Origin of the sequence: Bdellovibrio bacteriovorus str. Tiberius (assembly GCF_000317895.1) — a bacterium.
In the GTDB taxonomy this organism is placed as follows: Bacteria; Bdellovibrionota; Bdellovibrionia; order Bdellovibrionales; family Bdellovibrionaceae; genus Bdellovibrio; species Bdellovibrio bacteriovorus_F.
The window spans coordinates 1,432,898-1,894,270 of the sequence record NC_019567.1; the positions used below are offsets into that span (position 1 = coordinate 1,432,898).

The 461,373-nt window shown below is 49.7% G+C and carries 429 protein-coding genes, 6 tRNA genes, 3 rRNA genes, 1 pseudogene and 1 riboswitch (2 of these 440 only partly in view); of the genes and pseudogenes, 245 read left to right on the forward strand and 194 right to left on the reverse strand.

Annotated features, from left to right (window positions below):
- Window positions 1-302 carry the 3' portion of a DUF7453 family protein gene (locus BDT_RS06850; protein WP_148278747.1) on the forward strand. It extends 898 nt beyond the left edge of the window, so 302 of the gene's 1,200 nt are visible here — the last part of the coding sequence; the start codon falls outside the window, past its left edge; the stop codon is at window positions 300-302.
- Here BDT_RS06850 and BDT_RS06855 read toward each other — a convergent pair.
- Entirely contained in the window at window positions 299-1,153 is an 855-nt protein-coding gene (locus BDT_RS06855; RefSeq protein ID WP_015090518.1) for a hypothetical protein, read from the reverse strand. The two genes, BDT_RS06850 and BDT_RS06855, sit on opposite strands and share 4 nt — an antisense overlap.
- A 173-nt stretch (window positions 1,154-1,326) precedes the next feature.
- Here BDT_RS06855 and BDT_RS06860 point away from each other — a divergent pair, with 173 nt between their 5' ends.
- The 3 genes from BDT_RS06860 to BDT_RS06870 all read left to right on the forward strand — a co-directional run bounded on the left by BDT_RS06860 (window position 1,327) and on the right by BDT_RS06870 (window position 5,279).
- Window positions 1,327-1,689, forward strand: coding sequence for a PA2779 family protein (locus BDT_RS06860; protein WP_015090519.1), 363 nt, complete (start codon window positions 1,327-1,329; stop codon window positions 1,687-1,689).
- A gap of 1 nt (window position 1,690) precedes the next feature.
- On the forward strand, window positions 1,691-2,617 hold the full coding sequence (locus BDT_RS06865; RefSeq protein WP_080602351.1) for a PA2778 family cysteine peptidase: 927 nt from the start codon (window positions 1,691-1,693) through the stop codon (window positions 2,615-2,617).
- Between the two features lie 73 nt (window positions 2,618-2,690).
- Complete coding sequence (locus tag BDT_RS06870) at window positions 2,691-5,279, forward strand: PAS domain-containing hybrid sensor histidine kinase/response regulator (RefSeq protein WP_148278748.1); 2,589 nt, start codon at window positions 2,691-2,693, stop codon at window positions 5,277-5,279.
- Here BDT_RS06870 and BDT_RS06875 read toward each other — a convergent pair.
- From BDT_RS06875 to BDT_RS06885, 3 genes are read right to left on the reverse strand one after another with little or no spacing between them, the layout of a single operon-like run.
- Window positions 5,276-7,414, reverse strand: a complete 2,139-nt coding sequence (locus tag BDT_RS06875) for a hybrid sensor histidine kinase/response regulator (protein ID WP_015090522.1) — start codon at window positions 7,412-7,414, stop codon at window positions 5,276-5,278. The two genes, BDT_RS06870 and BDT_RS06875, sit on opposite strands and share 4 nt — an antisense overlap.
- A gap of 50 nt (window positions 7,415-7,464) precedes the next feature.
- Window positions 7,465-8,184 carry a pseudouridine synthase gene (locus BDT_RS06880; RefSeq protein WP_015090523.1) on the reverse strand — a complete coding sequence of 240 codons (720 nt, stop codon included), beginning with the start codon at window positions 8,182-8,184 and terminating at the stop codon, window positions 7,465-7,467.
- Window positions 8,181-8,747 carry a YaeQ family protein gene (locus tag BDT_RS06885; RefSeq protein ID WP_235046291.1) on the reverse strand — a complete coding sequence of 189 codons (567 nt, stop codon included), beginning with the start codon at window positions 8,745-8,747 and terminating at the stop codon, window positions 8,181-8,183. The genes BDT_RS06880 and BDT_RS06885 overlap by 4 nt, the downstream gene beginning before the upstream one ends.
- Window positions 8,748-8,814: 67 nt before the next feature.
- Here BDT_RS06885 and BDT_RS06890 point away from each other — a divergent pair, with 67 nt between their 5' ends.
- Entirely contained in the window at window positions 8,815-9,489 is a 675-nt protein-coding gene (locus tag BDT_RS06890; RefSeq protein WP_015090525.1) for a glycerophosphodiester phosphodiesterase, read from the forward strand.
- Between the two features lie 65 nt (window positions 9,490-9,554).
- Window positions 9,555-10,835 carry a trans-sulfuration enzyme family protein gene (locus BDT_RS06895; protein WP_015090526.1) on the forward strand — a complete coding sequence of 427 codons (1,281 nt, stop codon included), beginning with the start codon at window positions 9,555-9,557 and terminating at the stop codon, window positions 10,833-10,835.
- Here the strand turns inward: BDT_RS06895 and BDT_RS06900 are convergent.
- Window positions 10,832-11,458, reverse strand: a complete 627-nt coding sequence (locus BDT_RS06900; RefSeq protein WP_148278749.1) for a hypothetical protein — start codon at window positions 11,456-11,458, stop codon at window positions 10,832-10,834. The two genes, BDT_RS06895 and BDT_RS06900, sit on opposite strands and share 4 nt — an antisense overlap.
- Window positions 11,459-11,626: 168 nt before the next feature.
- Here BDT_RS06900 and BDT_RS06905 point away from each other — a divergent pair, with 168 nt between their 5' ends.
- A complete protein-coding gene (locus BDT_RS06905) occupies window positions 11,627-12,241 on the forward strand; it encodes a tRNA-uridine aminocarboxypropyltransferase (protein ID WP_015090529.1) in 615 nt (204 codons plus the stop codon).
- On the opposite strand, the gene BDT_RS06910 is transcribed toward BDT_RS06905, so the two are convergent.
- The gene (locus tag BDT_RS06910; RefSeq protein WP_015090530.1) at window positions 12,238-13,839 is read right to left on the reverse strand and encodes a tryptophan halogenase family protein; all 1,602 of its coding nucleotides are present in this window, start codon (window positions 13,837-13,839) and stop codon (window positions 12,238-12,240) included. The genes BDT_RS06905 and BDT_RS06910 overlap by 4 nt on opposite strands.
- A 154-nt stretch (window positions 13,840-13,993) precedes the next feature.
- Between BDT_RS06910 and BDT_RS06915 the strand changes: the two genes are divergently transcribed.
- The 4 genes from BDT_RS06915 to BDT_RS06930 all read left to right on the forward strand — a co-directional run bounded on the left by BDT_RS06915 (window position 13,994) and on the right by BDT_RS06930 (window position 18,123).
- On the forward strand, window positions 13,994-14,644 hold the full coding sequence (locus tag BDT_RS06915) for a hypothetical protein (RefSeq protein ID WP_015090531.1): 651 nt from the start codon (window positions 13,994-13,996) through the stop codon (window positions 14,642-14,644).
- Window positions 14,631-16,265: a hypothetical protein gene (locus tag BDT_RS06920; protein ID WP_041577301.1), complete on the forward strand. Its 1,635-nt coding sequence runs from the start codon at window positions 14,631-14,633 to the stop codon at window positions 16,263-16,265. The genes BDT_RS06915 and BDT_RS06920 overlap by 14 nt, the downstream gene beginning before the upstream one ends.
- Window positions 16,266-16,381: 116 nt before the next feature.
- Window positions 16,382-17,155: a hypothetical protein gene (locus tag BDT_RS06925; RefSeq protein ID WP_015090533.1), complete on the forward strand. Its 774-nt coding sequence runs from the start codon at window positions 16,382-16,384 to the stop codon at window positions 17,153-17,155.
- A gap of 116 nt (window positions 17,156-17,271) precedes the next feature.
- Window positions 17,272-18,123: a S1 family peptidase gene (locus tag BDT_RS06930; RefSeq protein ID WP_015090534.1), complete on the forward strand. Its 852-nt coding sequence runs from the start codon at window positions 17,272-17,274 to the stop codon at window positions 18,121-18,123.
- A 6-nt stretch (window positions 18,124-18,129) separates the two neighbouring features.
- Here BDT_RS06930 and BDT_RS06935 read toward each other — a convergent pair whose 3' ends face one another.
- Complete coding sequence (locus tag BDT_RS06935) at window positions 18,130-20,226, reverse strand: TonB-dependent siderophore receptor (RefSeq protein WP_041577303.1); 2,097 nt, start codon at window positions 20,224-20,226, stop codon at window positions 18,130-18,132.
- 55 nt (window positions 20,227-20,281) lie between these two features.
- Window positions 20,282-20,378, reverse strand: a riboswitch (TPP riboswitch).
- 114 nt (window positions 20,379-20,492) lie between these two features.
- Here BDT_RS06935 and BDT_RS06940 point away from each other — a divergent pair.
- Window positions 20,493-21,593, forward strand: a complete 1,101-nt coding sequence (locus BDT_RS06940) for a class I SAM-dependent methyltransferase (RefSeq protein ID WP_015090536.1) — start codon at window positions 20,493-20,495, stop codon at window positions 21,591-21,593.
- Here the strand turns inward: BDT_RS06940 and dbpA are convergent, their stop codons facing one another.
- Window positions 21,594-22,982 (reverse strand): ATP-dependent RNA helicase DbpA, encoded by a 1,389-nt coding sequence (dbpA, locus tag BDT_RS06945; RefSeq protein ID WP_015090537.1) that lies wholly within the window; start codon window positions 22,980-22,982, stop codon window positions 21,594-21,596.
- A gap of 135 nt (window positions 22,983-23,117) precedes the next feature.
- Between dbpA and BDT_RS06950 the strand changes: the two genes are divergently transcribed.
- The 4 genes from BDT_RS06950 (at window position 23,118) to BDT_RS06965 (ending at window position 26,056) form a co-directional block, all read left to right on the forward strand.
- Window positions 23,118-23,954 carry a CvfB family protein gene (locus BDT_RS06950; RefSeq protein ID WP_015090538.1) on the forward strand — a complete coding sequence of 279 codons (837 nt, stop codon included), beginning with the start codon at window positions 23,118-23,120 and terminating at the stop codon, window positions 23,952-23,954.
- Between the two features lie 322 nt (window positions 23,955-24,276).
- Window positions 24,277-24,627: an RNA recognition motif domain-containing protein gene (locus BDT_RS06955; protein ID WP_011163890.1), complete on the forward strand. Its 351-nt coding sequence runs from the start codon at window positions 24,277-24,279 to the stop codon at window positions 24,625-24,627.
- Window positions 24,628-24,839: 212 nt separating this feature from the next.
- On the forward strand, window positions 24,840-25,391 hold the full coding sequence (locus tag BDT_RS06960) for a CAP domain-containing protein (protein WP_015090539.1): 552 nt from the start codon (window positions 24,840-24,842) through the stop codon (window positions 25,389-25,391).
- A 107-nt stretch (window positions 25,392-25,498) separates the two neighbouring features.
- Window positions 25,499-26,056, forward strand: a complete 558-nt coding sequence (locus tag BDT_RS06965; RefSeq protein ID WP_015090540.1) for a hypothetical protein — start codon at window positions 25,499-25,501, stop codon at window positions 26,054-26,056.
- Here the strand turns inward: BDT_RS06965 and BDT_RS06970 are convergent.
- A complete protein-coding gene (locus tag BDT_RS06970; protein WP_015090541.1) occupies window positions 26,053-26,592 on the reverse strand; it encodes a hypothetical protein in 540 nt (179 codons plus the stop codon). The two genes, BDT_RS06965 and BDT_RS06970, sit on opposite strands and share 4 nt — an antisense overlap.
- Window positions 26,593-26,717: 125 nt before the next feature.
- Here BDT_RS06970 and BDT_RS06975 point away from each other — a divergent pair, with 125 nt between their 5' ends.
- On the forward strand, window positions 26,718-27,260 hold the full coding sequence (locus BDT_RS06975) for a superoxide dismutase family protein (protein ID WP_041577305.1): 543 nt from the start codon (window positions 26,718-26,720) through the stop codon (window positions 27,258-27,260).
- Here BDT_RS06975 and BDT_RS06980 read toward each other — a convergent pair whose 3' ends face one another.
- Window positions 27,261-28,007: a murein L,D-transpeptidase catalytic domain family protein gene (locus tag BDT_RS06980; protein ID WP_015090543.1), complete on the reverse strand. Its 747-nt coding sequence runs from the start codon at window positions 28,005-28,007 to the stop codon at window positions 27,261-27,263.
- A 540-nt stretch (window positions 28,008-28,547) separates the two neighbouring features.
- On the opposite strand from BDT_RS06980, the gene BDT_RS06985 reads away from it, so the two are divergent.
- From BDT_RS06985 to BDT_RS19290, 4 genes are all read left to right on the forward strand, one after another.
- The gene (locus BDT_RS06985) at window positions 28,548-28,913 is read left to right on the forward strand and encodes a VOC family protein (protein ID WP_015090544.1); all 366 of its coding nucleotides are present in this window, start codon (window positions 28,548-28,550) and stop codon (window positions 28,911-28,913) included.
- Window positions 28,914-28,988: 75 nt separating this feature from the next.
- The gene (locus BDT_RS06990) at window positions 28,989-29,435 is read left to right on the forward strand and encodes a hypothetical protein (RefSeq protein WP_015090545.1); all 447 of its coding nucleotides are present in this window, start codon (window positions 28,989-28,991) and stop codon (window positions 29,433-29,435) included.
- Window positions 29,436-29,521: 86 nt separating this feature from the next.
- On the forward strand, window positions 29,522-29,830 hold the full coding sequence (locus BDT_RS06995; protein WP_015090546.1) for a hypothetical protein: 309 nt from the start codon (window positions 29,522-29,524) through the stop codon (window positions 29,828-29,830).
- 85 nt (window positions 29,831-29,915) lie between these two features.
- A complete protein-coding gene (locus BDT_RS19290) occupies window positions 29,916-30,068 on the forward strand; it encodes a hypothetical protein (protein ID WP_158320230.1) in 153 nt (50 codons plus the stop codon).
- Here BDT_RS19290 and BDT_RS07000 read toward each other — a convergent pair.
- Complete coding sequence (locus BDT_RS07000) at window positions 30,065-31,414, reverse strand: TolC family protein (protein ID WP_015090548.1); 1,350 nt, start codon at window positions 31,412-31,414, stop codon at window positions 30,065-30,067. The genes BDT_RS19290 and BDT_RS07000 overlap by 4 nt on opposite strands.
- A gap of 242 nt (window positions 31,415-31,656) precedes the next feature.
- Here BDT_RS07000 and BDT_RS07005 point away from each other — a divergent pair, with 242 nt between their 5' ends.
- The 4 genes from BDT_RS07005 (at window position 31,657) to BDT_RS07020 (ending at window position 34,191) form a co-directional block, all read left to right on the forward strand.
- On the forward strand, window positions 31,657-32,022 hold the full coding sequence (locus tag BDT_RS07005) for an STAS domain-containing protein (RefSeq protein WP_235046292.1): 366 nt from the start codon (window positions 31,657-31,659) through the stop codon (window positions 32,020-32,022).
- Window positions 32,023-32,039: 17 nt separating this feature from the next.
- The gene (locus tag BDT_RS07010) at window positions 32,040-32,684 is read left to right on the forward strand and encodes a cytochrome b/b6 domain-containing protein (protein WP_015090550.1); all 645 of its coding nucleotides are present in this window, start codon (window positions 32,040-32,042) and stop codon (window positions 32,682-32,684) included.
- Window positions 32,685-32,770: 86 nt separating this feature from the next.
- Entirely contained in the window at window positions 32,771-33,553 is a 783-nt protein-coding gene (locus BDT_RS07015; protein ID WP_015090551.1) for a TIGR02147 family protein, read from the forward strand.
- Window positions 33,553-34,191, forward strand: coding sequence for a hypothetical protein (locus BDT_RS07020; RefSeq protein WP_015090552.1), 639 nt, complete (start codon window positions 33,553-33,555; stop codon window positions 34,189-34,191). The genes BDT_RS07015 and BDT_RS07020 overlap by 1 nt, the downstream gene beginning before the upstream one ends.
- Here BDT_RS07020 and BDT_RS07025 read toward each other — a convergent pair.
- The 3 genes from BDT_RS07025 to BDT_RS07035 all read right to left on the reverse strand — a co-directional run bounded on the left by BDT_RS07025 (window position 34,177) and on the right by BDT_RS07035 (window position 37,913).
- Window positions 34,177-34,938, reverse strand: coding sequence for a hypothetical protein (locus tag BDT_RS07025; protein WP_235046293.1), 762 nt, complete (start codon window positions 34,936-34,938; stop codon window positions 34,177-34,179). The two genes, BDT_RS07020 and BDT_RS07025, sit on opposite strands and share 15 nt — an antisense overlap.
- A gap of 141 nt (window positions 34,939-35,079) precedes the next feature.
- A complete protein-coding gene (locus BDT_RS07030) occupies window positions 35,080-36,864 on the reverse strand; it encodes a DEAD/DEAH box helicase (RefSeq protein ID WP_015090554.1) in 1,785 nt (594 codons plus the stop codon).
- Between the two features lie 233 nt (window positions 36,865-37,097).
- The gene (locus BDT_RS07035; protein ID WP_015090555.1) at window positions 37,098-37,913 is read right to left on the reverse strand and encodes a hypothetical protein; all 816 of its coding nucleotides are present in this window, start codon (window positions 37,911-37,913) and stop codon (window positions 37,098-37,100) included.
- Window positions 37,914-38,125: 212 nt separating this feature from the next.
- Here BDT_RS07035 and BDT_RS07040 point away from each other — a divergent pair, with 212 nt between their 5' ends.
- From BDT_RS07040 to BDT_RS07050, 3 genes are all read left to right on the forward strand, one after another.
- Window positions 38,126-39,757, forward strand: a complete 1,632-nt coding sequence (locus BDT_RS07040) for an ABC-F family ATP-binding cassette domain-containing protein (RefSeq protein WP_015090556.1) — start codon at window positions 38,126-38,128, stop codon at window positions 39,755-39,757.
- Complete coding sequence (locus BDT_RS07045) at window positions 39,757-40,557, forward strand: alpha/beta hydrolase (RefSeq protein WP_015090557.1); 801 nt, start codon at window positions 39,757-39,759, stop codon at window positions 40,555-40,557. Before BDT_RS07040 ends, BDT_RS07045 begins: the two co-directional genes overlap by 1 nt.
- Before the next feature lie 121 nt (window positions 40,558-40,678).
- A complete protein-coding gene (locus tag BDT_RS07050) occupies window positions 40,679-40,948 on the forward strand; it encodes a hypothetical protein (protein WP_041577309.1) in 270 nt (89 codons plus the stop codon).
- Between the two features lie 500 nt (window positions 40,949-41,448).
- Here the strand turns inward: BDT_RS07050 and BDT_RS07055 are convergent, their stop codons facing one another.
- Window positions 41,449-42,495, reverse strand: a complete 1,047-nt coding sequence (locus tag BDT_RS07055) for a polyamine ABC transporter substrate-binding protein (RefSeq protein WP_235046294.1) — start codon at window positions 42,493-42,495, stop codon at window positions 41,449-41,451.
- A 29-nt stretch (window positions 42,496-42,524) separates the two neighbouring features.
- Between BDT_RS07055 and BDT_RS07060 the strand changes: the two genes are divergently transcribed.
- The 7 genes from BDT_RS07060 to BDT_RS07090 all read left to right on the forward strand — a co-directional run bounded on the left by BDT_RS07060 (window position 42,525) and on the right by BDT_RS07090 (window position 48,191).
- Window positions 42,525-43,403 (forward strand): ABC transporter ATP-binding protein, encoded by an 879-nt coding sequence (locus BDT_RS07060; protein ID WP_015090561.1) that lies wholly within the window; start codon window positions 42,525-42,527, stop codon window positions 43,401-43,403.
- Window positions 43,400-44,233 (forward strand): ABC transporter permease, encoded by an 834-nt coding sequence (locus tag BDT_RS07065; RefSeq protein ID WP_015090562.1) that lies wholly within the window; start codon window positions 43,400-43,402, stop codon window positions 44,231-44,233. Before BDT_RS07060 ends, BDT_RS07065 begins: the two co-directional genes overlap by 4 nt.
- Complete coding sequence (locus BDT_RS07070; RefSeq protein WP_015090563.1) at window positions 44,220-45,059, forward strand: ABC transporter permease; 840 nt, start codon at window positions 44,220-44,222, stop codon at window positions 45,057-45,059. The genes BDT_RS07065 and BDT_RS07070 overlap by 14 nt, the downstream gene beginning before the upstream one ends.
- Window positions 45,028-46,284, forward strand: a complete 1,257-nt coding sequence (locus BDT_RS07075) for an MFS transporter (RefSeq protein ID WP_158320231.1) — start codon at window positions 45,028-45,030, stop codon at window positions 46,282-46,284. The genes BDT_RS07070 and BDT_RS07075 overlap by 32 nt, the downstream gene beginning before the upstream one ends.
- Window positions 46,285-46,349: 65 nt before the next feature.
- A complete protein-coding gene (locus BDT_RS07080) occupies window positions 46,350-46,940 on the forward strand; it encodes an RlmE family RNA methyltransferase (protein ID WP_015090565.1) in 591 nt (196 codons plus the stop codon).
- Window positions 46,937-47,614, forward strand: a complete 678-nt coding sequence (locus BDT_RS07085) for an RluA family pseudouridine synthase (RefSeq protein ID WP_015090566.1) — start codon at window positions 46,937-46,939, stop codon at window positions 47,612-47,614. The genes BDT_RS07080 and BDT_RS07085 overlap by 4 nt, the downstream gene beginning before the upstream one ends.
- 88 nt (window positions 47,615-47,702) lie before the next feature.
- Window positions 47,703-48,191: a MarR family winged helix-turn-helix transcriptional regulator gene (locus BDT_RS07090; RefSeq protein WP_235046295.1), complete on the forward strand. Its 489-nt coding sequence runs from the start codon at window positions 47,703-47,705 to the stop codon at window positions 48,189-48,191.
- Here BDT_RS07090 and BDT_RS07095 read toward each other — a convergent pair.
- Together BDT_RS07095 and BDT_RS07100 are read right to left on the reverse strand one after the other, a co-directional pair.
- Complete coding sequence (locus tag BDT_RS07095; RefSeq protein ID WP_015090568.1) at window positions 48,188-48,829, reverse strand: HD domain-containing protein; 642 nt, start codon at window positions 48,827-48,829, stop codon at window positions 48,188-48,190. The genes BDT_RS07090 and BDT_RS07095 overlap by 4 nt on opposite strands.
- 15 nt (window positions 48,830-48,844) lie before the next feature.
- The gene (locus BDT_RS07100; RefSeq protein WP_015090569.1) at window positions 48,845-49,714 is read right to left on the reverse strand and encodes a C1 family peptidase; all 870 of its coding nucleotides are present in this window, start codon (window positions 49,712-49,714) and stop codon (window positions 48,845-48,847) included.
- A gap of 231 nt (window positions 49,715-49,945) precedes the next feature.
- Here BDT_RS07100 and BDT_RS07105 point away from each other — a divergent pair, with 231 nt between their 5' ends.
- Window positions 49,946-50,689, forward strand: a complete 744-nt coding sequence (locus BDT_RS07105; RefSeq protein WP_015090570.1) for a substrate-binding periplasmic protein — start codon at window positions 49,946-49,948, stop codon at window positions 50,687-50,689.
- Window positions 50,690-50,691: 2 nt separating this feature from the next.
- Here BDT_RS07105 and BDT_RS07110 read toward each other — a convergent pair whose 3' ends face one another.
- The 4 genes from BDT_RS07110 to BDT_RS07125 all read right to left on the reverse strand — a co-directional run bounded on the left by BDT_RS07110 (window position 50,692) and on the right by BDT_RS07125 (window position 53,818).
- Window positions 50,692-51,012 carry a VOC family protein gene (locus tag BDT_RS07110; RefSeq protein ID WP_015090571.1) on the reverse strand — a complete coding sequence of 107 codons (321 nt, stop codon included), beginning with the start codon at window positions 51,010-51,012 and terminating at the stop codon, window positions 50,692-50,694.
- 68 nt (window positions 51,013-51,080) lie between these two features.
- The gene (locus BDT_RS07115) at window positions 51,081-51,581 is read right to left on the reverse strand and encodes a thermonuclease family protein (protein ID WP_015090572.1); all 501 of its coding nucleotides are present in this window, start codon (window positions 51,579-51,581) and stop codon (window positions 51,081-51,083) included.
- Between the two features lie 36 nt (window positions 51,582-51,617).
- Window positions 51,618-52,484: a S8 family peptidase gene (locus tag BDT_RS07120; protein WP_235046296.1), complete on the reverse strand. Its 867-nt coding sequence runs from the start codon at window positions 52,482-52,484 to the stop codon at window positions 51,618-51,620.
- A 221-nt stretch (window positions 52,485-52,705) separates the two neighbouring features.
- Complete coding sequence (locus BDT_RS07125) at window positions 52,706-53,818, reverse strand: GGDEF domain-containing protein (RefSeq protein WP_015090575.1); 1,113 nt, start codon at window positions 53,816-53,818, stop codon at window positions 52,706-52,708.
- A gap of 228 nt (window positions 53,819-54,046) precedes the next feature.
- Here BDT_RS07125 and BDT_RS07130 point away from each other — a divergent pair, with 228 nt between their 5' ends.
- Window positions 54,047-55,612, forward strand: coding sequence for an FAD-dependent oxidoreductase (locus BDT_RS07130; protein WP_041577313.1), 1,566 nt, complete (start codon window positions 54,047-54,049; stop codon window positions 55,610-55,612).
- Window positions 55,613-55,650: 38 nt separating this feature from the next.
- Here BDT_RS07130 and BDT_RS07135 read toward each other — a convergent pair whose 3' ends face one another.
- Window positions 55,651-56,103 carry an OsmC family protein gene (locus BDT_RS07135; protein ID WP_015090577.1) on the reverse strand — a complete coding sequence of 151 codons (453 nt, stop codon included), beginning with the start codon at window positions 56,101-56,103 and terminating at the stop codon, window positions 55,651-55,653.
- A gap of 122 nt (window positions 56,104-56,225) precedes the next feature.
- Here BDT_RS07135 and BDT_RS07140 point away from each other — a divergent pair, with 122 nt between their 5' ends.
- Complete coding sequence (locus tag BDT_RS07140) at window positions 56,226-57,179, forward strand: YeiH family protein (protein ID WP_015090578.1); 954 nt, start codon at window positions 56,226-56,228, stop codon at window positions 57,177-57,179.
- Between the two features lie 42 nt (window positions 57,180-57,221).
- Here the strand turns inward: BDT_RS07140 and BDT_RS19065 are convergent, their stop codons facing one another.
- Both BDT_RS19065 and BDT_RS07155 read right to left on the reverse strand, forming a co-directional pair.
- Complete coding sequence (locus BDT_RS19065) at window positions 57,222-57,392, reverse strand: DUF1328 domain-containing protein (RefSeq protein WP_041577316.1); 171 nt, start codon at window positions 57,390-57,392, stop codon at window positions 57,222-57,224.
- A gap of 348 nt (window positions 57,393-57,740) precedes the next feature.
- The gene (locus BDT_RS07155) at window positions 57,741-58,541 is read right to left on the reverse strand and encodes a hypothetical protein (RefSeq protein WP_041577320.1); all 801 of its coding nucleotides are present in this window, start codon (window positions 58,539-58,541) and stop codon (window positions 57,741-57,743) included.
- Window positions 58,542-58,799: 258 nt separating this feature from the next.
- On the opposite strand from BDT_RS07155, the gene BDT_RS07160 reads away from it, so the two are divergent.
- Window positions 58,800-59,069 carry a hypothetical protein gene (locus BDT_RS07160; protein WP_015090581.1) on the forward strand — a complete coding sequence of 90 codons (270 nt, stop codon included), beginning with the start codon at window positions 58,800-58,802 and terminating at the stop codon, window positions 59,067-59,069.
- Between the two features lie 38 nt (window positions 59,070-59,107).
- On the opposite strand, the gene BDT_RS07165 is transcribed toward BDT_RS07160, so the two are convergent.
- From BDT_RS07165 to BDT_RS07180, 4 genes are all read right to left on the reverse strand, one after another.
- On the reverse strand, window positions 59,108-59,416 hold the full coding sequence (locus BDT_RS07165; RefSeq protein ID WP_015090582.1) for a hypothetical protein: 309 nt from the start codon (window positions 59,414-59,416) through the stop codon (window positions 59,108-59,110).
- Between the two features lie 92 nt (window positions 59,417-59,508).
- The gene (locus tag BDT_RS07170; protein ID WP_015090583.1) at window positions 59,509-60,693 is read right to left on the reverse strand and encodes a hypothetical protein; all 1,185 of its coding nucleotides are present in this window, start codon (window positions 60,691-60,693) and stop codon (window positions 59,509-59,511) included.
- Window positions 60,694-60,707: 14 nt separating this feature from the next.
- Complete coding sequence (locus BDT_RS07175; protein ID WP_235046297.1) at window positions 60,708-61,220, reverse strand: hypothetical protein; 513 nt, start codon at window positions 61,218-61,220, stop codon at window positions 60,708-60,710.
- Between the two features lie 83 nt (window positions 61,221-61,303).
- The gene (locus BDT_RS07180; protein WP_015090585.1) at window positions 61,304-64,459 is read right to left on the reverse strand and encodes a S8 family serine peptidase; all 3,156 of its coding nucleotides are present in this window, start codon (window positions 64,457-64,459) and stop codon (window positions 61,304-61,306) included.
- 284 nt (window positions 64,460-64,743) lie between these two features.
- Here BDT_RS07180 and BDT_RS07185 point away from each other — a divergent pair, with 284 nt between their 5' ends.
- Together BDT_RS07185 and BDT_RS07190 are read left to right on the forward strand one after the other, a co-directional pair.
- A complete protein-coding gene (locus tag BDT_RS07185; protein WP_041577322.1) occupies window positions 64,744-65,433 on the forward strand; it encodes a MarC family protein in 690 nt (229 codons plus the stop codon).
- 110 nt (window positions 65,434-65,543) lie between these two features.
- Complete coding sequence (locus tag BDT_RS07190; protein WP_148278753.1) at window positions 65,544-66,215, forward strand: hypothetical protein; 672 nt, start codon at window positions 65,544-65,546, stop codon at window positions 66,213-66,215.
- A 42-nt stretch (window positions 66,216-66,257) separates the two neighbouring features.
- Here BDT_RS07190 and BDT_RS07195 read toward each other — a convergent pair whose 3' ends face one another.
- Together BDT_RS07195 and BDT_RS07200 are read right to left on the reverse strand one after the other, a co-directional pair.
- Window positions 66,258-69,083 carry a hypothetical protein gene (locus tag BDT_RS07195; protein ID WP_015090590.1) on the reverse strand — a complete coding sequence of 942 codons (2,826 nt, stop codon included), beginning with the start codon at window positions 69,081-69,083 and terminating at the stop codon, window positions 66,258-66,260.
- A gap of 89 nt (window positions 69,084-69,172) precedes the next feature.
- Window positions 69,173-76,843 carry a Calx-beta domain-containing protein gene (locus BDT_RS07200; protein WP_015090591.1) on the reverse strand — a complete coding sequence of 2,557 codons (7,671 nt, stop codon included), beginning with the start codon at window positions 76,841-76,843 and terminating at the stop codon, window positions 69,173-69,175.
- A 353-nt stretch (window positions 76,844-77,196) separates the two neighbouring features.
- Between BDT_RS07200 and BDT_RS07205 the strand changes: the two genes are divergently transcribed.
- The 6 genes from BDT_RS07205 to BDT_RS07230 are packed head-to-tail and all read left to right on the forward strand — an operon-like array spanning window position 77,197 to window position 82,399.
- A complete protein-coding gene (locus BDT_RS07205; RefSeq protein WP_148278754.1) occupies window positions 77,197-78,186 on the forward strand; it encodes an HAD family hydrolase in 990 nt (329 codons plus the stop codon).
- A 34-nt stretch (window positions 78,187-78,220) separates the two neighbouring features.
- Window positions 78,221-79,921: an arylsulfatase gene (locus BDT_RS07210; RefSeq protein WP_015090593.1), complete on the forward strand. Its 1,701-nt coding sequence runs from the start codon at window positions 78,221-78,223 to the stop codon at window positions 79,919-79,921.
- Window positions 79,896-80,879: a formylglycine-generating enzyme family protein gene (locus BDT_RS07215; protein WP_015090594.1), complete on the forward strand. Its 984-nt coding sequence runs from the start codon at window positions 79,896-79,898 to the stop codon at window positions 80,877-80,879. Before BDT_RS07210 ends, BDT_RS07215 begins: the two co-directional genes overlap by 26 nt.
- Window positions 80,880-80,890: 11 nt before the next feature.
- Window positions 80,891-81,244: a DUF1622 domain-containing protein gene (locus tag BDT_RS07220; RefSeq protein ID WP_015090595.1), complete on the forward strand. Its 354-nt coding sequence runs from the start codon at window positions 80,891-80,893 to the stop codon at window positions 81,242-81,244.
- On the forward strand, window positions 81,234-81,764 hold the full coding sequence (locus BDT_RS07225) for a YidH family protein (RefSeq protein WP_051026282.1): 531 nt from the start codon (window positions 81,234-81,236) through the stop codon (window positions 81,762-81,764). Before BDT_RS07220 ends, BDT_RS07225 begins: the two co-directional genes overlap by 11 nt.
- 5 nt (window positions 81,765-81,769) lie before the next feature.
- Window positions 81,770-82,399 carry a MarC family protein gene (locus BDT_RS07230; protein WP_015090597.1) on the forward strand — a complete coding sequence of 210 codons (630 nt, stop codon included), beginning with the start codon at window positions 81,770-81,772 and terminating at the stop codon, window positions 82,397-82,399.
- A gap of 15 nt (window positions 82,400-82,414) precedes the next feature.
- Here BDT_RS07230 and BDT_RS07235 read toward each other — a convergent pair whose 3' ends face one another.
- Window positions 82,415-83,245, reverse strand: a complete 831-nt coding sequence (locus BDT_RS07235; RefSeq protein ID WP_015090598.1) for a LysR family transcriptional regulator — start codon at window positions 83,243-83,245, stop codon at window positions 82,415-82,417.
- Between the two features lie 88 nt (window positions 83,246-83,333).
- Between BDT_RS07235 and BDT_RS07240 the strand changes: the two genes are divergently transcribed.
- From BDT_RS07240 to BDT_RS07250, 3 genes are read left to right on the forward strand one after another with little or no spacing between them, the layout of a single operon-like run.
- Window positions 83,334-84,380: an L-tyrosine/L-tryptophan isonitrile synthase family protein gene (locus BDT_RS07240; RefSeq protein WP_041577328.1), complete on the forward strand. Its 1,047-nt coding sequence runs from the start codon at window positions 83,334-83,336 to the stop codon at window positions 84,378-84,380.
- Entirely contained in the window at window positions 84,377-85,210 is an 834-nt protein-coding gene (locus BDT_RS07245) for a TauD/TfdA dioxygenase family protein (RefSeq protein ID WP_041577331.1), read from the forward strand. Before BDT_RS07240 ends, BDT_RS07245 begins: the two co-directional genes overlap by 4 nt.
- Window positions 85,207-86,622, forward strand: a complete 1,416-nt coding sequence (locus BDT_RS07250) for an FAD-binding protein (RefSeq protein ID WP_015090601.1) — start codon at window positions 85,207-85,209, stop codon at window positions 86,620-86,622. Before BDT_RS07245 ends, BDT_RS07250 begins: the two co-directional genes overlap by 4 nt.
- Here the strand turns inward: BDT_RS07250 and BDT_RS07255 are convergent.
- Window positions 86,619-86,975, reverse strand: coding sequence for an ASCH domain-containing protein (locus BDT_RS07255; protein ID WP_015090602.1), 357 nt, complete (start codon window positions 86,973-86,975; stop codon window positions 86,619-86,621). The two genes, BDT_RS07250 and BDT_RS07255, sit on opposite strands and share 4 nt — an antisense overlap.
- A gap of 344 nt (window positions 86,976-87,319) precedes the next feature.
- Complete coding sequence (locus tag BDT_RS19295) at window positions 87,320-87,685, reverse strand: DUF2441 domain-containing protein (protein WP_041577333.1); 366 nt, start codon at window positions 87,683-87,685, stop codon at window positions 87,320-87,322.
- A 100-nt stretch (window positions 87,686-87,785) separates the two neighbouring features.
- On the opposite strand from BDT_RS19295, the gene BDT_RS07265 reads away from it, so the two are divergent.
- Together BDT_RS07265 and BDT_RS07270 are read left to right on the forward strand one after the other, a co-directional pair.
- The gene (locus tag BDT_RS07265) at window positions 87,786-88,163 is read left to right on the forward strand and encodes a transposase (protein ID WP_041577221.1); all 378 of its coding nucleotides are present in this window, start codon (window positions 87,786-87,788) and stop codon (window positions 88,161-88,163) included.
- 23 nt (window positions 88,164-88,186) lie between these two features.
- Window positions 88,187-88,990, forward strand: coding sequence for an IS3 family transposase (locus tag BDT_RS07270; protein ID WP_235046334.1), 804 nt, complete (start codon window positions 88,187-88,189; stop codon window positions 88,988-88,990).
- A 130-nt stretch (window positions 88,991-89,120) separates the two neighbouring features.
- On the opposite strand, the gene BDT_RS07275 is transcribed toward BDT_RS07270, so the two are convergent.
- Both BDT_RS07275 and BDT_RS07280 read right to left on the reverse strand, forming a co-directional pair.
- Window positions 89,121-90,044: a hypothetical protein gene (locus tag BDT_RS07275; protein ID WP_015090603.1), complete on the reverse strand. Its 924-nt coding sequence runs from the start codon at window positions 90,042-90,044 to the stop codon at window positions 89,121-89,123.
- A gap of 6 nt (window positions 90,045-90,050) precedes the next feature.
- Window positions 90,051-91,892, reverse strand: a complete 1,842-nt coding sequence (locus tag BDT_RS07280; protein WP_041577335.1) for a DUF4209 domain-containing protein — start codon at window positions 91,890-91,892, stop codon at window positions 90,051-90,053.
- A 128-nt stretch (window positions 91,893-92,020) separates the two neighbouring features.
- On the opposite strand from BDT_RS07280, the gene BDT_RS07285 reads away from it, so the two are divergent.
- A complete protein-coding gene (locus tag BDT_RS07285; protein ID WP_051026283.1) occupies window positions 92,021-92,668 on the forward strand; it encodes an AbiTii domain-containing protein in 648 nt (215 codons plus the stop codon).
- 2 nt (window positions 92,669-92,670) lie between these two features.
- A complete protein-coding gene (locus BDT_RS07290; protein WP_041577337.1) occupies window positions 92,671-93,312 on the forward strand; it encodes a hypothetical protein in 642 nt (213 codons plus the stop codon).
- Window positions 93,313-94,415: 1,103 nt separating this feature from the next.
- Here the strand turns inward: BDT_RS07290 and BDT_RS07300 are convergent.
- From BDT_RS07300 to BDT_RS07320, 5 genes are all read right to left on the reverse strand, one after another.
- On the reverse strand, window positions 94,416-95,039 hold the full coding sequence (locus BDT_RS07300) for a CsgG/HfaB family protein (RefSeq protein ID WP_041577341.1): 624 nt from the start codon (window positions 95,037-95,039) through the stop codon (window positions 94,416-94,418).
- Between the two features lie 28 nt (window positions 95,040-95,067).
- Window positions 95,068-95,493: a hypothetical protein gene (locus BDT_RS07305; RefSeq protein ID WP_041577343.1), complete on the reverse strand. Its 426-nt coding sequence runs from the start codon at window positions 95,491-95,493 to the stop codon at window positions 95,068-95,070.
- A gap of 9 nt (window positions 95,494-95,502) precedes the next feature.
- Complete coding sequence (locus BDT_RS07310; protein ID WP_041577345.1) at window positions 95,503-95,823, reverse strand: helix-turn-helix domain-containing protein; 321 nt, start codon at window positions 95,821-95,823, stop codon at window positions 95,503-95,505.
- Window positions 95,824-95,916: 93 nt separating this feature from the next.
- A complete protein-coding gene (locus BDT_RS07315; RefSeq protein ID WP_041577347.1) occupies window positions 95,917-96,411 on the reverse strand; it encodes a hypothetical protein in 495 nt (164 codons plus the stop codon).
- Window positions 96,412-96,495: 84 nt separating this feature from the next.
- Window positions 96,496-97,137, reverse strand: a complete 642-nt coding sequence (locus BDT_RS07320) for a recombinase family protein (RefSeq protein ID WP_051026284.1) — start codon at window positions 97,135-97,137, stop codon at window positions 96,496-96,498.
- Between the two features lie 50 nt (window positions 97,138-97,187).
- On the opposite strand from BDT_RS07320, the gene BDT_RS07325 reads away from it, so the two are divergent.
- The 5 genes and pseudogenes from BDT_RS07325 to BDT_RS19540 all read left to right on the forward strand — a co-directional run.
- Complete coding sequence (locus tag BDT_RS07325; protein ID WP_015090606.1) at window positions 97,188-98,066, forward strand: hypothetical protein; 879 nt, start codon at window positions 97,188-97,190, stop codon at window positions 98,064-98,066.
- Window positions 98,067-98,190: 124 nt separating this feature from the next.
- Window positions 98,191-98,607 (forward strand): DUF669 domain-containing protein, encoded by a 417-nt coding sequence (locus BDT_RS07330; RefSeq protein WP_148278757.1) that lies wholly within the window; start codon window positions 98,191-98,193, stop codon window positions 98,605-98,607.
- A complete protein-coding gene (locus BDT_RS07335) occupies window positions 98,597-98,896 on the forward strand; it encodes a hypothetical protein (RefSeq protein ID WP_041577351.1) in 300 nt (99 codons plus the stop codon). Before BDT_RS07330 ends, BDT_RS07335 begins: the two co-directional genes overlap by 11 nt.
- The gene (locus BDT_RS07340; protein ID WP_015090608.1) at window positions 98,880-100,400 is read left to right on the forward strand and encodes a hypothetical protein; all 1,521 of its coding nucleotides are present in this window, start codon (window positions 98,880-98,882) and stop codon (window positions 100,398-100,400) included. Before BDT_RS07335 ends, BDT_RS07340 begins: the two co-directional genes overlap by 17 nt.
- 204 nt (window positions 100,401-100,604) lie before the next feature.
- Window positions 100,605-101,426, forward strand: a pseudogene (locus tag BDT_RS19540) (recombinase family protein); the annotation flags it as partial.
- A gap of 792 nt (window positions 101,427-102,218) precedes the next feature.
- On the opposite strand, the gene BDT_RS07345 reads toward BDT_RS19540, so the two are convergent.
- The 5 genes from BDT_RS07345 to BDT_RS07365 all read right to left on the reverse strand — a co-directional run bounded on the left by BDT_RS07345 (window position 102,219) and on the right by BDT_RS07365 (window position 106,058).
- Window positions 102,219-102,294 (reverse strand) — tRNA-Glu (locus tag BDT_RS07345).
- Between the two features lie 27 nt (window positions 102,295-102,321).
- A tRNA-Lys gene (locus BDT_RS07350) sits at window positions 102,322-102,397 on the reverse strand.
- A 154-nt stretch (window positions 102,398-102,551) separates the two neighbouring features.
- Window positions 102,552-103,850, reverse strand: a complete 1,299-nt coding sequence (locus BDT_RS07355) for an adenylosuccinate synthase (RefSeq protein WP_015090610.1) — start codon at window positions 103,848-103,850, stop codon at window positions 102,552-102,554.
- Window positions 103,851-103,911: 61 nt separating this feature from the next.
- Window positions 103,912-104,898: a D-2-hydroxyacid dehydrogenase gene (locus tag BDT_RS07360; protein ID WP_015090611.1), complete on the reverse strand. Its 987-nt coding sequence runs from the start codon at window positions 104,896-104,898 to the stop codon at window positions 103,912-103,914.
- Window positions 104,895-106,058 (reverse strand): pyridoxal-phosphate-dependent aminotransferase family protein, encoded by a 1,164-nt coding sequence (locus BDT_RS07365; protein ID WP_015090612.1) that lies wholly within the window; start codon window positions 106,056-106,058, stop codon window positions 104,895-104,897. Before BDT_RS07365 ends, BDT_RS07360 begins: the two co-directional genes overlap by 4 nt.
- Window positions 106,059-106,133: 75 nt before the next feature.
- On the opposite strand from BDT_RS07365, the gene BDT_RS07370 reads away from it, so the two are divergent.
- From BDT_RS07370 to BDT_RS07380, 3 genes are all read left to right on the forward strand, one after another.
- Window positions 106,134-106,715 (forward strand): LptE family protein, encoded by a 582-nt coding sequence (locus tag BDT_RS07370; RefSeq protein WP_015090613.1) that lies wholly within the window; start codon window positions 106,134-106,136, stop codon window positions 106,713-106,715.
- A gap of 15 nt (window positions 106,716-106,730) precedes the next feature.
- The gene (gene holA / locus BDT_RS07375; protein WP_015090614.1) at window positions 106,731-107,741 is read left to right on the forward strand and encodes a DNA polymerase III subunit delta; all 1,011 of its coding nucleotides are present in this window, start codon (window positions 106,731-106,733) and stop codon (window positions 107,739-107,741) included.
- Window positions 107,742-107,809: 68 nt separating this feature from the next.
- A complete protein-coding gene (locus tag BDT_RS07380) occupies window positions 107,810-108,178 on the forward strand; it encodes a PilZ domain-containing protein (protein WP_015090615.1) in 369 nt (122 codons plus the stop codon).
- Between the two features lie 6 nt (window positions 108,179-108,184).
- On the opposite strand, the gene rpsT is transcribed toward BDT_RS07380, so the two are convergent.
- Window positions 108,185-108,448: a 30S ribosomal protein S20 gene (gene rpsT / locus BDT_RS07385; protein WP_011163955.1), complete on the reverse strand. Its 264-nt coding sequence runs from the start codon at window positions 108,446-108,448 to the stop codon at window positions 108,185-108,187.
- Window positions 108,449-108,593: 145 nt separating this feature from the next.
- Between rpsT and murJ the strand changes: the two genes are divergently transcribed.
- Window positions 108,594-110,072, forward strand: a complete 1,479-nt coding sequence (gene murJ, locus BDT_RS07390; protein WP_015090616.1) for a murein biosynthesis integral membrane protein MurJ — start codon at window positions 108,594-108,596, stop codon at window positions 110,070-110,072.
- Here the strand turns inward: murJ and BDT_RS07395 are convergent.
- From BDT_RS07395 to mazG, 14 genes are all read right to left on the reverse strand, one after another.
- Complete coding sequence (locus tag BDT_RS07395; RefSeq protein ID WP_015090617.1) at window positions 110,044-111,693, reverse strand: HAMP domain-containing methyl-accepting chemotaxis protein; 1,650 nt, start codon at window positions 111,691-111,693, stop codon at window positions 110,044-110,046. The genes murJ and BDT_RS07395 overlap by 29 nt on opposite strands.
- 170 nt (window positions 111,694-111,863) lie before the next feature.
- A complete protein-coding gene (locus BDT_RS07400; protein ID WP_015090618.1) occupies window positions 111,864-113,513 on the reverse strand; it encodes a methyl-accepting chemotaxis protein in 1,650 nt (549 codons plus the stop codon).
- Window positions 113,514-113,708: 195 nt separating this feature from the next.
- On the reverse strand, window positions 113,709-114,362 hold the full coding sequence (locus BDT_RS07405) for a hypothetical protein (protein ID WP_041577356.1): 654 nt from the start codon (window positions 114,360-114,362) through the stop codon (window positions 113,709-113,711).
- Window positions 114,363-114,378: 16 nt separating this feature from the next.
- Window positions 114,379-116,508 carry a tetratricopeptide repeat protein gene (locus BDT_RS07410; RefSeq protein ID WP_015090620.1) on the reverse strand — a complete coding sequence of 710 codons (2,130 nt, stop codon included), beginning with the start codon at window positions 116,506-116,508 and terminating at the stop codon, window positions 114,379-114,381.
- 23 nt (window positions 116,509-116,531) lie between these two features.
- Window positions 116,532-117,296, reverse strand: a complete 765-nt coding sequence (locus BDT_RS07415) for an outer membrane beta-barrel domain-containing protein (RefSeq protein ID WP_041577358.1) — start codon at window positions 117,294-117,296, stop codon at window positions 116,532-116,534.
- A gap of 15 nt (window positions 117,297-117,311) precedes the next feature.
- Window positions 117,312-118,778, reverse strand: coding sequence for an AgmX/PglI C-terminal domain-containing protein (locus tag BDT_RS19460; RefSeq protein WP_015090622.1), 1,467 nt, complete (start codon window positions 118,776-118,778; stop codon window positions 117,312-117,314).
- A gap of 15 nt (window positions 118,779-118,793) precedes the next feature.
- Window positions 118,794-119,042 (reverse strand): hypothetical protein, encoded by a 249-nt coding sequence (locus BDT_RS07425; protein ID WP_041577360.1) that lies wholly within the window; start codon window positions 119,040-119,042, stop codon window positions 118,794-118,796.
- Window positions 119,043-119,057: 15 nt separating this feature from the next.
- Window positions 119,058-122,771, reverse strand: a complete 3,714-nt coding sequence (locus tag BDT_RS07430; protein WP_015090624.1) for a tetratricopeptide repeat protein — start codon at window positions 122,769-122,771, stop codon at window positions 119,058-119,060.
- Window positions 122,772-122,775: 4 nt separating this feature from the next.
- On the reverse strand, window positions 122,776-123,279 hold the full coding sequence (locus tag BDT_RS07435) for an ExbD/TolR family protein (RefSeq protein ID WP_015090625.1): 504 nt from the start codon (window positions 123,277-123,279) through the stop codon (window positions 122,776-122,778).
- A gap of 3 nt (window positions 123,280-123,282) precedes the next feature.
- Window positions 123,283-123,828, reverse strand: coding sequence for an ExbD/TolR family protein (locus BDT_RS07440; RefSeq protein ID WP_015090626.1), 546 nt, complete (start codon window positions 123,826-123,828; stop codon window positions 123,283-123,285).
- Window positions 123,829-123,884: 56 nt separating this feature from the next.
- Window positions 123,885-124,595, reverse strand: a complete 711-nt coding sequence (locus BDT_RS07445; RefSeq protein WP_041577362.1) for a MotA/TolQ/ExbB proton channel family protein — start codon at window positions 124,593-124,595, stop codon at window positions 123,885-123,887.
- Window positions 124,567-125,187, reverse strand: a complete 621-nt coding sequence (locus tag BDT_RS07450; RefSeq protein ID WP_041577364.1) for a PilZ domain-containing protein — start codon at window positions 125,185-125,187, stop codon at window positions 124,567-124,569. Before BDT_RS07450 ends, BDT_RS07445 begins: the two co-directional genes overlap by 29 nt.
- Window positions 125,188-125,198: 11 nt before the next feature.
- Window positions 125,199-126,260, reverse strand: coding sequence for a VWA domain-containing protein (locus tag BDT_RS07455; protein ID WP_041577366.1), 1,062 nt, complete (start codon window positions 126,258-126,260; stop codon window positions 125,199-125,201).
- Window positions 126,261-126,618: 358 nt separating this feature from the next.
- Window positions 126,619-127,437 (reverse strand): nucleoside triphosphate pyrophosphohydrolase, encoded by an 819-nt coding sequence (gene mazG / locus BDT_RS07460; RefSeq protein ID WP_041577369.1) that lies wholly within the window; start codon window positions 127,435-127,437, stop codon window positions 126,619-126,621.
- Window positions 127,438-127,538: 101 nt separating this feature from the next.
- Between mazG and BDT_RS07465 the strand changes: the two genes are divergently transcribed.
- From BDT_RS07465 to BDT_RS07525, 13 genes are all read left to right on the forward strand, one after another.
- Complete coding sequence (locus BDT_RS07465) at window positions 127,539-129,953, forward strand: HD family phosphohydrolase (protein WP_015090631.1); 2,415 nt, start codon at window positions 127,539-127,541, stop codon at window positions 129,951-129,953.
- A 2-nt stretch (window positions 129,954-129,955) separates the two neighbouring features.
- The gene (gene ybeY / locus BDT_RS07470) at window positions 129,956-130,408 is read left to right on the forward strand and encodes an rRNA maturation RNase YbeY (protein WP_015090632.1); all 453 of its coding nucleotides are present in this window, start codon (window positions 129,956-129,958) and stop codon (window positions 130,406-130,408) included.
- A 294-nt stretch (window positions 130,409-130,702) separates the two neighbouring features.
- A protein-coding gene (prfB, locus tag BDT_RS07475; RefSeq protein ID WP_235046299.1) for a peptide chain release factor 2 occupies window positions 130,703-131,834 on the forward strand; the annotation gives its coding sequence in 2 pieces (ribosomal slippage) (window positions 130,703-130,783 and window positions 130,785-131,834; 1,131 coding nt in all).
- Window positions 131,831-133,060 carry an ABC transporter permease gene (locus BDT_RS07480; RefSeq protein ID WP_015090634.1) on the forward strand — a complete coding sequence of 410 codons (1,230 nt, stop codon included), beginning with the start codon at window positions 131,831-131,833 and terminating at the stop codon, window positions 133,058-133,060. Before prfB ends, BDT_RS07480 begins: the two co-directional genes overlap by 4 nt.
- On the forward strand, window positions 133,053-133,736 hold the full coding sequence (locus tag BDT_RS07485; RefSeq protein ID WP_015090635.1) for an ABC transporter ATP-binding protein: 684 nt from the start codon (window positions 133,053-133,055) through the stop codon (window positions 133,734-133,736). Before BDT_RS07480 ends, BDT_RS07485 begins: the two co-directional genes overlap by 8 nt.
- A 144-nt stretch (window positions 133,737-133,880) precedes the next feature.
- Complete coding sequence (bamA, locus tag BDT_RS07490) at window positions 133,881-136,280, forward strand: outer membrane protein assembly factor BamA (RefSeq protein WP_015090636.1); 2,400 nt, start codon at window positions 133,881-133,883, stop codon at window positions 136,278-136,280.
- 123 nt (window positions 136,281-136,403) lie between these two features.
- Window positions 136,404-136,904, forward strand: a complete 501-nt coding sequence (locus BDT_RS07495) for an OmpH family outer membrane protein (RefSeq protein WP_015090637.1) — start codon at window positions 136,404-136,406, stop codon at window positions 136,902-136,904.
- A gap of 58 nt (window positions 136,905-136,962) precedes the next feature.
- Window positions 136,963-137,787 carry an acyl-ACP--UDP-N-acetylglucosamine O-acyltransferase gene (lpxA, locus tag BDT_RS07500; protein ID WP_015090638.1) on the forward strand — a complete coding sequence of 275 codons (825 nt, stop codon included), beginning with the start codon at window positions 136,963-136,965 and terminating at the stop codon, window positions 137,785-137,787.
- On the forward strand, window positions 137,780-138,706 hold the full coding sequence (locus BDT_RS07505) for a Gfo/Idh/MocA family protein (protein ID WP_015090639.1): 927 nt from the start codon (window positions 137,780-137,782) through the stop codon (window positions 138,704-138,706). The genes lpxA and BDT_RS07505 overlap by 8 nt, the downstream gene beginning before the upstream one ends.
- Window positions 138,706-139,854 (forward strand): lipid-A-disaccharide synthase, encoded by a 1,149-nt coding sequence (gene lpxB, locus BDT_RS07510; RefSeq protein ID WP_015090640.1) that lies wholly within the window; start codon window positions 138,706-138,708, stop codon window positions 139,852-139,854. The genes BDT_RS07505 and lpxB overlap by 1 nt, the downstream gene beginning before the upstream one ends.
- A complete protein-coding gene (lpxK, locus tag BDT_RS07515) occupies window positions 139,854-140,873 on the forward strand; it encodes a tetraacyldisaccharide 4'-kinase (RefSeq protein WP_015090641.1) in 1,020 nt (339 codons plus the stop codon). Before lpxB ends, lpxK begins: the two co-directional genes overlap by 1 nt.
- Window positions 140,845-141,729 carry a lysophospholipid acyltransferase family protein gene (locus tag BDT_RS07520; RefSeq protein WP_041577372.1) on the forward strand — a complete coding sequence of 295 codons (885 nt, stop codon included), beginning with the start codon at window positions 140,845-140,847 and terminating at the stop codon, window positions 141,727-141,729. Before lpxK ends, BDT_RS07520 begins: the two co-directional genes overlap by 29 nt.
- The gene (locus BDT_RS07525; protein WP_235046300.1) at window positions 141,726-142,898 is read left to right on the forward strand and encodes a DUF3108 domain-containing protein; all 1,173 of its coding nucleotides are present in this window, start codon (window positions 141,726-141,728) and stop codon (window positions 142,896-142,898) included. The genes BDT_RS07520 and BDT_RS07525 overlap by 4 nt, the downstream gene beginning before the upstream one ends.
- A gap of 22 nt (window positions 142,899-142,920) precedes the next feature.
- On the opposite strand, the gene BDT_RS19075 is transcribed toward BDT_RS07525, so the two are convergent.
- Window positions 142,921-144,042, reverse strand: coding sequence for a cyclic nucleotide-binding domain-containing protein (locus tag BDT_RS19075; RefSeq protein WP_015090644.1), 1,122 nt, complete (start codon window positions 144,040-144,042; stop codon window positions 142,921-142,923).
- Between the two features lie 111 nt (window positions 144,043-144,153).
- On the opposite strand from BDT_RS19075, the gene BDT_RS07535 reads away from it, so the two are divergent.
- A complete protein-coding gene (locus BDT_RS07535; RefSeq protein WP_080602357.1) occupies window positions 144,154-145,299 on the forward strand; it encodes a glycosyltransferase family 9 protein in 1,146 nt (381 codons plus the stop codon).
- A 37-nt stretch (window positions 145,300-145,336) separates the two neighbouring features.
- Entirely contained in the window at window positions 145,337-146,323 is a 987-nt protein-coding gene (locus BDT_RS07540; RefSeq protein ID WP_235046301.1) for a glycosyltransferase family 9 protein, read from the forward strand.
- On the opposite strand, the gene BDT_RS07545 is transcribed toward BDT_RS07540, so the two are convergent.
- Both BDT_RS07545 and BDT_RS07550 read right to left on the reverse strand, forming a co-directional pair.
- Entirely contained in the window at window positions 146,310-147,722 is a 1,413-nt protein-coding gene (locus tag BDT_RS07545; protein WP_015090647.1) for a sigma-54-dependent transcriptional regulator, read from the reverse strand. The two genes, BDT_RS07540 and BDT_RS07545, sit on opposite strands and share 14 nt — an antisense overlap.
- Entirely contained in the window at window positions 147,719-149,482 is a 1,764-nt protein-coding gene (locus BDT_RS07550) for a sensor histidine kinase (protein WP_015090648.1), read from the reverse strand. Before BDT_RS07550 ends, BDT_RS07545 begins: the two co-directional genes overlap by 4 nt.
- 177 nt (window positions 149,483-149,659) lie before the next feature.
- On the opposite strand from BDT_RS07550, the gene BDT_RS07555 reads away from it, so the two are divergent.
- From BDT_RS07555 to BDT_RS07590, 8 genes are all read left to right on the forward strand, one after another.
- Complete coding sequence (locus BDT_RS07555; RefSeq protein ID WP_080602359.1) at window positions 149,660-150,604, forward strand: bifunctional riboflavin kinase/FAD synthetase; 945 nt, start codon at window positions 149,660-149,662, stop codon at window positions 150,602-150,604.
- A complete protein-coding gene (locus tag BDT_RS07560; RefSeq protein ID WP_015090651.1) occupies window positions 150,585-151,418 on the forward strand; it encodes a hypothetical protein in 834 nt (277 codons plus the stop codon). Before BDT_RS07555 ends, BDT_RS07560 begins: the two co-directional genes overlap by 20 nt.
- Window positions 151,419-151,465: 47 nt before the next feature.
- Window positions 151,466-153,166: a type IV-A pilus assembly ATPase PilB gene (gene pilB / locus BDT_RS07565; protein ID WP_015090652.1), complete on the forward strand. Its 1,701-nt coding sequence runs from the start codon at window positions 151,466-151,468 to the stop codon at window positions 153,164-153,166.
- Window positions 153,166-154,209, forward strand: coding sequence for a pilT, twitching motility protein PilT (locus BDT_RS07570; protein WP_015090653.1), 1,044 nt, complete (start codon window positions 153,166-153,168; stop codon window positions 154,207-154,209). Before pilB ends, BDT_RS07570 begins: the two co-directional genes overlap by 1 nt.
- A 1-nt stretch (window position 154,210) precedes the next feature.
- A complete protein-coding gene (locus BDT_RS07575) occupies window positions 154,211-155,428 on the forward strand; it encodes a type II secretion system F family protein (protein WP_015090654.1) in 1,218 nt (405 codons plus the stop codon).
- Window positions 155,429-157,006, forward strand: a complete 1,578-nt coding sequence (locus tag BDT_RS07580; protein WP_015090655.1) for a two-component system sensor histidine kinase NtrB — start codon at window positions 155,429-155,431, stop codon at window positions 157,004-157,006.
- A gap of 38 nt (window positions 157,007-157,044) precedes the next feature.
- Window positions 157,045-158,451 (forward strand): sigma-54-dependent transcriptional regulator, encoded by a 1,407-nt coding sequence (locus tag BDT_RS07585; protein ID WP_041577376.1) that lies wholly within the window; start codon window positions 157,045-157,047, stop codon window positions 158,449-158,451.
- Between the two features lie 202 nt (window positions 158,452-158,653).
- Complete coding sequence (locus BDT_RS07590) at window positions 158,654-159,082, forward strand: ferritin-like domain-containing protein (RefSeq protein ID WP_015090657.1); 429 nt, start codon at window positions 158,654-158,656, stop codon at window positions 159,080-159,082.
- 58 nt (window positions 159,083-159,140) lie between these two features.
- On the opposite strand, the gene BDT_RS07595 is transcribed toward BDT_RS07590, so the two are convergent.
- Complete coding sequence (locus BDT_RS07595) at window positions 159,141-159,536, reverse strand: hypothetical protein (protein WP_015090658.1); 396 nt, start codon at window positions 159,534-159,536, stop codon at window positions 159,141-159,143.
- 99 nt (window positions 159,537-159,635) lie between these two features.
- Window positions 159,636-161,831, reverse strand: coding sequence for a phospholipase D-like domain-containing protein (locus BDT_RS07600; protein ID WP_235046302.1), 2,196 nt, complete (start codon window positions 161,829-161,831; stop codon window positions 159,636-159,638).
- A 134-nt stretch (window positions 161,832-161,965) separates the two neighbouring features.
- Here BDT_RS07600 and BDT_RS07605 point away from each other — a divergent pair, with 134 nt between their 5' ends.
- Window positions 161,966-162,436 (forward strand): DUF2127 domain-containing protein, encoded by a 471-nt coding sequence (locus tag BDT_RS07605; protein ID WP_041578295.1) that lies wholly within the window; start codon window positions 161,966-161,968, stop codon window positions 162,434-162,436.
- Between the two features lie 92 nt (window positions 162,437-162,528).
- Entirely contained in the window at window positions 162,529-162,873 is a 345-nt protein-coding gene (locus BDT_RS07610; protein ID WP_015090661.1) for a hypothetical protein, read from the forward strand.
- On the opposite strand, the gene BDT_RS19200 is transcribed toward BDT_RS07610, so the two are convergent.
- The 3 genes from BDT_RS19200 to BDT_RS07620 all read right to left on the reverse strand — a co-directional run bounded on the left by BDT_RS19200 (window position 162,800) and on the right by BDT_RS07620 (window position 166,506).
- Window positions 162,800-163,486 carry a hypothetical protein gene (locus BDT_RS19200; RefSeq protein ID WP_148278762.1) on the reverse strand — a complete coding sequence of 229 codons (687 nt, stop codon included), beginning with the start codon at window positions 163,484-163,486 and terminating at the stop codon, window positions 162,800-162,802. The two genes, BDT_RS07610 and BDT_RS19200, sit on opposite strands and share 74 nt — an antisense overlap.
- Before the next feature lie 186 nt (window positions 163,487-163,672).
- Complete coding sequence (locus BDT_RS07615) at window positions 163,673-165,733, reverse strand: M1 family metallopeptidase (RefSeq protein WP_015090664.1); 2,061 nt, start codon at window positions 165,731-165,733, stop codon at window positions 163,673-163,675.
- 50 nt (window positions 165,734-165,783) lie between these two features.
- Complete coding sequence (locus BDT_RS07620; protein WP_015090665.1) at window positions 165,784-166,506, reverse strand: pseudouridine synthase; 723 nt, start codon at window positions 166,504-166,506, stop codon at window positions 165,784-165,786.
- 123 nt (window positions 166,507-166,629) lie between these two features.
- Between BDT_RS07620 and BDT_RS07625 the strand changes: the two genes are divergently transcribed.
- The 3 genes from BDT_RS07625 to BDT_RS07635 all read left to right on the forward strand — a co-directional run bounded on the left by BDT_RS07625 (window position 166,630) and on the right by BDT_RS07635 (window position 168,990).
- Window positions 166,630-167,196 carry a DsbA family oxidoreductase gene (locus BDT_RS07625; protein ID WP_015090666.1) on the forward strand — a complete coding sequence of 189 codons (567 nt, stop codon included), beginning with the start codon at window positions 166,630-166,632 and terminating at the stop codon, window positions 167,194-167,196.
- Window positions 167,197-167,281: 85 nt separating this feature from the next.
- Window positions 167,282-168,037 (forward strand): type 1 glutamine amidotransferase domain-containing protein, encoded by a 756-nt coding sequence (locus tag BDT_RS07630; protein ID WP_015090667.1) that lies wholly within the window; start codon window positions 167,282-167,284, stop codon window positions 168,035-168,037.
- Window positions 168,034-168,990, forward strand: coding sequence for a sigma-54 interaction domain-containing protein (locus BDT_RS07635; RefSeq protein ID WP_015090668.1), 957 nt, complete (start codon window positions 168,034-168,036; stop codon window positions 168,988-168,990). The genes BDT_RS07630 and BDT_RS07635 overlap by 4 nt, the downstream gene beginning before the upstream one ends.
- Here the strand turns inward: BDT_RS07635 and BDT_RS07640 are convergent.
- Entirely contained in the window at window positions 168,984-169,550 is a 567-nt protein-coding gene (locus BDT_RS07640) for a hypothetical protein (RefSeq protein ID WP_148278763.1), read from the reverse strand. The genes BDT_RS07635 and BDT_RS07640 overlap by 7 nt on opposite strands.
- 49 nt (window positions 169,551-169,599) lie before the next feature.
- A complete protein-coding gene (locus BDT_RS07645; protein ID WP_015090670.1) occupies window positions 169,600-169,830 on the reverse strand; it encodes a glycine zipper domain-containing protein in 231 nt (76 codons plus the stop codon).
- Between the two features lie 180 nt (window positions 169,831-170,010).
- On the opposite strand from BDT_RS07645, the gene BDT_RS07650 reads away from it, so the two are divergent.
- Window positions 170,011-171,000, forward strand: a complete 990-nt coding sequence (locus tag BDT_RS07650; RefSeq protein WP_015090671.1) for a Ppx/GppA phosphatase family protein — start codon at window positions 170,011-170,013, stop codon at window positions 170,998-171,000.
- Here the strand turns inward: BDT_RS07650 and BDT_RS07655 are convergent.
- A complete protein-coding gene (locus tag BDT_RS07655) occupies window positions 170,984-172,114 on the reverse strand; it encodes a baeRF3 domain-containing protein (protein ID WP_015090672.1) in 1,131 nt (376 codons plus the stop codon). The genes BDT_RS07650 and BDT_RS07655 overlap by 17 nt on opposite strands.
- A 164-nt stretch (window positions 172,115-172,278) precedes the next feature.
- Here BDT_RS07655 and BDT_RS07660 point away from each other — a divergent pair, with 164 nt between their 5' ends.
- Window positions 172,279-172,737 carry a host attachment protein gene (locus BDT_RS07660; RefSeq protein ID WP_015090673.1) on the forward strand — a complete coding sequence of 153 codons (459 nt, stop codon included), beginning with the start codon at window positions 172,279-172,281 and terminating at the stop codon, window positions 172,735-172,737.
- Window positions 172,727-172,852, forward strand: a complete 126-nt coding sequence (locus tag BDT_RS19465; protein WP_015090674.1) for a hypothetical protein — start codon at window positions 172,727-172,729, stop codon at window positions 172,850-172,852. The genes BDT_RS07660 and BDT_RS19465 overlap by 11 nt, the downstream gene beginning before the upstream one ends.
- Here BDT_RS19465 and BDT_RS07665 read toward each other — a convergent pair.
- The 9 genes from BDT_RS07665 to BDT_RS07705 form a co-directional block, all read right to left on the reverse strand.
- Window positions 172,849-174,612 carry an ABC transporter ATP-binding protein gene (locus tag BDT_RS07665; RefSeq protein WP_015090675.1) on the reverse strand — a complete coding sequence of 588 codons (1,764 nt, stop codon included), beginning with the start codon at window positions 174,610-174,612 and terminating at the stop codon, window positions 172,849-172,851. The two genes, BDT_RS19465 and BDT_RS07665, sit on opposite strands and share 4 nt — an antisense overlap.
- Window positions 174,613-174,703: 91 nt before the next feature.
- On the reverse strand, window positions 174,704-175,327 hold the full coding sequence (gene udk / locus BDT_RS07670; protein WP_015090676.1) for a uridine kinase: 624 nt from the start codon (window positions 175,325-175,327) through the stop codon (window positions 174,704-174,706).
- Between the two features lie 5 nt (window positions 175,328-175,332).
- The gene (upp, locus tag BDT_RS07675; RefSeq protein WP_015090677.1) at window positions 175,333-175,965 is read right to left on the reverse strand and encodes a uracil phosphoribosyltransferase; all 633 of its coding nucleotides are present in this window, start codon (window positions 175,963-175,965) and stop codon (window positions 175,333-175,335) included.
- Window positions 175,966-175,989: 24 nt separating this feature from the next.
- Window positions 175,990-177,207 (reverse strand): URC4/urg3 family protein, encoded by a 1,218-nt coding sequence (locus BDT_RS07680; RefSeq protein ID WP_015090678.1) that lies wholly within the window; start codon window positions 177,205-177,207, stop codon window positions 175,990-175,992.
- Window positions 177,200-178,447, reverse strand: coding sequence for a GTP cyclohydrolase II (locus tag BDT_RS07685; protein WP_015090679.1), 1,248 nt, complete (start codon window positions 178,445-178,447; stop codon window positions 177,200-177,202). The genes BDT_RS07680 and BDT_RS07685 overlap by 8 nt, the downstream gene beginning before the upstream one ends.
- 15 nt (window positions 178,448-178,462) lie before the next feature.
- Window positions 178,463-179,938 (reverse strand): CoA-acylating methylmalonate-semialdehyde dehydrogenase, encoded by a 1,476-nt coding sequence (locus BDT_RS07690; RefSeq protein ID WP_015090680.1) that lies wholly within the window; start codon window positions 179,936-179,938, stop codon window positions 178,463-178,465.
- A gap of 118 nt (window positions 179,939-180,056) precedes the next feature.
- Window positions 180,057-181,823 (reverse strand): hybrid sensor histidine kinase/response regulator, encoded by a 1,767-nt coding sequence (locus BDT_RS07695; protein WP_015090681.1) that lies wholly within the window; start codon window positions 181,821-181,823, stop codon window positions 180,057-180,059.
- A 115-nt stretch (window positions 181,824-181,938) separates the two neighbouring features.
- Window positions 181,939-182,466: a hypothetical protein gene (locus tag BDT_RS07700; RefSeq protein ID WP_041577381.1), complete on the reverse strand. Its 528-nt coding sequence runs from the start codon at window positions 182,464-182,466 to the stop codon at window positions 181,939-181,941.
- The gene (locus tag BDT_RS07705; RefSeq protein ID WP_051026286.1) at window positions 182,459-183,037 is read right to left on the reverse strand and encodes a biotin transporter BioY; all 579 of its coding nucleotides are present in this window, start codon (window positions 183,035-183,037) and stop codon (window positions 182,459-182,461) included. Before BDT_RS07705 ends, BDT_RS07700 begins: the two co-directional genes overlap by 8 nt.
- An 82-nt stretch (window positions 183,038-183,119) precedes the next feature.
- Between BDT_RS07705 and BDT_RS07710 the strand changes: the two genes are divergently transcribed.
- Entirely contained in the window at window positions 183,120-183,575 is a 456-nt protein-coding gene (locus BDT_RS07710) for a MarR family winged helix-turn-helix transcriptional regulator (RefSeq protein ID WP_015090683.1), read from the forward strand.
- 13 nt (window positions 183,576-183,588) lie between these two features.
- Here the strand turns inward: BDT_RS07710 and BDT_RS07715 are convergent, their stop codons facing one another.
- Window positions 183,589-184,857 carry a hypothetical protein gene (locus BDT_RS07715; protein ID WP_235046303.1) on the reverse strand — a complete coding sequence of 423 codons (1,269 nt, stop codon included), beginning with the start codon at window positions 184,855-184,857 and terminating at the stop codon, window positions 183,589-183,591.
- Window positions 184,858-185,003: 146 nt separating this feature from the next.
- Here BDT_RS07715 and BDT_RS07720 point away from each other — a divergent pair, with 146 nt between their 5' ends.
- The 4 genes from BDT_RS07720 (at window position 185,004) to BDT_RS07735 (ending at window position 190,024) form a co-directional block, all read left to right on the forward strand.
- Window positions 185,004-185,810, forward strand: a complete 807-nt coding sequence (locus BDT_RS07720; protein ID WP_015090685.1) for a TIGR02147 family protein — start codon at window positions 185,004-185,006, stop codon at window positions 185,808-185,810.
- A 112-nt stretch (window positions 185,811-185,922) separates the two neighbouring features.
- Window positions 185,923-187,200, forward strand: coding sequence for a hypothetical protein (locus tag BDT_RS19470; protein WP_015090686.1), 1,278 nt, complete (start codon window positions 185,923-185,925; stop codon window positions 187,198-187,200).
- 14 nt (window positions 187,201-187,214) lie between these two features.
- The gene (locus BDT_RS19475) at window positions 187,215-188,432 is read left to right on the forward strand and encodes a hypothetical protein (protein WP_015090687.1); all 1,218 of its coding nucleotides are present in this window, start codon (window positions 187,215-187,217) and stop codon (window positions 188,430-188,432) included.
- Between the two features lie 17 nt (window positions 188,433-188,449).
- A complete protein-coding gene (locus tag BDT_RS07735) occupies window positions 188,450-190,024 on the forward strand; it encodes a hypothetical protein (RefSeq protein WP_015090688.1) in 1,575 nt (524 codons plus the stop codon).
- 174 nt (window positions 190,025-190,198) lie between these two features.
- On the opposite strand, the gene BDT_RS07740 is transcribed toward BDT_RS07735, so the two are convergent.
- Both BDT_RS07740 and BDT_RS07745 read right to left on the reverse strand, forming a co-directional pair.
- Window positions 190,199-190,280, reverse strand: a tRNA-Leu gene (locus BDT_RS07740).
- A gap of 153 nt (window positions 190,281-190,433) precedes the next feature.
- Entirely contained in the window at window positions 190,434-191,333 is a 900-nt protein-coding gene (locus tag BDT_RS07745) for a S1 family peptidase (protein WP_015090689.1), read from the reverse strand.
- A gap of 308 nt (window positions 191,334-191,641) precedes the next feature.
- On the opposite strand from BDT_RS07745, the gene BDT_RS07750 reads away from it, so the two are divergent.
- The 12 genes from BDT_RS07750 to dut all read left to right on the forward strand — a co-directional run bounded on the left by BDT_RS07750 (window position 191,642) and on the right by dut (window position 204,893).
- A complete protein-coding gene (locus tag BDT_RS07750; protein ID WP_015090690.1) occupies window positions 191,642-192,838 on the forward strand; it encodes a hypothetical protein in 1,197 nt (398 codons plus the stop codon).
- Between the two features lie 132 nt (window positions 192,839-192,970).
- Complete coding sequence (locus tag BDT_RS07755; protein WP_015090691.1) at window positions 192,971-193,603, forward strand: hypothetical protein; 633 nt, start codon at window positions 192,971-192,973, stop codon at window positions 193,601-193,603.
- Between the two features lie 2 nt (window positions 193,604-193,605).
- Window positions 193,606-194,043 (forward strand): GNAT family N-acetyltransferase, encoded by a 438-nt coding sequence (locus BDT_RS07760; protein WP_041577385.1) that lies wholly within the window; start codon window positions 193,606-193,608, stop codon window positions 194,041-194,043.
- 239 nt (window positions 194,044-194,282) lie between these two features.
- Complete coding sequence (rimP, locus tag BDT_RS07765) at window positions 194,283-194,786, forward strand: ribosome maturation factor RimP (RefSeq protein WP_015090693.1); 504 nt, start codon at window positions 194,283-194,285, stop codon at window positions 194,784-194,786.
- A gap of 15 nt (window positions 194,787-194,801) precedes the next feature.
- Entirely contained in the window at window positions 194,802-196,190 is a 1,389-nt protein-coding gene (gene nusA, locus BDT_RS07770) for a transcription termination factor NusA (RefSeq protein ID WP_015090694.1), read from the forward strand.
- 100 nt (window positions 196,191-196,290) lie between these two features.
- Window positions 196,291-199,218, forward strand: coding sequence for a translation initiation factor IF-2 (infB, locus tag BDT_RS07775; RefSeq protein ID WP_015090695.1), 2,928 nt, complete (start codon window positions 196,291-196,293; stop codon window positions 199,216-199,218).
- Window positions 199,218-199,622 (forward strand): 30S ribosome-binding factor RbfA, encoded by a 405-nt coding sequence (gene rbfA, locus BDT_RS07780; protein WP_015090696.1) that lies wholly within the window; start codon window positions 199,218-199,220, stop codon window positions 199,620-199,622. Before infB ends, rbfA begins: the two co-directional genes overlap by 1 nt.
- Window positions 199,555-200,538, forward strand: coding sequence for a tRNA pseudouridine(55) synthase TruB (gene truB / locus BDT_RS07785; RefSeq protein WP_235046306.1), 984 nt, complete (start codon window positions 199,555-199,557; stop codon window positions 200,536-200,538). Before rbfA ends, truB begins: the two co-directional genes overlap by 68 nt.
- 151 nt (window positions 200,539-200,689) lie before the next feature.
- Window positions 200,690-200,959, forward strand: coding sequence for a 30S ribosomal protein S15 (rpsO, locus tag BDT_RS07790; RefSeq protein WP_015090698.1), 270 nt, complete (start codon window positions 200,690-200,692; stop codon window positions 200,957-200,959).
- A gap of 100 nt (window positions 200,960-201,059) precedes the next feature.
- A complete protein-coding gene (gene pnp, locus BDT_RS07795) occupies window positions 201,060-203,153 on the forward strand; it encodes a polyribonucleotide nucleotidyltransferase (protein ID WP_015090699.1) in 2,094 nt (697 codons plus the stop codon).
- Window positions 203,154-203,156: 3 nt separating this feature from the next.
- Entirely contained in the window at window positions 203,157-204,425 is a 1,269-nt protein-coding gene (locus BDT_RS07800; RefSeq protein WP_011164034.1) for a M16 family metallopeptidase, read from the forward strand.
- 18 nt (window positions 204,426-204,443) lie between these two features.
- The gene (dut, locus tag BDT_RS07805; protein ID WP_015090700.1) at window positions 204,444-204,893 is read left to right on the forward strand and encodes a dUTP diphosphatase; all 450 of its coding nucleotides are present in this window, start codon (window positions 204,444-204,446) and stop codon (window positions 204,891-204,893) included.
- Window positions 204,894-205,172: 279 nt separating this feature from the next.
- On the opposite strand, the gene BDT_RS07810 is transcribed toward dut, so the two are convergent.
- Genes BDT_RS07810 through BDT_RS07830 form a run of 5 tightly spaced genes read right to left on the reverse strand, consistent with a single transcriptional unit; the run spans window position 205,173 to window position 211,262 of the window.
- Window positions 205,173-205,751, reverse strand: a complete 579-nt coding sequence (locus tag BDT_RS07810; RefSeq protein WP_015090701.1) for a Yip1 family protein — start codon at window positions 205,749-205,751, stop codon at window positions 205,173-205,175.
- Between the two features lie 42 nt (window positions 205,752-205,793).
- Window positions 205,794-206,456: a hypothetical protein gene (locus BDT_RS07815; protein ID WP_148278764.1), complete on the reverse strand. Its 663-nt coding sequence runs from the start codon at window positions 206,454-206,456 to the stop codon at window positions 205,794-205,796.
- 40 nt (window positions 206,457-206,496) lie between these two features.
- Window positions 206,497-208,833 carry a translocation/assembly module TamB domain-containing protein gene (locus BDT_RS07820; protein ID WP_015090703.1) on the reverse strand — a complete coding sequence of 779 codons (2,337 nt, stop codon included), beginning with the start codon at window positions 208,831-208,833 and terminating at the stop codon, window positions 206,497-206,499.
- Window positions 208,833-210,554, reverse strand: a complete 1,722-nt coding sequence (locus BDT_RS07825) for a BamA/TamA family outer membrane protein (protein WP_015090704.1) — start codon at window positions 210,552-210,554, stop codon at window positions 208,833-208,835. The genes BDT_RS07820 and BDT_RS07825 overlap by 1 nt, the downstream gene beginning before the upstream one ends.
- A gap of 48 nt (window positions 210,555-210,602) precedes the next feature.
- Window positions 210,603-211,262 carry a hypothetical protein gene (locus tag BDT_RS07830; protein ID WP_015090705.1) on the reverse strand — a complete coding sequence of 220 codons (660 nt, stop codon included), beginning with the start codon at window positions 211,260-211,262 and terminating at the stop codon, window positions 210,603-210,605.
- 78 nt (window positions 211,263-211,340) lie between these two features.
- On the opposite strand from BDT_RS07830, the gene BDT_RS07835 reads away from it, so the two are divergent.
- The 11 genes from BDT_RS07835 to BDT_RS07885 all read left to right on the forward strand — a co-directional run bounded on the left by BDT_RS07835 (window position 211,341) and on the right by BDT_RS07885 (window position 223,537).
- On the forward strand, window positions 211,341-211,781 hold the full coding sequence (locus BDT_RS07835) for a hypothetical protein (protein ID WP_015090706.1): 441 nt from the start codon (window positions 211,341-211,343) through the stop codon (window positions 211,779-211,781).
- Between the two features lie 43 nt (window positions 211,782-211,824).
- The gene (locus tag BDT_RS07840; protein ID WP_015090707.1) at window positions 211,825-212,520 is read left to right on the forward strand and encodes a polyprenol monophosphomannose synthase; all 696 of its coding nucleotides are present in this window, start codon (window positions 211,825-211,827) and stop codon (window positions 212,518-212,520) included.
- A gap of 19 nt (window positions 212,521-212,539) precedes the next feature.
- Window positions 212,540-213,343, forward strand: coding sequence for an SH3 domain-containing protein (locus tag BDT_RS07845; protein WP_015090708.1), 804 nt, complete (start codon window positions 212,540-212,542; stop codon window positions 213,341-213,343).
- Window positions 213,344-213,450: 107 nt separating this feature from the next.
- The gene (locus BDT_RS07850; protein WP_015090709.1) at window positions 213,451-214,029 is read left to right on the forward strand and encodes a hypothetical protein; all 579 of its coding nucleotides are present in this window, start codon (window positions 213,451-213,453) and stop codon (window positions 214,027-214,029) included.
- Between the two features lie 24 nt (window positions 214,030-214,053).
- Window positions 214,054-215,934: a DNA mismatch repair endonuclease MutL gene (gene mutL / locus BDT_RS07855; protein ID WP_080602360.1), complete on the forward strand. Its 1,881-nt coding sequence runs from the start codon at window positions 214,054-214,056 to the stop codon at window positions 215,932-215,934.
- A 14-nt stretch (window positions 215,935-215,948) separates the two neighbouring features.
- Window positions 215,949-216,860 carry a tRNA (adenosine(37)-N6)-dimethylallyltransferase MiaA gene (gene miaA, locus BDT_RS07860; RefSeq protein ID WP_015090711.1) on the forward strand — a complete coding sequence of 304 codons (912 nt, stop codon included), beginning with the start codon at window positions 215,949-215,951 and terminating at the stop codon, window positions 216,858-216,860.
- A gap of 36 nt (window positions 216,861-216,896) precedes the next feature.
- Window positions 216,897-217,775 (forward strand): YicC/YloC family endoribonuclease, encoded by an 879-nt coding sequence (locus tag BDT_RS07865; protein ID WP_015090712.1) that lies wholly within the window; start codon window positions 216,897-216,899, stop codon window positions 217,773-217,775.
- A 14-nt stretch (window positions 217,776-217,789) separates the two neighbouring features.
- Window positions 217,790-218,335, forward strand: a complete 546-nt coding sequence (gene gmk / locus BDT_RS07870; protein ID WP_235046308.1) for a guanylate kinase — start codon at window positions 217,790-217,792, stop codon at window positions 218,333-218,335.
- A 35-nt stretch (window positions 218,336-218,370) separates the two neighbouring features.
- Complete coding sequence (gene rpoZ, locus BDT_RS07875; protein ID WP_041577399.1) at window positions 218,371-218,610, forward strand: DNA-directed RNA polymerase subunit omega; 240 nt, start codon at window positions 218,371-218,373, stop codon at window positions 218,608-218,610.
- Between the two features lie 132 nt (window positions 218,611-218,742).
- A complete protein-coding gene (locus BDT_RS07880) occupies window positions 218,743-220,959 on the forward strand; it encodes a RelA/SpoT family protein (RefSeq protein WP_015090715.1) in 2,217 nt (738 codons plus the stop codon).
- Complete coding sequence (locus BDT_RS07885) at window positions 220,946-223,537, forward strand: ATP-binding protein (protein ID WP_235046309.1); 2,592 nt, start codon at window positions 220,946-220,948, stop codon at window positions 223,535-223,537. The genes BDT_RS07880 and BDT_RS07885 overlap by 14 nt, the downstream gene beginning before the upstream one ends.
- A gap of 3 nt (window positions 223,538-223,540) precedes the next feature.
- Here the strand turns inward: BDT_RS07885 and BDT_RS07890 are convergent, their stop codons facing one another.
- The 14 genes from BDT_RS07890 to pilM form a co-directional block, all read right to left on the reverse strand.
- A complete protein-coding gene (locus tag BDT_RS07890; protein ID WP_015090717.1) occupies window positions 223,541-225,688 on the reverse strand; it encodes a TonB-dependent receptor in 2,148 nt (715 codons plus the stop codon).
- Window positions 225,689-225,697: 9 nt separating this feature from the next.
- Window positions 225,698-226,975: a lysine N(6)-hydroxylase/L-ornithine N(5)-oxygenase family protein gene (locus tag BDT_RS07895; protein WP_015090718.1), complete on the reverse strand. Its 1,278-nt coding sequence runs from the start codon at window positions 226,973-226,975 to the stop codon at window positions 225,698-225,700.
- Entirely contained in the window at window positions 226,972-228,720 is a 1,749-nt protein-coding gene (locus BDT_RS07900) for an IucA/IucC family protein (protein WP_015090719.1), read from the reverse strand. Before BDT_RS07900 ends, BDT_RS07895 begins: the two co-directional genes overlap by 4 nt.
- Window positions 228,717-229,694: a GNAT family N-acetyltransferase gene (locus tag BDT_RS07905; protein ID WP_015090720.1), complete on the reverse strand. Its 978-nt coding sequence runs from the start codon at window positions 229,692-229,694 to the stop codon at window positions 228,717-228,719. Before BDT_RS07905 ends, BDT_RS07900 begins: the two co-directional genes overlap by 4 nt.
- A complete protein-coding gene (locus BDT_RS07910) occupies window positions 229,691-231,442 on the reverse strand; it encodes an IucA/IucC family protein (RefSeq protein ID WP_015090721.1) in 1,752 nt (583 codons plus the stop codon). The genes BDT_RS07905 and BDT_RS07910 overlap by 4 nt, the downstream gene beginning before the upstream one ends.
- Window positions 231,435-232,622, reverse strand: coding sequence for an MFS transporter (locus BDT_RS07915; RefSeq protein WP_015090722.1), 1,188 nt, complete (start codon window positions 232,620-232,622; stop codon window positions 231,435-231,437). The genes BDT_RS07910 and BDT_RS07915 overlap by 8 nt, the downstream gene beginning before the upstream one ends.
- Window positions 232,619-233,923 carry a PepSY-associated TM helix domain-containing protein gene (locus tag BDT_RS07920; protein ID WP_148278765.1) on the reverse strand — a complete coding sequence of 435 codons (1,305 nt, stop codon included), beginning with the start codon at window positions 233,921-233,923 and terminating at the stop codon, window positions 232,619-232,621. The genes BDT_RS07915 and BDT_RS07920 overlap by 4 nt, the downstream gene beginning before the upstream one ends.
- Before the next feature lie 199 nt (window positions 233,924-234,122).
- Window positions 234,123-234,623 (reverse strand): hypothetical protein, encoded by a 501-nt coding sequence (locus BDT_RS07925; protein WP_015090724.1) that lies wholly within the window; start codon window positions 234,621-234,623, stop codon window positions 234,123-234,125.
- A gap of 168 nt (window positions 234,624-234,791) precedes the next feature.
- Window positions 234,792-235,703 carry an outer membrane beta-barrel protein gene (locus tag BDT_RS07930; protein ID WP_015090725.1) on the reverse strand — a complete coding sequence of 304 codons (912 nt, stop codon included), beginning with the start codon at window positions 235,701-235,703 and terminating at the stop codon, window positions 234,792-234,794.
- A gap of 13 nt (window positions 235,704-235,716) precedes the next feature.
- On the reverse strand, window positions 235,717-236,106 hold the full coding sequence (locus BDT_RS07935; protein ID WP_015090726.1) for a hypothetical protein: 390 nt from the start codon (window positions 236,104-236,106) through the stop codon (window positions 235,717-235,719).
- A 202-nt stretch (window positions 236,107-236,308) separates the two neighbouring features.
- On the reverse strand, window positions 236,309-236,740 hold the full coding sequence (locus BDT_RS07940; RefSeq protein WP_011164062.1) for a single-stranded DNA-binding protein: 432 nt from the start codon (window positions 236,738-236,740) through the stop codon (window positions 236,309-236,311).
- A gap of 165 nt (window positions 236,741-236,905) precedes the next feature.
- Entirely contained in the window at window positions 236,906-237,871 is a 966-nt protein-coding gene (gene gspN / locus BDT_RS07945; RefSeq protein ID WP_015090727.1) for a type II secretion system protein GspN, read from the reverse strand.
- Window positions 237,871-238,566, reverse strand: coding sequence for a hypothetical protein (locus tag BDT_RS07950; protein WP_015090728.1), 696 nt, complete (start codon window positions 238,564-238,566; stop codon window positions 237,871-237,873). The genes gspN and BDT_RS07950 overlap by 1 nt, the downstream gene beginning before the upstream one ends.
- Window positions 238,563-240,230 (reverse strand): pilus assembly protein PilM, encoded by a 1,668-nt coding sequence (gene pilM, locus BDT_RS07955; protein ID WP_015090729.1) that lies wholly within the window; start codon window positions 240,228-240,230, stop codon window positions 238,563-238,565. Before pilM ends, BDT_RS07950 begins: the two co-directional genes overlap by 4 nt.
- A gap of 451 nt (window positions 240,231-240,681) precedes the next feature.
- Between pilM and BDT_RS07965 the strand changes: the two genes are divergently transcribed.
- Window positions 240,682-241,929, forward strand: a complete 1,248-nt coding sequence (locus BDT_RS07965; protein WP_015090730.1) for a hypothetical protein — start codon at window positions 240,682-240,684, stop codon at window positions 241,927-241,929.
- A gap of 61 nt (window positions 241,930-241,990) precedes the next feature.
- Here the strand turns inward: BDT_RS07965 and BDT_RS07970 are convergent, their stop codons facing one another.
- From BDT_RS07970 to gspG, 5 genes are read right to left on the reverse strand one after another with little or no spacing between them, the layout of a single operon-like run.
- Window positions 241,991-243,283, reverse strand: coding sequence for a general secretion pathway protein GspK (locus tag BDT_RS07970; protein WP_235046310.1), 1,293 nt, complete (start codon window positions 243,281-243,283; stop codon window positions 241,991-241,993).
- A complete protein-coding gene (locus BDT_RS07975; RefSeq protein WP_015090732.1) occupies window positions 243,231-244,112 on the reverse strand; it encodes a type II secretion system protein GspJ in 882 nt (293 codons plus the stop codon). The genes BDT_RS07970 and BDT_RS07975 overlap by 53 nt, the downstream gene beginning before the upstream one ends.
- Entirely contained in the window at window positions 244,112-244,612 is a 501-nt protein-coding gene (locus tag BDT_RS07980) for a type II secretion system protein (protein ID WP_011164069.1), read from the reverse strand. Before BDT_RS07980 ends, BDT_RS07975 begins: the two co-directional genes overlap by 1 nt.
- On the reverse strand, window positions 244,609-245,193 hold the full coding sequence (locus tag BDT_RS07985) for a pilus assembly FimT family protein (RefSeq protein ID WP_015090733.1): 585 nt from the start codon (window positions 245,191-245,193) through the stop codon (window positions 244,609-244,611). The genes BDT_RS07980 and BDT_RS07985 overlap by 4 nt, the downstream gene beginning before the upstream one ends.
- Window positions 245,194-245,198: 5 nt before the next feature.
- Window positions 245,199-245,609, reverse strand: a complete 411-nt coding sequence (gene gspG / locus BDT_RS07990) for a type II secretion system major pseudopilin GspG (protein ID WP_011164071.1) — start codon at window positions 245,607-245,609, stop codon at window positions 245,199-245,201.
- Window positions 245,610-246,035: 426 nt separating this feature from the next.
- Between gspG and BDT_RS07995 the strand changes: the two genes are divergently transcribed.
- Window positions 246,036-247,097 carry a hypothetical protein gene (locus BDT_RS07995; RefSeq protein WP_080602361.1) on the forward strand — a complete coding sequence of 354 codons (1,062 nt, stop codon included), beginning with the start codon at window positions 246,036-246,038 and terminating at the stop codon, window positions 247,095-247,097.
- Window positions 247,097-247,522 carry a hypothetical protein gene (locus BDT_RS08000; protein ID WP_015090736.1) on the forward strand — a complete coding sequence of 142 codons (426 nt, stop codon included), beginning with the start codon at window positions 247,097-247,099 and terminating at the stop codon, window positions 247,520-247,522. Before BDT_RS07995 ends, BDT_RS08000 begins: the two co-directional genes overlap by 1 nt.
- Before the next feature lie 53 nt (window positions 247,523-247,575).
- Here the strand turns inward: BDT_RS08000 and gspF are convergent, their stop codons facing one another.
- From gspF to gspC, 4 genes are all read right to left on the reverse strand, one after another.
- Window positions 247,576-248,793: a type II secretion system inner membrane protein GspF gene (gene gspF, locus BDT_RS08005; RefSeq protein WP_015090737.1), complete on the reverse strand. Its 1,218-nt coding sequence runs from the start codon at window positions 248,791-248,793 to the stop codon at window positions 247,576-247,578.
- Between the two features lie 124 nt (window positions 248,794-248,917).
- Window positions 248,918-250,543: a type II secretion system ATPase GspE gene (gene gspE, locus BDT_RS08010; protein WP_235046311.1), complete on the reverse strand. Its 1,626-nt coding sequence runs from the start codon at window positions 250,541-250,543 to the stop codon at window positions 248,918-248,920.
- Window positions 250,544-250,617: 74 nt separating this feature from the next.
- Window positions 250,618-252,915 (reverse strand): type II secretion system secretin GspD, encoded by a 2,298-nt coding sequence (gspD, locus tag BDT_RS08015; RefSeq protein ID WP_015090739.1) that lies wholly within the window; start codon window positions 252,913-252,915, stop codon window positions 250,618-250,620.
- Window positions 252,916-252,958: 43 nt separating this feature from the next.
- Window positions 252,959-253,873 (reverse strand): type II secretion system protein GspC, encoded by a 915-nt coding sequence (gene gspC / locus BDT_RS08020; protein WP_015090740.1) that lies wholly within the window; start codon window positions 253,871-253,873, stop codon window positions 252,959-252,961.
- 253 nt (window positions 253,874-254,126) lie between these two features.
- Here gspC and BDT_RS08025 point away from each other — a divergent pair, with 253 nt between their 5' ends.
- Window positions 254,127-254,615: a hypothetical protein gene (locus BDT_RS08025; protein WP_148278768.1), complete on the forward strand. Its 489-nt coding sequence runs from the start codon at window positions 254,127-254,129 to the stop codon at window positions 254,613-254,615.
- A gap of 73 nt (window positions 254,616-254,688) precedes the next feature.
- Window positions 254,689-256,167: a methyl-accepting chemotaxis protein gene (locus tag BDT_RS08030; protein WP_015090742.1), complete on the forward strand. Its 1,479-nt coding sequence runs from the start codon at window positions 254,689-254,691 to the stop codon at window positions 256,165-256,167.
- 3 nt (window positions 256,168-256,170) lie between these two features.
- Here BDT_RS08030 and BDT_RS08035 read toward each other — a convergent pair whose 3' ends face one another.
- From BDT_RS08035 to BDT_RS08045, 3 genes are all read right to left on the reverse strand, one after another.
- Complete coding sequence (locus BDT_RS08035; RefSeq protein ID WP_148278769.1) at window positions 256,171-257,625, reverse strand: hypothetical protein; 1,455 nt, start codon at window positions 257,623-257,625, stop codon at window positions 256,171-256,173.
- 125 nt (window positions 257,626-257,750) lie between these two features.
- A complete protein-coding gene (locus tag BDT_RS08040) occupies window positions 257,751-258,881 on the reverse strand; it encodes a hypothetical protein (RefSeq protein WP_015090744.1) in 1,131 nt (376 codons plus the stop codon).
- Window positions 258,882-258,891: 10 nt separating this feature from the next.
- Complete coding sequence (locus tag BDT_RS08045; RefSeq protein WP_015090745.1) at window positions 258,892-259,467, reverse strand: cob(I)yrinic acid a,c-diamide adenosyltransferase; 576 nt, start codon at window positions 259,465-259,467, stop codon at window positions 258,892-258,894.
- Between the two features lie 68 nt (window positions 259,468-259,535).
- Between BDT_RS08045 and BDT_RS08050 the strand changes: the two genes are divergently transcribed.
- The 10 genes from BDT_RS08050 to BDT_RS08100 all read left to right on the forward strand — a co-directional run bounded on the left by BDT_RS08050 (window position 259,536) and on the right by BDT_RS08100 (window position 272,086).
- The gene (locus tag BDT_RS08050) at window positions 259,536-260,351 is read left to right on the forward strand and encodes an N-formylglutamate amidohydrolase (RefSeq protein WP_051026287.1); all 816 of its coding nucleotides are present in this window, start codon (window positions 259,536-259,538) and stop codon (window positions 260,349-260,351) included.
- A 92-nt stretch (window positions 260,352-260,443) separates the two neighbouring features.
- Entirely contained in the window at window positions 260,444-261,859 is a 1,416-nt protein-coding gene (locus tag BDT_RS08055) for a cytochrome c biogenesis protein ResB (protein ID WP_015090747.1), read from the forward strand.
- A complete protein-coding gene (locus BDT_RS08060; RefSeq protein WP_015090748.1) occupies window positions 261,856-263,496 on the forward strand; it encodes a cytochrome c biogenesis protein in 1,641 nt (546 codons plus the stop codon). The genes BDT_RS08055 and BDT_RS08060 overlap by 4 nt, the downstream gene beginning before the upstream one ends.
- A 231-nt stretch (window positions 263,497-263,727) precedes the next feature.
- The gene (locus BDT_RS08065; protein WP_235046312.1) at window positions 263,728-264,210 is read left to right on the forward strand and encodes a cytochrome c3 family protein; all 483 of its coding nucleotides are present in this window, start codon (window positions 263,728-263,730) and stop codon (window positions 264,208-264,210) included.
- A 12-nt stretch (window positions 264,211-264,222) separates the two neighbouring features.
- On the forward strand, window positions 264,223-267,360 hold the full coding sequence (locus tag BDT_RS08070; RefSeq protein ID WP_015090750.1) for a TAT-variant-translocated molybdopterin oxidoreductase: 3,138 nt from the start codon (window positions 264,223-264,225) through the stop codon (window positions 267,358-267,360).
- Window positions 267,357-268,718: an NrfD/PsrC family molybdoenzyme membrane anchor subunit gene (nrfD, locus tag BDT_RS08075; RefSeq protein ID WP_011164088.1), complete on the forward strand. Its 1,362-nt coding sequence runs from the start codon at window positions 267,357-267,359 to the stop codon at window positions 268,716-268,718. Before BDT_RS08070 ends, nrfD begins: the two co-directional genes overlap by 4 nt.
- Window positions 268,718-269,242 (forward strand): DUF3341 domain-containing protein, encoded by a 525-nt coding sequence (locus tag BDT_RS08080; RefSeq protein WP_015090751.1) that lies wholly within the window; start codon window positions 268,718-268,720, stop codon window positions 269,240-269,242. The genes nrfD and BDT_RS08080 overlap by 1 nt, the downstream gene beginning before the upstream one ends.
- Before the next feature lie 4 nt (window positions 269,243-269,246).
- A complete protein-coding gene (locus BDT_RS08085; RefSeq protein ID WP_015090752.1) occupies window positions 269,247-269,828 on the forward strand; it encodes a c-type cytochrome in 582 nt (193 codons plus the stop codon).
- Window positions 269,829-269,835: 7 nt separating this feature from the next.
- Window positions 269,836-271,038, forward strand: a complete 1,203-nt coding sequence (locus tag BDT_RS08090) for a hypothetical protein (RefSeq protein ID WP_015090753.1) — start codon at window positions 269,836-269,838, stop codon at window positions 271,036-271,038.
- Window positions 271,039-271,522: 484 nt separating this feature from the next.
- On the forward strand, window positions 271,523-272,086 hold the full coding sequence (locus tag BDT_RS08100) for a hypothetical protein (RefSeq protein WP_041577408.1): 564 nt from the start codon (window positions 271,523-271,525) through the stop codon (window positions 272,084-272,086).
- 82 nt (window positions 272,087-272,168) lie between these two features.
- On the opposite strand, the gene BDT_RS08105 is transcribed toward BDT_RS08100, so the two are convergent.
- Window positions 272,169-272,534 carry a hypothetical protein gene (locus tag BDT_RS08105; protein WP_015090755.1) on the reverse strand — a complete coding sequence of 122 codons (366 nt, stop codon included), beginning with the start codon at window positions 272,532-272,534 and terminating at the stop codon, window positions 272,169-272,171.
- Between the two features lie 192 nt (window positions 272,535-272,726).
- Here BDT_RS08105 and BDT_RS08110 point away from each other — a divergent pair, with 192 nt between their 5' ends.
- The 4 genes from BDT_RS08110 to dtd all read left to right on the forward strand — a co-directional run bounded on the left by BDT_RS08110 (window position 272,727) and on the right by dtd (window position 276,736).
- Window positions 272,727-273,407, forward strand: a complete 681-nt coding sequence (locus BDT_RS08110; RefSeq protein WP_235046313.1) for a PilZ domain-containing protein — start codon at window positions 272,727-272,729, stop codon at window positions 273,405-273,407.
- Window positions 273,408-273,531: 124 nt separating this feature from the next.
- Window positions 273,532-275,502, forward strand: coding sequence for a threonine--tRNA ligase (gene thrS / locus BDT_RS08115; protein WP_051026288.1), 1,971 nt, complete (start codon window positions 273,532-273,534; stop codon window positions 275,500-275,502).
- Window positions 275,503-275,624: 122 nt separating this feature from the next.
- On the forward strand, window positions 275,625-276,221 hold the full coding sequence (infC, locus tag BDT_RS08120; RefSeq protein WP_015090758.1) for a translation initiation factor IF-3: 597 nt from the start codon (window positions 275,625-275,627) through the stop codon (window positions 276,219-276,221).
- Between the two features lie 77 nt (window positions 276,222-276,298).
- Entirely contained in the window at window positions 276,299-276,736 is a 438-nt protein-coding gene (gene dtd / locus BDT_RS08125) for a D-aminoacyl-tRNA deacylase (protein ID WP_015090759.1), read from the forward strand.
- Window positions 276,737-276,744: 8 nt separating this feature from the next.
- Here dtd and BDT_RS08130 read toward each other — a convergent pair whose 3' ends face one another.
- Both BDT_RS08130 and BDT_RS08135 read right to left on the reverse strand, forming a co-directional pair.
- Window positions 276,745-277,767: an alpha/beta hydrolase gene (locus tag BDT_RS08130; RefSeq protein ID WP_015090760.1), complete on the reverse strand. Its 1,023-nt coding sequence runs from the start codon at window positions 277,765-277,767 to the stop codon at window positions 276,745-276,747.
- A 31-nt stretch (window positions 277,768-277,798) separates the two neighbouring features.
- Window positions 277,799-286,285, reverse strand: coding sequence for an RCC1 domain-containing protein (locus BDT_RS08135; RefSeq protein WP_041577410.1), 8,487 nt, complete (start codon window positions 286,283-286,285; stop codon window positions 277,799-277,801).
- A gap of 330 nt (window positions 286,286-286,615) precedes the next feature.
- On the opposite strand from BDT_RS08135, the gene rpmI reads away from it, so the two are divergent.
- The 8 genes from rpmI to BDT_RS08175 all read left to right on the forward strand — a co-directional run bounded on the left by rpmI (window position 286,616) and on the right by BDT_RS08175 (window position 293,196).
- Window positions 286,616-286,807, forward strand: a complete 192-nt coding sequence (gene rpmI, locus BDT_RS08140; protein ID WP_011164102.1) for a 50S ribosomal protein L35 — start codon at window positions 286,616-286,618, stop codon at window positions 286,805-286,807.
- Between the two features lie 67 nt (window positions 286,808-286,874).
- On the forward strand, window positions 286,875-287,222 hold the full coding sequence (gene rplT / locus BDT_RS08145; protein WP_011164103.1) for a 50S ribosomal protein L20: 348 nt from the start codon (window positions 286,875-286,877) through the stop codon (window positions 287,220-287,222).
- A gap of 49 nt (window positions 287,223-287,271) precedes the next feature.
- Window positions 287,272-288,315: a type 2 isopentenyl-diphosphate Delta-isomerase gene (gene fni / locus BDT_RS08150; RefSeq protein ID WP_015090762.1), complete on the forward strand. Its 1,044-nt coding sequence runs from the start codon at window positions 287,272-287,274 to the stop codon at window positions 288,313-288,315.
- Window positions 288,312-289,628 (forward strand): hydroxymethylglutaryl-CoA reductase, degradative, encoded by a 1,317-nt coding sequence (locus tag BDT_RS08155; RefSeq protein ID WP_015090763.1) that lies wholly within the window; start codon window positions 288,312-288,314, stop codon window positions 289,626-289,628. Before fni ends, BDT_RS08155 begins: the two co-directional genes overlap by 4 nt.
- 9 nt (window positions 289,629-289,637) lie before the next feature.
- Window positions 289,638-290,537, forward strand: a complete 900-nt coding sequence (locus BDT_RS08160; protein ID WP_015090764.1) for a hypothetical protein — start codon at window positions 289,638-289,640, stop codon at window positions 290,535-290,537.
- On the forward strand, window positions 290,534-291,514 hold the full coding sequence (gene mvaD, locus BDT_RS08165) for a diphosphomevalonate decarboxylase (protein WP_015090765.1): 981 nt from the start codon (window positions 290,534-290,536) through the stop codon (window positions 291,512-291,514). The genes BDT_RS08160 and mvaD overlap by 4 nt, the downstream gene beginning before the upstream one ends.
- Entirely contained in the window at window positions 291,504-292,391 is an 888-nt protein-coding gene (locus BDT_RS08170) for a mevalonate kinase family protein (RefSeq protein ID WP_015090766.1), read from the forward strand. Before mvaD ends, BDT_RS08170 begins: the two co-directional genes overlap by 11 nt.
- 76 nt (window positions 292,392-292,467) lie before the next feature.
- A complete protein-coding gene (locus BDT_RS08175; RefSeq protein WP_015090767.1) occupies window positions 292,468-293,196 on the forward strand; it encodes a DNA alkylation repair protein in 729 nt (242 codons plus the stop codon).
- Window positions 293,197-293,233: 37 nt separating this feature from the next.
- Here the strand turns inward: BDT_RS08175 and BDT_RS08180 are convergent, their stop codons facing one another.
- Genes BDT_RS08180 through BDT_RS08195 form a run of 4 tightly spaced genes read right to left on the reverse strand, consistent with a single transcriptional unit; the run spans window position 293,234 to window position 296,401 of the window.
- The gene (locus BDT_RS08180; RefSeq protein WP_015090768.1) at window positions 293,234-293,989 is read right to left on the reverse strand and encodes a TrmH family RNA methyltransferase; all 756 of its coding nucleotides are present in this window, start codon (window positions 293,987-293,989) and stop codon (window positions 293,234-293,236) included.
- Between the two features lie 8 nt (window positions 293,990-293,997).
- Window positions 293,998-294,411, reverse strand: a complete 414-nt coding sequence (locus tag BDT_RS08185) for a hypothetical protein (RefSeq protein WP_041577416.1) — start codon at window positions 294,409-294,411, stop codon at window positions 293,998-294,000.
- Complete coding sequence (locus tag BDT_RS08190) at window positions 294,408-295,535, reverse strand: winged helix-turn-helix domain-containing protein (RefSeq protein WP_015090770.1); 1,128 nt, start codon at window positions 295,533-295,535, stop codon at window positions 294,408-294,410. Before BDT_RS08190 ends, BDT_RS08185 begins: the two co-directional genes overlap by 4 nt.
- Window positions 295,535-296,401 carry a 16S rRNA (guanine(527)-N(7))-methyltransferase RsmG gene (locus tag BDT_RS08195; RefSeq protein ID WP_015090771.1) on the reverse strand — a complete coding sequence of 289 codons (867 nt, stop codon included), beginning with the start codon at window positions 296,399-296,401 and terminating at the stop codon, window positions 295,535-295,537. The genes BDT_RS08190 and BDT_RS08195 overlap by 1 nt, the downstream gene beginning before the upstream one ends.
- A gap of 111 nt (window positions 296,402-296,512) precedes the next feature.
- On the opposite strand from BDT_RS08195, the gene pheS reads away from it, so the two are divergent.
- The 4 genes from pheS (at window position 296,513) to BDT_RS08215 (ending at window position 300,952) form a co-directional block, all read left to right on the forward strand.
- Window positions 296,513-297,538 (forward strand): phenylalanine--tRNA ligase subunit alpha, encoded by a 1,026-nt coding sequence (pheS, locus tag BDT_RS08200; RefSeq protein WP_011164114.1) that lies wholly within the window; start codon window positions 296,513-296,515, stop codon window positions 297,536-297,538.
- The gene (gene pheT / locus BDT_RS08205) at window positions 297,535-300,000 is read left to right on the forward strand and encodes a phenylalanine--tRNA ligase subunit beta (protein WP_015090772.1); all 2,466 of its coding nucleotides are present in this window, start codon (window positions 297,535-297,537) and stop codon (window positions 299,998-300,000) included. Before pheS ends, pheT begins: the two co-directional genes overlap by 4 nt.
- A 105-nt stretch (window positions 300,001-300,105) precedes the next feature.
- A complete protein-coding gene (locus tag BDT_RS08210) occupies window positions 300,106-300,438 on the forward strand; it encodes an integration host factor subunit alpha (protein ID WP_038451770.1) in 333 nt (110 codons plus the stop codon).
- Window positions 300,410-300,952, forward strand: a complete 543-nt coding sequence (locus BDT_RS08215; RefSeq protein WP_235046314.1) for a MerR family transcriptional regulator — start codon at window positions 300,410-300,412, stop codon at window positions 300,950-300,952. The genes BDT_RS08210 and BDT_RS08215 overlap by 29 nt, the downstream gene beginning before the upstream one ends.
- A 98-nt stretch (window positions 300,953-301,050) precedes the next feature.
- Here the strand turns inward: BDT_RS08215 and BDT_RS08220 are convergent, their stop codons facing one another.
- Both BDT_RS08220 and BDT_RS08225 read right to left on the reverse strand, forming a co-directional pair.
- Entirely contained in the window at window positions 301,051-301,650 is a 600-nt protein-coding gene (locus BDT_RS08220) for a hypothetical protein (RefSeq protein ID WP_015090775.1), read from the reverse strand.
- Window positions 301,651-301,788: 138 nt separating this feature from the next.
- Window positions 301,789-304,077 (reverse strand): tail fiber domain-containing protein, encoded by a 2,289-nt coding sequence (locus BDT_RS08225; RefSeq protein WP_235046315.1) that lies wholly within the window; start codon window positions 304,075-304,077, stop codon window positions 301,789-301,791.
- Between the two features lie 347 nt (window positions 304,078-304,424).
- Here BDT_RS08225 and BDT_RS08230 point away from each other — a divergent pair, with 347 nt between their 5' ends.
- Entirely contained in the window at window positions 304,425-305,105 is a 681-nt protein-coding gene (locus tag BDT_RS08230) for a hypothetical protein (RefSeq protein WP_015090777.1), read from the forward strand.
- On the opposite strand, the gene BDT_RS19480 is transcribed toward BDT_RS08230, so the two are convergent.
- The 3 genes from BDT_RS19480 to BDT_RS08240 all read right to left on the reverse strand — a co-directional run bounded on the left by BDT_RS19480 (window position 305,106) and on the right by BDT_RS08240 (window position 306,562).
- Window positions 305,106-305,228, reverse strand: a complete 123-nt coding sequence (locus BDT_RS19480) for a hypothetical protein (RefSeq protein WP_268742071.1) — start codon at window positions 305,226-305,228, stop codon at window positions 305,106-305,108.
- Window positions 305,225-305,989: a hypothetical protein gene (locus tag BDT_RS08235; RefSeq protein WP_015090779.1), complete on the reverse strand. Its 765-nt coding sequence runs from the start codon at window positions 305,987-305,989 to the stop codon at window positions 305,225-305,227. Before BDT_RS08235 ends, BDT_RS19480 begins: the two co-directional genes overlap by 4 nt.
- A gap of 108 nt (window positions 305,990-306,097) precedes the next feature.
- The gene (locus BDT_RS08240) at window positions 306,098-306,562 is read right to left on the reverse strand and encodes a hypothetical protein (protein WP_015090780.1); all 465 of its coding nucleotides are present in this window, start codon (window positions 306,560-306,562) and stop codon (window positions 306,098-306,100) included.
- Window positions 306,563-306,848: 286 nt separating this feature from the next.
- On the opposite strand from BDT_RS08240, the gene BDT_RS08245 reads away from it, so the two are divergent.
- On the forward strand, window positions 306,849-307,034 hold the full coding sequence (locus tag BDT_RS08245; RefSeq protein WP_015090781.1) for a hypothetical protein: 186 nt from the start codon (window positions 306,849-306,851) through the stop codon (window positions 307,032-307,034).
- A gap of 9 nt (window positions 307,035-307,043) precedes the next feature.
- A complete protein-coding gene (locus tag BDT_RS08250) occupies window positions 307,044-307,433 on the forward strand; it encodes a four-helix bundle copper-binding protein (protein WP_080602364.1) in 390 nt (129 codons plus the stop codon).
- Window positions 307,434-307,458: 25 nt separating this feature from the next.
- Here BDT_RS08250 and ydiK read toward each other — a convergent pair whose 3' ends face one another.
- From ydiK to BDT_RS08265, 3 genes are all read right to left on the reverse strand, one after another.
- A complete protein-coding gene (ydiK, locus tag BDT_RS08255; RefSeq protein WP_041577418.1) occupies window positions 307,459-308,574 on the reverse strand; it encodes an AI-2E family transporter YdiK in 1,116 nt (371 codons plus the stop codon).
- 75 nt (window positions 308,575-308,649) lie between these two features.
- Window positions 308,650-309,831: a C1 family peptidase gene (locus BDT_RS08260; protein WP_041577420.1), complete on the reverse strand. Its 1,182-nt coding sequence runs from the start codon at window positions 309,829-309,831 to the stop codon at window positions 308,650-308,652.
- A gap of 82 nt (window positions 309,832-309,913) precedes the next feature.
- The gene (locus tag BDT_RS08265) at window positions 309,914-310,432 is read right to left on the reverse strand and encodes a hypothetical protein (protein ID WP_015090786.1); all 519 of its coding nucleotides are present in this window, start codon (window positions 310,430-310,432) and stop codon (window positions 309,914-309,916) included.
- Window positions 310,433-310,508: 76 nt separating this feature from the next.
- On the opposite strand from BDT_RS08265, the gene BDT_RS08270 reads away from it, so the two are divergent.
- Window positions 310,509-312,857 (forward strand): fatty acid cis/trans isomerase, encoded by a 2,349-nt coding sequence (locus tag BDT_RS08270; protein ID WP_080602365.1) that lies wholly within the window; start codon window positions 310,509-310,511, stop codon window positions 312,855-312,857.
- On the opposite strand, the gene BDT_RS19205 is transcribed toward BDT_RS08270, so the two are convergent.
- Window positions 312,842-313,435 (reverse strand): histidine phosphatase family protein, encoded by a 594-nt coding sequence (locus BDT_RS19205; protein WP_148278771.1) that lies wholly within the window; start codon window positions 313,433-313,435, stop codon window positions 312,842-312,844. The two genes, BDT_RS08270 and BDT_RS19205, sit on opposite strands and share 16 nt — an antisense overlap.
- 54 nt (window positions 313,436-313,489) lie before the next feature.
- Between BDT_RS19205 and BDT_RS08280 the strand changes: the two genes are divergently transcribed.
- Both BDT_RS08280 and BDT_RS08285 read left to right on the forward strand, forming a co-directional pair.
- A complete protein-coding gene (locus BDT_RS08280; RefSeq protein ID WP_235046316.1) occupies window positions 313,490-314,206 on the forward strand; it encodes an EI24 domain-containing protein in 717 nt (238 codons plus the stop codon).
- A gap of 54 nt (window positions 314,207-314,260) precedes the next feature.
- Window positions 314,261-314,710 (forward strand): Fur family transcriptional regulator, encoded by a 450-nt coding sequence (locus BDT_RS08285; protein WP_041577422.1) that lies wholly within the window; start codon window positions 314,261-314,263, stop codon window positions 314,708-314,710.
- Here BDT_RS08285 and BDT_RS08290 read toward each other — a convergent pair.
- Window positions 314,704-316,242: a PAS domain-containing protein gene (locus tag BDT_RS08290; protein ID WP_015090792.1), complete on the reverse strand. Its 1,539-nt coding sequence runs from the start codon at window positions 316,240-316,242 to the stop codon at window positions 314,704-314,706. The genes BDT_RS08285 and BDT_RS08290 overlap by 7 nt on opposite strands.
- A 124-nt stretch (window positions 316,243-316,366) precedes the next feature.
- On the opposite strand from BDT_RS08290, the gene BDT_RS08295 reads away from it, so the two are divergent.
- From BDT_RS08295 to pstB, 4 genes are all read left to right on the forward strand, one after another.
- Entirely contained in the window at window positions 316,367-317,368 is a 1,002-nt protein-coding gene (locus BDT_RS08295; protein ID WP_015090793.1) for a PstS family phosphate ABC transporter substrate-binding protein, read from the forward strand.
- Between the two features lie 72 nt (window positions 317,369-317,440).
- Entirely contained in the window at window positions 317,441-318,316 is an 876-nt protein-coding gene (gene pstC / locus BDT_RS08300; protein WP_015090794.1) for a phosphate ABC transporter permease subunit PstC, read from the forward strand.
- Window positions 318,317-319,234 (forward strand): phosphate ABC transporter permease PstA, encoded by a 918-nt coding sequence (gene pstA / locus BDT_RS08305; protein ID WP_015090795.1) that lies wholly within the window; start codon window positions 318,317-318,319, stop codon window positions 319,232-319,234.
- Window positions 319,235-319,237: 3 nt separating this feature from the next.
- Window positions 319,238-320,005, forward strand: a complete 768-nt coding sequence (gene pstB / locus BDT_RS08310) for a phosphate ABC transporter ATP-binding protein PstB (RefSeq protein ID WP_011164136.1) — start codon at window positions 319,238-319,240, stop codon at window positions 320,003-320,005.
- 37 nt (window positions 320,006-320,042) lie between these two features.
- Here pstB and BDT_RS08315 read toward each other — a convergent pair whose 3' ends face one another.
- Entirely contained in the window at window positions 320,043-320,993 is a 951-nt protein-coding gene (locus tag BDT_RS08315) for a hypothetical protein (RefSeq protein ID WP_148278773.1), read from the reverse strand.
- Window positions 320,994-321,144: 151 nt separating this feature from the next.
- Here BDT_RS08315 and BDT_RS08320 point away from each other — a divergent pair, with 151 nt between their 5' ends.
- The 4 genes from BDT_RS08320 to BDT_RS08335 are packed head-to-tail and all read left to right on the forward strand — an operon-like array spanning window position 321,145 to window position 327,283.
- Entirely contained in the window at window positions 321,145-321,885 is a 741-nt protein-coding gene (locus BDT_RS08320) for a hypothetical protein (protein ID WP_041577426.1), read from the forward strand.
- Between the two features lie 56 nt (window positions 321,886-321,941).
- Window positions 321,942-322,256 (forward strand): hypothetical protein, encoded by a 315-nt coding sequence (locus BDT_RS08325; protein ID WP_011164139.1) that lies wholly within the window; start codon window positions 321,942-321,944, stop codon window positions 322,254-322,256.
- 3 nt (window positions 322,257-322,259) lie between these two features.
- On the forward strand, window positions 322,260-323,285 hold the full coding sequence (locus tag BDT_RS08330) for a GDP-mannose 4,6-dehydratase (RefSeq protein ID WP_015090798.1): 1,026 nt from the start codon (window positions 322,260-322,262) through the stop codon (window positions 323,283-323,285).
- A gap of 2 nt (window positions 323,286-323,287) precedes the next feature.
- Window positions 323,288-327,283 carry a DEAD/DEAH box helicase gene (locus tag BDT_RS08335; RefSeq protein WP_015090799.1) on the forward strand — a complete coding sequence of 1,332 codons (3,996 nt, stop codon included), beginning with the start codon at window positions 323,288-323,290 and terminating at the stop codon, window positions 327,281-327,283.
- Between the two features lie 53 nt (window positions 327,284-327,336).
- On the opposite strand, the gene BDT_RS08340 is transcribed toward BDT_RS08335, so the two are convergent.
- Window positions 327,337-327,642 carry a helix-turn-helix domain-containing protein gene (locus tag BDT_RS08340; RefSeq protein ID WP_041577429.1) on the reverse strand — a complete coding sequence of 102 codons (306 nt, stop codon included), beginning with the start codon at window positions 327,640-327,642 and terminating at the stop codon, window positions 327,337-327,339.
- Window positions 327,632-327,913, reverse strand: a complete 282-nt coding sequence (locus tag BDT_RS08345) for a type II toxin-antitoxin system mRNA interferase toxin, RelE/StbE family (RefSeq protein WP_041577431.1) — start codon at window positions 327,911-327,913, stop codon at window positions 327,632-327,634. Before BDT_RS08345 ends, BDT_RS08340 begins: the two co-directional genes overlap by 11 nt.
- Window positions 327,914-328,147: 234 nt before the next feature.
- On the opposite strand from BDT_RS08345, the gene BDT_RS08350 reads away from it, so the two are divergent.
- Both BDT_RS08350 and BDT_RS08355 read left to right on the forward strand, forming a co-directional pair.
- A complete protein-coding gene (locus tag BDT_RS08350) occupies window positions 328,148-329,560 on the forward strand; it encodes an MBOAT family O-acyltransferase (protein WP_015090801.1) in 1,413 nt (470 codons plus the stop codon).
- Window positions 329,561-329,569: 9 nt separating this feature from the next.
- Entirely contained in the window at window positions 329,570-330,604 is a 1,035-nt protein-coding gene (locus BDT_RS08355; RefSeq protein WP_015090802.1) for a hypothetical protein, read from the forward strand.
- A 15-nt stretch (window positions 330,605-330,619) separates the two neighbouring features.
- Here the strand turns inward: BDT_RS08355 and BDT_RS08360 are convergent, their stop codons facing one another.
- The 3 genes from BDT_RS08360 to BDT_RS08370 form a co-directional block, all read right to left on the reverse strand.
- Complete coding sequence (locus BDT_RS08360) at window positions 330,620-330,832, reverse strand: CopG family antitoxin (RefSeq protein WP_015090803.1); 213 nt, start codon at window positions 330,830-330,832, stop codon at window positions 330,620-330,622.
- Complete coding sequence (locus tag BDT_RS08365) at window positions 330,819-331,292, reverse strand: nucleotidyl transferase AbiEii/AbiGii toxin family protein (protein WP_015090804.1); 474 nt, start codon at window positions 331,290-331,292, stop codon at window positions 330,819-330,821. Before BDT_RS08365 ends, BDT_RS08360 begins: the two co-directional genes overlap by 14 nt.
- Window positions 331,293-331,399: 107 nt before the next feature.
- Complete coding sequence (locus BDT_RS08370) at window positions 331,400-333,229, reverse strand: LTA synthase family protein (protein WP_015090805.1); 1,830 nt, start codon at window positions 333,227-333,229, stop codon at window positions 331,400-331,402.
- Window positions 333,230-333,380: 151 nt separating this feature from the next.
- Between BDT_RS08370 and BDT_RS08375 the strand changes: the two genes are divergently transcribed.
- Together BDT_RS08375 and BDT_RS08380 are read left to right on the forward strand one after the other, a co-directional pair.
- The gene (locus BDT_RS08375) at window positions 333,381-334,208 is read left to right on the forward strand and encodes an N-acetylglucosaminyltransferase (RefSeq protein WP_015090806.1); all 828 of its coding nucleotides are present in this window, start codon (window positions 333,381-333,383) and stop codon (window positions 334,206-334,208) included.
- Between the two features lie 69 nt (window positions 334,209-334,277).
- Window positions 334,278-335,891, forward strand: a complete 1,614-nt coding sequence (locus BDT_RS08380; RefSeq protein ID WP_235046317.1) for an LTA synthase family protein — start codon at window positions 334,278-334,280, stop codon at window positions 335,889-335,891.
- Between the two features lie 15 nt (window positions 335,892-335,906).
- Here the strand turns inward: BDT_RS08380 and BDT_RS08385 are convergent, their stop codons facing one another.
- The 5 genes from BDT_RS08385 to BDT_RS08405 form a co-directional block, all read right to left on the reverse strand.
- Window positions 335,907-337,142 carry an O-antigen ligase family protein gene (locus tag BDT_RS08385; RefSeq protein ID WP_015090808.1) on the reverse strand — a complete coding sequence of 412 codons (1,236 nt, stop codon included), beginning with the start codon at window positions 337,140-337,142 and terminating at the stop codon, window positions 335,907-335,909.
- A 90-nt stretch (window positions 337,143-337,232) separates the two neighbouring features.
- A complete protein-coding gene (locus BDT_RS08390) occupies window positions 337,233-338,375 on the reverse strand; it encodes an acyltransferase family protein (protein ID WP_015090809.1) in 1,143 nt (380 codons plus the stop codon).
- The gene (locus BDT_RS08395) at window positions 338,372-339,028 is read right to left on the reverse strand and encodes an HAD family hydrolase (protein ID WP_041577435.1); all 657 of its coding nucleotides are present in this window, start codon (window positions 339,026-339,028) and stop codon (window positions 338,372-338,374) included. Before BDT_RS08395 ends, BDT_RS08390 begins: the two co-directional genes overlap by 4 nt.
- Complete coding sequence (locus tag BDT_RS08400) at window positions 339,028-340,002, reverse strand: ATP-grasp domain-containing protein (RefSeq protein ID WP_015090810.1); 975 nt, start codon at window positions 340,000-340,002, stop codon at window positions 339,028-339,030. The genes BDT_RS08395 and BDT_RS08400 overlap by 1 nt, the downstream gene beginning before the upstream one ends.
- On the reverse strand, window positions 339,992-340,837 hold the full coding sequence (locus tag BDT_RS08405) for an NAD-dependent epimerase/dehydratase family protein (protein ID WP_015090811.1): 846 nt from the start codon (window positions 340,835-340,837) through the stop codon (window positions 339,992-339,994). The genes BDT_RS08400 and BDT_RS08405 overlap by 11 nt, the downstream gene beginning before the upstream one ends.
- A 194-nt stretch (window positions 340,838-341,031) precedes the next feature.
- Between BDT_RS08405 and BDT_RS08410 the strand changes: the two genes are divergently transcribed.
- The 9 genes from BDT_RS08410 to BDT_RS08450 all read left to right on the forward strand — a co-directional run bounded on the left by BDT_RS08410 (window position 341,032) and on the right by BDT_RS08450 (window position 349,601).
- Complete coding sequence (locus tag BDT_RS08410) at window positions 341,032-341,964, forward strand: glycosyltransferase family 2 protein (RefSeq protein ID WP_148278943.1); 933 nt, start codon at window positions 341,032-341,034, stop codon at window positions 341,962-341,964.
- On the forward strand, window positions 341,961-342,599 hold the full coding sequence (locus tag BDT_RS08415) for an acetyltransferase (RefSeq protein ID WP_041577437.1): 639 nt from the start codon (window positions 341,961-341,963) through the stop codon (window positions 342,597-342,599). The genes BDT_RS08410 and BDT_RS08415 overlap by 4 nt, the downstream gene beginning before the upstream one ends.
- On the forward strand, window positions 342,592-343,998 hold the full coding sequence (locus BDT_RS08420) for an HTTM domain-containing protein (RefSeq protein ID WP_015090814.1): 1,407 nt from the start codon (window positions 342,592-342,594) through the stop codon (window positions 343,996-343,998). Before BDT_RS08415 ends, BDT_RS08420 begins: the two co-directional genes overlap by 8 nt.
- A 194-nt stretch (window positions 343,999-344,192) precedes the next feature.
- Window positions 344,193-345,494: a nucleotide sugar dehydrogenase gene (locus BDT_RS08425; RefSeq protein ID WP_015090815.1), complete on the forward strand. Its 1,302-nt coding sequence runs from the start codon at window positions 344,193-344,195 to the stop codon at window positions 345,492-345,494.
- A gap of 2 nt (window positions 345,495-345,496) precedes the next feature.
- Complete coding sequence (locus BDT_RS08430) at window positions 345,497-346,384, forward strand: Gfo/Idh/MocA family oxidoreductase (protein WP_015090816.1); 888 nt, start codon at window positions 345,497-345,499, stop codon at window positions 346,382-346,384.
- A gap of 33 nt (window positions 346,385-346,417) precedes the next feature.
- A complete protein-coding gene (locus BDT_RS08435; protein ID WP_200859557.1) occupies window positions 346,418-347,011 on the forward strand; it encodes an acyltransferase in 594 nt (197 codons plus the stop codon).
- A complete protein-coding gene (gene hisH, locus BDT_RS08440) occupies window positions 347,008-347,622 on the forward strand; it encodes an imidazole glycerol phosphate synthase subunit HisH (protein ID WP_041577439.1) in 615 nt (204 codons plus the stop codon). The genes BDT_RS08435 and hisH overlap by 4 nt, the downstream gene beginning before the upstream one ends.
- 8 nt (window positions 347,623-347,630) lie before the next feature.
- A complete protein-coding gene (locus tag BDT_RS08445; RefSeq protein WP_015090818.1) occupies window positions 347,631-348,389 on the forward strand; it encodes an AglZ/HisF2 family acetamidino modification protein in 759 nt (252 codons plus the stop codon).
- Window positions 348,390-348,398: 9 nt separating this feature from the next.
- Window positions 348,399-349,601, forward strand: a complete 1,203-nt coding sequence (locus BDT_RS08450) for a lipopolysaccharide biosynthesis protein (protein ID WP_015090819.1) — start codon at window positions 348,399-348,401, stop codon at window positions 349,599-349,601.
- Between the two features lie 138 nt (window positions 349,602-349,739).
- Here the strand turns inward: BDT_RS08450 and BDT_RS08455 are convergent, their stop codons facing one another.
- The 3 genes from BDT_RS08455 to BDT_RS08465 are packed head-to-tail and all read right to left on the reverse strand — an operon-like array spanning window position 349,740 to window position 353,347.
- Entirely contained in the window at window positions 349,740-351,089 is a 1,350-nt protein-coding gene (locus BDT_RS08455; RefSeq protein ID WP_015090820.1) for a hypothetical protein, read from the reverse strand.
- A gap of 15 nt (window positions 351,090-351,104) precedes the next feature.
- Complete coding sequence (locus BDT_RS08460) at window positions 351,105-352,238, reverse strand: glycosyltransferase (protein WP_015090821.1); 1,134 nt, start codon at window positions 352,236-352,238, stop codon at window positions 351,105-351,107.
- On the reverse strand, window positions 352,235-353,347 hold the full coding sequence (locus tag BDT_RS08465) for an N-acetyl sugar amidotransferase (RefSeq protein WP_041578304.1): 1,113 nt from the start codon (window positions 353,345-353,347) through the stop codon (window positions 352,235-352,237). Before BDT_RS08465 ends, BDT_RS08460 begins: the two co-directional genes overlap by 4 nt.
- Before the next feature lie 110 nt (window positions 353,348-353,457).
- Here BDT_RS08465 and BDT_RS08470 point away from each other — a divergent pair, with 110 nt between their 5' ends.
- Both BDT_RS08470 and BDT_RS08475 read left to right on the forward strand, forming a co-directional pair.
- On the forward strand, window positions 353,458-354,585 hold the full coding sequence (locus BDT_RS08470) for an N-acetyl sugar amidotransferase (protein ID WP_015090823.1): 1,128 nt from the start codon (window positions 353,458-353,460) through the stop codon (window positions 354,583-354,585).
- Window positions 354,585-355,790, forward strand: coding sequence for a glycosyltransferase family 4 protein (locus tag BDT_RS08475; protein WP_015090824.1), 1,206 nt, complete (start codon window positions 354,585-354,587; stop codon window positions 355,788-355,790). The genes BDT_RS08470 and BDT_RS08475 overlap by 1 nt, the downstream gene beginning before the upstream one ends.
- Here the strand turns inward: BDT_RS08475 and BDT_RS08480 are convergent.
- Both BDT_RS08480 and BDT_RS08485 read right to left on the reverse strand, forming a co-directional pair.
- Window positions 355,771-356,409, reverse strand: a complete 639-nt coding sequence (locus BDT_RS08480) for an acetyltransferase (RefSeq protein ID WP_041577443.1) — start codon at window positions 356,407-356,409, stop codon at window positions 355,771-355,773. The two genes, BDT_RS08475 and BDT_RS08480, sit on opposite strands and share 20 nt — an antisense overlap.
- The gene (locus BDT_RS08485) at window positions 356,406-357,026 is read right to left on the reverse strand and encodes a sugar transferase (RefSeq protein WP_041577446.1); all 621 of its coding nucleotides are present in this window, start codon (window positions 357,024-357,026) and stop codon (window positions 356,406-356,408) included. The genes BDT_RS08480 and BDT_RS08485 overlap by 4 nt, the downstream gene beginning before the upstream one ends.
- A 159-nt stretch (window positions 357,027-357,185) precedes the next feature.
- Between BDT_RS08485 and BDT_RS08490 the strand changes: the two genes are divergently transcribed.
- Genes BDT_RS08490 through BDT_RS08500 form a run of 3 tightly spaced genes read left to right on the forward strand, consistent with a single transcriptional unit; the run spans window position 357,186 to window position 362,032 of the window.
- Entirely contained in the window at window positions 357,186-358,397 is a 1,212-nt protein-coding gene (locus BDT_RS08490; RefSeq protein WP_015090826.1) for a DegT/DnrJ/EryC1/StrS family aminotransferase, read from the forward strand.
- A gap of 19 nt (window positions 358,398-358,416) precedes the next feature.
- Window positions 358,417-360,264, forward strand: coding sequence for a polysaccharide biosynthesis protein (locus tag BDT_RS08495; RefSeq protein ID WP_015090827.1), 1,848 nt, complete (start codon window positions 358,417-358,419; stop codon window positions 360,262-360,264).
- Window positions 360,251-362,032, forward strand: coding sequence for a hypothetical protein (locus BDT_RS08500; RefSeq protein ID WP_015090828.1), 1,782 nt, complete (start codon window positions 360,251-360,253; stop codon window positions 362,030-362,032). Before BDT_RS08495 ends, BDT_RS08500 begins: the two co-directional genes overlap by 14 nt.
- 73 nt (window positions 362,033-362,105) lie before the next feature.
- Here BDT_RS08500 and BDT_RS08505 read toward each other — a convergent pair whose 3' ends face one another.
- The gene (locus BDT_RS08505) at window positions 362,106-363,200 is read right to left on the reverse strand and encodes a DegT/DnrJ/EryC1/StrS family aminotransferase (RefSeq protein WP_015090829.1); all 1,095 of its coding nucleotides are present in this window, start codon (window positions 363,198-363,200) and stop codon (window positions 362,106-362,108) included.
- 217 nt (window positions 363,201-363,417) lie between these two features.
- Here BDT_RS08505 and BDT_RS08510 point away from each other — a divergent pair, with 217 nt between their 5' ends.
- Together BDT_RS08510 and BDT_RS08515 are read left to right on the forward strand one after the other, a co-directional pair.
- Entirely contained in the window at window positions 363,418-363,705 is a 288-nt protein-coding gene (locus BDT_RS08510) for a type II toxin-antitoxin system RelE family toxin (protein ID WP_235046318.1), read from the forward strand.
- Window positions 363,695-364,003 carry a helix-turn-helix domain-containing protein gene (locus tag BDT_RS08515; protein ID WP_015090830.1) on the forward strand — a complete coding sequence of 103 codons (309 nt, stop codon included), beginning with the start codon at window positions 363,695-363,697 and terminating at the stop codon, window positions 364,001-364,003. Before BDT_RS08510 ends, BDT_RS08515 begins: the two co-directional genes overlap by 11 nt.
- Here BDT_RS08515 and BDT_RS08520 read toward each other — a convergent pair.
- On the reverse strand, window positions 364,000-364,470 hold the full coding sequence (locus tag BDT_RS08520) for a hypothetical protein (protein ID WP_235046319.1): 471 nt from the start codon (window positions 364,468-364,470) through the stop codon (window positions 364,000-364,002). The two genes, BDT_RS08515 and BDT_RS08520, sit on opposite strands and share 4 nt — an antisense overlap.
- A 391-nt stretch (window positions 364,471-364,861) precedes the next feature.
- Between BDT_RS08520 and BDT_RS08525 the strand changes: the two genes are divergently transcribed.
- The 5 genes from BDT_RS08525 to BDT_RS08545 all read left to right on the forward strand — a co-directional run bounded on the left by BDT_RS08525 (window position 364,862) and on the right by BDT_RS08545 (window position 368,046).
- Window positions 364,862-365,077, forward strand: coding sequence for a helix-turn-helix domain-containing protein (locus BDT_RS08525; RefSeq protein WP_015090833.1), 216 nt, complete (start codon window positions 364,862-364,864; stop codon window positions 365,075-365,077).
- Window positions 365,074-366,336, forward strand: coding sequence for a type II toxin-antitoxin system HipA family toxin (locus BDT_RS08530; RefSeq protein ID WP_041577451.1), 1,263 nt, complete (start codon window positions 365,074-365,076; stop codon window positions 366,334-366,336). The genes BDT_RS08525 and BDT_RS08530 overlap by 4 nt, the downstream gene beginning before the upstream one ends.
- A gap of 179 nt (window positions 366,337-366,515) precedes the next feature.
- A complete protein-coding gene (locus tag BDT_RS08535; protein ID WP_041577453.1) occupies window positions 366,516-366,929 on the forward strand; it encodes a hypothetical protein in 414 nt (137 codons plus the stop codon).
- A gap of 32 nt (window positions 366,930-366,961) precedes the next feature.
- Complete coding sequence (locus tag BDT_RS08540) at window positions 366,962-367,540, forward strand: hypothetical protein (RefSeq protein WP_148278776.1); 579 nt, start codon at window positions 366,962-366,964, stop codon at window positions 367,538-367,540.
- A gap of 17 nt (window positions 367,541-367,557) precedes the next feature.
- Window positions 367,558-368,046, forward strand: a complete 489-nt coding sequence (locus BDT_RS08545; RefSeq protein ID WP_041577456.1) for a hypothetical protein — start codon at window positions 367,558-367,560, stop codon at window positions 368,044-368,046.
- A 27-nt stretch (window positions 368,047-368,073) separates the two neighbouring features.
- On the opposite strand, the gene BDT_RS08550 is transcribed toward BDT_RS08545, so the two are convergent.
- The gene (locus BDT_RS08550) at window positions 368,074-369,549 is read right to left on the reverse strand and encodes a nitronate monooxygenase (RefSeq protein WP_015090835.1); all 1,476 of its coding nucleotides are present in this window, start codon (window positions 369,547-369,549) and stop codon (window positions 368,074-368,076) included.
- A 297-nt stretch (window positions 369,550-369,846) separates the two neighbouring features.
- On the opposite strand from BDT_RS08550, the gene BDT_RS08555 reads away from it, so the two are divergent.
- Together BDT_RS08555 and BDT_RS08560 are read left to right on the forward strand one after the other, a co-directional pair.
- Window positions 369,847-370,317 carry a mobile mystery protein A gene (locus tag BDT_RS08555; protein ID WP_015090836.1) on the forward strand — a complete coding sequence of 157 codons (471 nt, stop codon included), beginning with the start codon at window positions 369,847-369,849 and terminating at the stop codon, window positions 370,315-370,317.
- The gene (locus BDT_RS08560) at window positions 370,314-370,901 is read left to right on the forward strand and encodes a mobile mystery protein B (protein WP_015090837.1); all 588 of its coding nucleotides are present in this window, start codon (window positions 370,314-370,316) and stop codon (window positions 370,899-370,901) included. Before BDT_RS08555 ends, BDT_RS08560 begins: the two co-directional genes overlap by 4 nt.
- Before the next feature lie 8 nt (window positions 370,902-370,909).
- Here the strand turns inward: BDT_RS08560 and BDT_RS08565 are convergent, their stop codons facing one another.
- The gene (locus BDT_RS08565; RefSeq protein WP_041577458.1) at window positions 370,910-371,332 is read right to left on the reverse strand and encodes a PPC domain-containing DNA-binding protein; all 423 of its coding nucleotides are present in this window, start codon (window positions 371,330-371,332) and stop codon (window positions 370,910-370,912) included.
- A gap of 101 nt (window positions 371,333-371,433) precedes the next feature.
- Here BDT_RS08565 and cysK point away from each other — a divergent pair, with 101 nt between their 5' ends.
- The 4 genes from cysK to BDT_RS08585 all read left to right on the forward strand — a co-directional run bounded on the left by cysK (window position 371,434) and on the right by BDT_RS08585 (window position 373,955).
- Window positions 371,434-372,423, forward strand: coding sequence for a cysteine synthase A (gene cysK, locus BDT_RS08570; protein WP_015090839.1), 990 nt, complete (start codon window positions 371,434-371,436; stop codon window positions 372,421-372,423).
- Window positions 372,424-372,426: 3 nt separating this feature from the next.
- On the forward strand, window positions 372,427-373,173 hold the full coding sequence (locus BDT_RS08575) for an endonuclease/exonuclease/phosphatase family protein (protein WP_015090840.1): 747 nt from the start codon (window positions 372,427-372,429) through the stop codon (window positions 373,171-373,173).
- A 124-nt stretch (window positions 373,174-373,297) separates the two neighbouring features.
- Window positions 373,298-373,540, forward strand: a complete 243-nt coding sequence (locus BDT_RS08580; protein ID WP_015090841.1) for a type II toxin-antitoxin system Phd/YefM family antitoxin — start codon at window positions 373,298-373,300, stop codon at window positions 373,538-373,540.
- Window positions 373,530-373,955, forward strand: a complete 426-nt coding sequence (locus tag BDT_RS08585; protein WP_015090842.1) for a type II toxin-antitoxin system VapC family toxin — start codon at window positions 373,530-373,532, stop codon at window positions 373,953-373,955. The genes BDT_RS08580 and BDT_RS08585 overlap by 11 nt, the downstream gene beginning before the upstream one ends.
- Here the strand turns inward: BDT_RS08585 and BDT_RS08590 are convergent.
- The 3 genes from BDT_RS08590 to BDT_RS08600 form a co-directional block, all read right to left on the reverse strand.
- The gene (locus BDT_RS08590; RefSeq protein WP_041577460.1) at window positions 373,942-378,039 is read right to left on the reverse strand and encodes a tail fiber domain-containing protein; all 4,098 of its coding nucleotides are present in this window, start codon (window positions 378,037-378,039) and stop codon (window positions 373,942-373,944) included. The genes BDT_RS08585 and BDT_RS08590 overlap by 14 nt on opposite strands.
- A gap of 103 nt (window positions 378,040-378,142) precedes the next feature.
- A complete protein-coding gene (locus tag BDT_RS08595; RefSeq protein WP_015090844.1) occupies window positions 378,143-378,664 on the reverse strand; it encodes a hypothetical protein in 522 nt (173 codons plus the stop codon).
- Complete coding sequence (locus BDT_RS08600) at window positions 378,661-379,191, reverse strand: RNA polymerase sigma factor (protein WP_015090845.1); 531 nt, start codon at window positions 379,189-379,191, stop codon at window positions 378,661-378,663. Before BDT_RS08600 ends, BDT_RS08595 begins: the two co-directional genes overlap by 4 nt.
- A gap of 200 nt (window positions 379,192-379,391) precedes the next feature.
- Here BDT_RS08600 and BDT_RS08605 point away from each other — a divergent pair, with 200 nt between their 5' ends.
- Entirely contained in the window at window positions 379,392-381,458 is a 2,067-nt protein-coding gene (locus BDT_RS08605; RefSeq protein WP_015090846.1) for a sodium-translocating pyrophosphatase, read from the forward strand.
- Window positions 381,459-381,638: 180 nt separating this feature from the next.
- Window positions 381,639-382,178: a hypothetical protein gene (locus BDT_RS08610; protein ID WP_051026289.1), complete on the forward strand. Its 540-nt coding sequence runs from the start codon at window positions 381,639-381,641 to the stop codon at window positions 382,176-382,178.
- Here BDT_RS08610 and BDT_RS08615 read toward each other — a convergent pair.
- The gene (locus BDT_RS08615) at window positions 382,175-382,450 is read right to left on the reverse strand and encodes a TMEM165/GDT1 family protein (protein WP_015090848.1); all 276 of its coding nucleotides are present in this window, start codon (window positions 382,448-382,450) and stop codon (window positions 382,175-382,177) included. The two genes, BDT_RS08610 and BDT_RS08615, sit on opposite strands and share 4 nt — an antisense overlap.
- A 60-nt stretch (window positions 382,451-382,510) precedes the next feature.
- Here BDT_RS08615 and BDT_RS08620 point away from each other — a divergent pair, with 60 nt between their 5' ends.
- The 3 genes from BDT_RS08620 (at window position 382,511) to BDT_RS08630 (ending at window position 384,851) form a co-directional block, all read left to right on the forward strand.
- Window positions 382,511-383,098 (forward strand): exopolysaccharide biosynthesis protein, encoded by a 588-nt coding sequence (locus tag BDT_RS08620; protein ID WP_148278777.1) that lies wholly within the window; start codon window positions 382,511-382,513, stop codon window positions 383,096-383,098.
- A gap of 101 nt (window positions 383,099-383,199) precedes the next feature.
- Window positions 383,200-383,586, forward strand: a complete 387-nt coding sequence (locus BDT_RS08625; RefSeq protein ID WP_015090850.1) for a cysteine rich repeat-containing protein — start codon at window positions 383,200-383,202, stop codon at window positions 383,584-383,586.
- Window positions 383,587-383,594: 8 nt separating this feature from the next.
- Window positions 383,595-384,851 (forward strand): MFS transporter, encoded by a 1,257-nt coding sequence (locus tag BDT_RS08630; RefSeq protein WP_015090851.1) that lies wholly within the window; start codon window positions 383,595-383,597, stop codon window positions 384,849-384,851.
- On the opposite strand, the gene tsaA is transcribed toward BDT_RS08630, so the two are convergent.
- Genes tsaA through BDT_RS08650 form a run of 4 tightly spaced genes read right to left on the reverse strand, consistent with a single transcriptional unit; the run spans window position 384,826 to window position 389,176 of the window.
- The gene (gene tsaA / locus BDT_RS08635) at window positions 384,826-385,599 is read right to left on the reverse strand and encodes a tRNA (N6-threonylcarbamoyladenosine(37)-N6)-methyltransferase TrmO (protein ID WP_015090852.1); all 774 of its coding nucleotides are present in this window, start codon (window positions 385,597-385,599) and stop codon (window positions 384,826-384,828) included. The two genes, BDT_RS08630 and tsaA, sit on opposite strands and share 26 nt — an antisense overlap.
- On the reverse strand, window positions 385,584-386,360 hold the full coding sequence (locus BDT_RS08640) for an RNA methyltransferase (RefSeq protein WP_015090853.1): 777 nt from the start codon (window positions 386,358-386,360) through the stop codon (window positions 385,584-385,586). Before BDT_RS08640 ends, tsaA begins: the two co-directional genes overlap by 16 nt.
- Window positions 386,360-388,426, reverse strand: coding sequence for a methionine--tRNA ligase (gene metG / locus BDT_RS08645; RefSeq protein WP_015090854.1), 2,067 nt, complete (start codon window positions 388,424-388,426; stop codon window positions 386,360-386,362). Before metG ends, BDT_RS08640 begins: the two co-directional genes overlap by 1 nt.
- Window positions 388,427-389,176, reverse strand: coding sequence for a carbonic anhydrase (locus tag BDT_RS08650; protein ID WP_015090855.1), 750 nt, complete (start codon window positions 389,174-389,176; stop codon window positions 388,427-388,429).
- Window positions 389,177-389,303: 127 nt separating this feature from the next.
- On the opposite strand from BDT_RS08650, the gene BDT_RS08655 reads away from it, so the two are divergent.
- Window positions 389,304-390,278: an aminotransferase class IV gene (locus BDT_RS08655; protein WP_015090856.1), complete on the forward strand. Its 975-nt coding sequence runs from the start codon at window positions 389,304-389,306 to the stop codon at window positions 390,276-390,278.
- Here the strand turns inward: BDT_RS08655 and BDT_RS08660 are convergent.
- Both BDT_RS08660 and BDT_RS08665 read right to left on the reverse strand, forming a co-directional pair.
- Window positions 390,275-391,318 carry a rod shape-determining protein gene (locus tag BDT_RS08660; protein ID WP_015090857.1) on the reverse strand — a complete coding sequence of 348 codons (1,044 nt, stop codon included), beginning with the start codon at window positions 391,316-391,318 and terminating at the stop codon, window positions 390,275-390,277. The two genes, BDT_RS08655 and BDT_RS08660, sit on opposite strands and share 4 nt — an antisense overlap.
- A gap of 1 nt (window position 391,319) precedes the next feature.
- A complete protein-coding gene (locus BDT_RS08665) occupies window positions 391,320-391,934 on the reverse strand; it encodes a hypothetical protein (RefSeq protein WP_015090858.1) in 615 nt (204 codons plus the stop codon).
- Here BDT_RS08665 and BDT_RS08670 point away from each other — a divergent pair.
- The 6 genes from BDT_RS08670 to BDT_RS08695 all read left to right on the forward strand — a co-directional run bounded on the left by BDT_RS08670 (window position 391,933) and on the right by BDT_RS08695 (window position 396,439).
- Window positions 391,933-392,781 carry a glycosyltransferase family 2 protein gene (locus BDT_RS08670; RefSeq protein ID WP_015090859.1) on the forward strand — a complete coding sequence of 283 codons (849 nt, stop codon included), beginning with the start codon at window positions 391,933-391,935 and terminating at the stop codon, window positions 392,779-392,781. The two genes, BDT_RS08665 and BDT_RS08670, sit on opposite strands and share 2 nt — an antisense overlap.
- Entirely contained in the window at window positions 392,759-393,742 is a 984-nt protein-coding gene (locus BDT_RS08675; RefSeq protein ID WP_015090860.1) for a hypothetical protein, read from the forward strand. The genes BDT_RS08670 and BDT_RS08675 overlap by 23 nt, the downstream gene beginning before the upstream one ends.
- Before the next feature lie 82 nt (window positions 393,743-393,824).
- A tRNA-His gene (locus BDT_RS08680) sits at window positions 393,825-393,900 on the forward strand.
- A 234-nt stretch (window positions 393,901-394,134) separates the two neighbouring features.
- Entirely contained in the window at window positions 394,135-394,761 is a 627-nt protein-coding gene (locus BDT_RS08685) for a hypothetical protein (protein ID WP_148278778.1), read from the forward strand.
- A gap of 108 nt (window positions 394,762-394,869) precedes the next feature.
- Entirely contained in the window at window positions 394,870-395,409 is a 540-nt protein-coding gene (locus tag BDT_RS08690; protein ID WP_080602367.1) for a rhodanese-like domain-containing protein, read from the forward strand.
- 40 nt (window positions 395,410-395,449) lie between these two features.
- On the forward strand, window positions 395,450-396,439 hold the full coding sequence (locus tag BDT_RS08695) for a cysteine synthase A (protein WP_015090863.1): 990 nt from the start codon (window positions 395,450-395,452) through the stop codon (window positions 396,437-396,439).
- A 12-nt stretch (window positions 396,440-396,451) separates the two neighbouring features.
- Here the strand turns inward: BDT_RS08695 and BDT_RS08700 are convergent, their stop codons facing one another.
- The 3 genes from BDT_RS08700 to BDT_RS08710 form a co-directional block, all read right to left on the reverse strand.
- Complete coding sequence (locus BDT_RS08700) at window positions 396,452-397,738, reverse strand: erythromycin esterase family protein (RefSeq protein WP_015090864.1); 1,287 nt, start codon at window positions 397,736-397,738, stop codon at window positions 396,452-396,454.
- A gap of 12 nt (window positions 397,739-397,750) precedes the next feature.
- Window positions 397,751-397,936: a hypothetical protein gene (locus BDT_RS08705; RefSeq protein ID WP_015090865.1), complete on the reverse strand. Its 186-nt coding sequence runs from the start codon at window positions 397,934-397,936 to the stop codon at window positions 397,751-397,753.
- A 103-nt stretch (window positions 397,937-398,039) separates the two neighbouring features.
- Entirely contained in the window at window positions 398,040-398,906 is an 867-nt protein-coding gene (locus BDT_RS08710) for an Fpg/Nei family DNA glycosylase (protein WP_015090866.1), read from the reverse strand.
- 117 nt (window positions 398,907-399,023) lie between these two features.
- Here BDT_RS08710 and BDT_RS19080 point away from each other — a divergent pair, with 117 nt between their 5' ends.
- Window positions 399,024-399,524: a DUF421 domain-containing protein gene (locus tag BDT_RS19080; protein ID WP_158320232.1), complete on the forward strand. Its 501-nt coding sequence runs from the start codon at window positions 399,024-399,026 to the stop codon at window positions 399,522-399,524.
- Here BDT_RS19080 and BDT_RS08720 read toward each other — a convergent pair.
- A complete protein-coding gene (locus tag BDT_RS08720) occupies window positions 399,521-400,330 on the reverse strand; it encodes a helix-turn-helix domain-containing protein (RefSeq protein WP_015090868.1) in 810 nt (269 codons plus the stop codon). The genes BDT_RS19080 and BDT_RS08720 overlap by 4 nt on opposite strands.
- A 346-nt stretch (window positions 400,331-400,676) precedes the next feature.
- Between BDT_RS08720 and BDT_RS08725 the strand changes: the two genes are divergently transcribed.
- The 8 genes from BDT_RS08725 to BDT_RS08755 all read left to right on the forward strand — a co-directional run bounded on the left by BDT_RS08725 (window position 400,677) and on the right by BDT_RS08755 (window position 412,031).
- Complete coding sequence (locus BDT_RS08725) at window positions 400,677-403,796, forward strand: efflux RND transporter permease subunit (RefSeq protein WP_041577471.1); 3,120 nt, start codon at window positions 400,677-400,679, stop codon at window positions 403,794-403,796.
- Between the two features lie 160 nt (window positions 403,797-403,956).
- Window positions 403,957-404,127: a hypothetical protein gene (locus BDT_RS19330; RefSeq protein ID WP_015090872.1), complete on the forward strand. Its 171-nt coding sequence runs from the start codon at window positions 403,957-403,959 to the stop codon at window positions 404,125-404,127.
- Window positions 404,128-404,760: 633 nt separating this feature from the next.
- Window positions 404,761-406,265: ribosomal RNA gene (locus BDT_RS08730) — 16S ribosomal RNA — on the forward strand.
- Window positions 406,266-406,407: 142 nt separating this feature from the next.
- A tRNA-Ile gene (locus tag BDT_RS08735) sits at window positions 406,408-406,484 on the forward strand.
- A gap of 110 nt (window positions 406,485-406,594) precedes the next feature.
- Window positions 406,595-409,535 (forward strand): 23S ribosomal RNA (locus BDT_RS08740).
- A 253-nt stretch (window positions 409,536-409,788) separates the two neighbouring features.
- Window positions 409,789-409,905, forward strand: a 5S ribosomal RNA gene (gene rrf / locus BDT_RS08745).
- The 16S, 23S and 5S rRNA genes sit together here with 1 tRNA gene alongside, the layout of an rRNA operon.
- A gap of 577 nt (window positions 409,906-410,482) precedes the next feature.
- Complete coding sequence (locus BDT_RS08750; RefSeq protein ID WP_080602369.1) at window positions 410,483-410,920, forward strand: DMT family transporter; 438 nt, start codon at window positions 410,483-410,485, stop codon at window positions 410,918-410,920.
- 346 nt (window positions 410,921-411,266) lie between these two features.
- Window positions 411,267-412,031, forward strand: coding sequence for a tail fiber protein (locus BDT_RS08755; RefSeq protein ID WP_041577473.1), 765 nt, complete (start codon window positions 411,267-411,269; stop codon window positions 412,029-412,031).
- Between the two features lie 128 nt (window positions 412,032-412,159).
- On the opposite strand, the gene BDT_RS08760 is transcribed toward BDT_RS08755, so the two are convergent.
- Both BDT_RS08760 and BDT_RS08765 read right to left on the reverse strand, forming a co-directional pair.
- Window positions 412,160-412,771 carry an NADPH-dependent FMN reductase gene (locus BDT_RS08760; RefSeq protein WP_041577475.1) on the reverse strand — a complete coding sequence of 204 codons (612 nt, stop codon included), beginning with the start codon at window positions 412,769-412,771 and terminating at the stop codon, window positions 412,160-412,162.
- Window positions 412,772-412,992: 221 nt separating this feature from the next.
- Complete coding sequence (locus BDT_RS08765) at window positions 412,993-413,634, reverse strand: chalcone isomerase family protein (RefSeq protein WP_015090876.1); 642 nt, start codon at window positions 413,632-413,634, stop codon at window positions 412,993-412,995.
- 111 nt (window positions 413,635-413,745) lie between these two features.
- Here BDT_RS08765 and BDT_RS08770 point away from each other — a divergent pair, with 111 nt between their 5' ends.
- Complete coding sequence (locus BDT_RS08770; RefSeq protein WP_015090877.1) at window positions 413,746-415,119, forward strand: HD domain-containing phosphohydrolase; 1,374 nt, start codon at window positions 413,746-413,748, stop codon at window positions 415,117-415,119.
- Here the strand turns inward: BDT_RS08770 and BDT_RS08775 are convergent.
- Entirely contained in the window at window positions 415,116-415,745 is a 630-nt protein-coding gene (locus BDT_RS08775) for a L,D-transpeptidase family protein (protein ID WP_015090878.1), read from the reverse strand. The two genes, BDT_RS08770 and BDT_RS08775, sit on opposite strands and share 4 nt — an antisense overlap.
- Before the next feature lie 147 nt (window positions 415,746-415,892).
- Here BDT_RS08775 and BDT_RS08780 point away from each other — a divergent pair, with 147 nt between their 5' ends.
- The 9 genes from BDT_RS08780 to BDT_RS08820 all read left to right on the forward strand — a co-directional run bounded on the left by BDT_RS08780 (window position 415,893) and on the right by BDT_RS08820 (window position 422,913).
- Window positions 415,893-416,381: a hypothetical protein gene (locus BDT_RS08780; RefSeq protein ID WP_015090880.1), complete on the forward strand. Its 489-nt coding sequence runs from the start codon at window positions 415,893-415,895 to the stop codon at window positions 416,379-416,381.
- Window positions 416,382-416,418: 37 nt separating this feature from the next.
- Window positions 416,419-416,796 (forward strand): RidA family protein, encoded by a 378-nt coding sequence (locus BDT_RS08785; protein WP_015090881.1) that lies wholly within the window; start codon window positions 416,419-416,421, stop codon window positions 416,794-416,796.
- Window positions 416,783-417,358: a YdcF family protein gene (locus BDT_RS08790; protein ID WP_015090882.1), complete on the forward strand. Its 576-nt coding sequence runs from the start codon at window positions 416,783-416,785 to the stop codon at window positions 417,356-417,358. The genes BDT_RS08785 and BDT_RS08790 overlap by 14 nt, the downstream gene beginning before the upstream one ends.
- A 71-nt stretch (window positions 417,359-417,429) precedes the next feature.
- On the forward strand, window positions 417,430-418,254 hold the full coding sequence (locus BDT_RS08795; RefSeq protein WP_041577479.1) for an MlaE family ABC transporter permease: 825 nt from the start codon (window positions 417,430-417,432) through the stop codon (window positions 418,252-418,254).
- Window positions 418,254-418,964, forward strand: a complete 711-nt coding sequence (locus BDT_RS08800) for a cell division ATP-binding protein FtsE (protein ID WP_015090884.1) — start codon at window positions 418,254-418,256, stop codon at window positions 418,962-418,964. The genes BDT_RS08795 and BDT_RS08800 overlap by 1 nt, the downstream gene beginning before the upstream one ends.
- Window positions 418,961-419,911, forward strand: coding sequence for an MlaD family protein (locus tag BDT_RS08805; RefSeq protein WP_015090885.1), 951 nt, complete (start codon window positions 418,961-418,963; stop codon window positions 419,909-419,911). The genes BDT_RS08800 and BDT_RS08805 overlap by 4 nt, the downstream gene beginning before the upstream one ends.
- A 134-nt stretch (window positions 419,912-420,045) precedes the next feature.
- Window positions 420,046-420,831 (forward strand): substrate-binding periplasmic protein, encoded by a 786-nt coding sequence (locus BDT_RS08810; protein WP_041577481.1) that lies wholly within the window; start codon window positions 420,046-420,048, stop codon window positions 420,829-420,831.
- Complete coding sequence (locus BDT_RS08815) at window positions 420,828-421,625, forward strand: substrate-binding periplasmic protein (RefSeq protein WP_015090887.1); 798 nt, start codon at window positions 420,828-420,830, stop codon at window positions 421,623-421,625. The genes BDT_RS08810 and BDT_RS08815 overlap by 4 nt, the downstream gene beginning before the upstream one ends.
- Before the next feature lie 94 nt (window positions 421,626-421,719).
- A complete protein-coding gene (locus BDT_RS08820) occupies window positions 421,720-422,913 on the forward strand; it encodes an FtsX-like permease family protein (RefSeq protein ID WP_235046320.1) in 1,194 nt (397 codons plus the stop codon).
- Between the two features lie 9 nt (window positions 422,914-422,922).
- Here the strand turns inward: BDT_RS08820 and BDT_RS08825 are convergent, their stop codons facing one another.
- The gene (locus tag BDT_RS08825) at window positions 422,923-423,744 is read right to left on the reverse strand and encodes a 2,3,4,5-tetrahydropyridine-2,6-dicarboxylate N-succinyltransferase (protein ID WP_015090890.1); all 822 of its coding nucleotides are present in this window, start codon (window positions 423,742-423,744) and stop codon (window positions 422,923-422,925) included.
- Between the two features lie 12 nt (window positions 423,745-423,756).
- Complete coding sequence (locus BDT_RS08830; protein ID WP_015090891.1) at window positions 423,757-424,404, reverse strand: M14 family zinc carboxypeptidase; 648 nt, start codon at window positions 424,402-424,404, stop codon at window positions 423,757-423,759.
- Window positions 424,405-424,448: 44 nt separating this feature from the next.
- Between BDT_RS08830 and lysA the strand changes: the two genes are divergently transcribed.
- Window positions 424,449-425,624, forward strand: a complete 1,176-nt coding sequence (lysA, locus tag BDT_RS08835) for a diaminopimelate decarboxylase (RefSeq protein WP_015090892.1) — start codon at window positions 424,449-424,451, stop codon at window positions 425,622-425,624.
- Here lysA and murI read toward each other — a convergent pair.
- Genes murI through BDT_RS08850 form a run of 3 tightly spaced genes read right to left on the reverse strand, consistent with a single transcriptional unit; the run spans window position 425,621 to window position 428,143 of the window.
- Window positions 425,621-426,427, reverse strand: a complete 807-nt coding sequence (gene murI, locus BDT_RS08840; RefSeq protein WP_015090893.1) for a glutamate racemase — start codon at window positions 426,425-426,427, stop codon at window positions 425,621-425,623. The genes lysA and murI overlap by 4 nt on opposite strands.
- A gap of 2 nt (window positions 426,428-426,429) precedes the next feature.
- Entirely contained in the window at window positions 426,430-427,479 is a 1,050-nt protein-coding gene (locus tag BDT_RS08845; protein WP_235046321.1) for a guanosine monophosphate reductase, read from the reverse strand.
- The gene (locus tag BDT_RS08850) at window positions 427,463-428,143 is read right to left on the reverse strand and encodes a hypothetical protein (protein WP_015090895.1); all 681 of its coding nucleotides are present in this window, start codon (window positions 428,141-428,143) and stop codon (window positions 427,463-427,465) included. Before BDT_RS08850 ends, BDT_RS08845 begins: the two co-directional genes overlap by 17 nt.
- Window positions 428,144-428,251: 108 nt before the next feature.
- On the opposite strand from BDT_RS08850, the gene BDT_RS08855 reads away from it, so the two are divergent.
- Window positions 428,252-429,130, forward strand: a complete 879-nt coding sequence (locus BDT_RS08855; RefSeq protein ID WP_041577486.1) for an SDR family oxidoreductase — start codon at window positions 428,252-428,254, stop codon at window positions 429,128-429,130.
- Here BDT_RS08855 and BDT_RS08860 read toward each other — a convergent pair.
- From BDT_RS08860 to BDT_RS08895, 8 genes are all read right to left on the reverse strand, one after another.
- The gene (locus tag BDT_RS08860; protein ID WP_015090897.1) at window positions 429,122-429,382 is read right to left on the reverse strand and encodes a hypothetical protein; all 261 of its coding nucleotides are present in this window, start codon (window positions 429,380-429,382) and stop codon (window positions 429,122-429,124) included. The two genes, BDT_RS08855 and BDT_RS08860, sit on opposite strands and share 9 nt — an antisense overlap.
- 111 nt (window positions 429,383-429,493) lie before the next feature.
- Window positions 429,494-429,922: an SRPBCC family protein gene (locus tag BDT_RS08865; protein ID WP_015090898.1), complete on the reverse strand. Its 429-nt coding sequence runs from the start codon at window positions 429,920-429,922 to the stop codon at window positions 429,494-429,496.
- Window positions 429,923-429,931: 9 nt separating this feature from the next.
- Complete coding sequence (locus tag BDT_RS08870) at window positions 429,932-430,888, reverse strand: hypothetical protein (RefSeq protein ID WP_015090899.1); 957 nt, start codon at window positions 430,886-430,888, stop codon at window positions 429,932-429,934.
- A gap of 57 nt (window positions 430,889-430,945) precedes the next feature.
- On the reverse strand, window positions 430,946-431,689 hold the full coding sequence (locus tag BDT_RS08875) for a substrate-binding periplasmic protein (RefSeq protein ID WP_015090900.1): 744 nt from the start codon (window positions 431,687-431,689) through the stop codon (window positions 430,946-430,948).
- 87 nt (window positions 431,690-431,776) lie between these two features.
- The gene (locus BDT_RS08880; RefSeq protein ID WP_015090901.1) at window positions 431,777-432,115 is read right to left on the reverse strand and encodes an ankyrin repeat domain-containing protein; all 339 of its coding nucleotides are present in this window, start codon (window positions 432,113-432,115) and stop codon (window positions 431,777-431,779) included.
- Entirely contained in the window at window positions 432,116-433,087 is a 972-nt protein-coding gene (locus BDT_RS08885) for a hypothetical protein (protein WP_015090902.1), read from the reverse strand.
- Between the two features lie 7 nt (window positions 433,088-433,094).
- Entirely contained in the window at window positions 433,095-433,892 is a 798-nt protein-coding gene (locus BDT_RS08890; protein ID WP_041577488.1) for a hypothetical protein, read from the reverse strand.
- Window positions 433,893-434,140: 248 nt separating this feature from the next.
- A complete protein-coding gene (locus BDT_RS08895; protein WP_015090905.1) occupies window positions 434,141-434,896 on the reverse strand; it encodes a hypothetical protein in 756 nt (251 codons plus the stop codon).
- Window positions 434,897-435,024: 128 nt separating this feature from the next.
- On the opposite strand from BDT_RS08895, the gene BDT_RS08900 reads away from it, so the two are divergent.
- Both BDT_RS08900 and BDT_RS08905 read left to right on the forward strand, forming a co-directional pair.
- Complete coding sequence (locus BDT_RS08900; protein ID WP_200859558.1) at window positions 435,025-435,432, forward strand: GFA family protein; 408 nt, start codon at window positions 435,025-435,027, stop codon at window positions 435,430-435,432.
- 10 nt (window positions 435,433-435,442) lie between these two features.
- Window positions 435,443-435,913 carry a hypothetical protein gene (locus BDT_RS08905; RefSeq protein WP_015090907.1) on the forward strand — a complete coding sequence of 157 codons (471 nt, stop codon included), beginning with the start codon at window positions 435,443-435,445 and terminating at the stop codon, window positions 435,911-435,913.
- On the opposite strand, the gene BDT_RS08910 is transcribed toward BDT_RS08905, so the two are convergent.
- A complete protein-coding gene (locus tag BDT_RS08910) occupies window positions 435,900-436,310 on the reverse strand; it encodes a hypothetical protein (protein ID WP_015090908.1) in 411 nt (136 codons plus the stop codon). The two genes, BDT_RS08905 and BDT_RS08910, sit on opposite strands and share 14 nt — an antisense overlap.
- Before the next feature lie 125 nt (window positions 436,311-436,435).
- Here BDT_RS08910 and BDT_RS08915 point away from each other — a divergent pair, with 125 nt between their 5' ends.
- Window positions 436,436-436,744 carry a DUF2834 domain-containing protein gene (locus BDT_RS08915; protein ID WP_041577492.1) on the forward strand — a complete coding sequence of 103 codons (309 nt, stop codon included), beginning with the start codon at window positions 436,436-436,438 and terminating at the stop codon, window positions 436,742-436,744.
- A gap of 181 nt (window positions 436,745-436,925) precedes the next feature.
- Here the strand turns inward: BDT_RS08915 and BDT_RS08920 are convergent.
- The 3 genes from BDT_RS08920 to BDT_RS08930 form a co-directional block, all read right to left on the reverse strand.
- A tRNA-Leu gene (locus tag BDT_RS08920) sits at window positions 436,926-437,017 on the reverse strand.
- 12 nt (window positions 437,018-437,029) lie between these two features.
- Window positions 437,030-437,725: an RluA family pseudouridine synthase gene (locus tag BDT_RS08925; RefSeq protein WP_015090910.1), complete on the reverse strand. Its 696-nt coding sequence runs from the start codon at window positions 437,723-437,725 to the stop codon at window positions 437,030-437,032.
- The gene (locus tag BDT_RS08930; protein ID WP_041577494.1) at window positions 437,722-438,603 is read right to left on the reverse strand and encodes an HNH endonuclease family protein; all 882 of its coding nucleotides are present in this window, start codon (window positions 438,601-438,603) and stop codon (window positions 437,722-437,724) included. The genes BDT_RS08925 and BDT_RS08930 overlap by 4 nt, the downstream gene beginning before the upstream one ends.
- A gap of 306 nt (window positions 438,604-438,909) precedes the next feature.
- Here BDT_RS08930 and BDT_RS08935 point away from each other — a divergent pair, with 306 nt between their 5' ends.
- The 3 genes from BDT_RS08935 (at window position 438,910) to BDT_RS08945 (ending at window position 443,836) form a co-directional block, all read left to right on the forward strand.
- Window positions 438,910-439,104: a hypothetical protein gene (locus BDT_RS08935; protein WP_015090912.1), complete on the forward strand. Its 195-nt coding sequence runs from the start codon at window positions 438,910-438,912 to the stop codon at window positions 439,102-439,104.
- 183 nt (window positions 439,105-439,287) lie between these two features.
- Window positions 439,288-440,733 (forward strand): TolC family protein, encoded by a 1,446-nt coding sequence (locus tag BDT_RS08940; RefSeq protein ID WP_015090913.1) that lies wholly within the window; start codon window positions 439,288-439,290, stop codon window positions 440,731-440,733.
- A 1-nt stretch (window position 440,734) separates the two neighbouring features.
- On the forward strand, window positions 440,735-443,836 hold the full coding sequence (locus BDT_RS08945; RefSeq protein WP_041577496.1) for an efflux RND transporter permease subunit: 3,102 nt from the start codon (window positions 440,735-440,737) through the stop codon (window positions 443,834-443,836).
- Here BDT_RS08945 and BDT_RS08950 read toward each other — a convergent pair.
- A complete protein-coding gene (locus BDT_RS08950; protein ID WP_015090915.1) occupies window positions 443,827-445,239 on the reverse strand; it encodes a protein adenylyltransferase SelO in 1,413 nt (470 codons plus the stop codon). The two genes, BDT_RS08945 and BDT_RS08950, sit on opposite strands and share 10 nt — an antisense overlap.
- A 98-nt stretch (window positions 445,240-445,337) precedes the next feature.
- On the opposite strand from BDT_RS08950, the gene BDT_RS08955 reads away from it, so the two are divergent.
- Together BDT_RS08955 and BDT_RS08960 are read left to right on the forward strand one after the other, a co-directional pair.
- On the forward strand, window positions 445,338-445,811 hold the full coding sequence (locus BDT_RS08955; RefSeq protein WP_015090916.1) for a MerC domain-containing protein: 474 nt from the start codon (window positions 445,338-445,340) through the stop codon (window positions 445,809-445,811).
- Window positions 445,812-446,004: 193 nt separating this feature from the next.
- Complete coding sequence (locus BDT_RS08960) at window positions 446,005-446,388, forward strand: high-potential iron-sulfur protein (RefSeq protein ID WP_235046322.1); 384 nt, start codon at window positions 446,005-446,007, stop codon at window positions 446,386-446,388.
- Window positions 446,389-446,444: 56 nt separating this feature from the next.
- On the opposite strand, the gene BDT_RS08965 is transcribed toward BDT_RS08960, so the two are convergent.
- The gene (locus BDT_RS08965) at window positions 446,445-448,109 is read right to left on the reverse strand and encodes an AMP-binding protein (protein ID WP_041577498.1); all 1,665 of its coding nucleotides are present in this window, start codon (window positions 448,107-448,109) and stop codon (window positions 446,445-446,447) included.
- 113 nt (window positions 448,110-448,222) lie between these two features.
- On the opposite strand from BDT_RS08965, the gene BDT_RS08970 reads away from it, so the two are divergent.
- Together BDT_RS08970 and BDT_RS08975 are read left to right on the forward strand one after the other, a co-directional pair.
- Window positions 448,223-449,371: a hypothetical protein gene (locus tag BDT_RS08970; RefSeq protein ID WP_015090919.1), complete on the forward strand. Its 1,149-nt coding sequence runs from the start codon at window positions 448,223-448,225 to the stop codon at window positions 449,369-449,371.
- Window positions 449,361-449,831 (forward strand): peroxiredoxin, encoded by a 471-nt coding sequence (locus BDT_RS08975; RefSeq protein WP_015090920.1) that lies wholly within the window; start codon window positions 449,361-449,363, stop codon window positions 449,829-449,831. Before BDT_RS08970 ends, BDT_RS08975 begins: the two co-directional genes overlap by 11 nt.
- A gap of 104 nt (window positions 449,832-449,935) precedes the next feature.
- Here the strand turns inward: BDT_RS08975 and htpG are convergent, their stop codons facing one another.
- Window positions 449,936-451,813, reverse strand: coding sequence for a molecular chaperone HtpG (htpG, locus tag BDT_RS08980; RefSeq protein ID WP_015090921.1), 1,878 nt, complete (start codon window positions 451,811-451,813; stop codon window positions 449,936-449,938).
- 304 nt (window positions 451,814-452,117) lie between these two features.
- Between htpG and thrS (BDT_RS08985) the strand changes: the two genes are divergently transcribed.
- A complete protein-coding gene (gene thrS, locus BDT_RS08985; protein WP_015090923.1) occupies window positions 452,118-453,368 on the forward strand; it encodes a threonine--tRNA ligase in 1,251 nt (416 codons plus the stop codon).
- A gap of 98 nt (window positions 453,369-453,466) precedes the next feature.
- A complete protein-coding gene (locus BDT_RS08990) occupies window positions 453,467-454,555 on the forward strand; it encodes a DUF748 domain-containing protein (protein WP_015090924.1) in 1,089 nt (362 codons plus the stop codon).
- On the opposite strand, the gene BDT_RS08995 is transcribed toward BDT_RS08990, so the two are convergent.
- From BDT_RS08995 to BDT_RS09010, 4 genes are read right to left on the reverse strand one after another with little or no spacing between them, the layout of a single operon-like run.
- A complete protein-coding gene (locus BDT_RS08995; protein ID WP_015090925.1) occupies window positions 454,552-455,631 on the reverse strand; it encodes a tryptophan 2,3-dioxygenase family protein in 1,080 nt (359 codons plus the stop codon). The genes BDT_RS08990 and BDT_RS08995 overlap by 4 nt on opposite strands.
- Window positions 455,628-456,653, reverse strand: coding sequence for a threonine aldolase family protein (locus BDT_RS09000; protein ID WP_015090926.1), 1,026 nt, complete (start codon window positions 456,651-456,653; stop codon window positions 455,628-455,630). Before BDT_RS09000 ends, BDT_RS08995 begins: the two co-directional genes overlap by 4 nt.
- A 3-nt stretch (window positions 456,654-456,656) precedes the next feature.
- On the reverse strand, window positions 456,657-457,616 hold the full coding sequence (locus tag BDT_RS09005; RefSeq protein ID WP_015090927.1) for a formimidoylglutamase: 960 nt from the start codon (window positions 457,614-457,616) through the stop codon (window positions 456,657-456,659).
- Window positions 457,616-458,200: a hypothetical protein gene (locus tag BDT_RS09010; protein WP_235046323.1), complete on the reverse strand. Its 585-nt coding sequence runs from the start codon at window positions 458,198-458,200 to the stop codon at window positions 457,616-457,618. The genes BDT_RS09005 and BDT_RS09010 overlap by 1 nt, the downstream gene beginning before the upstream one ends.
- A 176-nt stretch (window positions 458,201-458,376) precedes the next feature.
- On the opposite strand from BDT_RS09010, the gene BDT_RS09015 reads away from it, so the two are divergent.
- Complete coding sequence (locus BDT_RS09015) at window positions 458,377-459,228, forward strand: hypothetical protein (protein ID WP_080602370.1); 852 nt, start codon at window positions 458,377-458,379, stop codon at window positions 459,226-459,228.
- Between the two features lie 20 nt (window positions 459,229-459,248).
- Entirely contained in the window at window positions 459,249-459,788 is a 540-nt protein-coding gene (locus tag BDT_RS09020) for a hypothetical protein (protein WP_148278783.1), read from the forward strand.
- A gap of 66 nt (window positions 459,789-459,854) precedes the next feature.
- Here BDT_RS09020 and BDT_RS09025 read toward each other — a convergent pair whose 3' ends face one another.
- Window positions 459,855-461,183 (reverse strand): chloride channel protein, encoded by a 1,329-nt coding sequence (locus tag BDT_RS09025; protein ID WP_015090931.1) that lies wholly within the window; start codon window positions 461,181-461,183, stop codon window positions 459,855-459,857.
- A gap of 54 nt (window positions 461,184-461,237) precedes the next feature.
- Window positions 461,238-461,373, reverse strand: partial view of an HD-GYP domain-containing protein gene (locus BDT_RS09030; protein WP_015090932.1) — the end only. 791 nt of this gene lie beyond the right edge of the window; the window shows 136 of its 927 coding nt (coding positions 792-927); the start codon falls outside the window, past its right edge; it ends in the stop codon at window positions 461,238-461,240.

A 461,373-nucleotide genomic window follows, 5' to 3' on the forward strand; every position in this document is an offset into this window, starting at 1 on the left:
AGCTGTTTTCGCCGAAAGTGAATTCCAACGGTGTGGTGGCGTTCCGGGCAAAGAATGAAAAGGGCCTGCGTGGAATTTACGTGGTATCAAAGGACGGCATCAAACGCCTGATCGGTGAAGGCGACAGCATCCCGACCGATCTGGGGCCGGGGCAGATTCTGCAAAGAAAAGACTTCCCGGGCTTTGCCGGTGATGTCGACATCAATGAAAAGAATGAAGTGGTCTTTGCCTGCGTGGTGGCGACCACCGACAATCAGATCACCGGGGATGCGGTTTACCGCATTTCCCCGGCGGGTCTTTAACGGGCACATTCCTGCAACAGGCGGGCACAACGATCCAGAATGGTGGCGCGGATTTTTTCGCGCTGCTCTGAAAATTCGGGATGCTGGCTGGTTTGCACGATTTTATAAAGGCTGATAGTTCTGACAAGATCTATCAGCCTTTGTTTTTCCGGCCCCCGTGACAGCGGATACTTCGGGATCTCGCGGTTCAGGGTCACGGCTTTTTCGACGGCTTCCGTCCAGTCAATCTCGGTCTGGGTTAGATAGATGGTCGGGACAAAGCCGTTTTTTTTGATCGTCTGTTCTTCGTTTTTAAGCTGAGTGTTCAACCAGCGCAGTTCATTGATGATGGCAGTGAATTCAGCATCATGTTTTTTTCCAAACAGGCCGAATACGGTTTTTTTCCAGGCCGCGCAGAAATCTTCAAAATCAATGTTTTCGGCTTTTTCAAAATAAGAAGGGTGAGTGATGGAGTGCATGGTTTTGCTTAAGACATCCATTGAAATCACGGCGCTGTCGGTTTTATGTCCCAAACGCATCAGATTGTGGGCCCAGCTTACAATGTTTGTGACCGAATGGTTGTTGACCAGGCCACTGCGGAAATTCAGATGAAAACCCTCATAGACGGCTATGCTCATGGGGCGATCCAGCAGTTGATCCATGTGAGATTTGCGGCGTTCGCTGCGAGCCATCGCAAAGAAACTTTCCAGATGGTCCGAGAACTTTTCAAAGGACTCGTTCCACAGGCCTTCATTCTGACAGGTTTTATAAAGTTGAAAGGCTTTGGCAGGAGTTGGCTCGGCCTCTTCCAGAAGGGCATTGATTTTTTGTTCCAGTAAACGTGGGAATGAATGCCATAGTTCCTTGATCATGGACTAAAGAATAGCACGTCTCTGACAGAGATACTGATTTCCATTTTTTGTCGAAATATTTGACGATTCCCCTCTGAAAAGCACTTAATGCCACTTCACAAATTACTGCGTGGATCTTTGCCGCTCTTTGATGGGGGATTTAGTATAATAGTACTGAACAAGGAGGTTGCTCTATGTTGTTTTCTAAACCTTTTAAATCAGTTTGTGCGCTTTCCATGGCGGCATTCATTTCTCAGGCACCCGCAGTGGCTTTTGCTGAAGTCAACCGCATGATTCCCACCACGACGCTTATTGAAGAGCTGAATCGGGAAGAGGCCACGGCCCAAGTACAGGATTTTTTAAGCCGTGATGATGTGCAGGCAGCCCTGATTCAGCGTGGACTTTCACCGGCAGAAGCCTCTGAACGACTGGCCAGCCTTTCGGTGGCCGAGCTGAATGACCTGTCAAAACAGGTCCAGGAAGCCAAAGCCGGGGGCGACATTCTGGTGACCATTCTTATTGTGGTTCTGATCATCTTCCTGATTAAGCGAATCTAAGATGAATTTTATCTGGCAAGTAACTGGAATAGCTTTAATCACTGCGGGGTGTGCCAGCACAACTCCGCAGGTGGATTCGTTGACTCTGTCTTCAGTGATTCCGCAGAAAACAGAAATTTCCGGCGTGCCGTTCATTGAACAAAGTGAAGGACACTGTGGTCCGGCCACATTGACGATGGCTTTGCAGTGGGCGGGTAACAGCGTCTCGCTGGCGACAGTGACTTCGCAGGTCTATACTCCTGGCATGAAGGGCAGTCTGCAAACTGACATGATCAGTGCGGCTCGACGCCAGGGGATGGTGGCTGTGCCGGTCACGGGTGTTCAGAACCTGTTGCGCGAAGTGCGCGGCGGGCACCCGGTGATTGTTTTTGAAAACCTGGCGCTCAGCTGGCTTCCGCAGTGGCATTATGCCATTGTCTATGGGTTTGATCCCGCCAGCGAAGAAGTGACTATGCACTCAGGTCCTGAATCTGGAAAGCGCTGGGATATCCGCAAGTTTGAACGCTCGTGGAAGCTGGGGGACTATTGGGGGCTGGTGGTGCTGCCTCCGGGGCAGTTGTCGGTCACAGCATCAGAGCGAGCGCACGTGACGGCTGCCGCAGCCTTAGAGTCTTTGGGAAAAAACTTGGAAGCTGAAAAGGCCTATCAAAGTATTCTTGCGCGCTGGCCGCAAAGTCTGGCGGCCTATGTGGGGCTGGGGAATATTCATTTTTCTCGAAAGCAATATTCGCAGGCGATCCGCAACTTGCAGAAAGCCACCTCTTTGCAGCCAGAGTCGGCTGTGGTTTGGTATAACTTAACGATGGCTCAAGCTGCTTTGGGGCAGATTTCAGAGGCGCGGAAGAGCGCCAAGCAGGCTTTGCGCTTTGCTGCGCCAGAATCAAAAAATCTTTACTCTCAAAATTTGCGGTCCTATTTGGATAAATAGTGATTGTTGACAGCCTTTCCGGGGGGCGATGACGGTTTCAGGAAGCTCTTTTACCATGGTGGGGGGAGCTTTCATGCCAGCAGAACAGGAAATGAACAATCAGCTGTGGCGTCGTTACAAGACCATTTTTGAATCCAAAATGGTGGGTATCCTTTCGACTGATATGAATGGCCAGATTCTGGATGCAAACGACTATTTTTTGGAAATGGTCGGTTATGGTCGCGACGATCTGAAAGCCGGAAAATTGAACTGGAAAACACTGACTCATCCCAAGTATCTAGCGCAAAGCCAGCACGTGGCCGAGCTTTTAAGAACCACGGGATCTGTGCCGGTATTTGAAAAAGAATACATTCACAAAGATGGTCATCTGGTACCGGTGCGGCTGGGCCTGACAATGTTTGAAGACGGAACCGTGATCACTCTGGTTCAGGACGTCACCCAGCAAAAAGACAGCGAACGAAAGCTTGAAGAGGCCAAAGCTCAATTGGAGGAACGCGTAGCCGAACGCACCCGGCAACTGGTTGAATCAGAATCATTTCTGGCGGCGATATTTGAAAATATGCCCACGATGGTTTTTGTTAAAGATGCCCAGGATCTGCGTTTTGTCCGGTTCAACAAAGCGGGTGAAGATCTGATTGGTATTCCACGGGCGCAGTTGATTGGAAAAAATGACTATGATTTTTTCTCGAAGGAACAGGCGGACTTTTTCACCTCCAAGGACCGCGATGTTTTGAAAGAATCCCGCGTCGTGGATATTCCTGAAGAGGAAATCAACACCACACGCGGTGTGCGCTATTTGCACACCCGCAAAATTCCAGTTTTTGACAAGGAAGGCCGTGCCCAGTATTTGCTGGGGGTTTCTGAAGACATCACCGAACTGAAGATGGCGGAAAAACAGCGGGCCGTTCTGGTCAAAGAGCAGATCGCACGCAGTGCTGCTGAACAGCGCGCCCAGCATATGGGCTTTTTGTCAGACCTGACCTTTGCGATGACGCAGTCTTTTGATCTGGAAAATATTCTAAAGGCTTTCACCGAAAAATCCATTCCGACACTGGCGGATATCTGCATTGTGGATTTGATGGATGAAGAGGGTACAGAGATTTCCCACACTCAGGTCGCAGCTAAAGAGCGGGAAGATACCGAGTTCATTCAGCGCTGGCGGGAGCGCTTCCCCATGCGCTGGGATGCTCCGTATGGGGCCGCCGAGGTCATGCGCTCCCGCAAAACTGAAATTATCAATGATGTGAATCTGGATCAGTTTTTGAAAGCTGCATTCGGCCCTGAGGCAGCCATGACTGAACGGCCCATTCACGCCGAAGCCTTTATGACCGTTCCGATTTTACTGCGCGATGAAAAGCCTCTGGGGGCCATCAGTCTGATTTCGACTTCCGCCACAAGGCACTTTTCCGCGATAGATCAAAGCATGGCCGAGGAAATCGGCCGTCGTCTGGCGGTATTGATTGAAAACTCGCGGCTTTATTACCGGGCCCAGGAAGCCAGTCGCGCCAAGACCGCATTTTTAGCCAACGTCAGTCACGAAATTCGCACTCCGTTGGGGGCCATGCTGGGTTTTGCCGAGATTTTGAAAGAGGATGAAAGCCTGCGGGAAGAACAGAAAGAGGCCGTCGAAACAGTGTTGCGCAACGGACAGCAACTGCTGCACATCGTGGACGAGATTTTGGATATTTCGAAAGTGGAGTCTGAACGGATTCAGATTGAAAGCATCGTTTTTGATCTGCCGGATCTTTTGCGGGATGTGATACACCTGCTGCGCGGGCGCGCCGAAGAAAAGGGCATCGAATTAAGGCTTCGTTTGGGGGATTTGCCGAAAAAGATCAAGTCTGATCCCACAAGACTTCGTCAGATCCTGATCAATGTGATCGGTAACGCCATCAAGTTCACGGATACGGGATACGTCGAGATGGAAGCTCGCTCACGCAATGGCAAACGTCGTGACGGGCGTCAGCGCATCGAGTTTCTGGTTACTGATACGGGAATTGGGATTTCAGCCGAACAACGCAACAACCTGTTTCAGCCTTTTTCCCAAGCGGACAGCTCGACCACGCGCCGCTTTGGTGGAACGGGCCTTGGCCTGTTTCTTTCTCGCAAGCTTGCACGGCTGTTGGGCGGGGACGTGATCTTAAACACCAGCTCCGCCGGGATCGGCAGCAGTTTCCTGATTTCAATTTTAGGCAAGGAAGTGACTGGAATTCAGGGGACAGATCATCGCAAAAAGAGCGAAGACGCGGTGGTCGTGTCGGCCAAACAGGTTGAAAGCATTTTGGTGGTGGACGATGCCGTGGACAATCGCGAGCTGTTCAGACGATTCATTGTTCGCGCCGGAGTTCCGGAAAACCGTATCGAGACCGCAGAAAATGGTGCCGAAGCCGTGCGCAAGGCCCTGGACAAACCCTACAGTCTGATTCTGATGGACATTCAAATGCCCGAGATGGACGGATTCCAGGCGCTGAAAAAACTGCGCACACAAGGTTATCGGGGACCTATCGTCGCATTGACTGCCCATGCGATGAAGGGCGATCGCGAAAAATGCCTGGCTGCGGGGTTTGACGGCTATTTGCAAAAACCTTTGGATCGGACAGAATTGAAGCGGGTGTTAAGTCTGGATTTTCCAAAGCCGAAGTCGCCTGAGGCCGAGCTTTAGTTCAGCGGTCCCTGCACTCGGGTCAGGATATCATTCAAGAGATTCATATCAACGGGCTTGCTTAAGTATCCGTCAAAGCCATACTCCATGGACTTTTTCTGTCCTTCAACGCTTGCTTGGGCGGTCAAAGCCACAATCGGTCGCTTGTAGCCCTTGTTGCGCAGGTGGGTGGTGGCCTTATACCCGTCCATCACAGGCATTTTAATATCCATCAGGATCACATCAAACGGGCGGGCCATGGCTTTGTTGACGGCCTCTTCGCCGTTTTCCGCGGTGTCGACATCGGCACCCTGCTTTTGCAGATAGCGGTTCATCAGCAGACGCAGGTCTTCTGAATCATCCACCACCAGCACACGACGGTCTTTCAGGAATCCGGTTTCTTTGGCGATTTTCACGCGGTCTAAAGTCTGAACTTTTTGTTTCGAAGGCGCCACCAGTTTCAAGTCGTGAACCGGTCCCACATTCAGGGACAGTTCAAAGGTGCTGCCTTTACCCGGCGCGGAAGTGACCAGTCGCAAACGTCCGTTCATCATGCGCGCGAGACGTTCAGAAAGCGCCAGTCCCAACCCCGAGCCCTGCACCCGTTGAACTTCCGCGCTTTCACCACGAACAAAGGGCTGGAACAGATTGTTTTGTGTGGCTTCGTCCATCCCCATTCCGGTATCAGTCACACAGATGGTAAGATGTCCGGTGTTGTTCGTGTCAGAATAAAAAGCCACGCGCACCGTGATGGTGCCTTGATGGGTGAACTTCACGGCGTTGGACAAAAGATTGATCAGCACCTGCCGAAAGCGGACAGAGTCAGAATCGATGATCTCGGGAATCTGGGATTCATAGTAAATCTGGATGTCATGTTTTTGATCCTCCAGCGCCGAACGAATGACACTCAAAGAGTCCTCCAGTTCACGCGCCGGATTCATCGGGGCTTTTTGAATATACAAACGATTGGTTTCGATCTTGGAAAGATCCAGCAGATCATTGACCAGCGAGGCCATGAAATTTCCCTGACGGTGAATGGACTGCACATCCCGGCGGCTTTGATCATCCAGGTGAGGGTTGCGCAACAGGGTGTCAGCAAACCCCAGGATCGCAGCCAGTGGAGTGCGAATTTCGTGGCTGGCATTGGCAAGCAAAACGGATTTGGCGTTGTTGGCAGCTTCGTGCAGGTCACGTTCACGGCGCAAAAGTTCTTCGTTGCGTTTGGTGGTGATGTCCCAGGCGATCCCGGTGGCGCGATAAGGCACATTGTCCGAGTTGCGATAGAAGCGGCCTTTCAGAGCCACGTGACGGGCGGAACCAAACCTGTCGGTCAGGATGGCTTCCGTATCCAGCTCCAGGGTGGTACTGCGGTTTTCTTTCAGCAGGGTCTTCAGCTGTTCGGTACCCTGCGGGAACAAAGCCGCGTTGCCTTCGCAGTGCAAGCTGTCGGTGACCATGTCCCAGTCCCAGGTCAAAGCATCGGAAGACGCCATGGACATGCGCAGATGCTCTTCATTTTTTTGCAGCTTCGTATCCAGAGTCAGAAGCTTGATGATCGCCTGATTCAGGTTTTTACCCATGACAATCATCAGCCCGCAGTAAACCATCACCAGCATGCCCACCAGCAGATGGTGCTGCTGTCCTGAAGTCACGTAGCCAATTCCCCAGCCCAGCATCGCGGGCGCCACAACACACATCATTGCCACGCGGGATGACACATAGGTGATCATGGCTCCAGCTGACATGGAGCACACCAGCAGCGCTGTCAGAATTTGCTGAGTGGTGGATCCGTAGGGCGCAACCAATCCCACAGCCGCCCAGCAAAGACCCGACACCAGCAGCAGTCCGCACATGGTGCGATGCCAGAAATGGGTTTCATCCACATGGCGCAACGTGGGTTTCACCCGGTTCCAGCGATACAGCATCGACAGGCGGATCAGCACCGAAGTGAACAGCACAGACACCCAGGTGATTGAAAACGCATGGGAGACATTGTTCCAGGAGATATACAAAAAGGCCGCGGCATTGGCGAAAATGACGATCACGCCATTGATGTTCTGGCGATAGATAAGATCAATCTTGCGAACAGCCAAATCCAGGGATTCGTAATTGGAATTGTTCGAAGTGAGGGATGGAAGATCCGTTTTGTTCGCCATTTGACTGTGATATTACAAGGGCGAGGTTTTTTAGGCAAATTGCATCGGCTTCATGTTGGCGGTTGCCAAGAGAACAGCTTGTGAATTTGATCCCATTTCTCGCAGGGCGGAGCTTCGATGACGACTCTGTTTCCGTTCCACGGACTGTCCATTTCGATCTTGGTCGCCTTTAAACACAGTCCTTTGATGTCTAAAGTGTCTCTGAAGAAGCGATTGTGGTGCGAATCACCGTGTTCGATGTCCCCCAGCAGAGGGTGCGCAATGCGGTCAAAATGACGTCGAATCTGATGCCAGCGGCCAGTGACAGGATGAGCCTGCACCAGAGAGTAGCGTGAAGTCGGATATTTTTTACCTACCGCATAGGGAAGTTCCACCTGCGCCAGACTGTGGAACACCGTTTGGGCTTCGACAATGCTTTGTCCTTCGTCGACTTCCAGAGGCAAATCAATGCTGCCGGATTCAGGCACAAAACCGCGAACCACGGCATGATAGGTTTTGTGCATGCGGCGTTCAGCAAAAAGAAAATTCAGCTCGCGCGCGTCCTGGCGGCTCATGGCAAACAGAACAATCCCGCTGGTCGGCGCGTCCAGACGGTGCACCGGAAAGACATCTTTTCGGAACATCTTGCGCAGATGCCACAGACAAATACGTTCTTTGGGAACGGGATAAGGGGACAGTTCGGGCGGGTGCACGAAGAATCCAGACGGTTTGTCGATCGCAAAAAAGTTTTCATCCTGATAGATGATTTTCAAGGGGCTTTCACTGCTCATGCCGGGTCTTTCAGATAATACCTTTTGAATTCCGTATTCAGAATTTCTTCACCGCGGGTGACGGTCAGGGCCCCCTCCTGCACCATCAGGCTGAAACGAAACTCGCGTGAACTTTCTTCGCCCAGGGCCGTCAGAAATTTGTCATTCAGCTGATAGATTTCAATCTTTTCGGGCTGGTGCACATTTTCTTTTTCGCAGTCGCGCAAAATCTGGGTGGCATCTTTGTAAGTGTAGATTTTCACGGCTTGCGAGGCCTTTGAAGCTTTGTGCAGTTTTTTCGGACTGGGATTTCCGATTTCAATCCACAAAAGTGTTCGGCCGCTGGTGGCATCGCTGTGGCTCAGGGCCGCGGACTCAGGATCGCCCAAACCCTGTGCTGAAAACTCCAGGGCTTCTGAATAATTGCAGGCATAAGCCAGCGCACGCGTTAGCATATAGGGCATGGACTCGGACGGATGCATCGCCAGACGGAAATCAAGCTGTTCATAAATGCCGCGGTCGATATCGGAAAGATCAATCCGAAACCGGTACAGTTTAGAGGGTTGTGCCATGGGGCGTAGCATAGGGGTTTTCCCCAGTGAAAGCGAGAAAAGATTGCCCCGAAAGCGGTTTTTTTGCTTCAATGGCGCTATGAAAATGATGGGACATCGCGGGGCTCGGGACCGGGCACCAGAAAACACTTTGCGTTCTTTTGAGTTTGCTTTGCAATCCGGCGTAGCCGCCGTGGAATTCGACATTCACGAATCCCAGGACGGGGTGTGGGTGGTTCATCACGACGACACTTTGGATCGCACTACCATCAGCACGGGCCGGGTGGATGCCTGCACCTGGAACGAGCTTTCCAATGTTCGCACCAAAGAGGGCGACCTGTTGCCGCGCTTGGAACAGGTTTTGGAACTTTTCAAAGGTGCTCAGACCGAGTTGCAGATCGAGGTGAAATCGTCGGGGAACTTTAAGGTTCTGGCTGAACTTTTGAAAAATAATTTCCCGTCAGAACGACTGACCGTCATTTCTTTCAATCATCGGTGGCTGCGTGAATTCCGTGACCATTCCGCGATCAAGACCACATGTTTGCTGTTTGGTTTGCCGCTGAATCCGGTGCAAATAATGGAAAGTGCCGGGGCGCAGGGAATATCGCTCAGTGTGAACTGGATTGATCAGCAGTTGGTGGCTGAATGCCATGCAGCGGGATTCACGGTCACGGCGTGGAATGCCAATGACGAAGCCACGTTCCAGAAAATGAAGCGCATTGGCGTGGATTGTCTGGGAACAGACGTCCCATTTACCGCCGCGTCGTGGTCTTAAGACTAGAGCTTTCCTTCAATTAGAACCTGTGCTCTAGTGATCCCCATACAATTTGTGGGGATCCAATGACCAAGAAAAAAGCGGCCAAATCCAAGTCACCAAGAACTCAAGCCATACACGGAGAGTTCCTTTCAAAATCATGGGAGTTCTCTCACCATTTGATTCCGCCGATGACGGCGTCGACGACTTTCCGTCTGGAATCCCTGCAAAGGGGCGCAGAAGGTTTTAGTACTTTCGGTGCCCAGAAAGGCGAAGAAAAGCCGATCTGGATCTATGACCGTCTGGAAGAACCAACAACAAAAATGCTGGAAGACCAATTGGCACTTCTGGAAAAAGGCGAGTGCGCGGTGACCTTCGGCAGCGGTATGGGCGCAATTGCCTCCACCCTGATGTCATTGCTTTCTTCCGGCCAAAAAGTCATTGCCCATAAAACTTTGTACGGTTGCACTTACAGTCTTTTGACGAACTGGCTGCCGCGTTTGAATATTTCCACGCATCTGATGGACGTGAATGACTTTAAAAATCTGGCACTGCAGCTGGCGGACCCGGCCACACGCGTGGTGTACTTTGAATCCGTATCGAATCCTATCCTGGAAATCGCCGATCTGGAAAAGATCACGGCGCTGGTGAAAGCGGCCAACAAAAAACGCGGTAAAGACAATCAGATCTACACCGTCGTGGACAACACTTTCGCGACACCGTGGGCACTTCGTCCGGTGGAATGGAACGTGGACTTTGTGATTCAGAGTCTGACCAAAAATATTTCTGGTTTCGGTACTGAAATGGGCGGGGCGGTGATTGCCCCAAGATCGCATGAAAGTATTCTGCGCGTGGCCCGCAAGGATTTTGGCGCGATCATCCACCCTTATTCAGCTTGGCACATTCTGGTGTACGGTATTTCCACCCAAGCGATTCGCTTTGAACAGCAACAGGCTTCAGCAACGGCTGTGGCAAAATTCCTGGAAGCTCATCCGAAAGTGGCCAGCGTCACGTATCCGGGCCTGAAAAGTCATGCTCAACATAAACTGGCGAAAAAATACCTGAAATCACCAGAAGGAAAGTTTGCTCCGGGCACGATGATTTCCTTCCAGCTTAAAGGTGACATGAAAAAGTGTCAGAAGTTTGTCGACGATATCGCCAAAAATTCTTATTCGATCACTTTGGCCGTCAGCTTGGGCCTGACAAAGACTTTGATTGAGGTACCTGGGTTTATGACCCACTCGGCGATCCCGGATGACAAACGGGGCGACAGCGGTATTGACCCGCGCGCCATCCGCCTTAGTATCGGTCTTGAAAACGTGAATGACATTATTGAGGACCTGCACGAGGCCCTCAAAAAAATCTAGAATTCGCGGGGAGGACGCTGAGATTCGTCCTTCACATCCAGAGCATAGCTGGTGGCAGTGTCAGAGATTTGGTAGCTCATCTCTGGCAGGCCGTCGGCGACATGGCAAAGGCCAATCTCAAATTCGGATTCGAATTCACAATAGATAGTACCGATTTTTTCAAACGGAGTCACCGGATCCAGTTCTGTGACGTCAGACAAAGCGTCGCGGGTTTGCTGGATTTCTTTTTCCGTGGACAGGCTTAGGTTCTGACTGACTTTGGCGTCATTCAAATCCAGATAGACCGAAGTTAATACATACGGGCATGCGCCACGCTGACCCTTCGTCGGAACTTTCACAGTATAGCGGCCGTCTTCCTGGCGCTGGGCCTTGATGACCAGTGTGCGATCGTGTCCGGCCGGGCTCATGCGGTCTTCAGCAAATTTACAAACAGAAGCATCCATCTTTTTATTGAAGGTGAACGCCGGGGAATAAAAGGCCATGGCTGAAATTTCGGTGGAAACCGGAGCTTGCCCCTGAATCAGGTGCCTCTCGGCACTGGGTTGCAGGCGTGTTTCTGCCGCCATTGCGGTGCAGGTCATTAGCAGGGTGAACAGGGTTGGCAGCATTACGGGCAATTTCATGTTTCATCCTTTGGCTGAAGCCTTAAAATTCATCATGAATGGGAAATGCCAAGGCCATGCCACCGGCAGAGTCCTTCCCGTTGGAATTAGAGCCCGGCTCAGGGTTTTTTTGCCCCATGAGTGTGTCAATTTGTTGATCACGGCGGCCTTTGCGGGCAGGGTGAGGTGATGATCCAGCAACGAAAACGCAAAACCAAAGACCCTTGCCCTGAATGTTTCCTGCACCGGGATTTGTGCCTTTGCAGTTTGATACCTCAACTGGAATCCCGCACCCGTTTGTGTCTGGTGATTCACGCCAAAGAACTAAAGCGCACCACTAACACCGGTCGTCTGGCGATCAAGTCTTTGCTTAACAGCGAGATGCGTGTGCGCGGAGACAGTCAGGAGGCTTTGGACCTTTCTGATTTGCTGGTGCCTGAATACCGCACGGTTTTGTTTTTCCCCGCGGAAGATGCGCGCGAACTGAATGCCGAATTTATGGCCGAAGACCCGCGTCCTTTGCAATTGATTGTGCCGGATGGGAACTGGCGCCAGGCCAGCAAGGTCAACACCCGCCATCCTGAAATTGCCGGGATTCCGCGAGTGATGATCAGTGCGCCCAATAAATCCCAGCACCACTTGCGGGCGGAAACGACCGAAGAAGGTATGGCGACTTTGCAGGCGATTGCGCAGGCTTTTTTGGTGGCGGAAGGCCCCGCAGTCGGTGGGGCCCTGATGGAATTATATCAGGAAAAATTAAAAAGAACCTTGATGGGACGGGGAGTTCTGCCGAAGCCGACTTAGACGTCGGCTTCCATGATCCAGGTGTCAGTGTCATTGAAGAGCTGCTCCAGGATCTCATCTTCAAACAGATGATCCCCTTTGAACAATTCAAACAGTGACAGGGAACGGCTGGTCAATTCTTGATAGGACTTCAGTTTGCCGAAGTATTCTTCCTTGCTCATTTCCGGTGCGGCCAGAGGTTTGTGAACTTCTTTTTGTCCGAAAATCAAAGTGTCATAACTGTAGCTGTTAAAGACCAGTGCCTCTGTCGCCGTGAACTGAGAGTTGGATCCAAAGTTCCCTGCGCTTAGAGGTGGTCTTTGATTGAACAGGTCCATGATGGTTTGTGCGTGTCCGATGTTGGTCTTTTCACGGCAGTGCTTCCAGAACGGAGTGTCCAGTTTCTTGTTGAACTTATAGTGCATGCCCACAAACCAGCGGAAAGTGTCCCACGTCACCGCGATTTCATTGTTGATACCCGAGATGGAAATCTGATCGTCCAGGGTTTTAGGCATCAAACGGCACAAAACATTGATGCTGTGAACAGCCGTCTGAATGGCAGTGGATTCCAAAGGCTCAATAAACCCGTAAGAGTTCCCCAAAGAAAACACGTTTTTCACCCAGGCTTGAGTATGACGACCCGAACGGAATTCAACCATTTTGTATTTTTCAAAATGACCGAAGCGGGCGCGGGCTTCAGCCAAAGCAGTTTCCTCGTCACAGAACTTGGACGAGAACACATAACCATAGTGGTCTTCAGTGCGCATCGGGATCTTCCAGCACCAGCCATTGTTCATGGTAATCACAGATGTGTAGCAATCCACGACATCTTTGTTGGGCAGATCAAAGGTCAGTGCGCGGTCCGTGACCAAAGTGTCTGTGAACGGTGTGAATTCCGTTTTTAGCGCCTGACCCAGAATCTTGGAGCGGAAGCCAGAGCAGTCGATGTACAGATCATAGGAAAGACTGTGACCTTCCTTTGATTCCAAAGATGCCACATACCCACGGTCATCCAGTTTCACTTCGTGAACTTCGGCATCCAGAATGTCAATGCCGCGGCTTTTGACCTCCTTGTTCAGGAAGCGGATCAGGTTCTTGTTGTCGATGTGGTAGGAAAACGGAATGCTTGCCAGGAATGAAGTCAAAGTTCCGTTTTTGTTGCGAATGATCGGAATTTTATTTTCATTCATCAACACCGATGGCCAGTTGGAATTCTTGATGTCGTTTTCATAGTAGTAGGACTCGTACTGGTGTCCGGCAAAGAAGCTGAAATTGAATTTGTAATCACCCGGGCAGCCCCAGTCAAAACGAATACCGAACTTCAACGTCGGCTGGACTTCACGGAAGAAATCCGCCGGGTCGATCTCAAGGCCGCGGTGCAGGAACGGCACGATCTCGGTGGTGGTGGATTCGCCGACGCCGATGACTGGAATTTTGCTGGACTCAATAACGGTGACTTCAACTTCGGGGTGATACTTTTTAAGCGCCAGGGCTGCGAGATATCCGGCGGTGCCGCCACCTAAAATGCCGATGGTTTTGATGTCCGTCGGCGGGCATTTTGGAAAGTTCAAATAGCTTAAATCAAAGGCATTGTCGATATGGTCAGAAAGTGTGTTCATGGGTCGGTAATCTGCCTGTGAATTCAGTGATTTGCAACTTCAGAGATAAAGGCCCCCGGTGCAGGTAAAATGTACCGACACTGTCTTAAAATAGAACAGGCTTTTAGGACCTTCGCCCGTGATATTACCGGACCGAAATTCCGATAAAACACCAATGAAGAAAAGTCCTTACTGGGTTTACCTCCCTGTTGCCACGTTGTTGTTTGCTGCTTTTTTCTGGGCAGGTAAAAAAAGCCGGTCCGTGCTGCCACCAGCCCGTACCGAAATCCCGCAAGCCGGGGTGAAGGCAACTGCCGCAAAGACACCGGTGACGGTAGCAGCTTCAACCCCACAGCCTGTGAAAATGGCAACCCCAACCCAATGGCAGCCCCGCGCGGTGGAAACTCTGAAGGGCGGAGCCCTGTTCAGCGCGCTGTTTGATAAAAAGGTGCTTCAAAATCTGAACCCACAGGATTTGCAAAAAATCAGCGGTCTTTTCGCCAAACCATATCCTCGGGTCGAAAAGCATCACCGCGCCGTGATGGTGGAGCGTCTGGGAATACTAAAGGCCCTGGGTCAGCAGGCCCCCCTGCGTCGGGCACCCAGCTCGGTGATGGCACCGGAGCTTCGCACTTTCTATCGCCAGGTTCTGGAAAATCCGCAAGAAAACTGGATCGTCAAACGTCAGGTGTTTCGAAATCTGAAGTCGGCTCTGACTCCGTCAGAAAAAGAAGCGTATTACCGCCGTCTGGACACCCGCGTGGTGGCCCTGTCGATCAAATCCGAAGCTGAAATTGTCGAGGAGGTTCTGCGTGAAAAACGCTAAGTGGCTTTCTTGGGGACTATTTGGTTTGGTGATAGTGGCGGGCTTTGTTTTCGGCCGCTGGATGCCGGAAGCTTCAGAATTCAGTCTGGATCTTTCATCTGAATCCGTGCCCAGTGTGAATGTTATTGAAAACCTGGCTTGTCCATCCGAGGAAAAATACCACGAGATGGCGCGCAAGGTGTCTTTGGTGATTCCAGAAGGCTCCGAGGCCTGTGATGATTCCTATCGGGCGAAACTGGGAAAGATTCTTTTGTTGATGGATCAATTGCGCATCGAAGCCCCGGCAGACTGGCTGCCCAGTTTTCAGCACGACCTGGGGGATTTGCTTGGGTATGTCGCCAAGAATTCGCGCAGGTTGAATTTGGATCTGAATCAAACAGGCTCCATTGCTTATAACATGTCTTCGGAGCAGTCCATCTATCTGGGCGGATACTTCTTTGGCTCTGAACCGCTCGAAGCCATTTCGACTCTGATTCATGAGGCCCGGCATTCTGTCAGCTATTCTCCACGACATGTGCAGTGTCGGGGTGGGGACATTCCGTTTTCAACCGGGGGCTGTGATGCCCGGTTTGGCACGACTGAAAAAGATGCCGGTGCTTACTCTTACGAAGTTCTGTTGCAAGCCGGTCTTGCGATGTACGGCAAAGGCCTGAGCCCGGCTGACAAAGAATTCATGATGTCTTCGGCACTGACCGTACTGGCCAGCCGCTTTAACGAACTGCCGGTGGAAGTCTCGCAAAAAACCGACGTTTTGCTGGCCCTGGGGCGTCAGGGGCAAGTGTATGTGGTTGATGCCACCGCAAAATCTTTCAAACCGATTGAAATGAAACTGCGCTCAGCCGGTGAAAAAATTCAGCGTCTTGGATTTAGTCCGCGCAATAGCGGTTTGATTCTGTTTTCAGATAAAGCGCATGTCTATAGCTGGTCGATCCGCGAAGGTTTCAAGGACTACAACCCCGAGCTGATCGCGGATATGCCGGTGTGGGATGCCGCTCGAATCACGATTCCAGGCGAAATCAATCGCACCCGGCATACGTTTAAAACGGACGGTGGTATTTACAAAGTTTCAAAACTTTTAGCAGGCAAGATGAAATTTGAATTGGTGGATATGATTCCCGCCAAAGACATGACGAATTATCCGGCGTTTGAAAGCTACTTCCTGGCGCAGTACGGGGACAGTGTGTTTCTGGGGGCTGACGGGGGTGCGTGGCTTTTGGCCCATGATACTTTCTCGTCTGACTGGTTTAAAAAACCGGAAGGACTGCAGGATTCCCGGGGCTGGCAGCAGGGAACCGGCGGAGTGTTGTATGAGGACTTGTTCCTGCTGACTCGCACAGGCGAACTTCGCGTGGCCAAGTCTTTCTATGAAGAGCTGGATGAATACAATTCCCGCACGACATACACGACCGAGGCGGTGGACTTTAAGATCCCGGGACGTTCGGTCAAGTATCTGCAAGGTTTAAAGATTCATGGTCAGTTGAATGACGACGGGCACCTGTTCCTGCGGCCGTATGGCAGGGCAGAGCAAATCGAACTTCAGGGGCCGGACATTGTCGACTTTGCGATCATCCATAATCCGGCTTTGAAATCCCCGGTCGTTCCTCACTCAAGCCAAAAATAGGCTCTACGTCAGGTCTTGGGCAGGCGGGGCCTTGTCAGAATTCCTATATCCGAGCTGGCGCCTGTTTTGCGGGGCAAACAATTTGCTTAAATCCTCGCAAAACCCAGGTGAGGCCCATGAGCAAGTTGAACGTGGCAGGACATTTTAATCTTCCGACGGTGTTGATGGCACTTCTGACGGTGCTGTCTTTTCCGGCCTTTGCCCAGCATTCCTGGGATCAAATTGATTATCGCGCCAATCTGTATGACCTGCGGGATTCTGAAATCCGCCGCGGTGACAACATCGATGAATCCAATCGTCAGTTGATGGAAGAAATCCGCAACTTCAAGCCCACAACCAATGGCCGCGCCGAGGGTGTCACGTACGAGCAGGCTTTGAGGATTGTGCAGATGACCAATCAAAATGACATCACCGGCAATCGTGGGCATTCCAAGTATGATCCCGATGGCATTCGTGGTTTCTGCTTCGGGCGGGCCCTGTATGCACATTTGGAACTGCTTCGCCATGGCGTAGATTCGCAAGCGATAAAAAAAGTCTTTATCGTGGGCCCGATGAAAAACGGGGTGGACTGGCAGTTCCATGTGACGACTGTGGTTCGTGCGAAGGATAAAAATGGCTGGTATGCTGTAGACACATTCACTGGCAAGCCGATGCTTCTGGAAGAATGGTTCTCGCGCTTCACGGGATATTCGACTGACAAAAAACTTCGCATGTACGTTACTCGTCCGGCCAAGATCGGCCCAAGCTCTTGGGAATACAACACCAAACGGGGTGGATTGTTTGATCCTTTTTATAATAGCTACTTCAAAGACATGTTTGAAATGTTCCGTAAAACACGCGTCAGTTCGTCTGATAAGTTCGTTCAGCGCTGCTCTCAATTGTTCCTGTAAACATTAACTGAAATTAATACTGTCCAGGAATTTGACACGGATCAATTCCTAGGAGTTTTCATAACTCTTTGATAGATTCCCCAGCGGCGATTGATGCCGTTGTAAGGGGAGTCCCTGTGTTGAATTCAAAGCTGTTGCTGTCATCCTTGCTGCTTTTGTCCCTTGTTGCTTGTACGAAGAATGAAGAAACCAATAATGTTGAAATGAACGGTCAAGAGACCTCCATTATTGGTGGCGAAAAGGCCGATGCCGCGAATCCAGTGACGGCTTCCACGGTGTCTTTGATTTATAACTATCAGGGAAAACCTTACTCCATCTGCACGGGCACATTGATTTCAAAGAATCTGGTTTTGACTGCGGCTCACTGTCTGGTGGATCTTCAGGGCGCAGAGATCTTCGTTCATATGGGTGAGGTCCTTCCGACAACGGTTGATGAAACAAAACTTTTGCGAGTGGCAGAATACGAAACTCACAAGGACTATCACCTGGTCTATGATGACAACGGTTTCCCGGTGACAGGTCGTAACGACGTGGGTTTGATCAAGTTATTGTTGGAGGCTCCGGAAAACGCCGTTCCGGTTCCCATTCTGGATGAGTCCGTCGAGCTGAAAGCGGGCGAGACCCTGTTGCTTGCCGGTTATGGATTGCTGCATGAAATTGAAAATCCGATTCCAGCAACAGGTCTGAACTTTGTGCGTGTGCCATTGGCTAAATTGTGGGAATCGATTCTGGTGACCGATCAGAACAATGCCAAAGGTGCTTGTTCTGGTGATTCCGGTGGCCCGGCTTATTTGGAAACTTCCAAAGGACTTGTTGTTGTCGGGATTACTCGCGGGCCGCACGATCTTGCACCAGACTGCCGTCATTTCGGTGAATACACGAACGCCACTATGTTCAAGACTTTCATTCTTGAAGAAGCTGCGGCGATGGGTGCTGACGCCCCCGTCTTTACGACCGAGCGTCAGTAATCCGTCCTAAAGATTCGTCTGCAGTGTCAAAAAGACGCTGCGGACTTCCCCTGGGTACAGATAGATGTGCCCATACTGAGTCGGGGATTCCTTCCAGTATTTTCCGTCCGTCAGATTTTCAACAGCCAGGCGCACGACGGTTTTTTCATCTTTCTTCCCAAATTCATAAGAAGCTCCCGCATCCCAACGGGTCCATGCTGACAGCATCATGGAATTATCCGCAGTCACCGCACGCTCACCTTCATAGGAAATGCGCGAATTCACTGACAAGCCCTGAAGGCCCGGGATCAGATAACTCACATGGGCACGGAAAGTATGCTCAGGCAGATTCGTTGGACGCTGGTCATTGACGGCGGCATTCAAAGTGCTGTCCAGGCGACGAGCCTTCAGCCACATTGCTGATGCTGTCCATTGCAGACGTCCTGCTTCACCACCCAGTTCTGCCTCAACGCCCTGATGGCGGCTGAGGCCGTCAATTTTATAGTCCGGTCTTTGATCCTCCACCTGAGGTCGTTCAATTTGGAAGGCCGCAAGATTCCAAGTGACAGCTTCACCACCGCGCACACCGACTTCGATTTGTTTGCTGATCACGTCCGGAACAAATTGTCCGGGGTTTGTGTAGCCACTGCGGTTCGGGGTGACATAGGTTTCAACACCTTCACCATAGCTGACATAGGTCATCCAAGTCGGGAATTGGTAAGAAAGGGCCATCCACGGCAACACAAAGTTTTCGCGATAATCGGTGGCTCGGGACGCATCGGTGCGAACACTGCTGCGATGAACATCACTGAAGCGAAGCCCCAGCCACGCACCCCAAGGCCCAAATTTGGCGGAATCAAAGGCAAACAGTTCGTTCACTTCAGAATCTCTGTTGGTATTTTCATCTGTCAGGGCAGGATCTGCCGGAAGCTTCGCCGTGCCCTGCACATTGCCCGCACCCACTGGGTTGTAAGCCTGTTTGTCATAGCGTTCACGGGATACATGTCCCAGATATCCGATATTGATGTCGTGGGAAACAGACCATGTTTCCGCTTTGATTTGCAGGGAGGTCTTGACGGCCTGAGTGCTGCGGCGTTCGTTTTCACTTCGGAAGTCGTACATGTCGAAAGTGCCGTCAGAACAATAGCGGTCATAATTGTTTTCAGCCGAGCAGCCAAACGGGTATGCCAGACGGTCGTCGGTGTGCAGTTCTTGTGCGCCCGCGGCAGTATGCCAGATCAGATTCTGGTTAAATCGGTGAGTGTACTTCAAGCTGCCGGTCAGACCGGTGAAAACCACCGGCTGGGACCAGCTTTGATTGTTCAGGTTCAAGCGCGGATCAGATGCAGATGGCAGATCATTGCCCAAAAGACTGAACGCCGCTTGGGTCGGCTGGGATTTTTTGGACCATTCGATGTCTGACTCAAATAATTGACCTTCGGAAATGCGCCAGCTGTTGGCCAAAGCCAGGACACTTCGTTCACCTTTGCTGTCTTCCACTGCGGGGCTTAAGTTTTCATGGGCCACATTCAGGCGATAACCGAACTGTTCATAGCCTTTGACCGGGCCAGCGGCATCGGCGGCGATCAGCCAGTCCCCATAACTTCCAACTTCGGTTTCAAGCAGCAGTTGGTGACGCGCAGTCGGGCGTTTGACGACATAATTGACCATGCCTCCGGGCGAGCTTGCACCGGTCTGCAGGCCATTCAGTCCTTTCAGCACCTCAAGACGCTCTTTGTTTTCCAAAGGAATGGATGTTTGCGTATTGATCGGCAGGCCTTCACGCAGGAAGTTTGCGCGATTGTCCAGGGTAAACCCGCGAATGGACAGATAGTCCCAGTATCCCGAAGCGTTGTAGCTGTCGGTGACGGACGCTTCAATGAGAGTGATATCAGACAGACGGTGAATGCGGTTTTCACGCAAAGTCTTGTCACTGATTTGGGAGGAAGAAAGCGGCAGATTTTGTGCGGGAACATCGGGGAAACCAAAAGCCTCCAGAGGTTCCTGAACCTGATCATCCTGAACAGTGATGGTGTTGATCTCGGTCGGTGCGTTTTGTGCGTGCAGACCCTGGCTGGTCAGCAGAGCTGTCATGGCAGTGAGGATTGATACGTGCTTTTTCATAGCCTTCCTTTGGCAGGTCGGCAGGATAGAAAGGGGCCTTTTGGGGATGGGCCGGTTCTTTCTGTTCTTGCTTCCCTGCGCGAGCATTATCTCTATCAGGTTCAAAGGGTTATTCTCAGTCGGTGAATTCACCAACACCCCTAGCGTCAGGTCAGCGTTATGATTGAGGAGTCCGCCCAGGTCAAATTCTTTTTGGAAACAGCGGAGGTCGGGCGTTATTTTCATTAATTCCGTTTATTTCCACGAACCCATGCTAAGCTTTATATATGAATATAAATCAAACCCTGCTTCGCGAGTTCGTTATCAAGGGATTGGTCTCTTATAAAAAAGAATTGCGCGGGCCTTTCTTGCAGGATTTTCGGCAGCAGTTTGCCAGCCTGAATCCGGAAGAAGTGGCCGAGGCTTTTATTGACGTCACCTTTCTGGGATCCGCTTTGACCTTTCTGCAAGGGGAGCAGTGGAATCTGAAAAAGGATCCGGCCACCAGTTCCGAGAACTATCATCGCTTCACAGAACAGACCTTTGCCTCCAATCTTTTGTCTTTGAACTATCTGCAGGACACTCTGCAAAACATGAATGAAAAGGAACTGCGCCGAACGGCCGAGCTTTGCGAAGAGCTGGAGCGTCTGTTGTTGTCCCACGTTCAGTCAGGAAACCAAGAACATCAAAACCGCTTTGTGGCCAGATCCCTGCAGTTGATGGAAAATGTCTTTGCTCATGAAAACGCACTTTCATTGCAGGGAAATACGCAGGCGCGGTCCCTGGCGCTTTCTCTGTATCGCACATTCGATGGCCTGGATCAGATCTTTGGTTTGAACTATAACGCCGATGTGGGAATGAAGACGGACGTGAACGGCACCGAAAGACTGTATGAAGGCGCGGGCCTGGGTGTGCAGTCTTCGTATTCAACTTTGCTGACGGCTTTGCGGGAAGTGCGGGCATCACAAGGAATACGTTTTATTGATCTGGGATCTGGTTATGGACGGGTGGGTCTGGTTGTAGGCGTGTTAAGGCCGGATATTGATTTTATCGGATACGAGTACGTCAAACACCGCGTGGATATTTCCAATGAATCCACGGCCAAATTCGGTTTGCAGGATCACGTGCACTTTTTCACGCAGGATCTTTCCGAAAAAGACTTCCGCATCCCCGATGCCGAGGTCTACTACATGTTTGATCCGTTCAGCAAGGACACCTATCAGCATGTCTTGAGTCAATTGGTAGAAGTTTCGCGCCGTCAAAGAATTGTCGTGGTCACCAAGGGCAACGCGCGACTGTGGCTGAAAGAAATCGCCGAACGCGAAGGCTGGTTGCCGGGTCAGGAATTTGACTGCGGCAATCTGTCATTGTTCCGTTCGCGCGAATAGTTACTTTACAAATTTAACCTGGAACTTTTGACCTTTGATGCGACCGTCACGCAGCTTTTGCATGGCGCCGTCCGCAACTTTCGCAGACACCGCCACGAAAGAAATCTTGTCCTGAATTTCGATTTTACCCACATCCGCAGAAGTCAAACCACCGGCAGCTCCGGTCAGGGCCCCCAGAATGTCGCCGGGACGCAGCTTGTCCTTGCGGCCTCCCGAGATCGAGATGGTTTTCATCGGAGCTTCTTTCAGGGTTTTGTTCAAACCATACTGATTTTTAAAACCCAGGGACGGACGGGCGAATTTGCCACCGGTCAGTTCTTCAAACTGGCCCAGTTTCAGCGTGTCTTTAGGGTCAGCAATCGTGACTGCCACGCCGGTTTTGCCAGCTCGGCCGGTACGACCGATACGGTGAACATAGATTTCCGGGGACAGAGGCAGGTCAAAGTTAATAACCAGTTCCAGATTGTCGATATCAAGACCGCGCGCTGCCACGTCGGTGGCAACCAGTATACGGTGGGATCCGTTGCGGAACATCGCCATCACGCGATCACGTTCACGCTGTTCCATGTCTCCATGCAGGCAGCCGCTGGCAGCTCCCAGGTCATTCAGGCGTTCTGCGATTTCCGCCACGGCATTTTTGGTGTTGCAGAAGATGATGGTGGAATCGGACGGATGCTGTTGCAAAATGCGCATCAGCACATTGGTTTTGTCATCGTCTTCGCTGTCGTAAACCAGTTGTTCGATCAGGTTTTGCTCTTCATCCTCGATGATCACCTGTTGGGCGTGGCGCTGGTACTTGCGGGAAAGATGTTCGATGGATTCCGGGAAGGTCGCAGAAAACAAGACGGTCTGGCGTGATCCTGGCAGGTCGCGCATCACGGTTTTGATTTCATCGGCAAAACCCATATCCAGCATTTTGTCAGCTTCATCCAGGACCACGGTTTTCACCGCAGAAAGATCAATGCGGCTGCGGCCGACAAAGTCGGCCAGACGGCCTGGAGTGCCGACGACAATCTGCACACCGTTTTCCAAAGCGTCCGCTTGTTCACGGCCGGATTGGCCTCCGGTCATCGCCAGAACTTTCAAGCCCGGCAGACGACGGCCCAGTTTGCGGATTTCGGTGACAACCTGACTTGCCAGCTCGCGGGTCGGGCACAGAATCAGGGCTTGCAGTTCTGGCAGGTCGATCTGGATTTTGTTCAGGATCGGAAGTGAGAACGCCGCGGTTTTTCCACTGCCGGTTTTGGCCTGACCGATCAGGTCCTTGCCCGCCAGAAGCAGCGGGATGCTTTCCTGCTGGATGGGTGTCAGTGTCTCAAAACCCAGTTCCTGAACAACAGCCAGCAGTTCGGGGGACAGGGGAAGAGATGAGAATTGATTTTGCGACACAGGCACCTCGGGAAAATGAAAAATATTTAGGTAGCAGGCAGGGCATTTAATGTCGAGTCCTGAATGGAAATACGAAAAAATGACCCGCCCCAGATTTAGGTACCCCCTCCTGCAGTTTTGTGGCATCACTGCGCCATGGTTCAAATCGGTCAAATCAATAAACTTAAAGTCGTCAAAACAATGGAATACGGGGTCTTTCTGGATGGTGGAAGTGACGGGGAAATCCTGTTGCCGGCGCGCTATCAACCCGAAAAATGTGAAGTCGGTGACGAACTGGAAGTTTTTGTCTGCTTTGACTCTGAAGACCGTCTGGTGGCCATGACGGAAATTCCCTTTGCGATGGTGGGAACTTTCGGTTTGCTGAAAGTGAAATCCATTGAGCGTGTCGGCGCTTTTTTGGACTGGGGCCTGCCGAAGGATTTGTTCCTGCCATTCAGCGAACAAACCCGTGATCTGAAGATTGGTCAGAACGTGCTGGTGTATCTGTATCTGGATAACACTGACAGAATTTCTTCTTCCATGCGACTGGATCGTTTTATCGACAAAGAATCCGGAAATTACGAAGCCGGTCAAAGTGTGGATCTGCTGATCGCAGCCAAAACGGATTTGGGATACAAGGCCATCATCAATGGTCGTCACTGGGGCATGCTGTATGCGAATGAAGTATTTCAGCAGCTGGAATACGGTCAGCGTCTGAAAGGTTTTATCAAGCAGGTGCGTGACGATGGCAAAATCGATTTGCGTCTGAACGAAGCCGGTCACAAAGCCACGGCTGATATTGGCGAACGCATTATGGAGTTGTTGAAATCCAAAGGCGGCTTCCTGCCGATCACCGACAAAACAGATCCGGAAGCCATCTATGACCTGTTCGGAGTCAGCAAAAAAAAGTACAAAATTGCTCTGGGCGGGCTGTATAAAAAGCGCCTGATCACGGTCCATGATGACGGCATCCGCCTGGTGGATGGCCGCTAAACGGCCGCCACGGGGCTTCCGGGCCCCCTGATAGGTCTAGACCTCTTACAGGGTGGGTTTTTACAGCCCAAACCCATCTTTGCCACTTAAGTTATTGATTTCACAATATTTTGTTTGTTTTTGCGCGCTGCCGCCATTGCCTGAGTGTTCGCAGCTTTCAACGAAATAATGCTCATTTAGGTTATTCTCATTTTAATTGCTTCCCCTTTTCCGAGAAATTCGCTAGAAATTCTCTAGCAAGAATTTAGTCTCTGGAGAGTTTTCGGGCATAGGGCCCAAGACCTCTTAAGAGCTTCCCAAAAGCAAATCTTAGGAGGTTTATATGGGTAAAAAAATCTACGTTGGAAATCTTTCTTATTCTTTGGATGATCAGTCTTTGGCTGACACTTTCGCTGAATTCGGAAATGTTGAATCTGCACGCATCGTGATCGATCGTGAAACTGGTCGTTCTAAAGGTTTCGCTTTCGTTGAAATGTCTACTGACGACGAAGCAGCAACTGCAATCGCTAAATTGAACGGCGTTGAGTTGATGGGTCGCGCGATGAACGTATCTGAAGCTAAACCAATGGCTCCTCGTGAGAACCGTGGTGGCTTCGGTGGCGGTCGCGGCGGTGGCGGCGGCGGTAACCGTGGTGGCGGCTTCGGCGGCGGCAACCGTGGTGGTCGTTTCTAATTTAAGATTTTAATCTTAGTGAAAAGGGCGGAAAGAAATTTCCGCCCTTTTTTTATTTCTGAATCCTGTCTTTTCTGTCGATGCTTCAGTCAGCTTACACTTTCCCCTGAATTCACAAATTCCACATCCACTCTAAGTTCCCGATTTCAGTCACCTCAGCAGTTTTGATTTATTGGCGCTGTCTTTGCTTTAAAATCTGCAGGAGGAACGGCATGACCACACTGGGTATTCGTGTCTCATTTTTGTTCTTGTTTGCTCTGGCGCTGGCGGCCTGTGGGGGTGGCGGCGGTGCGGGCGGTGTACTGCCAGCCGGGGGTGATTCCAGCGAACAGGAATCCTCTGGAGAAAGCAACGGCTCCGAATGTGGAACCATGGTGGACATGGCCTGCGAAGTCCTTGTGGCGGTCAACCAAGAACGCACCAGCCGCGGTCTGAATGCGCTGACGGCCCTGCCAGCCTGTGTGGCGGAAGCCCAGGCCCATGCCGATGATATGGTGGCGCGAAACTTCTTCGCCCATGACAGTCCGACAGAAAGCACCTCGCAGCGTTTTGCACGGTTTGCTCTGTCGGGAAGTTATTGGGGAGAAAATATCGCGGCCGGGTATTCAACCGCCGCTCAAGTGATGGCGGGATGGATGAGCTCCACGGGGCATCGTAATAAAATCTTAAGTTCCAACTTTCGCACCATGGGTGTGGGGATCGCTGCTAATTCACAAGGCATGCTTCACTGGGTTCAATGTTTTTCAGGTAAGTCCGCGCTCTAAATCTGGAGCCAAAATTTCTGGCACTCTTCTTGAAATGATTCTCTCATGACTTCCGTTAAGAAGTCCTCTGGTGGCAAACGGGCCCCAGTGAAATTCCGGGGGGAATTATGATCACACACACTTTGTTGGCAGCTTCATTCACCTTTATGTCTTTGGCCGCTTCGGCTGCGGCAGCGGGATTTGTCGAGACTGCGGGCAACGCCTGTGAATGGACTCCGGGGCGCTATGAACTGAGCGAAACCGAAGGCCGTGTGCGCATTCCCAACGGACTTTACGTCAAGAAAGAAGAAACCAGCAAGATCGCCCGTGGCAGTTGCACATTTGCACTGACATTGAAGGCCCCGGCTGGAAAAAAGATTGTCGTGCGTGACAGCCAGCAGTTGATCAGCCTGCGTGCCTATCCTCAACAAACCCGCGTAAAAGCGGAAGTGGAAATCTTCAAAGCCGGCAGTCAGGGCGCGAAACAGAGCCTGGAAATCGTGTCGGCGGAAAAGGCTGAAAAAACAACCCAGTATGTGGGGCAGAAAGACGTCTTGCTTGAAACCGCCTGTGGCGGCTCTGATATCCTGCGTGGAAACTTGTCAGCGACTATCATTGGTGAAGGCAAGGGTCGTGCTTTTGCCAAAAATGTGACCCTCGACATTCAAGAGGTGGATTGCAATTAAGGATTGCACCACGGACGTGGTGTGATGATTTTTGTGATCTCGTTGGCTCGCATGTACAGGAACTCCGAACCCACCGCCAGTCGGGCGCGCTCGCGGCGCTGGGATCTTGGAGACACCGTGCGAATCTGTCCATAACCCAGACCATCGGTGATGGTCGTTCCGGTCATGCCTTTTAAACTCCATTTCACAGTCTTGCCAGCAATCGGTGTTACGTCCGATTCTGTCAGGATTGTCGAGATGGTGCCTTCAGAATCCCGGCACTGCAGACGAAAATGCAGCACCACAAAGACTTCCTGGCGACAATTTTGCGAGCGAGAATAGCCATAACCAGCATCACAGGTGTTGAAAGCTCTTTCCGTGAAGCCCAGCTCTTCCGGTGCGCGATCCAGCCCCAGAAAAGTCTGCAAAGCGACGTAGTCGATACTTGAAGGAGCGGCTACATCCGGAACGACAGTTGTCGGTGGCGGGGATTCTTTCTTGGGTGGGGTGGTGCATCCGGCAAGTGCGGCGACAAGAACAGCCAAAATCCATTTCATAATTTTCCCCTCGAATAGATGTATAACTAAGCCTAGGTCAAATCTGGTAAATTACAAGGTATTCTATTTTGGAGATTCCTCAAAACCGCCTTAACTTAATTTGATATTTTCGCGGGAGGAATTTTATGTTTAAAGCCCTTAGTAAAGCACTGGTACTAACCCTTGTGGGGGCCAGTTCTGTGTATGCACAGCAAGACCCGGTTGCTATCATCATCCGCAACGCCAAGGGCGAGCAGGTGGGGAATGCGACACTGACGGATGTAACCAACGGGATGCGCATTCAGATGGAGCTAAAAAACCTTCCGCCCGGGGAAAAAGCCTTTCACATTCATGAAAAGGGCCTCTGCACGGCTCCTGATTTCAAATCAGCCGGTGCCCATTTTAATCCGGACAAAAAGAAGCACGGCCATAAAAGCAAAGGCGGGCCGCATGCCGGGGATTTCAATAATATTGTGGTGAAAGATGACGGAACGGCCTCAGTGGATGTTGTTAACCCGATGCTCACCGTACGTGAAGGAAAACATTCGGTGATCTCCAAAGAAGGGACCTCGATCGTGATTCATGCTAAGGCGGATGATTATAAATCCCAGCCCGCAGGCGAAGCCGGAGACCGGATCGCCTGTGGAGAGATTAAAACTCCGCCGGATACAAAACCTGTTATCAAATAATTACTTGGCAAAGGCGTAAATCAAACTTCCGCCTTTAAGCATGCCAATGACTTTGTCACGCAGATGGTTGGCCACGGCCGGGCAGCCCCAGCTGCGACCTTGAATCACACTTGATTCTTTCACATAGCTTGCTCCGTGAATCACCACGGCGCGAGCGCGGGCTTTGGAATTCGTGCTGGAAAGACCATCCAACTTCAAAGACAAACCATGTTTGCCAGTGTAAGTTTCTGCCGCCAGGTAGTAACCCAAAGAGCTGGCATTGGAGCCGGACTTGTTACTGAATTTGTCAGCGTAGCCGTCGTGGTTGGCATCAGATCCTTTGCCGTGAGCTGTATGGATCGCGGTCACTTCACCCGTGGACATATTAATGATAAAGAAGCGGGCTTGAGTTGAACGTTTGCCGAAATCGATCAGGGACATGTACTTTTTGTTTTTGATACGGGATTGGTTTTTCTCGAAGTAAACAACGGCTTCTGCCAATGCTTTGGAATTGATCAGTCTTTTTGGATCCAGATGATCATAGTTTTTTAGAATTGCTTCGCTTTCAGTCGCCGTGGTGGTGCCTTCGTTTGTTGCCGTTTCAGTTTCTTCGGCTGTGGATTTATCAACTGTGTCTGTATCAGGAATTGTCTGCTCCATCTCGGTGTCGTCCGGAAGGACTTCGGCGGAGCTGTAGTCTTGGCCTGCGCAGGCGGTCATGGAAAGGAAAGCGGCCAATACCAGGGATTTTTTAGAGATTAGATTCATCGATCCTCCGTGAAAGATGCTGTGTGTTCTTCGACAGATGCTAGCTGACACGAGGTGTTCGTCGGAAAAATTGTTACCGCGACATAATTTTTAGGACCTTGTGCGTGGGCGAATCTGGAATGGATTCGGATTTCTCAATTCCTTCGTTCAGTGAACAAACGAAAGTGAACTTGTAAAGTCCTGCTGGGGCTTAAGATGCAGTAAGGGAGCGGGTTTGCGGTTTTCTTATTTTTTTGAAGGAGTACTATGAGTGTATGAACTCTGGATGAATGAAAGTTAGAAATAACCGAAGCATCAAAGAGTCCAAAGAGGACCGTGAATAGGATCAATTGAATTGATCCCTCACTAAAAGGAGCTCAAACAATATAGTTGTTTCTTAGATGAAAAAAATAGAGTGTGCTTTTGAGTGACTCTGATTCTATTCAAAAAAGAACAATTCGTTTTTCTCCAGATCCTCTGTGCCCATGTGTTTTACACGTGGGCATTATTTTTTTAAGCATCTGCCTTTACAATGGACTCCGTCGTCACAAAGGAGTTCTTATGCATATCTGCGGTTGGTTTGAAATTCCCGTCAAAGACATGGGGCGCGCCATGAAATTCTATGAACAGTCTTTTGATGTCTCGTTCACGTTAAGTGAAATGGGTCCAGTAAAGATGGCGATGTTTCCGATGAAGGAAAAAGAGCCGGGGGCCACCGGGGCTCTGGTGCAGGGGGCCGATTACAAGCCTTCCCATGACGGCTGTTTGCTTTATTTCAGTGTGAACAGCATCGAAGACTGCCTGAAAAAGATCAAAGACAAGGGGGGTAAAACCCTGACCGATAAAAAGAGCATCGGCCAGTACGGGTTTATTGCGACCTTCGAGGACACTGAAGGCAATAAAGTGGCTTTGCACGCTAAAAACTAGTTTAATTGAAAGCCAAGTAAGACTGGCTTTTATGACACTTGCAAACGGTGAGGGGCTTCGGGTAGAAGTCCCCTCATGAAAACACTTTTGATTTCTGCTTTTATTCTTTCCTTGTCCCTGAATGCAGGGGCTGCCGTTTCTAAACTTGTCTGCGTACCGGGTTACGAGCCAATGCGTGCCGAAGCTGTGATTGAAGTCATCTTCAACCGTGCCATTGATCCGCTGAAGCCTGTCATCGGCAGCTATAATCTGGGTGCGGTATTGAAGCTTCATGACAAAATCACGGGTCAGACTTACACGCGTTCTGATGTTGTGCTTGTTCCAGCAACATCCATGGATGATGTGAATCTGCGTGGTGGCGCTGGCGGCATGGTGCACATCCGTGTCAGCCCGGTTTTGAAAAACGGCGCATTCATGGGGCGTTACACCGGCGATCTTTTCATCAATGATCTGGATTCCCGCAATTACTACAATCTGACCGGCACCACGCAAGAGCCGGGAATTGTTTGCGAAACCCGTTAAAAGTCCGCTAGAGCGTCCTGTTCCGGGATGGTTCCATTCTGCCTCCATAGTCCTTTTCTATTCTTGAAAAGGACGAGGAGGTCCTTATGTTTAAAACTCTGCAAAAACAATTGATCGCGACTCTGATGTTGGTGGCTACCACTTCCGCACACACCACGTGGGCACAGGAAAAGTCCCACGAGGCCCTGCGCGAGGCATTCCGTGCCTGTCACGAAGAGCTGGGCATTGAACAGCCTGAACCCGGCCAAAGACCTCAGGCCCCCGATGATGAGACCCGCGCCAAGATTGATGCCTGCCTGAAAGAAAAGGGCTTCGAAGCACCGCCTAAGTTTGGCCGTGGTGGCGGTCCGGGCAAAGGCCGTCCGGAGCGTTCTGCTTCCGCCGGTGTTCAATAGTCAAAATGAGACCGTGAAGGGATTCTTGGATTTTTGTGGGTTACACTAAGGTCCAAGAGTCCACAGGAACTTTTTGGGAGGGCTTATGAAAACACTGGATAGATGCTCACTGCGCGTGGGGCAGGAATTGGTGATCAGGGAATCTGAGCGGGGCGATGATCTGCATCGCGGGGATCGCTTTCTGGTGTGGCCGGAAGAAACCTCTAACGGCCACTTTGATGTCCAGTATCTGCGTTAGTTGCCGCAGACCTCATCCAGGGTCACCTGATATTTTTCAGGGTTGAATACGCGGCCCAATTTGCCTTTGATGCCGCCAGAACCACGGCGTTCGATTTCACAGTCTTCCACTTTCGCGAACTGTTCAGAAATCATGATACGGTGAAGGCTGATACGCAAAGTGTTCAAAGCCGTCTGGGCTTTGATTTTGTTTGTCACAGAGCTTGTCAGGCCGTTGGAAGCCTCAAGCACGTGCAACAAGTCGGTCATGCCCAGTTTATAGCGCAGAACTTCTGCATCATAAACTTTCACCAGATTGGCGTGGGCCAAAGCTGCGGCATTGTACTGCTTTTGGGCTTCCATCAAAGAACCCAAAGTCACTTCAATCAGGTTGGCTTGTTCAAATTGCAGCTCTTGCTTGCGCAATTTCAGCTGTTCGATGTTCAAGTTGCTGATTTTCAAGTTGGGGAAGTAAGCAAAACCAAAGTTCACAGAACCCGAGTGCTCAAGACCGCCCATGGATCCATTCATGCGGGATGCGCCCAGGGAATGGCCACCCAGGAAGCTGAAAGCCTTGCTCCACTTGTTGTATTGAGCAGAGGTGATCATGGCAGCCATCTGGCGGCTTTCCGGGGATTTTTCGTGCACTTGAGTCAGCAAAGACTGCGGGGACCAGTTTTCAACCGGGGAAACCGCAACCGCCGCGTCTTCAAAAACGATTTCGGTTGTCAGGGACAGGCCCAGCAATTCGCGGATCGCCGCTTTTTCCTGAAGAACCAGTTCGTCCACTTGAGACAACTGAACCAGAGCCATCTGGGTTTGAGCTTGAGCTTGCAGGTATTCTTCTTCGCGGATCATGCCCAGCTGAGCGGGCAGGCGCAGTTGTTCTTCAATGGCTTTCAGATTTTCATATTGCAGAGCCAGGATGCCACGCAGTTCGATATCACCCAGAATCGTCACGTAGATGGAGTAAGCAGAAGAATAGCCGTTCAGCTGAGCGATGTAGTGAGACATGCCCTGTGCTTTCAGCAGGTAGGTATTTTCTTTCAGGTCCATCCAGTTGGAAGGCATCAGGAAAGGCAACAGGAAAGAAACCGTGTTCAATGCAAATGAAGGCCCGCTGGAAATAGCGCCCCCCAGATTCACGGAAGGCAGCAGGTTCCCACGCGCCACATTCACGCGCTCTTTGGCCTGGTGAACGTTGTTCAGGGAGATCGCGATTCCCACATTGCGATCCAGGAACATGCGGCGAAGGGTGTCGGGATTAACTTTAACAACGGTGTTGTTTTGAGCCGTGGTTTTGGGTGCGGCAAAGGCCGTTGAAGATGTAACAAAAACTGCCAGCAAAAGTGCTGCAAATATTTTCATGAATCCCTCCGAAATGAACCCTGAAAGATGTATTTCCAGGCGCAATCCTTGTCAAACGGAGTGTTGTATGGAGTACGAAGTAGCCTCGGATTTGGGGTGATTTGTTTACGGTTGGCACGCTGCCCCGACAGGATCTCGGGTTTCTCGGCTCAAGTTGATATGGAAATTTTTGAAAAGTTTAATGTTCGGACCCATGTGCTACCATAGGGAAAATAAAGAAGCCGATTTCTAGGAGTTGTACGTTGGAAGATCAGAAGTCGTTTCAGTATAGTTTTAACCAGAAAAATAAAATGCTGGTGGTGAGCTTCTCTGGCGAGATCAACACCCCGGTTTTGCCGGCCCTGGAGGCTTGCCGTCAGGAGCTGCTGGCCAAACGCGAAGTCAGTTGTGTCGTGCTGTACTTTCAGGATGTCGAGTCCATCAGTGCCGACGCCATCCCGTGGCTGGCGCAGGTGCAAAGGGAGATCCGCCTGAAGCCTGCCGAAATCAGGTTGTGTTCGTTGCGTGAAAACCTGCGCGAACGCCTGGTGCGCATGGGAGTCATCCGGGGGTTGGAAGTTGCTGAGGATTTGAAGACCGCGCTTTTGTCCTTCAGCCGCGCAGGCTGACGTGCTAGTGTGAGCTCATGAATAACTACAGCTTCAAAAAGTATCAGCCATTAAGTTTGCGTCTTTGGCACTGGTTCAATGCTCTGGTGATTCTGGGGCTTTTGGGGACCGCATTTTTGCGCAAATCCTTTCTTAGCTGGCGCACGAACGCCGCTTTAATCGAAAGTAAAATGCAGGAGGCAGGCGCCGCCATCACGCCGGATCTGGCCAAGGATATCGCCATTGGCATTCGCACGCCTATGTGGGACTGGCACTATGTGCTGGGATTCACTTTGGGGGGGCTGATGCTGGTGCGGGTGTTGGTGGGAATTTTTGCGGTTAAAAAATGCCCGGCTACGCATGCGGCGCAAAGCGCCTGGAATCTGCGTAAAGTCCCGGCAGGGCAGAAGGCCAATGCACTTCACTATACGATTGTTAAGACGGGTTATGCGCTGTTTTATCTGGTCACCGTTTTTATGGTGGTGTCTGGTGTGGTGATGTATTTTAAAACCGAGCTGGGTATCAGCAAAGAAGCTCTGAATCCGGTTAAAGAATTCCACGAACTGATGATGTGGTTCTTTACTGCATTTGTTGTTGGGCATATTCTGGGTTTGGTCATCGCGGAAAACCGTCAGGACAAGGGACTGGTTTCAGATATGATTCATGGTGGTCCGAAAGACTGATTTTCTGTTTCGCGGGTTGCAAACACTTAAGGTTGCGCACCCGCACTGTGATTGCCTTGCCGATCAGCGCCTGATCTGATCTTGGCATGAACACCAAAAACTTTGTCGATGTCCTGAAAGATCACTACAAAGAAAAACGCGCCGGTGACCGTCATTTTTCCCAGCGGGCTTACGCGCGTTATATCGGGATTGATGACTCCCGCCTGTCAAAAATCCTGCGCGGCAAACGTCCCATCCATCCCGAACTGGTCGAAGCGATCGGGCGCAAGATTCAACTGAGCGACCAGGCCATTGAAGCTTTCAAAAAAGCCGAGTTGCAGAAATACCGACGCCACACCCGGCGCGCGAAAAACAATATGGTGAAGCTTCAGAAGATCCCTCTGGAGACTTTTAAGATCATCTCCGATCCCCAGCACTATCACATTTTGGAGCTATTAAAGCTGAAAAGCTTTCAGCCGGATGTGCAATGGGTGGCTGTGGTGATGGGGATCCCGGTTTCTCAGGCGCAGGAGTGTATTGACCGGTTGCAGGCCGTGGGCTTGCTGCGGATAGAAAACGATGGCACCTGGATCGACATCTCGGACGGATTCACCACGGATATTTTAAGTGATGTGGCGGCGTCCGAAGCGCACCGCCGTTTTCAGAAGGCGGTGTTGTTGCGTTCTGTACAGGCCTTGCAGGACCTGTCACTGGGGCATCGTGATCAGTCTTCGATTCTGGTGGCAACAGATTCGCGCAAATTGCACGAAGCCAAACAAATGATCAAAGCATTCCGGCGCAAGCTGGGTCTTTTTCTGTCCGAAAGCGAAACCAAGGATCAGGTGTTTCAGTTGAGCCTGTCGTTATATCCGCTGAACAAGGAGGAATAGTGAAAGCCCTGCTGGTACTTGCCATTTCTTTGACGCTGTTGAGTTTTTCCGCTCATGCCTATCGCGAAAGCAATGGCGGCAAGGGTGTGCTGACAGATCGGGGAGTGGTGCTGCTGGATCTTTATGAAGCGTCCGTTGATCAGCCCTTCTTTGGCGGTTCTTATTCTGAAAAAACTTATTGGGACTTGCGCGTGAATCTTCCCAAGGACTTTCCGGTACAGTTGATTGCGCGGAAGCTGGCGGACCTGGAGCGATTTTCCCCGGAACTGCATTTGCTGCTGGTGTTGTCTTTGAATGATTTACGCTGGGAATTCACCCGAAATGAACTTCAGATGACGACGGATCTTGAAAAACTTCCGGACGTGGATCCGGCGAAGCTGGTTCAACTGGCTGTGCGGAAAAAGAATCAGATTTTTATCCACCGCCCATTGTGGAATATCATGTCGACGGATCAACAGGCAGCGCTGGTTGTGCACGAGATACTTTATCACCACTTTGATGCGCGGTCGGCCAGCACGGTCAGTCTGCCGGTGCGAAAGTTTGTAGGGGTGCTGTTTTCAGATCGTTCCTACAGCCAGTTGATGCAGGATCCGGAACTTCAGCATCAGTGGCGTAAGATTTTGTTATTTGCAAATTGATAGTTCACTGACAATTTTTTTGGTCCACTTGTATTTCTGTTTGCGGCCTTGAGGTCGCAGAACCTCCCAGTGGGATGATCTGCTGAACAATTCGCCTTTGCCGGCAAACTGCATATCAAGCAAGTGCAGGCCGCATTTCAAAGAACTTTCCGGTTTTTCGCCGTCGCCATTTTTACAGCCGATTTCAGGGCCATGACCGTGTCGACCTTCACTTTCGTAAGAGGCTTCCGCGCCGCGATGAAGCTGCAATATACCCACGGCGGTTCCATTGGGACCCTTCGCGGTGTGAGAGCCCACTCCGCACGTGCTTTCACCCAGAACCATGACATTCATGATGGCGACAAAGATCACTTTCTTTTCCTCCGGACCCAATTGAGGGAAGGCCGGGCACAGGCTGACCAGGTCAGGGGTGCCGTCAAACAAGTTCGGATACTCGCGTTCATTCAGGATGTTCAGAATATGCTGACCCCAGCGGCCATATCCCGCATTGGTGACCATGTTGCTGCAGGCCTCGGCAACCTTGCGGTCTTTCTGTTTGTTGTAGTTGTATTTGTAGATGTCTTTATAGGATTGATCGCCGCCCACGGCGGAACGAAGGGCGCGGATCTGATCCACGGATTTGTCGCCACGGTCTTCACAGCCAAGGCAGACGCCCCGGGCTCCGTCGGATCGCAATGTCTTGCGGGTCTCCGCAAAGGCCGGCAGTCCCAGACTAAATATGATTAGTGCCGTTAAGAATTGTCTCATAATGTCTCCGAAACATTGCAAAGCAAGCATGATGCCGGAGTCTCAAAACGAAAAGAGCAGACTCTTAGAGTCTGCTCTTGTTCAGAAATATCACACTGTCGTGACAAAACTGCGCTGTCTCAGAACGAGACAATGATGTTATTAGTCGCGGAACTGACGTTTAGGACCACGGAAGCGTTTGATGCCTGGGTGGTCACCACGACGCTCTGGACGGTCTGTCTCGGAACGCTGAGGGCGCTCAGAACGCTCACTGCGTTCAGCGCGAGGCGGACGAGAGTCGCTGTTGCCGGAAGCACGGTAAGAACGCTCGGAACGCTCTGCGCGTTCAGCACGTTCGCTGCGCTCAGGACGTTCAGTTCTTTCCGGGCGGTCACGGAAAACCGGTCTTTCAGTTCTTTCTGCACGCACTTCGCCTCCGTTGAACTCAGCGCGAGCACCTTCAGAACGGAAGCCACGGGCAGGGGCGCTGGCGCCACGGCCGCCACCGAATGGACGGCGGGCACGGGAATCGTCACGGTCATCACGACGATCACCACCACGGCCGCGAGAGAAGCGGTTGTCGTTTGGATCACGTGGCAACAATTCACGAGGAACGCGGTCGCCCATGTAGTCCAGCATCAGATCTTTCTTCACGAACACGTTCGGGAAGTAAGCCGCGATAAAGCGACCCAGAAGCTCTTCTTTGGAAAGCTCTTTGAAGTTGATGTCTTCAGCCTGGATCAGATCCTGGATCAGGTCCATCGCCAGTTGCAATGGCACGGATTCAGCGTCCATTGTGCTGACTTTATCCATAACGTCTTTGATTTTCAGACCAGCCACTTCATCAGCAGAAGGAACAACACCTTTGGTCAAAACGGCTTTCGTGTTTTGCATCACACGGCGAAGAAGAGTCAGTTGCTCTGGATTCACCAAAGTGATTGCAGTTCCTTTTTGACCATTACGACCGGTACGGCCGATACGGTGAACGTAAGATTCAGAATCCCAAGGCAAAGAGTGATTCACAACGTGAGTCAGATCCTTGATGTCCAGACCGCGGGCAGCAACGTCTGTTGCCACGATCACTTTCACCTGACGCTGTTTGAATTTCTTCAAAGTCGCTTCACGTTCCTGCTGGGACTTGTCACCGTGCAGAGAATCCGCCGGGAATCCACGCTGGGTCAGAATGTCAGCAAGCTCTGCCACTTCCATTTTCGTCTGGCAGAAAATGATGCCATAGAATTCCGGAGCAGTTTGCAGCAAGCGTGCAATCACTTCTGTTTTGTAGGAGTTTTTAACTGTGTAGTAGATCTGCTCGATAGTGTCAGCAGTGCCGCCCACTTTGTTCACAGATACAGTTTCAGGGTTTTCAAGGTAAGTGGAAGTCAAACGACGAACTTCAGAAGACATGGTTGCAGAGAACAACCACGTACGGCAAGCCGCACGTACAGAGTCAGAATCTTCCGGCTGAGTTGCAGAAAGAATTGTTTCCAGAGCTTCTTTGAAACCCATGGAAAGCATTTCGTCAGCTTCATCCAGAACGACAGTTTTAACGCTCTGAAGTTTGATCATTTTCTGTTCAAGGAAATCAACCAGACGGCCCGGAGTCGCCACAACAATGTGCGCGCCACGTTTAACACCGTCGATCTGTGTGCGGTAAGAAGCGCCACCGTAGATGGTTACTACGCGAACGCCTTTTTTCTTACCCAGCAAAGTCAGCTGTTCTGCCACTTGCAGAGCCAGCTCACGCGTTGGGCTCAGGACAAGAGCCTGAGTGTCTTTGGTGGTGCTGTCGATGTTTTCAATCAGCGGGATACCGAAGGCAGCGGTTTTACCCGTACCAGTGGATGCCAGACCGATAAAGTCATTGGCACCAGCCAGCAGAATCGGCAAAGCCTGACGCTGGATCGGAGTTGGAGTGGTGAAGCCCATGTCTGCCATCGCAGCCATTACGGGTGCACTCAGTCCAAAGTTTTCAAAATTATCTACGGTTGTTAACGGAGTCATTAGAGACCTTTCAGGTAATAGGAAGTGGTCTCAAATAAAAAACACCATATGTGCATTGATACCGCACTGCTTGCGGCAGATCCAAGCCCACTTCAAAAAGATGCGCCAAGATAGTCGATCTTGGCGCGAAAAGCTTTATATATTTTTAATATTTCCGAATTTCCGAGAATAATGAACTATTTGCACAAGGGAAGGGTCTTGACGATAGCCGCGATGTTGTTGATTTGTTGGTACTTTCCGCCGGATTTGATCACCGCCCAATACACCCCTGAACTTACGACAATACGACCTTTACTTTTGATTTGGCCAGCCATGATGCCGACTCCGCAGTGCAGGTTGATATAGGGATCCAAAATGGTTTTCTTTGGATCGGTGGCAGCCAGGTTTTTATCCTTTTGCCAGTCGAATTTGCAATAGCGCGCCCATTGTACGTCTTGATAGGAAAGCTGCAAAAGCCCCTCGGAATACACCGCCTTGCCGGTAACCGGGTCCGATCCCATGGTGGTTTCCTGCATGCGCGACACGGGACTGTAGGCGCTCTCATATTTTGCGATGGCGACAAAAAGCTGAGCCCAGGCATTGGCTCGTTGGTTGTTGTCCAGAGTGTTGTATTTCGGGCAGAACGTGGTGATGTCATCAGCACCGGGAAGCAGGCTGCTCCATTCGTTCAGGATAAGCTCTTGCAGAAATTTGGACCATTCGGTGCGCTCGGGGTATTTGGTGCTTTCCCAAGCCAGGGCCTGCATCTTGTAGCCGGGCTCTGGTTCAGGCTCTGGGGTCGGCGTTGGTGTGGGTGTCACACCGGTGTCTGTATCATCACCCGGATCGGTGCTGCCGGGATCAGTGACCCCTGCACTTTGGTTTGAATCATCCAGACTGGTGACTGGAAATTGACTGGAATTTGCACAACCTGTGAACAGAACAACGAGTGAAATCAAGGCGGCACCGATTGTATTGTTTTTAACTGCTGTGTGGTTCTTTGTTGCGATCATGTGTAACCCCCGCAGCCTTACCAGAGCAACGTCGGGACCATGTGAGGCGGGTCTATATTTGGCGAAGTCCTTGATATCTCTTAGGGATTTGGACCAGAAAATTCCCGAATTTGTGATTTTTTGTGTAGACTCTGAGTGGTGCTAAAAAAGAAGGCAGATTTTCCCGAAATTTTTGAAGCCTTCAGAAGCAAAAAAAGTTATACGAAGGACCTATGATTCATTTATCAAATATCACCAAGCAGCAGGGTAACAAAGTCCTCTATCGCAACGGATCTTTCCAGATCAATGCCGGAGAGAAAATCGGTCTGGTCGGCCCCAACGGCGCCGGTAAAACCACCATCTTCCGCATCATTATGGGCGAAGAGGGCATCGACGGCGGCACTATTTCCAAATCGGATCGCACTGTGATCGGTTACTTCTCCCAGAACATCGAAGAGATGAAGGGGAAGTCCGCTATCGAAGAAGTCAAATCTGCGGTGGGCAACATCGGCGACATGCAAGTGCGCATGCAGGAATGTGAAGCCAAGCTTGCGGACCCGGATTTGGATCCGGATGAAATGATGAAGATTCTGGAGGTCTACGGTGAACTGCAGGGCGAATTCGAACGCCTGGGTGGTTATGACCTTGAATCCCGCGCTGCGGAAATCCTGACCGGTCTTGGTATCGGTCCGGATGATTATCATCGCCCCAGCGAAAGCTTCTCGGGCGGTTGGAAAATGCGTATTGCTTTGGCAAAGATCTTGGCATTGAACCCAGAAGTTTTGCTGATGGATGAGCCGACGAATCACTTGGACGTGGAATCCATCGTCTGGCTGGAAGAGTGGCTGGTGAACTTCAAGGGCGCGATCCTGATGACAAGTCACGATCGTGACTTCATGAACCGCCTGGTTGGCAAGATCGTCGAGATCGCCAATAAAACCATTACGGTTTACGGTGGCAACTATGACTTCTACGAAAAAGAGCGGGACATCAGAAAAGAACAGCTGATTGCTGCAGCAAAACGTCAAGAGGACATGCTGGCAAAGGAAGAGGAATTCATTGCCCGCTTTGCGGCCCGTGCTTCCCACGCAGCGCAAGTGCAGTCCCGTGTGAAGAAACTTGAAAAAATCGATCGTATTGAAGTTCCGGATGAGGAAGCTGAAATCAAGTTTGAATGGCCGGTGCCTGCGCGTGGCGGGGATGAGGTTGTGAAGCTGGAAGGCCTTTCCAAAATCTGGACACGTGATGACGGCAAGGAAAAGCTTGTCTTTTCTGGTGCCAATGCGCTGGTGAAACGTCAGGACCGTATTGCGGTTGTAGGTGTGAACGGTGCGGGTAAATCCACATTGCTTAAAATCATCGCGGGTCACGCTGAAGCCACCGAAGGAAAAATGACTTTGGGTGCTTCTATCAGTCTGGGGTACTTCTCTCAGAATTCTTTGGATGTTCTTGATCCGAAAATGACAATTGTTGACGAGGTTCACTCTCGCATTCCGAATGCCGGGATGGGCACGGTGCGAAGCCTGCTGGGTGCTTTCAAATTCTCGGGTGAAGAAGCCGAGAAAAAGATCTCGATCCTGTCGGGTGGTGAAAAGTCCCGTGTGGTTCTGGCCTGCATTCTGGCGCAGCCGGTGAATTTGCTGATTCTGGATGAGCCGACGAATCACTTGGACATCAAATCCCGTGAATTGCTTCTTGATGCGATCAAGAACTTCCCGGGCACAGTGATGATCGTATCGCATGATCGTCACTTCCTGCGCGAAGTGACCACCCGAGTGTTTGAAGTCGACAAGAATCAGATTCGCATCTATGACGGCGACTACGAATACTATCACCACAAAAAACAGCAAGAGCAGATGGCTTAATGACTGGCAAAATCCTGGATCTGAAAAGTTTCAAAATCCCGCTGGGAAAACTGTCCCCGCTTGAAACTTTTCGCACCCGCCAGGGGGATGTTCTGTCTTATCGTGTTTACCCCGCATGGTCGGACAATTTGATTGTTCTGTATCATGGGGTGGGCAGTGACAGCAGGTACATGTGTGTACTGGCTTCCGCCATGGCCCAAGCTGGCCTTGGAACCGTTGTGACCCCGGATCTGCGCGGTCACGGTGCCAGCTTGAATGCGGCAGATCCCCAATCGCAGCATCAATTTGAAATCGATCTTGAAGAGCTTGTCATTCACATTAAAATGACCCGCGCGGTTTCGCGCATAGTACTGGCCGGGCACTCGTTGGGTGGCGGCTTCGTATTGCGTGTGGCGGTGTCTGACATCCGCAAGCAGTTCGCCAAATTCCTGGCGATCTCGCCGTATCTGCCGCCCAGCTTGAATGTTTTCCGTGAGGACTTCGGCGGATGGATTTCACCTGATGGCAATGGCGGTTTTAAAGTCAACATGCCAGCGGAATTCATCAGTGGTCAGGAAAAGCTGACTTACAGTGCGGCTTATCTGGCGGCAGTGACGCCGTCGGAAAATATCATGGCGGATCTTCAGAAGATGCAGCCACCGGTGCAAGTCGTGGTGGCCGATCAGGATGAACTCATCATCCCGCAGCGCCATGTGGATCTTTTTACTGAGGCCGGAGCGAACATTCGTAGGGTGGAAGGCTTAAATCACCTCACAATTGTCTCGAAACCGGATGTCTGGCTGTCACAAATTTCACTTTGAGCCGTCAGTATTACGATTTATCCCCCAGGTGGGGAATTTACTGCAACCCCCTTTAGCTCTATCAAAGTCCTGCCGAAAAGTTATACGAAATAACCAAAATAATTGAACGTAGGTGGTGGTTATGAATACGGAGCTTGGCGCATTTGCGCTCAGGCAGGTGCTTGCCTCAACAGCAGTGTTAGGCCCGATCCTGATCTTGATCGGCCTTTGTTACTTCCTCTTTAACCAAAGCAGAAGAAGCGTGACCTTATACATAGGCACGGGCTTGATTCTGACCGTCATCGGAGTCGCTTGTTTGTACTCCGAACTTCGCAGCGAAGACTCAAGAGTCCACAACGATGCGGCCATCGAACAGGTCGAAGTCATCGCTGAGGAAGCTGTTCGGAAGTAGTTCCTGAATTGCCTTGTCCGTCTTAGCGCGGGGATTTGCTTGCGAACTTGGCCAGTCCCAGCGCTGCGGGGGACGCCGTCCGGGCGCCGACAAAGCCCCCTTCGCGCTGGCACTGTCCAAGCTCACCAGCAAATTTGCGTTGTCCCAATCAATTCAGAAACTACTTCCGAACATCTCATCACAAAGAAATCGGTTCAAAGGCATATCGTCGTTTACCTGCGCTCAAAAACAATGCGCTTCGAAGTTCTGCCGTACTTGGCACCGAACATCGCGTGCCTGCGCAGTTAAGAATCCACTGATTGTTAGATATTTCCGAATGGAACAATTTGGATGGGGACTTGAGGGAGCCCGCCGCAGCGGTCTTTGCCGGCGCCCGGATGGCGCGAACTCGGCCCCGAAGGGGACGAGCGGCAACTGAGTCCGGATGGCGTACCGTGGAGGCGGGATCCCTCAAGACCCCAGCCAAACCCCGCGCCACCCGGCAACTGACGAACCCACAATCAGTGAGTTTTAATTTCTGTCCAAGAGTCTTCGAAGAGCTTGTTTTTCTCGCCTTGGTCCTGGATTCGTTCTAGTTTTTTTAGAGTCGCTTCATCCGGGAACAGTGCGCTGTTGTTTTGCATTTCTTTTGGCAGGGATGCTTTGGTGTTTTTCAGGACAGGACCGCCCAAGATTGTTTTTACTCGGTTGATTTCTGCCTGTTCACTTAGCAGGAAGTTGATCAGCTTGTGGGCGGCTTCGGGGTGTTTGGCGCCTTTGATGATGACCAGGTTGTCGATGGTGAAGGTTCCGCCTTCGGTAGGGATGATGTATTCGATTTTGCCTGGGGACTTGTCTGCGGCTTGAAGGGCGTCCGAGGAATAGGTCTGGGCGGCAGCGACTTCCTTGTTGTTCAGGATGTCGATGGTGTCAGAGGCGAACATTTTTACGTTCTTTTTTGCCTTCAGCAGTGTGTCTTTGGCTTTTTTGATTTCTTCAGGGTTGGTGCTGTTCACGCTGAAGCCGTTCATTTTCAGGGCGGCGCCCAGGGTTTCGCGCACGTCATCCAAAAGGGCGAATTTGCCTTTCAGCTGTGGGTTTTCCAGAAGATCTTTCCAGCTTTTGATCGGGCCTTTGTAAAGATCGCGGTTCACGGCGATACCCGCAGTTGTCCAGATGTACGGTAACGAAAACTTGTTCTCGGGATCGTAGTTCTGTTTCAGGAACTGAGGATCAATCAGGGTTTTGTTTGAAATCTGATCTTGCTTCAGTGTTTCCAGCAGATTCATTTTGGACATGACTTCAACCATATAGTCGGAAGGCACGGCCACGTCGATGCCGGAAGACCCCATCTGAACTTTTGCCAGCAGTTCTTCATTCGAGGAATAGTTGGAGATATTGATCTTGATGCCGGTTTCTTTCTCGAACTGAGCCTGCAGTTCCGGGGAAAGATAGTTGCCCCAGATGGACAGGTTGACTTCTTTGGCTTCAGAAACTTCAGCAGACTTTTTTGTACATCCCGCCAGCAACCCACAAAGAGCCAGGCCGGCCATCAATATTCTCGACATTTTTTTATTTCCTTCTTATTGTTAGAAGCATGTTGGAACTTCTGAATATCGGCAAGAGTTTTTCCAGTCAAACGGCCCTGAAGGGAATCAACCTTTCCATTGGGGAAGGGGAGTTCTTTTCTCTGTTGGGTCCAAGTGGATGTGGAAAGACAACACTTCTTCGTATCATTGCCGGTCTTGAAGGCGCCACTTCCGGGCAGATTCTGCTGGATGGTCAGCGCGTGGATCATCTTCCCGCTCAAAAACGTCCCTTTAACATGGTCTTTCAGCGCTATGCTCTTTTCCCGCACATGACGGTGGGGGAAAACATCGCCTATGGTCTGCGCCTGAAAGGTTTGGGTAAAGATCAGATCGAGGCCAAGGTGGCTGAAGTGCTGGCCTTGGTGGACATGGGTGAATTCCGTGACCGCAAGCCTGAAACGTTGTCCGGCGGGCAGTCCCAGCGTGTGGCCGTGGCCCGAGCTTTGGTGAATGAACCCCGCGTGCTTTTGCTGGATGAACCTTTGTCGGCGCTGGATTACCGCATGCGTGAACACATGCAAAAGGAACTGCGCGCTTTGCAACAAAAGCTGGGTTTGACCTTCATCTGTGTGACCCACGATCAGGAAGAAGCTTTGGCGCTGTCCGACCGTATCGGCATCATGAGCCGTGGGGTTTTGGAACAAGTCAGTTCACCGCGCGAGATTTACGAAAATCCTGAAACCATCTTTGCCTCTCAATTTGTGGAATCCACCAGCTTGTTGCGCGGGGAACTGGTGGAGGTCAGTGAGGATCTGGCCACCATTCGTCTGGGTGATGGCAGTCTTATCAAAGGTAAAATCAACGTGCCACCGGATCAGATCCGTCTGGGCATGAGCATCGAAGCCTACGTTCGCCGTGCCATGGTCTTTGGCGAGCGTGAAAAGTGAAATTAAGAGATTTGTTCCTTCTGCCGGCGGGGTTGTGGTTTGTGGTCTTTGTGCTGCTGCCGCTGATCATCGTCGGCATTGTGAGTTTCGCCACCCGTGGAACTTACGGTGGTATTGAGTGGTCGTGGACCATAGCGAACTATGTGCGTGCTTTTTCACCGACCTATCTGGGGATTTTTGCTGAAAGCTTCAGGCTGGCCCTGATCACGACCGGGATTTGTCTGGTTTTGGGAGTGATGGTTTCCTGGTCCATGGCGACTTCTTCCACACGTTTGCGCCAGCTTTATCTCATGGCCATCGTCCTGCCGTTTTTGACCAATCTGGTGATTCGTATTTATGCCATCCGTCTTTTTGTCGGAGCCGACGGCCCGTTGCAGGCCGGGCTGACATTGCTGGGAATTCCCTTTGATGCGTTTGCACTGACTCAGAACAAGTGGCTGGTGCTTTACGGGATGGTCACGACTTATTTGCCGTTCATGGTGCTGCCTTTGTACGGCGCTTTTGAAAAGTTTGATTTTTCATTGGTGGAGGCGGCTCAGGATCTGGGTGCCGATGTCTGGAAAATTCTTTTCACGGTGATTTTGCCGAATCTGAAAAAAGCCCTTTGGGCGGGATCTTTGCTGGTGTTCATTCCTTCATTGGGTGAATACGTGATCCCGGATCTTTTGGGTGGCGCCAAGAATATGCTTTATGGAAATCTGATCACCGAGCAATTTTTGAAAGCCCGCGATTGGCCTTTCGGGGCGGCGTTGTCGGTCCTGATGATGGTGCTGTTGCTGGTGCTGGCATTGGTGTTCAGAATGTGGGAGGCGCGCCGTGCCCGCGATTGAACGAAGCCGTCCTCAGGCGCCCAGACTGGCGAAAATCGTTTTGTGGGTGACGCTGCTTTTGCTGCACACACCGATTCTGGTCATGATTCTGGGGGCGCTGATTGAAAAGACGCCGGATTCCTGGAGCTGGACACTGCGCTGGTTTAGCGAAGTCGTCAATGATCAGGCCTTGATGGATGCCTTGCAGAACAGCGTGCTGGTCGGTGTGACAGCAAGTCTGCTTTCAACGGTGATTGGCACCAGTGCCGCGGTGGGGTTGCACCGTTCAGCGGGGGGCTGGCGCTGGGCAGTCGAAGGATTGTCGGTGGTTTCGCTGGTATTTCCTGAAATCGTTTTTGCGCTTTCATTGTTGTCGTTGTTCTTTATTTTGCAGTTTGAGCTGGGGCTGACAACGGTGGTGATTGCCCATGTCAGTTTCAGTATTTCCTATGTGATGATGACGGTCGGGGCACGGCTTGCGACAATGGATCGCAGCCTTGAAGACGCCGCCCGCGATCTCGGGGCCACCGAGTGGCAGACCTATCGTTCGGTGGTGTTTCCGTTGCTGGTGCCGTCGATCATCGGCGGCGGGGCTTTAAGTTTTCTGTTGTCGTTTGATGACTTCCTGATCACGTATTTTGTGAATGGAGTGGGGCAGGACACGCTGCCCGTCAAGCTTTACACGGCAATGAAACTGGGGGTCAGCCCCAAGCTGAATGCGCTTTCCAGCCTGATGTTTGTTATGACTTTGCTGGCGCTGATTTTCTTCTTCCGTTCTTCCGCGTTCCGTGTTTTCTTTGAAGCGCGGGGGAAGCATGAATCCAAATCAGAAAAAGAAAATCCTTAGCTGGGCCTTTTATGACTGGGCCAACAGTGGTTACGCGACAACTGTTATGGCCGCTTTTTTTCCGGTCTTCTTGAAACAATACTGGAGCGTCGGTACGGACGCCGTTGTTTCCACAGCCCGTTTGGGTGTCACTATTTCCGTTTCAAGTCTGGCCATTGCACTGCTAAGCCCCACTCTGGGGGTGATCGCGGATATGAAAGGCTATAAAAAGCTTTTCTGCATGCTCTTCACTTTGATTGGTGTTGTGGGATGCGCGTGGATGGGGTTCATTCCGCAAGGGGACTGGGTCAGTGCGTTGTGGGCCTATGGTATCACTCTGGCGGCTTTCAATGCAGCCAGCGTCTTTTATGATTCGCTTTTGCCTTACGTGGCTGAACACAAGTACATGGATTTTGCGTCCTCACTCGGATACTCGCTGGGTTATTTGGGGGGCGGGGTGCTGCTGCTGCTGAATGTGCTGATGGCGCTTTATCCTCTAAGTTTTGGTATTCCGGATGCGACCGTGGCGACCAAGCTGTCGTTCATGATTGTGTCGGTATGGTGGCTGGCGTTTTCTTTGCCATTGATGAAGAACGTGCCAGAGCCTGCAGGTGAAAGATCCGTGAAGGGTATCGGAGCATTGACGATGGAAAGCCTGCGCACGTTGACGGGGACCCTGAAAGCCCTGATGAGAGAGCGCAATCTGTTTATGTTCATGGTGGCTTACTGGTTGTATATCGACGGAGTTTACACCGTGATGACCATGGCTGTGGATTATGGAATCTCGATCGGTTTTGAATCCAAGGATTTGATTGCAGCCCTTTTGATCACGCAGTTTATCGGCTTCCCTTGTGCGTATTTCTTTGGGACTTTGACCAAGCGCTGGGGCGCGAAGATGCCTATTTTGGTTTGCATCGTGGTGTACGGAGTGACCGTGATTGCCGCCACCCAGATGAAGACGGCGACGCATTTCTATCTGCTGGCGACCGTGATAGGTCTGGTGCAGGGTGGGGTGCAATCGCTCAGCCGTTCCATGTTTGGTCGTATGATCCCGAAAGAGGCCAGTGGCGAGTACTTTGGGTTGTTCAACCTGGTCGGCCGCTTTGCCTCTATTTTGGGCCCTCTGGTGGTGGCAGCTGGCGCCATGCTTAGCGGCAGCTCCCGCTGGGGCATGGTCGGATTGTTGATCCTATTCGTTTCTGGGGGCATTCTGCTGGCCATGGTGAAAGAGCCTCGCGAAGCTTAATCCTTTTTACCGAGGCCCCAAAAAGGGGTGGACTTTGACGGGGGTTCGCTGGATAACCCTCCGATATGACTTACAATCCTCGCGATCACTACTTCAGAAAAGCAAAGCAGGAAAACTTTGCGGCTCGTTCCGTCTTCAAACTTGAAGAGATCGACCAGAAATTCAAAATGTTCAAGCCCGGTCAGGTGGTACTTGATCTGGGGGCTTCTCCGGGATCCTGGTCACAGTATGCTTCCAAGATGGCAGGCGAAAGAGGCCGTGTCCTGGGTGTGGACCTGAGCCCCGTGACCGTGAAATTGAAGAACGCTGTTTTCATCCAAGCCGATCTTCGCGATTTGAATTTGGAAGACATCTTCAAAGAACATGGTTTCGTACCTCCCTTTGATATCGTGATGTCAGACATGGCACCAAAGACCACGGGCATTCGCATGACCGATCAGGCAAGGTCCATGGAACTTTGTGAGCTGGCTTTGGACGTCGCTCGTCGCTTCCTGAAAAAAGACGGGCATTTCGTGTGCAAGCTCTTCCACAGTGATGACTTCGGCAAACTTCGTGATGAAATGAAAAAGACCTTCGCCAAAGTTGAAGCGGTGAAGCCGGACTCCACCCGCAAGATTTCCAAAGAGATCTTCCTCGTAGGCCTTAGTAAAAAATGATTCAGATCGTATTTGAGAATACTCACTTTATCATCTGTGACAAACTGGCAGGTGTGCTTTCCACACCCAGCCGCTTTGAAGAAGATGATGCCCGTCTGTGCCTGGGAACAGCGTTGCAGAAGGAAAAGGGGATTCAGATTTATCCGGTGAACCGACTGGATTTCGAAGTGTCAGGCCTGGTGGTTTATGCCAAGACCGCAGACGCCCATCGCAAAGCCAATGCGTGGTTTGAACACAAGACCGTAAAAAAAACTTATCGCGCTTTGACCACCGGTCAGAGCTACGCGCACATTCCCGCCAACGTTCCGAATGAAAAACTGAAACTCAGCCCGCAAGTGGGGAACACATTTGAGTGGCGCTGTCGTTTGCTGCGTGGAAAGCGTCGGGCGTATGAAAGCCCTCAAGGCAAGGAATGCCTTACTGTCGCGGCTTTCCGGGGCATGCAGGGTGAATATCAGGTCTGGGATTTGAATCCTGTTACTGGACGTTCGCACCAATTGCGTTTTGATTTAAGTCGCCATGGGTTTCCGATTGTGGGCGACACACTTTATGGATCAACTGTGGAGCTTTCTGCCAATCGCATCGCTCTTCGCTCGTACAGAATTGATTTTGCGAACGCAAATGGAGCCGCAGCTCTAGGCTTGCCGGAGTTCATTGAGATCTCTTCGTCGTAGTTTCTGTGTGGCTTTGCAAAATGTCATGTATGGCAATACATATAAAAATCGTTTGCACGATCTCTACGAATAGTACTTAATTGATTTCATGAGTAATACTTATTCCGAGTACAGGTCCGAGGTGGGTGAAGTCATGGACTATATCCGCCATATCTTCAAAGCCCTTCGCGTGTCTTCCAGTCAGTTCGAGAAAGATCTAGGTTTGAGTGCCGCACAGATTTTTGTGATGAAGAAACTCAAAGAAGAACCAGGGCTTTCCATCAATGACCTGGCATTGAGGACCACCACGCATCAAAGCTCCGTTTCTGTGGTGGTCAAGAAGCTCGAAGAGCAAGGCCTTGTATCCCGCACTATCTCGAAAGAAGACTCCCGTAAAGTGGTTGTATCGCTCACTCCCTCCGGTCTGGAAAAACTCAGCGAAATCCCCCGCACCATTCAAGAACACATGATTGAAACCCTTCAGAATATGCCACCGGAAAAAACCGCGTCTTTGGCAATTCTGATGCGTGAATTCGTCACCGAAGCCGGTATTGTGGAAGCCCCAGCGCCGATGTTTGGTGAAGACAACGGCCGCTAGATTTCCCTTTTGATCTGATCCAGATATGTTCTGATGAAGGCGACACGATGTTCGCCTTCTTTTTTTGCGGTGGGTGTGTTCAGGTGATCCACCAGTTTGAACAGTTTCAAAAAGAAATGATCAATCCCATAACTTTTGTCATCCAGTTCGCGGCCTTCAGCCCACGGGTCTTCTTCGGCATAGAAGGGGCGGCTGAGCTGGGTCGTCACGGCAAAGCAGCGAGCGATGCCAATGGCCCCCAGGCTGTCCAGACGGTCAGCATCCTGAACGATGCGCGCTTCCAGGGTTTCGGGCTTAATGGCGGCGCTATAGCTGTGTGCCTCGATGGCGTGGCGGATGTCATTGAAGTATTCTTCCGGGTATTGCACCGACTTCAGATATTCAATCGCCGCTTCTCCGGAAAGCTTTGAAGCGTACGGCCTGCGCGGGTCATTTTTGGGAACGTTGATATAATCATGAAAGAACGCTGCGGGCATCACGACTTCCCAGCGGGCGTGTTCGGCCTGACACAACTGCTTGGCAGTGTGTACGACACGCATAATATGAAGATAGTCATGCGCAGGATCCGAGCTCGGGTAAAGAACCCGGGCCTTGTTGCTGAACATGTGATGCCAGTGTTTTTCCTGAAATGCACTCATGGCTTGAATTTTAAGCTAGGGTTCGGTGACTCTCACCATGGGACCGGTGAGTTTGTCAAAATACGCTGTCAGTGGTTGATCTGAATAACCATCAACGTGATCGAAGGTCACAAAGCCATATCCCTGGTTGCCCCATTTTGGACCCCACGAGTTTTTAAACATAAACACTTTTTGTTCGTCGTCATATCCAACAATCAAAACAGCGTGGCCGCCGCAGTTGATTTTACCGCTGTCACAGTCAGCATTGATTTGCGGGCTGAACGTGAAAGTGCCTTTTTGGTCGTTGATGTGGGACAGGGATACCTTCAAAGTCACAACCACCGGGCGCTTGGCATCCAGTTCCTGGATGAAAAGTTCTGACCAGGGTTTGCGCACCCACATCTGGGTGATGATTTTGGTGCGAATACTGCGATAGTCGACACGGGTGACTTGTTGCTGGCGCAGATCAAAGAAGCTGGTTTGCTCGGGAGTGAAGGGCTTGGTGAAATCCAGGCTGCTTTCCTGATAAGGCAGGTCTTTTTCCAGATACAGGTTGTTGCCGTTGGAAAAATTCAAAAGCAATTGATAGGTGTTACCGAACTCCACCTCAGGACGCCACGGGGACTGCACCTTGTGGCGATAGATTTCGTACTCTTCCGAAATGTCATAGTCCTGGCCGGTGAAGCCTTTGATGGTGGATTCAATCAATGCCGACACGGCAAAATACGCACAAGTGTCGCGGCGTTTTTGATCTTTGACCTCGGTTTGCAGTGGGCGCAGGTCCACTTGTTTGGCCAGGGCCATTTCCAAAAAGAATGAGCACAGCAGGCCCAGCGTCAACAAAAGACGGGTTACTAACAACTTCACAATCACTCCGGTGTAAAGGGATTCAACCCCGATTGCCAAAGCAAGCCTCCTGCCAGCTGTAAAGCGCCACGGTGCAGGGGATGCCCTTTAAATCACCCCTTTAGAGTAAAAACGACAGGATTCACCGCTTTTTAGACACTGAATTATGGTCTGTATTTGTCTTGGGTTTGTCCCTGATATCACCGGGTTGGAGGGCAAAAACAGTTGATCATTTGGCAATCCAAATACATGCTGAGTCCCAACTCTTTTTGTACGTGTAGGTTTATGAGTATGTCCCGCTTTTTGGTATTGCTGGGGGTGTGGTGGTTTGCCATGTCGGCCCGGGCAGAAAAAATTGTCTTTGCCACCTATGATGATATTCCGCCGAAGGTTTATCGCGAAGGAACGGAGCTCAAAGGCACCTACATCGAAATTATCCGTGAAATCTGCAAACGCATGAATGTCGAACCGGTGTTTGAAACTTACCCCTGGCCCCGGGCCGAAGTGATGACTGAAACCGGCAAAGTCGATGCCTTGTTTCCGCCATTCATGACCGACGAACGCAAAAAAGTTTATTACTTCACCGAAGAGCCGGTCACATACACCCGCAACATGGCTTTCGCTCTGAAAAAGCGCAAGGTGAAGGTCACCGGCCTTGAGGACTTCAAAAAACTGACGGTCGGGGTGAATGACCGTTATTCCTATGGGCCGGTCTTTGATGCCTTCAAGAAAAAGCTGCGCCTGGATCACAGCACCACTCAAGAGATGCTGGTGAAAAAGCTCAGCGCCTCAGATGTGAAGCGTGTTGATGTGGTCATCGCATCTGAAGAAGCCTTCTGGTTTCTGGTCAAGAGGATGGGGTACAAGGACGTGTTTGAACAGGTTTATGTTGTTTCGGAAAACCCGTCCTATGTGGTCTTTTCAAAAGCGGCGGGCAAAAGCCATCAGCAGATGGCAGAGCGATTCAATAAAACTCTGGTACAGTTTAAAAAAGAAGGCGGAGTCAAAAGGATCAATGATAAGTATCTGAAGTGATTTCAGTCCGGCTCGGGCAGATTGATCAGATTGTTCTGCCAAGGGGCGGGTTCCCACAATTCGACCCGCTGGCCCTGGGGATCCTGAATCCAGGCAAAAGATCCAAAGTCATTTTCTATCACCTGATCCTCGATTTGAATGCCCTTTCCGGCAAGTTCATTCAAGAGCACCTTCAATCCGTCGACCTGAAAATGCACATCCGAGTCTTTGGCTGACGGCGTGAAGTCACGCGTGTCAATGTCGCGGGCGTTGCTGGTGATATGTCCGCCGAATGTGGATCGGTGCCAGTCAGAAATTCGCTGTGTTTGAGATTCATGTGCCATGGATTTATTCTGGCCAAAGCACCAAGCCCCCGCAATGACGAGGGCGGGGGTGTGCGAACAAGCACTAACTAGTTGTTGGCCGGCTGCCGCAAAGACTTGCACCAGTCTGGATGACTTTTAGTACCACCGTCATAGGCGTAAGCAAGATTGTTCTTTAGCAGGATGTCTGCCAGGGATCTGCCGTCAACCATCACGTCTGCCAGAATGCGGAAATACTTGTCGCGCTGAACATTGTGCAGCTCAACGTTTTTGGCATTTTTCAGGGTGCTGGTCACAAGGTTACGGGCAATGCGCCCGGCTTCCTTTTCGCATTTATTTTTCGTTTTCACTTCGGGTGTGTCGATGCCAAAGACGCGGACGCTGATCTTTTTTCCGATCAGGGCCGGGACGTTGGGAATATTCACGGTCAGGGTGTCGCCGTCATAGTTCTTCAGAACCTCCACACAGCGGAAGGTCTTTTCATCATGTTCACAGGAGGCTTTGATGGTCGCGACCTCGCGGGCTTGAAGACGTTCAGAGCAGGCGGTGATCATCAGGGGCAGAAGCAGAATCAATGCAGGTTTCAACATGGGTTTATTGTAGCGTCCTTTTGTGATCGCTAGCAACTATTCCAGATTCAATTCCGCCTGCAGGTTTGAAATGCGAGTCTGAGAACGGATTTTCCTGGATAGCTGGCGATCTTTGACACCACTTTTCACCAGGGCTTTTTTAACGCCTTCCGGATTCAGGGCTTCCCAGGGGCGGTTCAGCATCAACGAGGCGGCAAGGCCACTGACCCACGCTGTCGCCTGGGATGTGCCGCTCATATAGCCATACTTGCCTCCAGGAAGGGCTGAAAACACATTCTTTCCCGGAGCCGCGATATCCACCGATCCCGTGCCGAAGTTGCTGGAGGCCAGCAGGCGTTTTTGCGAATCCATGGCGGCCACGGAAATAATGTTGTTCAGCTTGTATCCCGCAGGATAGTAGCCCACCAGGTCGGTATTGCGTCCTTCATTGCCGGCGGCAGCGACAAATAGAATGCCCTGTTCCTGGGCGTCGCGAATGGCTGCCTCTTCCATGGGGCTTCTTTCGTCGCCACCGCCGGAATAGTTGATAATATCCGCTTTCATCTTTATGGCATAACGAATGGCCTTTACAGTGTTCATAAGGTTGTCGTTTGCCGGAATCGACGGATCATAATATTTCAAAATCATGAACTTCACGCGCGACGAACGGGTGCGCTGCTGGATGATACCCGCCACGTGGGTGCCGTGGCCGTGGTTGTCGGTCAGGTCATTGTTATTGGAAACAAAATTCCATCCATGGAGGTCATCGGCATATCCATTGCCATCATCATCTTTCATATTGTCTTTTTCGCGGGGGTTCACCCACAGGTTATTGCGAAGCAGAGGATGGTTTACATCCACGCCGGTGTCGATGATCGCCACGACAATATCCTTTTCTGAATTCTCTTGAGAGTATGAATTCATCGAGGCCCCCAGAACTGTAGTGATTAAAAACAGAATTGCTTTCATGCTGAAGTGCTAAAGCAAGCATGAAGCCAACACGGGGAGTGTGTTGATTGAATCTGAACTGGAAATTCGCTGCGAGTGTTCAGAAAAATCTGAACATAAAAAAAGCCCGAACAATTGTTCAGGCTTTTCTGGTCACCACAGTTCTATTGACGACTGTCTAAAAGTTGGACAGCCCCTTAGGCCACACGTTTGATCTGAGAACCCTTGGATACAGTGTATTTGTTGCGTCCGGTTTGCTTGGATTCATACAAGGCCTCATCCGCGCGCTTGTACAAAGCATCGGCCTTTTCGCCCGGCAGCACTTCGGCAATGCCCAGGGAAACGGTGAAGCGGATTTCAAACTTTTCGTGAACAAAGACCTCTTTGCGGATGCGGTTCATGGCTTCCTCCGCCATGCGAACGGCGGCCTGGGCATCACAACCCGGCAGGATCACCGCGAATTCCTCACCACCCAGGCGGGCAATGAAGTCCTCTTCGCGCGAGAAGCTTTCCTGGATCAGACGCACGCATTCCTGCAGGACAAAGTCACCAATGTCATGGCCGTAGGAATCGTTGATCTTTTTAAAGAAGTCGATATCCATAATGATCAACGTCATCGGGTCTTTGTCGATTTCATGCAACTGCAGATAACGGCGGATTTGCTCGTCATAGCTTCTGCGGTTGTGAGCCCCGGTCAGGTGGTCTTTTCTCATGGTGGTGTTGGCCTCCATAAGCTGTTTTTTGACCGTGGTCAGGTTCTTTTTGATCGCCTCCATGCGTTTGGAGCGGCGTTCGTTATGAGTGCTTTGATGCTTCAGATAGAAATTGATGAATTCGCGCGACTTGGCACGCAGCTCTTCAATAGAGTTGGACTCGACCGCTTCACGCAGCTGTTCCAGACTCTGGTTGATGTCACCGCTGGCCGAAGCTTCGGCGTCGACCTCTTCGCTTAGGTGGTCGGCAAATTCCCAGATGATGCGTTTAAAATCATCAAAGGTGTTTTGTACATAGCTGTATTCATCAATGCGATAGCTGGAAATAAACTGACGGATTTCAAACAGCACACGCTCGGTGTCCGCATGATCCTGCTTCACCAGTGATTTTGAGAAATTATCCAGCTTGTTGCGCACTTTGCGCACCGAGTGGTTTTGAATTTCAAAAAGGTGCTTGTTCATAACGTCGAGAATGAAGAGCAGTGTCGCGCGCTCTTCGCTCATGGCTGGAACTTCCTTGGGCTTTTCAGTGCCACCATTGTTCGAGCCCCAGTCCATGTCAAACTGATCAACTAGTTTTTTCACCCACTGTTTCAACTCAAGCCTCCTGGCCACGGATACAACACTTTATTATCGGACTTATTGGGCGTTGTTTGAAGATGGGAAGGGTGTTTTTTGGTGGTTCTGTCTCACCTTGAAACACGAAAAAAAACATTTAATTCTATTTACATTGCAACTGTGTTGCTTTTTAGCATTTTCGTCGAGGTCCTGCTCCAGCCTGAAGCGGAAAATTACTATGATATCCGCATTCAAAGGAGCTGTCTTATGGGAAGAAGTGCAGAGTTGAGCGGACCGAATCTAAGCAGAGGCGTGGACTTAAACGAGCTGCGCGAAGATAAAAGTCTGCTGGGTTATGTGGGTGAAGATCCAGTGATCCTGGTTCGCCACGATGAAGAGTACTTTGCCATTGGTGCAACCTGTTCCCACTATGGGGGGCCTCTTGCTGAAGGTTTGGTGGTTGGAGAAACTGTACACTGTCCCTGGCACCATGCCTGTTTTGACCTGCGCACCGGCGAAGCGCTGAAGGCGCCGGCTTTGAATCCCGTTTCGGCCTACAATGTGGAAATGCGAGGCGGTAAGGTGTTCGTCACTGGAAAAAAAGAAAGCACCGTGCGCCCGCGCGAATGGAGTGAATCTCAGCGATATGTCATTGTGGGTTCGGGCGCTTCGGGGACCGCAGCCGCGATCATGCTGCGCAAGCAGGGCTTTATCGGATCCATCACTATCATCAGCGAAGACAAGTCTTTGCCGTATGATCGTCCGAATCTGTCCAAGGACTATCTGGCCGGGAATGTGCCTGAAGACTGGGTGCCTTTGGAAACAGAGGAATTTTATCAGACCCACAAAATTCATTTTGAACTTTCAACGAAGGCGGAAAAGATCGATGCGCACCGGCGCAGTGTGTTTCTTTCAAATGGAAAGACTTTGCGCTATGACCGGCTGCTCTTGGCAACGGGTGGGGAGCCGATTCATCCACCGATTCCAGGTATTAAGCAAGATCATGTGTTCTATCTGCGCACTTTGCAGGATTGTCAGCGCATCATCGGTCGCACCTCGTGGGCGCAAAAAGTGGTGATTGTGGGTGCCGGTTTTATCGGTCTTGAAGTCGCCGCAGCTCTGCGCCAGCGTAATCTGGAAGTGCACGTGGTGGCGCCAGAGGAAATGCCCCTGTTAAAGGTCGTCGGTGTTCACGTCGGAAGTGTGCTGCACAAACTGCACGAAGAACACGGCGTAATCTTCCATCTGGGGCACACGATAAAGGAAATTCGCCAGCGCAGTGTGCTGCTGGATGATGGCCAAAGTGTGGACTGTGACTTCGTGATTGTTGGAACGGGGATTCGGCCCAACACCCAGCTGGCCGAGCAGGCTGGGTGCTGGGTTGAAAATGGTGTGCTGGTGAATGAGTACCTTGAAACCAGTGTGCCTGGAATCTTTGCTGCCGGTGATATCGCAAGGTGGCCCGATCCCCACAGTCAGCGCTCGATCCGGGTGGAACACTGGGAGGTCGCTGAACGCCAGGGTCAAACGGCGGCCCTAAACATGATGGGCGATCGGGTGAAGTTTCAGGATGTGCCGTTCTTCTGGACACAACACTATGATCTGAGTCTGGGATATGTCGGGCATTCGGATCGCTTTGATCGAATGGATGTGATGGGTGATCTCGGTAGCCGGGACTTTGCCGTGGCCTATTATGAAGATCAGAAGGTGGCGGCGGTGTTAACTCTGGGACGGGATCGGGAAAGTCTTTTGGTTGAGGAAGCTATCGGCCAGTTTGACGAAAAAAAGATCCATGAAATCTTTAATCAGCACGAGCGCAATCATCATCCCTAAAAAAGAAACCCCCGGGATCTCCGGGGGTGTTTAGCAGACTAGTGTGCGGATGCAGAAGGGGAGCGAAGCTCGTGGAAGTCGATTTCTAAAGAAATTTCTGCCTTGAGCACCTTTGAAACCGGACAGTTGGCCTTGGCATCCTGAGCAATGGTTTCAAAGAGTTTGCGATCAATGCCCGGCACCAGCGCACGCAGCTTCAGCTTGGAAGACGTGATGGAAAATCCTTCGCCGGACTTTTCCAGGCTCACTGTCGCAGAGACATCCAGCGATTCCGCATTGAATCCTTTTTTGGCGAGGGCTCCAGAAAGGGCCATGGAAAAGCAGCCGGCGTGAGCTGCGCCAATCAGTTCTTCGGGGTTGGTCCCCATGCCATTTTCAAAACGATCCGAAAAGGAATAGGGAAGATTCTTAAGGGCGCCGCTTTCTGTGGACAGTTCGCCGCTACCATGTTGAAGATTTCCCTGCCAGTGAGCTGAACCTTTGCGTTGCATTGCAACCTCCTTTGTTCGAGGAAAGCATAAGATGTTTAATCGTCCTTCGCCTAGTGCTCCGACAAAATGCATTTTTACGATTGTTAGGTGACAGAAGGATTCCCGCCACGCATAGTGGATCTATGAACAAAACAAAAATAGCAAAAATTGCGTTTCCGATAGCGGCACTTTTGTGCTTTTTCCCCTTTGTCTCTTCCGCAGCGGCCTTGGTTCTGGGCGTCTTGCTGGCTGTTTTTTTGGGTAATCCTTATGTCGATAAAACCCGCAGCTATACTCATCATCTGTTAAGTCTTTCTGTGATCGGTCTGGGGGCCGGGATGGATTTGATGGTCGTGGGTCGAGTGGGTTTTCAGGGCATCGGCTACACTGTGGTGGGGATCTCTTTCACTTTGCTTTTGGGGATGGTGATCGGGCGCATGCTTAAGATCGAACGTGATACTTCTACATTGATCACGGTGGGCACCGCGATCTGTGGGGGCAGTGCGATTGCGGCGGTGGCTCCTACAATTCGCGCCAAGTCTCATGAAGTATCCGTGGCATTGGGTACGGTGTTCATGCTGAATGCCTGTGCATTGGTGATCTTTCCTTGGATTGGTCATTTGCTGAATCTGACGCAGACCCAGTTTGGTCTTTGGAGTGCCTTGGCAATTCACGACACCAGCTCTGTGGTGGGTTCAACATTGCAATATGGGCCAGAGTCTTTGCAAGTGGGAACCACGGTAAAACTGGCACGCGCGTTGTGGATTGTTCCGGTGACGTTCTTGATTGGTTTGTTCTATTTCCGCGGTCAAAAAGTGGAAGGTGGTGCCGGCAAGGCGAAAAAGCCCTGGTTCATTCTGGGCTTTTTGATCGCAGCCGCCCTGGTGACCTGGATTCCCGAACTGCGCCCGGTGGGCCACGTGGTTGAAACCGTGGCGAAACGCGCTTTGGTAGTGACGTTGTTCCTGATCGGTGCCAACCTGACGAAGGAAACCCTGAAAAGCGTCGGCATCAAACCGTTCCTGCAAGGGGTGGGGTTGTGGATCGTGGTGGCGTCCTGCACGCTGGGTGCGATTTTGATTGGATGGATTCACTAAAATAAAAAAGGCGCTGGTGACAGCGCCTTTTTTATTATTCCGTCAGGGCTTTCGACCACTGACCAGATTGATGACAAAGCTGATAATGGCCAAAGCCAGGAAGACGAACAGTAAGATTCGTCCGATCTCCACCGACAACCCCGCTACGCCGCTGGCACCGAAGATGTAGGCTACAATCGCTAGAATAAAGAAAGCTATCGCGGCTCTAAGCATAAGAGCTCCTTTCAGTTGGGGCGGGGGGTGAGTGCGGGTGCAGATAGAAGTCCTCAAAGTTATCCCTTGAGCTGTTCATCTGTGAAGGATACGGGACGGTTTCGCGCTGATGGCGTTTGGATGCCCTTTGCATCTCGTCCAGTTCCCAGATTCGGCACAGTTCATGGATGTGTTTTTCAGACTGATCCATTGGCTCCTGCATGATTCCTCCCACGCATGTGGTGGTTTATAGGATCGGCGCAGAAGATTTGAAAGGCCAAGTTTTTAAAGGAAATGTTTTAGAAAACAAAAATACGGTGCGGACCGGGCGCCCCCCGAGGGAAATCAGAGCGACGCCCGACCGTCTTGTTACTTACAGAAGGATAATTTTTTAACCATGCCAGAGATCTCGGTGATCTTCTGATATTTGCCACCGCTTTTTAGCACAGCCCAGTACGCGCCGGAACCCACCGTGATCAGACCTTTGTTTTTGATCTGTTTGGCCATGATGCCGACTCCGCAGTAAAGGTTCTTGTACGGATCCAGAATGGTTTTCTTGGGATCTTTCGCGGCCAGGTTTTTGTCTTTGCTCCAGTCAAACTCACACCAGCGAGCCCACTGCACATCCTGATAGGACAGTTGCAACAGACCTTCAGAATAAACCGGATTGCCGGTCACAGGATCAGTCCCCATGGTTGTTTCATGCATGCGTGATGTGGGGCTGTAAGCGCTTTCATATTTCGACATGGCCGAGAACAACGCGGCCCACACATTGGCCCGCTGATCGTTGTCCAAAGAGCTGTAGCGGGGGCAGAATTTGCTCATGTCATCTGCGCCACCCAGAAGGGTGTTCCAGTCATCCAGGATGATCTTGTGCAGGTATTCAGACCACTGTCTGCGCTCTGGATTTGTGGATGTTTCCCAGGACAGGGCTTCTATTTTGTAGCTGTTGTCAGGGACAGACGGCACGGATGGTTCAGATGGGTTGGCGGGTTCAGTGGGGGTTTGTTCGCCCGTATCCGGTGTGCCCGCGCTGCCGTTGCCATCTTCAATGGTGCTGGCCAGATCTTTCAGGGAAGTAGAGGAAGGGGAACAACCAGCCGCCATCAAAAATGCAATAGCAATAGCAGCGAAAGAAACAGCTTTCGTAAGATGCTTAGGGTTCGTCAAAAGACCTCCAAAGTGTCGGGGGCTCCTGCTGAAGAACGTGCGAACGGTGCCGGGTAAACTGTTATGGGTTCAAAATCATGTCACCGGTGTAAGACAAAGCTGTACTTTCAAAATACAAGAAGGCTTCCGAAGTATGTTAACTTTCACACTGAAACATAAAAATTCAGGACGATGGGTTTGAAAATGCCGACGGAGGTCTGGTAAAAAATGAATTTGATGATTCTTTAAATCAGAGATTTTTCATGTTCCAATACGGATATGAGTTTGGAGAAGTATTTTAAAGACATTATTGCCCGAGTTGAAGCCTCAGACGAGATCACCAACGCTGGCAAGGACAATGAAGGTTTTTACAAACCCACACGCACGATTCTGCTGCGGCATCTGAATCTGCTCAAAGATCTGCATGCAAAGCCCTTGGCTAAAAAGATGTGTCAGCAGTCCTGGGACTATGTGACCGAGCATGTACCACCGGAATGGCTGATTGCGGGGGATGATGAAAAAGACCAGCTAAAGAAAATGCTGGAATAAAAAAAGCCAGGAGGACCCTGGCTTTTTTGTTTTTGAAATTAATCGTTACACTGAGCAAAGCTGAAGTCGGAATCTTCCAAGCGGTCCATCCACCAGTCAACACAGCCACCAGAATCATATTCGCTGCATTTGATCACAGAAGTGGAAAGCGCGCCATCGATGCAAGTGCGTGTGCGGGCAGTGCTGTTGCAAGTGTAGTTAGGGCCGATTTGTTTTGTCGGTTCAGCGCTGTAGTACATACGAACAGTTTTACCGTTCGGGATGATCAAACCATCAGCAGAAACGCAGTTGTGAGCTTGAGCTGTTGCGGAAACGCCCAGTGCCAAGGCAAAGATAAGTGCTTTCATTCTATCTCCTATGTTTTCAGAACCGGGACTATAGCCAAAATGTTCCGCGAATGTTGTCAGGAGATTGTCAGGGAATGGTTGGGATTTGTGAATTACCGGTTATTCACCAGTTTTCTTTCGGTGTACCAATGAAATCCAAAGCGGCCCTTGTGCATGTCATACTGGAGTTGAGGCTTTTCGCCGCGATTTCGGATTTGATCAATTATTTCGCAAACCGAAGGGGCCAGGTCATTTCCTTCGGCGCGGTGTGATTCAATCGGATCGGGACTGACCACATGGCACACCTGACGGCGTGAACGTTTGGATTTGCGCACTTCAATCCTGTTGGAATGAATGTCCATGGACAAGATCTGCTCAGGCTGGGATTTTGTATAGTTCAGAAACTTAAATGTGGAATAAGACCAGGCCGGAGCGGCAATAATCATCAAAAATAAGAATGGGAATAAAAAGTGCGGCGCCCAGGCCGAACCCTTCATGCTGACCAGTCCTCCGGTCATCAGGGCAAAGAACAGAGCCAGTGACGGTATTAATCCCCAGGCAAAGAAGGGCATTCCTTCGTGAATTAAGCCCAGACTTCCACTGAAGTAGGCATGGGAATAAAACATCACTCCTGTCAGCGTCAGGGCCAGGCCCATCAGAGTCAGCTTCAGGCCCCGGCGAAAACCGATTTGATCCCAATTGATAGGGTCCGTTCCCCATTTATCCAGAAGCAGATTTTTCAGTTTTAGCAGGCTTCCCGAAACTGTGGTGAAATCCTGAAGAAACAGCGCCAGATCCTCGGTCTTCATCTTTTTCATGAAGGATCGCTTGAAAGACAAATCTGTGCGATAGGTTTTCAAATGCACAGAAATCTTTCCGTTTTTAATCTGGATCTTTTTAATTGCTTCGTCGGTCAAAAGTTCCTGAATCACAGCGCGAATGGTGTGCTCGGATTTCAACAGATTGTGAATCGTGCGGCTGTCGGTGTTGATATAAACCAGATCATCGAAAGTGCGATCACCAGTCTGGCATTCGCGGGCAACGGAAAGTCCCTTCAGCATTTCAGTCCACGAGGACTCGCGATGGAAATCCAGGTGAACGTTGTGGTGGGGAAAGTCCATGATGAAGTGCAGATAATAACCGGAGGCGCCGTTTTTTTCAGAAAATGCCTGTGCTGTGACTTCCCAGTTTTGTCCCAGATACTGAGTGGGTTGGCCACTGTCTTTACGAAACAGCAGCCAATAGTAATAAGCCGCCAGCGGGATAAAGATCAGTAGCAGGGCAATAATCAACTGCACAGGGTAAGACCTTTCTAGCGCGTGTAAAGTTCGGACAAGGCCGAATCCAGGTTTTTAAACAGCAGATTCAGGGCCTCTTCATAGGCCTTGGTGATGTCAGTGCCCATTTTGAATCCAAACGGGTGTTTGGTTTCAAAGCAACTGGAAGCTTCGGCTTTGACTTTGGCTTTATTTGGAATTGTCAGAATGCCGGACACCTTCACGCAGCCTTCTTTGAACTGGCCGGTTTGGTAATCTTCAATCGTCAGCAGCATTGAGTTAGCGCCCGGAGTTTTCACCGCCACACCCTGACGTTCCAGAGCTTCGGCAACGGCCCGGCGCACTTCGGAACGCAGTTCATCGCTTTGGGCTTTAACTTCTTCTTTGCGGGCATCCACCACGCTGATGGTCACTTCCTTTTTCGGAAGGTCACGCAGGGGCGCTTGAATATTTTGTGAATTGATAGTGGGAACATCACGAATGCTTTGCCCCTTCATCGCGCAAGAGGAAAGAAGTGCCAAAGCTGCCAATACCAGAAGTTGTTTCATAGCCACCATCCTTGAAAAGAAAAAGGGGGACTTGAGGTCCCCCTGTAAAGTTTATGGATGTTGACGAAAATTTCAAACTAAAATTAATTTTCGTCGCTGAACGTGGCTGGAATCAGCTGGGACTGGTTGTCCTCAAGCAGAACGTCACGAACCGAGCGATTCTGAGGCGCGTAAAGGATCAGGTCACCAGCGCCGTAACCTTTGATCAGGTTCACGGTTGTGCTGGATTGAGCATCCAGTTCGATCACTTCAGGGATCTGGGTGTAGGCTTGAGCATTGGTGTTCACAGAAACCTTTTCCCACTGAGAGCTGTGCTCGCCCAGATAGTCGTCATATTCAATCGCGCCGTTGTCACCGTGGGTTGTAGAAACCTTCAGGCTGATTTCCCCAGTTTCTGCAAAGGACAGCAACGAGATATCAGCCTCGATGATCGCCAGGGTGGAGTTATCGAACACACCCATTCCGCGAATATCCAAAACCGCACCACTGTAGTCTTCTTTGGCTTTGCTCGGATCAGTGGCAAAGTCTGTTTCATACTGACGACGCATTTCACGGGCCTGGTTGCCATCCAATAGCAGGCTGACAAAGTCATCGCCAGTCATGCCCGGCAGGTCGGACGCCGGCAAGCCTGCCAGCTCCTGATCTGCCAAGCCGTCACCGTTGGAATCAATTTGCACGTTCACTTCGCAACGCTGCCAGGTGGTCATGCCTTCATAAAGCTTCAAAGCCACTTGAAGTACGCGGCCTTTGTCGGACTCAATCACACGGTAACCTGCAGACTGAAGGTCACAGTTGCGGTTGTGAACCAGGTCCTGTTTCGGAGATTTCTTGCGACCGTCAGCACCCAAAAGGTTGAACAGGTAAGCTTCACCCGGATTTACGCTGTCATTTTTCAGAACGATTTCCGCCAGACTGCCGGCGCTGTCTGCTTTGGAAGAAGAATGAACCACAACAGGGGACGCCGAGATTTTAGAAATCTTGCGAGTCACCGCCAAAGCCGGCAGTTGCGCCAAAGTTTTGTCCTGAGCCTTGAAGGTCAGGAATCCATCCAGCTCGTCGGTAGAGTTTTGCATCAAAGAGCCGTTGATTTTGCCCTTAACCAGAACAGTTTTGGATTCGCCGGCCGCCAAGGTTACAGTTGCTGCCGTGATTTGCAAAGCCTCAGAGCCAGTCCACTGAGCTGTCAAAGTCACAGTCTCGTCGCTGATGTTTTTAACAACGATTTCTTTAGCCAGGGTCTTTTGTTTTTCAACGTCGGTAATACCAAAAGAAATCACAGACGGAACCGTCACGATTTTGGCATTCAAAGATTCTGCCACCTGGACACGTCCAGCACCCTGACGGCTGACGGAGTAAACCTTTTTGTCCGCCGCGTGGATCACTTTTCCGTGTGCCAGCAGTACTGATTTCAGCTCGGCCGGGCTTAGTGTGCTGTATTTTTGTTTCAGCAACGCCATCACCCCTGCGATGTGCGGGCTGGCCATGCTGGTTCCAGTCATCGTCGCACCTTTGTCACCAGCACCGCGAGCCGCAGAGATGATGTTGGTGCCCGGAGCAGAGATCTCAGGCTTGATGATACCGTCTTCAGAACGGGGACCACGGGAAGAAGACGGGGAGATGGTGTCTGCCATCCACGGTTTTTCAATCTGAGCCGTGGTTTTAAGGTTGGCTTCAACCGGGCCTTGCGCCAATGCCGCCTTGATACGTTTTGCAGATGTCAGGTCAATCATGATGGCTGGGATGTCAAATTTCCCGTCACCACCCATAACGATCGGTGCACCTTCAGCATTGTTGGCAACAACAACGCCGATAGCGCCATTTTCCTGAGCCACTTGAATTTTCACGGAGAAGTTCACTTCACCACGGTCGATGAAGGCGATTTTACCCTGCAGACGAGCTTTGGTCGCTTCATCCAAAGGTTTGGCTGCTGTACCGATATAAACCAGCTCGCCTTTCAAATCAGTCACTTCAGCCAATTGTTTGGTGATGGCGCCTTCAATGGCTTCAACAACCAGGGCTTCGCCGTTAACTGCAAATTCTGCCGCTGGGAAAAGCACGTTTTGGTTCATGTTGTCGATGCTGTTAGCCACGGAAATAGCGTCATCAGAAACAGACGGGGCACCCACGATGTATGGCAAATCACCACTGTTACCCGCGGCCGCCACAACAACAGTTCCCCCGCGCACCAGATTTTTGATTGCGTGATTGTACATGATGTGAGGATTGCCGTAACCGCTGCCCAAAGAAAGATTCACAACATCCAGTTGTTTCTGGAAAGTCAGGTCACCCGTTGGATCTGCCGCATATTCCAGGGCCGCGATCACAACTTCATCACTGGTGGATCCTTTAGCGCCGAAAACTTTGATCGCATAAAGATCCGCATCCGGAGCGACACCATCATACGTGTTCACGCCGTCACCCACACCAGCCACAGTGCCGGCCACGTGGGTGCCGTGAGTTGCTTCGTCCAAAGGGTTCGCATCCGGAACCGGAATGCGCTTCACTGGATTTGGTGCGCCGGAGTTGTACTCAGAACCCACGATGTCGATACCGCCCACAACCTTTTTGTTCGGGAAAGACGGGTGAGTTTCGTTTGGATTGACAGCTTTGTAGGCCTCTTCTGTGCCTTCGCCACCCAGCATTTTATGAGTGTAGTCGACACCTGTGTCGATCACGCCCACACGCATGCCCTGACCACGGATGTTCTGGGCATAAGCGGCTTCAGAACCGATGAATTTCACGGACGTGTTTTTGCCAACCAGGCCTTTCAGGTTGATTTCATCTTCAGAAGGGCGGGCGAAAGAACCCGCTTTTTCAGAAAGAGTGATGTTTGGAACGGCCTTGATCTTTTCATAGACGTTCGCAGGTGCCCAAACCGCAAAACCATTCAGCACCAGTTTGTAGCGAATAAGAACTTTGATATCAGCAGAGATCTTTTTAAGTTCTTCAACAGTGGCTTCCTGTTCCGCCTGAATCGCGGCAAGAAGTTTTTTGTCGATAACCAGTTTGCCGTCTTTTCTTTGCGCTGTTTCCAGCAAAGCCGGATTGGAAAGTTTGACGATAAAGATATACGGATCTTCAACAGTCGGGCGGTTGCTGTAAAGGCCTTCCAGGAAATCTGAATTGAAGATCTGACCTTTCGGAGCTTGAGCCGACGGGCTGCAGGCCGTGAACAACAAAGCTGAAATCAGCAGGGATGAAAAAATTCTTGGTGTTGTCTTCGGTTTAAACGTTCTCATTTAGCGCCCTTTGCTCTCAAGTTGCATTTCAGTGCCATAGCGACACCGAAAAACGGGTTTTGGAATTCCAGTGGGGAATATTCCAAGATCCGTGCCGGGAAAAATGCCACCAGTTTCGGCATTTTTTCTAGTGCTTCGGAGGGCTTAGAGCAAGCATATTGTGGGGATTTGGGGACTATTTGTAGACGCGCAGATTCCAGCACTGACCGCGAAATGCGTGCAGAATCTGGTTGGCTCTGGGGCTCTTCTTAAAGTAGCGTGAATGGATTAAATAGGATTTATCTGTGGAAACGTTGTCGGTTCATTCGTTCTTTCATTTGGTGGCTTTGTCTTTTCTGGCGCTTTTTCCGCCGGTGAATCCCGTTGGCAGTTCGTTGGTAGTCGGGCCCTTTTTTATGGGGCATTCCGCAGAGGTTCGCCGCAAGGCCGCTTTGTCCATTGCGACCTTTTGTCTGGGCCTTTGTTTTGTTGTTGCGATCTTTGGGGTTTACTTCTTCCGTTTGTTTGGAATTTCGACGGCGGTGGTGCAGCTGGCGGGGGGATTTATTATCGCCCGGATGGCCCTGCAAATTCTGTCGAAGTCTGATGAAGAAAGCGACCCTGAAAAAGCTGTGAAGCCTTCTGATCCGGCTCAGTCTTCGTTAATGAGACATTTGTTCTATCCACTGGCTTTTCCTACGACCATGGGTGGGGGGACGATCTCGGTTTTGCTGGCATTAAGTGCCAACAGTTATCATCCCGATGCCGAGATTCATTTGTTTCAGGTCGTGGCCGTTCTGGTGGCCAGTGTGCTGATGTGTGCGCTGGTTTTTGTTTGCTACTATTCGGCGCCGACGCTACTTGCAAGACTCAGTCCCCAGGCGATGCAGGTTTGTAATAAACTGGTGGGTTTTCTCACGTTCTGCGTTGGCTTGCAGATCATAGTCAACGGCGTGATCAGCCTGATAAATATTTACCCTTCGTTGAAACCATAAAAGTCCTGAAAACAACCTTCGGTTTGCGGTCGAGAAATGGATGGGATCCATCGTCCTCGACTTGAGCAAATTGCTTCGTCATACTTACTATGGAACTTCATGAGGTGATTATGATGAAGTTCCCCGTTGTCGTTGGATTGTTTTCTTTAATCCTGACTGCCACTGCATCGGCAGTGGAAATTCCGGTTCAGGCAAGGCTCTTTGCCGGGATGACTCCGGTAGCTCCCGGGCCTCTTAACGACAATCTTGTTACCCAGAATATGAAAAAAATTGAAGGTGTCACTCAGTTGGGAGTGGAGATTACGTATCCAGTTATGAAGTATTTGGATGTCGGGGCACGGTATGCCAAAAAACTGGCAGACAGTGAAGAAAATCCGGCAGATCCCAACACCGATTACACTGCCAAACTTGATCAGGATGCATTCCTGCTGATGGCGCGCGTGCCATTTGTTCGTACCGACATCTATCGTATTGACGGATTTGCCGGGGTGGGCGGAACGAATACCAAAGTCACCATGAAGTCTGCTGCACAAAACGGCGATTACTCCAAAAGTGTGGGTGACAACTGGTACGCTTCACCTTACGCGGCCGCCGGGATTTCTTTGGCTTTGGGTTACAAGCGTTTTTATTTCGTATTCGAAGGTGGAATCGAACACAACAAAATCGAAGATCTGAAACGTTCCGGTACAGTCAGCAGCAGCGTGGATTCGCTGGATCTTTCAGGTTCCTACTTCACAGTGGGACTCATGTTTGACGGGATTCCCGGCACGGTCGGGAAATAGATTCTGAAAAAACAAAAGGCCGGGGAAACCCGGCCTTTTTTATTAGAAGAATGTCAAATTTGTTCCAAGGAAGAATTCCCCTTCGCCTTCAGCCGGGTCGACCTTCTGAATGTAACGAAGTCCGAAATCGATCGGCAGCAAACGGAAGACCACGGTCTGCGCAATCAGCTCGGCCCCGTAACTGTTCAGGTTCGCATCCACGGAAGACAGCATAACTTTGGTGTGATCCAAGTACAGATTTCCATACACGCGTTTGAAATAGATCCATGCGCCCAGGTTGTAATCGGGGTAAGACAGCGGGAACAGATATTCAAAACTGCCTTTCACAAATCTATCCGCCGGAACATAGTCAAAACCGCGGGAATAGATGTATCCCACGGGATTGAACGCGGGTGTCGGGAAGATATAGTTGCCGGTTCCTTCACGGTTTTCCTGACCGTTTCCAGTCAGGCGAATGCCGTTGTTTTCCATAAAGCCTGGCAGATAGAAACGGAGCTGACCGTAGGTGCGATAAGACCCCGGAGCTTCCTCGTCAGACACGCCACTGGCATCTTCATAGAACGCCTGAATGTCCATACCCAACGGCGGCAGCAAGGCACGCGCTTGCGCCTGTTTGGTATAGGCAAACAACACGCCCACTTGCTGATCCACGTAGGTCGAGGCTTGTGAACCTGGCACGGACACTTTGTCCAGGCGATAGCTTTCGGTTTTCAGGATCTTTGCGGAATAATCCAACTGCAGGTAACCGCTGTAGGTTTTGTTTTTAAATGCATAGGGCAGGGCCACACCCAAACCGTAAGAGCCTTCACGCCAGGTCAGTTCCTGCGTGTTGCCGTTGACATCCGCGGCACGATTGCGGATGTCACCCAGGATGCTGAACACCGGCCAGTAGCGCTTAAAGTCGATTTTTACGGAAGTAAACGGAGTGTTTTCCTCGCCATCAGATCCGATGGTGATCATCGAACCAAAATCATGCAGATAGTTGTCCGTCATCAGCGTCAAAGACATCCCGCGGCCGCCAAAGAAGCTCCAGGAATGCGGTGTGAACCCACGGGTGTCAAACATGCCATAGTCGGTTTCAGAGTACTTGTCGGCATTGGCAGTGTAGAATGACTGCTGATCATTCAAAGACACTTGCGGGAACTTGTTGTAATTATCGCTTGGGTTTTCACCCAGATAGTTAAAGTCGACAAGATCGGTGGCAGGAAGCACTTTGCAGGAATTCAAAGGCGCTTTTTGAGTTCTTGCACCATAAGGCGTTTCTTCAGAATACAGGAAGCTTTCGCCATCAAAGGTCGGTGCGTAAGATGAAATTCTGCTGTGCGTGCACTGGGTGAACTGCGTGTTGGCCAAATTCAGGTGAATGATTTCGTTGGCACCCTTGTATTGGGCTTCAAACAAGGCGGCTTTTCCGTCGCTTTGAAGTCCAAACATGTTGTTGCGTGAAAACGGCAGCAGCACTTTGTATTCGGCAGAACCAAAGCGCGCCTGAATCAGGGACTTGTGCCCGGTGTTGTTGGAAGCAATCGCAATGATTTCATCCTGATTGATGGCCACAGCTTCCAGCAGATCCAGGCCTTGCAGCGACAGGGTGCGAAGGGTTTTTCCTTCCAAACTGATTTCATTGATATTCCAGACCATTTTGTCTGTGTATTCCGCTGCCAGAATGGTTTTGCCATTCAGGCTGAATTTCGGATTGTACAAACGCTGAGGTCCGGTGATGTAAGACTGGGATCCATTATCCAAATCCACCAGTACCAGACTTGCCGCCCCTTGATAGCCGTAACGGGGATGAGGCACATAGTCCGTGTAAACTGCGTGGTTTGCAGAGAAATCAATACGACTCAGGTCCTCTGAATACGGAACATCGGTGATTTTTTTATCGCCTTCCGCTGTGGCCTTGTAGATCGCCGGGATGGTGTTCATGTCAAATTTAACAAAATACAGATTCTTGCCAGTCACCTTCGGATTGAAAGTCACCGCATAGTCTGTTTTTGGCAAATCAGGGAAGGCATCTTTTTTCCACGTTTCACGCAGTTCGCTGAAAGTTTCATAGTAGAAAGTTTTAAACTCTGTGCCGGTCAGTTCTTTGAACGCAGATTCCAGACGGAACGGGTGAGGCCCATGAGTGATCTTGTCGGTCAGCTTTTCCCAGAAATCATCACCATATTTTTGATAGGCGCGGGAAATCAGCACATAACCATAAACGTACTGGTTCACCAGGACGTCGCGGTAAGTGCCGTTCACGAATTGATCGTAAGTCGGAGTTTCTCCGCCCAGCAAAATACCCTTCAGGCGAGTCAGGAAACGCGGTGAACGGCCGCGGCCGGCATCCGTGTATTTGGTTTCAGCGTAAACCGCATCCCCTTCTGCCATCCACGGTTTTTTCGAAAGGGCGTCGGCCAGATTCAGGCCCAGGTCCCCGAAAAGGTAATCAAAATAGCGAACGGTGTTTTTGTTGAAATCATCCATTTGTTGCACGTGGCGGTATTCATGGATGGACAGGATCTGCAGCCATTCCAAAGAACCCACGATGGGGCTGTAGGCACCGGCATTAAACCATTCAGTGCGGCGCGGGGCACGGGCCACAAAGCCATTGGGAAGGGCCACTTCGTTTCGGATGATCAGGGTGATTTTCTTGGGTTTGGTGATGCCATAGCTTAAACCCACCACCGAAGAATAGTGCTGAATCAGATTTGCCACATAGATTGCTTTAGGGCGGAACTCTTCCGGATAGATGACTTTTACAAACTCATTTTCAATGCTTTTCCAGTTGTGCGGGGGGCTTTGGGCGTTGTCCAGAACCTGCGCCATCGCAAATCCGGGGAGCATCAAAACACACGTCATCAGAGCCAAAAGAACCTTCATACAGTCACCTCTTAATCCCCCTGTTTTATGGGGGAGAAAGGGCTTAAGCAAGAAGGTGTTTATTGATGCGCAAGGTCGTTTAGCTGAGACTAATTCGGGAATGGGCCCATGGACACCGGCGCCAGGCGGAATGGCTTTCTGTTCGTTCCAAGCTCGCTATTGGTGTCGATACCAGAGCAGTACCAGTTGGTTCCCACTTTACCGCAGATCCCATAAGAGCCTCGAACTTCCAGGTCAGTGACCGTTCCAAAAGCGTTGAGACTGGTAAGTGCGGTGGGTGAATAGTGATATTCATTTGTCTGATAGTCGTTCAGGCCGTGTTGGTCATAGCGGTTGAAGCCCCAGCAATAGGCGGCTCCATTGTTAATGGCACAGTGGTTTGTATAACCGCTGACCAGTCTTGTTACGTTGGTGAAGCTTCCAATATCAATCGGAGTTTTAGCGCTGGTCGTTGTTCCATTTCCGGTAGTTTGCCCCCAGCATTTTATGGAGGTTGTGCCAATACGGGCGCAGGTTCCGTAACTGGAAGCCTGCAGTTCATCAACATTCGTCAAACCGGCAACTTGATGCAGACCAGGTCGGTCCGTATTGTCGCCCATGCCCAGCTGTCCTTGAGAGTTGTATCCCGTACACCAAACAGTTTTGTCAGCCTTTAGAACGCAGCCATGATGGCGACCCATGGTGACAGATACGTTGTTCGTCCCCGCAGAGGTGATCTCTACGGGCGCGTAATAGAAGTCCGCGGCAAGATCAAAGTAAGGAATTATATCCACTTGGCCCCAGCAGTAAAGTTTTCCACCAGCGACGGCGCAGACGGTGCTTCCCATGCTCATCGCGAGTTCAGTGACCCCGGAAGACAAGCCGGCTGGTACATTGGGATTTCCAGATGTGGATCCAGAAGCACGGATATAGTTGCGTCCCCAACATTGAACACCGCCGGAAACGATGGCGCAGGAACCTACGCTGGTGGTCACAATTTTAGTGGCACCGGAAGTCAGATTTTTTACCTGAGTTGGCGCTTGATAAATACGGTCGGTTAGCAGATTTCCAGTTTTGTTATAGTAGCTGTCCCCCAGACACTTGACGGCACCACTGAAGATCCCGCATGCATGCTCTGTGAAAAGGGAAATGGAGCTTGCGCCGCTGAATTTTGGACTGAGAACATGAGCATTGGACTGCAAAGTCTGGGTGTCGCCATGCTGACCGAAACCAGAGAAGCCTGTGCAATAAACCTGTCCGCTGCGCACGAAGCAAGTGTGCGCACCCGTGGAGCCCGCGACCGCGGTGACTCCGCCAGCACCACCTACAACAGGCGTCAAAGGTATGACAGAAGTTCCGGTCGGCTGGTTGATGCCGGCTTCACCAAAGTAGTTTCTGCCTCTGCAGTGTAGATCGCCCGCGATAGCAGCACAGAACTGAATGCCATAGTAAATATCGGTGGATCCGGCCAGTTCCGCCATGAGCAGCGGTGAGGTGACGTCGGCAGTGGTATTACTGACCAGTTGATTGTCTGAGTTGTTACCCCAGCAATAAACCTGATTGGAACTGTTTTTGGCGCAAGTGCCATAATAACCCGCCCAAACATCAGTAACTGTTCCCAGTCCGGCAATGGCAGTTGGAGTACTAACCACAGCAATAGAACCGACACCCACTTCACCGTTGGAGTTTTGACCCCAGCAGTAAAGGGCGCCTGCCTTGATCGCACAGGCATGGAACTGACCATTTACGATTTTTGTGACGCCGGTGTTCAGACTTGGTATTGCCACCGGCACCATCGTCGCTGAGGCCGTTGCAGGATCACCAAGAATGCCGCCTTCTTTTATACCCCAGCAATAAACCGCGCCATTTTGGATGGCGCATGAATTGCCCCAGCCCACGCTGACCTGGGTGACACCGGAACTCATTCCCGTGACCAAAGTAGGCAACAAACGAGTGGATAGAGAGTTTGTCCCGGTGAATCCGCCACCAGGATAGGTGCCGTGATTGCCCTGACCCCAGCAGTACAGAGCGCCGGTGTTTAGCGCCGCACAAACGTTGTTATAGTGAGAGGCAATGGACACAGCTGGGGCCGGCAGGGAAACCTGAAGGGGTGAGGAACTTGGGTAGTAATTTCCTTGTCCCAGTGCACCCGCGCCGTTGTGGCCCCAGCAATAGACATTTCCATTGCTTGTAACGGCGCAGGTATGATTGTCACCGATCACAACATCGGTGGCGTCTTTACCTGCGGGACTGTCGTTGTCGTTGATATAAATATCTGCATTGGAGATATAAGATGTACCACCGGTGATGCCAGTGATTTTAATTGGAATGCGTTTATACAGCTCGTCCGCCGCATTGTTGATGGTGGTCAGACTTCCAAAGGTGATGGACGTCGATCCCGACGGAACCGAAGCTGTACCGGAAGTCACAGCCATCGTATAATCAGTCCCCGAAGTCGCACAATCTACACCCGCGCAAGTGTCACGAGTCCAGTTGATTGCCACAGCACCTTTGTCTGTTGGATGCGACAGGGTTGCCATCAAGCTGGTGGCTGCACCTTCCACAACATAAACATCCTGAATGGTCACCAGCGGTGGAGCTTCGTCATCAGTGATCGTCACAGTGTGAACGGTATTGGCCCCCAAAGAACCGCCCACTGGACCGCTCAACGTAATCTTAAATGTTTCATCATTTTCTTCCGTGCTGTTGTCCAGAATCGGAATTGAAATATTCACTGAAGTACTGCCCGCAGCAATGGTCGCCGTGCCATTCACCGCGGTATAGTCATTGCCCATAGTTGCGGTTGGAGCCGAACCATTGGTATAAGCATAGCTGACGCTGACGGCGATATCCACTGCCGTTGGAATGCTGACCGCCACGGTGTGGGTAGGGTCGTTGTACTCTGAAACAGAGGACGTGGTGTTCGTAAACTGAATCGCCGGAGAATTCTTCGTCCACGTCGCCGTCGTCGCAGCGGCATAAGTCTGCCAATTGCCCGCAGCATCTTTACCCACCACGCACACTTTGATACTGCCATTGGCAACGCCCGCGATATTGTCGGTGATATTGGTGGTGTGAACAACCTCAGAAGAAGAATAGCCCGAAGCCACCGTACAATCCGTGGAACCTGCAACACCCAGTTTGTATTTATATGCAACGACACCACTGCCATTAACGTCAATATTCAGAAGATATTTTGAACTTGAGCCCGTAGGCTGCCCGGAAAGGGTGGCCGTCGGAGGTGTATTGTCAAAGGTGATGGAAGCAGAACTTGCCATCGCACTGACGTTGCCCGCAGTATCTTTCACCCAGGCATACAGGGTTTTTGCCTCATTCACCGTTGTGACTGTGAATGTTGTCGGCAAGGTGGCCCCCGCCGTCCAGGTACAGGACGCCACGGTGGTGTTGTTTTCCATAATACAATAAGTTGTCGGTGAACCACTGACCGTGGAAGTGATATTGAAGGTCGTGCTGTTCGTCGGTGTCGCATTGGTCACGGTGAAGGCCGTGATACTTGGAGCCGTCGTATCAATAACGATATTTTTGTTCGTGCCCAATGATCCCGCCGCGGCAGTGCCAGGCAAAGTCAGGGTCGCATTGTTTGCCGCCGCATCGCGGATGGTGGCTGAACTGATCGTCAACGAATTCGTGGCAGCATAGTTCAGGTCCGCCGCGGTGTCTGTGGCTACAACCGTATAGTTAAATACCAAAACCGTGGTGCCAGAACCCGAGGCATAGGAAGCCGAGCGGGCGGGGGTCGTATTCAAAGCAATCAGCGGGGTGCCCGTGACAGTCACGTTTTCACTGAAGGTCACACGCACGTCGATCACTTCACCCACAGTATAGGAACCATTGGTTTTATTGGAAGTCACATTCGTCACCGTAGGAACGGTCGTATCAACAACCAAGGCACTGGAACAAGCCGACGTGATCGAATTTCCGGCCGTGTCGGTGGAAATAACCTGATAGGTGTAAGTCGTGCCGTTCGCTCCGGTAAAGTTGGAAGTGGTGGCAGCACTGGTCGCAGCGTTTTCAGTGCCGGTATAAGTGTTACAAGCAGTGCCCGTATAGAAGCGCACTTTTTGTGAAGCCAGATCCGTACTGGTTGATTTCGTCCACTGAGCCACAAGGGATGTGGTATTGGTCGGTGTTGTCTGCTGCCAAGCCAGGGAAGCCGCATTCACCGGGGCCGTGATATCGTAGGTCACTGTGGCATCGGTGGTGGATGAAGCGTTGTTCGTGTTTCCGGCAGGGTCACTGACTTTACCGGCTGTGATGGACGGGATCAATGTACCTGCAGTGGTCACCGCGGTGGCTTCCAGGGTCCAAGTGATATTGTCGGCTGTTGTCAGACTCCAGGTGATACCGGATGCCGTACCACCTTGGGTGATGTCGGCGGCAACAAAGGTGCTTGGATTGATGGCTTCCGTAAAGACCACGGTGAATTCAATTGGCAATGCATTTGTCGGGTCGGTTTGACCAGCGGCCTGATTGATCGTCAGGGACGGTTTTGTAGTTTCATAGGTGATCTGATTGTCGGTGCTGGTGCTGGCAGTGTTGTTATTGCCCGCCACATCCGTCAGTTTATTGGCGGTGATGGATGGAATCAGAGTGCCCGGACCCGTGATCGCCGTTGCTTTCAAAGACCAGGTGATATTGTCCGAGGTCGTCAAAGACCACGTAATACCAGTGGCAGATCCGGACTGAGTAATGTCGGCGACGGCAAAATTGTTAACGGCCTCGCTGGCTACGATCGTGAATTCCAGTGGCAGGGTGTTGGTTGGATCGGCCTGACCGGATTTTTGGTTGATGGTCAAGGTCGGCGCCACAAGATCCTGAGTCCAAGTGACACTTGTTGCTGATGTCAAAGCCTGCTCTACAGCGGCAGAGTTCTTACCGATCACGCAGACCTTGATATCTGTGTTACCCAAACCACTGACAGAATCAGTGATATTGGTTGCCACTGGCACGTCGGCAGAATAGCCCGTCGCGACCGCACAATTCGTGGAAGCAGACGTTCCGACTTTATAGCGATAGGTCTGAACATCTGCGCCCGCAACATCAATATTCAAAGTCGTTTGATTGGTTTTACCAGACGGCTGACCAGTGACGGTTGCAATCACCGCGGACGTGTTCACATTAAAGATAAAGTCGTTGTTAGTGGCATTTGTAAAGTTGCCGACAGCATCACGGGCAGAAACGCGGACCGTGTACTGAGTGCCATTTGCCAGCGTGCATCCGGTGAAGGTGTGGGACGTCGTCGCCACCGTTTGTTGCGCGCAGACGGAGGCCGAGGCATCGCTATTGCGAATTTCCACCAGATACTGGGTGCTGCCCGTGGCCGCCGCCCAATGAGCCGTGGCCGTGGATCCGTTGGTCAGCCATTCATCCTGAGTGGAATCAGTTCCACCAGTCACGCCGCCGATAACAAAGGCGTCAGGAGCAAGCGTATCGATAACGATATTTTTATTCGCAGCCAAGGATCCCGTCGTTCCCGGAGCGGGCAGAGTCAGAATCATATCGTTGCCGAAGCTGTCTTTCAGGGTGCTGCCATTTAAATTCAACGCATTGATGGACTCATAATCAAGATCAGAAGAATTGTCGCCCGCTTGAACGGTGTAGTTAAAGACCAACGTGTTGGTGCCGCTGCCACTGCCACTGACATAGGTCGCCACTTGATCAGTGGATCCGGTTTCAATCAATAATTCAGGATTTCCACCAGCCACAGTCACAGCTTCGGTGAACTGCACGGATACCGGAACAACCTGGCCTGCTTTATAGCTGCCGTTTGCCAATGACGAAGTCACTGAAAGCACGGTGCCTGGAAGATCTAGAGTGTAAGAAACTGTTCCGGCCGCGGCCAGAGCATTTCCAGCAACGTCGGTCAGGGTTGCTTTCGCCGTCAAGGTGCAGACCTCGGCATTTGCCGGAGCTGTAGATACGGTCAAATTCACAACGGCCGAGGTTGCGGAAGCAGCAGAAACACCCGCCAAAGAAACCACGCCGCTGCCAGAGCAAGCGATGCCCCAGTTGCTTAAAGACTCCATCGAAGAAGCCAGCATGTCTTCGTTAAAGGTCACTGTCACAGAGGCCGGCAAGCTGGAACGAACGCTGGTGACGGGGCTGAAGGACAGCAACGTTGGCGCTGTGCGATCCATCAGCAGGGCCGTTGAACACGCTGAAACCGAAACGTTGCCAGAGGTGTCGATCACCGTGATGTTGTAACTGTATGTTTCACCATCGGCGCCCACGAAGCTGCGCGAAGTTGCAGAGGTCGTAAGAGCCACCGCAGACCCATCCAGCAAAAGACAGCTCGCGTCCTTATAATACTGGATCTTTTGTTCGGCGATGTCGGTGGATGCGGAAAGACTCCACTGAGCGGTCACAGGGCTTGTTTTGGTCGGGGAGGATTGCTGCCAGGTCAATGAAGTCGGCAGGGCCGGAGCCATCGTATCATAAGTAACCTGATTGTCTGTGGCGGTGGATAAAGTGTTCAGATTGCCCGCAAGGTCAGAGAACTTATCCGCATTGATCACCGGCTGGATCACGCCGTTGTTATCTACTGCTGATACGGTCAGGTCATAGTGAGTGCTGTCGATTTTAGTCAGAGTGTGGCCACTGACCAGGGCTGAGCCCGTGAAGTTCACATCTGAATCCGTCAAAGTGGATTCTGCAATGGGTTCACTAAACACCAACGAAAAACGCACTGGCAAAGCGTTGGTCGGATCGATCTGACCGGTTTTCTGGCTGATCACCACTGCGGGGCGAAGGGTGTCATAGTTCCAGACATAGCTTGTAGCCGACGTCACCGGCTGCCAGAAGTTATTAGAGTCTTTACCGATCGCGCAGATTTTCAAATTCTGATTCGCAAGGGCGGTCAGGCTGTCTTCGATTTTAGTGTTGATTGCGGTTTCAGCAGAATAGCCGGCAGCCACCGTACAATCAGTGCTGGATTGCGGGCCGACTTTGTAACGATAGTGAGTCACGTTGGTACCTGATACGGTGATATCCAGATCATCCACGTTGCTTGGATTTGCAGGGCGACCGCCCAGCACGGCAGCGACCTCAACCCCAAGACCTGTAATGCTTAAGGAATCACTGTCTGCCAGATCGGGATTGGTATAGTTCCAAGTCAAAGTCTGGGAATGAGTGTTCACTTCAGTTGGACTGTAAGTCACCACCACGGTACAGGTTGCGTGTCCGTTCAGGGTGCTTGAACACGTGCCACCGGAACCCGGGAAAGCGCCGCCCTTAAACCCAAAAGGAGCAGACAAAGCTGCCGGTGCAAACCCCTGCGCTGCCGCATCACCAGAATTTGTGAAGGTCACGGACCTTTCAATGACGGTGTCTTTCAACTGCGGACCGAAATCCAGACTTGCAGCCGAGGCAATTTTCGCGCGGGTGGTTTTGTCTTTTACGACAAAAGTGATCACGCTGCTATCAAGGTTTTCGAATTTTTCACCGGAAAAGCGCAGTTGGAAAGTTTCATCGGCTTCGATTTCGCCGTCGCGCAAAGGTTTGATGATAAAGCTGATCGAGGTCAGGCCTGGTTGCACAATCAGGGTGCCTGCGGAAGCTTCAAAGTCGCCGTCTTCGTCGTTCAGACTCCATTGCAGGTCTTCAGGTTTCAGGGTGATGCCGGGAACAGACGGGGTTTCCACCGCCAGTGTGATCTGATGGCCAATGCCTTCATCCAGGTTGATGGTTTTGCCGGCAGCTTCAACGATGATTTTTCGAAGAACTTGATTTTCGCTGAGCAGAGGGGACAACGAAGCATCCATACAACTTGTAAGCAAGAGTACGAGGAAAGCCGTTGAGATGTATTTTAGGTACGTGCTGGCGTGAAACATCTTAAGGTTCTTTTCGGCAGATTTGGTTGAAATGTTAAGTGATTTTTACTGGAAAAAGCCCAGTCCTTTCTGAGGTTTAGTTCTCGAAAATATGAAACATTTTGGGCTTTTTGGGAGCGGCCGGGCTGTTTGGCCAGCAGAGTGTCTGATTTTAGGTCGAGTGCCATACGTCACAACAGGACTTTACATTTCAGATTATCAACACTGATTACTTTATTTAGTTCTCGAAACCCGAGGGGACTTTCTATTCTTCAGAGGAAGGAAAAACTAAACATGGAGGAGTAATGGCTTGGCTGTCACAGCTTGTCTTCTTGGCATTCGTTTTGGTTTCATTTTCCGTTCATGCCGCGGGCACGGACCCGCTGCCATCCTGGCATGACGGCAAACTGAAAAAATCAATCATCGACTTTGTTTCTGAAGTCACCCAGAAGCAGAGTTCCCGTTTTGTCCCGCCGGAGGACCGCATTGCCACCTTCGATAACGATGGCACCCTGTGGTCGGAAGTTCCAACTATCGAGGTGGAGTTCACCAAAAACCGACTGCAAGAGGCGTTGAAAAAAAATCCCGCCCTTAAAAAGCAGGAACCTTATGTCAGTCTTTTAAAAGGGGTTCCGGTCACGCAGCTGACTCAGAAGCAGATTCTGGAAATATTTTCCCTGACCCACGCGGGTATGAGCGAAGAGGAGTTTTCCCGGGAGGTGCGCGAATTTTTCAAGACCGCGCTTCATCCAAAACTGCAGGTGCCTTACACGCAAGCCGTGTATCAGCCGATGCTGGAGCTTTTGGCCTATCTTCGCGCCAATGAATTCACGCTGTTTATCAGTTCGGGCGGAGAGATATCCTTCATGCGGGAAGTGGCAACCACGATTTACGGCGTGCCCTCGCAGAATATCATCGGTTCTTATTTCGTCGACAAACTGGAGGAAAGAAACGGGCGACTGGTCGCCGTCAGGACATCGGCACTGGCGCTTGTCAATGACAAGGAAAACAAGCCCATCGGAATTTTACGCCACATCGGCAGACGCCCGATTTTTTCTGTCGGCAACGAGCGCAACGGAGGGGACATCGCTCACTTGCGTTTTTCCCGGGAATCCACTTTGCCGAACTTTCAGATCATGATCAATCATGATGACGAGGCCCGGGAGGCCGCTTACAGCGAAAAGGACAATGCTTCGCTGGCGGCAGCCAAAAAGTTCGGATTCAAAGTTTTAAGTATTAAGAATGACTGGAAGCAGGTCTTTCCGTCACAGAAATCAATTGCGAAGGATTTTTAGCTGACTCACTAACACATGGAAAAGGAGTTCCATTATGGTTAAGTCCCAGGAATCTCAAAAATCTCAAAGAAAAGAAAGTGGCGACGGCAAGGGCAGGAAGCCCAATATCCTCGTCATCATGGGTGATGATATCGGCATCACCAACTTAAGCTGCTACAGCCGCGGAATGATGGGTTATCACACCCCGAATATCGATCGAATTGCTCAAGAGGGAATGATGTTCACGGATTCCTACGGCGAACAAAGCTGCACAGCGGGACGCGCCGCCTTTATGACGGGACAAAGTGTGTTCCGCACGGGGCTGTCCAAGGTGGGACTGCCCGGGGCGCAAGTGGGAATTAAAAGTGAGGACCCAACCATTGCGGCTTTGCTGAAACCCCTGGGGTATGCGACCGGCCAGTTTGGTAAAAACCATTTTGGTGATCGCAATGAATATCTTCCTACTGTTCATGGCTTTGATGAGTTTTACGGTAATCTTTATCACCTGAATGCGGAAGAGGATCCGGAAGATCCTGATTATCCAAAAGGACATCTGTTCAGAGATCGCTTTCTGCCTCGCGGAGTTTTGCGTTGTAAGGCCACGGATAAAGACGATCCAACTGTGCATGAGCGCTGGGGCCGTGTCGGCAAACAAACTATCGAAGATACCGGTCCGCTGACCAGAAAACGCATGGAAACCTGTGACGATGATTTTGTTGATGCCGCTAAGGACTTTATTTCCCGACAAAATTCGGACGGAAATCCTTGGTTCGTCTGGTTGAACACCACTCACATGCATTTGCGCACGCACACCAAACCTGAAAGTATCGGTCAGGCCGGGCCGGGGCAGTCGCCATATCATGACACCATGATTGATCATGACAAAAACGTCGGACAAATGCTGGATCATCTTGATGCTTTGGGTATCAGCGAAGACACAATCGTGCTGTATACGACGGATAACGGACCTCATATGAATACCTGGCCGGATGGGGCTATGACTCCTTTCCGCAGCGAGAAAAATACGAACTGGGAAGGGGCTTTCCGGGTTCCATTGTTACTTCGCTGGCCGGGACAGGTGAAGGAAGGGTCCATTTCAAATGAAATTGTTCAGCATCACGACTGGTTGCCGACATTCCTGGCTGCCGCCGGTGAACCCGATGTCGTCAATAAACTGTTGGGCGGTCATCAAGCCGGAGAAAACAAGTACCGCGTTCATATCGATGGTTATAATCTGGTTCCGTATTTGACCGGTGAAGAAAAAGAAAGCCCGCGCAAAGGATTTATTTATTTCAGTGATGACGGGGATCTTGTAGCCCTTCGTTTCCAGAATTGGAAGATGGTATTCATGGAGCAGCGAAAAGCCGGAACATTGGGTGTGTGGGCGGAACCATTCACCCCACTGCGTGTGCCGAAGCTCTTCAATTTGCGCACGGATCCATTTGAACGTGCTGATGTGACTTCCAATACCTATTGGGATTGGTACATGAGCAAAGCCTATATCATTATGGCAGCTCAGGCCATTGTCGCAAAATTCCTGGAAACTTTTGCCGAGTATCCGCCTCGTCAAAAGGCGGCCAGCTTCACCATTGATCAGATCATGGAAAAAATGAGCAACGCCGCTGGCTATGCCCATCAGGATTCCACAGGAAAAAACATCAAAGAATCCCCCGAGTCCCATCGCGAAGCGGGGCAGGGCATGCCGCCTGTAAAAGGCAGACAGGATGAAGGTGAGCAACGCAGAAGTACTCATTAGACCTGAGCAGGAAAAGGGGCCCTCGGCCCCTTTTCCTGATATGATCTGGATCCCCGGTGGTATGTTCACCATGGGCTCCGATAATCATTATGCAGAAGAAGCACCGGCCCACCGGGTGAAAGTCGATGGTTTCTGGATGGACCGCCATCCCGTGACCAACCGGGATTTTTTGGCCTTTGTTCAGGCCACGGGCTATCGTACATTTTGTGAAAAAGAACCCGATCTAAACCTGTATCCGGGCGCTTCTGAATCCATGAAAGATCCCGCGTCGGTGGTGTTTGTTAAGCCAGCTTCACCTGTGGATCTGCGAAATCCGTATTTATGGTGGCAATTTATTCCCGGGGCGAACTGGCGCTCTCCGCAAGGCCCTGGCAGTTCTATTGAAAGCCGGATGGATCATCCGGTGGTGCACGTATCGTGGCAGGATGTTCAAGCCTATGCCAAGTGGATCGGCAAAAAGCTGCCGACCGAAGCTGAATGGGAATTTGCAGCGCGCGGGGGGCATGAGGGGCGCGAGTTTGCGTGGGGTGAAGAGCTTGAACCCGAAGGCCGTCATCAGGCCAACATCTGGCAAGGGGAATTTCCCTGGCAGAATCACAGCGGCGATGGTTTCGAGGGGACTTCCCCGGTCACAGCCTTTCCGCCGAATGACTACGGATTGTTTGATATGATCGGCAATGTCTGGGAATGGACGGTGGATTGGTACAGCCCGCGGCATCCCGATGAAAAACTGAAAGCCTGCTGCATTCCGAAAAATCCCCGCGGAGGGGCCGAGGCAGACAGCTTTGATCCTCGTCAGGCTTTAAAGATCCCCCGTAAGGTGATGAAAGGGGGATCGCACCTGTGTGCCCCCAATTATTGCAAACGCTATCGGCCCTCGGCCCGCATGGCTCAACCCGTGGACACTTCGACATCTCATCTGGGCTTTCGCTGTGTTGTTCGAGGAGAACGAAGTTAAAGGAGACTTTCATGGAAGAAGCCGTCCGGCAATGGACTGAAGTCATTTCAATTTGTCTTGAGTTCTTTGCGGCTTTGTTGATTGCCGTGGGCGCATTGGAAGGTCTTTTCAGGCTGGCCAAGTTTTCCATTTTTGGTCAAAGAGGTCTGGGCATCAGAAAGGACATCTGGCTGGGGTTTGCGCGGTGGATTGTTCTGGGGCTGGAATTCATGCTGGCGGCAGACATCGTATCAACCATTGTTTCGCCGTCGTGGGATGCGATCGGCATGCTCGCCGCTATTGCGTTGATCCGGACTTTCTTAAGTTATTTCCTGGAAAGAGATCTGGAGGCCGCCTCCAGAAAGGAGTTGGGCGATGGAGCCTGAACGTTCATCAAATGAGATGTCGCAGGAAAGAACAAATCTTTCAGAACATAGAACCGATCTGTCGGAACATCGCACCGGACTTTCTGAGCATCGAACAGAATTATCCGAACACAGAACTGACCTGTCCGAGCATAGAACCGAGTTGTCGGAAGGTCGCAGTGATCTGTCGGCAGTACGCAGTCATTTGGCGAATGAGCGCACACATTTAGCTTACATGCGCACTGGAATTTCTTTGGTCAGCTTGGGAATCACCATGAACCGATTCAGCTGGTTTTTGATGGAAAACAAAGCGATCTCCCGGCACGGGGGGCGTCCTTTTTTGGATGACGCCAAAAATACGGGTCTGGGAATGGTGATTCTGGGCAGCGCCATGCTGATATGGTCGCTGTATCGTTATTCGCACACGGCCAAGCAAATCGATGCGCATCACTATTTGCCGGCGCATCGGTCGGTGCGCGCCTTCACGCTGGCTTTGATACTAATTGGTATTGTGTCTGTATTATGGATGATTGTGGGGTAAGTAATATGGAAGGCACTTATGTTTTAGGGGCAAGTCAGCTCTTCACTGTTTTCTTTATCATGCTGGGGCCTTTTCAGGTGATCCAGCCCTTTGCCAAAGCGACCAAGGACATGTCCCAGCCGCAGGTGGTTTCGCTGGCTACGAAAACCACCTTACTGGTGATACCGATTTTAATAGTGCTGGGGCTATCAGGCCGAGTTCTGATGGAAAACTGGCAGATCCCCCGTGCCGTTTTAGAGCTGACGGCCGGATTGATCTTTGCCTATGTGGCTTTTTCCATTGTCCTGGTGGGAAAGCAAAAAGCAGAACCCAAGTCTGAACAAGCCCAGGATCCCGTACCGGTCACGCCGTTGGGAGTGGCTATGAAAATGGTGGTCAGCGCCCATGGACTGGCAACGTTGATTGTGCTGCTGGCGGTAAGTCAGGATCACCAGCGAACGCTCTTGATTTTCGGTGTCCTGATTGCGGTGATGATTTTGAATTTACTGGCGATGATCTATAAGAAAATATTCTTGGGTAAGACGGGTGTCGTGGCCATGCAGGTCTTTGGCGTCGTTTTGGGCGTGATGCAGGCGGGGATGGCGCTGGCGATCATTCACATCAGCCTGATGGAGCTGCATAAAGGGTTTCTTTAGTTAAAATCCTCAGGCTTAAAAATTCGATGACTTGATCGTCTGAATGATTCTTTTGCTGACGGTGTTGTTGTGCTTTTCGGGACGGTACACCAGACAGATTTCGTCTTTGAACACCGGGGCTTCTTTTAATTTTTCAAGCTGCTTGTATTGGGCGGCGACTCTTGTCGGCAAAAGACCGTACCCAAACCCCAAAGACGTCAGTTTCGCCACGACCTCAAGGTTGCCTGAACTTAGCACGCCATTGAAGCTGGTCCTTTTGCTGATCTTTTTCAGAATGTATTGGGACTGGGCCAGGTTCTGATCATAAATCAATTTGTCCTGGGCGTTTTTGGTGTGGAAGATCGTGACCTCATCTGTGCACAGCTTGTGAATAACAAGATCCGGGTGCTTGATGGGATTCACGACAATGCCGAAATCCGCTTCCCAACTGATGACCTTTTCAGTCATTTCCCTGGAAAGACCATGAATAAAATTGAAATCAAGGCCCGCAAAATCGGACTGCAAAGTCGGCATGAACGCCGCTAGGGTATAAAGCGCGACCGAGGGGTGAACCGCAATGGTATAACTTCCCTGAATAAGACCCGAATCAGGATTTGCCAGATTCTGGGCCTGCTCCCATTCATAAAGCAAACGGCGAGAGCGCTGTTTGAATTCTTCCCCCAGCTTGGTCAGCTGAATGCCGTTTTTAAGCCGGATCAGCAGATTTCCGCCCAGTTCAGTTTCCAGTCGTTTGATGGAATAGCTCAGGGCCGGCTGGGAAATGCCAATGATTTCCGAAGCCCGGGTGACATTCAGGGTTTCGCAGACAGTTACAAAGTATTTTATGTCATCCATCATTAAAGACATAAATAGTTTTTATCACAATGAACTAAAAGGGTCATTTTATTTATTTCTAGAAATTCGCTAGTTTCCGCTTTAGGAGGAAACCGAGTTTATGAAGCCTGCAGCCCTTGAACTAATTTCAATACAGAGTCATTCCCTTGAAAGTTTTGATCTAAAAAGGTCCCCCGCTGCCGACACAGCCATGGAAACGGCCCGAAGAATGTTGGCCGAGGTCATGAACTATCGCCGTGTCCCGGGGGCTCATGACCGGTGCGACAATTCCGAATGCCAGGCTTGCGCCTCTGTTCACCTGCCCAAGATCATTTCGGCCGTTCGCAACAATATGCCTGTCACCTTTGTACTTCCGGCTTTTCCCGGTAAATCTCCGAATCCGGAAAAGGTTCTGGGGCCTTTGCCAGACTATGCAGAACAGCTGGCGCTGGAATTCCTGGGCCGCCTGGGTCAGAGGATTAAAAAGTACTACTCTCCGGGGATTAAAATCATCCTGTGCTCTGATGGAAGGGTTTTCAGCGACCTGGTGGGTATGAAAGAAAGCAACGTGACGGCTTACCAGTCCGAACTTTCGGTGCTTAAGGACAAACTATCCCTTGCAGATATTGAGACCTTCAATCTGGATGATTTTTATGGCGAGCTTAGCTTCAATCAAATGCGTGATGAGCTGATGAAGCGCTATGGCAGTTCCTTGGATTTCTTAAAGCACAAAGTTCGCAATGGTGCCGGGGATCAGGCGACCGCCGACGAACAAGATGCCCATCGTATGTATTGCGGAATCACGCGCTTTCTGTTCGAGGATTCTTTGCACTCGGGGCAGACCAAAAGCCGTTCTGCGATTCAGAAAGAATCCCGTTTGAAGTCCTATGAAGTCATTCGCCGAAGCAACGCCTGGAGCGATCTGATCGCCGAGCGCTTTCCTGAAGCCGTCAGGCTGTCCATTCACCCACAAACCTGCGGGGCTGCGAAGCTGGGTATCCGCCTGGTTGGAAATGAAAGTTGGATGACACCATGGCATGGAGTGGCTGTTGAAACCAAGAACGGCCCCGTTCTGCTGAAACGTTCTGAAGCCGAAGCACTGGGGGCCGAGTTGATTTATTCATCGGACGGACGCCCCAGCCACTACAAAATGGGAGGTGTCCTGTGAATTTTAAAGCAACTTATATGAAGCCCTTTGGCGTTATTGTTGAACCCTTGGTTCAAGGCACCAGTGTCAGGGATCTGGATTTGAAGTCCTTGCACGACTTTTTCCTGCAGGAACAAATCGTGGTGCTAAGAGGATTTTCCACCTTCAGGGATTCTGCGGATTTTGCTAAGTATTGTGAGCTTTGGGGCGAAATCAGCATCTGGCCTTTTGGAAAAGTGCTGGAGCTGATCGAGCAGGACAATCCTCAGGATCATATATTTGATCACCGCTATGTTCCGATGCATTGGGACGGAATGTATCGTCCTCAGGTTCCGGAATATCAGATCTTTCATTGTGTAAAAGCACCACTGCCGGGGCATGGCGGGCGAACCACTTTTTCAAATACCGTGCTGGCCCTTAAAAATGCGACGCCCCAGCTGAAAGATCTTTGGAGCAAAGTCACAGGGATCTATCAAAGAAAGATGGAGTTTTACAACAGTAAGACCGTGTCGCCGATTATCACGAAGCACCCGCAACGAGATTTTTCTGTAATTCGTTACAATGAGCCTCCTTGTGAAGGTAAAGAATTTGTTAATCCTCCGGATCTGGAGTTCGCTGGTGTCGCGGGCGGAAAAATGAAGGAATTCCATCAGGGGTTGCAAGACGCCCTTTACTCGCCCGAAAATTTCTATGCGCACGAATGGCAGGACGGGGATGTGGTGATTACGGATAATTTCTCTTTGCTGCATGGACGGGAAGGTTTTACTTCAAAATCGCCACGTCATCTGCAGCGTGTGCAGGTGCAAAGCAGTCCGCCCTTTAACAACCCCGGTCTGGAGTCTTACAAATGACGCCTCAAGTGGTGGATCTTGTTGTTGTCGGGGCGGGGCCCGTGGGGCTGATGTGTGCCTATCTTGCGAATCTTTGCGGGATCAGCACCGTGATCGTCGATAAATCCGCGGCACCATTGCAGGTAGGGCGCGCCGATGCCCTGAACGCCCGAACTTTGCAGCTGCTGGAAGTCGGTAAGTTATTTGACGAAGTTTACCCTTTGGGAAAGTCCTGCAACACCAGTTCCGTGTGGGCGGATGGAAAGTTTATTTCGCGCCAGTCTTCGTGGTGGGACGAGCTGGAAGGGTGCCTGCACAAACATTTTCTGATGCTGGGGCAGTCTTATGTGGAACAGCTATTGGACGGGCGGCTTGCCGAACAAGGCGCTGCGGTTCGTCGTTCGACCGCGATTGCGAATATTGAGATTATTGAAAACGGGTGTCTGACCACTTTGGCGGACGGTCAGGTGATTCAGTCCCGTTATGTTGTTGGAGCTGATGGTTCGCGGTCTTTTGTCCGTGAAAAAATGCAGGTGCCGTTTGAAATCGTGAGGCCGCAGATTATTTGGGCGGTTATTGATGGGGTCGTTGAAACGGACTTTCCAAAAGTGCCTGAAATCATCGTCTTTCAGGCGGAAACCTCGGACGTGGCGTGGATTCCCCGGGAAGGAAATATTGATCGTTTCTATGTTCGTATGGACGTCAGTGATTTCACCCTGGAAGAAGCTGTTGCGAAAATCAATCGCGCGATCAAACCCCATGTTTTGGGGTTTAAAGAGGTCGTGTGGTTTTCCCAGTTTTCGGTGAAAGAGTCTGTGGCGGAAAAGTTCTCAGTGCAGGATCGGGTGTTTTTGGCGGGTGATGCCAGCCACATTCATTCGGTCAACGGCGGACAGGGACTGAACACGGGCCTGGCGGATGCTTTCAATCTTATTTGGAAAATGCATATGACTTTGCATCACGGGGCTTCGGATGGCCTTTTGCAAAGTTATGAATCTGAACGGAAACCCGTAGCTTTAAGTGTCATTGAGTCTTCAGGAGAACTTGTTCGTTCAACCAAATATTCTGCGAAGGGGACGCATGCCGAAGATTACGTTCGGATTGTGCAGAAGCGCGCGGGGAATATTACCGGGATGGGGATTCGTTATGCGGGCGAAGGTTTGGTGGGATCGCGACTGTTTGATTTTGAGGTGAACAGCGGGGCGGGGACAGTTCGGCTTTATTCTTTGCTGGATTATACGAAGTTTACTTTGTTTGTCTTTGGGGATGCGCAGCTGGAATTTGAGCTGCCGAGGTATGTTCAGCTTGTTGTCGTTGATGCTTCTGATTCTGTGTATGCGGGGCAGGCGGTATTGGTGAGACCGGATTCTTATATTGAATTCGTGGTCCCACTGGCGCGGGTTGGGGAACTTGTGGAATTGGTTTTTGGTTAAAGGTCTATTTCCAGTTCGTAGATGCCTCTTGCGGCGAGGACTTGTTGGGTGGAGTTTAGTTTTCTTACTTCGGTGAGTTCCCAGGAATAGTAGCCGGGTTCCCATCGGGTTGCGCAGGCGGCGGGGATGTCTTTTTCTTCGAAGGGGCGAACGGATTTGATTTTTACGATTGCGACTGGGATGCCGATGTCGGTTTCGCCTTCTTTGAAGAGGAAGTTTTTGTTTTCTACGATGAGCAGGTCACCGGTGAGGTCGGTAGGGGGAAGCCAGCGGCGGACTTCGATGGTTTTTTCGCCGTTGGCGATGCGGGTGCCGTTGGGGTGGACTATGGAGAGGGTTTTGTGTTTCATCATTCTGTTCCCGGTTTTGACTGGCTTGTTTCTCGCGTTGCTTGAAACTCGCTTGGGTTCTGGGTTTGCGGCGGGGGGTGGGGCTCGTCGCATCACGCTCCTCGGGGCGTTGCCCTGCGCTTTCGCGCACCCTCGCGCTAGCATCCTGCTAGGGCGAGGAACCCCTGTGCCGGCGTCGCCGCGTGCTGCGAGCTTTGTAGGATTGTTTTTGCGCCGGCGCTCTAAGTTCTAAGCCCCTTGAAAACTAAGCTGTGAGTAAAAATAAAAACCCGAATCTTTCGATTCGGGTTTTTTATTTTTAATTACAAATTGGCGTTCGCTGGTGCCGGGTCTTAGAACTGAATTGGTTAACAACGGCCAATGATTCTTACGGCGCTTTGTGTCACTATCTCGGGATTGTTTACATTAGTTGCAGCCCAATATTCTTGGGCTCTTTGAAACATACTAGCAACGGAGTCTGCTTGAGTGAAGTTCATATTCCAGTCCCCACGGTGGTAAGCAGCTTTTTTATCAAGAATCTCTACTTTATATAGGATATCAAAGCCCCTTTGTCCTTCAATACGGAAGCGCTCGGCAATAGTTTTATCTTCGCAAAGAAAGATAGAATCCCACCTGCTGGGTTTGTTTTGATAGTTGAGGACGCGTATTTGCTCAAATATGGCTTCTCGCGCGACTAGTCGCAGGTCGTTATGGGCTGAATATAGTTTAAGCATTCTTCCCCAGTTGCCCGGGAGGACAACGCTCCCTACATCGAGTGGATATGAACTGTTCCTGACCCCGATTTTATTTGGACACCCAACCCAGGGGGTCTTTATGGAAACAACGTCTAACAGACGGAAAGTATTTACACAGGAAAAGAAGCAATTAATCATCAAAGAGCACAATTCCCAGGGAATTTCTATCCCAGTGCTTGCCAGGAAATACGGGGTTCATGCTATCACTCTTTATAGTTGGAAGAGGCAAATGAACCACAAAAAAGACGAATCCCCAATCAGTGCGGAATACATTCAAAAGTTGATCGAAGAAAACGACAAACTCAAGGCTGAGAATCAGAATCTCAAAGCTAAAGTTGGCGATTTGACGATCAAGAATGACATCTTAAAAGATGGCCTGGAGATCGTTCAAAAAAAAGCGATATTAAAAGCACTTCAACCGCCAAAGAAGTCAAAGCGCTTAATCGGTATGAAGTAAGTCAGATCGCAGAAGTTTTCGAAATCAGCCGAAGTTCAATTTATTACGAACCAGTTTCTCAGGAGGAAATTGGCATGCCTCGCCATTACCAAAAATCAGACGATCAAATAATTTTAGAAGAAATCAAAGCCGTTATTGCAATTAGAGCCACCTATGGCTACCGCCGGGTGACAACGATGGTGAATCGCCAAAGATCCCTTGATGGTCGCAATAAGATCAATCGCAAGCGTGTTCAAAGAATCATGCGCATGAATGGTCTTTCATTGCCACAAACAATGCCACAGCCAAAAAGGCCACATACGGGAGTTGTTATGACTATGTTCCCGAATCTGCGTTGGTGTTCAGATGGCATGGAAATCCGCTGTTTTAACGGCGACAAAGTTTTCGTGGCGTTTGCTTTGGATTGTTGTGATCGCGAAGCATTTGCTTACGTCGCTAGGACTGAGCCGCTATCAGCTACCGACATAGAGGAATTGATGGTTAAAGCTGTTGAAGCGAGATTTGGTGAGTCATTGAGATGTCCTCGCGAAATTCAGTGGTTGTCAGATCGAGGGTCAATTTACCGTGCGAAGTCCGTGAAGGATCTTGGCAAAGAGTTAAATCTGAATTGCTGTTACACCAGAGCCTACAGCCCAGAATCCAACGGCATGGCTGAAGCATTCGTTAAAACAATCAAAAGGGATTACGTTTATCAGGCTGACTGTGACAGCGCAGAGACGGTTCTCAAGCTTTTGCCGCAGTGGTTTGCAGATTATAACAATATTGCTCCGCACTCAGCACTTGGCATGAAGAGCCCGGTCGAGTACAAAGGGTCCGTGAACTTTTAAACCGTGTCCAAAAAATCGGGGTTCACTCCAGAACAAAAGAGATAGTACGATTGATCAGCTAACATTTATCGATTTCCTTACTTTATTTAATTGGGTTAAGTACTCATTGATTTGATAAGATCTCTTAGATCTACATTTCCCATTCTTTCAAAGATCTATCGATGTAGGACTTGAGACGTTTATATCTTTGACCTAGCTTTGGATGATCTTTGAACTTGTCTTCACAGTCTAAGACAAATTTTTTAAGGGGTTCGAGGATCTCAAGCGTATAATTGAAATCATCTGGCAAGGTGGATTGAAGTTCTCGGGCGGATGCGCCAAAAAAATGAACCATTGGTCGCCCATCTTCGTCCACAATTATCCAGCCATTACATCGTTCCGCCATCATTTGACAGTATTTCCCTATGGCGGCATCTCTGAACTCAATGTTTACAATGCTTCTTAAAAAGTTTAGTAGGCCTATTCCAATCAGAACCCTAGGATATTCAGCTTCCTTGCTTTCTAAAGTATAGGCTCGATTTAGTGCTGGTCCATAAAGTTCATTGCTCCCTGGATACAGAGAAATACCACCTTCAAGATCGATACCTCCACGGAATGGTACTTTTTTACTTAAATACAACGGAGCTATCGTACCAACTGAAGCTAAAATTCCGTGAATGCTATTCAGTACTTTGGCGTAATCCAGGTCATTTTTAAGGTAGACTGGTGTCCATACGATTGTAGAGTCAGAGAAACTCTGAAAGTTTATCTTCGAATGACTTAGCATTTCCTTAAAATGAGTTTCAAATTTTTTCGGAATTTGAAACGGTGGCTCATGCTCTAAATAGCTGTCGAAGAAGTCTAAAAACTGCTTTCTAAAAGCCCAAACAGTGCCTACTGTATGCTTGAGGGTCTTTTGCAGTTTATCTCGACTTATCTCCGGATTCTCAGCCTCTAGGATCCCTTCAATTTCGCAGATTCGATCCTTCTGTCCAAGTAAATCTAGGAAAGCTACAACGTGATGGCCGTAATATAAGTCTGGCTTGCTCTCTCGATCTGTCTTCGGGATGACCATAATTTATCAGACCTTTTTCTTTGCTACTATCAGAAGACACATGACTAGCAGGACCATTAGGTTGAAAGAATATTCGGGTTTGTATGATAGGCCATGGGCTACTTTATGACGCCAGTTCTGTCCGGATTTTTCAATTAGAACAAAGCGCAGATAAAATAGTTGGTCTTCAGAGAATAGATTTTTGATGGTTTTGGAGTACAACAAAGCATTGATGTCTTGTTCATTTACTACCTTGCGTCTACTTTTATCGTCTTTCATGAAGAAGGTAGCCTCTTTGTTCTGCTCACAGAGGTCTCTGAGAAGGCTTTCGAACTTCATAGCAAGAGAGTCGCAACAGAGGACAAAGTCGGGGCGATAGTTAGCATTTGCTAGAGCTTCGTTAGTTTGAGTGATGAAATATTTCAGTGCCGGGAGCACCAGGTCCAGAAAGGATTCTTCTGTTTCAACTGCTGGTGACCAGATGTTTCTTTTCTGGGAAAGCCAAGTCTCATTCGTCAGATATGATTCAAAAAGCTCAATAGTAAATAGTCCGCTTTTGATGCCGTGTAAGAAAATAAATCTGAGCAATAGAATTTTATTACATTGAAGATGGAATTCGTATGTATGTAACTCCCATCTTCTTTTTATTTCTTCAGGGGTTGTGAAGTGTTCAATTGTGTTTCCTCGGTGATCCAAGACAGATTGAGGCATATCACTTTGGAGAGGCATTTTCTTAAGTCTAGCCTCATTTTCGGTGCGAATGGCGTTGACGTTTGGAATGAGCTCGGGAGTGTCCCTTAAGAAATTTAGGACTTCTGCTCCGTGTTCTTTGAGTAGCTCTTCGGCGTATCGTGAAGCTGAATTTGCGGACTCTGTTAAATCTATTGTTTGACGATATGACCCTAGACGGATTGATTTTTTTGCTTCGTCGTACTTTCTTTCTAAATCTGCGACTTTGTCCGTGTTTTTCATAGATTTATAAAGCTCCAAGGCTTCAGAAATATATTCCGCCGATGCTGGATTACTCTTCCCAAAAGAATCTGCAATTTGTTCGTAGACATCTGCCAGTTGATGCTTCCAATCAATGGATTTTAGTTTGGACTTGTTGCTCACTTTTCCGAGAGCAAGTAGCCAGTCCATTTTACCAAATAGATCCGTTTTATCTTTCTGATGAGTATAAACATTTTCGATGTGTGGGAATAAGATCGAACCAAAGGTTTTCCATTTTTCTATTGAAAGATCAAGTATGAATAGTCTTACTGAACTAGACGCCGGATTGTTGTAATCGTATGAATTAAATATTCTGATTAGTAATTCCTGAGTCTCTTGTTCTTTGTAGGACACTCTAGTCGATAGGACCCAGAGGCTTTTTAGTGAGTCAATAATTCTGTGTCCTCGGCTCTTCTTTGGTTCTTCCAATTCGAAATTCAGTAGTTGGGAAGTTGAGTCTAGATACGAGTCTATTGCAGATTTCACAAAATCAATATGCTTTAATTTCGATTCCCAGAGAAGATGTGCGTAGCGTGCTTTGAGGGTTGGATTTTTGGAAGTCCAATGGCGTTCCTTCAGATAGTCCAAATCTGAATCTGAGTAGATGGATAGGTCTGGGAATGGACTAGCCAGCACAAACTTTGGATTTACTTTTCCATCGACAAAAACAAAACTCTGAAATTCTAGTTCAAGTTGACACTTATGAAGAGACTCTCTGTCGCCAGCATTTTTGTATTTATCCCGTAGTTTTTGAAACGCATTAGCTAGGCTATCTTCGTATTTTACTTTATGCGCAAAACTCTCTAGTATATTGAAGCCCTCGTTAAGATCCTGAAGGTCAGGTATCTTGGGGTTTCTTTTCTCATCTTCTTTTTTCATCTTTTCTCCATAAATGAAGATCACTATACAATGACTGCTGGTATTAGTTGACAATTTTGTGTTTAGCGTCATGATATATTTGTCGGATTGATTACACAAGTGGTGTGAGTACCATTCTCGGAAGGGTAATGATGGCTGCATTGGTGCTGGAGTTGCAAAAAGAAGCATTGGGGAAAGATGTTGGATTAACCGATCTGTTGCGGAAAGCATATTTTGTTGCTCGCAAGCTTAAGGTGAAGGAACTTGAGGAGTGGGTAAGTCACGAACTCAATGGTTATCCTTCGGGTACTGATTTGCCTCCATATAGAACGATTTCTGGAACAATGAAGGTCTGGAATCCGTATCACGGATGGCAGACCGTAATGTTTGAGAGTTCTAAAACTATGGATGCGCTATCTACTCGTCAGTGTTCTCAGGCGGCATCTGAAATTGAGCATATACTTCAAAACTCTAAAGATGGTGGGTCAGCCACAATGGACTACTCTGCGGAGGTAGCTGGTCAAATAATGAGTTCAATCGGAATAGACTTGCGGCCATCTCTTCACATTCCACTATCAGCTCTCCATAGAATCCTGGACTCAATTAAGAACTTAATCTTGAACTGGTCATTGAAGCTTGAAGAGGACGGGATTCTCGGTGATGACGTTTCCTTCTCAGATGAGGAAATTAGAAGAGCGGCGCAGGCAAATTATAATATCACTAATATTTATGGGAATGTCGTTGATTCGCAACTTCAGCAAGGAACTCAGAGTTCTAGGCAGAAATCGAGGAAGTAGTTATGGTCGATATTAACAAGAAGCAATTGCAGAGATTGAGGTATCTGAATCAGCTTTTTGACGAGGTTGGGGGTGACACCGGTCCAAATGTTGGGAGTTTGGTAGTTGGGCGATCTATAGGCCTTACTGATCATGAAGTTGATGTGATTATTCGCTACTTGTCAGATGAGGGTTTAATTGAAATTACGACGATGGGCGATGATGATGGGCCTACCGTCGAGCTAACTCATCAAGGATTGGTTGAGATTGAGAGAGCTAGAACCAACCCCCAGTTAAGGACTGAACATTTTCCGCCAATGGTAAATATTATCAATATTAAAAACATGAACGGTTCGCAAATTCAACAGGGATCTGTTGGCAGTAGTCAATCGCAAGTCAACAAAAATGCAGATCTTGAGATTTCTATTCGCAACTTGATCAGTAAGATTGAATCCTCTAATGCGGCTTCAGAAGATCAAAAGGAACTAGCCCGGACTTATGCTGATGTCATTATCTCTCAGGCTAAAATTTCTGCTGAATCTAGAAATAGTGATTTGGTAAAGAAGACGTGGGAGAAGTTGAACAAACTTAGTGTGGCCCTTTCTCTGATCGATTTTACCGCCAAAGCAGCACCTGTTATTGCAAGTACCTTTGGATTCCTATGAGTTTGAGCTGATGATTTCAGTAGAAGCCTGATTTTAGGTTGATGATAGTAGTGTAGGAGTTTCTAAAGTTCCCGGTCTAGTATGTTACTTTAGATCTTTAGTTACAACAACGGCAATCCCCCTACCCTAAGAAGAGAGCTGCGCACTCTAGAAATAGTGATTGCTAGCGCGATACTTCAAACTTAACCCTCTGGCCAGCGCTACTCATGGAACAACGGTCAGTAATTCCATCAGTAGAACTCGCCAGTTAATGGTGGTTGCCGTTACCCATCCACCAAAGTATTCAGTCGTTACCTGAAGGCGAGGAGTGATCCTCTATATTCAAGATCCCTTATTGGCCGGTTTGAGAGTAAATCCCCCTTCAGTCTTGATCGTCCTGATGCTACTGAAGCCCAACTGTGTCACCTATGAATGCGTCCGCATCCATCCCCAATGACTACCTGACACCTAAAAGAAATAGCGTTGAAGATTCCCAGTAGATTTAAGACTTCTTCAAGAGCCTTTGCCAGTCCTTATTAGGTAACTGAACCTTGCCTAATTTTACGTCTGATAGGCTACGCGTTGACGGAAAGCTTGCGCCTTCTCAAAAAGCAAACACCGCTGGTCGAAATAAAAAAAGGGAGAAAGCGTCGAGTCGTGAACAATTATTCAGCCTGGTTTGGGGTTCCGGAGGAAAGGAGGCTTTTCACAAGGAAACGACGCTGTAATAAGCTCGTGGCACAATAAGTACAGGTCGCCGCGGCCAACCGGCGGGGGCAGTCACTGAGCCGCTCCTAAGACGGATCTGGAGTTTACTCTAATAGCAGCTGAAGAGTTTTCCTTCTTGGAGGTGTTATGTCCATTCCGTCCACAAAGAAGATAGATATTGAAGCAAGCAAGGCTATGAATAGCTACAGAGCGGGTAGGTCGCTCAGGGCAAAGGTAACGAATGCGTCAGCGTTGATGCTGTTAGGAGTCTTGCCATTGGTTACTGATGACACCAAGGCGGCTAGGCTTCTAAAGGTGATTTCCCAGTTAACGAAGGATAAATAGCAAGCCAGCGTTTTCCAATGCGGGGTAGCGGTGCTATATGGCCCTCTTCTTTAAGAATTTATATACCTACTTTATTCTTCTGACTGAGTAATGCCGTTTTGGACAGCCTGTTCTCTCTGTCTTAGGGCTTCTTCTTGAGATTCTGCTTTGTACTCCATTAGCCGTGCAGTAATGGGCTCAGACTTGAAGTCCTTTGGGTAGGCATCAACTAGTTTTGTTACGGCCTCATCCCAGGAGGCGACAGTGCCCCAGTCTGTTTTTACAGTATTCTCTACAGCGGTAATAACTTCCCCTGTGGAAGTGTCCATCAAGTTAATGGATTGCTGGCACTCGTGTCCCATTCCAGTCCAATAAGAAATATCTCGGCATTGAACATTGGCCACTACGACGGCACCTGCTCCATACAGTTTGCCATAAAGTGCAAACTTTTCTCGATCTTCAAAGCGATCAATAGACTTCCGGTGAAGCATATCTTGTTCTTCTTTGATTGCCTTCAATCCTTTTGATCTATCAAGAATAATGAAAGATCCATTTGCCACTAGAGCTGTTTGGAGTTTCGCATACTCTTTTGCTGAAATAGAAGCACTATCAATCATGATCCTCATGGACTTATCTGAAAATTTAGTTCGCTTCTCTTTTGAGGAACACCCAGTAGCCAAAATGAACAAAGAAAGTATCAGAATAGCATTTTTCATAGAATCCTCCTGGCCTTGATTGAAGTGCCTATTTACCTTTTGATTTCTTCATATCCATCAGTCCCTTGCTCTTAAGGCCTTCTTTTAGAGGATAGAGAATATTGGGAAACAGAATTTGTGGAATATCCTTTCCATCAATAACAACTCTCTGAATATCCAAGATGTCTTCTTTCTTTACCGTCTTTTTCTTAAACAGAAACTTGGAGACCGTCACGTTGTCCGTCATTTGATCCACGGATTCATTGGTTAAGATCCAACTATCGCTGCCCACGGCAGTCCATGAAGTTTTACCATTTGAAAAGAGCTTAACAAAGGACTTCAGAGATGTTTCAAAATTAATAAGTCCTCCCTGCGAATCTGAGATGACTCTTAGGGACTGGTTTGGGCTCTCAGCATTTGCTGTAGATGCGGTTAAAAACAACGCTAATAAGATGGTTTTTAGTGTATTTGACATAATAAACTCTCACTTCCCTGATTTTGTCTTAACTTTCTTAATAGTGATTTCATATAGGCCGGTGTGAACCTCTGCCTTGTCGATGAGGCTTATAAATTCCTCTCGTGGATCCTGCTCTCCGAACAACAAGTAATGTGTGCTAATGCCAAAATAGTTCGATAGTGACTTGATTGTCTCAGCTTCCCGAGGAATTCGCCCGCCGGCGCCCAGCCACTCTTGTACAGTTCGATATGGAATGTTGAGATCTCTGGAAAGATCTTTTGCTGTTAGGCTCTTTTGGCTTAAAAGCGTCTTTAATGTATTTCCGAAAATATTCTTTATTTGTTTCACGCTATTATCCTTCGTCAAATAACAGAATTTGCTTTAGATAGTTGCTTAACAGTGTGTTCAATGCGCGTAACAGCGTGCTTCGGATGTACATATTCATGTGTATTCATCCTTTCTTTCAAATTTAAGATCTTTAACTTTCCCAATTGATAGCTGAATAGATGATTTGCTGGATGGAGATTCTTTAAGTAGAGGGTTCTGTTTAAGAGTGGTGATGAGATCATAGTCTAAATCATCCAGAAGTAGGTAAACGTGCGACTCTTCCGAGATCTCTAGTAAGTCAGCGCTTCTTATTAGTGCTTCATGGGCTGATTCAGCAATCTTTCTAAGTTCACTTGAATCTATTTGAGCGCAATATCTGCGAGCTTCGCGTAGCAATATTGAAAGATAGATGCATTCTTGTCTGGCTCTTGAGGGAACTAGTGTTGAAGCGGCTTCATGAATAATAGACTCAGTGGTCATGCCTTCTCTTATCTGTCCGTATCCAACACTAATGATGGGGGAAGCTTTGAGTGTAATATGTTCTTTCCTAATCTGGCTGAGAATCTTGTTGGCATTTTTAAAGACAATTTCAAGATCTCGTATCTTCAATCATTCTCCTCTGTAACGAATTTTAATCGGCCGATTTCGTTCTCTCGAAAATGACAAAAATCCAGAAGCCGTAACCCTTCGTAATCACTTGTTGTCATTACCCTCTGAGGTGTGTTTTTCGGAAAACGATTTAGCTGCGCCCTTCAAGACACGTTTTATGACTGTATTGGAACAGCCTAACTGCTCTTCGATTTTCCGATAGGACATACCCTGTTCTCTTAATCTTAATATTTCTTGATCTAACTTAAGCGGTGGTCGTCCTAAAGTTTTTCCTTGGGACTTGGCATAGGCAAGACCAGCGATAGTCCGTTCTCTAATGAGGGCTCGTTCAAACTCAGCAAATGAGGCAAGTAACTGGAATTGCAATTTACCGATCGCCGTTGAAAAATCTATATTGTCTTCAATACTGATGAACTTGACGTTATGGTCATCGAAAAGAATCATCATATCCAATAGGTGCTTGAGAGAGCGGAACATCCTATCGAGTCGAACGACGCATACGACACTTACGACGTTACGACGTACAAGTTTTTGGAGTTCAGCAAGGCCAGGGCGAATATCCGTTCCGCCGCTGTAGCCTTGATCCACGATCTCCACTGTGTTATTGAGTTCTACATGGTGGGCGTAGTCCCTTAGAGCTTCAAGCTGCACTTCTGGCTGCTGTAGCTCTGTCGAACATCTCGCATAAAGAATAGCTTGCTTGTTAGTTTTTTTATTCTTTTCCACCTTTTTTAAAATTTTGCCTGCGTGAATCAAAATAAAAAAGGGAATAAGTTATGAATGAGAACATTAATTTGCCGTTGGCTCTGCCATTTGGTCTTAAGAATAAGTCCCATGCCGAGGAAACTATACTAGATAAGTTTAATACCCTCTACAATAACAGAGCATTCTCCGAATATATCAAGTTTGGAAAGACCCTTGAAAAAGAGGAACAGGATGCAAAGAAAGAAGGAAAATGTCTGGATCTAATTCCTGACTTTCATAGAGGGCTTCTTTGTCTTTTTCAGAAGATGCTTGAAAATATAAATCTACAAATAATCTGTGATTGTCTTGAGAAGGATCTACAATCTAGACAGCTAATTTATGACATTGTTAATGCACTTCAAGTTTTCAGAAGCCCTTACTTTGGAGAAATGTTTGGCGAATATACAAATCGTAGGCTTGTTAATTATGTCGCCAATAAAAATGGAGACCCAAGACTATTCAACAACGCCGGTGATGTTAAGCCTCCAAAGGAGCTCAATGGTATAAAAAATATTTTTTGGTACTTATTAAGAAATCTTCAAGCGCCTGATAGTACGTTCAGAAGAAGCATTAAGAATTCTGCATACATTAATGAGAAAATGAAAAACGAGATCATTAATTCATTTAAAGTGTCGTCTCTAAATACAAAGTCTTCTAAACTTACCTTGGCAGATCAACTAAATGATTTTTTTAGTAAGGACAAAAAGTCACAGGAGATGCATTCAAGAATATTGGCAAATGTTGAACAGGAAAAATTTAGATTAAAACATGAAGTCATTGCTGACATCTTGAACTGGCGATTCAACTTAGATATGGAGTATGATCATGACCTCCAATATCCTAAGTTTAAGCCGTTAATATATTTTTCGAAGGATAACATTGAGGTGTACCTTAACCCTCGAAAAAAGTAGTCTCAAATCGAATATATGCGACTTTCGGCCCCCTTAGAGTGCTTTTTTAAGGTATGACATAAGGATCTCACTTAAGCGGAATCAACCGCACAAACCCTTGAAAAGGGAGAAGGTGAGGTCCATCTTGGGCATTCTAAAACCAAACTACAATAATTCAATAGAGCAAGTGCCTGCGGGCATTTATACAGCCGCCATTGTTTCTGCAACTCCGATTACAACTAAGTCTGGCACTACGGCTGTCAAAGTTGAGAGTAAAATCACAGAAGGTCCTTATAAAGATAAGGTCATTCCAGTAACTCTTCCTTTGGAAGGAAAAGCTGCCGGATTCTTTAAGAACTTTGTTTTAGCTGTCAAGCCAGACTACCAAGGTCGTGAAATTGCAACAGAAGATCTTATTGGGAGGCCTCTAAAAATCAAGGTAATGACTTCGACTTATCCAAATGGTGCAAGGTCATATCTAAAGATAGCAGCCTTCCCTGCTTCTTTCGATGAGGGTCAAAATACTACTCAGTCGCAAGAGGGGATTCGCAATGAAATGTAATGCGAAAATCGTTGGACTTAAATTCCTTAGTTCAAGAGCCATTATCTTAGTACTCCATCTTCGCAGTGAGGATGGGATTGAGACAACAAAAACAGCCTATTGCCCAATCGATAGCAAAGGCTTCTTCCTGATAACACGTCCCATTTTGGAGAAATACCTCTGCGATGCAGATGGCTGGATCAATGGGAGAAGTTTTGAGACTGAAATTCAGAACATGGAATTTGAACTGTATGCCAACAATGACAATTACATCAACATCAAGGGATTTGAACGTGGCATTAGTAAATAGTATTAACGTATCTGGTTTTGCGTTTCACGGACTTTGGAGAAACTCGAGTGGCGAAGGAATTGTATCCATCGCCCGTGGTAGTGCGTTGGATGTTTACCCCACTCGCTCAATAGAGTTGCGTCGGTATTTAAGGCAAAAAGCATATCTAATTGATGGTGAGAATGAAAGAAGTCGAATCCTGAACGACAACGCCTTGGATTCGATCATTGGCACTATTGATGCCCTTTGTGATCTGTCTGACAATGAAGTTAATTTATCTGTTAGAGTCGCGACTGGAGCTGGCGGCGAAATTCTTGTTGATGGCATTAGCAATATTTATTCTATTACTGCTGATGGCTGGAATATAACTAGTATTGACAGGCCTATTTTTAAGAGATCTTCCGGAATGAAGCCTTTGCCGGAGCCTGTTCCTGGTGGAGATATTCACAAAGTGTTTGAATATCTGAATATTAAGGACAAGTCGGATAGGCTGCTATTCTTGACGTATTTGGTTTCGTCATTTGTTGCGGATATTCCTCATCCATTTGGGAACTTCTTTGGATCTCAAGGCGCTGCGAAGACTACAGCGATGAAAGTCTTTACAGCTATTGTTGATCCAAATACGGTGACTGATATCCACTCAGCCTCGGAGAATGACTTTCAGATTGCGGCCAGTCAAAGATGGGTTGTTTGCTTGGATAATGTTCCGGATTTTACAAGAAAGTTTTCCGACTACATCTGTAAGGTAGTAACTGGGGCGTCTTTTATTAAAAGACGTCTCTACACAGACGACTCAATGATGGCCGAGCGATTCTTACGTGTTGTTGTTGCTAACGGAATCACAGTCCCTGCTCAACGCGCTGATCTTTTAGACAGATGCCTCTTATTCCAGTTAGAAAGGATTGAAAGACATCTGCGCAAGGATGAAAAAACTCTTTTTGCAGATTTTGAAACTGACCGAGCACAGATTCTTGGTGGGTGTTTTGATGCGCTATCAAAGGCCATGGCGCTCCTGCCCACAATTGAAGGATCTTTTAACACTCGAATGGCTGACTATGGAAAATGGGGGTGTGCGATTGCTCTTGCTCTTGGATATTGCAGAAGTGATTTCGAGGATGCCCTAGAGAAAAATAATCAGAGGCTGAATGAAGAGTCCTTGGATGCATCACCTATTGCAACAGTGCTGGACTATATTTTTCTCAAAGCAGGAAGTTCTGGTTTTAGAGGTTCTGCAAGTGATTTGCTTAGTGGAATAAGAAGTTGTGCAGAGTCTGCGGGAATAGAGCCAAGGTATTTGCCTTCGAGTCCTCATGCAATGGGAAAGAAGCTGGTAGAAATAAAAGCAAACCTTCAGAGTTCACAGTATTTTATTGAATTTGTCAGAGGGAAGGAGCGCATTTGGACAATTTGTCCTCCTCCGAGCTACGCAAAAGACCGTAGTAAATATTTAAACAATTCTTTGTCGTCTATATCGTCCGGAGTCACAAGAGCTTTTTCTTACAATGATAAGATGACCGATTTGTAGGTAGGGCATGACAAAATTAGTAGAGTCATTAAAGAAAGGTCTGAGTTGTTCGGACTCCTGTTCTGATGATGAGTTTATCGAAGTTGTCACGCTCTTCAAACTTCTGGTAGAGATCAGTAAAAGAAAAAGACCGCATGAGTCTCAAGATGGCTAAGATCTTCTCTTTCCGAAGCCATCGAGTTAAAATTATGTTTGGGGTATTAAATGTTACCAAAAAAAATAAGAAATAGAAAAGCCATCGCACTACTGCGTGTATCTAGCAAAAGGCAAGAAGGCAATAACTCTCATCAAGTTCAAGAAGAGAAAGTTGTAGAATATTGTGGGGAGTTTGACCTTGAGTTGGTCGACACAAGAAGGATTGTTGAATCCGCGAAAAGATCGGATCTTCGAAAGAAATATGCTGATGCTATTCAGACGGCACTAAGAAATGATATTTACAATGTTCTTTTCTATATGAACGATCGCGAGGCTCGTAATCTTACAGACAATGAGAACAATGAAAGGCTGGTTAAGGAAGGAAAAATCTGTATTCACTATGTGAATGACCGGAAGGTTCTTCATTCAAAAAGTCCTGCTTCTGATTTTTTAATGAGAGACTTCTATGCTGTTCAAAATAAGAACTACAGCCGTGTCTTGAGTGAAAAAGTGAATGATGCCATGAGATTCAAAGCAGAAACAGGCTGCTTTCCTGGGAATCGTCCCCCATTGGGATACATTCATCAAAAGATAAAAAGCGCTTGCGGAAAAGAGATGAAACGAGGGACTGTTGTTGTTCCAGATACGAATGAAGGAAATCTACGTTGGGTGCGCCGAGAGTTTGAACTCCGCTCTCAAGGCATGACGATTGAGCAAATTAGAGATCGAATCTTAAGTGAAAACTTAGTTCCTCCCTCGAAGCGCTATAGCTATTCTGTTCATGGAGTGGAGGAGCGGCTTAAAAACAAATTTTATTGGGGCTCATTCGACTGGCAAGGGATTGAATACAAGGGCAATCATGATCTTATCATCGACAGGCAGACACTTCAGTTGGTGAAGGCAAGCTTTGGTCTTAAGGGTACATACAATCGCACCAAGCATCTGCAAGCATTGTTTTCAGGTGGCTGGCTTCGTTGCTCCCATCCGGAGTGTGGTCTTCAGATTGTCTATGACCCAAAGGAAAAGAAAAACAAAAAGAAGGGCACAGTTCGTCGTTTTGAATACTATCGCTGTGCTAACTCCAGAAAGCTCCATAAAAGCTTAAAGTACGTCACTGAGGGGCATTTGTGGGAGCAGTTTGAGTCTGCCCTTGGTGGGCTTTCTATGACTCCGGAAATGGCAGAGAGAGTATCTTTGGCATTGAATGAGTATGACCTAGCCGCTAGGAAGAATGTAGAGGTTGAAGCCCGTAGGGTGCAGGTATCAATTGCAGAGCTGCATGAAAAGAAAGACAAGCTAATGGATCTTTACCTGGCTGGAGGTTTGGACTCCCAGGAATACAAAAGGCAGTCTCAAAGATTCCAAGATGAAATAACAAAGAACGAGAAGCTGTTAGAAGAAATAAAGCTGTCTCAAGACGATTCTTGGAAGATAACAGCCCAACGTGTATTCGAACTCGCTATCAATCTGAAATCACTTTGGAAACAAGGAAGTGAGGAAGAGCGACTGCAAATACTGAAAAAGCTCTATTCGAACCCAAAATTGAACGAGAAAGAGCTTTTGTTAGAACCACGGCGTCCGTTCCTAACTCTCAGTAATATAAAGGAAAAGATGATTGAAGAAGAGGTTCAGAAAAAACAAAACCCAGAGCTTTTAGACTCTGGGTTAGTCGATAAAACAAATTGGCGTTCCCAAGGGGATTTGAACCCCTGTATCCTCCGTGAAAGGGAGGTGTCCTAGGCCCCTAGACGATGGGAACGTTTAGAGAAAACAAACGAACTAAAAATGGTGGCTCGCGATGGATTCGAACCATCGACCCCTTCATTAAAAGTGAAGTGCTCTACCAGCTGAGCTAGCGAACCACTGTCCGTTTGAGGAAGTGCTAATTTGTAGTAAGAGGGGTCCAAAGTCAATACACTTTCTTGCAGTTTTTTAAATATTTTTGCGATTTTTTGATAAAAAAAAGGCCTTTGCTCAAGCTCTGAGCAAAGGCCCCCTAAAAACTGCTAACTCTGCTTAATTGTTGAACAAAGGCTTGACCCACAGTGTCTGTTCTCGGCCCGGTCCGACGGAAATTACGTCAATCGGTGTGCCCAATTGTGAGCCCAGATAGTCAATGTAGTTCGTTGTTGGGCGCGGAAGATCCGAAAGTGTTTTTACTTTCGTCAAATCTTGAGTCCAACCAGGGATCCATTCGATCACGGGTTCCACTTTTTCCAGTTCATACGGTGACGTTGGCAGATCGGTGATGATTTCGCCGTTTAGTTTGTACGCTGTGCACACGCCGATGCGATCGTGGCCCGTCAGTACGTCTAATTTCATCATCGCCAGATTCGTAATACCATTCACACGGATTGCGTATTTCAAGGCAACCAAGTCCAACCAACCACAACGACGGCTTCTGCCCGTGGTGGAACCAAACTCGTGACCGTCGGTTTGGATCTTTTTGCCGATTTCATCATTCAGTTCAGTCGGGAATGGACCGCTGCCCACGCGAGTGGTGTAGGCTTTGAACACGCCGATGACTTTCTGAACGCTGGCAGGGCCGATACCGGCACTGGCGCACGCGTTGGAGGCCAGAGTGGAAGAGCTTGTCACAAACGGATATGTTCCGTGCAGAATATCCAGCATCGTGCCTTGCGCGCCTTCGAACAGAACTCTTTTTCCGGACTTCAAACTTTTGCTGATAAACAGCGAAGTGTCCTTCGTGCGGTACGGAGCCAGTTCTTCAGCCACGGCCAGAAGATCCTTGATCAGATCATCGGCTTTGAACGTTGGGCCTTTGTAGTAGTTCTCCAGCATGAAGTTCTTTTCAGTCAGTGCCAGTTCCAATTTCTTTTTCAGATTGTCTTTGTCGAAAAGATCACCGAACAAAATCGCGCGGCGGGAAGCGCGGTCTTCGTAAGCCGGGCCGATGCCTTTGCCGGTGGTGCCGATCTTGCCATCGCTTAACGCGGCTTCGCGAGCAGCGTCCAGAGCTTTATGATATGGCAAAATCAAAGTCGCCGTATCAGAGATCAAAAGTTGTTTTGGGTTTTGCAAAAAGCCTGTGTCTTTAAGCTTTCTGATTTCATCGCGGATCGAAAATACATCGATCACGACGCCGGAGGCGATCACACATGTTGTTTCCGGGCGCAGGATGCCGCTGGGAACAAGATGCAGAACGGTTTTTTGTCCGTTCACTACAAGGGTGTGGCCTGCGTTGGCTCCACCTTGATATCTCACAACCATGTCCGCTTTTTCAGCGAACACGTCGATCAGTTTACCTTTACCTTCATCGCCCCACTGAGCACCGACTACAACAACGCCTGACATAATACGTCCCTCTTAAAACAGACCCTAGAAATGTCTCTCAAAGAGGGGATGTCAGGCAAGTTTATTCGCCCTTAAATGGAGCCGCCCCATACCAAGGGGCCCTTGGCGGGAGGGTGTCAGACGTCGATCCGTCCACAAAAAAGGCCATAAGCTTATTAGCTGCAATCTGGGAGGCTTTAAAGAACGCGTCCTCTGTATTGGCTCCAATGTGCGGAGTCAAAACCAGGTTCGGGTATTTCAGCAAATTAGAGTTTCTGTTCAAGGGCTCTTTTTCGTAAACGTCCAAACCCACCGAGCGCAGCCAGCCTTTTTCCAGGGCTTCGCACAGATCGTTTTCGTTGATGACCGATCCTCGGGATGTGTTGATCAGAACAATCCCGCGGTGGATGTATTCAAACTGCGAGCGGTTCAGCATGTGCTCGGTTTCAAGTGTTTTTGGCACGTGGAAGCTGATGACATCGGCGGTTTTTAAAACCTCTTCGTAGCTGAGGCGGGGAATGTGCAGACGTTCAAAGACCTCGTCTTCCTGATAAGGGTCGTAAGCGACAACATTCATCCCGAAGGCTTGCGCCAGTTCGGCCACGCGGGATCCAATGCGTCCCAGGCCCACAATGCCATAGTTTCTGCCGGCCAGTTCAATGCCGGTGATTTGATCGCGGTTCCATTCGCCAGCCTTCACCATTTTGTGCGCGGCCTGAATGTTGTTCACGCACGACAAAACCAAGCCCCAGGTTAACTGAGCGGCCGATTCAATGTTCGCCGTCGGTGTGTGCATGACAGTCACGCCCCATTTTTGCGTGGCTTCCAGATCAATGTGATCAAAGCCGCTGGTGCAAGTCACAATCAGCTGCAGTTGGCGGGCCTTTTTCAAAAGTTCTTCGTCAATTTTAGTGCGGCTGCGAATGATCAGGGCGTTGGCACTGACCAGATGTTCCAGTGGCAGGTGCTGGGGGTTGTCGCTGCGAACAACTTCAAATTGGCTGTGCTGCTGCAAGTACAGGAAGCTGTCTTGCGCGAAGCGGTCGGTGATCAGGATTTTTTTCTTCACGGATTTTGCTCCAGCCAGTTTTTTGCCTCGGTAGTGATATTGGAAATATGTTCTAACGACATAAAGTCCGAATCAAAGTGGCGCAGGGTGTGTCCCAGGCATTCCACCAGGCGAATCAGTTCGTGATCCTGGATGTAGCCCATGTGACCCACGCGGATGATTCGGCCTTTGGCCTGATCCTGTCCGCCCATGATGGTGATGTTGTGAACTTCCTCCAGATGCAGGCGGATTTTTTGTCCGTCCATCTGTGGTGGCACTAACAAAGCAGTCACCGAGTTGCTGGGGGATTGTGCATATAAAGTGAAACCCAGTTTCAGACCAAAGATGCGGGTGAATTCTGCGCGACGGTGAATGTCGTGGAAAAGTTTTTCCAAGCCCTGCTGGGAAATCATGGACAACACCACATCCAAAGCACGGATCAAAGCGACATTGGAAGAATAGAAGGTTTCACCGGCAGCGTTGGCTTTTTGTTCTTTGCGGATGTCAAAATAATATCTTGGTGATTTGGCATTGGGGATGAATCTCCACGCCTTTTTCGAAAACGAAAGCAGTGACAAACCTGTCGGCAGCATAAAGGCTTTTTGCGATCCCGCGACGATCCCGTCAATGCCCCAGGCGTCCATCGGCAGCGGGTAAGCACCCAGTGCGGTGATGGCATCCACCAGGAACAAAGTGTCGGGGTACTTTTGAATGATTTTACCCAAAGCTTCAATCGGGTGGGCGACGGCCGTGCTGGTTTCGCACGCCTGGCAAAGCACGGCGCGGGTGTCGGGATTTTTCTGCAGCAGTTCTTCCACTTCAGAAACTTTGACGGCTTCACCCCAAGGGACATTGAGGGTCAGAACTTTGGCGCCAAAGTGGGCGGCCATATCAGCCCAACGCTCGCCGAATTTGCCTGAAACAATGGCAATAACTTTGTCGCCTGGTGACAAGGTGTTGACCAGTAAAGCTTCCATCCCGCCAGAGCCGGTGGAGGTCAAAAGATAGACATCTTGTTCGGTCTGAAAAACAGTTTTGATCTGAGTCAGAACTTTCTTAAGGATTTTATCGAATTCCGGAGTGCGATGGTGAATCATCGGCAGTGCCAGCGCTTTGCGCACCTCAGGATGAATATTGACGGGTCCCGGAGCCAGCAAACTGTAATCGTCTTGAGTTGCCATATTTCTTCCTTGATTGCGTCGCGCAGTCACCATTTCTGTGATGACTTCCTGCTAAATTTATACTCAACTGGGGCCGTGGACGCAATATTTAAAGCTTTTCGCATCACTCTGATTCTGTCGCTATTCCTTTCGGGATGTGCTTATCGTCTGGGCAGTGGCACGCGCAGTATTCCGGGCGGCTACAAGCAGATTTCTGTGCCGATTTTCAAAAATAAAACACAGGAAACCGGGATCGAAGTGGCGTTCACAAACACACTGATTCAGGAATTCCAGCGCTCGCGAGTTGCCCGAATTGTGGACAATTCTTTGTCGGAAGTGGCAGTGATCGGGCAGATTGATTCTGTTCAGTATCTTCCTGGTGCAAAACGTGTGGCCGGGGACTCTTCCGCGCCTTATTTGCCCAATGGAACTGTTGTTGCGTCAGAGTATCGTATCTTGCTGAATGTGACGGTGAAAGTCGTGCGTCAGGCAGATGGAACAGAGCTGTGGAGTGGGTCCTTCAGTGGAGAAAGAACATACGCAGCACCTCAGGTAACGCTGGCCGGTGTTAACTCTATAAATCCGCTTTACAATCTTTCTGCGCGAAGGCAGAACATTGACCTCATGGCTTATGACATTATGTCCGAGGCCCATGATCGTATCACTGAAAACTTCTAGAAGGATATTCAACTCGTGGCACTCATCGATGCGCAGAAATTTTATCGCGATCTTGAAAAAGGTCAGACTGCGCCATTGTATTTCCTTTTCGGTGAAGAGCCTTACCTGTTGAACCAATCCGTTGAGCGTTTCAAGTACTCTGTCCTGACTGAAGGGGCGGTGGATTTCAATTACAGCCTGTTCTATGCCTCTGATGCCGATGTGGTGTCCGTGCGTGATGCCGTTGAAACTTTGCCGATGATGGCTCAGCGTCGTCTGGTGATCTTGAAAGAAGCTCAGGAACTTACCGACAAGGAATGGGCCGAGCTTGAGGCCCTGTTTGAATCCCCGGTGGACAGCACCGTTTTTGTGATTCTGGCGTCCCGCGTGGACAAGCGTAAAAAACAGATCCGTCTTTTGCTCGACAAAGCCGACTGTGTTGAATTCAAAAAGCCTTACGAAAATCAGATTCCTTCCTGGATCAACTACATCGCCCAGTCCCTGGGTTTGACGATCAGTAACGATGCCATCCTGCTTTTGCATAAGCTGGTGGGGCATCACCTGACGGAAATCGAAGGGGAGCTTAAGAAGCTGGGCGAATTCGTGGGCGAGCGCCGTATTGAAGTGGCAGACGTGGCTCAGGCTGTGTCTCGCTCCAAGGAAGAAAACGTTTTTGATTTTACCAAGGCCATCGGCGAAAACGACCGTGTAAAGGCGCTGGAGCTTTTGGTTCACTTGCTGGATCAGGGGCAGAACGAGATCGGGATCGTGTCTTTGGTGGCCCGCCACGTGCGTATCCTGCTGACTTTGAAGCGGGGAATGGAAGAAGGCCTGCATGGAGCGAAGCTTGCGCATTTCGCTCAGGTGCCGCCTTATTTCCTGGAAAGCTATCTGGATCAGGCCCGACTTTGGACTGCTAAAAAGCTGGAACAAACCCTGGTGGTTCTGTCTGAGACAGACAAGGCTTTGAAGTCCTCACCATTGTCCAGTCACATCTGGCTGGAAAACCTGGTTTTAAAGACCTGCGGCACTCAATACGCCATGTGAACTACTCCAGCGAAGCTGGAGTGCAGACAATTTCAAGTTGATAGCTGAATAGACCGATAAGCTTTGTGATGAACAAAGCCAACTCTGCATTTGAAGATAAAGGTTATTTCCGCCGCCAGTATCCGCGTCGTGCGATGAAACGCAAGATCGGTATCCTGTGCGATGGGACTTACTTTGTCTGTGAATCCGGAGAAATCGGCGAGGGTGGTATGTCCATTGTCACCGATTACGTTCTGACCGAGGGCCACGAGGTGGTGGTCAGTTTCCAGGTGCCGGGTGGGGACTTTGTCTTCCTTCGCGGCGTGGTTCGTTCGACGCAAAAAAAAGAGGGTGACCATAAAGTCACCCACGGATTGAGCTTCAATCAGATCGCGTTTTCTACAAAACGACAAATTCGCGCCTTTGTATCAGCGCGAACCCAATCAGAGTTGAATTAAACCCAATTACTTCGTTGCAGAAGCGCGAGTAGAAAGACGGCTGATCTTGCGGGATGCAGTTTCTTTCTTGATAACGCCAGTTTTTGCAGCTTTCATTACTTGAGAAGAGAAGTTCTTCAACAATTCAGGAAGAGCTTTCAGATCTTTCGCTTCGATAGCTTTAACAAGTTTTTTCTCAGCGGTTTTTACAGTGCTTTTACGAGCATTGTTAACAGCAGTTTTACGGATAGACTGACGAGCTCTTTTTGCTGCAGACTTATGATTTGCCAAGGGATAACCTCCACAGTAACTTTTATAGACGAACCAAAGGGATTAACATAGGGTGTCTCACGAAGCAAGTGGATTAAAAGAAGATCGCAAAAAGGTCCTCAAAAGCGCCTTTTTAATGGCCTCCGGGACGTTAACGAGCCGCATCTTGGGCCTTTTCCGGGATATTGCCCTGGGGGCTTTGTTCGACCGGGCGGTCACTGACGCGTGGACCGCGGCTTTCCGTATCCCTAATCTGTTCCGCCGCCTGTTCGGGGAAGGCTCCCTGGCTGTGAGTTTTATTCCCGTTTTCATGCAAACTCAATCGGAAGATCCCACCGGTCAGCGGTCCCGAAACCTGGCAAATGCCTTTTATTCGCTGCTTTTGGTGATTTTAGGGGTTTTGACCCTGCTGGGTATTGTCTACGTCGAGCCGCTTTTTCGTCTGATTCTTTCTTCAGAGTACGCTCTGGATGCCGCCAAGTGGGAACTGACCCTGCGTATGGGGCGGATCATGTTTGGGTTTGTCTTCTTCGTCTGCACTTATGCCTTCTATATGGGGATTTTGAACGCCCTGGGCAGTTTCGGGCTGCCCGCTGTGGCCCCAGCGCTTTTAAATGTGTCTATGCTGGTCTTCACCTTTATGCCGCCGCAGTGGTTTCCCGTGCATGGGGATGGTTTGGCGTGGGGCGTGCTGATCGGGGGGCTGTTGCAGGCGCTGCTGTTGGCGGTGGCTTTAAAACAGCGAAACTATCTGCCGCGATTGCAGACGATGATGTGGACCCCGGAAGTAAAAACCGTGGTGCGGGGAATGCTGCCGGGGTTGATCGGTATGGGGCTTTTGCAGTTTTCAACACTGGTGAATCTGTACTTTGCCAGCTCCCTTCCGGAAGGGTCGATTTCTTATATCTATTGGGCGGACCGATTGCTGGAGCTTCCGTTGTCGTTGATTTCCGTCAGCATCGGGGCGGCGCTTTTGCCTAGCTTAAGTGATTTCGCCAGTCGGGGACTGAAAGAAAAATTCCAGGAAACGGCCGAAGAAAGCTTCCTGATGAATCTGTTTCTGGCGTGGCCGGCGGCACTGGGGCTTTATATCCTGGCTGAACCGATCATTGAGGTTCTTTTCCTGCGGGGCAAGTTCACCGCGCAGGACGTGCAGATGACGGCGGCGATCTTGCGTATCTATGCTGTCAGTTTGTTGCTGGTGTCCTGCAGTCGGGTGTTGATGCCGCTTTATTATTCCGTCAAAAACACGAAAGTTCCCATGGTGCTGGCTTTGGTTTCATTGGCGGTGCATGTGGCGCTGGCTCCGGTGCTGATGCGACAGTGGGGGCTTGAAGGGCTGATGATTTCAGGTGTGGCGGCGGCATTAATAAATGCGGTACTGCTGATGGGACTTTTGAAAAAGTATTCCCCGGGAATCAGGATGTCTGTGCTGTTTCGTCCGGCATTGAAGTTTGTTCTGGCCGGGGCGGGGATGGTGATATCGCTGCAGGCTTACGAACTGCTGATGGCCCAAACAGGAAGAGGGCTGCAGATGCTGGCCCTCTTTATCACGATCCTGCTGGCGGTTGTCGCCTATTTCAGTCTGGCTTACGTTTTGGGTTGCGAGCAGATTTCTAGAATCCGTCGGTCGTCCCCACCTTAGCTCTTTCATCGTCATCAAATGGAATCACATCCTGGGAAGCGGACTTTTTCGGAGCCACGGCCTTCATCGGAATAACATTGGATTTTTTGTTCAAAGCCGGTTTGGTTTTCGGCTTGGACTTCGTAGTTGCCTCTGGATTTGAAGTGGCCTTGGCCACTTCGCTCGTGCCGACAACAACCTCGTTCAGTTCCACGGTCAGATTTAAGGACGTCGTTGCCAGATTGTTGATCTCGCCACTGGTTGCGGCAATCTCTTCAGCGGATGCGGCGTTGCTTTGTGCGGCCTGATCCAGCTGGTTCATGGCTTTACCGATTTGCTGGATGCCGGTGGTCTGCTCAGAGCTTGCCGCGGCGATTTCGTTGTTCAGGTCAGAAACTTTTTTGATCGAGTTTACAATGTTCGTCAGAACAGCACCGGACTTGTCCGCTGTCGCGCTGCCCTCTTCGATCTGAGCCACGGAATCTTTGATCAGGGAAGAGATGTCCTTGGCGGACGCCGCACTTCTTTGTGCCAAAGTTCTGACAGCTTCCGCCACCACCGCAAAGCCTTTACCTTGCTCACCGGCACGGGCGGCCTCAACCGCGGCATTCAGCGCCAGCAAATTGGTCTGGAAGGCGATATCATCGATCACATGAATGATTTCTTCGATCTTTTTGGAAGATTGAGAAATCGAAGTCATGGAGGTGATCAGGTGCTGGATTTCTTTTTCACCCTGTTCAGCGGAATCACGCGAGCTTGCAGACAAAGCGGCGGCTTGTTTGGCGTTGTCAGAATTCATCTGAACCATGGAAGTCATTTCTTCCAGAGCTGCCACAGTTTCTTCCAGGGAAGCGGCTGCTTCAGTAGAAGACTGAGACAAAGAGTTGCCTGCTTCGTTCAGCTGTTCAACTGCGGATGCCACTTGGCCGCCGGCGGTTGTAAGACGATCTGCGACCGATCCTACGGAAGAAGCAATCTTGGCTGCAATCCACAGAAGGACCGCAAAAACGGAAATGCCGGTGGCCGCAGACACCAAGTAAATCAGATTTTTAACGTAAGCTTCAGTGGAGCTGGCCTGCTTGACGCCATCTTTTGCCATTTGCGAATAGATGTCCGTGACAGCGATATTCCAGTCACGCACCTTTTTGCCGATTTCCACAAATCGTCCGTCCAGAAGAAGTTCGGCCTCTTTGGCTTTTGCGGGGTCAGCTGAACCGATCAAAGCCAGAACTTTGTCCATCGTTGCATAGTATTCCGCAAAAAGAGGTTTGACGGTTTGATATGACTTGTCTTCTTCCGGCGTTCTTGGAATTGGATCGTACACTTCCTGCGCTTTGCGGAATTCATCAACGCCTTCGCTGGCGGCTTTCAGATAGGAAGCAAGTTTTTCCGGCTCGTCCAGATGCTCCATCGCGGCCCAGGAACCATACAGGAATTTATTCCGGGCGGCACGCATGTCACCGACCATTTCGAAAGTGGGGATGACTTGTTCATTGGCTACATCCAATAGCTGCACGACATTCGTGATTCCGTTGATGGCGATGGATCCCAGGATCGCAAAGCCGACCACAGGCATAAATGCTGCCACGAGCAGTTTGCCCTTAATTCCTTTGAACCAGCTGGATAATTTAAATTCCGACATAGGTAGAGTCTCCGTAAAAGTCTTTAATGGTTTCTTAACAGATAATTATTCGGAATTTAAAAGAGTGCTTAGTAGTCCAGAATTAAAAATACGAATAACGGGGGAGAAAAAATAAGAAACCCCACGGAGGTCGTGGGGTTTTGTTAACAAATCTTGATGTGTTTGCGAGACTAGAATCCGTCTGTTGTTCCGACCTTTGCACGGTCATCGTCATCAAATGGGATCATGTCTTTGGATTCTTTGCGGGCCGGAGTGGCCTTCATCGGGATCACATTGTTCTTCTTGGCCATCGGTTTGTTGAAGGCCGCGACTTTTTTTGTCGCCTTTGCCGTCGTTTCAGCAGGGGCTTCAGCCAACACGCTGCCGCCACCCAGGATGATGGTGTTCAGTTCCAACGTCAGATTCTGATTGGTTGCTGCCAGGCCGTTGATTTCACCGCTGGTCGCCGCGATTTCTTCCGCGGAAGCGGCATTGCTTTGGGCTGCCTGGTCCAGTTGGTTCATCGCCTTGCTGATCTGCTGAATGCCCGTGGTCTGTTCAGAACTTGCGGCGGCGATTTCATTGTTCAGATCAGAAACTTTTTTGATCGAATTCACAATATTGGTCAAAACCGCACCGGACTTGTCAGCGATCTCGCTGCCGCTGTCGATCTGCGATACGGAATCTTTGATCAACGAGGAAATATCTTTGGCAGAGGCCGCACTTCTTTGCGCCAGCGCGCGAACTGCTTCTGCAACTACTGCAAACCCTTTGCCTTGTTCACCGGCACGGGCGGCTTCCACCGCGGCATTCAGGGCCAGCAGGTTTGTCTGGAAGGCGATATCATCGATGACGGAAATGATTTCTTCGATCTTTTTGGAGGACTGGGAAATTTCAGTCATGGAATGAATCAAAGACTGGATTTCTTTTTCACCCTGTTCGGCGGAATCACGCGAGCTTGCTGAAAGGGCCGCGGCCTGTTTCGCATTGTCAGAATTCATCTGCACCATAGAGCTCATCTCTTCCAAAGCGGCCACGGTTTCTTCCAGTGATGCGGCAGCTTCAGTGGAAGACTGGGACAAAGAATTGCCGGCTTCATTCAGCTGTTCAACCGCCGAGGCCACTTGACCTCCTGCCGTGGAAAGACGGGAGGCGATAGAGCTGACTGAATTTGAAATGCGGGCGGCGATCCACAGCAGGATTGCCAGAATGGAAAGGGTGGAAGCCACCGTCACAAACAGTGTCAGGTTGTTGATGCGGATGGAAGCTTCTTCAGCGGCTTTGTCATCTTCAGCCGCCAGGTTGTTGTAGTACTTCATGGATTCAGAACTCATCTTGTGCATGATGGTGCCGATTTCCCAAAGACGGCCGTCAAGTTGGGATTCAGCCATGGCAAAACCTTCCGGAGTGCCTGTGCCAATTTCTTCAATCACCAGATTCAGAAGCTTTTCATATTCTGCACGGTTTTGTTTGGCTGGTTCAAAAGCTTTTTCCATTTCCGGAGTGAACGGGGTGGAGGCATAGTTATCCAACGCGGCCGTGAACTCTTTCACCGCTTCTTTGGCGATGGCAAGGCGCTCGTTGCGTTTTTCAGCGGTCTTCACACTCATCGCTGCGAAGACCTGATAGCCGTACTTATTGCGAGCCTGGCGCATTTCTGCAAGGGCCTGCAGATTCGGGATGATGTTCTTGTGGGAATTTTCCAGATAGGCTTCAAAACCTTTCATGCCCTGATTTGAAATCGTATAGACAATTCCGAAACCAATGACGGGCAGGGCTGCAGCGATAAGTAGTTTTCCTTTGATCCCTCTGAACCAGGATCCGATACCGGTGGCGTTCATTTTTACTCCTCAATTTTTTATTTAGTATGCTAAAGAAATATTGACCGAGAATTTTTCGGACTTCTTAATTCCGGGGTGGAGTCCAGTTTTTCATTACCTTTGCAACGAAAGTGGATGAACGTCAGGCATAAAAAAAGGGACTCTTCCGCGGGCGGAAGAAGTCCCTGGGTGGTTCTTGAATTTATTCGGATCTGACTATTTCACTTCAGCCAAAGAGTTGTAGCTGTCGCTGATCTTCTGCTGTCTTTCAACTTCTTTGCTCCAGCGTTTGACTTCGCCCTGGTAGCCGCGCTGTTTGGCTTTCCATTCGTTTTCTTCGCTGGCCAGGCCGCGAAGTTTCTGGTTCACCTGTTCGTTTTGCTCTTTCAGATTTGCAGCGCGGGAATTCCAGATTTTCTTTTCTTCCGTCAACTGGGACATCTGCAACTGATAGTCGTTGATGTTCAGCTCACGCTTTTTCTGGTTTTCCTTGATTTTGGCAATCATGGCTTCCAGTTCGGCGATCTTCTGGGTTTCCTGCGCCATTTTGTTTTTTTCATCGTTGATCAGACCCTGAATTTCTTTTTCCTGACCACCGATGCGGCCCATGGCCTGATTGTTTTCTTCAGCCTGCTGCAGAACCTGCTTCTGCTGGTTTTCCACCTGGGATTTGGCTTTGGCCACTTCTGACAGATTTCCATCCACGGTTTTCAGGTTCTTTTCGTATTCCTGAAGGTTGGTTTTTGAATTGTTCAGATTGCCTTTGATTTTCTCAAGGCCCTCTTTGGCGGAGTTCTGCGCCATTGCGGTTGTGCCAAGACTCATCAAAACACCTAGGGACAAAGTCGTCATTGCTTTAGCGAATTTCATCTTGAAAATCCTTTCCTTATTGTTCAGACAAGCCGGCCACACTGCCGTCCTGACCTTCTTGGGCACAAACATTTTTCAAAGAAGAACGATAGTGACCCACTTCGTCCTCCCAGATTTCACCTTTAAACTTCCAGTTCAGGGATTTTTCCTTCTGAACTTTCAGCTCTGGACGCTCTTTTTCGTTGATCTCTCCACCAGCCATTTGATAGCGGATGTGTTCACCGGCGCCAGAATACAGCTCGTACTGCAGAACATCGTTCTGATCCAGAACCTTGTCCAGACCTGCCAGCATCTCGTCAAAGCGGCCTTTCAAAGCCTGGGAAGCCTGGGCACGCAGCACAGTTTTTTCTTTTTCAATACGGGCCATGCCGGTTGCACGCAGATTCTTGATGGAAGTGCGGGCTTTCTTGGCAATGTGGAACTGGATGCGATAGCTGAGCAGTTTCTGCTCGGCCTTTTGCACTGCCGCCACTGTGGATGCAGAAGGGCTGTCGCCTTTCAGTCCTTTTTTAGCGTCAGCCAGTTCTTTGTTGGCTTCGTTTTGTTTCGCAATCAGCTCGCGCTCTTTTTTTACCAGCGTCAGTGCGATGCGGTTGAATTTCACGATTTCGTCTTCATAGGCGTTGATCTGCTTTTGCACACTCATGTAAGCAGGGTGGCGCGCCAGTTCCACGATGAAGGAACGAGGCAGACCGTCAACTTCCTTCAGGTCCGAGTTTTTCAACCAGCCTTTGACAGTTTCATAGTACGCAGATGTGTCCTTGTGCGAAGTGCTGTAAGCAGCCAGTTTCTGCTTCCAAGGAGCGTATTTCTTTTTCATTTCATTCAGCACCTGCACACCGTCACCGTATTGGCACAGGTTCAGGTAGCCCACCGTACGAACCACATAGGATTCCGGAGAAAACGCGTTTTTGAAGAAATCCGTGTGCAGCGAGAACATGTTGCCGGCAGCACCTTCATAGTCCTCACCCAGGATCTGGGTCCACGCACTTTCCACCATGGCCTGCAGCCACAGAGGATTGGATTTGTCGACTTTCAGGTAAGACTGGAAGGCTTCTTTATATTGGCTTTTCTGGAACTGCATGCGCGCCAGAGTCAAAGCACCCACAGAACGCAGCTGGGATGTCTTGTCAGCATCCGTTGCCGCCATCAGCTTTTCCAGATAGATGGTCGCTTCCTCAACTTTGCCCTGGCGATAGTTGAACAGGGCATTCAGCAGCAGAGCCTCGGGATAACGCGGGGACTTTTCGCCGATAAAGATCAAAGCGTCTTCCATCAGACCCAGTTGGCCTTTGTCAGAATAATACTTTGCACGGGTGATCTGATAGTCATCATTTTTAGTGATGTCCATTTCATACTTGATCACCAAAGGATCGATGAACGCGATGTCCGTGGTTTCCAGAGTATTGATGTTCTGAACCAGAGCTTCCGTGGCTTTTTGCTGCCATTCTTTGGCTTTGGTTTCTTGCGCCACCTGAATCATGTACTGACGGAATTCCGAGTTCAGACCCAGGCCCTTGGCAGTCATGGCATAGTGGTACAGGGACTCGATGCGATGTTCCGGATCCTCGATCAGTTCCGAGAACAAACCCATCGCCAGTTCATAGTTTTTCTGGATTTCCAGGAAGATCAAAGCCTGCAGCAGTTTGTAGTCGTTCGGCTGCATATCTTCAAGTTTCGCCAGTTGCACCAGAGGATCCTTGGTCACCGGATCTGCCACCGGATTCAGAATTTTTACATCCGGAATCTTGTTAAAGGCATCAGCTGATGTCAGGGATTTGGCTGGATTGACCACGTCGGTGTAAGGCTTCAGGACAAAATCAATTGCCACTGGAGATTCACGGCGACGAGTGTCTTTCAAAGTGACTTCGCGGGAAGCGGGGAGGCGCAGCGGGCTCATGTCAGAAGCCTCGAGTTCGCGCTCTTCGCCGACATCCAGCAAAGGAATGTTTTTAACCTTAAAGACCTCCACTTTGCCTTTCACGACTTTCTTTTGATAGACATCAAAAGTCGGGACCAGACTGGATTTGACCTTCAGGCTGGCAGCCGCCGGGCGGCCGCCTTTTTTAACTTTCAGTGCGGGCTCAGCCAGAGCCGTGCCGCAAAGAAATGGAATAGTAATCAAAATGCTTAATGACTTGTTCATAAATCCCCCCACCCTGGAGAAAATTAATGCCAGTACGTGATACCAATCATCAGTGATGTATCGTTGATCGTTTCACTGCCCAGATCACGCTGACCGCCCACAACAGTACCGCCCACGTTAGTGCCGGGAGCATAGTACTTCATCTTTTCCTGAGTGGACCAGGTGTTGACCAAATCCGCTCTGATCGCAAAGTGCTCAGAGAAGAAGATCTGCTGGAACACGCCCAGTTTGTAGGCCATGGTGTCTTTGGATACGTTTCCTTCAGCCTGGGTGATTTCATAGTTCAGTGACCCCACACCGAACGAGATACCCATGTCGAAATAGATGATGGCTTTATCAACCACGCTCATTTTCGCATAGAAAGGAACCCAGATACCGGAAAGGAAATAGGACGATTTGAACACGTTGTGATCTGGAATCACGCCATAGGTGTCAACGAATTGTTTTACCGCATCGTTGTCCTTCAGGCTTGCTGAGTTGTAGGTACCCTCAAGACCCCAGCGTTCATTGAAGAAATACCCCAGGCTTCCGCCCGCGATAGTTCCTGTGCTGTAAGGATCATTGAATGGAATACCCGCCGCACCGGTCAGATAGAAACGCTCCGCTTTCACGTAACGTCTGTTCTGAACGACACTGAAGTCGTCGTCTTTGGCTGCCCAGTATTTCTGCTCCAGCTTTTTGATGTCCAGCTTGTCGCTGCCGCGTTGATCAGCTTTGCTGTCTGCCGCTTGCTGTGCAAATGCCTGAGATGCCGTCAGGATGAACATTACAATTGTCTTCTTCAACATGATATAACCCCCGCCTTAGTTTGTACTTTTGAATAAGAATGGATAAGTCACTAGCACGCGCGTTCCCCCCTGTGGAGCAGGAAACTTCCACGCGGCAACCCTATTCAATATACATCCCTCAACGGTTGCGTTCTTAAGTGTTGTGTCGCCAATAAGCTGCTGTTCAACCTGACCGGATGGACCGATCGTGAATTTCACAGCGACCTTACCGAACAGATCCGGTTTGGCACTCAGTTGTCTTTCATAGCAATACAGAATCTGACCCAGTTTGGATTTGATGTACTGAGCGATGATTTCGCGGTCCAGACCGCCGGTGATTTCACCTTCCTCTTCGATCAGACCCACGCCACCGGAACCAGTGCCGCCAGCTGCCAGCCCCCCCATGCCGGAAGCGCTGCCGCCACCGCCACGGCCGACGGTACCAACACCGCCACCGGAACCTGCACCCTCGTTGCCCCAGTCACGACCGGAGCGTTCCATGCTGCCAACCGCAGCCAGGGCACGACCGGAAGCACCGGAACCCGCTTTAACACCCGTGGCGATAACCACGTTGCCACTGCGTGCGGCTTGAGCGGAAACTTTACCCAGAAGCTGGGAAATACGACCGCCGGAAAGGGATTTCATCATTTTTGAAACTTTGCTGCCACCAGTAGGCATCTCTGCCGTTTTCTGGTTTGCCGCTGGAGCTTGTTCTTTCACAACCACCTGTTGGGCAGGGGCGGACTCCGCTTTTTTGCGTTTGGGCTTGATTTCAGTCTTTACGATGATTTTCTGCGCCGCTTTTGGCGGAGCCGCAACCACCTCAAGCTCCTGGGATTTCGGGGCGAACAAGCCCACAGTCACCAGGAACAAAGCCGCACCCAGAACGATGAACACACCTTTTTTGGAGTCTTCATCCATCAGCTGGTCTGTGGAAAGGCGGGCCATGCGGGCCGCGTCTTCCAAAGAAACGGTTCTTTGTTTCACTTCAAGGTCGCCAACCATTTGTTTGTGCCATTCCTGGGAAGGAACACAAGACACCACTGTTGGAGTCAGTGCCATGGAAGGTTTGAATTTTTTATTCATTGGCAGGATCTTGGTTTCAAGAACCTGATCGTTCTGCTTCACGATGTAAAGCTGGAACTGCTTGCCGGCTTCACGTTGTTCTTTACCGGCTTTTTCCAGACGCAGATACAAATCCGCCTCTTTCACCACCGGAGTGAACTGCAGCGTGCAATCGCCGATTGTCAGGGATTTTTCCTCGTCCAGGCGCAAAGCCGGAGAACCCTTGGCAGAGGCACTGGTGTTCATGTCCATATCGACATACCACCATGCACCGTCACGGTATTCAAAAAGACCCTGGATGCCCTTGGAATCCGGTGCGATGGAGATAACATCGGCCAGACGGGAGGACCCGAAGGTGTGTGTTGTGTTGTTGGATCTTAACTTCCAAGTTTTCGCCGTCCCGTTTTTCAGGGATTGACGTACAATCAACGTGAGCATGTGTTACCTCATGAATTAATTATTCAAGTAGAGAGCTGATTCACGGATGCGGCCATCCATATCTTTTTGCACATCGTAAAGAGGCATAAACTTGATGCCTCTTTTCTGCACAAGATAGGCGCCGTCAGGGTTCCGAATCGTTCCCTTAAGGTTCATGTCACCGAAATTGACTTCCTGGACTTTACGGACTGTTCTTTGTTTGGCAAAGCCAGTCGATGCTCCCAAGAGAATGAAAGCAACCATCGCTGTGATGATAGATTTCACTTGTACCCTCCATAACTACAAGTCTCCCGAGATTACGTGCTGACCGACTTTGTTTTGATTTTTCAAATACTGTATTTTCTTACCCAACCAGTCGCGCATTTCCAATTGCTGACTGGCTTTAAATGCTCTTTCATAAGAATCCAGCGCAAGCGTTGGACTCTGTTTGTAGGTCTCAAACAAGTGAGCCTGCTGCAGAAGGAAATCAGTGTTGTCTTTCTTGCTGCCAAGCAGGTCTTTCACCACACTCAGTGCTTTGTCGACTTCACCCTTCTGGGCGTAAGCTTCACTCATCAGAGTGCCCACGTTCAAAGTATACAATTGATCTTTAGAGATTGCAGACAAATTTTCAATTGCCTTCGTAAAATCTCCCTCTGAGAATGCCTTCACTCCAGCGAAAGTTTTCATTTCCGTCGAAGACATTTGCATGTCTAAAACTTTATCGAAAAACGGCATCGCGGAATTCATGCCGTCTTCTTTGTAAAGCAGACGGGCTTTCTGGTAAACGTAAGGTGCGGCTTCCGGCTGGTTTTTCAACGCAGCTTCAATCATCCACAGCGCTTTGTCGTTATAACCGCGGGCATCAGCACCGACGCTGGCATAGAACAGCCCCAGGGCGCGCGTGTCTTTTTGTTTCGCAAGCTCCAGACCCAGTTTTTCCACCATCTCGTACTGTCTAGAATAATAACAATTTCCTGCAACTTCGAGCGCGTTTACGTTCGCCAGCTGGCCGGTCAGAATTGCGCTTCTGTTGCAGGTTTTCGGAGTGCGGGTCTCAAAACGGGACACCTTGCCGATGGTCATATCAGAAGAAGCCGGCAGGTAAGCCGTCATCTTTTCCGGAGCAGGGTAGTGAGCCACTGGCGGAACTGTCTGATCCACACGGAAGGATGCGAAACTGCGCTCGTTCGTTGCGGCCTGACCTTTTGCTGCTGCCAGAACTTTCAGTTTGGCTTCGTTTTCATTCTTCTTGTCCTGGATCGGAGCTGTCAGCTTGGCGATCTCGCCACGCAGAGCTTCCTGATCCGCAGGAGTCAAAGACGCTGGCAGAGGCATGTTTGTCAGACTTGAAATGAAGTTGTCATAACAACGGTCAATACCGCGCATGGCTTCCAGCTGCTGGAACGGGTCTTTGGACATTTTCAGCGTGGTGTAGTAAGCCGTGTGGGCCTTGTCCAGTTTTTCAGTCTTCATGGAAAGCACCATCGCGAATTTTTCCTCGCGGGCTTTCACGCTCTGGGAAACCAGTTCCTTTTCAAGAATGCGAGCCTGAATCAGGCGGGCTTCTGCACGGATTTCCGGAGCCACGTCACGACCGTTGGCTTTCATCGCCAGATCAAATGCCGCAGTTGTTTTGCCGGAATCAAGCAAAGCTTTTGCACGATCGATCATGATCTGAGTCGTGTACGGCTCAAGCCCCTTTGCCAGGATCTGGTTCTGGATTTTTTCCAGTTCGCCAGAGCGTGGTTCGGCTTTGTAGGAATCCATCAGCTTGCCATAGATACGCTGCAAGGTTTTGTTGTCAGCCCCGTTCAGGATACCCATGTAAGCGGCGCGGGCTTCCTTGTTTTTCTTTTCCAGAAGATAGATGTCCGCCGCCAGCTCCAGGTGAGTGTTGCGGTTTTTCTTGTCCATGTCCGCGATCTTCAGAAGAGTCTCTGCGGATTTGGAGATCTGACCGACATCAGCGTAAGCCTTGGCAGCTTCTTTCAAAGCGTCCAGGTTTCTTTTGTCGTCGGGATTCTTCTGTACGAACTTCATGGAAGCTTCAGCAGCATCATAGATGCGGCCTTCGCTGTATTGCAGGCTCAACGCCTGCCACAAAGCATCCTGCGCCAGTTTCGAGCCTTCGTGTTCTTTGGCGAAGGACATCAGCTTTTCGGAAGCCTGGTTCTTGTCGCCTGTTTTTGCGAATTCCTGAATCTCTGTGAAGTGCGCTTCTTCCATCAGTTTGTTCATGTTCTTCTTGCGGCCCTCATCAGAGCTGGAAGCCATGACTTTTTTGGAGAAGTCCTTGATGCCCGCATAGTCTTTGCGCAGGTTCATCATGTCCAGGATCAGGTCCTCTGATTTTTTCTTGGTTTCTGCGTTTTCAGCCCCTTTCAGGGATGTCAACGGCATCAGCCACTTTTCAGCCTCTGGATAGTTGGCTTCTTCGTAAGCGATGTGACCGATTTTGAATTTGATCAAAGTCGCAAATTTGCCAGTCGGGTGCTTTGCCAGATAGTTGGACGCAAGCTCTTTGCGTTCAGCTTCTTTAAGCGGATCTTTTTTCTTTTCGATGCTCTTTTCTTTGGCATACAAAGCGGCATAGTGCGCATCATGTTTCATGACCGGTTCAGCGGATTTGTCGCCGACCATTTTGTACTGAACGCTGGCTTCGTCATACTTTTGCAGCTGGAACAGCAGTTCCGCGTAAGCAAAGCGCGTTTTCAGGTCCGGTTTCGTCGGGTCCTCGTTTTCCAGGATCAGTTTGAACAACTGCTGGGTCAGGTCCGAGAATTCCATGTTCTGTTTGTTCTTAAGCCAGATTTCCCACCATTTTTTTGCCATGTCCAGGCTGGTGTGACGGAAGCCTTCCACACAGGAAGACTCCAGAACGTCGACTTTCTGCATGCCTCTCCAGGCAGAGTCCTTTTTACAAAGGTCGGAAGCGTATTGCAGATGGTTGATGACCTTGTCACGTCTTTTCAAAGTTTCGTTGGCTTCCACCAGGAACAGGTGAGAGCGCACAACATCCGGACCCATCGAACGTTTATCGATGTATTCTTCCAGGAAGATGTTCATCTCTTTCTGACGGCTGTGGGATTCGTAAAGTTTTGCCAGGTCGATCATGGACTGACCCAGTTCTTCTTCGGTGGCGATGTCTTCAAAGAAAGAATAAAGCTTGTTGGCAGGATAAGAGTCACCAATGAACACCGTCAGGTCACGCATGGCCTCACGGCGCAGGTTGTGGCGATTGGTTGGAACTTCGCCGTCCTGCAGGGCTGGGTTGGTTTTTACAACCTGAACCAGTTTTTTGATGCCGTTTTCAGAATCGCGCATGTTGTAGTAAGCCCACGCGGCTTTGTACATGCCGTAGGAATAAACACGGCTGTTCGGGAATTTTTCAACGCGCAGGAAGTGTTCCAGCGCCTGGGCGAATTTACCCTGATCATAAAGCAGTTCACCGATCGCCAGCGTACCGTCAGCAATCAGCGGGGATTTTGGGAATTGAGAAAGCAGTTTGTTATAAAGAAGTTCCGACACCTTGTACTGCGCAATCTGCTGATTGGCGAAGGCGTTATTGAACAGCACCGCATCCATTTGTTTGAAACGCGGGAAGTCCATTTCAAGTTTGGTGTAAATTTTGATCGCGCGTTTGATGGCCTCAGAACCACGTTCGTTCGGCACCGGGAACGGCGAAAGCTTCATCAGGGGAGTGTCCTGATGAAGGTCAAAGAAGCGGCCGGACTTGGAGCGTCTCATGTACAGCTCCGCCAGGCGGTACCACAGATCAGCTTCGTTCTTGGCACCTTTGTTTTTTTTGATGATAACTTGCAGGGACTCAATAGCTCTGTTTTCAGAGCGAGTGATCATGATCTCGCTGCTGAAGGCCTTTTTCTCGTTATCGCTTTCACTGCCCTGGGTCATGCTGACTTCTGGAAGAAGCCCTTTGGTGTTTTTGTCGGCAGCAAAACAGTAATGTGAGAACAGATGAAATGCTAGAAGCAGAACTATTGTGCGAATCATAAACTTATTCTCCAACCATGGTGACAAGCTTCAGCTGAGGGAACCCCGCCATCGAAGCGGTGTACATCACTTTTCTCAGCGTCGCGTACGGCAGATCCTTGTCTGCCTGCAGAAGGATACGGCCCTCTTTCACGTGGGCTTTGTCCTTCTCGGTTTCGGACTTGGCAATTTTATCCAGCTCCTGGAACAGAGGCTTGATGAAATTGGAGTCCTTGTCTTCCAGATCCTGAGGCAGGAAGTCGGCATTCTTGACGTCTGCAATCTTGGTCTGGTCAATTTTCAAAGCGTCCCCACTGAGTGACAGTTTGATGGACTCTGTGGCGTTGGTCATAGACGCGGACGTTGGCAGACGCAGGTTGTTTTCCGGGATGATCTGCACATCAGAAGTTGAATAGCTCTGCAGCAGGAACACCAGCATGATGGTGAACATATCTGTCATGGAAGTGATATTCAGGCCGAACGTGGAGTTTTTCTTGGTCTTTGGCTCGTATCTGCGACGACGTGACATGTGTTAGCCCTCCATGGTGTTCGCAAAGATGATCTCTGGGAACATGTAGTTCGTTTCCACGTTTTTACCCTGTTTGGTATCGAAAACGGGGAACTTGGTGTTGGAGTCACGGGCCTGGCGGGCCTCGTCCATGATTTTCACGATGGTGTCGTAAGGAACCTTGCCGTCAGGGCTTAATTCCATTTTGAATACTTCAGGGTGTGCTTTTTTAACTTCCACCAGTTTCATGTGCAGGGTGCGCAGGTCATAGGCGCCGTCTTTCAAAGGAACGGTTTCCACTTTCTGCTGGCCTTTTTCAGTGATGATGATGCGAATGCCGTCTTTGGCATCGACTTCCATCGCCACATTGGTCGGAGTTTTTTGTTCATCCTGGCGCTGGATGGCTTCACTTACCACCTGCGGCAGTTCGGATTCGATCACCATCACCTGAATGAAGGCAGAGGAAACCAGCAGTACCGGTACCAGCTTTACCATCACGGCAAGCAGGGGAGCCAAATCCAGCTCGAACTCACTGTTATGATCAATTTTGATCTTGCGTGCGCGTCTCATAAAATCGTCCCATCCTTAGTTATGTAAGGTCCACCGCTCCGGGAAAAAGGCCTCCGTTAGGAGACCTTCTGGCCTGGGGACGGAGGCGTCACACTTGGTGCAGCAACGTGATCAGGGAACACGTTCTGGCGGGTCAGGTTCGGGATATGAGCGCTGGTCAGAAGCTCAGTCAGCTTGGAGCACTTCTCTGACATTTCCTCGATCAATTGGTTTTGACGGGCAGTCAGGAAAGAGAAGAACACCATCGCCGGAATCGCCACTGCCAGACCCAAAGCCGTTGTATACATGGACACGGAGATACCGTGTGCCAGCAAGGCTTGTTTCTGTGCCGGATCGGCTGTCGCAACCGCCTGGAACGACAGGATCAGACCGTGGATCGTACCCAACAGACCCAGCAATGTTGCCACGTTGGCAAGCATTGACAGATAGTGCAGACGTTTGGTGTACAAAGGCACGTTTTCGCTCAATGCGATATCGTGAGCCTGGAAGATCGTGTCATCATCACGGTCCGCTTTTTCAAGGATCGTTTTGAAGGCAGAGGCCAATGGCTTTTTCTCAAGTTGCGCACAAAGAAGCAGGGCTTCATCGAGCTTTTTCGCCAGAACCAGGTTCTGAACTTTGCCCATGAACTCTTCGACATTCATTCCGTATTCTTTGTAAAGAGCTTTTGCGCGTTCTGCGACAAGTACCAGAGAACCGATACCCACCACAAGGATGCACCAACCGACGAAGCCGGAATCATTCATGAACTTTAAGAATGCCATCATTTGTTTCCTCCTTGGAAACGCCACCGCGTGTCCATTTTGTTAATTGAGCCATACCGAGTTCTTGCACCGAGAGGAAACGAACAGCGTAATGCAAACCGGATTTTACGTTGAGTCTTTGCTTGGAGTAATTCTTGCGAATAATCTCACAAAGCACGTTGAATGTCTGAGGGTTCACCTCAGAAGGTCTAAAATTGAGCATGATTTTCTGACCGGGCAGAAGCAGGGGATCGTTCAAAAGAACCAGCGCCCCGTTTTCACTCACACTCAAAGTGTGGCCGTCAAAAAAGTTGTGATCATTGTGCGCATAGACTGGTGTTTCCAGATCCACGCGTGGACATTTTCTGTCTTTGAATGAGCCTGCGATATGATCCTTGGTTTCAATCAGTCTGCACAGGCGGTCTTTGGAAAATTCCTGAAGATCGCCCAGTAAAGTCCAATTTTCCAGGTGCGAAGCCCATACGAAGTTGTAATCGTAGAGCTCGCCATTTTGGATCATCGTGATCAGTGATCTGTACTCGTAGGGACCATATTTCATTTCCCCACGCAGAATATACCACTGCTGCTGATTAGTTGCTGTCTGTACCCCACCCATACAACATCCTTTTACAGTTTAATCGACTTAGGATAGAAGTCGATCGCGATATTAGCATCCGCTGCCGGCACCGAACTTCCGTGGAAGGTGATGGTCAGGTTGGATGCATCGTAAGTCCATCCGTTGACTGCGTCGTTAGGCACGGAAACTCCGTTTACCGTGATCACGATCGTGTCCTCTTGTGGTTCACGATTCAGTTTAAAGACACTGGAAAGCTGGATGATGGAATCAGAGATGAGCTCCAGAGTTGAACCAAAGTTAGAGCACAAAGACCCCTTCACACCCGCAGTCAAAGTTGCCAGTTCCGGCAGGCGGGTGGAGATCTTGCGCGCAAAACCGTCTGTAGACAGAGTGGTTTTGCAGTTGTCGTCAGGAACCGTGATGGTGCTGACGGAATAGTTACGACTGCCAACATATCCATCCAGGAAGTCCACATAGCTTTGAACTGTGTGAAGGTTGGCGTTGCCGTAGCTTTCGTTGAACGCTGCAGTGGAAGAAGAGAAGTCCTCTTCGTCACTGACGATGATCACTGCCAGGAAAGCCTCGCTGCGGCGGAATCCGGCATTTTGCGGCTCAAGCAAAGCTTCCTTGAAGCTTGAGAACGCGCGTTCATCACCGTTACCCAGCGTTCCCTGCTTGGCATTGGTAGAGAATACATCACCCAGGTTTGGAGTGTTCTTATCCATAATGAACACGCCAGAGTGAGTTTCAATTTTTGGACTGTTTTGTAGAACCGCACCATCCTTGATACGGGCTTTATCACTGCCGGAATTGAATTGTTTTTCCCAAGCTTCAGTTGTCGTTACGGCCATGTGGAAATCATAGTTGTACTGTTGGAAGCGCGAGATGAAGGACTGGAAGTTCGCCGCCAGATTGTCCTGAGATGTCTTCATGGAGCCAGAGTTATCGATCACCCAAAGGATGTCGATCTGCTTTGGAATGAAGACTGCCTGTTGCTTGTAGTCTTCTGCATCATTCAAGAGGGAGTAAGAACCAGTCCCCTTGCTGCAACCAGCTACCAATGCCACTGCTGAAGCCATCATTAGTGCTTTGCTAGCGACTGTTTTTTTCATACGGTTATGCCCTCCTGAGCCCCACCATGCTTCTTGATGGATTCAGTTTCGTTTAAAACAACCCAAAACTGAAATTTCAGGTAACTGCATGAATTCGTTTTTTAATTTTTAATTGGTCCAGTTTTGAGACACGCTAAGTGTGTGAAATAACAGGGTGTTGTGAAATCAATCAATTTTCAAAATATTTTCTTGTGTCAAACCTATAGCCAGTTTGTCAGGCTTTCCGTCGTGTTTTCCCAGCTAAGTGCGCGTCGAAATTAGAAGATACTCGGAACTGTCGAACTTCTCGCCACAACCAAGATCCTCTTTTATTACGAGGCTAAAAAGAAAGAGGACCTTCGATGGAAGATCTGGCGGGTTATTTCTTCTTCAAAAGTAATTTGGCTTTTTGCCAGTACTCTTCTTTTTGTTCCAGGTTCATTGCAGAAAAATCTTTTTGGTCTTTCGCAACAAGTTCCACCATGGTGTTGAAGCGATTTTCAAAACGTTGATTCGCTTTGCGCAAAACCTGCTCGGGTTCCATCTGCACGTGACGTCCCAGTTGCGCGAGTGAAAACAGGGCGTCACCCAGTTCGTGTTCGATCTCGGCATCAACGCCTTCATCCAAAGCTTCACGCAGTTCCTGATATTCTTCTTCCACTTTGGCAAGGACGCCGTCCATGTCTTCCCAGTCGAATTTCAATTTTTCAGTGCGTTTGCCGATTTTGTAGGCTTTCTGCAAAGCCGGCAGTGGGGGCACATTCAAGGCGTATGGCGACGGTGCGGCAGAAGAAGCCTTCTCTTGTTTTTTGATTTCCTCCCAGTTGCGAATGACCTCGGCAGTGTCGGCAACCTGGGTGTCGGCGAAGACATGCGGGTGACGGCGCACCAGTTTTTCACTGATTCCAGCAATCACATCTTCCAGAGTAAAAGCTCCACGTTCGGCGGCAAGCTGAGCGTGCAGAACCACTTGGAAGAGGACATCACCCAGCTCTTCCTTCATTTTCAGATCTTTCGTGGCATCAGAAGCGGGCAGTTCCAGGGCTTCCACCAGCTCGTGGGTCTCTTCGATTGCGTATTGAGTCAAAGATTCGTGAGTCTGCTCTTTATCCCAAGGGCAACCCCCAGGGCCGCGCAAGGAAGCAACGATCTCGACTAAGGACTCAATATGACGTAGGTTGGATGGAACGTGCGGCATGGGGACTCCTCGACTTTCTGATGGAATCTCTTTATTGCTAACACAAATGCATAGTGATTTCGACAATTTTCGCAATATGGGTTACGGTAGAAAAACTAGATATGCAACGAGGAAAAAATCCAAAAAAGGGCGAAAGCCCAGCCAAGCGGGTCAACTATGAGGATCACAGTCTGAAGTTTTTGGACTGGGTGGATTCCATCGGTTTGGAGAAAACATTCCTGGGTCGTATTGTGCAGCTCATGGAAGAAAAGTTCTTCATTCGTCGTGCTGCTTTGATCTTCCTGTATTGCGTTCTGCTTTCTTACACAATCTTCTATCAGTTCGATATTCCGTACAACTTCACTGTGGGTGATGTGGCCAAGTATGATGTCACTTCCCCCATGGGCTTTGAAATGACTGACGAGGTCACCACCGAGGAAAAACGCCTGAAGGCGGAATACACGGTGCCGATCGTTTACGACTATGACACCAGCGTCTTTGAGCGCGTGTCGGTGAACCTGATTCATTCCTTCCGCAGCATGCGTGCTTATTACCGCGAAACCAAATGGCCAACGGCGCCGGCACAGTACCGGGTGGCAGTGAAGGATTTCTTCCAGTACAAAAAGCAGTTTGAAAAAGAGCTGGGAGTGGGCGTTTCGGACTTTATGTTCGAATGGCTGATTGATCTCAGATTCAATCCGCGCATTGAAGCCATCGTCATTCGCAACCTTGAAAACTGGTATGACCGCAAAGTGGCTGAAGCACCTGACCGCTTTATTCCAGCCAGCCAGGCCGCAGTTCTGGGCCGGGTGGTGCACAAGAACAATCTGGGTAAGGAATTCCCGATCCCGCGGGAAGAAATCCTGGATCTTCAGTCCCCGGAAAACTTCGAGCTGGAACTGAAAAAAGACCTGAATCGTTTCTCTGAATCTGATCAGGCCAATATCCTTTATTTCGCCCGCTCTTTGGTTGTGCCCAACATGACCCTGAACAAGCAGGAAACGGCCAGTCGCCGCCAGTCCGCACGTGATGCGGTGATTCCGGTAACGATCACCATCAAAAAGAATCAGAACATCATCGCCCAAGGGTCGGTGGTTCAGCCGTTCCAGATGGCGGTGATCAAGCAGATTGAAAATATCCGTGCGGATAAACGCAAAGACATCATGTCGCTTTCCATGGCGCTGATGCTGTCGGTGGCGATTCTGGTGTTCTTCTCTTACCTGAAGCGTTTTACCATCAATAAAGTCAAAATCGAATTCAAAGACGTTTCCGTCATGATGCTGATCGCTTTTGGCATCATCTTCTTCACCAAGATCTACATGTTCATCACGGACGCGGCCTTTGCCTCAAAGCTGGGCCACTTCCTGCCTCCGGCGATTTTCCTGTATGCGGCTCCGGTGGCGGCGGGGCCAATGCTGGTGGGGCTCTTGATCACTTACGGTGAAATCGTATGGCTGTTCACGGCCTTCCTTTCGGTCTGCCTGGGTATCATGGTGGATTATAACTTTGCCTTTATGTTCGTGTCTCTGGTGGGCGGTATCGCGGCGGCGCGCGGGGTTTACAACTGCAAAACCCGTAACGACGTTTACTATGCGGGTGTGCGCACGGGGCTGGTGAATGCGGCGATGATTGCGTTTATCCTGACCATGACCAAGTTCGACCAAGAGGGCGGAGTGAAAGAGATTCTGCTTTCAATCCCGGCGGGCTTCCTGGGTGGTATTTTCTCGGCCCTGGTGGCGATGATGTTTGTTCCGCTGCTTGAATCCATCTTCAGCTACACCACGGATGTGAAATTGCTTGAACTGAGCAACCTGAATCATCCGCTGTTGAAAGAAATGATCGTGAAAGCCCCGGGAACATATCACCATTCCATGATGGTGGGTTCGATGGTGGAAGCAGCCGCGGAAGAAATCGGTGCCAATCCGTTGTTGGGTAAAGTCATGTGCTATTACCACGACATCGGTAAAATGGAGCACGCCAATTACTTTATCGAAAATCAGAAGCCGGGCCACAACCCGCATGATCATATTTCTCCGTTCATGAGCAAAACCCTTTTGATCGCCCACGTAAAAGACGGCGTCGAGATGGGGATGGCTTATAAACTGGGCAAGCCGATCATTGACGGGGTTTTGCAGCACCATGGAACGACGCTGATTTCTTACTTCTATAACAAAGCTCTGGATCTGAAAAAAGAAGACGGTCCGGAAATTGGTGAAGAGGACTTCCGTTATCCAGGTCCAAAACCGCAGTTCCGCGAAGCGGCTTTGTGTATGCTTGCCGACAGTATCGAGGCGGCGGCTCGTTCTTTGGATGAACCGACTCCGGCGCGTTTGCAGAACATCGTTAAAAACATCACGCAAAGAAAGTTCTCTGACGGGCAGTTGGATGAATGTAATCTGACCCTGAAAGACATCTCCAAGGTGGAGGCGGCTTTCATCCGCATCCTTCTGGGCATCTATCACCAGCGTATTGATTATCCTCGCAGTGCCGGGGGTGGTTTGGGTGACGTGGGTCACAGTACGACATCGCAGGGCTGATCATGGAAGTTTTAATCGTCAATGAATCCAAACACGCAGCTCCTCGCAAGTTTATCCAAACCTGGATGGAGCTTGTGGTGGCTGAATTGAAGCGCAAAAAAGTGCTGAAGGCCGATCAGGCCCGCCGTGAACTGACGCTGGTGTTTTTGGATAAAAAGCCCGCCCAGAAAATCAATATGGAGTTTCGCAGTAAGAACTACGCCACGGATGTGTTGAGCTTTGACTCGATGGATCCGGGTTCATTAGGGGAGCTTGTTTTGTGCCCCGAGGTTTTAAAGCGTCAATCCAAAGACCATGGGCTCACTTATCAGCAGGAGCTGGGTTACATGCTGCTGCATGGGGTGCTGCACCTGTTGGGTTATGATCATGAAACCAGTGAAGAGGACGCTCTTGAAATGTTCGGTATTCAGGATGCGGCTTTCGAAGTCCTTTTGAAAAAAGTTTCTGCCAAATAAGGCCTCTTTTCCCTCTAAAAACGACAAGAGATTTGAAATCACCTCGGAAGGACCAAAAAGGACCTTCTGCGTCCGTGGTTTTGTCTAAAGTTTGAACGATTCCATTGTGCGGACCCTGGTTTTGGGGTTTTCCCGCCTTCATTTCGCAAATAGTCAGAAGAGACCCGGTTGGCATCGCCTTTGTATTAGGCAGATGTGTGTTTCTCCCATACTTCCGCCTCCGAGAGATTTTCCCCTCCCTTCTCTCGGAGGCGTTTTTCTTGACAGACAAGGCCCTGTGATTACACTGGGCCTATGTCTATCGTTACTGAAGCCTCTGAAATTAAAAGTAAAATCGTGTCTCTCGAAGCCTTCTCTAAGGAGCTTCGGGGGTATCTTTGACTTAGATCGCAAGAAAAAACGCCTGGAAGAGATCTCCATTCAGGCTGAAAACCCCGCGCTCTGGGAAAAACCTGCTGAAATGCAAAAGCTGAATAAAGAAAAAGCCCTGCTTGAAAAAGCCGTGGGTGAATTCGACGCGTTTGCAGGTCGTTTGAGTGACGCCAAAGTTCTGCTGGAAATGGCAGAAGAAGCCCAGGATGAAGGCAGCTTCGTCGAAGTGAAAGGCGAAATTGCGGCACTGGAAAAGCTGGGTGAAGAACTTGAACTAAAACGAGTTCTGAACGGCGAGTTGGACAGCAACAGTTCGTATCTGTCCATCAACTCGGGGGCGGGTGGAACCGAGTCCTGTGACTGGGCTTCCATGTTGCTGCGTATGTACACGCGTTATGCTGACAAGCACGGCTTCAAAGTTCAAATCATCGAGATGACCGAGGGCGAGGGTGCCGGGATTAAATCCTGCACACTATTGATTGAAGGCCCTTATGCTTATGGATATCTGAAGGCAGAATCCGGAGTGCATCGTCTGGTGCGTATTTCTCCGTTTGATTCCAATGCCCGCCGCCACACATCGTTTGCGTCAGTATTTGCATGGGCGGAAGTGGATGATGACATCAACATCGAAGTTCGTCCTGACGATTTGAAAGTCGACACCTTCCGCGCGAGTGGCGCCGGTGGTCAGCACGTCAATAGAACGGATTCGGCGGTTCGTATGACGCACATTCCATCCGGGGTTATCGTAACCTGTCAGGTGGAAAGATCTCAGATTCAGAACCGTGAAAAAGCTCTGAAGATGTTGAAGGCGCGCCTTTATGAAATGGAAATCGAAAAGCGCAACGCGGAAAAAGACGCGATGAATTCCCAGAAAAAAGCCAATGAATGGGGTTCGCAGATTCGCTCTTACGTGATGCACCCTTATCAGATGGTCAAAGACCACCGCACTGACTTTGAGACCAATCAGGTCGATGATGTGATGGACGGGGATCTGGATGGATTTATCATGTCCTACTTGAAATCCACTTTGACGGCAGAAAGTCAGCCTTCGTGAAGTCGTCATTGCCCTGGCTTTCCTGGCGACTGCTTTTCTCGCGCAAAACCATGTTTGGCGGTTCGGCTCCTTTGGCCTTGCTGGGACTGGTTTTGGGGGTGGCAGCGCTGGTGGCCTCGATGGCGGTGATGAGTGGTTTTGAAAACACTCTGAAAACGGCCATGGCCGAAGTTTCCGGCCATGCCCAAGTGGTGAAACGCTCGCGCTTCCCGGATGACTGGAAAGAGCTGGAAGAACGTATTCGTAAAGCCGAACCGACGCTGGTGAACACCAGTCGCTTTGTCTTTATTGAAGCGGTTTTGGCCAACAAAGGTCAGATCTCGGGTGTGCTGATTCAAGGTGTGGACACGCAACGGGTCAATGAGGTTTTGAATTTCAAACGCCGTATTGTCAGCGGGACCGATGACCTCAATGTTGCCAGCGATGTGCCCTTGGCGCTGGTGGGTAAAAATCTTGCCAAAAAAATGAATCTGTCTGTCGGGGAAACCTTCCGTGTGGTTGTGCCGGTGGCGGACTCTGTGGATCCGTCAAAGTTCCAGCGCCGGGTGGGTGCTTTCAAAGTGCAAGGCATTTTGGACTTGGGAAAGCATGACTGGAATGAACGTTTTATTCTGTCTGATCTGAAAGCGACCCAGGAACTGGCGGATATCGGGGGTCGCTATTCGGGTTTGTTGCTGAAATTCCAGGATGTCGATCATGCCCGCGATGCGGCCTTTAATTTGAGTGCGGTTTTGGGATCCCCTTATTGGGTGCGCGACTGGCGCGATGCCAATGAAAATCTTTTTGAAGCCATCAATGTCGAGCGCCCGGGTATTTTCTTTGTGGTTTTGGTGATCACCATTGTGGCGGCCTTCAATGTGTCGGCGACCTTGTTTGTGAATGTCGTTCGTCGTTTCAAGGACATTGCCATTCTTAAAACCGTGGGTCTGTCGCAAAAAGACATTATGAAGATCTTTGTCTGTCAGGGATTGTTCATGGGGTTGGTCGGCTTGGTGCTGGGCTTTGTTTTGGGGATTGGGATCGCCTATCTGTTTGAATTCATGCAGGGGCGTTTAAGTCTGATTTCCGGCGAAGTTTATCGTCTGGAAAATATTGAGTTGCAGATTCGATTTATTGATGGCGTGGCCATCTGTATTGCAACACTCGTGATCTGTTTGATTGCCACGATCGCACCGGCCCGTCGCGGTGCGAAGCTGGAGCCAGTGGAGGGACTAAGAAGTGAATAGCGAAAACATTCTTTTGCGTGCCGTGGATATTCACAAATCCTACTCCCAAGGGGTGGGGGAGCTTGAGATTCTTCGTGGCGTCAGTCTGGACATCCGTGAAGGCGAAGCTTTTGCGATTTTGGGTGCCTCTGGAGCCGGCAAATCCACCTTGTTGCAAATCATGGGGACGCTGGATCGTCCCAGTAAGGGCGAGCTTTTCTGTGAAGGCCGTGACCTGCTGGCGATGAGTGATGATGAATTGTCCCGCTTCCGCAATTCTGAAATGGGCTTTGTATTCCAGTTCCACCATCTGTTAAGTGAATTCAATGCTCTGGAAAACGTCATGATCCCTTGCCGGGTGGGCGGGGAATCTTTGAAGGTGGCCAAAGAAAAAGCTCTGCACCTTTTGGACTTCATGGGTCTGGCGGACCGTCGTGACCATCACCCGAACCAGCTTTCCGGCGGCGAGTTGCAGCGCGTAGCCATTGCTCGTGCCTTGGTGCGCCATCCAAAGATTCTGTTCGCAGATGAACCGACGGGGAATTTGGATTCCCACACCAGTGGAAAGATCCAAGAGCTGTTCTTCCGTCTGAAGGAAGAAATGAAGTTGGCGCTTGTCATCGTGACCCACGATCTGACCTTCGCGACTCGATTCCCGAAAGTCTATCGAATGAAAGACGGTAATTGGACCACTTAAAGGGCTGATTTACTTGTGCTTTGCGGCTAAAAAAGTGGTGTTGTCTGGTGGGTGGCTTTGACAGGACCTTGGTCTTAAGTTACGATTCCTTGTCTAAATTGTAAGTACTTAAAAATCTTATAGATTTTTAAAAAATAACGGGGAATGGGAACTTTGAGTAAGCTTCTTTGTGCACTGTTAATCACATTCATGTCCGCGACGGTGGTAGCTCAGCCTGCCAAAAAGAAAAACTCCCGGGCCAAGGCGCCTGTGGTGGCTGCGGAATCTTTGGAATCTTCTTCCGGTTTGATCGTTAAAAACATCGAAGTTGCCGGAAATCGCAAAATTGAAAAAGACGCCATCCTGGCAAAGATCGTCACCAAAGTTGGAGAGCAGTACAGCACCCAGCATATCCGTGAAGATGTTCAGGCGTTGTTCAACTTGGGATTCTTCAACGACATTCAGGTGGATCGTAAGACCACAGGCAAAGATGTCACGCTGACGTACACTGTTTTGGAAAAACCTTCTGTGGTTGAAATCACTTACGAAGGCAACAGTGAAGTAAAGTCTGAAGATATTGCCGATGCCACCGGTATCAAGCCATATCAGCTTTTGAATATGGCCAAAGTTAAAGAAGCGGTCGAGAAAATTCAGAAGCTTTATGAAGACAAAGGCTTCTTCCTGGCCAAGATCGATTCTGAAGTTCAAGAGGTCACCAAAGACGAAACTGTCCGTCTGGTCTTTAAGATCCGTGAAAATGATAAAGTAAAAGTTAAAAAGATCACCTTCCTTGGTAACAACCATATGGGTGACAGCTCTCTGAAAAGCAAAATGCTGACTCAAGAGGGTGGCTTCTTCTCTGGCATCAGTGGTTCCGGCCAGTACAAGCAAGAGATGTTTGAACGTGACGTTCAGATCCTTCGCTTCCTTTACTGGAATCAGGGTTATGTTCAGGCCAAGGTCGATCGTCCTCAAGTGACGGTGACGCCGGATAAAAAGAACATCTATATCACCATCCGAATTGAAGAGGGTGAGCAGTACAACGTCGGCGACGTGGATTTCGCCGGCGATCTTTTGTTCCCGAAGTCTGAGCTGCGTGAAGTGATCAAGATCGATGACAATGGTGTCTTTGCTTACGATGTGTTGCAAAAAGACATCAGTGAGCTCACGGCGAAGTACGGGGATCTTGGTTATGCCTACGCCAACGTTATTCCGCGCACTCGTTTCAACGACAAAGAACGTCGTGTGGATCTGGTGTTTGAATTCGACAAGGGCAACAAGGTTTACTTCGGTAAAATCAATATGGTTGGAAACTCCAAGACCCGTGACAAGGTCATCCGTCGTGAATTGAAAGTTCATGAAGGGGAGCTGTACAACGAAACTCGCCGTCGTCAGTCCCTGGAAAACATCCAGCGTCTGGGCTTCTTTGAGGAAGTGAACTTCAAGACCTCCATTGATCCGGAACGCACGGAAGTGATGAATGTCGATATTTCTGTGAAAGAGCGTAACACCGGTCAGATCCAGTTGGGTGCGGGTTACGGTACTTCTCAAGGTTTCACTTTGCAGGGTTCTATCAGTCAGGCGAACTTCCTGGGTAAAGGTCAGAATCTGGGCGCGTCCCTGAATTTGAGCAACACGGGCAGTTACTACAGCTTGTCCTTCACAGAGCCGTACTTCCGAGACACGCTGTGGTCTTTGGGGGCGGATCTTTATCAAAGTGCGAACACTGGACGTGTGGACTATGACGAAAATCACACAGGTGGTGCGATTCGTTTGGGGCACCCGTTGGCTGAGTACACGCGCGGCTTCCTGAAATACAAATATGACGACACCAAACTGTCTAAAAAATACGACAGTGATGGCAAGCTGATCACGGATCCGGATCTGTTCCCATTGGAATCTGCTTCTGGTGTGACCAGCTCCATGACTGGAACTGTTGAATATGACACGCGTAATGACCGTCAGATGCCGACCAAAGGTATCTATTCCAGCGCGTCTTATGAATATGCCGGTCTGGGTGGAGATCTGAAGTATACTCGCGGAAATGCCAACTTCAGATACTACAAGAACCTGTTCTGGGATGTGGTGTGGCGAAATAACATCCAATATTCCCGTATCGACGGCTTGGATGGTCAGGAAGTTCCGTTCTCTGAACTGTACCTTCTGGGTGGACCGTACTCTTTGCGTGGTTATAGATCTTACCGCGTGGGTAAAATGAAGTTCTCTGAAATGATTTATGACGATCTGATCGCTGAAGGTAAGTCCGAAGCGGAAGCTCGCGAGAAGGCTTGGCGTTTCTACGGGGGCGTTCAGCAGGCCATGTACCAGACGGAATTACAGTTCCCTTTGGTTAAAGAAGCTGGCATCATGGGTGCTGGATTCTTCGATATCGGTGCCGCGGATGATGTCCTTTCAGACAACAACTTCTTCGCGGACGTCGGCTTCGGTATTCGCTGGTACTCACCAATTGGTGTCCTGCGCTTCGAATGGGGCTTCCCACTGAACCGCAACCCAGCATACCAAGACGCCACCGTCTTCGAATTCTCCATCGGGCCTAGCTTCTAAGCCGGCCCCGGCCGGGGAGAGCGCAGCGGGCTTTGCTCGGCTGTGCCGGGAGAGCGCAGCGGGCTTTGCCCGCGTAGCTGAACCAGTACTAAATTTTTTAAAACCTTTTAAGGAGGATTTGGAATGAAAAGAATGTTGATCGTGTTGAGCATGCTACTGACGGCATCTTTGGCACAAGCGGAAGCAAAAGTTGGATTTGTTGATATGCAAAAAGCTATTCAATCCACTTCTGCTGGTAAGAAGGCAAAAACTGAACTTGAAACAGAGTTCAACAAAAAGAAAAAAGAACTAGAGAAAAAAGAAGCAGACTTGAAAAAAATGGGTGAAGACCTGGAAAAGAAAAAGTCTGTTCTTTCTGAAGAAGCGCTTGGTAAAAAACAAGCTGAATTCCAGGAAGAAATGCTGAAGTATCGTGATGTGGTGGGCAAAAGCCAGATCGAGATTCAGAAAAAAGAACGTGAGCTGACTGCTCCGATTCTTGAGAAAATGAAGAAAGTGATCGCGAAACTTGCGAAAGACAAAGGTTACACTCTGGTGCTGGAGAACTCTCAAATGGTTCTTTACGCAACAGCGGATGCGGACCTGACAACTGAAGTAATCGCGGCCTTCGAAAAAGAAAAGTAGTTGATAAGAAAACGAAAGGGCCTGCAAAGGCCCTTTTCTAGTTTAGGAATAGAAGTTCATGGCAAATTATAAAATTCATCCAAGCAGTGTTATCTCTCCAGACGTGCATATCGCCGACGACGTTGAAATCGGCCCTTACTGTTTGATTCAAGGCAAAGGCTTTATTGGCAAAGGCACATTCGTCGAAGGTCATGTGACACTGGGTTCCCGTCACGGCATCATCGAAATCGGCGAAAACAATCATTTCTGTCCCGGTGCTGTAATCGGAGGGGCTCCTCAGGACCTTTCCTACAAAGGTGAACCAACCAAATTGATTATCGGTAACAACAACACATTCCGTGAATTCTCCACCGCCAACCTTGCGACCAGCAAAGGTGACGGTAAAACAGAAGTCGGCAACAACGGTTACTTCATGGCTTACACGCACATCGGGCATGACTGCAAAGTCGGCAATAATGTGACCATTGCCAACAACTCCCACTTGGGTGGGCATTGTGAAGTCGAAGACGGTGTGACTATCGGGGGCGTTTGCGCCTTCAATCAGTTCACTAAAGTGGGTCGCGGTGCTTTCGTGGCCGGTTCTTCCATCGTGAACAAGGACATCCTGCCGTTCTGCCGTGCTCAAGGCACTTACGCGACAATCCGCGCGACCAACAAAATCGGTCTGGCGCGCAAAGGCTTCCCGCGTGAGGAAATCGCAAACGTGCACAAAGCCATCCGTATCATCATCATGGGTTCTCACACTGTGGAAGAAGGCATCGAACGCATTCTGAACGAATGCACGATGAGCCCGAATATCGAGTACTTCGTGAACTTCATTCGCTCTTCCAAACGCGGTATCGCCGTGGACAGAAGCCCTAAAGGATGGCAGGACGATGAGTAAGAAACTTCGTGGCGCGGTTGTCGGGGTTGGATACCTTGGCAACTTCCACGCCCAGAAATACAAAAACAATCCGAACGTGGAGCTGGTCGGGGTGTGTGATCACTTCCCGGCACAAGCCGATAAAATTGCAGCTCAGCTGGGGGTGAAAAGCTTCCACAAGCCGCAGGATCTTATCGGTGAAGTGGATCTGGTGACGATTGCTGCCAGCACGATGAGCCACTTTGAACTGGCAAAAATGTTTCTGGAAAATGGCATTCACGTCAACGTGGAAAAGCCGATCACAGCGACCGTGCCGCAAGCTGAAGAGCTGCTGGCGCTGGCTGCTAAAAAGAACCTGAAAGTGGCCGTGGGGCATATCGAAAGATTCAACCCCGCGATCAATGATCTGCAAAAGCATCTTAAAAATCCTAAATTTATCGAATTGAACCGCATGGCGCCTTATAACAAGCGCGGTTCCGATGTCAGCGTTTTGCACGATCTGATGATCCACGATATGGATCTTTTGTTCTGGCTGACAGGTTCTGAGATTGAATCCATGGTGGCTTCCGGGACCAAGCTGATCTCCAAACATCTGGATACAGCGTCGGCCTCTTTCAAAATGAAAAACGGTGTGCACGTGGTGATCAATGTCAGCCGCGTTTCACCGGTGGCACAACGATCCATTCGTGTGCTGCAGGATGATTGTACGCTGTTTGCTCAGACGGGCACTTTGGAAATTGAAAAAGTGGTTCCCGGCGCAGGCGGTGACGAGTTTATTTCCGCCAGCAAATGGTCTGTTGAAAAGGCCGATGCCCTGCAGAGGGAAACCGACGCTTTCATCGACTGTGTATTAAATGACAAACAACCTGTCGTCACAGGTCTTGACGGGTTGAAGGCCCTGAAAGCCATCGAAGACGTGCAGAGAATGATTGAGGGCTGATGGATCAGGTTCTGATTGTGGCGGCGGAAGCCTCCAGTGTGACCTATGCCCAAAGAATTCTGGAAGCCTGGAAAGCCCAGGGCCGCAAGGTTCATGCTTTCGGAGTGGGCAGCCAGGATATGGAAGACATCGGCTTTGAGCGCCTTGGCAAATCTGAAGAGATGGCCGTTGTGGGCGCAGCCGAAATCATCAGTGCTTATTCCCATCTGAAAAGTGTTTTTGACAACCTGGTGGCGGAAGCTGAAAAACGCCGTCCAAAGGTGGCCATTGTGATGGACTATCCGGAGTTCAACCTGATGCTGGCGAAAAAGCTGCACGCATTGGGTATTCCGGTTGTTTACTATATTTCTCCGCAGGTGTGGGCATGGCGCAAAGGCCGTGTGAAGACCATCAAGAAATACTGCAAAAAAGTATTCGTTCTATTCCCGTTTGAAGTGCCTTTCTATGAAGAGCACGGCGTACCGGTGGAATTCGTAGGGCATCCTCTTTTGGATGAATTGGACGAGCGTCTGATTGATGATCTGGCTTACCGCAAAACTCATCGCAACCAGTGCGGCATCCGTGACAACGAAATCGTGCTGGGTCTGATGCCGGGCAGTCGTCGTCTGGAAGTTAAACAGCATTTGGACATTCAGCTGGATGCGGCTCGTATTCTTTCCAAGAAGTTCCCAAATCTGAAAGTTTTGATTCTGACCGCGCCGACGTTCACCAAAGAATATATGCAGGACCGTCTGGAAAACTTCCGACTGCCTTATATGTTGTTGAAGGATGAGCCATTCAGAATGATTCATCTGGTGGACATGATGCTGGTGGCCTCAGGAACGGCGACCCTGCAGGTGGGCCTGCTGAAAAAACCAATGGTCATCATGTACAAAATGAAGTGGTTGACCGGTGTATTTGCGAAGCTCTTTGTTCGCGGGACCAAATATTTTGGTCTGGTGAATCTGATTCTGAACAAAGAAGCGGTGCCGGAATTGTTCCAAAGCGAAGTTACTGCCGAAAATTTGGCGGCAGAGCTGGAACGCTACGTTCTTGATAAAAAGTACCATGACTCGGTTGTTTCTGACCTGGGTCAGGTTCGTCAGTATCTTGGCGACAAAGGGGCCACCCAGCGTGTGGTGAAAGCCCTGGAAGAGTACTTCGTATAATGAGAGCTTATCTTCGTCCATTGTCATTCTTGTATGATCAGGTCGTGGGGGTGAAAAACAGCCTCTTCGACCGCGGTGTTATCGGCATCTATCAGGCGCCGGTGCCGGTGATCAGTATCGGAAATCTGACAGTGGGCGGGACGGGCAAGACACCAATCACGGATTATTGCCTGAAGGCCCTGGTGGCTGATGGCAAAAAAGTGGCGGTGATCAGTCGCTCTTACCGCGCGGATGCCGATTCGCCTTGTCTGGTGGATGTGGATCATCCGTTTGCCGCGCGCTATTTTGGTGACGAGCCGGTGTTACTGGCTCAGGCCAATCCCCAGGTGAAAGTGTACGTGGGCCCGAGCAAATGGCGCACAGCCCGCTATTCCACTGAAGTTCATAAATACGATGTTCTGATTGTGGATGATGGATTCCAGCACCGCCGCCTGCATCGTGATTTGAATATCGTTATTCTGGATGCGACCGAAAGCCTGTCGAACTATGAAGTTCTGCCGGAAGGTCGCGCCCGTGAATCGTGGGCGGGGATACAGCGTGCTGATGTTTTGATTCTGTCCAAATGCAATCTGGCGACAGAGGATTCTTTGAAAGCTCTGGAAGCCAAGCTTCCCAAAGACAAGGAAGTCCTTTATTTCGGTTACGAAATTCAGCAATGCCAGAATGTCAAAACCGGACAAGTTCTAAGTCGCAGCGAAATTCAGGGTAAAAAACTGTTCCTGGTTTCTGCTATTGCCAGACCCGATGTCTTTGAAAAAATGATGGGCGAAATCGGTGAGGTCTCAAAGCAAAGCCTGCACTATCGCGATCATCATCAATACACGGCTCAGGATGTGAAGAACATCACTGAGGCCTTCGAGCTTTCAGGGGCGGATATGCTGGTGACCACCGGCAAAGATGCCGTAAAGCTTCGTCATTTGTTCAACGACTCCTCCATCCTGTGGAGCACTGCTTTGGAAGTGGTTGAAGCAGGAAAGAAGGGACGCCTTCATGAGATTATTACTCAAGTTCTTCGTTAATCTGATGGTCTTTTTCAGTTCCCTGGTGCCGCGCCGTTGGTTGCGCAAATCCGGATCCTGGGTGGGATTTTTGTGGTTTGATGTCTTTGGTTTTCGCAAAAAAATCGTGCTGGATAATCTGAAGCTGGCCTTCCCGGAATGGACCGACAAACAAAGAAAAGCTGTCGGGCGCGAATCTGTTTACCAGTTGGGATACAACTTTGCTGAATTCTTTTTCATTCCGTCGGTAACGCCTGAGTGGATCGCCAAAAACGTGGTGTTTCACGGCTGGGAACACGTTGAAAACGCCCGTGCTGCCGGTAAGGGCATGTTCTTTCTGACATTGCATCTGGGGAACGGGGATTTGGCCTGCAACACGATTGTGCTGAACGGGCAGAGCGTGAATCTGATCACGAAAAGATTCAAAACGAAATGGTTTGATGATCTGTGGTTTTTCATTCGTGGTGCGAAGGGTGTTCAGTACATCGATGCGCACGCGCCCAATAACGCTTTTGAAATTTTAAAGGCCCTGAAAAAGAACTCGGCCGTGGTGTTTGTTCTGGATCAGTTCATGGGTCGCCCCTTCGGGATTGAGACGTCTTTCTTTGGGAAAAAGACAGGCACAGCCTATGGTCTAGCTCTGTTTGTGCAGAAAACCAAAGCACCTGTGCTTCCGATCTATACCTACGAGGGGAAAGATAAAAAACTTCATGTCGTTGTCGAGCCAGCGATGGACACGGCTTCATGTGTGACTGATGATAAAGACCAGACGACTCTGAACCTGACGCAAAGTTATTGTGACAAGTTGGAAGAGATCGTCAGAAAGCACCCCGAACAATGGATGTGGGTGCATCGACGTTGGAAGGATTTCCGGTGAATAAACTGCTTCTTGCTGCTTTCGTTTCATTGTTTTTGGTTTCTTGTTCAACTTCATTTTTGAAGTACGAGAAGGCCGATCAGATGAAAAAAAACGAAGAGTTCGAAGGAGCCGTGACGATTGTAAAGCCGCAAGCAGAGACCGCATCAGAAGGTGCGGCTGAAACGAGTGCGGCAGAGCAGACAGCGACGAAACCTGAAGCTGCCGGAAAGTCTGACAAATCAGCCACCAAGACGGGTGCCAAATCCACAGGCAAAACTTCCGCAAAACCGACTGAGAAAACCTCCACAAAAACCGCTGATAAAGCTGCGGTAAAATCCTCTGCTAAAACAGCAGCCGCTCCGGCGGCCAAAGCTCCGGCAAAGACCACGAAGTCTGCGGCCAAAACAGAAGCCGCTGCGGCAGAACCCGCAACCCGTCAGCCAGATATCGAAGATTCCGAAGGATTTAACGGACGTCGTCCGGTGAATGACCCGTTCCGCGTGGGTGAGGAAGTGGTGCATGACGTGCATTACTTCAAAGTCTCTGCCGGGGAGCTTCGCATGAAGGTGGAGCCTTTTGCCATGGTCAACAACCGCAAGTCCTATACTTTCGCGGTTGAAATCCGTACCAGCTCGCTGTTCAGCTCTTTCTATAGTGTTGAAGACCGTGTCGAGACCTTCGTGGATTATGAAGATCTTGTTCCTCGCGTGTTCCAGTTGCACGTGAAAGAATCAGGTCAGTTGCGTGAAGCCAAGATGCTCTTTGACGTCGAGAAAAACACGGCGACCTTCTGGGAAAAGAAGGTGACCAAGGATCACGGCGAAGAAGAAAAAAAGCAGAACTGGGAAATCCTGCCTTACACACAAAACGTGTACAGCGCGATTTACTATATGCGAAACTTCAAATGGGAAACGGGCAAAGAGTATTCCTTCCGCGTCGGGAACGACAATGAGAACCTGGTGTTTTCTGGTAAAGCCCTTCGCCGTGAAGTCCTGAACACCAAGCTGGGTCCGATGAAAGCCATTGTGGTTCAGCCCAAAATCACTCTTAAAGGCAAATTGAATCCAATCGGCGACAACTTCATTTGGTTGTCTGACGATGATCGCAAGTTCATCCTGCGTATTGAATCCAAAATTAAAATCGGCACTCTGGTTTCCGAAGTCGTTGAAATCAAACCGGGTCGCTGAAAATAGCGGCCCTTAAGCTGAACTATCTTTTGCGGTCGGCTTCGAGTCTTTGGGCGGCGAGAGTTTCGATTTCTTTGGCCAAGAATAAATTTTGAGACAGAACTTGATAGAAGTTGTTTTGCTGGATTTCCAGCAGAATGGTTTCTTGTTGGGTGGTCGCCGTCGCCGTTCTTTGACCGCCGCTCATTAGCAGCGAGATTTCGCCGAAGCAGGCCCCTTGGGCCATGACGTTGATGTTGCGGCCTTGTTGACTGATTACAACGCTTCCTTGGACTACGATGTAGCAGGTGTTGGCGGGTTGGCCTTCAGCGAACAGTCTTTGATGGGCTGGGGCTTTCACCAGGCGGCCCGAAAAGATCAAACTGTCCAGACAATCACCGGGTAAATTCTTAAACACGTTGGAAGACTGCAGGGCTTGTAAGATCCAGAAGCGCTGTTGCAGGCTTTGGGCCTTGTCGCTTTTGATCAGTTGATCGAACTCGGGTAAATGACGAACCCTCAGGATTTCACTGGGGGCCAGGGTGATGACGTCAGCGGTGCGCGGTTGATTCAGCAAAAACCCACTTTCGCCAAACAGTGCGCCGGAATTGAGGGCTGCCACCATTTGGCGTTGCTGATTTCCCAAAACACGGTAAATGCCGGCCTGACCTTTTAACAGAATGAAAAGATCACGGTCGTTCTTGCCGGATTGAATGACTTTGATGTTGGCAGGCACCTGAAAGCGTTCAGAACTTTGCATCAGATGCTTCGCCAGTGCCGGATCCAAAGAACGGAAGAAGGGCAGCTGCGATGGGTTTAGCGAGGCGGCTTGCTGGCCTTGTCCGCTCAAGTGTCCTTGTTCTTGCATGGTTTGTTGCGCACGATTGAAGTAAGCCTGAATATTGGGATTCTGCAAAAGGCCTTGTTGAATCAAAAACTCCAGCAAGGCTGAAAGTTCACGGAAGCTGACCAGCCATCCCTGTCCCAGAAAGAACTGCACCAGTCCTTCGATCGAACCGCCGTTTTTAAGCACGTCCATATACGAGTATTGCAGGGGATTCAGACGATAGCTTTTGCGGGAGGAAAGAACCATGAAGCTGCCGCCGTCAGCGGAAGGCTGCATTTGCAGGGCAGGAAGTTGCAGGGGTTCTTTCTCGATTCTCATTCGAGGGCTTATCGGAATATTTCGGCTTGCTTTCAACAATACAAAGGTCCTGAAATCCCGCTCTGGATCTGCGCCATCCGTGGGCAACTGACATAGAATAAAAGGATGGCTATGATCAACTGCAGACACTTTTCCGGTTACAAACCCTGCTCCAAAAATTCGGCGTGTGACGCTGCCTGCGCGCAAAAAGACGTGCCGACGAGTTCTGTGTTGATTGTTCATCTGGGTGCATTGGGCGCCGTGGTTCGCAGCACCAGTTTGCTGAAAGCCATCAAACGAAAATACCCGGGATCCATGATCACCTGGGTGACGGATGCGCCCGCACATCATCTTTTAAAAAATCATCCTGCCATTGACCGTGTTCTGACCACCAGCGAGGCGGACCTGTTGCAGCTGTCCACTTTGGAATTTGAAGTGGGCTTTGTCATTGATAAGTCCCTGAAGGCCTGTGGGGTGGTGAAGCGCACTCAAGTCGATCAGATCTATGGTTTCACTGTTCAGGGATCCAACGGAGCGATTGTGCCGGCGACGGACGCTGCTCAGGAACTGTGGGAACTGGGCTTGGACAATCATAAGAAATTCTTCGTCAACCAAAAGCCTGAAACACAGTTGATGATTGAAGCATTGGAGCTGGGTGAATATCAGCGCGACGACTATTGGCTGCCGCTGACTGAAAGCGAAGACCGGGAAGCTCGTCGTCGCAAAGACGCGTGGCTGGCTGAAAACGGCAAGTCGCTGGTGATCGGTCTTAACACCGGTTGCAGTCCGGTGATTCCCTATAAAAAACTGACGGTGGATTATCATCGTCTGCTGATCGAACGCATTCAGGCAAAATTTCCGTATGCGGAAATCGTGCTGCTGGGTGGGCCTGAAGACACCATTCGCAATGGTCTGATTCAGCAGGGTTATTCCGTGATTTCTTCGGAAACTGAATCCGGGCTTCGTGATGGTTTGATCAGCGTTGCGGCCTGTGACGTGATTGTGACCGGGGACAGTCTGGGAATGCACATGGCGATTTCGCAGAAAAAACAAGTGGTGGCCTGGTTTGGTCCGACCTGTGCTCATGAGATCGACATCTATGACAGGGGATTTAAGCTTTTGACAAAAAGCCCCTGCAGCCCGTGCTGGAAGAGGACTTGTGAAAAAGCCATTATGTGCTACGATCAGGTCTCGTTAGAGGAAGTTATCGATGCCCTTGAATCTTGTTGTGCAAACCGCCTTTCTGGGCGATCTACTGCTCTCAATCCCGCTCCTTAAAAAATGCCGGGCGTTGTGGCCTGACCACAAGTTGGGATTGGTTTGCCGTAAAGGGCTGGGCGACTTCTTCGTCAAAGCCGGTATCGTTGATCACGTCTATGAAATCGAAAAGGGCAGGAAAGACACCTATGCCCGTATTATCGAATCCCTGCGATCTGAAACTGTTGATCATTTGATTTCTCCGCATGAATCCATGCGCACGGTTTTGTTTTGCGCGCAGATTAAGGCCGCTCATAAAATCTCTTATAAAAACGCCTGGAACTTTCTGGCATTCCAAACCCGTGTAAAACGCGACGTGCGTCTGCCGGATGCGATGAGACAGCTCAGCCTTTTGGCGCCGTTTGATCCTGAATTGAAAAAGAACATCGAAGACTATGTCAGCCGCGCGAAACCTTATTTGCCGGCCGATCACGGTCATTTGCCAGCGCCGCCGGAATGGGCGTCCATGAGTCAGCGTGAAAAAGTGCTGGCACATTCTGAGTTGTTTCATCAGTTAAAATCCAAATTCAACCTTCAGGGGTTTGAAGACGGTAAAGCCGTTTTAATCTTCCCAGGCAGCGTGTGGGCAACCAAACGCTGGACGGAAGAGGGCTTTATCGGCGTTGGCAAGGCGCTCAAAGAACAAGGCTATGAAGTCTATGTGATGGGTGGCCCCGGCGAAGAAACCCTGTCAGAACGAGTGGCAGCGGGTATTCCGGGTTCGGTGTCCTTGGCTGGTAAAACCAAGATCATCGAGTCGGCCCAGTTGATTGCACGCGCAGCTTTGCTGGTCGGAAACGACAGTGCTTCCACGCATTTGGCAGCGGTGTGTGAAACACCGTTGATTGCGGTGTTTGGTCCAACGATTTTGGAATTTGGCTATCGCCCGTGGTCAGCACAGTCTTTTGTCGTCCAGAAAGAGGACCTGCGCTGTCGACCTTGCGGCAAGCATGGCCACAAGGTCTGTCCGATTAAAACCCATGTGTGTATGAAGGACATTCCCGCCGAGGAAGTCCTTCGTACGGCCGGGTTTATTCTTCGTTAGTGTATTCTTTCACATTGATACCGTACTTGCGGATCTTGCGCAGCAGGGTGTTCTTCGGAATATTCGCCTGGGCCACGGTCTGATTGATACGACCGTTGTTGGCTTTCAAAGCACTGACGATAAATTCCTTTTCCATCTCTTCTTTGAAGGCGTCAAAGTCCAGCGGGCCGGAATAACCAACACTCGCAGTTTTGTCAGCTCCGTCTTTCGGCGCAAGCTTAATGGAATCCGGCAGTGAATCCACCGTGATCTGGTGGCTGTTTTCCACGATGAAAGAGCGCTCGATGATGTTTTCAAGCTCCCGGATGTTTCCCGGCCAGCGATATGATTTCAGCATGTCCAAAGCTTCCGGAGTGATCGCGGTGATCTGACGGCCGTGTTGTTTCGAGAATTTTTTAATAAAGTTGCCAGCCAGCGCCTCGATGTCGTCAGAACGCTCACGCAAAGGCGGCAGGAAGATTGGCATCACGTTCAGGCGATAGAACAAGTCCTCGCGGAATTCGCCTTCTTCCATCATCTTTTCCAGGTTGCGGTTGGTGGCGGCAATAATACGGGTTGTGGTTTTGACTTCACGGTTGCTGCCCACCGGGGTGAACTTGCGCTCTTGCAGAACACGCAATAGTTTTACCTGCATGTCGGGGCGAAGCTCGCCGATTTCATCCAGGAACAAAGTTCCGTTGTTGGCCAGCTGGAATTTGCCGATTTTACGTTCCACAGCACCAGTGAAGGCCCCTTTTTCGTGGCCGAACAATTCACTTTCCATCAGGCTTTCAGGGATCGCCCCGCAGTTGATGGCAACAAAGGCTCCGGATTTTCTAGGGGAGTTGAAGTGAATCGCGCGGGCGACCAGTTCTTTGCCGGTTCCGTTTTCACCACGCACCAGAACCGTCGTGTCGACTTTGCACAGACGGTAGATCAGGTTGAAGACCTCTTTCATTTTGGAAGAGCCACCTACGATCTCGGATTCAATATCGTCGTCGAACACGGGATTGGACATCGCCAAAGATGAAATCAGATCGCGCGCCTCAAGGCTTTTACGCACGATTTCGGCCAGTTGCTGTGGTTGAACTGGTTTTTCAACATAGTCGTAAGCGCCTTCTTTGATCGCCACAACGGCGTCATGAAGGTTTGAGTGTGCCGTCATCAAAACGACGAAGGTGCGAGGATCGTGTTCCTTGATTGCGGTCAACGCTTCAAGGCCGTTCATTTCCGGCATCTTCACGTCCATCAGAACCAGATCCCACTGCTGAAGTTTCACCTTGTCCAGGGCCTCTTTGCCTGTGGCGGCCTCTTCGATGGTGAATTCAATTTCGGGCATGGTGGATTTCAGGATCGAAATCACCGAACGGCGCAGTTCGGCCTCGTCATCAACAATCAGTGTGTGGAGCTTATTGATCATACTAACACCTCGTCTTCTTCAGCATCCAGCGGCAGGGTGAAGGCAACAGTGGTCCCAAGGCCCACTTTACTTTCCATCGTCACTTTGCCGCCATGGAGTTCAATAAAATATTTAACCAGATAAAGCCCAAGGCCGGTTCCCTTGGTGCGCAGATCCTGATCGGAACCGCGCGTGAATTTGCCCCAGACCTTTTCCATGTCCTCGGGCTTGATCCCTTCTCCGGTGTCCTTGACCAGGACATGCACGAACTCTTCGGATTCGTGCGAGATCACTTCGATCTGACCGCCTGCGGGCGTGTACTTGATCGCATTTTCAATCAGATTGATCACAACCTCTTTCAAAAGGGTGGTGTCAAACTCGACAGAGAACATTGGTTCCAGAGCCGTGTGAATCTGGATGCCTCGTTCCCGGGCCAGTGGGCGCAGGTGCTGCAGGGCCTCTTCGATGATCTCGTTGATGTCGGCGACCTCTTTGTTGATTTTGAAGTCACGGGACTCGACACGCAGAACCTTCAGGATGGACTGGATATAACGATTCAGTTCATCACTGAACAGGCGCAGGGATTTTAGATCCTGTCCCAATTCAGTTTCCTGCGCATGCTGGGTCATCAGGCGGTCGACGATGGCCTGAATCTTCGCAATCGGGGTTTTCAGGTCATGGGAAATCAGACTGACGAAGTTGTTTTTCAATTGCTCCAGCTGCGCCAGATATTCCTGCTCTTGTTGCAGGTGGAAGTTCTGGCGTTCAATCTTGGTGGCCTGATAACCGATGAAGATGATCCAGCTTGTTCCCAGCAACACGAAAGGCGAAAACGCCGGGGACCAGAAATAGAATGTGTCAAAGACCCAGGCTGACAACGCCGCCAGCAACGTCCCGATCCAAAGAATAAAGAACAGCGCCACGGACTGCGGATAGGTGGTGATTACAAAGACCGCCATCAGCATCAGTACAAAGAACCCGGCGGCATACCAGACAAAGCTTAAACGTTTGATCCACTTGTCACCCAAAACGGTGTCGGTGATATGAGCCAGAATTTCCGTGCGCGACAAAGTCCCCATCGGGGTCATGTAAACGGGCGCGGAAGAAGTCTCTGCACCGATCAGGATGATCTTGTCGGTGAAGGCATTGGCGGGAAGCTCGTCATAAATGATTTCGCTTAAAGAGTATTGTTTAAACACGCGGGCCGAGCCGCGATAGTTGATCGCCAGTCCCGCCAGTTGGGTCGGGAACTTCTTACCCGTGATTTTTTCCACCAGGTGAGGCATCTCGGCACGTTGCGGGAACACGCGACGGACCACTCCGTCTTCGTCTCGGCGCAATTCATTGCTGCCCAGATTGTTGTGGTCGCGGTTGGTAAAGACCGGGGTCAGGATGCGTTCCAGGGAATTGGTGGTCGAGGCCCACACGATACGTGGATCCAGGAAGATGCGCTGATCTTCCGGAGTCATGCGAACGGTGCCGACGTTGTCGCCAAAGTACAGGGTCACACCGACAGATTGTGGATTCTGGCGCAGGATACGCAACAGCAGTTCAGACCACAGGGGTTTGTTCCAGAAGAAGCTGTCGGTGATGTCGGTGACTTCGCTCATGTTGTCGAGGAAGTTTGTCCGGGCATCATAGATCATCGCAAAATCGGATTGTTTGATGGTGATCAGAACGATCTGCGGGGAGGTCTTTTGGTCTCCGCGCAGTTGGAAGCGCTGGTCGTAAGACGTGATTTCATCGTTGGATAAAGCCAGGCATCCGATAAGCCAGCACAAAAGGCAACGCAGCCAAAAACCCCGGCGACGGGAGAAGAAACGAAGCAGGACTTCGAGTCGGTATAAGAGATGAGGAATGAGGCCCTTTTGCACGCGTCGCAACATAGCAAATTTATTGAAAAATTCAACGATTAAAAGCTCTTACCGGGAGGCGTAGAAACAGGTATATTGAAAAATATGCAGGTTTATCAAGGTGCCAAACATCTGAGCGCTCCCTTGGCGGCTTCTGTCGTCACTATAGGGAATTTTGACGGGGTCCATCTGGGCCACCAGCAGCTCATAGAGAATGTCGTGCGTGAGGCTCAGTATTTCGGGGTCCCGTCGGTTGTGTATACTTTCCATCCTCACCCCGTGAAGGTTCTTCACCCTGAAAGGGCCACCTATCGCCTTTTTGACCTGAAAGACCAGCAGGAACAGTTTGAAAAACGCGGGATTGAAAACGTCATTATCGAGGAGTTCACCCGGGATTTTGCCAAGGTCACCCCGCAGGAGTTTTTGGACAATTATGTGCTGAAGCAGCTTAATCCCAAAACCCTGGTGGTGGGGCATGATTTCAACTTTGGTGCTGACCGCGCCGGAAATATTCCATTTCTGGAAAAGTACTGCGCCGAAAAAGGCATTCGTCTGATCATTATTCCTCCATTCCAGTTCGAAGGCTCGGTGGTGTCGTCCACGCGCATTCGTGAAAACCTGAAAAACGGCGAAGTGCAGAAGGCCAACGATCTTTTGGCGCGCACTTACTATTTGCGTGGTCACGTGGAAAAAGGCTTTCAGCGTGGGCGCACGATTGGTGTGCCGACGGCCAATGTTCATCCGGATGTCGAGTTTATTCCGCGTCAGGGCGTGTACTGCACGCTGACTAAAATCGGGGCGCATCTGCATCCTTCAATCACCAATATCGGTGTGAATCCGACCTTCCAGGAAAGTGGCAGGGGCCCGGTGAAAATTGAAACTCATCTGTTTGATTTTGATGCCCAGCTTTATGGCATCGAGGTTGAAGTGTATCTGCTGAAATTCCTGCGCGACGAAAAGAAGTTCTCGGGGATTGAAGAGCTGAAAAATCAGATTCAAAACGACATGGCTGAAGCCAGAAAGTATTTTGATGAGCATCCTCATTCGTGAGATCCGTGCTGATGGCACGCCCGGACAGTTCATGCGTTTTATGCAGGCCCTTGCTGGTGAAAAAGGCTGGGACTGGCAATTTGAAACAGTGACTGAATTTTCCCGCGAGGTTTTTCAGGGTGCGGCCGCTGTTAAAGTGGCGTCCGCCTTGTCTGCTGAAATTCTGCCGCAAATGAAAGTGCTGCCCACGCAAGTGCGTGCGGTGCAGGTTCTGGATACTTTCTTTCCGGAAGATGGCTCCTGGTATCCTCGCGTGTTGCTGCACGAGGCTTTGCGCATGGTTTTGGTGGCGGAAGCCCGGGATCTGGATATTCGCGCACCGGCCTTTGTGATCGGTCACAGTGAGGAAGCTCGTGTCGTGGCCTCGGTTCTGGCATTGATGGGGATTTCGGATATTTATCTGGTCGGGGAATCAGCCGGGCTGGAAGAGCACCAGCAGGCCTTGATGCGGTCCCATCTGGGGATCCATTTTCATATTCTGCCCATTGATGAACTGACGATGCAGGCGGTGAGTGCCGGTATCGTGGTGAACACGGTGGATTTGTCAGGGCAGCAGGCGCTGCTGACGGATCTGTCTTATTTCAATTATATGAAGGGCACTGGTTACGCCCTGGACCTCAACTTGTTGTCGCTGCAAAATCTTTTGCTGGAAGAAGCCGAAAAGGCTGAACTGCGCGTGCTGCATCCGGTGCTGGTTGCGGAAGCACTGACTCGTCTGTGGTTGGAACGTCTGCGTCCGGAGCATAATTTAAGTCACGAGGATATTCGCGAAAGCTGGACCCGCTTTTTGAAACAAAACTCATCCTCGGTCTAGTTACAAAAAATGGCACCCTGGAGTAAAGTTAGTCCAGGGGAGTCCTAATGTCTTCACTCAAAATCGGGGAAATTCTAGTTAAGCAAGGTTTGCTCAAGCCTGATCAATTGGCATTGGCCATGGAAGAGCAGAAAAAAACCGGGCAGCGGCTGACGAATTCCATCATTCAACTCGGGTACTTAAAAGACAATCAGATCCTTCGCGCTGTTGAAAAACACTTCGCGGTTCCGGGGGTCGAGGTCAACACGTTTGAAATCGATGCAACCGTCATTGCAATGATTCCCAAAGATGTGTGCGAGAAAAACACATTGATCCCTCTGCAGAAAGCCGGGAACACCCTGGTTGTAGCGTTTGCGGATCCCTCTAATATTATAGTCAAAGAAGATTTGCGTTTCATCACTCGTTGCCGCATCCAGGCGGTAGTGGGGACGGAAAGTGCCATCATGTCCGGTATTGAAAAATACTATGGCGGCAGTATCAGCACCAAGTCTTTGAACACCATGGGCGTGGGTGATGAGGATGACTTTATCCTCAGTGCCGGTCCAGCGACGGAAGTCATCGATCAGGATGGCGGGTCGGAAGACGCGCCGATCATCAAGTTCGTGAACTCGATCCTGGCCGATGCGATTCGTAAGAAAGTGTCTGATATCCACTTTGAACCTTACGAGAAAAAATACCGTGTGCGTTTCCGTATCGACGGTAACCTGGTGGAGGCGACCGCGCCTCCGGCAGGGACGGCGGCAGCGATTGCATCTCGTATTAAAATTATGTCCAAGCTGGATATCGCTGAAAAACGCCGTCCGCAGGATGGTCGTTTGAAAGTGCGAACCAAAGCCAAAGAGATGGATTTCCGTGTCAGCGTTCTGCCGACTCTTTGGGGTGAAAAAGTTGTTTTGCGTCTTTTGGATAAATCGAATTTGCAGCTGGACATGACCAAGCTGGGTTTTGAAGAGGACGATTTGAAAATCTTTAAATCCACCATCAATCTGCCGCAAGGGATGGTTCTGATCACGGGCCCGACGGGTTCGGGTAAAACGACAACGATTTATTCCGCCTTGGCGGAACTGAATCAGCCGGATGTGAATATCTCCACCGCGGAAGATCCAGTGGAGTTCAACCTGGAAGGTATCAATCAGGTTCAGATGAATCCGGATATCGACCTGAATTTTTCCAGCGCTTTGAAATCCTTCCTGCGTCAGGATCCGGATGTCGTGATGGTGGGGGAGATTCGTGACCTTGAAACTGCCGAGATCGCCTTTAAAGCGGCCTCCACGGGTCACTTGGTCGTAAGCACCCTGCACACCAACGATGCACCGGGAACGGTCATTCGTCTGACCGAAATGGGTGTGGCTCCGTATATTATCACTTCGACGGTAAATCTGATCGTGGCTCAGCGTCTGGTCGGTAAAGTCTGCGAATCCTGCAAAGCGCCGGTGGAAGTGCCAGCACAGACCCTGATGAACCTGGGCGTGCCTCAGGCTGAAATCGGAGACTACAAACTGATGCGTGGAAAAGGTTGCGCCAATTGCAACAACACCGGCATCAAAGGCCGTCTGGCGATTTACGAATTGCTGGCAATGACCGAGAAAATGAAAGAGGCCATCTTGAAAGGTGCCTCGACCGGTCAGCTTCGCTTCCTGGCCCGTGAACAGGGGATGAGAACCCTGCGCCGAAGTGCGCTGTTAAAGTTAAAACGTGGCGTAACAACTATTGAAGAAGTGCTCAACGCATCAGTGAAGGACACCTAATGAGTCTGACCGAGCTCCTTTTGCAGGCCAAAGCCAAAAAAGCGGAAGAATTTTTGTTTGTTGTCGGCAGTGAGCCGCGTGCTCGTCTGGCCTCGGGCTGGACAAGTCTGCGCACGTCACCTGCGTTGATGACGGAGTGGAATCTTTTGCAGCAAAGCCTGCTCAGCACCCAGCAAAAAGCGGTGCTTGAAACCACGGGTGTGGTTCAGGGGGAAGCGGCGCTGGATACATTGCGCATTGGTTTTTCCTTCTTCCAGCAGGACAGCACCATGAAAGCTGTTTTGGACATGGATCTTGACGGTGGAAAGCAGGAGGTGGCACTGCCGCCTTCTTTGCTGGAAGCGTGTCTGCGCATGAAGGGCTTGGTGCTGTTGTCCGGTCCGGGTGAAGCCGGGCAGGTGTGGGCACTGCACAGAATTCTGCAGAAAATCTCTGATGAAAAATCGTTCCTGGGTGTGGTGTTCTCGCGCAAGGCGTTCCCGCAGGTGCGTGAATCCAAATCCTGTTATTTGTATCACACGGGTGAATTTGCGCGCCCGGAAGAAAAAGAAAGTCTGATGGCGGGTGTGGACATGGTGGTCTATGACGGCTTCCATGACGAAGATTCTTTGCTTGAAGCCCTTTCTTTGGCCGAGCAGGGTGTGTTTGTGATTTATTCCATGAAAGCGCCCTCTGTGACGAATGCCCTTCGTCGTGCGCTGTCCACATTGGGTGATCGCTTTGGTGAACACGGGGCGCCTCGTCTGGCGGAAGTGCTGACGATGGCTTCCGGTCAGTATCCGGTGGCGGGCCTGAGCGGCGAAAAGGTTTTCGCCCATGAGGTGCTTTTGATGAAACCTCAGGTGCGTGGTCTGATTGAAGATCAGGATCTGAAGTCTTTGGAAAATCTTTTGACTCAGGCTCCGGAAAATTCCGGCATCCTGACTTTGAATCAGTCTTTGTTGCAGCATCTGATCCGTCGTCGTGTGGATTTGAAAACCGCGTTTGAAGTGTCCCGCGACCCGGACAACCTTGATCAGCTTCTTAAGAAGGTAGGTATCTAAGATGGCAAAATTCCAGTATCAGGCCAAGAATGCCTCTGGCCAAATGGTTCAGGGCGAGATCGAAGCGGCTTCCCAGCAGGAGGCCATCATCCGTCTGCGTGCCCAGCAGCTTTTGCCGGTTCGAGTGGTGGCCTTTGGTGCTTCACGTGCTTCTGCGGGGAAAACTCCGAGTTTGTTTGCTCCGACCGTAAAGGGTAAAGACCTGCAGATTTTCACCCGTCAGTTTGCAACTTTGATCAACGCCGGTATCCCGGTGGTGGATTCTTTGAAAATCCTTTCAGAAGGTTTGCGCCCGGGTCTTTTGAAGGAAGCTTCTGCCCAGGTAAAAACCTCGATCGAGGGCGGTCGTCGTCTGGCCGATTCCATGGCGCAGGTTCCAAACGTATTTGATAAATTGTATGTGAATATGATCCAGGCGGGCGAAGAAGCCGGTATCCTTGACGGGATCCTGCAGCGTCTTGCGAGCTATATGGAAAAATCCGAGAAAATCAAAGCCCAGGTAAAAGGGGCCCTGGTTTATCCGATGGTCATCATCTGCGTGGCGATGATTGTCATCGCCGGTATTCTGGTTTTCATTATTCCGAAGTTCATGGAGTTCTTCGCCGGATCCGGTAAAGAGCCACCAATGCTGACGTTGATGGTGGTGAACCTCAGTAACTCGATGATCAACAACTGGTATCTTTACCTGGGTGCGATGGTGATCGGGCCGATGGCCCTGATGCAGTGGCTGAAAACAGATGGCGGTAAAGACGCCTTTGACCGTTTCATCATGAAAGCACCGGTGTTCGGTGAAGTGGTGCAAAAATCCGCGATCGCGCGTTTGACACGTACATTGTCGACGCTGCTTTCTTCGGGTGTGGGCCTGATTGAAGCGATTGAGATTTCTGCAAAGACCGCGGGTAACGTGGTGATTGAGCAGTCTTTGCTTCGTTGCAAAGAGTCAGTGACTGCGGGTCGTACTTTTGCTTCTCCGTTGGCGAAGGAAAAAGCTTTCCCTGAGATGGTGGTTCAGATGATCTCTATCGGGGAACAATCCGGTACGATGGATATCATGTTGGGTAAAATTGCAGACTTCTATGAAGATGAAGTTGAAACAGCAGTTAAAGCGATGACCTCTTTGCTGGAGCCACTATTGATGGTTGTTCTGGGTGGTATCATCGCGGTTCTGGTTGTGGCGATGTATCTTCCGATCTTCAACATGGCGGATGTGGTTCAATAGATGCGTTTAAGTTTTGCTTTGCAGAACAGTAAAAATCAGGGGCTGACGGTGGAATTTACCCGCGTCAGCCTTTTTGCGTTGATTTTGCTGATCAGTGCGGTTTCCAGTGTGTTTCAGGAAGGTTTCATCAACTGGCAGATTCTGGGTCCGTTTTACGCGATCCTGAGTGTGGCCTTTGGCGCCCATGTGTTGTGGTTCTCGACGTGGGACCGGCTGCTGCAGAAACCGTGGCTTTTGTTCGCGGGCTTCGTTGTTGATTCCCTGCTGATTTCTTTTTTGATTTATTATTCCGGGATCAATCAGTCCCTGTTCTTGTTCCTGCACCTGGTGAATATCCTGCTGGCGGGAATTGCCTGTCGTGGTGTGGGGGCGGTGACGCTGGCCCTGTTCACGAGCATCTTCTTTACGGTGGCAGCGCTGTTCTCGCCGGAAATGAAGGCGTTGAACTTCTTCTTCCTGCTGGCTTTGAATAACATCGCGTTTTTCTCGGTCGCGGGGCTGTCTGGATACCTGAGTGAGCAGTTGCAATCCGTCGGGAAAGAGCTTTCCGAAACGGGTGCAAGTCTTCGTTCTGCTCAGGAATTGAATGAAGTGCTGGTCGAAAATATTCCGACGGGGATGGTGTCCTTTACTGAATCCGGAGAGGTGGTGAAAGCCAACTCTTCTGCGGCCGAAATTCTGGGTTATTCTGATCTGTCCACTTTGAACTGGTATGAGCTGTTCCCGGAAACGCGCCGATCTGAAGGGCTGTTCAAGGGCGATGTGAAGTACACGCCCAGGAACGATGCCAATGCGAAGATTCTGGGTATGACTTTGTCAAAGATCTATAGTCCCGAATTGAAAGCGCATTTGTCCATCGGGCTTTTTGATGATCTGACAAAGATTCGCCAGCTTGAATATGCTGCCAGACAGAATGAAAAGCTCGCAGCCGTGGGTGGTTTGGCGGCGGGGATTGCCCATGAAATCCGCAATCCATTGGCGGGTATCAGTGGCAGTATCGAGCTTTTAAGTCAGACGGTGAACAATGACGATGACCGCAAGCTGATGAAAATCGTTTTGCGTGAAATCGACCGTTTGAACAACCTGATCACTGAATTCCTGGATTACGCACGCCCGGAAGTTCCACCGACAGATGCCGTGGACCTTTCCGCGTTGCTGACAGAAGTTCTGGATTCGATGAAACTCAATGCCCAGGTCCGTGCCGACACTGAACAGGTGCGTGAGTTTGAACCAGGTCTGCAAATCCTGGGTCGCCGGGACAAGTTGAAGCAGGCTTTCCTGAACATCATCATCAATTCCTATCAGGCTATGAATGATTCTCAGAAACCGCAGATTGCGGTGAAAGCTCTGGTCACTGACAAAGAGGTGCGCGTGCGCATTCGCGATGCCGGCTGTGGCATGAGTGAGGCAACTCGCAAGAAGATGTTTGAACCTTTCCATACGACCAAACCCAAGGGCACAGGCCTTGGTCTAGCTGTGACTCATAAGATTTTAGAGGGTCACGGGGCGCAGGTGTTCGTGGAAAGTGAAGTGGGCGTAGGTACTGAGTTTATTTTGACTTTCCCCAGAGCACACTGAGAGAATAGTTTTTAACACAAGGACGTGGGAGCACATAAATGAAGTCGAGAATTCTTGTTGTCGATGACGAAGAATCAATACGCGAGTTTTTAGAGATCATGCTGAAAAAAGAAGGGTATGAAATCACTTTGGCTGAAGACGGCCAAAAGGCGAAAGACCTTCTTGCGAAGAAAACATTTGATATGATCATCTCAGACTTGCAGATGCCCCATGTGACGGGGATCGAGCTTCTGAAGCACGTCAAAGAATCCTATCCAGACACTGTCTTCATGCTGATCACAGCATTCGGTACAACCGAAACTGCGGTGGAAGCGATGAAGATGGGTGCGTATGACTATCTGACAAAACCATTCAAAATTGATGAAGTTCGTCTGAACATCCAGAACGCACTTCGTTCCCGCAATTTGGAAGTGGAAAACAGATCCTTGAAAAAGGAACTGGTAAAAGAATACTCCTTCCAGAACATGGTGGGGAATTCCCAGGCTATGCATGCGATCTACGATATGGTGAAGCGTGTCTCCCAGACGCCAACCAACGTTCTGATCACAGGGGAATCCGGTACAGGTAAAGAGGTTGTTGCCAAAGCCATTCACTATAACGGTCCGTTGAAAGACCGTCCGTTCGTAACGGTGAACTGCGGTGCCATCCCTGAAAATCTGATGGAATCAGAAATGTTCGGTCACAAAAAAGGCTCTTTCACCGGTGCGGTGGCTGATAAAGCGGGTCTTTTTGAAGTGGCTGACGGCGGTACCTTGTTCTTGGATGAGGTCGGTGAATTGCCACTGACGATTCAGGTAAAACTTCTTCGTGCGATTCAAGAGCGTGTGATCCGCCGCGTGGGTGCGACGGAAGACATGAAGGTGGATGTGCGTATCATCGCCGCTACCAACCGCAACCTGGAAGACATGGTTCAAAAGGGCGGCTTCCGTCAGGATTTGTTCTATCGTCTGAATGTTATCAATATCAAAACGCCGGGCCTTCGTGAGCGTCGTGATGATATCCCGCTGTTAGCGAATCATTTCCTGAAAAAGTACAATGAGCGTCTGAACAAAAACATCGGCGCGATCAGTGCTGATGCAATGGAAATCCTGAAAAAGTACGACTATCCAGGGAACGTGCGTGAGCTTGAAAATATGATCGAGCGCACTGTGGCTTTGGAAGGCGGCGCAACGATTCTTCCAGAATCTTTGCCACCAATGGTGAACACTTCTTCCGGTCGCAAGATGGCTTCCTCCAATGAAATCGAAATCGGTGACGATGGCGTTGATTTGGACAAGGTGATGGGTCAGATCGAAAAAGAGCTTTTGATCAAAGCCATCCATTCTGCCGGCGGTGTGAAGAAAAGAGCTGCAAAGCTGCTTCATATCTCTTTCAGATCAATGCGATATCGCATTGAAAAATATAATCTAGGCGTAGTCGGCGACGACGAGTTGGACGACGAATAAAAGGTGCCTGGTTGTTTTTTCTGGCTATACAGTGTCAAACGAGAGGGAAGCGAAAGCTTCCCTCTTTTCATTCGAGAAACCGTCGTCAAAGGTCCTGTCTAACTGAAATCGAAAACGATTATCAAGTTTGATTATTCTCAATACGTTTTCATTTGTTGCTTTGGCTGCCCGATTCTGCAATCATTCGGGGGGTGGAGGTCTTATGACTAAAGAAAACAAAAAAGTAGTAGATCTTTTGAATGAAATTATCGAGATGGAGATCTCTGGCGTTGTTCGTTACTTGCACTATGCATTGATGGTGAAAGGTCCGAACCGCATTCCAATCGTTAAATGGTTCCATGAGCAGGCTAACGAAGGTTACCAGCACGCGTCCCTGATGGGCGAAAAAGTGACAGCTTTGGGCGGTCACCCAACTTTGCGTGTGTCGGCGGTTCCGGAAACTAAAACTCACAAGGTTTTGGACATTTTGAAAGAAAGCCTAGAGTTCGAACAAGCTGCTTTGGCGAAGTACAAAGGCGTACTGAAACACTGTGGTGATGACGTTGCGTTGGAAGAACTGATCCGCTCAATGGTGCGTATGGAAACAGAGCACATTGAAGAAGTGGTTAAAATGCTGGACACCACTCACTAGAGTGATCTGACATTCAGAATTGAAAAAGCCCGCGGTGATGCGGGCTTTTTTTTTAGACCTAGCGGCAGTTCAGATTGTGAACCAGGTCGCTGGCATAAGAATAGACCATGTCGTATTCGCCGTCGAACTCTGGGCGCTGGAACATCAACGAAGCCACCAGATCCGTGACCTTCTGAGTGTCACGCAGTTCAGGCAGGCTGATGTCTGCAACCCGGAACGTGTTCGTCATTTGCCCTGTCAGTTTGTACTTTTTGTTGCCCGGAGCTTTGCTGACCAGGTCATCGTATTTGTGAGGCTTTTTGTCCCCCAGCGTGACTTCGGCATCATCACCATCCTGAACGATCTTCAGGGTGTGAGTGCTGGATGCAGAATCACACTGAGTGATTGTGACAAACGAAGCATTCGCGCTCAGTGCGGAAAAAACGATGGCAAAGGAAAGGGTCAGCTTCCACATGGTAAGGCCTCCTGATTTATTTGAGACCTTAGGTTGTAGCAGAGGGGATTCGCACCCCTCCAGCTTCTTTTTCTTTATGACAGTAACTTAATCCTGACCTTAGAATTCTGTGTCGAACACACCAAGAATCATGGCTTTAAAGTAGTTCCTTTTCAGGCGGTCGTCGATCAGTCGGGAATCTTTTTTATACTGATTGTAGATATCCGTCATTTCGCGGTTATAGGCTGCGCCGTAAATCATTGCCCCGTTTTCCATGTCGTGGATGAAGCTGCGCTTGTTCAAATTGACCGACCCCAGGAATGAATACACGTCATCAATCAAAACAATTTTTGAATGCAGAATCACCTTCGGTTCAGTGTACTCATAGATGGCAAGCTGGTGGAACAGGCGGTTCACTGCCGGTTTGCTCGATTCGCTCAGGATCCAGTCGACAGTGTCGCCCTTCAAGTCCAGACGGGTGATCACGGTGACCTGAACCCCACGGGCCGCGGCTCGTTCCAGTGCTTCTACGATAGGGGTCGGCGGGCGGAAGTACGGCGTGGAGATCATGATTTTCTTTTTCGCACTGTCGAGCATTTCCACATAGAACTGAATCAGACGTTCGTCGTCCTTGTAAGGAACCGACATAAAGTGACGCACCAGCGGTTCGCGGTTGTTGAAGTAGGATGGGCTGGTTTGCGCTGCCATCGGCACGTTGACGTTGATGCTGCGGAATTGCATCGTTTTATAATCACGATCCCACAAGGTCAGGAAGTGCGCCGCCACTTTTTCGGTAAAATCCCTGTCGTGAACTTTGAATTCAAAATCACGCCAGTGCACGAAGCTTTCATCGCCCTTCACATAGTTGACCATTTCCGGGCGGGGATAGTCGTAAGCTTTTTTAAAGATGAAGCCATCGTGAATGTTACGTCCCCCGATGAAGGCCACGTTGTTTTTGGGCTCTTTCTTTGACAGCGTCAAAAACAGCTTCACGTGCATTGAACGGTGCAGGCGATCGAAACGGTCGCTGAGGCTGCCGCCGGATGGAACTTTGTATTTCAGTTCCTGCAGCTGGATGTTCGGATTCTGAGCTTCCAGCTTGCGCAGCAGAACTTCGTCTTTATCCAAAGTGATCACTCCGGCCACCAGGATTTTTACTTTGGTGCCGCGTTTGGCGTGGAAATCCAGCAGACGCGCCATGAAGGTTCCATAGTAGTCCGCACGGAATACCAGGTACGACACATAGATACTATCAAGGTACGGAGCCTTGGAAAAATCCAACGGAGCATAAGGATCGTGCAGATCCATGAAGTGAGACGGAAGCGGCTGACCCAGCAGAGCTTCAGCTTTGGATTTCAGCGAGTCCACAGCTTCGGGCAAATTCACCACCGCCGGAACCGCCTGAGGGCAGGTCATCGAGGCGTATTTGTCAGTCATGAAGAATTTTTCGATGCCAGTCAGATTGTCCGTGCGAGGCATCAGGCAGCCTTCAACCAGATTGTGCAGATCGAGATATGGATTTGCTGGTTCAACAAAGCGAACGCCGAACTGGGCTGGGACACCTGTCGGGCCGGCTTTCAGTTCGCATGTTGTGACAGAACTTGCCGGGAGCAGGCGCAGGTTGTCGCCATTGTACTTGCTGTCGTACATCCGGAAGGTGGCTTTTTGGTTGGCCACAAATTTTTTGTCCGAGAAGGTCTTTTTGATGCGGAAGGGACCATCACAAGTCACGGTCGCCTCGAAGTGTTCGTTCTTGCGCTGTTCATTGGGATCATCAGTGCTGATCAGATAGTTCTTGATCTGCACCTCATAGTCTTTTGCATGCATGCGGTCGAATTTGAAAATGCGCTGAATCTGGCCGTTACGAAGAGCAAATTCCGCAGCGGAATTCATCTCAAGGCGCTGCTCTTGGGTGCGCCAGGATTCATTGTTGCTTGTTAGAACTGAAACCGGAGTGTCCGCGCGAAGTGCATTGATGCGTTGCTGAGTCAGGGCAGAGCTTTGATTCACGATTTGCAGCTGACGTTCCTGACGGGCGCTCATTTCTTTGTAGGCGCGTTCTTCCCGGGTTTCCTGAGGGAAGGAATCTTTTTTGTGTGGATGTGGAGTGGTCTGCCGTCTTTTCAGAATCAGCAGCTGTTCCTTGTTCAGTTCGGCCTGCAGGTTGTCGCTGTAAAGCTTTTGCACGTACGGGGCCACATCCGGTGGGACCTCGACAGAGCTGGGATTTCTTTGTGCCGGAGTCTGGCAGGAAATCAAAGTGAAAGAAAGAAGCAAAACACCAAGCAGCGTTCCAAAGTTTTCAGTCTTTTTCATTCTGAATTTATCGGAAAAACCTGACAAAGACATAACATTTCCCGGGATTACCAGAGCTTTATCTGTGTCTTCGCAGTCGCTGTATCAAAGTGAGACAAAACCGGGGCATAATGGTCCTGTTTTTCGGAGGATCCGTGTTTCAGAATCAGGGACTGAAGGCCATAGCATTGTTCGAGGGAACGAAGGGAGTTTTCGTTTTGCTGGTGGGCTTTGAACTTTTTCATTTGTTGGGAACCGACGTGCAAAATCTCAGTCAGCAAATTGTTCATCATCTGGGATTGGATCATGGTGCGCTGGCCGGCGTGTTTCGACGGATGCTTGAACAGGTCAGTGACTCCAGCGTTCGGATGATGGCGGTGGTGGCTTTGCTATATGCGACGTTAAGGCTGTTGGAGGCCGTGGGGTTGTGGCTTGCCAAGCCCTGGGCGGAATGGCTGGCTATCGTTTCGGGCAGCCTTTATATTCCCGTTGAAATGTACAAGCTGATTCAGCATCCCACATGGATTCGGATTCTTATCACGTTAGGGAATGTGGCCTTGGTCTATTACCTGATTCGGATACGCGGGGGTCGTCGCTCTAATTTGTCACCCTCTCAGCCTTTTTAACAGGGGTGGGGGCTTTAAATGAACTATAAACCGCTTTACCCGGGCAAGGGGCTTGCAATAAGGGGTGGGTGGTATAAACCTTTGGAGGCTTTATGAAAAAGTGGATCTTGTTTTCTTTGATGTCGGTTATGGCTTCTTCGGCGATGGCTGATGGAACGATCACCTGCAAAGGTTTTGATGCTGACAAGAACAAGACGGAAGATGTGTTGGTGATTGAAGCCGACATGGCGATTCTTCTGTCGGCTTCCAATAATGAAGGTTTCCTTTCTCCGCGCTGGAAAAACGGAGAGGTGAAGGATTACGCCAATGACCTTTACGTGGTGACGGTGGATCGCAAGGCCAGCACCATCACGACGGATGATCTTAGGGCCGGCACCCAGAAGGTCCACACGGACGCCAAGTGCCGTTATAACGGGGAGCCTGACGAAGGCTACTAGAAACCTCTAAAGCATAGTATCCCATCTCCAAATCCGAATGATCCTCTATCGCAGTGATGGTGGCATTCGGATTTGTCGTTACTACGGTATCTGTCGTCACGCCATTAATGACTGCATAGATGTAGTATGTCTCGTCTATGGCCAGTTCTTGTTCTTCAAAACTGTTATTCAAAACAACTGACTGAAGTGGGCTTCCATCTTTGCTGATAGTGAATGTCACCGGATTCAGACCGGTTTTCTGGAAGCTCAGGGTGTTTGGTTTTGAACTGGGCATTTCAACAACATTGAATTCATATACTCCTTGAGCCTGCACCTGTACCACCTGGGCAAGGAACCCCGTCGGACCAGAGACCGACATTGGCGCTGATGTGTATGTGTTGCCGTCAATAACGGCGGAGGCCACGACTTCATAGGTGCTGCTGGTAGGAATTCTCATCGCCGCTCCGGGAGCGATGCCGGGCACGCGTGCAATGATCTGGTCGCCTTTCCGAACCATATACTGGGCGATATCTGAAGTGTTATTAAGTAATTTGAGATCCGCATGGCTGAACAAAGGAATGAACAGGACAGTGGCGATCATGTTCAGATTCAGATGCTTGAGAAATGCTTTCATAAAGTTCCCCGTTATTCGGTGTGTGTTATGACTTATGAATAAAGCATCGACCGTGCCGGGGTGAAACGACCTTCAAATCAACTATAATACGACGTGGAGGCGGGGCTGCCGGGTTCCCGGCAGGTGAGTCTGCCGGAGCCTTGGCAGCTGCCGAAAGCGCGGCAGCTGAAAGATGGCCGAAAATGATTAAAGGGCGCGTTGCAGGGGACTTGCCAGAACCGGCCAAGTGGATTTCTGAATTACCGGGCGGCCTTTAAATACCAACACACCGAAAGTTCCATAGTGGGTCAGGCGTGACGCCCACTCGGCAGGGTTGTTGTCAGCGCTCCACCGCACCCACACCACGGTTTGTTGTGGATGGTTTTTAAGGCGCGCCACCAGAACTGTACTGACTTCGCTCAGATTGTACTTCTGACCTTCAATGGAAATGGTATCAGCCGTGATCTGCAGGTTCTGTTCAGCCAGCTGGGTTTTCATGAAGTTCACAAAGTTCTGCTGATCACCCACAAAGACCATGGATCCTTTAGCCGGGACATCCAAGGGCTCACCGCTATAGTGAAGGACATCATTGCCTTCTGTTTTCTGGGACCACACCTCAACAAACTGCTTTGCCGAGGCGTCGGCCGGGTCAAAGTAATAGTGAATCTCAGCAGACCCCAAGACGCTGGACAAAGTCGCCGGGCGCTCTTCCGTGTAGAGACGACGGAAAAGACGGAAGTCCGGATCAACTGAAACCTTCACCGGGCGGGACGGAGACGTCAAAGAATAGAACTGGATTTTGTCGGAAAGACGGGCCAGCTGGCGAATCTCTGCGCCGGATTCCAGCGTCCAGATCACCGGGATGTTCAGATCATAAAGATCCGCCTGCTTTTGGCTGAGCACATAGGTGGTGCTGGTGGATCCGTCGTGCCATTTCATGATGCGCACATCACCCAGTTCAATTTCTGGCGCGCCTTTGCGGTCCAGCCACTGGCTGAAGAATGTTTGCAGATTCTGGCTGGTGACGGATTCGAAACTGTTTTGAATGTCGGTGAAAGAGGCTTTCTTAAACAGATTGCGAGTATAGAAGTCCTGCAAGGACTTCTGAAAAGCCTCTTTGCCAAAACGGAATTCCAGCATATGGAACAGCATCATGGACTTGCCATACCCCACGGCCTGAGAGCTGGAATTGTGACGTCCGCGGAACTGACGAAGCGGGAAATCTTTTTCCGGGTTGCTCGCAACAAAGTCCATATAGTTCAACAAGGTGTTCATGCGGTAGGTGCGCTCGCTGCCGGCTTTTTCCTGCTGCCAGTAATCCGCCATGTAAGTCGTAAGACCTTCACACCAGTTGCCTTTTTCATAGTCCACATAAACGCTGTTGCCCCACCAGTTGTGCAGAACTTCGTGCGGCAGTGAAGAATTCAGGATAAATGGCAGACGCAAAACCGTGGGCCCCAAGAGCGTGAAGCTTGGCATGCCATAGCCGGTTTCCCAGAAGTTCTCAACCACGCTGAAAGATGAATACGGGTAAGGCGCAATAATCTGCGAATAGTGCTTGATGTATTCCGGAACCAGACTCAAAAAACTCTGCGCGAGCGCCGGATCTTCTTTGCGCAGCAGAACCTGCACCTTTTTTCCGGACGGAGTATCGACCTGATAGTTTTTGAAGGGACCTGCCACCAGATAGATTTCTTCCTGGGGATAAATTTCGACAAAGCGGGACGTGCGAATCGAACCTTCCACCACGGTGCTGGCGATCTGACCCTGCACCAAAGACATCCAGTCGCCGGGGGTCTGTACAGTGACGTCAAAACTTTTCTGCGTGTCCAGGAAGAACGGATACCAGTAAGTGCTGCCAAACAGGGTGGCACCTTCCGGAGCAATCAGACCGTTGCTGCTGTCGTTCAGAACCGGATCAAAGATCACACCGAAGTACTGCAAAGTGACTTTGCTGTCGATGTTTCCCAATGTCAGGCCGTATTCAGCATAGGGTTCTTTTTGGGTTGCCGGGTGAAGTAATACGACAGAATCGTCACTGCTGGTCACAGAGACTTGCAGATCCTTGTGCAGCAGAAAGCTGACTTTACGGGGAGATTCCTTGGGAAAAGTCAGAGTGTCCTGTGCCTTGATCATCTTCAGGCCCGGATAAAGCTCGACATTCAGTTTGTGATGCAAAGTCTGGCCGTGGGACTGCATGGAAACGAGCAAAATGAACAGCAGACCGACTACGATCAACAACTTGTTAAGCGCTTGCGCTTTGGACATGATTTACCTCTGAAAACGGGGTCTGTATTTACGCCCGTCCCAGGGTAACGTCAAAGGGATTTCAGTTTGCTTTCGGGCGGGAGCCCAGGATCAAACAGAAGTTGAATTTTCTTCCATTTCTCGCAGTGCGGGGCCTCGATAGAGACTTTTTCGCCACTCCAGGGGTGAGTGAACTCCATGCGCAGGGCTTTTAGGCACAAACCCTCGATATCCAAGTGGTTTCTGAAGAAACGGTTGTGGTGGGAATCCCCGTGAACGGCGTCCCCCAGCAAGGGATGGGAGATGCGATTGAAATGTCGGCGGATCTGGTGGTAGCGGCCGGTGTGGGGGATGACCTCTACCCACGAATAGCGGGCGGTGGGGAACTTTTTACCGACAGCCACCGGGAATTCCACGGTCGCCAGGCGTTTGAAGCTGGTCCGAGCGTCCACCAGGTCGCCGGTGGAATCCAGTTCCAACGGCAGCTCTACTTCACCTTCTTCTTTCACGTAACCGCGCACCACAGCCTGATAGGTTTTATGGGTCGCGCGTTCGGTGAACAGGCGGCACAGTTTGCTGGCGGATTCCGAAGAAAGTGCAAACAGCAGCACGCCACTGGTGCCGGCATCCAGGCGATGCACCGGATACACGTGCTGTTTCATCATGCGGCGGGCATGGTAAAGACAGATTTTATCGCGGGAAACACGGTGCTGGACATTCTCGTGGGGATGCACGTGAAAGCCTGAGGGCTTGTTCACGGCAATAAAGTATTCATCTTTGTACAGTAGCTCCACGAGGATCCTTAGTGTTGATGTGTTCTTAGCGGCCATGTTTACCACTGTATTGCGCTCAAATCGACAAAAAACAGGCTGGCGATTTCGGGATGAACTCGTCTAGACTGAGGCAGGAGGCCCGGAATGAAACACAAGGCGATTCTGTACAGCGATTTTAATTGTCCGTTTTGTTATGCCCTTGAAGAACGCCTGGTGGGACTGCGTTTGGCGCCATCTGTCGAGTGGCGGGGTGTGCAACACGCGCCACAGATGCCGGTGCCCATGCAGCTGGCGAATCTGGGGTTTGCGCAAAGTATTGAACGCGAAGTGGTGATGGTGAAGGACCTCATGCCCGAAATCGACATCGCTTTTCCTATTGGAAAACCCAACACTTTGAAAGCCATTCAGTATTCGATCGCAGCCTCCCGTCATGAGCCGCTGCTGGGTTTGGTGTTCAGGCATACTCTGGCCCGGGAATTCTGGGTGAATGGGGAAGACATCTCCGATGAGGCTTTTATTAAAACTGTGGCTCATCAGTTTCAGTTTGATTCTTTGAGGGTCGACAGTGCCGCTGAATCCGAGGCGGATCGCTGGCAAAGAGAGTGGCAGCATCTGGGCACCGGCTCGGTTCCCACACTGGTCCGGGATGATGGCGAGATTCTGATGGGTTTGCAACCCGTGGAAGTGTTAAAGGCCTTTTTCGGCGAATGACTGTTGATTTGCACTTGTGCCGGCATAGCTTTGAGTTCGCAAGCCCCCTTTGAGAAGATAGGTTTATTGCGAAGGAGGAACGGCCATGAAAAGCCACAAAGTGCTTTTTGTTCTGACCAGTACCGAGCAGCTTGGCGATACCGGCCATCACACGGGCGCTTATCTTTCTGAAATCACCCATCCTTACGATGAATTTGTGCGTGCAGGATATGACGTCGACATGATCAGTCCACTGGGGGGAAAAGTGCCCCTGGACGGAGTGAAAATGGACGATCCCCTGAATGCCACGTGGATGAATGATGAAGAGTTTTTATCCAAGGTGGAAGGCACAGTTAAACCCTGGCAGGTTTCAGGTCGCGATTATTGCGCGATCTTTTTTGCCGGCGGGCACGGGACGATGTTTGATTTTCCCGAAAATCTGCAATTGCAAAAACTGACTTCTGAAATCTATGAAAACAATGGCGTGGTCGGAGCTGTTTGCCATGGCCCGGCGGCCCTGGTGAATGTGCGTCTTTCAGATGGCCAGTATCTGGTGAAAGGCCACGAGGTTTCCAGTTTCACCAATGAAGAAGAAGAATTCGTCGGTATGGAAAAGTCCGTGCCGTTTTTACTGCAGACACGTTTGCAGGAACGGGGCGCGCATCATACGTCTTCGCCGAAGTTTGCCGGGCACGTGGTGAAAAGCGGCCGTCTGGTGACCGGGCAAAACCCCGCGTCGGCGGCCGGCGTCGGCAAAGCGATGGTGGAGGTTCTGGAATTCATCGAAGAGGGGCGCATCGTGCCAGAGCAAAACTGGTGTGAATGGCATGAACCACAGCAGCACCAGCGAGGTGCTTTGTGACGGCCGATTCACGCATCATTGCCAAAAGCCCCCGGTTTCTGGAAGTGCTGGATCTGGCCCGTCTGGTGGCTGCCAGTTCCGCCAATGTGCTGATCACGGGGGAAAGTGGCACGGGCAAAGAAGTCATCGCCCGGCTTATCCACGATCAAAGTGCCAGGCAGCGCAAAACCTTTGTGCCCATCAACTGCTCGGCCATTCCAGAACCTTTGTTAGAGTCTGAACTTTTCGGTTATGCCCGTGGCGCTTTCACCGGCGCGATGAATGCCCGTCAGGGCCTTTTTGAAGAGGCCGACGGCGGGACGTTATTTTTGGACGAGATCGGCGATCTGGATCTGCACCTGCAGGCCAAGCTTTTGCGAGTGCTGCAGGAAAAGAAGGTCAAACGGGTCGGGGAAAATCATTACCGGCCTTTGAATCTGCGAATTGTGGCCGCGACTCATAACGATCTTGAAGGCGACGTGCAGGACAAGCGCTTTCGCGAGGATCTTTATTTTCGTCTGAAAGTGGTGTCGATCAAGATTCCGCCACTGCGGGAGCGCAGCGAGGACATTTTACCCCTGGCGCATTATTTCCTGGATAAATTCACACGACGTTATCAGATGCCCGAAAAAAAATGGGGTCGCGATGTGGAAGAGTTTCTGCTGACTCGTCCTTGGATGGGAAATGTGCGAGAACTGGAAAACACCATCGAACGTGCCGTGGTGTTAAGCCCTGCCGGTTTGATTTCATTGAAAGTGCTGCAGGATGATTTACAGGTCCGTGAATGCAGTCTGGATCAGATTTTTGAAAAGCTTTATCAGGCTCAAGGCCGCTTTCTTTCTTTAGAAGAACTCAGCAAAGCCTATATTGAGTTTGTTCTTAAAACGAATCGGGGAGCCCGTGAAAAAAGCTCCCGCGATTTGGGAATAGACCGTAAGACGCTGTACCGTAAAACCCACGCGCCTCTTCAGTGAAGATTTGCTGACGGGCGCTCGGCTTCGGCGCGGGCACGGTGCAGTTCGCCTTCGGTGCTGGCTTCGGGCGTTGGTGATGGACTGCTGGTGCCGCGCTGGGCGCGACGCAGTTCACGCTCCCGGACAAAATCCATGACCAGGGCCGACAAGGCCGATTCCAAAGATCCTGCGTGCAGTTCCTGCTGGCGCTTGAATTCAGCTTCCGCAGCGTCACGGCGTCGATCTGCGGCACGCACTCCCGGCCAGGCAAAGAAGTAAACATAGCTTAAACCGCCGACAGCAATGGCCGTCAGACACAGGCTTGTGATTAAGGTGGAGTTCCAGAAGATTGCGCCTGTGCGGTCGTATTGACCGGTGGCTTCGGTGATAAACATGAAAACACCGCCACAGACAAAGGCGATGGCACCCAGGCCGGTCATGGACAGAAAAACTGCCGTGCGGCTGCGGATGGTGATGGCATCGTAAATTTCCAGTGCGCTGTCTTTCAGGCTGCGACGGGGCTTATGGCTGCCTTTGCCAAAGTTCATGATGAAAGGAAGTATAAATCCTAACCACTTCATAGCATTCTCCTGGGTGAACAAAAAGGCCCCTTGCGGGGCCTTTCCGATTTTAGTGTTTGCGGTTGATCAGGGCTCCGGCCACAAAGCCTACTGCGGCGGCTCCGAGGATGGCATAGAAAGGATGGGCCTTCACAAGGTCCTCAGAAGCCTCCACACCTTCTTTCACTCTGGATTCAACGGCATGATAGCGATCGCTCCATGCGCTTTTTTCAAGCTCCTGAGCCACGTTTTCTTTGATGTCGCCCATTTTCTTTCTGAATTCGCCTGTAGTAGCTTCCATGGCATTTCTCCTTTGTCTCATGGTTAATAGTACGAGCAATGCAACTCAAAGTAAGACGGTAGCAGCATTGGTGCCATACTCAGCTTCAAAGAGCTGGCAGTACACCGACTTTCAGAGGCAAATAGTCCCCGCTGGACTGGAAACTTGCCCCGCACCCGGTCTTTGCGTTAGCATGACGGCATGATTAAAACCTTCGTACTTGTTTCTGTTTTTTCTGCAATCGCGTATGCGAATCCCTGTCATGAAAACCGCGCTGCCCTGGATCTGGGCTCTGGCACCACCAAAGCCTATGTGGCGACAGTCGACACCTGTGAAAAGAAAATCGTGAAGGTGCTTTTCGAGGACCGTTTGCCACTGGCATTCAATGAAGCTCTTGAAAAATCCCCGACCAAAGAAATACCCGCAGCCACCATTCAGGAATACACACCACGGATTGAACTGCTGCTGCAGAAAGTGAAAACCTACAACGTCAAACGCATCAATGCGGTGGCGACCTCGGTATTCCGAGTGGCGAAAAATGGACAGGCCGTCGCCAGGGGTATTTCCAAAAAACTTGAAATCCCGGTGGAAGTCATCAGTCAGGAACAGGAGGCTGAACTGGGTTACTGGTCAGCTTTGGCGCAGCGGAGAATCACCGACACCAGCAATCTGATCGTGTGGGATATCGGCGGGGGCTCGATGCAGATGTATTCCCGGGAAAAAGGCAAAGTGCACATCTTTGAAGGAAATCTGGCGTCGGTGACTTTCAAGAATCAGATTCTGCAAGTGCTGCAGTTTAAAGATCCCAAAAAAGAATCTTCGCCGAATCCATTCGCCCGGCAGCGCGAGGCCGCCTTGCAGCTGGCAAAAAATCATGCCTATCTGAATGTGCCTGCTTATTTCAAAGCCAAAGCACCCACTGCTCGCTGGGTCGGTGTGGGTGGTGTGATTTCCATGTCCGTGCAAAAACAGGTGCAGGCGGGGGGATCTGAATTCACCCAAAGTGCTTTGGAAGAAACTTTGAAAAACAGATCCCAGCTGAAAGATTCTGAAATTGAAAGCGAATACCGCATTTCTGATATTTCAAATCTGGCACTGGTGCTGGGTTATATGAAAGCACTGAAGATCGAAAAGGTCGAAACAGCCCAGGCCTCATTGGGCCAGGGCCTGATCTTTAAGAGTTTAAAATAGCCGCCGCAGGCGACGGGCTGGGCATGTCCTCTTTGGACAGCACCACGACTTCGCCCCCGTGGCGGATCACTTCACAGGCGATGTCATCCAGAATGTCGTCATCCTTGGCATTGATTTGTTTTTCGTGGAAGGTGATCTGACCGCTTTTGCGGTGCAGTTCACCCCAGATCTCGCTGTTGTTCTGTAAAAACAGCGTGCGCACATTCCCGTTGATGGCGGCGCGGCTGATCTTCACCAGATCGTCGATGACTTTTTTCTGATGATTCATTTTTTCCAGTTCATACGCGGACAGATTGCGCTGTTGCGCCAGTTCCTTTTTGACGTGAACCTGGGCCTGGTGAATCAGGGATTCCATGCGTGGCGCGGTTTTGGACGGATCCAACTTAAAGAACACGGCAGTGGGGTGCAGGGTGACCTCTTTGTAGGTGTGAAACAGATTTTCGCTGGCAAACACAAACAAGGGCACCTGTTTGTAACCCGGCTCCTTGCTGATTTTGGCTTCGATCCAACGCAAGAACAGCTTTACGCCTGATTTTTTCTTGCACTGATTGTCGTCAAGGCCCCGGCCGCGCATATGGCTTTTCAGGTGGGGGATCTGCGAGGTTTCGGTTTCATCCAGATGTTTCCAGTGAATGCTGTTGCTGTGCTGCCCCTGATGGAAAAGAAAATTATGAATTTCAGTGCCGCTGCCGCCATCACAATGAGTCAGTACGGCCTCCAGCGGAGTCAGAGTCAGAATGTGATAGCTGCTTTCACCCTGCAGGTCTTCAAGCAAAGGTTTCAGGTGGAAACTTTCAGCCACCACCACTTTGGACGGGACGGTGTGAGCGGCCATATAGAAACCCCGCCAATGTTTGTTCACAAAGATAGCCATACCAAAATCGGAGCGTTGCAGATGCTCGGCGGGATTGAAAGTATACAGGGAATCCAGCAGGGCTTTTTTCTCGCCATTTTTGGCGTCCAAAGAAAGCAGATGAGCCGCTCGTCGCACCAGTGTTTCGTATTCTAAAAGCAGAGTCTTATCAGGCATGCCGGGGATGTAAATCGAAATACACGGACCCTCATTCACAGAGGTCAGCATCAATAAATCATCGTGGGTGAGTTTTTCAAGCATGGGAACTCCTGGGACGAAGAAGGGAATCTCTCTATAATCTGCGCTTTTGAGAGTGAACTCAAAGTGTCTTGTGACAGTCCAGTGTGATGGGTCAGCTTGTGACACACAGGTGCCAGCCTTATAGTGAAAGAAGAATCCTCAACTTCCAAGAAAAGAGGACAGTCATGAAAACATGGATTGTAGTCGTCAATCGAGTTGAAGCAAAAGTTTTTGAAAGCGACGGTAAAGGACACAAAGGGGATGTGAAGTTCGTCCAAAAGCTTGAAAATCCCCGCGGACGTCTGAAATCTCAGGACATCAATGCGGATAAGCCGGGATTTTCTCCGGGTGTGGCAGGGCATGGGGGCACCAAAGAAAAAGCCCAGTCACCGACGGACCGTGTGTCTCAGATGTTTGCAAAAAGGGTTTCTGATTATCTGGAAGAGGCCCGTCACGCGAACTCTTTTGATGAAGTTGTGCTGATTGCAGCGCCGCAGTTTCTGGGACGCATGCGAAGCATGTTCAGTGGACCTTTAAAAGAAGTGGTATCCATGGAAATCCCGAAAGATCTGGGCCCGGCCGTCACCGGACCGGATTTGCGGGACAGATTATGGCCTGCTCCGGAGGTGCGACATGAACTCTGACTTTAAAAAACCGATACAGAATCAGCGCGGTAAGCTGGGTTGGATCTTCCTTTGGTTGGTCGGTATCCCAGTTCCCATTCTGCTGATTCTGTTCCTGATTCGAGGTTGCACTTAAAGTGGGGCATTCCAAAGCTGGAAGTACATCTTGCGGCTTTGCAGAAGCTCTTGATGTGTGCCGCTTTCCACTACGCCACCCTGGGCGACAACATAGATGTTGTCCGCCTGAGTGACGGTGGACAGGCGGTGCGCAATCACGATGGTCGTGCGACCTTTGGTGGCTTCGGCCAAAGAGGCCTGAATCACCGCTTCGGTTTCATTGTCCACTGCGGAAGTGGCTTCATCCAAAATCAAAACCGGCGGGTTTTTCAAAATCACCCGGGCAATTGAAATGCGCTGGCGCTGGCCGCCGGACAGTTTCTGCCCGCGTTCACCAATCACCGTGTCCAGTCCTTCCGGAAGTTTTTCGATAAATTCCATTGCATGGGCTTTGCGTGCGGCATCCAGAACAGCTTCACGAGTGGCACCCGGGCTGCCATAGGCGATATTGTCATAAATGCTTCCGTGGAACAGGAACACGTCCTGACTGACCAGACCGATCTGGGAACGCAGATCTTTTGGATCACAGTCGGCAGTGTTCTGACCACCGAACAGAATTTTTCCTGCCGACGGTTTATAGAACCCCAAAAGCAGTTTTGTGACAGTGGATTTACCAGAACCCGTAGGGCCGACAATCGCCACGGTTTTTCCTGCTGGCACCTGGATATTGACGTTATTCAATACCGGCACGCCATTGCTGTATGCAAAATCAAGATCAGAGAATTCAATGCCTTGGGCATGATCAAACTCCCGAACAGCTTTGGTGGATTCCAGATTCACTGGCGTTTTGATCAGATCCAAAACGCGGTCGGCAGAAGCCATGGCACGTTCAAACAAATCCACCGTGTCAGCCAGGCCCGTCAATGGCCACAACAGACGCTGGGTCAGGAAGACCAGCACGCCATAGAATCCGACGTTCAAATCTCCGCGCAGGGCCATTTGTCCGCCCATAACGAAGGTGGCGATAAAGCCCATCAACACGGCCATACGAATCAAAGGATTGAAGGCCGAAGAGACTTTGATCGCCTCTTTGTTGGACTGAAGATAAGTCATACTGTCATTGGCAACTTTTTTGGATTCCAGCAACTCGGACGTGAAACTGCGAATGGTCGCCATGCCCGAAATATTGTTCGCCAGACGAGATCCGATCTGACCGGCTTTTTCACGCACATCCAAATACAAGGGCGCCGCGCGTTTTTGGAAATAGAAGGCACCCCACAAGATCACCGGAATCGGCAGGAAGGCAAAAATAGCGATACTTGGAGCCAGGACAAAGAACACAGCGCCAATCAGTACTACGGACGTGAAGACTTGAATCAGACTGTTCATGCCGCCGTTAAGGAAGCGTTCCAATTGATTGATGTCATCATTCAGGATGGAAACCAGGCCGCCGGTGCTGCGATCTTCAAAGAAGGACATGTCCAGTCTTTGCAGGTGATCATAGGCTTCGGTGCGGAATTCATGTTGCAACGACTGGGCAAGTCCGCGCCATTTCAAAAGCAGCAGATATTCAAACAGGGATTCACACATCCAGATCAGCAAAGTCAGAACAGACAGCAAAATCAGCTGATGTCCCGGGTCTTCCACGCCCCATTTTGCCAGAAAGGATTTTTCCTGATTGGCGACGACGTCAATCGCGATACCGATCAGAATTTCCGGCGCGATGTCGAAGGTTTTATTTAGAAACGAGAATAGACTTCCTAAATAGAAGTCACGACGGTGTTTCTTGGTGTAAGCAAAAAGGCGGGCGAAGGACGTAAATGATGAAGAGTGTGCCATGGCGAATTGTCTACACCTGTCCGCACCCTTGGTCCATCTCAAAATGCCGTCATCGTCATAAGTGAAAGCTCAATGAATGACGGGCCCGCGATTACCGTGCGGGCAGGGTGTTTTGCAAACGGTGCGAAATCTGTGAAAGTACCGCGTGATAGTCCCCTGAGTCCGTCACAATGGTTTGGGCATGCCTTTTAGAGGGTTCTACGAACTCGTCATGCATGGGTCTGACCTGAAGCTCGAACTGCCTTTTGACGCCTTCCGGGGTGCGCCCGCGTTCATGCACATCGCGGTGCAGACGGCGTTGAAAGCGCAGGTCTTCGGGGGTGTCAAAAAAGACGGCCTCGTCCAGCTCGGCTCGGACCTCGAGCGAGTGCAGGATCAAGATCCCATCGACGATGATGACCTTTTTGGGGCTTTCCAGCAGGGTTTCGCGTTTACGCGAGTGGGTGACAAAATCATAAATCGGCACATGCAGGGGCTGGCCCATTTTAAGGGTCTGAAGGCCCCGTGCCAGCAGGGCAAAGTCCAGAGCGTGCGGGTGATCGAAGTTCACCGAGCCCCCATCACCATCAAAACGATCGGACTGGTCGATGTAGTAATTGTCCTGATAAAGAATGCTGCAGTTTTCAGAGCCCAGCATCTTTTGCAGTTCTTTGGCGAAGTATGTTTTGCCAGAGCCGCTGCCGCCAGCGACTCCGATAATGTGGGGACGACTCATAACACCTACTTGGTTTGGAACAGACGGTCCCCGGCATCACCCAGGCCCGGCACCAGATAACCCATTTCATTCATCTCGGTTTCAATGTTGACCGTATAGACTTCAACATCCGGATGATAGTGATGAACTTTGTCCAGGCCCGTTTGGCTGGTCAGAATGCTGATAACTTTGATTTGACCGACGCCATAGTTCTTAAGACGGTCAATTGCGGCAATCATGGTGTCGGCGGTGGCGATCAAAGGATCACACAATAGCACGTCCTTGCCTTTGATGTCCTGAGGCATCTTGAAATAGTATTCCACCGTGTTGTGGATGAATTTGTCGCGATAGATGCCGATAAATCCGGTGCTTGCAAATGGCAGCATGGAAAGGGCGCCATCCAGCATGCCATTTCCAGCACGCATGATGGAAACCACCACCGGCGCGCGCACAATGCGCTGAGCTTCGGTTTTGGCGATCGGGGTTTCAATGGCGATCTTTTCCAGGTGCTGCCAGTCGCGCATGGCCTCGTAAACCAGAACTTTCGAGATTTCTTTGACGATCTCGCGGAAGTCCTGGGAATAGGTGTTTTTATCGCGCAGATAACCCAGCTTGTGACGAAGCAGGGGATGGTCGATGACTTTGACTTTTGAACTCACAAAATACTCCTTAAAAAATAAACCTTAGAAAACAGTGCCGTCGCTTTCAATTTTCAGCGGAGGCGAACTGTCCGCACGCAAAGCTTTCGCGGCCTTGCGACCGGCCCACCAGGTACCACCTTCCAGAACTTTTGCCAGCGGGAATTCAGACGGGGACTTGTTCAGCTTGGTCTGAACCTGCTGACCAATACGATCCAGCAAAGACACCGTCAGGCCACGCCACTCAATGATCAGCTCTGAATCCGGACGATGGCTTTGTTCTGCCATGCCGGGATCTTTCAGTGAAATCAGACCGCGATCCAGCAGCAGACCGCCATTGCGATATTCAGCAAGTCCGGTCAGTTTTTCGACTTCGGTGATTTCAAAGCCGGCCTCCAATAGCGGTTCAATCAAAGAATAGGTCATCCACTGAGACAGTTTGTGGAAGGCGGCAAGGCCCCCGGGAACTTTGGAATAGTTCCAGATGTCGCCCAGATTCACGCCCGCCACCTTCACACGGCCGGGCCAGATTTCACACAGTCCATCCAGCACCGCACGCAGCAGCTGAGGTCCGGTCAATTTCTTTCCATAGCGCAAATGCAGATAGTCCACCAGACTGCCGGGACGTCCACCGGGGAACAGGTCTTTTTTGTCAGTGATGGTTTTACCCAAGTTTCGTAACAGGGACAGTCGACCCTCAACACCCACCAAAGGATTCTGGGGACTGACCTGGAACACTTCTGAAATCTTTTGCGCTGTCAGGTTCTGCAGACCCTTGGCCGTGGCTTGCAGGGGTTTGTCTGCGTTGTCAGAAAGGGCGCCTTCCATGAAAAGATAGAAGCTCGCAACACCCAGTCCTTCCGAGCGGGCAAAGTCTTTTTGCGTGCTCTGTTCATGGAAAGACCAGACGTTTCCGGCGCCGGCATCCAGCAACACCGACGTGATCACCAGATCCAGCTTGATGCGGGCTTTTTCAAGGGCGTCAAAGTTTTGAATCTGCTCTTGCAGGATTTTCACGCGATCAATGCCACCAGCGCGGAAGTGCCCCCAGCGTGAATGGAAAGGGATTTCCAGGGCGGGGTAATTTTGGCGGATCACTTCAATCACATAGTCCACAACGGGTTCAAACTGATCATCGTGATAGTGGAAATGCGTCTGGCCTGATTTGGTCAGTTCTAAAATCTTTTCTGCACTTTGACGGATGGCCAAAGGGGACAGCAGAAAATCCAGATCCTGGGCCGAATAGGTGTGAGAGTTATTCATCGATGGGTCTCCCCAGAACTGTTTCAAGTTCCTTGGTAGTTTTGGTTTCGCCCGGATTGAAATAACCCGCGGCTTTCTTGGCTTCGATTTCTACTTGCGCATCGGCCGGAATCAGTTCAGCCGGGATGGAAATGCGGTTGACGACTTCAATGCCGCTTTTCACGATGGCGTTGTATTTCATGTTGCTCATGGAATGCAGGTTGTGGATTTTGGTGATGCCAAAGAAATGCAAAATATCCGGCATCAGTTCCTGGAATCTGGCGTCTTCAACCCCGGCCACACATTCGGTGCGGTGGAAGTAAGTGGACGCTGAATCGCCACCAACCTGACGTTTCCGGGCATTGTAAACCAGGAACTTGGTGACTTCGCCCAGGGCGCGGCCTTCTTTACGATAGTAAGCGATCAACCCCACACCGCCGCGCTGGGCGGTTCTGGCGGCATCTTCAATGCCGTAAATCAGGTAAGGTCGGCAGGTGCAGATATCTGAACCAAACACATCCGAGCCATTGCATTCATCATGCACCCGGCAGGTCAGTTCGATTTTTTCATTCGACAGATCCTGCGGGTTTCCGAAGATATAAACAGTCGTGCTGCCGATAGGTGGCAGCATGACCTTAAGATCCGGACGGGTCACCAGTTCCGGGAACATGCCTCCGGTTTCCTGGAACAGGATCTTGCGCAAGTCGCCTTCGTCAACATTCAGGCGCTTGGCGATTCCTGGCAGGTACCAGACAGGCTCCAGAGCGACCTTGGTGACCTTGATGTCTTTGTTTTCCAAAACGATTTTGCCATCCACTTTCAAGCGGCCGGCATCAATGGCCTGATGGATTTCGGGAATCTGCAAATGGGCTTGAGTCACCGCAATAGTCGGGCGGATGTCATACCCAGCTTCGTAAAGATCTTTGAAGTGAATAGGAATATCCAGTCCCCAGGGATCAATGGACACGATTTTGTCCGGGTCGGACCAGGACGGGAAAGGCCCCATGCGCACCGGACTGTCGGTGTTGTGCAGATCAGGTTTGTGAGTGGTTGAATAAGACCCTTGCGCAATGGAAAGCGCACGGTAAACAGCATAGGAACCGCTGTGAGTCCCGATGGCATTTCTTTGTTTCACGTCGGTCAATGAACCAATGACGGGACCGCGGTGCATGGGGTTTTTGACTCCCCAGTGAATTGGCAGGCTGTCCTTGAACACCTGGCTGGAATGAGAGGTCAGAATAACGTGGGCTGCTCTTTTCATCTTATAAATCCTTTTTTAAGACATCCAGTTGTTGTCGTCTTGTTTTTCCCATTTCATGGTTACTTTTTTGGTGTTGGACCAGAAATCCAGGGACTGCGTGCCCGTGATATCGCCATGGCCGAACTTGGAGGCATTGACGCCGCCGAAAGAGAACGGTTCACGCGGTACGGGAACCCCGACATTCACACCCACCATGCCTGTGGAGGCCTGGCGAATGACTTTTTCAGCCAGGCTGCCGCTGGAGGTGAACACCGAGCAGGCATTGCCATAAGGATTGCTGTTTTCAATTTGCATCGCATGAGTGATGTCGCGGCAGCGGATGATACTAAGAACCGGACCGAAATATTCCAGGGTCGCGGCTTCGCTGTTGGGAGCGACATTGTCCATGATCGTCGGACCCATCCAGTGACCCTGATCCAAACCCGCCGGAGCCGGAGTGTTTCGGCCATCCAGCAGGATCTTCGCGCCTTCTTTTTCGGCGCGGGTGATGGCGTCTTTTAGGAATTGCACCTGGGATTTGGTGATGATCGCCCCCATGTCTTTTCCCAGAACCAGGGACTGTGCGCGCTGAATGATTTTTTGAATGTGATGATCGACGTCACCCACGGCCAGAACCACCGCGGCGGCCATGCAGCGCTGACCCGCGCATCCGGTGAACGAGTCACTGATGCCAGGTCCGGTCAGATCAGGATTTGCATCCGGCAAAAGCACGATGTGGTTTTTAGCGCCACCCAGGGCCAGCACTCGTTTTCCCAGGGCTGTGCCACGCTGATAAACATGCTGTGCCACTTTTGTAGACCCGACAAAGCCCACCGCCTTGACTTGCGGGTGATCAATGATTGCATCCACCGTGTCTTTGCCGCCGTGAAGCACCTGGAACAAACCATCCGGCAATCCGGCTTCCTGAAGGGCGGCAGCGATTTTCATCGACGTCAGCGGGGTTTTTTCAGAAGGCTTCCAGATATAGGCATTCCCCAAAGTCAGAGCAATAGGGATGGTCCACATCGGAACCATTGCCGGGAAATTGAACGGAGTGATATTGGCGATGACGCCCAACGGTTCACGACGGAATTCGCAACTGACTCCGCGAGAGACTTCCATCTTTCCACCCAGATCCATGTTTTGCAGGGACAGGGCAAATTCGAGAACCTCGATGCCTTTCATAAGACCGGCTTTGCCTTCAGCGAAGGTTTTTCCGGATTCAGAACTTTTCAGGTGAGCGATTTCATCCAGATCTCGCATCAGAATCTGGCGGAAATTGAACATGATTTTAGTGCGTTCTTTCAACGGTACGTCCGCCCAGGATTTTTGCGCTTCGTGAGCTTCCCTGACGGCCTGATCAATGTCTTTTGCGGTGGAGGCATGAAGGCCGCCGATGATGTGTCCATTATAAGGACTGACGACATCCATCGCAGGGCCGGAACCTTTTAGAAACTTTCCGCTGACAAAGTTTTGGCAGGGGATCGGAGTTGTCGGAATTTTTACGCTCATGAATTTCTACCTCTTTGCAAAAATGAAGCAGAAACTCTAAGTCAAAAGAGATGAATTGAATAATTACAATGAAGTATTAATCCCCATGGATGTGAAAAAGTGCGGACGAAAATGAACATTACAATGTGCGATCGATTAGGGGGTTGTTCTTGTCACCAGCGGTGAGCAGATCCGAAATAGTGTTGATCAGTTCAGAAGTTTGCACCGGCTTTGCGATGTGCACATGGAATCCGGCAGCCAGGGCGCGTTCATGTTCTTCGGGTCGTGCATGGGCGGTCAGTGCCACGGCCCACAGGTTTTCGGTGTTGGGTAAAGTGCGAATCATTTTAAGCAAACTGTAGCCGTCAATATCCGGCATGCTGATGTCGCTGAGTAGAATCTGGGGATTGAACACCTGATAGAGATCAAACGCCTTTTGGGCCGAGTCGGCGGTGACGACATTGGCGCCTGATTTTTTCAAAACCACGCTTAATAAATTTCGGGTGTCGGCGTCGTCATCAACAATCATGATGCGGACTTCATCCAGAGTTTTTGGATGTTCAGGGTTGGTCTCGACAAAGTTTTCGTAACCAAAGTGACTGGTTGTGAAACCCTCGTGCAGTTGTGCTGCAAGCACGGGTAAAGACACTGTGAATTTGGCCCCTTGATTAGGACCGGCACTTGTCGCAGCCACCGTGCCGCCATGGCCTTCGACGATATGACGAACGATCGCCAGCCCCAGCCCCAGGCCGCCATAGCGGCGCGTGGTGGTGGCGTCTTCCTGGCGGAAGCGTTCAAACACATAGGGAAGAAAATCCGGATCAATCCCTTTGCCGTTGTCAATCACATCAATCTGTACGCGTGATTCCACATTGGAAAGTTTGACCGTGATGTTGCCCCCTTTCGGGGTGAATTTGATGGCGTTGGAAAGCAGATTCCATAAAACTTGCTGCAATCTTTCAGGATCTCCACCGACGGCTTTGACGCGTTCAGTTCCCTCGACGCGGACTTTGATATTTTTGGATTTGGCGGCGATCTGCACACTTTCATAGGCAGCCTCCACCACAGACTCGACATCAATGGGTTTCACATGCAGCTGCAGTTTGCCGGAAATGATGCGAGAAACATCCAGCAGATCGCTGATGATCTGCACTTGAATCTGGGCGTTGCGGTGAATGGCGTTGATAGAGGCTTGCGCTTCTTCAGTGGAAGTGGCGGGATCTTTCAGAATATCACTGTGTCCCAGAATCACATTTAAAGGGGTGCGCAGTTCATGTGAAACCGTGGCCAGGAATTCGTCTTTGAGCCGATTGGCCGTTTGGGCCTGTTCGTACAGGCGCTGGCGGATGTTGGCGTCCTCTTTCAGTTGTTTGTTTGCCAGGGCCAGCTCTTGAGTGCGTTCTTGCACTCTTTGTTCCATTTCCTGATATAAGTTGCGGACCTTGGATTCAGTAGCTTTACGTTCCGAGATATCATGCAGGAAAGAACCAAACAGGTGTTTTCCTTTATGCTCGAACGGGAAGATGGTCATTTCAACTGGAATCTCGTGGCCTTCACGGTGAAGGGCGGTGATTTCCATGCGTTTGTTCAGAACGGGGCCTTCGCCTGTGTTCAGATAGTGCGCCAGTCCTTTTTTGTGAGCTTCACGGTATTTGTGGGGGATGACGATTTCAGAAAGCTCTTTTCCCAGCACCTCGGTGCGCTTCCATCCGAAGGTTCTTTCCGCCTGAAGATTCCAGTCAGTGATCAAACCTTCGCTGTTCATTCCGATAAAGGCATTGTAAGTCGAATCCAGAATCGTGCGCGTGCGTTGTTCACTGATTTCAAATCGATCCAGCAAAGTCTTTTCGGACTCTGAAAGAAAGTACCGCGCGCCTTTATTCCGAAACCATTCAAAAAGCGTCATGCGCTTTCAGAATAACTTGATTCGGTTAATCCCACGTTAGTTTGATCAAAAATTGACCAAATATGAATGACTTCACTGTGGCTTTACATGGTTTTGCCATCAGTCTGTGTTATTTCTAAGGAACAAACAGCTTTTCACAGCGGTTGGACCAGGGACGATAGCCACGCCATTTTAGTTCACGATAAATGTCGTCAGGGGATATGCCCAGTTCTGTCGGGGCAGTTGAATTCCGATTTTTCCAGATGCTGCCAGAAAATCGCATGGGTGTCGGCGGCAGATTCAGAATCTGTGCTAACAACTTTGAACAATATGTTTTATCTTTGGCTGCCCAGGAATAGGATGTGTCGTATTTTTGATGGAGATATTGTTTGATGTCTTTTTCGGTCAAGTCGGGTGCTGCTTCTTGGGTGACTATCAAGGCAGGATCGCCAATGTCACTGAGTAAGTTCACCAGTTGTACACCCCAATAGGGATGTGCATGCAGCCACTTGTCTCCGACGGAAATGGCGACATGTAGATAGCGTCCGCCTTTTTCCATCGTGACCAGATTTCCCTGAGCATCGCGGGCTTCGAAGAAAGCGATCTTCGGGGCACTCAAGGCGGTGGCGCCCCAGAACAGGCCGGTTGTCAGCACCTTAATCACTTGTACCTCGGCGGGACAAGGCAGAGGCCGTTGCCGCCGCCAGGGTGTTCTTCAAAAGGTCTCCGGGTAGAAAAGGCAATACGCCAAGTGCCAGGAGCTGGTTGAAGGGAACGAAGAATGACAGACCGAGTGCTCCGACAGTAAAAACCAGGAGCGATCCCAGATACGCCGAGGCTAGCGCGCCTTTAAATGTCTTTGTGTAGCCCCGGTCCGCCATGCCACCCACGAACCACGTGGCCAGAAGCATTCCCAGTAGATACCCAACGGTAGGGCCCATGGTTAAGAAAGCCTTACCTTGGGCAAATACGGGAAGTCCCGCGGCACCTTCAACTAGGTAAAGAGCCATGCTGGCCGTCGCAAGCTTTCGTCCCCACAGCAGTGACAGCAGTGCAACTCCAAAAGTCTGACCAGTGATCGGCACCGGGGTGAATGGGAGATGGATATTTATTTGTGCTATGAGCGCCAGCAGGACAGATCCTGCCACGGTCGAGGTGATTGCTGCGGTTGTTGGGTTTGTAAAGAGCTTTGATGATATCTGCGGCAACAGGGCCATGCTGTGAAGTTTGGTCATGAAACAAAGATGCCACTTTCTCCTGGTGAAAAGAACAGCAAATAAGGTTTCAAGGCTATTGTTTCATATTGAATAGTTTAATATGAAACAATATATTCGATCCATGAAGATAGAAAAGTTCCTGAATCAGAACCCGAGCTTTCAGATTGTTGTTGCTGGCAATGCCATTTTTCAGAAGGTCAGCGAGGGCCTTGCCGGCCATGAGCTTGGAATGATGGACGCCCTGATTCTGGTGGCGATTTTCTTTGAAAACGACAAGGCTGCGCGCCCAACCCAGCTGAAGGAAGCCTTTGGCATTCCCAAAGCAAATGTCAGCCATAGCATTCGTGCGCTTGAAAAAAAGAAATTGCTGAAAAGGTCCATCCACGATTCAGATGCCAGAGGATATGTGCTGGATTTAACCCCGAAGGGGGCACGGACTGCGGTGGAAGTGATTTCTTACTTTGATAAACTGCAAGGGCGGATCGAAAGAAAGTGCGATGCGAAATCACTGGATTCATTCCATAGAACCCTGGCAGCGCTTGCATCAGTACATTAGGGAATTATGGAGATTATTCATCCTTGCCAAAGTTAAAACCTGACCCAGGTTCCAAAGAGAATATGTTCGAGAATATCCAGATTCTCCCCGCTGCAAAACCATTGTTCACTTCAAACTTTACTGAGGCTGGCTGTCCTGTCTTAGAATAGGAGATCAGAATTTCCTGGGGAACCAAGGCCGACATGCCATATTCATCTTCGGGTTGTGGGGCCCAATAGGAATACCGGACTGAAGATTCGTTGGTAACGATGTTCCTGGTTTTAAATCCCAGGCCGCTTTCCGAGACAGGAAGCTGAAAAATGAACGAAGCCTCACCGTTTCGGATCACAACTGACTTTTTGTCGGCGCTTAAATGAAGTGAGCATTTCTGTTCCTTCTCGGATTTGTTTTCCAGATCTTTGTTGACGCAGGTTTCTTTGATATTCTTGTCTTCGATCCAGAAGATAAGATCTTTCAAATCTTTGGCGCCATTGTCTTCCGCCATGTCCATTCGCAGCGCGGAACCCATGATTCTTTCGTCAAAGCCAAGACCGATCAGATGTACGAAAATCTCGTCCGAGGTTTTCTTTGACGATGCATCCATTAGAAGGTGAGTCGCTTCTCGGATGACGGGATAGTCGGTGGCAGTCAGGACCGAGTACAAAGATTTGGGTTTGACGGTGAACGACTCGCGACACAGATCACGGTCAAAGTAGTGATCTTTTATGCGTGAGCAGAAGACTGTTTTAAAAGCCACGAATTCTTCCGGATTTTTATCCGCAATTTTACGCACTTTGGATAACACGTACAAGTCCATGATGGTCTCATGGAAAATCAGATAGGCTTGGGTTTCAGGGGACAGGGTGTTGAAGGCGGAAGAGTCGATCCAGACTTCACCTTGAGTTTGAAAGGCATACTGTTCATAGTCCTTGGCTCGGAATTCCATCCCCATTTTTTCGGCGTCGATGCGATTTAATTTCTGGGGCACAAAAATCCAGGTTTTCTTTTGCAGTACATTCAGCAGAGCCGGATTGAGTGATGTGGTTCTTTCCAGAACCTTGCTGATTTCTGTTTTCCAGATGTCCAGGGTTTCAAGTTTGGTGATGTACTGTTCGTACATTTTGGAGTTAAATCCGGTGCCGCCTCCGCCATCGCCGGTGTTTCCGCCGCCGCCACTGGTTTCAGTAGGGCCGGTGCTGGTGTGATCACTGGGTTGACAGGCGACGATAAACGTCATGAAGCCGCACAGAAGCCAGGACATAAGGCGCAAATAGAATTTGTTTCGTGATGCTTGCACGGTCATATTCGACTCCTGCCGGATTGAGGAGCAATCACCGTGCCTCACCAAAGGTCCCGAAATCTCAAGATGAGACAGGAGCAAGGTCTTGATTTTTGGCTGAAAAGCCGAAAAACAGGTCGGGCTCTGTTTACCGTTAGTAAACTGGCAGCATGCTGGATATTTATAACTACGACGACTACAGGCTTTTCTTTAAAGATGTTCTGCAATCACAGGAGCGCACGGACAAGAAGTACCGCGGAAGACTTGTTGAAGCCATGCGAATCAGCACCTCGCTGTTTTCGCAGATCCTGAAAGGTGAAAAGAATCTTTCTTCCGAACAGGGGTTGGAAGCTGCGGCGTTCTTTGGTTTTGGCGACAAAGAAACGGATGTTTTTATGCTGATGATCGAGCTGGGACGGGCAGGCTCGGTCAAGCTTCAGTCGCGTATCAAAGGCAAGATCCAGGTGCTGCAGGCAGAAGCCAAATCCATCAGTGCCCGGGTTCCCAAAGATGTGGTTCTGAGTGATGTGGACAAGGCCACGTACTATTCTTCGTGGTTATATACCGGAGTCCGTAATCTGCTGCCGACCCCGGTGGGAAAAGAATTGAAAACCATCGCTGAAAAGCTGGGCGTGCCTTTGGAAAAGGTGGACACGGCCATTCAGTTTTTGATCGAAGTGGGCCTGTGTGAAAGAAAGAACGGGCAGCTTTTTTATAAGCAGGGTTTTACGCACCTGGATTCCACCCATCCGATGATTCTAAGGCACCACCAGAACTGGCGACAGCGAGCCATTTCCAAGATGGATTTTTACAAAGACCCCCATGTTCACTATACAAGCCCCATGTCCTTGTCCGCCGAGGGGGCCCAGAAGATCCGGGACTATCTGCGTGCAAACATCAAGGAAATCATCAACTTATCGCGCGAGGGAAGTCCTGAAGTCGGCTATTGCCTTAATATAGACTGGTACGAATACTGACTTTACCAAAAGTAAACTGAAACCCATCCGTTTTAACCAACCGGACTTCGCGGATTTTTTCTGAATTCTGTAAAAAGCTTCTCATGCGAAATGAATCGTATGAGGAGTTTTTATGAAGTTTTCCAAATTGATCTTCGGGTTGTTGGTTCTGACTCAGGTGCAAGCCTACTCAGCGCCCTTGTGTCTGAATGACCGGTACCAATCGAAGTGGACAGCCGAAACCTTGGCTGAACAACTGCCGTTCCTTCAAGAGCGTGCCAAGGCTGCAAAGCCTCTGTGGGCCGGTCTTCAGGGCGAGGATCTTCTGATTAAGGAAGACACACTTTTGGTGCTGCCTGAAAACCCGTCTCAGTACCTGGCGGAAATCGGCAAACTGACGGTTCGAAATAACGCCCTGATTTTCTATGCTCAAAATGCGCGTCTTGTTGTGGCCGAGGTGATGAAATCCTCGCGCGTGCAAATGCTGGATGTGGCGGCGCTGAATCTTTCAGCGGAAATAGATCACGCAAACCGGATTGTTTCCCTCACAGAACTAAAAAACAATCCTGATCAAGTGGAGCCATTTAAAAGATGCACTTTGATGACTTGTGCCGGTGTTTCTGCCGCCAATGGCAGTCATGGTGGCGCCGGGGGCAATGGCCGGGATGCCGGTGGAAAAATAAAATGGGGAATTCCAAAATCCACGCCCAGCTCTGATGGTGGCGCAGGGGCATCCGGCGGAGCCGGGGCGAATGGTCGCAACGGTGACAACGGGGCTCCCGGGGTTGCGGGACTGAATGCCCATAAACTTTTCATGCAATTTGAAAGTGTGGACCTGTGCAGTGGGGTGGAAATTGTTGCCAGTGGTGGTGTGGGATTAAAGGGACTGAAAGGTCTGAATGCTCAGGACGCCGGACAAGGTGGCAATGGTGGTAAAGGCGGCCGTGGCGGCGGAGCAAAGTGGGATCGCAAAGCCAGTCGTGGTGGTCACGGTGGCGCGGGCGGTGCCGGAGGCAACGGTGGTAACGGGGGCTTTGGTGGAGATGGAGGCAAAGGCGGTGACGGCGGTCTGGTGGTTGTCGTGGTGAAGCCGCGCTTTATGGACATGGTGAAAGTAAACGACAACATCAATGTGCTGGTTGCTGGTGGTAAGGGCGGACCGGGCGGAGCCAAAGGCCTTGCAGGCAAAGGTGGCCGTGGTGGCCTTGCCGGTGACGGCGGTGATGGTGGAGACGGTTCGGTCTTCAGTCACGGTGGCAGCTCGGGCCTTGTTGGCAGTGCGGGAATGCAAGGTCAGGATGGCAAAGATGGTCAAGAGGGCCGTCCCGGTGTTGAAGGCCGCGAGGGGCTTGTTACCAAGGCAGAGATTTATATTTCAAACGATGTCTCGATTGAGAGCTTTCAATTTTAACAGGGAAAATGACTATGAAAAATGTTTTTAAAAATTTGATACCTTTGGCGGCGGTAGTGACTTTTGCGGATCCTGCATGGGCCCGGATTCTGGGGGACCCTTCCGAAAGAACCCGCGTGCTGCTGGAAGAGCAAAAATTTCTTTGCGGTCAGGATGAAACGCTCGTGATCAACGGTGACGTGGAATTCACTCGCAAGAATGAGGACCTGCGCCAGGCGCCTTTGAATGTTGATTTGATCTGCAAGCGAATTGAATTCAGAAACGGCGGAAGAATTCTGACTCAATCCAATTTGCAGATTGTTGCCGATTCGATCGACGGCTTTATGAATGTGGAAAGCATTCGCGGAGCAAAAGGGCAGCAGGGGGAATTTGCCCCGGCCGTGCTGGTGCTTGCCAATGATGGTTCTGCCGGTGCCCGAGGGGGCAATGGCAGTGGCGGCAGCCTGACGGATTCTCCAGAAGACGGAGGCCGAGGTCAGCATGGTTACAACGGGATGGATGGCCGTGATGGTAACAATGGTGCTCCGGGTGATTCGGGTGTTCATGCTTCTGATATCGTTTTGAAAATCAACCGGATCGAAGGAACCATTGGCTTTCGCATCCGCGCTGTTGGGGGTGAAGGCGGAACTGGCGGTAAAGGCGGCCGAGGCCAACAAGGTGGTAACGGTGGCGTCGGTGGCGATGGCGGTCGCGGTGGGAATCAGAAATACGCTATTTGGAATCGCTCGGGCGATGGCGGTGACGGTGGTGATGGGGGACACGGCGGCAATGGTGGCAATGGTGGCGCGGGTGGTGACGGGGGCCGAGGAGGCAACGGCGGTAAGATCGCTTTGTATGTGGCTGAAATCTTCAACACGCTGGAACTGACCGGAGATGAGTTCGACAACCGCGGAGGCCCCGGAGGTCAGCCAGGCATGGGTGGCGAAGGTGGTGTCGGTGGCAAAGGGGGCGATGGCGGTAAGGGCGGCGCTTCAGGTACGGCGTTGGTGACCTCAAGTTGTCAGATTCCCCCTTGTGAAGGTGATAACGGTCGCCATGGCAAGAGAGGTCTTGATGGCAAGCCGGGACTGGCAGGTCCACAAGGGCGCCTGGGGCAGGACGGTTTGGCTGGCGTCAAAATTCTGGATCCGAAATTCAAATTTGTGAAATCGGTTCCTGAGGACTATTTCGACAAGCTGCCAGAGCTGGGAACAGAAAAGAACCTGAAAATCCTCAGAATGAAACTTCCGTAAAGGACAGGACAAAATTTATGAAAAAAATTATTTTTGTGGTGTTGTTGGTATCGATGCAGTCGTTCGCGCAGACAATCAGTTACAGTGAAAATGGTTCTTTGAGGCTGGGCGCCGGGGTGGATATGGATCACCCCGACAGAGCCAAAGCAAACTGTGTTAAAAGCACGGATCGTGAATGGCTGGATGGCAATACGCCGGTTTCTACCTCGTTTGATCTTAGTATGATTGAGACTTCCAGTGAGCTGGAAAGAAAAATGAATTTTGATGTTCAGCTGAATGCGGCGGGCACAATCAAGGCCGTGAATTTTGACAGTCAGAATTCCTACCGGGTGATTCATAAGTTTCTGGAAAGCAAGAACAGTCTGAATTTTGCGCTGACGGCGGAATTTTCCTATGGTCGCAAAGGCCTGACAGAAGAATCCCTGAAGCCCGAGTATCAGACTTTGCTGGATAACGGCAAATGGCAGGAAGTCTTAAGAAGATGCGGAACGCACTTTGTTTCTGAAGAGATTCACCGATCCAAGGTGGTGGTGCTGATTCACGTGAAGAACTCCCGCACTGAAGACATTAAAGAACAGATTCTGGATCTGAAGAACAAACTGAAAGTTCCCAAACTGAATTTCGGCGGGGATCTGAATGTTCAGTACAAAGAATTCATCCGCAAGCTGGACAAGATTGGTTCGGTTGAAGTGAAGGTGGTTTCGGTCGGCGGGCAAGGGGCGGATGCGCTGGGTGTTTTTGCCAGTGAAATCGCGGTGGATGATCTGCAAAGCATTAAAAATGCCGCAGAGAAATACTTCCGAAGCTTTACCATCGAGAATTCCCCGGTGTTTGCCTATGTGGTAAAGCCCCTGGATATTTTCGAGGGGGCAGAAAACATTCGTCCAAGACAGAAAAAATGGCAGCAGTTGAAAGTGCTGGCTGACTGGATTTTTGAGCACGAAGAACTGCTGACCGAAGTCAAAGGCATGCAAGCCCGGGTCAGCAGAGCGCTTTACACGGTGTACTTTGAACCCAAGGCCGCAGCTCTTGAAACCAGGATCAGCGAGATCCGCTCGCGAGCAGAAGAGTGTCTGGACCGCTACAACTGCGACAACCTTCCTGCGGTCGCACCATTTTCGATTTACGTGCCATCACGCGCTGTCAGTGCGGTTTCATTGAGTACGCAGTGTGGGTATCTGCCAGTCAGAAATTCGAACATGCAGATTTTAAGTGATGTCCGCGTGGGACTTGATGTGGATGTGATGTATGCCAAGGATATTGAAAATATCGAATTGTTCCGTCTGGATCAGAACGGCGAATTTCAGAATGCCAACTATGGACAGAATGAAGAGCTGACGATGGCGAACAATATTCTGGAATCCGAAGTGGGACGCATCAGAAGATATCAGTCGGTGAACGAGTTTTCCGCCAACCACGTGCTCTCAGATCGCGCCATCCTGTCAGCGCAAGACAGTGTGGTAAAGGCCCAGGAAATCTTCAACGCCGCCTTCAACTCAATTTACATCATGAAGATCCGATTTAAAGAAGGACAGGATCTAACCCAGATTCTGGGCACCCCTCCGATGAAGAATTGTTCTGTTTCAAGGTAATAATCAGAAAATCGTTCAATCAAAGCGGGGACCACGTCCCCGCAAACCGAGAGCCCCAGCAACCCAATCTTTCCCCTTTAAATTCAAGTTCCACAGCGAAGCAAAACGCCAGTGCGAAGCCAGAATCAAAAAGCAAGAGCGAGGATGTGTCCGAAGAATTTAAAGGGGAAAGATTGGTGCGGGTGGAGGGACTTGAACCCCCATGCTTTCGCGGAAGATTTTGAATCTTCTGTGTCTACCATTTCACCACACCCGCAGTGAGACGTCTTTTGTATTGAATTTGCCCGGAACTGACAAGTTCTTTTTAAATAAAAAATGAAAAAGGGGCTCAAATAGCCCCTTTTTGCTTAATATTTGAGCTAAGTCCAGCAGAAGTGCCGAGGCACTTCTGCCTCCTCGGCAGAGCCGATTACAGAGATCGGATTTTTTCGTTGATCCAATCCAGGTGTTCGCGGACGTCTGTGAACAGGGCGACGCCGTGGCAGACGCGGACTTTCTTTTCGTCGGTGGCGCGGTTGTCGACACCCATGGAGGTGATTCCCACCAGGGTCAGGTCTGAACCCACTTGATTGTAAAGCGGACCGCCGGAATCACCGGTGCAAACGCCGGTATTGGCCTGGTCAACGATGATGGTTTTTGGAACAGAAACCGTTTTACCAACCAACGCCAGATAGAAGCTGGTGCCCAGAACATTGGATGAAGGGGAGGTGGTGAAGCGCAGGGTGCCGGAATCTTCACCTTTTTCAGCGGTGGTACCATAGCCCGTCATAACCAGGCGGTCGACGTTGGCTATATTATAGGATTTTGTCGGCAAGGAGCGAACTTCATAACCCTCAGGAATGCTGCCCGTGAATTTCAAGACAGCCAGATCCGTTGATGCATTGTTGAAGTCTGTTTTGTTCCAATAGGAATAAGCATCAGGTACCGCCGTGTCCGTCACCGCACGAACCGTTCTTTTCGGCGCAGAAGCCGCACAGCTTACACTGTTAGAGAAGGCAATAACCGTCTGGCCGCCAAAGGAGGAAATACAGTGAGCTGCTGTCAAAACTTTATTCTTTGCCACCAGAGTCCCGGTGCAAATGCTGACTTCCTCTTTATAGTTTCTATGAATGACCATGACAGTTGATTTGCTAAGTTCATTCCCGGACGCCAGGGTCTGGCCATTCACGATACCGAAAGACTGACCGGATACTTCACAGTTCGAAGGTTCTGCTTTTAGTTCACTGCCGCCGCCAGATCCGCCACAGGCACTAATAAGAGAAAGAGACAGAAGAACTGCAGAGGAACGAAGGAATAGAGCAGGGGACATCCGGAAATCTCCTTATATAATGTCTACACTCCGGCATCGCCGGACTTGTTCGATCCGAAGTTTTACCAAATTTATCCATAGTCGGGGGCACAATGACCCTGGTTTGCAAGAATTTCAGAAAGCGTACTGGAAGTTGTCACAATTCTCGTCACAGCCGGATTTGGCGGTTTTTGGGGGTGTTCCCGAGACACCGGGGATATCAATAACTTAGACGCTGGCGACGCATTTTGGCGCCGTTGGCATCAGGCTTGCTTTATGCGACCAGTGATAAAAGGTTTTTTATATAACCAGAACCACGAGGAGATCCTATGAAGAAGTATTTTTATATACTTGCAGCCTTGAGCATCGCACCGACGTTTGCTCTTGCTCAAAGTATTGAAAGCGATGTTGATGCTGAGCTTGATCAAATGTATTCAAGCCAAACAGCACCTGCTGCTCCAGCTGCCCAGGCTGGAATTGCCAACACCGCGCCGGTAAGCGGTCAGCCTATTTATATTTTGAATCAGGCGACACCGACTTCCACAGCTCAGTTGCAACAGCAACAAATCCAGAAGCAGCCTACAACTATTATTGAGGCTTCTCCGCTGACTGAAAGCCGCGCGGAACAAATCCGTCGTGCTCGTCAGGACGCTGAGATGCAGACTGAGCAACGCATTGTTGAAAAACTTGAATCTTCCCGTATGGAAGATGAGAAAAAACGCGCTAACGTTCTATTTGGTGACAAGTTCAACCAGATGAACGAACAGCAGCAACAACAACCTCAAGCTGTTCAACAGCCTGTGTACGCACAGCCTGTTCAGGTTCAGCAGGTTGAAGAACCGAAAGAAAACACCCGCGACATCATTCGTGAGGAACTGGCTGCTGCCATGAAAGTGGAAGAAGACACAGCTTTGGCTCCAATCGAAACCAAGTATGTTGCTGGTATCGTCGGGGTGGGTGACTATCCAGATGTTAAGAACGTAAAAGGCAACTACTCTTTGGGTGTGGCTTTCGGTAACAAATATGACAACTTCGTGATCGAGGGTTCTTTCCTTTACTCCAACTACACAGTTGAAGGTCAAGGTTACTATTCTGGTGGTTACGGTTATAACGGTTACAATAACTATCCGTACAATAACGCGAGCACCTGGATTCCGAACAACATCGACGTGAACCAGTACTCTGGTCAGTTGGCTGCGAAAGTTCAGTTGTTCAGCGGTATCATCAAGCCAGTCATTGGTGGTTTGGTGTCTTACTCTTACAGATCTTTCAGCTGGTCTAACGACAACTACGGTTACTACAACGACACGACTGCGAACTCTCACGCGGTGGATATCGGTACTATCGTGGGTGCGGACCTTGAGTTCTCTCCGAAGTACTCTTTGGGTGTGGACTTCCGTTACATGTGGAATCTTTCCAGCCGTGTAAACGCGGAAAATACCTGGATGTCTGGACCTCAGTACGGGACTCCGATCGAAAAACTGCAGTATTACGTAATGTCTATTGTCGGACGCGTAAATTTCTAATCTAATTAGAAAAGTAAGAAGTTAAATTCCTCAAGTGGTTATCAGCCCCCGCCCTAAAAAGCGGGGGTTGTGTTTTTTCGGAGGGGTGCTTCGTCTGTGGACTCCTGACATTTTCTTCGGCATAGTCTTTTTATGCGCTTTCTTTCTTTAATTCTTTTGTTTGCATTGAACGCTCAGGCGGCGACTCTGGTGACGGAGACGGTGGGGCAGGTGTCTGACTATGTGGTCACCAGTCGTGAAGTGCAGATTTCTTTGGTGATTGGGCAGGTTCTTGAGCCCAGTTCTAAATTGCCCAAAAACACATTGCCGGAAGTGCGCCCGGGGCAGCCCGAGTTTTCTGGGGCCGTGACTCAGGTGTTGCTGGAGCAGGTTGTGGCTTTGGAAGCGGAAAACTTCAATGTCGCCAGTGTTCCTGATGTGGAAGTCGATGCGGCGGTGGTCAAAGTTGAAAAAGCGGTGGCGGGTCGTGCTTATTGGGCGGGGATTGAGCCCACTTCCGCGGAAGTGCGCCGTTTCACCACGCGCAAGCTGATTGCCAAAAGCTTCCTGAAGTTCAAAACCAACTCCATGACCGGGATCATCACTGATCAGGAAGCTCAGGCCTATTACGAGAAAAACCGCGCCAAGTTCGGAAGTTCTCCGTTTGAGGATTTCCGTGACAACATCAAGGCGTTTTTGGCCCAGCAGCAGCTGGAAGAGCGCATCCGTTCCTGGTTTGAAGTCATTCAGCGCAAATACAAAGTCCGAAATTTCGTGGCGGAATAATTATGCATGTGGAAGTTCTGAAAGGGCCTCAAAAGCCCGCGATGCGTGCCCTGGTCGAGGCGATTCATGCCGAGCAGGGGTTGATGCCGTCTTTTTACTGGCCTCAGGATCTTCTGGGGGCCGAACTGGCCACGGCTGAAGCCATCGGTGTATTTGAAGGTGAGGTTCTTACGGGTTTTGTTCTTTACCGCGAGACCCCCGATGTTTGGGAGATCTCTTTGGTGGCAACCCATCCTCAGTTTCGCCGTCGCGGGCTGATGGAGCACCTGTTGAAGCATATGATCGCCGCAAAGGGTCAAGGTCGGGCGCTGTGGTTGGAAGTTCATGAAGAGAATGTTTCGGCGCAAAAACTCTATGAAAAACTCGGGTTTACGGAAGTTCGTCGACGTCCCCGGTACTATAAGGACGGGGCCACGGCCATTTTGTACTCACTATCCTGACCTGTCCGACCCCCAAGGGCTCAGCTCAGATAAACCCTTGCACTTCTTCGATTTTATTGTTAATTTGGATCCGTTCAATGGGCCCCGCAGGCCCATTTTTTTTTGTACCGGCCCCGCCCGGGCAGTTCCCATATGTCGACCCAAAATGTGCGACGAGGTAGCTGAGACAGGTTCTTAGGGGCTTGTTTGAGCTTATTTTATTTTTAGGATTGAACGAAATGTCAGAGTCTCCATCTTGGATGGCAAAAGTAGAAAAGATCGCCAACGACGTAGCGGCCGCGCAGGGCTGTGTTCTTTATGATATCGAATTCGTTGGTTTGGGCAAGGGGCGCACGCTTCGTCTTTTTATCGACAGAGAAGAAGAAGGCGCAATCAGCATTGAGGATTGCACCAACGTGTCCCGCGGCTTGAGCGAAATCCTGGATGCGGATGAAGAGATGATTCCTGGTGGCGAGTACAATCTGGAAGTTTCCACTCCGGGTCTGGACCGCCATCTTAAAAAACCATGGCACTTCAAAAAGGCGATTGGCAAAAAGGTTTACATCAAAACCACCAAGTCGCTGGAGTCCATGGGTGTGGAAGACAAAAAGTGGAAGAGCGCCAAAACCGTCGAAGAGGTTCTTGAATCCGCCGACGAGCAGGGTGTTCGCTTTGTTGTGAAGGACGTGGAGATCAAAATCCCGTACGCGATGATCGACAGGGCAAAATTGGTTTTTGAATATACTAAAGGTCAGAAAAAGTAACGAGAGAGGAAAATCATGGCTGAAAATGTGTTTTCAGATCTTTCCAAGGTGATTGATCAAGTCGGAAAAGACAAGGGTATCGACAAACAGGTTGTTATCGATGCAATCACTCAGGGTATGCTGGTAGCTGCACGTAAAAAATACGGTACTTACCGCGAGATCGAAGCTGCTTACAACGAAGACACTGGCGAAGTTGAACTGTTTGAGTTCAAAGAGGTTGTCCTTCGTGAAAAGTACATCGATGAAGAAGTTGAAATTCCTCTGGACGAAGCGCAAAAGCTGGATCCAAACGTTCAATTGGATGATTCCATTGGTATCAAAATGGAAGCCACTGACCTGGGTCGTATTGCTGCTCAGACGGCAAAACAAATCATCATGCAGAAAGTGCGTGATGCTGAACGCAACATCATCTTCAATGAATTTGAAGAGCGCAAAGGTGAGATCGCTTCCGGTATCGCACGTCGTGTTGAAAAAGGCGCGATCGTTGTCGATTTGGGCCGCACTGAGGCTTACATCCCGCCTCGTGAACAGATCCCGGGCGAACAATACAAGCCAGGCGATCGCATTCAGGGTTACCTTTCTGAAGTTCGTCAGACGACACGTGGTCCTCAGATCATCATGTCCCGCGCTGATGAACGTTATTTGATGAAACTTTTCGAAATGGAAGTTCCAGAGATCTACGACGGTGTTGTCGAGATCATGGCTGCCGCTCGTGAACCAGGACAGCGCGCGAAAATCGCGGTTCGTTCCAAAGACAACTCCGTGGACCCGGTAGGGGCTTGCGTGGGTATGAAGGGTTCCCGTGTTCAGAATATCGTTCAGGAACTTCGTGGCGAGAAAATCGACATCGTTCCTTGGGACGAGGATATCACTCGTTTCGCGTGCAACGCTTTGGCACCTGCGGAAATCTCCCGCGTGTTCCTTGATGATGCCAACCGCGAAATGGAAATCGTTGTTCCGGACTCTCAATTGTCTTTGGCTATCGGTAAACGTGGTCAAAACGTGCGTCTGGCAGCGAAACTGACGACTTGGAAACTGGATATCATTTCTGAATCTTCAGCGGCTTCCCGTACTGCGGAATCCATCTTCAATTTGATGTTGATCCCGGGCATGAGTGAAACTATGGCTCAGAACATCTTCCAGTCCGGCTTCGGTTCATTCCAGGCGGTGGCGACGGCGGCTGTTGATGAGTTGATGACAATTCCTGGTTACGACGATCCAGACAAGGCGGAAAAGCTTTCCAACGAAGCCAAAGCCCTGATGGCGAAGTACGAATCTGAAGGTGTTCCGGTTCCAACCGCTCCTTCAGTTGCCAAGGACAAAGGTTCCAACGTGTCTGCTAAAGAGCAGGCTGATCTTCTGTTGAAACAAGAGTTGAAAAAACTCGAAGCTGAAGAAGAATAGTATTTAGTTATTTGGATAGAGAACAACAACGCCGCCCTGGCAGAGTTCAGGGTGAGGCAGGCTGCCCCGGAAAGTTCCGGGGTCTAAGCAGGGAGACTGAGTGAGTAATCCAAAGGTTTTTGAATTTGCAAAAGAGATCGGGATGACCCCGCTGGCGCTCATGGACAAGATCCGCGAGTGGCATTTGCCGGTGAAGAGCCACATGGCAGAGCTGGATCCCGATGTTCTGGAGCAGATTAAAATTAAACTCAGCGGCGGCGAAAAAGCCGGCGACGAGGCGAAACCAAAAAAGACAGCGGCTCGCAAAGCGGCGCCGAAAAAGGCGGCTGCGGCAGCAGCTCCGGCTCCTGAGGCTGATGCTTCTGCGGCGGCAAAAACTCCTGTGATTCGTCGTAAAAAAGACGAAGTGCCTGCTGAGGCTCCAAAAGCCAAAGTTGTGGCGAAGCCTGAAGGCGAAGTTGAAGAGGCGGCAGCGGCTCCTAAAACCACACGTGTCGTGGTGAAAAAGCCGGCTGTAAAAGCGGAAGCTGATGAAGTTGAAGAAACTCCGGAAGTGGAAGCAGCCCCTGTTGAAGAAAAAGCTCCTGTTAAAGCAGCTGTGAAAGAGGAAGCAGCGCCGGCTCCGGTTGAAAAACCAGAACCAGTGGTTGCCAAAGAAGCTCCTGTCGCTCCGGCGGCACCAGCTCCTGAAGCTCCGGCTCCTCAGGCACGCAAGAAGGAAGTTGTTGTGGGCACGAGTGGTGTATCCAGCTCGGCAACACCGGCTTCCGCTCCTAAAAGAAATATCATCGGACGCATGGATCTTTCCCGCGTTCAATCCCAGGCTCCGCAGCGCCCTCAAGGCGAACGCCCTGCAGGTGGATTCACTCCACGTGCTGGTGGCGAACAGCGTGGTGCCAGTGCGAGCTTCACCGGTCAGCGTCCGGGCGGCTTCAACCGTCCTGCGGGTGGCGCGCCAACGCGCAATATCCGTACTGGTTTCGTGGCAGCCAACCAGCCGCCTGAACCAATCGCGGACGCAGGTGCAGACCGTGGCGGTCGTGACTTCGACAAGCGCAAACGCACCTTCGGTCCTCCAGCTCCGGCTGCAGGCCCAGCGGCGGCCGGTCGTGGTGCGGGTGAAAAAGAAGAAGTTGTTGTCAGCTTCAATGCAGTTGAGTTCCGTAAACGTGAAATGGTCTTCCAGCCGAAAAAGAAAAAAGGCCTGTTGGATCGTGACGCCATGAAAACTCAGATCACGACTCCTTCCGCGCACAAACGTGTGGTGAAGGTGAATAACACTATGAAATTGAGCGACCTTGCCATGGAAATGGGTCTGAAGGCTCCTCAATTGGTTCGTGAGCTGATGAAACAGGGTGTGATGGCCAACATGAACATGGATCTGGATTTCGACACGATCGCGTTGATCGTTCCAGAGTTCGGTTGGGAAGCACAAAACGTATTTAAAACGGCGGACGAAGTTGCTGAACAAACAGCATTTGGTGATCTGGAAGCAGCTCCAGTGATCCGTCCTCCGGTAGTGACTGTTATGGGTCACGTCGATCACGGTAAAACATCCCTTTTGGATGCGATTCGCAATGCGGACGTGGCTAAAGGGGAGGCCGGCGGTATCACGCAGCACATTGGTGCATACAGCGTGAAAATCGAGGACGGCAGCCTGATCACATTCCTGGATACTCCGGGCCACGAAGCCTTCACGGCAATGCGTGCTCGTGGTGCCAATGCCACTGACATCGCGATCATCGTGGTGGCGGCGGATGACGGTATGATGCCTCAGACTCAAGAGGCGATTAACCACGCTAAAGCAGCGGGCGTACCTATCATCGTGGCTGTGAATAAAATTGATAAACCAGGCGCCAACCCAGAGCGTATCAAGCAACAGTTGACTGAGCTTGAAATCGTTCCTGAGGAGTGGGGTGGATCCACGATCTTCTGCGAAGTTTCTGCATTGAAGAAAACGGGTATCACTGAATTGCTGGAGCAGATCAAATTGGTTGCGGAAGTGGCCGAATTGAAAGCAAATCCAAAACGTTCCGGTACCGGTCTGGTCATCGAAGCGAAAATGGAAAAAGGCAAAGGCCCTGTGGCTACTTTGCTGGTTAAAGACGGTACGGTTGAAGTGGGTCAGTACATCGTTGCTGGCGTCATGAAGGGCCGTGTTCGTTCATTGACCAATGACCGTGGTGAGCGCGTTCAGTCTGCGGGTCCTGGTATCCCTGTTGAGGTGCTGGGTCTTGAGGCGGTTCCGGCTGCCGGTGACAAGTTCGACATCGTGAAAGACGAAGTCACGGCGACCAAGGTTTCTGAATTGAGAAAAGAGCAGGCTGAAAAAGCAGCAGCGACTCCGGCGGCTAAATTGTCTCTGGATGAGGTGTTTGCGAAAGTTAAAGCCGGTGACGTGAAAGAGCTTGCGATCGTGTTGAAAGCCGATGTGCATGGTTCTTTGGAAGCGATCAACGGAATGCTTGCGAAACTTTCCACTCCGGAAGTTAAAGCTCGTGTCATCCACTCTGCAGTGGGTGGTATCAACGAGGGTGATATCGTTCTTGCCAACACGGCAAAAGGTATCGTTCTGGGCTTCAACGTACGTCCGGACCTGGGCGCACAGGCGAAAGCAAAACAGATGGGAGTGGATGTTCGTACGTATTCTATCGTGTACGAACTGATCGACCAGATGAAAGCCGCCATGGGCGGTCTGTTGTCTCCGGATATCATCGAAGAAGTTCTGGGTCGTGCAGAAGTGCGTAACGTGTTCACTGTTCCTAAAGTTGGTACGATTGCAGGTTGCTTCGTTATCGATGGTAAAGTTCAGCGTAACGCGAGCATCCGTTTGCTGCGTGAAAATAAAATTGTATACGAAGGCAAAATTGCCTCCCTTAAACGCTTCAAAGACGACGCCAAAGAAGTGGCTTCCGGCTATGAGTGCGGTATCGGTATCGAGAACTACAACGACGTTAAAGTTGGCGACCAGATGGAAGCCTTCGTTAAAAAAGAAGTGGCTCGCGAGCTAGAGGGCGGAGCTAACTAATGAAGAATATGGGTGATGGGCGCCGTGTTGCCCGCGTCGAGCGTGAAATTCAAGCGACCATTGCTCAGTTTCTGATTCGTGGTTTTAAAACGCCGTTGCCAGGCCTGGTGACGGTGGCCTCTGTGAAAATGCCGGCGGATCTTCGCGCGGCAAAAGTTTATGTCAGTGTTCTTGGAGATGAAAAACAGCAGGATGAAGCGCTGGATCTTCTTCAGGATCGTGCCTTTGAAATTCAGAACTATATCGGTAAAGAGCTGAAAATGCGCTATTGCCCGAAACTGACTTTCTATCTGGATCACGCCACCGAGCAGGTGTTGAAGGTTGAAAAAATCCTTCATGAACTGGAGCTTGAGCGCAAAGCCAACAATCCTGGCGAAGGTTCCGACGAATCCGATGACGAATAAAAATCAATTCAATGGTCTGCTGCTGGTGGATAAACCTTCAGGGATCTCCAGCCATGACGTTGTGGCGCGTTTGCGCCGTATTCTTTCCACGCGTGGAGTCGGGCATTCCGGCACTCTGGATCCGATGGCGTCAGGCTTGATGGCCTGCCTGGTGAACGAGGGCACAAAGCTCAGCCAATACATCCTGGAAGGTGACAAGGGCTACCGCCTGCGTGCGCAGTTCGGGATTCGCACTGACACTCTGGATACAACGGGTGAAACCCTGGAAACTCTTCCCACCGGTCATTTGACCCGCGAACTGATTTTGTCCGAGGCCCTTAAGCTTCAGGGCGAAATGGAAGTCGAAGTGCCTATTTACTCGGCAATCAAGGTGCAAGGTAAAAAACTTTACGAATACGCCCGGGGCGAACAGGAAGTGGCCATTCCCAAGAAGGTCATGAAGTTCTGGGATGTCGAGCCGGTGGAAATCGGCGCTGATTGGGCTGAATTTGATATCAAATGCAGCAAGGGCAGCTATATCCGCACCTGGATCGACCTGCTGGGTAAGGCCTTGGGTTGTGGGGCAGCGATGAGCGGCCTGCGCCGGACATGGTCCTCACCCTATAAAATTGACCAGGCTCAGACCCTGGAGCAGATCGAAGCTTCGGTCAAAGGCGGCTCTTTAGGCCCTGCTTTTGTTCCCATGGAGCTGGCTTTGCCTCAGGTGAAACGTATTCGAATCAAAGGTCAGGACAAGGTCCTTCTGGGCAATGGCCAGATCAGCCATGACCTGAGATCCCAGCTTATTTCAGCCTTCAACCCCGATGTGGACCAGTATATACAGGTTCTGGCCCAAGAGGGGGGCGAGCTTTTGGCCGTTGTTGGTCTGGAGCCGGGCCGGGGGTTCGTTCTACGCAGGGTATTTAAATACTCTTGACCCGTATGGGGCTTGGGTTTAAACCATAACTTCACAAAAAATCTCTCTGGAGCGACAGCCATGACGCCCGAGGGGGATGTGATAACTAAAACCATTCCGGGGCAACCTGGAAACACTTCGGGGCGACCCGAAAAAATTTAAGGAGACGCTAATGGCAGTCACTAAAGATCAAACATCTCAGATCGTAAAAAAATTCAAAACTTCTGACCTGGACACTGGTTCCTCTGAAGTTCAAGTCGCTCTTTTGACAGCGAAAATCAACGATTTGACAACTCACTTTGCGAAACACAAAAAAGACCACCACGGCCGTCGCGGTTTGGTGACTATGGTTAACAAAAGAAGAAAACTTTTGGATTACCTGCATCGCAAAGATGTTAAAAAATACCAAGACCTTATCAAGGCTTTGGATATCCGTAAGTAATCAAAAGATACTAAATGCAATGAAGGGGCGCAGAGCCCCTTCGTCGTTTCAAGCCACAGCAGCAGAGCATAAGGCTCTGTGATAACTTCAAGGAGATTTAATGAAAACGACTGTCACAACATCGGTGGGCGGAAAACAGATTACCATCGAAACAGGCCGTTTGGCGAAACAAGCGGATGGCGCCGCTTTGGTAAGCTCCGGTAACAACATGGTTCTTGTTACTGCAACTTCCTCAAAAAAAGCCTCTGAACTTGATTTCTTCCCTTTGACTGTTGAATACATCGAGAAGTTCTATGCAACAGGCAAAATCCCAGGTGGTTACTTCAAACGTGAAGCGAAACCAACAAACGATGCGGTTCTGATCGCTCGTCTTATCGATCGTCCGATTCGTCCGTCTTTCCCTGAAGGCTACCGTCACGAAACACAAATCGTGGCAACTGTGTTGTCTGCGGACGGCGCATTCCCATTGGAAATCCTGGCAAGTGTGGGTGCTTCTGCAGCTTTGCATTGCTCTGACATTCCGTTCAACGGCCCGACAGCAGCTGTGCAGATCGCACGCGTTGACGGTCAGTTCGTTGCCAACCCAACTCCACAGCAGATGGAAAAATCTGACATGGACATGATCGTTGCGGGTACTCGCAATGGTTTGTTGATGGTTGAAGGTGAAACGAAATTCATCTCTGAAGCAGACGCTTTGGCAGCATTGAAATTCGGTCACCAGTCTTTGATTCCTCTATTGAACGCACAGGATGAGTTGCGTGAAAAAGCCGGTTCTGTGGCGAAACGCGCTTTCACTGCTCCATCCATCGATGCAGACTTCAAAGGTAAAGCTGAAGGCCTGTTGAGATCCAAAATTGCAGCGGCTCTTTCCATCAAGGAAAAGCAAGACCGTTATGCAGCTGCCAACGAAGCGGCGGCAGAAGCTGAAAAAGCTTTGCTTTCAGACATCGTTGACAAAGATCTTTTGAAACTTCGTAAAAAAGAACTGAATGCCATCGTTGAAGATCTTAAATACCAGGAAGCTCGTTCCATGATTCTGGATCGCGCTGTTCGTATCGACGGTCGTGACGTGAAAACTGTACGTCCTATCGCGAACGAAGTGGGTATCCTGCCTCGCGCTCACGGTTCCGGCTTGTTCACTCGTGGTGAAACTCAAGTTCTGGGCACTGTGACTTTGGGTACGGCTGATGACGAACAAATGGTTGATTCATTGTTGGGTCTTCAGAAACGCAAGTTCATGCTTCACTACAACTTCCCTCCATACTCTGTAGGTGAAGTGGGTCGTATGTCCGGTACCAGCCGTCGTGAGATCGGTCACGGTAACCTGGCTGAACGCGCGATCAAAGCGGTTCTTCCGGACTTCGAAAAGTTCCCTTACACAATCCGTATCGTGTCTGAAGTTTTGGAATCCAACGGTTCCTCTTCCATGGGTACAGTTTGTTCCGGTATCATGGCTTTGCTTGATGCGGGTGTTCCTTTGAAAGGCAACGTTGCCGGTGTGGCAATGGGTCTGATCAAAGAAGGCGACCGCATTGCAGTTCTTACTGACATCCTGGGCGACGAAGATCACCTGGGTGACATGGACTTCAAAGTGGCGGGTTCTCCTGCTGGTATCACTGCTTTGCAGATGGATATCAAAATTGACTCCGTATCCTTCGAGGTGATGGAACAGGCTTTGGCGCAAGCTAAAGAAGGCCGTGCTCACATCCTGAACGAAATGGAAAAAGTGATGAAGGTTCCTCGTGGTCAAATCTCTGAATTTGCACCTCGTATCGAAACCATCAAAATCAAGCCAGACAAGATCCGTGAAGTGATCGGCTCCGGTGGTAAAGTGATTCGTGGTATCACTGAAGCTACTGGCGTTAAGATCGAGATCCAGGACGACGGTACTATCAACATCGCGTCTGCTGATCCGGAAGCAACCAAGAAAGCAATTGCAATGATCAACGACATCATCGCTGAAGCTGAAGTGGGCAAGACCTACAAAGGCCGCATCGTGAAAATCGCTGAATTCGGTGCTTTCGTTGAAATCCTTCCGAACACACAAGGTCTTCTGCATATCTCTGAAATCTCCAACGAACGTGTACGCGCAGTTTCTGACGTACTAAAAGAGGGTGAAATCATTGATGTGAAAGTTCTTGAAGTTGACCGTTCTGGTCGCGTCAAACTTTCCCGCAAGGCTTTGCTTCAGTAATAGATGAATACAAAGTTCAAAAAATCTGAACTTTCTAACGGGATCCGGGTGGTGAGTGAACTCCATCCAGGGTCCCGTGCCGTTTCTATGGGTATTTGGGTTTTGACGGGCACAAGGGATGAAACTCCTGACGTGGCCGGAATTTCTCACTTGCTTGAGCATCTTGTGTTCAAGGGCACCAAAACCCGTTCGGCCTATCAAATTGCCAAATCTCTGGAAGCTCTGGGCGGCGAGCTGAATGCTTATACCACCCGCGAGTACACTTGTTATCATGCTCTGGTTCTGAAGGATCACTGGGAAAAAGCCCTGGACGTTCTGGCGGACCTGGTTTCGAACATGAAGCTGACCCAGAAGGAATTCGACCTTGAAAAAGGTGTGATCCTTCAGGAAATCGCCATGTCCGAAGACAGCCATGAAGACATGGTCTATGACGTGTTCTACGAACAGGTCTATGGCGCACATCCATTGGGTCGTCCTATTCTGGGCACGCCGGTATCGGTGGCGCGCATGAAACAGACTCAAGTGATGAACTATTATAAGAAAACCTACACCGGCAAAAACATCATCGTCAGCGCCTCCGGGTGCATTGACCATGATGACCTGATGGCCGGGATTCAAAAACGCCTGGGCGCAAAAAAGAAAAGCGAACTGAAAAACACCCGTCGTGTGCCACGCTGGTTGAACCGTCGTCACGTCGTTGAAAAACAGGCGGAGCAGGTTCATATGCTGTTGGGTCTTCCGACAGCCAGCTTCCAGGATAAACACCGCTTTGAGGCGGTGGTCACCAATACTTTGCTGGGCGGGGGGATGACCTCGAAGCTGTATCAAAGTGTGCGTGAAAAAAGAGGCTTGGTTTATTCCATTCACTCCAGTCTGAACACCAACATTGATTCCGGCATGCTGACAATTTATGCCGGCACCGAGGCGAAAAACGCGCGTAAGGTGGGAGATCTGATTTCGAAAGAATTCGCCAAGATCCGCAAAGCAGGTGTGACCAAGGCGGATGTTGAGATGTGCAAAACTCAAGTCATCGGCAGCATCCTGCTGGGTTCTGACGACATTGAAAACCGCATGACCTCACTGGCTGTGAACGAAATGGTCTTTGGCCGTTATCGCGCGGTAGAGTCCGTCATTGACGAAATCAAAGCAGTGACAGTGGATTCAGTGAATGAGTATATTCGCAACGTCCTTGATCTGGACAAAGCCGCCGGCGTTCTGCTGGGCCCTGAAGTGACCAAGCTTCAGGACTGGTGGCAAGATCTAAAACTGTAATTTCGGGAAGGACATCATATGCAAAAACTGGCTGTAAAAATCAAAAAACTTGAAAACTTCCATGGCGATCTGCCTCAGTATCAGTCTTTGGGCGCCAGTGGTTTTGATGTGCGTGCCCAGCTTGCAGGTCCGGTGATTTTGAATCCCGGAGAGCGTGCGATGATCCCAACCGGCCTGAGCTTCGAAATCCCACTGGGTTACGAAATCCAGGCTCGCCCCCGCAGCGGTTGGGCAGCAAAAAGCGGCCTGACTGTATTGAACACTCCGGGGACTATCGATGCCGACTATCGCGGCGAAGTAAAAATCATCGTGATCAACCTTGGCAACGAAGCCGTGACCATCAACGATCAAGAGCGTTGTGCACAGCTGGTGTTGGCACCAGTTTATCAGGCTCAGTTTGAGCTTGTGAACGAGTTGAGCGATACAGAACGCGGCGCCGGTGGGTTCGGTTCTACTGGTAGAGCATAAATCATTAATTAAGAAGTCAGAACCATCTGAACAAGTTGGAAAATCAAAAGAGCACCGAGAGGTGCTCTTTTTTTGTTTCAAGATAAGCCCGTTGTTAAAGGTAACCCGAGAAAGAGGGTCTGTCTTGGTTTCGGCAGACTGATGCCAGAAACGGAAGCGACCTCCGTGGGCGCCACGACGGCGCGCACCCGCGCGCAGCGCGGGCCACGGCAGAGCCCGGACTGCGTGTCGCGGAGTTGCAGGCAGCAGACTGACGGAGCCAAGACAGGCCCGTCGTATCTACCCCAGGCGTTCAAGACGGGAGATGTCGATGCGGTTCCAGAGCCAGATGATGAAGACGATGGCGAACAAGATTGTGACCAATCTTAGAGCGCGGCGCTTTTCCATCTGGAAGTTTTCAGTCAGGCCCACCGCCATCAGCAAAGCGGTGAAGGCAAAGCCCACCAAGGTGATCGGTGGCAGCAGTTCAGAACCCACTTGGAAAATAAAGAACGGGATATTTGCAAACAACACCAGCGTGAAGATCTTGCGCAGGGAACAGGTGCGTTTTTCAAAGACCTGGAAGTAATAGTAAATGAACAAAGAACCGATGAAAGTCGTCACTGCCGCCACGATCGGGGACACGATGATGCCACCCATGATGCGGAAGAAGTTTGGCGGGACGAGGCCGGTCAAAACTCCGGAGATGATCGCCAAAGCCACCAAAGTCATGATCAACAACGGCCAATTCCAGTCGGGAAGAGTTTTGATTTTTTCAACCGGGTGGCGAAGGTAGTTGATGATGTAGCGGACGACCTCTTTGGTCATTTCAAAAGAGGGCTGCTGCTTGTTCGGGGTGACGTCACGATAGTCGCTCATAGTATTATCTCACCACCACGCTTTAGGTCTGGCAAGGTGTATTTAGGACTGCCGAAGATCCATTTCCGCCAAAGTTTGGGCACGCTCCAACAGCAGACCCGAGTTTTCAAGAGCGGTGTCAGGCAAAGCTCCCAAAGAACTTAAACTGTTCAGATCCTTGCGACGGACCCATTGTTTGTGCAGACGATATCCGAGATGTAAAAACAGACTGCCTTTAGGGGTGTCCACCATTTCAATTTCGCCCACAGGCAAAGGAAAGGCGCGCAGATCCGCCGGGCCGGCTTCCAGATCGCTGTCACAAATCCGGGTGATACTGACAACCGACGGCGATTTTTTGCGCAAGATATCCTGAAGCTCCAGGAATGTCGGGGTGTCCACCACCAGATGAAACTTACGGTTTTGGGATTCCTGCTGATTAAGGAAATATTCAAACCTTTCCCGGCGCAGACGGGTTTTGCTCCAAGGAAGATGCAAGGTGAAAACCTCATAACCGTGTTCAGCAAGATAGGGAGTATAAAGGTTCCAGTAAGTGCTGAAGTAAAACATCGAGCGGGGCCCGGTCACAAACAGCATCGGAAAGCGGGTCAAAAGGCAATTGGGTTTCAGTTCAAAGGCCACGTCTTTACGACGGCGTGCCCGGTTGGTCATCAAAGCCAACCCCAGAAAGAAAACCGCCAAGGAAAGAGTAAATACAATAACGTCCACACTTGATTATAGAAATTCTTCCGCAGAAAAATCAAGGCTTCTAGAACCGGCGCATCCATTCCAGCAAAGTTTGAACCACATCAGAGCGGTCGTCTTCCTGACTTAGTTCTGTGCGAACGGACCAGTTGCCACCCAAACGGCGGCGCAAAGTGAACTGGCGCTGCTCGGTCATGTTCGACTGCATGCTGAAGGTGGTGTTGTCATCCAGACGCATGCGGGCGGTGTAGGACTGGCTGTTGGGGTCATAGCTGATGGACTGAATCGGAGTCGAAGACAGGAACAACAGCGAGAACAATCCCAGCGCGCCATCAGATACGGCCCGGCTCATGTTGGAAGTGGAGTTGACCTCGTCCTCGTTCAGCTCATCCAAGGACTTGTCGAAGAGCAGCACGGAAAGAATCTGCTGCTGATTCAGCTGCGGGTCGCTTTCCAGATTCACGATCGGGCGCTGGGTGTTTCCCAGCAACAATATACGGATGTTCACTTCTGGGTTGGAATACGAGATCTTGCCCGACAGTTCCGGGGCGACTGTGTCCGGGTGGAAGATCAAATCCACATTATTAACTGTGGCCTTTTTACGGAAGAATTCAAAAGGAAAGCTTTGCACCATGACCTTACCTTGGGGCTTGCGGTCACTTTGCACTTGCATATCCAAAGCAATCGGCACCGGGCTTTGCAGCAGGTTTGAAGAAATCAGCACGGGCTTTTCAGTTTTGACATTCACAGACCACTGCAATTCAAAGGGCAGTTTGGTGGTTGGTGCGGGGTTTTCTTCTTCAATAATATCCAGGTCCTTGCGCATGACGAAGCGTTTGTCCGGCAGAACTTGTGGCGGGACAGCCAAGCGCAAAGGAGGGGCTTGCAGGTGCACGTCTTGCAAAACGACATCGGCATGAACCTTCAAGCCCTGGGGTTTTAGAATCCTCCCCAGGGTTTCCAGATCTGCCGTGGCCTTTACAAACAGCTTTTGATTCTTGGAGCTTAAACGAGTCTGCGCAGTGGCATCCGCCGTCAGCGGTGATTCCAGATCTGATAGCTGCGCCTGCAAATCAAGCTCGACGTCGTCGGTCAGCACGTGCAAGGGGGCTGGCACTGCAAACGGTGTGGACTCGAAAAGATCTTTCCAAACCACAAAGTTCGGGATGCGCAAGTGAACTTCGGCCCCGGCTTTGGCGGCGGTGATTTCCAGCGGCTTTTGCAGTTTGATTTCGACTTCGCCATTCAACTTGGCTTGGGCCTGCAGGAACGTGTTGGCGCCGCTCAGTTCCGCCTGACCATCAATTCTTAATCGTTCGGCTGCACCCTTGCCTTGGGTGTGGGCGGCCAGCGTGGCGGTCAGAAGGGTATCAACATTTTTGATTCCCGCGCGGTTCTTGTCCGGAGTGACAATCAGTCCGCATTTCAGGCCCGCTTTGGCCGGATAACCTTTTTCAGAATCCAGAGTCGCGTTCACAGCGCAGTTCTGCAGGCGCAGCGAAGTTTTTCGCCAGATATTTTTTAGCTGAATATCGCCCAGGGTGACGTTCAGTTCTTTATCCGACCAGTGCAGGTTCACCGCGGGGTTCAGTTTGATCTTCCCATAACGGATCAATGGCTTTGCCTGGGCGCGAAGATCGCGGCCCCAGTTTGCGGATAGGGGTGTTTCGATGCTCATGGATGGCAGCGTGACCTGGGCTTTTCCGTTCACTGAAAGCTTTTGCAAATCCAAAAGAATATTGGACTGCATCTTGGCGGCAAAAGTGCCTTCTTGTTCTGCCTGGGCCGACAGATTGAAACTCAATTCTGTGGCCTGATCGCTAGGCAGACGGGTCAAATCTGCTTGTGCCCGCAGCGGGGCCCCTTCCGCGAAGTTCACCCGGACATTTCTAACTGACAGACGCAAAGACCCAATCAAATTAAAATCCAGCTGCTGCGGCATCAGCTCGGCGAACGCGGGCAGTTTCAAATTTGGCAGCACGGACTTGGGTTCTTCCGGAGCTTCTTCTTTAGCGGGCAGGTTCAGGGTCAGCTCGGACACGTCCATTGTGACTTCCCGCAGCTGTTCCAGGTGCGGTCGCCAGTTTGTAACCGCCATCGCCACGTCCACAGAAATTGCGGGTGCACAGGTATGTAACAGCGGAGTATAGGACACGCACAGATTTTTCGCCGACACCTGAATGCGTTTGTGAGTCCAGTCCGGACTTTCAAATTCAAACCGCAGCTGATCCCAGAAAATTTTCAGATTCTCAGGAGCATACTGCAAAGCCCAGCGCACGTTTTTTTCGTTGATGACCACTTCCGGTTTCATCCACACATAGGCCAAGGCACCCGTCAGCAGAACTAAAATCAGCAGAAGGGACAGAACAAAAATCTTCAGGGACTTCTTAAGCAACGCCATTAGAACTCCCTTCCGAAACTGAAGAAGAACTGATAGCCCGGATCAACATCGTTCGGAACAGGATCAATGACAAAGCCCCGGCCCAGAGTCGCACGCATGGATCCAATAGGGGAGCCCCAGCGCAGTCCCGCACCCGGAGAATAATAAAGTGCCGAGTTGAGCTTCATCGAAGACTCGCCACCTTTGGCGACGTCAAAAAAGATCAACGGCTGAAGATTGTAGGGCAGAACATCTCCGGCACGCAGTTCAAGGCCCTGATAGATGTAGGTCAGATAACCCTGTCCATCCTGAGGTAACTGCTTACGGGCAAACCCGCGCAAGTCAGCATCGCCTCCCATGAAGAAGCGCCAGTTGATCGGGATCTGACTGCTTTCAGTAAAACCGTCCGGCAGAATGAAAGCCCCGATGGAACCGCGCCAGCCCAAAATCAGAAACGGCGGATCCCAGCCCTGCAAATTCCAAAGCACCTGGTGGCGTAAAGTCAGACGATGCAAATCTTCATTGGCAACAGCGCCTTCGACTTGTGAGGCGGAATTAAACGTGACCGTCCAGCCCTTCTGGGGATCGGCCAGATAGTATTCATACATGTGGCTGGTCAGGCTGACTTCGGTGCCCAGATACAAAGAGTCAATGCGATAAGGACCCGGGCCCCGGATGACATCCGTGCGAGTCAGGTACGGACCCAACTGCAGGCTGCTGGTCGCCGTGGACCATTCCTTCCCGAACGAAACCCCCGTGCCCAGTTCGTAAGTCATGGCCTCATAGGTGCTTTCTGACTCGTGGCGAATTTTTGCTCCGCTGATCAAGTGAGTGCGCGAACTGAGATCATCCAGAAAATAGTGATAGTGGTTGAAGGTGATGTACTGCTCGATGAACGAGGCGTAAAGCGAAGTTTCCAATGAATCCGCTGCGGGTGTCAGGCGCGCTTGTTTGAACGTCGATTTGATCAAAGCACCGCCCTCAGAATCAAAGCCGACACCGAAGCTGAGCAGGCGGGGCTTGGCCGGAATCATACGGCGCACGATGGAATAGCTTCCGTCTTTCTGGCAGGCGATGTCGTAATAGGTGCTAAGAAACAAATCTTCATTCAGCACTCGGGTGGAGCTTAGTTCCAGCAGGCGAATGTCAAAAGGCTCGCCCGGAAGAAATGCGGAAAAGCGTTCAAGGATGGCTGGATCCAGATCCTCTTCACCCACAGTTGGATAGGTGCCAAAGACGGCCGGGCTTCCGGCATTTACATCCAGCAGGAAGGTTTCTTCGTCGATGATTCCGCGGGATTCAACCTGAGGGCACACATAACCGTGTTCCTGCAGACGGCGCAGAGCCCACTTGTTGATCTCATCCAAAGTGTTCGGGGTGAACGGGCGATTTAAAATGTACCGGCGTTTTTTCCAGTCCCAGACAGGCGGGGCGTGCAACACATTAAACTTTTGCACGTGGGACTTGGGCCCGGTCTGTACTAAAAGCAAATCCTTTTCGTAAGTGAATTGAGCCTGATGATAGGCACGGCTTTGCAAAAAGCTTTTCAGGAAAAAAATGCGCTGATTGTCGGGGATGCTTTTCCAGGCGTCATTCTTGGCGGTGCCGCACAGCCAGTCTTTTTCGGTGTCGGTGAACTTGATCTCTTCGCTGCCTTCAATGCGAATGCCACACAGGGATGTGGTGGCCGCCTTGGCAGAAACAGAGATCAAAAGTGTCAGCAACAGCAGGAAAAAGGGCATGCCTAGAGTTAACAGTTCTTAGGCATGCGGGCAAGGTTCGGGAATGATTTACAGGGATGTGTTCAGGCGGAACGCGAAGTCAAAAGAGTTTTTGTCAGATGTACGGTTCACCATGGCGGTGTGAGCGCTGACTTCAGCCCCCAAAGACAGGTGCTTGTGCACTTGAGCCATAAAGCCTGTGGAAACAATCAGGGACGGTGTTGTTTCATTAACACTAATACCTTTGGACGAGTCGCTGAAGCGCAGGAAGCGGTTGGAAAGACCCGAGCTGATGGAATAAGACCAGATGCTTTCCAGGCGGTTGGTGTAACCGATTTTCAGATCCAGTTCGCGCAAAGTGAATTCTTCGCTGCCGGAAGAGGATACACCATAGTTCTTAAAGACACCTTCAGAGTACCAGTTCGGAGAAAACAGATCCATCCCCAGAGACAACTGAATGCCGTTGGTGTGACGGTTGAAGTTCTGATTGTTGGCGGAGATATTGGTGAACGAATTGGCATAGCCAATACCCGCGTGCAGGCGAACGTCATCAAAAGAACTCGTGGAGCTTTGGGTCACTTTTTGCTTTTTGGCGCTCAATTCATTGAGCAGGTCCTCATAGCTGACCTCTTCGTACTCGGAATTGCCGGCAGCGGCCTGGACCAAGGTGGGAGCGGTAAAGAGGGAAGCGGCGATCAAAGCGAACTGAATTGTTTTAATGATTTGCATACCCCATTCTATCAAGGCTTTGTCATTTTTCAAAAATTGATCTTTCGTTCTGGACCTTGTCTTTGGCAAACTGATTGTATGTTGTCGTTCTTTAAGACTCGTCATAACTGCTATTGTGCCTTCTGTAAAAGCCCCCGCCGTATTTATCGTCGCAAGAATATTTCACTGATGAATATTCTGGGCAGTGCCTTGGCATCTGTGGTGATTATGTTCGCGTTGTGGCAGCAGTATGATCCGCGTGTGATGGTGGCCTTTGTGGTGTGTCTGGCAATTTCCGAAGTCTTCGTGAAAATCCGCTGGAGACTGTCCGTGGTCTGCCGTGTGTGCGGGTTTGATCCTGTTCTTTATCTGAAGGCGCCGGAGCAAGCTGCAAACAAAGTGAAAGAGCAGCTGGATATTCGCCGTCAGGATCCTAAATATCTGCTGGCAAAACCTCTGAATTTGCCCGCAATTCCCGCAGACAAAGCGAAGGCCCTTCAGGATAAGGGTAAAGGTCGCTTGGTATCGCGTTCAATTTGATCTAAAGATTGCAAGTCGGGGCTCTTTGTGACAGCTTAGAGCCATGAAAAATCTGGTCGTAATTCCTACCTACAACGAAAAAGAAAACATTCAGGCGATTGTGCCTGCTGTATTGGCGCAGAACCTGGGCGTCGAAATTCTGGTTGTTGATGACAACTCTCCGGATGGCACAGGTGCCATTGTTCGTGAAATGCAAAAAAGCATGCCGCAACTTCATATTCTTTCCCGTCCTGGCAAACAGGGTTTGGGCAAGGCTTATATCGCGGGCTTCCGCTGGGCCATGGATCATGGTTTTGAAGGCATTATCGAAATGGATGCAGATTTTTCTCACCGTCCCGAGGATCTGGGGCCTTTGATCAAGACGATGGAAGCCAATGATTTTGCCGTGGGTTCCCGCTATGTGGATGGTGGCCGCACGGTGAACTGGGGTTTGATCCGCAAGATCATTTCCCGCGGTGGCGGCATCTATTCCCGCATGATTCTGGGCTTCCCGTTGAATGACTGGACAGGTGGTTTCAACGCCTGGAAAAAAGAGGTTCTGCATGGGATTGATCTTTCCACGGTTGAATCCAACGGTTACAGCTTCCAGATTGAATTGAAATACAAAGCATTGAAAAAGGGTTTCAAAGGGGCGGAGTCTCCGATTGTCTTTGAAGACCGTCGTGTGGGCCAAAGTAAAATGTCTCTGAAAATTGTACTTGAGGCTTTCTATCGTGTCTGGCTTATGCGCTTTAAATAGGGCAGCCCTGCTGCTCTTGATGTTCTTTCTTTTTCCTGTCAACTTGTGGGCGCAGGCCCAGCAGGCGACGGTGATTCTGGATGGCGCCCTGGTGTATCAGGACGCCGACTTTGATGCGCCGGTGATCACCACTTTGAAAATCGGCTCTGTTTTTAATATCTCCACAAACAAAAAAGGTCCGTTCTATAAAATCCGTCTGAAACCCGGTCATCTTGGGTGGATTTCTGATACGGATATCAAGCCGGGGATTATTAAAATTCCCAAGCCAGAACAGACCAAACTGAGCGAGCCGGAAAAAGAAAAAAAGAAACGACCGTTCTTCGCCAGCCGCTATCGCGGCCCGGTTCTGCAAATGACGAATTTCACCGAAGACACTTTGGGTGAAGAGCGCACCGACAGCCTGTTGTTCTATGGTGTGAAGTTTAACGGCTTCAACACACTTTTCAGTGGCGAGATCTACACCGACGCCAATATTTTATTCCATTTCGGTGCGCCTTCGTACTACGAGGACTACACCAAAAAAGCTGCTGACGGTTTTATCTTCATGACGGACTTCACTTTTCAGACAGTGATCCCTCAGGGCAAAAATTTTATTTACTACTATGGTTTCGGTCCGATGTTTAAGTACTCGCACTTCAATATCGATGTGCCCAGCGATGGCTCGACACTCAGTTATTCGGCGGATGACATGACTTTGGGTGCGGTGATCGACCTGGGAATCGGGGCCCGCCTGGGCAGTATGTCGCTTAGAACCAACGCAAAATACTACTGGGAACGAACCAAATACTTCGCTTTCGGCCTGAATCTGGGCTGGGACTTCTGACGCACAGCTTCGGAAAAACTTAGGTGGGCCCTCCTGTGGAGGGTGCCTAAGAGGTAGCTTTTGTGGAAGCGTGGTGTTATGAAGGCGCTTCTTAGAGGGGGCTCTTCGTGCGTATTTTGTCTGCATTGTTTTTTGTCATTCTTTTCAGTTCTGTTTCTTTTGCGGGTGGGGACATTGAGCCTTACTTCGAAGCCTTGAAAAACTCGGGCGCGAATTTCGAACCTGATGGCACTGTGTGCGAAGAAATTGCCCGCCTTGATGTTACTAAAGAATTTGGTGATGCCTATGAAGTGACCACGGGCGTGGAATACAGCCTGGGTGATGACACTTTGGGCGAGCTTGATGTCGTGGTATTTGAAAAATCCACGCATAAAGTCGTTCTGGTGGCCGAGGTGAAGTGCTGGAAGAATCTGCAGCAGGCCATGGACAAGCTGAAAGCGCAGCGCGACCGTTTTACATGGAATTTGACCAAACACGCCCGTCGCATTCAGTTTCAGGCGGACACGGGCCTGAACTTCCGTGTGGAGGACTTTCAGGGGCCGTTCAAATTCCGCGCTATTTCTCAGTTTGGAGGTCTTAAAAAGGGCTTCGATCAAGAGATCCAGCTGACCCTGACTGAGGTCAAACAACTGCGCTCTAAACTGCTGAAATGTCAGGCTTGGGGCGAGTGTCTGCGCCCACAATAGTCCTTTGACTTGAGGGGGGAGCTCATGCAAATTCCCCCTATGTCGATCCAGATTTTATCCCCTGAAGTTGTTGACCAAATCGCCGCTGGCGAGGTGGTGGAGCGTCCTGCTCATCTAGTCAAAGAACTTGTGGAAAACAGCATCGATGCCGGCGCAACCCGGGTGCATGTCGAATTCTATGACGGTGGCCGCATCGTAAAGGTGATCGACAATGGCAAGGGGATGTCCCCGGAAGATCTGCCAAAATCTTTGGAACGATTCGCGACCAGCAAAATTTCAAAAACCGATGACTTGTGGAGCCTGCGCACCTTCGGCTTCCGCGGCGAGGCTTTGGCCAGTATCGCGTCGGTCAGCAAACTGACGCTGACTTCGCGTCGTGCCGGGGACGAACAGGCCCATCAGCTGATCAGCGAGTACGGAAAAAGAAAAGAGATCGACAAAGTCGGCGGCTCGCAGGGTACGACCATCCTGATTGAAAATCTTTTCGACAACACTCCCGCGCGTTTGAAATTCCTGAAATCAGATTCGGCAGAAAACTCGGCGATCAAAACCACTTTGAAAGCCATGGCGTTGTCACACTTTGACGTTGAATTCCGCATTCAGGAAAACGGCAAGCTTGTGGCCTTCTGGCCGGCGTGCAAATCCCGCAAGGACCGTGTTGAACAAATTCTTGAAATCAAACCTCTGTTCGAAGGTGAAGCGTCCCGCGAAAACGTGAAGGCTTACGCCGTGTTTGCAGATCCTCATAACGTCGCCAAAACCTCCAAGAACATCTGGTTGTTTGCGCAAAACCGCTGGGTTCAGGATCGCAGTCTGCAGGCGGCCGTGAACGAGGCTTACCGCAGTCTTTTGATGCACGGAGAATATCCGATCGCTGCGGTGTGGGTGGAAGTGGATCCAGACTGTGTGGATGTGAATATTCATCCGACAAAATCCCAGGTGAAATTCCAGGATCCGTCACTGGCGTTCCGTGCGGTGGCAGCAGCTTTGCGTGGCACGCTGGAACAAGCGCCATGGATCAAGCGCTCGGATGTGCCAACTCAGAATGTGACCATGCCGCTGGTGCAGAATTCTGCTGAAGAATTCAAATCCACCGACGGGTTGCCAAACTTTGCATCGCAACCCATGCCCCAGCAGAATCTGCGTTTCCAGGACAATTCTTTGGAAGTAACGCAGTTCCAGAAAAAAGAATTCAGTTTCCCGGCGTCCAGTTTTCCGGTCTCATCAGTGCAGCAACCGCAGAGCACTTATCAGGCGCTGGCTGAATCTGCAGCTCAGCGTGAAGGTTTTGCGCCCAAATCTGAAGAAGCGCCGCTGGGTTACTGGTCTTCTCTGGAAGTTCTGGGGCAGGCGAATTTGACTTACATCGTGACTCAGGCCCGCGACAAGCTGGTGTTCGTGGATCAGCACGCCGCTCATGAACGCGTGGTGTTTGAAAAGCTGATGACGGCCTGGAAGGGGGGGAAGGTTGATATTCAAGACTTCCTGTTCCCATTGGCGATTGATATGTCTCCGGAAAAAGTGGAAGGTCTTTTGACCATGGCCAAAGAGATGGAACGCCTGGGCGTTTTCATTGAAGCTTTGGGGCCGGGCACTGTCGGCGTGAAAGCGGCCCCGTTGATGATCAAAGAATCCAGCCTTAGCGGCGTTCTGGATAAAATGGCCACCGAGATCGTGGATCAGGGTGGCAGTTATTCTTTGGAAAGAACGGTGGGTGACATCTGTGCCACGATGGCGTGCCATTCTGTGGTTCGTGCGGGGCAGTCGCTCAGCCCGGATCAGATGCGCAGTCTTTTGCGTGATATGGATATGTTCCCGCTATCAAGCTTCTGTCCTCACGGTCGTCCGGTCAGTGTCGAATATCCGTACTACAAACTGGAAAAAGATTTCGGACGAATTGTTTAATGACGAAGAGGCATGTGATTTTTGTAGTCGGCGCCACGGCCACCGGTAAATCCGAGTGGGCTTTGAGGCTTGCTCAAGACAATAACGGCGTCATCGTCAACTGTGATTCGGTTCAGCTGTATAAGAAACTTGATATCGGTTCGGCAAAGCCCAGCAAAGAAGAACAGGCTCTGGTGCCGCACTATCTGCTGGATTACGTAAATCCGCCGGCGGAAATGACGGCCGGAACTTACTGCCGCGATTTTTACGATATACTTGAAACCATTCCGGTGGAAAAGCCCGTGTTTGTGGTGGGTGGTACCGGATTCTATTTCATGGCCATTGAAAAGGGTATGTATCCGGTGATCCCGGTTCCGGCAGAAATTCAGGCCCAAGTGGAGTCTGAGCTTGCAACCGAAGAGGGCGCCATCCGCCTGCATGCCGAAATGATGAAGGCCGATCCAGAATATGGCGCCAGGATTCATCTGGCAGATCGTTATCGTATCGGGCGGGCGATTGAATTGATTCGCAGTCAGGGAAAAAGTGTCACGCAGATTCAGGCTGAATTTGAATCCCAGCGAAAGCCATTCCCGTTTCCGTTGTTGAAGATCGGTCCGACTTGGGATCGCGAAGTGCTGCGTGCCCGGATCGGGCAGCGCGTGGAAAAGATGCTCGCTGCGGGATTGGTGGCAGAGGTGCAGGGGCTTCTCGATGAAGGTCTGGCTTCCTGGGCGCCAATGAGCAGTGTGGGCTATAAAGAGACCCTCGAATACCTGCGTGGAGAGATGAGTCTTCCGCAGCTGCAGGAACAGATCACGACAAACACTCATCAGCTCGCCAAAAGACAGAGAACCTGGTTTCAGCGGGATAAGGACATTCAGTGGTTCGACGGAGCCTCGGGTTTTACTGAGGCACGAGGCGTGGTCGAGAAATTTCTCAAACCTTGACCCTGATTCGGTGGAAAGCCGAGAATAGAGGTACTTATGAAAAGCATGACTGGCTACGGCACCGCAAGAGTTCAGACTAAAGACGTCACTGTGGAAGTGAGCATCCGTTCCGTGAACGGACGTTTCCTGGAGCCACGTTTTCACCTGCCGCGTGAATTTGTTTCTTATGAAGGGGAGTTGAAGAAAATCCTGAGTGGCACCCTTCATCGTGGCACCGTGGATGTTTTTGTTTCCCGCCGAGTGAAGAACACGGCCAGCAAAGCCCAGATGACGGTGAATGATGCTTTGGCCAAGAAATACATGAGCGCTTACAAGCATCTTTCCAAAGAGTTGGGCGTGCCCTTTAATGTGCACCTTGAGGTTGTGGCAAGACTGCCTGAGATCATCAAAGTTGAAGAGACCTATGAGTTGTTCAGCGGCGAAGACAAGATTCTGAAAAAGGCATTCACGGAAGCCTGTTCCAATTGTGACAAGGAACGCGCCCGCGAAGGCAAATCCCTGCAAAAGGATCTGCAAAAGCTGTTGGTGTCTTTAGAGAAACAAGTGAAGATTATCAGTGAGTTGCGTGGCGAAGCCAATGCGCAACTTCAGGAGCGCTACGAGCAGAAGGTTCGTGCGCGCCTTAAGGGCAATGAAATTGATTCGGCCCGTTTGTCTCAGGAAATCGTGATTCAGCTGGAAAAAGCCGATATCAACGAAGAGCTGAGCCGTCTCGCGGAACACATCAAGAACTACCGCCAGCTGGTGGGGTCGGTGACTGCTGAGGGTAAAAAACTGGATTTCTATACTCAGGAATTGCTGCGTGAGGTGAATACCATCGGTTCAAAGTCTCAGGTAGCCAAGATCACTGCGGCTGTGGTAGAAGCAAAAACCCTTATTGAAAGACTTAGAGAACAGGTTCAAAACGTTCAGTAATTATGAAAACGCGCATGATTATCGTCGCCGCTCCAAGTGGCGCAGGAAAAAGCAGCTTTGTCGAAAGGATCACCCGGGAGGATTCCCGATTGGTGGATATCGTCACTTTCACAACGCGCTCTATCCGTCAGGGCGAGACGGCGGGTCTGCAGTACAACTTCATTGATCACGCGGATTTTGAACAAAAGATCAAAGAGGGCTTCTTTGTGGAGTGGGCGAAGGTTCACACCAATTTCTATGGAACCTCATATTCGTCCCTGGAAACAGCCTGGAATCAGGGTAAAACTGCCATTATGGACATCGACATCCAGGGCGTGGCGACCTTTAAATCCAAGTTCCCGGACGCTAAAACCGTCTTTATCCATCCTCCGAGTATTGACGAGCTGCGTCGTCGCATTGAAAAGCGCGATGGCAAGGTCCCTGCGGACATTGAAGTTCGTATGGCTAATGCCGAAAAGGAGATCCTTGAGGCTTCCAAGTTCGATTATCAGATCGTCAACGACGTGTTTGATAAATCCTATGGGGAATTTAAGAAAATCGTTGAAGATTTGCTAGCTTAGCTGTAATTTGGCCTGATCTATTTGCTGGAGGCGTAATGGCTCGTGTAACCGTTGAAGATTGCTTGGAAAAAGTACCTAACAGATTTGCCCTTGTTTTGATGGTTGCAAAACGTGCGAAGCAACTTCTGAAAGGTGCAGAAGCGACTGTTTCCACTCGTAGCAACAAATACATCGTAAGCTCTCTTCGTGAAGTTGCGATGGGCAACGTGGGTTACCAGGAAAGCCTGGATGCCAACGAGGCTATCCGTCAGATCGAAAAAGATCTGAACAAGTAATCACATTAAAAGGCGAAAGCCGCTTGCATGTGAACCCAATAAAGGGAGGCGAAAGTCTCCCTTTATGCGTTTTCTGGACGCCTGTAAATCTTCGTTGGACACCCCTCTGGGGTCAGGTAAGCTATAGGGAATATGTTTAATTTCCTGAAAGAGGATGGCTTAACCAACAAGCCGGTCAAAACAGTCGACGATCTGCTGGCACGCATTCGAATCTATTATCCGAATGCGGATCTCAAAATTATTGAGAAGGCCTATTCATTCTCAGAGAAAATGCACGAAGGACAAATCCGCCGAAGCGGTGAGCCTTACATTTCTCATCCTCTTTCTGTTGCCGCTATCCTGGCGGACTTCCACCTGGATCTGGACACCATTGCCACGGGTCTTTTGCATGACACCGTTGAAGACACGGCCGCGACGTTGGAAGACATCCGCACCGAGTTCGGTGATGTGATCGCGCACCTTGTGGACGGGGTGACCAAGATCGGTCAGATGAAATTTAAAAACAGCCACGAAAAGCAGGGTGAAAACATCCGCAAGATGATCGTGGCCATGGGTAAAGATGTGCGTGTCGTTCTGGTGAAGCTTGCCGATCGCCTGCATAACATGCGTACGCTGAATTTCATGCCCTTTGAAAAACAAGAGCGCATCGCTCTTGAGACTTTGGAAATTTATTGTCCGCTGGCAGGGCGCATGGGTATCAGCGCGCTGAAGATTGAACTGGAAGACCTTTGCTTCCGTTACTATCGCCCGGACATGTACTATGAACTTGTCCAACAGATCAAAAAGACTGAATCAGAGCAGAACCGCTATATCGATGAAGTAAAAGTGCTTATCGGTAAAGAGCTTAACAAAGCCGGTTTCCGCTATGAAGTGTATGGACGTTCGAAGCACTTGTGGTCCATCTACAGAAAAATGCAATCCCGTAACATCGACTACGATCAGGTTTACGATGTTCTGGCGTTCCGCGTGCTGGTTGAATCCGTGGCGGAATGTTATGCGGCACTGGGTTTGGTCCACTCGTTGTGGAAGCCGATCCCGGGTCGTTTTAAAGACTTCATCGCCATGCCCAAGGCCAATAACTATCAGTCCCTGCACACCACTGTAATGGGCCCCGGTGGGGAGCGTATCGAGATTCAAATCCGTACCAGCGAAATGCATCTGGTTGCGGAAAAAGGTATCGCCGCTCACTGGAAGTACAAAGAGCGCGGCAAGATGGTTGATGACAGCGATCTGCAACAGGCCAACTGGCTGCGTGATCTGGTGTCATGGCATCAGAACGTGCGTAATCCAGACGAGTTCCTGGATACAGTAAAAACGGATTTGTTCGAAACTGAAATTTACGTTTTCACTCCGACCGGAGACGTGCGTGAATTCCCGGAAGGCGCCACTCCGGTGGACTTCGCCTTTGCTGTGCACACGGAATTGGGGAACCGCATTGTCGGCGCCCGCGTGAACGGCAAAATGGTGCCGCTGAAATATCAGCTGCAAAACGGGGACACGGTGGAAGTTGTCACTTCCAAAACCCAGGTGCCTTCCAAGGACTGGTTGAAGTTTGTTGTTACCAATAAAGCCAAATCCAAAATCCGCGCCTTCGTTAAAGAAGAACAGCGCCGTCGTGCGATCATGCTGGGTAAAGAGCTGGTGGAAAAAGAATTCCGCAAGTTCGGCATGGCTGCAGTGAAGTACCTGAAAGGCCCGGCCTTTGAGACTTATCTGAAGGACCACGGCCTGGCGGATTTGGATGAGTTGTACGTGACCGTGGGTTACGGAAAACTTGAAACGCGCATTCTGGTGGAAAGACTTTCCCCGGAAAATATCGCCAAGGAAGCGGCCAAAACCGAAGACTCCACCTTTATGGAAAGAGTCATGCGTGCCGCGACTCAAAAAACGCGCAAGACCAATTCCCTTATCAGCGTTGATGGTATGGATGACGTGCTGGTGCACTATGCGAAGTGCTGCCATCCGATTCCAGGGGATCCGATCGTGGGCTTTATCAGCCGTGGCCGGGGTATTTCCATTCATCGCAGTGACTGTCGCAAGGCTTTTGAATTCGATCAGTTGCGCAAAGTCGATGTGGCCTGGAACGTGAAACAAGCCGGAGAAGGTCAGGAGCGCATCGTGCGCCTGAAGATTATTTCTCAGGACGTGCCAGGATTACTGAAGCTGATGTCTGAGGCCTTTGCTCAGCAGGGGATCAACATTCAGTCCGCCCAAATCCGTACGACCAAGGATAAAAAAGCCGTGTGTAACTTCGAGGTCAGCGTTCAGAACGCCAGCCAGTTGAATCAGGCGGTCTTTGAAATCCAGAAGATCAAGGGGATCATTGGGGTCACCCGTGTTATTCACTAACATCAGGAAGAATCTTCATTTCCTGATGGCTCTGGCAGTGCTGGGTATCGCTTCCATCGTGATTTTCGGATGGATTCTGCGGGACCCGGCAATCATTCAAATTCGCTCTGACTTTGCCCCGATGGTGATCAACACTGCGCTGGGGCTTGCGGCATTGGCGATCTCCATTCTTTTCTCTGACAGCCGTTTTAAAAGCATTTCCATTTATGCCTCGATCTTTGCGGTGGCTCTGGCAGCGGTGAACCTGACGCAGTTTTTGACCGGTGTTGATCTGGGAATAGATCAGGTCCTGGTGCAGCCATTCTATAACCTCGGGGTCAGTTCGCCGGGGCGCATGTCGGTCAGTACTTCGGTGTGCATGCTGTTAATGGGTGTGATGGGGCTGGTGTCCGGAAAGTCCTATGCTCATCGCATGGTGCGTATCACTGGCAGTTCGTTGGTGCTGGGTTTTGCGATCCTGGGTTTTTTCGGGTACTTCCTGAATTTCAGTTCTGAATATGGCTGGGGAACTCATTCCCGCATGGCGATTCACACATCACTGAGTTTCATGCTGCTGGCTGGGGCGAAAATTGTGCGCCTGGGGCGTGCGATCAAAGAAGAAGACAACGCGCAGTCGGCCGTGGTGCCAATGTATGTAGTGATGATTGGTGTTCTGATCGCTGTCGGGATCTGGCAGCTTTTGCTTTTGAAAGATATTGAGCGCAATCGCAGTGTCACGCAATCCCGCGCAGAAAGCTTCCGCGCCAAACTTGACGGGACTTTCATTCCGCTGGAAAAAGCCTTGCAACAGATGGCCCGTCGCATGGCTGTTGGGGCCTATCGTGACGAGCACGTATGGTCCATGGATGCCCAGTTTTACTATGAAGAATTCAAAGGCATCCGCCGTATTGCCTGGGCTGATCAGAACCTGATGCTGCGCTGGTTGTATCCCATGGACCAGTTCAGCCGCGATATTCGCAACACGATGATGGGTCGTTCAGAAGAGGTCCGCCGCAGTCTGGAGCTGGCACGCCAGACCCATGAATCGCGGATTTCCCGTGTGATCGAGATGAAATCCGGGGGCCGCGGTTTTACCATGCTGGTGCCGGTTTATAAAAACTCGGCCTTTATTGGAATGCTGAGTGCCGGAATTGATATTCGTGCGTTTCTGGATCGCTTTGCGCGCATCGAGGGCTATCATGTGGCCCTGTATGAAGAAGGGCAGGAGATCTATCGAAGTACCGAGTGGGACCCTGTTTTGTCCCGCGACTGGGTGACCCGCATTCGTTATAGCAATATGGGTGTGGACTGGGAGATCGCTTTCACACCATCCAGCGGGGTTATCCGCAGCAATACGTCCGCGGTGCCTTCGGTGGTTTTGGTCTTTGCAGTGGGATTGTTTGTGCTGCTGGGACTGGCGCTAAGTTTCTTTGGCCGGGCGGAAGAACTTCGCCGCCGGGCTCGCGCCATGGTGGACTGGAAATCCGCGGCAATGGATGCCACACCATTGATGATGATCTCGTTTGATGAAAACGGGATTGTGCGGGAAATGAACCGTTCCGCGGAAGAAATGACCGGCTGGAAAGCCGAAGAACTTGCCGGCAAAGAGCATCCCTTTATTTTCCATGACCGTCAGGATGTGGAACTCATGCGCTTGAAACTGGAAGGGGTCTTGAATCGTCCGGTCGGACTGGGAGTCGAATTTATTGACGCCATGTTTGAAGCCGGATTCAACGCCGCTTCCGAGTGGGTGTATGTGCATCGTTCGGGCAGCCGCTTCCTGGGACAGCTGTTTATCGGAAAAGTCATCAATGAAAACGGGCACACCACGGGCTATCTGGCGGTGGTGGAAGACGTTACGCAAAAACGCCAGCGTGAAAAGCAGATCAAAGAACAAGAAGACAAGATCATCGCCAGCGCGCGCCTGGCTTCCCTGGGTGAAATGGCCGCTGGGATCGCACACGAGATCAACAACCCTTTGACTATCATTAACGGTCACGTGGGTGTGTTACGTCGCTTGCTGGGGGCTCGGGGGCTTGCCGCGGATCTTGAAGTGCAAAAACGGGTGGAGGTGGTTGAAAGCACCACTCAGCGTATTGCCAAGATTGTCAAAGGCCTGCGCTATTACGCTCGTGAATCAGATCACGGGGACATGGAATGGGTGACTGTGGATGCGATCATTGATGACACTCTGGCATTTTGTTCGGACAAGTTCCGCCATGAAGGGGTGGATCTGATAGCGCGGCTGGAGCCGAACCTGAAAGTGTTCGTGCGGCCTTATCAGATTTCCCAGGTGCTTTTGAATCTTTTGAATAATGCGGCAGACGCGGTCCAGTCTGTCGGCACCCGCAAAGTGGTGGTGGAAGCCAAAGCCGTCCGCGACGGGGTCGAGATTTCAGTTTCTGATTCCGGTCCGGGTGTTCCGGCCTTCTTGCGTGAAAAGATCATGGAGCCGTTCTTTACGACCAAAGAAGTCGGCAAGGGCGTGGGGCTGGGACTTAGCATTTCTGAAGGGATCGTGCGATCCCATGATGGAAAATTCTATCTTGATGAAGAAGCCAAACAAACCCGGTTTGTCGTCTGGCTTCCGGGGAGATAATAATTACCAGAAATAATTCAGACGCAGGCCCAGCTCACGAGGTGAGTTAACCTGGTTGTAGCTGACAGACTGACCGCCAATAGAGCTTGTGCGGTCATAGATCACATAGCGGGTATCAAGCACGTTGCGCACGTACAGATCCACATTCATGCTCCATGCAGCCAAAGAATACTGACCCAGCAGATCCAGATAGAACTGTTCAGGCGAGTCCATGGTATTTTCCGCATTGCCGTAAGATTTACTCAAGTATCTGAAGATACCTGCGGCATTCCAGTCCTGGCTGATTTGGTAGCCGTAAGAAAGACGGCCTGTCCAGTTTGGCGCAAACGGGAATTCATTGTCGGTATAGTCCTTGGTGCCATTCACAAAATCTTTGAAGCGGGTTTTTACGTAACCTGCACCCAGATTGAATTCATGACGGGATGCTGGTTTCCAGTTGATCTCGGCTTCGGCACCATACAGTTCCGAGCTGGCAGCATTGACCACTTGAGTGTCAAAAGGGTCGTTCGACAACTGAACCATGACCTGCTGGTCTTTCCAGTCGGTATAGAACGCCGCCGAGCTGAAGTTCCAGTTGGAAGCGGCATATTTGTAAGACAATTCGTAGTTGCCGGTTTTTTCCGGATCGTAGGTGTCAACACGAACACGCTTACGGTTGATGGACAAACCACCTGTGCGGTAGCCCTCGGTGTAAGAAATCCCGTAGCTGTGCTGATCTTGAGTCAGCATGTAAGCCACTTTCGGAAGAAGGATCGAGTTGTTGTCCTCGTCTTCATAGCTGCCAGTCACGCTGTCCAGATAAGCGTCAACCACCGCATTGGTGCCGGCACCCAGGTTCTGTTTGCGGGTGGCACTGACGTCAGCTCCGTATTTGTTTTTTACGAACTCATAACGCAAGCCCAGATTGATGGACTGGTTTTCAGCGAATTTCCACAGGTAAGAATCAAACAAAGCAAACACCGTGCGGTACTTGTCAGTCACCTGGCTTGATGCAATCGGCGTGTAAACTGTTGCTGAAAGCGGGTACAGGATGTCGAAACGGGCATCGTCTTTCAGATAATAGTCATGCGCATGGAAGCCCAGGACATTTTTCACTTTTTCGTTCTGGAATTTCAAAAGGTTCTCAACGCTGACAAAGCGGTCGTTGTGCTCTTCCGTGCGAACGCCTGCGGTTGGGTTGGCAGTGCCGTCCGCATCGCTGGTTTCATCGTTTTTCGCCTGGGAGTAAGCGCCGATAACTTCATTCGTCCAGTTGTCGTTCAATTTGACGAAATAGCGCAGGCTTGTTTGCTGATTGCCGGTTTTGCTTTCAAAGTCCACGTCCTCGTTAACTTCATAGTCAAACGGGTTGGCACTTTGAACATAGTTTCCACCGGTTTCATTCTGGATGATTTTGGTGTTCCAGCGAACATAGTCAGTTTCGTTGATTTTGTAGGTCAGGTCCAGACCCAGGTGGTCTTTGGATTTTTTGCCCCATTTGTTGTTGTCAGTTTTGATGTTCTTGATGAAACCATCATCCTGCTCGTGGTTCACAGACACGCGGCTTAGAAGTTTTCCATCCAGCCATACGTTGTTGGTCATCACACCCGCTTCGATGCGGTTGAAGCTGCCATAGCCAAGTTTTGCTGCGCCTTCGGTCTGATCCGCAGGTTTGTTATGGAAAAGCAAAATACTGCCGGCCAAAGAGTTCACACCCTGAGTGGTGGACTGAGGACCGCGGTAAACTTCCGCCTGCTGGGAATCCCACAGATCAAAGCTGCCAGCCTTGATCGCAAGGTCGGTCTGGAAAACATCATCCACCAGGATAGAAGACAGATTGTCCTTTTGGAAGCCCGTCACGCCGGTGTTGTTCACACCACGGATGCTGAAGCTGTCGTCGTTTTTGTTGATGGAAACATTGGGAACCGCATTCAGGGCCTGGATGGAATCGGACTGAATCGGAGAGTCCAGTTCGCGGCTGGGAACAACGGAGATGCTCTCGGTGCTTTCCTGATAGGATTTGTTTTCTTTCGTCCCTTGTACTTGTACGGCTTCAAGAGTCGAGGACTCTTCAGGCTGGGAAGAAACCTCCTGGGAAGTTGCTTCAGCGGACGGAGTCTGGGCGTTCAGAATCAGCGGAAAAACGGTCAGAAGTGTGATGATGCGTTTCATTGTTTCTCTCTAGATGTAGGTAATAAAATTGGGAACAGCCTTCTCGATAGGGAAGATGCTTTTTTGTGTCAGATTATTGATGATGCGCGCGGATCTCCAGGCCATCAGACTGGTCTGCGGTTCGGAAATTCCGTGACCATGACGGCTGAAGTTCAGGGCAAAGATTTTGTTCTGCGCAGAGCCCTGCCAGGAAACCTGGAAGTCCTGATTCATCTGGAAGCGGCCATCCTGATCAAAATTAATCATCGGGCGCAGAGGATCAATCAAAGCCGGGATGTTCACACGGAAGCCCGTGCTTAGAACCACAGCGTCAGCCGCAGCCGTTTCAGATTGTCCGTTGAAGCCATTTTGGATGTGCAGTTTATAACGATCACCGATTTTCGCCATTTCAGTCACACGACGGAACGGCAGAATCTCGATTTCGCGTTTGTCGCCCCAGACATGTTTTAGCTGGTAAAGCTCTCGGTACAAAGTTTCCAGATACTCTGGAGTGTTCCCGTCGCTGGCCAGTTTTTGATATTTCACGATAGGATCTTTCTGATCCTGACCCAGTTGCAGGAATTCCTTCACGTAAGACGGTGTGAAGTATTCATTCACGAACGGGGAGTTATCCAGCGGCTCCAGATTCGGACGGCTGGCAATCAGTTTCAGGCTTCTTGGGTTGCCCCATTTCCCCTGAAGGCAGTTGCGGAAGATTTCAAGGCCGGTTTGACCACCACCCACGACAACAACATCTTTGTTGGTGGCATCAAGCAGTTTCAGATAGCTGGATTTGGCGTGGAAGACATCCGGGCCTTCCAGATCTTGTGCAAACTCTGGCAGGTGCGGGACAAGGCCCGTACCGATACAGATGTTCGTGGCCGTGAATGTTTCACCGTTGATAGTCAGTACGAACTTGCTGCCGTCATAGGTGACGGACTCGATGTCGCTGTCAAAGCTCAGGTGATCAGGCATATTCTGGCTGACCCACTGGCAGTACATTTCAAATTCACGACGGGTGATCGTCTGGCGTCCTGTGTTCAGGAACGCATAGAACAAACCCTTTTGAACCAGGAAGTTCATGAAGCTGAATGGGTTCGTGGGATCCGCAGCCGTCACCAGATCCTTCATGTAGGACGTCTGCATCTCAGAATCCGCGAACATAATTTCAGAGTGCCAGTCAAAGCGGTGCTTGCGATCAAAGAAGCGGAATTTCACATTCGGGGTTTTGCTTAGCAAAGCGGCCAGACTCAGGTTGAACAAACCAATGCCGATACCGATCAGATCATAGTGTTTGTTTTCGTTCATACGCGCCCCTTTTTCAGAGCCAAAGCCACTGGATTTTTCAGATCTTCACCCAGAATTGGCAATGGGCGCTCGGCAGAATCCGCATAGCCGATTTTGAAGCGGACTTTGTTCACCAATACGCGGTGGAAAGTGTCCTGAAGAAGGTCGATTTTGCCAAAATAGTTCAAAGCTCTGATCTCCGGATTTTTAGCCAGATAAGACTCTAAGGTCCTACCCAAAACGGCATAGAATTCAATCTCGGGATATGTATCGCATTCTTGCAAAGTTTCAGAGATAAAACGTAACACCGTTACTAAATGACCAGTCAAAAGATCATGAATCAGATAATGTCTCGGTAAACGGGTCAGATCGAAGCCGGAAAGAGAGCTGGAGTCATCACTCAGGCGCAGATCCCCCTGAAAATCTTTCAGGAAGACTCCAACGGGTGTGGAGTTTTTCAGACGGATGACCACGTTCTGTCCATGGGCCACCAGGCCGATCCCATAGCGGGCCTGCAGGTGGTAAAGCGGGATAAAGACCTTTTCAAAGTACTGGGAAAGCCACTGGCCAATATCCAATCCTGAGGCCTTGGCGTAAGCCCCCAATAGGGACTGCCCCTTGGCATCGCGATGAAACAGACTGCCCGCGATAATCGCGGTTTCGCCCTCAGCAAGGTGGAAGTCCGGACTTTGGCGCCACAATGCTCCCAACAGCTCGTTGTAGCGGTAAGGGGCCTGCTGAATCTGGCTATACAAGCCATGACCGACGGACAGGCCGGCTTTTTCTTCAAGCACGGTCACACCTGCTAGGATGCTGTCTTTTTGGCAAAGCTCGGTCAGAGCGGTGCTTAATGCCGGGCCTTGCTTCATGTACTTGCCCGGGATTCCGCGAATGGCGGACGTGTTCAGAATCGTGATCGGCAGCTTGATATCAAGCTTGCCGGGGCGGGTGATGTTGCTGAACGTGCGCAGACTGATCTGTGGCAGGTACTGATCCCCAAAGGCCCCCAGGAAGTGAATGTGGCCACAGGCCAGATCCGTTCCGTATTGAATTTTGATATAGCGTTCCCACTGCCACGGATGAACCGGGACAAAGTGGTACTCAGACTTTGAGACATTTTTAGCAGCCAGCTGCTTTTCAAAAGCTGTTTTGTCCGAAAGACATTCGTTCAAAATCGCGTCCCAGGAAAGAGGGGCATCCAGTCCTTCCAGGGTTTGGTTTTTGCGAACCGCCACCCAGTAAAACTGAACGGGTTTGGCGTTTTCCGGGCCATACAGATCCTGATCTGCGGCACTCCAGCCGATGCGGCCTTTATTCAGTAATATCTTAGGGTGACCTTTCAACAAGGTCTGAACTTTTTCGCCACTGAATGCGGTCATGTCGTCTGAAGACACCTGACGGTTCAGCTCCAGCACACGCAAGTCTGCGTAAAGGGTGTTGTGCATTTCTTCCAGAAAGTTCGCCAGGATGATGTCATCCATGCCGGTTTCTTGCTGGCAGTCGATAAAGAACTGTCCCGCACTTTCTGCGGCAACACCATTGCGGGTGATGGATGTGGAATCGACTTTCAGATCTGTCCAAAGACCGCGCCAAGCGCTGAATTTGTAAACGGTCTGATTAGCCAAGGTCAGTTCATAAGGGCCGACGACGGACTCATCCCGCGTGGTTGTGGCCACGGGGTTGATCACCTGTTCATAGGTGAGTTCCTGCAGACCTTTTGCGATCATCTGCAGATTGATGTCTTTCCAGTCGGCCAAAGAACTCATAGGTAACGTCCCCCGAAGAAAGCTTCACGACGGCATTCCAGCAAGGCCGCCCGTTTGTGAGGGAAGTCGAATTCTTTGAGTTTCTTCCACGCCGTAAATGTTTCCAGATACTTCAGAACATTGACGTTGTCTGAACGTGGTTCGGCCATGATTTTGCGTGTGCGAGGCTCTTCCAGGAACAGGTAATGGCAGACGGATTTCAAGATGGCATCGGTGTTGGCAAATCCCAGCACGCTGACATCGCCAATCAGGAAGTGGAAACCACGGTCAAAGGCTTCAGAATCATAGTAAGGACCCAGGCGGTCTTCTTTGGTCCAGTACATTTCAAAGTAACCTACAGGTGCGCCGTCGAATTCCAGAATCGTCGGGAACTGGTGGCCGTCTTTCAGACCCTTTGCAAGGTAATCACGCAGTTCTTCTTTGGGTTTGTCCAGCTCCCAGAATTTCAAAACGCGCGGCTGATTGTGCCATTCGTGGAAAATATCCAGATCTTTTTCGATATGCGCCACTCGGAAAGTCAAAACTTTGCCGTCAGCCAGTGTGCGGCGGTAAAGAATCTGACCTTCTGAAATAGCTGGACGAACCGGGTGAGCTACTTCTTTGGTGACGGTCCATTTTTCCGGAGTCAACGCTGTCAATCCGCTGTGAACCCAGATAGGGCGCAGTTGGAAGAAATCATCACGGGAAACTGCAAACGGAGACGCCGTCGCACCCACCAGGGTTTGCAGTTCCGGGTTGGAGTTGGTCACAGTCGCTGACTGCAAAGAAGTGTTTTTGTTAAAGAGCGCTTCCAGAATCGCCAAAGATTCCACAGCCGAAGCCGTTTCGGCAGTCAGGGTGGCTTTGTCGCCGTCGACAGAAACTTTGAAAGGAACTTGAACTTTGTCCGTTTTCAGAAGGCCTGTTGTGCCTTCGATTTGTACGTTAAAAGCCTGACCAGTGGCGCAGGCATAAGTGGAGAATTGGATGTTCATGACAGGGCTCCAGAGAAAGAAATAGGGCTGTCGATCAAATTATAAATAGCTAACGGGTTCGCCACAGTGTTTTCATTCAAGCTTTGCAGACTGCAAATGAAATTACCTTTTTGCCAGATGCGCGCATCTTTGGTCACATAATCCAGGAAACTTGTGTCCGGCAGATTTGGTTTGTACAGACCTTTGATGAAATCATTCATGTCGGCAGTCAACTGTGCTTCGCTGGCTCCTTCAGGGTGTGAAAGGGCCGCCAGAATATTCCAGGTTGAATTCACCAACAGATAGTAAGCAAAAAGAATATTGCCCTTGTTGTCCAGGATGTTGCCGTTTTCACGGGTCAGGCTTGCCACGTCTTTGTGATAAAGACTGTAGCCGTGTTCACTGTAGCCCGTACCCTGACAATCGCGGAAGTAAGCTTTGACTGGCAGATTATTTGAGATACGCAGGATCATATTCTGCTGATGCGCGCCCAGCAAAATACCGTATTGGCTTTGTGCCGTGATAAACGGCTGAAGCGCCACCTGCATATAGTGTTTAAACCACTCGCGGCTGGCGTCTTTCAGGTTTTTACCACTGGACTTGGCAAGGTTCTGCACCTGCTTCCAGATCAGGGTGTCGCCACCCAGCGGATTGTCCTGGGCCAGGGTGGAAACCACGATGTTTTCTTCGCCGGGAATCTCTTGTTGGAATGGATTTTCACGGCAGACCACGATGCTTTCGTTGATGACTTTGCCGTCAGCGGTTTTTAAAGCAGCGAAGGCCGGTTCAAAGATCACTTCAAATTGGGGGTTGTCGTTCAGGAATTTCTTTCCGACGGGGGTCGACATCACATCGTAGACCTGCAGGCCGCGCACGACTTCCACGTCCGTCAGGTGACGGATGGAATTGGTCAGTCGCACGGTCAAAGAAAACTTCAGCATGTACGGGCTGTGTGCTCCGTAGATAGAGCGCAAAGAAGACGTCGGGTGCCAGCTTTCATTGGAAACCGCGCCGCCATCCACAATCAGTCCTTGTTCAGCGTACGACTGAATTGCCGGGTGCTTTAGAAGATGCTGACGCTGCCAGGGATGTACCGGGAAGGGGATAAAGCCTTCTGGTACAGTTTCGGAACCTTCGGCTTGGAACAAACGAGTTGTCCAGTTCTTGGAGGCAAAAGTTTCGGCCGTTTGCACGTGCAGGACTTCGGGTTTTACAAAGAACCAGTGCAGCGGGAAGTGACCGCCCATTTCTGGTGAGTAAATCCCGAAATCACGATCATCAAAACCTTCGCGCATTTTTGGATACGGGTGGAAGTTGTGACCAATCATCAGGCCCTGTTCGGCTTCGATGAAACTGACCTTGCCGGAATAGATGTGCTCAATATCTTTTTCACGGGCTTTCAGGGAAAGCTCCATATTGTGCAGGCTGTTTTCCAGGCGTCCCATGAACAGGTCTTTTTTGGAAAGTTCCAGTTCCCAGTGTTTGCACAAGAAAGTCAAAAGCTCGTTCACGGCGTGGTTGAAATCAACCGATTTCAGTTCGGAACCCTGACGCAGATAGAATGTGCCCACATATTCGTGGCGACCCAGCAGGGATTTTTTGTTCAGCGGAATCAGAATCTCAAAGCCGTTTTTAAGATCCACAGAAATGACGTCCGTCTTTTCCGGGGTTGTTCCTGCTTCAAATGAAAAATTCTGATACTCCCTGAACAGGGAATTCATAAAGCAAGACACCGTGTGTTTCAAAGCCAGTTCGTTAAAATTATGCATAGACCGCCTCGCGACGTCTGTAAAGAAGGGCAATGTTCAGAGCCATGACCACAACCAACGCGGTCATCACACTTTCAATGCCGAAAAGATCCATTTTAAAAGTCAAAGCTGCCAAACCACCACCCAAGGTGTAACCCAAAGTGTTGGCAGCCGCTGCAAGCCCGGCACGACGGCCAAACTGCATCTCAGGTCCGCGTGTGGCCATCAAAGCCATATAGCACGGTGGAATCAGGGACAGCCCCACAGACAACAGAACAATTGCGATCCACAGCTGGGACCAGTCACCCAGATGACCCAGAATCAGGCTTGCCCCCAACAAGGTGGCAACCCCCACGATCATGGCGCCTTGCCATGGATTTTTGAAAAGCACTTTACCCAGGGCTTGAGTGATGACGGCCAGGATCGCACTGACCAAAAGCAATTTTGCCATCAGGACGCTGGAATCCACCGAAGTCAGGTCGAAAGATTTTTTCAAGATCGAAGCCAACGAGAAATTCAAAATGCCAACGAAGCTTGTGAACAAGATCGCCAACGAAAAGATGTCAGAGATATGGCGCAGGGCGGACTTCCATTCACTTAAAGAAATGCGCTCGGTTTTTGTGGTCTTCGGAGCTTCTGATTGAGTGATGCCAAATAGATTTAAGCCCAATACTACCAACGCCCACGCCGTCGTGCTTTGCAAAACCAGAAGCATGTTAGATCCACCACCCAAAAGCAGATACAGCGGTCCCAAGGCGCGGCCGACATTCAGGCTCATGGAATTGGACAACATGGATTTCAAAGGAGTTTGTTCCGGGTGCTGATCAATCTGCAAAGCCTGGGACACCGGCACGATCGCAGCGGCCGTCAGGCCGTAAAGCAGGCGGCTGCCCCATACGGCAAGCTCATTCACCCAGTGAGCACCCGGTGACATCAGCACAACGGTCAGAATAGCGGTGGAAAGAAACAGTCCCAGCATGCCGACGGACAAGACCTTCATGCGGCCCCAGGAATCACTGCGGGATGCCCAGAAGGGGCTGGACCACAGGAACAAAAAACTGCCCACACTGAAACTCAAGACCACAGATGAAATGCTCAAAGCCCCTTTTTCCGCGATGAACGGAATCAGGGTGAACGTCATCATCTGGATGGCACTGAAAGTGGTGGTGTTTAAATGTCCCAGGGCGCTCAGCTTCTTCATTGAGCTCCCTTTTTCAACCACGAGATCAGGAAGTAAACGACGATGGACACCGGGACAACAAGAGCAGCAACAAAAATTGTGTTCAGTGCCCCTTGAACCAGGAAGCTGCCGATAACAGCCGCGGTTGAAAACACGGACAGGATCACCGGTACGGTGTAGATTCTTTTAAACAAGGCACCTTTCCAAGGCTGCACCGAAGTGGCTTTGGCAGAAGCGGCGGGTGCTTTTTTGCGGCGACGGTTCCACCAGATGTAAATGCCTGACACCGGCATCACCAAAGAGGCCACGGACAGGATCACCCACAAAATTTTCAGGAACAAGCCGCCGTAATTTCCGAAATGCAAAGGTTCTGACAGCATGGCGACTTTCAGATACCACGGAAGCTCACGCACTTCGGTCAGCTCACCCGTGACGCCATCGATAATGACCAACTCCACCAGGCGCTCGGTCATCGGAGTGTTTCCATGCATCAGCACCATGAAGTGACCCGGAGGTGAAAATTGCGTGTCGGGGAACACCATAAAATCAAAAGTCGATTCCGGCAGAGCTTTTTGCGCAGACGCGATCACCTTGTCCAACGACGCCAGTGGAGCCTGCGGAGCTGTCGGGTACTGAACATTCAGCTTTTGCAGTTCGCTGTACTGGAAGACCTTGATCAGCGTGGAAGAAAAGCCCAGGAAAGATCCGGTCACGCCGATCATCAAGCTCCAGGCAAAAGCGGTCATGCCGATAAAGCGGTGCAAGTCACCCATGGTCGCGCGGGTGGAGCCGCGACGGACTTCCCCGAAGTTTGTTTTGCGCGCAAAGTTTCCATAGATGAAGAATCCGGAAATCAAAGTGAAGGCATACAGCACACCGATCAAACCGACATACAGCTTGCCGTTGGAACCCAGCAGAAACTCACGATGCAGACGCAGGATGAAGTCCATCACGCCATCAGATTTTTTCGGTGCAGCAACCTCTTCGCCTGTGTGCACGTTGAAATACACGCGGTGGGATTCGCGGAAAAGTTTTGAACCGTTGTTACCCATGCGCAGTTGTGCGACGTCGTGATCGGCCTCTTCAACGTTGAAGGACTGTGGGCGGTCGCCTGGGTATTTCAGCAGGATTTTTTCCAGGTGCGCATCCATCGCCGGAACGACTTCTGCGTGGTGTTCTTCGCCGTCGCCAGCGTTGCCTTCGATTTCGTCCTTCAGGATCAGGATGGTCCCGGTCAGGATCAAAACGAACAGGTGGACGGCGACAAAAATGCCCACATATATGTGGATTTTATAGAGAAATTTAAAAAACCGTCCGTTCACAAAACTTCCTGCGAATAAGAGTCATTTAGGGTCGGTTGGTTTTAATATGGGGCGCCAGAGGGGGCAAGTTCTGTGACTCAATGGAAGCGTATTGAGAAAATATTGGAGGGTCTTTGTGAGGGGGGCTTAGAAATAAAAAAACTCCCATCCGTTTAGGTATGGGAGTTTTTCAAATTTACCAATCAATGGGACGGTAAAATTACTTTACGCGGCCAGTAACTTGGATGTGGATACCAACTTTGTCGGAATCGCACAGGTCTTGAGCGTCAGAAACTGGAACGTAAACAGCTACGCGACCGTGAAGGTATTTGTAGTCGTTTTTAGCCAGCAATTGATCAAGGTAAGCTTTACCAGCAGAGCAGTCAGAAGTGCCGGAAGTTGCGTAAGCTTTGGAATCAGTCAAAGCTACAGTCCACAATGCGTTGTCTGCCAACATCAAAGTGCTGTAGTTACAAGTGGAGTCACCTTCAGTGTAAGTTGCCTTAAGAAGGATGTTGTCCAAAGAGTAGTCTGCAGAAGCAGTTGTGAAGATGATGTTGCGGGAAGAGATATCAACCGGAGTCGCCGTTTGAGTGTTGCCGTCGTCACAAACGTAAGCTGTGAATTTTGCCAACCATCTTTCGCCATCAAGAACCAGATCTTGGTTAGCTTGTGCAGAGAATGGAAGAACCATCATAAGTGCCAGTACGAATTTTTTCATGTTTTCTCCTTAATTGAGGTTTTATGAACTGGCGTGGTTTCTAAAATCAAAGAGGGCAGAAAGCAACTTATGAAATCTAATGAGAATCTATTGATAAAAGCGCCCTGAAAAAGGGAGCTTAAGTGTCCGTATTAAGGTGTATTTTTACAAATTCGACTGCAAGTTCGACTACAGATTCCAAGCCCAGCCGGCTTTGATCACAATCATGCTGGCTTTCACAGTGTCTGAAGCCGGGAACATATTGTATTCGATGCTGACGGGGATGTAGTTTTTGCGATCCATCTGCCAGTCCAAACCTCCACCGAAAGTGAAGACCTGATTGGTGGAGATTTCTGATTCGTTCAGCGCCGTGGAGGACTTGGAAAGCGCCAGCAGATAGCCCATGCCGCCACCCAGCCACACACGGTATTTGTTCTGAATCGGATACCATTTCAAAAGACCATACAGGGACAGATAGTTGATTTTCGCATCACACGTGGTGCTGCTGTTACAAGCTGCTTCGCTTGAGCTGCCCGTGACGTTGAATTGTTCCATCGCTGCGTAGCCGCGGCCCACCAGGCTGTTGTTCAGGGCATAGTCATAGAACCCGCCGAAGCCAAAGCCGGTGCCGGACATGCTGGCAGAAGCTTTCTGGCTGATGCCGAAGCTGTCGCGATAAGTGATGTCGGCATCCATGGTGTTCATCATATAGCCGCCCAAAACGCCCCAGGAGTCCTTCAGGACGCGCAAATAGCCGGTAGCATTGCTTTGCTTGGGGGTGGACTCTTCGCCTGTCTCAGCCGGGGCGTCAGCGGACATGGCGGAGGGCGCTTTGGCCTGCAAAGTAAAGCCATCAGCGGCTTTACCACGCACGATTTCACCCAGAGCTTTGCTGCCTTTGACTTGTTTGATGCGAATGATGGCCGAACGTTTTTGTGTGGACGGGTTGATCAGATAGAATTCTTCACCCACCTCGGTGGCATCGCCATCCAGATTGATCAGAACTTTTTGCCCTTTGACTGCAGAAACCGATGCGGCAAGGCCTGTGGAGGAAAAACAAAGCAGAAGACTCAAAGCGCACAGCTGGTTTTTGAAATTCACTCGGGGACCTCTTCTATTCCAGTGTCATCAGGTTGTTTTCAAGTTCACGGATGAATTGATCTTTGTACAAGGTCCAGACGGTCTCGCTGGCGAACTGATAGATGCAGGACTGAGTCGACTTTTCGCTTTTTTGCAAAGCTTTGACTTCGACCACTTCACCGCGGTGAGTGCGCCAGATCTCCAGATCGTTTTCTGAAAGGACAAGTTCGTAGGTGTGAGAAGGGAATTCCTCGTTGAACCAGGTCTCAAGTTTTCCTTCTTTTTTACAACTGATCAGCTGGAAAGAAGCGGCAGCCACTTTGCCCGGAGCTTCGGATTCAAACTGCTTACGACCCTCCGAACGGTAGATTGTACAACCGCTGAGTAAAACCACAAAAAGGGAGGAAAGTATGAAACTTTTCATAGCCCTTTAATTATAAGAACTTAAAAGGCAAAAAAAAAGCCCCGAATTACTTCAGGGCTTTAGGCTAATCCCAAAAATCACTAAGGGATCAAAATGGTCTGAATGCAAGGCGGATGAGTTTCGCCCGCAAGGAGGCGTAGCCTAAGCTACGCTGGATGAGGACGAAGCTCATTCAACGCAGCAGGCGGGCCGTTTTCATCCCTTAGAATGGAATTTCGTCGTTAGAGTTGAAGCTAGGCTCCGGACCGAAATCCTGGAAGTTGAAATCGTCGTTACCCATAGAGTTGCCAGAGGATTTTTCGCCACCAGCTGCGCCCAGGAATTGAACTGTGGAAGCCACGATTTCAGTCGTGTAGCGTTTTTGACCTTGTTGGTCTTCCCACTGACGAGTTTGCAATTTGCCTTCTACGTAAACCTGACGGCCTTTGGAAAGGTGTTTGCCGCAGATCTCAGCCAATTTGCCCCATACAGTGATACGGTGCCATTCAGTGCGCTCTTGGCGTTGACCGTCTTTTACCCATGACTCACTTGTAGCCAGATTCAAACGCGCAACAGTGCTGCCACTGCCGATTGCCTTAACTTCAGGATCAGCGCCCAAACGGCCTACAAGGATAACTTTATTTACTCCGGACATATTCCCTCCAAATATTAATTAACCAGTTCGTTTTTTGTCAGAACGGGAGCTAAGTCAATAAGGACTTAGCTTCAGGATTGTATTGTGAATAGGGTGAGCAATATTTAGGCAGAGCCCCGCATCAAGTTAATTTAAGCGGGGCTGGTGGGGGATCTAATAATCGGATTAACGCACGGCGCCGATGCTTGGCGGCATCATAGGATTGCTGGCGGAAACCTTGAATTTGTACTGGGAGCCTTCGGAGGTCGGTGTTTTATAACCGTCAATGAACGTCAGGAACAAAGCCGCACGCTCTTGGAAGCTGCGTTTGGTTTTAAGATCCACTTCGATATTATAAGCACCAATCTGATGACCGAAAGAGTTTCCACGATTCACAATCGTCAGGCCGATCTTGCCTTTAATAGTACCGTAAAGTTCATCGCCCGGTTTACCAATGGTTCCGGTTTCAATCACGAACTGTCCGGCGGCCAGACGGCCTTTCAGTTCCACCGTGCTCAATTTCAGATCCGGCAACGTCAATGGGCCCATCGGGGTGTTCACGTTGGAAGGCGGAAGCTCGAACTGATTGATGGAAAGATTCATTTCAATGTCGGGCTGTTCCTGGAAAGTCAGATCGGCCAAAGCCGTGGACTCCAGATTCAGCTGACCTTTTAGCAGAACAGGCAAGTTCGCCATTTCGCGCAGATCATGCAGGGAAATCTTTTTCGCGCTGACTTCGATCTTGTGGCGTTCAGCACCGTTTTCGGTTTTGCTGCCTTTACCCACTTGAACGTCGACGTCACCTTTCAACAAACCCTTTGCAGACACATGGCCGTAAGGTTTTTGCTGAATCAGGCCACGAACCGACGGAGTGATCACCAGCTCCGTCGCTGAAATCGCCGGAGTTCTGATGGATTCAATATAGACTTGATCCATCTTCACGCCCGGTTGCGGGAACAGGCTCATTTTTAGTTTTTCAAACTGCACGTAAACAGAATTATTGGAAAGACGGGACACCTGGGAAGAAATCAAATCACTCAGGTCGTCAAACGGGAACAGCAGAAAAACAAAGACCAGGGCGGAAACCACCATGACAAAGATTTTGCCTTTGCTTTCGCGGATCAATTTCAGCAACTGACGAAGTTGTTCCATTATTCGTCTCCGCTGTCGTTGTTGTTGTTACGTTTGAAGCGGTTGCCGCGCGAAGGAGGCTCGGGAGCTTCCGGTGCCGGGGCGGCAGGGACGGCCAAAGCCACCATCTTGTAAACCACGTCAAAATAGCGGTTGTCCTCGCGGTTGGCGGTCATCACCATGTCTTTCATTTTCACACTCGGGTTGATGCTCTGGAACTGATAGCCCAGATCCAGCACCTGACGGATGTTTAGTTTTGCAAGGCTGACCTGCAAAAGACCTTCTGTCAGATTTTTAGGAACCAGATTGGAATTGTTGTCCTGAATCTCGGTGCCTTTGATCTGTTCCGGCAAAAGATTCGCCGCCTTGATCTGATTGTCGATGTTGTTGCGAATCATGTCCATGCTTGGCGCCTGGGGAATCTGCGGAACATCCGAAGATTCACGGCTGACCTTCAGCAATTCACGAATGGTCATGCGTTTGCTTTCAAATTCGCCGACGTATTCAGTGGACTGAGTGTATTTGCCATAAGGAATGGACAGGATGATCAAAGAAACCAGCGCCACGCCACCCACCAAAGTGAGCTTTTGCATGGCCGGAGTCATGTTTTCATAGCGGTCGCGCAGCTGATTGTAAGCACCACTTTCCTGGATACGTTCCCAGGTCACACGGGCGTCGCTGACAAGTTTTTCTTTTAAATCGTCAAAACTGCTCATCTTGTCACCTTCTCAACATTGCGATCGACATTGAAGCTGAATGAAAAAGCGGTGCGGCCGGGCAGAGCGCCCAGCGTGCTTTGGCCACTTTTCACCTGACCATCCGTGGAAACGTTGGTCAGTGCCTGCTGCAGAAGACTCATTTCACGCGGAGAGTTCACATACCCTTGCAAAGTCACCTGAGCATCCTGAATCGCCATTTGCTGGATGTCCAAAGTGATCGAGGACTTCGGCGGAGCCGCATCGTTGATCTTTTTGGCGATGTCCAGGGCGGAGTTCATATTGGCAACGCTCGCCAGAGTTTTAAGATCAGCGGCGCGTTTTTTGTTGTCACGGATGTACTTGCGAATGCCGTTTTCAGAAGCCGCACGGCCTTTCAGACCTGCGACTGTCTTGGCTTGGGACTTCAGCACTTCCTGAGTGCGGTCCGCAAGGCTTAAAGCAAAGCTTTCACGCAAAGACGAGTACACAAACAGAACCACCAAAGCCGCTGTGGCCACTTTGATTGTCGAGCCCCATTTTTCCCAGAACATTTTCAGCTGGTGATTTTCTTTGGCGAATTCACCGCGCAGGAAGTTCAAAGGTGGGTTTCTTGGTTTTTTGAAGCCTTCAATCGCCAGTCCCAAAGCCACGCCACAAATTGCGCCATGGTAAGCTGAGCGTTCGAAGTTTACATTCGGGATCTGATCCAGAACCGACACGCGGTTCACCGGAACTTCCAGAACTTGCGTCAGGAATGGGCCCAGATTCTGAATCTGAGATACACCGCCGGTCAGGTGGATGCTGTTGATCTGGGCATTGAATTCACTTTTCATTTCCAGAATCGCCAGTTGCAGATCCCGCGCCATTTCGCGCACGCACTTGGCAATTGTGTCTGAGAAAGTCACCTGATCGAAAGTGGCACCCTGTTTATTGGTCAGGATGAATGCTTTGGTCTGAAGTTCTTTGATCGCTTCGATGTACGGAATTTCGTATTTCTTCGCAATGGCGTCAGCGATATTTTTACCGCCCCAAAGAATAGACCCCACCTGAATCAAAGAGCTGCCTTCAAAGGCACACACCAAAGTGCGGCTGTGCCCGATGTTCAAAGTGATAGTGACCTGACGAACGGGTCTGACTTCTTCTTCCAGTCCCAAAGCCGGAGCTGTCAAAGCGGGTGGGGCTTCATTCCAGCGTTCGAACACGTTCGCAAAGGAAGTGCCCTCGGAAGAAATGATGAACGGATCCATGTTGGAATCCTGCGCACGCTGAATTAGATTCTGCACGTGGATTTTTGGAGCCGCACACGCCAGAACTTCCGCGCCGGAACCTACCGTGCGGATGATTTTAGCGTCAAAGATGGCATTGTCAGATGAAAATGGCAGATCTTCTTCAAGTTCAAAGGCCAGAGATTTGGAGATCTTGATGCGGTCATTGAACGGGAAGAATTTGTTTCGAATCGCCACGCGATTTTGTGGCAATGCAAAGTTGAACCGAGTTTGTGACGGGTCATAAAGACTGGAGAGGTCACGCAAATACTCAAGGATTTCAAGCTCCTGATCAGCGCCTGGAGAAATTCCGAGTGGATGCTCCATGAACTGAGTTACTTGAAAGCCCTTTGAAGTGGACTGCACTTCAACAACCTTGATGCTGCTGGATCCGATGTCAATGCCGAGAGATTTCAAAGCAATTCCTCCATGAACTGGCTTTGGTCTAAGTTTATGCGACGTTTGGCTCTGTGTATAGCTATTATTGTCGCCACGCCATCCGGGCTCAGTCGGTGCCGCAGCTTCGCTGCGGTTCGCGCATCCATGCGCCACCGAAGGGCGACAATAACAGCTATACACAGAGCCAATGGCATAAAAGACCTGCATCTTGGTGCGGGGGATGTAGGCTGTTCCCCTTTGGGGAAGGCGCGGTGGGGATGGGGATGCTGGATTTTGGTCGAGGTGTGGGTGGTTATTGGGTGACGCGCTTCGCCCTCGTAGCGAGGGCGGATTGCGTTAACTGCTAGAGATGGAGGGTTGTCGAAATATTGGACGGCCCTTGGAAATTTTGCTGGTTTCTTCGATGTAATCATACAGAAACGTATTTAGTGGTAGAAACGCGGATCAAATTCAATCTTTTGAGGTTTTCATGCGTTTTTTTGGCGTCTTTGTGCTGGTCTGTCTTGTGTCGTTTAATTCACATGCTTTGTTTGGGAAGAAGAAAAAAACCACCCCTGTTTCAGAGTATTCAAAAGGCCATACGGTTGTGACTTCAGATGGGTGCCGCTTGAATCTGTCAGTGTTGTATATAAATCCTAAAGATAAGCATATGTGGAGTGGCGCATGTCCGGGTGGGAATGCTGAGGGTTTTGGTTGGGTTTCTGTTCAGCAGTATGACGGTGTTTTTGTTAAAATTTATGGTGTTCAAATGCAGCGAGGTGCGGTTATTCCTGGCAGCTATTATGTGAACTCCCTTCAAACATACTATTACTATATTGCTGGCACCGATTCCGTGGATTACTGCGATGGTAAAAATAATAGCAATGCTCAGCAATGTGCGAAGATCAACTCTTGGCTTGCTGCAAATCAACCAACTCAACAAGTGATGTCCTCCAATGGATGTAAACTGGAACAGCCTAGTGTAATTGTGCGTGGACCTAAAGTGACGTGGAGTGGGAAGTGTGAAAATGGATATGCAGAAGGGTATGGCTATGTGACCGTACCCAATGTGAATCAAAAAGGACAAGAGGATGGCAAGTGGTCTTATTTGATTCGGTATAGTCAAGGTAAGAAAATCGCTGGCAGCTATTTCTTGTATGATGTGGTTCTAAACTCAGGAACCAAAAGCACGGTAGTTTTTCGTATGGGAGCGGCTTTGTCCCCAATGCATATTGAGACTTTAAAGCCCTGCGCTACCATCAAACCTTGCAAAGAGCTGATGGCTGCAAAAGCTTTGGGTGGGAAAAATCCTGAAGGGATGGCGCCGGTTTCTGATTTCATGCCTCCGATTGCTGACACTCGTGGGGGTGGGGATCGTCCTCCGGCATTTGATCCGAACCCTAATCCAAATCGTCCAGCCAATCCGGCGCAGCCACCGATGAATGGTGGGAATAATTCTTCTTCTGCTGGCGGCTATGGTATCGGCAAGTACAAAGCTCCGAAAGTGGCTTGTGATGACTATGCTTTGGGCCTTGAGATGGACAAACATTCTGCGACGATCAATGAGGGTGTGGGAGTTTGCGACAACGCGAAAGCTACGGCGAAGCTTTATGAGTTCTATGCGAACTTGTTAGAGGCTAGTTGCCCGAGCAAAGCAGCCGAGGTGGCGCAAGTGCGTGAAGCGGTTGAATCTGCCAAACAAACGATTCGTGGCAGTTGCGCTGATTATGGCTACTAGTTAGAAAAGATTAGATTTAAAAAACAAAAACCCCGGTTCATCGCCGGGGTTTTTTATTTTTCTATCTTTCATTCCAATAGACAACTCTTGGCGGGCCTTTGGGGATTTGTGTGGCGTTGTTGCCGGCGTTACCTCCGCCGGGATTACCGCTTGGGTTGCCTCCGGCGGCGGGGTCGGGATTGCCGCTGCTTTGGTCGCCACCGGCTGCAGCCTTTTTGTCTTTGTCGACGTATTTTTTCACTTTGCTTGCGGTTTTTTGCAAGTCCATCACCACCGCAACAATTTCGCGGGTGGCGCCGGCGAATTCACCGGTGCTGCGGATTTTAAAGTTCATCACGCTGTCGCAGATCAGCGGAACGTCTTCAGGATTTCCTTCCGTGCGGATGCCTTTGCCTTGAACGAATTGCCAGAAATCGCTGCTGCCGCCGCCTTGGTCACATTTGAACTGTCCACCTTCTTCTTCAGATCCGCGGCGTTTGATGATCTCGGTGACCACTTCGTCGGTCATGGCCGGGTCCAGGGATTTTAGAACTTCGCGGGTGGCGATGTTCGGGTTGATCCCTTTCATTCCATAAATGGTCACTCGCGGGGCCAGCAGGTCATAGAAGTCATCGTTCATGCCTGGAACCATGTGCAGTTCCGCGATAGATCTGAACGGACGGTTCGGAGGATAGTAATCGCTTTGCGAAGCCTGGTTCAGTTCAGCATAATTGGCGCGTTTGTCGCCGCCGTTTAACGAAGCGGACTTCGGGCTCATCCAGTCGGCGATGTTGTTCACCAGTTCGTCAAATCGGACGTTGCTGTATTCACGCTGGAAGTTTTCGTCTTCTTTAATTTTTTGCGCAAAGATGGTGACCAGCTGTTTTTTCGTCAGTTCCTGCAACGACTTTGACGGGGAGGCCAAGTCATTCAGGTCGATCTTGGATCCTTCATCCTCGATCGTCACAATGTAGCTTGTGTCCATCGTGGAATCGGCGACGGCCTTTTTGAAGGCATCTTTGTCGATCGCGCTTAATTCATCCGGGATCGGCAGTGGCCACGCAAACGGGAACTGCCAGATTTGATCCAGCATCTTGGTGTCACCCAGCTTGTCGCCCAATTTGCTCTGGGCCTGTTGATAGATCTTGATACGCAGCAAGCTCAGCTGCATGCCGGATTTAGCGGCATAATATGCTTTCACGCGGTTTAAGCCCTGTGAATTCACCAGATATTCGACGTTGGAATCATAGGACACTTCCATCGCAATCCACATCATCAGCATGATACAGGCAATCGCGATCATCAGCGCGATGCCTCGGGCATTATTGATTGGGCGCTTGAGTTCGCGGCCAAGAGCTTTGATTGCCTTGAGCATTTGCACCCTCCTCTGGATTGTTCGGGAAGTGAATAGGGACGATAAGTTGCATTGAATACTTTTTGCTTTTCCCGGCGGTTTTCTTTTCCACGGTCAAAGAGATCTCAACTGCTTGAGGGAATTTGCCTTTGGTCGCTGCATCGCCTTGAGCATCCGTGCGCCAGTCATTGGCCCAATCTTGTTTGCCTTTACCCATATAGCGCAGTTTGAATTCGCTGACGTTTTCAAGCAAAGCCACTTCGTCGCCACCTTTGGTGACATCCAAGTCCACATAAGGGGAGCTTCGGCGCCACAGGCATTTGGAACTGCCGCCACCTTCGCGCAGTGATTTACAGTCGCGCAGGGTATAGCCGACTTCGATAAAGTCTGCCTGTTTGGTGTTTCTGACGGTGCGGGCATTGTTCATGGTCACGAAATTGATGGACTCGTTGTTACCCACGAAGTGGGTCTCAGGATCACGACGGGGAACTTCGCGTTGTTCTGCCGGGTCTTGTGTTTCATTGGTGATCGGGCCGGGGTTGCCGCCAGGGAATCCGCCATTAGGGATGGTGCCGCCGCCGGGATTGCCATTGTTGTTTGTATTCTTTTTCTTGATCAGCTGTTCCAGCTCTTTTTCAACGTCGCGATAGTGGTAAGCCAGATTGATGTCTCTTTCCAGCAGGCGCAAACCGTCGCGCATACGGGACACATCATCGATCTGATCCTGCAGTTTGACCTTGGCCTTCACGGCCTGTTGAATGGCCTGCGCCGTCAGCATCGTGAGTGTCCCCAGGATGGTGATCGTGATCATGAGCTCAATCATGGTAAAGCCGCGGTTGTGTTTCATCATCACATCCCCGGCATCGAAGGCAGTGGCAGTTCCTTGTCATAATCGACAAAGTACTGGGTGGCGGAAAACTCCAGCGGTTTTTTCGCCCCTTTGTAAATGACTGTAACTTTGACTTCTTTCACCGACTTGGAAAGGTGCTCTGTCAGTGTCTTCATCACGGTCAAAGCCATTTCATCCGCACCCCCAGCCTGAGCGGTCAGGGTCGCTGAAATATCCGGAACTTCAAATTCTTTGGAGGTCATTTTCCAGGTGTATTGCGGGTACTCAGAGCCAAAGTCGTCTTCGGTTTCTTCGGGGATGGAGTCCAGAGGTTTTCCGGCGTACTCCATTTCGACTTCGACCATTTTTCTTTCAAGCAAAGCTGTGACTTCGGTGGAAAGCTGGGTCTTGCGGACACGCATGAAAGAACCGCTCCAGGAATTCGCCAAAAGCATAATTCCCGAGGACAGGATCACCATCGCCATGATGGTTTCAATCAATGTGAATCCGTTTTTTTTCACCGCTGGACTTCCTTTAACGAAGAAGCTTTCTCAATGATATCAGCTTGACCCGTTAAAGGATTAAAAACAAGAGTCCAAGTTAAATTATTTCCATTCGTGATCTGCACAGCAGAGGCTTCCACAAAGCCCTCTGGGAAGAAATGGATGTAGGCCACCCCGGAAGTCATAGGGGATTTCATATTCACAGTTTCAACCGAGGCAAAACGCAGGCCCTCGGGAAGCTCTTTTTCTTTTTTCAGCAGGGACTTGTCCATCTGAAACAGTGGAGGAGGAGCATCCTCTTCATCCCGGTCTTTTTCTTTTTCCGCGGCTTCAGGATCCACAGCTTGGGGGCCACTGGCGCGTTCCAGCCAATACTTTTCCTCTCCCGGTTCCATGCTGATGGCCAGGCGGTAAGTGGAGTTGGTCAAACGGGCTTTGTTGCGGATTTCTTTGGAAAGAACGATGAAGTTGCGGGCGACGGTCTTGATGTTGCCGTCTTTTTTGAGAAGTCGGGGGGCTCCCACTGTGATCAAGGCGGCCATAATGGCCAGCACGATCATGATCTCAATGAGAGTGAAACCCCGCTTATTGCCAAGCATCTGAATTAGTTCAGATCATCCAGCGTGATGTCTTTGTCAAAGCCAGAACCACCTTCGCGGCCGTCTTTACCCAAAGATTTCAAAGAGTATTCGCCACCTTCCAGTTCGTAAACCAGATCGTGACCGAATGGATCCTGAAGTTTCTTGGTGTAGTAAGGCTGAGGACCCCAGTTGGAGCAGTTTGGATCAGCAGTTGTCAGGCCTTCCAAAGTCTGAGGATATTTACCGCAATCCGTGTAGTACATGGAAAGGGCGTTCACGATTTGTGTCAGTTGGATCTTAGCCTCTTTGGCTTTGGATTTATCCAATTGTCCCGTGATGTTAGGAAGAAGAAGAGCTGCGATACCACCGATGATGGCAAGGACGATCATGATTTCAATCAGAGTCATACCCTTGCGGTTTTTGAGAAGAGACATACTTACTCCTTTTTACAGACATTGAGGATAGCAAAACCTAGCCCAAAATCAAAGGACAGAGCGGCAGCCGGACTAATGTCACATAATAATTCTTCGCTCTGTTGGCTGCGGTTATGCGACGCCCGGAGAATTCGCTGTGGGAACCCTTCTCGCCTCGGACAGTCCTCGCTCGTGTGTGTCCGTTTTGTTTCGAGTCGTTTTGTAGGCTCGTCTGCGGAACTCGGCGCGCAGGGTTCCCACAGCGAACTCTCCGGACTCGTTAATCGAATCACAAGAGGACTTTATGGGACAATAGTCGGGACTGCCTTTGCTGGGTTGTGAAGGTATGGGGATAGTTTGGGATGGGGAGTTTATGGGTTACTTTAGGTTTTTGGTTGGACGTTTGTCTGTCTTGTTTTGAGTAAGGAAGCTGCCGATAAGTTTGGGATGAGAAGTATATTTGGTGTCGTGTTCTTGTTTTTGATGCAGGCGCAGGCGTTTGAGATTTCTAAGAAATCAGATCGGCTTGTTTTGTCGGGGGCTTGTGAAGAGGGGAAAAGTATTTATTCCTCTTTGGCGAAGTGGAGTAGGAATGCCAAAACCGGCAAAACTTGTGACCCTGGTTCTGTGATGGATCAGCCGGGCGAGTCATGTAATTTCGATATCACGGATTGTGTGCCTGAACATGTGGTCAAATATCATGGGGCCACGCCTGAAGTGGACGGTCCGAACTGTTGGAACTTGTCCCTGGTGATGAGTAATATTTTGCCTTCCATGCGTTATTCGACTCCGGAAGAAATGAATTTCTATATGCGTCCGCCTCTTTGCCGTGCGCTAAAAGACGGTGAAAAGAAAGAGCCAGGGGATGTGGGAGCCATTCGTCAGATCGCCGGCGTGGGTAAGACCAACGAATATCATGGTTTCATTTATATCGACGAAAAGATCGCCTATTCAAAAAATGGTTTTAGCAGCATGGCCCCTTATGCGCTTCAAACTCTGGATAAGGTTTATAAAACCTATGAAGTCCCCAACAAGCAGGAATGCCGTCAAAATGTCATCAATGCCAAAAGCTCTAAATGCGGGCAGGCCGTGGCATTTTACCGTTGTGATTCCATGGAAAACTATTTGAAGAACAACCAGAATGTGCCGGATCAGGTTCGTGAAACGTTCAAGGGGATGGATGCAGCTGAAAACTGCGTGCAGGAAGCCTTGTTCAAAGGGGATGCGTTGGGGGCTGAAGCCCGCAAGAATCTGCGCGAAACGGGGCTTGCTCTGGTTGAATACCTGAAAGATGCTAAAAACAAACCCGAGATCGCCAAGATGAAACCTGACGAGCGTGACTTCATGCTGGGAAGTCTGCAACTGCGCCTGGCTGCATTGGGTGACCAATTGCAGGTGGTGGCGATGGATAAGCAGGATCGGGAAACCTTTACGGCAGCGGGCGAATTAAGACACATTTCTGAGATGGTGCAAGCCTCTGCAAAGCAGCTGAAAAAAGGAGCTCGCTAATGAAAAATGCATTCTTGATGTTGTTGGCAGGATTTGTTTTTGCGGGCTGTGGGTCTGTTTGGAAGGGGCCGGAGCCAGCGCCCGTGCGCAAGCCTGATAATGCCTCGGTGACGGCGCAGGAATTGAAAACCTGGGGGCCGGTGAATCTGTTGCAGGGGCTGAAAAGTCATTGCTGCAATGGCGTGATGATCGAAAAGACGGCAGTCACTTTCTGGGGCGAAGCCGAGATCGCAGAACTGCAGAAATACGTGGACGACACAACTCCGTCAGCGCCGGTCTATCGTCCGTCCAGCGCGGTGATGTGCCGCGGACCAAAATATGTTTCATCCGTGGGGCGTGAAGCCCGCCACTTGATCGAGGGGATAAAAAAAGGGACTTACCCCGTCTCGCAATGCTCCACCTACGATCTGCAATTCTCCGAATAAAAAAAGGAGCCCCAAGGACTCCTTTTTTTTGTTTCTATTTTTTGCGCTAAATTCTACCCCGCAACGTTCGCCATTTCGAACATTGGGACCATGACGGCCATAACGATCATACCGATCGCGGCACCCATGATAACGATAACGATCGGACCCATGATGCTGGTCAGACCTTCCAATTTGGTTTTTACCTGGAAGTCATAGGCGTCAGAGACCTGGCTTAGCATGTTTTCCAGCTCGCCGGTTTTTTCACCGATGTTCACCATGTGAATCACGATAGGCGGGAACTGGCCGGATTTTTTCAAAGGACCGGCAATAGATTCACCCTCAGAAATATTGCTGCGGGCTTCATCGATCGCTTTAGCCAGAACGTGATTGTCGACAACGTTTCTGACAATATCCATCGCAGCCAGCATCGGCACGCCACCGTTAAGCAGGGTTGCCAAAGTACGGGTGAAGCGGGACACTGCCACCATGCGAACCGTCGGGCCGATCAGCGGTAATTTCAAAGAAATCGCATCCCACTGGTTTTTACCAGCCGGAGTGTTTCTCCAGTTACGGAAAAGCAGATACACAATCAGCATGCTTCCCAAAATCAAGTACCAGTAATTCACCGCGAACTGGGACGCATCAATCAAAGCCACCGTGTACCACGGAAGCTGCAATTGCGGAGCAGACTCAAACACGGTCACCATTTTCGGAATCAGGAAGATGAACAAGAAGCCCATCAAACCAAACGTCACAACCAGCATGATCACCGGATAAGTCATGGCACTGCTGACTTTAGCGCGCAAATCGGCCTGCGCCTCGGTGAATTCCGCCAGACGCATCAAGATGACATCCAAGCTTCCTGACATTTCACCGGCTTCCACCATTGACACATAGATCGTGGTGAAAACGTTCGGGTACTTCAACATCGCTTTATGCAAAGTTGAACCTTCGTTGACCATGTTCTTACAGTCGGCCAAAGCTTCTGCCAGCGTCGGGTTTTCAACCTGTTCAGAAACGGCTGTCAGCGCGTCGACCAAGGGAATGTTGGCTTTGATCAAAGTCGCCAGCTGACGGGTCATCAAAGAAAGGTCTTTGACGCCAACAGTTTTTGTGGCGCGGGGACCGGATTTCTTTTTTGGATCGACCTTCTTTTTGTCTTTGATGTCGATGACAAAGATATTGTCTTTTTTGAGCTTGGTGCGGGCCGCACGCTGGTTCTCAGCGTCGATGGTCCCTTTAACGTTTCTTCCGTCTTTCGACAGGCCTTTGTACTCAAAAATAGGCATCGTGGTTACCTTGGTTAATGACTCTTCAATTGTGGCGGCGAGGCCGCCTTTGTTTTTATTGAAGCAGCCGAAGCTGCTTCAGCCTACGCCCTGCCGGGGCTTCGGCTCTGCCCGGCAAGCCGGCTTAAATATCCAGTTGCGTATTGGAGGTCAGTTCTTCAATTGTCGTGATACCCGCAAGGACTTTTTGAATCCCGTGGTCACGGAAGGTCCTCATTCCGTTGGCAACTGCTTGTCTTTTAATTGTATTACCGTCTTTACGCTGCATGATCAATGAGCGGATGTCATCCGTTACGATCATCAACTCTCCAATATTGGTACGACCGGAATAACCTTTCTGCGAGCAGTGGTTGCAACCCATTGCTTTGCAGATATTGGCCTTGTTGGCTTCTTCGCGAGTGATACCCAGCAGCTGAATTTCGAAATCCGTGGCTTCATGCGGGGCTTTACAGTGCGGGCAAAGAACACGCACCAAACGCTGGGCGATAACACCCGTGATGGAAGTTGCAATCAGGAACGGCTCAACCCCGAAGTCGATCAGACGGGGGAAGGCCCCGGCGGAGTCATTCGTATGCAGTGTGGATAGAACCAAGTGACCCGTCAAAGAGGCCTGGATCGCCAGTTCGGCTGTTTCCAAGTCACGAATCTCACCGACCATGATGATGTCAGGGTCTTGACGAAGGAAGGAACGAAGGCCGGCTGCGAAAGTCAGGCCGATCTTTGAGTTCACTTGCACCTGACCGATACCGTGGATACGTTGCTCCACCGGATCTTCAACTGTCAGGATATTCACGTCAGGCTGATTCAGCTTGGAAAGGGCACCATACAAAGTGGTGGACTTACCAGAACCCGTCGGACCCGTAACCAGGAAGATCCCGTAGGATCTGGTCAGGATGTCCTCTTCCATTTTGGACAGATTATCCTGAGAGAAGCCCAAAGCCGCCAGTTCGCGCACCACAGAAGACCTGTCTTGAATACGCATAACCAGACGCTCACCGAACGTGGTAGGGACGCAAGACAGACGAATATCGATATCTTTACCACCGACTTTCAAAGGAATACGACCGTCCTGGGGCAAACGCTTTTCGGCGATGTTCAGATTGGCCATAACTTTGATACGGGACGTGATGGCGTTTTGAAGCTTTTTAGGTGGTTTGAACACGTCGAACAAAATACCGTCCGTACGGAAGCGCACGGCCATGTCTTTTTCATAAGGCTCGATGTGGATATCAGACGCTTTTTCTTTCACCGCACGGAATAGAAGGCTGTTCACCATCTTGATCACCGGAGCGTCATCTTCGCCGGCCTCAAGCAAATCCACGATAGGATCATCCAGGTCGTAATCTTCTTCGGCGATTTCATCCAGACCCGAAAGATTCGCGGTGCTTTTTTCGTAAACTTTATTGATCGCATCCTGAACACGGCTGGAGGTGGTGATCAGAGGGCGCACGCGCTTTCCGAACAGCACCTTCATGTCATCCAGGGCTTTGAGGTTCACCGGATTACTGGTCAGTACCACCAGCAGGTCCGCGTCTTCCTTGTAGGGAAGGACGTTGTGCTGTTTTGCGTAGTTGATAGGAAGGTCCCGGATCAAGTCGACTGCGATCTCGCTGACGGGGATGTCCCGGATAAAATCCAGGCCCAGTTCTTTGCACAGATCGGAGACCACTTCATCCGCCGTGGAAAATTCCTTCGCAGCCAAAGCCTCGCCGACGGTGACGGGTCTCACCACCGAAGGGTTGTTTAACACAGAACGGATTTGGTCCTGTGTTAAAGAGGTCGATTTGGCAAGTATCGTTGAAACATCCACGGAGGCCATCAGAATTACTCCTCAATAATAGGTTCAGCAGTTGCAGGAACATCCGCATCAGACGGAGCTTCTGCTTTGCGGCGGATTTCATCCAGTTTGGCGCCGTATGGATCCACGCCGCCCTGAGCTTTTACGAAATCAACGCGTTCATCAAGCTTCTTAGTCACAATGGCATTGGCTTCGATGTTGTTACGCACGATTTTCGGAGTCAGGAACACAACCATGTTCGTTTTGTCTTTTACGATCGTGCGGGACTTGAACAGCCATCCAATAATTGGAATATCGCCCAGCAGAGGCACTTTCGTGACGGACTCCTGGTCTTGTTCTTTCATCAAACCACCCAGAACCACCGTGTCGCCGTTATTCACGTTGATCACAGTTTTCAGGGAACGTTTTGCCAAAGGCTGTGTGGAATCCTGGAACGCTTTCGGTGTGGAAGCTGTTGAAAGCTGGGCCACCTGTTGCTTGATTTCCATGCGGATCTGATTCGAAGCCGGGCTGATGAATGGTTTGATCGCAAGTTTGATCGTCGCGTCTTCAAACTGCGGAGTTCTTACCGTCGTGCCGCTGGTTCCAACGTTTTGCACGTTTTCACCGACAACGACTTTGTCGCCCACTTCCAATTCACCCTCTTGATTGTCCAAAGTCATCAACTGAGGAGTGGACAGGATGTTGGCTTTTTTCGCGGTTTTCAGGAAGTTGATGAAACCCAAAAGACTAGGGATCTTCAAAGTCGTTTTGGAAACCGGATCCGTCACTTCCACCGTTTTACCCTGACCGAAGCCGATCACGGCACCAGAACCACCTGTCGGGGACAGGAAGTCATTGATATTGGAAAGACCGTTGAAACCGACCTTGCCGTAACCACTGTCGCCGTACTGGTAGTAACCAATACCCCAGGAATTACCGTCATTCACAGACATTTCCATGATAATGGCTTCAACAAACACCTGGTCACGAGGGGTGTCAATTTTAGAAAGGATATTCAGAACCACATCGTAATCCTGCTTGCTTGCAGTCACGATCAGGCTGTTGGTGGTTTTATCAGCTGTGATTTTAACATCGCCACCGAAGATTTCCTGAGGAGCTTGCATCCCTTGAGAACCCAGCGGGGACAGCAGACTGCCACCAGTTGCCGGTTTTGGAGCGGCATCCTTGGTCACACCCTGAAGTGTTTGAGCGATCTTTTCAGCATCACCGTGGCGAACGTTGTAAACGTAAACGCCACCGGATTCTTCAGCGCGGATTTTGAAGTCCAACTGAGAAATCAGCTTTTTAATACGCACGATACCGGATTTGTTACCCACTACGATGATAGAGTTGGTACGGTCATCCGGAATCGCCATAAAGAAGCTTGCGCCCTGCTGGGATGTCGCACCCGCAGAACGGGAGAATCTTGGAACGCCGGCAGTGAAGGTGCCGGGAGCAGAACCTTGAGTTTTATTGCCTTTATTGACGATTTTATCAACGAGGTCCGCAAGATCTTTGGATTTAGCGTACTTAACCGGGATCACTTCAAGTTGTTCTTCAAATCCTGGAACATCCAGCTGGCTGATGATTTTCATCACGCGGTCGATATTGGAACCGTAATCCGAGATGATGATGGAGTTTGTTGGCTCGTAGATGTTCATTTCGCCGTCTTTGGACGGCAGGATGCGCAGGTCACGGTTCACTTGAGAAGCTGAGATGTGCTTCAAGTGGATGATACGTGTGATCATCTGATCTGCGTTAGGGTAGTAAGCGCCGGAGAACGTTTCGATGTTATCACGCTGGGCATTTCTTGCGGATTTGACTTTCAGGAAGCTTCCGGAAGGAACCACGGTGAAACCATTGATTGCCAAAGCGGACAAGAACGCTTTGTAAGCTTCAGAAACGGTGATCTTGGTTGGGGCGATGATCGTGATTTTGCCACGAACGCCCGGATCGATGATGAAGTTCTTGCCGGTCAATTCGCTGATCGCGCGAATGATGTCAGAAATCTCGACATTCGGGAAATCGAAAGATTCGATGGTTTCCGGGAAGTTTTTGTTATTGATGTCTTCAATCGGGGCTTTGGCAAACTTGTCTTTTTCCGCCTTGGTCAAAGGGGAGGAACCGGTTGCTGCCTCAGAACCACCGCGTGGAGCCATCCCGGACGGACCGCCGGAATTGCCGCCGCCAAAATCAGAAGGAGCGGAGTCGCCACCACCCATGTCGCCGAAATCCGGTGGCGGTGGTGGAGGCGGGAAGTCCTCAAACTGAGCCTTTGCTGCCGGGCCCACAAGTTGGGCCGTCATCAATGAAGCAAGTCCTATGCTGACGTTCTTTTTCATGTTGCTTCTCCTCCTGAGGAGTTGTCTTAAAATCCTTTTAAGTCTATTGGATATTGTACGTCATGGTTTCGTTTTTACCGTTACGTTCCACTTGAAGAGTCACTTTTGGTGAGTTCTTCAGGGTGTTGTAAAGTTCCATGGCTTTTGCAGGGCTGTCGACAGGGGTGCCGTCGACAGACTTAATGACGTCCATTCTTTGGATGCCAAGTTGTTCGTAAATGCTGCCTGGTTGCATGTCCAAAATGCGGAAACCGTTGATGTTGCCGGTGCCGGGCTCACGATTTGGAACCGCACGGGCTTGCATCAGAATGCTGGACAGATCGTTGGTGTATTTCAATAGGTCTGCACGTTTGATCACGAAGTTGTTGTCGCTGACTTTTTGGACTTCTTTGCCGGAATCACCTGTTGATTTGCCAGCGCCGAAAGCGACTTTGCCGCCTTCTTTTTTCATTTCGATGTATTCAAGACGGTTTGAATTCAGATTGCGGAATACCACCTTTTGGCGTTCCACTTTCATGATTTCAGCCATGCCTTCGATCTGTTTGCCGGGGCTGTAAGAAACCACACCTTGCTTGCCGCGAATTTCAATGGCGGCCAGGGATTTTTCAGGGTTGGAATGCACCAAAGTTCCGATCAGATTCAAAGGCAATTGCGACGGAACCGGATCTGCTTCGCGTTGGGCTTCTGCGCCTTTGGATTTGTCCACCAGCGCATCCGGAATCACACCGCTGGAAGCAAAGATGTTACGACTGGTGATAGAGTTGTAAGCACCACGGCTGACGCCGGCTTCAAACTGACTGGATTTCGGATGGGACGGGGGAGCAGATTGCGGAAGCATCTTATCGCGATAGGCGAGAATGCCCAGATCGGCCACGCAGTAACCAATAAATGCAAAGAGAATATAGGGATACCACTTTTCAAGTGGTGGTCTTTGATTCTTCGAGTTGCGTGAAGTCACGGCTATACAATCCTTTGTAATTAACCAGCATTACTGCTGACAGCTCCTAGTCCTTGGGCCTCTGGTTAGCCTATCAAAAAGGCTTGGTGACTGCACTAAAAAATACATACTGGACCCTGGTCTGGGTCTTGTATTTTTCTGCACACATTTCGTAAAGATAGGTCATGATAGGGATATGAGAATTCTCTACTTCACGGATGGAGCAGGAATCGATCTCTTGGGTATTCGCGAATCCTTATTGCGGATCCCGGAGGTGCTCACCTCTCTACGTCGAGGCCAGGAACAGGCACGATACGTAGATTTGATGCAGGTGATGGCATTGCCGGACGAAGATTTTCGTCTGGTCCCTTCTGTATTGAGAAACTACCTGATCAATTTAGTGCAACGGGGACTGCATCAGCGCTGGATCAATCGTGATCACCGCGCCGATTTGATCCTTCGTCGTATCAATCATCGTAACTTTGCTGAAATTAAGGCAGAAGTTATGAACTTCATCCATGGAAAGCTGGAAGGCCGTCCGGTGGCGACCAAGGATCTGCATTTGTTGCATTTCCTGAGTTCCATCGAAATCACCATTATCGGTCCGGGCTACGATGAAATCGAAATGTGGTTGCGTCGTGAAATCTCAACCCGCAGTGATGTGAAGGTTTTGATCAAGGATGTGATTGCGTCCGATCCGCAATTGGACTGGTTCTGGCCGCACGTTTCTGAAACGATGGTTTCCTCGGCTGGACTTATCTAAATAAACAAAAGTTACACCCTTAAGACCCCATAGAAAATACCGAAAAGCCCTCCACAATTATGTGAGGGTCGCTATGAACGTGTTCGCGAAAGTTCGTCTTTTTAATTTATTGTCAGTCGGTTTGGTGTTGGCGCTGTATGTTTGTATCGGCACAGCGTTTCACTATGAGTCTGAGTTGAATCGGGCCCACGAATCGAAGTTTGAATCCATCCAACTGGCGCAGCAGCTGCGCGATGATTCTGCGGCGTTGACCCGCAATGCCCGCACTTACGTGGTGACCGGGGATAAAAAGTTTGAAGAGGAATATTTAAAAATTATTGCCGTTCGAAATGGTGATGAAGCGCGTGCGGATGGCAGAAAAGTGTCCGCGAAAGTCCTGATGCAGGAAGCGGGATTCACCGCAGAAGAGTTTGCTTTGCTGGCGGAAGCCGAAAAGCGTTCCAATGATCTGGTGAAAACTGAAACAGCGGCAATGAACGCAGTCAAAGGACTGTATGCTGACAGCTCCGGCCAATTCACTGTGCGAAAAGAGCCTGATCTGACCTTGGCGCGCCAACTGATGCATGATGAATCCTATCACAAGTTCGTGAATACCATTGGTGAACCCATCGATAAATTCGAAGCCGTGTTGCAGGCACGTGTGCGTGGGGCTGTTGAAAAGGCATTGTGGTACGCAAAGCTTGCCCTGGGCTGTGTCGCGGTGATGATTATCGCCTTGTCAGTGACGATGTTTATGTCGTCTTTCTCGCTGAAAGAGGGCATTCGTCTGCAAACTGAATCTTTGTCGGCCGCTTATGCGCAGATTCGTCGTCTGGTCACTGATCTGACCGGCTCAAGTTCTGCGTTGTCCGCGGCTTCTACAGAATCTGCAGCTTCCCTGGAAGAAACCGTGGCGTCTTTGGAAGAGCTGACCAGCATGATCAAACTGAATGCGGACAACGCGAAGATGGCTTCTGACGTGTCGCAGGTTTCCAAAACCACTGCCGAAGAAGGCGCGCAAGAGATCGCTTCCCTGATGCAGTCAATGAACGAGATTGCCAGCTCTTCAAGAAAGATCGAAGAGATTGTAAATGTGATTGATGATATCGCGTTTCAGACGAATCTGCTGGCGCTGAATGCGGCGGTTGAAGCAGCCCGTGCGGGCGAGCAGGGAAAAGGTTTTGCGGTGGTTGCGGAAGCAGTTCGCGCTCTGGCTTTGCGCAGTGCCACTTCGGCAAAGGAAATTTCCGGATTGATTTCTGAAAGCGCAAATCAAGTGGAGCGAGGGCAGGCAGTTGCAAAAAGCAGCCACGAGGTTCTTAATAAAATTGTGGCTTCCGTGAATAAAGTGGCCAGTCTGAATAACGAAATCGCAACCGCCAGCCAGGAGCAAAGCACCGGGGTGTCGCAGATTTCCCAGGCGATGAATCAGCTGGATCAGGTCACGCAAACCAATGCATCTTCTTCAGAAACTATTTCTGAGGCGGCGGGAAGTTTGAATCATTCCACCGAAGGACTTACAGCCACCATCAACAATCTTGAGACCCTGACTGGTCTCAAGAAAGCCGGCTAGAAGTTAATTTCCACACATGCCGTCAAATGAGCTCTTACCCTTGGGGTAAGGTTTGCAGACCTTGGCGGCAAAGCGCGCACCGGCCGCATGTTGTGAAACCGTCCAGTCAAAATCAGTTTCCCAGGACTTCACCGTGCGCACCGCTTTACGGCAGGATTCCATCGTCAAACCGTTGCCACAGATGTTTAAGCTCACTTCCGTTTTGGCAATCAACCACTGCAGGAACGGGTGCGGGCCCCACAGCTGATCGCGCGAACAAGGCAGACTGATGCCGGCCACTTCGCCGCTCACATGCCAGGAAGAATAGATGCCGCTGGCAACCATGTTATCCATGTACTTTTCCAACATCTTGCGTGCGCGTTCTTCAATGCGCGGCACGGACAGATCAAACGGTGCACCGACAGTCTTTAAGAAGTTACAGAAAGGATCTTTGGCCACCTTGTCATAGCCGCATTGCTTTTCGCGGCCACGTTTCAGCGTGGTTTCAATGACGGTTTGTTCAAAGGTGCGACCCATGCCACGCAAGGCGACCTCTTTGGTTCTTTGCAGGCTCCAGAACAAATGGGCCGGGGTTTCAATCTGCTGACAAAGGCGAATACCGCGATAAAGGTGGGCCGCCATGGATTCAACCTGAATGGCCAAAAGGGGGCTTAAGCCGGCCTCGATCATTTGGCAGGTCATGAAAGCCGCGCCCATCACATGATAGTTTTTAGAGGCAATTTGAACGTCTTTTTTGCCCGGGTACTGAATGCTCAGAACTTTCTTTTTCAAATCATCACTGATGTCCGATGCTTTGGAAAGTCCACCAGCCACATAGAAATCTGCGAATTGGGAAGGACAGACCGTGTTGATTTCAGAGTTCCCATCCGTCGGGGAATAAAGCTCGTCGGAAGATATACCCGTGCTGGTCAGTTTGATTTCAACATCCTGATTGGTGAATTCACCCTGGTTTTTATCATCATGTCCGCAAAGGCCAATCAGACTCATCGCCACGTTGGGATTTCCGTTGGCGTACTTCAGAGCTTTTTCATACAGCCAGCCGGGTTTTAGGTCCTTGCGGTTTTTCCCTGCCACGTCCCCCAAAGAGGGCCGCGCATGACGGGATTTATCACCTTCAGCGGTTTGGCGCTGTTTTGTGCTTAGTTTTAAATCGCGATAGAACAAATAGGCTTTTTCCGCAAAGCAGGCATTTTGTTCGAACTGCTGTTCAAAGAACAAAGCCACGCCGGTGTTGGCGTTGGCCACTTCGTTGTCATAGGAATAGGACTTCAGGGAAAGAATGTTGTAATAGCGTTCCAGGCCGTCTTTTACGCCCGAATTGGGAAGCTTGCTGATCAGGGTTAAAGCGATCTTGTTGGCGGAAGAGATGTTGTTCACATCCGGCCCCAGGTCGCTGGCTTGAGCGGTCAAAGAAAGGCTCAAAACCCCGGCAACCAGGGCTTTAGAGAACTGTTTCATTTTGAGATGGCGCACTTGAGAGTTTCCCATACCGGAAAATGAAGCAAAACCAGCGCCTGCTTGGGATAAGGCAGGGTTGATTTAAGCCCCTAAGCACTGTCGAAAGTGCCCAAAATAGTTACCGTTTACAGGGCAAAGAAGGGCTCGATTTCAGCGGGTTTTTCGTTGTTCGGATGCATGAACGAAGGCACCTCTGAATCCGGGGGAATCAGCAGGTAAACCCCGAACGGCATCTTTGCGGAAATCCAGTTGCGGGGACGGCGATAGATAAATTCAGAGCGTGTTTGTGTGTACACCAGGAATTCATTTTCCTTGGCGTCATCAAAGGCCTTCCAAAGCAGGCTTTCAAAAATGTCGCCGTTGTCGGCAAACAGGAAATTCAAATATTTAAAATTCAATCCCGCTTCGATTTTCAGACGGGAATAGGGCTTCGTCAAAGTGCGGGTCCATCCCAGCATTTTTCCGAATTTCAGGAACTGGCGGAAGTTGTGCCCGCGCAAAGAATACTGCATCGGAATAAATTCCTGCATGCCTCCGGCAGACCACGGGGCCACGCAGCCCACGATGTTTTCATTCTTGTCAAAAGCGATGATGAAATCTTCCAGCTTCAAACCCTTCCAGCGCTCGAGTTTTTCCATAAAGCTGGTTTCATCCCACGTTGTGGCCAGATCGCGCTGACGGGATTTTTGTGTGATATAGTAAATCAAAGCATCCACGTTCTGTGCGCTTCCGCGGCGCAGGCGAAGATGCGGCAGGGGATTGGAAGCCCACGGCAAACGGCCATGCACCGACACCATGTTAAAGCGTCGGAACAGATGATAGTTCGGCAAAGGACGCTTCATCGAGCGGGGACGCACAAAGGCATTCAGTGCCTGCACATCCGCCATGCTCATCACCGAAAACAGGTACTTGTTCCCCAGAGTGTGAGACACCTCGTTCATCACCGGCAAAAAGTGCTGAGACCATTCTAAAATCGCACGACGGTTGGAGGAAATACGCAAATCCCGGCCAAAGGCGACCGTGGAAACTTTCCCATCCAGCCACACATCGCGCACCACGAAGCTGGCCATGCCCTCGATTTTGTTTTCATCGGTTTTAAGCTGGTAAGTCAGGTGTTGATCGGATTGCACGGAATAGGGCGCGAAAAAATCCTTTTCGCGATCAATGCGGATTTCAACCGGGCCGTTCAACGGGAAGCTTTTGTAAAACTCAACAAGGGCTTTGGAGTCCTCAGGTTTTGCGATCTCTAATCTCATTAAGTTTTTCCTAGGTTTTCTTCCAAAGAACGTCAGCAACCCCGTGTTTCATGTTGGCCCAGCGGGCTGCCACGAACAGATAGTCGCTCAGTCGGTTCAGATACTGCAAAGTCATGGAATAGCGTTCGTCTTTCACGGCAATTTCGGCGGAACGACGCTCGCTGCGACGGCACAGGGTGCGCGCCACATGCAGGTGTGCTGATGTCGGGTGACCGGCTGGCAGGATAAAATTGCGCAGCTCGGGCAGGGTTGTGGTCAGTTCGTCAATCTGCAGTTCCAGATAGCGGATTTGTTCTTCCGTAATGGGCGGCAAAAGTTTGAAGACCTCATCTTTTTCAGTCGCCAGCAGGCTTCCGATGTTGAAAAGCTCGTTTTGCACTTTTTCCAGAGAATTACTGAGTTCTGACATCTCAGGGAAGGGGGCTAAAGTCGAACGCACCACGCCCAGATAGCTGTTCAGTTCGTCAACGGTGCCATAAGCCTCGACGCGTGGATTGAATTTCTCAACACAGGAGCCGTCCACAAGGCGTGTGCTGCCTTTGTCGCCGGTGCGCGTATAAATTTTGGCTTTGGGAGCATTCGTCATAGATTTGACCCTTCTTGTATTTAGTGTCACGGTTAAGGTCTATCAGGTCAAGAAGTGAGAGTTTATATATGACAAGCGCAAATGAGATTCCTTTGATAGTGACGATCCCCCATTCCGGCGAAAACGTTCCTGATCAAACGCCTTGGCTGAAGTCTTTGCCCGAGGAAGTTTTGATGTGCGACGTGGATCGCTTTGTCGACTTTCTGTATGAACCGACTTTGCACAAGCTGCATATTCCCTATGTGAAAACCGAGTGGCACCGCTATGCGGCCGATTTGAATCGGGTGCCTGAAGACGTGGACGCAACTTCCGTTATCGGCAACAGCAACCCGGCAGGCATGCACAACCGTGGCTTTCACTGGGTGATCACGACTTACAAACATCAGCTGATGAAAGAACCAATGTCCGTGGAGGCGCACAACGAACTGGTGAAACTGGTTTACGAGCCCTTCCATGCCGGCGTTCGCAAGCTGTATGCGGACTTGCACGAAAAAGGTTTTAAGAAAACTTATCACATTGATGCGCACAGCATGCCTTCTTTGGGGACCAGTGAACATCGCGATCCAGGCGAATTGAGAGCCGATATCGTTGTCAGCGACAGCAAAGGCAAAAGCTGTGATCCCCGCTTTAAAGATCTGGTGATTGCGGCCTATGCCTCTGCCGGATTCAAGGTCGGTTACAACTGGCCGTATTTTGGCGGACGCGTCACAGAGCAGTATGGCGATCCAAAACGCGAGCAGCATACACTGCAGGTGGAGCTGAATCGTTCGTTGTACATGGATGAAAAGACCAAAAAATTGAAGCCGGAAGAAGCGAAGAAAGTTCAGGAGAAGCTTCTGTCGGCCGTCAGTTATGTCCGCAACAATTTGCTGCATATAATGTAGGGCGTCGTAAAGCCAAAAAGCATGGTCTTAAAAGCCGATCTAAACTATTGATAGCTATACCAAAATCAATAAGCTCTCAATAAGGATCGGCTTTGGATAAATCCTCTGCGCCCCAAAAATCCCTGTTCAAAAGAATCAATAAGCCTTTGGCATCGTTGAAGCTCGCGGTTTTCATCATCGTATCCCTGGCCGTGATCACCGCAGTGGGGACATTTGTTGAAGCCCGCTACGATGCTTATGCCGCTAAAAAAACGGTTTACGACACATGGTACATGTACGGGATCATGGGCCTTTTGGTGATCAACTTGACGGCCGTGATGGCCGATCGCTGGCCGTGGAAAAAACGCCATGCCGCCTTTGTTTCAGCACACATCGGGATTATCATTTTGCTGGCGGGTTCGCTTCTGACTTGGAAGTGGGGCCTGGATGGTTCCATGCGTGTGGGGATTGGTGAATCCAACAACTTCGTGCAAACCGCTGAAACCGACATCGTTGTTTACACGTCGTTTGACGGGGACCGCTACACGAAAACTCTGGAACAGGAAGTGGACTTCTTTAAGAATCCGCCCACTGTTGAAAAGCCTTTCATCATTCCTGCGTATGAAGGTGAAATCAGAATTGTTGATTACAAAAAATACGTTGTTCCATCCAAGAAGGTGATCGAAGGCGAAGTCGGCAAATCCGGCGCGGGCCTGCGTTTCCAGCTTCAGAATGACAACGTGAATGTGATCGAATGGCTGGTTCAGAAAAAACCGGGCAATCTGGTCAGTCATAATTTCGGCCCGGCGCAAATCTTTATGGGGCCGGCTCCAGAAAAACCTCGTGGTGCCAATGAAATCTTCCTGACTCCGGAAAAAGACGGTTTGAAATACGTGGTCTTCCAGAAAGACTCTGACAAGCCTTTGAAAAAAGGTTTTGTGAAAGAAGGCGACGTGTTTGATCCGGGCTTTAAAATGGCCCTGAACTTCCGCGTGCTGCGTTTCATGCAGGCCGCCCGTGAAGACTGGGATCTGCAGGATTCCAGCCGTCCCACGCCGCTGACCACTTCTGCGGTGAAAATCATCTTTGACGGCAAGGAAAACTGGGTTCTTCTGAATGACATGGTGAAGCTGTTCACCACGAATTCTGTGTACCTGTTGACGTACGGCAACCGCCGTATTGATTTGGGTTTCAATTTGAAGCTTAAGAAATTCGAAGTGGCCCGCTATCAGGGAACCATGCGTGCGGCGGCCTATGAAAGTCTGGTGGAAGTTCCGGACTTTGGCGAATATCTGATTTCGATGAACGAGCCTTTGAAATACAAAGGCTTGACCATCTATCAGGCGAGCTTCCAGGAGGAAGACGGGCGTCCGGTGGCCTCCATCTTCTCCATCAATCATGACCCGGGAAGATTCCTGAAATATCTGGGCTCATTGGTGCTTTCATTGGGTATCGTGCTGTTAATGTGGTTTAAACATCTGGACTTCAAACTTGCCCGTAAAACGGGAGCAGGGACGAAAGAATCATGAAAAAAATATTTCTCATCATTGCTTCATTGTTGGTGACTTGTGCCGCTGTGGCCAAGCCCGGTGATCTGCTGAAATCCATGCCGGTTCAGGACGGCGGTCGTATCAAGCCTTACGACAGCTTCGCCAAAGAAATGCTGGAAATTGTCTATGGCAAAACCAAATTCGAAGGCCGCAATGCCACCGAAATCGTTTTGACGTGGATGCTGTCTCCGCAGGCGTGGGAAGGCAAAAAAATCTTTGAAGTGCGCAACCATCAGGTTTTGCAAGCGATGAATCTTCCGAAAGATCAGCGCTATTTTAACGGTGAAGAGCTGTTTGCCAACGAAAGATTCACCCTGCTTCGTCAGGAGCTTCAGGCCAAGCGTGAAACCAAGGAAAAGCTGGATCCTTATTTCCAGGCTTTGCAGCGCCTGGAAAATCAGTTCTTTGTATTTCAGGAAATCGCCGCCGGCCGCATGATGAAGGTCGCTCCTCCGAAAGAAGGCGACACGTGGCTTGCCGTGGCGGATTTGCCAGAACATCTTCAGGCTAAGTTCCTGGATGTGACCAAGGCCTTTGTGACTTATCTGGGTGTGATCGCGGAAAAAGGGGATTCTTCAGTTTCCGGCAAAGCTCTGGATGAAGCGGTTGCGGCGTTTGAGGCGGCAGCGCAAACAGAAAATCCGGCGTTGTACAGTCTGGGCGGCAAGATCACGGCGGAAGTTCACTATAATTCCTTCCATCCTTTCCGTTGGGCGTATGTGTTCTATTTCCTGGCGTTCATCGTGTTGTTGTTGGTGTGGGCTTTAAGTAAAGAGTCTCTGATGACGACAGCGTGGGTGCTGTTGGGGATCGGTTTTGCACTGAACACTTATGGATTTGGTTTGCGCATGTACATCATGGATCGCGCACCGGTATCCAATATGTATGAAACGGTTGTCTGGGTTGCCTGGGGAACGGTGTTGTTTGCGGCGATTTTGGAAATCATTTACAAATACAGATTGATTCTGGTGGCGGGGACTTTGGTGGCGGCCTTCGGTCTGGTGATCGCGGACTTTGCTCCAGCGGTTTTGGATCCTTCCTTGCAGCCGCTTGAGCCGGTTTTGCGCAGCAACTACTGGCTGACGATCCACGTGATGACAATCACTATCAGTTATGCGGCTTTCTTCCTGGCGTTCGGGTTGGGTGATCTGGGCTTGTTTTATTATTTGCGTGGTGAAGATAAACACCAGGCGCAGATCAAAGCCATCACCACCAGTATTTATCGTGCTATGCAGATTGGTGTCGCGTTCCTGGCTCCGGGGATCATCCTTGGTGGTATCTGGGCCGATTACTCTTGGGGCCGCTTCTGGGGCTGGGATCCAAAAGAAACTTGGGCTTTGATCGCGTTGCTGGGTTATCTGGCGGTGTTGCATGCACGCTATGCGGGCATGTTGAAGCATTTCGGAATGGTAGTGACAGCGGTTATCACTTTCTCTTTGGTGATCATGGCGTGGTACGGAGTGAACTTTGTGCTTGGCGCGGGGCTTCATTCCTACGGCTTCGGTGCCGGTGGGGTTGAGTATGTGTCTGCTTTCGTGGCAGCACACATGCTGTTAGTGGTTTATGTGAGTGTGATTAGACAAGGTAGAGGGAAAAAGGCGACGAAAGAGTCTTAAATTTGGTGTGCACAATATTTGAGCGGACGGGTCCGAGTTTCTCTCTTTTTCAATATGCTTGCAAAAAGAATATGGACAACTGGACTTTTCCACCATTAAATAGGAGCAAACTAAAATTAGGACAGCATTCGTTTGTCTTTGGCCCACATCGTAATGAGTTAGCGAAGGATGATTATGCATCGGGTATTCAAAAGAACAGCGGCGGGCGCAATTGCGTTTATTGGCGCGCTCATGGTTACAACACTTCTCACAGGCTGCAAATTCCAGCCGGGTTGGGGATATAATAAAGGATACGCTCCAGAACAGCCGATTCCTTTTGAGCATTCCCTGCACGTGGGTACACACAAAATTCAGTGTCAGTACTGCCACAACCAAATTGAGAGAACAAAACACGCAAACATTCCTGCACTTTCAACGTGCATGAACTGTCACTTGCAGGTTGCAACTGACAAACCTGCGATTCAAAAGCTGCGTGAAGCTTATGACAACGGTGACTCCATTGAATGGACTCGCGTTCACATGCTTCCGGACTTCGTTCACTTCAACCACAATGCCCACATTGCCAAAGGCGTGAACTGTCAAACGTGCCACGGTCCGATTGAGACCATGAAAACCGTTCAACAGTTCTCTGATCTCTCTATGGGTTGGTGCGTGAACTGTCACCGTCAGCCAGAGAACAAAGCTCCTCTTAACTGCTCAACTTGCCACTACTAAGGGTTTGGTAAAATGTCTGAACATCATGATCACGATCACGATTTAGAAATGAAAAAAGCGCTTCGCCCGAAAGTGGAGCGTGACACAAAATACTGGAACAGCCTTGAACAATGGAGCAATGATCCTGAGTTCAACAAAATTGCTTCCACTGAATTCCAGTCCTCTCCATTGCGTGAGAGTGACGATGAAGGCGGCTGGGCACGCCGTGAATTCCTGAAGCTGATGGGTGCATCCCTTGCGATGGCTTCTGCAGGTTGCATCCGTCGTCCGGTTCAGAAAATCGTTCCTTACAATAAACAACCAGAAGAAGTGACTCTGGGTATGGCGAACTACTATACCTCTGCTTACTTCGATGGTTCTGACGCTTTGGGTGTTTTGGTTAAAACACGCGAAGGCCGTCCTATTAAAATTGAAGCAAACCCTGGTCATCCATTCAGCGTTAGCGGTTTGAGCATCCGTTCCCAGGCTTCTTTGTTGTCCATGTATGACCCTGAAAGACTGAAAGGTCCTCAGCGCAATCTGTTCAACGAAAAGAAATCCAACAGCCAGGTTATCGACGTTAAGTGGGAAGACCTGGACAAAAAAGTTGTTGAGCAATTGAAGAAAGGTGACGTTGTCATCCTTTCCGGCAACGTGGCGTCCCCGGCAACCCGCGCGGTGATCGGTGATTTCGCACAAGGTTTCAAAGCCAAACACGTGGTTTGGGAAGCTCTTTCAAATGACGACGTTCGTGAAGGTCAAAAAGCCTCTTATGGCGACGATGTGGTACCGGCATTCCGCTTCGATAAAGCGAAAATGATCGTTTCCATCGATGCTGACTTCCTGGGTACATGGATTTCTCCTACGGCATTCACGAATCAGTTCGTTGAAGGTCGTAAAGACATCAAAAACATGAGCCGTCTGGTTTCCTTCGACTCCAATTACTCTTTGACTGGCGCCAATGCGGACATCCGCATGAAAATCAAGCCTTCCCAGCAACTTGAAGTTGTGATGGGTCTTCTTCACGAAATCATCGTGAAGAAAGGTGCTTCCTCTCAAGCTGGCAACAGTGCGGTGAAAGCGGCTTTGGCTCCATTTGCTGATGTAGCTAAAAAACTGAATGTTGAACCTGCTTTGTTCGCGAAAGTGGCGGCAGATCTTTGGGCTAATCAGGGCACATCCCTGGTGGTTGCGGGTGGTATCACCACTTTGACTGAAAAATCCCAAGAACTTCAGGTGGCAGTGAACTTCCTGAACTCCATCCTGGGTAACGACGGTAAAACCGTGGACCACAACGGTGGAAACAAAGGCGACAAAGCTTCCCATGCTGACATGGCTGCTTTGATCAAAGACATGAAAGATGGCAAAGTGAAAACTTTGATCATCCACCGTGTGAATCCAGGCTTCGTTCTGGGCGCGGACATGGGCTTTGCAGAGGCAATCAAAAAAGTCGATCTGGTTCTTTACACAGGTGACCGTATTGACGAAACAGGCGTATTTGCTGACTACATCACTCCGGACAACCACGCGTTGGAATCCTGGAGTGATATGGAACTGGCTTCGGGTGTTTACAGCATCTGTCAGCCGTCCATCCGTCCAATGTACGACACTCGTTCCTTCCAGTTGTCTTTGATGACTTGGGCGTACCTTGCGAGTGTGGGTCCATCCCGTCTTCGTGACTACGAGACCTTCTATGATTACCTGCGCGTATTCTGGAAATCCGACATCTTCCCTAAACACGGGAAAGGTCAGGGCTTCGAGGACTTCTGGCAGACAGCTTTGCAAAAAGGTTATGTAGGAGAGATCAGCTCTGGTTCTTCTTCTCGTTCCTTCAAAATGGATGCATTTACATCCATCAAGCCAGCAGCGGCGAAAGAAGGCTTTGAACTGGCTCTTTATTCCACGTCTCAGCACGGTGACGGTTCGCTTGCGAACGTTTCCTGGTTGCATGAGCTTCCAGATCCAGTGACCAAAGCAGTTTGGGACAACTATGTGATGGTTTCTTTGGCGACGGCTGAAAAGCACGGCCTGAAACAAGCCACTGTGGTTGAACTGACTGTGGGCGGTAAAACTCTGGAACTTCCAGTGTTGATCCAGCCAGGTCTGCATGACGACGTTCTGGCAGTGGCTGTGGGCTTCGGTCGCACGCGTGCTGGTAAAGTGGGTAACGGCATCGGTCAAAACGCCTTTGTCTTCGTTACTGCCAAAGACGGTAAAGCCGTTGCAGCTGGAACTGCTGCGTCCTTCAAGAAAACTTCCAAGAAGTATGAAATTGCGATCACGCAAGGTCACCACACAATGGAAGGCCGTACTATCGCGGTTGAAGCGACACTGGCTGACTACAACAAAAAGAAATCCACAGGCATCCCGCACCCTCACGTATGGTCCATCTGGTCCGGTCACGAATACAGTGGTCACAAATGGGGTATGGCGGTTGATCTTCATACTTGCACAGGCTGTTCTTCCTGCGTGATTGCATGTCAATCCGAGAACAACATCCCGGTTGTGGGTAAAAGATACGTTCTTGAAGGTCGTGAGATGCACTGGTTGCGTATTGACCGTTACTACATCGGCAATCCGGAAAACGCAGAAGCGGTATTCCAGCCGGTTATGTGCCAACACTGTGACAATGCTCCGTGCGAAACGGTGTGTCCGGTTCTGGCGACGGTTCACTCTGACGAGGGTCTGAACGACATGGTTTACAACCGTTGCGTTGGTACTCGTTATTGCGCGAATAACTGCCCTTACAAAGTACGTCGTTTCAACTGGTTCAACTATGCGAAACTGATCGAGAAGCCGATGCACATGGCTCTGAATCCTTCTGTGGGCGTTCGTACCCGCGGGGTGATGGAAAAATGTACATTCTGCGTTCAAAGAATCCAGGATGCCAAAACAGTGGCTCGCAATGAAAAACGTCAGTTGAAAGACGGGGATGTTAAGGTTGCGTGTCAGACTGCATGTCCTGCAGGCGGTATCGTATTCGGTGACCTGAATGATCCAAACAGTGCTGTAGCCAAAATCTTCAAAACTGAAGAACGTGGTTACGCACTTCTTGAAGAGTGGCACGCGGCTCCGTCCGTTCGCTATCTTTCCAAGATCCGTAACAATGATAAAGAATCAACTGGTGATCAAAAAGGTCACGGTACTGCAAAACAAGGTGAGCACTCATGATGAAGCGTAGCCCATTAGTCCTTGGCAATAAAACTTTGAAAGATGTTACTGACGACATCTGCGCTCCGGTGGAACGCTTCCCATCCAAAGGTTGGGTGGGGATGTTCCTGGGTGCGAAGACGTTGCTTCTGTTCTATATCGGTATCCTGGCATCCGTAGTGGGTGTTGGTATCGGTCTTCTGGGTGTGAACAGCCCGGTGTTCTGGGGTACGATGATCGTTACGTTCGTATTCTGGATCGGTATCGGTCACGCCGGTACTCTGATTTCCGCGGTTCTGTTCCTGTTCCGTCAAAAGTGGAGAACTTCCGTAGCTCGTACCGCAGAGGCGATGACCGTCTTCGCGGTAATGACCGCGGGTCTGTTCCCGCTGCTGCACACGGGTCGTCCTTGGTTGGATTACTGGTTGTTCCCGTACCCGAATCAACGTGGTCCATTGTGGGTGAACTTCCGTTCTCCGCTTCTTTGGGACGTTTTCGCGGTATCCACTTACGCGACAGTTTCCATGGTGTTCTGGTACATCGGTTTGGTTCCTGACTTTGCAACCATCAAAGACCGTGCGAAGAACAAACTTCGCCGTACTGTTTACGGTGCGTTGTCTTTGGGTTGGAGAGGCACTGCGAAGAACTGGTCCCACTACGAAATGGTTTACTTGCTTCTGGCAGGTCTTTCCACTCCGCTGGTTTTGTCCGTTCACACGATCGTATCCTTCGACTTCGCGGTTTCTAACCTTCCGGGCTGGCACACCACGATCTTCCCTCCATACTTCGTTGCCGGTGCGATCTTCTCCGGTTTCGCGATGGTTGTGACCCTGATGACTTTGGTTCGTATTGGATTCCCTGAATTCAAGAACTACGTCACTTTGGATCATATGGAAGTGATGAATAAGATCATCATGACCACAGGTATGCTGGTTGGTTACGCGTACGCGTCTGAGTTCTTCATTGCTTGGTACTCTGGCAACCAATACGAGCGCTTCGTGTTCATCAACCGTGCGTTCGGTCCTTACGGCTGGTCATACTGGATCATGGTATCTTGTAATACCATCTTCCCTCAGTTGTTCTGGTTCCGCAGATTCCGTCGTTCCATCCCGGTGATGTTCGTAGTGTCCATCCTGGTGAACATCGGTATGTGGTTCGAGCGTTTCGTGATCACTGTGACTTCTTTGCACAGAGACTTCCTGCCTTCTTCCTGGGGCATGTACGCTTGGTCCTGGTTCGATACCGGGGTTCTGGTTGGATCCTTCGGTATGTTCCTGACTCTGTTCTTGTTGTATTTGCGTCTGTTCCCTGCGGTTTCTATCGCGGAAGTGAAGCCCGTATTGCATGTGGGTTACGATGATAAAGGAGGGCACCACTAATGGCGGCTAAATATACTAAAGGTATTGCTGGTATCTGGTTGGAAGAGCATCAAATTCTGAAAGCGACCCGCAAAGTGCGTGAGTCCGGTTTCACGAAGTTTGAAGCGATCTCTGCTTATCCTATTCACGGAATGGAAGAAGCCGCGGGCATCAAACGCTCGTGGATTCCTTATGTGGCCTTCACTATGGGTCTGGCTGGTTTGGCTGGCGGTTTGGGTCTGACTTATTGGACTTCCGCGGTGAACTGGGCCGTAAACGTCGGTGGTAAGCCGTTCTTCAGCTTGCCTGCGTTTGTACCTATCATGTTCGAATTGACGATTTTGTTGTCGGCGCTTTCTTCAGTAGGGGCTTTGTTCTATGCCTGCGGTATTCCGCGCATGGATCCACCGGTGATTGATCCGGATCTAAGCTGCCACAAGTTCGCTATCTTTATCCCGCACAATGACAACGGTTACGACGAAGCTAAAATTGAATCCATGTTCAAAGAGCTTGGCGCAACTGAAGTGAAGAAGACGGAGTACTAGTAAGATGAGAAACATCGTGAATATTTCAATGGGTGTTGCAGCAGCAGGATTGGCTGTTCTGGCGTTGTCCAGCTGCGGTCCTCGTGGCAACAAGCCGAATGTGGAAATTATCCAGGATATGATGGTGACTCCGGCTGTGAAGGCTCAGTCCTACGATGCGGATGCTCCTCATCACCGTGGTATGCGTGTTCCTCCAGAAGGTACAGCTCCGGTTGGTTTTGAACCGTACCAGTATGCTACGGACGTGGAAGCCGCTTCCAAGAATCTGAAAAATCCACTGGCTGGCAAAATGGACGAAGAGACTTTGATCGTAGGTCAGAAATTCTACGAGACAAACTGCGCTCTTTGCCATGGTTACAAAGGTGAGGGCGGTGAGGCTGCAAAGTCCACCATCTCTGCAAAAATGGCTTTGAAACCACCTTCTTTGCTGACTGATAAAGTCAAAGGCTGGACTGATGGTCACATGTATCACGTGATCACAGTGGGTCAGGGTGTGATGGGTCCTTATGCTTCCCACATTCCTCAGCAATACCGCTGGCAGGTTGTTAACTATATCCGCTTCCTAGAGAAGCAAGAAGCTAAGTAGGTTGTAAATGGGCGCAAGCAATCATCATGTAAATCTGCATGTATCGAAATTTGAAGCTCCGGCGAAATTGAAAACGCTGAGCTTCGCCCTGATCGCTATTGGTCTTTTGACTTTCGTGATCGGTCTTATGAAAAATCAGGACAGATTGTGGACTTCCTATTTGGTGTCCTATTTCTACTTCTCTTGCCTGGCATTGAGTGGTTTGTTCTGGATCGTTATCAACAACGTGGCTAAAGCCGGCTGGTCTGTATCCATCCGTCGTTATGCTGAAGCAACAACGTCCTTCCTGCCGGCGATTTTGATCGGTGGTTTGGTTCTGTTGGTTGGTTTCAAACACCTTTACCCTTGGGCAAACCCAGAGGTGGTGGCTGAAAATCCGGTGATCGCAGCGAAAACCGGCTACCTGAACATGGGTGGCTTCGTGATTCGCCTGTTCATCTTTGCGGTCGGCTGCATGATCTTCCGTCATGTGATCGTGGGCAACTCTTTGAAACAGGACAAATCCGGTGACGAGTCTTTGACGACGAAATCCGTGGCTCCGTCTGTTGGTTTCATTGTGTTCTACGCATTGATGTTCTCTTTGTTCTGCGTGGATCTGTTGATGTCCTTGTTGCCAACCTGGTACTCCACCATCTTTGGTATCTATGGCTTCTCTGGTATGTTCCAGGCGGGCATGGCATTCCTGGCGATCGTTATCGTTTTGATGAGACGCTCTGGTTTGGTTAAAGGTTATGTGACTGAAGAGCACCAGCACGACGTGGTGAAATACCTTAAAGGTTTCTCCATCTTCTGGGCTTACATTGCGTTCTCTCAGTTCATGTTGATCTGGTACGCTAACATCCCTGAGGAAACAGAATACTACATCGCGCGTGCACAAGGCGGCTGGATGAGCATCTCTATGGCTCTTCTGATCTTCCGTTTCGTGGTTCCGTTCCTGGCGCTTTTGCCTCGTGGAATGAAACGCAACGACAGCAACGTGTTGTTGATCTCTGTGTTGGTATTGGTAATGCAATACGTGGACATTTACTGGATGGTTTACCCGAACTTCTTCGACGGTCACGTGACCTTCGGATTCTGGGAAATCGGCATCTTCGCTGGTTTCGCGGGTGCGTTCCTTCTGACAATCATGTCCTTCTGGTCTAAGCACTCTTTGGTTCCGTTGAAAGATCCAAGAATGCACGAAGCGCTGAACCACCACGTTGCTTACTAAGTAGCACGTGGTCGCCTGACGGAGTGGGGGCCTTGGCCCTCAAAACGCTCAGACAGTCCTCGCACGAAGGGAGCCTTTCTTGGCTCCCTTTTTTTATTCTTTTTACTCTTCTGATTACTACTGCCGTTTTTTCAGGTGCTGCGGAACTCGGTTTTGAGGGCCAAGGCCCCCACTCCGCCAGCCTCCTGGCTCTTATTCAGCACCGGGTGTTTCATCGCCGCCTCGAAGACGTTTGGCTGTTTCGCCTTTGGCGAAAGGCGCCCGGACAGAAAAGGTGCCTGGTTGTTTTTTCTGGCTACAGCGCGCTGGCGCCGCTGGTCGCCGGTTGGTGGAGGGAGGGGATCTTTATTTAAAAGGTGCCTGGTGATTTTTTACGCCTACAGTGTGTCATTGGTCGGGTTCTTGGCCTGTATTTTGGCCTTATTTGGCGTCTTTAGTTGTTTCTGTTTTACGTTGGCAGATCCTTGGGCTGTGTGGAGGACGTATGAGAAACTTGCTCTCTGTGCTTGTGATCTTGTTGCTCTTGACGACGGTGGATTCGCTGGCGGTGCCGGTTTCAGCTGCCGATAAAACTCATAAATTGGTGGATCAGTATTATGCTGCCAAAAGCCTCTGGGGTTCGATTTTAGGCAATCCTCCAAGACCTTTGCCTCCAGAGGAATACCCGCCGGATTCTCCTAACAACCCTGGCAATCCGCCGCCGAACCGACCGCCGAATTGTCCTCCGGATGGTGGGGGTGGGGGAGGATTTCCGGGTCGGTGTGTAGAGGCTGTTTGTAAGCAGCTCAGTCGTTTTGACTGTGACGACAAGGATGACATGTACGAAGTCACCCGGGCTTGCCGCAACGTCAGCGGGCCTTGTGTGACCAGCATTTGCAGCCGCATGTCGCGTTTTGCCTGTGATGAAAAGGTCGAGGTCTTTGAGGTCGCGGGGCTTTGTCGGGGAGTCGTCGATGTGTCCTGTATCGATTATGTCTGCTCGCGCCTGTCGCGCTTTGACTGTGACGAGATATCTGAGCTGCGCGAGGTCGCCCAGCAGTGCCGTTAAGGTGGCTTTATCCTAAACTTGAAAACATAAAAAAACGACCGGCTTAAACCGGTCGTTTTTGTTTTGGGAAATGATTGCGGAATTACTTTTTCATCGTGTCTGAAGCGTCTTTAGCCGCATCGACCGTGGCATCTTTTCCCTCTTCCACGCGGTTGCCAGCTTTCTTCGCGGCGCACTTCACGTCGCCGTCCATACACACGGCTTCTTCAGCGCGGTTCATGCCTTTTTTGGCGGTTCTCTTGGCTTTGCGGCCGGCTTTTTTGGTGCCGACTTCGGCGTCTTTGTACATTTCTTTGGTTTTATCGCCAGCCTTGTTCATGGCATCTTTGGTGGCGTCTCCGGCTTTTTCCATTTGTGCGCCGGCTTTGTCGGCCATGCTGGGTTCTTCTGCGATTGCAAAAGAGGTCATTGCCAGGAATGCGGCGCCAACCATAAAGATCGATTTCATGTGTTTCTCCTTGAATGATGTTTGGGTTTTATGAGCAATATTCAAAGATGTTCATTTGTATTTTTGCTTAGGTAAATCAGTAATTTAACAATGTTGTTTAAAGCATTCTGTACGACTGTCCACGGGCTATACGGTGATCTCAAATATAGACGCGTTTGATCCGTGGGCTTCCGTTTTGCAATGAAGTCCTTCATGCACAATGAGCGTTTTAAAGACCTTATTTATCTCAGTTCGAGCCAGCATTTGCCTTTGTATCTGCAAAGACTGCGGGGCGTGCGCTGGTATCGGTCGCGAAGTGCGGCTGAACTTAAGGAAACACTTCAATCTTCAAAAGGGGATCTTCACGTGATCATTCGCACCGAAAACCTCAGTCTGCGCGCAGTTCAGGCCTTCTTAAGCTGGAGTCACTCACAGATGAAGGCGTCGTTTATTTTTATCGCTCAACATATTGAAAACTCTGTACATCAGCTTATTTTAAATCGCCCGGACATTCTGGTGTTGAGAGAGTCTGAACGCGAAAGAATAGAACAGCTCGTGACGCGTCGCCTAAACGGCGAAAGTCTGAAAAGCCGCAAGCAGGACCGCATGGTGGTCAGTTCTCCGGTGATGCTCAAGAAGTCCGTGATGGCCGAAAGTTCCCCGACCGGGGCGTGGGTACAGTTCCTGCGCGAAGGCCACATGGTGGACTTTTCCCAAGGCGGGGCGCAGATATCCCTGGGGCAGGAACAGGTCCAGAAAAAGGACTTCATAAGTTTGATGTACAAGAACCAGCATGGCGTCTGGGTGTCTGTGGAATCTCAGGTCCGCTGGGTCGGATGTTCAGCTGATGGCGAGCAGATTATTGGTGTGCAATTTCTTGCGGTGAGTGCTTGACCCCTTGAGGGTGGGGGATTACTACTAATGTGATGCAAATGCATAATTATTCATCACATTTTCAAACCAGTACGGCGCATTCTGCGACGACCCTTTCTGACTCCGGCTCAGCCGGAGTGCAAGCATGCTAATGTCACAAATTACAATTATTTTGCCGGATAACTCTACGAAGGTTTTTGACCATGAACCGACAGCGCTGGAAGTGGCGATGTCCATTGGCCCTCGCTTGGCCAAGGAAACTCTGGGCGCAAAACTGAACGGATCAACTGAAATCTCTGATCTTCGCACCGTTTTGAAAGATCAGACCAAGGTGGCTTTGGTCACCACAAAATCCCCTGAATCCGTTGAGGTTGTTCGTCACTCCTGCGCGCATATCATGGCTCAGGCGATTCAGGACATCTGGCCCGAAGTGAAAGTGACCATCGGTCCGGTGATCGACAACGGTTTCTATTACGACTTTGATTCTCCGTTTGCCTTCACTGAAGAGCATTTCGAAAAAATTGAAAAAAAGATGACCGAGATCGTTTCCAAGGATCTGCCGATTCACCGTGAAAACTGGCCGATTCAAAAGGCGATTGAGACCTTCAAGGGTATGAACGAGCGCTTTAAAGTGGAGTTGATCGAGGATCTTGCCAAAAAAGGCGAGACCACTGTCGGCATCTACTTTAACGGCACCAGCTGGTTTGACCTGTGCCGCGGTCCTCACATCCAGTCCACTGGCCAGATCAAAGCGTTCAAGCTTTTGAGCGTGGCGGGGGCTTACTGGAGAGGTGACGAGAAAAACGCCCAGCTTCAGCGTGTGTACGCGACAGCGTTCAACGACAAAAAGGATCTGGAAACGTATCTTCACAATATCGAAGAGGCGAAAAAACGCGATCACCGTAAATTGGGTAAAGAACTGGGCATGTTCTATTTCAACGAACTGGCTCCGGGTTCTCCGTTCTTCACAGGTAAGGGCGCGACGGTTTACAACTCTTTGCAGACCTATCTGCGCGAGCTGTATTTCGAAACCGGTTATCAGGAAGTCATCACACCGCAGATCTTTGACGTGAACCTGTTCCATACGTCCGGTCACTATCAGAACTACAAAGAAAACATGTTCTTTACCAAGGTGGACGAGCGCGATTTCGCCTCCAAGCCGATGAACTGTCCTTCTCACTGTTTGCTTTATAACTCTGAGAAATATTCCTACCGTGATCTGCCGATCAAGATGGCGGACTTTGGTCGCTTGCACCGTTATGAAAAGTCCGGTGCCATGCACGGTTTGACCCGTGTTCGTACGTTCTGTCAGGACGACGCGCACATCTTCTGCCGTATGGACCAGCTGCAGGAAGAAATCGCCAAGTTCATGAACCTGCTGAATCGTGTTTACGACAAGCTGGGCATGGGCAATTACAAGATCTTCCTTTCCACTCGTCCGGACAACCGTATGGGCAGTGAGGAATACTGGGACATGGCCGAAGGCGCTTTGGCCGAAGCCCTGAAATCCCTGAACCTGCCATTTGAGCTGAATCCAGGCGACGGGGCCTTCTATGGACCTAAGTTGGATATCATGTTCGTCGATGCATTGAATCGTCCTTGGCAGTTGGGTACACTTCAAGTGGATCCAAATCTTCCGCAGGCGTTTGATTTGAAATACACGGGCGAAGACAACAAGGAGCACCGTCCAGTGATGCTTCACCGTGCGATTCTGGGCTCTTTGGAACGCTTTATCGGCGTTTACCTTGAGCACACGGCAGGTCATTTGCCACCGTGGATGATGCCAGTGCAGGTGGCGATCCTGAACGTTACGGACCGCGTGAACGGTTTCTGCGAAGAGCTGCAAAACTCTTTGAAAGGACACAGTGTTCGCGTTGAGTTTGACCGCCGTAACGAGAAGTTGAATTATAAAATCCGCGAGGCTCAGCTGCAAAAAATCCCATACATGATTATTGTGGGGGATAAAGAGGCTGAATCCAGAACGGTTTCATTGCGTCTGAGAGACGGTTCAGAACATAAAGGTCTGACTGTGGATCAGGTGATGAATTTGATCACGACTGATATTAAAACAAGAAGTTTGCAGAGCTCTCTTGCGAAGTCTGCAACGACAAACTAGCCGTCGCACTTACGTGACGCTAGGATTTAACTAAACCCCGGAGGTTTGCCATTAGCAAGTTTGAAGGTAATTTTAGAGGTGGCGGTCGCTTCGATCGCAACAAGAAAGACTCTAAAGACTCATTGAGAGTCAACCGCGAGATTCGCGCTCAACAGATTCGTGTTATCGATGATGAAGGTAACATGCTTGGCGTGATGACAGTTCCTGAGGCGTTACGTATTGCTGAAGATAGAGGCCTCGATCTTCTTGAGATTGCTCCAACAGCAACTCCTCCTACTTGTAAAATCATGGATTACGGCAAGTGGAAGTACGAGAACAAGAAAAAAGCCACTGCGGCTCGTAAAAAACAGACTGTTGTAACAATCAAAGAAATCCAGATGCGTCCTCGTACGGATCAGCATGACTTTGAAACCAAGATGAATCACGCCCGCCGCTTCCTTCTGGAAGGCGACAAAGTGAAAGTGTCTTTGCGTTTCATGGGTCGTGAGATGGCCCACCAGGAGTTGGGTATGGAAGTGATGAAGAAATGTATCGCTTTCGTTGATGACCTGGCGCTGGTTGAATCCCAGCCGAAGATGGAAGGTAAGAACATGTTCCTGATGCTGGGTCCAGACCCACTCAAGATCAAAGAATACCAGAAGCTTCACCCGAACAAGTCCAAGCAAGACACCAAAGAGCTTGCTGAGCTGGAAGAAGTCGAAGGCGACGACGAAGAGTAAAAATCTGAACAGATTTTTTCAAACGAACCCACATGAAAATGTGGGTTTTGTTTTTTAAGCAATCAACAGGAGCCCCCATGAAAGCAGTCGTGCAACGAGTTCAAAATGCCTCTGTCGTAGTCGATGGAAAGCTTATTTCCTCTATCGAAAAGGGCTATCTGACGCTGCTGGGGGTTGCCAAAGGCGACAGTGAAGAACAGCTGCAAAAACTGATAACCAAGATCCTTGCTTTAAGAATATTCCCGGATGAAACCGGCAAGATGAATCTGTCCCTGAAAGACGTGGGCGGGGAGCATCTGATCGTGTCTCAGTTCACACTGCTGGGGGATGCCTCCAAGGGCCATCGTCCCAGCTTCATTGGCGCCGAAGCGCCGGACCGTGCGAAAGAGCTTTATGAAAAAGCTATGGCCATCAGTGAATCCCAGGGTGTGAAAACATTCGGCGGGGTATTTGGGGCCGACATGAAGGTCAGTCTTCTGAATGACGGCCCGGTGACATTGCTGTTGGAAGTCTGATTAGCGACTTAGCGACGCCACAGCGTCGTCAGCCAACGCCAGACTTCCGCACGGCGCTCGCCGATGTCGAAATGAGTTCCGTCGAATTCAACATAGTCGTGGTTGATCCCGTTCTTTTTGAATATCGCCGAAATCTGGCGGCATCCGTACTGCAGATGGAAATTGTCCTTGTTGCCAACATCCAGATAGATCTGTTTGTCCTTCAGACTCTGCACACGTTTTGGCAGAAAGTGCAGCGGATCTTTTTCCAGAATCGTTTCCCACACGGTCAGATTTTTCGTGCCGTCTTTTTCAAGAGGGAAGTGGAAGTCACCATGTTCGCCCTTCGGCGCATAGCAAGCGGCCATGCCGAAAGCATTTAAAAGCGTGTGCCAGTTGCGCATCTTCGTCAGTCTGCCATTGCGCAGTTCTTCCAGGGCTTTGAGTCCTGACTGATATTTTTCCCACAGAGGCGCGGTTTGGTAGAATTCAGAAAGCAGGCTGGCTTCAAAGAACGAGTCCGGGGCAATCGCGGCAATGACACCAAATACCTCAGGGTATTTTGATCCCAGGTGAAGCGCACCATAGCCGCCGCTGGATCCGCCGGTCACACACCAGTCAGACTTTTTGTCAGAAGCTGTGAAGTGCTTTTTCACCGCCGGGATCAGCTCCTGCATAATATAATCTTCATAGTTTCCCACCGCACTGGAATTGATGAACTGGGACCCACCCCAAGTGGTCAGGGCATCGACAAAGACATACAGTGCCTGGGGCGCTTCACCGCGGGCTGCAGCTTCATTGATAATCTGCACCGGGTTCTTTTCGTTGAATTTGCCATTGAAGTTAAAAGGGGCGTTGCTGGTAAAGCCACTTAAAACCACCACCACGGGCCACGGGCCTGGCACATGGGGGACCAGCACCGGGTTGAAGCGGGTGGCTGGATCCTGCAGGGGGTTTGACTTCAAAATCGAACTTTCGATTTTCAGGGTCTCGATTTTGAATTGCGGGGTCTCATAAGAACGATAGTTGGGCAGAACTTCATGATTGATCATGCATGAAATTCTGCCACGTTCACAGGTCAGGTCAATAGCCTTGCCACTTGTGGATATACGTGGGGTGATGCACTGATTTGGTGATCCCGCCGCCAATATTCATCAAGACAGCAGAATCCGCATAACCGAAGTTTCCGCCGTAAGCTCGTCCTACGCAGCGCACTTCGCCAGAAGTGGCCAGAGCGCATGTTGAAGAATTGGCCGCCCATACCTTGGTGTACGTGTTGGCTCCATCCACAGCTATTGGAATCATAAAGACAGAGTGGCTTCCCGTATAGTGAGGTGCAGACAAGCCGGAATAGGTCGCATTACCCCAGCACTTGATTTGGCTGGCTGTGATGCCGCAAGTGTGACCCGCCGCCATGGAAATATCAGAATAATCAGCGGAAGAATCAATCGCAGTCGGAGTGTAGCGATTGATGGCAGTACTATCCCCCAGAAGTCCGTTGAAATTGCTTCCCCAGCATTTCAGTTTGTTCGCGGCAGTGATTCCGCAGGTGTTGTATGGACCCGTTGAAACCTTGGTATAAGAAACCCCGGAATCAACCACATCCGGAAGGTAATACGAGGAAGTACCGCTGGATTTGGCGATCTGGCCTTGAGAGTTATTACCCCAGCATTTCACAACGCCGGCTGTGGTGCGACCGCAGGTGTGGGACATACCCATTTCGATGTCGGCGTAGCTGACGCCACTGTCGACAACGGTGAAAGCTGTGCGGGCGGTTGTGTCTCCCAGCCCCAGTCTGCCGTTGTCATTGTTGCCGGCGCATTTTAAGACACCCGTGGTGGTGATACCGCAAGTGGCGTTATAATACGAAACAACTTTTGTGTAAGTGGTGGTGGAATCGGCCACCGTCGGGGAATAAACAGTCGTTCCGACGGCCCCGGCTTCACCCAGTTCGCCAACGCTGTTGATGCCCCAGCACTTCATCTGCCCTGTGCTGGTGATGGCACAGAAATCTCGACTGCGGCGGGAATGGATGTAGCTGTAATTGGTGCTCGGATCAATCATCACCGGTGCTGGACGTCGCGCATCCGCTTGTGAACCGTCACCAAACGGTCCCTCGGTCGCTTTCATGGAACCCCAGCAATAAAGTTTGTTGGAAGATAATCCACAAGTTCCTGAGTAATGATCGTCAATTCCATCTTCGCCAAATACGGAAAGTGTATCAAAGTTCCATTCGGATGCTTTGGTCATTTTCTCTGCATAGAGATGACGGGCGTTACCACTGCCATAGCTGTAAGCATTTTGTGGCGAGTTGTCGCCCAGCAGGTTACCCCAGCATTTCAAAGCGCCAGTCAGCGTGATGCCGCAGGCACGGGTCGCAGTGGTTTGAACGGCGGCATAGGTTGTTCCCGCATCTGATGTCGCAGGGACCAACTGCTGATTGGAAGTTCCGTTACCCAGTTGAATCAAGGAATTCACACCCCAGCACTGCAAAATATCATTGGAGGTGATCGCACAGGTGAAGCCACGAGCGGATGCAACGGTGCCGTCGTCATTCACGGAAACAGTTTTGTAAGTCTCGGCGCCCGACACGGCAACCGGCAGAGAGCGGGTGGTGATACTGCTATCGCCGACCTGACCATAGTTGTTCGTACCCCAGCATTTCAGATTGTTAGTCAGGGTGATGCCGCATCCATGTTTTGAACCGACAACTGCGAACTTGTAGGACTCGGTCGCATCAATTGCCGTCGGAACGCCTTTGGTTGTGGCAGATCCGTCGCCCAATTGATAGTTGCCATTATAGCCCCAGCAGAACAGTTTGTCGTCACTGCGAATAGCGCAGGTGGAACGGGAGCCCGCATGCACATACTTGTAAGAGTTGGTATTATCCACGTCCGTAGGCGACGTGCGTCTGGTGGTATCATTCAGTCCCAGCTGGCCATAATCATTTTTACCCCAGCACTTCAGCTTGTTGGCCGTAGTAATAGCGCAAGAGTGGTAATCACCGGAAGAAACTGAAAGATAAGTCGTCGCGTTGTCCACGTGCAGTGGCGACCATTGATTTCCCGTGGTGCCGCCGCCCGCCTGGCCGTCACTGCTGTCACCCCAGCAGAACAGGCGGTTGTCCAAAGTGACCGTACAGGTGTGGTATTCACCTGTGGAAACACTTCTGTAACCAGTCACGCCCGCGATGGTGATGACGAACGGAGAGGCTTTAAAGTCGCTCACGGTGCCATCAATCTGGCGGTACATGTTCGTACCCCAGCAGCGCAGGGAAGAGTCTTCCATGATTGCGCACTGGTGGGCCCGGGATATGGAAAGCTGGGAGGCCTTCAGGTTCTTTTCATCATCAGCAATGAAATATTGGGCCTGATAGTTGTCGCCCATTGTTGCCAGTGGCGAGTCGGTGTGAGTGAAATGCACATTCAGCAGTTTTTCACCCTCAACCAAACTGTTATTCGGGAAGTTCACTGTGATGGTGCCCGTTGTGGACCCCGCTGGGATGGTGATAAAGCCAGAGCTCAGATTATGGTGGTCCGGATTTACGGCATCACCGGTGACTTGGTAATAGGCAGTCACATCATAACTTTTCGCTGGAGTCAGGCTGACGTTGATAGTTTGCGATCCAGAACCCTCTTGAACGCGGTTCATTCTGGTGCTGGTGATGTTCACCGCGGAAACAGAATCCTTCGTCCAGCTGACAGAAACCGCATCGGCCGCCGCCTGGAATACGCTCGTGGCGTCACCACCGAGCACACACAAAGTCACCGGCCCATTTGGCAATGCAGAAATATTGTCGACGATGGTTGACGACACATTGTAAGCGGCCGAGTAAGTGGCCGTGGCGCAAGTTCCGGAGGTGATAACAGCCTTTTTGTACTGAGTCACACGGAAGCCCGAGACCGTCACATTTAAGACCGACGTTGTTGAAACGCCAACCGGATACCCGGTCAGGGTTGGAGTCGGTGGTGGATAAGGCGTGCTGATTTCCCAGGTGCTGACCGCATTACCGATGGTGACTGTGGCGGTGTTAGTTTGTGCGTTGGCGGCCGGGGACGTCATGCGCACCTGGATGACTTGACCGGCAGAAACAGCAACGGACCCACCCCAGTAGCTTCCGGTGGTGATATTGCGAATCTGGGCATCAGCCCCCGAAACAGTGGCGATCGAAGTCTGATTGAGAGTGCCGATAGTCGTATTGGATGTCGTGTAACGTGTGCTCAAAGGCGCATTATGAATTTTCGCAAAAGTCGGTGGGGTCGTCAGGATCGGTCCGGGATTTCCCCAGTAAGCAACCCAGCCGTCGCGCACAGCACTGGTGTCACTGGTGAACTTGACCGTCATTTTTCCAGAGTTCGCGGTTTGGGCTGCCGGAACAGTCGTGCCACTGACCTGATTTAGCAGGATCGTCCCGGAGGTGGTCCCGTCAAAGACAGTCACTTTGTCCCAGCTGGCTTCCGTATTGAAAGACATGAAGGTCAGAGTGATCGGAGCACCGGTGTTGATCTCAAAGAAACAGGTTTCGTTGTTCTGATACTGGCCGTTGGCTCCGCCGGAATCATAAATGAAGCCCGTGGTGGCTGTCGATGCCGTCGCAGAACACATGGACGAGAAGTTTTGCACGTTATAGCGGTCCCACTGATATTCAGTCGGATGCCAGATGGCCTGCCAGGTTCCATTGGTGTGTTTACCCAGGATACAAAGTTTCAGCCTTTCACTTGCAAACCCGGTGAGGTCGGCGCTGATATGGGTTGAAATGGATGTTTCAGATCCGTATCCAGCTGTAACTGTACAGTCCGTCGTTGCGGATGTTCCCAGCTTGTATTTGTAAGCGACAACATTAGTCCCGCCCACAGTGGCGTCCAGGGTGTTGGTGCCGTTATTCGAAGCCGGCACATTGCTGGCGCTGGCGACAACAAACGGGTAACCCTCGATGACCAGATTTTTTCGTCCCGCCAGGGAATTTGCCGATCCAATAGCCGGCAGTGTGGCTGTCGCATTGCTGCCCATGGCATCTTTGATGGAAGTGGCGTTGGTTAGTGCTGTCGAAGAATAGTCCAGATCCGCAGCGCTTTGTTCATAGGCCACGGTGTAACGGAATGTCAGTTCTGTAGACCCACTGCCGCTAAGGTAGGTCGCAGTCACGCCGGAACCGGCGGCCAGGGTCATGATCGGGTTCGTACCCAGAATAGTGACTGGTTTTGTGAAGACAACCTGAATGTCGATGTTGTCGCCCGGCTTGTAAGTGCCGTCAGGATTTGTGGCAGTGACATGAGTCACAGTTGTTGGCAGCAGTGGAGTCGCCACCATCCAGTAATAGCTGGCATCACCGGCGCGAACATGGGCCAGTCGGTATTGGTCTGTTGCATTTGGCGAAGTCATGCGGACTTCAATCCCGTCTCCAGGATTTACAAAGGCCGAGCTTCCGAAAGCGGAAGCCGTCGTGATATTGCGAATTTCAGCGTCATAGCCCGAAACCGAGAAGACTGTTGCCGTTGAAAGACCATTGACGACAGAGGTGCGGGTATAAACGGTGTTGACGGTGGCATTGGTGACATTGGTCAAAGTCAGAATCGGAGACAGATTCGGGGCTCCACCCCACATCAGGGCTACGCCGGCTCCGGTGACGGAACCGTCACTTTTGAATTCGGTATACAGTGTACCTGAAGTTGAGTTGACGGCCGTGTGAAGGGCGGTGCCTGCGACTGGTCCTAAAAGGACGGTGCCGGCAGCTCCGGTTTCGCGCAGTCTTAAGAAGTCATAAGAGATGTTATTTTCTGTTTCATAGCTGACCGATGCTGAAATCGCGGCACCCGTGGTGATCGAGAAATAACAGTTGGCAATAGTTTCGTTGTCGCTGTAGTTCGCGGCAGGTCCGCCGGAATCATACAGACGCCCTTTAGGAGCGGTGGTGGACTTGACGGTTCCGCACAGATTGAAGGATGGCAGGTTTTCCACATAGTGCCATTGCGCCTGTGTGACGGCGAAAGCCTTTTGCCAGTTTCCGGCGCTGTCTTTACCCAGAACGCAGATTTTCAGGAACGAATATTTTGGATGTGCACTGATGGTGTCCGTAATCGGGGTCGCCACCGGAATTTCAGCTGAATAGTCCGTATAAGTGGAGCAGTCGACAGATGCCGCCAGGCCCAGTTTGTATTTATAAGAAACGACATCCAAACCGGACACGGTGATGTTAAGTGTGTCGCTGGAGTCAGCTCCCATTGGTGTGTTGCTTAGAATGGCTTTGGCCAGAGGGCTTGAATACGCTTCAATTGCGATGTTTTTGATTCCTGCCAATGAATTTGCAGTTCCCGGCGCCGGAAGTGTCAGGGTGGCGTTATTGCTAAGTGCATCCCTCATTGTTCCGCCGTTGAAGGCAAGGGCGGTCGTGCTGGTGTAATCCAGATCCGGGTTTTCATCACCGGTTTGAACGACATAGTTGAATAGAAGCTGGGTTGTGCCTGAACCACTGGTATAGTTGACCACTCGGTCTGTCGTGCCGGTTTCAAGTGTCAGTTGCGGGGTGCCTGTGACCGTCACATTTTCATCAAATGTCACACGAACCTGCACGGACTGACCTGGGCCGTACACACCATCAGCGGTGGTGGCATCCACAGTCAGAATAACCGGGCCTTGAGAATCCCTTGTCCAAGTCGCCTGGGATGTCGCCGTGGACCAGTTGCCTGCGGTGTCGCGGCCAAAGACACAGAGCTTGTAAGCCCCTTGCGCCGCCAGGGTGTCGGTGATTTTTGTGGCCACAGCGATATCGCTTCCGGTGTAAGCCGCACTGTTGGTGCAGACCTCAGTGCCGCCCGGAACAACCAGGAAGTAACGATAGTGAGTGATGTCCGTACCGCCAACAGTAATATTCAGTGTGCCGGTGGTGTTGGTTCCAGTCGGAGCACCGGTGATGGTTGCAGCTGCCGGGGACTGAGTGTCTTTCGGATAAGTTGATGAGCCCGTGGCATTGTTTCCACTGGCGCGGCTGTGAGAAGCCACCACCGTGAATGGAGTGCCCGAAGTATCTGCCAGGGAACTGAAGTCCAAAGAAGCTGTCCACGAACCCGTGGTGCAGGTTGCAGATCCGGTCACTCCGGCATGACCCGTGACGGTCAGGTTGACCAAACGGCCGTTTTCAGAGCAGGCGCCAGAAAGGTTAAAGGCTGTTTGATTCAAAGAATTGATAAAGGTCCCCGCCAACGGAGAAGTCAGTGTGACGGTCGGAGCAACGGAATCATGAATGATGGAATCAAACGCACAGTCAGATTCATTCCCTGCCACATCGCGGACTTTGAAATAAATCGTATTGGTATTGTCGGCTGTCGGCAGGGTCCAGGACTTGCTGGCGTTATAGGTTTCCCACGAACCACCATTCAGGCAAAGGGCCGTGTTGGTAACATACATCTGAACGCCGTCAGTGGTGGTGCTTGCCAATGTGGCGCTAAGGCTTGTGGCGTAGGCATCATTGTTGTTGATAACAAAGCTGTTTACTGTCGGAACCACCGTGTCTTTTGCAAAGACTTTCGTGACCGTAGGGGCCACCGCGCCGCTGGCGCGTGAGTGATTCAGAGTGAACGTCAGATCCCCTTGGGCTGAAGTGCTCAGATCCAGAGTTTTAGTCCATGCGCCACTGGAACACGTTGCTGTTGTGGCGGACTGACCGGTCACAGAAATTTCAACGGGGCGGCCGTCTTCAGAGCAGGCGCCGGAAATCACAAACGCAGAAACATTGGCAAGATTCACAAAGCTGCCATCAGCCGGGGAGGCCAGAGACAGTGACGGCACCGTGCTGTTGTGAGTGATACCGTCATCATAACAAACAGAAGAGTTGCCTGCGGCATCTCTGAACTTAACGTAAACAGTGTTCAGGGCATCCGCCGTTGGCAGCGTCCAGGATTTTCCTGTGGCAAAAGCTTCCCAGGTGCCGCCTGTGGCGCATCCAGCGGAGTTGGTGATATACATCTCCGCCGCATCGGTACTTGTCAGTCCCAGGGAAACAGCAAGGTCATTCGTTGTTGCTGCACCGGAATTAATGCTCAGGGTTCCTGTTGGAGCCTGTGTGTCTTTATTATAGGTCGGGGAATTTGCCGTGTTGGAGTTTCCAGCAACGTCATTCAAGGAAGCCGTCAGCTGGAAGGTTCCTTGAGGAATATCGCTTAGATCCAGGATCGCTGAAAAGGCAGAACCCGCACAGATTGTGGTCCCGGTGAAGCCACCAGGACCGGAAAAGTTCACAGAACGGTTGTTTTCAGAACAGGTGCCACTGACAGTGAACGCGGTCACATTGGCGGAATTGACGATGGTGCCAGCAACCGGAAGCGTGAATGCCAGGGTTGGAACGACGTTGTCATGAAGAATATCATCGCTGACACACGGGGATTCGTTACCCAAGCTGTCGCGGAATTTCGCATAAACGGTGTTCGTGGCATTGCTGTTGGTCAGAGTCCACGGGGCTGCAGCATTGTAAGCGACCCAGCTGCCCCCCGTACAGGCAGCCACCGAGCTCAGATACATTTCTGCGGCATCAGTGACGGAACTGTTCAAAGTTGCACTCAGAGAATTTGTTGCGGCATCACCATTATTCAGAGCCAAAGAATTCACCGTGGGTGCTGTGACATCGCGGTTGACGGTGGATGTGGCTGTGCGGGTGTTCCCGGCCGGGTCGGTATGGGTTGCTGATACCGCAACCGAAGTGCCTGACAACGAGCTCAGGTTCACAGACGTTGAATAGGTTCCGCCAGAACAGAGGACTTCGGCGCTCACGGATCCCGCGGTCACGGAAACATTGCGGCCCGTTTCAGAACAAGTGCCGCTGACTGTGTAAGAATTTTGATTCACAGATGTGATCGTAGTCAAAGCATTCAGGGTGATTGTCGGCGGCACCACGTCTTTGGTGATAGCCAGACGGTATTCCTTCGGTGTGCCGCCTGGGGCTGTGACGGTGGCGATCAAGTCACCGCTGTACAGGTTTGGCAAAGAGCTGAAATCCAGATTTTGTGTCCACTGACGGTCACTGCAGGTAAAGGTCAGCAGAGTGGAGGCTGCGGCGGAAAACTCGATCGAGGATCCCAGCAGACAGGTGCCCTTGAAAGGCGCTGTGGCCACGTTGCCTTCGTTGATGATGGACTGGGAAAGACTTTCGATGGAAAACGCGCCAAAGTAAGTGATTGGATTCGAACAGGAAGAAGAAGCCACACTGCCGTCTTTGGAAAGAACGAAGACCTTGAACGTGTACTCGACGCCATCTTCCGGAGTGAAGGTCGGCAGGTGAGATGTTTCAGCAGGACCGACGTTGGCGACCGGAAGGATCGGGGTGGCGCAAGAGTCGCCGCGGAAATAAAGCACCTGTTGTTCTTTGATGTCGGCTTTTTCAGGAAGGTTCCACTCGGCCTTAAGCAGGCCCTGCTGGCCCAGGGAATCGCTGTTCCATTTCAGGGTGGTGGGCGTGGAGTTTTCAGCCGCGATTTGCAGTTCCAGTGAACATCCGGTCAATACCATGAGGGAAAAGGCCAAAAGAAGCCTTTGGGCCCGGTGGATCAGATCGGTGGTGTTAAGAAACGTACAATTCATGTAAATTTCTTCGGGTTTCTGTGAGCGGAACTGAATCCCCAAGTTGGGGGAAAATGTTCAATAAACTGCTGGAAACACCAGCCTTTCCACCGGGTCCCCGCGGAAATAGGGGCTTTTCCGGGGGCAATTAAGATACAGCAATGACCGCGGATTTTCCGGCCTAAAATGAGAAATACTCTCAAATGACCTCAAAACCACTAAGTCCTCAAAAAGCTTGATTTCCCACACCTTTCACCCTAAAACAGACAGTCCGTATTTACGACTGTCTAAGGCAATGGTTAAGAGTCCTCCCTTTCGGGAAGAACGCCTTATCGGTGGAAGGTATCTAATATGAAAATGCGCACTCACTCTGGCGCTAAGAAGCGTTTGAAAGTTCTTTCAAGCGGTAAAGTTAAGAAAAAAAGCACTCGCATGCGTCACTTGAACTCTCACATGAGCTCTAAGACGAAAAGACAACTAGGCAAAACATCATACGTTGAAGACGCGAACATGCTTCAAGTTCGTCGTTGTTTGGTATTCTAGTTTTTTAAATTTTAAAATTAATGTCTTTCGGTGCCCGGCTAAGTCCGTGGCGTAATAGAGGTTCAAAATGGCTCGTGTAAAATCTGGTAAAACAAATCGTGCTCGTCACAAAAAAGTTCTTAAAAGAGCAAAAGGTTACTACTCTGCGGGTTCTCGCGCGTACATCCACGCGGTAGAGAAAAATGACCGTGGTATGGCTTTCGCTTACCGCGATCGCAAAGTTAACAAACGTAACTTCCGCACTTTGTGGAATCAGCGTATCAATGCAGCAGCTCGTTTGAACGGGACTACATACTCTCGTTTGATCGGTGGCTTGATTAAAGCTGGCATCCAAGTTGACCGTAAAATCTTGGCTGACCTTGCTATCAACGACGCAGCAGCATTCACTGCACTTTGCAAACACGCTTTGGCATAAGCCAAAGCTAAAAAGTACAGCAAAGCTCTGTTAAAGGAGCCTTAGCCCCATGGACGAGTCCAATAGTCAGTTTGAAAAAAGAAAGCGCGATCATATCAGGATTGCGCTGGATCCTAGGTCCCAGACCGATGGACAAAACGGATTGGACTCGATCACTTTGATTCATGAGGCTTTGCCTGATCTGAACTTTAAAGAGGTCGATATTTCGACCTCTTTCTTTTTTTCCGGGGAGTCCATCCCACTTTCTTCTCCGATCTTTATCTCTTCAATGACTGCGGGCCACGAAAAGGGGCGCGAGATCAATGAGGCATTGGCGCGTCTGAGTGACCGTCGTCAGATTCTGATGGGGGTTGGGTCTCAACGTCGTGAACTGGAAGATTCCAATGCTGCCGAAGAATGGGCCCGCGTGCGCAAACAAGCACCGAAGGCCCGCTTGCTTGGCAATATTGGAATCGCTCAGCTCATCAAGTCGCCGATTGATAAAATCCGCCGACTGATTGATTCCACGGAAGCCGTGGCTTTGTTCGTTCACCTAAATCCCTTGCAAGAGGCTTTGCAGCCCGAGGGCACCACCGATTTCAAAAACGGTCTGTCCGCCATTGAAAACCTGGTGAAACTGGCGGGTGTGCCGGTCATCGTAAAAGAAACCGGCTGTGGATTTTCTGTCGAAACTCTGAAGCGTCTTTCCAGCACCGGTATTTACGGAGTGGATGTCAGCGGCAAGGGTGGGACGCACTGGGGCCGTGTGGAAGGCTATCGTTCGGAAGAATCCGACATGCTTTATCACGTAGCCCAAACTTTCGCCAACTGGGGCATCAGCACGAAGCAAAGCATGCTGAACGCCATCGAAGCCCGAGTAGAGTATCAGCTCTGGGCATCGGGCGGCGTGAGAAACGGATTGGAAATTGGTAAACTTATGGCGTTGGGAGCTTCAAAGGTGGGGGTTGCAAAACCTTTCCTGGAAGCGGCTCTTCAGGGCGATGAGGCTCTTGAGAAACTTCTGACCCAGCTGGAAACAGAGTTGAAAGTAACGATGTTCTGCACGGGCAGCCGCAATCTGAAAGACCTCCAAAGCAAGAAGGTGATTCAATGACAAAACAACTTCAGGATATCTTTAAAGGTTTCTCCAAATTGTCTCGTGAAGAGCGTCTGAAAGCACTTAAAGAAGTCGGTGCATTGAACGAAGCCGAAGCTGACTATCTTGCCAAGGGCGGGTTGAAAGACACCTCTTTGGGTGAAAAATTCATTGAAAACGTGATCGGTTACTTCCAGCTTCCGCTGGGCGTGGTGACCAATATGCGCGTGGACGGCAAAGACTTTGTCGTTCCTATGGCGGTAGAGGAAACCTCTATCGTGGCGGCGTGCTCTAAAACGGCCAAATGGATCCGTGAATCCGGCTCTATCACAACGGAAGTTGTTGGTAACGAAATCATCGGTCAGATCCAATTGGCTAAAATCCGCAGCTTTGCGGATTTTGAAAAACAAATTCTGTCCCAGAAAAATTATCTGATCGAAGCGGCCAACCGCGAAGTGGCCTTCGGCCTGGTTCGTCGTGGCGGTGGAGTGCGGGACTTGCAAGTGCGCCGTGTGCCTCGCGGTGACGGCACAGATATGGCCGTGATCCACATCCTGATGGATCCGTGTGATGCCATGGGTGCCAACATCATCAATCAGGTGTGTGAATACCTGAAAGAGCCGATTGAACAGTTTACGGGTGAAAAAGTCACCATGTGCATTCTGTCCAATCTGGTGGATTCCAAAGTCACTCGCGCCGTTGTGCGCATTGATGACATTGATCCGGAATTGGCTGAAAAAATTGAAGAAGCTTCTTTGTTTGCACAAATGGACCCTTACCGTGCAGCCACCAATAACAAAGGTGTTCTGAATGGCATTGATCCGATCTTGATCGCGACGGGCAACGACTGGCGAGCAGTCGAGGCGGGCATTCATGCTTATGCTTGCCGTGATGGTCAATATCGTTCCATTACTCGCTGGTACCGTGAAGGCAAAAGTCTGGTGGGCGTGTTTGAAGCTCCGCTGGTTGTGGGCACCGTGGGTGGTGTGACGACTTTGCATCCGACAGCGATGCTTTCCATGAAAATGCTGGACACCAAATCTGCCAACGAATTGTCCCGTATCGTAGCGGCGGTGGGCTTGGTGCAGAATCTGGGTGCTTTGAAGGCCTTGACCACGGTGGGTATCATCGAAGGTCACATGAAGCTTCACACAAAGAATCTGGCTTTGGGAGCGGGGGCCGAGGAAAAAGAAATTCCTATGGTTCAAAAGAAGCTGGAAGAAATTCTGGCGATTCGCAAACGCATCTCTTTGAGCAATGCCATCGACGTTCTGAAAGAACTTCGTGCGGCTCAGAAAACCCCTGCGTCCACGACCCAACATCATTCCTAGGAGCGGACCTTGTCTTTGGTCTTCTCCGTTCCCGGAAAAACATTTATAGCTGGTGAATACCTGGCTCTGGCGGAAGGGCCGACGCTGTTCTTCTTGTCACAACCTTGCTTTGAAACGGAGATTTCCCGGGGCAAGGGTGATGTTCTGGGGATTCACCCGGACAGCCCGGCCGGTGTTTTCATGAGCAAACACCGGGGCTATTTCAGAAATTTCGATATCACATTCCGCGATGCTTATTCCGGCAAGGGCGGCTTTGGTGCCTCGACGGCGCAGTTCCTTTCTGTCTATGCGATGTGGCTTTATAAAGAGGCTCACCAAATGGACATGGAAAAGTACCTCGACTTCAAACACATGCTTGAAGTGTACTATCACGTGGCGTGGAACGGGCAGGGCCAGCGACCAAGTGGCGCGGACCTGGTGGCACAACTTAAAGGATCCATGACCTTCTTTGAAAAACGCCGCGGGATGATCTCGGTGGCCAGCTGGCCCTTTGATGATCTGGAGCTGTTGCTGGTGCATACCGGGAATAAGCTTGCGACGCATGAACACCTGCGCACGCTGCCGGTATTCCCGATCCACGGGCTTGAAAGGGCCATGGGAACAATTCGTGAAGCCTTCAACAAGGTCGACAGTGAGCAGTTCATCGGGGGTGTGAAAGCCTATGCCGACGAACTTTTGAAACTGAATTTCACCTGCGAGCCGACCCTGAAGCTTCTTTCCGATATCAGGCAACTTCCCGGCGTAAAAGCGGCCAAAGGCTGTGGTGCTTTGGGTGTGGATGTGATGGCGATCATTGTGGCCAAAGGGGAAACTGCCGGCATTAAAAACTACTGTGAAAGCAAGGGCCTGTCCGTGCTTTCTTCCTCTGATAAAATCTCGCTAGGACTTCAGGTCCGAGGAAGCCTATGAAACAAGTGACTGTATCTGCTCCATCCAATATCGCTCTTATCAAGTACATGGGTAAGATCGAGGGCACCGGCAATAAACCGACCAACGGTTCATTGTCCTACACTTTGGAAAACCTGCGCACCTACGTTCGTTTGACTGAAATCGAAGCGGGCGAAGACCAATGGAAACCGCTGGTGCGTGAAGACCTGCAAAAAATCGAGCTGTCTGAAAAAGGCCAGCAGCGCTTTATCAAGCACCTGCAAAATCTGAAAGACAAGTGGGGCGTAAAACAGAACTTTCTGATTGAATCCGCGAACAATTTTCCGTCGGACTGCGGTCTGGCAAGCTCGGCTTCAAGTTTTGCCGCTTTGACTTTGGCGGCAGCGGAAATGTTCCAGCAGATCCACCCACAGCCGTGGGGCACAGATAAAAAATATCTTTCTGAATTGTCCCGCCAAGGTTCGGGTTCTTCCTGTCGTTCTTTGTTCACTCCGTGGGCTTTGTGGCAGCATGAATACGCAGAACCGATGGCATTTGAAGTCAAAAACCTGCACCACATGGTGGTGATTGTGGAAGACTCCAAAAAAGAAGTCTCAAGCTCTGAAGCCCACAAGCTTGTGACCACAAGCCCGCGTTTCACGGGTCGTCCCGAGCGTGCGGAATTGCGCCTGAAAGACCTGAGCATGGCGTTGCAGTTTAACGACTGGCATATCGCACGCCAGATTGTCTGGGATGAATTCATCGACATGCACCGTCTGTTTGAAACCAGCACGCCGTCTTTCACTTATATGAACGATGGATCCAAAAAGGTTCTGGAAGATTGCCAGGCGTTTTGGAACAAATGGCAAGATGGCCCGTTGGTGACCATGGATGCCGGTGCCAACGTGCACTTGTTGTTCCGTCACGATCAGAAAAAACAATTCGCGCAGTACCGTGAGCATTTTGAAAAGGACTTCAAGGTCATGGCTTTTGAAGGTGTGAAAGACAATGTCCATTGATTTCACCTGCAAAGCCTTTGGTAAGTGCATTATCGCCGGTGAACACGCGGTTTTGCGTGGCGTGCCTGCGGTGGTGTTTCCCATCCAGTCCCGCAATCTGGATCTAAGCTATTCCCGTGGTGAGCAGCCCTTGGAGCTTCGCCTGGTCGGTGATCACGGCAAAGAATTGCAGCTGCTGGTGTGGGGTGTGCTTGAAAAGGCCTGCGAACTTAAAGGCATCAAACGCACAGATTTAAAAGGCACATTGTTGCTTGAATCCTCGATTCCAGTTGGCGCCGGTATGGGTGCTTCCGCCGCACTTTGTGTGGCTCTGACTCGTTGGTTGGGATATCTGGGGTACGTTGTTGAAGATGACTACTATGAATTCGCCCGCAATCTGGAAAACCTTTTCCATGGTGAATCCAGCGGTGTTGATATCGCCGTGGCATTAAGTGGTGAAGGTCTGCGCTTTGTTCGCAATGGTGAAAAGAAGCCTTTGACCCCGGCGTGGAAACCGCACTGGTATATCTCTTATTCCGGCAAACGCGGTGTCACCGTGGATGCGGTGAATAAGGTCAAGGACCTGCTTTTAAAAAATCCAGCCGTCGGTGAGCAGATCGATCAGCAGATGGCTGAAGCCGTCAGTATTTTGGAAACAGCCCTGAAGATGGACGAAAAAACCGGCTTGCCGGTATTGGCCAAAGCCCTGACCCTGGCAGGTGACTGTTTTGAAAAATGGGACCTGAACGAAGGTGAACCCGCAAAACACATCGCGTGGCTAAAATCCCAAGGAGCCCTGGCCGTAAAACCAACCGGTTCCGGCGGCGGTGGCTACGTCTTGTCCCTGTGGACCGCTCTGCCTCCGGCAGAAATCCAATCCCACCTGATCCCTTGTTAAAAGGTGCCTGGTTGTTTTTTCTGGCTACAAAGCGTTAGTATTGGATTAGATCACCAATCCTTCTAAGGCGGCGAGCATGAAGAAAGAGTCCGGCATTTCGCAAGCGTTGTCACAATTGCAGAAAGATGTTCAAAGTCAGGCGGACGCCAGTCGCGCCGTCGTCTTGCAAAGATTCTTTAAAACCGGAAAGGGCGAGTATGCCGAGGGCGATGTCTTTCTTGGCCTGACCGTTCCGCAAAGCCGTAAGATCGCCAAAAAGTATGCTTCCGCCCTTAGTTTAAAAGAGCTTGATAGTCTGATGAAGTCGCCAAATCACGAAGAGCGTTTGATAGCTCTGCTGATTTTGGTGTCTCAGTTTCAAGAGGCTTCTGAAAAAGAACAAACCCGTATCTTTAAGCTTTATATCAAGAATTCAAAACACGTGAACAACTGGGACCTGGTCGACACTTCAGCGCCTGCAATTATTGGTGGATACCTGCTAAATCGAGATCGTTCGGTTCTGAGGAAACTCGCGACTTCCAAGAATCTGTGGCAGCGCCGTATTGCCATGCTGGCGACTTTTCGTTTTATCTATAATGGCGAATCCACCGACACACTTAAGATTGCAAAGCTTCTGCTGAAAGACGAACACGACCTGATTCACAAGGCGGTGGGCTGGATGCTTCGGGAAATGGGTAAAAAAGTCAGCGAAGAAAAACTGCTGAAGTTTCTGGATCAACATGCGGCCAAAATGCCCAGAACGATGTTGCGCTATTCTTTGGAAAAGCTGTCTGCTGAAAAACGCAAACACTACATGAACAAATAAGATCAGGCGCAGATCATACCTGCGCCCACTGGATGGATTAACGGTGCTGACAAGAATAGCTGTACAGCGCGATGCTGCCAGCCACCGTGGCATTCAGGGATTCCACGCTTTGAGTGGAAACCGACAGACGCTGCAGGTTTTTAATCCCGCTAAAGCCCGGGCCCTCTTCGCCCAAAGCGATGCGCACGTTCTTTGGCCACTTGAAGTTCGCAACACTTTCGCCCTTCATGTCCAAAGCATAGATCTGATCGTTGTTGGAAACAAACTCAGCAAATTTGCCGATCTTAAACAACGGCAGTTTCAACAAAGCCCCCGCGGAAGCCTTGATCGCTTTCGGGTGGTATGGCGAGCAGCTTTCTTCGGTCAGAATCATTTTGCTCGCGCCAAAAGCCAACGAGGAACGCGCCAAGGCACCCAGGTTGGATGGATCTCCCAGTGGGGAAATCACTTCCAGGCCTTCGGCTTTAGCCGAAGTCAGCGGAGCGATCTCTTTCGGTTCCAGAACCAATAGGTTGTAATGCGTGCCCACGATGTCAATTTCGTTGAATAGAGCTTTTGGCAGTTTGAAAACCGGGATGCGCTGGCCTTTCAGCTTTGGCGCAGTCATCGTCACGGACTTCAGGTCCTCGTGAACGATTTCACCCTTGATGCGGAAGTTCGGGTTTTCCAGGAACTCTTCGATCAGCTTTTCGCCCATCAGAATAAATTCAGAATGCTTCTTGATTCCGCGCGCAGAGCTTAGATCGCTCCAGCGGCGGAAGTGGTCGTTGGTTTTAGAGCTGATTTCAATCACGTCTGATCCTACTCGCGGCGGTAAAGTTTCAAGTCGAAGTATTTATACGGACCTTTGATGATGCGAATCTTCGTGCCGTCCATGTCTCTAAAGACAATCACGTCATAGAAGTGGGTCGGATCCATGGCGATCTTGCCATAGAACAACGGACCGTCAGCTTCCAGCCAGCCAGTGGCTTTATGCGTGAACAGGGCATTGGATTTAATACGCAATGTGGACAAAGCATCGCCTTCGCGCATCTCCAGATTCACAAACCAGATGGAATTGTGATCGTAAGCCACCCAATCGCCCTGAAGCTGTTCACAAGTGACCGGCGTCAGTGAAACAACCGTTGGCCATGGAATAACGGGGTCGCCACCCGGGCCGCGGGCATGAGCTGAAATACTGAAAACAGCAAGAAGTACTAACAGGAGTGTTTTCATAGTGTCGCTTCCTCCGATTGTCTGAAGTGCACAGATGATTGCGGATTAAAGTAATAACCTTTGCGGTCGCGCAGGATGTATCTTGGGCTTTCCATGTCCGGCTCAAGCAGAGCGCGCAGACGTTTGATCGATACGTAAATCAGATTGTCATGCAGTTCAGGGTCGTAAGCCTGCTGCCAGATGATCTCGATTAAATCTTCCTTGGAATAACGGGTGCCGGCCTTTTTGATGAACAACAAAGCCAGATCAAAAAGAATATGCTGATTGCGGAAGTCAATCAGACCCTTGTTGCGTTCCTGAACACTGCGCGCCGCCTCGTCGATCTGGAAGTCAAACTGAGGTGCATTGCGAACAATATCTTCAGGGCACATTTGACGGATGAATTTATAAACGCGTGGTAGGCGAGTTTTGTCCGTTCCACGCAACGCCAGTTCAGCGTAGATGCGATAAGCTTCTTTGTTACCCAGTTCTCGGTTCACATGGGCCATTTGTGCCAGAATACGCGAAATCAGCAGATGGAAGCCGTGCAGTTTGGCCTGTTCATAGCAGTCCCACAAAAGATCATTCGCCGCTTCCAGCTTGCCGGTTTGCGTGAAGATGTGTGTGCGCAACAAGCGCGACGTCAGCTGCATTTCGGCGTTATCCATTTCAGCCAGAATGGTGTCGAGCTTATTCAGCTGCAGCAGGCTTTGTGCGAATTGGGCCGGTTCAAAAGCGCGAGTCATCGCATTGGTGAACAGGGCGCGCACCAGGGTATCCAGATCGCCAGCTTGAGTGGCTTTGGTGATGGCCGAGTTGATGTAGTCTTCGGACTCTTGCATTTTTCCGTTGGCCAAAAGCCATGAACCGATCAGATTTTCGGCCATGCCCTGAAGGCGCTCGTCCGAAGTGTTGCGGCTTAAAGTCAAAGTCTGATCGATCACGGATTGAGCATCAGAAAGCTCTTCCAGCTCATGACAGCATTGGAAGTACAGACGGGCAGATTCAATCCAGTCTTGAGAAAGTCCGCGGGCTGAAGCCTCCACCATGGCTTCTTCACTCAATAAACGGGCCTCGTGCAGCGCCCCTTTACGGTGCTGCAAACGTGCCAGTTGCAATGAAGTGTTCTGGGTGGAGTTTGACATCAGTATTTAGCCCAGCGTCTTTTTTCTTCGTTGGACAGTTCGTCCATCAACAGTTCTTCGCCTTCATCTTCTTCCGGTAAAGGCATGTTTTTGATTTTTTCATAAACCACCAAACGGCGTTCATGCGGCGTTTGCGGCAGGGAATACGCCACATCCTGAACCAGTTTGTAGTACTCGCCCCAGTCTTTTTTGGCGGCTTCAATTTCAGGTCCCACGCCGGGGCCTTTCATGAAGTAAACGCGGCCACCGATTTCAAGGCAGCTGATCACGTTCCCCAGGGTGTTGCCGATATCTTCAACCGCGCGGGTGATCGCGCCGCGAACAGGATAGACGCAATGTTTGTTGATGTTGCGGCCCAGAATGTCCAGGTTTTGAAGGTTCATCTCGCTGCGGACATGTTTTAGGAATTCTACACGGCGCTGAACGCCTTCACCCAAAAGGATCTGTTGATCCGGGTACATGATTTTAAGTGGAATCCCCGGAAAGCCAGGTCCGGTGCCGACATCCAGCAATGGGAACTGCAGGTCAGTGTATTTCATGATGATGATGCTGTCGATGAAGTGCTTGATGGCCACATCACGCAGCTTCAGCAGGCGAGTGAAGTTCTCTTTTTCCTGATTCAGCATCAAAAGGCGGTAAAAGTGCGCCAGTTGCTGTCTTTGGCTGTGGCTGACCAGATCAAATCCGTGATTGCGAAAGACATCAGCAAGGCGGTCATTGGCCTCATGAATGTCATAGATCGTCTCTGGTTTCTTATGGCGGCCCATGTTGGAGGTCGCTGGAGGTGCAGCAACGCCTTTGGACCCATGACGGGCTTCTTGGCGGGCTTTATACGGGCTGTAGTTAGTCTTGTTCTTATGGGCCATAGCAGTCGGGGGAACATAGGTCCAAAGGCCTTAAACCTCAAGTCTTTTCTGCGCCGTGTGTAAAAGCTAAATGCTTGAAAATACGGGCCTCCAGAGGGATATTGAGAACCTATGTCGACGACCAAACTTGATTCCATCAAAGATAACGCCCTGGCGGCCTTTAAAGCGGCCCCCAGCTCCAAAGACCTCTATGATCTGAAAGTTCAGTACCTGGGTAAAAGCGGGTCCCTGACTGAAATCATGAAAGAAATGGCTTCTTTGCCAAAAGAGGAAAAGCCTCTGTTTGGTAAAAAAGTGAATGAAGTGAAGCAGCTTCTGGAAGCCGCTTACACCGAAGCAGAAGACGCTCTAAAAAAGAAAGAGATCTCTGCAAAAATGGCGGCTGAGGAAATCGACATGACTTTGCCGGCGTTCTCCCAACCAAAGGGGACGGCGCACCCGGTGAATATCGTGGTGGAAGAGATCTTCACCGTGATGTCCCGCTTGGGTTACAGCATCCGCACGGGTCCGATGATCGAGAAGGACTACTATAACTTTGAAGCCCTGAACATTCCGGCGGATCACCCGGCGCGTGACATGGCCGACACCTTCTTCGTCGACAAAACCCACGTTTTAAGAACACACACGTCTCCGATTCAAATCCATTCTTTGGAAAATGAAGAGCTTCCATTGCGTGTGATCGGGACGGGTCCGGTGTTCCGTTGTGACAGCGATATTTCTCACTTGCCGAACTTCCATCAGATTGAAGCTTTGTGCGTGGATGAGAAAATCTCCATGGCGGACCTGAAGGGCACCATCAGCTTCTTCGTGCGTGAGTTCTTCGGTCCGGGTCTGAAAACCCGTTTCCGTCCAAGCTATTTCCCGTTCACCGAACCGTCTGCGGAAGTGGATTGTTCTTGCCCGATCTGTAAAGGCAAAGGCTGTTCTTTGTGCAAACAAAGCGGCTGGATTGAAATCGGCGGTTGCGGTTTGGTGAACCCAAAGGTGTTCCAGGCCGCAAAAATTGAATATCCTAAATGGCAGGGCTTTGCCTTCGGCTTTGGTGTTGAGCGCATGGCCATCATCAAGTACGGCATTGAAGACATCCGCTTGTTCCCTGAAAACGACGTAAGATTCTTAAGGCAGTTTGTAAAATGAAGATCAGTTTAAAATGGCTCCATGATTATGTTGATGTGACCGAATTCTTCCAAAAGCCGGAAGTGCTGGCGGAAGCTTTGACCCGTGGCGGTTTGGAGGTTGAAGAAATCACCAATCGCGCGAAAGATTTCAATCACGTGGTGATTGGTCACATTCTTGAAAAAGACAAACACCCGAATGCTGACAAGCTTTCTTTGTGCCGTGTTTCCACCGGCGAGGGCGTGGTTCATCAGATCGTGTGTGGCGCACAAAACCACAAAGCGGGGGACCGAGTGATCGTGGCGTTGCCCGGGGCAGTATTGCCAGGCAACTTCGCGATTAAAAAATCTGCCGTGCGCGGTGTGGATTCTGCGGGGATGCTGTGCTCTTTGAAAGAGCTGGGCCTGGCGACGGAATCTGAAGGCATCGCGATTTTGCCAGCGGATGCTCCGGTGGGTAAAGCCTATGCAGAATACGGCGGTTATGACGACGTGACTTTCGAGCTGAAAGTGACGGCGAACCGTGCGGATTGCCTGTCTCACTTTGGTCTTGCGCGCGAAGTTTCGACTTTGTTCGGCAAAGAACTGAAAGTGCCTTCCTCTGAGCTTAAAACCAACGGCAAATCCACCAAGTCTGAAATTGCTTTGGACGTTAAAGCCTTTGATCTGTGCCCGCGTTATGCGGGTCGTTTCTTGAAGGGTGTGAAAGTGGGACCAAGTCCTGCCTGGTTGAAAGCTCGTCTTGAAAGTGTCGGCATGAATTCCATCAACAACATCGTGGACGTGACAAACTATGTGATGTTGGAGCTGGGGCAGCCATTGCACGCCTTTGATGCGGCTTTCATTAATGGCAAAAAAATCATCGTGGACCGTGCTGTCGCGGGCGAGAAATTCATCACTTTGGACGGAACTGAAATAGTCTTGAACGGTGCTGAGCTGACCATTCGTGATGTGAATCATCCGGTGTGTCTGGCGGGCGTTGTGGGTGGTAAAAACTCCGGCGTTTCTGATGCCACGACCGAAGTGTTCCTGGAAGCAGCATACTTCCTGCCGATGAGTGCGCGTAAAACTTCACGTTCGCACGGTATCGACACGGATTCCTCTTACCGCTTTGCCCGTGGTGTGGATCCGGATGGAACTTTGCGTGGTTTGAACCGTGCCGCGGCTTTGATTTTGGAAGTGGCCGGTGGCGAAGCTTATGAAGATAATCATGACTTCTATCCAAATCCGGTGAAAAAAGCGCCGGTGGATATCACCATCAAAACTGTTTCAGACCGTTTGGGTTATGAAGCTGAAGAACACAAATTCGTCGACTTCATGAAACGTCTGGGTTGCGAGATCAACAAAAAAGGCGAGACTTTCACAGTCTTGCCTCCGACATTCCGTTTCGATATCGAGCAGGACATGGACCTGGTCGAGGAATACGCTCGCTTGAATGGGTATGAGCATATTCCAGAGGCGTTGCCTGCTTTGGCGGCGGCTCCAAGTTTCCATGACAAAGCCTTTATGTTGAATCGTATCACCAGCGAACTTTTGCGTGGTGAGGGCTTCCAGCAGGCGGTGAACTTTGCCTTTGTTGGTTCCAAAGCTCAAAAAGCGTTCCTGGGTTCCGTGGAATCCATGAAAGCGGCTGGTTTGACGGTCACGGAAAAAGAGATCCGCATCCTGAATCCTCTGAATGAGGAAATGGATGTGATGAGAAGTTCCTTGAGCTTTGGTCTGTTCAAAAACATGAACACCAACTTCCACGCTGGCAACATGCAGGGTCGTCTGTTTGAGATTGGCAGCACGTTCTTTGTTAAGGATGACGGCAGTTTTGCGGAAGGCAGTCGTGCCGGGATGGCTATCTGGGGTCGCGCAAGCAACCTTTGGAACAAATCCCTGGATTATCCGGTTGTTTATGAACTTAAAGCGGCAGTTGAAGTTCTGTTGAAGTCTTTGAATATCTCTTCCTACACGTGGGTGACTCCGGCGAACAGCGGTAAAGGTGGCACTACAGGTGCCAACGAGGTTCCAGAGTTCCTGCATCAAGGGCAGTTTGCGCAGCTTTTGGTGGAAGGTAAGAAAGTGGGCTTCATCGGCACACTTCATCCGCTTCTTCTTGAAGACAATAAGATTCGTGTTCCTGCGGCTTTGGCCGAATTGGATCTGGATCAGCTTTATAAAGGTCAGCCTCGTCCTTACCGTATCCAAAGCGTGTCCAAGTTCCCGATTGTGGAGCGTGACTTCGCCTTTGTGATGCCGAAAACCCTGAAAGTCGGCGATGTCCTGAAGGACATCCGCAAGGCGGGCGCCGGGTTGCTTCTGAACGTGGACGTCTTTGACCTGTATGAAGGCGAAAAGATGGAAGCGGGCAAGAAGTCCGTTGCGATCCGTATTTGGTTGCAGGATAAGAATGCCACACTGCAAGAAACCCAGATTAACGAGACAACAACCAAGATTTTGGAAAGCTTAAAGAAGAATTTTGATCTTTCTGTGAGATAAATTCTTGATTGTTTTCAGTTAGTTGTTACGATTTTATGTAGCACTTGAAGAATTTTAATGGAGTGAATGACTATTATGGCAGGCCAGAACTTAGGTAAATCAACTGTGACTAAGGCCGATATCGTCGAGAACGTATATCAGAAGATCGGTTTCTCCAAAAAAGAAGCTTCTGAATTGGTGGAACTTGTTTTCGACACCTTGAAGACTGTTCTTCAAGATGGCGAAAAGGTTAAGATTTCTGGTTTCGGTAATTTCGTTGTTCGTGGCAAGAACGAGCGTATTGGTCGCAACCCGCAGACGGGTGAGCAGATCAAGATCTCTGCACGCCGTGTTCTTACTTTCCGTCCGTCTCAGGTTTTGAAGGCGATGTTGAACGGTGAAGAGTACGCTCACTTAAAAGATGAGGACGATGATGATGACTACGACGACAATGAGTAATCCGTCCCTTGAGGCTGACAGCTCCGAGCTGTCGCTAGGGGATCATCATATTGATTTTGTCGAAGAGACTGAAAAAGCGACGTCTGTCCCGGTGACGGCGACGACTCCGATCTCCATCCCGGCGATGCTGTGTGATGAGAAACTCTTGGAAGAAATCAATGCGATCCCGGACAAAATGGGTTTCAAAATCGGCGACGTGGCTGAAATCCTGGGCATCAAACAATATGTTTTGCGCTATTGGGAAACAGAGTTTGAAGTTCTTCGTCCGAAAAAAGCCTCTAACAACCAGCGTATGTACACTCGTAAAGACGTGGAAAATGCGCTGCTGATCAGAAAGCTTTTGCATCGCGACCGCTTCTCCATCGAGGGCGCAAGAAATGCAATGAAGGAGCTGAAAGCTCACGTCAGAAAAGAAAAGGACATGACTCAAGTGTACCACAAGCTTGAGGGCATCAATGAAGCGGTAGAGGATCTGATCCTCGACATCCGCAGAGTCCGCCAGATTTTCAAATAAATAAAAAGCCACCTCGAAAGGTGGCTTTTTTCTTTTCTAAGGGATGTGCCAGGTAATTCTGGTGGTCCCGATATGAATTTGATCGAGATCTCAAATTATTAGAAGTAAAAAGCCCAACCGATGTTGAAGTAGGTCGCTTTGACTTCCAGCTCAATGTCCGTGTTGTCGTCTTTAATAGACGCGGATCCAGCGCCGAGTTCCGCCTTCAAAGCAAAGATTTCGGAAAGTGGGAACCACTTCAAACCGAAACCCAGACTTGCCGTGCTGCCTTTGGCATCCAGCGTGTCAGATTCCATAACCACGCTTCCAAGACTGAGAGCCGCGTAAGGTACCAGGTCTTCGCCTGGTTCATTCTTCAGAATGTTAATATGACCGATCAACTCAAAGGTACCCGCGGTCGTTTTGTCGCCTGTATCTTCGTTTTTGTCAGTAGAAGATGTAAATGCGCCACCCAATTCAAATCTGCCGAAGTTGTACAGATATCCAAATTTGGACTCTGTAGATGTGGTTTCTGATTCCGTGTTGGTATCTTTATTTTTAAGCTTTGTATTAGAGCTGGTCATTTCCCAGGTCATACCGTGCGTGCGCTTTCTCAGGTCCTGATGGGAATCCTGGGATACAGAAGCTTGTGCCGGTGTTTCCTGTGCAAGGGCATTGACTGAAGTGGTAAGAACAAGGGCTGCAATAAGGTGTTTCATTTATCCTCCGTGGAAAATATTGTAACGAAGAATAATAAACAATCATTGGTTTTTGATAACTCAGGCCCTTTGTCCTTTCATATGTGACTGACGCATTCCGCCTCCGCTACGGCGGCGGAATGCGTTGAGGATGTTCGGTTAGCGGCAGAATTCTGCCGTTGAGTCCTGCTGGCAAGCCCACTTTTGCAGGGATTGAATCTGCTGCTTCAAAATTGCATTCTCTGCTTTCAAAGCTTCGTTTTCAGTATTCCATTTTGCGTGGAACTCTTTAACAGCTTCAATCAAAGGTGCCACAAGGTTGGCATACTGAACAGCCAGGAACCCATCATTGTCTTTCGTGACCACATCCGGGAACACAGTTTGAACTTCTTGTGCGATCAAACCCACTTGCGGACCTTTTTCAAAATTCTTTTGCGGGAACTCATCGGTTCTCCAGTCATAGGTCACACCACGCAGTTGCAGCACTTTTTCAAGGCTTGAATCAATGGTTGCGATATTGCGTTTGAAACGACGATCGGAAGTATTGGCCCAGGAAGTGCCCCCGGCAGTTCCATTCACATGCAACATATAGGCTGGATTTAAAACTCCAATGCCGACCGAGCCCGAGTCAGGTTCTGTTAACAGAGCCCACTTGTTCGTGATCGTTCCCGTACCAGTGGGGTTGCGAATCATGATGCCGGTGTAGTTGGTGATCGAGTCATTGGTGGCCGTGACCGCAATCATCTCAAGCCCGTGGGCCGTGGTGATAGAGGTTCCTCCGGCAGCGGTTCCTTGAAGCATGAATTCTGAAGTGATCGCATTGACCTTTTCCATAACGGGAAGACTTGCCACACCCCGAACTGAGATTTGCCCCCAAAGGCCCGTCTGCAGTCCAGTGATGGCGGCGGCGGGCGTGCTTTCAGGTGTACTTAAAGCAATTCCCCCGCGCACGCCGTATCCTGTGGCTGAAAGCCCGCCAGAGTTGCTGATTATGACCTCCGAGTTGATTCCACCCATGGATCCGCTGGTGGCCTTAGTCCCGTCAATGTTGTGTCTGACGCCAATGGCGGGCATGGTCTGACTGCCGGCAGAGGATAATTTATGACTGGCCGTTACCAGGAATCTTCCCGTGCCGACAGTTCCGCCACTTCCAATGAAGCGAGAGTCAAAACTGAATGAAGCCGGGTTTGTTCCTGCAGAGCCCATGTTGCCAAGATAGAAGGAAGCGTCGGTAATGCGCAGACGTTGAGTTCCCAGAACACTGAATGCAAGCTGGCTTGCTCCGGGGCGGTATATGCCAGTCGTGCTGTCGCCCGAGAAAGAATAAGTTGGGGCGGAATTCGTGCCGTTGGTCCCTTGCAGCGGGAATGTCGGCGTCATGGCCGGCAGGCGAGCGGCATCAATCGTTCCGCCAGTGATTGCCGCGGCATCAAGACCCGAAATGTTAGAGCAGGTAGAGGCATCGGTAACGGCTGACCAGGTCAGGGTCTGAGAAGCCATGCACGACGTTGCAAACTGGGTAAGGCCTGAGGAAGTTTTCAAATCATCCACGCCGAAATAAACCGGTTCAAGGCTGCCTGAATTAAATCGATACACCTGACCATCTAGCGGAGTCGTCGTGGCAACAGCCACGCCCTGAACTTTCGCCACAGTGGGATTGGGAAGAGTTCCGGAAAGATCCCCACCCAAAGCAGTACTGCTTTGGAATGCACCGGTGATTCTCGAGTCATTGCCCTGGGCCGCCGTTCCCGCAGTTGTACCATAGTTCACCGCCACGGTTTTTGTGGTGGTCCCGACGACCGAAACGCCGGTACCAGCAAGCACATCTGAAACCACGCCAGTTCCGCCGGCATCGGTGACACAAGTGAAGTTCGTGCCGTCAAAGAAGACCACCTGTCCTGCCGTACAAGCCGCCCCGGGAAGTGTATTGGTACGAACAAAATCCGTGGCCGAATAATTTCCCAGTTTCAAAGCTGACGAAGCAAAATGCGCATAAGGCACAGAGCGGATTTCATTGTCCGGACTGATTTGCATCCAGCCGGTGCCGTCATGGAATTGCACACTCAGGCGGCGGGATTGGTCCGCGACAGGACCTTTTTGGCTGGCCACGTTGTTACCAGCATCGGCGCAATCCAAAGTGGTGGAGTTATCAAAGACCTCTTTCAAGCCCACGCTGCCGGAAGTGGGGAACAGCTTGGTGCCAGTTCCCAGTGGCACATCAAAGACCCCTTTAGAGTTCATCATGTTCACGCCGTTTTTCTGTTCGCGATAGTACACGCACAGGCCGTCTTCGGATTTGATTTCAAACAGGAAGCTGACGTTGTTGTATTCCAGCGGGGCTCCATCGGATTTAAGAATGCGACCCTGATAGGTCAAAGTATTCGGAGCAGCCTGCGCCAAAACCGAAAACAACAAAACGGGCAACGTGAATGCAGTAGTTCTAAACATGCGAAACTTGTCGGTTTGGCAGTTAAAATTTTTAAATATTTATTTGACGAATTACCAACCTAAGAATGAAACCCGGCCCTGTGATGGGGGTAAGAAGAGGGAACCTCAAAAGGTGAAATTTGGAAAACATGAGAATGATTTTTCAGAGTGAAAATGTCTGCCCCGAAAGGGCGATAGAGAAGCATCTTGTCCAGACATTTCAAAGTGGAGCCTGGCGGCATCCTGTGAAGTTTTGTTCTGCTAATTTCCACTTTTTCAATTGCTTTGCATTCGAAAAAGTTTCGGGTTCTTTGCGTTGACCAAGGCGGCAATTGCACTAGTCTCGAATCCTTTCGAAGGAGTACGTCATGGTAAATATTCTGGGATTGTTGGCTGTAACTTTGTTTTCTTTCGGTGCCGGAGCGGCCCAAATGAATGTCGAAGGCTCGTGGGGTGCGGACGCCATTCAGTGGCAGATCACGCAACAGGATCGCCACCAAAGCTGGCACATGCAATCCGGTTCTCAGTATAAAAACCTTGAAGTCGACAAATGGTCCAATATTGAATCCCAGGTGACCAGCGCGGATGAAAAAACCAATCTGGAAATTCGTTACACCGAAGGTCTGACTCGTTTGTTTGGCCAGCTGGATGGTAAAAAAGTTGAAGTTTCCATCGAGCACACCAACAACGGCACGCTTCGTTTTTCAGGTGTTTACAAAAATCATCGTCCGTCTTTGCGGTTTGATGTTCCGACGGTGAATCGTCCGGGCCGGGCAACAGGGTTCTTTAAAAATGACCTGGCCGACCTGTATATTCTGCCACGAGAAAAGGGCTATCACTTCAAAGGCTATATGAACGGATACTGGATTGACCTCGAGGTTCTAAAAGTCGCTGAAGGATCTTACACCCTTCAGGGCAGCTATCTGAGCAAGAAGATGTCCTTGTCGGTGACCACAGAGATCCCCATGGATGATCTGATTGAGTATCTATTGTTGGACACTCCGATGCCGGACATCGATTTCCTGAATCTGAATAAAGCCGGCTTCTAGTTATTTGTTGCTGCCGTTTTTTGGGGATGAATTCCCAGAACCACCGGCAGCGCCTCCTCCACGGGCAAAGCCTTGTGAAGCGGCCAGAATGATCACTAGAATAAGACTGATAAAGTATCTCATGTAGGCTCCTGAAGCGTGTCGATCACATTGAACATAAATATCGGCAAGGGGCCGCGTGACGAGGGGTCTTCTAACAGGCGCATTTTGTCCTGAAAGGCCTGCACATCGATGTCCAGCCACCTGCGATAGGTGGTTTCATTGATGGATTCAAAGAATAAGTTCATATAGTTGGCATAGTTTTCGTCGGTGCGTGCGGGTTTTGAGTACTTTTCCGTAAGTCGCAGGCCCACGGATTTGATGGCCTCTGCTGAAAAGGTGGAACGGTTGGTGCCCAGGGCGTACCGGCCGTTTTCCAGTTGGCGTAGCACGTTCATCTGCTTCATTTTTTCCAGGATTTCCATTCCGTATTCACCGAACCGGGTTCTGACGAATCCCCTATCAAAAGGACGTGTGTCCGCCAGAACATAGAGTTCGGCAAAGCAAGGGTCTTTGATCAGCTCCTGCTCGACATTGACGTTGTACCTGTGCAGGGGAGACGACTTAAGCTGGGGATCGGTGCGTTTTAGTTTTTCCTGAATCAAGGCCGGAGCCGAATTCAGCATCTGTCCCAGGTCCGCGGTCCCGGTCAGGCAGGAGTACAGCTTGTACAATGTCTGATAGGTGGGATTGTGTTCTTTTTGGACCAGGCGCTTTAAAGTTTTGGTGTGAATTCGGGTCTTGGCAGACAGTTGCATCAGTCCCTTGCGGGGGTCTTTATGACGTTGCAAAAACCGGCCAATATCCCGACTGACTTGTTCCTGAATCGTGGTGGAGTCCTGCATACGCAACCTCGCTTGTTTTCTGATGGCGTAGTGTCCCCTTGGAGGTTTGGCAAGGCTCCTGTGTGAATCCCGAGGCTCGTCGCGCAAGCCTCGGGTGAAAAATGCAGACTAGTGGCAGGAAGGAACTGTCAAAGCCTTGTTGAACAAGAATTTGTAGGTGTCATTGCGAGAGCTCATTTTTTTGGAAACTTTCACATTTACAGTCAGTGGATAAGTGCCGGAAACAACTTTGTCTGTGCAAACTTCGCGGTTTTTGCCGATGTATTTGCAGTCAGAAACCGTGCGAGTGTATTTGATTGGAGTGTACAGGTATTTGTAGCCAGTGATGACTTCTTTAGAACGGTTTTTGCCAATGAAAATGGTTTCTCTTTGAGCAACTGCTTTTTTAGTTCTTAGCATTTGGCCATCAGCGCACACGAAAGTGTAATCAACAGCGTGACCCATGAACACGACGGGAGCGTCGATTTTCAGGTTGGTGTCCGCCATCAGCACTTCCCATGAAGTGTCAGCAGTGTGAGCAGATGCCGCAGAAGCGGAAATCAACAGAGCGATCATTGCGAATACGTTTTTCATAAGTTCTCCTTTTGGTTTGTTTGATGGGTCTTGATTCCATCAGTTTCCGCGAGGATTCAACGGGAATTGAGCGTGGATTGGAAGATTGTTGGACAAGGTTATTTTTGTCCACCATGCAACCGGACAAAGATGGGTTTGTCCTTTAAGGGTACACTTTTTTCATGATGTCAGCTGGCATGGGGAGTTCTGATTCTTATCAATTCTACGGGTATTTTCGGGATGAATTGCGCCCATGACATATGACTTTGCTATCCTAGAAAGGACCTTTTGCAACAAGGAGGCTAGCATGTCTGGTCATCATAAAAACAAAGGTTTTAGTCAAACAAGCAAGCGCTTCGACGGGGCCTTAAAAGCTCAGCACCAGCGCAGTCGCAGCAAACAGATGGATCACTCTGCCGATCACCGCGAGGAAGAATCCGAAAGCCGTGAGTCTCAGAACGTGTCTTCATCCAAAAAGAACCCACGAGCCTAGGAGGGCTTTATGAGAATGAATCCTTTGCAGGACAGTGATACGGCGAAGTGTATCAACTTTTGCTTTACAACGTACCGTGTGTGTTTGGAGACGCTCAATCACGTGCAAGAGCAGGGAATGCGTTTTGCGCAAACTGAACTGACGTCGTTGTTGCAGCTTTGCGCAGACACCTGTGATCTGCACGCGCGGATGGAGATGGCGGAAGCTGATTTTGCCCCGCAAGCGGCGGAACTGTGCTTCCAGATCTGCAGTCGCACGGCTTTGGAGTGTGAAAAGTTTCCGGAAGACTCGATTGTCATCAAATGCTCTGATATCTGCCGCAAGTGTGCCGAACACTGCCGGGGGATGGCGGGCATGACCGTGCGGGTGAAGCCTTCTCAGATGTCCGCTCGACTGTAAACCGAACAGGCCTCGCTGTTGGAGATCAGTGATTGATCTCCGGCGGCGGTGGTGATTCGACAGGTTTGTCGATGACTCGCTTGAAAACAGTGGGTTCGGTTTCTTCTGTCATCCACGCACTTAAAAGACGCAAGGTGACAGCCAGAATGACGGGCCCAATGAAAAGGCCCACGATACCAAAAGAAATCATTCCACCCAGCACACCCACAGTGATCACCGCAGCCGGCAGGTCAGCCCCGCGTTTGATCAGAATCGGGCGGACAAAACCATCCATCAATCCCACCGCCACCGCCCAGCCCAGCAGAATTGTTCCTGCGGTGTTGTGATCTTGCGAATAAAGCCACGCCACTGCGCCCAGCAAAGGCAGCAACGGCCCAAGTTGTATCACACAGAAAATCAGAATCACGGCGGTCAGCAGTCCAGGCTTGGGAACTCCGGCAAGCCATGCCCCCAGGCCACCAAGGGCGGTCTGAATCAGGGCGGTGCCGATAATACCCATGGCCACGGCTTTCACTGATTGGGTGGCCAGCCTCAAGGCTTCTTCGCCGCGCAATCCGGCAAGTCGGCGTATGAATGTACGGCAGGATTGGGCGATCTTTTCTCCGTTGGAATAAAATATTGAGGCGACGATGATAGTCAGAATGCAGTGGACCACCAGCATGGTGATACTGCCAACGCTGCCGACAATCCATTCAAAACCCTGATGAATATAGGGCCGTGCTCTTTCGATCAGCTCTTGAGGGGCGGTGGCCGCCAGTTCATTCCAGCGGGCCGCAAGGCGGGCTCCACCCAAGGGCAGTTTTTCAAGCCATTCCGGAGCCGGAGGCAGCTGCGTGTTTGCCAGATCCTGCAGGCCTGACACAATCACATGACGGTTGGTGAGCAATGAGAAAAGGGCCGCCGCCAGAGGAACGATCACGATGGCGGTCATCAGCAGCGCCATCGTCAGCACGGCCGGGAATCGTTTGTTGTTGAATCGGGTTTGCAGTTTCAGCATTGTGGACCAGGTGGCAATGACGATCATCGCAGCCCAGATCATCGCTGGTAAAAAAGGCAGCAGCACCCACAGCGAGATCACCGCCAGCAGTCCCATAAAAAGGGTGCTTAACAATGTCTTGGTCAGGTCGGTTGATGGCGACATGATGATTCCTCCTGCATCCCTTCATCGCAACCTTGAAGGGCCGGAAAATCAAACTGCCGTTAGGCCTTTGGTAAATTACATTGGAATGAATGGCAGGAATGCCGAGGGCACCGTGATGGATTTTGCAAACGCGCGGAAGTAATCGTCGTACATGTGATAATGGCCTTCATCACCTTTTTTGGTGCCCCAGCTGTTGCGGATCTTCCATTTCACCACGCGCCCGGTGCGCGGATCCAGTTCATAGCCCACGATCTGAACGGCATGGCCACCGCTGTTTGTGTCAAAAGCCTCACGCATCTGGCGCGTGGCCGGACGGGCATAGGTGGGGATATGGAAGGCGCGAATGGACATGATGCCGCTGGAAGCATCCACGTATTCAGCGTGGTGATCATAGGACAGATACACGGCTTCGCCTTTATCCAGCATCCGGCGCGCGGTATCTTCGACCTTGTCGAGCGAGGTGATGAGTTTGCGTCCTTGAGGTGTTTTTTCAAACTTGGTCGCAGCCTTGCGATCATTGTGAATCGCCATTTGGGTCATCGGGCCTTCAAAGGATTCAAAATATGCTTTGGCAAAGTCTTTCGGTGTCCATGTCTGTCCCTGGAATTCAAATTGAGCCGGCACTTCGCCCACCATTTGGCGGAATAGATCTTTGATTTGATTTCGTCCTTGTTCCAGAACCGCTTCGCGGGCCGGACCCTCGGCGGTTTTTTCTGCCTGCCACTGAGTGCGCACCAGAATGTTTTCAATGAATTCAGACATTTTCTTGGCCTGAGGGTTTAGCATGAAATCGGATTTTGGTTTCCAGGCGCCTTCCGGTATAAGACCGTATTCCAGAATGCTTTCGCGCGAAAACAACGGGCCGGCTCCCAGTTTGACTTCGACTTCTTTGGATGGTTTTTCCAGGCGCAGCAGGCTGCGCTCCAGCCAGTGGCGGGCACTTAGGTATTCGTTTGAAAGGGTCAGGGATTGTCCGGTTTTTTGTTCGTAGCCGCGTTCCAGATGTGACATCCACGAGTGCAGGTGACAGGTGCCAAGGTTGCACTGATTTTTGATTTGCGTGCTTTGTTTCAGGTCCACGGTGTAGCGGGTGTGGTGTTTGAAATCGGCTCGCAGGGTGCCCCAGATGACTTCTGCGGGTGCCTGATTTTGGAAGGCCTGAAATTGGAATACGTCGGCGCACAAAGGGGCACCGCCAGCCTGAATAGGCAGGCTCCACAAGCTGAAAACAAATAGCAGCGGGAAGAGGAACTTCATGCAGCTTAAGAATGCAAGCCGCAAGCCAAAAAAAAGGCGTCTCAGAGTGAGACGCCTTGGGAATTCAAAGACAATGACAGCCTTAGTGGCGGATCATTTCCGGCGCAGTTTCATTCGCCAGATCATTCAGGCAGTCCACGAAGAACTTGCACACGATAAACAGGTGAACCTGCTCATTGGCTTCCAAAGCCGGTTCCAGTTCCGGGGACATGAACAGCTCTTCGATGATGTAGTTCAGAATTTCAGGCTGACCTGCTTGAGCAGCTTTGTCCTGAAGGTCTGCGATCATGTCATCGTTGATTTGCAGATATTTTTCGAATTCAGCTTCGTTCTTTTCAAAACGCTCAACAACTTCATCTTCGTTCATGGCGCGAAGATTTTTGTATTGTTCTTCAAAAGAACGGTTCAGAATCAATGCCATCATGAAGCCCAGATCCTGAGCGCCTTCGCTCATGTCTTCAATGAACTCCATAAAGAAGCCCGCCAGATCCGGTTGAACCTCAAAAAGGTGCTGGGACGCTTTTTCCAGGTCGCTTTCTTCCGTGATGCTGCAGATTTTATCGATGGAATTTTGCACTGTTTGGAACGGAATTTTTTGCATAAGCGACCTCGTCTTTATCTTTCCTTTAATCAAGAAAGAGTTTTATATTTGCAGAATACACAGGGAGTCCCGTTTTATGCAATTCATTCTGATGCTGGTAATTTGTTTTTCGGCCATAGCCGGCAGTGCCTCGGCCCCGGCCGGCAGAGCGCAGGCGCCATCTGGCGCCATAGCTGAAGCAACTCTCTATTCGCGCAAAATCCAACCGCTTTTTGACAATCGCTGTCTGGCCTGCCACAGCTGTTTTAATGCTCCCTGCCAGCTGAATTTGCAGAATTTCGAGGGGTTTCAGAGGGGCGCGAACAAATTAAATGTCTATGACGGGACTCGTTTAAAAAGTGTCGAGCCCTCACGTATTTGGATTGATGCCCATGCGGACGAGTGGCGTAAACGCGGATTCTATGAGGTCAGCACCAGCAAAGATCCTGACCAAAACCTGTTTTTCCAGATCACCCAGCTACGCGCCACAGCGAAAAATGCAAAAGTCACCAAGCAGGTATCTGAATCTCAAGTCTGCGCACAGACCATGGCCGACTATCAGCTTTTGGCTAAAAACTCGCCAGAGCTGGGGATGCCTTACGGTTTCCCGGCCCTGAACGCGGCTGAGCTTGCAACCCTGAAGGGCTGGGTGAAAGCGGGCAGTCCGGGGCCGAATGCGGAAGAATTGAAAAGCCAGAATACACCTTCTGCTGAATTGCAAAGCCAGGTGCGTGAATGGGAGGAATTCCTGAATCAGGAAACACTTCGCCAGAAGCTGGTCAGTCGCTATCTTTACGAACATCTTTTCCTGGCGCATATTTATTTTCCGGAAAAGTCTGAAGAATTTTTCAGACTGGTGCGTTCCAAGCAGACCTGCGCGCTGGGGGTTCAAGAAATCGCCACCCGTCGTCCCAATGACAATCCCGGGACAGCAAAGTTCTGGTACTGCCTGAAAAAGTTCCCGGGCACGGTCGTGAAAAAGACCCACATCCCATACCAATGGAGCCCGGCAAAGCTAGCCCGCTACAAAGAACTCTTCCTGGCCGAAGCCTGGAAAGTTTCTGCTCTGCCAAGCTATGATCCCGGCGTGGCGGAAAATCCGTTTGTGGCCTTCAAGGATATTCCCGTGAAGGCCCGTTATCAGTTCCTGCTGGACGATGCCCAGTATCAGGTAAGTACTTTCATCAAGGGCCCGGTGTGCAACGGCAGCATGGCCGTGAACTCCATTCAGGAACAGTTCTATGTATTCTTCCTGAATCCTTCGTCGGACAACATGGTGCTGTCTGAAAAATACGCCGACAAAGCGGCGAATCTTCTGATGATGCCGGGCGTGTGGGGCAGTGATGTGGATGTGAAAGAAACACCGCTGTTTTATAAAAAGCTGGTCGACCATCGGGAAAAGTACCGCAAGCTTCGCACGGATGAAATGGCAAAGCTTCGTCCGGACGGTTACGCGCTGAAAGATGTCTGGGACGGCGGGGGCTTTAATCCCAATGCCACACTGACCGTGCTTCGCCACGATGACAATGCGGTGGTGATGAAAGGGGCGGTGGGGGATCTGTCCAAGACCGTCTTTATGCTGGATTACCCATTGTTTGAACGACTGGTTTACAATCTGGTGGTGAACTTTGATGTCTTTGGCAATGTGTCGCACCAGTTGCTGACCCGAGTTTACATGGACATGATCCGCATGGAGGCTGAAGAGCTGTTCCTGACCTTCCTGCCATCGGAAGAACGCTTAAGCTATCGTCGTGCGTGGTATCGTGGGTTGCTGGCTCAGGCAAAGATGGCCTATGTCTTCCCAACGGTGGGCTCTGCCGAGCCCACAGGCATTAAATTCAACGAAGACAACCACACGAAAAAGCAGTTCGTGCAAAAGGTGCTGTTCTTCCATCAGAACGAATCCGTGCGGGGCGCCTGGGACTTTATCAATTGGAAGAATCTGGAAGTCCCCGACAGCATGCAGGGTCAATGGAAAGTGCAGGGGCTGGATAAAGAGCTTCGCAAGATCGCGGCCGTGAAAGCGGAAGCATCCCTGCCGTTTTCGCAGTTCTTCCCGGATCTGGCACTTCTGAATATCAAAACAGCCAAGGGTTTGAAAATATACTCGCTCATTCACAACAAAGAGCATGAAAACATCTCGTGGATTCTGGGTGAATCTTTGCGTATGGACCCTAAAAACGACACGCTGACAGTGCGTGAAGGGGTGTGGGGCTCTTATCCGAATATGATCTTTAACGTGAAGGAAAATGAGCTGGCGGCGTTTGCGATTCAAGTGCGTGGGATGAAAAGTCCGGAAGATTATCAGAACCTGGTCACCCGCTACGGCCTTCGCCGCAGCAATGCCAAGTTCTGGTCTTTCTATGATGATATGCACAGCGCCATGAGAAAATCAGATCCAGTGAATTTCGGATTTCTGGATCTGACCCGCTATGAAATGAAATAGAATTTTTTCTGTTCGGTGTCCCACTCGACTGTGTACACCACGCAGTTCGGGGTGGGCAGGCTTTCGGTGATGTCCGGTCGCAAAGAATGCAGGAACCGGCGCATCGCCAGTCCATGAGTGCAAAGACCGATGCTGTCAAAGTCATGCTGTTCACACAAGTCCGTCAATGCGGCGGCAAAGCGCTCTACTGTGGCCCAGGTGTTTTCCGCGTCCGGGAATGCAAAATCAAAATGCTGGCGATCTACTGAAATCCATTTTTCCCAAGCGTGGGGGCCATATTCCTGCGCCACCGCTTCACGGGTCATGCCTTCGATTTTCCCCATATTGACTTCACGAAATCCAGCTTGAAGCAGCAGGGGCTTGGACAGGTGATGATTGGCAATATGGGCAGTCTGCTGGGCACGCTGCAAATCACTGCTGACAAAGAATTCAACCGGATTGTCGCGGAAGAACAGTTGCAGACTCAAGGCCTGCTGACGGCCTTCGTCGTTCAAAGGAATATCTGTGTGTCCCTGCAGGCGAAGCTGCGAGTTCCAGTCGGTGAGTCCATGACGGAAGAGATGAATGGTTTTTCGCATAGTGGCTCTATTGAAGCACTTGCCAGTGGCATCGGAAAGAGAAAAAATCAGAATATGAAAAACATTTTTCGCGCTCTGAAACAGGCTTTTGAATCTCTCTTGCGATTGCGGATGTTTCTTTTGATTCTGGGACCTCCGGTGGCGACGGTCCTTGTGCTGCTGGTTTTGTTCATCGTTTACTGGAGTGCATGGACCGTGGGAATTGCCGGCGTCATTGGCAATCTGTGGGGCTTTCAGTGGGTGCAACAAACCACGGGTTTGACCGATTTGGGACTATGGCTGGCAATGATTTTCCTGGTGATGGTCTTTATTCCGCTGGCCTATGTGATATCGGTCTTGATTGTATCGGTGTTTGTGATGCCCATCGTGCTGAAATGGGTGGGGGATCAGGATTTTCGCACTCTTGAAAAGCGCCGGGGCGGAACCATTGCTGGCAGTGTTTGGAATACGGTCAAAGCCACGATCTTGTTTGTGGTGGCCTTTATGATGACTTTGCCGTTGTGGCTGATACCGGGGTGTCAGCTGGTCGTGCCGCTGGTGCTGACGGCGTGGCTGAACAAAAAGGTCTTTTTGTATGACGTTCTTCAGGATTATGCCTCCAAGGAAGAGCGTAAAAGCATCGAATCGGAAGAATCCGGCTCCCTGTACCTGATGGGGCTTTTATTAGGACTCCTCTCATATATTCCCCTGGCTTTCTTCTTCGTCCCCATTATATCGGCTTTGAGCTATACCTATTACGGCTTAAACGCCCTGGAAGAGCGCCGAAAGTGATTTTTCCTGCCCGGAAAGTGGATTTTGCCGGGCATTTGGTGTATCTCCTAGGGTATGACAAAGTGCAGCCATGATCGGAAGAACATTGATATCGACTCTCTGAACGAGAGAGTGCGCAAAGCGGGGATGAAACTGACCCAGCAGCGCGGTCAATTGCTGAAGATCCTTTTGCATCATCCCGAGCCTATTTCCGCTGACGAGATCTTTAAAAAGATCGACGACAAATCCGACGGCATGGATCTGGTGACAATCTATCGCATCCTGAAAAAATTTGAGGAAGGCGGCTTGGTTTCCCGTCTGGAATTCGGGGACGGCGTTGCGCGCTTTGAACTGACTTTGGAGTCAGGCCACCATCACCACCACGTGATCTGTCGTCACTGCCAGCGCGTGGAACCTTTGCATATCTGTGATCTGGATCAGCATATCAAGATGGTCGAGGCGATGGGGTACAAACAAGTGGCCCACCGCTTGGATTTCTTTGGCGTGTGCTCCCGCTGTCAATAGCTAAGAGCTTCTTCTTCCTGCCAGCGCGGCAGACGCACCACAAATGTCGTGTTCGGCGCCTGACGATCCAGGATTAATTCGCCTTTGTGGCTTTTCATAATACCCGCAGAAATACTTAGGCCCAAGCCCGTGCCTTTGCCGACTTCCTTGGTGGTGAAGAAGGGCAGCATGATCTGTTCGGCGATTTTTTCCGGGATTCCGTTGCCGGAATCAATCACGTGGATTTCGATGCTGTCGACCTGCTCGACAACTTTGATGCGAATCCATTTTTCCTGTAAATCACTGATGGCATCAAAAGAGTTATTCAACAGATTCAACAACACCTGTTCGATCTGAATCAGGCGGCATTCCACTTCCAGTTCCGGGCCGATTTCGCCGACTTCGACCTCCACGCCATGATTGTAAAATCTGGTGCGGCAGAATTCCAAAGTCTCTTCGATGATTTGTTTTAACGGAATGACTTCAAACGGATCGTAAGTGCCTTCGCGGGCGAAAGAGCGCAGGGACTTGATGATACGGGCAATCTTGTCTGCGGTACGGCTGATGCTTTCAGCGGCCTGCTTGATTTTTGCCGGATCCATTTTGCCAGAGTCCACCATCTGCTGCAGCTGAAAGGCGCGGGCCTGGATGACGGTGAGGGGATTGTTGATTTCATGCGCGATACCGCCGGACATCTCGCCCAGAGCGGCCATCTTGGTGGAGGAAATCAGCTTGGCTTTGTTTTCAGCCATTTCGCGTTCTGTCTGGAATTCTTCAGTGGAATCCCAAGCGACGCCGTACATGCGCGGGCTGACGGTGTTGCCATTTTGGGTCATGAACTTGCCATAACATTTGATGTGATGGATCTGCTGATTGGAATGGGTCACCCGGTAAGTGACATAGAAATCCTGGCGGTTTTCAACGGCCTCTTGAATGCGGCGATTGACGCTTTCCATGTCTTCGCGAATGGCGCGCTTCCAGACTTCATCCAGCGGGTTTAAGCCCGGCAGCACCGGCACGTCATGCATTTCATACATTTTCGTGTCCCACTGCAGGCGGTTTTTTTCGATATCCCATTCCCAGGTTCCCATATTGGCGGCAGAAAGGGACAGGTTCATTTTTTCAATGGTCTTTTTTAAAGTCTCTTCATAGCTTTTGCGATCATCCACATCGGTGGCGATGCCCAAAATAGTGGCGACGTTGCCATCTGCATCCCGGGAAAAAGGTGTGATGCGGTCATTGATCCAGTGATATTGCCCGTTGTGATCTTTAAAGCGGTATTCGATGGAAATGACCTCGCCCTCTTTCAGGGTGCGGGACTTTTCAATGGCGGCGTTTAGAACGGGGATGTCGTCTGGATGCATGGATCTGGCGTAGTATTCCGGGCCCAGGGCGCGAAGCTCGGCCAGGGTGTATCCATACAGATCCTTCACCCGGTCGTTGAACCACACCATATTGACCTCGTTCAGGTCGAAAATATAGACGCTGTTGGGGATCGTTTTATTGATCTTCTCTAGCAGAGTATTTTGGTCTTTCAGAAGGTCTGTAATCATAGATTTATTTAGTCTATCCTAGGTTTTTGGTAACGCGAAACGGCTAAAATCATAATAAAACCTTAACAATACAGCGCAATATCATAGTGCTAGAGTTTGTCCCATAAATCCATAGGGAGATTTTATGTTGACCAACTTTGTAGTGTCTTTGTCTGTTGTTATTGCTGCGGCTTTGGCGCACGCACAAGCTCCAGTTATCAAAATCGATGGTTCCTCCACCGTATTCCCAATCACCGAAGCAATGGCTGAAGAATTCCAGTCTTCCCAACGTGGTAAAGTGCGCGTGACCGTCGGTATCTCCGGAACAGGTGGCGGCTTCAAAAAGTTCTGCCGTGGTGAAACAGACGTTCAAAATGCGTCCCGTCCAATTCAAGCCTCTGAAATCGAAACTTGCCGTAAAGCGGGTATCAAATTCCTGGAACTTCCAATCGCTTATGACGCTACTGCTGTGGTGGTAAACCCTAAAAACACATGGTTGAAGTCCATCACCGTGGCTGAACTTAAAAAAATGTGGGAACCAGGCGCTCAGGGTAAAATCAACACCTGGGCTGACGTAAACCCAGCTTGGCCAAAAGAAAAACTGAAATTGTACGGTGCAGGTTCTGACTCCGGTACCTTTGACTACTTCACGGAAGCAGTTGTTGGTAAATCCAAGTCTTCTCGCGGTGACTATACAGCTTCTGAAGATGACAACACTCTGGTGACAGGTGTTTCCAATGATCTTTACGCTTTGGGCTATGTTCCGCTGGCGTACTATGAAGAAAACAAAGGTAAGCTGAAAGTCGTAGCCATCGTCGGTGGCGACAAAGCCCCTAAGAAAAACGAAGCGGTGCTTCCAGGTCGCGAAACGGTTGAGAACGGTTCTTACTTCCCACTGTCTCGTCCAATCTTCATCTACGTTAGCGAAAAATCCATGGCCAAAGCTGAGGTGAAAGAGTTCGTGAACTTCTACATCAGCAAGTCCTTCGAAATCGTTCCTCAGGTGAAGTACGTTCCACTTCCAGCCAAGGCTTATGACATGGTTAAAGACCACGTTAAAAAGAACAAGCTTGGAACCGTCTTTGGCGGCCACTCTGAAGTGGGTTTGAAAATTGAAGAGTTGATGAAACGTGAAGGTTCGTTGTAGTTTAGCCACGTGAGTAAAAGCCAACTTAGAAAACTTTCTGAATTCACATCCGCCGACCACCCGGTCCGGCGGATGCGTCGTTTAAGGGAGCGGGCCATTGAAACGGTCCTGTTCCTGGCGGCGGCTTCCTCGGTTCTGGTCACTATCGGCATCGTCGGTATCCTAGTGACGGAAAGCATGCCGTTCTTTGCGCATGTGCCCCTTAAAGACTTCTTAACAGACACGCAGTGGACACCGCTTTTTGAAAATGCCCGCTATGGTATTTTGCCTCTGCTCAGTGGAACTTTACTTTCCACGGTGATCGCGTTGTCGGTGGCAATACCACTAGGCACAGTGGCGGCAGCGTTTTTAAGTGAATACGTTCGTCCTTCGGCGCGTGAAATTTTAAAACCTGTCCTGGAACTTCTCGCGGCTGTACCTACAGTTGTTTACGGTTATTTTGCTTTGTTGTTTGTGACGCCTCTTTTGCAAAAGATCATTCCTAACCTTGGGGGCTTCAACGTCCTCAGTGCCGGAATCGTAATCGGGGTGATGATCGTTCCTTATGTGTCCAGTCTGAGTGAAGATGCCATGCGCTCGGTGCCTAATCACCTGCGCGAAGCTTCGTTTGCGGTAGGGGCGTCGCGCATGCAGACGGCCTTCCGGGTTGTGATTCCGGCGGCGTTTTCGGGGATCACTTCTGCTTACATTCTGGGCATCTCCCGTGCTTTGGGTGAAACCATGGTGGTGGCGATCGCGGCGGGCATGCAGCCCAATCTGACGATCAATCCCACCGAACCTGCGGCGACCATCACGGCCTTTATCGTTCAGGTCAGTTTGGGGGATTTGCCTCACGGTTCGATCGGGTATCAGAGTATTTACGTGGCGGGGTTGAGCCTTTTGGTGCTGACCTTGTGTTTCAATATCGTGGGCCTGTGGCTGCGTAAAAAGTTCCAGGAGAAAGAGTAAATGGATTCACGTCAGGAACTTTTGGCGAATATCAAGCGCCGTCAGATGTGGGATTTTGCTTTTGCCCTGATGGGTTTGTTGTCACTGCTTTTTGCTTTGGTGACTTTGCTGGCGCTGATTGTGGATCTGGGGATGACCGGGATTCCGCGCATCAATGCTGAATTCTTCGTAAACTTCCCTTCGCGCTTTGCTGAAAAAGCGGGGATCTTATCAGCATGGGTGGGATCTTTCCTGATCATGGTGACCACGGCGGTTTGTGCCATTCCTTTGGGGGTGGCCGCTGGTGTGTACTTGGAAGAATACTCCAAGAAAAACTGGGTGTCGCAGATCATTGAATTGAACATCATCAACTTGGCGGGGATCCCATCGATCACTTACGGTCTGATGGCGCTGGGTCTGTTTGTATACAAGTTAAAACTGGGTCAGAGCATTCTGACCGCCGGTTTGACTTTGGGGTTGTTGGTTCTGCCAATCATCATCGTGACCACACGTGAAGCCATCCGTGCGATCCCGAACACCATCCGTGAGGCGAGCTACGCGATGGGGGCCAGCAAGTGGCAGACCATCCGCTATCATATTCTGCCTTATTCTTCCGGTGGTATTCTGACGGGTGTGATTATCTCACTGTCCCGTGCTATCGGTGAAACAGCACCGTTGATCACGATTGGCGCTTTGACGTTTATCGCGTTCTTGCCAACGCCGCCGATTGACGGGCAGTTCCCTTATGTGAATTTCACCTGGCTCATGGATCCATTCACCGTGATGCCTATTCAGATGTTTAACTGGTTGTCACGACCTCAGCCCGAGTTCCACGTGAACGCGGCGGCCACGGGTGTGGTGTTGCTTGTGATGACTTTGATTATGAACGGTGGGGCGATTTACCTGCGCTCCCGTTTCCGTAAAAAGATGAAGTGGTAATTTATGCAGTTGAATTTGCGCGCTGAAGTTAAAAATCTGGTTTTCTCTTACGGTGATAAAAAAGTTCTGAACGGCATCACGTTGCCGATTTATGAAAACCGCGTCACTGCTTTGATTGGTCCTTCCGGTTGCGGTAAGACCACGCTGCTTCGTTGTTTCAACCGCATGCATGATCTTTACGCCAATGCCCAGTATCAGGGCGAGATTCTGCTTTATCCAAATCAAAGCAACATCCTGGGTAAAGACATCGACCCAATGGAAGTGCGCATGCGTATCGGAATGGTTTTCCAAAAACCAAATCCATTCCCAAAAAGCATCTATGACAACGTCGCTTACGGGCTGACGGTTCGCGGGGTCAAAAAGAAAAGCTTCATCGAAGAACAAGTTGAAAAGTCCCTGCAGCAGGCGAGCCTTTGGAACGAAGTCAAAGATCGTTTGCACTCTTCAGCGACCGCGCTTTCCGGCGGCCAGCAGCAGCGTCTGTGCATCGCCCGCGCCCTGGCGACCGAACCTGAAATCCTGCTGCTGGATGAACCTACATCAGCCCTGGATCCAATCTCCACTCGTCACATCGAAGAGCTGATTCAAGAGCTTCGTAAAGACGTCACAATCGCGATCGTCACCCACAGCTTGCACCAGGCAGCCCGTGTGTCGGACTTCACCGCATTCATGTATCTGGGCGACCTGATCGAATTCGGCGCCAGTGATCAGATCTTCACCAACCCAAAAGATCAAAGAACAGAAAACTACATCACAGGCCGCTTCGGCTAAAAGGTACCTGCTTACTTTTGCATAAGCGTTGCGTTGTTTATTGGAAGGCGATTTTCAGGGCTAGTTTGGCGTAGTAGGCGTTGCCGATATCGACTTGGTTGCCGGGATCCAGTTCGTAGTTTTCAGCAACGAAGAATCTTCTGTCAAAGGCGTGGCCCACTTCAAAGTCTGCAAAGACGGACTTGGACAATGGCGACTTGATACCCATCAAGAATTTCTTTTCATCATAGAACAAACGATCTTCGCGGTTTTCGCGACCGTATGGCAAATAAGTTACCTGACTGAAGTCCATTCCCGCATACACTTGCGCAAAGTCGTTCAGTTTATAGTACACCGTGCTTTTGATCACCCAGGGAACCAAGGTGAAGAAAGTCAGTCCGAACTTGTCGGCAAACTGCCAGTTGATCGAAGCAAATGGGGCGCCCAGCACCAGATTCAATTCACGGGACGGGTAATAGAACCACGCAAAACCCGGCAGGGGAATGTTGTTCAGGATCGGGCGGTTGTTGGAATAGTTGGCCAGTAGCAGCCAGCTGCTGGTGGCATCGCTCGGGTAGGAGTAAAAGGCCGTCACCCCTAAAGTGGAAACCGACGGGTCATAGAAGGGTTTGTCGCTGGCAGAACCGTAGTTGACCATCACGGACCACATGCGTTTTTCACCGATCACTTCCGTGTAGCTTGCGCCAAACTTGATGTCATATAGCTCGGAATGACCGTTCTGTGCGGGGTCCACGCTCATCTGGCTTCCTGAAAAACTTAAGCCCACGGATTGAGTTTCAGTTTTGTAAACCGGAGAGCTTAAGTCCACCAGTTGATAGCGCATGTTGGCGCGCTCTTGTGGGAATTCCGCCTTGTCATAGAAAAAGCCCAGATAATTAAATGTCGGACGCTGACGACCCGGCGGGGTTAAGCCTTGAGCCAATTCAAAGGCCAATGCAGAGGTCGAAACACCCAAAACTGACAGAACGGTGATCAATAACTTTGTCATATCCCACAGCTTAAAACCCTCTTTGCTTGCGGACAACAGCTATTCTATCAGGGGTTCAAAGTATTTAAATCTGACGATCTTTACATCAACTTAACTCGAGTTTTCAAAAAGACCTCGTTAGCCTTGGTTATCCCTTTCAAGTAGGTGAAGAATGAGACGTCAAAGAGGCTTGGTGGTTCTCTTGGGGCTGGTGGTAATCGGCAGTCTTGGCATCGCCGCTTTTCGCGGATTGTCGACGCCCGAGAAAGCAAACTGCGTTCAGATTTATTTTGATGCCGAGTCCCGGGACCAGTTGGCCTCGGGGAAAGCTTTTGCCCAGCAGTTGCGGGGGCTTTTGGCGCCGTATGTGGGTTACTCGGTTCACGCATCGGGGATTGGCAGTTATCAAAGCGGGGAAGTCCATCGCTGTGATAAAAATATTTATGTTGGAACTCATTTCGACCATCGCGTTCCCCGGGTGTTTGTTGAAGACTTTATGAACACCAAGGGGAGCGTTGTGTGGTTTGGTTATAATGTCTGGCAGATGGGCCCACGCTTGGAAAGTGAAATGGGTTTGCGCTTCCTAAGAATGGCGCGCCAGGAATTCACGGGCTTTTTTGATGAGGTTCTTTACGAAGGCGGGTTCTTTAAAAAAACCAATAAGACCCTGACTGAACAGGTGGAGCTTTTGCCGTCGGATATGAGCAAGTTTTCCATGCTGGCTGAATCGCGAAACTCCGTCACCCGTGAAATCGTGCCCTATATCGTGCAATCTAAAAATCGCTTCTATGTGGCCGATGTTCCAGAACTTGAGGCGGGTCACATGAACCTGATGATGGCAGAGGTTCTGGCTCGGTTCATGGAATCCAAAGCGCAGCCTCGCGGGGTTATCGCCTTTGGGCTAGGTCATTAAATGCTCTCTCCTGCTTTGCGATTGCCTCGCATTGGCAGAGTGGTTAGGCTAGTGGGATGACATCACTTCAGACTGATAAGTACTTTATTCGTGAAAGCATGTTCAACCTTGTTGAGCTTTCTTTGTTGGCCCGTCTTTATGAGGCTCACTGCACGCCATCAGCGTCCAGCGGGAAAATCAGCCCTGAATCTCTGGCTCAGACCTTGTTGAAAATGAAAGCGACAGAAAAGAACGGTCAGCTGCGTGTGGCGATCTTTGAAACAGACCCTGTGGGCTTTTATTGGAATTATGAAGGCAAGGTTCTGGCGCACTGGGTGCACCCGGATCATCGTGGCCATGGGGTGGAGCAAAACCTTCTGGGCGGCGCTTAAGCCGTGACTCAATTCTGGAGCGGTAAAAGAGTTTTCATCACGTGCCCCACGGGTTTTCTGGGGGCGTGGCTGGTGCAGACTCTGCTTGATTCCCAAGCCCAGGTGTTTGGCTTTGGCGAGCCCGCCGCGACATCTCCGAATCTTTTTGATTTGAAAAATCTGGGGCAGAAAATCTCGATGACCTACGGGGATATGCGGGATGAGTCCGCGTTGCGCGAGGCTTTGCAGTTTGCTGAAGCGGATGTGGTTTTGCATCTGGGGGAAAGCGGTCTGATTTCTGACCTTGGCAAAAGACCTTTGGAAACCTTTGGCAAAGCAGCACTTGGAACGGCGACCTTGATGGAGCTGATGCGGGAAACCGCATCGGTGCGTTCCTTGGTGGTGGTCAGCTCAGATAAGGTCTATGGACGAAAAATTTCCGGCGAGGATCTGACTGAAACAGATGCAGTGGCGCCGTCAGCGATTTTACCCACAGCAAAGCTCTGTGCCGAGATGATTGCTCTTTCTTATCGTCAGAGTTTTTTTGCCCCTGAAAAATACAATAAACATAAAATCGCCATAGCCACGGCTCGTATTGGTTCTGCCATTGGTGGCGGGGACTTCACCGAGCAGGCGTTGATTCCGCAGGCTGTGCAGGCCTTCGTGGCTGGCAACAGCTTTGATTTAAAGAACCCTCAGTCCGTGCGCCCGTGGATTCACGTGTTGGATCAGGTGGTGGGCCTGATGAGTCTTGCCGAGGCTTTGTATGAACGCGGACCGAAGCTTGCGCCGACCTATAATTTTGCGGCGAAAGATACTAACACAGTCGGTGAAGTTGCGCAAGCTTTGGCGACAGCCTGGGGAGAAAATGCCCGGGTGAATTTGGGCGAGGGGTCGAAGTCCTCGTTGTCCGTGCATGCGAATTTGGATTCAAAGCTCGCTCAGAGCGATCTGAACTGGAAAGTTCAAAGAAATCTCACAGATACTCTGAAAGAAACACTTCAGTGGTATAAAGAATTTTATTCTTCAAGGACTTCTGCTACCTTGTAGGGATGGCCTTTTCCGGATTAAGTCTTCAAAAAATTTCCCAGTTAGTCAGCCCCAAGGATCTTGCGACCCTGGAGCAAATGCCTGTTGCTGAAAACGCATTCCGCATTCTAAAAAAATTGTCTTTGGACAGCCACAACATCCAAAAGAAGGAAGACGGCGGATTAGACATCCAGTTCGTTTACGCAGAAGAATCCACTTTGCGCAAATCCTATGTGCAGGTCGAAGAAGACGCTGATGGCGGGGATCTGACCTTCCACTGCGCCCAGTGTGCTGAAAGCCGCAAGGACAAAGAAGACATCTGCGTTCATGAGTGGGCCTCATTGATTCTGATTTGGTGGGCACTGTCGGTGGATCGTGGATTCCTGCGTAATCACAGCTTCCAGGTCAGTAATTTCTGCGAGGACTTCTGGGATCTGACGGAAACCAAAAAAGCCCGCCGCGGTGAGGGTGATGGCAAAGGCCTGCCTGAAAACTTAAAGCTTGAATCCATCAGTCTGGTTTCTGAAACGCTTTCGTTGGACGACGATCGCGCGTTGGAAGAATACCTGCCAGAATGGAACAAGGTCTATGAGCTGGGCCGTGTTGCCGAAGGGGACGAATCCGGCACCGGGGCGGTGTGGGGACTGCCTCAGGCTTTCCGCGGGTCTTTGCAAAAAGAAACCGTTTACTGGGCTGATGTGCGCCATCAGGATCAGTTGGCTGGGCTTCTTCGTTATAATTTCAATGACGGCGTTCAAATCAGCAGCCGGGATATTCTTCGTCATGCTTATCGATCCGTGGTTCCGCGCGATCTGTTGCCGGGCCCCGCACGCAAGGAAACTTTTGAGGTTCTTTGGCCACTTCTTCCCAGTGACCCGCATCGCTTCTTCAGCCGGGACCTTTTGGATATTGAAGCCGTCATGCAAGAGCTTCTTTCCCGTATCACCCGCCGGGTGAACAAAGGGGATCTGAAGTTTTATTTGCAGGATCAAAAAGATCTTGGAAAAGCCTTCCAGGTTGGCAACATCAGTGTTGAGGCCGAAGACGCCTTTGAATGGAAAGTTGAATTCAGTGGCTCTGAGGAAGTTAAAACCTCAGCCTTGCTGTCGGCGCAAAAAGATCAGCAGAAATACATCTTCTTTGATAACTTCGCGGTGGACTTCACAACCGGAGCGGTTGTTGCTTTTGCATGGAAAAAAGAAAGCGAAGCTTTAGATCAGTTTTATTCCCGCCAGTTGAAGGCAGACCGTCCCAGAGCCTTTTCGCACCTGCATGTTGAAGGCAAGGGTGAAACCGCGGCCTTTATGAAATTCTTGCGCGGACGTTCGCTTCCGGTGCGCGTTCAGGGTGGCAGCCATGACATGGGCGCTATTGCCAGTGTCCTGAACCTGCATCATCAGGATGATGCAGGCTTTGTCCCGGAAAAGGTTTTCACTCTCAACGAAAAAGAAACCGTCAGTAAAAAGGGCTTCAGCACTCCGGTGGTGCTGATCATGCGCACGTTGCAAGAGGGGCTGGGCTTTTTACTTCAAACCGAAGTTAAATCCCTGGCCTCGAGCAGTTTTAAAAAGCGCGAATGGGATTTGAAGATTCTAAAACACCTCGGAGTCTTGCAGTATCTGACTTTGGAGGCTTTGACTTATCACTTTGAAGGTCAGCTGACTGATGGCACGACCTGCGACCCGGCGAATATCTTCCCGGTGTTGCATAATCGCGTGCACAGCTTGCTTGTGACCGGAGACGGCACAAGTCTGACCAAGACTCAGCCGTTGGATGAACTGTGCTCTAAAGGGGTTTTGGGCATTTTTTCTGACTATGTCGCCAAAGTTCTGAAATCTGTTGGCGAGCGTGAGGCCATTTACAGTTCCAAAGGGGAATACCTGTTCTCGGGCTCGGTTGAACGGGAATTCCGTGTTCTTTATGAAATTCTGAAATACATGGCATTGTCCACCCAAGGCAGCGCCTTTAAACGCGCCCGCACCGGCTTTTTAACCAAGGCCTGGGATGGAAAGATCGAAGAAGATCCCATGCTGGAACAAGGTCATTTCTTTATGCCTTCCTGGGGTAAAGAAGATGTCACACCAACGCAGTCCTTGGGACTGCTGCAGCCGTTGGTGGATCATGGCATTCGCCTGTATGTGCGCGGTCAGCTGTTACAAGAACTTGGTCAGAACGAATTCGTTGTCGACTTCCAGATTGTCAGCAAACTTGATGAAGGGATGCTGAACTGGTTTGAACTGAATCCGCGTTTCTTCCTGCAGGGGAAAGAAATTGATGCCACTCAGCTGAAAAGCATGGGCAGTGGCGGTGTGGTTGAATACGATGGAAAGTTCTTCCTGGTGCCGCGCAAAGAAATTCCGTCTTTGCGTCGTTTGGAAGGATTCTGGCAAAAGCTTCAGGCCGGTAAAAAAGATTCATCCAAAAAAGCCTGGACCGATAAATACTATCAGCTGCCGAAACACCAGGCGCTTGAATTGCTGGCTTTGCGCGCGTCGGGCTACGCCTTCCGCGGGGACGATGAATGGAAGCGCATCTGTGCCTTCTATGATGGTTTGGGATCGCGCACAGATCTGGTCAAGCTGCCGGGTTCGGTGAAAGCGGAACTTAAGACTTATCAGCACGAAGGTGTGCAGTGGTTGCTGGATCTGTTCACTCTGCGTATGGGTGCACTGCTGGCCGACGACATGGGTCTGGGTAAAACTCTGCAAGCGCTGTCATTCCTGGATCTGCTTCGCACGCGCGAACAGCTGGGCCAGGTGCTGGTCGTGGTGCCTTCAAGTTTGGTGTACAACTGGGAAAGCGAAGTCGCGAAATTCACCCCGGAACTGCCGTTTGAGATCTTTACCAGTAAGGACCATGACCGCCTTGGCAAAAGACTTGAAGCCAAAGAACCATTGGTTGTGGTTACGACCTATGGTCTTTTGATGGAAAATGACGAGTTCCTAAGCCAGTACAATTGGAATGTGCTGATCTTTGATGAAGCTCAAAATCTGAAAAATATCACTGCTAAACGAACCAGTTCGGCGCGTATGCTGAATGCCAGATTCAAAATGTGTCTGACCGGTACTCCGATGGAAAATCACTTTGGTGAATTCTATTCGTTGTTGGATCTGGTGGTGCCGGGATGTCTTGGCAAGTACGATGATTTCCGCCGTCACTTTGTGAACACCGAAGTGGTGTTGCTTGAAGACGTCGAGGATCTGAAGCTTAAAACCAAACCTTTGATCATGCGCCGAACCAAGAAAGAAATCCTGGATCAGCTTCCTGAAAAACAGGAAACCAAGGTCAGTATCGCCTTTGAAGACAAGCAAAAGCAGATCTACCGCGATATTGCGATCGCTTACAATCAGCGCATTCAAGACACCATCCGCGAAGCCGGGGAGTCCCAGTCGCAGTTGCAGATGTTGACCGCTTTACTGCGCCTTCGTCAGGCGTGCTCTGATCCCGGCGCATTGCCAGAGGTGAAGTACGAAAAGACGCCGCCTAAGTTGGAAGCGTTGATGGACTCTTTGCAGGAAATCATTGAATCCGGCGAAAGTGCGCTGGTCTTTACTCAGTTCCTGCAGACGCTGGAACGCACTGAAAAGCTTTTGAAAGCGGTCGGCATCCCGGTCTTTGTGTTGCACGGGGCGATCCCAACGAAGCAGCGCCAGAAGATTCTGAAGGACTTTAACGAAACCAACGGCGGGGCTGTTCTGGTGATGACTCTGAAAACGGGCGGGGTGGGTTTGAATCTGACCAAGGCCAGTTATGTGTTCCATCTGGAGCCATGGTGGAATCCGTCAGTCGAAAATCAGGCCACAGACCGTGCGCACCGTTTGGGGCAGCGTAAGGCCGTTCAGGTCTTCCGCTATATCATGCACGAATCCCTGGAAGAAAAGATGGAGCTTTTGAAGGAACGCAAGAATCGCAAGTTCCAAAGCCTGTTCTCAGAAGCAGAAGCCAGCACGGATCTGACCGGGGCCGGCGGCGCCCTGACCAAAGAGGACTTCGACTTCTTGTTGGGCCTTAAATCCTAAAAGGTTCCTGGTTCTTTTTTGGCCCATGGCGCGTCATGCTGGCGCGCCAACTTTTAAGAGGACTTCCGAACTTGCACAGTCATTTTTAGTCCGGCTTTTCGCAAATAATCGTGAATGGCACATTCGACAGCCAATACTTCGGACAAGCCGCATTTCTTTGCAATCTTTGCGGCAAGATCGATGCTCACATTTTGCCGGCCCTTTTCGATATCGCAGAGGGTGCTTTTAGAGATTTCTAAAAGCATCGCCATTTCTGTTTGAGAAAGGGACTTGGTGGTTCTGGCCGCGCGCAGGAAGCCGCCAAAGGACATCGGGCCTAGTTCTTTTTCTAAAATCTTTGTGAGGCTCTTAGTACTCATGTTTGTTCACCTCAATGACGATGATTTCAATCTCTTTGATCGTTTCCACGTAAATTGCTCTATAAGAACGATTTAGTCGTATGGATCGTTGTCCCTTGCGGTCTCCCTTAAGAGGCTCGTCATGGTAGCCCGGGAGCTTTCTTGTCTGACTCAAACCGATCAGCTCGATGGATTCTGCCCAATAACGTAGGGCTTCTTTAATGTGTGAAGGGATTCTTTTTAACTGCTTCTCTGCGAATCTGGATATTCGAACCTGTGTTCGACTTTCCATAGAACCTTTCAGTACGGTAAATTACCGTATTTTGGTGAAATTGTCAATATGGGGTGTGAGAGCAAGAAGCAGGAGTGAATAAATTGCGCAATACCTGCTTCTGAAGGCGGCCGAGTCCCAGGTTCGGATCAGAAGTGCCAGTTTCTTTTTGGGGTAGAGTGAGTTAGACGCACTGTGGCCCAAAAATGGCAGCAGAACCTTTTTTCTGAGCCATTTTTTGGGTAGTGTCTGCCCATGCTATTTAACTCCTACGCCTTTTTATTCCTGTTCCTGCCGTTCACTTTGCTCGGCTATTACTGGATCACGAAAAAGAACCTACAGCTGTGGTTCTTGTTCCTTTCAAGTGTGTTCTTCTATTGCTATTGGAGCACGGTGTATGTTTTCCTGCTGCTCTTCACAGTGGTTCTGGATTTCTATTTAGCCAAAGCCATTTCAATGACGACCTCACAGGCTCGCCGAAAGACCTTCCTGCTGATTTCGGTGATCGCCAATCTCGGCATTCTTGGATTCTTTAAATACTACAACTTCTTTGCGGACTCTTTGAATGGAGCCCTGCAGGTGACGGGGCTTGCGGGACCGCTGCCGATTTTAAATCTCGTACTGCCCATCGGTATTTCCTTTTACACCTTCCAGTCCCTGTCTTACGTGATCGACGTTTATCGCAAGACCTCCAGTGCGCACGCGCATCTTTTGGAGTTTGCAGGTTACGTGACCTTGTTCCCGCACCAGATTTCAGGTCCACTGGTTCGTCATAACTACATCGTTCCTCAGTTGGAAGATTCAAAGACCTATTTCTTCAATCCCGAGAACTTCTGGAAAGGTTGCTATTTCTTCGTGTTCGGTCTGGCAAAAAAGATGATGATTGCCGACCGTATCGCGGCAGTGGTGGATCCGCTGGTGATGAATATGGCCGGGGCTTCTACGGCTGAGGCGTGGATTGCCATGATCGGCTACACCATGCAGTTGTATTTTGATTTCAGCGGTTATTCCGACATGGCGGTGGGATTGGGATTGATGATGAACATCCAGTTCCCGCAGAACTTCAACTCGCCTTACAAATCTTTGTCCATCACTGAATTCTGGCAGCGCTGGCATATCACGCTGTCTTCGTGGTTGAAAGATTACCTTTATATTTCCCTTGGCGGAAATCGCGCCGGAGTTTTGAAAACTTACCGCAATCTGTTTTTGACCATGGCAATTGGTGGCCTGTGGCACGGGGCGAACTGGACATATCTGGTCTGGGGCTGTTTCCACGGTGGGATCCTGGCGATCGAAAGACTGTTTAAGGATCGTGGCTGGTACACGGTTAAAAACAAGTACGTAAGGTGGACCTTCACTTTCTTCCTGGTCTGTGTGGGCTGGGTGTTCTTCCGTGCACATTCCGTTGAGCAGGCGCTGTTCTGGCTGCAGAAGGTGTTCATGCTTAATGGGGACATCAACTGGGACATCACTTTGATTCCGCTTAAACATAAAGACCGCTTCTTTGCGGCGCTGGGTGTGGGGATCTTGGTGGCCTTCCTTGCCAAAAACACGTGGGAGCGAGAATTCAAACCGAGGCTTTGGCGGGCGGCATTGATGGCGCTGATGTTTGTGGTGTGTTTGGCTTACATGGGTGAGGAATCTCCGTTCCTTTATTTCCAATTCTAGGTGGGACGTATGAAAAGCAATACTTTGAAAATGATTCTTTTCCTTGCGGCTTTCATCATCGGACTTATGGCGCTGTTGGCAGGGTTTAACTTTGCTGTGGATCCGATGTGTTATTATCGCTGTGATTCTATCGATACGAATCGCCAAAGCCAGAACGTCTATTTTCAGGCGGCCCAGATTGTCGGGGCGAATCCTGACACCGAGATTGTGATCCTGGGGTCTTCCCGTGGGGAAACGACTTCGGCTTTGTGGGTGGAAGAAGTCACAGGGCTTAAGACGATCAATCTTTCGAAGGGAGGCGCTGGCTTGCTTTTGAAAGTGTCCCTGTTACGAACAGCCTTGGATCAAAAGCTGCCTTTAAAGAAAGTCATCTGGATTGCCGACTATTTCGAGCTTGCCGGGGAAGTCACCGATGTGAAAGTTCGCCAGACTCCGGTCTTGCGGGAAAAACTGCTGGCTGATGTCGAAGGTCTTGATGGTATGAAGTACTATCTGGAGCACCTGCAAAGTCTGATCAGTCATAATACTTTAGAAGCGGCAATTCATCAGTTGAATCAGAAAAAAGCTGACGGCATGTTTGCACCCAAAGGCAGTGGCAGTGGTATTGACTATCAAAAGTGTGCAGCCGCGGATTATGCCGGAAAAACCACGGCCGATGTTTTGGCCAAAGAAATCGACGTCAGCTATTCCACTTTCGGTGGCCCGATGAAGGCTCCACTAAATCCCGAATTTGTCGAGTTATTCAAAAAGCAAATCAAAGCCACGGCTGAACAGGGTGTGGAAGTCCTGATCCTGATTCCGCCGTTTCATCCTGAATTTGTTCGCAGACACGCAAAGGACCATCCGGATGCAGTGAAGTCCCATCAAGAGTGGCTAGAGATGATCAAGGGCCTGGAATCCGACAAGGTTCACGTGCAGTCGTACTGGGACGGGGTGCCCGGGGATGATGCCGGGCCGTCGTTCTGGGATGATGGATCTCACGCCACTTGCAAGGCGATGATGTTGATGCTGAAGCCTGCGCTCAGCGAAGCCGGAGCACATTAAGAGAGCAGATTCAAACTACGAATTCTTTAAGCCTTCGCGAATAAATTTAACAATAAGGCTTTGATATTTTGTGTCCTGTATCTTTGCAGTCGTTTTCAGAGCACGCAGCAAGTTTGCAGGAATGCGCAGGCTGATTGCTTCTGTTGGCTCATCTTTGTCGTGGATCATCTTATTGAATGACTCAATAAACTCCACGGCTTCTTCGGGAGAGATTTTATTTCTTTTCATTCAAAACCTCTTTAATTCGCAAGATGTCTATTTGGTCCTGGGGGCGGTTGGATTCCAGCTTCATTTTCAAAAGCTCCTTCAGACTGGCGACGGGAATGCGTCGGCCCGCTACGGATATTTTTACAACATCCAAGTCTTTAAGGTTTTTTGTGATAAGAATATCCACCTGACGACTTGGATCTTTAAAGTCCACAAATGACCATGCAATTAGATTTCGTTCCTCGATGTATTCTTTGCGAAACTGAATGATGTCCTGAGCGCGCACTGGGATGCGTGGTTGTAATCCGAGACTGGCTAGGGCGGTCTCAGCTTTTTGATAGTCTTCTAGTTTTAAATTTAAAACGAAATCCACATCCATGGTAGCGCGTACAATGCCATGCAGTGCAAGGGCATAGCCCCCCACCAGGGTGAAAGGGATCTTTTCGTATTGAAATTTGTCGACCAGTTGATATAGCAGCATCTCTCAATTGTATATACATGTATATACAATTGCAAGATAGCAGTTTCAGAATTGTAAACAAATGAAATCATTAGGAAAAAATGTCTTATCTGAAAGGCTGGGGGCTTTTACTGGAACAAAAGCTCCTGCGACTCTTTGATATAGCTTAAGCCTTCTTCGTGCATTTTTTTGCCATTGGCAGGACATGGGGATTCTTTGGTGAAGCTCATGTCCTCTTTCCACTTAAAGCATCTTTCTTCACCCGGGTTGCGAATGTTAAAGACCACGGCCCATTCATTTTCAAACCACGCGGACTGACCTAAATGAAAAACACTTGCTCCGGGACTGAATGCTTCCGGACGCGCCAAGGATCTGCCCAGGAATGTCGGAGCTTTCACTCCAGTGATATCAGCTAACGTGGCAGCGATGTCGGGTTGTGAGAACGCTCCCGGCAAGAGTTTGTTTGGCAGTACCGAGCTTTCCTTGCCGTCTTTAGTATAGTGTTTCATCAAAAACGGAATCGCGTAGTGATCAAAGATGCTCGATCCCCCGTAAGTGGTGTGATCGGCAACCAAGACCAGCAGCCAGTCTTTTTCCCACTTGCGGCTTTGCAGTAGTTTGTGGAAGTCCTTAAGTTCTGTGTCCGCCCACTGGCGAATGGTTTTGTACTTTTGGCGATCCGCTCGCGCCGGGAACAGGTTGTCGTGGGTGGTGTTGGTGTTGATGCCCACCAGGAATGGTTCGCGCAGGCCCGTCATTTTATCCAGCGCAAATTTATACAAATCAGTGTCGTAAACACCCCAGGCGTTTTGTTCAAGTTTTTCGTAATCTGGAATATCACGCTTTCCGTAAGAACTTTGGAAGCCGGTTTTCAGCACCAGCAACCCTGTGCCGCTCGTGTACTGGTCAGACCCTTGGAAGAAGGCCGAACTATAGCCTTTTTCCGTCAGCAAGCGCGGAAGGCAGATGAAATCTTTGTTTTCAATTTCCGAGTACATGATGCTTTTCCCAAGTGGATTGGGAAGGCTGCACATGCTTGCAAAAATCCCTTCGGTGGTGCGATGGCCCCCGGCCAGGAACAAATCTGTGTGCAGGGACTCGCGGCGAAGTTTGTTGAAGAAAGGCAGGATTTCCACACCATCTTGAATGCGGTTCACTTCTGAACCCCACCAGCTTTCCAGGAAGACGATCACGATGTTGCCGTCAAAGCCTCCGATGGGTGTGTGGATGCCACGCTGGGCTTTCCAAGCGGCAAAGACTTTTTCGGTATCAATGTCTTTGGGGGATGCGACGTTTTCTTTGCTGGATTTTTTTTCGCCCACGGCCGCCCAGAAAATTCCATAAGCTCCGTTCAGGGCCAGGAAAGCTCCTTGCGGTCCGCCACCGGCGCGATAGGCCCAAGAAGGATCTTGCGGGATGCCCTCAAAGCCACGGAAGCCCATGACGGCCAGAATTGCCGCAAGCAGCATCGCAAACGTGCGCCCAACGGGACCGGACGAGGGTTTATAATTCGGAGAAAGCCACAGATTCAAACTTGCAGCGGCTGCCAATGACACCAGCACCGCCACCCAGTAACGTCCAAACAGGGTCACCATTGAGCCTTCTATGGTGAACATCGAATAGATTTCATAGGAAAGATGACGGCCGGTTTCCTTGGCGTACAGGGAATCGGTCACCACCATCACGATGTAAACCCACAGGAAAAGGAAATTCCATCGTCTTGCCGCTTTCGGTGAAAGGTTGAAAATCAGAATCAGCCAGTAAAGCAGCAAATAAGCCACCGCTCCGATGGCCAAGTCAAAGTGCCAGCCGTGAAGAAAGGCCGGGAAGGTGTTTTTGATGGTGCTGAAATCCATCAAATCCCAGATTTGTAGATAAATGGCCACGATAGCGCGAAACACAGCGCCGATGATGGTGATGCGAAGAAGAAAGCCAATGGAGGAAGACAGGAATCTCATGTTTTTTTCATACTACGGGGATTTGGGGGTGTACATTGATTTCGACAAGCTGTGTCTTTATGGGGTGATGCATTTTGGCGACTTACTGGTACATTTTTTTCAACAGATTCGGTATTTTAGGTTCCTTGGCTGAAAAAGACGGGTGGGTTCTATGGTCTATGATTGCTTTGTTTTTTATGATGAGTTGGATCTTCTGGAGATCCGTCTGAATGTTTTGGACAAGGTTGTCGACAAATTCGTGATCATCGAATCTAAAAAGACCTTCCGTGGTACAGATAAGCCGCTTTTCTATATCGAAAATAAACAACGTTATGCCCAGTTTGAATCTAAAATCATCCACGTGGTGGTTGAGGACTTCCCGAAAATCAACTGGAGGAAACTGCGTCCCTTCAGCAACTGGGACCGCGAGGACTATCAAAGAAACGCATTGGCCAAAGCTTTGGTGAACTGTGCGCCAGAGGACGTGATCATCTTCTCGGACGTGGACGAAATCCCGACTCCGGAAAAGGTGACTGAATACCTGCATAAGCCGGGCATCAAGACCTTCTATCAGGAACTTTACTACTATTACTTGAACAACTTGGCGTATGAGCACACCGAGCCCAACGAAATGTACAAGGACTATATCCCTTGGCATGGAACGGTGATGGCGAACTATTCTTATTTCAAGAAGTACGGCTGCAACAACATGCGCACTTATCGCAGTAAAAAAGACAGCGAGCACACCATGGTGATGGACGGGGGATGGCATTTCTCGTTCATGGGTGGGACTGAGATGATTCTTAAAAAAATGCGCGCCTACAGTCATACCGAATACATGACGGAAGATATGTTCAATCCCCAATGGGTGGAAACCCAAGTTCGCTCTGGAAAAGACATCTTCAATCGTCCGATGAAGTTTAAGCCTACTGGAGTGGAGCGCTTGCCAAAGTACGTGCAGGAAAATCAGTCCAAGTACTCCAAGCTGCTTTTGTCATAGGGCTTTTTCGCGATGCGCTTCAGATTGCCACAGAATAAACAGGTTTTATGGGGATTGCTGAGCTTGAGTGTGCTGAGCGCACTTTTGCAGCTTTATGCCTTCAAATATCTTCTGATTGTAAAGCTGTTGATGCCGTGGCTGTTGTATTTTTCTGTGCTGGTATTCCTGCGCCCGTATCCTGCGGCTTTTTTCATTTTCCTGATCGAGTGCTTGGGGGTTCGGATTCATCTGATGAAGATGGCATTGACGAACTCTCCCTTTGAGGCCTCGGATATCTTTGCCTGGAAACAGGCTTTTTTCCTGAAAAGTTATACTGATTATGTGATTCCGGCGATTGTGATCGGGCTTTTGCTCTGTGTTTGGAAGGGGATTTCCTTCCAGAAAAAGCAATTGCTGTTTTTGCCGGTCTTTTTCATGGTGGCGATGTCCATTGTGCAGGAACGCCATCCCACGGAATCCCAGGCCAACCCGGTCAGCTCATTGTTTAAGCTGGCACGAGTAACCTATGTGGACTGGAACTTTGCCACCAATGTGAAGGAAAACGGCATTCTAAATCATATTTTCCTGACGCTGCCGACGGGGCAGATTCCGGCCAAGGGAAAACTTCCTTACGAGGATCTGAATGCGGTGATTGATCCGAAAAAAGCCAAATACGAGCCGGATGTCTTTTTGGTTTTGTGTGAGTCCTGCTATACCAGCAGCAACGACAGCTTTGTGACTCCGATTGCGGATCTGGAAAAAGACGGCTTTGCCCATGCGACGGTGATTTCTCCGGTTTACGGGGGGATGACGGCCGAGGCAGAATTTGAGGTTCTTACGGGACTTCCAAGTCGCCGGTACAAGGGGATTGATTTCCAGTATTTTGCGGAAAGGTATTCGGCCAAGGCCGAAGCCGTGCCCCGAATTTTTGCAGAAAATGGCTATGACACCTGGTCGGCACACGCCAATGACGGTTTTTTCTGGAAGCGCGATATCGTTCATCCGAAGTTTGGTTTTGAAAGATCGTTCTTTGCCGATTCCATGAGCTGGTCTGATGGCAGCAAGTACCCGGAAGACAAAGTCCTGTTTGACCTGGCTTTGACCAAGTACGCTGACAGCCTGAAGGCCGGGAAGAAGACCTTTGCCTTCCTGATCTCGGTATACACCCATGGGCCGTATGCAGATACTGACGGGGACGGCGGCGAAGCTGTATATAAGGAAAAGCTCGGAAAAACAGTACAACAGTTCCTGGATTTTAAGAATGCGGCGGTCAAGCTTGCCCAGCAAAACAATCGCCCGGTGATCTTTGTGATCTTTGGGGATCACAAGCCTGCGATGACCATTTCCTTTTATAAACGCCATGAGTTCGATGATGACTATTTCAGTGCCCGTGGTTCACGGAACGAATCCTTCCAGTTTTCGACCCTGAATCGGTCCCAGCAGATCGTGTACGGCAAGGTGCCGATGTACGTGAAGGGTTATGGGTTGAAGGACGTTGGTGTGGCGGAGGCGATTGCCAAAGAGAGCGAGCAACGCCCGATCTTCTGCCTGCCGGGGATCTTGTCAGAGCGGATTGGGATTCAGAATGCTTATTATAACTATCTGGTGGATACCTGTCGCAAATCTCCAGAAGACCTGGTCGATCCGGAGTTCTTAAAGAAATACTTTGCTGAGGAGATTTACGGGGACCGGTTGTTTGATTAGCTACCTTGGTCGATCTTAGAGAGTAGTTTGTTGTTGGGGTTTGCCAGCAAGGTAACCGTAAGAAAATCCCAGAAGGATTAAGATGAAGTTCCGTACTTCATGCTGGATGAATGGTGTTTCAGTCCAAGAGCAGGCAAAAAGGGCCACGATACAAAGAATCGAGCCAAGTGCCAGCTGCTTTTTGTGGAGTTCAGCAGAGTATTTGAGTTTATGATAGAAGAATACGGCGCCCCCGCCGAACGCACCAAGATATCCCGCCAGTCCAAAGATTCCAGCGCCAGCCAGGGTATCCAAAAACTGATTATGAGCATGGCCGACAACGTACTCATTTGCGTGACCCATCTTTACATAATAAGAAGGGAATAGTTTTGCCGCATTCTCGAAGCCCACGCCGAAGAGAGGATGATCCAGGAACACTTGCCATGAGACTTTCCAAATGGTCAGGCGGGCGATTTGGGAATTAACACCAGAAAAGTCGAAAGTGTAAAGTATTCTGTCTTTCAGCTCAAAGACGTTCAAGGCAACGGCTGCCGCGAATACGGCAAGCGTAAGCCCAGAAATGGCGATGGCCTTTTTGTTCCTGGTATAGAAAAGGGCGACCACTAAAGTGCAGATCATGCCGATCCAGGAGGTTCTGGTATAGGTGGCAATAAGCGCAATGGTCGCCAGTACTAATGCAAGAGTCGCAGATGTTCTTGACGGGCAGTCGTTGGAATAAAGAACAAACGATAAAACCATTGCCCAGACTAGGACTAGAGCCAGAGCAAAATAATTGGGGTTGCTGTAAAACCCTTGGAGTCTGTGGTCGGGAGTGATGAAGTCACCGGCGGTCATATTATACTGGCGATAGATTATCCAGCCCAAAATCCCAATAAGGGCAGTGAATGACCAATTGAACTTCTTGGATTTTTCTGCAAGCAAATGACCAACAGCATGGCAGGCAAAAAAGCCCCAAATCCAGCGCAGACTAGCGATCTTGTTCCACTCATGCATTTGCATAGGGCTGTTCAAAAAGTAACCCATGATTCCAGAGCCAAGATATGCGGCAAGGCATGTCAGTAGAAACTTATTGGTAAAACCGAAGGTATTGCGAATGCCGGCCCAGGACTTTTCTGAGAAGCAGAATGAAATAATTGTTACGATTGCAAAAACGCCGTCCATCCAGAAAAAATTAAACAGATTAAGTGCTAAAGAAAGCGGCACAAAGCATGCGAGTAGAGTTAAAACTATAGATGATCTGGATGCGGACATTGTGAAATTGTAGATTTATATTAATTCGGTGTCACTGGTAAAGTACTCGCTCTCAAGTGAGGAGAGTGATGCGCTAGGCCATTTGCTGATTTAATGATTTGCTAGGGTTGAGATCGCTCCAATCGCTCTGTATTTTTCCAAAATGTATTTGCGTATAGGCGTTTCTATATACTCAAAGGAAAGCCAACTTACTAGAGTGGTAGTACTTATTACGCTGATATATAGAATCAAGTTTGGCCAGAGCCCCTTTATGCTACCCATGAAAGTCCTAGTGATTGCGAAGCTAATAAACATTAGAATCGGGTGATACATGTAAATACCGTAGGATTTTTGTCCAATCTTGCTTAAGAAGGTATCTTTAGAGCCAATAGAGTTTGCCACTCCCAGTAGAGCTGCTGAAAAAATTGCTGCCTGCACTAGTGGCGGTATTTGAAAGAAAAAAGACAAAAGAGCTGGCAGGATTAAGCTGGCTAAAAATAGGCGTCTCTTTTTATTGGTGGAAAAGGGATGATAGTAAAGCAACCATCCAGACAGTCCTCCCAGTGCCATGTACTCGATCGCGAACTGACGAATCAGGATTTGCACATATGGGAATGTGCGAATAAAAGGAAAGTAAGACTCAATGTTGTTTAGAAAGAAAGATTTAATCAGGGCAAAGATGAGCAGTATCCAAGGAAGATGCTTGATTGAAAAATTTTTTATTACATGCGGCCAAGCCAAGTAAAACTGTTCTTCGACTCCAATCGACCAACTTTGACTAAGTCCAGCTACTCTCATGCCAAGTGAAATGGCTACGTTGGGCAGGACTAGAAAATAAAGGAAGATTTCGTTGAAGCTGAGATTCCCTATTAGATTCTGGAAGTGGAGTTCGCCATCTGTAAAGGAAAGACTAGCTAAGGCTGGCATTGCGGTGCAAGATGCGAGTATGAGTAAATAATATAATGGTAGGATTCGGGCTGCACGACGAAAATAGAAGGTCTTTATGTTGATTGACCCGGTCTTATCCTTTTCCTGAACAAGTAGCCAAGTAATTAGAAATCCTGATAAGGCAAAAAATAGCATGACCGCATTGTGACCTAGATTGTCGATAAAATAGAAAAGATTAGTGTCAAATAAACTTGGGTCATTCTGGCGAAATTTGTAGAGTTCAATATGGTGCACGACGACCGCTATTGATGCAACTGCTCGGACTTCGTCAAATCCTGTGATGTATGAGTTTGCAGAGGTGCTCATAGTTCAAAATTCTTTGTGACTTCGTTGAAGCTAGTAACGCGAACCCCTTTAAAGTTTTTAAAGATATTATTGCGATCAATTAGAATAGTGTTTAGGCCATGCTTTTTCCCAGGTGCAATATCCAATTTTATTGAGTCTCCAATATAGAGAATTTCCCGTGGATCCAAATCTATCATTTTCAGAGCTTTGTTGAAAAAAAGCTGTGACGGTTTCGAGGCTTGCATCTGGGCGGACCCAAAAATATTGTTAAAAGATACATCAGGAAAAAACTCCTTGAGTTTCGCTTCCAAGGTCAGGTCCCAATTTGAAAGTATACCTTTAGGCAGTGAAATGCTATTGAGAAATTCTGTAGAATCTTCGCAGATATGCCATTTAAGTTTTTTGCACGAAGTATAGATGTGATTCACCAGCTCCTCAGAGGGCTCTATTCCGAGAGCATATAGTAGCTCTTGATTGAAGTGCTTGTAAAAGGTTTGGTCTGTATTGTCTGGGAATTTGATTAATTCCGTAAGTAATTTATGTTGCTGCTCAATAAAATTTTCATCTAAGTTATACCCGAATTTTGACAGAGATTTTGAAATTGTCGGGTAGAGCTCAGGCTTGTTAATTAGTGTTCCTGCGACATCCAGCAGTACATATTTTATTGTATTCATCAGAAAATCCTATGTGGCGTATGACCATCCAGGACGTCACTAATGTCTTTGTCGGGATAAATAACATCCATCAGAATTCGCACTGCGCATCCTTCGCCGAACGCAGTCGCATGGGGCTCCTCATTCAGCAAGAGCTCCTGGACGGTCCATTCTACATCTCGAAATCCAAACTGACTACGGATGGAGTTAGTTCCAGATATACGGCAGTTCACCTCAAATGGAATGATGCCGCCAGAGTCTTCGACAATTGCCTGTATATTGCAGCTGCCTTTGATCTTAACATTTTTGACGAGTGTTTTAATAATTTCGGCCAGCACTGGGTCATACCTTTTTTCAACTTTACATAACACTGTGGTGCCAGCTTGGAGTTCCCTTTCGAATGTAAAGGGTCCCAGGACTTTGCCGGTTTTTGTAACATAGAAGGAAGAGGTGATTTCTTTCCCAACGTGTCTTCTTTGTGCAACATACTCTGGTCCAAAGCCTTCAAGGGTGTCAGGGCAGACAACTATGCCTCGAGACCCTCTTCCCACTCTGGGTTTGACAATTGTTTCTGAAAGTGGAGCTTTGGGGGTATCAATATTTGGCCTCCAAGACTCCGCGAACGGTAATGTAAGCTTCTCAAATACCAAGGCCGTTTCCCACTTGTCATAAAAAACCGAGCAAGCTGATTGGTCTGAAACAGCAGTGACGGGAAGTTCGAGCATCATCTTTGCAAGTTCAACAGTTTCCGCATCAGTGCTCGGGATTATTAGGTCAATCTTTTCATCGCGGCAGATTCGAATAAGGGCGTCCTTGTATTCGGGGGCTTGGGCGTAGGGAACCTTATATACTTTGTCGCAAAGGTGATTTCCTGCGGAGATGAGTGACGTGTTGGTTCCAATAAGGTTGAAAGGGCCATTCATGCTTTTGATGTTACGCAAAATGCCCTGGCCAACATTTCCACCAATTCCAGTAACAAGGATATTATAGTGCATGTTCTATCATTTCTTTTAAGGTCATATGAAGAGTTTTTGTTGGTTTAAAGGTCAAACTGCTTTGTGTAGTTTGATTGTTGAAAAGTCTCTGGTTTGAAGGGGGGGCAGATTTATGCCTCACCTCAAGACCAGGTAGCAATTGGGACATTATGTTGATGACGTCGCGGTCACTATGGTTGTTCCATCCGGCCCCAAGATAAAGGTTCTTTCCATATCTTGCTAGGCCTGCTTCTAGTGCTAGCTGTGCGGCATCGTAGACGTGCATATATGATTGAACTCTTAAGCCATCTCCCCAAAGTTCGATATAATTGTTTTTTGTCGCATCGTCTACAAGAGTGGGAATGAAAGTTCCCTTGCGCATCCCAGGACCAATCAGTGACGCAAACCGTATAATTCCGTAGTTCTCCGATAGGTTCTGAACAGTGAATTCACCAGCAATCTTCGATAGTGCATAGTTGGAAGGTTCTTTAATTTCCAAAGTTTCTGTAATGGTGCCAGATTGGTTGCCGTAAACAGAAACTGACGAGGCATATATAAATCTAGCCTGAGGGAACAAGTTAATTAGCTTGGAAGTTAGCTGTACTTGTGTGTCAAAAAGTCGCGGATCGGGCAGAGTATAGTCTTGAGGTATATAAGCCGCCAGGTGGAAAATAATGTCTGGCGCATTCGGCAGGACTTCGTTCATGCATGACAAAGGGATCGTGTGAATATAATCGGACTCTGTTGCAGGAGAGCTTGAGTTAGTTAGAGCAATTGTGTGGATGCCCTTGGCTTCAAGTAAATTTAGTAATGCTGATCCCAAATAGCCAGAAGCTCCAGTGACGACAACCCTCATCTATATGTACATCCTTCCAAAGTCGTTTTTTTGAATGGGCTTATAATACAAGTTTAGTGCTTGAATGCAATATCCAGCTTGTTCTTTGAGCTATGGTTGCTAGTTGGCGGGGCGTCATGGGCGCCAAGGCTTGCCCACACGAGAGTACAGTCATAGTCTCACAGTCAAAATATCACGTAGTGATGAAAGGTCGCATGTCTTCTAGTTGTTACTTATCTATCGTGGTTCCTGTCTTTAATGAGCAAGAATGTATCCAGGAATTTATTGATCAGGTCACGATACAGATGAATTTAATTGAAAAAAGCTGTGAACTTGTTTTTGTTGATGATGGTAGCATGGATAGGACTGTGTCAATCATTCGCACCAATATTAGTAGGGACTCCAGAATCGGTCTGATTGAGTTTTCTTATAACCATGGGAAGCCAATGGCGTTGACGGCTGGAATGCAATTTTGCCGTGGAGAATATGTATTGATGATGGATCCAGATCTGCAGGATCCCCCGGAGGCAATTTGCAGTTTTTTGACGGAGATTTTGCAAGGTTATGATGTGGTTTACGGTATTCGGAAGGAAAAGGCAGATACCTTTTTGAGAAAGATCTTTTCCAGTGTTTTCTGGTGGATTTTGGATAGATTCACAGGAATATCTTTACCACGCGGGATCGCAGCAATGCGCATAATGAGTCGTCGCTTTGTAGACACTTTTCTTCTTTACAAAGAGACGAATAGATTTATCGAAGGACTATTTAGTCATGTTGGCCTGAAGCAGGGGACCTTATTAATCGACAATAGAAGGCGGTTTGCCGGGGTTTCGAAATTCAATTTTAAGAGGCGCCTTGATCTCGCGTTAAATGCGATATTTGACTATTCTGACTTGCCTTTGAAAATTACGATTCGTTTTGGCTTGATCGTAACTGGAGTTGGACTCTTTGCTGCCTTTGGTTTGGTTATCGCAAAACTCGCTTATGTTGAATTTCAGATTGGTTGGCCTTCTGTGATGACGACTTTGGTCGTTGGATTTGGAATGCAGATATTTTTCATGGGGCTCATCGGAACATATTTAGGGCGAATATATAAAGAGGTAAAAAACAGACCGCTTTACTCTATACGGGACCGCGTGAATATATGAAGAAAATTGCCATAATTGGAAGCGGAGATCTTGGGCAACTGATTGCACATCACTTAACAGCTTCCGGAAATTTTGAAATTGCTGGTTTTTTTGATGATTATAAAGACCCGAATGAACTTGTGGGTCATCATCCCGTAATCGGGGGGATAGAAGATATAGTATCTAATCACGCCTCGGGGAAGTTCTCTGCATTGTTCATGGCGATTGGTTATAAACACATGAGTGTTCGTGAGTCTTTATTTTCTAGATTTAGCAAAACAATTGGGTTTGAAAGTTTCGTGCATTCGTCGTGTTGGGTGGATCCAACTTGTCATCTGGGTTCAGGTGTTGTGGTTTTGCCCGGGTGTGTATTGGATCGAGGAGTTAGCTTAAAAGATAATGTTTTATTAAATGTTGGCTGCGTTATTGCTCATGACTCCAGTGTTGGAGAAGGATCGTTTTTCGGGCCTCGAGTGTCGGTAGCTGGTTTTACAGCAGTCGGGAGGAATTGTTTTATTGGTATTGGGACTGTAATAAAAGATAATATTGTGATTTGCGATAGTGCTCAAACGGGGGCTGGCGCTGTTGTCTGTAAAAGTATCGACACTCCGGGCGTTTATTTGGGAGTTCCTGCAAGAAGAGTAGAACGTGTCTAAGATTAAAGAGTATATTAATTGTACGATCAATGCTGGCTTTGAAAAGCAGATTTCTGGTATCGGTCTGAGTCTTTTTCGTGTCAGTTTCTACCTCATTCTTTTGATTGAGGTTATTCAGATTTTTCTATTTAGGGATGTTATTTTCGGTGTCGACCGGAATTCGTATACAATTCTTATTTTGGCCTGGATTCCGATATTGTTGTGTCTTGTCCTGGGTTATAGGACAAAGACCGCGGCTTTTTTGAATTTTTGCATAATCATAATGGTACTTGGCCGATTCAGAGATTTTGAATACCACATTGATTATGTTTATCTTGGCATTTCGTTAATTGGTTTGTGGATGCCGCTCTCTAATCGTCTTTCGCTTTCGAATTTTTTAGAGAAGAAGAAACCACGATCCGTCCCTGTGGCTTACTATTATTTAGCGACTGTTATTGGGCTCGGATTTCTGTATCTAGAGTCCTGTTTCCATAAGATTGATTCTAAAATGTGGTTGGATGGCCTCGGTTTTTGGCTCCCCACGTCATTGCCGCAGATTGCGCAGGATGTGTGGGCCCCTGTTTTGAACAACATTTGGCTCTCGAAGTTGCTAGGCTATGTAACTTTGGCTTTTGAGACAGCCTTCTTTTTTGCGATGTGGTTCAAGTTGGCCAGGCCTTGGCTTGTGGTGGTGGGTTTATGCCTGCACTTGGGCATTCTGATTGCGTTTCCCATTCCTTTGTTTGGCGCAGCTATGATTGTTCTCTATTGGCTAGTTGTGCCGGATTCGTGGTTGAAGAGTATTGCTGGATCTAAAAAAGTTGATAGATACGAGTACGGTCAATTTGATATTGTGTCGTATAAATGGATTCTCTTTTTTGCAGCGTCCATGCAGGTCATGTCGTTTTTGTCGACCCCGCAAGTAAGGCGAATCTTGCCGCCGGGTGAAGTTTCTAAGGTTATAAATGATGTTACCTCGAGGACGCTGCAGCTAAGGGTCCTTTCTTTTGGCATGGCGCCTCACGCGGTTTTTGTTGATGACCACTTCACTTTTGGTTTTCTCGATTATCAGGTTGATGCTGTTGCTGTAGTGGGTGGAAGACGATTAGTTAAAGAGAACATTATTGCTCCTTATTTATCGGGTCGGATTTGGGCGAACTGGATGTTTAGGCTGGGGCAGTTCCCAACTACGGAACCAGCGACTCGGGCGCAAATGGAGCTCTATTTAAAGCATTGGCTGCGGCATGATGGTCTTGATTTGGCGGGCGATGTGAGTTTTGAAATACGGGCACGACCGTTCAAGATTAATAGAATTGCGTGGGAAAAGGATTTCTATGCCCAAAAGGCAGCAGAGCCATTTGAAGTTGTGGATCGGGTACACTTTCGTGATGCGCAATTCAATTGGGAGTCCAAAAAATAGGCAGTAGTTTTGTACTATTTTAGGGAACTAAACCTTGAGCGCACCTGTTCTTGGAAAAGGATTCGGATTTAAAATTCCTATAGGTTGGTCTTTGCTTTGGGAGTGACGCATCAAAGCGTGCTAATTTAGAGATAATATTTACTTAGATAAATACTCGGGTTTACTATGCTATTTCCACATTTTGAAGAGGGTGTATGAGTTCTTTGTTAAGCGAGTTGAGATCAAAAAAAGCTGTCATTGGTATTGTGGGTCTTGGGTATGTTGGGTTGCCATTGGCACTGCGATTTTCTGAAGAAGGATTTTCTGTTGTTGGGTTTGATATTGATGATTTCAAAATCAAAAAAATTGCGGAAGGACAGAGTTATATTGAGCACATCCCAAGTGAGTCTGTAAAAGCGGCTGTTTCTAGTCGTTTCTCTGCAACAACGAATTTTCAAGAGATATCCAAAGTTGATGCGATAATTCTTTGTGTGCCGACGCCTTTGAATAAATATCGCGAACCGGATTTGAGTTTTGTACTCAATACGATGGATAGTATTGTGCCTTATTTGCGTAAAGGTCATGTAGTATCCCTTGAGAGTACAACCTATCCAGGTACAACCGATGAAGAGCTTAAACCTCGAATTGAATCTCGAGGTTTAAAGGTTGGTGAGGATGTTTACTTGGTGTTCTCGCCAGAGCGTGAGGATCCAGGAAATCCTAACTTTACTACACGGACTATTCCTAAGGTTGTTGGAGGCTATAGTCCTTCTTGTTTGGAAGTTGGATTAGCGCTTTATGGTAGTGTTATTGATAAAGTAGTTCCTGTTAGTTCAACAAAGGCAGCTGAGATGACTAAGCTACTGGAAAACATTCACCGTGCTGTGAATATTGGCCTCGTCAATGAAATGAAAATTGTGGCTGATAAAATGGGTATTGATATTCATGAGGTGATCGATGCTGCGGCTACTAAGCCTTTTGGTTTCGTTGCATATCGTCCAGGCCCAGGAATTGGTGGTCACTGCATTCCTATCGACCCTTTTTATCTAACCTGGAAAGCGAGAGAATACGGTTTGCACACGCGGTTTATTGAGCTCGCGGGTGAAATAAACAATTCAATGCCAGGTTATGTTGTAGGTAAGATTGCTGCTGCTTTGAATGAAAAGAAGAAGTCCGTGAAAGGATCCCGTGTACTAGTATTGGGAATCTCTTACAAAAAGAACATTGATGACATGCGAGAGTCTCCATCAGTTTTCCTAATGGAAAAGCTGCGAGATGATGGTGCTCTAGTGGACTATACTGATCCTCATGTCCCAGTTTTCCCTAAGATGCGAGAGCATAAGTTTGACCTGTCATCTATTGCTCTTAGTCCTAAGGTGGTTGCGGAATATGATTGTGTCGTGCTTGCAACGGATCATGACAAGTTTGACTATGACATGATCCTAAAAAATGCACAGCTCGTGGTTGATACTCGCGGGAAGTATCGAAAAGCTGCGGTCAATCTGGTGAAGGCATAGTTATGAATTTTGCTATTATCGGTGTTGGTGGTTATATTGCTCCGAGACATTTGGAGGCTATCAAGGATCTGGGGCACACTTTGGTTGCCGCCTATGATCAAAATGATTCTGTTGGAATCATGGATAGATACTTTCCCGATTGTCAGTTTTTCACTGACTTTGAGCGATTTGAAGCTTACGTGGATTCTTTGAAGGGCACTTCGGAACAGGTGGAATATGTATCCATCTGCACTCCAAATCATCTGCATGCTCCACATATTAAATTTGCATTGAGCCATGGTGCTAATGCAATTTGCGAAAAACCGTTAGTTCTTTTTGAAAAGCACATAGATGAACTAGCTGAGTATGAACGTAAATATGGAAAAAAAGTTTTTACTGTTCTTCAGTTGAGAGTTCACGATGCTATTTTGAATTTGAAGGACAAAGTCGAGAAATCTGGCAAGATCTCTCATAAGGTCGATCTGACCTATATGACATCCCGTGGTCAATGGTATCACGAATCTTGGAAGGGCGATGTTCGTAAGTCCGGGGGGCTTTCCTCGAACATTGGTGTTCATTTTTTTGATATGTTGACTTGGATTTTTGGCGAGCCAGTGGAAATTACCATGGCCGAAAAATCCGCAATTGCTGAAAAAGGTTTTGTGAAGCTTGCGAAGGCCGATGTGCATTGGGAGCTGACCATTGATAAAACCCGTCTTCCGAAGCAGGCGGTTGATTCTGGCAAAACAACATTCCGGTCCATTAAGATTGATGGAGAAGAGTTTGAGTTTTCCGAAGGATTTACTGAGCTTCACAAGCGTGTTTATTCGGACATTTTCTCGGGTAAGGGGTACGGTTTGCAGGATGCGAGAGCCGCAGTTCGAATAGTTGAAAAAATACGTAGCGTTTAAACTCGTCTTAGAGAGAGTTTTTTAAGGATATCAGTGGATTCGACAGTGTATATTCATGAGACAGCGATTGTGGATTCTGGAGCTCAAATAGGTGCCGGAACCAAGATTTGGCATTGGACGCATGTTTCTGCTGGAGCCAAACTGGGTGAAAAGTGTTCATTGGGACAGAATGTCTTTTTAGGCAACAAGGTCGTTCTTGGTAGTAACGTAAAAGTTCAAAACAACGTGTCTATTTACGACAACGTCTTCATTGAAGACAACGTGTTCTGCGGTCCGAGCATGGTGTTCACTAATGTTATTAATCCACGTTCTGGAGTAGTTCGAAAAAGTGAATACAAAGATACCTTTGTAAAGAAAGGCGTCTCGATTGGGGCTAATGCAACAATTGTGTGCGGCATCACTTTGGGAGAGTACTCATTTGTCGCGGCAGGTGCAGTCGTTACAAAAGATGCAAGGCCTTATGCCCTCATTGCTGGAGTTCCTGGCAAGCAGATTGGTTGGATGAGTCAGTATGGGGAGCGAATTCCGCTGCCTATGAAGGGGCAAGGGCGTTGGCAATGCCCTAGTACTGGATTAATCTATGTTCTGAACGACGAGCAAATTTCTGTAGAGGCATCTGCGAAATGATTACTATCGTTGATTATGGCATGGGTAATCTTGGATCCATACGTAACATGCTAAAACGTGTTGGAGTCCCATCTGTGATTACCAGTGATCCTGAGGATATCAAAAAGGCCACCAAGATTGTACTTCCTGGGGTTGGTGCATTTTCGACTGGAATGGAAAAGCTGAATGAAATGAATTTGATTCAGCTTTTAAATAGAAAGGTTCTGGAAGAAAAGGTGCCAGTGCTCGGAATCTGTTTGGGGATGCAAATTATGTGCAAAACCTCCGAGGAGGGGGTTGGCCCAGGTCTGGGCTGGGTTAATGCGGATGTAAAGAAGTTTCAGTTTCCGCTTGAAGATACTTTGCATAAAGTTCCGCACATCGGTTGGAATTATATGGTATCAAAAAAAGAGCACCCAATAGTTTCTGGATTTGATCAAAAAACACGTTTCTATTTCGTGCATTCTTACTACGTTAAATGCAATGAACAGGCCGATGTCTTAGCGCAGACTGAATATGGTATTGAGTTTGATTCGATGTTCGCGGTCGACAACATTATTGGTGCTCAGTTTCATCCAGAGAAGAGTCATAGATTCGGAATGGATCTTCTAAAACGGTTTGCGGAGATCTAAGAGGTCGTATGCGCACAAGAATTATACCCACCTTGTTGTTGAAAGGTCATGGCTTCTATAAGAGCCAAAAGTTCAAAGACCTTCGCTATTTGGGTGATCCTATCAATATTCTGAAAATATTTAATGAAAAGGAAGTTGATGAGGTTTTGATCCTCGATATTTCGGTCAGTAAGGAAGGGCAGGAACCTCAGTATGATCTCCTGAGGGACCTTGCCGGAGAGGCTTTTATGCCGCTTGGATATGGCGGCGGCATTAAGGACATTTCTCAGATCAAGAAGATTCTTAATATGGGTTTTGAAAAGGTTTGCCTGAATTCTTCAGTCCTTCAAAATCCTATGTTTGTTAAAGAAGCTGCAAAGGTTTTTGGCAGTTCGACTATTTCGGTTATGGTTGATGTAAAAAAGAATTTCTTCGGCAAATACGAAGTCTTTAATCACGTCACATCAAAAAGCTCTTCGGATCCGCTAAAGTGGGCAAAAGAGCTAGAGGGTCTGGGAGTAGGTGAGATTATTCTCAATAGTGTGGATCGTGACGGGGTTATGAAAGGTTTTGATTTGGAATTGATCAAAACTGTTTCCTCTCAGGTTTCCGTTCCAGTGGTTGCGTCCGGAGGGGCGGGTTCTGTTCAGGACCTACATACGGCAATTAGTGGTGGCGCTTCAGCTGTAGCGGCGGGGAGTCTCTTTGTGTTTCAAGGGCCTCTGCGTGCCGTGCTGGTTAGTTATCCAAGTGATGAAGAGTGCGCGCGAGTGGGTTTTAATCGATGAGGTTTAGAGATGTTTAAGGATGTTTTTTCTCTTGCTTCGAGCTCGGTTCTTGGGCAGGTGATTAACCTCTGTGTACTTCTCTTTGTTGCTCGATTAGTTTCGGTGGAAACCTATGGCGCTTATGCTGTCTGTATAACTCTGGTTGGTTATATGGTTGTTCTTGTTAGCGCTAAGTATCAGCATGTGATCTTCTCAGGTAGCCTGGCTGAAGCTCGCAAGTTGACCGCTGGAAACTTTGTATTTACTGGTGGTTTGGCGGTTGTTGGATTTGCAGCCACATCGGCAACAAAATTTTTTTTTGATAAGCTTCAGACTGTTTCTTTTGTTGAATTGCTTCTTATTTCAATTGCAGGATTCTGCTCGGCTTCCAATCTCTTTTATTACTATTTGTCTTTGAGGGAAGATCGTTTACGAGTGATTTTTAGGTCCAGACTAATACCCCCTCTTCTCGGGGGTATTGGAATGGTGATTTATGCATCACTTTACGGAAGCCAAACTGGCTTGTTGTTCTTTTATACTCTAACAAATATTTTTGCATTGGTCATTCTTCGGCGTGGTTCTGAGGTGGATTGGACTTTAGAGGATATTTGGCTGCTTTTAAAAAAGTACAGAAAGTTTCCCATGTTCTTGCTACCTGCGGGTGCCTTAGAAGTGTTTAACAGTGGTTTCCTGCTGTTGGCTTCGTCGGAGTTATTTGGATTGGAGATTTCTGCGGCATTTGGTCTTTATCTGCGCTTGGTGGCGTCACCACAGGGACTTGTCGTTAATTCGATAGGGGATACTCTGAGAAAGAGAATTGCTTCATCCTCAGCTGGTGATTTGCCAAGATTGCTGATTCGAATAGGGTTGGTTCTTTTCGGTGTTTCTCTGGCTGGTGCACTCGTGATTTTTCTCTTTTCAAAGTTTGGCCTTGGGCTGCTTCTTGGAGAGAAGTGGAACTACGCTGGTAAGTATTTTGTCTGGATGCTGCCAGTGTTCGTCTTGTCCTTCGTTGTGCCATCTCTTTCGGTGACATTGTACGTCTTTAATGGCCAGAGATATGATCTGTTTATTCAGGTATTTACTGCCGCTCTTTATAGTGGTGTGTATTATTTTTTCAAAGCCAGTCTGGAGGCTTTTGTTGTGGCGTTTGTTGCATCCAACTGTTTGAAATATGTAGTTGAGCTTGTCTTGTGCTTTAAATGTATCGGGGAAGTGGATGAGACCACATAGAGGTCTTGGTGTTGTTGGATTTGCGGAATGGTGATAATATTCTCTTTCTCTTTTTATGGTCAGATGGTGCGGTACGGGTCTTTAAAATGATCAAGAAAATTACTCTAATATTGTAGTATGTGGAAAACGGTTCAAGTTTCAGGATTTATCTCTGAAGAGTAAAAAGATGCCAATTGTTGTGTAAAGAGATATGGGTAGGAAACTCCAGTAAGAGAATCCAGATGTTAATGAAAATGAAATTGAAATAAAAAGTCCAATTAATATTTCATGTGCCCATTCGGATTTATGAAGGTAAAGGCCTAATAGCGCAATAAGTATACAGCTGCTGATGAGTATAAGGCCAATTGTCCCGGTTGAAATGTAAGATGTCACCAAGAAGTTATGCGGATAGTCAGAGGGGAAGTTGTTCATTCTTCCCAGTTCCTTTAGATAGAAGGAATTTCCAAATACATGTTGAAGTGGTGTAAACTTCTCTATTAATGAAAATGCTGATTTTAGTCTGTTTGATCTTGGTTGAAGTGCTAGCTCCCCAATGCTGTCAGCAAAGGTTTTGTACTCTGTAGATACTTTCAAGTGGTCCTGGATATTGTGAACTAAGTCGTAGTGGAGTTTGTTGAATTCCAATGGGGTCATTGCAAGAGAAAGTGGGCGGATAAGCGGTGCTACAATAGCTTTGCTAATAATATGATTTTTGAATGGTTTAATATGGGCTAATACAAGGGTTGCGGCGGAGATTGCGAATGCAAAACCAATACCGTATGAAACTTTTCTAAGGTTCGGCAATTTGATGGAAGGCCTTAGTAGAATTGTTAATGGCAGTAGAAACAGTAAAAGTAGAAACGCGCGTCTTGAAGATGAGAACAAAATACCTATAGAGATAATTGTTGAAAAAACGTAGAAGGGAAATTTTATTCTTCTCGTGAAAACCAACGAATTAAGGGAAATTAATAGCAGAAAAGCCATTATATTATAATCAATGTTTGAATTTACGAACTCGGTCATTGTAATTGTGAGTTCAGTTGATTGCTCTTCAAGTATGTAACTTGCAAATCCAACAACAATTAGTGCCGAGGGGATCAGTGAAAGCGCGGCGCCCGCAAATATTTGGTATTGTCGGAGTCTTGGGACAAAATAATCCAAATTGACTGTTCTGATAAATAGCGCAAAGAGTGCAATTGTTGCGATATTCAAAAGGTCCAAAATGAATATTGGTTGAAAGCCGTACTTAAGAGAGTCACGAGTGATACATACCAGGTGAACCAGAAATGCTGGGGTAAGGAGCAACAAAGGTTTGGTAACATTGTTGATGGTTGGATGAGATCTTGAAACTGCTACCGCATAAAGTAGCGTTAACGCCAGGAGTATTCCTGAGTGAACTGGAAGCCATCTGAAATATAGAGAGACAACGGTAAGTAAACAGACAAGAGATTGTTTTCGGCGAGCGTCTGTGAGTCGCGAGAGAGTACTTTTTATTTGCTCTTGTCTCACAAAAATCCCCGGGAGTTAAAGATAGCCTATTTCTTTATAAATAGAGAATAGAGAATCTTCTTCAGCATGCCATCCAAAGCTGTAGTTTTTTTTCAGTATCTTGTTTCGTTTTTCATCAACGATATCTTTTGTGGTGGAGTCAATTAAGTATGAAAGGCTCTCAACAGAAGGATCTATGGACCAGCCAGCTTCGTTTTCGTTGATGAACGAAGACATTTCTGGAAATGCACTTGCTACGACAGGGACGCCGGAGTTTAGGTATTCGTAAACTTTATTGGGAAGGCAGAGATAATAACTCAAGCATTTGTTTTCAATTAAAGAAAGTCCAATGTCGGCAGAGGGGGTGATTTGTGGAATTAGCTCTGGTGCGACTGCGGTTTTATAGTGAATATTCGGATACTTTTTTTCGTAGTCTTCAATGAGGCAGGAGAGTTCTCCGTATCCCATGAAGATGGCATGTTTCCCGGCCTTGCCTTTGAATGCCTCAAGAGTTATGCGAATCCCTCGTCCTTCAGAGAGAAGGCCTTGGTACAGAAAGACAATATCTGTATGTGGAATGTTAAATGTATCCTTAAGGATATTACTTCTATCGCCTTGGATCTGGCTGCGGTGTGGAACGTTTTTCACCACAAATGGAGCGGGGATGTTGTAAGTTTCGGAATACCAACTTGCGATTGATTTGTTGACAACGCAGATGGCATCACAATAGCGGATAAACATCTTTTCTGTCGCCTTGTACAGCAGTCTTTTGAGTCCCTTGCAGCTGATTGTCTCGGTTTCCAGCTCGTGAGTATCGTAGACTAATTTGCATCCTTTCAGTGCTTTAATAAGCACAGTCAATGGCAATACGGGCAAGCTGTGTGGGTTGATGCACTCGATTTTATGCTTGGAGAGATAGATGATGGTTCGAATGTACCAGGATAAAACAGCGATCACTCTCTCAATCGTGCGTCCCATAAGCTTAAGTCTTAAGGGCTTGATTCGCACAATTTCAACATTACTGTTAATTGAAGCTCTTTCGGGCAAGCCTTCGCGCCAGCGTCCCAGGATTTCTATTTTATCAAAGATCCCCGACTTAGCTAGCGAGGTTGTGATTTTTAGGATGCGGCTTTCATTCTCGATTGTCGATGGGTAGACATGAACGTTCATTTGATAATTTTTCGCAGCCAGGATCTCAATTTGTACATCAGCTGACGGAGTTCGTAGTTGGAAGGATAGTCCCTGAATGTCTTTAATGGCATTGTCAGATAGTGCTTAAACTCCTCTTGTGAGATGCTAAGTTTTTTGCACAAAAACTCAGAGTCTTCAGTTACGAGTTCAGCAGGAAGGTTAGGCTCATTCATTTTCTCCAGAGCCTCTTGGCGTGAAAGCTGTCCGGCCAAGACAAGGCTCGAGAGGTGGGCGCGTTTTTTGTCGAATCCGAAACGTGTTGGTAGCAGGTGTCCCTGGAAGAATCGTGTAAATCGGGATTCGTAGTGTTTGCCACCATAGTACTGCCAGCCCAATTTTTCGGTCATTTCCTGGATTGCCTTGTTTTTGTCGTAATCGATATAGTTCAGCGGTTTGATGATTTTGAAACGCTTAATGTATGGGAAGTAAATATACATTTTGAAGAAGCTAATTGTTGGATATGTCGCCAGCTTCTTCTTCCCGAAGATCTTGTGTATTGCTTTTAGTTGTTTTGAGTCCATGGCATCATACCCCCAAGCTGTTGGCAGTACAGATTCCGTGGCAAAGTTGCTTCCGCTGAGCACATATTGAATATCGTGCTTCATCGCGAAGCCATAGAGTGCGGCAAAAAAAGCATGATCTTGGGGGACATCTAGGTTTGCAACGCCAGATTTGAAGTAGGACAACTGCAGATCTTTAATTTCTTCCCAATTTATGACTTCAGTGAATAGATCAAATCCGAGTTTTTTTACAATATTTTCAATATTTCTAACTGCCACCTCAGAGTTCCATCCGGCATCAACGTGCACAACAAGTGGGCGGAGTCCGTACTGCTTTGCAAGCATGGCAACGTAAGAGCTGTCCACTCCGCCGCTCAAGCCAAGGATGGAGTCATAGGCCTTGCCTTCGCCATCAAGTTTGATTTTGGCCATGATCTGACTCAATACTTTTTCGTCTTTGTTCCAGGCAGGCTTTATGACTGAGTCGAAGGTTTTGCAATGGCTGCAGACACCTGCCTCATCAAAGGAGATTTCGGGGTCTGAGGTGTCCATAATGCAGCGAGTACAAATCTGATAAGTATTATTCATATTGGCATTTGAAACTAGCTGGGGCATCTTTAAAAATCAACTGTTCTTTGTAGGCAAAAACAAATAAGGCAGTTGGCTATAATCTTTGAAAGATCCGAAAGTCTGATCATATGAAATATCAAGTTTGTTCTCGTTGTATAATGGATACATCTGATCCGGAAATTAAGTTTGATAGTGCGGGAGTGTGTAACCACTGTCATCGCTACGATGAGCGGGCTTTGGTGGAGCTTAAGCATGGACCTCAAGGTCAAAAAGAATTAGCGGATCTAGTTGAGGTCATCAAGGTCGATGGGAAAGATAAGTCTTATGATTGTGTGATCGGTGTCAGCGGTGGGGTTGACAGCACAATGGTGGCTTATAAGGTAAAGCAGATGGGATTGCGCCCCTTGGCCATTCATTTTGATAATGGTTGGAACTCTGAATTGGCTGTTTCTAATATTGAAAAGACTATGAAGAAATTGGGTATTGATCTTTATACCTACGTGATAGACTGGAACGAGTTTCGCGACATACAACTTTCCTTCATCCACGCAGGCGTGGCCAATATTGAGGCACCTACAGACCACGCAATTGGGGCGCTTCTTTATAAAATGGCTTCCAAATATGGTGTGAAGTACTTGATCAGCGGCGGAAACTTAGAGACGGAAGGGGTAATGCCTTCTTCATGGCTCTATGACAATAAGGACTGGAAGCATATTAAGGGCCTTCATCGAATCTTCGGTAAGGTTAAGCTTAAGACATTCCCTCATTATGGGTTGTTGCATATGGTCTACTATGTCTTCTTCAGAGGCATCAAATTTGTGAAGGTTCTAAACTACGCGCCTTACAATAAAAATGAGGCAATGGAGTTGTTCCGCCGGGAATTTGACTGGGTCCCGTACGCAGGTAAACACTACGAATCTATTTTCACTAAATTTTATCAGGCGTATATTTTGCCTCAGAAGTTCGGTTATGACAAAAGAAGACCTCATTTGTCGTCGCTTGTCCTCTCTGGTCAGATGACTCGGGATGAAGCCTTGAAGGAGCTTGAAATGCCGCTTTATCAAGCAGACGAGCTTGCGCGTGACAAAGAGTATGTTTTGAAAAAGTTTGGTCTTTCTGAAATGGAATTCGATCGAATAATGTCTGAAAAGCCAAAGTCCTACAAAGAGTATCCATCAAACCGGCGAATTTTTGAAAATTTGAACAAGGGTTTTTTGGGGATGGTTAAGCGATTCGCGGCGGGTCAGAGGAAGTAGTGAAGGTTGTATTTGTAAATCAGTTTGCGCTGAGACCTACTGACCGCGGAAGTTTGCGGCATTTTTATTTGGCACAATATCTTGTCAGTCAGGGATACCAGTCTGAAATTGTCACCTCAGATATTCACTATAACAGCCGGGAAAAGCTGGTTTGGAATCAAAGTATTGAAGTTCACGACGGCGTCACTTTTAAAGTTATTAAAGGTAGACGATATAGTGGACAGATCAGTCGTCTTTTTAATCATATACAGTGTGCGATAAAAGGATTCTTTTATCTCGTAGGAAGTTTGCGGCCGGGAGATGTGGTGGTGGGTTCAAGCCCCCAGCCTTTTCTGGCATTTACATCATATCTGGCGGCGAAGGTGAGGCGCGTGCGTTTCATATATGAGGTGAGGGACTTGTGGCCGCAGACGTTGATTGATCTTGGCGGATTGAGTCGATCTCATCCAATGGTGCAGGTGATGTTTTGGATTGAGCGTTTGCTTGCGCGGAGATCTGAGAAAATTGTGGTGTTGATGCCTTTGGCTGGATTGTACTTTTCAGAAGCACATCGAATTCCAGTCGAAAAGATTATTTGGGTTGGGCAAGGGGTGGACACGTCGGTCGCTGTCGCGAAGTTTAGCTCAGCTTTGGTCGAATCTGCACCTGTAGATATCGTTTATGCCGGCAGTCTTGGTGCTGCGAACAGGATGGAGTTTTTGCTTGAAGTTGCGGGTCAGCTTCAGTTGGCCAAAGTGAATGTTCATTTTTCAATATATGGTGATGGTCCAGAGAGAAAAGAATTAGAGGCGATGGCGATGCACCTTGGGCTTAAAAATATTACGTTCTTTGGGGCTCTTGCTCGCAAACAAGTTCTTGGTAAGGTTGCGGAATCGGACTTTGCTATTGCGCTTGCACACAATTCTCCGCTTTATAAGTTTGGGATTAGTTTCAATAAGCTCTTTGACTATTTCTTGGCAAAGAAGCCGGTTATTTTTATTGGCGATGTGGCTAGGAATCCGGTGACTGATGCTGATGCTGGATTTGTTATACCAGATGGAAGCCCTGGTGAAGTCGCTCAGGAAATGATAAAAATTATCGGCAATACCCCGGAGTATTTATCTTCAATGGGGGACCGGGGATACAGATTCCTAGTAACTAATCACGACCACAAGGTTACGGGGCAGAAGTTTCTTAATTTAATTTCTAGTCAGTCCGGGATTTAGCTTTAGCGGGATTTCCCATCGCGCAAACATTTTCTGGAATATCTCTGACAACTACAGATCCTGCTCCTAGAGTTGATTGCGAGCCAATTCTAATCAAAGGAATCGCTACAGATCTGGCTCCTATGAGGGTCAGTTCGCCGACAGTGACCCCGCCACAAAGCACGGATCCCGGGGCGATGTGGGAAAACGCACCAATTGAGCAGTCATGTTCAATAACTGCGCCGGAGTTAAGAATGCAGCCGCTCTCAATGATAGCATCTGAGTTGACGATGACTCCTGGCATAACAACGGTCCCTGGTCCGATCTTGGCTGAAGGGGATATGACAGTCTTCGGATGGATAAGCACCGGAAGTTCAAGGCCAATTTGGGAGGCTTCTGCTGCGAGCTTTCTCCTGGCGCTATTGTTTCCGATAGCAATTGCCGCTTGAGTTATGTTTTTGGTTCTGCAGAAAGTGGCAAGTTGCTGAAGATCGGAAAAGACAGGGTGTCCCAAGAACTCGGAATTTTTCGGTGTGTTGTCGAAAAAGGCAGCGATTGTGTGGTTGGTGGTTGCTTGAATAATATCCGTAATGACTTTGGCATGGCCACCACATCCGAAAATGACAATCTGCTTCGTCATGTTAAATCCGTTTTTTTGGTATTAGTTTTGGCGGCTTCGGCAAATGGAGTCATGGTTTCCGAGTTCTTAGCCGCAACACCTTCTCTTCGGAAAACTTTCCATGCAGTCAGCAGAATAATTTTTATATCAAGAGACAACCCGTGATTGTCCACATACCAGACATCAAGCTTAAACCGCTCTTCCCAGCTTAATAGATTTCTCCCATTCACTTGGGCCCAGCCAGTAATTCCGGGTAGAACCTCGTGCCTGCGTGCCTGAAAGGGTGTGTAGTGTGGAATGTATTGCATCAGCAACGGGCGGGGGCCAACAAAACTCATCTCTCCTTTTAAGACATTAAGGATCTCAGGAAGCTCATCAAGGCTCGTACGGCGAAGGAATAACCCAAATTTAGTAAGGCGTTGTGAGTCTGGAAGTAGGTTCCCCGATGAATCGCGCGCGTCCGTCATGGTTCTAAATTTGTACATTTTAAATGGTTTGCCGTATCTCCCCGGACGAACCTGGCAAAATAAAACGGGTCTTCCAAGGAAAAGAATTACCCCCAAATAGGTCAGAGCTATGGGCACAGCAAAGAGAACGCAACAAAGTAAGGCCAAAATGAGGTCAAAGCCTCGTTTCATAAATCTCCCTAGGATCAAGAAGCCTTAGGCTATAGGAAAACAAATTCCCAAACAAGTCTTCTCGCGCGCCGCATCTTGCATGCATCTGTTAGGTATTTTGAGGACTCAAAGATTTTTTTCCATTATGCTTCGGGGGCTTAGTCTTAAAGAGGGATAGTGATGAAGAGCCATTTGGCAATTGATGGGGGAGCCCCAGTTAGAAGTGTGGCTATTGCGCCTTGGCCGTTTTATGATCAAGATGAGGTCGAAAAAACGGTGTCGATACTTAAATCGGGCAAGGTAAACTATTGGACTGGATCAGAAACGAGACAGTTTGAAGAAGAGTTTGCTCATTATCACGGAATGCGGCACGGAATTGCATTGGCCAATGGCACACTTGCATTGGAGTTGGCACTTATTGGTTATGGAATTGGGCATGGAGATGAGGTCATTACGACTTGTCGTACATTCATAGCTTCAGCCAGTTGTATTGTTCGAGTGGGAGCGACGCCCATTTTAGTCGATGTCGATTTAAAGTCGCAGAATCTTCTTGTTTCAGAAATTGAAAAAGTAATTACTCCCCGTACCAAGGCTATTATTGCTGTTCACTTGGCTGGTTGGCCCTGTGATATGGATGCAATTCTTGAAGTTGCGCGAAAGCATAGCCTGAAGGTCATTGAGGACTGCGCTCAAAGCCACGGGGCAAAATACAAAGGGCAATTTGCCGGATCTTTCGGTGATATGTCGGCCTTTTCATTTTGTCAGGATAAAATCATCTCCACTACAGGCGAAGGTGGGATGCTTCTTTTAAATGACACAGAGTTGTATGAAAAACTATGGGCGTTCAAAGACCACGGGAAAAGTTTTGATGCTGTTTTCAGGCGCATACACCCTCCGGGCTTCCGCTGGTTGCACGAAAGTTTTGGTACCAACTGGCGCATGACCGAAATTCAAGGGGCGGTTGGGCGTATTCAGCTGAAAAAGCTTGAAGGTTGGATCCAGAAAAGGCGCAAATTGGCATCCGAAATCACGCAAGGTATCGGCAAAGTTAATGGACTCGTTGTGCACCTTCCGGATGAAACGACGTACCACTCTTACTACAAGTACTATGTAATGGTGGAATCGTCATCTTTGAAACCTGGCTGGAATCGGGATCGGATAATGGCTGCAATTAATGCTGAAGGAGTTCCGTGTTTCTCTGGAAGTTGTAGTGAGATCTATTTGGAACAAGCGTTTAAGAAGGCAGAATTGGGGCCGTCCAATCGATTTGCAAACGCAAAAAAACTGGGAGAGGACAGTTTGATGTTCCTGGTGCATCCGACTCTGGATTCGGGCTATGTTGCTGACTTGATGACTGCTGTTACTAAAGTGATGAATGTAGCTGCAGAATAAAATAGGGAAGTTTGATTTTATGTTTTTGCGACTGGCTGGATTACCAAGAAGAATAAAAATATTGCTGATGTTGTTTAGCGATTTGGTTCTTCTGCCATTGGCGCTATGGTCGTCAGTCGCATTGCGCATGGGGACTCTGAGTCCCGATGTGGCAAGTTATATTTGGCTTTTCTTTGTGGTTCCATTTGTAACAATCCCTATTTTTATAAGAATCGGGCTGTATAGAGCTGTAATCCGTTATCTCGACGATAAGATTATTTACACCGTTTTTTATGGGGTTACTCTTTCTGTTCTGTTATTGACTGCTGTTATAGTCATGGGAAGAGTTTCCTCCATCCCTCGGTCTTCTCTGATTATTTACTGGATTATTGCTATTGCTTATATTGCTTCCAGCCGTTTCTTGGCTCGAGGATTGATGCGAAGTCTTGAAAGATTCGAAGATCGTCGTCAGCCAGTGGCTATTTATGGTGCGGGTCGTGCCGGGCTGCAGACTGCTTTGGCGCTAATGTCGGGACCAGAGTTTCGCCCGGTTGCTTTCTTTGACGACAATCCAGAAGTGCAAGGCACCAATGTTGTAGGCATTCGAGTTTTCGATCCAATGGAAGCGATTGATGTAATGAAGGCCAAAGAGTGCAGGCAGTTATTAATTGCCATGCCTTCTGCCAGTCGTACGCGCCGTAAAGAAATTATTCAGAAGTTCGAACGTGAAGGGGTTATTCTTAAGACGCTGCCTGGAATGGGAGAGCTTGTTGATGGTCGCGTCAGAATTGAGGATATTCGTGAGGTGGGTGTAGAGGATTTGCTCGGGCGTGATCCAGTACCACCTTTTGAAGACCTTATTAAATCCTGTATTAGAGACAAAGTGGTTTTGGTTACTGGGGCTGGGGGCTCTATTGGGTCTGAGCTTTGTCGGCAGATTATCCTGAATACTCCTAGAAAGCTAATTTTACTGGAGCAGGCTGAGTTTGCTTTGTACAAAATTGAGCAAGATATTCTAAAGCATCGGATTAATTTTGAGGTAGTTCCAATTTTAGGTGATGTGCTCAATTCTGACCACATGGAGAAGCTGATTTCAAGATATGGTGTCCAAACTGTTTATCATGCTGCTGCCTACAAGCACGTTCCGCTTGTTGAGAGTAATGTGATCGCAGGAGTTATGAACAATGTATTTGGCACCTTAGCGGCTTCGAGGGCGGCAATTAAAGGGAATGTCGAGACTTTCGTGTTGATTTCGACTGATAAGGCTGTGCGTCCTACAAATGTTATGGGGGCATCAAAGCGTCTTTCTGAGCTGGTTCTGCAGGGCTTAGCTCAGGATCGAAAGTGCTCAACGCGGTTCTGTATGGTCAGATTTGGTAATGTCTTGGGCTCCTCTGGGTCAGTGGTCCCTTTATTTAAAGAGCAGATTCGGAATGGGGGGCCTGTCACCGTGACTCATCCAGAAGTTACCCGTTACTTCATGACTATCCCCGAAGCAGCGCAATTGGTGCTTCAGGCTGGTTCGATGGGTAAAGGAGGAGATGTCTTCGTTCTGGACATGGGAGAGTCAGTTAAGATTTTGGACCTGGCAAAAAAGATGATCGAGCTTTCAGGTTTAGAAGTCCGTGATTCTGTTACCGGATCAGGTGACATCTCTATTGAGTTCACTGGATTGCGTCCCGGTGAGAAGTTATATGAAGAGTTGCTTATTGGGAGTAATGTTTCTTGGACTGCTCACCCGAGAATTATGACTGCCAGTGAAAACTGCTTGGAGTGGGATACTTTGAATAAGCAGTTAGATGAATTAAAAAACGCATGTTTGTCTGGTGATGACAGAGTTGTCCGAGCGATACTGAAGGCGTTGGTTCCAGAGTATGTCCAAGGATAATGTATCTAGATTGTACTCTCTGAGTGTTGTCATTTTTGCGACTTTAATCTTTGGGGCAATGGTTTGGCGCGCCCGTTTTGGCTTAGATCTTACTGATGAGTCTTTTTATCTTATTTGGTCTTCCAATCCTTGGATTTATCCTGTCTCCACGTCTCAGTTTGGTTTTATTTACTATCCTCTTTATAAGTTAGCAGGGGAAAGTGTTTTCGTCTTTCGGTGTCTTAATCTTTTTCTGACAGGATCTCTGGCTTTTGTTTTTTGCAGGCTTGCTTTTTTAAGTAGATCCCCAGGATTGTTGTCGAATGCGCAAGTTTACGGTCTGGTTAGTGTTTCAATGGTTTGTGCGTTCCCGTTTGTTCTTACTCCAAATTACAACATTCTTTCGGTTCAAGCTGCATTGTTAATTGCTTCCTCAATTTGTATCTTAGTAACCCGCCAAGGACTTGCAGCTTTTGCAGGGTGGTTTTTATTAGGCTTCGGTGGCTGGGTTTCTTTTATGGCAAAACCAACTTCTGCAGCTATTTTGGGCTTAATGGCTATGTCATTTATCCTAGTGATTAGGCGTGCGACATGGAAAGGTATTTTGACAAGTGTACTGACGGCAGGAGGATTGCTGTTTTTAACAGCGGTTGTAATTGATGGTTCGGTTGCTTTATTTATCGCTCGTCTTTCAGGTGGGGCGAACCTCGCCGTTGTAATGGATCCTAATTATTCGCCTCTCAAGCTTTTTCGATTAGATGATATTGATTTTTTGTTTAGAGATTGGGTGAGATTCGCTCTCTATGTCGCGGTGATTTCTTCATGGAACATATTTGATGCTTTAGAGAGTCGAACTAGGGGAATGCTTTGGCCGGTTTGGTTTTTGGTTCTGATGTCTTTGGTAGACTTTGTCTGGGGTGAAGTACGATACAGTATTGTAAAAGGAATTTTTCTTTTTGCAGTGCCTTTTGCTGCTATCTTGGTGCTTTGCTGGCGTAGTTTGTTGAAAAGAAGAATTGGGTTCCTGACGGATAGGGATAAAAGAGAGACAGTGCTTCTGGCATTTTTGCTGATTGCCGTTCCGTATGCTACGGCGTTTGGGACTAATGGTAATTATTGGACTCAAGCTTCAACGGCTGGATTTTTTTGGGTTGTAGGTGGAGTCTTGATGCTGGCTTTTGATCCTGGTGCTTCACGCCTCTCGATGGGACCTATTTTGGTGGCTCAAATTATTATCCTTAACCTTGTTTACGATAATTTTAAGTTCCCATATCGCCACAGTCAGGAACTGAGTTTGAATAATAAGTATGTTGAGTTTGGAAAGTCCGGAGGACTATGGATGTCCCGTGATTTTGCTAACTACTTGGATTCTATCCGATCCGCTGCGGGGCAGGCGGGATTCGCGGCAGGCATGCAGGTTCTTGATTTAACTGGTCGTTCACCTGGTGTTGTCTATGCGTTGAACGGAGTTGCAATTGGTCAACCTTGGATGATTGGCGGATACTCAGGTAGCGAGGATTTTGTTCGGAGATCACTGGCTTTGGTTGAGTGTGAAGAGATTTACGGCTCGTGGTTATTGGTTGAGCATGGTGGGCCACGTGAAATATCGTTTAAAGTGTTGGATACTTATGATTTGACATTAGATGATTATGAAAATGTTGGTCAGTTCACTTCTGTTCAAAGTGATTTTTCTGAGAAATACCAGCAAAATCTTTTGAAGCCTAAACGGTCGAGTTATTACATAGAAAAGAATTGTGTCTCGACCCATGAGCGAAAAAGTGGAAAGTAGTTCCCATTTTTCGGTTTGCGTATTGAATGCTTAAATATTTTTTCGCACGCAATCTAATTGTGTGCGAAAAAAGCTACTTTTGACCAAGCGCCACCTTCACCGCCTTCACCACCTCATCCTGCGTCTCCTCATCCAAATACGGATGCATCGGCAAGCTCACAACACGGCTCGCTGCCAACTCGGACTTCGGATAAGCCCCCTTCTGATATTGACCCGCATAAACCGGCTGCAAGTGCAAAGGAATCGGGTAGTGAACCGCTGTAGGCACACCCAGTGTTTTCATCTTTTCAATGAAGCTGTCACGGTTGTCGACCTCAATCGTGTACTGAGCATAAGCTGAAGTGTTTTCAGGCAAGATACGCTGAATCGGAGCAATACCTTCCAATAGCTTATTGTAACGAGCAGCCACTTTGTGGCGAAGCTGAATCTCGTCATCAAAGATTTCCATCTTTGCCAAAAGGATGGCCGCCTGAAGAGTATCAAGGCGGGCATTCATGCCAATGTCGGTGTGATAGTATCTTCTAGCCTGACCGTGCGTTCTTAGAACTTTGATTTTCTCTGCAATTTTGTCGTCGTTGGTGAAACAAGCGCCACCATCGCCATAGCAACCCAGAGGTTTGGATGGGAAGAAGCTCGTGCAGGAAATCGTCGTCAGGTTGCAGGACTTTTTGCCCTTATAAGTGGCACCAAAGCTTTGCGCAGCATCCTCAATGGTCACAATGCCGTGTTTTGCAGCGATAGCCTCAATGGCTTCGTAATCAGCGCACTGGCCGTACAAACTTACAGGAATGATCGCTTTGGTTTTCTTGGTGATTTTTTCCTCAATGAGGCTGGCATCTATATTGTAAGTTTCTCTGTCGATATCCACAAAGACTGGGACTGCGCCAAAGAAGCTGATGACTTCAGATGTGGCAAAGAAACTGAATGGAGTTGTGATGACTTCGTCGCCCGGTTTGATCCCAATAGCCATCAAAGCCAGCATCAGAGCATCGGTGCCGTTGGCGTTAGAAATACAATGTTTGGAGCCAGTATACTTTGCAAGACGTTCTTCAAGTTCAAACACTTCAGGACCCATGATGTACTGACCATTCGTAAGAACGGTGTTAATTCTTTCTTGAATCTGTTTTTGAATTCTTTTTTGCTGTGATTTTAGATCAATAAATTCCACGACATAGTCCTTTTGGATAGGACTTGTATCTTGTCGATAATTGACCCAAAACTCAAGCTGCCGATAGGGGAATCGTGGCTTGCGATGCGTCGATGCGGCAAGGTTCAGAGGTGGGCCCGGAGCCCGGATATCCAAGCACCCACCCCTTCGGTCCTCGGGTATTTCACTTTTACATACATTGTGCAGCTTATCGGTTAACTGTTGAAAAGTAAACCTAATGGGTGTACAAATGTATAGAGTTGAGCTCGGTAAATATGCTAAAAAAGCCCTTGGGCGCATCCCAAAATATATTGTGGCCAACCTTCTGGACTGGGTTCAGGAGGTTGAAGATAAAGGGCTTGAGAAGGTGCGGAAAATACCCGGATATCACGATGAGCCTTTATTGGGGGCTTGGAAGGGATATCGGTCGATTCGCTTAAGTCGTTCTTACAGAGCGATCTACTTCGAGGATGATGGCGAGCTAAAAATTATTACAATTGTCGAGGTAAGCAAACATGAATACTAAAAAGAAAAGTCAGACAGTTCGATTGCTGGAAAAGTCTCTGGGTGAAGAGCTGACCTTCGGGCTTCGTTTGTCATCAATACGTAAGGCAGAAGGTTTTACTTTAGAGACCTTTGCTGAAAAGCTTGATATCTCGAAGCAGCATCTAAGTGATATCGAAAAAGGGCGCAAGGCGGTCAGTCCCGAGCGGGCCGCACGCTTTGCGCAAGCTTTGGGATATGCTGAGGATCGATTTGTTCAGTTGGCATTGCAGGATCTGCTGCAACATGCGGGGCTTAAATATAAAGTTCAGGTGTCTTAAAACCTCAACCGCACCCCAATCCCCACGTCCAAATCCACATCCGTCTCCGGCGTCAAATCCACCGCAACGGAAAGCTCCCCAAAGATCTCAATGTCCGGATTATTAATATTATAAAGCAGCCCCAACGGGGCCCGCGGCCCGATAGCCAGCTCGCCATCGTGCTCACCCTTATTGAAATTAATCAACCGCACCCCAAGACCATAATACATCTCAATCGGCCCACCACCTTGCACAGTAAAAGTCCGGGCGCGGTCCCAAAGATAAGTGGCGTGGATATGAAGTCCGGAGTGGTCCCCCGTGGCATAGGCCAGGGCGCCTTCGATGGAATGCTGTCCATCCAGGGAAGCTCGTCCTGAGATCCCCGATGGATCGCCCAGCACAATACCGATGGCATTGTCGGCAAGGGCGTTAGAAGTGGTAATCATCATTGATAGAGACAACGTCGCTGCTGCCATTAACTTCTTCATGAAGTCCTCCGCTGAAGTTCATTATCCGCAATCGAATAAAGAACTCCATATAAAAGAACAACCTGTTTCAAGCTGAGTGGCAACAGTCAAAAACATCGACAGTTTGTTAAACTTAGTTCGTCATTTCTGCGGGCTTATTCTGGATATTCGATTTGCACCTTTCTTTTGACTTCTGGAAGGCCTACGAGCAGGGGGAGTGATAAACTTCAAATATTGAAGTTTATCACCCCTAAGACCATAGATCCCCCTTTAGTCGCCCACAGGCAACTTTCTCTATTAAAATCTAGTGTTTTCGATAAAATGTTGCCTGAAGACAACTTTTAGTGGATTTCCCCCATAATTCCATTAAAATATTTACTGTAAGCAACTTTTGGAGGTTCATGTGGAATATATGCGTATTACAGGTGCTTCTCAATTGGCAGAAGAGGTCCGGAAGATTCGCAAAGAGCAAGGTATTACCAGCGAAAAGCTCGGGCAGTATGCTGACCTTTCTCGTTATGCCGTTTTGAACTTCGAAAATCAAAAGTCGGACATCAAGTTGTCGACGCTTTTGAAAATTCTAAAGCTTTGCAATATCGAGATTTATATCAAGGTCAAAAGCAAATGAAGCGGCCGTTGAATGTCTTTTACAAAAAGCAACATGTTGGAGTGCTGCTGAAAAAGCCTGATGACACTTTGGGTTTTTCATATTCAGAAAAATGGATTTCTGGGAAAGATTCTTTTGTTCTGTCGCCAGCCTTGCCATTGCAAAAGGACGAGTTTAACAATCGCCTGACCAAGGCGTATTTCGACAATCTTCTTCCTGAAGGTGACACTCTAAAGCTGTTTGAACAAATTCTGAAAAAAAGCTTCGAGGATCCCTACCAACTTTTGGAAAGCTACGGTCTTGACTGTGCGGGAGCCCTTGAAATTACGCCGTTGGACGAGGCGCCAGAGACGGTATTAAAAGGGGATCTGGAAGAGATTTCATTTGAGGAAATAGACCGGGTTATCAATAACAAAGAAAGCCTGTATGTGCACAGCCTTGTGAGCCATAAAGGGCGTTTTTCATTGGCCGGGGCTCAGGATAAAATTCCGGTGATTTTTCAGAGCGGGAAGATTTTTTTGCCGGCGGATGCAAGACCCACAACTCATATTCTAAAGCCACCCACTCGGATATCGGGAGTTCTAAATTCGGTGCAAAATGAGTATCTGTGCATGAGGCTTGCGGGACTTTGCGGACTGAGTATCCCGGCTATTCAGTTGGTCGGGGAAGAGCATTTATTATTCTTAGTAGAGCGTTACGATCGTAAAATCGAAAAAAATGGAACGGTTGAGCGCCTTCATCAGTTCGACTTGTGTCAGGCCCAAGGGGTCCCTTCTGCAGAAAAGTACGAGGAAGGTGGTGGGCCGTCATTTGCGCAGAATTATAAGGTCGTAGGGGATATTTCGGACAATAAGATTCAGGATCTCGAGGCCATCTTGAAGTGGCTGGCCTTTAATTTGTTGGTTGGAAACAACGATTCCCATTCTAAGAATCTGTCTTTTTTATACGTAGATGGCCATACTCAATTGGCACCTATGTATGATTTGCTTTCTACTAGCATCTATAAAAATATGTCGTCGGCATTTGCGTTCTCGGTCGGAGGGCAGCGACAGCCAGCGAAAATGAAAAAGAAAAATTTTGAGATGTTGGCTGAAGAATTGGGTTTCTCTAAGAAGAAAGACATCTTTGTGAAAACTCTGAAGGAGATGTCCGTATTAGTGGAAGAAAAAGTGGAAACGCTATGGTCAGAAATCGCGGATGATGATCGCTTTAAGTATATTAAAGGTAATCTTCGCGGCGAAATTCAAAGCCGTTTGAACCTCTATAAATCCGTGCGATGACGCGAACTAAGACTTAAGAAAAACTTGATATTTACATATAATTTACATATACAATATCTTTTTGTAGAATATGGCTTATTTAACTATTTGAAAATACAGGCTTAGTATTGACTTAAACTGAGTTTAAGTGTTTATTGATTTGGTCCGATAACCTGTTATGATGAAAGAGACTCTTTGTTATGCCAGCACATTATCCCCTTATAGATGTGAAAAAGCTGGTAGAGGAGGAACTGAATGACTCATCTGCAGGGAAAGTTATTTTTTCGGCCAAATCTAGATCGATTAATGCGGTTATTGCTGTGCATAAAAATCTTAAGGGGCACCGAATGACTTCGGAAAAAGCGGCCCAGTTTATTTTGTACAGGCTGTTGGAGATTCAGGAGAGAGATTTCTGTAAAACTAAAGTCGGGCAGTGGGATGATCCACACTTTATTGTGGATCAATATGGGTTTTCCTACGAAGGCGTATCGTATTTTATTAAGTTCAGAATTGATTCTCAATCTGGAGAGCTTGACGAGATTTCTTTTCATCCATTGGAAAAAGATATGATTTTAGAAAGTGGTGTAACTTTAAAGGCACAAGGTGGTGTGTGATGAGGCGCTGTGGAGAGTGCGGTAGCACATACTTGAGTAAGAAAAACATTAAAGGTTCTTTGCACCCATGGAAAGATTATTCTCAGGTGGAGCTTTTGTTGGATCAAGAGGTCTTGACCTGCGAAAAGTGTGGAAATCAGATTATGACAGTGCAGGATCTGAGGAATTTGGATGAGAATATTGCACAGTCTTTGTTGCTGAAAATCAATAATGCGATTACCTATCTTACGACGAAATACAAAGTAACCCAGGAGGACTTGGCGATAGCTTTGGGGCGGACACCTGAATACATATCAATGATTAAAAATGGCAAGAAAAAGCCAAGTTTCGGTACTTTTAATCTTTTGATGAGCTACCAGTTGAATCCTCAGATGCTTACGTCTTTAGCCGGGGTAAAAATTGTTGAGCCAGTTCAATTGTGGGAGGGGCCTCGTCTTTTAAAAGTTTACGTTGGGGGGGCGTTGCCGATACGCAGATGGCGGACTCTCGTTTGGCAAAACAGTATTCTGAAATGTATCGTCGGCAATGGAGTGAGGCTGAGTCGGTCGGAGCTGGCCCTGAGAATGTTGAGATCGGCGCGTATCCAGTTTATCATCCAATCAGCAGATTGAATTAACGGAAGATGAGTATGGAAGAGCAAAATGTAGAGAAAGATGAAGGAGTTTTGGCGGGGCTTGTGAAGCAGCTTGAAATGCAATCCGTAAGTCTTGTAGGTGTTGATTTGCATATTTCTTTGCCCGCGGATGTGGTGGATTTTGGGAAGGTCCGGTGGGAAGTGAGTCATGATTACAAATGGCAGCAGCTTCCGTCAGATAGTGGAGACAAAAGTGAAGTATTTTGTTTTGTCTCTACGGATGTACTAGGAAAGTACATGGCGGGCACACAGGAGTACAATTATCTTGTCGACGGAAAAGTATTGTACGGAGGATGCATGTTTGTTGTTCGCTACAAGATTCCATCTTCTGTTGTTCTTAATGATGAGACATTGATGCTGATTGCAGGGAAGTGCGCAAGTATTCATGCTGCACCATATGTGAAGAGTTATTTGGACGCTCAACTAAGTCAGATGGGTGTTAAAGGAGTCACTCTTCCTTTATCTCTGATAAGCGGTGTTTAGAGAAAAAGGGGATCCCCCTTTTTTCTCTCAAATTAAAGATAGTTGGGCTTCTACTGTTGTTTGGGCACTTTCCTCCAAGCCCAGCAGATAAGCCACAACGTCTTTAGCGCTGTAGGAACTTTTCCCACGAAGCATACGAGCAACATTATTCAAGTCATCCCCCGCAGTCAGCAAAGGCTGCTCTTCCACGCCACCGGCCTGGATTTGGCCCATGCCCACGTCAGCCATCAAAGCATTGCACAGACATTTACGTCCCACTGTGTCTTCTTCCAAGCCGCCTTTTTTAACATAATCATTCACCGGTTCAGCAGGGCAGCGTTGGCCCACACTGCCGTCAGGTTTCTGATAAGCATGGCGCAAGTAACCCAGATCGCAAATGCGTTTGCGGGAAAGGTACAAAGCCTCTTCAGAAATAGTTCCAGAAAGGCGCACGGCCTTAAATGGAAAACCTGTCGGCGAAGAGCGTGGATCCGTAAAGATCCAGCCACCTTCAGGAGCTGTTTCAGTCGTGATTTTTTTCAAAGCCTGGGCTTTGTGTTCTTCCTTCACGCCGGATTCTTCCGAGAAGGCAAACAAAGTTCCCACCTGAACACCGTGCGCACCTTGAGCACGAACTTCAGCCAGCTTTTCCGGAGTCGCATAATAGCCCGCCATCCAGAACGGCAGCTCTAGTGCCGCCATTTCTTTCAAGCACACTTCATCGCGAGTTCCATAAACCGGCTCACCACGCTCGTTCAGTTTCATCGGACCACGCGGAGGCGCATTGTGGCCGCCAGCCAAAGGACCTTCTACGATGAAGCCATCCACGCGACCCGTGGATTTCTTTTTCAGATTCGCGGCTAAAATTGCAGACGAAACAATCGGGAAGAAGTAAGGGCGTTTTAATGGAACAAGCTCAGTGCCTTCCATCACAGATTGCGGATCAAAAGAAGTGATCCCGTCTTCGGAAGCTCCAGCCACCGGAACCTTCAAAGTCGCTTTCAGATTTTGAGAAAGCAAATCCAAGGCACCCGGGATTTCCCGCGGAATACCCGCACCCATAATAACGTAATCCACACCCGCCAGCAGGCCGCCGTAAAGGCAGGCAAGGTTTGGCAGAACGACTTTTTCCAAAAGATTCAGCCCGATCACGCCATTGTGCCCCTCGCGCGCCAGCCACACTTCAACGAAGCTTGCCGCCACAGTCAGTTGCAACAAAGCTTTCGGGGATTCCAGATTGAACATCGGAGGACGTTTGTAGGCTTGAGTCGCAGGACGGCCGCCTTCAATAAAATAAGTATCCAGAATCTTTTGAGCGATTTCCTGGGAAGGGAAGGCTTTCAAAGCACGGCGGCAGTCACCGGCAATATCACCATCTTGCAGACGACGAACCAGAACTGAATTGATCGCAGTTCCAGAAACAACGCCCAACTGGCCTGTTTGAGAAACTGTTTTTGCCAAACGCCAGTCAGAGACTGCGATCCCCATGCCACCTTGAATTACGATCGGATGATTAAATTGCATCCGAGCAATCTATCGGGGGCCGAAGTAGGGTTGCAAACATATAAGATATCTCGGGTTGCTTTTTTGATTGCACCGCATCGTGGTTAGCCCAAAAGGTCCAGTATTTACATATAATTTACATATCTATTGACCAGGGTCGGGCTCTGAAAATAGAGTCGAAGAGTCCAGTGGCTGTTGGTCACTCTAAAACCACACAAAACGTCTATCTATAAGTAGATAATTTATATCTATAGGTCTATCTATAAATAGACGATAAGATGTATTATATCTATCTATAGATAGACGATTGGGGGTTTTGTGAAATCTAAAACGGCCAAACTTCGACGGGCGCAGTTGGATCAACAGTTTATGACAGCACATGGAATCAGCTCGGTGAAAACCCCCAAGACGGGGTGGGTTCGCGAAGTGCGTACCGCTCTGGGGATGTCGATGAGTGATTTGGCCGCGCGCCTTGGGGTGATCAAACAGCGTATTGAAGGGCTTGAAAAAAATGAAGTGGCTGGAACGGTCACGATCGAATCCTTAAGAAAGGCGGCAGAGGCTATGAACTGTGATTTCGTTTATCACTTTGTCCCAAAGCAGGGGTTGCAAAAAACCTTAGAATCCCAAGCCAGCAAAGTCGCCGAAGAGATCGTCAGATCCAGCGAGCATTCCATGAGCCTTGAATTGCAAAGCACTTCCAAATCCGCACAGAAAGCTCTTGTCGAAGAAATCGCGCTTGAACTTTTGCGCAACGAAGACCGCCGTATCTGGAGTTTGAAAAAATGAAGATCCCGTCCATTCCCGGAGCCACACCTTTGGATGATGAGACCTTGCGCGGTCTGATCCCGGGTTTAACGACTCACGGGGAGCTGGATGAATTCGAAGCCGCCAATATTGCGCGTGCCATGTTGTGGGCTGAATCCAGCCGGTCCTTGAAAAAAGACCTGCTCAGTATGTCGGGACTTAAGCGCCTGCATCAGAAGATGTTTGAAGACACCTGGATTTGGGCCGGTGACTTAAGAATCCGTCAAACCAACATCGGCGTGTCGCCGCAGACGATTCAGAGTGATATGGCTATTTTGCTGGGTGATATCAGCTACTGGTTGAAAAATCAGACTTTCCCGCTTGAGGAAATTGCCATCCGTTTCCATCATCGTCTGGTTTATATTCATCCCTTTCCCAATGGAAACGGGCGTTGCGCGCGATTGGCAACAGATCTGTTTTTGAAGCAGCAGGGGGTTGCAGGTTTCACGTGGGGGCTTGGCAGTTTGGCGCAGTTGGGAAAAGCCCGCGAAGAATACATTCGCTGTCTAAGAAAAGCCGATCAAGAAGGGGACTATGGCCCCCTTTTGAAATTTGCGAAAAGTTAGCAGCTGCTTTACCGCTTCTTTATCACCAGTTCTTTGTACTGAGTGTGACCATCCACTTCCCGGTGGAATACCAGCTCATGATTTTCCAAAAGCACGATTTCAGCGGTTGTATGAATTAACGATCCGTCCATCAGATGACCGCCAATGACTTGGCCTTCAAAGTTGCTGATGGACATGTGCAAGTGCGCCCCATCGGGCCCCAAAGTTCCAGACAGGGACACAATCTCAAACGGCCCTTGAAACTCCACCACGTCCTTGCCGCCGGACATGCGCAGATGGGCTTTATCAACGCTGCCAACGGCGCTTACGACGCAGGCCGCCTGAAGGTGATACTTCTGGCAATAGAACAAGAGCTCTTTTTTAAGGTCCTGCCCCGGTCTCAAACGGAAACAATAACTGGTGTTCGAGCTGGAAAAAGGTTCAGTTGCCATCAGATTTCCCCTTATTAACGAAATGAAAAAAAATTTTATAAACTTCATCTTTGTCCGGTCCCGCAACGGGAGTACTATTGAAGAACGGAGATCGGCATCTTATGAAAATATATTCTGATATCACAAAAACCATTGGTCAAACCCCCTTAATTGAAATGCAAAGAATCGGCAAAGACTTGCCGGGGCGTTTGTTGTTGAAACTTGAATTTTTCAATCCCCTGGGATCCGTCAAGGACCGCATTGGCCTGGCGATGATCGAAGACGCTGAGCGCTCAGGTCAGCTTAAGACCGGAATGAAAATCATTGAACCGACAAGTGGCAATACAGGGATTGCGTTGGCCTTTGTGGCAGCAGCCAAGGGTTATGACATCACACTGACCATGCCAGAAACCATGTCCCAAGAGCGTCGTACATTGTTGTTGATGTTGGGGGCGAAAATCATTCTGACTCCAGGTCCATTGGGTATGAAAGGCGCCATCGCCAAAGCCATGGAGCTTCTTGAAAACACTCCGAATGCGTGGATGCCTCGTCAGTTTGACAATCCTGCAAATCCGGCGATTCATAAAGCAACCACGGCGCTTGAGATCTGGAACGACACCGACGGTAAAGTCGACATGGTCATCAGCGGAGTTGGAACATCCGGCACGATCACCGGCGTGGGCACCGTTCTGAAAGAAAAAAACAAAAACATCAAAATCATCGCAGTCGAGCCTGCAGAAAGCCCGGTGCTTTCCGGCGGCAAGCCAGGTCCGCATAAAATCCAGGGCTTGGGCGCAGGCTTTATTCCTAGCGTGATGGACAGATCCGTTGTTGATGGGGTCGAGCAAGTGTCATCTGAAGAGTCCATGAAAGTGGCTCGCGAAGTGATTAAAAAAGAAGGCATTCCGGTGGGGATTTCATCGGGTGCAGCGATCAGCGCAGGTCTTCGTCAGGCGGCGAAAGAGGAAAATCGCGGGAAAAATATTGTCGTGATCATTCCAAGCACCACCGAACGTTATCTGTCGACGCTGCTGGCAGAGCAGGAAAGAGCGGAAGCCCAAAGTCTTCCGGTTGCCACCGTGGATGAAAATTATCTGAGTAAAGTGAAGTAAAAAATGGTTCCCTTTATCGTTCCGGCCAAAGAAAAAGTACTGCTGAAGATCGGAGAAGCCCCTAAGCTTCCCGAAGCGCCTTCGCAGTTTGATATCTTTGTCTGGAACGTTTACAAGGGGCAAAAGGCTCATTTGTTTGAACAGGATTTCAAGCGCCTGGGTGAAAACAAGGACTTTATCTTCCTGCAGGAAGCCTTGCTGGATCAACGCATGCCCGCGATGTGGAGATCCGATTTTTCAGCCTACGAATGGCACCTGGCTCAGAGCTTTCATTATAAGAAAGACCTTTCCAGCACCGGGGTGGCGATTGGCTCAAGACTGACGCCTCAGTCAGTTGATTTTATTCGCGCCAAAACCCGCGAGCTGTTCTGGCTGACGCCGAAATTAACTTTATTCAGTGAATACAGCTTCGGAGACAAGAAGGCTCTGTTTGTGTGCACGCATGTGCTGAACTTTGTGACCTTGAAAGCGTTCACATCCTCACTTTATGAAATCGCTGAAAAGATCTCGCGCTTTGACGGGCCGGTGGTATTGGCAGGGGACTTCAACACCTGGAACTTTAAGCGTTATATGATCATGAAATCCATCTTCCGTGATCTGGGTCTTGAGCATTTGGATTTAGAAGACGATGGTCGTATTCTAAAGCTCGATCATGTCTTTGTGCGAGGCTTTGATGTGGTGAAAGCCAAAGTCCACCACACCATCGTAAGTTCCGATCATTTCCCTCTGGAAATCACCCTAAAACTCTAAAAAGTTCCTGGTTCTTTTTCGGGTCTACACTGCGTTACCTTGTGGGGGCGTATGGGGAGTCTCTCAAAAATTGACTTTTGAATATGACCATGATATTATGACCATAAGTTACAAAGAGGTCATAATGGCTGAAAAATACCCCGCTGGCCAGTTTAAGGCTCAATGTCTGATGCTGATGGATAAAGTTAAAAAATATGGTCAGAGTGTCACCATTACAAAGCACGGCAAGCCCGTGGCGAAATTGGTTCCTGTTGTTGACGATGCTGAGGGCGTGGAAAGCCCATTCGGTTCAATGTCCGGCACCGGCGAGATCAAAGGCGACATAGTAAAATCCACAGGCGAAAAGTGGAGTGCCGATGAAAAGTAATGGCTTGCTATTGGATACCCACGCCTGGATTTGGGTGGCGTTGGGGCATGAGCGCATGGCTAAAAGCAGTGGCCGAAAAACGGTTGAGAAAGCGTTTAAAGAGAAAGCTCTTTTCTTGTCGGCAATTTCATTATGGGAGCTTTCGATGCTAGAGTCCAAAGGGCGTATTGCCCTGACAGAGCCATGTTTGGATTGGATTCAGACATCCCTGGCGCGGTTACAGATTGAAGTCTTACCGTTGTCGGCAGAGGTGGCGGTAGAGTCCTCAAGACTTCCCGGGGGCTTTCATGGCGACCCTGCGGATAGAATTATAGTGGCCACGGCCAGAAAAGAGCGCCTGCAGTTGATGACTCAGGATGAGCTGATCCTGAGCTATGGTAAGCAAGGCCTGATAAAGACGATTACTTGCTATTGAGAACCGCTTTTTCCAGCCTGTCCATGCGGGCCTTTAATTCTGCCAGCTCTTTGTCTTTCTGGGCCTTGTCCTGCTCCAGAGCCAGAATCCGCTGATCCTTGTCGGTAAGGGAGCCTTTCAGGGCACTGATTTCTTCATACAGAGCCTTGATGGCCTCTACCAACGGCGACACCAAGTGCGAATAGTTCACAGACTTCATGCCCTGGGAATCGGTCTCTACCAGCTCTGGATAAATTTTTTCAAGTTCCTGGGCGATAAAGCCCAGTTGAGGGCGTTTGCCGTGCTCTGGATTTTTCCAGTTGTAACTGACACCCTGAATTTGCAAGACCCGCTGTAAAGCCTCGGAAGAAGACAGCGAGGCTATGTCGCGCTTCAAGCGGATATCTGAAGAATCCGTGATTCCAAATCCGCGCAAAGTTCCATTCACATCCAGTTTGTATCCCGGGGTTGTGGTTCCAATCCCCACGTTGCCATTGATGGCAAAATGCATGCGCGGGGAATTGTTGGAATAGATCTGCAAAACCCCGTCAGACACCCACTCAAGTCCGGTGTCCTGATCCCCGATAGCCAAGGCAATACCCGGGGTCACAGATCCCCAGCCCGAGTTGTTATAAACATACAACTTGTCTTTGACGAAGGTGTTTCCTTCGACATGCAGCTTGGTGTTGGGCGAATTGGTCCCGATACCCGTATTACCCGTGAAGACATTCGTTGAAGCGGTGTCTTCCTGATAAATTCCATATTTCGTGGTTCCTGCGACCGATCCGATATGCAATCCATAACCCGTATCGATAGTTCCGCCCCCGGTATTGGACACTGTCAGATAGGCCGCTTTGGCCAGGGTGACCGTGCCGGTAGAGGTGTTCTGCACGTTCGCCTGAAGGCCTGTCGCATTGGACATCGTGGAAGCTGATTTGTGGTGAACGTCATTGACTGAGCCAATAGCATTGCCAATGTTCCCGGTTTGCCCGGCAGAGTCTTCGATTCGATTTACGGCCCCGTAAAGTGCGCCGGTGAAGGACTGCGCCGAACCGACCAGGATTGTATTCCAAACCGCGTGCAAGTTCTGAGTCACGGTCGCCGTCGGAGCCGGAGACAAAGAGTTACGAACGAGCACAGCCGGCGGTGACGCGGCCGAAGTCGTCACATGTAACAGGGAGGACGGGGAGGTCGTACCGATGCCGACATTCCCGACGTTATCGATGCGCATTCTTTCGTTGGAGCCAGCACTGGTGTTGGTTGCAAAGGTAATGGCGGTGTTGGAGTAAGTGTTGATTTTGAAATTCCAGCTGGAATTCGATTCGATGTAAGTCAGGGCACTTCCGCTGCCTTGGCCCCAAGTGCCGAGGCTGAGGCTGTTGGTTCCGGCTTTGGCGTTGATGTAAGCGCCCCCGGTGTTGTTTGTATTGTTGATTTGGATGCCTTTGCTGGTGGTGGCAGATGCCTGAACTTCCAATGGGAATGTGGGGATGGTTGTGCCAATACCCACTTCCCCTGTACTAAGCACCGTCATCCGCGTCGTACTATTGGTTTCAAGATTCAACGCCTGAGCATCATTTGTCCCGAGAGTCGCCGCCGCGCCAAAGCTGTTCCCGCCATTGGCAAAAAGGCCCGAAGAAGCGTAACTCGTGCAGCCCATCACTCCCGCAGCATCAAAGGTCACCAGTTGCCCTACAGCGCACGTAAAGGCGGTCACGGTGGCTCCGGTGCCGTCACTTGCCAGCAGGCGATTGGCGGTCAATGAACTTGTCCCAGTCCCACCTTTGGAAACGGGCACCACCGGCAATTGAGATGTCGTAAGCGTGCCGCTGATATCTGCAAAGCCCAATAAGGCGTTCACCCAGTCCGTACCGTTATAGCGCAAAGTTTGGCCTGTTGCATAGGCGGCAGGCGATACCGTCTTGCCTTTGATTTTATCAACGCTGGTCGAGCCGGAAGTCCCACTCACATCACCAGAGAACGTCGAGGCAGTGCCCAGTTTGTTGTTAAACGTGTTCCAGTCTGTCGAGCTTAAATACCCATTGGTTGTCGTGTTGGCCTGACTGATCGTGATATTCGGTGTGGCGCCACCGCTGGAAGCCAAAGGGGCACTTGCCGTGACACTGGTCACACCGTTAGATCCGGCGCCATCGCCGACCTTCACCCATGTGCTTCCAGTATCGCGGTAAAGAGAGTTGTCGTCCGTGCCAATATAAAGTCTGCCCGCCGTGGCTGCCGCCGGACGGCTGGCGACGGTCCCGGATTGCACACTCGGTGTGCCGCCGGCATTTTGGATAGAATCGGTGATGCCATAACCTGTCAATGTCGTGGGCTTGCCCGTTGTGATTTTTGACCAATCCAGAGAAGGCACATCAGACGCAGCCAAGGTCGTTCCCGAAGTCACGCGACCTTGCGCATCGGTTGTGATCTTCGTGTAAGTCCCTGCCGTGCCGGTGTTCTTTAATGTCACCACACCTGTGGCAGACATCGTGGAATCGCCGCTGATTGAAGACGGGGAATACTGGGTGCCATTGTAAATCAGAATCTGCGCGGAAGTCGGTGCAGTGGCACTGACGGCCGTGCCTTTGATTTTATCAACGCTTATTGCTGCAGAAGTCCCGCTGACATCGCCAGCAAACGTCGAAGCCGTGCCCAGTTTGTTGTTAAAGCTAGTCCAGTCGGTTGAAGTTAAAAGACCTGTTGTGGAACCACTGGCTGTCGGGATGGAAACATTGCCAGCCGCCGTCAAGCGACCTTGCACATCCACGGTGAAGCTTGGCACCTGAGTGCCGGAACCGTAGGATCCCGCAGTGACCGAAGTGTTCGCCAAAGAAATGGTTCCAGTGGAAGTAATCGGTCCGCCAGAAAGACCTGTTCCCGTGGCGATATTTGTAACCGTGCCACCGGCATTGCTGTCGTTGGCCGGGGCCCACTTCGTGCCATCATATTTCAGAATTTGCCCGGAGGTCAGGCCGGTGGTGTCCACATTCACACCTTTGATTTTATTGACCGTCACCGCTCCAATGCTGCCGCTGACGTCACCCGCAACAGAAACATTGATCGCCTGACACTGGAATGATCCTGCCACAGAACTCCAGTACGGAGTTTCATAAGCCGCGCAATTTCCACTTCCCACCGCCGCATTAAAGGCCGTGGTCGTGTGATAGCTTGCTAGACTGGTGGAAAGATTGTTCACATCAGTGATCTCAATAGACGATGGCAACCACTGTGCACCATCGTGTTTAAAGAACTTTCCGTTGCTGGGGGCCGTGTTTGAAACGGCCACGCCCTGAATTTTTACCACCGATGGACTTGGGTAAGAACCGCCCAGATCTCCGCCCGCAGAACCGGTCGGCGTGCGTGAGTCGGTAAAGCGCGGATCATTGCCGGCGGCCACAGTGCCAGCCGCAGTGCCCACATTCAAAGTCAGAGCTGGAGTCGAAGTTGAATTCACCACAGTGATATAGGAATTGCTGGAAGTCACCTCCGTAACGGTGCCGCCCGAGGCCCCCGTCACCGGAGCACACACCATCGCCGTGCCATTCCAGGAGAGGAATTCGTTGGGAGAACAGGTTGGTACGGCAGCTTTCAAAACAAAATCAGCTTCGACTTTGCTTCCCAGTTTTTCTGCTGACAGGGCATAGGCCGAGTAGGGAACTGAGCGGATTTCATTGGCCGGAGAAATCACCTTCCAGCCTGAGCCGTCATGGAATTGAACCTTCAGCAGGCGCACGTCGCCAGTGCCGGCGGTGTACGTCGCACCACCATAACAGTTGTGCTCCAAAGAGTTATTGAAGGAATCCAAAAGAGTGAACAAAGGATCGGTCGGGAAAAGCTTGGTGCCTGATCCGATCGGCACATCAAACACACCCTTGGAGTTGACCATACTGACGCCATCACGCTGCTCGCGATAGATCACACAATTGCCGTTGGGGCTGGTGATTTCAAACAGGAAGCTGGTGTTGCCGTACTCCAATGGAGTCCCGTCGGCTTTAATAATTCGCCCTTGATAAGTCAGATTTGCAGGCGCAGCGTAGCCCAACTCAGACAGGAAAGTACAGACAGAGAGGATCAGACCGAGCACCATTAACGTTCGTTTGCTCATGTCCTTCTTATCGGCTTTTTAACCGGAAGTTTTTAATGATTTCATAATTTTAAGAATGATGCTCGACTATGAGACGGTTTTCTCCCCCTGCTGGGGGAGCCAATCAAATACTTTTCAGGAAAGCTCGGAAGCTGCGTTTGCTGATGGTGACCAGTTCAGCACCCACGGAAGCACCGAACAACCACAGCACAGCACTTTCCCAGGTGACCTCGTGACTGATGGCCGAAAACACACCCAAAGAAACCAATGCCAAAGAGGCAATGCTCAAAGCGCGCGAACGCAAAAGCACCAACCACTCTTCACGATTTAAGATTAAGCGAGCCAACAGGAACGTCGCCGCCAGATAGTAGGCGCCACACAAAGAATGACAGAACGTCTCACTGAGACCCATAAAGGAATGCATCAGATCATGCCCGGTGTTAAACAGGGTCACACCAAACTGTGAACAAGACGCCAGTGTCAGGGTGGTCGCCACCGTGTGGGCAATACCCAGTTTGCCAGCCACCTTCCATGGTGAAGGAAGCTCTGTCTGCAAAGTGCTGTTGATTTTATTCAAAACAAAAGAGGATCCCGCCGGGGAGCCGTCATCAGCAAATGATTCGAAGTCTTTTTTGATATCTGTCATTTCGATGCTCCTTTCGGTTTCTGGCCTCTTAAAAATTTCAGGCTGCGCGAAACAATCTGACGGATGTTGCTTTCAGACTCTTGCAGCAGGGCCGCAATTTCGTTGTACTCCATCTCGTCCAGATAGCGCAGACGCAGGACTTCCTGCTCCCGGGGCTTCAGGTCCTTCAACAGGGCGTCGGCCTCGTCCTTCTCTTCGATTATAGGAGCAGACTCGTCAGTTTGTGACAGGGAATCGTCCCACTCGAGGAAATCTTTGATTTCGCGATTTCTATAGTCTTTTAGCTCACTTCGGGTGATGACATAGATCCAGGCCAGGGCCGAGTGTTTGGGGTCGTAAAGGTGTTTCTTACGGTAAATCTGCAAAAACACGATCTGCAGCAGGTCCTCAGCGCGTTCCTGAGACAGGCGTCTTTTTAAGGCATAGCTCAGGACCCGGCCGGAATGTCTTAGATAGAGGATATCCAGGGCTTTTCGTTCGCCCTCAGAAAGTTTTATTAATAGATCCTCGTCGCTTAAGTCATTCATGTTCCCTGAAGGTACGCTGAGCTTTTTAGGAAAGCAACGCATCGTTAAAAGGGCGGCGGAGGTGATTTATGCCCAATCGTTGGGCATAATGCGGTGCAAATTCATATGCTACGGCCCCCTCCCAGATTGACTCGGTGTAATGAGACGCGGTAACTCTAAGCCTTCGTAATTAAAACGAGAAATCATAAACGGAGTGCAACATGTTTAGTGAATCTTTGCTGATCTCTCCTGCAATTGCAGGGGTCGTTGGTTTGATCGTTGCTTTGGCTCTGTACCTTCGCGTGAAGGCACAACCAGCGGGCAATGAGACAATGAATCGTATCGCGTCCTACGTGCGCGAAGGTTCTATGGCGTTCCTTGTGCGTGAGTACAAGGTACTTTTCGTCTACGCAATCGTCGTAGGCTTGGCTCTTTGGTTCGCCTTGGGCGGTATCGCAGCAGGATCCTTCATCCTGGGTGCTTTCCTGTCTTTGCTTGCGGGCTTCTTCGGTATGAAGGCGGCAACTTATGCCAACGTTCGTACCTCTCAAGCCGCAGCTGGCGGTTCTAAAGCGGCGGCTTTGCTGGTTGCTTTGGACGGCGGCGCTGTAATGGGTCTTTCCGTTGCAGGTCTTGGTTTGATCGGTCTTGGTGGTTTGTATGTTTGCTTCCAGGGTGATGCTCACCTTGGCACAATCCTTCACTCGTTCGCCGTGGGCGCTTCTTCTATCGCTCTATTCGCGCGTATCGGTGGTGGTATCTACACTAAAGCGGCAGACGTTGGTGCTGACATCGCTGGTAAAGTTGTAGAAAACATCCCTGAAGACGACCCTCGTAATCCTGGTGTTATTGCCGATAACGTTGGTGACAACGTCGGTGACGTTGCTGGTATGGGCGCAGACATCTATGAGTCCATGGTTGCTGCGATCGTATCTGCTATGGCGATTGCTTTGACAATCCCTGCAGAAGGTCTGTCTGCTTTGATGACGGGTGCGGATGCTGAAACTGTGCGTATTGCCGGTGTTGCATTGCCAATCTTGTTGTCCACTTTGGGTCTGGTTATTTCTATCATCGTGATCTTTGCTGCTCGCGCGTTCAAAAACGGCAAGCCTGCAACTGTATTGCGTAATGCTTTGATCTTCCCTCCAATTCTTTTGACTATCGCTGCTTACATCATCCTTCCGATGTTCGGTATCAATCAGAGCGTGACTGTGGCATTGGCTGCGGGTGCGTTCGGTGGTGCTTTGATCGGCCTGATCACTGAGTACTACACAGCGGCTCGTCCAATCCGTCTGGTTGCTGAAGCAGCTTTGACTGGTGCGGGTACTGGTGTGATCCGTGGTTTGGCAGTGGGTATGGAATCCACAGCGATTCCAATGATCATCGTGGTTATTGCGGCTTACGTTGCTGACCAGGCTTTGGGTCTGTACGGTATCGCAATGGCGGCAGTGGGTATGTTGGCTGGTACTGCAGTTGTAATGACTGTGGATGCTTACGGTCCAATCGCTGACAACGCGGGTGGTATCTCTGAAATGTCGGGCTTGGGCAAAGAAGTTCGTGCGATCACTGACGAATTGGATGCTGTTGGTAATACAACTGCAGCTATCGGTAAAGGTTTCGCGATCGGTTCTGCGATCCTGACAGTTGTGGCGCTATTCTCTGCATTCAACATGGAAGTAAACCACGTTCGTGAGGGCGCGGGTCTTGCTAAAATGTCTTTGGATCTGACTTCTTCCGGCGTTCTGATCGGTATCTTGTTGGGCTCTATCCTGCCATTCCTGGTTGGTGCGACAACAATGACTGCGGTTGGTAAAGCGGCTCAGAAAATCGTTCAAGAGATCGCTCGTCAGTTCAAAGAAATCCCAGGTCTTCGTGAAGGTAAAGCGGAACCACAACCGGCTAAGATCGTGGACATTGCAACTCAGGCTGCATTGTTCGAAATGATCCTGCCAGGTATGATCGCGATCCTTGCTCCAGTGGCAGTTGGTTTCTTGTTGGGGCCTCAGGCTTTGGCAGGTCTTCTTGCTGGTGGTTTGGCTGTCGGTGCAACTATGTCCCTGTTCATGGCGAACGCGGGTGGTGCATGGGATAACGCTAAGAAATACATCGAAAAAGGCGGCCTTCCAGGTCATCCAAAAGGTTCCGATGCCCACAAAGCAGCGGTTGTTGGTGACACTGTCGGTGACCCGTTCAAAGACACTTCCGGTCCAGGTGTTGCGATTTTGATCAAAGTTATGTCCGTCGTATCTTTGTTGATCGCTCAACTGATCGCCACTATCGGCGGCTAATCGGCCCCGGCCGAGGAGGCTGAAAGCGCCAACGGCGCTGTAAGCTGGACTTCATTCGAAGTTAAAATTCAAACCCCGCAAGCTAACACTTGTGGGGTTTTCTTTTTTTGTCCACAGGACCTCGGACCATTCTGATATCAAACTTGTGACAAGCCTGCTTTGTAAACCGTATAAACAAGTATGCGTAAACCACAGCTTGCACTTACTGGATCGTTATTGGTTTTATTGCTTTCTTCCTGCGGCGGCATCGAATCGGTGATCGGTCCGTCTGAGATTCTTCACGAAATTCCCTCTGAAATGTTTTATCAGACCAAGGGTGACTGCGCTCAGGGTGATTTATCATTCAGTTTGCTGGTCGCAGCGGGCACACAGATGTGGACGGATCCTTCTGCAGTACTGCATTCTCAGCAGGAGCTTTACCTGCATTCCAATCACACTTTTGATATGCGTTATCGTGAATTCACTTTGGATGATGTGGCGTTTGATACAAGATTGCAGGCGCGCTTCAGTGTTGACGGTCACAGTGGGCTGGTGAAGCTGAATGGAGTCGGTGAGGGATTTGTTGTTCAGGACAACGGACGCCGTTATCTGCAACTGCAATTCACTCAGGCGGTGAATTCCCCGGCACTAGTCGGCAAAACGGCGCGTTTCAGAATCATGAATTCATTCAATGGACTCGACACGGATCGTGCCGAGTACTGTGGTTATACGCTGTTCTAGGATTTAGCTGCCAGAACCCAGATTCCGACCAGAATAAACAAACTGCCAGAAACGTATTTCATGATTTGGGGGCTTAACATAGTCCCCAGGAACTTTCCAAAGATCACTCCCAGTGCTCCGGCAAGACCCAAGGCCAATACAACGGCCAGCATCACAGTCATCGTCGACTTTGTTTGTGAAGATGCAGCCAACGCAGCAAATTGGGTCTTGTCTCCCATTTCAGCCAAAAATATAGTGATAAAGGTGCTGGCAAAAATCTTCCAATCCATCATGGGTCCTTTGTTCAAGAAATGAAAACCTAGTGATAAAAGGATAGGTGAGGGAAGGCAAGTTTGAAAAGTCGATTTATTACCGCCATGGATCTTTTGCAGGAAGAAGCTTCCAAAGGACACCTCACTTTGCGAAGAGTCTTCGAATTACTCGGAGAAGAAGGCCACGCCATGTTGGTGTTGTTCTTCTGTCTGCCGTTCATGCAGCCTGTTCCGATTCCTGGGCTTTCAACACCGTTGGGGATGATGATCTCGGTGGTGGCATTTTTCCTGTATCTGCAAAGACCTCCTTGGCTTCCCAAACGTTTTGAAAATGTGAAGCTGTCGTCTGAGGTGGTGATCAAGGTCTCGGAAGTCGCCGAACGGATCTGGACCTATGTTTCGCGGATTGTTAAAGAACGTCTGACCTTCTTCCACGATGTGTGGTTTTTCCGCATCCTGAATCTGATTGTATTTGTGGGAAATGCGGTGCTTTTATCCCTGCCATTGCCGATTCCTTTTTCCAACACCGTGCCTGCGGTAGGGATCATTCTTTGCGCCATCGGCCATATGGAAAAAGACGGTATTTTTATCCTTTTCAGCTACCTGTGGTGTCTTATTGTTGCATCGTTCTTTGCAACACTGGCCATGGGAGCCATCAAGCTGGTTTAGCTTCCCTTAGGTCTAGTCACACAGAAAGGACCAACAAGACCAAAAGATCTTTGTGAGCCTTTCCCAGCTGCTCTAACATGAGTATCTGGGGGGATACTTGTATGGGAAAATGGATTGCAGCAGTTTTGATTCTTTGTTTTGCCAATGTATCAATGGCGAAGGGCCCGAATGACGTTTGCGCGAAAGATCGCGAAACACTGTGCGGAACTATCCAGCCTGGTGAAGGGCGCGTTTTGAAGTGCATGATGGAAAATACCGACAAACTTTCCGCTGATTGCAAAGCAAAGTACGAAAAAATGAAAGATCACGCAGGCGAGATGAAAGATGCCTGTCACGAGGACTATGAAAAGTTCTGCGCGAACGTACCGGCAGGCAAGGGGCGCAAAATCAAGTGCATGATGGACCGTAAAGATGAACTGACCGCAGATTGCCGTGCACAAATGGATAATGCCAAAGATGCACACAAGAAAATGAGAAAGGGTAAATAAAGAAATCTATGCGCGAAAAAAGTCTTAGGCTTAGTCTTTTCGACGCTTTTCTTTGTTCACTGATGATTGGAGCCGGCGAAACGTATTTGCCGGCTTATTCTTTATCTATCGGCATGGGCGAAATCTTCGCCGGTATTCTTTCCACGCTTCCCATTGTCAGTGGAGCGTTCCTGCAGCTGATCACGCCGCGCGGACTTCAGCGCATTCGATCTCACAAAAACTGGGTGGTGGCTTCGGCCACGTTACAGGCTTTGACCTTCATTCCTTTGATTTATTTTTCGGCCACCAAGGCGCCGAATTTCTGGATGCTGTTTTTGATTTTATCCCTGTACTGGGGTTCTGGCTTTGCTGCGGGACCGGCCTGGAATTACTGGATGGGTCGTCTGGTGCAAGTGGAAGAGGGCAGTCGCTATTTTGCCAAGCGCGCCCGGGTTTCGCAGATCGGTATTTTGCTGGGGTTGATTGGCGGTGGCGTGGCCCTGCACAACAAAGTGGAGATCGGACCGTTTTCGTCCGTTTTCACAATGCTCTTTGTTTTTGCTTTTGCCTGTCGTCTGGTTTCATCCTTCATTCTTTCATCCCAGTATTTTGATCCGGCCTGGAATAAAGAGCCAAAACTGGGTTTCCGCGCTTCGTGGAAAGTCTTTTGGGCTAATAAACCCAAGCGGCAGTTTTTCTTCTATCTGGCGCCATTCCAGGCGGCCGTCTTCGTGTCTTCCCCTTTCGTGACTCCGTACATGCTGGCGCAGGTAAAAATGGACTATGGCGCCTATATGACGGCCATCGGGGTTTTATTCATTGGTAAGATTCTGACTCTGACTTTGATTGATCGTTTCCGTCAAAGTGCTTCCGGCTTCAATTTATTGGTATTTGGCGCTGGTGCCATTGTGCCGCTGCCGGCGATGTGGGCGGTCAGCAGTGACATGTACTTCATTTTCTTCCTGCAATTCATCAGCGGCATGGCCTGGGCCTTTGTGGAAGTGGGGCTGTCACTGATCTTCTTTAAAGACATCAAGCAAGACGAAAAAGTTCCGATGCTGACGGTTTATAATCTTCTGAATTCGCTGGCGATCATCTTTGGCACTTATATTGGTGGCAAAGCGCTGTGGATGATGGGTGAAAAAGTCAGCAGCTATTATGCCGTCTTCGTGCTGGGAACTTTGACCCGGGCCTTCGGGTTCTATCCGCTTTACCGCTATGTGAAGAATCACCTGGGTGTGGTCGATAAAAACACCGAAGTCACTTCAACGGAAAGAGCTTCTTAAATTCCCGGTGCAGTTGTTTGTCATGATAGGTGTCTTCTTCCGAAGACAGATCCGCATCTGAATAGCCCGAGAAAATCTTAATCACACTGACGTGAGAACCTTGAATTTCAAAATGCGCGCGCCACGTGCGATAAGCTATCACAAACCCCGAGCCTTCGGGCTTCACGCGTTTCTTGCGGGAATTATCCGGTTCAAATTCCAGTTGATGCTGCAAGAATCCACGCAGTTGATGTATCTGGTGAAGCTCCAGCCACTCCAGTTCCTGTTTGGCCTCGACTGAATAATCAATCATAAAGCGCTCAGCGTTTTTCAGCCACGCCGGTTCCACGCCGGGGAATGAATCCGCATAGGCCACATAGGGTTTGATATCCAGAATCGGACTGCCGTGCAAAAGGTCAGCGCCTTCCACATGGATCTTCAGTTTGTCGATGGATTTGACCTTTACGCAGCTGATGCCCACTGGATTGGGGCGGTAAGGGGATCTGGTGGCAAAAACGCCTTGTTTGGTGTTGCCGCCACGCGGGGGCAGCACCATCGGGCTCCAGTGGTCATTATGATGAAACAAGAACACCACCCAGATGCGTTCACAACCTTCAAGACCCGTCAGAGCCTGTTCAAAGTTGTGACCGGCTTCAAGCTCAATCACACCTTGCGAGTGAAACTCATCAGGCTGGCGTCCGGCTTCGTAAGGGTGCACCTGTGGGCTTTTGAAAGTGCCAATGGCTGTAAACTTTATTTCAGTCGCCATTGTCTCATCCATTCAAATCCGGCAACCGCAGCAGTGACGCCGACATTCAGGGAATTTTTGCGCCCACGCAAAGGAATGATACGGACTTCATCAATGATCTTTAAAACCTCAGGATCAAGGCCGAAGCGTTCATTCCCCAAAACAAAAGCAGTGGGTTCAAATTCAAACTTTTCAAACAGATCTGAAGCGCTGGCCGCTGTTTCCAGGGCGACGATGCGATAACCTTCGTCTTTCAGTTCTTCCAGACACTCTAAAAGTTTCGGAGCTTCTTCCCAGGTAAGATATTCCTGAGTTCCCATGGCGGTCTTTTCAACCTTCCATTGGGTCGGAAGCGGGGTGTAACCGCACAGATAAATCTTTTCAGCGCCCAGGCACTCGGCCGTGCGGAAGATGGATCCTACATTGAAGGCCGAGCGGATGTTATCCAGAACAAATACCAACGGCAATTTGCTTTCAGCCTGCTCGCGGTCGTTTTCAACCACCAGGAATTCATCGTCCTGCAGATTTTTATGCAAAAGTCGTTCAAAAGGAATGGCATAGCTGACGAAATGTTTCAGTGTCATGCCGGGGGTCAGATGCTTTTCCAAAGGAGCCAGACGGGCAACATCAGGATTCTCGCAAGCAGACAAGGCAGAAATCAGAGATTTCAGTTTTTTAAGTTCTGCTTCTGCAAAAGAAAAATCCCCGGAGGATTTCTCCAGCTTCAAGAAAAGCTGATGGATTTCTTCGAGGGATTTTTTATCCTGAATCGAAAGATTCATTATTTCACTCTCTGGCCGACCTGGGCACCGTCATCCGCAGAAAGTACAAACAGATCGCTGCCACCAGTTCCTGCCGCCAGCACCATGCCTTCAGACATGCCGAATTTCATTTTGCGTGGTTTCAAATTCACACAAACCAGCACTTTGCGACCCACCAGTTGTTCTGGTTTGTAAGCCGCTTTGATACCAGAAATGATCTGACGGATCTGGCCTTCACCGATGTCGATTTTAAGACGCAAAAGTTTGTCCGCTTCTTTGATCTCTTCAGCTTCGATGACCTGACCAATACGCAGATCCACTTTGTCGAAATCAGCAAATTCGATTTCAGCCGGGCGGTCGCCCACTGTCGCCGTTGCAGCAGGGGCCGCCGCCGCCGCCGCTGGTTTTGCGGTGGAAGCCGCTTTTTTCGCCGCTTGAATTTCTTCGTTGATCTTGCGACCTTCCTCGATCATGGCTTTGACTTTGTCAGCTTCAATGCGAGTTGCGAGATGTTCATAGTCGTTGATTTCACGGTTGGTAAGAACTGTGTTCAGATCAGACCACACATAGTCATTTTCACCCAAAAGTTTGGCAACCTTCTGGCTATAGAACGGCAGCACCGGTTTCAGGTAAATCGCAAGCATTCGGAACATGTTCAAAGTGGTGGTGATAACCTGCTTGGTACCTTCTGGATCCGCTTCCAGAGTTTTCCAAGGGGCTTTTTCGTCAAAGTATTTGTTGGCGTCATCAGCAAGTCCACGAATTTCACCCAATGCTTTAGCAAAGTCGCGCGCCTCGTAGTGGGCCGCGATGGATTCTGCGGTTTTTTGACCGTGTTCGATCAGCTTTTTGCCTTCCGCATCCGGCACGCTCATTTTGCCGTCCATTTTCTTTTTCAGCATCTGGCCGCCACGGGATCCCAGGTTTGTGATTTTACCCACAAGCTCGGAATTCACACGATTGGTGAAATCTTCCAGATTCAAATCGATATCGTCCACAGAACTCGACAGTTTCGTGGAATAGTAATAACGAAGATACTCGGGGTTCAAATGGTTCAGATAAGTTCTTGCCGCGATGAAAGTCCCTTTGGACTTGGACATTTTCTCGCCGTTGACCATCAAGTGACCATGCACGAACACCTGATTAGGCGAGCGGAATTCCGCAGCCTTCAGGAATGCCGGCCAGAAGATCGTATGGAATCTTGCGATGTCTTTACCGATGAAATGGTAAATTTCACGGTTTGGATCCTGCCAGATGTCTTTAAGGGTTTTACCCTGGGATTTCGCCCATTGCTCGGTGGTGGACATATAGCCCATCGGAGCATCCACCCATACATAGAAGAATTTTTTATTGTTGGTGCCCGGAATCGCAAAACCGAAGTACGGTTCATCACGGGAAATATCCAGATCTTTCAGGTCCTCGTTGAACCACTCCAGCATCTTTTTGGAAATCTCAGAAGAGCAGTGTTTTGGGATCCATTCTTCAAGGTACTGTTTGAAGTCATTCAGTTTGAAGAAAATGCTCTCGGAATCTTTCATCACCGGAGCTGTGCCACACAAAGAACAGTGCACATCTTTCATGTCACTCGGGGAATAAGTCGAAGCACAGACGTCACAGGAATCTCCATACTGTTCCTTGGCGCCGCACTTTGGACAGGTGCCCTTTACGAAGCGGTCCGGCAGGAACATTTTGTCGTGATTGCAGTACATCTGCTGAATCGGCTGGCTGCGGGTGTGATTGCCTTCCTGCATTTTTTTATAGAAGTACTCACAAAGCAGACGGTTTTCTTCTGAGTTGGTGGAGCCAAAGTGTGAGAACTGCACCTGGAAATCAGCAAAGTCCTGCGTGTGCTCTTTATAGCTTTGGGCAATCAAAGCTTCCGGAGTGATGCCCAGTTCGCGGGCTTTCACCATGATCGGGGTGCCGTGAGTGTCGTCTGCACAAATGAAGACGCATTCATTGCCACGCATATTCTGAAAACGGGCCCAGAAGTCGGCCTGAAGATACTCCACTAGGTGACCCAGGTGAATGTATCCGTTTGCATAGGGAAGAGCACAGGTGATCAGAATCTTGCGTTTGTCGTTCATTTATCGAAACTCCACATTTCCAGCTTCAAGACTGTAGGCAGCCTTCACTATCTTTACATCACCCGAGGCTACAGCGTCACGCAGGATTGCGGAGCGTTCTAGCAGTTCATTGGCAAGGCCTTCCGCCGCCGTCAGGTCACCGCAAGAGTCCGAACCCATGATCACCACCAGATTGGTGCCCAGAGTGCCCACAGAATACTCAAGACTTTCCTGAACGTTTTTGTCCAGGATCAGCTCGCCGGTGCGGACCACATAGATTTCACCCAGTTTTTGGTCAAATACGATTTCTGGAGAAACACGAGAATCGCTGCAAGTGTAAACGGCCGAATGCGGGCGCTGCAAAGCGCTTACGCGACGGCGGTCGGCAGCCGAGGCGCCATCATTACGGAAAGTGCCGCGCACAAAACGGGTGTTGCCGTTCTTAAGCCAGCCAAATGCTTTTTCTGCAGGCACCGGTCCGGCTTCACGGGGAGCTTTGCCATGAGTGTCTTGAATATGTTGAGCAGCAGCGGCAACGGCTTCTTTTACTTCCGTAGCGTGAGCTTGTGCTTCAGCATCGCTGCCAACCTCAACCCGGGTCATTTCTTTTTCACCGCCCGTGCTGGTGGCTTGGGCAGGGGCTTCTTTAACGCCGCCTTTGCCGTCTTTCAGGGTCACTTTCGTTTCCTGATTCGGTTCGCGATGGCTGGTAAAAGATGCGCAGGCTGTAAGGTTCAGAGCAAGAAGCCCGATAATGAGATTGGTTTGCATTGACGTCCTCCGTGATGTCTTATTGTCAGGACCTCCATAAGGGATGGTCAAATTAAAAACAAAAAAAACTTCACGCCGAACCGACGTGAATCTAGAATGAAACCGTGATTTTTTAATAAGGACGTTTATGAATCTACCCATTCTTTCTTCCGCGGATGTTCAGGCCCAACTTTTAAAGCGACAATACCAGGCTCAAGGCAGCTATCTGGCGATGTACAGCAGCTGGTATGGCGGGGTGATTAAAGACCCGGGGTTGATGATGGTGCCAGTGGATGATCACCTTGTGCACCGCGGGGATGGCGTCTTTGAAGCCATCAAAGTCGTGGATGGTCAGGTGTTTTTGATGCAAGAGCATCTGGAACGGCTGCAGTCTTCCGCCCAGCAGATTGGTATCAGCCTGCCGCACAGTCTGGAAGATATGAAAAAGATCATTCTGGAAACCACACGCATTGCCGCAGCCCCTTATGCGGTTTTGCGCCTGTATATTTCCCGTGGTCCTGGGTATTTTACGACAAATCCTTACGATTCCATCAGCTCTCAAATGTATTTGATCGTGACGTCGTTCACGCCGTTCACTGATGAAAAATACCTGAAGGGCGTGAAGATCGGACGCAGCCAAGTCATTCCAAAGGACCCGTGGCTGGCTCGGATTAAAACCTGCAATTATCTTCCGAATGTGATGATGAAAAAAGAAAGCGTGGATCGCAAGATTGATTTCACCATCGGTATTGATCCACAAGGGTTTATCACCGAAGGCAGCACCGAAAACATCGTTCTGATCGACAAGGACAAGAATCTGCTTCGTCCAAAGCTTCGCCAGATTCTGAAGGGCACAACCATGATGCGCACCTTTGATCTGGCTGAAAGCCTGATGGCGTCAGGGGAATTAAAATCCATCCAGGAAAAAGATCTGACCGAACAGGATATCCTGAGCGCTTCAGAAGCCATGATGATCGGAACAACTCTGGATGTTCTGCCAGTGACCGAATACGAAGGTCAGCAGATCGGCGAGGGCAAGCAAGGACCGCTCGCATTTAAGCTTTTGCAGCTTTTGCGCGAGGATATGAAAAAGGGGCCGAAAACGACCCCTGTAAAGTTCTAAACTTCCAACTGAATCTTATCGAGCAGTTCTGGATCACTCAGGACTGCTTCGCCGCCCTTGGCGATCGCTGTCAGCGGATCTTCCGCGATGCGAACCTGCAGGCGAACTTCATTCTGAATGCGCAGATCAAAGTCGCGAATCAGAGCGCCACCACCAGCCAAAGTGATACCTCTTTCGATAATATCAGAAACCAGTTCTGGTGGAGTGTGTTCCAGCGCGCGGTGAATCGCATTGATGACTTCCTGAATACAACCGTTCATTGCCAGACCCACGTCTTCGGAGCTGACTTCCATTGTGCGGTTCATTCCGGTATCAGCATCGCGACCGGTGATCGAGACACTGCGAATGTCTTTTTTCGGAACCGCAGTTCCGACAGTGACCTTAAGGTATTCCGCCGTGGTGTCAGAAATGATCAGTTTTTTGTATTTTTTGAAGTAGTCAATGATCGCATCATCCAGACGGTGACCACCCACGCGGGCGGCTTCGCAGTAAACGATGTCAGCCAGAGCGATAACCGCCACTTCCGTGGTTCCGCCGCCGATATCGATGATCATGTTGCCTTCTGCCGATTTTACATTCAGGCCGGATCCAATGGCAGCGGCCATCGGTTCATCGATCAGATAAACTTCTTTTGCGCCCGCTGCTTTGCAGGACTCAATCACGGCTTTCTTTTCAACCTCAGTCACCCCGTAAGGAAGCGACACCACCACGCGCGGACGGGAAAAAGCACCCTTAACGCCTGGTTGGCTTAAGAAGTGCTTTAGCATCACTTCAGAGGTTTCAAAGTCCGCAATCACGCCATCGCGAATTGGTTTTTGCGCAAAGATGCTGCCTGGGTTGTTTGCCAGTTTTTCTTTGGCGTCGTTCCCCACGGCGATCACGCGTTTTTTACCGGGGCTGGTCTGCTGATAAGCGATCAGCGAGGGTTCATTCAGGATGATCCCTTTGCCACGAGCTGCGATAAGAGTATTGGCTGTCCCCAAATCTACGTATAGATCTGCAGCTGTTCCGGTTTCGTCCTTAAAGAACCATGAAAACATATTACTTCCCGAATCCTTTGTGGCTTTCAAATGGGAATGTCAGATAAAGGGAGATGTAGGAATAAGACTTGTTCAGGTCAATGCCCACTTCCGCGCCCATATTTACTTCTTTCCAGTCAACATAGTGGAATTCGCTTCCCAACGCCAGGTTGGAGGCAACGAAGTTTTCGTCTTTGGTGTTCAGGAATGTAAACGGCACCGCAAGGTAAGGCACGGTCAATCCATATTCTGTGTCAAAACGTTTGCTGACCAGTGGGGCGAACTGGAACTGGATCAGGTTTTCGTCCTCATCGCGGGCAATGCCCGCACCGGCACGAAGGCCCATCGCTGGCTGGTTGTCCACGTCAGGGATTGGAATCCACTTAACGCTGGCAAAAGTGTTAAAGTCCACAGCACCTGCGCCCATGCTGATGCGCGCGCTGGAGGAATCTCCCAAAGCGGTATCAAAGAACACGTTGAAGTTGGCACCGTTGCCTTTGTTGGTCAAAAGCTGAGGCTCAACACCCACTTGATATTTGCCCGGAGCCAAAAGCTCGCCGGATTCTGCGATGCTCAGGTAAGCATGCGCTTGAGAAGTTAGAAACAGTCCGAAAACGAAGTATTTAGCAAAATTCATGGATAAAAGCCTTTCGATTCAAAAAATGGTATCGAGTCGTGAATCGTTTGACAAGACCTTGATCCAAAGAGAATCTGATTCCGTGACGAAACTTCCCATTTCCCTTGTGATCATTACCTTGAACGAAGAGGCGCACATTGAGCGCTGCATTCGTTCCGCCCCCTTTGTAGACGATGTTGTCGTGGTCGACAGCTTTTCGACGGATCGCACCGTTGAGATTGCTGAAAAGTGCGGCGCCCGCGTGTTCCAGGAAAAATGGAAGGGTTTCGGACCCCAGAAGGCCTTTGCGACGGCTCAGGCGAAAAATGCCTGGGTTCTGTCTTTGGACGCCGACGAGGCACTCAGCCCTGAACTTGCATCAGAGCTTTACGAAAGCTTTCATGCGTTGGATCCGGAGGCAGGGTACCTGTTTCCGCGCAAATCCTACCATCTGGGACGCTGGATCGAATTCGGCGGGTGGTATCCGGACTATCAACTAAGACTGTTTAATAAATCCCGTTCCCAGTGGAATTCCGCAGACGTACACGAAAAAGTGGAAGTCAAACGCATGCTCAAAATGAAGCGGGATCTGCTGCACTGGGTGTTTGATGGTCTGAGCGATCAGGTTATCACCAACGACCGCTATTCCACGCTGGGAGCCAAACAGCTGATGGCTGCGGGCAAGAAATTTTCTTACTTCAAGTTGATCTTTAAGCCCTGGGGCAAATTTATTGAGACCTATTTTGTAAAGCGCGGCTTTATGGATGGGATGCCGGGCTTTGTGATCGCCGTCGGAGCAGCCTATTCCCTGTTTTTAAAGTTCGCCAAGCAGTGGGAGATGGAACGTGTTCACAAAAAGTCTGAATAGTCTTCTTTCTGTTCTTTTGCTGGCGGGGATCACTTTGGTGGATTCCCATGTTTTTGCGACTGCTCCCAAGTATCCGGCGGTTCGTGAGGTTCGCGGGCAGGCGTGGTTGACGGGGAAGGACGGCAAGCGCCTGTCTCTTCGCGGTACGACCACTTTGCGAGAAAAAGCGACGCTGGAAACATCTCTGGATTCAGAAGTTAAAGTACAACTTGATGAAAAGCGCAGCTTCACCGTTCTGGGGGGCAGCGAGCTGATCATCCCGGTGATTAGCTGGGAGGGCGGAGAAGCCCCCGTGCTGAATCTGAAATCCGGTCATCTTCATTGGAGTCAGTCCCTTAAAGACAAGGGCGCTTACAATGTGGCTGTGCGTTCGGATCTTTTCGAGTTTATTGCTCCGGCCGGGGATTATGTCCTTAGCATGGATCCGGCCAAAGCGTTTGCCGGGGTGAAGATGTTTGAAGGCTCGATGGAGTTTTCCGCCCTCAACGGCGAAGATTCGGCGAAGGTTCAAAGCGGGCAGCAAGTCGGCTTTCAAGGGGTGATCGAAGGTGGTGAAATCGCCTATGACATCCTTTTGCAGGGACGAAAGATCCCTCGCGGGCGCCTGACCTCGGTGACCGCCCTTGACCTGAAAGAGCTGTCCATTGCCAGTGAAGCTGAAAAAATGCGCCGTAAAAAACAGGCCACCGATCAAGCCCGGGCTGCCAAAGCCAAAGCGGATAGCAAAAGATCCGGGTCCATCTGTGAAAAGCCGGCCGGGCGCTTTAATGAGTGTTCATGGACATGCTTAAACAACCCCAAGAAAGAAAAGAAAGCCTGCCTGGTTGCCGCAGAAGGCGTTTCCTGTGTTCGTCACCGTTGCAACGCCAATGGGGATTGGGCGGAAGAAACGGTCCTTGATGCCGAAAAAGGGGGCAGTGCCTGTAAGGCGCAGGTGGTCGTAGGTTCTTGTGATTACTAGGGCTTTTTAAAATCTGCGTTCCGGGGTCATTTTCGTGCTTGCACTTTCTTTGGCAAGGCCCTATAAAAGATCTTCCTTTGTGGTGGGTATAGCTCAGTTGGTAGAGCATCGGATTGTGATTCCGAGTGTCGCGGGTTCAAGCCCCGTTACTCACCCCAATTTTTCCCTTTTTTATTCCCGTCATATTAAACACATCCCTGTATGCTGACGCGTTTTGGAACCGATTGTCTAGGTTCTACGCTCCGGGCACAGGCCTCGGCCAATCTATCGCACTCAAGGCAGGCGAATACCTTGCATCGCTCTTATGGATTAGGTCAGGCAGGTGTTGATTGAAAACTAGAGTTTTGCTTGTATTCCTTATTCTAACTTCCGCTATGCAGGCAAAGGCTGGCATGTTTACTTGGCGTCGCTGGCGTCCTGAAGCTGTGAAAGTCTGCTTTGCCAACCCAGTGCAAAACTCGAAAGAAAAATACCGTCGATCGGTCTGGAGCTCCCATGATAAAGATCAAGTTCGTCGCTGGCTCGAGGATGAGTTCACTCCATCCCGCACGGGAATACATTTTGTCGGGTTTGAAAACTGTATTCTGGGTGACCAAAGTAAAGTCGTCATCAACTATCGCCCGAAAAATGCTTTGAAATGGTTGGGCGGCACGCTGGCCTCCGCATCGGTTGGGGTTCAGCTTGTTTATCCTGCCAAGGACTTTCCGGGTGCGACGGGCGTGGTGCACTTCTTCGCCGGAGGCCTGACTAAATCCACGGTCGTGCACGAGTTTGGTCATATAGCAGGTCTGTATCACGAACACGATCATCCTCATTCCACCTGCACCATAGGTGGCAAAACGAAAGAGGGTATGAAGTGGGGCTTCGGCTATACAGAATACGATGCAGACTCGATCATGAGTTATTGTGTCACTCGCAAATGGGACGACCGCGGTTTAAGTGCCGGAGATCTGTTCACCCTCCGACTGATGTACATTGATAAAATTGAGTCAATGACCTCAACGGGTATTTTGAGATAACACCCGAATCTGCCATCAGGCTCTGGCTTGCAGTTCAGCAAATTTGTGATTTGTGCGACCTCGAAATGGCTATATGTGAGGGCGCCGCATTCGCGATAAGATGATTTGATGAAATTAACTTTGCTGCTGGCAGTTTTCTTATTTTGTGGATGTCAAACCCGGCCGGGTCCTATTCAGATAGATCTGCCGCAGTTGAAATCTTATTTGTCCCAGAAAAACGAAGTCGCCCAGTGGAGCAGTAAAGCGCGCATGGCTTCATTGGGCGGACGTGCACCCACTCAGCAGCTGGCGCCGACCTTCGCCATGCCTTTTAGTCAGGCCAAGCTCAAAGCCCATGTGTTGGACGTGCGCAGTGAAGCAGACTTCGCGCAGTTTAACATGAGCATGGACCCCATCACAAAAATGCCGGTCAGTAATATTCCGGCTTCCGTATTAAGTCCCCTGGCTGCAGGTGATGCTGTCCAAGTTATGGGAGCCAAAGGCATGACCCCTGATTCCATCATCATCGTCGTTTGCAGCAAAGGGGCAGGTTCTCCGGACTTGGCCCAGCAAATCTTCGCTTGGGGGTTCCCAAGGGTGCTCAATTATCCCGGTGACTATTCGGGATTGCAGGGCTGTCACGACGAAGTAAAGCCTTTGAATCAATAGGCTTCGGGATATATAGTTCTGGCTGGATTGCGAGGTGCTTATGCAGGCAGGTTCAGTATCAGACGTTGTTGGTCACACACCCTTAATCAAGCTTCAGTCTCTTTCAAAAATCACCGGATGTGAGATCTTCGCCAAGGCTGAATATCTGAACCCAGGTGGCAGTGTGAAAGATCGCACGGCCCTGGGGATCATTCAAAGCGCTGAAAAACAGGGGCTGCTGAAACCTGGATACACGATTGTCGAAGGCACTGCTGGTAACACGGGGATTGGTCTTGCCACCTTGGCCGCTCAGCGCGGATATCGCTGCGTGATCGTAATGCCAGACAATCAAGCCAAAGAAAAATACGATGCGCTTCATGCTTTGGGAGTGGAGCTTGTGAAAGTGGCTCCTTGTCCGTTTGCCAATCCCAATCACTTTTACCACACAGCTCGCACTTTGGCTGAATCTCGTCCCAATGCATTTTGGGCCAATCAGTTTGAAAACACCGCCAACTTCGAAATTCACTATAAAACAACCGGCCCTGAGGTGTGGGCGCAGATGGACCAAAAGGTGGATGCCTTTGTTTCTTCTGTAGGCACAGGGGGGACGCTGGCCGGGGTGTCTGCCTATTTGAAAGAGCAGGATTCAAAAGTGCATACTCTTCTGGCTGATCCCATGGGTTCAGGCCTTTATTCTTTTGTTAAAACCGGAAAATTTGAATCTCAAGGCAGTTCCATCACCGAGGGCATCGGAATCATGCGTCTGACCGAAAACTTTAAAAAAGCCCGTGTCGATGAGGCAGTTCAGATCCACGATGAACAAATGCTCTCAATGCTTTATTATCTGGCTCAGCACGAAGGCCTTCTGGTGGGGACTTCCGCAGCGCTGAATATCTTCGCGGCTTATCAATATGCTTTGCAGAATCAGGGAAAGGGTTTGCGTATCGCGACTGTGATGGGGGATTCAGCACTTCGCTATCAGTCCAAGGTGTTCAACCCGGATTTCCTGAAAGAAAAGAACCTGCAAATCAAGCCATTGATTCCTGCTTAAGGCAGAAAAACGTTATAGGCCCGACGGGAAGGTTTCCGGTATTTCACTCCGGTCAATTTCCTGTCGCAGCGGACTTAAAGCGCGCGATTCATCAAAAAACAGAAAGCTGTCATAGCGTTCCGCGATTTTGGTCGAAACATAGTTGGCGCGTTCATGGTGGGGGTTATAGACAACGCCCACCGCACGATGGCCCCGTGACTGGGCCCAAGATTTGGTCCGATCCTCTTTAGTAAAGTTCAAAGAAAAATTTTTGAATCCTGAGGCATAGGCCACTTGGTGAAAAAGATCCTCATAGCTTCCACTCTGTGCCTGGGGCAGATTCATCACCCGCACCGGACCCGCCCAAGCCGGGGAGGCAATCACGCTTCCCTGATAGCTGCCAAAACCCACCAAGGCCACATTGTTTTCACCGAAGATCTCTCGAGCCAGGCCTCCGATGTTGACGCTGCCTTCGATCACCATGTCTGTGGCCCGGTAGTCACCGATGTGGGTGTTGTGAGCCCAGACAATGGCTTTTGCGTCGGTGCCATAGTGCTGAAGCAAGGCCTCCAAGGACTCCAGCATATGCCGGTCACGCACGTTCCACGAGCTGTCTTCAAAAGCAGTCATAGCCTGATAATATTTTTCAGCATTTTTGATCACACGGGCGTTTTGAATGGCATCAAAGAGGGCGTTGTCGGCGCGGGTCATGTTTTTTTCAAGCAGATCTTCCAGGGCAGACACAGCCTCTTCGCGGCAGCCTTTGGAGTTTCGCATAAGATCTCTGACGTACTTTTTTTCGTCATGCCGGTAAGAGGCAAAGCAGCTGTAGTACTCCTTTAACGGAGCCACCAGATCAGGTTCGATACCACCCACGGTTTTGACAATGGCATCGATGGATTCAAACAGCGAGTAAACATCCAGTCCATGAAAACCGACCGGTTTCTTATTTTGCAGATGATTGTGCGAGCGCAGCCAGGTTGTGAAATCACGGACTTCTTCGTTGGCCCACATCCATCCTGGCCACCGGGAAAAATGCGCAAAAGGAAGTTTGTCCAGATTGCTGGAACGAACATAGCGATCCAGATACTGACACGAGGGCCAGTCTCCTTCCACGGCGACAAAGCTGAAGCCGTGTTTGCTGACGAGCTCCTGGGTTATTTGGGCACGCCAGTGATAGTACTCATGCGTTCCATGCGATGCTTCTCCCAGCATGACCACTTTGCGGTCCTTGATATGGGAAATCACATCCTGCAGGTCTTGATGACGTAGCAGGGGTGTCTGGCGCTTTTTCAGTTCTTCAATTTGCTCAGGGATCATAGGCACCCCTGATTATTTTTTAGAGCTGTGCTCGCTGGAACTGCGATTGCGGGTCGTTTGATCTTCGTGCACGGTGTTCGTGTCGATAAGATCCGTGCCCTGGTGCTCAGAACGATAGTTCTCGCCCTTTTCCTGAGAGTCGATGATTTTCTTTCTTAGATCCGCTCCTCGTACTGCCTCATTTTTTTTCTCAGCCATAGGTTCCTCCCGCATTCAGGGATATTTTCCGCCGCCCTTGCAGGAACGGAAATTAAAACCCCCGGTTGCTGATTTAAAACAAGCTTCAGGATTGGCTAAGGTCCTAGCTCTGCCAGTCCGGGACCCACGCAGTGGTGCGTCCGGCAATGTCCTCATGTTTTATTTTGTGTCCCTTGTGGGTTTTGGCAGTTTTTGACTTGCCCCAGCGTTCGTGGAAAAGCCACGTCTTGGGAAAGCGCTCATAGTCCGCATCCACGGCAATGGCTTTTCTCACGACTGACAAAGTCACTCTGCGTATGGTGGTCACTTCAGCCAGCGTCAGATCCGAGGCCAGACGATGGGGCGAGATGCGCGCCTGAAACAAAATTTCATCTCCCAGCCAGTTGCCAATCCCCGCGAATAGCCCCTGATCCAGCATCAGTCCTTTGATGGATTTCTTTCGCTTGTGCAGACGTTCATACAACGCTTTGGCTGTCGGGAAATCCAACAGAGGGTCAAAGCCCAGCTTGGCAATGCGTGGATGTTGCCACGGATCGTCCGTCAGCCACATCCGGCCAAAGCGGCGCGGGTCACTGAAAGCCATTTCGATTTTTTTATCCAGTCGAAGCAGCAACCGGCAAAACCAAATCATGCTGTGTTCGCTTTCATCTTCAAGACTCCACAGTTTTTTGCCGCCCCAGATATTGCGGTGTCTGGCGTCTGAGGGATCCGTCAGCAGCGAGATGTTTCCGCTCATGCCCAGGTGAAACAATGGCCAGGGCTTACGATCCAGCTCCAGCCAGAAATACTTTCCTTTCCTGCCGGTGCCGGTGATGCGGGCTCCTTCCAGGGCCTTTTTCACTTCTTTGGCTGGGGCAAAGGCGAAAAGGTGTCTGTCTTTGTCTTCATAAATGACTTCTTTGATCCTTTTGCCGCGCAGAGCTTTGTCAAGATGACGGCGCACGGTTTCGACTTCGGCAATCTCTGGCATGGGGACCTCCGTAAGATGCCATTATCCTTGTGCGCACAGACAAGGGACAGGGAAAACTGGTTGCGATGGCAGCAGTCAAGAGCGAGCCTGAATCAAACGAGGTGGCGGATGTGGGAAATGACGAACCCCTGGTGGGAACTGATACTTCGTGCAGTTATCGTATACTTTTTCGTATTCGTGCTGTTGCGGGTGATTGGTAAAAAGCAAATCGGCGAGTTCGCTCCGTTTGATTTTGTTCTGCTGCTGATTATCAGTGAAGCCGTCAGTAATGGATTGATATCGGATGAATACTCCGTCACCGGGGCCTTGATTCTGGCAGCCACCCTGGTGGCGGTGAACTCTTTTGTGGACTATCTTAGTTATAAGTTCAAAAAAGTCGAAGAAGTCGTTGAGGGCGAACCCCGGGTGATTATTCAAAACGGGCAGGTCATTGAAAAAGTGCGCACTTCCGAAGGAATCACTCAATCCGAACTTGAAGCCACGCTGCGGGAGCATGGCCTGAAGTCGTTTTCAGATGTTCTGCTGGGGGTTCTTGAAACCAATGGTAAAATCAGCATCGTACCAGTGTCTTCGATACCACCGCGGCCTAAGGCGGATGAGTCGCCCCGGCCCTTTTAAAAGTTGGTGATTTCGCCAAAAGTGGAACTGAACTTTTTCAATCCCTCATAGTCGTGCTTCAGAATGGTGTGGGCTGAAACAATCACGGCCGACATAAGTTCCTCAGGGGCTTTGGTTTTTTCTTCGTAGGTCGCGAGCTTTTCAAAACTGCGCAGGGACTTGTTCTGTTCTTCAACCCACGCCTGATAGCTGGCTTTAGAGATTTTGACCACCTGAGTGGAAAAACTCGCCTGATTGCGCTCTTCTTTTTTCTTTTGGGAATAAAGCCCTTCGCGAACCAGATCGATAAAGAAATACGCCACGCCTTTGATGAAGGATTCAGAATGAGCCCGCGCCAAGGCCGCATTTCCGAGGTTTGGAATGGTCTTGAAGGCGGGTTTAACCTTTTGTTTTCCGGTGACACGGATCAGGTCATGCTTTTCCAGGCCGATCAGATATTTGTCCGTGCTTCTTGCGGTCAGTTGATACTCGTCAGCAATCTGTTTTGGAGTCATTCCATCAAAAAGCTTCATCAGATAAGCAAAGTAGTTCTTGTTCTTTGCCAGGAAGGCATCCTGTTCTTCGGTGAATGAAGGACTTCCGGTTTCTTCCTCGGCCGTCAGGGTTTCAATTTCAGCAAGGTTGGTGTCTAAAATATCACACAGATGCAAAAGGCGATTTAGAGTCAGTTCTTCGGGCCCCAGAATTCTTTTGATCGTCGGAACAGAGCATTCCATCTGTTCTGCAAGGGCGTCATAAGTCAGTCCTTTCTTTTTCAGAAGAACTTTAAGAACTGCTTTTATTTTCTGGGACTTAAACTCTTTCACGGGATCCTACCTTTTGAAGTTCTTGCGAAATTCGCGTTCCAGAATGTGACTGCAATCCACCTCCAGACTGTCGAAACCAAGCAGCGAACACAGAATATAAAAAACTTTTTTCATTTGAGACCTGCCTCTTTCAGAAAGCCTCATCGCTTTCTGAAACCAGATTGCAGCATTTGGTTTGGAGTCTCAATCATCATCCTGAGGGTATCAAAAAACGAGCTAAAAAGCCATAAAATGGCTCAAAAATAGGTCGTGGTATCGAAAATAGATCCCACCTGCGGGACTGCTTCGGTCCTCGAATATCTCTCCAGTTGTCCGCACTCATCCTTGCTGCTAATTTCCCGCCACTATGTCACCAGCTTTATTATCAGTACGCCAACCCGTTCTTATCATGTCTCTTGTCATCCTTATGCTGACTCTTGGAGGCATCTCTTTAAAAAACCTTCCCATCGATTTGTATCCGGATGTCACGCTTCCCACTGTCGTGGTTGTGACTTCGTATGCGGGTGCCGGTCCTCAGGAAGTTGAAACCGAAATCACCAAGGTATTGGAAGATCAGGTTTCAACCATTTCCGGAGTGCAGAAGGTCTCTTCGCAGAATATGGAAGGGGTCAGTATTCTTAGTATCGAGTTCTCTTTGAAAACCAATCTGAACTTCGCCGAGCAGGAAGTCCGCGCCAAAGTGCAAAACTCCATGCGTGAACTTCCCGATGACGTCGATGAACCCGTGATCCGTAAGGTGGGTCCGTCGGATGCGCCGATCATGTATATCTCACTCCAAGCCGACATGGAGGACGGAAAGCTTTACGATCTGGCCAAAGAGATCATTTCCCCGCAGTTTGAGCAGGTCTATCAGGTCGGCCAGGTGGAAATCCTGGGGGGCCGCAAGCGTGAAATTCACGTCAGTTTGAATCGGGACCGTTTGAACGGCACGGATATCTCAGCCAGCACAGTGGCCGAAGCTCTGCGCAGCGGGGGGCGCAATATCCCTGCCGGTAAAATTGATGTCGGAGAAACTCAGTTTTCTTTCCGCACCCTGGGACAGTATCAGTCCGTGCATGAAATCGGGTCCACCGTGCTTCGTCTGGCGGATGTCTATCATCCGATCACCATCGGCACGGTGGCCAGGATCGAAGACACTTTGCAGGACGAAAGCTCGCGCAGCCGTTTGAATGGCAAGAAAGCCATCAACTTCAGCATCTATCGCCAGTCCGGAGCCAATTCGGTCAAAGTTGCTGACGATATCGCCAAGAAGGTAACCAAGATCAACGAGGACTTCAAAGCCCAAGGGGTGGAAGCCCAGATGAAGATCGTTCAGGACACCAGTAACAAGATTCGCGCGAACGTTTATGACGTTTATGAATCCATTATATTCGGGGTGATCCTGACGATTCTGGTGGTTTATTTCTTCCTGGGCAGCATGAAATCCACTCTGATTACGGGCTTTGCACTTCCCAACTCGCTGCTGGGGGCGTGTATTATGATGGGGATCTTCGGGTTCTCTATCAACATCATGAGCCTGCTGGCGATGAGTTTGGTCGTGGGTCTTTTGGTGGATGACGCCATCGTCGTTCGTGAAAACATCTTCCGTAAGCTTGAAATCGGCATGTCGCCGAAGAAAGCCGCCGTGGTTGGTACCAATGAAGTGACTCTGGCCGTTGTTGCGACCACTTTGACGATTCTTGCGGTGTTTGGCCCGATCGGAAATCTGCAGGGGATTGTGGGGCAGTTCTTCAAACAGTTTGGTTTGACGATCTGTTTTGCCATGATCGTCAGTTTGTTCGACGGTCTGTTTGTGGCGCCGACTTTGTCAGCATACGTGGCGGGGGAGCATTCTCACAAACCTCCAACATCCAGGTTCGGCATCTGGAATCAAAAAGCTCTGAAGGCCTTTGATCGCTTCCAGACGCGCATGGAGCAGGGGTATGTGAAAACTCTGGGCTGGGCTCTGGCGCATCCGGCGAAAACCATCCTGGCCTCTGTCGGGATCTTTGTGTTTTCGCTCTTTATTGCCACACGCGTGCCATTCACATTCCTGCCCGCGCAGGACAATGGTGAATTCTACGTGCAGTTTGAGCTTTCTCCGGGGGCCAGTCTTGATGGCACGGATGTCATTGCCAAAGAAATCGAAAGCCGCACCCGCAAGTTCCCAGAGATCGAGGACATTTTGACCTTCGTGGGTACCGGCAACGGGGAGCCTCACAAGGGAAGTCTTTATATCCGTCTTGTGCCGTCTAAAAAACGCAGCATGAATACCACGCAGACCAAAGCGGCTTTGCGTGAAGCGTATAAGGGCCTGGAGAAATACAACATCATCGTGACGGATAACCCCGGTCAGCAGAACAGCCGTCAGTTCAACTTGAATATCGTGGGTCAGAATATGAACGATCTGATTCAGTATTCTGAAAAGGTGCTGGCGAAGCTGAAGGCCGAGCCGGGTCTTTCCCAGCCGGATACAAGCTATCGCGCCGGTAAGCCCGAGTTCCAGGTGCAGCTGAAGCGTGAAAACGCCCAAGCTTCGGGGGTTTCCCTGATCGGTGTTGGTATGGAGCTTCGTACTTTGATCGAAGGCCAGACGCCGGCCATCTACCGTGAAAATGGTGTGAATTATGATGTGCGTGTGCGCCTGCAGCCGGATCAGCGTGACTTGCGTGAACAGTATCCAAGTCTGAAGGTTCCAAATCTCAGTCAGCGGCTGGTGCCTTTGGCGAACGTCGCCCACTTGAAAGAAGCGCAGGGGCCGTCGGTGATCTTGCGTGAAAACCGCAACCGTTACATCCAGCTTTCTGCAGATATCACTCCAGGCGGGAAAGGCCTTGGGGGTGTGATCACTGAAATCAACAGTCTGTCGAAGACAGAACTGAAGCCCCCTCCGGGTGTGACTTTCAGCTTCGTGGGTGAAGCCGAACGCTTTGCCGAGCTGATGACGAACATCCTGGTTTCCTTGGGCTTGGGTGTGATGTTTATTTATCTGGTGCTGGCTAGTTTGTATGGTTCTTTCATCACCCCGGTGACAATCATGTCTGTGATTCCGCTGGCTGCCTGCGGAGCTTTCCTGTCGTTATTCATCACCCGTTCCAGCTTTGATTTGTTCTCGATGATTGGGTGTGTGATGCTGATGGGTCTTGCGACGAAGAACTCTATCTTGTTGATCGACTCTGCAGCTGAACAGCAAAAGCATGGTATTTCTCCGAAAGAAGCTTTGCTGAAAGCGGGCGAAACCCGTCTTCGTCCGATCATTATGACGAGTCTTGCGCTGATTGCCGGAATGGTGCCTGTGGCGATTGGTTTGAATGAAGCTTCGAAATCCCGTACAAGTCTTGGGATTGTCGTTATCGGTGGTACTATCAGTTCCACCTTGCTGACACTATATGTGATTCCGGCCGTTCACTTATATGTGGACCGATTCCAGAACTGGTTCATGGCGAAATACCGCAAAGTCTTCGGACACGACGAAACAGTGATCTAGATATAGAAGCCGTCCCTTGGGGTGGCTTTTTTTATGTCTAAATTCAATCGCCTCTGCACCAAAGTGATGGATCGTGACTGTAAACTGGCACTGTTGATGGATTCTTCCTGGGACGGTTTTATTCAGTAATAGAATAGAACAAACGAACCAGGAGGTTTTTATGGCTTCGAAATACAACGATAAAGAAAGCCTCTCCCATAAAGTGGGGGATAAAATCGAAAAGGTTGGACAGAAGATCTCTGAGAAGGCCCCTAAAACAGGTCAGGCCATCCATGATCTGGGGGATAAGATTGAACACATGAACGACAATAAGAAATCCCGCCGTACTTAATGAGCGGTTTTGAAGGCCCCTTTCTTATATAGAAGGGGCTTTCTGCATTTTCTGATCCCTATTAATAAGGGAAATGGCCCCTCTATCTAGAGATTTCCTCTGAAATGCGGGATAAATGGGCTCCTCTTTTATAGGCATGAAGCGCTGCAGAGTCGCTTTGTGCCTATTAAGGCGGCATAAAGCGCAATTTTTGCCCTATTTTTCTACACTTTTATTTATTTAAAAAAGGCCTTGCCTGGAAAGGGCATTAGGCCTATAAATCAGGACCTCACCGACGTTATGTTTGATTCCAAACACAGACAGGGTTCATAAGTAATTGATTTGAATTCAATTATTTGCGACACGTTTGAACGTTGATTGAGGATCAAATATTTTTTCGAAAAAGTTCTTTTTGAAAATTTTCGAAAAAATGTTTGGGAGGGTGTTGACAAGAGCTTAGCTCTTCGATAAAACTCTCTACCTCGCCGCTAAGTAAGATTAACGGCGAGCAAGATTCGCTCTTTGAAAACTGAATAGCTAGATAAAATAGATTTTTGGGCTCTTTGAATACCGAGTAATTGGTATTCACAATTTCAAAAAATATTCGAACAAACAATAGCGTAAAAGCTAGCTGTTTGCTTCTAAACAGAATTTAAACTGGAGAGTTTGATTCTGGCTCAGAACAAACGCTGGCGGCGTGCCTAATACATGCAAGTCGAACGGGGTAGCAATACCTAGTGGCGCACGGGTGAGGAACGCGTGGATAATCTGCCTTAGAGTGGGGGATAACTAGTCGAAAGATTAGCTAATACCGCATAAGACCACAGGAGCTGCGGCTCTAGGGGTCAAAGGTTTTTCGCTCTAAGATGAGTCCGCGTAAGATTAGCTAGTTGGTGAGGTAACGGCTCACCAAGGCGACGATCTTTAACTGGTCTGAGAGGATGATCAGTCACACTGGAACTGAGACACGGTCCAGACTCCTACGGGAGGCAGCAGTAGGGAATATTGCACAATGGAGGAAACTCTGATGCAGCGACGCCGCGTGAGTGATGAAGGCCTTCGGGTCGTAAAGCTCTGTCGCAGGGGAATAACACAATGAATGTACCCTGTAAGAAAGGATCGGCTAACTTCGTGCCAGCAGCCGCGGTAAGACGAGGGATCCTAGCGTTGTTCGGAATTATTGGGCGTAAAGCGGATGTAGGTGGCTTTGTAAGTCAGATGTGAAAGCCCAGGGCTCAACCCTGGAAGTGCATTTGATACTGCGAAGCTTGAGTGTCGGAGAGGTTACTAGAATTGTTGGTGTAGTGGTGAAATACGTAGATATCAACAGGAATACCGGAGGCGAAGGCGGGTAACTGGCCGAACACTGACACTGAGATCCGAAAGCGTGGGGATCAAACAGGATTAGATACCCTGGTAGTCCACGCCGTAAACGATGGATACTTGTTGTTGGAGGTATTGACCCCTTCAGTGACGAAGCTAACGCGTTAAGTATCCCGCCTGGGGAGTACGGTCGCAAGATTAAAACTCAAAGAAATTGACGGGGGCCCGCACAAGCGGTGGAGCATGTGGTTTAATTCGATGCAACGCGAAGAACCTTACCTAGGCTTGACATGTACTGGAAGACTGGCAGAAATGTCGTCGCCCGCAAGGGTCGGTACACAGGTGCTGCATGGCTGTCGTCAGCTCGTGTCGTGAGATGTTGGGTTAAGTCCCGCAACGAGCGCAACCCCTGCATTTAGTTGCCAGCATTCAGTTGGGCACTCTAGATGGACTGCCGGTGTTAAACCGGAGGAAGGTGGGGATGACGTCAAGTCCTCATGGCCCTTATGCCTAGGGCTACACACGTGCTACAATGGTAGTCACAGAGCGAAGCTAAGCCGCGAGGTAGAGCAAATCGCTTAAAAGCTATCTAAGTTCAGATTGATCTCTGCAACTCGAGATCATGAAGTTGGAATCGCTAGTAATCGCGGATCAGAATGCCGCGGTGAATACGTTCCCGGGCCTTGTACACACCGCCCGTCACACCATGAAAGTTGGCTGTACCAGAAGTCGCTGCGCTAACCGCAAGGAGGCAGGCGCCCAAGGTATGGTCGATGATTGGGGTGAAGTCGTAACAAGGTAGCCGTAGGGGAACCTGCGGCTGGATCACCTCCTTTCTAAGGATTATCCGGTCAATCTTCATCAAGACTTGTTCTTGATAAGTTAAAATGACCCAATCTTAGGTCAACTTACTCTTCCCGAGTAAGTGAGTCCCAAAAATCTATCTAGCTGTTTAGTTTTGAGAGAGTGAAGCCTAACGGGCCTGTAGCTCAGTTGGTTAGAGCACACGCTTGATAAGCGTGGGGTCGGAAGTTCGAGTCTTCCCAGGCCCACCAAGTTCTAATAACTGGAATGCGGTGTAAGTTAGAGTTTTGCTGAACGGTTTTCGTTCTTTGACAATTGAATAGATTGATTTAGTTGATTTTTAGCGAGGTTAGTTCCATTTTTTTAAGCTACAAAGGGCTTACGGTGGATGCCTTTGGCACTAAGAAGCGATGAAGGACGTGGTAAGCTGCGATAAGCTTCGGGGAGTGGCACACACACTTTGATCCGGAGATTTCCGAATGGGGAAACCCACCATTTATGGTATCACTCAATGAATACATAGTTGTTTGAAGCGAACGAGGGGAAGTGAAACATCTCAGTACCCTCAGGAAGAGAAATCAATTCCGAGATTCCCCCAGTAGTGGCGAGCGAACGGGGAACAGCCTAAACCTTATTCATTAATTTGAATGAGGGGTCGTGGGACCGCAATGTGGGACCGGAGAAGTTAGAGTAACAGTCTGGAAAGTCTGGCAAGATAGGGTGATAGCCCCGTACTCGAAAACTTCGAAGGCCCTAGCGGCATCCCGAGTACCACGAAACACGTGAAATTTCGTGGGAATCTGTGAGGACCACCTCATAAGGCTAAATATTCCTTAGTGACCGATAGTGAACAAGTACCGTGAGGGAAAGGTGAAAAGAACCCCGAGAGGGGAGTGAAATAGAACCTGAAACCGTAAGTCTACAAGCAGTTAGAGACCCTTAAGTGGTCGATAGCGTACCTTTTGCATAATGAGTCAGCGAGTTATGTTTGCATGCGAGGTTAAGCCGTTGTAGGTGGAGCCGTAGCGAAAGCGAGTCTGAATAGGGCGATTTAGTATGCAGGCATAGACCCGAAACCCGGTGATCTAATCATGGACAGGTTGAAGCGAGGGTAACACCTCGTGGAGGACCGAACAAGTTGAGGTTGAAAACTCTTTTGATGATCTGTGATTAGGGGTGAAAGGCCAATCAAACTGGGTGATAGCTGGTTCTCCCCGAAATATATTTAGGTATAGCGTCAGGTAAAAAATATCATGGAGGTAGAGCACTGAATGGGCTAGGGGTCTTTACCGGATTACCAAACCCAAATAAACTCCGAATGCCATTGATATGTTCCCTGGCAGGCAGACTCAGGGTGATAAGGTCATGAGTCGAGAGGGAAAGAGCCCAGACCAACAGCTAAGGTCCCTAAATGCACGCTCAGTGGAGAACGTTGTGGAGTTACTTTGACAACTAGGAGGTTGGCTTAGAAGCAGCAATCCTTTAAAGAAAGCGTAATAGCTCACTAGTCTAGTGACTCTGCGCGGAAGATACAACGGGGCTAAGCGTGTTACCGAAGCTTTGGATTAAGATATTTTATATTTTAGTGGTAGGGGAGCGTTCTAGTGTAGGATGAAGGTTGACCGGTAGGACAGCTGGACGAACTAGAAGTGATCATGCTGACATAAGTAGCGTTGAACTCGGGTGAAAAACCCGGGCGCCGAAAACTCAAGGATTCCTGGGTAAAGATAATCTTCCCAGGGTTAGTCGAGACCTAAGATGAGGCCAAGTGGCGTAATCGATGGCAAAACGGTTAATATTCCGTTACCTAATAAATCGCGCTTAAGGAATGACGGTATAGGATATCACAGCCTCTTATTGGATTGAGGTGTAAGCATGTAGGAGGATCAGTAGGCAAATCCGCTGGTCTTAACTCTGAGGTGTGAATGCGAGGGACTTGTCCCGGAAGTGTGAAAAGCCATGTATCCAAGAAAAGTTTCGTAAGTTTAGTTTTATTAGCTCGTACCGTAAACCGACTCAGGTGAGTGGGGTGAATATCCTAAGGCGATGGGGTGAATTTTGGTCAAGGAACTCGGCAACTTAACACCGTAACTTCGGGAAAAGGTGTGCCCGCGAGAGTGTAAGGATTTACTCCCCAAGCTTTTTCGGGTCGCAGAGAAATGGGAGTAGCGACTGTTTATCAAAAACACAGGTATGTGCAAAGTCTCAAGACGAAGTATACATACTGACGCCTGCCCGGTGCTGGAAGGTTAAGAGGATTAGTTAGCGTAAGCGAAGCTGAGAATCGAAGCCCCAGTAAACGGCGGCCGTAACTATAACGGTCCTAAGGTAGCGAAATTCCTTGTCGGGTAAGTTCCGACCTGCACGAATGGCGTAACGACTTCTCCGGTGTCTCGACCAAATGCCTCGCGAAATTGAATTCTCGGTGAAAATGCCGAGTACCCGCAGAAAGACGGAAAGACCCCGTGAACCTTTACTGTAGCTTGGCAGTGATTTTAGAGTTGGCATGTGTAGGATAGGTGGGAGACTTTGAAGCAGTGGCGCTAGCCATTGTGGAGTCAACCTTGAAATACCACCCTTGGCACCTTTGAAATCTAACCTGCTGCTCTTTACGAGCAGAGGGACACTGTCTGGTGGGCAGTTTGACTGGGGCGGTCGCCTCCCAAAAAGTAACGGAGGCGCGCGATGGTCCCCTCAGCCTGATTGGAAACCAGGCGTCGAGTGCATTGGCATAAGGGGGCTTGACTGCGAGACCTACAAGTCGAGCAGGTGCGAAAGCAGGCCAAAGTGATCCGGTGGTCCCGCGTGGAAGGGCCATCGCTCAACGGATAAAAGGTACTCCGGGGATAACAGGCTTATTCCATCCAAGAGTCCATATCGACGATGGAGTTTGGCACCTCGATGTCGGCTCATCACATCCTGGGGCTGGAGCAGGTCCCAAGGGTTTAGCTGTTCGCTAATTAAAGTGGTACGCGAGCTGGGTTCAGAACGTCGTGAGACAGTTTGGTCCTTATCTTCTGTGGGCGTATGAGATTTGAGTAGACCTGTCCTTAGTACGAGAGGACCGGGATGGACGAACCTCTGGTGTTCCTGTTGTTCTGCCAAGAGCAATGCAGGGTAGCTATGTTCGGAATTGATAACCGCTGAAAGCATCTAAGCGGGAAGCAAACTACAAGATTAGATCTCACTGGGGCTTCGGCCCCCTAAAGACCCCTTGGAGACTACGAGGTTGATAGGCTGAAGGTGTAAGTACAGCAATGTATTGAGCTGATCAGTACTAATAGGTCGTGAGGCTTTTTTAAAAAACATTCTTCTTAGATTTATCTAACGAAGATTTCGTCTCAGAGACTTCCTTAATTGGAACGAGAGACTAGCTCTCTGAATAAGTAAGAGAGTGAAATGTGGAACTAACAGCGACTCGCTAAAAATCAATTAAATCAATCATTCAGTTGTAATGATAAAAAGAAAGTAACTTCTCCATTTGGATTGGAAGTAAGTTGCAAAGAACGAAAAGGTTAGTGTAAGAAGCTAACCACTTTGATTAATAAACGCTTTGCTGGTGTTTATAGCAGAGGGGCCACACCTGATCCCATTCCGAACTCAGAAGTTAAGTCCTCTTGCGGCGATGGTATTGCATTGGTGACAATGTGGGAGAGTAGCACGACGCCAGCTCTATTTTACTTGAACCCGGGTTACGAAAGTAATCCGGGTTTTTTTATGCCCGAAATCTGACGATAGACTTTTTCCTGCCTGAAACTTTCGTGCTGACGTCGCAGACGGCCCGGATTCGGCTTTATCGCCTCAATCAGAAGCAGAAGTTTATCAACGAGAGTTCTTGCCTGGGTTGGTGAGTGCGCTCGCTGGCGAGGCAACTCGGATCTTTTCTTTCATTTTCACTTCATTCAGAGACGGCGAACTTGCCCTTTGGAGGTCCTTTTTTGTTTCAAAAGGGGAATATCTATAAACACAGAAATGTGTAATCAAACAAAATTTGGACTAAAAATATTCGCTGTGTCTCACCACTAAAGCTATGAAATGACTGCATAATCTCATTGGAGTCGAGTCGTGAGAGCTTTTTTTAAAGGGCTGTGGTATTCTAGTTATATCAAATACAGGAGCTTTCTCCTGTTCGCTTTTTAAGTCTTTTTTGTCGACTGGTTCAAAAAAAGATCTCTCGGAGGTTCATCCGAGACACGGGGTAAACACAATTTAATACGATAGAAAGGGTCGAGATGCGACAGGGTGTCTTATGGCATACGTGTATCTTGCAGCAGCAATTATATTCGAGGTTTTCGGTACGATCACAATGAAGTACTCAGAGGGGTTTACAAAGGTGCTCCCATCCGTGCTCACAGTAGCATGTCATGGAATCTGCTTTATAAGCCTCACTGTGGCGCTTAAATATCTTCCCGTCAGTAACGTGTATGCGATCTGGGCGGGAGTGGGAACAGCCTTGATGGCTTTCCTGGGACTGGTTATTTTCAATGAGCCTTTACCGCTGCAGAAAGTGGTGGCGACGACGTTGATTATTGCCGGCGTGGTCATTCTGAATTTGGGCGAAGGCAAAAAAGCCGAAGAACAAGTGGCGAAAGTTGAAACCACACACATTGAGCCGATTCCATCGGCCGTGGTAGTGCCGGTTCCAGCCGCTCCTGTGGTCTCGGCGGCGCCGCGCAACGCGGGTTGAAGGCTTTTCTCGACGCTGAAATTTAAAAACATTTTAAAAGAAATCAAAAGAGTGGTGAACAACCACTCTTTTTTTATTTCTACAACCCGTCTTTTCAACTTTAAATCAGGTTCATCTTAAGATCAGATGTTTGGCGATCGCGAGTATAAATGGGCCGCAACAGGTTCGGATTAAATTAAAAAGAACTGACGGTTGTTCGGCAGGTGCTGGGACGTCGGCGTATTGGATTGTCGGAAAGTCGGCAGGGCGGCCCTCAAGGCGACGGTGGTGGATTTGGACCTGGATTTTGGATGGCATTGGCTATGCAATTCAGTTAGACATAACCAATCATCACAAAGGTGTGTTTATGAAAAAGAAATTTATGACGGTCTCTGCACTTCTTCTTCTGCAACTGGTGTCCACGGTTTGTCTGGCCTGGGACGACCCTTTCCGCAATGAATGTGACCTGGGGGAAGTGAAGGCGTTTGTGGCCACCGTACAGCCGAATTCAGAAAAATGGGCGAAGGCCGACGGTCGGGTTATTGATTTGATGAGTAACGTCACGTTGTTCTCGATTTACGGAAATAAATTTGGCGGGGATGGAATCAGAACTTTTGCATATCCATTTATTAAGGATGTCACTGCCGATGCTTTGACCTTTTCATATTACGTTTGCACCAAGGGGATTTTTCCAACCACGACTGGCGGCTCCAGCTCTGTTTCCTTTATCAAGCAATACCCGCTGAGCATGCGTTATGATTTGAGTAACTTCAGCAGGCTGGATGATCATAGTGCTCTGGCTGAGAGTTCTGGAGCCTATAGCCTGGCTGTTTTTGATGATTTGAAGTTTACCAATCATAGGGCAGATGACCTGGTTCGTTTTCCGAATGTGATTCTGCCGGGTGGAATTGAGAATAACGATGATGGACACTCGAAGCTATACAACTATGTGGTTGTGAATGGGGAATGGCCTTCCGGTGGTGCCAACTGCGAAAAAGGGGAAGTGTTGTTTGGTTTATGGAAGCACGATGCTCCGGCTAACACCAAAGAATTTGTGCCTTCGTCTCCGATCACAGCATCACTGGCTGATGGCCAGCTGAGAACGGCTCCACGCATCTTTGTTTGTCAGTAAACTCAGTGAATTATTAACAACGGTGATTCAGAAATATAAAAGGGGATGAGTAAATCATCCCCTTTTATAGTTTTGCAGGCAGTGCAGGGATTAGATCCCGGGGATGTGGTCCGTCTTGCGCGAGCGCTCTAGTTGTGTTGTTGGTGGATCTTTTCATCCACAAATTCTGTGAGCTTTTCAAATGGCGTCTCTTTTCTGGAGGCAAAGTGGATAAAATCCGCAATCATGGCCTGCAGCTTTTCAATCTGCTTTTCGTCTTTGAGCTTTCCATCTTTGTCAAAAGCGTCGTCGGCTTTCGCCACGCCAAAATATTCTGGATACACATAGGATTTTAGAACATGCAAGGGCACACGTGCGTGCAAGTTTCCCCGCACGGCACCTAGTGCCCCAGGAGAAGCGCCCAGCAGCAGGATGTGCTTCTTTTCAATGGGTACCGGTTTTAAGCGAGACAGCCAGTCAATGGCATTCTTGAATGTACCAGGAATGCTTCCGTTGTATTCAGGACTTGAAATGATAATGGCGTCGGCCTCGGTAAATTTCTTTCCCAGGTCCTTGGCACCTTGAGGAATGCCCTTGGAGTTTTCCAGGTCAGCGTCATACATCGGCAGGGGAAATTCGTTGAATTCGCAAAGATCCACCTCGCAAAAAGGCAGATCTTGCACCATTTCTGCGGCGACCCGGATCAGTTTTTTGTTGTAAGAACCGTGGCGCAAAGACGCCGCAAACATAAAGACTTTCATGCGCACCTCACTGTCGTGGACAGTGTCTCACTGTGGGTCTGTTAGGCCGATGAAATAGCGGGGAATATTCCAAAATACAAATTGGCCCGGGGGATTTTCGGGAGGAACTTTAGTGATCTTGTAATTTACAGGAGAGCGTATTTTGGGCGAGGCTTCGCGTGGAAAGATCTTTGATGTGGAGATTGAAGCCGACCTGCGTGATCGGCCTCAAAAAGATGGAACTATTTTTTCAGGATGGATTTTTTCAAAGTGGCTACACCATCATCAGATGGTTTGCCCAGCCAGATAGAGAACACCTTTTCGATAAATCCTGCAGGGCCTTTGATTTCAGAAACATTGCCGGAAGTTGTTTCGTAAAGAACAGCTTCAGACCCGTCTTTCAATTTAGCACCCAATACAGTCAGCGCTTTGCCTTCTTTGGCTTCGCCACCTTTTGCCACAGAGTCCAGGAATTGTTTCACGGACGCTTCGTCAGAACTCACGCCATTGGCTTTAAGTGCTTCTTTGAAAGACTTTTGCACGTTATCGGCATCCACACCACGCAGGAAGTGCATTTGGATGGCAACGGCTTGCTGATCCTTCAGTGAAGTCAGGGCTTCAGCATCGGTTTTCTTGAAGGTTTCTGGATTGCTGACGAAAAGCTGGCCCACATAAACTTTCACGTTCACGAAAACCACTTTCTTGGCGCGCAGGCCTGCGCCCACTGAAGTCAGTTTCAGGGATTCGCTTTCAACATTGGCAGTCGCGGAAGTGGACAGGGTCACTTTTTCCACTTTTTCGCCGGTTCCTTCCGGAGTCAGCAGGGCTGCCATGGAGTTTACAGACAAAAGAACGGTCGCAAGGGCTGCGATAAGGTGTTTCATACAGGTCCTTTCTCGAATTGGTCCAGATAGGATTGGTTGAGGGGGATTAATTGTCAACCCGGAAAAGTTTTGTTGGCAGCTCCCGTGCGGAAGTTTAGAATTTTTAAAGCAATGACTGACACCCGGACGCTGACCTTATTCAGACAAAAATTGGAACTTCTGATCCTGTCCGAGGATGAGGCGATTTTAAACCGCGCCAAGGAAGTGATTTCCCGTCACTATCTGACCTTCAAACAAATGCGTTATTCTGAACTGGATGCGGCTTCGCGCTCGGAACTGATGCGCGCACAAATGGTTTTGATGGTGCAGGAGCAGAATGAGGATCTGTCCGCATTTGCGGCGCGAGTGGATCAGGTTTTGAATCTGTTCCCGCGATCCCGGATTGTGACCGTCATGGCGGCTTCCCTGTCGCGCGAGAATCTGGAAGGAACCCAGAATCCGCGCGTGACCCCACTTTCGCAAAGTGAATTCAACCGCACCCTGAAGTTTGAGTATATCTGTCTGTATCGTTGCCGGGCCCAGTATTTTGAAATTCAAATCGGTGACTTGTTCCCGATGACCACCATGACATTCCCGGTGTTTGTACGCATGCCGCTGAATCAGCGTTATCTGGCGGTCGTTTACAGCAATTCAGTTCTCAGTGATGAACGCTTCCAGCGGGTCGGGAAAGCCGACAACACCTTTATTCAAAATCGCGACAGTGAAAAGTATCTGGATTACATCACGAATTACTATGACACCTCCGGGCATGGTTTGAAAAAGCGCGCACGTGCGCTGTTTCTGTCCCTGTGCCATGGGGCTTTGTATTTGAATGAAATTCTTCTTTTTGATTTCAAATCACCAGGGCCTGGGACATTCCGTTCCCGTTATGAAGCTCTTCTTAAAACGGCTTCGGATCTTTTGCAGCTGCTGGGAACTGAAGAGGACCTGTGGGATCTTTTCCGGGAAGTGCTGGAAGGAGAGTTCTACGAGATTTGGCGCGCGCCGTGGATTGCGGTGTACGGGGCTATCATCTCGAGGAAAAGCGGACAGGGGGATCCCCTGACGGTGCTGATAGCCGGCCTGCTGACGGATGTGGGGCTGTTTGATATCGACGACAGGATCAGCCGCGAGTTTTTAACTTCCGAAGGCAGAACTGTTTTGGAAGAGCAGCAGCGTGAATTTAACAATCATCCGATTCTGTCCATGAATCGCTGCCTTATCAAAGGCTTGCCGTTGACTGAAGAAGTCAAGGCCGTGATGGTTTGCACCCACGAGCGTTTTGACGAAAAGGGATTTCCGAATCAGGTTCCAGCAGACAAGATTCCGGTGGAAGCCCTTATCCTTCAGTTTGCAGAAAAGATCGATCAGGGTGTTTTGACGACAATGAAAAAGAACGGCGTGGGCTTTCGCTTCTTGAAAGAGAAAATCTGGGAAGCCGAGAATAACTCCGGCGTGGCATTCCCGCCAGCGTTCCTGGCAGCCATTGCCGATTCTTTGCTTTAAGGGCAGATTTCGATCATTCCGCCCAAATCCATGTTTGCGTAAATTTCTTCAATTTCATAATCACGAACAGCCATGCATCCCTTGGTCCAATCGCGGGGATGGCGGATGACTTTGCGTTTGACCCAGCTGTTGGGCAGACCGTGAATCAAAATACTGTCGCCCGGATTTTTGATGCCGTTCTTTTTGGCTTCCGCAAGATCTTTGGCATTGGGATAATTGATACGAAGGCCCAGATGATATTCGCTCTTTTCTTTTTTCAGATCAAAGAAGTAACGGCCTTCCGGAGTGCGCTGGTCGCCTTCGTTTTTCTTGTGGCCTTGCGGGTTTCCGCCAAGAGCGACAGCATATGTTGCCAGTACTTGCCCGTGGCGCATCACATGCAGCAGACGGCGTTTTTTATCGACCAGCACGAGATCCAATTTTTGCGAAATGGGGGAGTGATCCCAGCGGGCATTATCAGCGAACTCTTTGGCGCGCGGGCACAGGCTGGGAAGCTCTGAAGATTCCAAGCCCACTTCCAGCATGCGGCTTTCATCAGGGCTGAGCATTTCAAAGCCATCGCCCTTGATGATGGCAAAAGAAGTCGTGGGGGCAAGAATCAGAAGTGCGAACCAAAGGGATTTCATGTCCCTGATTTCCCACGAAGTGGGGGCTTTGCGCAAGGGGGCTTTTGGCAGCTTTGACACTGTCCGTAAGAAGGAAAATCCTTTGCGCCAGCTCGTGGTTTTGCCTTTAATAAGAGGGCTTAAAAATTCGATCACAAGGAGATCAAAGTGCTTAAAAAAGTGGCGTTGGCGCTATGTTTGGTAACAGTTGTTTTTGCAGCTCAAGGGGAGGCCAAGGAATTGACCAACCGTTTGGGTGTGGGTGTTAAAAGTCACTCTGCTTTGGATCTGGCTCAGTTGGCAGCGGTTTATTATATTGCTCCGGATGTTTCCATCGCGGGTGGTTTGGGTATCGATACTCAGGAAGATTATTCCAAATTTGCTTTCAATGCGGGGATTCGCCGTATCGTTTTCAAAGAAGACAACATGAACTTCTATATGGGTGGTACTTTGGGCATCCTGAACAATGAAGTGGCCGGCGATAAAGAATCCGGTTTCGAACTGAATGCATTGTTCGGTGGTGAGTTCTTCTTCACCGGCCTTGATTCCCTGGCATTCACCTTTGAAGGTGGTGTGGGTGTGATCTCTGGCGACAACGTGCGTTTCAGAACCATCGGCGACGGTCCGTTCAGCGCCGGAATCATCTTCTATTTCTAATCCTCAACCAAATTTCCAATCTTGAAAAAGGATATTTATGAAAAAAGTTATTCACACAGACAACGCACCTAAAGCTGTTGGTCCTTATTCTCAGGCGATTCAGATCGGCGACATGTTGTTCTGCTCCGGTCAGATTTCCATCGATCCAAAAACCAACGAAGTTTTCACTGGCGACATCAAAACCCAGACGGAAATGGTTTTGAAAAACATCGAAGCGGTTCTGGCAGCCTCCAACATGGAATACAGCAACATCGTGAAAACCACGATCTTCCTGACCAGCATGTCGGACTTTGCAACTGTGAACGAGATCTACGCAAAAGCATTCACGGACGCTCCTCCGGCGCGTTCCACTGTTGCGGTTGCAGGTTTGCCTAAAGGCGTGAACGTGGAGATCGAAGTCATTGCGCATCGCTAAGTCCCTGTTGAAATCCCGTTCATTCTGGGCTCTGGCATTCCTGAGCGCAGTGGTGCTATACCGCTTCGTCGACGAATATCAGAAGGTGCAGAGTGAGCGGATTCAATCCTGGACGAAAACTCCTTCCGCTGACTGCGCGGTGGTCCTGACGGGCGGCGCAGGCAGGGTGAGGGAGGGGTTTGACCTTCTGGCGAATCAGAATGTCAAAAAGCTCGTTATTTCGGGCGTGTATTCCAATGCGCGTCTGCGCGAGATCATGCCGGTGTGGCCCTTTTATGGGAACCTGAGCGAAAACGATGTGGTCTTGGACCGCCGTTCAGAAACCACTTATGGAAATGCCCAGCAAAGCCTGCCGATTGTGGAGGCGCTGAAGTGCCGGGACATCCTGCTGGTGACATCACGTCTGCATATGTACCGTTCTTACCGGACGTTCCGGGCCACGTTTCCTGAAAACATCTACATCGAAAAGCATGCGATTATTGGCGGCCGCTTTGAGTCTTCCGTCTGGGAGTCGGGGTTTGAGGCTCTGAAATCGCTGTTTTACTCTATCTGGGCCTACTAAAACCAGACCTTTGACCAAGACATCTTTTATCCAAATGAACCGATAAATCCTTGAGAAATCGAGGGTGAATCATGACTTCTTTACTGGCGCAAATAGACTCGCTAGGAAGATCAGTAACAAAGAATGTGGAGTACACGGCACGTGTTCTCCTGATGGTTTATCTTTCTCTGCGTGCCACGGTTTTAGATCGTGCCCAGGGCTTCCGCCAGATCGTCGGCGTTATTTCAGCACAAATCTATTTCACCGGCTGGCAGGCGCTGCCACTGATTTCGGTTCTCGCTTTGGGAACCGGGTCTATCATTTTGCTTCAGTCCCTGTCCAATCTGTCACTGCTGGGCGGCACCCAGATGATCGGAAACTTCCTGATCGTCATGATCGTCCGTGAGGCCGGTCCCTTGCTGGTGGCTTTGGTGGTGATCGCGCGCTCGGGTACAGCCGTGGCTTCGGAAGTCGGGAACATGCGCGCCAATCGCGAGATTGAAGCGCTGGAAAGCATGGGTATCAACCCGCTGAGTTTTATTGTGTTCCCGCGTGTGCTGGGTGGAATCATCAGCGTGCTGGGACTGGCATTTTATTTCAATTTTATCGCTTTGATTGGCGGATTCCTGGTCACGAAATTCGTGCAGGATCTGCCCCTGGCTTTTTATACGGATTCATTGATGCGTGCCTTTGCCAAAGAGGACGTGCTGATCTTCCTGCTGAAGAACGGTTTCAGCGGGATGATTATTTTTGTGGTGTGCTGCTATCAGGGGCTTTCTGTGAAGCGCAGTCCGCATGAGGTTCCACAGGTCACGACCCAGGCCGTGGTGAACAGTATCATCTTTGTGGTCGTGTTTAATCTGATTGTGACAGCTTTGTTTTATCTAAATCAACTTCGTAGTTTAGGGGTGGTGTGATGAAAATCGAAAATCTAAAATTTGAAGGCGTGTCTTTCACTCATGAAGGGCAGGAGCCAATTGTTCAGAATGTGGAGTTTGATTTTCCAATGAACGAAATTCTGTGGGTGAAAGCCGATGAAGGTGCGGGGAAGAGCTCTCTGTTGCAGATTCTGGCAGGCCTGCAGATCCCCCAGTCCGGGAAATATCTGATCAACGGTGAAAACGTGGTGGATATGTCCTTTGAAGAGTTTTTGCCATTCCGTCTGAAGATCGGCTATTCCTTCGATTACGGCGGTCTGATCAACAATCGTACTTTGTATGACAATCTGATGCTGCCTCTTTTGTATCATAAGGTTTTGACGCCGGAAGAATGCAAAGCCCGCGTCGAAGCGATGATCAAGGAATTTGGCATCGAGAAATTTGCCCACGAAAGACCGGCCCATGTCCCGGGTCGTATTCGCAAGCTGACGTGCCTGATGCGCGCAGTGGTGATGCAGCCGGAAATGCTGCTGTTGGATGATCCAAGCGTGGGACTGGGGCAGGACAGTGTCTATATCTTTGCTGATCACGTGCACCGTCTGCGCAAAGAGGGGCACCTGAAACATATCTTTATCAGTTCCTATGATGAAAAGTTCATGAATCTTTTCAATTATCAGATCATTCACCTGGATGACGGACAGATTTACTTCCAGGCTGTGGATCCCGAGAAAAGAGTTGTTCACCTATGAAGGTAAAATTCAACAAGTTTGAAAGAGTCGCCGGCCTTTTTGTTGTTCTGGCCATTGTGGGTGTGATTGTCACAGCCATCAGTGCGGCAGTAAAACAGGGCTGGTTTGAGCCGAAGGTGCGCTTCACCACGACCTTTGAGAATGCCGACGGTATTCATCAGGGCACACTGGTGCAGATGGCAGGTCTTCGTGCCGGTGCCGTTGAAACCGTGGAACTGGAAAGTGACAACCGCATTCGTGTTGGCTTCTATGTTCTGGGAAAATTCCAGAATCGCATTCGTGAAAACAGCACGGTGCAGTTGATTCGTCCGTTCATCATCGGTGAGCGGGTGCTGGAGCTGACGGTGGGGAACGAAGAGTTTGAAATGATCCCGGATCACAGTGCAGTGAAGTCCATCGAAACGGTGGATCTGATGACATTGATGAGCGGTAAACACCTGAATTCTTACCTGAGCAAGTTGGGCGGGATTTTAGAGAGTGTGCAGGTCCTTGTGGATGCGTTTGCGGATAAAAGCCGCGCGGAAAGCCTGGTTCGTGTGATTGACCGTTTGGATCCTTTGGTGAAAAACCTGAACACGATGTCAGTGGAAGTGATTAAACTTTCCAAACAGGCCACGCATGATGATGGCGTGCAAAAACTGGTGGGAAATCTTGCCGTGACCACGCGTGAGATTAACAAAATCCTTCCTGAACTGAACGAACAGAATCCGGAAATGGCCAAAGACCTTGCCGTGATGACCCAGAACCTGGCAGTAATGACCAAGGCGCTGGGACCCGCGGTGAAACAAGTCGAAGGCGAGCTTCCAGGGGCCAGTGTGCGTTTGGTACAGGCATTGGACGAAACAGTTGTTGTATTAAAGGCCATGCAAAAAAGCTTCTTCATGAGAAGCAGTGTTAAAGAAGTCAAAGACGAGGAAACTCAAGATCGTCTTCCAGCCGGTAAATAGATCTGAATCGTTGTGATGTGTCTCGCTTTGGGGCACATTACAACATATCAAAAATTCTTTATTACTCTTCAGTAATACTCCGATTCGCACGATAATACTTCAGCTCACAATGTTGAGCATGGGGATGGTTGATCATGCGAAATGTTTTTCGCTTCCTGACAATCTTACTTCTGAACGTATTACCGGTACAAATGGACGCCAAAACCTTGAAGGTTGCTTTTGGAAAAAGCAAGCCGCCTTATATCTATGAGGAAAACGGCGTGGTCCACGGTATCGAAGTGGATCTGGTGCGGGAAATTTTAAAATCCCTGCAGGCTCCGCATGAATTCAAAAGCCTGTCCTATTTGCGTTTGGAAACTGAAGCCACTCATGGCGACACCTTTGATATGATTGTGGGTGTGCGCAATCGTGAGGGCGGCCGCTATTATTCCCAGGCCTTCATGGATCATGAGGTTTGCGCTTTCAGTCTGAAATCCCGGAAGATCACGATCAAAAGTGCCAAGGATCTGCAGTCTTTGAAGGTCGCCGTGTGGCGCGGGGCCTGGAAAGATCTGGGAGCGGATTTTAAAAGAATCTTTGAGCCCGGATTCAACGGGAAAGTTCCAGTGAATCTTGTCGAGTATCCGCAGACCAAAGATCGTTTTGCCAGTCTGTACAAAGGCGAAGTGGATGTGCTGATTATGGATCGCTATATCTTTGAGTGGTATCGTCTGACGCCGCAAGAGGGGGGCACCTTCACGCAAGATGTGAAGGTGCATGAGATCTTCCCTGAAAACACGCCAGCTTATGTGTCCTTCCGTGAAGAAAAGACCCGTGATGCTTTCAATCGTGAGCTGAAACGTTTGCGCGACAGCGGGGACTATGCCCGCATGGTGAAAGCCTATACGGGTGAGCGCCTGGCAGGATTGGGTAAAAAATGAAATTGATTCTGGCACTTTTGTTTTTCTGTTCAGGTGTTCAGGCGGAAGAGGCTAAATCTTTGTCCGTGGCCTTTGGCAAAGGCCGCCCGCCTTATTCCTTTTCAGAGCGCGGGAACACCCGTGGCATTGAAGTGGATCTGGCGATGGAGATCCTGAAGCGTCTGGGTTACAAGGTCCGCCAGCAGGTGATGTCGCCATATCGTATCGAAGCTGAGGCCAAACACGGCAACACATTTGATGTGGTGGTCGGGGTTCCGCAAAACGGGGATGGTGCTGGTCACTATTACTCCAAACCCTTTGTCGCTTATGAAAATTATCTGATCGCTTTAAGATCCCGCAAGCTGAGTGCCAAGAAGGTCTCGGATCTGTCGGGTGTGCGTGTTGGGGCCTGGCATAATGCCTGGAAAGACCTGGGGAAGGATTTTGCCCGGGTGTTTTCGCCTAAAGCCAACGGCCGGTTGCCTGACAACTATCGTGAGTTTGTTCGTCAGGAAGATCAGGTCAAAGCCCTGTGGGCTGGGGACATTGATGCGTTGGTGATGGATCGGTATATCTTTGGCTGGTTCAGAATGACCATGGCTTCTCAGGTGAACACCGGAGCGGATGTGGATGTTTTTGATCTGTTCCCAGTGGTAAATCACAGCCATGTGGCCTTTCGGGATGCTAAATTACGATCGGCTTTCGATAAGGAACTCGAGCGCATGCGCCAAAGCGGCGAATACGACAATATCGTGCGAATTTACGTGGGCGAGCGCCTTGCCGCCATGCTTAAAAGTGGTCCGAAGCCCCATTGAGGCTTGAATCCAGGTCCCCAGGCTCTATTATGGGGGGATGTTGGTAGGCCACCTTTTCCGTCATTTTATATTTTCTCCGCGAGCGGGTTCTTTGGTGAAACGGATCGCCTGGTTGTCCATGGTTGGGATCACAATCAGTGTGACGGCGTTCCTGGTGGTTTTGTTTGTCATGAACGGAATGAATGCCAGCATTCATAAGCGCATTCTGGGGCTGGAGCCGCATCTGTATGTGCAGGTGGCCGGAGCCGACACCGCACAAAGCCTTGAATCCAGTCCTGCGTTTCAACGTCTGCAGGAAGATCCGGCCAATCGTGCCTATGTCTATGAAACCATGGATATCATCATCCGCAGTCAGGATGGACAGTTCCGTGGTGGCATCGCGCGCGGTGTGACCCGGGAAAGTCTTGAACACTTCATTGAACAGCTTCAGCGCATTGATCGCAAAGCCACGGACCGGGATTCTCAAGCCTACTTCTGGGATCCGCAGGATGTTCCGGGGCGCGGGGAAGTGGTGATGGGCGTGGATCTGGCCCAGTCCCTGGGTGTTTTTGAAGGGGACTTCCTGACTGTGGTGTCGCCTTCAGGATTATTGCTGCCTCCGGGGGAAACCCCGAAGTTTGAACGCGTGCGTATCAAGCGCATTGTCACCACCAGTTTGCCGGATCTGGATGGGCAGTATCTTTTCTATCAGCGCGGTGAGGCTTTGAATGCGCTGGTGAATGAGGGCCTGCGCAAAAACGGAATTGAAGTGTGGCTGCCGGATGAGGGGCGCATTGAATCCGTGAAAGAGGATCTGTTGAAGTTTGAAGGCGTCAGTGTTGAAACCTGGATGGATCGCAATTCGGCGTTGTTGTATGCGCTAAAGCTTGAAAAGCTGACCATTGGGATTTTTCTGGGGCTTGCCGGCATGATCGCGGGCAGTTCGATTCTGACCGTGTTGGCGTTGCTGTTGTCGCAGAAAAAACGCGATATCGCGATCTTGCGCACGATCGGTTTTTCTTCGCGTCAGACGGTTCGCACGTTCACGCAGATCGGCTTTTTCCTGGCCGGTATCGGTGTTGTGGGGGGCGTGGTTCTGGGAACAGGTTTGAGTCTTTACATTCAAGCCAATCCGATTCAGTTTTTGCCGTCGGATGTTTACTATGATTCTTCCATCCCGGCTTTGGTCAACTATGGCCTGGTCTTTGGGGTCTTGATTGTCAGTGGATTGATTGCTTTGCTGGGCTCTTATATTCCAGCAAGAACGGCTGCAGAAGTGCAGCCGTCCGATGCTTTAAGAATGAAATAATACTAAAAATTAAACACTCACCTGATGGTCGCGAAGGGCGTCGGTCAGGGAAGTTTTCAGGTCTGTGCTGGCTTTGCGTTTGCCGATGATCAGTGCGCAAGGGACGCCATAGGTGCCTGCCGCGAAGTCCTTCATCTGTGTGCCCGGAATCACCACGGAATTGGCAGGCACGCGGCCTTTGTATTCAACAGGGGATGAGCCCGTCACATCGATGATTTTGGTGCTGGCCGTGATGGTCACACCCGCACCCAGAACCGCACCTTCTTCAATCACAGCACCTTCTACCACGATGCAGCGGCTGCCGATGAAGGCATTGTCTTCCACGATCACCGGAGAGGCCTGAATTGGTTCTAGAACGCCGCCGATACCCACGCCGCCGGACAAGTGCACGTTCTTGCCGATTTGAGCGCAAGAGCCCACTGTAGCCCAAGTGTCGACCATAGTGCCGGAACCGACGTAAGCTCCGATGTTCACATAAGATGGCATCAGGATCGCGCCTTTTTCAATGAAGCAGCCTTTGCGGGCCACGGCTGGTGGAACGACGCGCACGCCGTCTTCTTCAGACCAGCGTTTCAATGGGATTTTGTCGAAGAAGGCGATGTCGCCTGCATTCATTGGTTCCATTTTTTGAATACGGAAATAAAGCAGGATGGCTTTTTTGATCCATTCGTTGGTGATCCATTTGCCATCTTGTTTTTGGCAAACGCGCAAAGTGCCGGAATCCAGGCCTTCGATGGTTTCAAAAACGGCTTTCAATTCAGTAGTTGAAAGTTGATCGATCGTTTTTCCGCCTTGAATTTCGGTCCAAAGTTTTGAGACTTGTTCTTGCATGGTGTTCCTTCCTTATTCCAGTACTTTCAAAGATTCGAGGATTGCCGGGACGTGGACTTCGATGATTTTTTCAGCTGAAAGACCGCGTTCGATTTCGTAAGTCAGTGTCGGGCAGTTTCTTTCAAGGCCCGCATAGGTGCCCAGACAGCCCGGAGTTGGGTATCCGATGTCGTCGTCAATTTTGTAACCCGTCAGGCGGGACAAAACTTCCGCCACCGGACGACAGTCGCCGTTGACATTCAAAACCGGATGCCAGGAGTGCAGTGATAAAACATAGACAGGCTTTTTTTTATCCAGATAAGTCATTAGCCCGTGATTTTCTTTTTCGCTGCCCGCAGCCGGTCCCGGGTGATAGCGCGGAGTTTTTACTTCCGGAGACCAGTCCTTGGTTGGCAGGTTGCGGTTCAGATCCACGCCGTTGCCGTTGCCGCGGGTTTTGAAGATCACACCTTCAAGATTGAATTGCGGCACCAGGGTGATGTTAAGTTTGTAGGGGTTGGAGTTCATGAAGTGCTTCAGCAGCTCTTGGGCTGCGATAACACCTTCGACCTCGTCACCATGAACGCCGCCCAGGATCAGAACTTCAGGGCCGTTGTTGTTGAAGTGCCAGGCCGGTACCGGCAAACCTTTGGAAGTGTAAGTAAAAATAGAAGTTTTCATGACAAATCATCCTTCATGGGCCATCATACTAGCACGAGGTTTTCGTGGAATACATCAATAATGAATTGTGTCTTGGTCCGTTAAAAAAGCCACTTTTGCCCCTGGTGGCCAATTACATGCGCCCCATTTATGTCTACGATCTTGATTCTGTCGCCCAAAGGTATCAGGCGATGTCTCAGGCCTTGAAGGGGACTCGTCTTTTTTTCGCGGTGAAATCCAATCCCAATCCTGGTGTTCTGCAAAAACTAAAAAGCCTCGGCGCCGGGGCGGACGTGGTTTCTTTGGGAGAAATCAAGCGCGCCCTGGAATGTGGTTTTTCCCCGCAGGACATTGTCTATAGCGGCGTGGGTAAAACCAAATTTGAAGTGACTGAAGCCCTGAAGCTCGGCATTTATCAAATCAACGTGGAAAGTCTGCCGGAACTTGAACGCATCGGCATGTTGGGTCGTGAACTGAAAAAGAAAGCCCAGGTGGCTTTGCGTCTGAATCCTGATGTGGATATTAATACGCATCCCTACATTGCCACGGGTTTGAAGGACAACAAATTCGGCATGGAGCGTTCCATGGTTCCGGCTTTGGTGAAATGTCTTAAAAACTATTCTGATTCTATCGATCTGGTGGGTGTCAGTCTGCATCTGGGATCCCAAATGTTGGAGTTCTCTGGATACGACGAAGCATTGAAAAGGCTTAAGACCGTTTATCTGGAACTGCAGGCTGAATTCCCGACGCTGAAAAAGTTCGACTTTGGCGGAGGCTTGGGGATTTTCTATGACCGTGTGGATCTTCAGCTGGAAGAGTCCCTGTTACAGAAATACGCGCAAATCACTATGGAAAATCTGTCAGATCTAAACTGCGAACTGCAGGCCGAACCCGGCCGCTGGCTGGTGGCCCATTGCGGGGCTTTGATCACGCAGGTGCAGTACATCAAAGAAACCAGCGCGAAAACTTTTGTAATCGTGGATGCGGGGATGAATCACCTGATTCGACCGTCGTTGTATGAAGCCACTCATCGCATTGAGCCGCTGAAAAGAAAAGATGCGGCTTTTGTGGTGGATGTAGTGGGCCCGATTTGTGAGTCTTCGGATTTCTTTGCCAAAGAGATTTCACTGACGAAAGTTCAAGAGGGCGACTTTGTGGCGATTATGGATTCCGGGGCCTATGGGTATTCCATGGCCAGTGTCTATAATCTGCAGGAACTGCCTTTGGAGATTTGTATCTAAACGTCGACGACCGCGTATTGATCGGCTTTGGCGGGTTTTAAAATCCGCTGAGCCATTTCAGTGAAGTGCGCGGAAGAATCCGTCGTCATTATATCAATGCGACGGGGTTCATTGCTTTTATTCGGGCCCAGTCGGCCGCTCTTGAAGTCGCGCGACAACCATTGTGCAATCGCTTCGCCGGAATCCACCAGTTCAATCGAGCTTCCAGTCACCCGGGCAATGGAATTTTTCAGAATCGGATAATGAGTACAGCCCAAAATCAAAGTGTCGATATGGTTCTGCAGCAGCGGGCTTAAATAACGGAACACAATCAGATTGGTTACAGGATCAGCGTCCCAGCCTTCTTCGGCCAGTGGAACAAACAATGGGCAGGCTTGATCAAAAACCTGAGCCTGCGGATCCAGGGCGTGAATTTTGTGAGTGTAAGCCTGGCTGTTCACCGTGGCACGCGTGGCCAGTACGCCGATGCGTTTGCCGGAGGAAAGCTCCAGGGCACGTTGGGAACCAGGCTCAATCACGTTGTAAATCGGCAGGCCATCGATTTCGCGTTCGGACACCTGGCTTGAGGCCGTGTTACACGCAATCACGATGGCTTTGACGTTTTGTTTTTCCAAAAACTGAATGATCTGTTCAGAGTACTTGCGAATGGTTTGCGGGGATTTCGAACCATAGGGAAGGCGAGCGGTGTCGCCTACATATAAGAAACTTTCATGAGGAAACTGCAGCGCCAGCTCTTTTAGAACTGTCAAGCCGCCGATACCTGAATCAAAGACGCCTATGGGACGGGAATCCTGGTCTGCCATTCTTAGTTTTTCACTCCGTGTGCGCGAGACTCAGCAATACCATTGGAAGACATTTCCATAAAGAGGGCTTTGTCTTTAATTTCGGCAATGCTTGTTGCATTGACGTAGCTCATGCCGCTGCGGATGCCGCCAGTGACTTCCAGGATCACGTCTTTAACGTGGCCCTTGACGCTGACTTGGGTGGATTCCCCTTCGGGAGCCATACCCTCAGGCACGCCACCGCGCCATGAATCCTGAGCGGATCTGGAGGCCATGCCACGGTATTGTTTTTTACCGTTTTTGATTTCCCCTGGAGTTTCGATCGTGCCAGACAGCATGCTTCCAAGCATGACAGTGCTTGCGCCCGCAGCAAATGCTTTCACCATGTCGCCGGAAGTGCGGATACCACCGTCAGCGATCACAGGCACACCGTATGATTCACCGATCTCTGCGCACAGGCCGATTGCTGTCAGTTGCGGAACTCCGCAACCGGTGATGATACGCGTGGTGCACATGGAACCAGGGCCGATGCCCACTTTGATTGCATCAGCGCCGGCTTCGATCAAATCGCGAGCCGCATCCGGGGTCGCCAGGTTTCCGGCAATCAGATCCACCTGCGGGTATTGGTCTTTCAACCACTTCATGGTTTCCATCATCTGAACAGAGTGGCCGTGAGCGATGTCGATCGTGATGATGTTCACTCCGGCTTCGACCAGTGCTTTTGCACGGGTTTTGAATTCTTCACCAACGCCCACGCTGCCAGAAATAACTTTTACGCCATTTTCTTTCAGGCGACGGGCCTGAGCGGCTTGTTCTTCAATATCCAGGAAGCGGTGAAGAATCCCCATGCCACCCAGTTGGTTCATCGCAAACGCCATGTCGTATTCAGTGACCATGTCCATGTTCGCACTGACGATCGGAGTTTCAATCGTGAAGTTCTTGGTCACTTTGGAAGTCAGACGCGGGTCACGGCGGGAACGTACGTCAGATCTTGCCGGGATGATCAGCACGTCATCGAAGGTCAGGCCTTTGCCGCGATTCTTGATATCTTTCCAGTTAAACATGAGCGTCATGACGTCTTACCTCGCTTCTAAAAATATTGAACAGAATGTGAGTTGAAACCAAAAGCAAATAAGTATCCAGGGCGGAAAGCAGCAGGCTTTGCACCGGAGTTTTCCAGATCAGGCGATAGGCATCAAAGACGGTGGTCAGGATGCCCGGAATGAAAAGGTGGAATAAAACCAAAATCGACAAAATCACAAACCAGCGGCGGCGCACGACTTGCGCGGAACCTTTCAGTGCATCGATCCTGCCTTCATCATAGACCTGGCTTGAGGTCACCACAAAAGGCACCATGGAAAGCTCTACGTACTTCCAGATCCCTGGCAGAATCAGCAGGATTGTCCACTGCAGGGTCTTTCCCCAGGCGCGCAGGGTTTCGATGTACATTTGATTCAGGTGCTTATCCCAGAAATCCTGAAGAGTTCGCGTCGTGGAATCCAAGTTGTTCAAAGCATACAGGGCGATGCTGATCAGCAGAACCGGAAACAGAACGCTGCTTAAAATAGAAAAGAAGCCATAGTAAATCACCTGGGTTTGAACTCCCAAAGGGTCACGAAGGGCGGTTTCCATTTTAAGATTTAGGTACTGGTCTATGTTGCTCGACAGAACGACCAGCGCGAACAGGGGCAAGAAAACTTTTTTAAAGACCTTCAGGTTCTCGGCAAAAAAATTCACTTAAGTATTTACATCCCTAAAGCCTGTTTGAGTCAAGCGGACTCTTGCTAAGAAACAGATGACGGTCCGAGCGAAGAATTTGTCATAATAAAGGCTCTGGGAGGCTTTATGGAACTGCGAATTATGGTGACGGGCGCCACCGGAACCATGGGGTCGGAGTTGGTGCGCCAACTGCATTCAAAAGGCGCAGAAGTCGTGGCTATCAGCCGGGATTTGGAGCGCTTGCCAAAGGATATCAAGGGGATGCAGGTCCCACTTGAGAACCGCTATCTGTTGGAGCAGGCATTCCGGGATGTTGATGTTCTGGTTTTTATCCAGCCTCTTTGTGAAAATATGATTCAGCAGGCCGAAAACGTGATAGGCGCCGCCCGAGCTTCGGGGGTGCAGTTTGTCTTGAAAGTCTCAGGTTTAGGGGCGTCACCGATGTCTCGCTATTTATATCAACGGATACAAGGTGAGGCTGACGACATCTTGATGCAAAGTGGTCTGCGCTATTGCCTGCTGAAACCCAATATCTACATGCAATGCTTCTTAAAGTCGCATTATGAGTCCCTGATGGCCGGCACGCTGTATCTGCCTCAAGGGGAGGGGCGAACGTCTTTTGTGGATGCCCGGGACGTGGCCGACGTTGCAGCCCTTTTACTGCAAGACCCCTGGCGCTATCAAAAACGGGAACTGGTGCTGACCGGGGAAAGAGCCCTGTCCAATGCAGAAGCCGTGTCGATTATTTCTCATTATGCCCGAAGACGGGTTTCGTATGTGCCTGTGACCGAGGATGCGGCCCGGAAGACATTCAACCGGGAGCAGTCGCCGTGGATGATGGAGGCCCAGATGAGTCTGCACCGAGCGGCCCGGGAAGGGGCGGCGGCCGAAGTGTCGGGGGCCGTCGAAAAGATACTGGGTCGGGATCCTCGCAGCTTTGAAGAGTTCTGCGAGGATATGAAAAAGGCCTGGGTTTTACCCGAGCCTCAGGAAGGCTTACTCTGACCAAAGTTCGCGAACATCCAGAATTTCACAACGTGGGCTGGTGGTCACTTCAGAAGCGGCATCGCCACCATGATAGTTTGTGCGCACATGGTAGACCTTGTCGCCAGTTTCCAGTTCTTTTTGGAACTGCACCAGGCGAACCTGATAACCCTGCTGACGGAAGTGAGTTTCAATCTGCCAGGAGCATGATTTCGATTTTGCGAAAGAAACAGAGGATAGCAAAAGAGTTGCGATAACTGCGAATGTCTTCATGAAAAGCCCCTTATTACTTGTGTGAAGTGACTTGGTTTCGGGGCTTTTATAAGAGGCCTTGCGGCCGTTTGCCAGTTAGGATTTTGTTTGGAAAACGTTTCCAAAAATCCTTCAATCATCCAGATACGATTTAAGCTCTTTCAGGTGATAACCCCAGCCTACTTTGAAGTCCTTGATTGTTTTGGTGCGGATTTCTGCTGGCAGGGTGTCCCAGCCGGAGTGTTCCAGTGACAGAACACGTTCTTTGCCATTGTCTTCAATGGTGAAGGTGCATTCCGTGGTGGCGGTTTTGGGCCAGCTTTTTTCCTTCCAGGTGAAAGTGATGAACTGTTCTTTTTTCAGTTTCACCACTTTGCCCGAAGCCATTTGTTTATCGCCTTCGTCATCGATCCACGGCTCTTTGAAGGCACCGCCGACTTTGGGTTCAAGGACAACCGATTCACTCCACCAGTTTTCAAGTTCCCCGCGATCAGTCAGGGCATTCCAGATCCAGCCGCTGCTGGCTTTAAGTTTAATGGATAATTCAATGCTGTCTTTCATCGGGAACTCCTAAGGTGAGGAACTGCATTGATCTTGCGACAGATATTCCTGAGAGGCAAACACCTGTTTTTTCAGGAACTGGTATTTTTGCGGCTGATGTTCCTTCAGACGTTGCCCGGTGAAGCGATAGGCCACCACGGATTCGGCAAAGTCTTCAGAAGGGTTCAGTTTGCCGTATTCAGAAACGGCTTTGGAAGGATCCGTCAGTGTGTATTCACGGTAAAGAACGCCTTTGACCGTGCGGCGGGTTTCTTGCCAGCCCCCCAGGCGCAGCCATTCTTCCGAAGTATCGAGCTTTCCACGGTAAGCCAGGGTGTGTCCCAGTTCGTGCAGGAAGGTCTGCTGGCGTTCCGGGGCGGAAAGTTCATTCCACAGATCAAAGATTTCCATGCTGGCATTGGCGACGATGTCCTGGCCGAAACCATAGCGTGCACCGCGCGGGAAGTGGATCAGACGTTTGTTGTATTCCACCGGGTAAAGATGCAAGGGATAGTCCGCCAGGGCCTGCAGAATCTCGTTCAGTTCATCGGCGCGCCACGGGGAAGCAAGGTTCGTGCGCAGGTGCGATCCATTAAAGCCGAAGGTCTTTAGCAAATACAGCAGTTGAACGCCTTCGCTGTCGCCAAATATTTTTTTAACGGCGCAAAGAACCTTGTCGCAGGGAACAGTGAAAGTCAGTTCCAGGCGGCCACGCAGGCTGATGTCGAGCTTATGCAGATCCGAGAAAAGCTCCAGCAGGCGGGGGCTTTCGTTTTTGAAGCTGATGCCGTTAAGAACTTTGGAAGCCCGGGCACCCGGCAAAGCCAGCAGGGTGGATTCCATAGCCGCCAATGAGGGGGCGCTTTGGGTTTTGCATGGCGCCTTTTCCACATCTTCGGCGGTGGCCGCCCACCAAGTCAGCTCCTCGGCGCTGGCAGAGCCGGCGACGGTTAAAACTAGGGCTGTCAGGAGCAAAAGGACTTTCATGGGACCTAGATCGCAGGAAGCCCGCTTTGAGTCAAGAAAGGGTCCGAGTCAGCGGGGCTAATTGTAGGATTTGAGGATTTTTTCCAAGGTGCCGTTTTTCTTGATGTTGTCGATGGCCCGGTTCAGCTCGTCAAGGGTGATAGGGGCTTTACGGGAAAGGGCGCACTTGGTGATAATCTCGTCCATCCCGAGGTCGGCGGATTCCAGGCTGGGATAGACTTTTTTGTAGTACTCAAATTCCAGGTTCGACATGATGATATAGTCGATGCGCCCGTTGAGAAGCTTTTGGATATTGCTTTCGTTGTTCGGGCCGTCTTCACGCAGGATCAGGCCCTTTTTGAAGTAGTCATCCATGTACTGATAAATGAAATTCAAGACTCCGCCCACGCGCTTGCCATAAAGGTCTTTGGCTTTAAGAATGGGCTTTCCGCCAATGTACACAATCAGATTTGAACTGCGATAAAGATCGTGGCTCCAGAAAACAGCCTCACGGATCGCCGGCTGCCAGACTTCATTCAGATGACAGACCAGATGCACATTACCCGAGGTGAGGTTCGAGGCGACCCGGCTTTTGGGTAAAAGGATCCACGTGGGGGTGAGGTTGAGTTCTTTAAACAGTGCCTGTCCCAAGTCCCGCAACAGTCCGCCTTCGAGCTTGGGGGTGTTCTGAACGCGTTCTACGTTTATCAAAGGCATCGCGTAATTGGAGTTGATGCCATAGCGAATGGCCTTTGGCTCCGGAGGTTTTGCCAAAGAACATAATGGGGTCAGAATGAAGGCCAAAGCCATCAACGCGTTCATAGAGCTAAGGTCATACACCCACTGACTGTTGTCACTGCCTTTTTCGGGGGAGAGACTATTACGATTTGGAAATTTAGGACGGCTTTGTTAGCGCAGGTGAACGAAGCGAAGAAAACGTTCCAGCAAATTAGCTGGAGGCGCGGATTTCACAAGAATGTCGATAATTTCCTGTCGGTTGAAGGCTTTGGCGGCCTGTAACGGGGTCATATTGTCGAACTCGGACAGCAAAGTCGGGTTGGCTCCATGCTCTAACAGGAACTTGGCGATTGTCAGATGTCCATAGGTGATGCTGGCGACCAGCGCGGTGGACAGGATTTCGGGATGTTGATAGTTGGGATCCACACCGTTTTTGATGTGGTATTGAACCAGCTCCATATTGCCGGTGGCGGCGGCGTTGTACATTTCTTTCCAGTCCCCAGCTGACATTTATTCTCCGATACTGCCTTGTGGAAGGCCCAGAGCGCTTTCGATACGGGTTTGCATCACGGCGCGCTCGGCAGGTGTGGGCTCTTCGCCCCACTTCATCTTAAATCCTTCCAGGGCCTGGCGGAAGGCATTTTTTCCTTCTTCCAGTTTTACCTGAGGCAGAGCCTTATCCAGAGACTCGCGCTGCTGTTGCAGATCCTTGATCATGGTGTCGACAGCGTTATTGATTTCGTCCTGATACTGGTCGTAAGAGCGTTCGATGATAAAAATAAAAATCAAGGCAAAGACCACGGGTTTGTAGATCTTGGCAAAAGTGTTGTAAGCGTCCCGGTAATTCTGGGACTTCAGAGCGATGGTGACCTCTTTTTGATGAGCGGCGTAGCCATCACGGATGACCTTGAACATCAGCTCTTTGCTGATGGCTTTGTTGGGCATTTTCGGCAGCCAGTAAGGAATGCCGGCAAATTCCATGATGCGACTGTGCTGAAAGCGCCAGACACGGTCCATGACTTTGGAAAGAGCACTTAAGGTGGCAGCGTCGTGAGTCTGACCCCAGGTTTTAATCAGGCCTTCTTTCAGAAGCTGTTCTTTGACGATCAAAACGGCGGATTCCTCCAGGCGTTCCTGACCATTCTTTTTTATCCAGCGGGAGGGGGCGTCTTTGGCGCCAAACATCAGGGTGCCCAATTCCACGGCCTGTCTTTCCAGGGTGACTTGGGACGGGACATTTTCGATTTCCAGTTGATTCAGAATTTTACGGATTTTTCTTTTGCGGTTCCAGGACAGGGTGGACGTGTGTTCCTGAACTGATTTGCCATTGAAAAGATACTGCGAGTTTTCGCGGTCAATGGTCTGCAGAACTTCTTTCAGGCTGGGAATGAAAACGGACTCGCAGCGCAAAGCCGCGGCTGGGGCCTTCACAGGAAGGCCCAAAGACAGTGCCAGAATAAAGCACAAAGTCCGCTTCAGCATCAGAGATTTATTCCAGTACGGTGGCTGCTGTGCGCAGGCTCATACGGGTGGCTTCGATTTCTTTCAAAACGGATTCAGCCTGAGAATCACTGAGTCCGGCCACAACACGGGTCAGGTTCCCGGCACTTAACAGAAGACCGCCGACAAGTGTAGCCTTGTTGCTGTTATGCTGAGTCAGAGAATAGAACAGCAAAGCCGTGCCAATCCCCTGAGTCAGGTGGGCCAGCATTTTAGTGCGATCGGTGTCGTCTTCAGCCTTTTGATATTCTTTCAGCGAGGCTTTCATGCCAGAAACAGAGTCGGAAAGTTGATTTAGAATTGCGGAGGCCTCTTTGCTTTGTCCTGCTCTGTTTGCCGCGATTTCTTTTTCGATGGCTTCAAGCTGGTCAGAAAGTGCTTTGGTGTCGACATCTTTTTTCAGCAGTGAACTGCCCGTGCCGGTAACAATGGAGGTCATTGAAGCGATCAGAGAACCAGCCACGCTGAACATTCCCAACAAGCCGGATCCTGTGGTGCGGGAATTCACGGCGAAATAAGAAATAACTGAAAGTCCCAGCCCAGCGGCAGCACCTGCAATAGTCAAAGCGTTGGTGATGCCACCAGAGTTGTCACGGGCATCAATGGTTTTTGCGGTTTGTTCAAGTGCTGAGTCCAGCTGAACCAGATTGGTTCTGAGGGCCGTGATATTTTGCTGGGCCTGATTGATGGCCTGTCCGGTGACTTCGGCGGTGCGGTCCACTTGTGCAAAGGCAACGCTTTGGGAAATCATAACTGCAGCAACGGACAGTGTGACTGTTCTTTTCATGGGTTTCTCTCCTTTTATTTGTTCTTTTCTCTGTCTCAGAATGAGACGTGCGAGGGCTCTCTCTGCCAATGCGATAAAGATTCAAGCTTTGGACCAGCTGCTTTGCATTCAGTAACATCTGGCCAGGTTGTTTGAGATCGATGGACAAAAAGTGCAACCGGCTGAAAACTTGCTTTTCAGCGATTGCTGTAATGGGAGTTGTGGCAGGTTTGAAAAAGAAAAAGCCGCTTTGGGGGCGGCTTTTGTCGTTAAGGCAATTTGTCGAAGGCTTCTTTGAGTTTTTGTGATTCCACCATCAGCTGATGGCTGAGGGGATAGTTCTCCGGGGACCTTTCGCGGGTCAACTGTTCCAGACGTCCTTGGATGCCTGCAATGTTCTGTCGCCATTCGATCAGGGATTTTTTTACGGCTTCATGGGGCAGGCCGTATTCCACCAGCACTCGCGCGCTGTAACACTGGCCGGGGTTGCTGACAGTGTTTTCCCAAATCATCACGGCCGGGGCTGCGATGGTTTTTTGGGGTGCGGCTTGATACTGGGGGGTGTAAGCATCGTAGTTAAAGTAATCAGAGTTCACTGTGTAGGCAGAGCTGGGACTGGCGTTGATCGCCAGGGAATATCCGCCCATTTGCAGGCTGCCGATACCCAGCGAGCTCATCTGGCCGCACAGCTGCCACACGTTCACACGGTTGATCACCAGACCGACTTGAGAGCTGTCAACACGAAGAGTTTGCCTGTCGGTCAAAGAGTCATAGAGATGGGCGTCGGTCATGCCACGCAAAGGGATGATGGCCTTAAGTTCGTTCAGCTGGCGATTTAGGAATTCCTGCTGGGTAGGGGCCAAAGTGCTTTCGCGGTCGTGGGTGCGAATGGTGGAATCAAATGAGGCCATGACGAATTCATACTTTTGCTGGAATTCAGCTTTGATGGACGGGACTTCCTCTTCAACCTTGGTGCAACCAGTAAGTGTCAAGGCCGCGATCAGCAGCAGGTGATATGTCTTCATGTTGTTCTCCCTGTCTAAAACTATAGGCAAAGGATGGGGCGTTGAGCAACTACTTGTGCCAGGAAAATGCAGGGAATAAACTTTGCCGTAATAAGGAGCTTTTATGAAATCTGTTGTGGGGGCGGTCTGTGATTAATCTGTCTTCGGGGTCCTGCCTTTGTCAAAGTGTGACTTTTGAAGTGACAGGCCCCTTTGAAAGTTTCTATCTGTGTCATTGTAAGCACTGCCAGAAGGACACAGGCTCTGCCCATGCGGCAAACTTGTTTTCTTCCAGTGCCAAGCTGAACTGGCTTTCTGGCGAAGATCAGATCACCACCTACAATCTGCCGTCGACAAGACACGTAAAGAGTTTTTGCAAGCACTGCGGAGCGGCCGTTCCCAACTTGCAAATGGATGGAAAGTTGCTGGTGGTTCCCGCGGGAAGTCTGAATACAGAGGTTTCGATCAAGCCCACGGCACATATCTTTTGTTCAAGTCAGGCCAGCTGGACCGTGGATTTGGACAAGGTTCGAAAATTTGATAAACTTCCTTCGTAAGGTGCGACGTATGCTTTCTTTGATGTTTTCTTTATTGTTGGGTGGCGGCGCTTTTGCCGCTGATGTTCCCGCAGGTTGTGTGTCTTCTCGCAATTTTACGGCGGAAGCTTATAAAATCTGGATCAGCGAGGGGACAAAGGTGTCTGCGAGTGTCGAGCAGGCGCGGGGACCCGTCGTTGCCACGGGCCAGAGGATCGATCTGCAGTTAGTGTCGGGCGAATCCAGTGCGAATGGGTTTGTGAAGTTTGAAGTCGCGACACCTGGATCGTACGTGATTGTATCTGATGCCTATCCACGCATGGATGTGACTGAACTTGCTTCTGGTGCTTCTTTTAATCCGGTGGATTTTGGCAAGATCCGCGACTGCGGAACTGTCAGCAAAGCCCTGCGATTTGAATTCGCCAAGACCGGAAGCTACAGCCTGGGTTTTGTAAGCAGTCAGGGGCCGGGTTTGAACTTTATGATTATTAAAATGCCTTAGACGAGTCCGCAGTTTTACCAAAGAAACTGCGGTACACCGACCATTCGATCAGGATGACGGCAAGCAGGACTAGAATTTCTGCCACCAGAAATGAATAGCCCCACACGGTGATTCCCTGAACCGTCAGCATCACAGCCCCTGAAACAAGAACATAAAGTGCATTGGCAAAGAGGATGGTTAAAAGCATCCACAGTTTTTGGTTTCGCTGCCTGTAGCAGATAAAAGAAAACACACAGTAAAGAAGCGGGAACGCTGCTAAGAAATAGAGAACACTCGGCTGCAACCCTGTCCATGTCGACAGGAACGGCAAAATCCCCGCCGTCAGGGTCAGGCTTAATAAGGCGCCCACGGCATCCATCAGAAAGATGTTCTGAACATTCAAAAATCTAAGATTCACGCAAGACCTCTTTGGATATTTATAATGTATTCGATTCCAAAAATTGTTGAGTGCAAAAATAGTTTCTGACCTGCGATGTCGGATTTTACTCTTGTTTGCAAGTTGTGAGCCCGATAGCATGAGTTATGCGACAAACTTGGATTATCCTGGCTGTTTTGGGGACCGTTGTCCCATTTTATTTTCTGGTTCCGTTCTTTGCAGAGCCGGGCGCGAGTGTTTCTCTTTTTCTTGAACTGCTGTTCGCAAACAGTGTTTCCAGATTCTTCGCGGTGGACTTGGTCATTTCGTCCCTCGCATTTCTGATCTGGTCGTTCGTTGATTCCAGGAAAAACAGCATCAACGGTTGGTGGATGGTTCTGGCATCCAATTTGATGGTAGGCCTGTCACTAGCCCTACCACTGTATTTCTATAAGCGCAGCTCTTCCCAAAAGTAGCCAAGCATCACGCCTTCCGCTCGCAAGCTGAGTGGAAGCACCATTCCCTCTCCAAATTTCAAGTTCCGCAGGCCTTTGTAGCCACAACGAAGCCACAGAAAAACCATTGAACCAATCAATCAACAGAATGAAACAGAAGAAAAAAAGAACGAGGACTGTCCGAAGAAATTTGGAGAGGGAATGGTGCCCCGGGCCGGACTTGAACCGGCACGCCCGTTTAAACGAAGCTCAGGATTTTAAGTCCTGTGCGTCTACCGATTTCGCCACCGGGGCACAAGGGTCAACTCAATCATTTTTAGAGTGAAAGGTCAATGTCTTCATGAATTGCGCCATATCCGCAGGCACTGCACATTCTATACGCACAAATTCATGGGTGAACGGATGAGTGAATTCCAGCGCATGGGCATGCAGCATCAGTCGCGGAGCCACGGGATTTTTCGGTGCCTGATAGATATCGTCACCATAGATGCCCATGCCGCGATCAGCGAGATGCACACGGATCTGGTGCATGCGTCCAGTTAATGGTTGCGCCTCGATCAGCAACGCCTCGGGGAACACTTCCAGCTTGCGGAATTTGGTGTAGGCGCGATCGCCCCCGGACTGGGTACGAACCATCTTGGTTTTCTTAAGCTTTGTGTCCTTCATCTCGACCAGATGGTTGTCGACTTCCCAGGCGTCGGCGGCTTTCTGAGTTCGTTTGGTCAGACAAAGATAGGTTTTTTGAATCTTGTGGGTTTTGAACAGATCGGCCAGAGGCTCATTGGCTTCTTTGGTTTTGGCAAAGATCATCACGCCGGATGTATCGCGATCCAGGCGGTGGTGCAGGGCCAGGTAGAAGTCATTGCCTCTTTCATTGCGCAGCTGGTTTTTAAGTGCGGTAAAGAAGTCCTGGCGGCTTTTATCAACTGTAGCCTGGGATGGCATGCCGGCCGGCTTGGCGGCGGCTAGAAAGAACGCGTCTTCGAAAAGAATCTCGATCATCTTTTATTGATCATGCAGAAATCAAGGTTGGCGTTGATATGTTCACGCTGGCCCTCAAGTTCGGCTTTGCTGAATTTGAAGTCAGAGGCTTTGCAGCCATAGTTGGTCACCACATCGTGGATCGCCTGAACTTCATCCATGGTCATGTTCAGCTTCCAGATCAGTTTTACTGCCAGCCAGTCGCGAACGTACTGACAGCGGTAAGCCAGATTGGATGGAAGGTACTTGTCAGGAGCGCGGTCGCCCTTGGACATGTTGGCGCTGGCATCCGCCGCAACCAGGTGGTTTTTGTAGCCCATATAGTTCGCATACAGGCAGCGGGTTTTATAATCCCATTGCCAAGCACCGGACACGTAAGCATTTTTCAAAGGAACCATATGGTCGATCTGAATTTCTTTGGCTACGACAACTTCTTTGCCTGCGTAAGGGTCGTTCCAGTGACCGGCATCCACCACGCACTGTCTGTTGCCGCGGTAAGTGACTTCCTGATTGGAATCACGAACCAGAACTTTTGCACGGGTGTTCATGCAAGTGTCATCCGTAGGATCATTGATCCAGCGGCCGAAGTGAAGTTTGCGCATGTATTTTTCTTCTGGCGTGGGAGGCGCTTCTTCGTGAAGAGTCCATTTCAGAAGGTTGATCACCACTTTTTTCAGTCCTTGGATGAACTGATCCGGTCCAAATTCAGGAGTGTACTCCATAAAAGAGTATTCATTTCTGCGGGTGGTGTCGGATTCCAGATTGTCCTCGTCCACTGTGAAGAATTCGTGGGCGGGAGCGGCGGTTGCGGGGGCTGCATAAACAGGTGCTGCGGACATTGCGACCATTAGCATAGTCACAAACTGCAAGCTGGCTGTCTTCAGTTGTAGGTGTTTCATTCTCGGTTCCCCCTCCGCGAATCGGACCCATTAAGCCCCAGATCGGAGGCAGTTTCAAGAATTCATTTTGTCAGGATTTGGTTCAATTTAGCCACCTTGCATTAAGTTCCCGATGGGACGTTTAAATGCCGTAAGTTTGCGCATTTTTAAGGGAATTTTCGCCTGAATAGCCGGTAAAAAAGGCAGAGGATTGGCGCAAATTGTCACTGATTTTGGGGTTTGAGGACCAGAAGCCGGGGTGTTTGCTTGCCCCCGGATAAGGGCAGTCGCTAAGCTTAAGGCTCACTATTTTGGAGGATCGGTTCCATGAAAATGCTTTTGCTATCATCTGTTTTGGTTTTGGGTTTGGCTTCTTGTGCACACAAAGCACACAACCACGAAAATTGTGGCTGTGGCGCTGCGAAGGCTGAAAAGTCTGCGTGCTCCGGCACTGAGTGCGCTACGAAAAAAGGTGGATGCGCTGACTGTGCGAAAAAAGAAGAGGCTGCTGCAGCAAAATAGTGCAGCGAATGCTCTAGTCTCAGTTTGCTTTCAAAACCCCGCCAGGCGCGGGGTTTTTCATTTCTGGCGTATGAATTTACGCACCCCCGTCGGATTGAAATCAAATAATGAAATGTTTTGATTTGGATAGGCCCCTAAATTAGGTTTTCTTCCGTAGTTTGTATTTCGGAAGGAAGTTGAAAAATGAAAAAGGGCGCCCTTGTAGGACTTCTGCTCGGACTGTGGCAACCGCAAGCGCTGGCGATGAATCTTCAGGATTATCTTCAGGCTGTCGTTAATAAAAATAAATCCATTCAATCTTTGGATATCTCAAAAGAGGCCGCGGAAGACCGCCGCATCTCTGGCGATGTAGAGCTGGTACCAGTCTTTACCGCTGGTGTGAGCTACCTTAATGACAAAAGCCCTCTGGGGCAGTTTGCTCAGCTGGGGGGAACTCAAACCACGGCGACAGATCTGAAGCTGGGTCTTGCGAAAAGATTCTCTTCTGGTACGGATGTGTCTCTGACCGCCAACGCCACGGAAGTCGATAATGAAGGGGCGCTGTTAAATCCCAATTTCCAGAAATTCTCTTACGGCACTTTGGGGCTGGGGTTGAGCCAGTCTTTGTGGAAGAATTCTTTCGGTCATGCGACTCGTCTTCGTCAGGATCGTCAGGAAGCCGTGGCCTCTGCCGAGGTCGGTAAATTTGATCTGCAGAAAAAAGCCCTGCTGGTCAGTGCGGAAGCGGCGTACTGGGATTATGTCTATCAAAGTGAAAACCTGCGCATTGGCCGTGCTTCCTTGGAACGCGCCCGTCGTATCGAAGCCTGGACCAGTCGTCGTGTGAACGACGGTATCAGTGAGCGTGCTGATCTGTTGTCAGCGCAGGCCCTGGTGGCGGCTCGTCAGCTTCAGTTGGTTTCTGCAGAAGATGATCTGGCGGCGGCGAAACGCCAGATTCGCGATTATTTGGAGCTTCGTGATGATGAAGCTTTGCCGGAAATCTCGGGCGACATTTCCCGTTCCCGCACTTTGAATTCGATGGTGGATGGCAACGGCGGCAAGGTCGTGGCTTTGGATGCTTACTTGTCTTCGCTGAATGCCAAGGCCATGTCCTTGGTGGCTAAAGAAACGGAAGACGTCTATCGTCCGGATCTGGTTTTGGGCGGGTCTTATAACACCAACAACTTCCAGCCGGATAAAAGCATCCCGGATGCGACATCAAAATGGACCGACAACAAGCTTCCGACCTGGAAGGTGGGGTTGAATCTGATTTATATGTTCGACACCGATGTGAAGGGCTCTGCAAAGTCGGCCGCACGCAAAGACGCCTTGGCTGCCCAGTTGCAAAGTGAAAGAAAGATCCTGGACAGCGAAAGCGCGTGGATCGAGTTGAACCGTCGTTATTCTGAAATGAACAAACGCATTGATTCCGCCGGCGAAATTGCCCGTTTGCAGTCAGGTGCCGCCAAAGCCCAGGCTGATTTGTTCAACAAAGGCCGTTCGATCACTGCCAATGTGATCAATGCCGAAGAAGATGCCGCCGATGCGGAACTGAATTTGACCAAACTGAAATCTGAGCAGAGAAAAATGGAAGCTCAGGCCCGCTTGTTCATCACTTTGGATGAAAACAAACGGGAGGAGAAATAGTATGAATTTGCCTGGTCTATCGATTAAACGACCTATTTTTATTTCCTGTATCGTGATTCTGATGCTGATCCTGGGTGCTTTCTCTTTGAGAAAAATGCCTGTGGACATGTTTCCGGATGTGACCTTTCCGATTTTGTTTGTGCAGGTCACTTATCCGGGGGCTTCGCCTTTGGATCTGGAAAAACAGGTTTCAAAGCTTATTGAAGATGAAGTCGGCAGTATTTCGGGTCTTAAGAACTTAAGATCGAACAATCTGGACAGCGTGGCGATCGTCATTCTGGAATTCCAGTTGGGGACGGACATCAAAGAAGTCGAGCAGGAGGTGCGCAACCGCATCGGCAACATCCGCCGGGACCTGCCGTCCGAGATTTATGAACCGGTGATCCGCCGTTTTGACCCGGCCGATCAGCCGATTGTGACCCTGGCCGTGACGACGGAAATGGACGAGGGTGCCGCTTATGACCTTGCGAATGAAGTGATTAAGCCGCGTTTTGAGCGTATCAAAGACGTGGGCCAGGTGGACATTTTCGGTGGTCGTAAACAGGAAATTCACGTTCTGGTTGATAAGAACAAGCTGCAGGATCGCAAGATCTCGATGTTGCAAGTGTCTCAGCGTGTGATTGACACCTCCAAAGACATCCCCATTGGTAAAATTGAAAACCCGATTGATGAAACGACCTTAAGAACCAACGGGGAGTTTGAATCCCTGAAGCAGATCGAGGAAGTGAACGTCAACTTCGTGGGTTCCGACAAAGCCATCCTGGTGAAGGATGTGGGCCGTGTTGTGAAAAGTCTGGAAGACCAGAAAACCATGGGTCGCGTGAAAGGCAAGCGCGCCCTTTTGATGAACGTGTACAAACAGCGTGGTGCCAACACCGTGGCTGTGTCTGATGCGGTTAAAAAGAACATTGAAGCCGTCAATGCGATGCTAAAAGAAAAAGGCCTGAAGGGCACTGTGACCATGGTCCGTGACACTTCTCGCCCGATTCAGATGAACGTGTATGACGTGAAGGAATCCATCATCATCGGTATCATCCTTTGCGTGATCGTGGTGTTTTTCTTCCTGGGGTCGGCGCGTTCGACCTTCATTACGGCCATGGCTTTGCCAAACTCCCTGTTGGGTGGTTTTGTCATTATGTGGGCCATGGGCTTTTCCATCAACTTGATGACCTTGCTGGCGCTTTCTTTGGCGGTGGGGCTCCTGATCGATGATGCGATCGTCGTGCGGGAAAATATCTTCCGACATCTGGAAATGGGCAAAAAGCCCAAAGACGCTGCTTTGGATGGAACCAAAGAGGTGGCAATGGCCGTTATTGCCACGACACTTGTGGTGATTGCGGTGTTTGGTCCGATTTCCTTCCTGCAGGGGATCGTCGGGCAGTTCTTCAAGCAGTTTGGTCTGACGGTCGTATTTACGATGCTGATTTCCCTGTTTGATGCCTTCACGGTGGCGCCGATGCTGTCGGCTTATATGGCGCACCCGAACGAACACGTCAAAGGCACCGGCATTGTCGGTCGCATGTTGACGGCATTTGATAATTTCCAGACATGGCTTGAAGACTGGTATGAAAAAGCCCTGAAGTACACGCTTGGGAATCCGAAAAAAATTCTGGCCGGCGGGGTTTTGATCTTCGTGTCTTCTTTGGGCACGTTGGCCTTTATTCCGGCGACCTTCCTGCCAGCGGCGGATAACGGTGAGTTTGTGGTGAACGTCGAGCTGCCGGTGGGAAGCTCTCTGATGGCGACAAGCAAGTTCACGGAAAAAGTTGAAAAGATCTTTGAAAACGATTCCGCGGTGGACATGGTGATGACGATTGTTGGTAACTCCAACAATGAATCGAATAAATCCATGTTGTTCATCCGCCTGGTGGAACGCAAACACCGCAGCATGAACACGACTGATTACAAAGAATCTTTGCGTAAGAAGTTCCCGCAGTTTGAAAAAGACGCCAATGTTTCCATTGGCGATATCGATGCGGTGAACTCGGGCGAAAAACCACTGAATGTGAATATTCAGGGTGAGGATCTGGATCAGTTGAACGTCTATGCCACCAAGCTGGTAGAGCGTATGAAAAAGATCCCGGGTCTGGTGGATGTGGATACGAACTTCCGGTCCGGAAAACCGGAATTCCATGTCGTGTTTGATCGTAAAAAATCCGAAGCGCTGGGGGTTTCCACGGTGATCGCGGGGGCGGAGCTGCGCAACCGTACCGAGGGTAACGAGCAGGCGATTTATCGTGAAAACGGTATCGACTATAAAATCCGTGTGCGCTTTGAGGAAATGTTCCGCGATCTGCGCAGTCAGTTCAAGACGACGCTGGTGCCGAATGCGAACTATAACATGATTCCGCTTTCGCGCATTGCTCAAGGGGAAAACGCGTCGGGCTTTTCTCAGATCAACCGCATGAACAAAGGCCGCTACATTCAGATTTCCGGAAACCTTGCCAAGGGCGGGGCTCTGGGGAACGTTTCTGCGGAAGTTGAAAGAATCATCAAGAAGGAAATGCCACCACCTCCGGGCGTGGACTTTGCCTTCAAAGGTCAGGCGGACGACTTTAAAGAGCTGATTGAAAACATGCTTCTGGCGGTTATTCTGGGGGTGATTTTCATCTATCTGGTTCTGGCAAGTTTGTATGAAAGCTTCATCACGCCGTTTACGATCTTGCTGGCATTGCCGCTGGCGATGACCGGGGCGTTCCTGGCGTTGTTGATCTTTGGCAAGACCATCGACATCTTCTCGCTTATCGGGATTGTGTTACTGCTTGGGGTTGTGGCGAAGAACTCGATCCTGCTTGTGGATTATACCAATCACCTGATCCACGAAGGTATCGAGCGTAATGCGGCAATTATTAAAGCCTGCCGCACACGTCTTCGTCCGATTTTGATGACCTCGTTGGCGCTGATCGCCGGTATGATTCCAATCGCGATCGGCCTGAATGAAGCTTCCGCGATGAGAACATCCATGGGTGTTGCCATCATCGGCGGTTTGATCAGTTCGACGTTGCTGACGCTTTTGATCGTTCCCGCGGCCTTTGGCTTCGTGGAAGATTTCAAAGCATGGTTCCGCGCAAAACTTGCGAAACTTGCTGGCTATCAGCCGTAAAGTCCCCGGAAGCTGCGAATTTCAACCAGCTTTCTTTCAAAGGGTCCCCAGTCGTCTTGTTCGGCGATGGGGGCCCACAGAGCTTCCAACTCATCAATAACGAGAGCACAGGCCTTACCAGTTTGCAGATAGCTGTGGCGGGCTTTTTCTTCATCATCAATTTCAAAACAAGACAGCGTCTCGTTTAATTTTTTGAAGGACTCTTTTTGGTATAGGTCTTTTTGAACGGATCTTTGCAGACGCTCTGGCAATGCGCCCGAGTGCAGGTCATACAAAGTTTGTTCAAAGGCGCATTTTTCAGTGTCCATGAACTGGAAAAGGCCTGATACCAGTTCCGCGTTGAGGTCATGAATCGCGCCGATGTCTTGCAAAGGATTTTTCAGATTCAGACGTTTCAACAGACGGTTTTGCACTTCCAGATTGAAGGCGTCGCCAAAATCTTCCAAAAGCTCCGGCACCGGAAGTTCCGGATAAGCCACTTTCAGTGCGCCACCCAGTTGGTGCAGATTCCACAGCACTGCTGAAGGCTGACGGCCAAAACAGTAAAGACCGCTTTGATCAAAGTAGGCGGCGGTGAAGGCCGGATCGTAAACCGGAAGGAAACGGTAAGGGCCGTAATCAAAGCTTTCGCCGGTGATGTTCATGTTGTCGGTGTTTAGAACCCCGTGAACAAAGCCGGCCATCATCCAGGCAGCGACGGTCTCGGCTTTTTTCTGAGCCACGGCACGCAGGAATTCGGCTGCCAGTTCAGCTTCGCTGAAACCTGCAAGGTGAGGATAGTAATGGCGTACGCAATACTGAATTAATTTTTTGATGTTGTCTGTCTGATTGAAAAACGCCAGTCGTTGAAAAGTGCCAAAGCGGATGTGGCTGTGGCTAAGACGCACTAAAACGCCCGCGCGGGTCGGAGAAGGTTCGTCATGTCTTTCCAAGTTTTCGCCGGTTTCAAACACCGAGAATGTTTTGCTGGTGTTGACGCCGTAAGATTGCAAAAGTTCAGTTGCCAGGATTTCGCGAAAGGCGCCTTTCAATGTCAGGCGTCCGTCTCCGCGGCGAGAATAAGGGGTGGTTCCGCTGCCCTTGGTGCCCAGGTCCAACAGACGGCTGTGGTCGCGGACTTGTGCGAACAAAAAGCCTCTTCCGTCACCCAGGTCTGGATTGTAGCTGCGGAACTGGTGGCCATGGTAGCGCAAAGCCAAGGGTGTTTTGATATTCTGAGGAAGGCTCTCAAAGGCCCAGAAATGATTTTGCCATTCTTGGGGGGTCAATAGACCCAATCCAACGCTTTCTGCAGCGTCTTGGTTGCGATATCGCAACAGGGCCTTGGGGAATTGGGCAGGGCGGACTTCGTCGTAGAAATCAGGCCCCAGTTCGTAAATAGGTGGAATGAATGGAGTGCTCACTTGTTCCTTATCTTCTTTTCCAAGGGGAAACGCAAAAGGTAATCTAGTTGACAGTAACTTGCATTTAGGAGACAACTGGATTTCCAAAGGCGGTATCCGTGGACGAAATCCTGAATCCAAATTCTGTAAACTCCGGCAAATCACATGATTCCTGCTGTGAGGTGGATCACACTCAGCACGAGGTCTTTGAAGAAAAGACGCTGACCTGGGATCGGATCGGGATTGTGCTTTCTTCGCTTTGTGCGATTCACTGTCTGGCGACGCCGCTGTTGATTCTGCTTCTGCCAGTGATGGGTGAAGTGTTTCATGCCGAATGGGTGCACATCCTGATGGCGGTGGTGATTTTGCCGGTGGGTCTGTTTGCGTTCTGGAGTGGTTACAAACATCACCGTCAGGTGAAAGTTCTGTCCATGGGAGTGCTGGGGCTAAGTATGATCTGTGCGGCATCCGTGCTGCCGCATGAGTGGGTGGAGGTGATGGAACACGACGTGGTGACCATCGTTGGAAGCTTCATTTTGATCGCAGCCCATATTCTGAATCGTCGTGCGTGCCTTTGTCACAAGCATGCCTAGAGTCTTAGGGGTGACGGTCTAAAGTCGCCCCTGTCAATGCCGCTTTTTGCGGCGCCATATGCAGCATTTCGTTGCGATTTTCATAACTTAGGTCAGATTTTTTCGCCGCAGGGTCGTTATTTGCCTTCTTTCTAATTGAAAACCAAGTGATTTCAGGTAGTGTCTAGTTGAAAACCAAATGATGGAGGCATCAATGACTGAGACGAATATGAATCGCCGTGGTTTCTTCACGACCCTTGCGAAAATCACCGGTGTGGCGGTAGTTGCACCAACTATGTTGAACGCTATTTTCTCTTCTTCCGCTGAAGCTCAGAAAAAACGTGGAGCTCCTGCTGCAGGTGGCGCGGCCGCTGGTGGCATGGCTTTGGTTGATCCAAATGACTCTGTAGCAAAAGCAGTGAAGTACATCGAAGACTACAAGAAAGCTCCAGAAGCTAAAGGCAATCACTGTGTGACTTGCGGCTTCTACGCGAAAAAAGAAGTTCGTAACGGCAAAGAAGCCGGCACTTGCACAATCTTCGCTGGCAAACTTGTTCTAGGCGACGCGTGGTGCGCATCCTGGAATAAGAAAGCGTAAATTAAAAAAAAAGCCGGGTTTTGACCCGGCTTTTTAGTTTTTAAATCTGAAGTTTTTTATTTTGCATTATCGCGCAAAGCACGACGCAGGATTTTTCCGACATTCGTTTTCGGAAGCTCTGTGCGGAACTCCACCAAACGCGGAACTTTATAGTTTGTCAAACTCTTGCGGGCATGAGCAATCACATCTTCCGCCGTCAGGTTTGGATCTTTTTTAACCACGACCGCTTTGACGATTTCGCCAGAGTGCTGATCAACCACACCAATCGCCGCGACTTCCAGAACGCCAGGGTGGGACGCGATCGCCTCTTCCACTTCGTTTGGATAAACGTTGAAGCCTGAAACCAGGATCATGTCTTTTTTGCGATCCACGATTTTGAAGAAGCCATCATTGTCCGCCACAGCCACGTCGCCGGTTTTCAACCAGCCGTCATTCAATACCTGTGCTGTTTCATCCGGACGGTTCCAGTAACCTGCCATCACCTGAGGGCCACGGCAAACCAGTTCGCCGGGCTCGCCCATGGCGACTTCTTTACCATCGTCATCAATCAGCATGATGTCAGTGCTTGGGAATGGCAGGCCGATAGTGCCCACGCGGTCCGTGCCGTCAATAGGGTTGCAGCACACAACCGGAGAAGCCTCCGTCAAACCGTAACCTTCAACAATCACGGACTTGGTCAGTTCCATCCACTTTTCAGCCACTGGTTTTTGCAAGGTCATTGCGCCAGCGACGCTGACTTTCACGCGCGTGAAATCAATCGTGGTGAAGGCTGGATTGTTCATCAAGGCGTTGAACAGCGTGTTCACACCGGCCATCAAAGTGAACGGAGTGTTCTTAAGTTCTTTGATGAAGCCAGGGATGTCGCGTGGGTTCAGGATCAGTACGTTTTCGCTTCCATAGCGCAAAAGACCCAGGCAGTTCAGAGTCAAAGCAAAGATGTGATACATCGGCAAAGCCGCAATTGCGACCTCTTCACCTTCGCGAAGCTTTGGTTTCATCCAGTCGCAGATCTGCAGCATGTTTGCAGCCACGTTTCTGTGTGTCAGCATCGCACCCTTGGCAACACCTGTTGTACCACCGGTGTATTGCAGGAAGGCGATGTCTTCCAGCGTTGTCGGAACTTTCGAGGAAGGTTTCATTGCACCCAGTTCCAAAGCCTGACGGAAAGTGTAGGCTTGTGGCAGGTGATAAGCTGGAACCATTTTCTTGATGTATTTTACAACCGAGTTCACCAGGATTCTTTTCGGAGTCGGGAACAGGTCGGCCACTTCGGTGATCACAACACTTTCAATGTCTGTCTCTTTCAGGATTTCCTGAAGCAGATGAGCATAGTTCGCCAGAATCACGATGGCTTTTGCGCCCGAGTCCTTGAACTGGTGACGCATTTCTTTTGCTGTGTACAGCGGATTGGTGTTCACGATGGTCAGGCCCGAACGCAAGGCTGCGAAAGCCACGATCGGGAATTGCAGAAGGTTCGGCATCTGAATGGCGATGCGATCGCCTTTTTTCAGTTTCAGTTCGTTTTGCAGGAATGATGCAAACTGATCCACTTTGCGATCCAGCTCGCTGAAGGTGAGACTGACCCCCATGCTGGTGAAAGCTTTTTTGGACTGGAATTTGCCGATGGCTTCTTCGTAGACATCCACCAGTGATCCATATTTGGAAAGATCCACCTCGTGGGGAACGCCTTTCGGGTAATTCTTAAGCCAAATTCTTTCCATGAGAACCTCCTGCAAAAGTGCTTCAATTTGATTCTTAGAAAGTTTAGAGTAAAGATTCAAACGAGGTAAAGTAAATTCTTGTTTTCACAGGGCCTATTTGCAAGACTCTAGATATGAAGCTTTGCCGCCTGAATATTCTTTTTTTTGCTGCACTTATTGCCGCACTGGGGCTTTCCTCCTGTTTCTGGAAGAAAGAAGAAACGCCCGTCGTAAAAGAACAAGCCGCCAAAGTGCCTACTCCGAAGGCAGAAGACACCTCGCACAGAGATAAAAGTCTGGATCTTCTGGTGCGCTACCTGGCTGAGGCCGACGGTATTCACCGTGAAGCGTGGTGGGTTTTGACCGCAGCACGCCCACCGGTCAGCAAATCTCCATTCGGAAAAGTTCAAAGGGCTTTGTTGGCCTCACAAAACATCAAATTGACCAACAAGTCGATGTTCCGCTGTGACCGCTACGTCGTAAAGCGCGATATCCTGGGTCTGTTGGGCTACCCGCAAAAGGGCGAGGTCTTTGAAAAATGCAGCGACAAAGCCGACGCCAAACGTCTTGCCAGTTTTGACGTTCCGAAAGAGGGCGAGCTGAATCTGGTTTTCTATCCTGAAAATCTGCAGGAGGTCCTGGGTCTGGGGGCCGGCATTTTGAACCGTCAGATTCACTGTTCACTAAAAGGTAAAGAAAAACTGGAAAGCATGAATTGTAAAGACTGGGCACAGGATCGCACGAAAGAACAAATGATCCGCCTGGATGTTTATGACTATCAGAAATCCGGTAAAAATCTGATCAAATTGCGCGGAAAAGTTTATGAGAATCTGACCGACATCCGCAAAATCGAAGCCGATGTTCCGATGGAAGGAAAGATCACCGTCACTGAAACTGAACTGTACGCTCCAGAAGAGCCGCCTGTGGCTCCGGCGCCAGCACCGGGGGCTGCTCCGGCTCCCGTTGCTCCGAAAGCCGGTGGGCCTGCGCCAATGCCGTCAGGCCCTGCTCCTGCGGGCAGCGAACCTCTGCATCCGGGAAATCCAGAGCTTGGAATGCCCGCAGGTCGGGATGTGGATCCGGATGTATTGTTGCAGCGTCAGCGCAGTCAGAATCCGGGGATGGATATGATTGAAGTGCCTGAAGATGCGGATCCGTCGAATGAAGGTTTCCCGGAAGGATATGATCCGAACAATCCGCCGGAGCCTGAGCCTCAGGACGAACAGCAGCAACAGCAATTGCCACCGCAAGAACAACCACAAGGAATTCCAAATGGCCGCTAAAATTGAACTTGGTAAAAAAGTCCCGAACTTCAAAATTCCATCCTCCAGCGGAGAGACCTTGAGTCTTTCTTCATTGAAGGGGAAAAAGGTCGTGCTTTATTTCTATCCGAAAGACAGCACTCCGGGCTGCACGACGGAAGGAATTGAATTTAATGACCTGCTGGCGCAGTTTAAAAAGCAAAACGCCGTGGTCTTTGGTGTTTCTCGTGATAGTTTGAAATCCCATGACAAGTTCATCTGCAAGTATGACTTTAAGTTTGAACTTTTGTCTGACGAAGAAGAAGAGCTTTGCCAGCTGTTTGATGTGATCAAAGAAAAGAACATGTACGGTAAGAAAGTGATGGGCATCGAACGCAGCACTTTTGTGATCGACGAGGATCAGAAACTTGTCGGGGAGTTCCGTAAAATCAAAGCACAGGGCCACGCGGCCGAGATGCTGAAGTTCATCAAAGATTTGTAAAGTTGAAATGAAAAAGGGCTCCCTTAGGAGCCCTTTAAGTTTTAATCTGCTTCAGCTTCGCTCTGCTCGCACGGCGGAGCAAAGCTCTGCCCGGCAGGGCCGGCTTAATGCTTCGTGCTGTCTGCGGCCTGCACCATCAGTTCAGCGATTTGCTGAGAGAACTTCACAGGGTCTGGCAGGTTGGAGCCTTCGGTCAGCAAAGCCTGGGCATAAAGGATTTCCGCCCATTTGGTTTGCTGTTCCGGAGACGCTTTCAGCATTTTTTCAAACACCGGGTGATTCGGATTGATCTCCATGATGCGTTTGACCTGCTGGCCTGCGTACTCTTTACCCATTTGCGCCATCAGCTTTTGCATGTGCGCGGATGGGTCCGCAGAAGAAGCCACCAGACACGCTGGGGTGTTGGTCAGACGGTCAGAAAGAACCACGTCTTTCACATCGCTTTCCAAGGTCTTTTTCATGGATTCCAAAACAGGTTTCAAGGTGACTTCGGCCTGCTTCTTTTCCTGTTCTTTTTGCTGTTTTTCTTCAGCGGTATCCAGGTCCAGACCTTCACGCATGATCGAATGCAATTTCTTGCCTTTGAATTCGCTCAAAGCATCCACAACCCATTCATCCACAGGATCCACCAGCAACAGAACCTCAAAGCCTTTTTCTTTCAGTTTTTCAAGGTACGGGCTGTTTGAAACCTGAGACAGGGAATCACCCGTGATGTAGTAAATGTCCTTCTGCGCTTCCTTCATGCGAGAAACGTATTCATCCAAAGTCGTCATCTTGTCAGAGGACGTGGAGTGGAACAGCAGCAGATCCTGAAGTTTTTCTTTGTTTGGAGCATCAGATGGCAGACCTTCTTTCAAAGTAGCACCAAATTCTGTCCAGAAGTCTTCATAAGCAGAGCGTTCTTTGGTCAAAAGATCTTTCAAAGTGGAAAGAGCCTTATTGGTCACGTTCTTGCGAATCTGTGTGACCTGACGGTCCTGCTGAAGCAATTCACGGGACACGTTCAAAGACAAGTCACTGCTGTCCACCAGGCCTTTTACAAAGCGCAGGTAAGGCGGCAGCAAATCCTTACAGTCAGCCATGATGAACACGCGCTTGATGTAAAGGCTCAGGCCGTATTCCATGTCACGCATGTTGTAGTTCCATGGCTTTTTGCCTGGAACATAAAGCAGAGTATTGAACTCCATCGTGCCCTCAGCGCGATAGTGAACGGTGCGCAGAGGCTCGTTCCAGTCTTGCGTCAGGTGCTGATAGAAGTCTTTGTATTCTTCCTTGGTCACATCAGACGGGGATTTCAGCCACAGAGCTTTTTGCGAGTTCAGGGTTTCTTCTTCGGTTTCGCCCATCATCTTGATCGGGTGAGCGATAAAGTCAGAATATTTTTTCACCAGGGATTTTAGAACCCACTTGTCGGTGAAGTTTTGAACTTCGTCTTCTTCTTTGAAGTCCTTCATGTGCAAAGTGATGGTGGTACCGGTGCCTTCCGGGCGAGGCACGTTGTCCAAAGAATAAGTGCCATCACCCATGGATTCCCACACCGTGCCGTCATTGCTGCCAGCTTTTTGAGTGTGCAGGGTCACACGGTCTGCAACCATGAACGCAGAATAGAAGCCCACGCCGAACTGACCGATCAGTTCCGGTTTGGTTTTCATTTCGGCATTCATCTGCATGAAGGCTTTGGCGCCAGAACGGGCGATGGTGCCGATGAACTCGACAACTTCTTCCTGAGTCATGCCGATACCGTTATCGATGATTTTCAGGGTTTTGGTTTCAGAGTTTGGTTCCAGGCGGATCGCGGGCTGCCAGTTTTCCGGAAGCAACGACGGGTGAGTCAATGAATTGAATTTCAGTTTGTCGATAGCATCAGATGCGTTGGACAGAAGTTCGCGCAAAAAGATCTCTTTGTGCGAATAAAGGGAGTGGATCACGATATCCAGAAGTTGTTTGATTTCAGCGTTAAAGTTTTGAACCTGCTTGGCCATGGTTTCTCCTTAATGCACTCAATTTGGGGCCGCGAAGCGGGTTTGGCAAGGTCGGTGCGGGTGTTTCTTATGGGAAATCTAAAAAGTTCGATTGGTCCGGGCAGGAAGCTTTGTGTTATTGTCGTTTTTATGAGCTTTGACCCGTCTTTCAACCTCATTCTAGCTTTCACCACCCCGGCGACCACCCCGTAGGGGTCTATATTCTATTGGCTGCCCAGTTCGCAGCACCGACGCATTTTTTCCCTATTTTTTAATTTATTGAATCGGCCTCTGCTTTATCTGAAGTGCCGAAAGAGAGCTATTTATGTCTTCCTTAAAAAAAGGACAGGCCGGGGCCTGTCATGTCCAAAAAGATCATCGTGAGTTGAATCAGGATCTTTCGTATTTCCATAGTGATGAATCCATCGGCGCGGGCCTGCCGTTATGGCTGCCCGCCGGGGTGGTGATTCGCGATGAACTTGAAAAGCTGGCGCGGGAAATGGAATTCCTGGCCGGGTACCAGCGGGTGGTCAGCCCGCATCTGGCCAAAGAGGATCTGTATCATCAGTCCGGGCATTTGCCGTATTATGAAGATTCCATGTATCCATCGATGGATCTGGAAAATGTGCGCTATCGCTTAAGGCCCATGTGCTGTCCGCATCATCACAAAATATTTTCAGCCAGGCTGCGCAGCTATCGCGAACTGCCTTTGCGGTTGGCGGAATACGGTCAGGTCTATCGTTACGAGGGCTCCGGTGCGCTTTCCGGGCTGATGCGGGTGCGTGGCCTCTGTCAGAACGACGCGCATCTTTATGTGCGGCAAAGTCAGGTGAAAGCCGAAATTCACAAGGTGCTTGAAATGTATCAGAAGGCTTACCGGATTCTGGGGATCTCTAATTACCGTCTGCGCCTGTCGCGCGGGGTGGAGGCTGGCGAGGCTTCACAAAAGTATGTCGCCAATCCGCTGTGGGACTGGGCCGAAGGCATTTTGCGCGAGGTTCTGATTGAAAGCGGCCTGCCATTTTTCGAAGCGCCGGGTGAGGCGGCCTTTTACGGTCCCAAGATTGATGTGCAGATCATGTCCGTGCATGGGAAAGAGGAAAGTGCTTCGACTGTGCAAGTGGATTTCATCAGTGCCGAGCGCTTTGATTTGTCCTTCATAAATGAAGACGGCCACAAAGAGCGTCCGGTGATTTTGCACCGGGCTCCGCTGGGTTCACATGAACGCATGGTGGCTTTGTTGATTGAACAGTATCAGGGGGCGTTCCCATTGTGGCTGTCGCCTGAACAAGTGCGCATTGTGCCCTTGGCGGACCGGCATCAAGAGGCGGCAGAAAGTCTTCGCTTGCTGTTACATAATTCTTTTATTCGCGTCAGTGTCGATGACCGCGCGGAATCTCTTTCGCGCAAAGTGGCTGAATGCTGGCAGGCGAAGGTGCATTCGGTGGTGGTGATCGGAGACAAAGAACTGCAGGCGGGTAAGTTCAGTTTGCAGCGACGGGGCGTGGGTGCGCAAAGTGTGTCGTCTGAAGAACTGCTGTCCCTGCTGCAGAGTGAAATTCGCGACAGGAAATAGTGTCATTGCTCAAAAACGGGATCGGATTCTTTCGCATTGTGGCTGGCAAAGTCATAATGATGTTTTGGGTCTTGATCCCGTGACTTGGAGGTTTAGCAATGAAGTATTTCAACAGACTGGGTACGACGGGCAAAGTGATTCTGGGAATAGTTTTATTGCTGGTGGTGGTGCGCATCTTTCTGCCCACGGGGATGAAGTATGCCATCAACTGGTATCTCGGGAATAAAATGGAAAACTATGAGGGTCGTATCGAGGATTTCGATCTGGCCTTGTATCGTGGGGCTTATCAGATTGAAGGTCTGAAGATCTGGAAAAAAGGCACCAGCCCCGAGCAGGCTTTGATTTCGACGGATCAAATGGATTTATCGATCGCCTGGCGGGGGATATTGAAAAAAGAATTTCTGGGGGACTTGTCCATTCACGGTGCCAAGATCAGCTTGAGCGACAGCAAGGATGAAAAGAAAGAGGATCTGGGGCAAGGACAGGACTGGCGTACGGTGTTTAAGAAATTGATTCCGATCACGCTGGAATCAGTGAAAATTGCCGACAGTTCTTTTCATTTTCTGAACCGTGATTTCAAAGTTCCAGTGGATGTGAAGGTCGACCGGATTGAGGGGCACATCGATAATATTCGTAACACCGACGACAACAAAGATCCCTTGCCCACGCGGGCCGCCGTGGTGGCGCGCATGCAGGGGCATGCTGATGTAAAGGGCAAAGCCCGTCTGAATCTGCTTTCAAAAGTTCCAAGCTTTGATACGGATGCGCAGTTGCAGAACTTAAAACTGCAAACCCTGAATGACTTCTTTATGGCGTATGGGCCATTCACGTTCACCAAGGGTCAGTTTAGTCTTTATGTTGAAAGTGTCAGTCGCGATGGACGGATTAAAGGGTATGCGAAGCCCTTTATAAAAGACCTGGATGTTATTGATGACAAAGAATCGTTCAAAAGTATGGGCCGTGCATTTAATGAAGTGGGTCTGGCATTGGTGAATCTGATTTTACGCGACGGGGACAGCAAGACCCTGGGGGCCAAGATCGAATTTGAAGGCGCTTCCAAAGCGCCCAGCATTGATAAATGGGGCGCTTTCTGGTCTTCAGTTCAAAACGGTTTCTTCGATGCAATCAAACAAAGCCTTGAACATTCCATTTCTCCCAAAGACCTGAAAAAACAGAAGTCGCCTTAATAATGGAAGCTCATGCGGTCAGCAATAGCCTTTGGCAGTGGGGGCACCTGAGAACGCGGGATGAAGAACGTCGTCAGGTTGAAGAAATCGCCAAAGATCTTGTGCTTCGCTGTCGCATCGGCCAGATACTTGTGACCGCTGGAACCACCGGTCCCGATTTTTTGTCCCAGCATACGCATCGCCATCAAGGCGTGGCGGTAACGCCAGGTTGTCATGGTTTCATCGATATCCAACAGCGCCCGGATGATGCGGAACGGGGTCTGCAAAATCGGCTGGTCACGGTGAAGCTGAATCAACAGGGCTGCGTGCATCGCTTTATAACTCAGACGGAACTGACCTTCGGCGCGAAGCTTGTTGAAGGCTTCTTCGTCAAACAAGGCATCAAAGCTTTTTAGCGTCTGTTCAAGGCCAGCCACTGTTCTGGCTTTTTCCTCGTCTGGCAGGCGCGGATTGTTTTTCACGGTGCTGATGTCATCCTGGAACATTTTGTTCACAGCTTCTTTGTAAGAATCCCAGAAGTTGAAGTTTTCACCCTGCAGGAATGGAGTGCGCTCCAGCCATTTTTCAACGGAATCATGCAAAGAAGGCTGGTTCATGATGTTCATCATTTCACCCTGCTGGGATTCGCTCAAAGACTTATAGAACGGGGACTGGTTGTAAGCCAGACGGTCTGTGATGCGCAGACCCAGTTTTGTTTCAATCAAACGCCATTGGTAACTTTGGAAGCCGGAGGCAGGATAAAGCATGTCACGGAAATCCAGGAAATCCAGCGGAGTCATTGTTTCCAGCACATCCACCTGACCGATGATCAGTTTCAGGATGCTGACAATTCTTTCCAGTCGCGCGCTGGCGATACCCATTTCAGATTCCGCCACAGTGGGTTTTTGGAAAGTGGAAAGAACGGAATCCAATTCAAAAAGGATCTGCTTGAACCACAGTTCGTAAGTCTGATGCACGATAATGAACAGCAATTCGTCATGCGCCGGTTTTCCGTATTCGGTGCTTTTTGGGTGCTGGGCATTCAGAAGGGGGTTCAGCCCCAGATAGTCGTGATAATGAACCGGAGGGTATTTCATAGACGTTGCTCCTTTAAAAGTGCGACGAAACCATCGATATCCGATTTTTGCGTGTCCCAGGAGGTCATCCAGCGGCACTCAAATGTGTTTTCGTCCCAGACATAGAAAAAATATTTTTCCCGCAAAGGTTTCACCCAGTGGCTGGGAATTGTCGCAAAGACGGCGTTGCTTTGCGGGATTTCACGCACGGTCACACCAGCAAGTCCTTTGCACTGTTCATACAGATACAGCGCCATCTGGTGGGAATGATCCGCAATCTGCTGCCATAGACCCTCTTTGAAGTAAGCTTCAAACTGACAGGCGATAAAACGCGTCTTGGAAGGCAGCTGCGCACTTTGTTTGCGGATGTATTTAAAATCCTGCGCCAGATCCTTATTCAGGATCACAACGGCTTCGCCCATCATCAAACCATTTTTGGTGCCGCCGAAAGAAACCACATCCACACCGAGGTCGGTGGTGATTTCTTTCAGGGTCTTTTTCAAGTACAAGGCCGCGTTGCCAAGTCGTGCTCCATCAATGTGCACCAGCAGCTTTTTGCTCTTCGCCCACGCGATCAGGGATTTAAGTTCTTGTGCAGAATAAGTTGTTCCCAGTTCTGTGGGTTGAGTCAGGCTAAGAACCTGAGTCTGCGAAAAATGCTGATCCCCACGGCGGATGAAAGCTTTTTCAAGTTCTTCCACAGACAGTTTTCCGTTGTGGGAAGGCAGTGGCAGAAGTTTGCAGCCACTTAAAAATTCCGGTGAACCGCATTCATCCACATTGATGTGGGCGACGTCTGAACAGAAGACGGATTGCCAGGGACGGGCCATGGCTCTTAAGGCCGTGACATTGGCGGCCGTGCCATTGAACACAAAGAACACGTGGGCGTCTTTGCCGAACTGGTTTTTGAATTCAGCAACGGCGCGTTCGGTCCATTCGTCGGTCCCATAGGCCGGGGCGTGTTCGATGTTGGCGTCCAGGATAGATTGCAGAATCCGTGGGTGGACACCGGCATGATTGTCGCTGCCAAAACCGCGTTTCATGCTTTAGCCTTTTTTAAGTGTGGCGAAAATGAAGTTGTGACAGATCAAGGCCGCCAGTTTGCTGGTGCGATTGTCCTGATCCAGAGGCGGTGATACTTCATAAATACCAATCCCGCGCACATCGAATGTTTCAGTCATCCACAGGAAGTTTGTCAGGAACTCTTTCGTGAACAGCCCCGTCGTCCAGGACTGACTGCAGCCCGGTGCTTCGCTGGAAGTGAAGGCATCGATGTCGATGCTTAGGAAAATCTTTTTCTTTTCTTTGCCCTTAAGATAGCCGGCAAGGACGGACTGCAAACCACGGTCATTGACGTCATCCAAAGTGAAAACATCGGCGCCGTGATTCTTCGCCCATTGAATGTGGGCTTTGCTGTTGCATTGGTTTTGGATGCCGACTTCGGCAAAATCCACCTGGCCTTTAAACTCAGACAAAACACGGTGGAAAGGGGTGCCGGAATTAAAACCCTTGTCCGTCGGGCGCACGTCCATATGGGCATCAAAGTTGATCAGAACGGCGTCGTTTTTAAAGACATCCAGGAAGCCTGCACCATCGCAGTAACCATAGTCATGACCACCCCCCAGGGAAATCCAGTGTTTGCCACTGGACGCCAGTGTGCGCGTCGCCTCGCGGGCTTTTTCATGGCGTTCAGCCAAAGGTTTTTCTTTGTCGACCAGATCACCCATGTCCAGGATTTTTGGCAAGCGGGTGCTTTGCAGGTGCGGAGTCATTTTGTATAGATAAGTGCGAATCTCGCGCGGAGCGATCTGGGCGCCCACGCGGCCACCGTTCAGGCCAATGCCTTCATCGTCCGGGAAGCCCAGAACTGCAAAGTCGAAAGTGTGATCAGGAAGGGTATTCAGGTCACCTTTATGAAGGAGCTGGACGCATTCTCCAAGACGCGGATCTTCTTTGTCGTTTTTGGTGAAAAGAAGATGTTTGTCGATGGAATGAAACCAGCTCATTATTTCAGGTTGCCCCACTTATTAAGGTAAAGAGTGCGCGTGACATTGCCCGTGTCAGAATCATAGATCTTCATGGTCGCGCGGGATTTGTTAAAACGAATGGTCGCAAACGTCGTGCTGGTGGAATCAGACAGGAATAGCACCCAGTCTTTGCCATCAGAAGGAGTCATGCTGTAGCGATAAACAATCGGATCCACTTCACTGTAAGACTGACCGTTTTGGAAGTCTTTCATTGTGATCGGGTAGAAGCTCAGATTGTTGAAGTCACGAACAGTGATCAGACCGTCAGAGCTGTGCCAGTAACCCAGCATTTTTCGCAAACCCACATAATCAACGCTTTCGATGATTGCTGCGCAAGTGTTTGATTCAAGAACGCCGGAAGCAGTCAATGTGTCGCCCGTTGTAAGTTTGCGAACGCTGACTTCTGCGTCGTTGGATTTAGTGATGATCATGTATCGAACACAAGAGGAATCAGCTCTCAGATAAACGCCAGAAGCATCACGTTCCACTGTGCCGGAAATCGGACGAGCAGAATGCGCGGCGAAGCCTGAAATCAGAATGAGGACGAAAAGCAGAATTCTCATGCCCCACCTTTTTTCATGAGGAGAAATCCCGGTCAATAGTATTTCGACTCCATTTTCTGACTGCGCGAGTCAATTGCCAAAGAAATCAGCAATTTATGGCTATCTCCAGAGTAATGCTCGGGATTTGTCGGCCTCAAGCTTGCTCGCTTCAAACACCGCCCGTAGGATGGAATGAAATGTCCAACACTACCAGAACCCCTCAGCTTGTTTTTCCATGGAACGGAGTCCTTCCCGATCAGGACGCAATCGCCTTGCGCGATATCGATATCGTAGGGGTGGGGGCCTTCCGGCGGCATCAACTGGAAATCCTGTCGAAGAGCAAAAATCTGATCGTACAAACTCACGGTATGCAGATTCCTGAACAAGTCAGCTCTATTTATCAGGCAGAACTTCTGCGCACGCTGGAATGGCTTCGTCCCTTCAAGGTGACGGAAGGGGAGCGACTGAATTTGCGTGAAGAGCAAGAACGTCTGTTTGAAAGTCTTTTCCCGCGCACGCGCGAACATCTGGGCGTAGCGGTGAATCGGCTGCGTGATGAGTATCTGGAAAACATGGAATGGAGCAGCTGGCTTTTGCAGGATCACTGGCGCTATTTTGTCGGATACCTGCGCCAGAAATTCCCGGGGCAGGCTGATATTCTGGAGCTGGCTCACTGGGAGTGGGTGCAAGCATGGATTGAAGTGCAGCCCTTTGACAGCGAAGGTGGTGAAGAACCCGGCGTGCTTTCACTGAATCCCAGTCTGCAGGTGGTGATTTTATCCCGAGACAATCTCGTCTTGAATCGAGACAAAGGTATGTATGCTTTTGTTTATAGTGGTACGAAGCATACTGTGGTGGAAAGGCCACTGGACGTGGTGGATTCGCTATTCATCGACTTGTTACAGGAAGATAGGAAGTATTCAAAAAAACAACTGCTGGAAATGGCCGCTATTTCCTTTAAATCCACACCCCCACCATCATCCGAGACACTGGAAAAAAAGTTTTTATCACTGCTTGGTGACGATATAATCAGAGACGTTCCGACATAAACCGAAACAAGGAGTGTTGAATGAATAAGATGATTCTGGCTTTGGCCGCTTTTATGGCAGGCAGTGTGGTTTCTTTGCAGTCGCAGGCAGCGACATCCAATGGTGTGTTGGTGAATGCAAATATCTTCATGTACAACAATAACACCGAGGCTTCTCCCGGTGGTGAAAGCAAATCCAATAACAGCATTTATGACATCAAACTGGGATACATCAGCGGCAATGGTTTGTATCTGGGGGGTATTTATACTCTTCGCAAGACAGAGACAGATTCCGGATCCGTGGATGGAAATGCGCTGGGGGCTTCGATCGGCTATGTCGGGGCCAGCGGCTTTTATGTGAAGGGTCATTATCTTTTGTCAGCTGAATACGATAATTTGAAAGAAGGCACGGGCCTTCAGGCTGATTTTGGGTACATGACCAATGTGACCAGTTCCTTCTTTGTGGGTGTGGAGCTGACGTACAGAAGCATTGATTATAAAAAGAGCGACACCAATGCGGCTTTGGACAGTTATAAAGTGACTGAAACATTTCCCATGCTGACAGTGGGATTCATCTTCTAACTTAAACTTAAAATGAAAATGAAAGGGCTTCCATCTTGGAAGCCCTTTTTTATTTCCTCAGGCCATCTATTTGGCTGCTTTGTGATGCTGGTGCATGAAGTCCTCTTTGACCAGGTCATAGAAGGATTTTTTATGGAATATTCGCGAGGTGCCGACGGCGATCGCCGAGCTGAGCATCATCGGAAACAGCGCGGAATGCCGATCTGTCATTTCAAAAATTAATATGAAGGCCGTAAACGGGGTCTGCATGAAACCGGACAGGAAGGAAATCATCGAGGTCATGATCAGCAGATGATGATTGTGCGGCCATACGATCTGGGCCATGAATGATCCCATCACGGCACCAATGGTTAAAGACGGGGCAAACAAGCCACCAGCCGCCCCTGCAATGGCCATCAGAAGAGGGCCGCCGATGCGCACTAAAATATCCTGAGCCGTGGCAGCGCCATCACGGAATAACAGATCCAGGATAAGCATTTTGCCGCCGCCCACACCGTGATTGCTGATAAAAGTAATGCCCAGCCAGAATAAAAAACCACAGCCCAGATTCAGCAGGCTTAAGCGGGTGAAAGACTGAATGCTTTTTCTTTTTTGATGCACGGAAAATAAAATCGACCCATAGCTTGCGCCAAGGATGCCGGTGATGGCTGATGTGACAATCACCCACATGTAGGTTTCCCAGCTGATGGATTCCAGACTGGGAAAACCAATGTAAAGATAGCTGCCTTGGACAGTCTGAACCAGCAGACCCGTGGCGATCACGGACCAGATCACATAGGTTTTAAAGTTATTGAAATAGTCTTTGGACAGCTCCTCAAGCGCATAGGCGATTCCACCCAACGGCGTGTTGAATGCTGCCGCCAGTCCCGATGCGCCTCCGGCCAGAATGAACGGGCGCATGGAAAGCTGCTGAATCCATTTTGTGGATTTTTCCCCGATGCGATAGAACAGCCCCGAGGCAATTTGTAAAGTGGGGCCTTCCTGGCCGACGGCGCCTCCGCCCAGAACGCAGGCGATAGAGGCGATGATCTTCATGGTGATGGTGCGAATACCGATCAGCGAGCGAATAAGCGTTTTGTCTGATGCGGGATCCAGTTCGTTGGCAATCAGCATCTGCGGAATGCCGCTGCCTCCGGCCTGTTTGGCAAAACGATAGGGCAGGTACCAGCTCAGATAAATCATCGTCAGGGTGATGGTCAGCGAGAGCGCCCAGTGAAAGTTATCAACCACATGCAGGGCGACTTCTTCACCGAAGAAAAAAGCCTGGGAATACAGCAGCGAGGTTCCAGCAGCAACAAGACTTGCCAGCAGATAGGGGACAACACGCAAAGTGTCCTGATATTCCAGCTTATGCAGAATGTGGCGCCAGTTCTGGCGTAAGTCTGTAAGGGTCATACATAACCCTTACTCCTGTTAGGGGGTGATGGAAACCCTTTTTTGAATAAAAAGCTACAGACCTTTCAGGATGTCATTCAGATGCTGAATGTGTTGCAACGGGTGTTTGCCAACGTGATCGATCATCAGTTTTTTCGCGGCTTCGGCTTTGGCAACGCCTTCAAAAGTAATCAGGCGGTCCATCGCATTG

Coding starts and splice junctions, on each gene's coding strand:
- BDT_RS06855 (WP_015090518.1), bottom strand. CDS start 1,153: ATGATCAAGGAACTATGGCATTCATTCCCACGTTTACTGGAACAAAAA.
- BDT_RS06860 (WP_015090519.1), top strand. CDS start 1,327: ATGTTGTTTTCTAAACCTTTTAAATCAGTTTGTGCGCTTTCCATGGCG.
- BDT_RS06865 (WP_080602351.1), top strand. CDS start 1,691: ATGAATTTTATCTGGCAAGTAACTGGAATAGCTTTAATCACTGCGGGG.
- BDT_RS06870 (WP_148278748.1), top strand. CDS start 2,691: ATGCCAGCAGAACAGGAAATGAACAATCAGCTGTGGCGTCGTTACAAG.
- BDT_RS06875 (WP_015090522.1), bottom strand. CDS start 7,414: ATGGCGAACAAAACGGATCTTCCATCCCTCACTTCGAACAATTCCAAT.
- BDT_RS06880 (WP_015090523.1), bottom strand. CDS start 8,184: ATGAGCAGTGAAAGCCCCTTGAAAATCATCTATCAGGATGAAAACTTT.
- BDT_RS06885 (WP_235046291.1), bottom strand. CDS start 8,747: ATGCTACGCCCCATGGCACAACCCTCTAAACTGTACCGGTTTCGGATT.
- BDT_RS06890 (WP_015090525.1), top strand. CDS start 8,815: ATGAAAATGATGGGACATCGCGGGGCTCGGGACCGGGCACCAGAAAAC.
- BDT_RS06895 (WP_015090526.1), top strand. CDS start 9,555: ATGACCAAGAAAAAAGCGGCCAAATCCAAGTCACCAAGAACTCAAGCC.
- BDT_RS06900 (WP_148278749.1), bottom strand. CDS start 11,458: ATGAAATTGCCCGTAATGCTGCCAACCCTGTTCACCCTGCTAATGACC.
- BDT_RS06905 (WP_015090529.1), top strand. CDS start 11,627: ATGATCCAGCAACGAAAACGCAAAACCAAAGACCCTTGCCCTGAATGT.
- BDT_RS06910 (WP_015090530.1), bottom strand. CDS start 13,839: ATGAACACACTTTCTGACCATATCGACAATGCCTTTGATTTAAGCTAT.
- BDT_RS06915 (WP_015090531.1), top strand. CDS start 13,994: ATGAAGAAAAGTCCTTACTGGGTTTACCTCCCTGTTGCCACGTTGTTG.
- BDT_RS06925 (WP_015090533.1), top strand. CDS start 16,382: ATGAGCAAGTTGAACGTGGCAGGACATTTTAATCTTCCGACGGTGTTG.
- BDT_RS06935 (WP_041577303.1), bottom strand. CDS start 20,226: ATGAAAAAGCACGTATCAATCCTCACTGCCATGACAGCTCTGCTGACC.
- BDT_RS06940 (WP_015090536.1), top strand. CDS start 20,493: ATGAATATAAATCAAACCCTGCTTCGCGAGTTCGTTATCAAGGGATTG.
- BDT_RS06950 (WP_015090538.1), top strand. CDS start 23,118: ATGGTTCAAATCGGTCAAATCAATAAACTTAAAGTCGTCAAAACAATG.
- BDT_RS06955 (WP_011163890.1), top strand. CDS start 24,277: ATGGGTAAAAAAATCTACGTTGGAAATCTTTCTTATTCTTTGGATGAT.
- BDT_RS06960 (WP_015090539.1), top strand. CDS start 24,840: ATGACCACACTGGGTATTCGTGTCTCATTTTTGTTCTTGTTTGCTCTG.
- BDT_RS06965 (WP_015090540.1), top strand. CDS start 25,499: ATGATCACACACACTTTGTTGGCAGCTTCATTCACCTTTATGTCTTTG.
- BDT_RS06970 (WP_015090541.1), bottom strand. CDS start 26,592: ATGAAATGGATTTTGGCTGTTCTTGTCGCCGCACTTGCCGGATGCACC.
- BDT_RS06975 (WP_041577305.1), top strand. CDS start 26,718: ATGTTTAAAGCCCTTAGTAAAGCACTGGTACTAACCCTTGTGGGGGCC.
- BDT_RS06980 (WP_015090543.1), bottom strand. CDS start 28,007: ATGAATCTAATCTCTAAAAAATCCCTGGTATTGGCCGCTTTCCTTTCC.
- BDT_RS06985 (WP_015090544.1), top strand. CDS start 28,548: ATGCATATCTGCGGTTGGTTTGAAATTCCCGTCAAAGACATGGGGCGC.
- BDT_RS06990 (WP_015090545.1), top strand. CDS start 28,989: ATGAAAACACTTTTGATTTCTGCTTTTATTCTTTCCTTGTCCCTGAAT.
- BDT_RS06995 (WP_015090546.1), top strand. CDS start 29,522: ATGTTTAAAACTCTGCAAAAACAATTGATCGCGACTCTGATGTTGGTG.
- BDT_RS19290 (WP_158320230.1), top strand. CDS start 29,916: ATGAAAACACTGGATAGATGCTCACTGCGCGTGGGGCAGGAATTGGTG.
- BDT_RS07000 (WP_015090548.1), bottom strand. CDS start 31,414: ATGAAAATATTTGCAGCACTTTTGCTGGCAGTTTTTGTTACATCTTCA.
- BDT_RS07010 (WP_015090550.1), top strand. CDS start 32,040: ATGAATAACTACAGCTTCAAAAAGTATCAGCCATTAAGTTTGCGTCTT.
- BDT_RS07015 (WP_015090551.1), top strand. CDS start 32,771: ATGAACACCAAAAACTTTGTCGATGTCCTGAAAGATCACTACAAAGAA.
- BDT_RS07025 (WP_235046293.1), bottom strand. CDS start 34,938: ATGAGACAATTCTTAACGGCACTAATCATATTTAGTCTGGGACTGCCG.
- BDT_RS07030 (WP_015090554.1), bottom strand. CDS start 36,864: ATGGCTGCGATGGCAGACATGGGCTTCACCACTCCAACTCCGATCCAG.
- BDT_RS07035 (WP_015090555.1), bottom strand. CDS start 37,913: ATGATCGCAACAAAGAACCACACAGCAGTTAAAAACAATACAATCGGT.
- BDT_RS07040 (WP_015090556.1), top strand. CDS start 38,126: ATGATTCATTTATCAAATATCACCAAGCAGCAGGGTAACAAAGTCCTC.
- BDT_RS07045 (WP_015090557.1), top strand. CDS start 39,757: ATGACTGGCAAAATCCTGGATCTGAAAAGTTTCAAAATCCCGCTGGGA.
- BDT_RS07050 (WP_041577309.1), top strand. CDS start 40,679: ATGAATACGGAGCTTGGCGCATTTGCGCTCAGGCAGGTGCTTGCCTCA.
- BDT_RS07055 (WP_235046294.1), bottom strand. CDS start 42,495: ATGTCGAGAATATTGATGGCCGGCCTGGCTCTTTGTGGGTTGCTGGCG.
- BDT_RS07060 (WP_015090561.1), top strand. CDS start 42,525: ATGTTGGAACTTCTGAATATCGGCAAGAGTTTTTCCAGTCAAACGGCC.
- BDT_RS07075 (WP_158320231.1), top strand. CDS start 45,028: ATGAATCCAAATCAGAAAAAGAAAATCCTTAGCTGGGCCTTTTATGAC.
- BDT_RS07080 (WP_015090565.1), top strand. CDS start 46,350: ATGACTTACAATCCTCGCGATCACTACTTCAGAAAAGCAAAGCAGGAA.
- BDT_RS07085 (WP_015090566.1), top strand. CDS start 46,937: ATGATTCAGATCGTATTTGAGAATACTCACTTTATCATCTGTGACAAA.
- BDT_RS07090 (WP_235046295.1), top strand. CDS start 47,703: ATGAGTAATACTTATTCCGAGTACAGGTCCGAGGTGGGTGAAGTCATG.
- BDT_RS07095 (WP_015090568.1), bottom strand. CDS start 48,829: ATGAGTGCATTTCAGGAAAAACACTGGCATCACATGTTCAGCAACAAG.
- BDT_RS07105 (WP_015090570.1), top strand. CDS start 49,946: ATGTCCCGCTTTTTGGTATTGCTGGGGGTGTGGTGGTTTGCCATGTCG.
- BDT_RS07110 (WP_015090571.1), bottom strand. CDS start 51,012: ATGGCACATGAATCTCAAACACAGCGAATTTCTGACTGGCACCGATCC.
- BDT_RS07115 (WP_015090572.1), bottom strand. CDS start 51,581: ATGTTGAAACCTGCATTGATTCTGCTTCTGCCCCTGATGATCACCGCC.
- BDT_RS07120 (WP_235046296.1), bottom strand. CDS start 52,484: ATGAATTCATACTCTCAAGAGAATTCAGAAAAGGATATTGTCGTGGCG.
- BDT_RS07130 (WP_041577313.1), top strand. CDS start 54,047: ATGGGAAGAAGTGCAGAGTTGAGCGGACCGAATCTAAGCAGAGGCGTG.
- BDT_RS07135 (WP_015090577.1), bottom strand. CDS start 56,103: ATGCAACGCAAAGGTTCAGCTCACTGGCAGGGAAATCTTCAACATGGT.
- BDT_RS07140 (WP_015090578.1), top strand. CDS start 56,226: ATGAACAAAACAAAAATAGCAAAAATTGCGTTTCCGATAGCGGCACTT.
- BDT_RS19065 (WP_041577316.1), bottom strand. CDS start 57,392: ATGCTTAGAGCCGCGATAGCTTTCTTTATTCTAGCGATTGTAGCCTAC.
- BDT_RS07160 (WP_015090581.1), top strand. CDS start 58,800: ATGAGTTTGGAGAAGTATTTTAAAGACATTATTGCCCGAGTTGAAGCC.
- BDT_RS07165 (WP_015090582.1), bottom strand. CDS start 59,416: ATGAAAGCACTTATCTTTGCCTTGGCACTGGGCGTTTCCGCAACAGCT.
- BDT_RS07175 (WP_235046297.1), bottom strand. CDS start 61,220: ATGAAACAACTTCTGGTATTGGCAGCTTTGGCACTTCTTTCCTCTTGC.
- BDT_RS07180 (WP_015090585.1), bottom strand. CDS start 64,459: ATGAGAACGTTTAAACCGAAGACAACACCAAGAATTTTTTCATCCCTG.
- BDT_RS07190 (WP_148278753.1), top strand. CDS start 65,544: ATGATGAAGTTCCCCGTTGTCGTTGGATTGTTTTCTTTAATCCTGACT.
- BDT_RS07195 (WP_015090590.1), bottom strand. CDS start 69,083: ATGAAGGTTCTTTTGGCTCTGATGACGTGTGTTTTGATGCTCCCCGGA.
- BDT_RS07200 (WP_015090591.1), bottom strand. CDS start 76,843: ATGGATGCTTCGTTGTCCCCTCTGCTCAGCGAAAATCAAGTTCTTCGA.
- BDT_RS07205 (WP_148278754.1), top strand. CDS start 77,197: ATGGCTTGGCTGTCACAGCTTGTCTTCTTGGCATTCGTTTTGGTTTCA.
- BDT_RS07210 (WP_015090593.1), top strand. CDS start 78,221: ATGGTTAAGTCCCAGGAATCTCAAAAATCTCAAAGAAAAGAAAGTGGC.
- BDT_RS07220 (WP_015090595.1), top strand. CDS start 80,891: ATGGAAGAAGCCGTCCGGCAATGGACTGAAGTCATTTCAATTTGTCTT.
- BDT_RS07225 (WP_051026282.1), top strand. CDS start 81,234: ATGGAGCCTGAACGTTCATCAAATGAGATGTCGCAGGAAAGAACAAAT.
- BDT_RS07230 (WP_015090597.1), top strand. CDS start 81,770: ATGGAAGGCACTTATGTTTTAGGGGCAAGTCAGCTCTTCACTGTTTTC.
- BDT_RS07235 (WP_015090598.1), bottom strand. CDS start 83,245: ATGTCTTTAATGATGGATGACATAAAATACTTTGTAACTGTCTGCGAA.
- BDT_RS07240 (WP_041577328.1), top strand. CDS start 83,334: ATGAAGCCTGCAGCCCTTGAACTAATTTCAATACAGAGTCATTCCCTT.
- BDT_RS07250 (WP_015090601.1), top strand. CDS start 85,207: ATGACGCCTCAAGTGGTGGATCTTGTTGTTGTCGGGGCGGGGCCCGTG.
- BDT_RS07255 (WP_015090602.1), bottom strand. CDS start 86,975: ATGATGAAACACAAAACCCTCTCCATAGTCCACCCCAACGGCACCCGC.
- BDT_RS19295 (WP_041577333.1), bottom strand. CDS start 87,685: ATGCTTAAACTATATTCAGCCCATAACGACCTGCGACTAGTCGCGCGA.
- BDT_RS07265 (WP_041577221.1), top strand. CDS start 87,786: ATGGAAACAACGTCTAACAGACGGAAAGTATTTACACAGGAAAAGAAG.
- BDT_RS07275 (WP_015090603.1), bottom strand. CDS start 90,044: ATGGTCATCCCGAAGACAGATCGAGAGAGCAAGCCAGACTTATATTAC.
- BDT_RS07280 (WP_041577335.1), bottom strand. CDS start 91,892: ATGAAAAAAGAAGATGAGAAAAGAAACCCCAAGATACCTGACCTTCAG.
- BDT_RS07285 (WP_051026283.1), top strand. CDS start 92,021: ATGATGGCTGCATTGGTGCTGGAGTTGCAAAAAGAAGCATTGGGGAAA.
- BDT_RS07290 (WP_041577337.1), top strand. CDS start 92,671: ATGGTCGATATTAACAAGAAGCAATTGCAGAGATTGAGGTATCTGAAT.
- BDT_RS07300 (WP_041577341.1), bottom strand. CDS start 95,039: ATGAAAAATGCTATTCTGATACTTTCTTTGTTCATTTTGGCTACTGGG.
- BDT_RS07305 (WP_041577343.1), bottom strand. CDS start 95,493: ATGTCAAATACACTAAAAACCATCTTATTAGCGTTGTTTTTAACCGCA.
- BDT_RS07325 (WP_015090606.1), top strand. CDS start 97,188: ATGAATGAGAACATTAATTTGCCGTTGGCTCTGCCATTTGGTCTTAAG.
- BDT_RS07335 (WP_041577351.1), top strand. CDS start 98,597: ATGAAATGTAATGCGAAAATCGTTGGACTTAAATTCCTTAGTTCAAGA.
- BDT_RS07355 (WP_015090610.1), bottom strand. CDS start 103,850: ATGTCAGGCGTTGTTGTAGTCGGTGCTCAGTGGGGCGATGAAGGTAAA.
- BDT_RS07365 (WP_015090612.1), bottom strand. CDS start 106,058: ATGGCAACTCAAGACGATTACAGTTTGCTGGCTCCGGGACCCGTCAAT.
- BDT_RS07380 (WP_015090615.1), top strand. CDS start 107,810: ATGAACAAAGCCAACTCTGCATTTGAAGATAAAGGTTATTTCCGCCGC.
- BDT_RS07395 (WP_015090617.1), bottom strand. CDS start 111,693: ATGTCGGAATTTAAATTATCCAGCTGGTTCAAAGGAATTAAGGGCAAA.
- BDT_RS07400 (WP_015090618.1), bottom strand. CDS start 113,513: ATGAACGCCACCGGTATCGGATCCTGGTTCAGAGGGATCAAAGGAAAA.
- BDT_RS07405 (WP_041577356.1), bottom strand. CDS start 114,362: ATGAAATTCGCTAAAGCAATGACGACTTTGTCCCTAGGTGTTTTGATG.
- BDT_RS07410 (WP_015090620.1), bottom strand. CDS start 116,508: ATGAACAAGTCATTAAGCATTTTGATTACTATTCCATTTCTTTGCGGC.
- BDT_RS07415 (WP_041577358.1), bottom strand. CDS start 117,296: ATGTTGAAGAAGACAATTGTAATGTTCATCCTGACGGCATCTCAGGCA.
- BDT_RS19460 (WP_015090622.1), bottom strand. CDS start 118,778: ATGCTCACGTTGATTGTACGTCAATCCCTGAAAAACGGGACGGCGAAA.
- BDT_RS07430 (WP_015090624.1), bottom strand. CDS start 122,771: ATGATTCGCACAATAGTTCTGCTTCTAGCATTTCATCTGTTCTCACAT.
- BDT_RS07435 (WP_015090625.1), bottom strand. CDS start 123,279: ATGTCACGTCGTCGCAGATACGAGCCAAAGACCAAGAAAAACTCCACG.
- BDT_RS07440 (WP_015090626.1), bottom strand. CDS start 123,828: ATGAGACGCGCACGCAAGATCAAAATTGATCATAACAGTGAGTTCGAG.
- BDT_RS07445 (WP_041577362.1), bottom strand. CDS start 124,595: ATGATGGCATTCTTAAAGTTCATGAATGATTCCGGCTTCGTCGGTTGG.
- BDT_RS07450 (WP_041577364.1), bottom strand. CDS start 125,187: ATGGGTGGGGTACAGACAGCAACTAATCAGCAGCAGTGGTATATTCTG.
- BDT_RS07455 (WP_041577366.1), bottom strand. CDS start 126,260: ATGAAAAAAACAGTCGCTAGCAAAGCACTAATGATGGCTTCAGCAGTG.
- mazG (WP_041577369.1), bottom strand. CDS start 127,437: ATGCCGCACGTTCCATCCAACCTACGTCATATTGAGTCCTTAGTCGAG.
- BDT_RS07465 (WP_015090631.1), top strand. CDS start 127,539: ATGCAACGAGGAAAAAATCCAAAAAAGGGCGAAAGCCCAGCCAAGCGG.
- ybeY (WP_015090632.1), top strand. CDS start 129,956: ATGGAAGTTTTAATCGTCAATGAATCCAAACACGCAGCTCCTCGCAAG.
- bamA (WP_015090636.1), top strand. CDS start 133,881: ATGGGAACTTTGAGTAAGCTTCTTTGTGCACTGTTAATCACATTCATG.
- BDT_RS07495 (WP_015090637.1), top strand. CDS start 136,404: ATGAAAAGAATGTTGATCGTGTTGAGCATGCTACTGACGGCATCTTTG.
- lpxA (WP_015090638.1), top strand. CDS start 136,963: ATGGCAAATTATAAAATTCATCCAAGCAGTGTTATCTCTCCAGACGTG.
- BDT_RS07505 (WP_015090639.1), top strand. CDS start 137,780: ATGAGTAAGAAACTTCGTGGCGCGGTTGTCGGGGTTGGATACCTTGGC.
- lpxB (WP_015090640.1), top strand. CDS start 138,706: ATGGATCAGGTTCTGATTGTGGCGGCGGAAGCCTCCAGTGTGACCTAT.
- lpxK (WP_015090641.1), top strand. CDS start 139,854: ATGAGAGCTTATCTTCGTCCATTGTCATTCTTGTATGATCAGGTCGTG.
- BDT_RS07520 (WP_041577372.1), top strand. CDS start 140,845: ATGAGATTATTACTCAAGTTCTTCGTTAATCTGATGGTCTTTTTCAGT.
- BDT_RS19075 (WP_015090644.1), bottom strand. CDS start 144,042: ATGAGAATCGAGAAAGAACCCCTGCAACTTCCTGCCCTGCAAATGCAG.
- BDT_RS07535 (WP_080602357.1), top strand. CDS start 144,154: ATGATCAACTGCAGACACTTTTCCGGTTACAAACCCTGCTCCAAAAAT.
- BDT_RS07545 (WP_015090647.1), bottom strand. CDS start 147,722: ATGATCAATAAGCTCCACACACTGATTGTTGATGACGAGGCCGAACTG.
- BDT_RS07555 (WP_080602359.1), top strand. CDS start 149,660: ATGCAGGTTTATCAAGGTGCCAAACATCTGAGCGCTCCCTTGGCGGCT.
- BDT_RS07560 (WP_015090651.1), top strand. CDS start 150,585: ATGAGCATCCTCATTCGTGAGATCCGTGCTGATGGCACGCCCGGACAG.
- pilB (WP_015090652.1), top strand. CDS start 151,466: ATGTCTTCACTCAAAATCGGGGAAATTCTAGTTAAGCAAGGTTTGCTC.
- BDT_RS07570 (WP_015090653.1), top strand. CDS start 153,166: ATGAGTCTGACCGAGCTCCTTTTGCAGGCCAAAGCCAAAAAAGCGGAA.
- BDT_RS07575 (WP_015090654.1), top strand. CDS start 154,211: ATGGCAAAATTCCAGTATCAGGCCAAGAATGCCTCTGGCCAAATGGTT.
- BDT_RS07580 (WP_015090655.1), top strand. CDS start 155,429: ATGCGTTTAAGTTTTGCTTTGCAGAACAGTAAAAATCAGGGGCTGACG.
- BDT_RS07585 (WP_041577376.1), top strand. CDS start 157,045: ATGAAGTCGAGAATTCTTGTTGTCGATGACGAAGAATCAATACGCGAG.
- BDT_RS07590 (WP_015090657.1), top strand. CDS start 158,654: ATGACTAAAGAAAACAAAAAAGTAGTAGATCTTTTGAATGAAATTATC.
- BDT_RS07595 (WP_015090658.1), bottom strand. CDS start 159,536: ATGTGGAAGCTGACCCTTTCCTTTGCCATCGTTTTTTCCGCACTGAGC.
- BDT_RS07600 (WP_235046302.1), bottom strand. CDS start 161,831: ATGAAAAAGACTGAAAACTTTGGAACGCTGCTTGGTGTTTTGCTTCTT.
- BDT_RS07610 (WP_015090661.1), top strand. CDS start 162,529: ATGAAAAAGTGGATCTTGTTTTCTTTGATGTCGGTTATGGCTTCTTCG.
- BDT_RS19200 (WP_148278762.1), bottom strand. CDS start 163,486: ATGAAAGCATTTCTCAAGCATCTGAATCTGAACATGATCGCCACTGTC.
- BDT_RS07615 (WP_015090664.1), bottom strand. CDS start 165,733: ATGTCCAAAGCGCAAGCGCTTAACAAGTTGTTGATCGTAGTCGGTCTG.
- BDT_RS07625 (WP_015090666.1), top strand. CDS start 166,630: ATGAAACACAAGGCGATTCTGTACAGCGATTTTAATTGTCCGTTTTGT.
- BDT_RS07630 (WP_015090667.1), top strand. CDS start 167,282: ATGAAAAGCCACAAAGTGCTTTTTGTTCTGACCAGTACCGAGCAGCTT.
- BDT_RS07640 (WP_148278763.1), bottom strand. CDS start 169,550: ATGAAGTGGTTAGGATTTATACTTCCTTTCATCATGAACTTTGGCAAA.
- BDT_RS07645 (WP_015090670.1), bottom strand. CDS start 169,830: ATGGAAGCTACTACAGGCGAATTCAGAAAGAAAATGGGCGACATCAAA.
- BDT_RS07650 (WP_015090671.1), top strand. CDS start 170,011: ATGATTAAAACCTTCGTACTTGTTTCTGTTTTTTCTGCAATCGCGTAT.
- BDT_RS07655 (WP_015090672.1), bottom strand. CDS start 172,114: ATGCTTGAAAAACTCACCCACGATGATTTATTGATGCTGACCTCTGTG.
- BDT_RS07660 (WP_015090673.1), top strand. CDS start 172,279: ATGAAAACATGGATTGTAGTCGTCAATCGAGTTGAAGCAAAAGTTTTT.
- BDT_RS19465 (WP_015090674.1), top strand. CDS start 172,727: ATGAACTCTGACTTTAAAAAACCGATACAGAATCAGCGCGGTAAGCTG.
- BDT_RS07665 (WP_015090675.1), bottom strand. CDS start 174,612: ATGGCACACTCTTCATCATTTACGTCCTTCGCCCGCCTTTTTGCTTAC.
- udk (WP_015090676.1), bottom strand. CDS start 175,327: ATGAGTCGTCCCCACATTATCGGAGTCGCTGGCGGCAGCGGCTCTGGC.
- BDT_RS07680 (WP_015090678.1), bottom strand. CDS start 177,207: ATGAATAACTCTCACACCTATTCGGCCCAGGATCTGGATTTTCTGCTG.
- BDT_RS07685 (WP_015090679.1), bottom strand. CDS start 178,447: ATGAAAAGAGCAGCCCACGTTATTCTGACCTCTCATTCCAGCCAGGTG.
- BDT_RS07690 (WP_015090680.1), bottom strand. CDS start 179,938: ATGAGCGTAAAAATTCCGACAACTCCGATCCCCTGCCAAAACTTTGTC.
- BDT_RS07695 (WP_015090681.1), bottom strand. CDS start 181,823: ATGACGCTTTTTGAATGGTTTCGGAATAAAGGCGCGCGGTACTTTCTT.
- BDT_RS07705 (WP_051026286.1), bottom strand. CDS start 183,037: ATGACCAAACTTCACAGCATGGCCCTGTTGCCGCAGATATCATCAAAG.
- BDT_RS07710 (WP_015090683.1), top strand. CDS start 183,120: ATGAAACAATATATTCGATCCATGAAGATAGAAAAGTTCCTGAATCAG.
- BDT_RS07715 (WP_235046303.1), bottom strand. CDS start 184,857: ATGACCGTGCAAGCATCACGAAACAAATTCTATTTGCGCCTTATGTCC.
- BDT_RS07720 (WP_015090685.1), top strand. CDS start 185,004: ATGCTGGATATTTATAACTACGACGACTACAGGCTTTTCTTTAAAGAT.
- BDT_RS19470 (WP_015090686.1), top strand. CDS start 185,923: ATGAAGTTTTCCAAATTGATCTTCGGGTTGTTGGTTCTGACTCAGGTG.
- BDT_RS19475 (WP_015090687.1), top strand. CDS start 187,215: ATGAAAAATGTTTTTAAAAATTTGATACCTTTGGCGGCGGTAGTGACT.
- BDT_RS07735 (WP_015090688.1), top strand. CDS start 188,450: ATGAAAAAAATTATTTTTGTGGTGTTGTTGGTATCGATGCAGTCGTTC.
- BDT_RS07745 (WP_015090689.1), bottom strand. CDS start 191,333: ATGTCCCCTGCTCTATTCCTTCGTTCCTCTGCAGTTCTTCTGTCTCTT.
- BDT_RS07750 (WP_015090690.1), top strand. CDS start 191,642: ATGAAGAAGTATTTTTATATACTTGCAGCCTTGAGCATCGCACCGACG.
- BDT_RS07755 (WP_015090691.1), top strand. CDS start 192,971: ATGCGCTTTCTTTCTTTAATTCTTTTGTTTGCATTGAACGCTCAGGCG.
- BDT_RS07760 (WP_041577385.1), top strand. CDS start 193,606: ATGCATGTGGAAGTTCTGAAAGGGCCTCAAAAGCCCGCGATGCGTGCC.
- rimP (WP_015090693.1), top strand. CDS start 194,283: ATGGCAAAAGTAGAAAAGATCGCCAACGACGTAGCGGCCGCGCAGGGC.
- nusA (WP_015090694.1), top strand. CDS start 194,802: ATGGCTGAAAATGTGTTTTCAGATCTTTCCAAGGTGATTGATCAAGTC.
- rbfA (WP_015090696.1), top strand. CDS start 199,218: ATGAAGAATATGGGTGATGGGCGCCGTGTTGCCCGCGTCGAGCGTGAA.
- truB (WP_235046306.1), top strand. CDS start 199,555: ATGAACTGGAGCTTGAGCGCAAAGCCAACAATCCTGGCGAAGGTTCCG.
- rpsO (WP_015090698.1), top strand. CDS start 200,690: ATGGCAGTCACTAAAGATCAAACATCTCAGATCGTAAAAAAATTCAAA.
- pnp (WP_015090699.1), top strand. CDS start 201,060: ATGAAAACGACTGTCACAACATCGGTGGGCGGAAAACAGATTACCATC.
- BDT_RS07800 (WP_011164034.1), top strand. CDS start 203,157: ATGAATACAAAGTTCAAAAAATCTGAACTTTCTAACGGGATCCGGGTG.
- dut (WP_015090700.1), top strand. CDS start 204,444: ATGCAAAAACTGGCTGTAAAAATCAAAAAACTTGAAAACTTCCATGGC.
- BDT_RS07810 (WP_015090701.1), bottom strand. CDS start 205,751: ATGAGCGACTATCGTGACGTCACCCCGAACAAGCAGCAGCCCTCTTTT.
- BDT_RS07820 (WP_015090703.1), bottom strand. CDS start 208,833: ATGGCGTTGCTTAAGAAGTCCCTGAAGATTTTTGTTCTGTCCCTTCTG.
- BDT_RS07825 (WP_015090704.1), bottom strand. CDS start 210,554: ATGCCCTTTTTCCTGCTGTTGCTGACACTTTTGATCTCTGTTTCTGCC.
- BDT_RS07830 (WP_015090705.1), bottom strand. CDS start 211,262: ATGCAAATCATTAAAACAATTCAGTTCGCTTTGATCGCCGCTTCCCTC.
- BDT_RS07835 (WP_015090706.1), top strand. CDS start 211,341: ATGTTGTCGTTCTTTAAGACTCGTCATAACTGCTATTGTGCCTTCTGT.
- BDT_RS07840 (WP_015090707.1), top strand. CDS start 211,825: ATGAAAAATCTGGTCGTAATTCCTACCTACAACGAAAAAGAAAACATT.
- BDT_RS07845 (WP_015090708.1), top strand. CDS start 212,540: ATGTTCTTTCTTTTTCCTGTCAACTTGTGGGCGCAGGCCCAGCAGGCG.
- mutL (WP_080602360.1), top strand. CDS start 214,054: ATGCAAATTCCCCCTATGTCGATCCAGATTTTATCCCCTGAAGTTGTT.
- BDT_RS07865 (WP_015090712.1), top strand. CDS start 216,897: ATGAAAAGCATGACTGGCTACGGCACCGCAAGAGTTCAGACTAAAGAC.
- gmk (WP_235046308.1), top strand. CDS start 217,790: ATGATTATCGTCGCCGCTCCAAGTGGCGCAGGAAAAAGCAGCTTTGTC.
- rpoZ (WP_041577399.1), top strand. CDS start 218,371: ATGGCTCGTGTAACCGTTGAAGATTGCTTGGAAAAAGTACCTAACAGA.
- BDT_RS07880 (WP_015090715.1), top strand. CDS start 218,743: ATGTTTAATTTCCTGAAAGAGGATGGCTTAACCAACAAGCCGGTCAAA.
- BDT_RS07890 (WP_015090717.1), bottom strand. CDS start 225,688: ATGAAACGCATCATCACACTTCTGACCGTTTTTCCGCTGATTCTGAAC.
- BDT_RS07895 (WP_015090718.1), bottom strand. CDS start 226,975: ATGAACGAAAACAAACACTATGATCTGATCGGTATCGGCATTGGTTTG.
- BDT_RS07900 (WP_015090719.1), bottom strand. CDS start 228,720: ATGAGTTCTTTGGCCGACTGGAAAGACATCAATCTGCAGATGATCGCA.
- BDT_RS07905 (WP_015090720.1), bottom strand. CDS start 229,694: ATGAACATCCAATTCTCCACTTATGCCTGCGCCACTGGTCAGGCTTTT.
- BDT_RS07910 (WP_015090721.1), bottom strand. CDS start 231,442: ATGCATAATTTTAACGAACTGGCTTTGAAACACACGGTGTCTTGCTTT.
- BDT_RS07915 (WP_015090722.1), bottom strand. CDS start 232,622: ATGAAGAAGCTGAGCGCCCTGGGACATTTAAACACCACCACTTTCAGT.
- BDT_RS07925 (WP_015090724.1), bottom strand. CDS start 234,623: ATGAAAAAATTCGTACTGGCACTTATGATGGTTCTTCCATTCTCTGCA.
- BDT_RS07935 (WP_015090726.1), bottom strand. CDS start 236,106: ATGAAAAGTTTCATACTTTCCTCCCTTTTTGTGGTTTTACTCAGCGGT.
- BDT_RS07940 (WP_011164062.1), bottom strand. CDS start 236,740: ATGTCCGGAGTAAATAAAGTTATCCTTGTAGGCCGTTTGGGCGCTGAT.
- gspN (WP_015090727.1), bottom strand. CDS start 237,871: ATGGAACAACTTCGTCAGTTGCTGAAATTGATCCGCGAAAGCAAAGGC.
- BDT_RS07950 (WP_015090728.1), bottom strand. CDS start 238,566: ATGAGCAGTTTTGACGATTTAAAAGAAAAACTTGTCAGCGACGCCCGT.
- BDT_RS07965 (WP_015090730.1), top strand. CDS start 240,682: ATGCGTTTTTTTGGCGTCTTTGTGCTGGTCTGTCTTGTGTCGTTTAAT.
- BDT_RS07970 (WP_235046310.1), bottom strand. CDS start 243,283: ATGCTCAAGGCAATCAAAGCTCTTGGCCGCGAACTCAAGCGCCCAATC.
- BDT_RS07975 (WP_015090732.1), bottom strand. CDS start 244,112: ATGATGAAACACAACCGCGGCTTTACCATGATTGAGCTCATGATCACG.
- BDT_RS07985 (WP_015090733.1), bottom strand. CDS start 245,193: ATGCTTGGCAATAAGCGGGGTTTCACTCTCATTGAGATCATGATCGTG.
- gspG (WP_011164071.1), bottom strand. CDS start 245,609: ATGTCTCTTCTCAAAAACCGCAAGGGTATGACTCTGATTGAAATCATG.
- BDT_RS07995 (WP_080602361.1), top strand. CDS start 246,036: ATGAGAAGTATATTTGGTGTCGTGTTCTTGTTTTTGATGCAGGCGCAG.
- BDT_RS08000 (WP_015090736.1), top strand. CDS start 247,097: ATGAAAAATGCATTCTTGATGTTGTTGGCAGGATTTGTTTTTGCGGGC.
- gspF (WP_015090737.1), bottom strand. CDS start 248,793: ATGCCTATTTTTGAGTACAAAGGCCTGTCGAAAGACGGAAGAAACGTT.
- gspD (WP_015090739.1), bottom strand. CDS start 252,915: ATGAAAAAGAACGTCAGCATAGGACTTGCTTCATTGATGACGGCCCAA.
- BDT_RS08030 (WP_015090742.1), top strand. CDS start 254,689: ATGAACGTGTTCGCGAAAGTTCGTCTTTTTAATTTATTGTCAGTCGGT.
- BDT_RS08035 (WP_148278769.1), bottom strand. CDS start 257,625: ATGAAACAGTTCTCTAAAGCCCTGGTTGCCGGGGTTTTGAGCCTTTCT.
- BDT_RS08040 (WP_015090744.1), bottom strand. CDS start 258,881: ATGAGATTAGAGATCGCAAAACCTGAGGACTCCAAAGCCCTTGTTGAG.
- BDT_RS08045 (WP_015090745.1), bottom strand. CDS start 259,467: ATGACGAATGCTCCCAAAGCCAAAATTTATACGCGCACCGGCGACAAA.
- BDT_RS08050 (WP_051026287.1), top strand. CDS start 259,536: ATGACAAGCGCAAATGAGATTCCTTTGATAGTGACGATCCCCCATTCC.
- BDT_RS08060 (WP_015090748.1), top strand. CDS start 261,856: ATGAAAAAAATATTTCTCATCATTGCTTCATTGTTGGTGACTTGTGCC.
- BDT_RS08065 (WP_235046312.1), top strand. CDS start 263,728: ATGGTTACAACACTTCTCACAGGCTGCAAATTCCAGCCGGGTTGGGGA.
- BDT_RS08070 (WP_015090750.1), top strand. CDS start 264,223: ATGTCTGAACATCATGATCACGATCACGATTTAGAAATGAAAAAAGCG.
- nrfD (WP_011164088.1), top strand. CDS start 267,357: ATGATGAAGCGTAGCCCATTAGTCCTTGGCAATAAAACTTTGAAAGAT.
- BDT_RS08080 (WP_015090751.1), top strand. CDS start 268,718: ATGGCGGCTAAATATACTAAAGGTATTGCTGGTATCTGGTTGGAAGAG.
- BDT_RS08085 (WP_015090752.1), top strand. CDS start 269,247: ATGAGAAACATCGTGAATATTTCAATGGGTGTTGCAGCAGCAGGATTG.
- BDT_RS08090 (WP_015090753.1), top strand. CDS start 269,836: ATGGGCGCAAGCAATCATCATGTAAATCTGCATGTATCGAAATTTGAA.
- BDT_RS08100 (WP_041577408.1), top strand. CDS start 271,523: ATGAGAAACTTGCTCTCTGTGCTTGTGATCTTGTTGCTCTTGACGACG.
- BDT_RS08105 (WP_015090755.1), bottom strand. CDS start 272,534: ATGAAATCGATCTTTATGGTTGGCGCCGCATTCCTGGCAATGACCTCT.
- BDT_RS08110 (WP_235046313.1), top strand. CDS start 272,727: ATGCACAATGAGCGTTTTAAAGACCTTATTTATCTCAGTTCGAGCCAG.
- thrS (WP_051026288.1), top strand. CDS start 273,532: ATGCTAATGTCACAAATTACAATTATTTTGCCGGATAACTCTACGAAG.
- dtd (WP_015090759.1), top strand. CDS start 276,299: ATGAAAGCAGTCGTGCAACGAGTTCAAAATGCCTCTGTCGTAGTCGAT.
- BDT_RS08130 (WP_015090760.1), bottom strand. CDS start 277,767: ATGATCAATCATGAAGTTCTGCCCAACTATCGTTCTTATGAGACCCCG.
- BDT_RS08135 (WP_041577410.1), bottom strand. CDS start 286,285: ATGAATTGTACGTTTCTTAACACCACCGATCTGATCCACCGGGCCCAA.
- rpmI (WP_011164102.1), top strand. CDS start 286,616: ATGAAAATGCGCACTCACTCTGGCGCTAAGAAGCGTTTGAAAGTTCTT.
- rplT (WP_011164103.1), top strand. CDS start 286,875: ATGGCTCGTGTAAAATCTGGTAAAACAAATCGTGCTCGTCACAAAAAA.
- fni (WP_015090762.1), top strand. CDS start 287,272: ATGGACGAGTCCAATAGTCAGTTTGAAAAAAGAAAGCGCGATCATATC.
- BDT_RS08155 (WP_015090763.1), top strand. CDS start 288,312: ATGACAAAACAACTTCAGGATATCTTTAAAGGTTTCTCCAAATTGTCT.
- mvaD (WP_015090765.1), top strand. CDS start 290,534: ATGAAACAAGTGACTGTATCTGCTCCATCCAATATCGCTCTTATCAAG.
- BDT_RS08170 (WP_015090766.1), top strand. CDS start 291,504: ATGTCCATTGATTTCACCTGCAAAGCCTTTGGTAAGTGCATTATCGCC.
- BDT_RS08175 (WP_015090767.1), top strand. CDS start 292,468: ATGAAGAAAGAGTCCGGCATTTCGCAAGCGTTGTCACAATTGCAGAAA.
- BDT_RS08185 (WP_041577416.1), bottom strand. CDS start 294,411: ATGAAAACACTCCTGTTAGTACTTCTTGCTGTTTTCAGTATTTCAGCT.
- BDT_RS08190 (WP_015090770.1), bottom strand. CDS start 295,535: ATGTCAAACTCCACCCAGAACACTTCATTGCAACTGGCACGTTTGCAG.
- BDT_RS08195 (WP_015090771.1), bottom strand. CDS start 296,401: ATGGCCCATAAGAACAAGACTAACTACAGCCCGTATAAAGCCCGCCAA.
- pheS (WP_011164114.1), top strand. CDS start 296,513: ATGTCGACGACCAAACTTGATTCCATCAAAGATAACGCCCTGGCGGCC.
- pheT (WP_015090772.1), top strand. CDS start 297,535: ATGAAGATCAGTTTAAAATGGCTCCATGATTATGTTGATGTGACCGAA.
- BDT_RS08215 (WP_235046314.1), top strand. CDS start 300,410: ATGATGATGACTACGACGACAATGAGTAATCCGTCCCTTGAGGCTGAC.
- BDT_RS08220 (WP_015090775.1), bottom strand. CDS start 301,650: ATGAAACACCTTATTGCAGCCCTTGTTCTTACCACTTCAGTCAATGCC.
- BDT_RS08225 (WP_235046315.1), bottom strand. CDS start 304,077: ATGTTTAGAACTACTGCATTCACGTTGCCCGTTTTGTTGTTTTCGGTT.
- BDT_RS08230 (WP_015090777.1), top strand. CDS start 304,425: ATGGTAAATATTCTGGGATTGTTGGCTGTAACTTTGTTTTCTTTCGGT.
- BDT_RS19480 (WP_268742071.1), bottom strand. CDS start 305,228: ATGAGATACTTTATCAGTCTTATTCTAGTGATCATTCTGGCCGCTTCA.
- BDT_RS08235 (WP_015090779.1), bottom strand. CDS start 305,989: ATGCAGGACTCCACCACGATTCAGGAACAAGTCAGTCGGGATATTGGC.
- BDT_RS08240 (WP_015090780.1), bottom strand. CDS start 306,562: ATGAAAAACGTATTCGCAATGATCGCTCTGTTGATTTCCGCTTCTGCG.
- BDT_RS08245 (WP_015090781.1), top strand. CDS start 306,849: ATGTCTGGTCATCATAAAAACAAAGGTTTTAGTCAAACAAGCAAGCGC.
- BDT_RS08250 (WP_080602364.1), top strand. CDS start 307,044: ATGAGAATGAATCCTTTGCAGGACAGTGATACGGCGAAGTGTATCAAC.
- ydiK (WP_041577418.1), bottom strand. CDS start 308,574: ATGTCGCCATCAACCGACCTGACCAAGACATTGTTAAGCACCCTTTTT.
- BDT_RS08260 (WP_041577420.1), bottom strand. CDS start 309,831: ATGAAGTTCCTCTTCCCGCTGCTATTTGTTTTCAGCTTGTGGAGCCTG.
- BDT_RS08265 (WP_015090786.1), bottom strand. CDS start 310,432: ATGCAAAAAATTCCGTTCCAAACAGTGCAAAATTCCATCGATAAAATC.
- BDT_RS08270 (WP_080602365.1), top strand. CDS start 310,509: ATGCAATTCATTCTGATGCTGGTAATTTGTTTTTCGGCCATAGCCGGC.
- BDT_RS19205 (WP_148278771.1), bottom strand. CDS start 313,435: ATGCGAAAAACCATTCATCTCTTCCGTCATGGACTCACCGACTGGAAC.
- BDT_RS08280 (WP_235046316.1), top strand. CDS start 313,490: ATGAAAAACATTTTTCGCGCTCTGAAACAGGCTTTTGAATCTCTCTTG.
- BDT_RS08285 (WP_041577422.1), top strand. CDS start 314,261: ATGACAAAGTGCAGCCATGATCGGAAGAACATTGATATCGACTCTCTG.
- BDT_RS08290 (WP_015090792.1), bottom strand. CDS start 316,242: ATGATTACAGACCTTCTGAAAGACCAAAATACTCTGCTAGAGAAGATC.
- BDT_RS08295 (WP_015090793.1), top strand. CDS start 316,367: ATGTTGACCAACTTTGTAGTGTCTTTGTCTGTTGTTATTGCTGCGGCT.
- pstC (WP_015090794.1), top strand. CDS start 317,441: ATGCGTCGTTTAAGGGAGCGGGCCATTGAAACGGTCCTGTTCCTGGCG.
- pstA (WP_015090795.1), top strand. CDS start 318,317: ATGGATTCACGTCAGGAACTTTTGGCGAATATCAAGCGCCGTCAGATG.
- pstB (WP_011164136.1), top strand. CDS start 319,238: ATGCAGTTGAATTTGCGCGCTGAAGTTAAAAATCTGGTTTTCTCTTAC.
- BDT_RS08315 (WP_148278773.1), bottom strand. CDS start 320,993: ATGACAAAGTTATTGATCACCGTTCTGTCAGTTTTGGGTGTTTCGACC.
- BDT_RS08320 (WP_041577426.1), top strand. CDS start 321,145: ATGAGACGTCAAAGAGGCTTGGTGGTTCTCTTGGGGCTGGTGGTAATC.
- BDT_RS08325 (WP_011164139.1), top strand. CDS start 321,942: ATGACATCACTTCAGACTGATAAGTACTTTATTCGTGAAAGCATGTTC.
- BDT_RS08335 (WP_015090799.1), top strand. CDS start 323,288: ATGGCCTTTTCCGGATTAAGTCTTCAAAAAATTTCCCAGTTAGTCAGC.
- BDT_RS08340 (WP_041577429.1), bottom strand. CDS start 327,642: ATGAGTACTAAGAGCCTCACAAAGATTTTAGAAAAAGAACTAGGCCCG.
- BDT_RS08345 (WP_041577431.1), bottom strand. CDS start 327,913: ATGGAAAGTCGAACACAGGTTCGAATATCCAGATTCGCAGAGAAGCAG.
- BDT_RS08350 (WP_015090801.1), top strand. CDS start 328,148: ATGCTATTTAACTCCTACGCCTTTTTATTCCTGTTCCTGCCGTTCACT.
- BDT_RS08355 (WP_015090802.1), top strand. CDS start 329,570: ATGAAAAGCAATACTTTGAAAATGATTCTTTTCCTTGCGGCTTTCATC.
- BDT_RS08360 (WP_015090803.1), bottom strand. CDS start 330,832: ATGAAAAGAAATAAAATCTCTCCCGAAGAAGCCGTGGAGTTTATTGAG.
- BDT_RS08365 (WP_015090804.1), bottom strand. CDS start 331,292: ATGCTGCTATATCAACTGGTCGACAAATTTCAATACGAAAAGATCCCT.
- BDT_RS08370 (WP_015090805.1), bottom strand. CDS start 333,229: ATGAGATTCCTGTCTTCCTCCATTGGCTTTCTTCTTCGCATCACCATC.
- BDT_RS08375 (WP_015090806.1), top strand. CDS start 333,381: ATGGTCTATGATTGCTTTGTTTTTTATGATGAGTTGGATCTTCTGGAG.
- BDT_RS08385 (WP_015090808.1), bottom strand. CDS start 337,142: ATGTCCGCATCCAGATCATCTATAGTTTTAACTCTACTCGCATGCTTT.
- BDT_RS08390 (WP_015090809.1), bottom strand. CDS start 338,375: ATGAGCACCTCTGCAAACTCATACATCACAGGATTTGACGAAGTCCGA.
- BDT_RS08395 (WP_041577435.1), bottom strand. CDS start 339,028: ATGAATACAATAAAATATGTACTGCTGGATGTCGCAGGAACACTAATT.
- BDT_RS08400 (WP_015090810.1), bottom strand. CDS start 340,002: ATGCACTATAATATCCTTGTTACTGGAATTGGTGGAAATGTTGGCCAG.
- BDT_RS08405 (WP_015090811.1), bottom strand. CDS start 340,837: ATGAGGGTTGTCGTCACTGGAGCTTCTGGCTATTTGGGATCAGCATTA.
- BDT_RS08410 (WP_148278943.1), top strand. CDS start 341,032: ATGTCTTCTAGTTGTTACTTATCTATCGTGGTTCCTGTCTTTAATGAG.
- BDT_RS08415 (WP_041577437.1), top strand. CDS start 341,961: ATGAAGAAAATTGCCATAATTGGAAGCGGAGATCTTGGGCAACTGATT.
- BDT_RS08425 (WP_015090815.1), top strand. CDS start 344,193: ATGAGTTCTTTGTTAAGCGAGTTGAGATCAAAAAAAGCTGTCATTGGT.
- BDT_RS08430 (WP_015090816.1), top strand. CDS start 345,497: ATGAATTTTGCTATTATCGGTGTTGGTGGTTATATTGCTCCGAGACAT.
- hisH (WP_041577439.1), top strand. CDS start 347,008: ATGATTACTATCGTTGATTATGGCATGGGTAATCTTGGATCCATACGT.
- BDT_RS08445 (WP_015090818.1), top strand. CDS start 347,631: ATGCGCACAAGAATTATACCCACCTTGTTGTTGAAAGGTCATGGCTTC.
- BDT_RS08450 (WP_015090819.1), top strand. CDS start 348,399: ATGTTTAAGGATGTTTTTTCTCTTGCTTCGAGCTCGGTTCTTGGGCAG.
- BDT_RS08460 (WP_015090821.1), bottom strand. CDS start 352,238: ATGAACGTTCATGTCTACCCATCGACAATCGAGAATGAAAGCCGCATC.
- BDT_RS08465 (WP_041578304.1), bottom strand. CDS start 353,347: ATGAATAATACTTATCAGATTTGTACTCGCTGCATTATGGACACCTCA.
- BDT_RS08470 (WP_015090823.1), top strand. CDS start 353,458: ATGAAATATCAAGTTTGTTCTCGTTGTATAATGGATACATCTGATCCG.
- BDT_RS08480 (WP_041577443.1), bottom strand. CDS start 356,409: ATGACGAAGCAGATTGTCATTTTCGGATGTGGTGGCCATGCCAAAGTC.
- BDT_RS08485 (WP_041577446.1), bottom strand. CDS start 357,026: ATGAAACGAGGCTTTGACCTCATTTTGGCCTTACTTTGTTGCGTTCTC.
- BDT_RS08490 (WP_015090826.1), top strand. CDS start 357,186: ATGAAGAGCCATTTGGCAATTGATGGGGGAGCCCCAGTTAGAAGTGTG.
- BDT_RS08495 (WP_015090827.1), top strand. CDS start 358,417: ATGTTTTTGCGACTGGCTGGATTACCAAGAAGAATAAAAATATTGCTG.
- BDT_RS08500 (WP_015090828.1), top strand. CDS start 360,251: ATGTCCAAGGATAATGTATCTAGATTGTACTCTCTGAGTGTTGTCATT.
- BDT_RS08510 (WP_235046318.1), top strand. CDS start 363,418: ATGGGTGTACAAATGTATAGAGTTGAGCTCGGTAAATATGCTAAAAAA.
- BDT_RS08515 (WP_015090830.1), top strand. CDS start 363,695: ATGAATACTAAAAAGAAAAGTCAGACAGTTCGATTGCTGGAAAAGTCT.
- BDT_RS08520 (WP_235046319.1), bottom strand. CDS start 364,470: ATGAAGAAGTTAATGGCAGCAGCGACGTTGTCTCTATCAATGATGATT.
- BDT_RS08525 (WP_015090833.1), top strand. CDS start 364,862: ATGCGTATTACAGGTGCTTCTCAATTGGCAGAAGAGGTCCGGAAGATT.
- BDT_RS08530 (WP_041577451.1), top strand. CDS start 365,074: ATGAAGCGGCCGTTGAATGTCTTTTACAAAAAGCAACATGTTGGAGTG.
- BDT_RS08535 (WP_041577453.1), top strand. CDS start 366,516: ATGCCAGCACATTATCCCCTTATAGATGTGAAAAAGCTGGTAGAGGAG.
- BDT_RS08545 (WP_041577456.1), top strand. CDS start 367,558: ATGGAAGAGCAAAATGTAGAGAAAGATGAAGGAGTTTTGGCGGGGCTT.
- BDT_RS08550 (WP_015090835.1), bottom strand. CDS start 369,549: ATGCAATTTAATCATCCGATCGTAATTCAAGGTGGCATGGGGATCGCA.
- BDT_RS08560 (WP_015090837.1), top strand. CDS start 370,314: ATGAAGATCCCGTCCATTCCCGGAGCCACACCTTTGGATGATGAGACC.
- BDT_RS08565 (WP_041577458.1), bottom strand. CDS start 371,332: ATGGCAACTGAACCTTTTTCCAGCTCGAACACCAGTTATTGTTTCCGT.
- cysK (WP_015090839.1), top strand. CDS start 371,434: ATGAAAATATATTCTGATATCACAAAAACCATTGGTCAAACCCCCTTA.
- BDT_RS08575 (WP_015090840.1), top strand. CDS start 372,427: ATGGTTCCCTTTATCGTTCCGGCCAAAGAAAAAGTACTGCTGAAGATC.
- BDT_RS08580 (WP_015090841.1), top strand. CDS start 373,298: ATGGCTGAAAAATACCCCGCTGGCCAGTTTAAGGCTCAATGTCTGATG.
- BDT_RS08585 (WP_015090842.1), top strand. CDS start 373,530: ATGAAAAGTAATGGCTTGCTATTGGATACCCACGCCTGGATTTGGGTG.
- BDT_RS08590 (WP_041577460.1), bottom strand. CDS start 378,039: ATGAGCAAACGAACGTTAATGGTGCTCGGTCTGATCCTCTCTGTCTGT.
- BDT_RS08595 (WP_015090844.1), bottom strand. CDS start 378,664: ATGACAGATATCAAAAAAGACTTCGAATCATTTGCTGATGACGGCTCC.
- BDT_RS08600 (WP_015090845.1), bottom strand. CDS start 379,191: ATGAATGACTTAAGCGACGAGGATCTATTAATAAAACTTTCTGAGGGC.
- BDT_RS08605 (WP_015090846.1), top strand. CDS start 379,392: ATGTTTAGTGAATCTTTGCTGATCTCTCCTGCAATTGCAGGGGTCGTT.
- BDT_RS08610 (WP_051026289.1), top strand. CDS start 381,639: ATGCGTAAACCACAGCTTGCACTTACTGGATCGTTATTGGTTTTATTG.
- BDT_RS08615 (WP_015090848.1), bottom strand. CDS start 382,450: ATGATGGATTGGAAGATTTTTGCCAGCACCTTTATCACTATATTTTTG.
- BDT_RS08625 (WP_015090850.1), top strand. CDS start 383,200: ATGGGAAAATGGATTGCAGCAGTTTTGATTCTTTGTTTTGCCAATGTA.
- BDT_RS08630 (WP_015090851.1), top strand. CDS start 383,595: ATGCGCGAAAAAAGTCTTAGGCTTAGTCTTTTCGACGCTTTTCTTTGT.
- tsaA (WP_015090852.1), bottom strand. CDS start 385,599: ATGGCGACTGAAATAAAGTTTACAGCCATTGGCACTTTCAAAAGCCCA.
- BDT_RS08640 (WP_015090853.1), bottom strand. CDS start 386,360: ATGAATCTTTCGATTCAGGATAAAAAATCCCTCGAAGAAATCCATCAG.
- metG (WP_015090854.1), bottom strand. CDS start 388,426: ATGAACGACAAACGCAAGATTCTGATCACCTGTGCTCTTCCCTATGCA.
- BDT_RS08650 (WP_015090855.1), bottom strand. CDS start 389,176: ATGCAAACCAATCTCATTATCGGGCTTCTTGCTCTGAACCTTACAGCC.
- BDT_RS08655 (WP_015090856.1), top strand. CDS start 389,304: ATGAATCTACCCATTCTTTCTTCCGCGGATGTTCAGGCCCAACTTTTA.
- BDT_RS08660 (WP_015090857.1), bottom strand. CDS start 391,318: ATGTTTTCATGGTTCTTTAAGGACGAAACCGGAACAGCTGCAGATCTA.
- BDT_RS08670 (WP_015090859.1), top strand. CDS start 391,933: ATGGATAAAAGCCTTTCGATTCAAAAAATGGTATCGAGTCGTGAATCG.
- BDT_RS08665 (WP_015090858.1), bottom strand. CDS start 391,934: ATGAATTTTGCTAAATACTTCGTTTTCGGACTGTTTCTAACTTCTCAA.
- BDT_RS08685 (WP_148278778.1), top strand. CDS start 394,135: ATGTTTACTTGGCGTCGCTGGCGTCCTGAAGCTGTGAAAGTCTGCTTT.
- BDT_RS08690 (WP_080602367.1), top strand. CDS start 394,870: ATGAAATTAACTTTGCTGCTGGCAGTTTTCTTATTTTGTGGATGTCAA.
- BDT_RS08695 (WP_015090863.1), top strand. CDS start 395,450: ATGCAGGCAGGTTCAGTATCAGACGTTGTTGGTCACACACCCTTAATC.
- BDT_RS08700 (WP_015090864.1), bottom strand. CDS start 397,738: ATGATCCCTGAGCAAATTGAAGAACTGAAAAAGCGCCAGACACCCCTG.
- BDT_RS08705 (WP_015090865.1), bottom strand. CDS start 397,936: ATGGCTGAGAAAAAAAATGAGGCAGTACGAGGAGCGGATCTAAGAAAG.
- BDT_RS08710 (WP_015090866.1), bottom strand. CDS start 398,906: ATGCCAGAGATTGCCGAAGTCGAAACCGTGCGCCGTCATCTTGACAAA.
- BDT_RS19080 (WP_158320232.1), top strand. CDS start 399,024: ATGACGAACCCCTGGTGGGAACTGATACTTCGTGCAGTTATCGTATAC.
- BDT_RS08725 (WP_041577471.1), top strand. CDS start 400,677: ATGTCACCAGCTTTATTATCAGTACGCCAACCCGTTCTTATCATGTCT.
- BDT_RS19330 (WP_015090872.1), top strand. CDS start 403,957: ATGGCTTCGAAATACAACGATAAAGAAAGCCTCTCCCATAAAGTGGGG.
- BDT_RS08750 (WP_080602369.1), top strand. CDS start 410,483: ATGGCATACGTGTATCTTGCAGCAGCAATTATATTCGAGGTTTTCGGT.
- BDT_RS08755 (WP_041577473.1), top strand. CDS start 411,267: ATGAAAAAGAAATTTATGACGGTCTCTGCACTTCTTCTTCTGCAACTG.
- BDT_RS08760 (WP_041577475.1), bottom strand. CDS start 412,771: ATGAAAGTCTTTATGTTTGCGGCGTCTTTGCGCCACGGTTCTTACAAC.
- BDT_RS08765 (WP_015090876.1), bottom strand. CDS start 413,634: ATGAAACACCTTATCGCAGCCCTTGCGACCGTTCTTTTGTCTGTAAAC.
- BDT_RS08770 (WP_015090877.1), top strand. CDS start 413,746: ATGACTGACACCCGGACGCTGACCTTATTCAGACAAAAATTGGAACTT.
- BDT_RS08775 (WP_015090878.1), bottom strand. CDS start 415,745: ATGAAATCCCTTTGGTTCGCACTTCTGATTCTTGCCCCCACGACTTCT.
- BDT_RS08785 (WP_015090881.1), top strand. CDS start 416,419: ATGAAAAAAGTTATTCACACAGACAACGCACCTAAAGCTGTTGGTCCT.
- BDT_RS08795 (WP_041577479.1), top strand. CDS start 417,430: ATGACTTCTTTACTGGCGCAAATAGACTCGCTAGGAAGATCAGTAACA.
- BDT_RS08800 (WP_015090884.1), top strand. CDS start 418,254: ATGAAAATCGAAAATCTAAAATTTGAAGGCGTGTCTTTCACTCATGAA.
- BDT_RS08805 (WP_015090885.1), top strand. CDS start 418,961: ATGAAGGTAAAATTCAACAAGTTTGAAAGAGTCGCCGGCCTTTTTGTT.
- BDT_RS08810 (WP_041577481.1), top strand. CDS start 420,046: ATGCGAAATGTTTTTCGCTTCCTGACAATCTTACTTCTGAACGTATTA.
- BDT_RS08815 (WP_015090887.1), top strand. CDS start 420,828: ATGAAATTGATTCTGGCACTTTTGTTTTTCTGTTCAGGTGTTCAGGCG.
- BDT_RS08825 (WP_015090890.1), bottom strand. CDS start 423,744: ATGCAAGAACAAGTCTCAAAACTTTGGACCGAAATTCAAGGCGGAAAA.
- BDT_RS08830 (WP_015090891.1), bottom strand. CDS start 424,404: ATGAAAACTTCTATTTTTACTTACACTTCCAAAGGTTTGCCGGTACCG.
- murI (WP_015090893.1), bottom strand. CDS start 426,427: ATGGCAGACCAGGATTCCCGTCCCATAGGCGTCTTTGATTCAGGTATC.
- BDT_RS08845 (WP_235046321.1), bottom strand. CDS start 427,479: ATGACGCTCATGTTTAACTGGAAAGATATCAAGAATCGCGGCAAAGGC.
- BDT_RS08855 (WP_041577486.1), top strand. CDS start 428,252: ATGGAACTGCGAATTATGGTGACGGGCGCCACCGGAACCATGGGGTCG.
- BDT_RS08860 (WP_015090897.1), bottom strand. CDS start 429,382: ATGAAGACATTCGCAGTTATCGCAACTCTTTTGCTATCCTCTGTTTCT.
- BDT_RS08865 (WP_015090898.1), bottom strand. CDS start 429,922: ATGAAAGACAGCATTGAATTATCCATTAAACTTAAAGCCAGCAGCGGC.
- BDT_RS08870 (WP_015090899.1), bottom strand. CDS start 430,888: ATGAAAGTCCTTTTGCTCCTGACAGCCCTAGTTTTAACCGTCGCCGGC.
- BDT_RS08875 (WP_015090900.1), bottom strand. CDS start 431,689: ATGAACGCGTTGATGGCTTTGGCCTTCATTCTGACCCCATTATGTTCT.
- BDT_RS08880 (WP_015090901.1), bottom strand. CDS start 432,115: ATGTCAGCTGGGGACTGGAAAGAAATGTACAACGCCGCCGCCACCGGC.
- BDT_RS08885 (WP_015090902.1), bottom strand. CDS start 433,087: ATGCTGAAGCGGACTTTGTGCTTTATTCTGGCACTGTCTTTGGGCCTT.
- BDT_RS08890 (WP_041577488.1), bottom strand. CDS start 433,892: ATGAAAAGAACAGTCACACTGTCCGTTGCTGCAGTTATGATTTCCCAA.
- BDT_RS08895 (WP_015090905.1), bottom strand. CDS start 434,896: ATGAAGACATATCACCTGCTGCTGATCGCGGCCTTGACACTTACTGGT.
- BDT_RS08905 (WP_015090907.1), top strand. CDS start 435,443: ATGCTTTCTTTGATGTTTTCTTTATTGTTGGGTGGCGGCGCTTTTGCC.
- BDT_RS08915 (WP_041577492.1), top strand. CDS start 436,436: ATGCGACAAACTTGGATTATCCTGGCTGTTTTGGGGACCGTTGTCCCA.
- BDT_RS08925 (WP_015090910.1), bottom strand. CDS start 437,725: ATGATCGAGATTCTTTTCGAAGACGCGTTCTTTCTAGCCGCCGCCAAG.
- BDT_RS08930 (WP_041577494.1), bottom strand. CDS start 438,603: ATGAAACACCTACAACTGAAGACAGCCAGCTTGCAGTTTGTGACTATG.
- BDT_RS08935 (WP_015090912.1), top strand. CDS start 438,910: ATGAAAATGCTTTTGCTATCATCTGTTTTGGTTTTGGGTTTGGCTTCT.
- BDT_RS08940 (WP_015090913.1), top strand. CDS start 439,288: ATGAAAAAGGGCGCCCTTGTAGGACTTCTGCTCGGACTGTGGCAACCG.
- BDT_RS08945 (WP_041577496.1), top strand. CDS start 440,735: ATGAATTTGCCTGGTCTATCGATTAAACGACCTATTTTTATTTCCTGT.
- BDT_RS08960 (WP_235046322.1), top strand. CDS start 446,005: ATGACTGAGACGAATATGAATCGCCGTGGTTTCTTCACGACCCTTGCG.
- BDT_RS08965 (WP_041577498.1), bottom strand. CDS start 448,109: ATGGAAAGAATTTGGCTTAAGAATTACCCGAAAGGCGTTCCCCACGAG.
- BDT_RS08970 (WP_015090919.1), top strand. CDS start 448,223: ATGAAGCTTTGCCGCCTGAATATTCTTTTTTTTGCTGCACTTATTGCC.
- BDT_RS08975 (WP_015090920.1), top strand. CDS start 449,361: ATGGCCGCTAAAATTGAACTTGGTAAAAAAGTCCCGAACTTCAAAATT.
- htpG (WP_015090921.1), bottom strand. CDS start 451,813: ATGGCCAAGCAGGTTCAAAACTTTAACGCTGAAATCAAACAACTTCTG.
- thrS (WP_015090923.1), top strand. CDS start 452,118: ATGTCTTCCTTAAAAAAAGGACAGGCCGGGGCCTGTCATGTCCAAAAA.
- BDT_RS08990 (WP_015090924.1), top strand. CDS start 453,467: ATGAAGTATTTCAACAGACTGGGTACGACGGGCAAAGTGATTCTGGGA.
- BDT_RS08995 (WP_015090925.1), bottom strand. CDS start 455,631: ATGAAATACCCTCCGGTTCATTATCACGACTATCTGGGGCTGAACCCC.
- BDT_RS09000 (WP_015090926.1), bottom strand. CDS start 456,653: ATGAAACGCGGTTTTGGCAGCGACAATCATGCCGGTGTCCACCCACGG.
- BDT_RS09005 (WP_015090927.1), bottom strand. CDS start 457,616: ATGAGCTGGTTTCATTCCATCGACAAACATCTTCTTTTCACCAAAAAC.
- BDT_RS09010 (WP_235046323.1), bottom strand. CDS start 458,200: ATGAGAATTCTGCTTTTCGTCCTCATTCTGATTTCAGGCTTCGCCGCG.
- BDT_RS09015 (WP_080602370.1), top strand. CDS start 458,377: ATGTCCAACACTACCAGAACCCCTCAGCTTGTTTTTCCATGGAACGGA.
- BDT_RS09020 (WP_148278783.1), top strand. CDS start 459,249: ATGAATAAGATGATTCTGGCTTTGGCCGCTTTTATGGCAGGCAGTGTG.
- BDT_RS09025 (WP_015090931.1), bottom strand. CDS start 461,183: ATGACCCTTACAGACTTACGCCAGAACTGGCGCCACATTCTGCATAAG.